The following is a 458963-nucleotide window of genomic DNA, read 5'->3' on the forward strand; positions in this document are numbered from 1 at the left end:
GGCCGTCAACGCGGGGTGGAGCAGCCCGGTAGCTCGTCAGGCTCATAACCTGAAGGTCGCAGGTTCAAATCCTGCCCCCGCAACCAAATCATTCCAAAAGCGCTCAAACGAGCGCTTTTTTTGATTCAAGCTCCTTCCTTACGCGTCCCATGAACCGCAGACGGTCAACCACCGTCTGAAATGCGCCAGCTTCCAACTTCTCGAAAAGCGCATGGTGATCATTGCGCTCATAGAGCGCGCTCGCGTCGCTGGCGTCAAAGTACCGGCCACCAGTGTTTTCGGTAATGCAGCGCGACTCTTTATACGTGAGAAGACTTCAGGCAGTTCACGTGATGCCTCAGAAGACCTGACAAGTCGGTCTCGGGAATAGTCGAGAGCGGCAAGCCTGCCTGCGCGCGGAATGTGGGAACTGCTTCTTTGCTACGGTGGGAAAGGATCGCTCGCCTGGCTCGGTCTCGCATCTGGGTCCGCCTGCTGTTCCTCTCCCATATGAGGGACGGCAGCCGGTTTGCGCCAGTGTAACTCCTGGTCATCGATCGATGACACGGATGGAGAATACGCGACATGATCCGTCGGCTTACTAGCAGGATGAACAGCCTTATTCGCGCGTTGGCGGTGGCTGTGTTGCTCGCCACGGTGTCGGCGGTAGGGGCGGGGGCCCAGAACCAGGTCTCTGACGAAATTGCCGCCAGGAGTGTGATCCTGTCACTCTTCACCATCAGTTCCATGATGGAGCAGCAGGGCGCGGGGCTTAAGGGTGGTGGCCCGGTGATGACGTCCTTTCGCGCCTTTCTCGCGCCAGAGCTCATCGAGGCAATAGCATCCGGCGAAGCCGGCTTTCGTCCGCTTGCCGGCACGCGCGAAGGCTCGGTGGATGACTACGAGCTGCGGAAGGCGGAGAAGCAGTCCGCGGGGGAAATAATCTTCGAGGCTGCCGTGGAATCCCAGGGCAAGGTCCGTCTCATTTCCTTCTCGGTCGTCCAGTCGAAAGGCCGGCCGCTGATCACGCGGATCTGGGGCGATGGCTGGTCTTTCGGCCGGGTAGGCGCCGACGCGGCGCAGGCAGCGCCCGGCGGGACCATGCAAGCTGGTTTGAAGCAACCGCCGGACAAGGAGCAGCAACAGGCTCTTGCGGCGGCTGATGAGGGCGCAACGGCGGCCAGCGCCAGTTTAGCCGGAGCCGCGGGGCTATCCCTGCCGTTTCAGGACGCCTTTGACGGCACGGCGCTGGGGCCGCAATGGACTGTCGTTGGAGAAGCGCCCGACAAATTCGTGGTCGAGGGCGGTGTGATCTACACCATCGCCACGGGCGGCGACGACAGTTTCCGCAAGGAGGGCAGCGAGAACATCTTCCGGCTCGGCGCAGCGCCGGAGGGCGACTTCGACATGACGCTGACGGGGCGGCTTGAAGCGAAGACCGGACGGGAAGGTGTATGGGTCGGCCTCTACGAGGATGCGACCAGTTTCGTTGCCGGAACCTTGCACGTCTACACCAGCGGCTGCGGCCCCTATCTGAGCCTCAGGATCGTCAACCGGCAGCCGGTCACCAATGCAGAGAAATCACTGACCAGCGAGTTCGACGACAACCTGTTCGACAAGGGACCGATCCTCTCCGACTACTGCTCGGGCGGAAACAGGAAAATCGGTGACACAATTCTGAGCGGCATTAACCAGAGGGGCTTCTCCGTGACCCTGTCGCGCCGGGGCTTCCGCTATTTCGCGACGGCAGAACTCGATCTTCCGGAGTTCGGAGATTATCCGGGCGGAAAATTCACCGCCACGACCCGCAACGTTGCCCGCACTACCGCCGCCGGTGCTCCCGCATTCATGCTGGGACAACTGCAAAAGGCGGGCGAGGGCGAATCGGTTGCGCAATTCGACGGTTTTTCGATTTCGGCACCGCCGCGCTGACAGCGGCCACCATAACGTTGGGAATTCAGGTCATGCTTCGTATGTTAAGGATCGCTTCTTGCAGCTTGTCCATATTGCTGCTGGCGGCAGTCGGCGGAAGCGCTCAGGCGCAGGACATCGGTTCAGCCGTCGCTCTTGTCGAGCAATTCATCGCTGCACACAAGACCGGTCTGGAGACCCGACAAGAAGGGTTGCTCAACAATGCCAAGGCCGCGGCACCCTATGTGATCGACGGGCTGGCAGTCGACGGTTTGCAGGGCAGGCTCGGCTTCGATCCGGTTTATAACGCACAGGACTATGAGGTCTCGAATATCCGCGTCTTCGCGGACGCCGAAGCACCATTCCTGCGCGGGGCGGCGCAGGTCCGCGTCAACCTCGACAATTTCGGCCAGCATCAGAAATTTCTCTACACGCTTGTGCGAGTCCCGCCGGACAATGCCTGGCAGATTTCGGACATCCATTCGCTCACCAGCGACTGGTCGCTTGCCGACATGGCCTACGATCTGGGTCTTGATCTCAGGGGCGCGGGCGGACCCGAAATCACTCTTCGGAATGGCGAGATGCCAATTCCCTGCGCCTTTGCCTGCGGGAATCCCAATGAACCAGGCAACGGGGGGGACTCCGCTCCGATTGTCGTACCGGGTAAGGAAAGCATTGTGGTTCCCGATCCTGTGGTCGTTCCGGGGATGGAAGAAGGGGATCTGCCCGGCGATGGCCTCAATCCTGCGGGCCGCAACCTGCTGATCATTCTCGATGCATCCGGGTCGATGTGGGGGCAGGTCGACGGTGTCGCCAAGATCGCCACTGCGCGGCAGGCCCTGTCGGGCATTGTCGGCGATCTCAACCCGGCCATGAATATCGGATTGATGGCCTATGGACATCGACGGGAGGGGGACTGCACCGATACCGAAATCCTCTACCCCGTAGCCAATTATGAGACGGGGCGGCTGGTGCCGGCCATTCAGGACATCTCACCGCTCGGGAAAACGCCCATCGCCGGTGCATTGGAAAAGGCCGCGGCCGCGATGCCTGCTTCCGGTCAATCCTCAAGCGTTCTGCTGATCTCGGACGGACTGGAAACCTGCGGCGGCGACCCCTGTGCCGCCGCGGCCCGGCTGGCCGCCAGCGGGATTGACACGCGCGTCCACGTCGTCGGCTTCGACCTGAAGGACGAGGAGCACGCGGCGCTGCAATGCATCGCGGAGCAAGGCAATGGCACTTACTATCCGGCCAACGATGCCCTCAGTTTTGCAGCCGCTGTCAATGAGGCGGTGGGGCAGGCGGAAGGCGACGCACCGGCCGCGCCCACAGAAAATCCAGCACCCGCGACGGAAACCGTTTTCGAGGATCGTTTTGACGGTCCGGAACGCGATGCGGCATGGCGCGTCGACGACGCGATTGATGAACTCACGGCGTTCACGCCCGAGGGCACGCTGTTCGTGGCAGCGCTCGGCAAGGAGCCGATCTTCAGCAATCCCAAGGCGACGAACCGCTTCGTACTGGATCGCCCCCTTCCGGAGGGGGATTTCGATCTGGTGCTCGATTTCAAGATGCCTGAGCAGACCCGGCACGAAAGGCTGATGCTCTCGCTTTTCAATGCCGCCGAGGATCAGGTCGGGGCGCAGATATGGCTCGAACCGTTGGGCTGCGGCACGCGGCTGCATCTCGAACTGACCAGGATTTCGGGCGGCGTGGATGCTCCGCAAAAGACCGCCTTCGATACCAATCTGTTCGGCGGCCCCTGGGTCGATGGTGTGTGCGAGGCCGAGGGACGGGCACGGGGCGATGCCATTCTCGAAACGCTGGGCCGTAATGGCGCGCAACTGCGCCTGAAGCGGCGTGGCCGCGAAATCAATGCGAGCCTGGCGATGCGGTTGCCCGGCGATGAAACGCTCTCTTTCGACACCGAGGCGATCACCATGCTCCGTCTGTCTGGCGCGGCCAGCATCCTCGCTGGACACGGCCACAAGGCGCAGCCTGGCGAAAGCCATTTCGAATTCGACCGTTTCGCCATCGAGGTTCCCCGGCAATGACCGCGAGCCGAGCGCTTCTTCCCGTTCTGCTTGCGATGCTCCTTGCCGGAACGATGATCCTCACAGCCGGGGCTCAGAACGACATGAGCTTCACCGCCGAAGAGGTGGAGCGCGGCGAAAGCCTGTTCGACCGGATAGACGCCGCGCAGGAGGACGGCACGGGCGGCGAGGCGGTGGGCTTCGACGAGGGGGCGGTTGCCGAGCACGATGCGCTGGCCTGCGCGGCGGGGCTGGGCTGCGAGGGATTGGCGGTTTCGCAAGACGATGCGCTTGTCCTGACGGGGCACGACAGCACCGAGGCCGCGCGCAAGACCTATCAGAAGCAGTACGGAACACAGGATTCGCAGGCCGAAGAGCAGGTTCAGGGCGAAGATCGCGAAGCCATGTCTTTTTCCGAGGATGAAGTGGTCAAGGAAGGTGAAAGCCTGTTCGACCGGGTGGATGCCATGCAGGAGAACGGCACGGGCGGCGAGGCGGTGGGCTTCGACGAGGGGGCGGTTGCCGAGCACGATGCGCTGGCCTGCGCCGCAGGCCTGGGCTGCGAGGGGCTGGCTGTCTCGCAGGACGAAGCGCTTGTCCTGACGGGACACGACAGCGCCGAAGGCGCGCGCAAGACCTATCTGGAACAATATGGAACCGAGGATTCACAGGCCGAAGATCCGATTCAGGGCGAGGACCTGTCGGTCGATGCGGACGAGGGGGACATGTCCTTCTCCGAAGAGGAAGTGGGCGAGGACCATGACGCCATGTCTTTTTCGGAGGACGAGGTGGCTGACGACGCCAACGGGCAAGCAGAAATGTCCTTTACCGAGGAGGAGGCGCAAGACGGCGATGGGCGCCCGCCCCTCGAGAACAGGTTTTCCGAGGCCGAAATCGCCGCGTTCAGCAAGGAAGAAGACGCGCTTTGGTCATGTGCTGCCGGTTTCGGCTGCAAGGGGGCTGCCGCGGGCCTGACGCCACATCAGGCTGTGCACCGGCTGGGCCTGCCGGAATATTCCTATGAGTGGCCGCTCGCTGCCTGTGCCACCAACACGCCGGGAGCCTGTGCGGAGATCGGAATCAGCCTCATGGATGCGATGCGTATCATGTCGCATCTGGCAAATCCCAACCGTTAACAGCCCGCGGGGGATGCGAGCCTGAAACACTCAGCCCAGCCAGCCGAGCGGACCGGACAGGAGGAGCGAGGTGAGTTCGGACTGGCTGTGGACGTTCATCTTCGAAAACGCCTTCTTGAGATGGCCACGCACCGTGCTGACGAGGATACCCAGAGTTTCCGCGGCCTCTTCGGGGGATTTGCCGCCGGCGATCAGAAGCGCGATCTCTGCTTCCTTGCCGGTCAGCCCGTAGGCGAGTTCCACCAGCGCCACGCGCGCGTCCGCTCCAAGTTCCCGATCCCGGTTGGTGCGCAGCACCAGAACAGAGGCCGGTCCCTTGCGTTGCAAGCTTGCCTGCCTGAGCGCGTCGGGGCGAAAGCGGAATCCGACCGGCATGTCGTCACGGATGACGAGGGTGTCGCGACGGTCCGCATGGCTGGCCGGAGCGGCACGTTCTCCGGTCAAGAGCCTGCGCGTTAGCGCGCCCGCGCTTCCCTCTCCGACGATGGGCAAATCGGTGTCCGGAAACAGCCTGGAAAGCGCTTCGAGATAAATCCGGTTGGAATGAAGCAACGCCCCCTCGCTGTCGAGAATGGCGATACCGATCTGAAGCCTTTCGATCACAGACTGGAGCAGAACGCCCAGGGTGGCGTTCATCATCACCTGCCGGTTGAGGGTGAACGAACGCTCCCAGTGCGGCATCAGCGACAGGATGCGCTTGTGCAGTGCTGCCTCCGCCAGATCGCCTGAGCGTTCAGCCTCGTAGATCATGCGATAGATGATCTCGTTCCATCTGCTTTCGTCGTCGATGGCATTGTAGCACAGTTCGACAAGCTCTCCCGGGCTCATCTCCGCGGATGCGCCCGGGCTGCTGGTTGTCGCCAGCAATTTCGCTGCGAGTTCGGCAACGCCGATCTCGGTGTGTCCTTCCTCTGGATGCCATTCCTCGCCCACCCAGCGGATGATGCGCTCGGCAATGCCAAAACGCTTCTCCTCCAGAAACAGCGCCGAGCGTGCGCCCTCGATGCGGGCCGATGCGATGTCGTCGAAACCAACCCGTTCGAGGAACCGTTCAACGGGTGGCAGAAAACCGCCGTCGCGCAGCATGGCGTCTTCACCGCCGAACAGGATCAGGCACCGCGTGCCGGGCACCACGGAGGCGCCCTTTGGCCACTTCCAGGCTGAAAGCATTCCCGAAAAGATATTGTACCAGTAGGCGGGCGTCGGGGTGGGCCAGCCAAGCGGGTCGGCGATCATGGCGTCGATCAGGGCGCGATCCCTGCTCATGACATCGGCCGGGTGGCGGCGCTCCTTCAGGTGCGAGCCGAGAAATGCGTAGAGGTGATGCAGGGACTGCTCGTCGGGCGCTTCCGGAGAGCCCAGCTTGCAACGGGTCTGCGAAAATGTTTTGCCGAACATGGCGATGGCGCGCTGGTTCGGCGGGGGCGAGATCAACACGATGTGGCGCGCAAGATCCGGCCATGTCTTCAGCACCTCGAGCGTCAGTAGCGCCGTGATGTTGGGGACGACGATCAGCCGGTGTTCCCACGGGATGTCCGCAAAGCTTTTCTCGTAGAACAGCCGCATGTCGGCAACTGCGCGCTGCCAACCGGCCTCGTAGTCGAGATGTCCAAGCGGATTGCTGCTGCCCGTGGATCTGCCGTGGCCGCGTATGTCGCCCGAATAGGCATTCCACCCCAACTGGCGGAAGGCTCCGCCCAGATCGCCAAGCATCCCCGAATGGGTGGGTTGGCTATGGCCGAGAAACACGGCCCTGTGACCGCGTCCTGGTCTGCGGCCCGGGTCGACGGTCCATCTGCGCAGGAGCAGCGGCTGGTTTCCCTCACCCACCAGAAATTCCGCGTCCATATCCCTTCCCCCCCGAGCCGTTCAGCGCACCCCAATTCACCAAGTCCAAGCTTTGTCGTTGTTTAACCTCGCTTGCGTGAACTTGGACTGAATGGCCTAGCCAGCATTCATGCAGCCGCGTGCGACTATAGGAAAGGGCTCGGCTCGAGTGAAGCTTTCGCAGTCATCCCGCACGGAGACGCGGACAAGGTCCGTTCGAAGTGGATCGGCGGATTATTCGACGTAGCGCTTGATGGAAAGCTTGGCGGCTTCGAATTCTTCCAGAATACCCGGCAAGAGGCGGTCGATCCCGCCTTCGGAGGCGTTCTCGCCGACCAGTTTGTCCTGTGCCATGAAGAACAGAACATCGTCGACTACAACGAAGCCGACCGTATGGAAGCGTACCGCAAGATCAAGCAGGGTTGCTTGCGTGGCCGGTGTCAGGATCTGCAGGACCTCTCGTGACACGTCCATTTCGCCGTCCGTGGCCACGGAGCGTCCGGAGACATGAAATTGCTCGTTGAAATGTATCGATTCCGTCTTGATGTCGCGATCGAAGGGCCCCCGGTTGGCAATGTTTTCGGGCCGGATGATCGCGCGGATGCCGGTCTTGCGGCCGATCCGATAGGCCCCGAGCAAGGAAATGAACTGTCCATATCCGCCCCTGCCGCCGCGCGCGTCGCGCCGTCTTTCGCGCGGACCGAGCGCGGCTTCCATCTGCATCGCGCCCAGCGCCACCCATAGGGGCAGACCGTCCTGCACGCTCTCACCCCAGAACTCGCCATCGAGCCGCACACCCATGAAGGAGCCGGCCTGCATCACCGTCAGTTCGGGTATCGCGGTCTCGATCGTCTTCAGGCGCTGCGGCTTCACGCGTTGCGAACGGCGCTCGAAATTTCCGTCGGAATCCCGCGCAGGCTTTCGTTCGATCTGCCATTCCAGGAATTTTCCGGTGTAGGACCAGTTTCTGTCCCGCGCGATGAGGATCCGGCGCCGGGTTCGGTGGCCGTCAGCATTTTCCAGTATTTCCATCAGGAAGATCGTGCCGAAGGCGAAGGTCGTGACGGTGACCGGGACGAACGGAAACCCGCCGCCGCCGAAACCCGCAGCCATCGTCCAGACAAGGCTGAACAGCACCGCGGGGAGGGGGATGCGTTTGAGCCAGAGGGGGAGCGCGATCCCCTTGCGGATGCTGGAAAGCTCGGGCGTTTCGACTTCGATTTCGCCCTCGAACGGATCCCAATGCCGGCGTGCACTCACGAGCGGCTTCCCGGAAGATCGATCCGAGGCATGGTGCGCACCGCTTCGGCTTCCGCTTCGGCCAGCGCGAAGGGTGTCGCGCGGTCGAGCCGCATGGCGCGGGCGACCCAGTTGGAAGGGATGGCGTCTAGCAGTGTGTTGTAGCGTTCGACATTGGAATTGTAGAGCCGCCGCGCCGCGCTGATCTGGTCTTCGGTTTCCTCCAGTTGCTTCTGCAACTCGCGCACATTGCCCGCCGTGCCGATCTCGGGCGTGTCCTCGGAATAGGCGACGAAGGCGCGTAGCAGGACTGAAAGTTCGGCCTCGGCCCGTTGAACGGTCTCGATGTCGTCGTTGCGTGCACTCATGGCAGTCCGACGCGCATCAAGAAGCTGGTCGAAAATCCGGTTCTCCTGCGCCATCGCGCCGCGAACGGAGTCGACCAGCGCGGGAACGAGGTCGTGACGGCGCTTGAGTTGCACGTCGATCCCCGAATAGCCGGTTGCCACTGCATTCCTGGCCGCTGCCAGCCGGTTCTGCAGATAGATGAGAATGAGTATGACGGCGGCGATGGTGAGAATGATCGCGATCATGCCTGGTGTTGGATGCCTCCCGATACGCTTGGTTTACAACGCGGTTAGATGAGGTATCGGGCCGCAGGCACCCGGGCGTCCCCCAAATGAGGGAGCGGCAAGATCCCTCCGGGGGAGCCTGACAAGGCCGGGTTGGCACAAACAATGGCTGGCGATCTGGCTGCTATGGGTGATACGTAATCCACTATGCACTCGCCCGCCGACATTCTCGAACTCGCACCGATCGTGTTCGTCCTTTTCGCGCCGCTTGCCTACGCGCTCGTGCGGGCACGCGATACGACGCGGGCCGACTTCATTTTCAATTCCGGGCGCACGGGAACGCTTGCCACCGTTGCGGGGATCGTTTGCGGGAATATCGGAGCAGGGACATTTGTCGCGCTCCTGCTCTTTTCGGATGCCAGCCCGATCCTCGGGGTTTCGCTGGCGACCGCATATGCTTTGGGTCTGGTTATCTGCGCCGCGATCGCGCCTGCGGTTCACCGTCGGTCAAAGCTGTACGGGGTTCACGGACTGGTCGATCTCATCGTGGCGGCGCATGGTGTGCACCACCCATTGGCGATCTGGGCTCCTACCGCATTCGTCTTCCTGTTGCGCACGGCGGTGCAGCTTCTGGCGCTCGCGGCGATCCTGACGACGATCATGCCCGTTTCGAACCTTGTCGCCTTGATCCTGGCGAGCGGCCTCACGGGGATCTACACTGCCATTGGCGGCTATCGCGTGGCGACGGAGACCGACGTCTTCCAGGCCGCCGTCATCCTTGTCGGCATCGGTGTGCTCACGGTTGCAAATCTGGGCGGCATGCCGCAGGTCGATAACCTGTTTGATCTTGGACCCTACAAGTTTCCGCTGCTGGTCGGCATCTGGTTGTTCATACCGGTCAGTGCGGTGCTTGCCATCGACAACTGGCAGAGGATGGCAACGGCCCGGGAGCCGGCAGTTGCGCGCAGGGCGTTCCTGCTTGCCGCGCCCCTGTGCCTGTTCTGCTATATGGGCATTGTCTGGCTGGGCCTCAAAGGCCATGCCGGCGAAGAGGTCCTCGCCGTGCTGCGCGTGACCATGCCGGCGCACTGGACATGGCTGGCCGATGTGATGCTGATCGCCGTGCTCATGTCGACGATGGACACGTTCGTCATGCCGCTGGTCACCAGTCTGGAGCGCACGCGCTACACGCTGCGCCAACTGCGCCTGACCGTCCTGATGCTGTTTGCCGCGCTGACCGTTGCGGCCTATGCGATGGGGCCGCTGCTCAATTCGATCATCGCCGCCTTCAGCTCGCTGGTGGTTTTCCTGCCTGCCGTCCTTGCCGCTCTGATGTGGCGGCGTCTCAGCGCTGCGGCTGCGATCGCTTCACTCAATCTCGGGGTGGCGGTCAGCCTGATCCTGGTCGGCATCGACCTGAATTTCGCCGCTTTCGCGGGTTTCGCGGCAGCAGTGTTCACCTACGGCGTTGCATGGGCGCTCGCAAGGCGGCGGGAGGCGCGGTCCTGCGGCAGCAGCGAAGTTCTGGAAAGCAGCGGATGAACCTGTCCGGGTCAGCCGCCGCTTTCGGCTTGCGGGAGGGACTGGCTTTGATCCTCGTCCAGCACGATGGCAGCGAACCCGTCGCCTTCCAGATGGATTTTGGGGCATGCCCGTGGCTCGCGGTTTGACGGATCGTACCAGCACTCCTTGATCCTGTAGGCGATCTTCAAACTGGTGCAGGGCGTTTGAGTGTTGATCCCGGTCGTCGTCTGTGATTTCGACATGCCGTTGTCGTCCCAGCCCATAAAGACCCATTGCAGCGGCAGGCGGGTCGATTCATCATTGCGCGTATCAATGTAGCGCGCCTCTCCATACAGCGCGTAGAGACCCTGTTCCTGCTTGTTCACGGAGACAAGGGCTTCGGGCAGGCAGATGCCGTTATCGGTTTCACCGGCTTTGATCACGACGAGCAATTCGCCTGCCGGCACGCTTTTCCCGATGTCCTGCCGATTGAACGCAAAAGCGCCAGCAGCGGCCGCCAGCGCCAGCGCGCCGATGATTGACGAGGCAATGAGATATCTTGAGCTGGGCATCGGTTTCTCCTGGCGTCAGCCCTTCATCGTGAGGAGGTAGAGGCCGGTGCAAGGCGCTTCGCCGCGATCATCCAGGGCTGCAAGAAATAGCCCGCTCCGTTCTCCCATCCGCTGCATTCCCCTGGAGCTCAAGTGCCTGATGGTCGCCTGATGTTCCTTGCCGGGTACGAAACTGTCACCGGGAAAGAAACTGTCTCCGGGGAAGAAACTGTCGCGAGGGAAAAAGCTGTCTCCCGGAAAGAAGCTGTCACCGGGGAAGGCCTGCCTGCCTACGGCGATCTTGAACGGTTCTGACAGGAAAACATCCGTTACCCGGCCCTGCTCCATCCGTCCAACACCCAGTCTGCCGGATATGGAGCCCTGCAGTTCGGACCGGATGACGATATTCCAGATCAGGCCGCGCCGCAGTTCATTCCCGGCCTTTCCGGCCAAGGCTTTCGCCTCGCGCAAGCCAAGGTGCAGTCCGGCCGTGCCGCGCGCCCATACCGGGCTGGTGACCAGTCCGGCCATCCCGGTCAGGGCCAGATGATTGAAGCGCCTGCGGGTCAGCATTTTGAATCTCCTGATCGAATTTGCATCGGAAACATTGCTGCACGAAACAGGCTCCCGGTCCCCTCCCAAATGGGAGAGCAACATGCCATTTGGGAAGTGTTCTGGCTCAAGGCTGCATCGGACTTTTCGGTCTCCGGCAGGCGATTTCGCTACCGGATCCGATTTCGCGCGCCGATGTTGAGGCTGTCGATGATGCCGGTCACCAGCCCCAGTTCGGTCAAGAGGGCGCCGGCACGTTCCCTGCCGTCGCGAACCGGGCGGAAGACGTTGCCGATCTCGAAACGCCGGGCCGCCGAGCCGATGCGGATGCAAATCAGCAACCGATTGTCGATGAAGGCCAGTGATACGCCGCTCCGATTGTTGAGACGTTCGGTGAGTTCGACGATCCGCTCCATGAAGCGCGGGGTGAGCAGGTAGCGAGCCTCGATCTGATCGGAGGCGAAGACTTCAAAACGCTCCTCGAATCGTGGATCCTCCAGCCGGACGCGATCGCCGCTCTGGCGGTATTGTTCCAACGTGTTGCCGATCCAGTCGGTGTCCGCAACAATCGTTGTTATGCCCTTGAATGGCTTGTTGAAGCTGTAGCTCAGCATCAGCGTGCGCCATTTGGAGTCCTTCTTCGAGAACCTGCCCTCGCACAGATCCAACTCCACGCCGTCGACATGCCCTTTGATCCGATCTTCGAGGCTGGCGTTCTTGTGGAAGGGCAGGAGGGGTGCGAAGCTGGACAGCGGAAAATCAAACTCTCTAAGCGTGTAGTCGAAGCCGAGATAGGCGCAGACGCCGCCGTTCAAAACTTGTTTGTAGCGGTTAGTGAGCCCGAGATAGGCTAGGCCCGCACCCAGCAGCGCACCAAATCCGATGGCAAAGGCCGCGAGCGCCGGCAAACCGCGCAGCCCTCCCGTCAGGGCCAGGATCGCGACGGCTGCAAATCCAACCGCGCCGAGCAGCGTGAGAGCGGTCACGAGCCGCATTCGCTTCCTCCTGTGCGCTTCGAGTTCCTCGAGAGCAGGCTCGATTTGGCGCGTGTAGAAGCTATCGAAATCCTGTTGGGATGAGGTCATGGCGTCATCAGGATCAATGCCGCAAACCAGCGATGCGGCACGGCAAAAAAATTGAAATGGATGTCGGCGAACCGGATTGCAGGCACCGCTTGTCCTTCATTTGTTTGAACGTCGTCATGCTGGATCTTCATGCAGACCGATCTGCGCGCGCCTCTCCCAGATTGGAGAGATCTGCGCGTGCTGACATAAGGTAATGTCGCTGCTCGTCGGCGCAGATATGTCGGATGAAGTGGCCGAGGAGGTGGTAGACGCGCGCTTTCGATAAGGTCGGAGACCTGGATGATCTACGTGCCGGTGATGCTGTCGAAAAGTCTTTGAATCACGTTTTTCATATAATGCAGCTGATGGAATTGCCGGATTTGTCCAGCAAAGTTCTCATTAGCTCATTGTCCTCCGGTGCACTTAATGCGCTGGTGGCAAAGAGTACTTGGGACCCTTCGCAACATTGCACCGGAGCCCGCTGACGCTAGTGATCCACGACGATACGAAAGCCGACATGGCTGGTCGAGCTATCTGCACTGGCAGCGGTCCTCGCGGATATGCGATAGCGATGGCAATAGGATCGGTGGCAGAGGAAGGAGCCTCCTTTCATGACCCGCTGGTTTGCTGTTGTGGCTGCGGCATTGCGTCGTTTGGCGCTACTGGTCAGGGAGCGGACGCGGAAGAGGTCCGAGCACCATTCCCAGACATTGCCGGACATGTTGTAGAGGCCATATCCATTCGGTGTGAAACTTCTAACCGGAGCAGTTCCTGCGCGCTTGGTGAGAGAAAAGTCTTGATAGCGCCCGCAGAACCCCGCCGCACTTCCGAATCCGGACGGGTTATCCGGCGAAGGGTTTGGTCAGCCATTGTCTTCCTGTTGGGCCTCGTCCATCTCCCGGAAGACCGCCTGTGCGCTGCGCATTGCATCGAGCGAGGCTGGAACGCCGCAATAGATCGCGCCCTGCAATATCGTCTCGACGATTTCCTCACGCGTGAGCCCATTGTTGAGCGCGCCGCGGACATGAAGCTTGTACTCAGCCGAGCGATTCAAGCCCATCATCATGCCCAGGTTAAGGACGCTGCGCATGCGCCGGTCGAGACCTGGTCTGTTCCAGATTTCGCCCCAGCACCACTCCGTGATCAATTTCTGCAGTGGCGCAGACATATCATCCGCTGCGGCAATCGAGCGGTCGACATATTTGTCACCCAGAACCTCACGGCGAATCTGCAGTCCTTTCTCGAACTGCTCTCCTTCGAATTCCGGTCTTTTGCTGCTCATGTGAAGATTCCTCCGTCCCGGTTTGGAAAAGTTCTGGCAGCCCTGTCATTCAGTCGACCGCGGTCATCGCGCGGGCGAATGTTTCGGCGATCGCCAGGACAGCGGCGTGAATGGGGCCCGCGGTCAGGGTGGGCATGACGGATGCGTCCACCACGTAGAGATTGTCGAGTGAGCGAAGTCGGAGGTTTGGTCCAACTACGGCCATCTCGTCCGTTCCCATTCTGCAGGTGCCGCACGGATGGTGATGCGTGATCGCGGCCTTCGCGATGAATTCATCGATCTCTGTCTTGTTCGCCAAGGTGGCTGGGAGCAGTTCGCGATCCCTCCACTCTGCAAGTTCGTCACTATGGCCGAGCATGCGCGCGGCCTGGAGAGCCTGGCGAAACATGGCCCGGTCATGCTCGGTTTTCAGATATGCCGGGTCGATGACAAGGCGGTCGTCCAATTCCGGCCCGCTTATACGAATGCTGCCGCGACTTGTGGGGTGCGTGACCCCGAATAGAAGCGAATAGGCAGAGCCGGTATCTGGAGCCTGGAAACACTCGGAAACGATTGGCGCGACGCCGCAGCCGACAACGATGTCCGGCATTCCCCCTCCGGCAAAACTGCCGGCGGTCATATAGGCCATGGATTCGGAATGCTGAAGGCGCGAGGGCGGGAGATTTCTGCGTGTGGCGTAGAGGTTCCCGGCTCCCAGCAGATGATCCTGCAGGTTCTGGCCCACCCCTGGCATATCGACATGGCATTCCACGCCTGCTGCAGCCAGAATTTCACGTGGTCCGATGCCGGAGCGCATCAATAGCGCGGGGCTCTCGAGGGAACCCGCACATAGAACAAATCTGTCGGCGGATATGCGAGTCAATCCTTCGCGAGCGACAACTTCGAGATAGTGCGCACGATGGGCACCGATCACCATTCTGCGTGCCCGACCTCCCGTTAGAATTGTCAGATTGGGACGAGCGCGCACATCCGGAGTAAGCCAGGCGTCAGCGACAGTGACACGCCTGCCATTGCGGATGTTCATGGCGTTCGGGGTCACCCCGACCATTTCACCGTCATTGTGACCGTCAATGCGCGGAAGGCCCAAGGCGGCGCCCGCGACGATGAAGGCCTTTGTGAGCGGGCTGATTTCATCATGGGTCGAATGAACCGTCAGTGGCCCTCTTCGCCCACCCCCGCGCTCCTTGTCTTCATTCGCTTCGAATGCTGGCAAAAGCCCGTTCCAGCTCCACCGCGTGTCACCGGTCGCTTCCACCCAAGGGTCGAAATCAGACGGGTGACCCCGCATGTAGCCCATCGCGTGGAGGCAGCTTGAGCCGCCGACGATGCGCCCGCGAGCCCAGTCATGCGTCCTGTTGGCGGTACCAGCCTGCGGGACGGTCCGATAGTTCCAGTCGTAGGCGCGGCCCTGAAGGGCGGGCCAGGCCGCAGGGTTCCAGATATCGGGGTCGTCTGCTTCTTCGCCGGCCTCGATCAGCAAGACCGTGCGGTCGGGATCTTCGCTCAGCCGGGCGGCGACAAGTACGCCGGCCGATCCACCGCCGACGATTGCCACATCCGCGTGCATCTTGTTGCCGAGCGTAATTCCTTTCATCGCCGGGCAACTTTCGTCGTGGGAGGAGAGATGTATGCATGCATGTTGCCATAGGGGGCGGGATGAGCAACTTCGCCCGCTAAACGCTGTGGGAGACGTTCTGGCATTCTGGCTTCCCCGCTACCTGTTTCAAGGACAGACGAGGCGGTCAGTTACCGCTGTCCATCGACTTCTTTGCTGCAGCCATTGCCTTCAGGACGTGCTTGCGTGCGGCCTTCCGGGCCGCTTTTTCATCGCTGGCAGCAATGGCCTCGTAGATCTCTTTCATCTCCGCGAGGCTGCTTTGCGCGCGCCCTTCGAGCGACATCGACCGTGATCGGAAAAGGCTGATCCGGGCCACCAGACCGCGATGGATCTCTTCAAGGATCGGATTTCCGCAATTGGCCAGAATGATCGAGTAGAAATCGGCTGCAGTGGTAATGCGCGCCAGGCTGTCATTGCTGGAGGCCGCGGCCTCGAAGGCAGAAAGTGCCTTTTCGAGCGCCTGCAGCTGCTCTGCCGATATGCGTTGCGAACACCGTCCGACCGCTTCCACCTCCAGTAGCTCACGCGCCTCGTAGATGGAGGTCACTTCCTCCCAGGTAAGCGCGGGGATGGAGGGGCCACGATTGGGCACGATGTCAATGAGCCGTTCAGCCGCAAGACTGCGCAGAGCCTCCCGAAGGGAAGGGCGGCTGATGCCGAGCTGAACGCATAACTGGCTTTCAACCAGCCGGGTACCGGGTTCGAACACGCCTGAAAAGATCGCAAGCCTGAGCTTGTCGACCGTCTCCTGCTGCACCGTGCGGGGCAAAATTCTCAAATTCAGGTCTGACGGCATCGTTTCTGATCTCGTGCATCTCGGGTTGCGCAGCCTATGGCGAACATAGGTCGGCGCAGCTTTCATTGACAGCATGGAAGACATTTCTGTCAAGACGTAAGATTGAAAGAATGTCTGACAATGTGGTTGACGCTGTTCGATTTTGTGTCATGCTTCCTGTCACCAAAGGGCAGCAATGCAGGGGACCCAGGCATGACGGCAGTCGCCTCATACAAGGACATGAAGATGCGCCGGATCGATTGCGGGCGGATAACGCTTAATGTTCGTGAGGCAGGCAGCGGGCCCCTGATGCTTTTCTTCCACGGCATCACAGCGAATTCCGCAACTCTGGTGCCGCTGGCGGCGCGCTTCAGTGAACGCTTCACCACAGTCGTGGTCGATCAGCGCGGCCACGGTCACAGCGACAAGCCGGAAAGCGGATATGAGGCGCAGGACTTTGCCGACGATATCCTGGCACTCGTAAGGACGCTTGATCGCGGGCCGGCCATCCTGGTGGGGCATTCCCTCGGATCGCGCAACTCCGTCACTGCAGCGGTTCGTGATCCCGATCTGGTGCGCTCCGTCGTGGCGATCGATTTCACCCCATATATCGAGACGGAAGTGTTCGATGCGCTGGAAGCGCGTGTGAATGCCGGGGATCAGCTGTTCGGTGATCTTCAAGCAGTGAAGGCCTATCTGGCGGCTCGCTATCCGAGCTTCCCCGCCGAAGCCATCGATATCAGGGCGCAAAGCGGCTACCGCGAAGTAGAAGGTGGGTTGCGCCCGCTGGCATCACCTTCGGCCATGGCGCAGATCGCGACCGGATTGCGTGCCGATCTCACTCAGACCTATCGGGAACTCACGAAGCCTACCCTGCTCGTGCGCGGGGAGGTCAGCAAGCTGGTTTCGGCCGATGCGCTGGCAAAGACAAGCCGATTGCGGCCCGACCTACCCGTCGTCGTTGTTCCCGGCGCCGACCACTATGTCAACGAAGTCTCCCCCGACATCACCTTCAGGGCAATCACCAACTTCATCGACGCCTGACGGCGAGAACGCCAACTCTTTCATACGCAACAGGATTTGGACCATGGCGAATATCAACAAGACATCTGGAAATGCTCTTCGCGCACAGGTCGCCGGTGCGGGTTTCGCCGGACTGACGGCAGCAATCGCGCTGCGTCAAAACGGCTGGGATGTCACCTTGCATGAGAGGGATTCGGAGCTGCGCGCATTCGGAGCGGGCATCTATCTCTGGCACAACGGTCTCAGGGTCCTTGAAGCGGTCGGTGCGCTCGACGATGTGCTTCTGGGCTCCCATACGCCTCCCACCTACGAAACATGGATGCAGAACAAGTCGGTTTCCAAGGAAACATTCAATGGTCTGCCATGGCGCATCATGACGCGTCGCCATCTGCACAATGCGCTGGTCAAGCGCGCCAAGGAAGTCGGCGTTGAAATCCGCGTGAATTCCGAGGCCGTAGCTGCCGATGCCGATGGTCGGCTGACGCTGCAGACGGGCGAGGTTCTGGAGGGCGATCTTATTGTCGGAGCGGACGGTGTCGGCTCCAAGGTGCGGGATTCCCTGGGGTTCGAGCAGGATCGCTGGGTTTCCACCGATGGCATCATTCGCCTCATCGTACCTCGCAAGAAGGAAGAGCTTGGTGATGGTGAATGGGACAACACCATCGACATGTGGAACTTCGAGCCGCGGGTTCAGCGCATTCTCTACTCCCCTTGCAACAAGGACGAGCTTTATCTCGGCCTGATGGCACCGGCAGCCGATCCGCGCGGCTCGCGCGTACCGCTCGATCTGGAAGTCTGGGTCGAGATGTTCCCCTTCCTTGAGCCGTGCCTTTCCGAGGCGGCCAAGCTGGAATCCGCGCGCTACGACAAATATGCGACGACCAAGCTCGACAGCTGGGTGAAGGGCAAGGTGGCACTGGTGGGTGACGCTGCTCACGCGATGTGCCCGGCGCTTGCCCAGGGTGCGGGCTGCGCGATGGTCAATGCCTTCAGCCTTTCGCAGGACCTTGCTGAACAGAACTCGGTCGAGGATGCGCTTTCTTCCTGGGAAAATCGCATCCGCCCGATCACGGATCGTTGCCAGGCGCTGTCAGGCGAATATGCGGCGAACCGCTCGCTATCCAGAGGCAACATGTTCACACCCGCGGCCTTGGAGGCTGCGCGCTACGACCCAATCCGCCGTGTTTACTCATGGCCCCAGTAACGGCCGGGAAGCCAGCCTGAAAATCACTTGCGCGCGCCTTGGCTGCGCGTCCCCAAGGAGAAAGACATGAACCATACGGCTGAAGTAGAAAAGCACTACGAGGTGCGGGGCTGGTATTCATCCGTGCAGGAAATCCGGCATGATGGCGGTGCGCCCGTGGAACCACTCATCAAGGTTGCGGTCGGCGTTATCATCCGCAACCCCTTCGTGGGCGTCCATTCCCCGGACCTGTCAGCCCTGATCAAGCCCAGCGCATCCATTGGCCACGCACTTGGTGCAAGAGCCATGGCGCTGCTTAGTGGGCGTCCGGCAGAAAGCTATGGCAAAGGCGGTATCGCCGGTGTCGGCGGCGAGCAGGAACATGTTGTCGCCTGCATCACGACCGAATTCGGAAATCCGCTGCGCGAGCAGGTGGGTGGTGGAAAAGCCTGGATCTCCTCGGCCAGCAAGGTGGCCTCGGCTGGCACTTCAATAGACATCCCGCTGGCCCACAAGGACGAGCTTTACATTCGCTCCCACTATGATGCGATCACCTTTTCGGTCCCCGACGGGCCGCGGCCGGACGAGATACTCGTTTGCGTTGCTGCGGCGACTGGACCTCGCGTTCATCAGCGCGTGGGTGGAAAGACCGTCGCAGACCTGGCGGCAGCACAATAAGCCGACGACAAATCGAGAGAAGGACACACTCAATGCCCCTGAACATCAAAGACCTGAAGATAACGTCCTCGGATTTCGAGCCGCTTGCGATGATGCGTGACGAGCATGCCGGTGACAAAGGCAATGTGTTGCCCAAGCTGACCGTCAGTGGCGTGCCCGAAGGCACCAAGGAACTTGCTGTAATCTGCCACGATCCGGATGCGCCGCTGCCCCACGGTTTCACGCACTGGACCGTCTACGGCATCGACCCTTCCGCAACCGATCTCTCGGACGCGCAGGAGAAGTACAGGGTCGGGCCCAACGGCGCGGGTGACAAGCAGTATTACGGACCGCAGCCGCCGGCCGGTCACGGCAAGCACCACTACTACTTCTGGGTCTATGCGCTCGACACCACCGTGGAAGGGACGCCTACCCGCGAGGAATTCCTGACCAAATACGCTGACAAAATCATCGAGCAGAACAGGATCGTCGGCCTTTACGAAAACAACTGAAGTGCATGGTCTCGGCGAGACAAAAAAATAAAACGCCGTCGAGACCGCAGCGACTTGGGAGACTTCAGAAATGACAACAACTACATCTGCCCGGAAGACTGTCTTCGAAGAGCTCGTCACGGCGACGAAGATATTGCTGCACGAGGGCATACTCGACACATTTGGCCATATCAGCGCGCGTGACCCTGAAGATCCCAAGAGCTTCTTCCTGGCGCAGAAACTCGCACCGAGCCATATCACGGTCGACGACATGCAGCGTTTCGACCTGGATGGTGAGACCGATGATCCGCGGCCTTCCTATCTCGAACGCTATATCCACAGCGAGATCTACAAGGCCCGCCCCGATGTGAACTGTGTGCTTCACAGTCACTCGCCGGCAGTTCTTCCCTATTGTTTCACCGACCAGCCATTGCGGCCTGTCACCCATATGGGTGCATTTCTCGGCGAGACGGTTCCCGTGTACGAAATCCGCGACAAGCAGGGCGATGCAACCGACCTTTTCGGCGGCAGCCGTGAGGTGTGCGCCGACATCGCGGAAAGTCTTGGAGATCAGGCGGTCGTGCTCATGGCTCGCCACGGCGTGGTCAATGTCGGCGGCTCGGTCAGAGAGGTCGTGTTCCGCGCATTCTACACCGAGCAGAACGCTGCCGCGCAGACGGCCGGCCTGCAGGTGGGCAAGATTGAATATCTCTCGCCTGGAGAGGTCAAGACTGCCGGAAAGCTGGTCGGTGCCCAGATCGATCGCGGTTGGGACCACTGGACGATGAGACTCCGTCAGGCCGGGCTGCTCAACTAGCACGCCGACGACACGCAGAAACCCGGTTGCGACCGGGGATCCGATCTTCCTGTCCCGCATGGTCAGGGGAGATCAGATGAAAGCAGGGAAGTCATGTCGCACGCGGAATATTACGACTACATCATCGTGGGAGCCGGTTCTGCCGGGTGTGTGCTGGCCAATCGGCTGAGCGCGGACCCGTCCTGCTCGGTGCTGCTCCTGGAAGCAGGCGGCTGGGACCGGGACCCGATGATCCACATTCCGTTGGGCTGGGGCAAGATCCTCACCGAGCGGCGGCACGACTGGATGTATTTCTGCGAACCGGAAGAAAATGTCGGGGGACGCAGCGTCGAGTGCGCCCGCGGCAAGGTTATCGGAGGATCGTCTTCGACCAATGCCATGGCTTATGTGCGCGGCAATCGCGGCGACTACGACCGTTGGGCTGCCAACGGTCTTGACGGCTGGTCCTTTGACGAGGTGCTGCCTTACTTCAAGAAGCAGGAAAGCTGGGAGGGCGGTGCGGACGATTATCGAGGCGGTTCCGGCCCGCTCAGCACGCAGCACTGTCGCTACAAGGATCCTCTGATAGATGCATTTGCCGAGGCGAGTGTAGAGGCAGGTTACCCGCAAACCAGTGACTACAACGGGGCCAGTCAGGAAGGCTTCAGCCGCCTGCAGATGACGATTTCGAACGGGCGTCGTTCATCGACATCCTCAGCCTATCTGCGTCCCGTCCTCAAGCGTGCGAACCTGACGGTCCTGACCAACGCGATGGCACTGCGCGTCAACATGCAGGGGAAGCGGGCCAGCGGTATCACCATCAGGCATCATGGCCGAGAGAAGACCTTCAAGGCAGGCCGCGAGGTGCTTTTGTCAGGAGGGGTCATCAACTCACCTCAACTTCTGATGCTGTCCGGCATCGGCGCTCCCGATGAACTCGCCGCGCAGGGAATCGAGACCCGCGTCAGTTTGCCGGCGGTAGGCAAGAACTTGCAGGACCACGTATCGGTCATCCTGATGTACAAGCGGCGAGAACCCGGACCGTTCTTCAAGAACATGCGAGCCGATCGCATCGGGATCGATTTCCTGAAGACCTACCTGACGGGCAAGGGCTTTTCCGCAGACGTCCCGGGCGGTGTCGTCGCATTTCTCAAAAGCGGTGAAGACCGGCCCCTGCCGGACGTGCAACTGCTGTTCACTGCTGCTCCACTTGCTGCATGGCCGTATTTCCAACCCTTCAAGGCACCCTTCCAGGACGGTTTTGCCACCCGCATCGTGGCTACCCAGCCTGAAAGCCGTGGCTCGGTGAAGCTTGCTTCGGCAGATCCGCTCGCAGCACCGCTGATCCACCAGAACTTCCTGGCTTCGCCGCGCGACTGGGCATCGCTTCGTGCCGGTTTCCGGGTGGCGCGCGATCTCGCGTCGCAGCCGGCGATGAAGCCATTCATAGAGGCAGAATTCTTCCCCGGACCTGATTGCCAATCAGACGAGGAGATCGACGAGCATATCCGCAAGACGTGCATAACCGTCCACCATCCGGCCGGCACTTGCCGGGCGGGCACCGATGCGCGCGCGGTAGTTGACCCGCAGCTGCGTGTGCGCGGTGTGGAGGGGCTGCGCGTTGTCGATGCCTCCGTCATGCCGGACCTGGTCTGCGGAAACATCAATGCCGCGGTCATCATGATCGCCGAGAAAGCAGCCGATCTCATCCTCAATTCCCAAGTCAGCGAGGCAGCGGCATGATCAAGCGAACAGCAATTATCGGTCTTGGGACAATGGGGCCCGGCATGGCCGCCCGTCTGGCAAGAGGTGGTGTGGAGGTCGTGGCATACGACATCGCACCGGCAGCAATCGAGCGCGCGCGCGGTATGCTGGGCGCTGCCGAGGGCGTGCTGGACAGCCTGGAGATCGACGGCACGGGGAAGGGCGGTTCGGTTCGGTTGACGGATGTCCTCGAGGAGGCCGTCGCCGGCGCCGATCTGGTAATCGAGAACGTCCCCGAAAAGGAAGAAATCAAGGCTGAGGTCTACCGCTCGATCGAGGGGCTGATCTCAGCCGACACGATCGTCGCATCGGATACGTCGGGCATTCCCATCACCAAGCTGCAGGCGCATATTTCCAATCCCGCGCGCATGGTGGGCATGCACTGGTCAAACCCGCCGCATATCATTCCCATGATCGAGGTGATTGGTGGTGAGGCCACGTCGCCGGAGACGGTTCAGACCATCCGCGACTTTATCCGTTCGCTGGGGCTGCTGCCCGTATTGCTGAAGAAGGACGTCCCCGGCTTCGTGGAGAACCGGGTGCTCTATGCCTTGCTGCGCGAAGTCGTCGATCTGGTAGAGCGCGGTGTGATCGAGCCCGAAGACATTGATACCTGCGTCTCCTGGGGTATCGGATACAAGCTGGCGGTGGTGGGCCCCATGGCGCTCCTCGACATGGCCGGCATGGATATCTACCACTCCGTCTCCTCCTTCCTCAACGAAGACCTGTGCGACCGCAAGGATGTCGCGCCGCTGGTGCAAGAGCAGATCGCCGCCGGGAAGCTGGGCATCAAATCGGGTGCCGGGCTCTATTCCTATACGCCGGAGAGCATAGCCAGGCTGCAGCCGGAACGGGCGCGGAAGCTCGTTGCCATTCGACGGATCCTCGAAGGGAAAGATCAGTGACATGACCATCGGGGCGGACAGAGACCAGCGCATGAACGGCAACGGATTTATCCGCGCCGAGGCAATCGCCGTCCGGTTGGTCGCTGTCCTGCTCGGTCTCTGCCTGATCGCAATGGTTCTGGTCAATGTGGCCAATGCAGTCGGTCGCTACAGCGGCTTGTTTTCGCTTGTTGGTGCCGACGAACTGCTCGTCTACGGCATGATCTGGATCGTCATGCTGGGCGCGATCCTGGCAGCGCGTAGCCGTGATCATCTCTCCGTCAATCTTCTGCCGAGTGCCCTGACGGGCAGGCTGCGCATGGTCCTGCAGATCGTGATCGATATCGCCACGGTCGCCGTTTCCATTTTCATCGCCTGGCATAGCTTCACCTTCATCGATCGCATTGCCAGTCTGAACCAGAAGAGCATGGGGCTTGGCATACCCATGGTCATCCCGCATTCCGCGATCCCCGTGGGGTTCATCGGCATAGCCGCAGTGACGGCATTCCTGGTGATCATCGACATCGCCCGCTTCTCCCTCGCGAAGGGAGCGCGCGCATGACCTGGGTCATAGGCATCAGCGTTGCAGCATTCATCGCGATGGGAGCACCCATCTTCGTCGCCCTGCTTGTTGCCGCTTCGCTGGCGCTGCTTCTTTTTCCCGGTCCTCCGCTTCTTGCCTTGCAGCAGACCATTTTCGGCGGACTGGACGCCTATGCGCTGCTTTCTGTGCCGTTTTTCATTTTTGCTGGTGAACTGATGGCAATCAGCGGGATCGCCGACCGGCTCATCAACCTGGTACGGGCGCTTTTCGGCCGTCTCCCCGGCTCGATCGGTATCGCGGCGCTTGGCGGGTCGACACTGATCGGCACGATCTGCGGTTCCTCAGCCGCCGCTGTCGCAGCGGTCGGGCGCAACATGTATCCGCAGCTCATCGCGGGTGGCTATGGCCAGCGCCGTGCGGCCGGCATCATCACCTCCAGCGGCGCGATCGATATCGTCATTCCGCCTTCGATCGCCATGATCCTCTATGGAGCTTCTGCCGAGCAGTCCATCGCCAAGCTTTTCATAGCCGGTATCATCCCCGGCATCGTGATGGCACTTCTGATGGCAGGCTACATCTCCATCTCGGCCTATATGGCACGCATCCCGCGGGAAGCGAATTTCAGGGCACAGCTGGCCTGGACCGCTTTCAAGCAGGCATCATGGGCGCTCACCATGCCGGCCTTCGTGATGGTGGGCATCTATGCCGGTTTCTTCTCCCCAACCGAGGCCGGTGGTTTCGCCTGCGCCTATGCAGCCTTCCTTGGGTTTGTCGTCTATCGAACCGTCACGTTCCGCGGTCTGCTCGAGGCAGCTGTCAGCTCGGCCATGATGACTGCCCGGATCATGATCGTGGTTGCAGCGGCAGGCGTCATCAGCTGGGTTCTGACCGTGGAAGGCATACCTCAGGCACTGATCGCTGCAACCACCGATGCCGGACTTTCGCCTCTGGGCTTCCTGTTGACGGTAAATCTCCTGCTCCTGGCCATAGGCTGTGTCCTGGATCCCACTTCGGCGATCCTCGTGCTGGCTCCGCTTCTCGTGCCCATCGCGGTCTCGCTGGGGATCGATCCCATCCACTTTGGCGTGGTGATGACCGTCAACCTCGCCATTGGCATGTTCACGCCGCCCTTCGGTTTGAACATATTCGTCGCGCAGTCCGTGCTCGGCGTGCCCACCTCCGTCATTTACCGCGGGGTTCTGCCTTACATGGCGGTCCAGATCTCCGCTCTCGCCCTCATCACCCTGATACCCGCGCTTTCGCTATGGCTGATCAACGGCATGTCGTGAGTGCGGCGAAGCCCATGGAGGATTGAACATGATGTCTATCACGAAACGCTTCAGGAGAACCCGACGTGCCCTGGGCATAGCGCTTGCTGTGATGCTGCCGATGGCCGGAGCCGGGCAGGCGCAGGAAAGCACAATGAAGCTGGCCTCGGCCACAATCAACGACGTGCAACATGAGTGGCAGAAGGAGTTTCAAAAGGAAGTCGAAGCACGCGTCGGCGATGCCTTGAAGGTAGAGATCTACCCGGCGTCACAGCTCGGCGCCATTCCACGGATGTCGGAAGGCGTGCTGCTTGGAACCATTGAAGCCTTCACGACCCCCACGTCATTCGTCACCAATGTCGATCCGCGCTTCCAGGCATTCGATGTGCCTGGGCTCTTCATGGATGCCGATGAAGTCCACGCTGTCATACATGACCAGGAATTCCGCGATTACATCGAGACGCTCTTTCTCGACAAGGGCGTGAGGATCATCGGTGCGATCTTCAATTCGCCCACGCAGATACTGACCCGCGAGCCGATCACCACACTGAACGGCTTCGATGGACTGAAGGTTCGTACCTTCGCATCGCCCCTTCAGATGGAGCCGATGAAAGCCATCGGGGTCAATCCGACGCCGCTCGCCCTGTCGGAAGTCACGCCCCAGCTCCAGGCTGGCGGCATCGACGGCATGCTGGCCGGGATTCCGATCCTCACCGCTTTCAAATTCTACGACACGGCCAAGCACGTCACCAATATCAACATGAACCAGATCGTTTCGGTCACTCTGGTCAACGAAGCCTGGTTCCAGTCGCAGTCGGACGAGGTGAAGGCCGCTATCATCGAGGCAGGTCGCGCGGCGGAAGAGACCGTCTTCCCGTGGGGCGTGGAGAATGTTCAGCGTGCCGAGAAAGCCTGGCTGGAGAATGGCGGCGAAGTCCACATGCTTCCCGACGATCAGCAGGCAGAACTCATGGAGACCTTCGCAACAGTCGCCAATAAGGTGATCGCGGATCAGGCCGATGTGGTCGATGTGCGTGACCGGATCGTCGCGAAGCTCGAGGAGGTCCGCGCGCAATGATCGCGTCAGCCGCCCGTGGCAATGCAGCTCAAACCCGCCTCGGTACCGGTGCGGCAGGAGAAGCGCAGCTTCGCTTCTCTAGCACCGGCGGAGATGGGCAGGTTGAGCCGCGTGCGGGCGGTATTGGTGGAGCACCAAAGCGCTTCGACAGGCATCCGGTCCTCAGTCGCATTCATGAGATTGAGGACGCCTGTTTCCGGGTCATGCCAGAGCGTCACGGTGAGTTCGCCGCTTGGATGGATCCGTCCAAGTTCATCGGAATACCAATGCGCCAGTGCGGCCTGGCAATCGATGGGGCTGTCGGTCTCGTTGAGGATGGAGACCTCGACCGGATCAGCACCTTCCGTCCCGCGAATGATGCCTGAATAGGGCACGTAAGTTCCGCTGTCGGCCAGTGCCGGGAGCGAGAAAAGCCCAGCAGACAGGGCGACCAAAACAACAATTCGTCTGCCGACCGCTTTCGTCTTCCGTTTGGAAACCGACAACCATTGTGGGAACAACATAATGAAAAACCTACTCATGTCTGCCGCGCTTAGCGTGGTCTTAGCAACCCCGGCGGCACTCGCTGCCGATGTTGATACCATAGCCGTCCTGACGCCGGAACAAGGGAGTGACTTCGGCTGGAACCAGCAGGGCGTCGAAGCAGCCAAGGCCGCTGCAGCGGCAACCGGTGTGGAAATCATCGTGGCCGAAGGCCTGGGCTACGGCGATGTTCGTGCCCCCATGCGCGAATTGGCAGCCGATGGCGCTGACCTGATGATCGCCCATGCTAGCGGCTACAATACCGCCGGTCCCGAGATCGCCAAGGAAACCGGGGTTCCGGTCGCCATTGTCGACAGCCCCGACGCGCTGGAGAAGGGTCTTGTGGCCGATTACACGCTCTCTGGCCATGAGGGTGCCTATCTGGCGGGCCGTCTGGCCGCCAAGATGACCTCCACGGGCACTGTCGGCATCGTCGTCTCCGGCGAACCTCCGTCCTGGAACTCGCAGTCCGCCGGTTTCGCCGAGGGTGTTCGTGCCGAGAATCCTGAAGTGAAGATCCTGTATTCGGTGATCGGACCGGCAGCCTATTCGGATGCCGCGGGCGGCAATCGCGTGACGACTTCGGTCATCGCAGCCGGTGCCGACATCATCTTCGGCCAGGGCAATGGCTCAAGTTTCGGCATGATCCAGGCGGTCGAGTCGAACAAGGCGACCGACGGGTCGGATGTGCTCTTCATCGACGTGATCGGCGACAAGTCCGAATTGGACAAGGGGCATCTTCTCGCTTCGGTTCTCTGGGACATGACGCCGGTCTATACCGCCATGATCGAAGATCTGAAGGCTGACAAGTTCGGCACACGCGGATATGCGATCAGCCTCGCCGATGACTCCGTGCGGCTCATCAAGACCCCTCAGGTGGATGAAGCCGCGTGGAACGAGGTGATGAAACTGCGCGAGCAGATCATCTCCGGTGACATCAAGGTGGAGCCGAAATTCGAAGCGGAGGAGGTCCGCGCTCTCGTCACCTTGGCCGAATGAGTGCTTCCGTGGCACATGCAACGGAAACAATGACAGACCTGCCCTCGCAAGAGAGGGCAGGCGTCATCGGCGTCCACGGGGTTACCAAGCGTTTCCCCGGCGTGATTGCCGTCGACAATGTATCTCTCACCTTTCACCGGGGTGAGGTGCATGTCCTTTTGGGCGAGAATGGCGCTGGAAAATCGACGCTTGTCGGCATGCTTTCCGGGCTGCAGGAACCCGATGAAGGCCATCTCACGCTCAACGGACACAAGGCGCGGCTGGCCAGCCCTTCGGCCAGCCTGGAAGCAGGCATAAGCACGGTATTCCAGCACTCCATGCTGGTGCCGACATTGACGGTTCTGGAGAATCTTACGCTGGGTGCGCCCTGGCATGAGCGGCCTCCGCGTGCACGTATCGCGGCTCGTATGGAGGAGTTGAAACGCGAATTCGCGCTCTCCCTGCCACTCGATGCCGTCGTCGGAGAACTTTCCCTCGGTCAGCAGCAGCAGATCGAGATTGCCCGTGCGCTGCTGCGTGACAGCAAGGTGCTCATCCTTGATGAAGCAACCTCCATGCTGACACCACAGGGCGCGCAGGAACTTGGCGAGCGGATGCAGCAGCTCGTCAGGAGCGGTCTTGCAGTCATCTTCATCACCCACAAGCTCGCCGAGGCATATCGCTACGGCAATCGGATTTCCGTTCTCAAGCAGGGCGCGCTCGCCGGCGAAATGGGGCCGGAGGAACTGAAGGCCATGTCCGAGGAGCAGGCAGTGGATGAGATCGTCCGCCTGATGTTCGGTCGTGAGGCAGGTACCGCGTCTGTCGAGAACAGAAAAAGCACGGCGCGTGACAGCATTGTCCTGAAGGTCGAAGGTCTCTCCACACAGGGTGATGCCGATGTCATGGGCGTGAGGGACGTGTCGCTGGCGCTCCGTGCAGGCGAGATTGTCGGTGTCGCCGGCATTGATGGCAATGGCCAGAAACAGCTTGCCGAAGCCATGGCAGGCCAGCGGCCTCTGATCGCCGGCCATGTTGAACTGGAGGGTGAGGACATAACGCGAGCGAGCGTCGCACAACGTCGACGTAAGGGGCTGCGCTACCTCACGGATGACCGTCTTTCGGAAGGCTCGGTTTCGGCATTCCCGATCTCCGAGAACACGGTACTGAAGGATATCGGCCAGCCACCCTTCTGGGTGAGGGGTGTGGAGCGTCCGCAACGCATAGCACAGCATGCCCGCGACCTGATCGCCCGGTTCTCCGTTCGCACACCCAATGAAATGACCCCGATCGGGCGGCTTTCGGGCGGTAACATCCAGAAGGTTCTGCTTGGCCGCGAGCTGTCGGGAGAAGCGCGTGTCGTCGTGTTCAACAAGCCGACCTACGGCCTTGATCTGAAGAATATCGAGACATCGCGCCAGCGTATTTCGGACATCGCCGAGCGGGGGCTCGGGGTGCTTCTCATCTCCACCGATCTCGACGAGCTGATGGCGCTTTCGGACCGCATCGCGGTGATGGAAGGAGGGCGCATTCGCGGGATAGTCGAGAATGATGGCAGCGGTGAAGCCCTGCGCCTTCGCATCGGTCGAATGATGGCTGGCGAGGAAGACCACAAACAGGCGACGCCATGACGATACAAGACAACATGAAGCCGGAAACGTTGGAGCCGGAGCTCAACGAAGCCGAAAATGTGCGGCCGGCATCCGAGCGCAGCGCGTTGGAACGCATACTCACCCTCACCATTGGCCCGATCATCGCCGCGTTCCTGCTGTCGGCAATCATATTGATGCTGGTCGGCGTCAATCCGCTGACCTATTACGGATATATCCTGGAGCGGTCGCTTTTCTCGGGGCTGGGCCTGCAGCAGACAGCCACCCGCATGGCACCGCTCCTTTTCCTCTGCGCCAGCCTGATCGTTGCATTCCGAGCCGGGCTCTGGAATCTGGGAACAGACGGACAGTTTCTTCTTGGCGCGGTCATTTCCGCGGCGACAGCACCACTGCTTGTTGGCGTTCTTCCCGGCTGGGCGGTGCTTCTTGTCGGCTTTGTTCTTGCTGCCCTGGTTGGCGCAATCTGGTCGGTCATTCCCGCACTTCTGAAAGCCTATCAGGGAGTGAACGAGATCATCACGACCTTGATGATGTCCTTTCTCGGCGTCCTGCTGGCCTCGACGCTGGTGAAGCTTCTGTTCCGTGATCCAGCGACGACCGTGCCGCAAACGCGGACACTGCCGGTGGAAGACCGGCTTCCCCGACTGTTCGACACCTCCATTTCCAGCGGACTTATATGGGGGCTGATCGCCGTTCTTGCGGTCCACATTATGATGACACGAACCGCTTTCGGATTGCGTTTGCGGATGGTGGGCGCGAACCCTGCTGCGGCCACGCATGCGGGACTTTCCGTGCCGCTCCTGACCATGGCGACCTTCGGAATTTCGGCGGGCTTCGCGGGACTGTCGGGTGCGACCGAAATCCTCGGGGTTGCCGGCAATATCCGCGCCAACTGGGACCCAGCCTACGGGCTCATGGTCATTCCGCTCGTCTTCCTCGCCAGGTTCCACGGCGTGGGATCCATAGTTCTCGTGTTCTTCTACTCGGCCCTGATGATTGGCAGCGAAAGTGCCGCGCGACGTCTTGGTGTGCCGCAGGATTTCACACTGGTGCTGGTTGCCAGCCTGCTGATCTGCCTCGGACTGGGTGAGTATATCGATCAGCACAAGCGCAAAAAGGAGCGCTGAGATGAGCTCGCTGCTAACGGAAGCGTTCCTGTCATCCCTGTTCACAGGCGCAATTGTCGCTGCCATTCCGATGCTCCTGGCAGGCCTTGGCGAGCAGATGTCGGAGAAGGCAGGCGTGCTGAATATCGGCATCGAGGGCATGATGCTGATGGGCGCCTATATGGGCTTTCTCGTCGCATTCAGCACGGATTCCCTCTGGTTGGGTTTCCTGGGGGGTATATTCGGCGGTGTGCTGACGGCCGTCGTCATGGCGGTGCTGTGTGTAAGGCTGGGACTGAACCAGATCGTGATCGGCATCGGCCTGACACTCGGGGTAGAGGGGCTGACCGCACTGCTCCACCATTTCCAGTTCTCCCGAACCTATCCGCGCCTGCCGGCACCGGTACGGCTGGACATTCCGGGACTGACCGATCTGCCGGTGATAGGGCCATCGCTCTTCGGGCGGCACCCGATTGTCTATCTGGCGCTGCTGGCGGTCCTGGTGCTGGCACTCCTCTACCGACGCACCAATCTCGGCATGACCCTTCGTGCTGCCGGTGAGCGGCCTGCCGCCCTTGATGTGGCGGGGGGCAATGTGCTGGGCATTCGAGTTGTAGCAGTGCTTTTCACCGGCGCCATGGCGGGTCTCGGCGGGGCCTATCTAGCAAATATCGGAGCAGGATTGTTCATCCCGTTCATGACCGGCGGTGCTGGCTTCATCGGCATCGTACTCGCCATGCTGGCAAGAGGCAGACCGCTCTGGGTGCTGATCGGCTCTCTCATTTTCGGAGCAGCCCTCTCCCTGACCACTGCGCTGCAGGTCGCCGGTTCCAACATTCCAACCGATGTCATCCAGATGCTGCCATTCGCAGCGGTGATGCTGGTTCTCGTCATCTTCGGGCGCAGGGCCAAACTGCCGGCGGCATTGGGTGCCGCCTATGAGCGCGGCGCCCGTTAGAGCGCGCCGGCACCAACCATCCGCACCTGGAGACGGGGCCGGACAACACGAAGGAGAAGTGACGTGGCTGATACAAAAGTCTTTCTGCTCGACGGAGGCTCGCTCGTCCTGGACGGCTTCCATATCTGGTGGAACAAGGGCCCGGGCGGCGAGGTGCGCTTTCCCGTCTATTCCGTGCTTGTGGACCACCCGAAGGGGAAATTCCTCATCGATACGGGCTATGATTTCGATCATGTGCAGAAGGTGCTGCCGTTTGAAAAGCCGCAACAGACCGAACAGCAGACAATACCGGGCGCCCTGAAGCTGCTGGGGCTTGAGCCGAAGGATATCGACGTCCTTTTCAACTCCCACTTTCATTTCGACCACGTGGGAGGCAACAAGTTCTTCCCCGACACGAAGAAGATCTGTCACAAGGACGAGCTCCCACAGGCAGCCAAGTGTCAGCCTTTCGAAGTCCTGGGCTATTCCGATCTTGCCTTCTCATCCGAGGTGGCCGAGGCGCGCGGGATGAGTGATCAACTCACTGCGGGACAGACCCACGACAATACCAAGTTTGAACTGATCGAAGGTGACGTGGAACTCGCGCCTGGCGTGACGCTGATCTACACGCCCGGCCACACGGTTGGCCATTATTCGCTGCTGGTGGAGTTCGACACTCGCCGTCCGCTGCTTCTGACCCTTGATGCAGCCTATACCCGCAAAAACTACGAAAACGATATCAATGCGGGCTTTCACATCGACCCTGTTGCCGGCGTGAATTCGATGCGCCGCTTGAAGGAGATCGAGAAGAGCAAAGACGCGGAAGTCCTGTTCAGCCACGATCCCAAGAGCTTCAAGGATTACAGGACCGGCGTGAATTTCTACGGCTGAGGAGAGCCCCATGCGTTATCTTGAAACGAAGCCGCCGGTCTTCACACTGACTGCCGGCCCCGTGGACGCATATCCGGAAGTGCTGCGCGCGCTCGGCACGACCGTGCTCTACGATTACGATCCCGCGTTCCAGGCCCTGTTCGAGACCGTCACGCTCAAAGCCCAAAAGGCGCTGGGATGCGACCTGCCTCCGCTCATACTACAGGGTGAACCGGTTCTGGCGCTGGAAGGTGCGGCGGCTTCACTGATCGCAAGGGATGATGTTGTCCTCAATCTCGCTTCCGGTGTCTATGGCAAGGGGTTCGGTTATTGGGCCGCGCGCTATGCGAGGAAGGTCGAGGAAATCGAAGTTCCGTATGACACCGCGATTGACCCTGACCAGGTACGCGCGTTTCTGAAGGAAAATCCCGAGGTCAGGGTCGTGTGCGTCTGCAACCACGATACCCCTTCGGGAACGCTCAATGACATCGATGCGATCGGTGCCGTGACGGCCGAGGCCGGAGCGCTTCTCATTGTCGATGCGGTTTCTTCATGGGCCGGCATGCGGACAGGGCCGACCGAAAGCAGGGCGGCAGTCTATGTAACGGGGCCGAACAAGTGCCTTGGCTGCCCGCCTGCGCTCTCGCTGGTGGCGGTTTCACAAGCCGGGTGGGAGAAGATCGAGGCCAATCCGGATGCGCCTTTTGCTTCCATGCTGAGTTTAACCGACTGGAAGAACGCCTGGAAGAAGACGGAAGCGTTTCCGTTCACGCCATCGGTTGCCGAGATCAACGGGCTTGACGCCGCGCTCGACCGCTATCTCGCCGAGGGACCCGAAGCTGTATGGGCGCGCCACGCGCTGACGGCCCGGGTTTGCCGCGAGGGGATCAAGGGCATGGGCATAGAGCTTTGGCCGGTCACGGAAGACATTGCTTCTCCTACCGCGACCGCGGTGAGGATGCCGGAAGGTATCGACGCGGGGCCGGTGCTCGCCGAAGCGCGGGCACGCTATGGCGTTTCAATGTCGGCAGGGCGTGCGGAAACGCTCGGCAAGCTTATCCGCATTGGACATATGGGTCCCACCGCGCAGCCGGCATATGCACTTCTGGCGGTGTCGGCTCTGGGCGGGGCGCTCAAGGCGTTGGGGGCAAAGGTGGATGTGGCAGCCGGGCTAGCTGCTGCCCAAGCCGCCTGGGATGCAGCGATCGATCAATAAGCCGCTTGCGGCAAAAACAAAAGGAAGAGGGAATGAGCACAAGTCTTGAAGGCCGCAAGGCCGTCGTTACGGGAGGTGCGCAGGGCATCGGCAAGGCCATCGCGAAGGCGCTGGCGGATGCAGGCGCAAAGGTCGTGATCTCCGACATCAACGGAGAGGGTGCCAAGGCAGCGGCTGCCGAAATCGGGAATTCCGCCACGGGCGTCTCCTGTGACGCCACGAATGTCGCGCAAGTGGACCGAATGCTCGAGGACGCGGCAGAAAATGGCGCCATCGACATACTCGTCAACAACGCCTCCATCGTTCCCTATATAGCGTGGGACGATGTCGATCTGGCGCACTGGCAGAAAATCATCGACACCAATCTGACGAGCGTCTTCATCGCCAGCCGCAAGGCGACTGACATGATGCGCTCTGCAGGACGCAAGGGAACGGTCCTGAACATCGCGTCGAACGCGTTCTATGCCGGGACGCCGAACATGGCTGCCTATGTGGCAGCGAAGGGCGGGGTGATCGGTTTCACACGTGCTCTTGCAACGGAAGTGGGCAAATACGGCATTCGCGTCAATGCTGTCACTCCGGGGCTGACGGAATCCGACGGCGTCAAGGTTAGCCCGCATGCCGAAAGCTTCGGTTTCGTTGAAATGCTTCAGGCGATGCCGGGGAAGGGGCAGCCTTCCGACATTGCGAAAGTGGTGGCTTTTCTTGTTTCCGATGATGCGGGCTGGATGACCGGCCAGTGCGTCAATGTGGATGCAGGAATGATACGCCTTTAAAAGGGTATCTGAACGAAGGTGGCGGTGCCGGTCAGTCCTTGCCGCTGCGTGCCTGGCCCCCAGGCACCGGCATCGCCGTCGAGCCCATGGACGAGCGCCTTCTCTCAAAGCTGCAAGATTGCCGATAGCCTCCTCTGCTTCCGTTCGACCCCGGTGCAGACAGGCGCGCAACCAAGCATCTGAAAGCGCTCAACCGAGCGCTTTTCCTGATTCAAGGATGGTGAGACCGTTTCTTGTGTAGGCTCTCGACCTCACCCGGACAGGCAATAAGGTCTCCCCACAGGCGGGCATTACCATTGCGATGGACGACACGACACAACGTTTTCGCGGTGTCAGGGGAAGATGCGCCTCGACTTCTCCGGCAAGCTGCGCAGGGTGGCGGATCAAACGCTTCAAGGCAGTTTGGTTCTGCCCGGCGACGCATTCAACGTATCGCCTCGGCCTCGAGTAGAGCGCGGATCAACTCTGCCTGCCGCGTTACGCCGACTTTCTCGAAAATGCTCGTCAGTTGTGTGCGTGCCGTATTGATCGACACACCGCAACGACTTGCTGCTGCGGCGCGTCCATCTCCCGCAAGCATCTCCAGGGCAAGCCTTGCCTCGGCAGGCGTAAAGCCGAAGCGATCTTGCAGCAGAGCGATGCGTTGTTTTCGGCGCCGTTCAGGATCGCTCACCAACAGCATTGCAGCCGGACGCGGCATCCCCGGCACCGCACCGGCAATGCGGAAGGGGCGAACCTCAACGCTCAACGACGAGTATTCACCTGACCTGACCTTTATTTTGCGGCTGGCCGGGGCAGTGAATCTGGCTGCGGAGCAGGCGACAATGGCGGCATTCAGCTCGCCATTAGAAATTTCGCTGTGGCAGTGCAGACGGCCCTTTGAAACGGTAATGCCGGATGGTCCTGAAAACAGATCTTCGGCGGCATCGTCGGCGAAAATCACGCGCCCTTCAGGGTCAACAATGACTGTACCCGTCTCATGGCTGCCGTAGCCACTTTCCAGCAGGAACTTTTCGAATGTCATCCGCTGCATATTGCGGGCGATACCTATGCTGCGGACAAAGTGGGGAATGAAGTAGCGAAAGCGTTCCTGTGTCTCGGGATCGATTTCATCCCGGCGTTCAGACGCCTGCAGGATGATGCTTGCGAAGCCACCATTGTCGGTGAACAAATTCGTGGCAAGACGTTCGGCACCCAAGCCGGAACGCCGCCAATAGTCGTTGTAGAATGGACTGGAGAAGAAACGCTCCCGACCGGTGAAATCAAGATCGGTAACTTGTCCGACTGGCGAAGAGGCCGTGGCCTCGGCAGTTGGATCATGCGCCCACCAGTGATCTGCATAATCCGATATGAGCCTCGGGTCCGCCCGTGGCGCCATCACAGACGCGAAACCGATACGTGGGTCGGTGGCTACCAATGCAGCATTTTCCACACGGCAGTAGTCGGCAATGGTGCAAAGCAGATCAGGCCAGATCTGCGCCTCGAAGGCTGCATCATATATTTCTCCCACAATTCTCGAAACAATGTCCATGCCGATCCCCCGACCAGGCCAAGGATGCAGAAAGTACTCTTGTGATCACCATCACTAACAAGGCACGATTAATCTGCAAAATCGTTCGATCTGATAGATCCTATCGCCAAATCGAATTTATGGACGCGGATCGTCTGGCTTCTGACCTCACAAATACCGGCGACAAATCTTGCCGACTTCGCTTTGAGTAACAGTCGAGCGGATCACCAGAAGAATATTCCCACCAGCGCCTTGTGGGGTTGCCTTGTTGGTCTTGTCCGGCAAGGCCAGATTGTCTCCACGACTGGAAGAGATCACCTTATTCGATGGGAAAGCTGCACCTCCGTGCTCCATTGCCGCTTCCGCATTCGATCTCGCCCGTATCGCACAAACGTCGCATGACCCACTTCTGGGGGGTGGATAAGTTCCACGCCTGAAGTGCGGGAAACAGCTGCCGCGCACCATTTAGGGAGCAATGGTCATGGATGTCGCCACGAGTGAGAAGCCAACCGGCGTAGTCTGGATGGGGACGCGGTATGAGATCCTTCTCCGCGCTGCGACGACGAACGGGGCAATGGGGATGTTCCAGTCGGAAGATCAGCCCGGTTTCGGTCCTCCCATGCATGTTCACCATGACGCCGAAGAAACCTTCTACATCCTGAGTGGTGCTGTCGATTTCGCTCGGGGTGATGAACGGCTCACCGTAAGGGCAGGTGGTGCCGTGCACATTCCACGCGGAACACCTCATACCTTCCGGGTGCGTGATGAGGGTTCAGCGAGAATGCTCACCATTCTTACACCCGGCGGCTTCGAAGGTTTCTTTGCAGAAGTTGCGGCAGCCGGGTTTGAAATGCCTCGCGACCTCGCAGCCATGCAGCCGATTTCGGAAAAGTACCGCCTCGAGATCGTCGGACCACCGCTAAGCGCCACCTGAAATCCCTGCAGAACGGAATTTCATCTTCGCTATGGAAAGCGGGAAGTCGAAAATGAGACGAAGAAACATCCTGCACATGGCCGCCATCGCAGTCGGTCTGGCATTGCCGCTGTCTGCACAGGCGCAGAATTTGGGGCTCACCCTCGACCAGTACATCGCGGGATTCGAAGCGGCGTCGAAGGCTGCCGGTGATCCATTGAGTGCTCAGCAACTGTCCTGCATGGAAAACGCCAAACCGGGCGATGGGGCGCAAAAGATCGTAAGTTGCACCTTCACACTTGGGGGTGGGCGCTTGCTCATCACGAATGCCGATCCCGATGGACCTCTCCTCGATATTGCGACCCAACCCTGGCCGGGTGAAACGGGCGCACAGATTATCTCGTGGATAGCAGGTGCGATCAACGAGGCGGATCCGTCAACATTCAGCGCAGCAGCCGAAGATCTCGCCGAGGCGGTCGCAGCCAAAGGCGAAGGCACGGCCACATTGGGCCGGAGCAATTTCTACGTGCTCGACCTGGGTGGAAACATGACGATCACCGCACAGCCTTGAGCTTTGGGATCGCCTTGTCACATAGGAGGGAAACAATGGACCTGTTCACATCATTCGAAGGCCGCATATCGCGCAAGGGTTTCTGGCTTGGTTTCGTGGGGATGGCCGCAATATCCCTGATCCTCGGAGCAGGTGTGCTGTCCCTTCTGCCGGGCGGGCCCCTGCAGATCCTGTTCCAGATCATACTGTCGGCCGGCGTGGTCTATATCTGGTCAGCGGTTGTGGTGAAGCGGCTGCATGATCGTGGAAAGCCAGCTCTGCCCTGGGCCGTGATTTTCATCGCCCCGGGTGTCCTCATGCAGGTGATGAGCATCTTCAGGATCGGCTATTCGCCAGTTGAGCTGGCTGGGAGCCAGATCATGGTTCCGGGTGTCGGAGCCACGGTTGCGATGTGGGCGGCAACCGCCGTGGCTTTGTGGATGGTGGTGGAACTCGGCTTCCTGAAAGGGGTTCCGGGGGCGAATGCCTATGGTCCCGATCCGCGCGGTGCCCTTGCAGGTGCAACTGCAGCATAAGGAACAGCGCGCGCGTATGCCGCCAAGTAGGGAATCGGCAAAATGCTGCACACCGCCCTGATCCGCCTCAACATGACGCAGCTCTATCTGCTCCGCACTGGTTCCGGCGGCAAGCGGCAGGCGTCCTGGCGGGTATGGGTGCTGATTTTCCTGCTTCCCGTACTCTTCTTGGGAACTGCCGCGGCATTGGCATGGGAGAGCTACGCTTTCATCTCCAGCGCGACCCGAACGACGGGTGAAGTCGTGCGCGTCTATGCGTGGGAGGGTTGGAACCCTTGGGATGGCAAGACTACCGACTACAGCCCGGTCTTCCGTTACCGCTTCTCCGATACTGAGATGACAGAAGCCAGCACCGGTCAATCCTCGCCCAACTGGAATTTCGCCATCGGGTCTCAGCATGAGATTTTTTTCACGCCCGACGAGAAGCGGGATGTGCGGCAAAAAAATTTCGAACAGCTCTGGGCATTGCCCGCCGCCATCGGCGGGATCGGGATGGTCCTGCTCATTCCATCTGCAATTGTGGCCTGGTTTGTCTTGCGGTGGTTGAGGGGCGGTGAAGCGAAAGCCGGATCCTATGACTGATACCACCGATCATGGAGGCGGATCGCTGCTGCGAAACAGCCATTTGCAGGCTCTGCTACGCACTCTGGTGCTCGCGCTGCCCTTTGCAGCTGCCTTTCTGTACGGGCTCTGGACCTATCATGGCAGCGACAAGATCTACCGCGGCCTTGAGGCTCACGGCGTCGAAACCCAAGCTACCATCATATCGAAACGTATCATCCGCAGTGGCACCGATCGTCCACGCTACGCCTATGAGATGACCGTCAGCTTTACGGTTGGTGATAAAATGCGGCGTGGAAATGTGAGCGTTACCAGCGGATTCTACGACCGACACAACCCGCCCGACCGCGTCACTATTCGCTATATGCCCCACGATCCGCAAACCCGGCAAATCGACCCTGCAATGCGCGGGAATGCGATGCGGGAGGCGCTTACTGTCATCGCTATCCTCTTGTTCATCGGCGTCGTCAATATCGGCATGGCTCGTGGCGCAAGGCGGACCGATGGCGCAAGGGGGAGGAGTAATACCAGTGACGATTTTTGACGTGCCCGTAGCCGACATCGAATGGACCACCTGGTGGTTGCTGGGATCCGCCGCAACGATCCTCATCGGCTTTGCCGGGTGGCAGATCAGCCAGTTTTTTATCGGTGCCAAGATCATTGCGCAGCGCGACGAGAAAGGTCCCAGGTTCAACTGGGTACGCGAGAAGATGCTGCCGGGATATCTTGCAAACCGGTCGTTCAAACGAGAAGTGTCCGGTCGGCTGCATCGAGGCGGCATCGGCAGACTTTGCTTCAATCTCATGCTCTTGGGATCAGGGGCGCATGTCGCTTTCTGGGTCTACGCCGTCAACTTCATGGACAAGTAGCGCGGCAGACCGAAAGAAACTGCGGCCGCATCACACAAATGTCGCATGTCGCGCGAAGCCTGCCTTCGTAGAAGCCTCTGATACCGGCCGTTCGTTCGCGAACGAACGCTGACAGGGTGATGGGGGGATTCCACGTGCACATCGAAAACGATAAAGCCGAAGCGTATCAGGCAGGGAAGGTCCGCTCAGTCCGTCGAGCCAGTGCCGCTCGTTTCCGGTTTTCCGCTCTGATGGCCACAACTGCCTTTGTCGGTATCCTACCGGCAAGTGCTTATGCGCAGGAGGTCATAGACGGGGGCGCAACCGAGACCGTGATCGGCGGCGGTGGCGGCACGCAGGCCAGTCCCTGGAACATATCCGGTGAGCTTCATGTGGGTGATGTCAGCACCGGCACGCTCGAAATCTCAAATGGCGGGAGCGGCGGCAGCGTTTCCAGTGATGCCGGCTATATTGGCCGCAGTTCGACCGGCCAAGGTGACGTATCCGTGGATGGTACAGATTCGAACTGGACATCGAGTGGCCAGATCTGGGTCGGTTATGACGGTGTCGGCGAACTCAACATATCGGGCGGCGCCCGCGTTTCGGATACCACCGGAAACATAGCGTTCGACCCCGCTTCCATTGGCGTTGTTACTGTTACCGGCGCGGACTCATCCTGGGAGAACGTCAACACCATCTATGTTGCAGAAGGCGGAACCGGCTATCTGACCGTCTCCGATAGCGGCTCCGTCAGTGTTGGTCCATTAGGCGGTGCCATCCGTATTGCAAATGACGCAGGCGCCTATGGTGAGGTCACTGTCACTGGCGCAGGATCAAAACTGGAGGTCCCTGATGGTGATCTGACCGTTGGCTATGGCGGCACCGGGCTTTTGAACATTCAGGACTTGGCAACGGTCACGGCGGACGACGTCACCATCGGACGGACGAGTACGGCTGTCGGCACGGTCAATGTCGAATCCGGCGGTGTACTCGATGTCTCCGCCTCGGGAAGCACTCTCACGATCGGGTACTCAAGCGGTAGCGAGGGCACACTCACTGTCTCGGATGGACTTGTCGACGTCGGCAGAACAACGACGCTCGGTGATCACAGCGGCTCCAGTGGCGTTCTCGAAATCAGTTCTGCAAGCGGACAATTGCAAACCCGGAACCTCTTCGTTGGCGAAGGGGGAACCGGCACGCTCAATGTCGTCGACGGTACGGTAACAGTTGATGTCGACATGACCGTCGGCGCACAGGCGGGAAGCAGTGGCGAGGTCGTCAATGACGGAGGCGTGATCGATGTCGGGTTCGATCTGTCCGTCGGTGATTTCGGCACGGGAACGATGGTCATCGAAAACGGAGGCACGTTGTCGACGGGTGGTTTCACCAATATTGGCGAAATCACCGGCATGGGAGCACTCACCGTTACGGGCACCGGCACCACCTGGAACATCGGCAACCTGACCTATGTCGGCACCGGCGGGACGGGCAACATCGTGATTTCAGACGATGCCCAGGTGAATGACAGCGGCTTTGCCCTTTATCTGGGTTCACACGACAGCGCCGGGCTCGGCACCTTGCAGATCAACAATGCCGACTGGAGCAATGTCGGCCAGGTCTTGCTTGGCGGTGATCCGGGCGCGCAAGGGGCGTTGACGATCGAGGCGGGCGGTACGCTTTCCTCCGACGATCATGTTTTCATCGGTGATCTGGGCGATGGCATTGCCCTAGTTGCCGGGTCCGGTTCAAGTCTTTCAGCATCCGGAGGTCTCTATCTCGGCAACTCGGTTGGCGGTACGGGCACATTGAGCATAGAGGATGGTGGCGAGGTCGTTATTGGCGACAATATCACCATCGCGGCTGACGACAGCACCGTTGGCACTCTGGATATCACTGGACAAACGTCACGCCTTGAAACCGGCAATGAGTTGCTGGTTGGCGATCGCGGCACGGGCACGCTCAACATCATCGATGGGAGCGTATATGCCGATTCCACGGTAAGTCTTGGATATGCGCCTGATGGTGAGGGAACGGTACTTGTGGACGGCGCCACGGCCAGCCTCAGCAGCAATTCCGCGCTTTTCATTGCCGAAGAAGGCACCGGCAGCCTGACCATCGCGAATGGCGGGACTGTCAGCGTATCGGGTAGGACCTATCTGGGTTACAACGCAGCTTCTGACGGCGTGCTGAACATTGGTGCTGCGGCCGGCGAGTCCGCAGAGGGTTCGGGTACGCTTGATACGGCAGAGCTTTGGTTTGGCGATCACGAAGATGCCAGACTGGTCTTCAACCACACGGACACTGACTATGCTTTTGAAGCCGACATGATCGGCGAAGGCCGCATATACCATGTCGCTGGAGAGACACGTCTTGCGGGCGATTCCTCAGGTTTCTCCGGGGTCACCTCGATCTCCGGCGGTGCCTTGCTCGTCAATGGCAGTCTCGGAGGAAACATTGTTGCAATGAGTGGCGGCGTCCTGGGCGGGTCAGGTACCTTCTCGGGTCTCGTCTCGATGGAATCGGGTGGCATATTGGCGCCGGGCAACTCCATCGGCACGGCTCATATTGGCAACATGATCTTCAATTCCGGCTCGATCTATGAAGTCGAGATCAGAGGCGGCGGCAATACCGCCGGAGTGCACAACGACCTTCTGGAGGCGAGCGGCTCGGTTACGATCAATGGCGGTACGGTGCGTGTGACGCCGGAAAACGGAGCGGACGACGGTTCTGCTTATGACGCTCCGGAAACCTACACGATCCTTACCGCGGGCAGCATCACGGGCAGGTTCGGCGATGTGACGGACGATTATGTCTTCCTGGACTTTACCGACAGCTATGATGCCGAGAATGTTTATCTGACGTCGGAGCAGGTCGCAGATGTCTCGGACATAGCTGACACGCCCAATCAGGAAGCCGGTGCGCCGGCACTGGAAGACCCCGAGAGCGACAACCCGATACATGAAAAGCTGATCGCGCTTACCGGGAACGAAGAGGATGCCCGCGCCGTCCTGGACGATCTCACCGGCGAGATCCATTCCAGCGCAAAAACCGCAATATTGGAAGACAGCAGATTTCTGCGCGAGGCGGCGATGGATCGGCTGCGCTTCACGCTGGGCGGTGTGGCGACCCGAAGAAGCGGTCAAGCCGATGGGCAGCTTCCTGCAGGATCGGGTATCTGGGGACGAGGCTTCGGCTCCTGGAGCCAGTGGGCCAGCGACGGCAATGCCGCAGCCATGGACCGGAGCATTGGCGGGTTCCTGATGGGCGGCGATGCGCCAGTGTGGGACAGTGCACGACTTGGCGTGTTGGGCGGCTATTCCCGCTCAAGCTTCAACGTTTCCGACCGCAACTCCACTGCTACGGCAGACACCTATACTCTTGGCGTCTATGGCGGTGGCAACTGGGAGACTCTCACGCTGACGGGAGGATTAGCCCATAGCTGGCACAGCCTCGCCACTTCACGATCGGTGTCCTTTGGCGACTTTTCGGACAGCCTTGCCGCAGACTACAGCGCTCGGACCCTGCAAGCCTGGGGCGAGGCAGCCTACAGCTTCAAGACCGATGCCGTCGAAATCGAGCCATTCGTCAATCTCGCCCATGTGCATCTAACGAACGAAGCCTTCACCGAACGCGGCGGCGCAGCGGCGCTGAATATAGGTTCAACCGCGGTGGACGCTACCTTCATGACGCTTGGTCTGCGTGGACAAACCGAGGTCGCGCTTGGCAACGCATATGGCACATTGCGCGGCATGGTGGGTTGGCGGCACGCTTTCGGCGACGCACCTACATCCCGTATGGCCTTTGCGTCCGGTGGTGGATCCTTTTCGATCGCAGGCGTTTCGCCCGCGCGGGACAGTCTGGTCGTCGATATTGGATGGGACGTAAATCTGGCAGACGACGCGACTTTGGGTTTTGCCTATGGCGGCCAGTTCGGCTCGTCGGTTCAGGAGCATTCGGCAAATCTCAATCTGAACCTGCAGTTCTGAGAGCCGCTGTCGCAAGGCAATCCCGGCGGTTTCGATTGGCGATGTTTGCCGGTCAGGGCGCGGCGATTATCTCCGCAAAATGGCGCCCGGCAAGATTGACGGAGAGGCTATCGAGCCTCTTCCCCGCCGGGGGCTCTCCTGCACGCCGTTGTGACCTTCGTACCGTGCCGATACGGCTTCTCATCTTGTATAACCAACAAATACGACAGAGCTGATCCCTTCAGGCGGTTCCTGCGCTTGACGAAGTTGTGCATGCTGGCCAAATCAACGCAGGGCAAGTAGGGAGAATCTGGTTGTGTCGGAAGGTGCATCTTCACCTGTAAAGGGTGAGCGCAAGCGCGGATCGGGCGTGCAATATGTCTATGATGTCCTGCGCGACGAGATACTCGATCTGGCCCTGGCGCCCGGCTCGCCGATTGACGAGATCCAGCTTTCCAAGCGGCTTTCCATGTCGCGGACCCCGATCCGTGAGGCGCTTGTGCGTCTGGCAGGCGAGGGGCTTGTCACCACGCTGCCAAACCGCTCGACCGTTGTTTCGAATATCGATTTCCTCAATCTTCACGCGTTTTTCGATGCGATCACCTTGATGTATCGCGTAACCACGCGATTGGCTGCCCAGCACCATATGCCGGGTGACCTGGATGTGATCCGGGAGCGCCAGGCGGAATTTGCCAATGCCGTCGAGGCTCAGGATGCGCTCTCCATGATCGCTACGAACCGGGAATTCCACGCCGCAATCGCCGCGGCAGGACGCAATCCATATTATGAGGGCCTGTTTCAAAGGCTTCTGGACGAGGGGCGCCGGCTGCTTCGGCTCTACTACTCATCCTATAATGATCGACTGCCTCACCGTTACGTCGTTGAGCATGAAGACATCATCGCTGCGATCGAGGCTCGGGATATCGAGCGGGCGGATCGTCTGGGAAGAGAACATGCAGACCAGATCGTCGCCCAGATCCGTAGCCTCATTGCGCGCGACGATCGTCAGACCATAGACCTGTAGCCTTCTGCCGGAAGATACGATCGCCGCGCTTTTGCGGGTCTGAAATTGTTGTCGACAAATAAAATACAAGTGGTATTTTGTTGGCGGATCATACTGCTGGAACCGGCACGCCGCGTGCCGGGAACATGCGTCAGGCAATGAAGGAGACCCGCATGACCGACCACATCTTTTCAGGCTGTATTCCGGCCTTGATGACACCCTGCACCGAAGACCGGCAGCCGGATTTCGGTGCCCTGGTTCGCAAGGGCAAGGCTCTTGTCGAGGCGGGAATGCGCGGTGTGGTCTATTGCGGTTCCATGGGTGACTGGCCGCTGCTCACCGATGAGCAGCGCATGGAAGGCGTGAAGCGCCTCGTCGAGGCCGGCGTGCCGGTGATTGTCGGCACTGGTGCCGTCAATACGAAAAGCGCTGTCGCCCATGCGGCACATGCGGCGGAAGTTGGTGCGCAGGGACTGATGGTCATTCCACGCGTCCTGTCGCGCGGCTCCTCTTCGACCGCCCAGAAGAACCACTTCAAGGCGATTCTTGCAGCTGCACCGGATCTGCCTGCAGTTATCTACAACAGCCCCTATTATGGCTTCGCCACGCGCGCGGATCTCTTTTTCGCTCTGCGCGCGGAACATCCGAACCTCGTCGGCTTCAAGGAGTTCGGCGGGGCGAAGGACCTGACCTATGCAGCCGAGAACATCACCAGCGGTGATCCGGAGATCAAGCTGATGATCGGTGTCGATACGACCGTCTTCCACGGATACGTGAATTGCGGCGCATCGGGTGCGATCACCGGCATCGGGAACGTGTTCCCTAAGGAAGTTCTGCATCTTGTTGCATTGTCGGAGGCAGCTGCTGCGGGTGATGCGGATGCACGTATACGTGCGCAGGAGCTTGACGCAGCGCTCCATGTCCTCTCGACCTTCGACGAGGGCCCGGATCTCGTGCTCTATTTCAAGTATCTCCTGGTGCTGAATGGCGAGGAAGAATACGCACTGCACTTCAATGAAGATGATGCTCTGACAGACAGCCAGCGTGGCTACGCCGAGCGTCAGTACAAGCTTTTCCGCAACTGGTATGCGGAATGGAGCAAGCAGCCGGGTGCGGTGACCAAATACGCGGCTTGAACCCGTCAGCCCAAGGATAAAGGCCCTCCATCGTGAGGGCCTTTTTTGTGTCAGACGGCCGCAAGGCCCTTTTCTTTCAGACGCTCAAGCATCGACCACTCTTCGGCACTCAGCTCGATACCCTCAGTAAGTGATTTCTTGCGTGCAGCAAATCGGCGCTGGGATGGCAGGCGTGCGCCTTGGCCGGCGATGGCTTCGAACAGCGTTTCTGCACGCTCGAATGGATCGCCCGGGCGCCCATTGGCGAAGCGGGTCGGGTCGAATGCCAGGATCAGTTCGCCATGCGCAGGGGCGAGCGTGGTCGTTCCGAGCGCCTCCAATGCCTCGGGACTCGTGAGATCGCCGATCATCACGCCGGCCAGAAGCTCGATCATCGTCGATATGGCCGAGCCTTTGTGACTGCCGAATGGAAGCATGGCGCCTTCCAGCGCAGCGGCCGGATCCGTGGTCGGGTTGCCCTCCCTGTCGATGGCCCAGCCCTCGGGCAAAGGTTTGCCGGCCTGACGGTGCAGTTCGATTTCACCACGTGCTGCGACACTGGTTGCAAAATCGAAGACATATGGTGGCTGGTCCTTGCGCGGCCATCCAAAGGCAAAGGGATTCGTGCCGAGAAGGGGGGCTGTGCCGCCGGAAGGCGCAACGCTGGCATAGCTGGGACACATGGCCATGGCTGCGACGCCCTTGTCCGTGAGCGCCTCGATCTCGGGCCAAAGGGCTGAAAAATGGGTGCAGTCATTGATGACAAGCGCGGCCATTCCAAGTTCATGCGCGCGCTCCACCAGGCGTGGTGCGCCAAGCTCGAATGCCGCATTGGCGAAGCCGCCATCGGCGTCAATGCGCAAAATTGCACCTTCATCGGCAGAAAATACAGGATTGGCATGGGTTTCGACCTTGCCAGCCTTTATGGTACGCAGGCATCCTTCCAGACGATAAACACCATGGGACTTACAAGCGTCGCGCTCACCGGCCACGATGACCCGCATGAGCGCTCCTGCATGAAGTGCCGACAGACCCGCCTTTTGGAGGATTTCGTCAACCAGTTCTGCGAGCGCGTCCACTGAAACAGCTTGCCGATGCACCAATCATCCTTTCCGCCCGCGAGGGCTATCTAGTCTTGCATACTTTTTGTATACGCGAAGCGGAGGCTGCTGACCACCTGGCACAGCAGTGAAACATTTGAGCCTGTCACAGGCGAATGATCTCGAGAATGGAGTAAATCATGTCTTTCACACCTCACGGAAAACACCTCATCGCCGGCGAATGGGTTGCTGGAGATGATACGTTCGACTCCTCGCCAGCACATGGTCCAGCACATGCCTATTCTGTCGGCACGGTGGCTCTTGTCGATCAGGCTGTCAAAGCGGCTGAAGAGGCATTCGACACCTATTCGCGCAAATCCCGCGAGGAGCGTGCGGCATTTCTCGATGCGATTGCCGAAGAGATGGAAAAGCGTGGCGATGCCATCACCGAGATCGGCACCCAGGAGACGGGCCTCCCCAATGGGCGTCTTGAAGGTGAGCGCGGCCGCACGGTCGGCCAGCTTCGTCTCTTTGCCGAGCATATCCGCAAGGGCGAATATCTCGATCGCCGCAAGGATGCGGCATTGCCCGATCGCAAGCCCGCACCACGTCCCGAGCTGGTCATGGTACAGCGCCCCATCGGTCCGGTTGCCGTGTTCGGTGCCTCCAATTTCCCGCTCGCATTCTCCACTGCCGGCGGAGACACGGCATCGGCCCTTGCTGCCGGTTGCCCGGTTGTGGTCAAGGGCCATTCGGCTCATCCCGGCACTGGCGAGATCGTCGCCGAAGCCGTGAAGGCTGCGCAGGAGCGCTGCGGCATGCCGGCAGGTGTCTTCTCCCTCATCCAGGGTGGCAATCGCCAGGTCGGCCAGGCGCTGGTGCAGCATCCGCTCATAAAGGCGGTCGGCTTTACCGGCAGCCTTGCTGGTGGTCGTGCACTATTCGATCTTTGCGCTGCACGTCCCGAACCAATCCCGTTCTTTGGTGAACTCGGTTCCGTCAATCCGATGTTCCTGCTGCAGAATGCCCTTGAGGAGCGCGGCGAAGAGATCGGCAAGGGTTGGGCAGGATCGCTCACCATGGGTGCTGGCCAGTTCTGCACCAATCCGGGCATCGCGATCTTGCGCGAAGGTGAGGCCGCGGACCGTTTTGTTTCTGCTGCTGCCGAAGCTCTCGGTGCTGTCGAGGCTCAGGTCATGCTGACGGACGGCATCGCACAGGCATTCTGCTCGGGCCGCGATCAGATCGCGCAGAGCAATGCGGCTCGGCCCGTATTCTCGAGCGAATCGGAAGGCCGCAATGCTTCACCGGTTCTGTTCGAGACCACAGCCGCGGAATTCTCCGAGAATGAACTGCTGCACCACGAGGTTTTCGGACCGCTCGGGCTCGTTGTTCGTGCGAAGACTTCGGATGAGATCGAGAGCATCGCCCGAAACCTCGAAGGCCAGCTGACGATTACCCTCCACATGGATGACGCGGATCTGGACGAGGCGGTAGCGCTGCGTCCGATCCTGGAGCGCAAGGCGGGCCGTCTGCTGGTCAACGGTTTCCCGACCGGCGTCGAGGTCGTCGATTCCATGGTTCATGGGGGGCCGTACCCGGCCAGCACCAATTTCGGCGCGACCAGCGTCGGCACTCTTGCCATCCGGCGTTTCCTGCGTCCGGTCTGCTACCAGAACATGCCGGAAGCGCTTCTTCCTGAGGATGCGCGGGCATAAGGCGCTTCTACCATCGGTTGGACGGGAGAGCGGGGGCCGGTCGGCTCCCGCTTTTTCTGCACCTAATCGAGGAAAATTTTTTCCGTCGACCTTTAGTATACAAATTGTATTTTAATGATGGATGTGCTTCTGTGACGCGCGCTCTGCGAAAGCGGCTGTGCCGGAACAACAGAAAAATGGGAGACCTCCATCCATGAATTCCAAGATCATCGCCAGTGGCCTAATCGCCGCAGCCGTACTTGTCGGTCCTGCCACGGCAGACAAGCTTGATGACATCATCGCTTCGGGCACCCTGCGCTGCGCCGTCGTGCTCGACTTCCCTCCGATGGGTTCGCGCGACGAGAACAACGAGCCGATCGGCTTCGACGTCGACTACTGCAACGACCTGGCCAAGGCGCTTGGTGTAGAGGCCGAGATTGTCGAGACGCCATTCCCGGATCGTATTCCCGCGCTTGTTTCGGGTCGTGCGGATGTCGGCGTCGCCTCCACCTCCGACACGCTTGAGCGTGCAAAGACCGTGGGCTTCACCATTCCCTACTTCGCCTTCACCAATGTGGTGCTGACCAGGGACGGTACCGAAATCGACAGCTACGAGTCCCTCAAGGGCAAGACGGTCGGTTCGGTTGCCGGTACCTATGAGGCAATCGCTCTGGAAGAAGACATCAATAAATGGGGCGAGGGCGGCAGCTTCCGTCCGTACCAGTCGCAGGCCGATGTCTTCCTGGCACTTTCGCAGGGGCAGATCGAGGCGACCGTCGTTACCTCCACCGTTGCATCCTCCATCGTCGAGAGCGGCAAGTATGAGGGCCTGACCATCGGTGGCGATGCGCCTTACATCCCCGATTACGTATCGCTCATCACGCTGCGCAACGAATACGGCCTTCTCAACTATCTCGATCTCTTCGTGAACCAGCAGGTTCGCAGCGGTCGCTACCAGGAGCTTTACGAGAAGTGGGTTGGTGGCGAAGCACCAGACCTGACCATTAACAAAGTCTACCGCTGATCCCGATGAGGGGGCGCTTTCCGCGCTCCCTCTTCCATTCTGGGTAGAACGCGGAGCGCAGTATGTTTGACTACACGTTTCAATGGCGGCAGGCCTATCGCGCCTTACCGCAGATGCTGGACGGCGCGCTTGTAACCTTGCAGATCGCCGTCCTGTCGATGGTCATCGGCGTGACCATTGCCGTTATCCTGGCCGTTGCCCGCAATTCGCATTCGCGCTGGCTCTACTGGCCCGCCACCGCCTGGGTCGAAGTCGCACGCAACACGCCGGCCCTGTTCCAGATTTATATGGCGCATTTCGGTCTGGGGTCCTTCGGGATCTATCTCAGCCCCTATGTGGCGCTTCTCGCAGGCATCACCTTCAACAATGCCGGTTATCTGTGCGAGACGTTCCGCGGCGCACTTAGAGCAATTCCCGATACGCAGGTGCGTGCAGGGCGTTCGCTGGGCATGGGGCAGGCCAAGGCTTTCCGCCTGATCGTGCTGCCGCAAATGCTGCGCATCGCGTTTTTGCCCACCACGAACCAGATGGTCTGGGCCATTCTCATGACGTCACTGGGCGTGACGGTCGGCATGAGCACAGATCTGACCGGCGTGACGCAGGATCTCAATTCGCGGACCTTCCGCACGTTCGAGCTCTTCGCGCTTGCTGCGGTTCTTTATTATGCCATCGCGAAAGCGGTGATGCTTGGCGCGCGTCTCCTCGCCTGGCGCCTGTTCAGGTACTGAGGAGGAGCAAACCATGTTTGAAACCGCATTGACCCTCAACGATCTGGTCTTCCTTGCAAAAGGGGCGGGCGTAACGCTGGCGATCACTTTTTTCGCCGTGATCGGCGGAACGGTCCTCGGACTGACCTTCGGCGTTGTCCGCAGCCACATCAGCCCGTGGATGGCACTGCCGCTGACCTTCGTCCTGGACATCTTCCGTTCGGTCCCGCTGCTCATCCAGCTCATCCTGGCGAATGCCTTCCAGGCGATTGCCGGTCTCCAGCTTTCGCCATTCGTCACCTCATGCGTGGTGCTGGCGCTCTACACCTCGGCCTACTGCACCGAGATCGTGCGTGGCGCGATCGATGCCGTGCCGACGGTCACACGCCGTGCAGCGCGTTCGCTGGGGCTGACCTGGGGGCAGGACATGACGCAGGTCGTGTTCCCCATGGCCCTGCGCGTGGCACTGCCAAGCTGGATCGGTCTGACCTTGAGTGTTCTGAAAGACAGCGCGCTGGTGCTGTGGCTCGGCATCATCGAGCTGCTGCGCTCAAGCCAGATCCTCGTAACGCGACTGCAGGAACCGATGACCATCCTGCTCATCACCGGCGCGATCTATTTCGCGCTCAGCTTCCCGATTGCCCGACTTGGCGGTCGCCTGGAGAAAAGGTGGCAAGAGAATGATTGAGATTGAAAATGTTCACAAATCCTTCGGCTCGCTGAAGGTCCTCAAAGGCATCAACCTGACCGTCGACAAGGGTGAGGTGGTGTCGGTGATCGGTGGTTCGGGCTCCGGCAAGTCGACGCTTCTGACCTGCATCAACGGGCTTGAGAAGATCGACAGCGGCCGCATTCTCGTGGACGGTACCGAGGTTCACGCCAAGTCGACGGACCTCAACCGTTTGCGCCGCAAGATCGGCATCGTCTTCCAGCAGTTCAATGCCTTTCCGCATCTGACCGTCATGGAGAATGTCACGCTTGCACCACGCAAGGTGAAGGGGCTCGGCAAGGCCGAAGCCGAAGAGATTGCGGTGAAGCAACTGGAGCATGTGGGTCTTGGTGACAAGTTGAAGGTCTATCCGGGCCGTCTGTCCGGTGGTCAGCAGCAGCGCATGGCGATTGCCCGCGCGCTTGCCATGTCTCCCGACTACATGCTCTTCGACGAGGTGACATCCGCGCTTGATCCGCAGCTTGTCGGTGAAGTTCTCGACACGCTGAAAATGCTTGCCGAAGACGGCATGACCATGATCTGCGTGACCCATGAGATGAGCTTCGCCCGTGATGTCTCCAACCGTGTCGCTTTCTTCCACAAGGGTGTGATGGAAGAGATCGGACCGCCGGAGCAGATATTCGGCGAGGCCAAAAGTGAAGAGACACGCAAGTTCCTGTCGAGTGTGCGATAGATGAGCAGTGACGAGGTGGTGGTCGTCGGGGCAGGGGTGATCGGGCTTTCCATCGCTCTTGCCGCGCAGGCCCGGGGCATGAAGGTTCGTGTCATCGAGCGTGAGGCGCCGGCAGCCGGTGCCTCTGCCGGCAATGCCGGTGCGTTCGCCTTTCCCGACATTCTGCCGCTTGCCTCGCCGCGCATCATCCGTCAGGCGCCGAAATGGCTGCTTGATCCGCTGGGACCCCTCAGCGTACCGCCGCGCTACGCTCACCGCATCGCGCCGTGGATGCTGCGGTTCTGGCGGGCAAGCTGGCCGGATCGCCTGCGTGCGTCCACTGTGGCGCAGGCCGCCATGATGCAGCATGCGCAGGAAACGCTCGAACCCTTCCTTAAGCGCAATAGCCTCATCGACATGCTCCGTCGTGAAGGTCAGCTTCAGGTCTATGAGGGCGAACGGGAATTCAAAGCCTCGCTTGAAGGCTGGAAGGCGCGGGAGGAAGCGGGCATCCCCTTCAAGCATCTGAAGGGCGATGAAATCGCGGAATATCAGCCGGGTCTCGCACCGCGCTTCACCCATGCCACCTTCACACCAGGCTGGGCGACGATCGACGATCCGAAGGACTATGTCCTGGCACTGGCCGAACGCTTCAGGGCGGATGGCGGCGAGATCGAGATCGCAACGGCAGAAGCACTGGTTCCCGGAGGGGTGAAGACCTCTGCGGGGCTCCGCAAGGGGCGGGTGGTGCTCGCGGCAGGCGCGTTTTCCCATCACCTTGCCCGTACGGCGGGCGCGAAAATCCCGCTGGAGACGGAGCGCGGCTACAATACCACGCTGCCGGACGACGCGTTCGATCTGCGCATGCACATTACATTTGGCGGCCATGGCTTTGTCATATCGCGCCTGCGCTCCGGCCTTCGTGTCGGAGGTGCCGTGGAACTGGGCGGGCTGGATCTGCCGCCGAACTATGCCCGGGCAGACGCAATGCTGAACAAGGCCAAGGCCTTCCTGCCGGGGCTGAAAACGACCGGTGGCAAGCAATGGATGGGCTTCCGCCCGTCACTGCCTGACAGTCTGCCGGCCATTGGTCCCCTGCCGGGCCATCCCGAAATCCTATGCGCCTTTGGACATGGTCATCTGGGCCTGACACAATCGACCGCAACGGCTGAGATCGTCGCTGACCTTCTGGATGGGGGGAAGCCGAAGATCGATTTGCAAGCCTTTTCGCCCGCTCGTTTTTCGAGGTTTTGAATGAGCACCTACACATTCCCCTGCATTGATGGTCACACCTGCGGCAATCCGGTGCGTCTGGTCACCGGCGGAGCGCCGCTGCTCAAAGGCGCGAACATGCTGGAAAAGCGCGCGCATTTCCTGGCCGATTATGACTGGATCCGCACCGGCCTGATGTTCGAGCCGCGCGGGCACGACCAGATGTCAGGCGCCATTCTCTATCCGCCGACGCGGGAGGATTGCGATATCGCGGTGCTGTTCATCGAGACTTCCGGCTGCCTGCCCATGTGCGGGCATGGCACGATTGGCACGGTGACAATCGCGCTTGAAAAGGGCCTCGTGCGTCCGCAGGTGCCAGGCCAGTTGCGGCTTGAAACGCCTGCAGGCCGCGTCGATGTCAGCTACCGCCAGGAAGGCCGGTTCGTCGAAGAGGTTCGGCTGACCAATGTGCCGGGCTTCCTGCATTCGGAAGGCCTGACGGCTGAGTTGGAAGGTGTTGGCGAGATCGTGGTCGACGTCGCCTATGGTGGCAATTTCTATGCCATCGTCGAGCCGCAGAAGAACTTCCGTGACATGGAAGACTTCACCGCGTCGGAACTGATCGGTCTCAGCCCGAAACTGCGCCGCGCGCTCAACGAGAAATATGAGTTCGTTCATCCCGAACATCCCGCTATCAATGGCTTGAGCCACATCCTCTGGACGGGCAAACCACGCGATCCTGAAGCTCATGCACGCAATGCTGTGTTCTATGGCGACAAGGCGATTGACCGGTCGCCCTGTGGCACCGGCACCTCCGCGCGCATGGCGCAGCTTGCGGCCAAGGGCAAGCTGAAGGAAGGCGATGATTTCGTGCATGAGAGCATCATCGGGTCCCTCTTCAAGGGACGCGTTGAGAAGATGACGGAAGTGGCCGGCAGGTCTGCGATCATCCCGTCAATTGCCGGTTGGGCGCGGGTGACGGGCATCAACACGATCTTCATCGATGAGCGTGATCCTTTCGCACACGGCTTTGTCGTCACATGACCGAGTATGAAGGCGGCAAGCTTATTGCTCCTGCCGAAGTGCAGGCCGCGATTCTCGCCCTCTCTGAGGGCCTGAGCTTCTGGGGTGGGGTTGATCCTAACAGCGGACATATACGCGACGCCTATCACCCCGCATGCGGCGAGAGCCTGGCGGGGCGGATCGTGATGATGCCGACCAGTCGCGGCTCATGCACCGGCAGCGGCGTACTTCTGGAACTTGCGCTCAACGGCCATGCGCCTGCCGCTCTCGTCTTCCGCGAGAGTGAGGATATCCTGACCTTGGGCGCGCTGATTGCAGGACGCATGTTCGACCGGCATCTCGCGGTGCTGCGCCTGCCTGCCGAAAGCTATGACGCGCTGGCCGCCTGTAGCGAGGCTGCGATCCATGAAGATCGCGTCGAGGCAGAGGGTCTGAGCATTCCGCTGGAGCGTGTCGATGCCTCCGCGCTCGAACTCACCGCGGCAGATCGTGCCATGCTGGACGGGCAGGAGGGCGAGGCCGTCCAGCTTGCCATGGAGATGATCTGCACGATGGCCGCTTCACAGGGCGCGAAAGCGCTGGTGGATGTGACGCGCGGTCATATCGACGGCTGCATCTATGCCAGCCACGCCAATCTGCGCTTTGCCGAAGCCATGCTGGACCTGGGTGCAGGTGTGCGCATCCCGACCACGATGAACGCGATCTCCGTCGATTTCGGCAACTGGCAGGCGCAGGGTGTCGATCCCGAATTCGGCCAGCCCGCATCGCGCCTGGCTCAGGCCTATGTCGATATGGGCGCACGCGCCAGCTTCACCTGTGCACCCTATCTTCTGGACGATGCGCCAACCATGGGCGAGGCCATTGCCTGGGCTGAATCCAATGCGGTTATCTATGCCAACAGCGTGCTTGGCGCGCGCACGGTCAAGCATCCCGATTTTATGGATCTATTCATCGCCATGACAGGCCGGGCGCCCATGTCTGGCGTCTATGCCGATGACGCAAGGCGGGCCAGACTGATCATCAATGTCGAGCTGCCCTCGAGGCATGACGATGCCTTCTGGCCGATGATGGGCTGGGTGGCTGGACGTCTTGCGCCCGACTGCATCCCGCTCATCCGTGGTCTTGAGGCGGCAGCACCCGATGAAGACGACCTGAAGGCGCTCTGCGCGGCCTTCGGCACGACATCGGCCGGGCCCATGCTTCATGTAGCGGGCGTGACCCCGGAAGCCGACAATGCAGCACTGCCAGATGCCCGGGAAGTCTCCGTTGGACCGGCGGACTTGCTGGAAGCCTGGACCGCCTTCAATCAGGGCGGCGAACAGGTGGAGCTTGTCGCCTTCGGCAGTCCTCACTTCTCAATCGCGGAATGCGGCAAGCTGGCGGAGCTTCTTGAGGGCCGCCAGTGCAAGACCGGTACGACTGCCATTGTGACACTTGGCCGTGATGCGCTTGCCACCGTGCAAGCCGACGGGACGCTCGCGCGCCTGAGACAGGCGGGCGTCAAGGTGGTGGCCGATATCTGCTGGTGCTCGATATCCGAGCCGGTCTTCCCGCCCGAGGCGCGCAATCTCATGACCAATTCGGGCAAATACGCCCATTACGCGCCGGGCCTTTCGGGCCGAACCGTGCGTTTCGGCAGCCTTGCGGAATGTGCCGAGGCGGCGGTCACCGGTTCTGCGCCCAAGGCCCCCCCAGTCTGGCTCGCCTGACTTCCCATTTCCTTCAGGAGAAAGCGCAATGCGCAGTTCGAAGACGGTTCACGTTATATCCGCTCATGCCGAGGGCGAAGTCGGTGATGTAATTGTCGGCGGCGTAACCCCACCGCCCGGCGAAACCCTCTGGGAACAAAGCCGCTTCATTGCCCGCGACGAAACCTTGCGCAATTTCGTGTTGAACGAGCCGCGTGGCGGTGTCTTTCGCCACGTGAACCTGCTGGTGCCGCCAAAGGACCCACGCGCGGATGCGGCCTTCATCATCATGGAGCCGGAAGACACTCCGCCCATGTCCGGCTCGAACTCTATCTGCGTTTCCACCGTGCTTCTGGATGGCGGTATCCTGCCAATGAGCGAGCCGGTGACGGAGCTGACACTGGAGGCACCGGGCGGGCTGGTGAAGGTGCGCGCGGAGTGCCGCAACGGCAAGGCGGAACGCATATTTGTGCAGAACCTGCCGAGTTTTGCAGCGCGTCTCGACGCCGATCTCGAGGTGGAGGGCATCGGCACGCTGAAGGTCGACACAGCCTATGGCGGTGACAGCTTCGTGTTCGTCGATGCTCAAGCGCTGGGCTTTACCCATTCGCCCGACGAAGCGCATGACATGGCAAGGCTTGGCGTGAAGATTACCGCCGCTGCCAATGAGGCGCTGGGCTTCGATCATCCGGACAATCCGGACTGGAAACATATCTCTTTCTGCCTCTTTGCCGGGCCGGTCATGCGCGAGGGCAATGAACTGCGCGCCAATGCAGCTGTCGCGATCCGACCGGGCAAGATCGATCGCTCGCCGACCGGCACCGCACTCAGCGCCCGCATGGCCGTGCTGCATGCGCGGGGGCAGATGACGAAGGATGATCGGCTGACCGCCGTCTCCCTGATCGGTTCAACATTCACGGGTCGGATCGTGAGCGAGACGGAAGTGGGCGGGAAGCTGGCCATCGTTCCCGAGCTTTCGGGACGCGGCTGGATCACCGGCATTCACCAGCACATGCTGGACCCGGACGATCCGTGGCCGGAAGGCTACCGGCTAAGCGACACCTGGGGTGCGCGCTGAGGGTCGTGCGCGCTGGCACATCTCTTTCTGTCATCTTCGTGTTTCTCAGGCCCACCGGTGAAGCTAGGCTCTGTACGTGGGGTCGAATCCGTTCCAGCTTTGAGGTGATGTCATGGGTGTGAATGCACAAGCACGCGTTGATCTTGATAGGTTCTGGGACACGATCCAGACCTCTGCCCGGATCGGCGTGGGGCGGCCGGGTGGTCTGGCACGGCTCACGCTGACGGACGAGGATCGCCAGATGCGCGATCAGTTTGTGAACTGGTGCAAGCAGGCGAAGCTGGAAGTGGAAGTTGACGAGCTTGGCTCGATATTCGCCTGCCGGCCGGGCCGTGAGCCGGATCTGCCGCCTGTCCTTGTCGGCAGTCATCTCGACACGCAGATCAATGGCGGGCGCTATGACGGCATTGCCGGTGTTCTGGCTGGTCTGGAACTCTGCCGCACCCTTGATGAGCTTGACCAACAGACAAAGCGTTCAATTGTCGTCGTGAACTGGACGAACGAGGAAGGTGCGCGTTTCTCCCCACCCATGGCGGCCTCGGGCGGCTTTGTCGGTCGCTATGAGCGCGACTGGATCTACGGACTTGCAGATGACGAGGGCAAGACCTTCGGCGATGAGCTGGAGCGGATCGGCTATCGCGGAACACGCAAGGCGACCGGCCACGCGGTGGACGCCTATTTCGAGCTCCACATCGAGCAGGGGCCGCTCCTGCATGCCGAGAACAAGCAGGTCGGCATCGTGTGTGGCGGTTACCCCAGCCACGGCATGCGGGTTGGCTTTGCCGGCCAAACCGCACATACGGGACCAACCCCGATGGATCTGCGGCACAATGCACTGGTGGCGGCGGCGCGCTGGGCAACGGCGGTTGACGACATTGGCTGGGACTTCGCCGTCCATGACGGCAAGGCCACTGCCGCGCGTCTAGTGGCTTGGCCCAACAAGGCCGGTATCCTCTCGGAAACCTCAGAGGCCGTTTGCGATGTTCGCCATCCCGACGCGATCACCGCTCGGGTAATGGCGGAGAAGATGCGCCGTGCGGCCTTCGAGGCGGGTGCGCGTGCCGGTTGCGAGGTGACCATTCACGATGAATGGCAGTGGGGCGGCGATATCTTCGACGACACACTGGTCGACAGCCTGCGAAAGCAGGCGCAACGCCTTGACTATGACTGGCGGGACATCCAGTCGCAGGCGGGCCACGATGCCTACTTCTTGGCGATGAAATATCCGACCGCCATGGTCTTCACTCCCTGCAAGAACGGCATCACGCACAACAATCACGAGCATTGCGAGCCGCACGATTTCGAACCCGGCCTGAACATACTGCTTCATGCCGTCGTCGAACGCGCGGATCGCTAGGCGGCGACGCTCGCTATCGGCGGTCTTTTCCCGTGGAAAGCTGGCTCCAGAAGTCATAGGCCACGAGCAGGAGCACGAAGCCGACGACCACGAAAAGCGCGGGGCGCGGGACCGAGAAGACGAATATCCCTAGATAACCCGCCAGTGCCGCAAAGGCGATGAGGGCGGTGATGCGGTCAAGCAGCATGGATGTTCTCCTCCCTCATCGTCCGTAAACGAGCTGCGGCAGATAGTAGATGATCGCCGGCACGTTGTAGAGGATGATCATCGCAAGGAAGACCATGCCGACATATGGCAGCGAGCCTGCGAAGATCTGCGTCAGGCGCACATGAGGCGGTGCGATGCCCTTCAGGTAGTAGGCTGACATGGCCATGGGCGGCGTCAGGAACGAGGTCTGCAGGTTGAGCGCGATCAGGATGCCGAAAAACAGCGGGTCGATGTCGAACATCGGCAGAAGCGGCAGGAAGATCGGCACGAAGATGATGATGATCTCCGACCATTCCAGCGGCCAGCCAAGCAGGAAGATGATGAGCTGGGCGAGCAGCAGGAACTGCAGCGGTGTCAGGTCGAGCCCCTGCACGAATTCGCTGACCAGATGCTCGCCGCCGAGATAGGAAAACACCGAAGCGAATACCCAGGAGCCGACAAAGAGCCAGCAGACCATCGCGGTCGTCTTCACCGTCAGATAGACGGATTCCTGCAGGCGCTTCCATGTCAGCGCACGATAGGCCATAGCGAGCAGCAGGCCGCCCAGCGCGCCGATTGCAGCGGCTTCCGACGGGGTGGCGAAGCCGAACAGGATTGCACCTAACACCGCGACGATCAGGAATGCGAGCGGGAAGAAGGATGTCAGGAGCATCCAGACGACCTGGAAGGCCGTCACGTCGTCTCCAAGCTTTTCCGGCTTTGGCGCGAGTTGCGGCTGCAGCATGGCGCGTACGACGACATAGACTAGGTACATGCCTGCCAACAGAAAGCCCGGCAGCAATGCACCTGCATAAAGGCGCACGATGGAAACGCCGGAGGTCGCGGCATAGACGATCAGCATGATCGAGGGCGGAATGAGAATGCCGAGCGTGCCGCCGGCGCATATGACGCCCGCTGCAAGCGAGGTGTCGTAACGCGCTTTCAGCATTGCAGGGAAGGCGAGCAGCCCCATGAGCGTGACGACCGCGCCCACGATACCCGTCGCCGTCGCAAAGAGCGCGCAGGTGATAAGCGCCGCCACGGCCATGGAGCCTGGCAATCTGCGGGTGGTGACACTCAGTGTCTGGAACAGGCGGTCGACGATATTCGCCCGCTCCACCACATAGCCCATGAACAGGAACAGCGGCACGGCGGTCAGGACATCGTTGGCCATGACCGAATAGGTCTGGTTGACGAAAAGATCGAAGACCCGGTTGTTGAAGAAGCCGCCGATATAGTTCTGGATCAGCGTAAAAGTGTCGGCGTCCTGCTGGAGCGCACGCGTGTAGGGCATCCACATGCGGTCGGCATCGAAATAGGCGTAGTAGCCGAAGATGATCCCCATCGCCATCAGAGTAAAGGCAATCGGGAAACCGAGAAGAATGATAAAGATGAAGATGCCGAGCATCGCCACGGCGACTTGGGGATCAGTCATCGACGCGGCTCCTTGGGCTCAACAATGTCGACAGCTTCGCTACCGTGTCGCAGCGCTTCCGCACCTTCCTTCTGAAGGATTTCCTCAAGCTCCTGCACGTCCTGTGCATGAGGCGGCCATTCGCCAGTGCGGATGGTGATGATGCAGCGGAAGACCTGCGCGATGCCCTGTATGACGAGCAGGATACCGGCCGCGATGATGATCGTCTTGAACTGGTAGATCGGCACATTGGCCGGGCTCATATTCGAGACTTCCAGATAGCGCCATGAGCGGCTGGCATATTTCCAGCCTGCGAATATCAACGCCAGGACACCGGGAAAGAAGAACAGGAAGTAGAGTACCAGCTCCACCTTGGCCTGCGTGCGTTCCGACCAGAGCCGGTAGAGAAAGTCACCGCGCACATGTCCGTCACGCGACAATGTATAGGCGCCGGCCATCATGAACAGCGTTCCATACAGGATGTAGGTGAGATCAAAGGCCCAGACCGTTGGCGCGCGGAACGCGTAGCGGACAACGACCTCGTAGCTGACGGCCAGTGTCATCAGGACCACGCACCAGGCAAAGGCCTTGCCGAACCATGCGGAGACGGTGTCGGCGAAATGAATATAGCGCTGCATCGTGAAAATCTGCTCCCGATCGGCTGTGTTCCCAATCAGCCGCTTGTGGCAAGCGGGCCGTCAGCCTTTCTGGTGACGGCCCGTTCCCGCTGGCGCTGCAGCCCCCCACTGCAGCGCTGCCCTCCCGTGTTCTAGAAGTCGATCTTGCCCGGGAAGTAGTGGTTGTAAGCCAGCTTGTAGTCCGGCGCATTCATGAGCGTGTAGTAGACCACGCGCTCGCACCAAGCCTTCTGGCTGTCCACGACCTTGGCGAAGAATTCATCCTGCATGAGGTCGGGCAGGATCTTGTCCCAGGCATCAAGCTGAACCTTGAGCACATCCTCCGGCGTGCGCTGGACATTGACACCCGACTCTTCCTGCAGCGTCTTCAGATCGGCGGAATACTGGTCCATCGCGAGTGCGGTATTGGCCAGATGCGTGGCTTCAACGGCATATTTGAGGATGGCCTGGAGGTCGGGTTCAAGGCTCTCATAACGGTCGCGGTTGAAGATGAACTCGAAGCTCTCGCTCGCCTGGTGGTAGGAGGACAACATGTAGTTCTTCGCCACATCCTGTGCGCCGAAGCGTTTGTCCGAGGTCGGGTTGTTGAACTCGAAGGCATCGATGACGCCGCGCTCCATCGCGGGCACGATCTCGCCGCCGGGAAGCTGGGCGACACTTGCGCCCATGGACTGGAAAAGATCGGCCGCCAGACCAACCGTGCGGTATTTCAGGCCCTGAAGCTGATCGGCACTTTCAATCGGTTCCTTGAACCAGCCAAAGGGCTGGGCCGGCATGCCGAAGGCGAAGAAGCCGACAACGTTGAGACCCAGAATGTCCTGGGTAAGTTCGCGATAAAGGTCATAGCCGCCGCCATGATACATCCAGGCAATCATCTGCGTAGCGTCAGCACCGAAGACAGGGCCGGTGCCGAACAGCGATGCGGCCTTGTGCTTGCCGTACCAATAGACCGGAACATCATGAGCGGCATCGAGAATGCCGTCATGGCAGGCATCCTGCACCTGGAAGGCACCCACGACCGCGCCTGCAGGCAGAAGATCGATCTTCAGGCGTCCGCCGGACATGGCGTCAACGCGTTCGACATATTGCTTGGCCATGTCCTGGAAGACATCGGACGCCGGCCAAGCCGACTGCATCTTCAAGGTGATGGGGGCCTGAGCCAATACGGCGGGTGCCGCCAATGATCCAGCTGCCGCTGCACCAGCCGCCGTGGTGGCCGTGCCGAGGAACTTACGGCGTGAATAGGATTTCTCTGTCATGCACTTCTCCTCCCGTTGCCGCTCGTCATTCTTGTTGCTTTTCGAGCATGCGGACATTTTCCGCTGAAACAATCATGCAAGAAAAGATTGCAGGAGAGGAAGTGGAAGAGTGTTTTCTAATACTAAAGTATTAGGGATAGGCGCTTTTCGGGTGGTATTCCCGCGGCTGAGATGATGCGTTACAAGCTTGGCATCAACACCCGTGGGACAAACTCCATGAACTTTATTCCCGATAGCGCGACCATCATCCAGTTCGCCATCGCCACCTTCATCTTGTCGATTACGCCAGGACCCGACATGACGCTGTTTGTCGGGCGTGCGCTTTCGCAGGGACGCGCTGCCGGATTTGCCTGCATGTTTGGCGCAATGTCCGGGATTGTCATCCACACGGCACTGGTGGCGCTGGGGCTTTCCGCCCTGATTGTCGCGTCGCCAGAGGCATTCTTCGCGCTGAAGATCTTTGGTGCGGGTTATCTGCTTTGGCTGGCCTTTCAGGCCATCCGCCACGGCTCCGCCTTCAAGCCCGAAGCCGAAGGGAAAGCGGAACGCTCACTCTTCAAGAACTGGGCGACTGGGCTTGGCATCAACCTGCTCAACCCGAAGATCATCCTGTTTTTCATGACCTTCCTGCCGCAGTTCGTCTCGGCCAGTGATCCGCATGCTCCGGGCAAGCTCTTCTTCCTTGGCCTGATGTTCATACCGCTGGCGCTGCCGGTGACAGCACCCATGGTGCTGGCAGCCGATGGCTTTTCCAGGCTGTTACGCAAAAGCCCGCGGATCGCGCGCATCATCGACTGGCTGTTCGCCGGTGTCTTCTCGGCTTTTGCGCTGAAGATACTGACCGCACAGGCGCGATAAGGATCGGGCAAAGCGGCGGACAAGCCGCCCCGGCATTATCCTTCGCCGGCGACGGCCGCTTCTTCCAGCTTCATGCGCTCGGCCTTCTTCATCCGCTCCGAGGCGGATTTAAGCTGGCCGCAGGCGGCGAGAATATCGCGGCCGCGCGGGGTGCGGATCGGGGAGGCGTAGCCGGCGCGGTTCACATAGTCCGCGAATTTCTCGATCTGCTCCCAGTCCGAGCACTCATAATCCGTGCCGGGCCACGGGTTGAAGGGGATCAGGTTAATCTTCGCCGGAATGCCCTTGAGCATCCGCACAAGAGCGCGCGCATCTTCCATGCTGTCATTGACGCCCTTGAGCATCACATATTCGAAGGTGATGCGGCGGGCATTGGAGAGGCCGGGATAGTCGCGGCAGGCCTGCATCAGCTTTTCCAGCGGATACTTCTTGTTGATCGGCACCAGCAGATTGCGCAGATCATCGCGCACGGCATGCAGGGAGATCGCCAGCATGACGCCGATTTCTTCGCCGGTGCGATAGATTTCCGGCACCACGCCGGAGGTGGAAAGCGTGATGCGGCGCTTGGAGAGTGACAGGCCTTCACCATCGGAAGCGATCAGCAGCGCCTGCTTCACGTTCTCGAAATTGTAGAGCGGTTCGCCCATGCCCATCATGACGATATTCGTCACCTTGCGGCCTTCGGCGGGCACGATTGCGCCATCGGGCGTATCGGCGTCGGGGAAGTCGCCCAGCCGGTCGCGCGCGATCAGGAGCTGGTCGAGGATTTCGCCAGGCGTGAGATTGCGCACCAGCTTCTGGGTGCCGGTGTGGCAGAAGGTGCAGGTGAGCGTGCAGCCGACCTGCGAGGAGATGCAAAGCGTGCCGCGCCCTTCTTCGGGGATGTAGACCGTTTCGACATCCACCGGACGCCCCGCGCCCCGGGCGGGAAAACGCAAAAGCCACTTGCGGGTGCCATCCTGCGAAATCTGCTCTTCCACGATCTCCGGGCGTGCGACCGTAAAGTGCTCGTCGAGCTTCGTGCGCAGTTCCTTGGAGATGTTGAACATCTGCGAGAAATCGGAGACACCGCGCACATAAAGCCAGTGCCAAAGCTGGCGCACGCGCATGCGCGTCTGGCGCTCGGGCACACCGATTTCGGCCAGCGCCTCGGCCATTTCCTCGCGGGAAAGACCGATCAGCGATTTCTTCTCAGGGGCTGCAGTCGGGCGCAGCCGGTCACGCGCTTGAGGCGTGGTGATGTCGAGTGTCAGGGCCATGTGTCACGCTATGGGTCAGCGGGTGGCGGAACAGGTCTTCGCCACCGGTTATAAAACGGTTGGGCGGCACATAGCACGACTTGGCCAGCGCGTCACCTCATGGCAGCCATGTAGTAACGCGCAGGCGCAATGCCTAGAGATAAAGCAGCGACCGGCCCTTTTCGTTGAAGAGATGCATCTTTGCAGGATCGGCGGTCACGGTGATCGGTGCATGGCGGTCGATCTTCTGCACGCCCTGCAGCTTCAGGACCATCGGCTCCTCGCTGCCTTCGACATCGATATAGACATTGGTCACCTCACCGAGCGACTCCACGATATTCACTTCGCCATCAATTAGGCCGTTGTCACCGCTGGCAATGCTTAGATCTTCAGGGCGGATGCCAAAGCTGACGGGGGCGCCTTCCATGTCAGGTTTGGAGGGGATCGGGACGCTGACCGTCCGGTTTCCGATGCGCACGAGCGTTACCGGTCCAGACTTCTCAATTTTTGCCGGCAGGATGTTCATGGCTGGAGAACCGATGAACTGGGCCACGAACAGGTTCGCCGGTCGCTCGTAAAGCTCGATCGGCGCGCCGACCTGCTCGATATATCCAGCGGAGAGAACCACTATGCGATCCGCCAGCGTCATGGCTTCGACCTGATCGTGGGTGACATAGATCATGGTCGAGTCCGGCAGCGATTCCTTGAGCTTGGCGATCTCGATGCGGGTGGCAACGCGCAGCGCAGCATCGAGATTGGAAAGCGGTTCGTCAAACAGGAACACCTTCGGATCGCGGCAGATGGCACGGCCGATGGCGACACGCTGGCGCTGGCCGCCTGAAAGCGCCTTTGGCAGACGTCCCAGATAGGGCGTGAGCTGCAGGATCTCGGCAGCTGCCGTCACGCGCTTTTCGATCTCTGCCTTGGGCGCCTTGGCAATCTTCATGCCAAAGGCCATGTTGTCGTAGACGGTCATGTGCGGGTAGAGCGCATAGGACTGGAAGACCATGGCGATGCCGCGCTGGGAGGGCGGGATATCGTTGACGCGCTGGTCGTCGATATACATGTCGCCGGACGAGATTGCCTCAAGGCCCGCAATCATGCGCAGAAGCGTGGATTTCCCGCAGCCCGAGGGACCGACAAAGACCACGAATTCGCCCGGCGTGATCTCGAGATCGATGCCGTGGATGACTTCGGTCGAACCGTAGCTCTTTTTTATGTCTTTCAGAACGACGCCCGTCATTTAAGCTCCCCCATCCTGTGAAACCGCGATCCAGTAGCCATAGGGCTCAAGTTTCAGCCGTCCATCTTCTTCCGTGGTGCCAACCGAGAAGCCCGGCACTGGCGAGAAGTTGCCTTGTGGGCGATCATGGATGGCGGTTTCATCCTTCATGTTTATGACAACAGTCATGGTGCTGTCGTTGAATCTGCGCTCAAAGGCAAGAATGGCGTCATCCTCTCCCGTGAAGCGAAGATTGCCCTTGCGCAGCACCGCGTGTTCGCGGCGCAGTTCGATCAGTTTGCGATAGTGATCGAGCAATGTGCCTTCGCGGTCGAGTTCCGACACGGCTAGACGCAGATGTTCTGCTGGAACCGGCAGCCACGGCTTGCCGGTGCTGAACCCCGCATTCTTCTCACCTGCCTCCCAGACCATGGGCGTGCGGCAGCCGTCACGACCCTTGAACTCCGGCCAGAAGGTGATGCCGTAGGGGTCCTGCAGGTCTTCGAAGGAGAGCACGGCTTCGGTCAGGCCTAGCTCCTCGCCCTGATAGATACAGGCCGATCCGCGAATGGTCATCAAGACGGTAGCGACCATGCGCAGATAGGCGTCGCGGTCCTCAACCTTGTCTGCCCAGCGCGTCGCATGACGTTCAACATCGTGGTTCGAGAAGCTCCAGCACGACCAGCCGTCCGCAGCACAGCCGTCGAAATGGGTGAGCGTGTGGCGGATACTTCCAGGCGTCAGCGGTTCGGGTGCGAGGAAGTCGAACGAGTAGCACATATGCACCTTGTCGCCGCCGCTCGTATATTCGCCGATCAGCTCCATTCCGCGATGGCTCTCGCCCACTTCGCCGACGGCCATTGCGCCCGGATATCCGTTCAGAAGCTTGCGGAAGCGGCGCAGGAATTCGACATTCTCGGGACGGTTCTTGTCATAGACATGCCGCTGATAGCTGTAGGGATTGACCGTCGGCGCGCTGACCGCGTTGCGCTCATGAGGCGCAAGTGCCGGGTTATCCTCAAGCCCCTGGCTGTGGAAGAAGAAGTTGAGCGTGTCGAGACGGAAGCCGTCCACGCCGCGGTCCAGCCAGAAGCGGGCCGTGTCCAGAACCGCTTGTTGCACCTCCTCGTTATGGAAGTTCAGGTCTGGCTGGCTGGTGAGGAAGTTGTGCAGGTAATATTGCTGGCGCGTCGTGTCCCACGCCCATGAAGAGCCGCCGAAGACGGAGAGCCAGTTGTTGGGCGGCGTGCCATCGGGCTTCGGGTCGGCCCAGACATACCAGTCGGCCCTGGCATTGTCGCGGCTGGAGCGGCTTTCGGCAAACCAGGGGTGCTGGTCGGATGTGTGGGAATAGACCTGATCGATGATGATCTTCAGGCCAAGCCGATGGGCCTCCGCGATCATCGAATCGAACTCGGCCAGTGTTCCGAACATCGGGTCGATGTTGCGATAGTCGGAAATGTCGTAGCCGAAATCCTTTTGCGGCGACTTGAAGAAGGGTGAGATCCAGACCGCATCCACGCCCAGCGAGGCGATATAGGGCAGGCGGCGCGTGATTCCTGGCAGATCGCCAATGCCGTCGCCGTTGGAATCCTGGAAGGAGCGCGGATAGATCTGATAGATGACGGCACCGCGCCACCAGTCATGGTCAGGGTCAAGCTGATGAGCCTTGGCGCTGTCGGGAATTTTCTGGATCATGTTCATGTAGTGTCAGCCGCCTTTGACGGAGCCGGCGAGAAGGCCGCGCACCAGATAGCGTTGGAGTGCGAAGAAGACGATGATCGGCACCACGATGGCCACGAAGGCCGATGCCGTGAGGATTTCCCAGTTTCCGCCCCGAGAACCCAGAAGTTCGCGCAGGCGCCCGGTCAGCACGAGCTGTTCCTCGTTATTGCCGAGAAAAACCGTGGCCACGAGAAGGTCGTTCCAGACCCACAGGAACTGGAAGATCGCGAAGGAGGCGAGAGCCGGGAAGGAGAGCGGCAGGATGATCTTGCCGAAGATTTCGAAATCGGAAGCGCCGTCGACCCGGGCGCTTTCGATAATCTCGCGGGGCAGTCCGGAGATGTAATTGCGGAGCAGATAAACGGCCAGAGGCAGGCCGAAGGCGGTATGGGCAAGCCAAATGCCGATGAAGGATTTGCCGACGCCGATTTCGTTGTAAAGCCGCAAGAGCGGTATGAGCGAAACCTGCAGGGGCACAACCAGCAGGCCGACAACCGTCGCCAGCAGCAGAGCCCGTCCGGGGAACTGCATCCAAGACAGGGCATAAGCTGCATAGGCTGCGATCAGAATCGGAATGACGGTCGCGGGTATTGTCACCGTCATCGTGTTCAGGAAGCTCTTGCCGATACCTTCGGAGAAGAGAACGCGTTCGTAGTTCTCAAGCGTGAACTTCGGTGGCTCTACACTGGCGACGAATATGCGCTGGCCCCGACGACCTTCCGGCTGCTCGTAGTAGACAAGGCGGTAGTCGCCATTTTCCTGCACGCTCAACACACCGCCATCGCGAAGCTCAGCTTGCGCGCCGGCCTCGAATGCGTTCGGCTCGCGCGAGGAGAAGCCGAATGCAGCAGCCGTTCCGCTGCCGCTTTCAAAGACATTGCCGGAAAGGACCCATTGGCCGTTTTCCTCGACAGCATCTTCAGGCGCGTCGGTGCGCGCGACGATGTTGCGTTCAGAACCGGTAAGCGAGGTCCACCAGCCGCTGACGGCAAGCTGGTCCTTGTCGCGGAAGGAGGAGACGAGAATGCCGAAGGTCGGCAGGGTCCAGAGCGCCACGAGGAAAAGGACGCTGAGATTGACAGCCCAGCTCAGCGCCGGGCGTTTTCCGACCACGCCGCTCATCGCATGTCCTTCCGTGCTTCGCGAATGTTCCAGATCATGATGGGTATGACCATCGCCATGATGACCAGCGCGATGACCGAGGCGCGGCCGAAGTCTAGCCCGCGGAACATCCAGTCAAACATGTAGTTGGCAAGCACCTGCGTGCCCCATTGGCCGTTGGTCATGGCAAGCACGATGTCGAAGACCTTCAGAACGAGGATCGTGATCGTGGTCCAGACCACGGCGATGGTGCCCCAGATTTGCGGGACCTTGATCTTGTAGAAGATCTGGAACGGCGAAGCCCCGTCGATGATCGCAGCTTCGATTGTCTCTTCGGGTATGCCGCGCAGTGCGGCAGACAGGATGACCATGGCAAAGCCGGTCTGGATCCAGATCAGCACGATCATCAGGAAGAAGTTGTTCCAGAAAGGCACCGTTATCCAGGCCTGTGGCTCGAAGCCGAGGCCGGTGACGATGGCGTTCAGGAGCCCGATCTGCTCCGAGCCTTCTGCCCGGTAGTCATAGATGAATTTCCAGATGACGCTGGCGCCGATGAACGAGATCGCCATGGGCATGAATATCAGGCTCTTGGCCACATTGCCCCAGGAGATGCGGTCGGTCAGCGTTGCCGCGATCAGCCCGAAGAAGGTCGAGGCCGCTGGCACGACGAGCAACCACAGGAAGTTGTTGCGCACGCTCTCGCGGAAAGCCTGATCCCCCATCAGCCAGCTGTAATTCGCGGTGCCTACCCAGTTCTCGCCGCGCGGTCCGTGAAAGCTGAGGATCAGAGAGTTGATCACCGGGTAGACGAGATAGATACCAAGGATGACCACCGCTGGCCCGAGGAAGAGCCATGGGCGGATGGCATTGGCGCGTGTCAGATTGGTGGCGATATTCTGGCCGCGTGCGGGATAGATCATGTCGAGGATCGCATTAGATCCCCAGAAATAGCCGAAACAGGCTGCCACACCGAGCACCATCACGAGAACGGCGTTCAGGAGGTTGGAGTCAGGCAGGATTGCGCTGATGGCGAAAAATGCGCCTGCGGCCACGGCCGCGCTGGTGATGATGCCTGCCAGCATGATCACGACTGCAAGAAGGCCGGTTTTCAGGAACGCGCCAATCTGAGCCGCGTTTCCCGCCGGCGCCGAGCTCGCATCGGTGGATACCACGATACTCCCTCCGTCCTTACATGCTCATTTCATGAGCAAGAGACAGTGTGCCATTTTCAGTGACTGGGAAAAGAAAAATCTTCAGCGCAAAAGGCAGGGGCGATTATGCGCCCCTGCCTTGCGGGGAGGACTTTACTTGATGGAGTCCCATTCCTTCTGGATGTCAGAGGCGACATCTTCGGCAGACTTGCCGCCGACATAGTCGATCATGCCGGTCCAGAAGGCGCCGGCGCCGATCTTGCCGGGCATCAGGTCGGAGGCGTCGAAGCGGAAGGTGGTCGCTTCGAGCAGAATCTCGCCCTGCTTCTTCATGGCGTCATTGGCATAGGCATCGGTGTTCACGCCGGTGTGGGCGGTGAGGAAGCTCGACTGCGCCATCCAGAGTTCATGCGCGATCGGGGTCTTCAGGAACTCGATGAAGGCGCGAGCGGCTTCAGATTCCTCGGTAATGGCGAATACGGTGCCTGCACCCAGAACCGGCTTGCCGAGATCCTTCTCGGAGGATTCGGGCATGTAGAAGAAGTCGGCATCCACGCCCAGTTCCGTCCCTTCGGGGAAGAAGCCCGGGATGAAGCTTGCCTGATGGTGCAGGTAGCACTTCGGCGGAGCGGCGAAGAGGCCCTTCGGGCTGTCGCGGAAGTCGGTCGAGACCACGCCCTCGGTGCCGCCATCGGCATAGTCGTCATTCTTGGCGAACCAGCCGAACTCGTCGATCACCTTGACGATCCGTTCGTCGTTGAACGGAATCTCGTTCGAAACCCACTGATCGTAAACTTCGGGCGATTCCATGCGCAGCATCAGGTCTTCGACCCAGTCGGTGGCGGGCCAGCCGGTCGCACCGCCCGAGCCGAGGCCGATGCACCAGGGCGTCTCGCCATCTTCGGCGATCTGCTGGGTCAGTTCCTTCAACTCTTCAAGCGTGGTGGGAACCTCGTAGCCTGCATCTTCGAAGTTCTCCGGCACATACCAGACGAGGGACTTCACGTCCGCCTTGAAGGGGAATGCGTAGAAGGCTTCGTTGCCGTCTTCACCGGCATAGGTGCCGAGCTTTACCCAGGATTCGCCCGCGGCATAGTTCTCCGCAAGCCAGCTTGCGGTTTCCTCGCCAAGCGGAACGAGGTGACCCTGTTCGGCAAGGTTGGCTGCAAGACCGGGCTGAGGGAATACCGCGATATTCGGTGCGCTGCCGGCCTGCGTGTCAATCACGATCTGCTGCTCGAAGGAGTCGGAGCCGGTGTAATCGACATCGACACCAGTTGCTTCCTCGAAATAGGCGACGACGGATTCGAACAGTTCCTCGTCGGCGGACAGCCATGGGCCGAAAATGCTCAATTTCTGACCGGAGAGGTCGTGTGCCGACTTGAATTCCTCAAAGCTTTCCCAATTGAACTGCTCTCCCTCTCCAACCGGGAATTTCAGTTCCTGGGCGTAAGCTGCACTGCTGAAAAGCGCCAGTGCCAGCGCGGTTGCCAGTGATCCTCGAACTTTCGACATGCTCATGGGTCTCCTCCGCGAGCGGCCGCTTCTGCAGCCAGACGAAACTTGTAGCCACCGACAAACGCGGCGGCCAGGTTACACCAAAACTTCAAAGCGCTTTGGAAAACCGAGCATGGTTTCTCTTTGGCCGAGAGTCAAGTCGCCATCGCATCTGCAGGCTGCAATCGCCTGTATGCAATGATAATGCAGACATGGCAGTGAGAAATGGTCTTTCTGCTCCGGGCTTGATTTGCGCGCGCGCTTCGTGAATAGTTTTCAAAGCGCTTTGAGGGAGCCGAGAATTGAGCAGGGAAACCGTTAATCTGAAGCAGCTGGCTGCAGCCCTTGGTCTGTCGCAGACCACGGTGTCGCGTGCACTGAACGGTTTCCCCGAGGTCAGCGAGCGCACGCGTGAACGCGTCGTTGCTGCCGCCGACAAGCTCAATTATCGACCGAGCGCGAGTGCGGCCAGTCTTGCGACTGGCAAGGCGCGCACTATCGGCCATGTGGTGCCCCTGGCAGAGCACATGATGATCAACCCGCATTTCTCCGACTTTCTGGCGGGTGCAGGCGAAGTCTATGCACGCTCCGGATATGAGATGTTGATCCGGGTCGTATCGGCAGAAGACGAACTGGGGGTCTATCGGGATCTGGCACGGACCGGTCGGGTCGACGGCTTCGTGGTTCATGGCCCCTTGTCCGATGATCCGCGCATTCCGCTTTTGTCGTCCCTCAATGTGCCATTCGTGGTGCATGGACGCTGCAGTCATGCCGACAGCAATTTCTCCTTCATGGATGTGAACAACAAGGAAGCTTTCAGGCGCGCGACAGATTTTCTTCTTGATCTTGGTCATCGCCGCATGGCGCTCATCAACGGTCTTGAGACCATGAACTTCGCAAGCCGACGCAGACAGGGTTTCGAGGAGGCCTTCGAGTCACGCGGCCTTGAGGCGGATGCCGAACTCATATTCGGCAGGGATATGGTTGAGCCCTACGGCTACGAAGTCGGGCGAACTGTCCTTGGCGCGCCCAATCGACCCACGGCAATCCTGCTCTCCAGCATGCTTCCCGCGATCGGACTTGTCAGGGCCATGGGGGAGCTTGGTCTGAAGGCGGGCGAAGATGTCTCGATCATCGTCTTTGACGATCAGCTCTCATTCCTGCAGTCAAGCGACACGATGCGCGGCGTGCCCTTCTTCACCGTCATGCGTTCCTCGATCCGCGCTGCGGGACAACGTGTGGCGGAGATGTTGATGGAGCAGATCAACACTCCTGATGCCGAGCCAATCCATGAGCTCTGGGAGGCCGAGTTCGTGCTTGGCCGTTCCACCGGTCCGGTTCCACCTAGAACGCATTGAACTCCAGACATTTTCATCCGGGATTAGCGACATGACCAGCACATTCAGCAGGGACAGGCTCGACTTCACACGCGCCAACATGCCTGAGGATTTCCAGTTCGGCGTGGCGGCGTCGAGCTATCAGATAGAGGGATCTAAATTCGGCGGCTGCGGTCGCTCGCATTGGGACGATTTTGCCGCCACGCCGGGAAATACGGCCCGTGGCGAGGACGGGTCGCTTGCCTGCGATCACTATCATCGCTGGGCAGAGGATCTCGATCTGGTGCGTGATGCGGGCCTTGACTGCTACCGCTTCTCGATCTCCTGGGCGCGGGTGCTGCCGGAAGGGCGCGGGCAGGCCAATCAGGAGGGTATCGACTTCTATGAGCGGCTGGTAGACGGGATGCTGGAGCGCGGCATCAAGCCGTTTGCCACACTCTACCACTGGGATCTTCCATCTCCGCTGGCGGATCTTGGCGGATGGCGCAATCGCGACATTGCCTCCTGGTTTGCCGATTACACCGACGTGATCATGCGGCGCATCGGTGACCGTGTGCACGCCACTGCGCCGATAAATGAGCCGTGGTGTGTTGCCTGGCTCAGCCACTTCATGGGCCACCACGCACCGGGCCTGCGAGATATCCGCGCCACCGCACGGGCCATGCATCACGTGCTCCTGGCGCATGGGCGGGCGACGCAGGCGATGCGGGCACTGGGTATGAAGAATCTCGGTCTCGTGACCAATTTCGAATATGCCGAGCCTGCCGACGAAAGCGCCGAAGCGAAGGCTGCAGCTCATCTCTATGATGGCATCTATAACCGTTGGTTCCTCGATGGCGTCTTCAAGAAGTCCTATCCGCAGGAGGTTCTGGCCGGGCTCGGTCCGAATATGCCGGAAAACTACGAGCAGGATTTCGACATCATCGCCGAACCGGTCGACTGGGTGGGAATCAACTACTATACGCGCAAGCTGATCGCGCCCGACGGCACGAACCAGTTCCCCGCCCTAAAGGAAGTGGAAGGCCCGCTGCCCAAGACGCTGATGGACTGGGAAATCTATCCCGAAGGCCTCGACTTCTTCATGCGCCGCGTACACGAGGACTACGCGCAGGGTCTGCCAATCTACATAACCGAAAACGGCATGGCTTCGCCCGATATGGCAAAGGACGGTGCCGTGCACGATCCGGACCGGATCCAGTTCCTGAATGCCCATCTGGCGAAGGTGCACAAAGCTGTTGAAGATGGGCTGCCGATCAAGGGCTACTTCATCTGGTCGCTGCTCGACAATTACGAATGGGCTCTGGGTTACGAGAAGCGCTTCGGACTTGTTCATGTCGATTTCGACACATTGTCGCGCACGCCAAAAGCCTCCTGGCACGCGTTGAAAGAAGCGCTGAAGGCAGAGTAGAAGAAGAAAACCGCCAAAAGCAGGGGAAGCCTCGATCATGGTTCTGTTCGCATCCGTCTTTCCCCTTTTGTGCTGGCTTCTTTACGTCATGCTTGCCAGCCTTCTGGAGACGGTGCGGCCTTCGCTGTCCATGATCATGAGCCGCCACCGGCGGCGGTGGGTGGAGAATGCGATCCATCGCGAGACTCCGCTGGACGCGATCCTGTCGGGCAATCTGATGAGTTCGGTGTCCTTCTTCGCTTCCACCACGGTACTCATCATTCTGGCGCTGTTTGCGGTGCTCGGGCAGGTTTCCTCGGTTGTGGAGGCGGTCAACATCATCCAGCCGGAAAGCGGGATAGGGAAGGCGGATGTCGAGAGGCACCTGATCCTTGTTCTGATCATGTTCGTTCTGGCCTTTCTGGCCTTCACGCTCTCGCTGCGCCAGTTCAACCATTTCTGCATCATGCTTGGGGCCGCCGATCACTCGCAGGCGAGCGATCCGGAAGAGATTTTTGTCATTACCGCGCTCAACACGCTGGGCGCACGCAATTTCAACCAAGGCATCCGCGCCTACTATTTCGCCCTTGGCATGGTTGCATGGTTCATTTCGCCGCTTGCAGCCATTGCCACCACGGCGCTCATTTTCGGCTCGATTCTTTATCGCGAATTCTTCTCCTCAGCCCGCACTTTGGTGCAGAACCTGAAAATCAGGAAACTCGATCAGAAGAGTTGAGACGCGCGCGTTAATTCTATCGCAAACCGGATGGTGTAGTTCCGGTTGCAGAAGGTCGCGCGCTTTGGGCGGGGCAGCACCAACAGGCAGAGACAATGACGAATTTCGTACCGGTGATCATTTGTGGTGGCGCAGGCTCCAGGCTGTGGCCGCTTTCGCGGGAAAACCATCCCAAGCCGCTCATCAAGCTGGGTGACGGGCTCTCGCTGGTCCAGCACGCGCTGAAGCGCGCTATGGGGCTGCCGGGCGCGCAGGATCTGATCACGGTGACCAACCGCGATCTCTTCTTCGCGATGGAAGACGAGTACCGGCAGATGGACTGCCAGCCGCGCCAGGCGCGCTATCTTCTGGAATCGGAAGGGCGCAACACCGCTGCGGCGATCGCGCTTGCCAGTCTGGATGCGGTGCAGGCATTTGGCGATGACGTCATTCTCTGCGTTCTGCCGGCAGACCACGTGGTGGCTGACACTGCCGCCTTCGGCAAGGCCGTCGAACGGGCGCAGCAGCTTGCCTCTGAGGGCAGGCTCGTCACATTCGGCATCCGTCCCGACCGCGCCGAGACGGGTTACGGCTATATAGAAGCCGATGGCGAGGATGTTAGACAATTCGTCGAAAAGCCGGATGCCGAAACGGCTGAAAGCTACCTCAAGTCCGGTCGCTTCCTCTGGAACGCCGGCATGTTCTGCTTCAAGGCGAGTGTGATGATCTCGCTCATGGAGCAGTTCTGCCCCGATATTCTCGACGGAACGCGTGGGGCTTTGACTGCTGGTCGCACGACCAGTGGTGATGGTCTTGCGCAGGTAACGGTCGATCCGGAAAAGTTTGCGGAGATACGCTCGGATTCCATCGACTATGCGGTGCTTGAGAAGGCACCCAATGTTGCCGTTGTGGCCTGCGACATCGGCTGGAACGATATCGGTTCCTGGTCGGCGCTTGGCGAGCAGTTCGATCGCGACGAGAGCGGCAATCTGATCGACGGCAATGTGAGTGCTGTAAATTCGAGCAACAATGTCGTCAGCGGCAGTGGTCGCCTGGTCGGTCTTGTTGGTGTGGAAGATCTCATCATCGCCGACACGCCGGATGCGCTTCTGGTTGCCAGCCGCGAGAGTGCGCAAGATGTGAAGCTGCTTTACAACCGGCTCAAGGAAGCGGGTGATGAAACACACCGCATCCACAGCACCGCGCATCGCCCCTGGGGCTCCTATACGGTTCTGGAGGAAGGGCCGCGTTTCAAGATCAAGCGCATCGAGGTGAAGCCGGGCGCCAGCCTGTCGCTCCAGATGCATCACCACCGGGCCGAGCATTGGGTCGTGGTGTCCGGCACGGCAAAGGTCGTGAATGGCGAACGTGAATTGATGCTGACGACCGACCAATCCACCTACATACCCTGCGGTGCCAAGCACCGGTTGGAAAATCCGGGCGTGTTGAAGCTGGTTCTGATCGAGGTCCAGACCGGTGACTATCTGGGTGAGGATGACATCGTCCGCTTTGACGATGTCTATGGCCGAGGCTGAAGCCGACTGCTTCCCGAAAACCAACGGGGGCCGCGACAGCCTTGGCTGACCGCGACCCCCGCCTGGGAGGAAGTATGTTCTGGTACTGAAACAGTGTCCCAGATGACTATGTTGCACATCGGTACGCTTGGGGGCGTGTATCGAGTACGATCGGTATGAATGCGGAGCTGTCGGGTTTGCCTTCCTTCCGTGTCGCATGGGCGTCACGGTGAGCTTCGTCATTGAAATGTAATTCGTAATAATAATTCGATAAAATTTTTATACTTAAAAATACATGCGATCCCTCATGATTTCGTCGGCAGGATCGCGTTTAGAAAAGGTGTCATCTTGACGTATACAAGTATAGTGTAAACATTGTCGCACCCGAGGGGCTGTGACAATGCGTTGCCGGATGGATGTTGGCAGTGTGGGAGCTGGCGGGGGTCGGCTCGGGCGGTAGATTGTGCCTGCTGCAAGACCTGCCTTGTCTCGGTGAAGGGGGAAGGGGCATCCGTGTTGGTTGCTAAGCCAGGGACGCGATCCCTGCATATGCAGCCGAATCACTTGGTGCGCCCAAGCATTTAAATCATGGGTTGTATTCGCCTCTTTACACCGATTGGTTGCAATTCTTTGTTAATTGGCATCCAGATGGTGTCGCACGCCCTTCTAAATTCGGCTTTCAATGATTATAAGTTCTTGGATAATATATAGTTATTGAGATTATCAACAGATGCTATCTGCTCCATAACGATCCAGTTTTCTATTTCAGGTTGTGTAAAAACAACCTTTGCGTTATCTATCCTTCCGTCGGTAACGGAAAGGCGAAAGGCAAAGGGGGCGGAAGTGACTGCAATCACTGGTAGGTCTTAACGCCGCGGGTCGCGTTTTCAGATTTTTACAGGGCATTCCGGCTTCATCGCATGGTGAGGCGCAGGGAAAGCTTTGCCTGAACGCACGGCTCGTTCCATGCCGGGGTCAGTAGCGTCCCGTCCCTGTTTCTGGGGATCAGCAACCCAATTTTCACAGAAGGCAATCGCTTTCACAATACTCGGGAAGAGGTGCGAAACATGTCCACGCAAAGACAAGAAGGTCTGTCGTTTGCGACATTGAGAGCCGCGGAAGCGGTTGTTGAAACCAAGAGCCTGACCGGGGCAGCGCTGAAGCTGGGCATCAGCCAGCCCGCAATCAGCATGCATCTCGGCCGACTGGAGCGTGCCATCGGTACGTCTCTCATAAAGAAGGTCGGCAACAAGATCATTGTCAAAGAAGAGATATCCAAACTCATCCGGCAGATGCTCGACCTGGAGCGCCGGCTGAAGACGGTTGGCTATGAAAAGAACCTGTCCAAGCTCAAGGTCGGTGTGTGCACATACTGCGCGCCGCTGCTGCTTGAGCGGACCAAGGCCATGGGCAAGATGAAGGACAATCTTACCTGGCGCATCGCGGATTCACGGCGTCTGGAAGAGATGTATGAGCAGGGCGAACTGGATGCGCTTTTCCGGGCGCTCTATCCCTCGGAGATCGCTCCTGACCTGTCGACCGAATTTACCATGCGCTGGGTCGGCGACAAGCAGTTGCTCGACTTCATGAAGACGGACGGGCACGGCATCCCGGTGGTGCTTCCATCTCGCACTTCCCCGTTGGGTGCGGTGGCGCGGGAATGGCTGCGCCAGCACGAAGTGCGCTATGACGTTGTCAGCGTGGTGGACGATATCATGACCGCGCTTCGTCTGGTATCCAGCAGTGTGGCGCTGTCACCGATCCCGTCCTATGTGCTCGACAATCCAACCCACAATCTGAATGGTTGCCGTCAGATTTTGCCGGGGCAGTTGGAGACGCGCTACGGCATGTTCTTTGACGAACGCCGCTTCCATCTGCGTGCAGCCATGGACATCTTCGAGGTCCTTAAGGATGAGCTCGAAGCTATGCCGGTCGGCATGAACATGTCGCCGGCAAATCTGGCGCACCAATAAGACGACAGCTGTTTTTGAACGAAGCCGGTGGGGCTAGCGCTCCACCGGCTTTGACGTGGATTGCCGCACATGCAGCTCCGGCTTGATGAGCTCCTGTGCGGGATCGACTTCTGCCCCGTTCAGGCGGTCAAGAAGAACGCGCGCCGCACGGCGGCCCACTTCACGCTGGCCGTTCCATACGGTGGTCAGGGCAGGTGTGGCGATAGCCGCTTCTTCGAGATCGTCATAACCTGTGACGGAAATATCGACACCCGGCTGCAGGCCCGCACGGGCGATGCCGTTCATCAGGCCGATGGCAACCAGGTCGTTCCAGCAGACGGCGGCGGTCGGGCGGTCCTTCAGCGAAAGGAATGCGCCGGTCATCTCGAAGCCGCCCTGTTTCGTGCGCGGGCCGGGAAAACGCCATTCAGGCTTTACCTCAAGACCCGCCTTTTCCATGGCGGCAACATAACCATGATAGCGGTCGCGGCCGGTGGATGTCTGGTCTGTTCCACCGATCATGGCGATGCGGGTGTGACCGAGGCCGATCAGATGGTTGGTCGCAAGGCCTATGCCGTAGGAATCGTGGCCGCGGAAAACAGGTACCTCGGCACCTTCGACATCACGCGCGATCAGGACGGTCGGCAGGCCGTTGTCTTCCGCCATGCGGATGTCTTCGGCGGGCGTGCCGATGGCCGGCGACATGATGACGCCGTCGGCACCCAGCTGAAGAAGCGTGTCGATGAAGGTGCGCTGCTTTTCCAGCTGGTCATAATGGTTCGAAAGCAGGAAGGTCTGGCGCGACCGGTCGAGCTCGGTTTCGATGGAGCGCAGGATTTCGGCGAAGAACGGGTTCATGATGTCGTGGACGACGACCCCGACAATGCCCGATCGTGAGGTGCGCAAGCTGGCGGCGCGGCGATTGTAGATATAGCCGATGGCGCGCGCATGTTCCTTGATGCGGGTGCGGGTCGCGTCGGCCACCAGCGGGCTGTCGCGCAATGCAAGCGAAACCGTTGCAGTCGACACGCCCAATGCGTCGGCGATCGTCGACAGTTTGATCTTCTGCGCCAGCGGCCCCTCCCATCCATTCCGGGCGACTGCCCGAACCGTTCAGCGGCGGTTATCCCACTGAAGTCTAGAAGATCAAAGTTTTTTTCCAAGTGCGGCGGATTCCGCATGTGGAATGGACCGGCTAGCCAGCCGCAGCCGGTGTTCGCGGTGCACGATATAGAGGCCGCTTGAGACGATGATGGCTGCGCCCACAAGCGTCCAGACATCGGGAAGATCGTCGAAGAGGAAATAGCCGAAGCCGATCATCCAGACCATCTGGAGATAGGGATAGGGCGCCAGCGCATAGGTGGTCGCCTTCTTGTAGGCGAGAATCAGCATGTAGTGGCCGAATGCGCCGTAGAAGCCCATGGACAGGAGAATGAGCCACTGGAACGGGTCCGCCGGTATCGAGCCGTAAAGCGGTACGGCGGGTAACATCAGGATCACCGGCGTGAGTGCCGAATAGAAGATCAGGCTTTCAGGCGATTCCGTTGCATTGAGCTTGCGGGTCAGGATCACGTAGCAGGAATAGCAGGTAGTGGCGCAGAGCGCGAAGAGGTGGCCCGTGGAGAATGTGCCAAGACCCGGTCGCGTGATGACCAGAACGCCGAGAAAGCCCACGCATACGGCGGCCCAGCGCCGCCACCCGGCCCATTCCCCGAGAAATGGACCTGCGAGTGCGGTGATCAGCATGGGAGCAAAGAAGAAGATCGACACGCTTTCGGCAAGCTGAAGCGTGCGCAGTGCGAAGAAATTGAACAGTGTCGAGCCGAACAGGAACAGGCCGCGGATCATCTGCCAGGGCAGATTGTCCACCTTGAACATGCTGCGATTGCGCCAGGAGCGGAACAGGATAAGCACCAGGACGAGGTGCACGGCAAAGCGCATCCATGCAACGAACGGGGCGGCCAGCCCATGTGTGACGAGATACTTGCCGCTCGAATCGAGACAGGAAAAGATAAAGCCGCAGGCGAAAATCAGCCCGATGGATGAGAGCGGCGTCGCCGTGTCAACAGCGGTGGAAGCTTTCGCACGGGCGTCGGTCGTCTCTGTCATGATCGGGTTCAAGCCTTGTATGAACCGGGAATGGCTGCTCCGGTGTCAAAGATGCTTCATCCCTGTTAGGCCCCTTTCCCATGGTCTTGCAAGGCCATGGACATGCTTTTGCGTTCGCTTTCGGTGACGCAACCAGAAGGCGTTGTTGGGCCAGAATTATCAGGCCTCTTCTTCCATGTCCTCTTCCACGGTGATTTCGCGGTCCGAGAGGTTCGCCTCGATGCGCGCGAGCATTTTCACCAGTTGCTTCTGCTCTTTCTTGTCGAGGCTTTTGAGCGCCTGCTTCTCCGTCTTGCGCACCGACTTCTCGATGGCTCGAATTGCCTGTTCGCCATTCTCTGTCAGGAAAACATGGGCGCGTCGTGCATCTTCCTGCGAGGCACGCTTTTCGAGGAAGCCTTGTGCGGCGAGCCTGTTGATCGTCTTGGTGATCGTCGGCGGGCGCACGCCCAGCCTTTCGGCCAGTTGACTGGGTGTCTGCCCATTCTCCTGGTAGAGCGCGAGCATGATCTTGTCCTGGCCTGCATAGAGCCCCTGATCGAGAAGCTTCTGCGCCAGTGAAGTGCGCGAGAGCCGTGCTGCAGCCTGCAAACGCCCGATTACCAATCCCTTGGAAGATTTTGCCATAGCCATTTCCCTTCTGCTTCGGCATGAGCCGAATGCACGCCCCAATGGAAAGAATAGCCGCGTTACGACTATTGGCAAACGGCGCCAGCTTGCAGCACTGAAAAGGCGCGGTTAGCATGGTGACAGGCCGAATGCTTTCCAGGCTAATGCCAAACCGGCGTATCATTCATATGACAATGAGGAATTTCCATGCCGCAGGCCTTGCAAATTGCTGTCCTGCCATTGGGCGCGACAGAGCAGCATGGGCCTCATCTGCCGCCGGAGACGGACTGGATCATCGCGGAGGCCATGGTCGAACGGCTGCGGACCAGGGTATCGCAGAGTGTCGATCTTCAGCTGCTTCCGGTTGAGAAGGTCGGCTACTCCATAGAACATGGCGCTGTGGGTGGCACGAAATCGCTGGGCTATCACGACGCTATCGAGCGATGGATCGGCATCGGCAAGGAGCTTTGCGACAAAGGCGTCCGGCGCCTTGTGCTGCTAAACGCCCATGGGGGCAACTCCCCACTCATGACCGTGGTGACAACCGAATTGCGCGCGCGCCACAAGATGCTCGCTGTCGCGACCAGCTGGACACGTTTCGGATATCCGGACGCGTATGTGAGCGCGCAGGAAAAGGCCATCGGCATCCATGGCGGCTTCATCGAAACATCCGTCATGCTCGCTCTTCGCCCGGATCTCGTGCGAATGGAAGCCGCAGAAGATTTTCCATCGCGCCAGACGGAATTCGTTGAAAACTTCCAGCATCTGCGGGCTTACGGGCCCCATGCATTCGGCTGGATGATGCGCGACCTTTCCAAAGCAGGTGTGACCGGAAACGCAGCGGCCGCGACGCCCGAAGCAGGTAAGGCGATCATTGAGCACTCGCTCAATGGCCTTGCAGAACTTGTTGAGGATGTCGCGCGCTTCGATCTCTCCATCTTTGACGTGTAGGCCCCCGTGCATTACGCCAGATGCGCACCTATATGCGGCGCGAAACCTTCCAGCGACAGGCGAGCTGATCCATGTCCGAGACCACCAAAGCCCAGATTCCCGTCACCGTGCTCACCGGCTATCTCGGTTCGGGCAAGACCACATTGCTCAACCGCATTCTGACCGAGGATCACGGCAAGCGCTACGCGGTGATCGTCAACGAATTCGGCGAAATCGGCATCGACAATGATTTGATCGTGGAATCCGACGAGGAGATCTACGAGATGAACAATGGCTGCGTATGCTGCACAGTGCGCGGCGATCTGGTGCGCGTGGTCGAGGGGCTGACCCGCCGTCCCGGCCGCTTCGATGCCATCATCGTCGAGACCACGGGGCTTGCCGATCCGGCTCCCGTCGCGCAGACCTTCTTCATGGACGACGATGTGCGGTCGAAGACCAAGCTTGACGCCGTCGTCGCCCTTGTGGATGCCAAGCATCTGCCGCTTCGCCTGAAGGACTCCAATGAAGCGGAAGACCAGATAGCCTTCGCCGATGTGGTCATTCTCAACAAGACCGACCTCGTGGATGATGCCGATCTGGCAGCGCTCGAAGCGACAATCCGCGTCATCAACCCTTCCGCGCGCATACACCGTGCAGAGCGTGCCGGCGTGGCATTGAATGAGGTGCTGGACCGGGGCGCATTCGATCTGAAGCGCGCGCTCGACAATGATCCGCATTTTCTGGAGCACGGGCATGAGGATCATGTCTGCGGGCCGGATTGCGATCATGACCATGATCACGAGCATCACGACCATCACCATCATCACCACCATCACGGCGAGGTCTCACCCATCCATGATGCGGGCGTAAAGTCCTTCTCGTTTCGTGCGGGCGAGATGGACCCGAAGAAGTTCTTCCCCTGGATGGAGCGGAGCACGCAGCAGGACGGGCCGAACATTCTGCGCATGAAAGGCATCATCGCCTTTGCCGATGATCCGGAACGTTACGTTCTGCAGGGCGTGCACATGATCGTCGAAGGCGATCATCAACGCGCCTGGAAAGACGGCGAAAAGCGGGAGAGCCGTCTGGTCTTCATCGGGCGGGAGCTTGACGGCGAGCGTCTGAAGCGTGAATTCGAAGCCTGCCAGGCCTGACTGTCGAAGTCGGGCCTTCATCTGCCCCCAACCAGGAATTTCCGCTTCATGCCAACTGTTGCTCCGCTTGATCTTGATGCGCATTGCATCGCCGTTGCGTGGCTCGACGACGTGCCGCATTTCGCGCTCGCCGATGGCATGGTTCACCGGCTGGAGAACGGTCATGAAGAGGCGGAGGCCCATGACGGGCTCCTGTCGGCTGCCTATGACGCGGAAAACCAGCGTCTGATCACGGGCGGCGAAGACGGCCGCGTTGTCGCGGTGCGTTCGGGCGGGCGCGTGGAAGAACTTGCCAGCATGGAGCGCAAATGGATCTCCGTTGTGGCGGCCGGTCCGCAAAAGGCGGTCGCGTTCGCGGCCGGTCGCGTGGCAGAGGTCGTCTTTGCCGATGGCAAGCGCCGCAGCCTGGAGCATCCGCGCACGGTGGAGGGACTTTCCTTCGCGCCGAAAGGCATGCGCATCGGTGTGGCGCGCTACAACGGTGCGACGCTGCATTTCCCCGCGACCGAGGGTAAGCCGACCGAACTGGAATGGGCAGGTGCGCATACGGGCATCAGCTTTTCGCCCGATGGCAAGTTTCTCGTCACGACCATGCAGGAGAACGCGCTTCATGGGTGGAAGCTTGCCGATGGCAAGCATATGCGCATGGCCGGTTATCCCGCCAAGGTGAAAAGCTGGTCGTGGAGCGCGCGCGGGCGCTGGCTTGCGACGTCAGGGGCGCCTGCCGCAGTGGTCTGGCCGTTCCAGGCAAAGGACGGTCCGATGGGCAAGGCACCGCTGGAGCTTGGAACGCGCGGTGACGCGATGGTAACCCAGGTCGCCTGCCATCCGGCAGAGGACGTGGTGGCGATTGGCTATACTGATGGCATGGTGCTGGCAGCCCGGTTCGCCGATGCGAAGGAAGTCCTGCTGCGCCGGCCTGGCGACAGCGCAATCTCGGCACTTGCCTGGGACAAGGCCGGGCGCAGGCTCGCCTTTGGCAGTGAAAGTGGCCAGTGCGGCGTGGTGGACATTTCCGGCTGAACGATCCCGATCAGGTGATCAGGATCGCGCGCAAATCGTTCACATTGGTGCCGGTGGGGCCGGGGGCATAAATGTCGCCGACGGCGTCGAACGCGCCCCAGGAATCGTGGCGGGCCAGAAGCACCTTCGGGTCGTGGCTTGCCGCACGCAGACGCGAGACGGTGGAGCCGTCAGCGAATGCACCGGCATTATCCTCTGAACCATCAATGCCGTCCGTATCGGCGGCGAAGGCGTGGATGCCGTCCTGCCCCTCAATCTCCAGTGCAAGCCCGAGCAGAAACTCGCTGTTGCGCCCGCCGCGCCCGCCCTTGCCCGTGATCGTGACGGTGGTTTCACCGCCTGAAAGAATGAGGGCAGGCCGCTGGAACGGGCGGTCATTCACGGCCACTTCGCGGGCAATGGCGCCGTGAACGCGCGCGACCTCGCGGGCCTCTCCCTCGATGGAATCCGAAAGAATATGCGCCTTCAGCCCCTGCTCGGCGGCGAGCTTTGCAGCAGCTTCCAGCGAGCGGGCGGCAGAGGCGATGACGTGCACTTCGTTGCGCGAGAAACAGCTGTCATCGGGCAGGGGGGCATTGGCCGCATCGCTTTGCAGATGCTGCATCACGCGCTCGGGAAGCTTCATGCCATAGGCTTCGATGATTGCCAGCGCGTCCTCACGCGTCGCATTGTTGGGGACGGTCGGTCCTGACGACACGAGTGCGGGATCGTCACCGGGAATGTCGGAGACAACCAGAGAAACCACGCGTGCGGGATGGGCTGCAGCGGCCAGACGGCCACCCTTGATGCGCGAGATGTGCTTGCGGACCGTGTTCATCGCGGAAATCGGCGCGCCGGAAGCCAACAGGGCTTCGTTGACCGCGATCTCGTCTTCAAGCGTCAGATCACCGGCAGGCGCCGGGAGCAGGGCAGAGCCACCCCCGCAGACAAGGGCGACGACGAGGTCATCTTCGCTCAAATTCTCCACAAGGCTCATCATGCGGGCGCTTGCTTCGAGGCCCGGCTGGTCGGGTACCGGGTGGGAGGCTTCCAGAACCTCGATCCGCTCGGTCGGTGCGGCATAGCCGTAGCGGGTCACCACTGCGCCTTCGAGCGGGCCATCCCATGCCTTTTCGAAAGCTGCTGCCATCTGCGCGGCACCCTTGCCCGCTCCGATGACAATGGTGCGGCCCTTCGGCTTTTGGGGAAGGAAAGCGCGGATGGTCCGTTCAGGATCGGCGGCAGCTACGGCAGCTTCAAACAGTGACTTGAAAAACTGTTTCGGATCACGCGCCCATACCTGATTGTCCATTCAACTCCCCCTTGGCCGGTTTGCCCGCGACATAGGTTTCCACCACTGCGCGGTCGTCACCGAGGGTTTGCAGCACAAATAACTCTTCTGCAAGTGTTGAAACCCGCTCCATCCGTACGCTCATGGCCGGAACTGCCGAGGAATCAAGCACGACTAGGTCGGCTGTTGTTCCTTCTTCCAATGTGCCGATCTCGTCGGCAAGCGAGAGTGCCTCCGCATTCCCGCGGGTCAGTTGCCAGAAGGAGCCGAGCGGATCGAGCTTCTCGCCATTGAGCGCGATAACCTTGTAGGCTTCGTCCATTGTCCGCAGCATGGAATAGTTGGTGCCACCGCCCACATCGGTGGCGGTCGCCATGCGCAGTGGCTTTTCGCGACGACGATAGCGCTGATAGTCGAAGAGACCGGAACCCAGAAACAGGTTGGATGTGGGACAGAAGACGGCGACAGATCCGCTTTCGGAAATGATGTCCGCCTCGCGCTCGGACAGATGGATGCAGTGGCCAAGCAGCGTCCTGGGCGTCAGGAGTCCATGGTCTTCATAGATGCCGGTATAGTCTTTCGCCTGCGGATAGAGCGACATTGTGAAGTCGATTTCCGCATGGTTTTCGCTCAGATGCGTCTGCACATGCAGGTCCGGGTGCTCGCGTAGCAGCGCGCCTGCCGCTTCAAGCTGTTCAGGCGTGGAGGTGATCGCAAAACGGGGGGTGATGGCATACTGGCAGCGGCTTTGGCCATGCCAGCGGCGGATAAGTTCCTTCGTGTCGTCATAGGATGTTTGCGCCGTGTCGGTCAGCGCTTCTGGTGCATTGCGGTCCATCATCACCTTGCCGGCGATGATGCACATGTCGCGCTCGCAGGCCGCGGCGAACAGTGCGTCGGCACTCTCGGGATGCACGGAGCAATAGGCGGCCACGGTGGTGGTGCCCTGGCGCAAAAGTTCGTCCAGGAAGAAGCTTGCGATGCGCGCCGCATGGTCGGAATCGGCAAAGCGCATCTCTTCGGGGAAGGTGTAATTGTTCAGCCAGTCGAGCAGCTCGGCGCCGTAGCTTGCGATCACCTGCATCTGCGGGAAATGCGCATGCGTGTCGATGAAGCCCGGAAGGATCAGGTGCGGGCGGTGATCCACGATCTCGCAGTCGGCTGCGGCGTCCTTCAGATCGTCGAAGCTCCCCGCACGCAGAATGCGGCCCTCCTCGATGAGCAGGGCGCCATCTTCCTCATAGCGGAAGGAAGCATTGTCATCGATGCCGTGCGGGCGGGCGAGGAATGTCAGCGTCCTGCCGCGGATCAGTTTCTTGGTCATGCGCCCTGTCTATCCCGATAATGTCGACCGCTCCATGCGAATGGTCGGTAAGCCAGGCGACTCTAAAGATCAATTCACAGCGGGAAACGATTCCGCCTCCGGATAACTTTCAAGATTTTCTTGAAAATAGGACGTGATCATCGTTCTATCCCAGAATGGCTTATCTGGATAATATCTCAGTATTCGTTCGTGTCGTGGAACTCGGTGGCCTTTCGGCCGCGGGTCGGGACATGAGGCTGTCTCCCGCTGTTGCGTCCAACCGTATAAAGGAACTCGAAAAGCATCTCGGCGTGCGGCTTTTCAACCGCACCACGCGCCAGCTTGTGCCCACCGAGCAGGGCACGGTGTTCTATGAGGGCGCGAAGAAGATCCTTGCTGCGGTGGATGAGGCAGAGGCCGCCATTGCCGCATTGTCCGGTCAGCCGCGCGGCGTGATCCGCGTCATGGCTCCTCTGGGGTTGGGACGCCGAATGATTGCCAGCGGCATTCCCTCCTTTCACGACCAGTACCCTGAAATCGAGGTGAGGCTTCGCCTCTCCGACCGTGAAGTGGACATGATGAAGGAAGGCATCGACGTTGCGTTCCGGCTTGGCGTTCTGGAAGATTCCAGTCTGCGCATGCGCGGTATCGCCGATTGCGAACGTGTTCTTGCAGCCTCGCCCGGCTATATCGAGCGCCGCGGCATGCCGGAAAAGCCGGAAGACCTCGTGGAAGCCTCGCATGATTGCCTGCTCTTGAGATTTCCAGGCGCACGGGAATATTTCTGGACACTGCAGACGCCGGAAGGCCCTCAGAAATATCAGGTCGCCGGACCCTTCGACACCGATGACGGTGATGTGCTGACCTCCTGGGCGATCGAAGGCCGCGGGATCATCAACAAGCCGCGCTTCGAGATCGAAGGCTTCTTGCGCGATGGCAGGCTAAAGGTCGTGCTGCCGGAAAATCCGCCAGTCCCGGTCAAGCTCGCAGCTCTCTATCCGCACAAAAAATACCAGGACCCCAAGCTGCGCCTGCTCGTCGACTTCATGGCCGAACGCTGCCAGCGCATGATCGGAGAAGCGTTGGCGGGGCGTTAGGGTTTCAGCGTTTCCAACCCTCTGGTGACCAGTTCACGCATGAAGCGTTGATAAGGTAGGCCGCGTTTCGCTGCCTCCCGCTTGATCAGGTCAAGCTGATCTTTAGGCATGCGCATGTTTACACGCTCGGACTTGTGGGCAATCTCGAAGCGCATCGGCCTGAACTGTGAGAAATCAAGGTCAGAAAGATCTTGCTCGAGGAATGCTTCGGCTTCTTCGTCGGTTTTAAGTTCGGGAACTGTACGGGGCATAGCGTTTCAACTCCTTTGCATGCATGTAGCGGGCGGAGATCGGCCGGATCACTTCCACATTACCTTTGCGGCGATAGGTGATAGCTACGAACATCGCTCGACCTTCTGCATTATGGCCGATTGCGATGAGACGCTCCTCATCGGCGGAATGCCGCTGGTCGGGTGCTATTAGAGGCTCATTTACCAGGGCGTATTCGATTTCTTCGGGGGAAACGCCATGTTTTCCGCATTTCGGCCAATTTCCGTCATCCCAGTCGAAATGCGTCCGGACCATGCGCTATCTTATCAATTGTGTGTACAATTGACAACACACTTACATCAATGCCCGCATTACCTCTGCGGCTGCGAGCGCGGCGATGACGGCAGGGCGTTTGTCGCTGGTGGTGCCTCCTATGGGGCAGGTGAGGCGGGCGAGGTCACTCTGCTTGCCGCCGTTCTTGCCGTACCAGCTCTTGAAGGTGGCGCGTTTGGTTTTTGATCCGATCATGCCGACATAGAGCGCGTCCTTGCGGGCGAGCGCTTCCGAAACGATCAGGAAATCGAGCGCGTGGTCGTGCGTCAGGATCACGAAGGCGGAGCCTTCCGGTGCTGAGCGAACCGCGTCTTCGGGAACCGGGGTCAGGCGCTTTTCGACATCAGCGGTGATCTCTTCCAAAGCCTCGGGCCGCGTTTCGACGAGGACCGTGTGGAGGGGCAGGAGGCTCAGGGCCTCACTCAAGGCCTGGCCGACATGGCCACCGCCGAAAAGATAGACATGGGGTCGGGAGCGATCTCGAATGGCCGCATCTTCAAGAAGTCGGTTTCGGATGGAGGGTGCGGCTAGTTCGATCTCCAGACCGACGCGACCGCCGCAGCACTGGCCGATTTCCGGGCCGAGCGGTATGTCCATCGTGCCATTGGCAAGGTTCTGCTCGATCAGTTCGCGCGCCTTTGCGATAGCCAGAAACTCCAGCTGCCCGCCGCCGATAGTATTGAAGATCGCGGCCGGCGAAACCAGCATCCATGCGCCTTCCTCGCGCGGCGTGGAGCCTTTCGCGCTTGTGACGCGGATGACTGCCGCGCGCGGATTGGCGTCCAGCCAAGTGCGAAGTCTGGCGGTGAGCTTGGTCATGGCTTGAGACTAGCCGGAGCGTGAACCACGATCTAGCCGGCAGCCTCTGCGCGCAGGCGTTCCACCGCCATCAGCACGCGCTCAGGCGTGGCCGGAGCATCAAGCCTTGGGCAGATGCGGTGGTCGGCGACACTGGCCACAGCGCCCGACAGGGCGTGCAGAACCGAGATGGCAAGCATGAATGGCGGTTCCCCGACAGCCTTGGAGCGATGCACGGTCGCCTCGCGGTTCTCAGCCCAGTCCGCGAGCGCCACGTTGAAGATTTTCGGGCGGTCGGAGGCAAGCGGGATCTTGTAGGTGGAGGGCGCGTGGGTGCGAAGCCGCCCCTTCTCGTCCCAGACAAGCTCTTCCGTAGTCAGCCAACCCATGCCTTGCACGAAGCCGCCTTCGATTTGACCGATATCGATGGCGCGGTTGAGCGAGCGGCCCGTCTCGTGAAGGATGTCCGTACGCTCGATCACATATTCGCCGGTGAGGGTGTCGATTGAGACCTCCGTGCAGGCCGCACCATAGGCGAAATAGTAGAAAGGTCGGCCCTGGCCTTTGTCGCGGTCCCAATGGATCTTCGGCGTCTTGTAGAAACCAGCGGCCGAGAGCTGCACACGTGCCATATAGGCCTGGCGCACGAGGTCGGCGAAGGGGATCTCCTGATTGCCCACGCGCACGCGGCCGGGCAGGAACTCGACCTGCGATTCCGGTACCTCGTAGTTGTCGATGGCGAAATCGATCAGCCGCTGCTTGATCTGCCGCGCGGCATTTTGTGCGGCCATGCCGTTGAGGTCGGTGCCGGATGATGCCGCGGTGGCGGAAGTGTTGGGCACCTTGCCGGTGGTGGTTGCCGTGATCTTTACCTGGTCGATGTCGATCTGGAATTCTTCCGCGACGATCTGCGCGACCTTCACGTAGAGACCCTGGCCCATCTCGGTGCCACCATGGTTCAGGTGAACCGAACCATCCGTATAGACATGCACCAAGGCGCCGGCCTGGTTGAAATGGGTGGCGGTGAAGGAGATGCCAAACTTCACAGGCGTCAGCGCGATGCCGCGCTTGATGATCGGGCTCTTTTGGTTGAAGGCAGCAATCTCGTCCCGTCTGCCGGCATAGTCGCAGGCTTCTTCCAGATCCGCGATCACGCGGTGAGCGAGATTGTCCTCCACCTTCTGATGATAGGGGGTGAGGTTGCGGTCAATATCGCCATAGAGATTGATCTTCCGGATATCCAGCGGATCCTTGCCAAGGGCGAAGGCAATCTCGTCCATGATGCGTTCGGCACCAACCATGCCCTGTGGGCCGCCAAACCCACGGAAAGCGGTGTTGGAAACGGTGTTGGTGTAAAGTGGGCGCGAGACGGCATGCACCGCCGGATAGAAATAGGCGTTGTCGCAGTGGAACAGCGCGCGATCGGTCACGGGGCCCGACAGGTCTGCCGAGAAGCCGCAGCGCGCGGCATAGGTGAAGGCGACGCCCAGGATCCGGCCTTCATCGTCAAAGCCTACCTCGTAGTCGATCAGGAAATCGTGGCGCTTGCCGGTGGCGATCATGTCGTCGTCGCGGTCGGGCCTGATCTTGACCGGGCGGCGGGTTTTCTTCGCTGCGATGGCGGCTACGGCCGCAAATATGTTCGCCTGGGTTTCCTTGCCGCCAAAGCCGCCGCCCATACGCCGGATTTCGACCGTTACAGCATGGGAGGGAACGCCTAGCGCATGCGCCACCATATGCTGCACTTCGCTTGGGTGCTGGGTGGAGGAGAACACGGTCACATCATGATCTTCACCGGGAAGGGCGAAAGCGATCTGGCCTTCCAGATAGAAATGATCCTGTCCACCCACGCGCATCTGCCCCTTCACCTGGCGTGGTGCGGCAGCAATGGCGGCAGCGGCATCCTCGCGTTGCAGGGTCAGGGGTTTGGCAACGAGTTTCGCATCCGGTGCCGCATCAGCGACGTCGATCAGGGCCGGCTTTCCATCGTAGGTGATTTCAGCCTTCAGGCAGGCCTTGCGCGCGGCTTCCCGGGTCTCGGCAACGACGGCGAAGACCGGTTGCCCCAGGAAATGCACCATTCCATCGGCAAAGATCGGTTCGTCATGCAGTCCGGACGGGCTGATGTCGTTGACGCCCGGCACGTCCTCGGCTGTGAGAACCGCCACGACGCCGGGTGCGGCACGTACCGCATCAAGGTTCATCTGCTTGATGGTGCCGTGCGCGACGGTGGAGAGGCCGAGATAGGCATGCAGCGTGCCTGCCGGTTCGGCCATGTCGTCGATATAAACCGCTTCGCCGGTAACGTGCTTGTGCGCGGAATCATGTGGCTGGTTGGTCGCCACGCCGCCCTTGATGGCGCTTGCGAAACTCTGTTCATTGTCAATCTTGTTCATCTTCAGGCCGCCTGATGTCTGCGGGTAATGACCGGCTGGTCTGAGGTTGTGACCGCGAGCTGGAAGCGCTTCATGAGGTTTCGGGCGACCATCATCCGGTAATCAGCACTCGCACGCATGTCGCTGATCGGCGTGAAGTCGCTCACGCAGGCTTCAATGGCCTGTTCAACCGTTTCGTCGTCGAGCTTGCGCCCGATCAGCACTTCTTCCATGGCGCGCGCACGCTTAGGCGTGGCTGCCATGCCGCCATAGGCGATGCGCGCTTGGGTCACGACATTCTCATCATCGAGCGTGACAGCGAAGGCGCCGAGTACGGCGGTAATGTCCTCCTCGCGGCGCTTGGAGATCTTCCAGGCATGAAAGCGTGTCTCTGCCGCAGGCAGTGGAATATCGACCCGCTCGACGAACTCGCCGGGTCTGCGATCCTGCTTGCCGTAATCGATGAAGTAATCTTCCAGCGGTATCTCGCGTCGTTCGGTGCCCTTGCGAAGGACGAGTGTTGCGCCCAGCGCGATCAGCGAGGGCGGCATGTCACCGATGGGCGAGCCGTTTGCAATATTGCCGCCGATCGTACCCATATTGCGCACCTGGTCGCCGCCGATACGGTCCAGAAGTTCCGCGAGCTCGTGGATGTGTTCCGCGAATATGTCGCGGGCATCGGTATAGCTGACACCAGCACCGATCTTCAGGACCTGACCGCCCAGCGAGGCGTCGCGAAGTTCATCAAGGCGGTTAAGGAATATGGCCGGGTGTATTGCGCGGAACTGCTTTGTCACCCAAAGCCCCACATCGGTGGATCCGGCTACGATGGTTGCATCGGGATTTGCTTCGAGTGCGCTGGCAAAATCATCCACATTCGCGGGCACGATGATGCGGTTTTCGCCTTCGCCCATGTCAACGGTCTGACCGTCGTGGATCGCCTGGAGTTGAGCAATGACCTTTGAGCGTTCACTCAAGAGCGGATCGCCATTGCGATCGGACCGCGAGGCCGCAAGGGCTGCGCGGATAATCGGTGCATAGCCGGTGCAGCGGCAGAGATTGCCCTGCAGCGCCTTCTCGATGTCGGCTTCGGACGGAGAAGAGTTGGCCATCCACAGCGCATAGAGGGACATGACAATGCCCGGCGTGCAGAAGCCGCATTGCGAGCCGTGGTGATCCACCAGCGCCTGCTGCACCGGGTGCAGGTTTCCTTCGCTGCCGCGAACATGCTCCACCGTGACGACATGGCAGCCATCGAGCGATGCCATGAAACGTATGCAGGCATTGACGCCTTCATAGACGAGGCCGTCGGCGGTCAAACGCCCCACCAGAACGGTGCAAGCACCGCAATCGCCTTCCGCGCAGCCTTCCTTGGTGCCGGTGAGACGGCGGTTGAGGCGCAGGAAGTCGAGCAGGGTTTCGTCGGGACGCAGGCGGTCCAGCCGGATTTCCTGTTCATTCAGCAGAAAGCGTATTTCGCGGCGCAAGGTCATTCAGCTGCCCCTGTAGGTGGAATAGCCATAAGGCGAGATGAGGAGCGGCACGTGATAATGGCGTTCTTCGGACATGCCGAAGCGAATGGGGATCGTGTCGAGGAAAGCCGGTTCGGGCAATGTCTGCCCCTGCGCGCGTAGATAGGCACCAGCCTCGAATACCAGCTCATAGGTGCCTGTGCGAAAATCATCGCCTTCCAGCACCGGCGCGTCACAGCGGCCATCGTCATTGGTGCGCACGGTCTTGACGAGCGTTCGCTCAAGCGCGCCTTCAAGCCGGTACAGCGAGATCGTCATTCCCGAGGCGGGTTTGCCCGTTGCCGTGTCCAGCACATGGGTGGTCAGCTTTCCGCCTGCATTGCTGCTCATGCAGCCTTCTCCCCAGAATCGTCTTTCATGTTATCTGGCCTGATTGTGCGGCAAATGATGTGGCAGCATAAGGGGGGTGGTCACAAGCAGCGCCAAAAACTCTTTCAAATTTTTCGGTGAGACGCATGAATATCAGCTCGCCTATGCTGCAGCCGTCCGGAAAACGAGGGATTACGTGAACCGATACGCCAGAAACATGCGCGGCTATGGACCCAATCCACCATATGCCAATTGGCCGGGTGATGCGGCAATAGCAGTCCAGTTCGTCGTCAATTATGAAGAGGGCGGCGAAAACTGCGTGCTGCACGGGGATGCAGCTTCCGAGGCTTTTTTATCCGAGATCGTTGGTGCGGCACCCTGGGCGGGCAAGCGCCACTGGAACATGGAATCCATCTACGAATATGGTGCACGGGCCGGTTTCTGGCGGCTTCATCGCATGCTTACCGAGGCGAATGTTCCCGCCACGGTTTTCGGCGTCGCGAGCGCGCTGGCGCGCGGTCCCGAACAGGTCGCCGCCATGAAGGAGGCCGGTTGGGAAATTGCCACTCACGGCCTGCGCTGGATCGACTATCGCGATCATTCGGAAGCGGATGAGCGGCGCGAACTTGAGACGGCCATCGCGCTTCACGAAGAAGTCGTGGGCGAGAAACCTTCAGGCCTCTATCTTGGCCGCACATCGGAAAATTCAGTCAAGCTGGCGCTGGAAGCGGGCTGCTTCGACTGGATTTCGGATACCTATGATGACGATCTACCCTATTGGATCGACCATGACGGGCAAGGCAATCCAGCCGATCCGCAACTCGTCATTCCCTATACGCTCGACGTGAACGACATGCGTTTTGCGACGCCGCAAGGTTTCAATTCCGGCGATCAGTTCTTCGCCTATCTGCGCGATACGTTCGACACGCTCCATGCCGAGGGGGTTGCCGGGCGTCCGGCCATGATGAGCATTGGCCTCCATTGCCGCCTTGTGGGCAGGCCGGGACGGGCTGCAGCCTTGCAGCGTTTCATCGACTATGTGCAGTCCCATGACCGGGTATGGATTGCCACGCGCGGCGAGATCGCGCGTCACTGGAAAGATCATCACCCCTATGTCGCGCCAAAATTGCGCCCAAGCCGGATGAAGCTTGGCGAATTCGTCGAGACATTCGGCGGTATCTTCGAGCATTCACCATGGATCGCCGAACGCGCGCACGGACTGGAACTGGGGCCGGCACATGATAGCGCGGTGGGACTGCACAATGCCTTGTGCCGCAGTTTCCGGACCGCAAGCGAGGAGGAGCGGCTTGGTGTGCTGACCGCGCATCCGGATCTTGCGGGAAAACTGGCTGCAGCAAAACGTCTGACCGAGCATTCAACGCAGGAACAGGCATCGGCAGGCCTTGATGCGCTGACCGATGAAGAGCGTTCGCGCTTCACCGAGCTCAATCAGGCCTATGTGGAGCGGTTCGGTTTTCCCTTCATCATTGCCGTGCGCGATCATGACAAGGCCTCCATTCTGGACGCATTCGTGAAGCGGCTGACGAATTCCCGTGAGGAAGAGTTTGCGACCGCCTGCCGCCAGGTGGAGCGCATCGCTTATCATCGCCTTAAAGACCTGCTGCCGTGACGGGGCCACATATGAAGAACCCAAACTACTTCGCGCCCGTAGGCGGTCTCCCGGACCAGAACCAGCTTCTGACCGGCAGGGCTGTCTTCACCGAGGCCTATGCGGTGATTCCCAAGGGCGTGATGACGGATATCGTCACGAGCAAATTGCCTTTCTGGGAGCAGACACGCGCTTGGATCATCGCGCGCCCCCTTTCCGGATTTGCCGAGACCTTCTCGCAATACATCATGGAAGTGGAACCGGGCGGCGGGAGCGAGCGGCCGGAACTAGAAGCGGAAGCCGAGGGTGTGCTCTTTGTAGTTGAAGGGCAGATTGAGGTGACGGTTGGCGGAGAGGTCCGTCAGATGGGCGAGGGCGGCTATGCCTATCTTCCGCCCTCGAGCGGTTGGACGCTCCGAAACGCGAGCCAGAAAAAAGCCGTCTTCCACTGGATCCGCAAGGCCTATGAGGCGGTAGATGGACTGGACGCGCCGGAGCCGCTTTTCCTGAATGAGCGCGAAATCGAGCCGACACCGATGGCGCATACGGATGGCAAATGGGCCACCACGCGCTTCGTCGATCCTGATGACCTGCGCCATGACATGCATGTCACCATCGTCACCTTCGAGCCGGGGGCGATCATTCCCTTTGCCGAGACCCATGTCATGGAGCATGGGCTTTATGTTCTGGAGGGCAAGGCGGTCTACCGGCTGAACCAGGACTGGGTGGAGGTGGAAGCGGGCGACTTCATGTGGCTGCGCGCCTTTTGCCCGCAGGCCTGTTATGCGGGCGGGCCGGGCAAGTTTCGCTATCTGCTCTACAAGGATGTGAACCGCCATCCCAAGCTGAAGGGGCCGTTCCGGTGAGCGCGCGCCTCATAAAGGCGCAGCCGCTGACAAGGGAAGCCTTTGCGCCTTTCGGCGATGTCATCCAGACTGAAGGGGCGGAAAACTTCCTCATCAACGCGGGGAAGACACGGCGCTTTCACGATCTGGCGAAGGTGGAAACGTGCGGGGAGAATGCGCGCGTGCTCATCAACATCTTCCGAGGGGAAGCCCATGAGCTGCCGCTTCCGCTGAAGCTGGTGGAGCGCCACCCGCTTGGCAGCCAGGCCTTCTTCCCGCTCGCAGGTCGCCGCTTTATCGTCATTGTCTGCCCGGATGAAGGGGGCAAACCCGGCATGCCCCATGCGTTTCTCGCATCGGGAAAACAGGGTGTGAACTATCACGTGGGCACCTGGCACGGGGTTCTGACCGCAATCGATCAGGACCAGGACTTTCTCGTCGTTGATCGTGGCGGGGACGGAAACAATCTCGAAGAGTATCGCTTCGGGGATGAGTGCTCGATCACTCTTTAGCCCCTTCACCTCCCTTACCGCCGACCGATGTCTCAGACCCGGAAATCAAAGCTGGGCATTGCGTATACATTCAGCTTGTGCATTATTTGTTTCGAGACTCGAAAAAAATATTCGGGTCTGATCTCGCATGGGTCGCGAGCTCTGGGAGGAACATTATGTATATCGGGCTGGACCTCGGCACTTCGGGTGTCAAGGCGCTGCTTGTCGATGGCGCGCAGCGCATAATCGGTTCCGCGAATGCATCGCTGGAGGTTTCACGGCCGCATGCGGGCTGGTCGGAACAGAACCCGCAGCATTGGCTGGATGCGACGGCAAATGTGCTGGAACAGCTGCGCCGGTCCTATCTGGTCGAAACCGCAAAGGTTGCCGGCATCGGCCTGTCCGGGCAAATGCATGGGGCCACCTTGCTCGATGCTGCAGATCAGCCCCTGCGCCCGTGCATCTTGTGGAACGACACGCGTTCCCACGAAGAGGCGGCGGCGCTGGATGCCGATCCCAAATTCCGCAAACTCACCGGAAACATCGTGTTTCCCGGCTTCACAGCCCCCAAGCTTGCCTGGGTAAAAGCCCATGAGCCTGATATATTCGCGGCCACGCGGAAGGTGCTTTTACCGAAGGATTTCCTGCGGCTGTGGCTCACCGGCGAACACGTATCCGAAATGTCCGATGCTGCGGGAACGGCCTGGCTGGATGTGGAGAAGCGCTGCTGGGACGCCTCGCTGCTTGACGCAACCTCTCTGGACCTAAGTCACATGCCGCGCCTCGTCGAAGGCACGGAGGTATCGGGCAAGCTGCGGCCTGAGTTATGTGCCCGCTTCGGTTTCGAGAATGCACCAGTCGTGGCAGGCGGTGCTGGCGACAATGCTGCGTCAGCTTGCGGGGCGGGCACGGTAGCGCCGGGTACTTCCTTTATTTCCCTTGGCACATCCGGCGTACTCTTTGCGGCGAATGAATCCTATCTGCCCAATCCGGAAAGTGCAGTGCATACATTCTGCCATGCCCTTCCCGGAACCTGGCACCAGATGGGCGTGATCCTGTCGGCCACGGATTCGCTCAACTGGCTCTCCGGCGTCACAGGCAGCGCGCCCGGAGACCTGACCGCGGCACTTGGGGCTGAACTGAAGACGCCGGGCAGTGCAACATTCGTGCCCTATCTTTCCGGTGAACGAACACCCCACAACGATGCCGCCATCCGCGGTGGCTTCTGTGGTCTTTCCCATCAGGATGACGCGTCTGCTCTGACGCAGGCGGTTCTCGAGGGTGTCGCTTTCGCGTTTCGCGACAATCTCGAGGCGCTCAAAGCGGCGGGCACGACGCTCACCCGCGCAACGGCCATCGGTGGCGGCTCCCGATCACGCTACTGGTTGAAGGCGATAGCCACCGCCCTGCAGATCAGGCTCGATATTCCAGCCGAAGGGGACTTCGGCGCGGCATTTGGCGCGGCGCGGCTGGGCCTGATCGCGGCAACAGGTGCAGACCCCGTGGCAGTGTGCCAACCGCCGGAAATCAATGAAACCATCGAGCCGGACGCGGCTCTCACCGACGCATTCGACACTGCCTATCAGCGCTATCGTGCGCTCTATCCAGCCCTTCGAGGAGTATCACAATGAGCACCGGATTTTTCGGCAATATTGGTCCCGTCAAATATGAGGGCCCGGACAGCGACAACGAACTGGCTTTCCGCCACTACAATCCCGACGAGATCGTCCTGGGCAAGCGCATGGAAGACCATCTGCGCTTTGCGGTTTGCTACTGGCACAATTTCGTCTGGCCGGGCAACGACCCCTTTGGCGGCCAGACCTTCGAGCGCCCGTGGTTCGGCGAGACCATGGATCTTGCCCGTTTGAAAGCTGATGTCGCCTTCGAGATGTTCGATATTCTGGGCGCGCCCTTCTACACCTTCCACGATCACGACGTGCGCCCGGAAGGAGAGACCTATTCGGAAAGCGTGAAGCGCCTCAACGAGATCGCGGACCATTTCCAGGGCAAGATGGAGGCCGGCGGGCCCAAGCTTCTCTGGGGCACGGCGAACCTTTTCTCCAACCGCCGCTACATGGCCGGTGCAGCCACCAATCCCGACCCGGATGTCTTTGCCTATGCAGCGGCCACCGTGAAGGCCTGCATGGATGTCACCCAGCGTCTGGGCGGCCAGAACTATGTGTTGTGGGGTGGTCGCGAAGGCTATGAGACGCTGCTCAACACCGATATGGGCCGAGAGCTGGACCAGCTTGGTCGCTTCCTCTCCATGGTCGTCGACTACAAGCACAAGATCGGCTTTGAAGGCGCGATCCTCGTGGAACCGAAGCCCCAGGAGCCAACCAAGCACCAGTATGATTTCGACGTCGCTACCGTCTATGGCTTCCTCAAGCGCTACGGTCTGGAAAACGAGGTGAAGGTGAATATCGAGCAGGGGCATGCCATTCTGGCTGGCCACTCCTTCGAGCATGAGCTTGCCCTTGCCGGCGCGCTTGGAATTCTCGGTTCCATTGATGTCAATCGCAACGACTACCAGTCCGGCTGGGATACCGACCAGTTCCCCAACAATGTGCCGGAGGTGGCTCTCGCCTACTACCAGATTCTTGCCCATGGCGGCTTCACCACGGGCGGCACGAATTTCGATGCCAAGCTGCGCCGCCAGTCGCTCGACCCGGTCGATCTCATCGCGGCCCATATTGGCGGCATGGACGTCTGCGCGCGCGGCTTGAAGGCGGCAGCGAAGATGATCGAGGACGGCGCACTCTCCAACCCGCTGGACGAGCGTTATGCTGGCTGGAACCAGCCGGAGAACAAGGCGATGCTGAAAGGTGAACGCAGCCTTGAAGACATCGCTGCCCGCGTGGAGCGCGAAAACCTTGACCCCGAGCCACGCTCCGGCCGACAGGAGCGCCTCGAGAACATCGTCAATCGCTACGTGTAACTGCGATTCGTTCGCAAAAACATCAATTTAATCAGGAACTTTAATGGCCGGGCCGCGTTCGCAGCCCGGTCTTATTTTTTCATAAGACCGTCGCCAAATATTCATCCAACCGCCTTCATCCAGTCAGGATTGGTGGCCAATTATCCGCGCAGTGAATCGAACGAGGCGTACCATGTCTGTTCACAGAACCGTAGAAGCTCAGATCGATGCCCTGCTCACCAAGGATGATTCATCATCCATAATCGAAACCCTCTACTCGCTCGGTCAGGCTGCAGGTGATGCGGCATCCATAGGTGACGGGTGGGATCGTGCCGTTCAGGCGCGGTTACAGGCGAGGTTGGCTCGCAAGATGCGCGAGGCGATCGAACCCGCCGGCCTTACGAAGTCCTCCTCAACGGCGGCTTGAAGTACAAGCGCATTTTTTCCGACAGATATTTTCATGGATGGATTTGGCGATGACTTTCGGCAACATACCGAAAAGGCGCAGCTATTTCGCGCTGATACCGACTAGTTCCAAAAGAGGAGCCGGCCCGTTCAACCGCCAGCGCATGGTGGGGCAGCGCATGGCGGACTTCCTCTGCGACGATGGCATGATCTCACCGCCGGGATGTGATCTCGGTCGGGGCCAACGCAGCGCCTTCCGACAGAAAACGGGAGCAGAAAACGGGCGCCTTTACCGGCGCACGGGGGAACTGGGGTCGGTTCAAAGCTGATGCTTTGTGCCTGAACAGGGATACAGGCCTCCCAGCCGCGCGACCTTCTGTCAGCCCATCGGCCGATCAGCGGGTGCAAAGCGGCAGGCGGATTTTCGTACCCCGAGCCTGTTGCGCGAAGCCTTCGCATCCTGCACAGGCAAGGCAGCCCTTTATGCCTGCGCACTGGAACCGGAAAGCGCGAAAGCGACCTTTCCATTCTCTTCACAGATGCCTATCGTCCGGCATCATTCGACATTTCCAATGTTCAGGGAGGGGCAGATGGCCGAGTTGCAGGATGTATGCGTGCTGGTGGTAGGCAAGCTCCACGAGCATGCCGTTGAACGGCTGAAGGAACGGTTCAAGGTCATTTCGCTCCCAAAGGCCGATGCTTCCGCGCTCTCGCATGAAGATGCGCAGTCGGTTCGCGCTATCGCGGCTTCGGGTGCTGTCGATGCGCCCTTCATCGATGCCTTGCCGAACCTGGAGATCATCGCGAATTTCGGCGTTGGTTATGATGCCGTTGATGCCAGCCATGCAGGGACTAAGGGCGTGATGGTCACCAACACGCCGGATGTCCTGACCGAAGAGGTCGCGGATACGGCGATCGGTCTGCTGATCAATGCCGCGCGCGAACTGCCGAAGGCTGAGAACTATCTTCGCGCGGGCAAGTGGAAAAGCGAGGGCGCCTATCCTCTGACGCGCGGCAGCTTGCGCGGGCGAAAGGTCGGCATCTTCGGCATGGGGCGCATCGGGCTTGCCATTGCGCGGCGGGTGGAAGCGTTCGGGTTGCCGATAAGCTATTACAACCGCAGCCGGGTAGAGGGCGTAAACTACGCCTATCATGGTTCGCTGGTCGAACTTGCCGGTGCTGTCGACACGCTTATCTCGGTTGCGCCGGGGACACCGCAAACGGCGAAGGCCGTGAATGCCGAAGTGCTGCAAGCTCTGGGAAGTGAGGGGATCTTCGTGAATATCGGTCGCGGCAGCACGGTCGATGAAGAAGCACTGGCGCAGGCCCTGAAGAGCGGGACCATCATGGCTGCGGGCCTGGATGTTTTCGCCCACGAGCCCGATGTTCCCGAGGCTTTGCTTGCTTGTGAGAACGCTTGCTTGCTCCCGCATGTAGGGTCTGCCTCACAGCATACCCGCAAGGCGATGGCCGATCTGGTGGCCCAGAATGTCATCAGCTGGTTCGACAAGGGTGAGGCGGTCACGCCGGTGTCCGAGACACGGCATGTGACATCAGGCGGCTGAAGCTTGATTAAGAATTGGTTGCTGCTGCCAAGATTTCGTTAACTTTTCCTGCACCATAGTTGGGACTGATTTGAAGCGAGGCCCAACTATGAAGCTACTGGTTACCGGACTCCTGCTTGCCGGACTCGTTGGTGCGGCTCCGCTCGTCCTCTCGGCGGCCGAAGATGATGGCGCTGCTGCCATCGTGGCCGCCAAGAGCGAGGTGGCACAGTTTCGGCTGAGCGTGGCGGGTCATGACGAAACCTGCACCATCTCCTCCGGTAAGCCCACGGATGTCGACAATGCCGTGCTTGTGAACGGGGACTGTTCGTCTGCGGTTCCAGCGCTCAGGAAAGTGCGTTACTGGCGCAAGGACGGAACAGGCGATCTGGTGCTCGCCGCCGACAGCGGCGAAGTGGTCGCAAAGTTTTTCGCTGCCGATGGCGTGGCCTATGAGTCCTTGAAGCCTGTGTCGCCGATGATGGTGCTCACCGCCGAAAACTGAAATCAGGCTGCATCGCTGCGCGCGTGGCGCGCGGCATGATGCGCGCGAACAGCTTCGCCGAAGCTTGCAAAAATCTGTCGTGAGGGGGCGTCGCTCTCCGCCCAGTATTCGGGATGCCATTGAACACCGACGGCAAAAGCCTTGGTGCCGCGGACCGAGACCGCCTCGACAGTTCCGTCAGGAGCCACGGCTTCGACATCAAGACCTTCGCCCAGTCTGTCGATCCCTTGGCGGTGGATCGTGTTCACACGCACAGCCTCGCTATTGAAGATATCTGCGAGGCAGGATCCTGCCTTGATCTTGATATCCTGCCGTATCGCGAACCGCTCGTCCTGGGTGGCATTTTCCGGAGCCCTATGATCCATCCGCCCGGGCAGCTCCTGGAGCTCCGTCGCCAGACTGCCACCCATTGCCACGTTCAGTTCCTGAATGCCGCGGCAGATGGCCAGAAGCGGAATACCTCTCTTGATGGCCGCACGGATGAGCGGGATCGTTGTGCCATCACGGCGCCGGTCATATGGCCCGTTGCCCTCCGTGGCTTCTTCGCCATAGAGCTCCGGCCAGACATTGGATTTCGAGCCCGTGAGCATCACACCATCCACGCCATCCAATATGACATCCAGATCGAGCTCACCCTCGAATGACGGCACGAGCAGCGGCGTGACGCCGGCGGCCCGAATGGCTGCGCGCAGATACTGTTCGGGGGCTGCATGCCACTCGTAGTTCTCGAAGGATTTCACATCGGTGGAAACAGCGATCAGAGGCTTGGACATGCGTGAGTTCCAGGGGTTTCGATACGTATAGCCAATCTAGCTGAACATATGTCGGCCACAAGGGGAGGCGCATATTGCGTCACCCGTTAACCGTTGAAAAACAGATTGTTTCCGCGCCGTTGCGTTTCGCGCAACAAAACTGGACTTGGCAGGCGTCGCATGTATTTATACGCGCCGATATCGGCATGGGCGTTCCCGCCCATCTGTTCCCGATCTCGTTCTTTCGATCCGCATATTTGGGGAGGTAATCCATGGATCGCCGTTCATTCATCAAGAAAGCCGGTCTTGCAGGTGCTGCAGGTGTTGGCGCTGCCACGCTCGCCGCTCCGGCCATCGCGCAGGGCAACCAGACCTGGCGGATGGTCACCACCTGGCCGAAGAATTTTCCGGGTCTTGGTGTAGGCGCGCAGCGTCTTGCCGACCGCATCACTGCCGCTTCCGGTGGCCGCCTGACCATTCAGGTCTATTCCGCAGGCGAACTTGTGCCGCCGCTGCAGTCGCTGGACGCAGTCATCGACGGTTCGGCCGAGATGAGCCACGGTGCAGCCTATTACTGGCAGAACAAGAGCCCGGCGCTCGCCTTCTTCACCGGCGTTCCCTATGGCATGACCTCGCGCGAGCTGACCGCCTGGGTGCGTTATATGGGCGGCCAGGAACTTTGGGACGAGATCTACGACCAGTTCGGCCTTCAGGGGTTCCTGTCGGGCGATACGGGCACGCAGGCCGGTGGCTGGTTCCGCGAGGAGCTGACGGGCGTTGATTCCGTCAAGGGCCTTCGTTTCCGCACGCCGGGCCTTGGTGGCCGCGTCTGGGAGAAGCTTGGCGCGACCGTGACCAACATGGCTGCCGGCGAAATCTTCCAGGCCCTGCAGTCGGGCACGCTCGATGCTGCAGAATTCGTGGGTCCGTACAACGATCTGGCACTCGGCTTCTATCAGGTTGCCAAGAATTATTACTTCCCAAGCTTCGTCGAGCCGGGCCTGGCGACCGAGCTCGTTGTCGACAAGGCGAAGTATCAGGAACTGCCGGAAGATCTGCAGGCAATCATCCGCGATGTTTCGCAGGCAGAATATGACCAGGTTGCGTCCGACTTCTACGCGAATGATCCTCGTGCGCTTCAGACGCTCATCAACGATCATGGCGTGACGGTCCGCCAGTTCCCCGACGAGATCATGGAAGCCGGCGGCAAGGCTGCAGCGGAAATCCTCGGCGAGCTGCGCGATTCCGACGACGCGCTGGTCAAGAAGACGACCGAGAGTTTCATCGAAGCCCTCAACGTGCTGCGCACCCGCTCCGAAGGCACCGACGGCGCCTTCATTCAGGCACGCGAGAAGTTCTTCAAGATCTGATTGCTACTGAAAGAGTAGGAAAAAAGCCCGGGATGGTTCGGCCATCCCGGGCTTTTTCTTGTTCGTCAGGCGGTTTGCCTAGTTGTAGATCGCCCGCGGCAGCCAGGTGGCGATTTCCGGGAAGGCGAACATGATCGCGATGGCTGCCAGTTGCAGGAACACGAAGGGTATGACGCCCTTGTAGATCATCGCGGTCGAGACGGCGTTCGGGGCCACACCACGCAGATAGAACAGTGCGAAACCGAAGGGCGGGGTGAGGAAGCTGGTCTGCAGGTTCACACCCACCAGAACACCGAGCCATACCGGATCCACATCGAGTGCCAGAAGAATTGGCGCGGTGATCGGGATCACGATGAAGATGATCTCGAAGGTGTCGAGGATGAAGCCGAGCAGGAACATGATGGCCATCACCACGGCTACCGCCATCAGGGTTCCACCCGGCAGATTCGACAGGAACTCGTGAACGAGATTGTCACCACCCATCAGGCGGAAGACGATCGAGAAGACCGAAGCGCCGAACAGGATGATGAAGACCATGCAGGTGATGGTGGCGGTCGATACCACCGCCTCGCGCAGCATGTTGAAGGAGAGGCGCCAGCGGAACGCCGCCAATACCATCGCGCCCACCGCACCTACCGATGCAGCTTCCGTCGGAGTAGCAATGCCTCCGAGGATTGATCCGAGCACCGCCATGATGAGGAGCAGTGGCGGCAGGAGTGCTGTGAAGACCTCGCCGATCAGCTGCTTCTTCTCATCCGCCGGAACCGGCGTCGCAGGACAGGATTCCGGGTCGGTGAAGGCCTTGAAGATGGTCCAAGCGAGATAAAGGCCGACCAGAAGAATGCCCGGCAGCAGCGCACCTGCGAAAAGATCGCCCACAGAAACGGGGACCGGTGCGAAATTGCCCTTCGCCATCTGCACCTGCGAATTGATGCCCGACAGCATGTCACCCATGAAGATCAGCACCGTGGATGGCGGGATGATCTGGCCGAGCGTACCGGATGCGCAGATGACGCCGGATGCCAGCCGCGGATCATAATTGGCGCGCAGCATTGCGGGCAGCGAGATGAGGCCCATCGTGACCACGGTTGCGCCGACAACACCGGTGGAGGCGGCAAGAAGCGCGCCCACGATGATGACGGACATGCCAAGGCCGCCGCGCAGATTGCCGAAAAGCTTGCCCATTGTCAGGAGAAGCTGCTCGGCGATCTTGGAACGCTCCAGCACCACGCCCATGAAGATGAAGAGCGGTACGGCAACCAGGACCTCATTGGTCATGAAGCCGATATAGCGGTTGGCAAGGCTGCCGAAATTTGATGGGTCAAAGACACCGAACCACATGCCGACCGCGCCGAACATCAGCGAGACACCGGCAAGCGTGAAGGCAACCGGAAAGCCCAGAAGCAGCATGCCGATAATGCCGAAGAACATGATCCCCGACAGGAATTCACCCAGAATGATCGGATCCATCACGTACCTGCCGTATGTTCTTCGAAACTTTCCTGACGCTCGTAGCGCAGCTTCTCAGGCAACAGTTCTTCCTGCCCGGCAAGCACCAGGATGGAGCGCAGCGCCATGGCGATGCCCTGCAGCGCGATCAGCACCGCAAAGGCGATGATAAAGCTCTTCAGGATGAACAGACCCGGCATGCCGCCGACATTCGCCGACGCCTCACCCAGTCGCCAGGAACGGGACACGAAGGACCAGCCGTAATATGCGACGATCCAGCAGAAGGGCAGGAGAAACAGGACGACACCGATCATATCTACGATCGCCTTGTTGCGGGTGCTGGCCGGCCTGTAGAAAATGTCGACGCGCACATGGTCGTTTCGCAGCAGGGCAAAGCCCGCTACCGCCGTGAACATGGCGCCATTCAACCAGATATAGAGATCCTGCATCCACACAAAGCTTGTGGAGAAGACATAGCGCTGCACCACGACGGTGAAGCAGACAAGCACGATCGCCAGTGCCAGCCATGAGAAAATATTGCCTATCAAGGCATTCAGTCCGCTAATCATGCGGACGAGCAATGCGAGCATTCGCATTTCAAATCCCCCCGTCGCAAAGCCGTCTTCTATGCGGCATGTCCGCGATCATCATCATTCTCCCCGATCCCCGGAAAGTGGGTGGTTCTGCCCGTTTCCATGTCCGATATCGCATCAATGGCGGGCGGGCGTACTTACCAGCTTTGTCGGACGGGCAAAAGTTGCCTGAAACACAAAAATAGGCGGCATTGGCGCTGTTTCTGTGCATGGAAGAGCAGGCGAGGGGCAGGTACGCCAAATTCCCCAAGGAACCAAGCTGTTATATTCGTTCCGCAAGTCTGGTTCAAAGCTAATATAATTTCGGTAAGGTAGCCTCTCCGCGGCATGCTCTTGCTGTTTTTTCAAACTGTTCGAAAAGGTTTGACCTGCAACGAATGCAGGAGAAAACTTTACCCTGCAGCCTTCTTTGGAGGAACTTGGAAGGCTGCAGAGGAGGATGGAATTCATGACGCTGCATGACGTGTCGCTTGATGACAAATACGATCTTACCAAGGAACGCATCTACGTTTCAGGGTCGCAGGCGGTCATCCGAATGCTTCTCATGCAGCGCGAGCGGGATCGCCAGGCCGGGTTGAATACGGCGGGCTTTGTTTCCGGCTATCGCGGGTCTCCGCTCGGCGGATTTGATCAGCAGCTGTGGAAGGCACGCAAGGAGCTTGGCGAACGTGATGTTGTCTTCCAGCCGGGTCTGAACGAGGAACTAGCAGCCACCGCGTGCTGGGGTTCCCAGCAGTCGGAGCTTCTTGGCGAGGGCAAATATGACGGCGTGTTTGCGCTGTGGTACGGCAAGGGGCCGGGTGTTGATCGGACCGGCGACGTCTTCCGCCATGCCAATGCTTCAGGTTCGTCCAGGCACGGTGGCGTTCTCGCTCTGATGGGCGACGACCACACGGCCGAATCCTCCACCGTCGCCAATTCCAGCGAATTTGCGTTCGTCGATGCCATGGTGCCGATCCTCAATCCTGCCGGCGTGCAGGAACTGATCGATTACGGTCTCTACGGCTACGCTCTGTCGCGTTTCGCGGGCACCTGGACGGCGATCAAATGCGTGAAGGACAATATCGAGTCCACAGCTTCCGTTGATGTCGCCATGGAGCGGCTGAACATCGTTCTTCCCGAGATCGATATGCCAGAGGGCGGACTGAATATCCGCCACGAAGTCAACATGCTTGGCCAGGAGCAGCGGCTCCATGACTTCAAGCGCGAAGCGGCAGCGGCCTTCATCACTGCCAACGGCCTTAACCGCATGGTCTATACCGGCGGTCGCAACCCGAAGATCGGCATCATCACGCTTGGCACCAGTTTCCTCGATGTGCGTCAGGCACTCGACGAGCTTGGAATCGACGAAGAACGCGCGAACACGATCGGCCTGCGCCTGTTCAAGGTCGCGGCCCCGTGGCCCTTCGACTACCAGCACATGGCGCAGTTCATCCAGGGCCTCGACATGGTCATCGTGGTGGAGGAGAAGCGGTCGCTGGTTGAGGTCCAGCTCCGCGAAAACCTCTACGGCACTGCCACCCAGCCCATCATCATCGGCAAGAAGGACGATCGCGACGAGCGGCTTTTCTCGCCCATGGGTTCGCTCGACATCAACCACATCGCCATTACCATCGGCGAGCGCATCCTCAAGCATATCGGCCATTCCGAAGAGATCGCCGCACGTGTCTCGAAGCTGCGCCAGTTCCAGGCGATGTTGGCCGACACGCAGGACGTGGCGCTGAGGCGGCCCCATTTCTGCTCCGGTTGCCCGCACAATACCTCAACCAATCTGCCGGAAGGCTCCATCGCCGGTGGCGGTATCGGCTGCCATTTCATGGCGCTGTGGATGGAACGCGGCACCGTCGGTTTTACCGCAATGGGTGGCGAGGGCGCACAGTTCATCGGACAGGCACCCTTCACCAAGCGGGAGCACTTCTTCCAGAATCTGGGTGACGGCACCTACAACCATTCCGGTTCGCTTGCGCTGCGTGCTGCGGTCGCGGCGGGGCTGAACGTCACCTACAAGATCCTCTACAATGATGCGGTCGCCATGACCGGAGGCCAGCCCCATGAAGGCGGGCTGACGGTTGACATGATCGCCGCCCAGGTGCGCGCGGAAGGCGTCAAGCGTATCGCCGTCGTTTCCGATGAACCGGAAAAGTATGAAGGCAAGATCAGTTTCCCTGCCGGTTCCACCATCCATCACCGCGATGACCTGGACCAGGTGCAGCGCGAGTTGCGCGAGGAAAAGGGCGTCACGGTCCTGCTCTATGATCAGACCTGTGCTGCCGAGAAGCGCCGCCGCCGCAAACGCGGCACGTTTCCCGATCCGGACAAGCGCGTCATCATCAACGAGCTCGTCTGCGAAGGCTGCGGCGATTGCGGCGTCAAATCCAACTGTGTCTCGGTGCAGCCGGTGGAAACCGAGTTCGGCCGCAAGCGCATGATCGATCAATCGAGCTGCAACAAGGACTTCTCCTGCGTCAACGGCTTCTGCCCTTCCTTCGTAACCGTTCATGGCGGCAAGCTGAAGAAGGTGAAGGGTGACACCAATGGCAGCGATCCGCTTGACGGTGTGCCGCCCGCGAAAATCATGCCGCTGGGCGTGGGCGGTTGGGCCGGTGTCGTCGACGGCATCGGCGGTACCGGTGTGGTGACCATCGGGGCAATCCTTGGCATGGCCGCTCACATGGAAGGCAAGGGGGCAGGCATCATCGACATGGCCGGTCTTGCCCAGAAGGGTGGTGCGGTCTTTTCGCATCTGAAGATTGCCGAAACGCCTGCCGACGTCCATTCCATCCGCGTTCCAGCAGGCAAGGCTGATCTGGTGCTGGGCTGTGACCTCGTTGTTTCAGGCGCGCGCAAGGTCTTGGCTGCCGTGCGGCACGATCACACGCTGTTCGTGGCCAATACCGCGGAGGTCATGCCGGGAGACTTTGCCCGATCCGCCGATTTCTCACTGCCCGTCGAGCGGCTGAAGAAGGCTGTTCGCGAGGCGGCTGGCGAGGGGCACGCGCATTTCTTTGATGCAACGCGTACGGCCACCGTTCTGCTTGGCAATTCCATTGGCGCAAACATGTTCATGCTCGGCATGGCATATCAGCTCGGCGGCATTCCGGTTTCCGACGAAGCCATCGAAAAGGCCATACACCTGAACGGGCAGGCCGTATCGATGAATATCGCTGCTTTCCGCTGGGGACGCCGCGCAGCGCATGATCCGGAACATGTGCGCAAGCTGGTGGCCGATGCCGCACCGGCTGCCGGTCGCGAGATTGCCACGAGCCTCGAGGACATCATTGCGCGTCGCGTTAACTTCCTGACGGATTATCAGGACGCTGCCTATGCAGAGCGGTATCGTCAGCGCATCGAGCAGTTGCGGCAGGCGGAGGATCGCGCTGTTCCCGGCTCCACGCGCGTCACCGAGCACGCTGCGCGCAATCTCTTCAAGCTTATGGCCATCAAGGACGAATATGAGGTCGCGCGCCTCTACACCGACGGCAGCTTCAGGAAGCAGCTCGAGGGTGCATTCGAGAGCTATGAGAGCCTGGAGTTCCATCTCGCGCCGCCGCTACTGGCGAAGCGTGATGAGAACGGGCATCTGAAAAAGGCGCGCTATGGTCAATGGATGATGAAGGCATTTGGCCTTCTGGCCCGCTTCCGCAAACTGCGTGGAACTGCGCTAGACCCGTTCGGCCACACCGATGAACGCAAGATGGAGCGGCGGCTGCTGGCGGAATATGAAGCCGATCTCGACCTCATCGAGCGTGAGATTTCCGCTTCGCGTCTCGATGCGGCGGCCGCTCTTGCGGCGGTTCCCGAGCTTGTTCGTGGTTATGGCCACGTGAAGGAGGCGCATGTGGAGCGGGCGCAGGCGGAGCGCACTCGTCTTCTTGAAAGACTGAAGCAGAACGATCCGGATCCGGTCCTCCACGCAGCCGAATAAGACTGTTAGAAAGGTTTTGTCGGCGATTCGGGCACTAAACCTTTCTTAATCGGGTTGTGTAATGCTCCGCTCGTCAATGGGGACGGGCAGTGAAGAAGCAGAAAAGCTATATACCTGAAGACGTCTATGTCGGTTATATCCGCTCGCTGTTTCAGGATGTCGGCGTGCTGCCGCTCGGCGCGGCCTGTTTTGCTGCCATTGCCGTCCTTCTCTATGTAAAAACCGGCATGACCGCGCATCTTGTGATGGGCGCTCTCATGCTTTTTGCCGGTTTCGCGCGCTATTTTCTGATCACACGCGTCGACCACGCACTCATCTCGGATTATCCATCGGCGCTGCACTGGGAGCAGCGCTACATTATCTGGGGTTCTGTCCACGGCCTGGTGGTTGGCAGCTTCGGTTTTTTCGCCGTCTACTGGAGTCAGGATCCGTTTTCCGAGCTTGCGGCCGTCTCGGCTGTGCTCTGCGGCACGATAACCATCGCCGGACGCAATTACGGCTCTCCCCGAATGGTTTCGATCCTGACGCTGACCGTCGTTGCTCCGATCTCTATCGCGCTCGTCCTCAAGGGTGACATCTATCATTTCATCCTGGGCATGTTCATCGCGCCCTTCATGATGGTGGTGATGAAGATGGCGCGGCTGGTACGAGAAGTCCTGTTCACCGCGATCAGCGAACAGGTTCGCTCTTCAAGGCTGGCGCATAGGTTCAACCGTGCGCTCAACACGATGTCGCATGGCCTCATCATGTTCGATGCGGCCGGTCGTGTGGTGGTGGCCAATGCCCAGGCTACGGAAACGCTGGGCTTCAGGTCCGTCGAGCAGGCGGTGGGACGCAGTATCCAGGCACTTCTGGCGCGCGGCGTGGCTGCCGGTCTTCTGGATCGCAAGGAATGCCGCAACGCACAGGTGCAACTGACCTCCGCCTTGCGGGAAGGGCGCAACCGAAAGGTTCTGCTGCGTTTGCTCGATGGGCGTCATCTCGAGTTCTCTGCCCGGGAAGGGCGGGACGAGCTTGGTGTCATAACCTTCGAGGAAGTCACCGGCCGCATCCAGGCGGAAGAGAAGATCCGTTTCATGGCGCGCTACGACAACCTGACCGGGCTACCCAATCGAGGCTATTTCCACGAACTCGTCAGTGACCTGATGCAGTCGGGCGACCCGAAACGCTATTGCGCGCTTGCGGTTTTCGACCTGGATGACTTCAAGTCCATCAATGACACGCTAGGTCATCCTGTCGGTGACGGCCTGATCTATGCCGTAGGCGAGCGACTTTCCGAGATTGCCGGTGAAGATGTCCGGGTCAGCCGCTTCGGCGGCGACGAGTTCATGATCTATTTCGATCGTCTCGACAGTCGTGACGACCTGTCATTGCGCATGGAGGCCATTCTCGAACATCTCAATGGCGAGGTTGATGTCACCGGCCATTTGCTTCGCGTGCAGGCAAGCTGCGGCGCGGCCATTTCGCGGGCCAGTGACGCGACTGTAGATGAGCTGACCGTGAAGGCCGATCTCGCCCTCTATCAGGCGAAGGATCTTGGCAAGAACGGCTGGCGCCTGTTCGAGCAGGAAATGGATGCCGCATTCCGCAACCGCCAGACACTCAAGGCCGATCTGCGCAATGCAATCGAGACACGGGCTTTGCGGGTGGTTTTCCAGCCCATCGTCGACATGCGCAACATGCAGATTGCCGGCAGCGAAGCGCTCTGCCGTTGGCACCATGCGGAACTCGGTCCGATCTCGCCTGCAATCTTCATTCCCTTGGCGGAGGAAATGGGGATCGTGTCGGAGATCACCGCAATGGTGCTGGAAGTGTCCTGCCGCGAATGCGCGACATGGCCCGAGCATCTGCGGGTCTCGGTCAATCTTTCCGCCAAGGACTTCCACGATCCCAGCATCGTCGACAAGGTTCGGCATGTGCTGGAGGATACGGGGCTCGACCCGGCACGCCTCGAGATCGAGGTCACCGAAACAGCGCTGCTCGACGATCAGCAGGCCACGCGTGAATATCTTCAGGCGCTGAAGGGGCTCGGCGTGAGCATCGCGCTCGACGATTTCGGCACTGGCTATTCAAGCCTGAGCTATCTGCACACGCTTCCGCTCGACAAGGTCAAGATCGATGGCAGCTTCGTTGCCGACATTACCAGCGACGAGCGCTCACTCAAGCTGATCACCGGTGTGGTGGAACTTTCGCGCAATCTTGGTCTGGCCATCACAGTGGAAGGCGTGGAGACCTTCGGTCAGCTCAAAACGCTCTCGATTGCGGTGCAGCCCGACCTCGTGCAGGGGTTCCTGTTCGGTTCAGCACTTAGCGCATCGGGTATCAAGACCATGTCCCAATCGAGCTGGTCGTTCGGCAGCGAGTTGCAGCAGGCACTATTGCCGGCACGCGCCTGACGGCCTGTTTTCTCCTGAAACAATAGATTCATTGACCGTCTCCGGCGCGATCTCTATCCCACCACGCGTGACGAATATTAACCTTAACGCAAGGTAAACTCGTTTAACGCGAAAATCGCTTGCCTCTTTCGCTCTTTGGCATAGGATTCAGTTAGCGACGGGGGTCGGGTATGGGAATTCACATTTCCACGGCAAGAGATGCAGGTGGCAATAGCGGCGGTCGCCACAGTCTGGGCAACTCGGCGCTTGTTGGCAATGTGCTCAAGCTTCTTGAGCGCACCGAGTACAGACGCTGCGAGACGGGCGAAGATCTCGAGGCGATCTATCGCCTGCGCTACAAGGCGTATCGTCCGCACGGTTTTGTCACCGACTCCAATGCACGCATGGTGAAGGACAGCCTCGACGAACTGCCCAACAGTCACTGCTTCGGCATCTTCATCGACAACCGCCTCGTGGCAACCGTGCGTTTGCATCAGATTGATCGCGAAAATCCGCATGGGCCGGTCACCAAGGGGTTTGGTGACGTGATGATGCCGATGATCGAGCAGGGGGCGAGCTGCATCAATCCGTCCATGTTCGCGGCCGATCCCGAGTTGAACAAGGATTACCGCGTGCTGCCCTATGTGGCACTGCGTCTGGTAATCGTCGGTTATTCCTGGTTCCGCTCCACCTATTGCGCCTGTCTCATCCGTCAGGAACATACTGCGTTCTATCGTCGGATTTTCGGCGCGCGGGAGATGGCACCGCCGCGCAGCTATCCGCCGATCAGCATTCCCTTGATGCTCTATGGAGGGGTATGCGCGAAGGAATTCGGGCCGATCGTGACGCGCTTCCCGTTCTTCCTTTCCACACGGGCGGAGCAGAAGATGCTGTTCGCACCACGCGAACCTGGCGCAACTACACCTCTTACAGTTCTCCCCACCGCGAAGTATCAGCTCAACGCTGCCTGATCCGGGTTTGGCCTACAGAAGGCTTGCAATTGCGCACAGGGGTTGTGCGGGATGCGCCCTGACGGCAAAATCAACTGCTGGGAAAGATGCCTGAGGGAGGTTGCAACGCGACTTTTTGTGGCTGCTGCAATGGGTTTGGCTATCCCGGGCCGGTCTCGGCCCAGTCCTTCAGCTGTTCGGCGCGGTAGTCGCCAACCGAGGGGACAATTTGCAACAATCCAGGCCTTCGGCTCGATGAACAGGTCTCGACCATGTATTCCGCACCCGATCCCTGACCGATGGCGTGGGTCGGGCCAGTCTCAGGCGTATGCAGCGGGAGTTCTTGTCGAGGCGGGACCGCTGTGGCAGCAATGTCGAGTGCATCATAAACGCCTAGGATTTTCAGCGCATGCGCCTGAACACGTTTCAGCGCGCGAGTTAGCGGTTTCACCCGATTGGGGTGAAACTGCTTCACCCTCCCTTAGATGATCAGAATCGCCTAAGCTGATCCTGGCCTGCAATGGGCAGGAACGGGAGAGGCATGAGCATTTCGGTAGACACGGCGAGATCGACTATCTGGGCTGGTGAACTGACAGCTGAAGAGCTGGAGCGTGCCGCCCGGGGAATGGTAGAGCGTGTCTATCAGAAGGGCGTCTATATCTGCCACCGCGATGACAAGCTGGACTATTGGACGGGTGTTGCCGACGGCCTCATCAAGATCAGCGCGATATCCGCTCAGGGAAAGGCAATGACCTTTGCGGGTGCAGCAACAGGCAGCTGGTTCGGCGAAGGATCGGTGCTGAAGGACGAGCCGCGCAAATACGATCTGGTCGCCATCCGCGACACACGCATGTGGATGATGCAGCGGGCCACATTCATGTGGCTTTACGAGAATTCCAAGGGCTTCAACCGCTTCCTGGTGCGCCAGCTCAATGAGCGCATGGGGCAGTTCATTGCGACCATCGAATATGACCGTATCCTGCACCCCAAGGCGCGAGTCGCACGGAACCTGTCCTGGTTCTTCAACCCGGTGCTGTATCCCGCGACACGCCGGGAGATCGAGATAAGCCAGGAAGAGCTCGGCCTTCTGGCTGGTGTCTCACGTCAGGTGGTGAACAAGGCACTCAAGGAACTGGAAGAGGAAGGCCTGCTTACTGCTGCTCATGGCAAGATCACGGTCCATGAACCTGAGGTTCTTGCCTGTTATGATGTCTGAGGGAGAGCTTCAGGGGCGTCCAGTCTCGCAAAGCTGTTCGTGAATTTTCGCACACACTCACAGGTCCCCCTATAATAACTGCACATCCGCTGTTTGTCTGTCAAGCGCCGTGTTGCCACCTTCTGCAAATCGTGAAAACCTCCATGAAACATCAGGCTTCGGGTGGAGGACCCGGTGCCTGCGCCGATGCAGGATGCGGGAGACATTCGCGCCGGTGGGAGCAAGGGAGAAGCAGCGCGTTCGCGCGTTGCACGGCGGTTCGCCGCCCTAATGGGAGGATACGGCTTGGCGCAGAAACCCGCGTCACCCGACACGCTTGCGAAGTATCTGCTGTTGAATGCCGAGCGCTTCAAAGGCAGGCCTTCGATGCGGCACAAGGATTACGGCATCTGGCAGAGCTGGACCTGGGATCAGCAGTGCGAGGAGGTTCGCGCTTTCTCACTGGGTCTGCAGGCGATCGGCTTCAAGCGCGGTGATCGGATTGCCGTCATCGGCACCAACCGTCCACGGCTCTACTGGACCTTCATCGCCGCTCAGGCGCTAGGAGGCGTACCGGTCCCAGTCTATGCGGATTCCGTCGCCGAAGAGATGGCCTATGTGCTTGATCATGCCGAGGTCAAATATGCCGTCGTCGAGGATCAGGAGCAGGTGGACAAGCTTCTGTCGGTTGCAGGCGATGTGCCGCGTCTGACCGAGATCATCTATGACGAGCCGCGCGGTCTGAGGGACTATGACCATACCCATCTCCATGACTATGCAGAGGTCCGTGCCAAGGGCCTGGAGATCATGGAACGCGAGCCCAACTCTGCCGCGCGCTTTGAGGCGGAAGTCGAGCAGGGATCGGGAGCGGATCTGGGCGTCATGCTCTACACCTCGGGCACGACGGGTCGCCCCAAGGGCGTCATGCTTTCAAACGAAAGCCTGGTGCGCTCGGCGCTGAATGGCAATCGCTTCGACAATCTGGACGAGAATGAAAGTGTCATCGCTTATCTGCCGTTGGCTTGGGTCGGCGACCACGTCTTCTCGGTGGCGCAGGCGCATACGGCCGGTTTCTGCGTAAGCTGCCCGGAAAGCCAGGAGACGGTGAACGAGGACCGCCGCGAAATCGCGCCGACCTATTTCTTCGCACCACCGCGCGTTTTCGAAACGCTTCTCACCCAGATCATGGTGCGCATGGAAGATGCTGGCCGTATCAAGAAGAAGATGTTCGACTATTTCCTTGCCCATGCACGCAAGGTTGGCGAGCCCATTCTTGATGGCAAGACGGTCGGGCTGAAGGACAGGGTGCTCTATTCGCTCGGCGAGTTCTTCGTCTACGGTCCGCTGAAAAACCGCCTCGGCTTCTCCCGCCTGCGCGTTGGTTACACGGCAGGTGAGGCGATCGGGCCGGAGCTTTTCCGCTTCTATCGGTCCATCGGCCTCAATCTCAAGCAGCTCTATGGACAGACCGAGGCCTGCGTCTACATCACCGCGCAGCCCGATGGCGGCATCAAGCCTGAGACGGTCGGGCTGCCATCGCCCGAAGTGGAGATCCGCATCGCGGAGAATGGCGAGGTCATGTATCGCTCGCCGGGCGTCTTCATGGGCTACTACAAGAATGACGAGGCCACGCGTGAGACCAAGACGCCGGATGGCTGGGTGCATACCGGCGATGCGGGTTTCCTCGACAGCGATGGCCAGCTTCGCATCATCGACCGTGCCAAGGATGTCGGCAAACTCGCGGACGGCTCGCTCTTTGCGCCAAAATATATCGAGAATGCGCTGAAGTTCTTCCCCGAGATCAAGGAAGTGGTGGCGTTCGGGCATGAGCGGGAATTTTGCGCCGCCTTCATCAATATCGATCTGACCGCTGTCGGCAACTGGGCGGAACGCAACAATATCGCCTATGCCTCCTACCAGGAACTTGCAGGTCATCCGCGGGTCTACGAGACCATTGCGCAGCATGTGGCCGAGGCCAATCGAAAGCTTGCTGCCGAGCCCTTGATGGCCGGTTCACAGGTGCGTCGCTTCCTTGTGCTGCACAAGGAGCTGGACGCTGATGACGGCGAGTTGACCCGTACGCAGAAGGTGCGCCGTTCCTTCATCGCGGACCGCTACGGCGAACTGATCGAGGCGCTCTATGACGGTTCCAGCGAAAAATATGTCGAGACGCAGGTCACCTATGAGGACGGCCGCAAGGGCATCATCCGCGCGACCGTGCGCATCGAGGATGCGGAAGTCTTCCCCTTTGACAGTCCGGTGATGGAGGCGGCGGAATGAATATGAGAGCCGATCCCGAAGCCATGAAGACGCGCGAAGAGGAAGACATTCTTCTGGATGTGCGCAATGTGTCGCTCGCCTTCGGCGGCGTGAAGGCCATCACCGACATTTCGCTCAATGTGAAGCAGGGTGAAATCCGCGCGATCATCGGTCCCAACGGTGCCGGCAAGACCTCGATGCTCAATGTCATCAACGGCTTCTATACCCCGCAGGAAGGCACGATCATCTTCCGCGGCAAGGAGCGCCGCTCCATGAAACCGCATGAGGCGGTGGGGCAGGGGATTGCCCGCACCTTCCAGAATGTGGCGCTGTTCAAGGGCATGTCGACGCTCGACAACATCATGGCGGGGCGTTCGGTCATGATGAAGCGCAACCTGCTCTGGCAGATGCTGTGGCGCGGGCCGGCCTTGCAGGAGGAGATCGAACATCGCGAAAAGGTCGAGGAGATCATCGACTTTCTCGAGATCCAGCATATCCGCCGCACCCCCGTCGGCAAGCTGCCCTACGGCCTGCAGAAGCGCGTCGAGCTGGGTCGCGCATTGGCGATGGAACCCAGCCTTCTTCTCCTCGATGAGCCCATGGCGGGCATGAATCTCGAGGAAAAGGAAGACATGAGCCGCTTCATTATCGACGTCAATCAGCAGCGCGGCACCACCATCGCCCTGATCGAGCACGATATGGGCGTGGTGATGGATCTTTCCGACCGCGTGGTGGTGCTGGATTACGGCAAGAAGATCGCCGACGGCACGCCCGACGAAGTCAAGAACAACCAGGATGTGATCGACGCCTATCTGGGCGTTCCGCACTGAAGGAGGCGGCGATGGATTTCACACTTACTCCGCTCGTCTCGCTCATCGCGGGCGTGCTCATCCTCATCTTCCCGAGGCTGCTCAACTACATCGTGGCCTTCTATCTCATCATTGTCGGCCTTCTCGGCCTCTTTCCGGGTCTGGCTGGCTAAGGAGCGATCATGGACACTCTCAAAGGCATTTTCGTCGATCCCTTCGCGGACATGATCGCTGCACCCGACTTTCTCCTTCAGGTGCTATGGGAAGGTCTGGTGGGCGGCGTTCTCTATGCGCTCATCGCGTTGGGCTTTGTTCTGATCTTCAAATCCTCGCGCATCTTCAACTTCGCGCAGGGCATCATGGTGGTATTCGCGGCCCTCACGCTTGTTGGCCTGCATGAGAAAGGTGTGCCCGCGCTTCTGGCACTGCCTCTGACGCTCGGCGTCATGTTCATGCTGGCAGTCGCCATCGAGCGCGCGGTGCTGCGGCCTCTGGTCAACCAGCCAGACATCATCCTGTTCATGGCAACCATCGGCATCACGCTGTTCCTGATCGGGCTTGGCGAGATAATCTTTGGCGGCGAAAACAAGGTGATGATCACCGAGCAGCTGGGTATCCCCACCGGCAGCTTCACGCTGGAACCCTTCGGCGGTTTCGTCTCCATCGAGCAGAAGGACCTGACCGCGGTTATCGGCGCGATCCTGCTGGTTGGCGTGCTGCTTCTTTTCCTGAACAAGTCCAAGATCGGCCGCGCCATTCGCGCGCTGGGTGACGATCACCAGGCGGCACTTTCGGTGGGCATTTCACTTTCCACGATCTGGGTGATCGTCTGGTTCATCGCCGGCGTCATCGCGCTGGCCACGGGCATTGTCTGGGGCGCGCGCGCCGGTGTGTCCTTCGCGCTGGAGGTCATTGCCTACAAGGCTTTGCCTGTTCTCATGCTGGGCGGGCTGGAAAGTGTCATGGGAGCCATCATTGGCGGGCTTGCCATCGGCATTCTGGAAAAGCTCTTCGAGATCTATTGGGGCCAGCCGCTGCTGGGCGGCAACACGGAGATGTGGTTCGCCTATGTTCTGGCGCTGATCGTGCTCCTGTTCCGTCCGCAAGGCCTCTTTGGCGAACGCATCATCGAGCGGGTGTAAGACATGTTCTATCGTACAGCCGGCCAGTTCAAGACCAGCTATGAGGCCGATCACGCGCTCTTTCCGGTGCGCCAGGATGCCTATCTGCTGGGTTTCATCCTGCTGCTCGCCTTTGTCGTGTTTCCGCTGACTGCAAGCGAGTTCGCCTTTCGGGCCCTGCTGATACCGGTGCTGATCTATTCTTTGGCAGCATTGGGTCTCAACATCCTTACGGGTTACGCCGGGCAGCTTTCGCTGGGTACTGGTGCCTTCATGGGGGTAGGCGCTTATGCCTGCTACAAGCTGCTCACCATCTTCCCGGAGATGAACATCGTTATCGCCATCGCGATGTCCGGTTTCTTCTCGGCAGCGGTTGGTGTGCTCTTCGGCCTGCCATCGCTCAGGATCAAGGGCTTCTATCTGGCGATCGCCACGCTGGCTGCGCAGTTCTTCCTCGTGTGGCTGTTCCAGAAATGGGCGTGGCTTTACAACTACAATGCTTCGGGCGCTATCCAGGTGCCGAATATCGAGATGTTCGGCATAACCGTCGCGGGCCCTCGTGCCGAAGCAATCACGCAGTATTATTTCGTGCTCTGCTTTGTCTGCGCGATGACCTTCTTTGCCATCAACATCACGCGCGGTCGCATCGGGCGCATGTGGAAGGCGGTGCGTGACATGGACATCGCTGCCGAACTCGTCGGCATCAATCTGATGCGCGCGAAGCTGACCGCCTTCTTCGTGTCGTCCTACATTGTCGGCGTGTCGGGTGCGCTGTTCGTGTTCCTGTGGCGCGGTGCGGCAGAGGCGAACCTGTTTGATATCCCGCTGTCGTTCCGCGTGCTGTTCATTGCCATCATTGGAGGGCTCGGCTCGATCCTTGGCAACTATCTCGGCGCGATCCTCATCGTTGCCCTGCCGGTGATCATCGGCAGCGTCCCGGAGGCCTTCGGCATTCCGATCGGCTCGGCCACTGTCGAACATCTGAACGTCATGCTCGTGGGTGCGCTCATCATCACGTTCCTGATCGTGGAGCCACACGGGCTGGCCCGCTTCTGGGCCATGATCCGCGAGAAACTGATATTGTGGCCATTCCCGCACTGACGGACTGGCTGCCAACCGGGTGGCCTGCCCCTTCCAGAACGGAAAATGCAGGCAAGTGGAGGAGATGAGAATGAAACACTGGATCAGAAAAGCTGCCGTTTCGACGGCACTGGTTGCGACGGTGATGCTCACCGGTCCGGCCAGCGCGCAGGGTGACGGCATCTATGTGCCGAACCTTTCCTACCGCACGGGCCCCTTTGCCTCGACCGGCACGCCCTTGATGAACGGCCAGCGTGACTACATCACCATGCTCAACGAGCGTGATGGCGGCCTCAACGGCACCAAGCTTGTCTATGACGAGTGCGAGACCGGCTACAACACCGAGAAGGGTGTCGAGTGCTACGAGAAGACCAAGGCCAATGCGGTTGTCACGCAGCCCTGGTCGACGGGCATCACGCTGCAGGTTCTGCCCAAGTCCAATGTCGACAACATTCCGATCCTGGCTCCCGGCTACGGCTTCTCGGCCATGGCGGACGGGAAGGTCTTTCAGTGGGCCTACAACCCGCCATCCTCCTATTGGGATGGTGCCTACATGATCCTGCAGGACATTTCCGGGGGTGACCTGACGACCCTCAACGGCAAGAAGATCGCCTTCCTGCATCTCGATCACCCTTTCGGCAAGGAGCCCCTGCCGCTTCTTGAGAAGCTTTCGGCCGAGCACGGCTTTGAGCTGGTGCCGATCCCGGTGGGCCTGACCGAGATGCAGAACCAGTCCGCGCAGTGGCTTCAGATCCGCCGCGAGCGCCCCGACAATGTCATCATGTGGGGTTGGGGCGCCATGAATGCCGGCGCCATGACGGAAGCCGCCAAGACCAAATATCCCATGGATCAGTTCTACGGCGTGTGGTGGTCCGGCCATGATGGCGACCTGAAGCTGATCGGCGAACAGGGTAAGGGCTATCGCTCCATCTCCTGGAGCGTTCCGAACTCCGAATCGTCACTGATGCAGGACATCAAGAAGCACGTGATTGATGCCGGCAAGTCCCAGATCAATCAGGGTGAGGGCGAGTTCGACAGCGTCTTCTACCAGCGTGGGGTCATGATCTCCCTGATGCTTGTCGAAGGCATTCGCGCAGCACAGGAGGAGTTCGACACGCAGAACCCGGATGCCGAGCAGGTTCGCTGGGGGCTTGAGAACATCACGCTCGACGAGGCGCGTCTTGCAGAGCTTGGTGCCGAAGGCATGCTGGTGCCGTTCTCCACCTCCTGTGCGGACCATACCGGCCACGGCGGTGGCTGGATCCTCGAATGGGATGGCTCGAAATTCGTGAAGGCGTCGGATCTTCTGAAGGCCGACCGCGATGTCATTCGCCCGCTCGAAGAAGAAAAGGCGAAGGAATATGCCGAGGCGAACGCGCCTTGGCCCGTCAACGAAGAGTGCAGCATGTAAGGCGCAAGCCTGAAACCTGATGCATCCAGATCCTCCCCGCCTGCGCCGGTTGGCCGGCGGGGAGGAGCGAACCAGAAGAAGCGCATGCCAAGCGCGAAGTCGAAGGCTCAAGGCTTAATCCAATGTCCAATCCGTCACCTGCCGCACAGCCAGCTGAACCGATCCTCGAGGTCAACAATATCGAGGTCATCTACGATCACGTGATCCTCGTGCTCAAGGGTGTCTCGCTGACCGTGCCTCGCGGCGGCATCACCGCACTGCTTGGGGCCAACGGTGCTGGCAAGACAACGACATTGAAGGCCATCTCGAACCTGCTGCATGCCGAGCGTGGTGAGGTGACGAAGGGCAATATCGTCTTTGACGGCGATCAGGTGCAGAACCAGTCACCCAATGATCTGGTGCGGTCCGGCTGCATCCAGGTGATGGAGGGACGCCACTGCTTCGGGCATTTGTCGGTGGAGGACAATCTGCTGACCGGCGCGTTCACTCGACGAGACGGACAATCGGCTATCAGGCAGGACCTGGAAATGGTCTATGAATATTTCCCGCGCCTGAAGGTGCGACGCAACAGCCAGGCGGGTTATACTTCCGGTGGCGAACAGCAGATGACGGCGATCGGGCGCGCCTTGATGTCGCGGCCCAAGATGATCCTGCTGGATGAGCCGTCCATGGGTCTTGCCCCGCAGCTCGTGGAAGAAATCTTCGAGATCGTGCGCAAGCTGAACGAGGAGCAGGGAGTTTCCTTCCTTCTTGCCGAGCAGAACACAAATGTTGCTCTGCGCTACGCCAAATATGGCTATATCCTTGAATCGGGACGCATCGTTCTGGATGGCGAGGCGAGCGCCCTGCGCGAGAACGAGGACGTCAAGGAGTTCTATCTGGGCGTAGGCGGCGAGGGGCGGCGCTCCTTCCGCAATGTGAAACACTACAAACGTCGAAAGCGGTGGCTTTCGTAACCAAATGGTTATTTATCCCGATTTAAGTTTTTAAACAGCCGCTTGAGGCTGTTCAAACGTACCATTTGGTACGAGCGCGGCATTGCTCTTCGCCAAATCTTTCGCTATGCCCCTTTCCAATTCTATTCCCAAGGGGTTGAAGCGATGGCTGAACATATGCCTACCGGACCGGCCGAAACTGGCGCCGAAATGGACTACGCCGAGCACGAGCGTACCTACAACCTGTTCCTGACCATCACGAAATATTCGAGCCTGGTCGTGATCGCGCTTCTCATCGCGATGGCCTTTGGCTTCTTCACATCTGCAGGCTTTTTCTCCAGCACCATTCTCTTTGTTCTCATCTGCGCCCTTGGGGGGTGGCTGATGCGCTAAGTGCGCACATGGCCCGGTACCTGACGGGCCAGAAAATTGAGGCGGGGGATGGTCCAACCGAAAGGAACTGACGGTGGGACAGAGACTATTCGTGCCCAAAGAGCTCGATGCCAGCGAGCCTCGGGTTGCCGCGTCACCTGATACGGTGAAGCGACTCTCGAGTCTTGGCTTCGAAGTTTACATTGAAAAGGGTGCCGGCACGCTGTCGCGTATTCTCGACAGCGATTTCGAGAAGGCCGGTGCGACCATTGCAAGCGCAAGGGAAGCGGCGAAAGCCGATATTGTTCTCAAGCTGCGACGCCCGACTTCTTCTGAACTTTCCACCTATAAGAAGGGTGCGGTGGTCATTGCCACCATGGACCCTTACGGCAATGAAGCCGAAGTGGCTGCCATGGCCAAGGCCGGCGTTACCGGTTTTGCGATGGAGTTCATGCCGCGCATCACACGCGCACAGAGCATGGACGTCCTGTCTTCGCAGGCCAACCTCGCGGGCTACCGCGCGGTGATCGATGCTGCTGCCGAGTATGATCGCGCGCTGCCGATGATGATGACGGCTGCAGGCACGGTTCCCGCTGCCAAGGTCTTCGTCATGGGTGCCGGTGTTGCCGGTCTGCAGGCAATCGCTACGGCACGCCGCCTTGGCGCGGTCGTGACTGCGACCGATGTGCGCGCTGCTGCCGGTGAGCAGGTCCAGTCGCTCGGTGCGAAATTCATCATGACGGAAGCGCTCAAGGATGCTTCCGGTGAGGGCGGTTATGCTCGCGAGCTGACCGATGACGAGAAGAAGGCACAGGCCGAGCTGGTTGCGGATCATATCGCCAAGCAGGACATCGTCATTACCACCGCATTGATCCCTGGTCGTCCGGCACCGCGTCTCGTGACCAAGGAGATGGTTGCGTCGATGAAAGCCGGATCGGTCATTGTCGATCTTGCGGTCGAGCGTGGCGGCAATGTCGAGGGTGCTGTTGCCGGCCAGGTGGTCACGACCGCGAATGACGTGAAGATCATCGGTCACGTCAATGTGCCCGGTCGCGTCGCCGCCTCCGCATCGCTGCTTTATGCCAAGAACCTCTTCGCATTTCTCGAGACAATGGTCGACAAGGAGAAGAAGGAGCTGGCCATCGACATGGAAGACGAGCTCGTCAAGGCGACGATGCTGACCCATGACGGTTCGGTCGTGCATCCGAATTTCAAGGACGCAGCCACGGCTGCAAGTGCAACGCCTGCCAAGGCCGATCCGCAGGTCGCAAAGGCAGCCGGGGGCACGGAACCTGGCCTGGAAGTTGCTCCGAAAAAGGCACCGGCCCGCAAGTCTGCGGCCAAGGGAACGGGCACAGCCAAGACCACGCGCCGGAAGGCTGCGCCAAAGGCTGATGCACCCAAGAGCGGGGGAGATACCTGATGGAAGGTAACGCATTGGAACAGGCGCTCGATCAGCTCGAGCGCGCCGCCGCCAGCGTACGCGCTGCGGTGGAAGGCATGGAGGCCTCTGAGGTCGCCGATGCCGTGGGCGCTGCAGCACACGGCGCTTCGGGTGGCGCGATCGACCCGTTCGTCTTTCGCCTCGCCATCTTCGTGTTGGCGATCTTCGTTGGCTACTACGTGGTCTGGTCGGTGACGCCGGCGCTTCACACGCCGCTGATGTCGGTCACCAACGCGATTTCCTCGGTGATCGTGGTCGGTGCGCTTCTGGCGGTTGGCATTTCGGCTTCGGGTCTCGCGACGGGCTTCGGCTTCGTGGCGCTGATCCTGGCCTCGGTGAACATCTTCGGTGGCTTCCTCGTCACCAGCCGCATGCTTGCAATGTACAAGAAGAAGGACAAGTGACGTGAACGCCAATCTTGCATCCTTCCTCTATCTCGTCTCCGGCGTGCTGTTTATCCTGGCACTGCGCGGACTGTCTCATCCCACCACCAGCCGCCAGGGCAATGTCTATGGCATGATCGGCATGGGCATCGCCATCGGCACGACGCTGCTCTTCGCAACGCCGTCCTTTGGTGGCTTTGCGCTGATCGTACTTGGCCTGGCAATCGGTGGTGCCGTCGGTGCGGTGATTGCAAAACGCATCGCTATGACAGCAATGCCGCAGCTTGTTGCGGCGTTCCACTCGCTGGTTGGTCTTGCAGCCGTAATGGTCGCAGCCGCAGCGCTCTATTCACCGGAAAGCTTCGGCATCGGCACGCTGGGTGAAATTCATGCCCAGGCGCTGGTCGAGATGTCACTTGGTGTGGCAATCGGTGCCATCACCTTTACCGGCTCCATCATCGCCTTCCTGAAGCTTGACGGACGCATGTCCGGCAAGCCGATCATGCTGCCGATGCGCCACGTGGTGAATGCGGGACTGGCAATCGCGCTGGTCGTTCTGATCGCCATGCTGGTGACGACACAGTCCACCACGATCTTCTGGCTGATCGTCGTGCTTTCGCTGGTGCTGGGTGTGCTCATCATCATCCCGATCGGCGGCGCGGACATGCCGGTGGTCGTCTCCATGCTCAACTCCTATTCGGGTTGGGCGGCAGCAGGTATCGGCTTCACGCTCGGCAATCTGGCGCTGATCATCACCGGCGCGCTGGTTGGCTCGTCGGGTGCGATCCTGTCCTACATCATGTGCAAGGGCATGAACCGCTCCTTCATCTCGGTGATCCTTGGCGGCTTTGGCGGCGAGACCGCGGCTGCTGCGGATGAGGGCATCGAGCGCACGGTCAAGCAGGGCTCTGCCGACGATGCGGCCTACCTGATGGCGAACGCGCAGAAGGTCATCATCGTGCCGGGTTACGGCATGGCGGTTGCACAGGCGCAGCATGCGCTGCGTGAACTGGCCGACACGCTGAAGGCGAATGGCGTTGAAGTGAAATATGCCATCCACCCGGTCGCGGGCCGTATGCCTGGCCACATGAACGTGCTTCTGGCCGAAGCGCAGGTTCCTTATGACGAGGTCTTCGAGCTTGAAGACATCAACTCGGAATTTGCGCAGGCCGACGTTGCCTATGTGATCGGTGCCAATGACGTGACCAATCCGTCGGCGCGTGATGACAAGTCCTCACCGATCTACGGCATGCCGATCCTTGATGTGGACAAGGCCCGCACCTGCCTCTTCGTGAAGCGCTCGCTTGGCTCCGGCTATGCAGGCATCGACAACACGCTGTTCTACAAGGACGGCACGATGATGCTGCTCGGTGACGCCAAGAAGATGACCGAAGAAATCGTCAAGGCAATGGATCACTAAGATCCAGTACAGCAAACGTGAAAAAGCCCGGTGCAGCAATGCATCGGGCTTTTTCGTACGGGGCAGGGAACGCCTCGTTGGAGCTTCTTACTGCGCGGTCGAGCGAAGCTGGAATTCGCTGACGCCGACCGCGAGGTTCAGACCCGTCTGCGCCTGAACGGAAAGCGGCTGCAGGACGAGGTTCTTGTTGCTTTCGGAAACGAGCAGATTTGCGCCGCCGCCAATACCGGCAGTCACTTCCGCACTTGCACCGACATAGTCATCAGCAAGCGCTCCGGGCGTATAGGCATCAGCGGTGGGGGCCAGCACTGCCCAGCGCATCACCTTCTCGCTGGTCGCGCCAATCTCGAGGCCGATCTTGTTGACCACGCCGAAATAGGCTTCCGGTGGACGGTCGTCACCGGCCGGATCGAAAGTGCAGGAAAGATCCTTGGAGGTTACGATGGCGATATCGGCGCCGCCCTCGATGATGCAATCGAGGATACCGATTTCCGTGCGGTCCTGGCTGAAAGCGGGTGTTGCCGCACCGAGCGTGCTTGCTGCAAGTGCTGCTGCCAGGATTGCGTGCTTCTTCATTCGTCCGTCTCCTGTGATCTGGAGAGGGATGAACTGCGCGGGCGCAATCTGGTTCCCGAATTTTTGGCCAGGCGTCAGGCCTTGGTGCGGGCAAGTCCCTCACGGGCGGGCTCATAATTGGCGTCAAGCTGGAGCGCGCGGCTGTAGGACCGTGCAGCCTTGGCCTTGTCGCCCTGTTGCTCATAGACGAGCGCCTGGTTGGCCCAGCTCTCGGCCAGATTCTCGTCCAGTCGAATGGCCGTATTGAAGTCGGTGAAGGCGTTTTCGGTGTCGCCCAGCGCCAGATACGAAACGCCGCGGCCATTATAGCCGTAAGGCTGGTCGGGGGAGAGGGAGATCGCGGTCGCAAAATCCTCGATGGCGTATTGATGCTGATTGCTGGCCTGATAGAGCAGCCCCCGACGCAGATAGGCGCGCGGATCGGTAGTGTCGAGCTGGATGGCCCGTTCGAAGTCCTGGAAGGCTTCCTGGGTGCGGCCGTTCAGCCGGTAGATCTCGCCGCGTCCGATATAGGCGGTGTCGTAATTGGGGTTGATGCTGATCGCCTGGGTGTAATCGTTCACCGCATTGGCATTGTCACCCATACGGCGATAGATGAGCGCCCGGTTGGCATAGGCGCGGGCGGAGCGCGGGTCGAGCTGAATGGCCTTGTTGAAGTCTTCCAGCGCTTCGCGATAACGGCCCGCACGACCCAAGGCGGCGCCACGGATGTTATAGGCCTCCGGATCATTGGGAGTGCGTTGGATGACGGCAGTCAGCGATCCAATGTTTTCCTGGGACCCTTGCGCGGTATCGATGCGCGCCAGATCATCAACCGTGTCGGCGGGGCTGCAGGCTGCGAGTGGGACGATCAGGAATGCTGCCATCCCCATCTTGCGGAGTACGGTCCCACCAAATCTTGTCCCAAGCTCTGCCATCGGTTTCAAACCCACCCATTCCTCGAATTAAAGCTGTTGCGCATCCTGCGCTGCCAGTTCCGTTGTCGCAAACGAAAAAGGTGGCGCTGATCTCGCGATCACGCCACCCATGCCGTAAGGCAGGAAATCGTCAAGAAAACGGCAATCAGCGAGCTGCCGGCCGTCCCAGAACGCCTTCACGCTGCGCGCGCTTGCGAGCCAGCTTGCGCGCACGGCGCACGGCTTCGGCCTTTTCACGGGCGCGCTTTTCAGAAGGCTTTTCGTAATGCCCGCGCATCTTCATCTCGCGGAAAATGCCTTCGCGCTGCATCTTTTTCTTAAGCGCGCGAAGCGCCTGATCAACATTGTTGTCGCGGACGAGTACCTGCACCGGGGTTTCCTGTCATAGCGTTGATGGTTTACCTGCATTCACGCAGGCAGTGCCCGCAGCGGAAATTTCCACCGCGAAATGGGGCGGCTCATAGCAGATGCTCATGAAGCTGTCGAGCTTTTTTCGTCTGATGTGCTTCTTTACCTTCCTCAAACCTCTCTCCGATAGAAATCCGTGATGTTGTGTCGGCTAAGGGGGCGGGGATGAGCGAACTGGCAGGCCGTGAGGTTCGATTTCGCAATACGGACATTGCGTTGATGCTAGTAGCTGTTCTTCCTGCTCTTGGCGTGGGAGGTTACGGGCACCTGATGCTGGGCATCGAAATCCTCGACAAGGGCGAGCCCGATTTCTCACTCTTCGGTGTTGCGAAAACGCTGTCGGCCATCGTGGCGGCCTTGGGAATAGTGCTTGTTGGCGCGCAGCTGAGAGGACGTAACGCGACAAGCATTCCGCCTCTGGTTCTGCGTTCGCTATCCGGCAGCATGCTATTTCTTCTCGCCACGGCGCTGGCAGTGATCCTGGTTCCGCGCAGCCTCAACCATTTCGTGCGCGAATTGCAGCCGCTGAGCGTTCTCACCGAGGTGGTGCTTGTGGGGGCGCTTGTCTTTCTGGTGCTGAGCGTGTCCTCCGCCTGGCGCACCGGGCTTGGAACGCTTATGGGAATCAATGGAAGCGTAATCCACGCGCTTCTGTCAGGTGCCGTGTTCCTGATCCTGATGGAAGAGACTTCATGGGGACAGCACTGGATCGGCTTCGGGACGCCGGAGGCGTTCAAGGGCAATCTCCAGAACGAGACCAATCTCCATAATTTCTATACCTACAGGTTTGAGCTGGTCTATTACAGCACCGCCGTTCTGGCTTTCGTCTTGCTGCCGGCTTTCTGGCCCAAGCGATTGCCGCAGATGCTGTCGCAGCTTGGCTATTATGTTCCTCCGACATGGTTCGCCTTGTTCGCCCTGCCGGTCTGCGGGCTGATGTATGAATCGTGGAACATCATTCCCTACCAGATCTGGTTCTTTTGCGGCCTTCTGACAGCTGTCGTGATCGGGAGGAACGATACCAAGCTGCGCATGGCCGCATTGATCCAGGCCGCGCTTCTCATGCTTTCGCAACTGGTCTTCCTGACACTCGGTCACAATATGGAAGATGGCTATGAGCTTTCAGAAGTCCGCGAGTTTTTCATCAGCGTGCTTATTGCGGGCTATGCGTTGATTACGTGGCGTCGCGCAACGGGCGAGGGGGCTTCAGCTTCGTCAACATAATCATCGTCGCCAAGGAACCGCCTGCCATCACCTTGCGTTGAGGGGTAAAACAGGATGGTTCTTATGCACGCTGATCCAAACAATCCGAAATCCGAGACCGATCATGATGATCGCGTTTCGGACAAGCACAAGCGCGAAGAGCTTGATGACGAACTGGAAGAAGGGCTGGAAGAAACATTCCCCGCCAGCGATCCTGTCTCCGTCACTCGCTCTACGCGCACCGGTGCGCCCGGTGAGGCGGTCGACAGGATCGAGAAACTCGAACGCGCAGATGAGGAAGAACTGGAAGAAGGACTGGAAGAGACGTTTCCTGCCTCTGATCCTCCTGCCGTCACATCCATAACACGCACCGGTGACCCGGCTCGTGATCGCTCAGAACGCAAGAAATGATGTCGCGTGCAGGCGGAACTCATTGAGAGTTTCGCCTGCACCGAGCGTTAAGAAAACTTTCCTGGCTCTTGCAGGTAGAAGCGGGTGTGGGCAAAAACATTTGTTCCAGCCATCACTTTACGATTATGATTTTCCCGACCGGGGTTTGCACGCCGGTTGCGAGGGGTGACTTCTATGTATGCGGTGGCGCCTGAACCCTACGAACACCTGGAATCTGCAAAGCACCTGCTCGACGGCCTGCGTCTGGCGGGGGTTGGCGTATGGCGTTGGAAGGTCGACAGCGATTTTCTGCTCTGGACCGACAATCTGACCGAGGTTCATGGCGCGCCGGCCAGTCGTTACGATGCGACACTCGACAGCTTCAAGCGCGATGTCCATCCCGATGATCTTGACGATGTCTGGCGCGCGATCAGCATCTCCGTTCAGACCGGCGAGCCATACAGCTTCATTTACCGCACCAATCCCAAGGTGACCGACCAGGTCCGCTGGATCGAAACCAGAGGCGGTCTGGTGCTCGATGAGAACGGTGAGAAATGGCTCACCGGCGCCTGCATGGATGTCACCACGCGGGTACGTGCCGAAATGCAGTTGACGCGGCGATTGCGGCAGCAGAGGGCCCTGGAGGAACTGGGAAGCTTCGCACTCGGCGAGGAGTCGCTGCAGGCTGTCGCCGATCGCGCGGTGCGCGTTGCAGCCGATGTGCTGGAAGTGCCGCTGGCAAAGATCCTGCAGCTGACGAACAGTGGCGAAGAACTGGTACTTCTGTCAGGGATCGGTTGGCGGCGGGGCAGCGAAGGCCATGAGCATGTCAGCAACAACGCTTCCACCATGGCCGGTTTTACCCTTCAGGAGGGGCGCCCCGTAATTGTCAGCAATCTGGCACTCGAGACGCGCTTCAGCGGGCCGCAGCTCCTGCATGATCACTGCGTTATCAGTGGGATGAGCACGGTGATCGCCGGCTCTGACGAGCGGCCATTCGGTGTTTTCAGCGTTTACGCAACGACGGCACGAGCATTCGATCCGGCGGATGCGGAATTTCTGAACGCGTTGGCGCATATTGTTGCGAACAGCGCCCGCCAGATCGCTGCCACCGAACACCGCATGTTGTTGGTGCGCGAGATGGCGCATCGGGCGGGAAACATGCTGCAATTGGTGAACACGCTTGCGCATCGGACCTTCACGCCCAATCACGATCTGGCGAAGGCGCATCGCATATTTGCAGAGCGCTTGGGTTCGTTATCGCGCTCCAACTTCCTGATCGCCAAGGGCGGCTGGACCATGACGCAGTTTGCCAGCCTGGCCCGCGAAGTTCTGGAGCCGTTCAGGGACAGGGTGGACATGCGTGGCCGCGACGTGCTCCTGCCACCTGAACTCTGCTTCGATCTCGGGCTCATTCTCCATGAGCTTTCGACCAACGCAGTGAAATACGGCACGCTGAAAAATGTGGAAGGGGCAGTGGAGTTATCCTGGCGCATCGAAAGGGACGCGGAAGCCAAGGAATATTTCCTGATGGAGTGGTCGGACGCGCTGTCCAAAGGGATGGAGCCTTGCACCCAAACGCGTGGGACAGGCTTCGGTTCGAAGCTCATCAGCCTGCTGGTAGAGCAGAAATGGGGCGGCATGACGTGTACTGATTCTGAAAACGGCTACCGCTTCAGCTGTCGCGTGCCGTTGAACAACACCGAGCCTGCAAGAAACAGCCTGGGCGGCCAGGCTGCCTGATCACAGCGCGGAGATGCCGCCGTCAATGCCGATGGCCTGGCCCGTCATGAAGCTGTTCGCCGGGTCTGCTGCGAACAGAACGGCTGTCACCACCTCGTCGACTTCGGCCAGCCGCTTCATGGGCACGCCGCGTGTCAGTTCTGCCTCTGCCTTTTCCTGATCTGCCGGAGACATGGAAAGCATCTCGGTCACCATGTCAGTGCGCGCGAAGGAGGGGCATACGGCGTTTACCCTGATACCCTTGGCGGCATATTCAGCGGCGGCCGTGCGGGTCAGGCCCACCACCCCGTGCTTTGCTGCAGAGTAAACAGCCAGTCGTGGTGCGCCACCCAGGCCCGCGACCGATGAAATATTGACGATGGCACCCTTGCGTTTCCCCTTTCGATGCTGCCGCTCCATGACGGGAAGCTGGTGCTTCATGGCGAAGAACACGCCCAAAAGGTCCACTTCCAGCACCCGACGGGCTTCCTCCGAGGGGATGAGGTGAAAGCGCACAAAAGACTGCGCTATACCGGCATTGTTGATCGCTATGTCGAGCGTGGAAAAATGCTCCACCGCAAGATCAACGAGTGTCTCGGAGGTGTTTTCGTCGGCGATGTCGCCTGCATGTGCCACCACCGCGCAATCATGACGCTCCTGCAGCTCCGCAACCAATGTCATGAGCGGTTCGGGCTCGTAGTCGGACAGGACCAGATTCGCCCCTTCGGCAGCCAGGGCGTGAGCGATCGACCGGCCAAATCCACCGCATGCGCCTGTCAGCAGCACGGTGCGTCCGTCAAAGCGCTTCATCTGCCCCATGTCCCTGTTCTTCTGCCCCGCGCTTCAAGCGCCTTCAACCAAATCCATTGCCAGATCGGCCATGGTTTCAACCTGCTGACCGTAAGCCTCGGCCTTTTGCGGGTTGGAGGCGTTGCCGTCAAGCGCACGCTTGTAGACACCCTGGCAGATGGCGGCGAGCCTGAAGAAGGCGAATGCCAGGTAAAAATTCCAATGCGGGATGTCCGACAGGCCGCGGCGCTGGGCATAGCGCGACACATAGGCCTCTTCCGTGGGCAGACCAAGCTTGTTGCGCTCGATGCCGCCAAGGCCCTTGAACGCCGAGGCGTGGGGCAGGCGCCACTGCATGCACTGATAGGACAGGTCGGCCAGCGGATGGCCAAGCGTGGAGAGCTCCCAATCAATCAGGGCGAGGATGTCCGGTCGGTCGGTAGCGAAGATCATGTTGTCGTGGCGGAAGTCGCCATGCACGAGGCAGCTTTGGCCGTCATCCGGTGGCATGTTTTCGCCAAGCCAGGCGATCAGCCGGTCCATGTTCGCGATCTCACGGGTTTCGGTTGTGCGGTACTGTTCGGACCAGCGCGCATATTGGCGGGCGAAATAGTCGCCGGGCTTGCCGTAGTCTTCCAGCCCTGCCGCCTTCACATCCACATTGTGCAAAGCGGCGAGCGTCGCATTCATGGCATCGAAGATGGCGGCACGCTCTTCATTGTGGCGGGCTTCAGGCAGCGCCGGGTCCCAGAAGATACGACCCTCCACATGGCCCATGAGATAGAACATGCGCCCGAGCGGGTTGTCTTCGTCAGCGAGAAAGAGGACCGGTGGGACAGGTACCTCCGTTTCGGCAAGAGCCCGCATGACGCGGAACTCGCGATCAACGCGATGGGCGGACTTCAGAAGCTTTCCGGGCGGCTGGGTGCGCAGCACGAATTTGCCCGTGCTCGTCTCCAGCATATAGGTCGGGTTCGACTGTCCCGATCCGAACTTTTCGATATGCGCGATGCTTCCAAGCTGCGCGACGCGATCCTCCAGAAAGGGCCGAAGCGCTTCGATCTCGGATGCGTTGGCTGCGTTCATGCGTCCTCCCCCGTCCGGTCGGGCATTGCCAGTGTCAGCCAGCGTGCGGTGATGGCCGGCTTAACGGAGTTCTCGATCTCCATGGCGAGATCATAGTGGATCTCGACAATGCCCGAAGGGCGCACCCGCAGTTCGGCAAGATGAAAGCGCGTGCGGATGCGCGCGCCGCATTTGACCGGATTGAGGAAGCGGATCTTGTCGAAGCCGAAATTGACGCCCATGCTGGTGCCCTCAAGCCGTGGCACGGCCTCGAAAACCATCGTGGACAGAAGAGAGAGTGTGAGGAAGCCATGCGCAATGGTGCCGCCATAGGGCGTTTCCTTCGCAGCGCGTTCCGGGTCGGTGTGGATGAACTGGTGATCGTCCGTCGCGTCGGCGAACTTGTCGATCATGTCTTGTGTGACCATGCGCCACTCGGACACGCCCACTTCCTGGCCTACAAGTTCGCGGGCCGCATCGATTGAGATCATCATCATGAAGGCGCATCAAGCTCCGTTGGTCATCTTGTTCTTCTAGTCGCGGAACAGCCTGATGCCGTGCTGCACGGATTGGCCCCCGTCAATCGGCAGGATTGCTCCGGTCACGTAAGCGCCTGCGCGCGAGCACAGATACAGGGTGGCACCTGCGATGTCATCCGGCTGGCCGATGCGACCCAGCGGCACGCGTGCGCCGACCTTGGCAGCTTTCTCATCGGAGCCGGTCGCAAAGGCGGTCATACGGCTTTGGAAGGGGCCGGGAGCGAAGGCGTTCACCGTAATGCGCTTCTCGGTAAATTCGTCTGCAAGCGTGCGGGTCAGGTGATGCACGGCAGCCTTTGAGGCGGTGTAGGAATAGGCGCCTTCCGCGACGGGTTGGCTACCCATGACCGAACCGAGATTGATGATCCGCGCGGGATCGGCATCGGTGGCTGCCGCCTGAAGCTGGGGCAGAAGCTGGCGGGTCAGGTGGAAGAGCCCCGTCACATTGACACTCATCACCCGCGCCCAGGCGCTGTAGGGGAAGCTTTCCAGACGCTCGCCCCAGCTGACACCTGCATTGTTGAACAGGATGTGGAGCTTGTCGCCACGCTCGCCGACTGCCTTTGCCAGTGCGTTGACGCCTTCTTCCGTTCCTACATCGCCGGCAAAGCCTTCAGCCGAACCTGCCGCATCAAGGGCGTTCAGCTCTTCTGCCGTTGCCTCGCATTCCTCCCCCCGGCGCGAAGCAATCATGACATGTGCGCCGGCATGAACAAGTGCCGTGGCAGCCATATGGCCGATGCCCGAAGCACCGCCGGTCACCAGCGCGCGCTTTCCCTTCAACGAAAAGAGTTCCTCCACGTAGCTCATCAAGTCTCCTCATCCTTGAGCCGCCCGCCACTTTCGAGTGATTGACAGGCGGGGGCAGTCTGTTCACCTTTCACGCTTTCGTAAAGGGCGGGTTTTCGCCGGCACGTCCAGCAGGCCAGATGGCGGGAGGAGATGCGGATGGACGAGATGAATCTCGGCATGAGCGAGCGGCTGAAGCCGATCCATGAAAAGGTCGCGGCCATGGTGCGCGACGAGATCATGCCGCTTGACGAGGAATTTCTTGCCGAGGTCGGACACGAGGGCAATCGCTGGACCTATACCAAACGTCAGACTGAGATACTGGAAGGACTGAAGGCCAAGGCAAAGGAGCGCGGCCTGTGGAATTTCTGGCTGACGGATTCCGAGCGCGGCTACGGGCTCAATACGGTTGAATATGCCTATCTGGCAGAGGAGATGGGCAAGGCGCATCTGGGGGCGGAAGTCTTCAACTGTTCGGCACCGGACACAGGAAACATGGAGGTTCTGGAGCGTTTCGGGCGGCCTGAGCACAAGGAGCGCTGGCTGAAGCCGTTGCTGCAAGGAGAGATCAGGTCGGCCTATCTGATGACCGAGCCGGATGTCGCATCATCGGATGCCACGAACATTTCCATGCGCTGCGAGCGCGATGGCGACGAATATGTGCTCAATGGCGAAAAGTGGTGGTCATCAGGTGCGGGTGATCCGCGCTGCTCGATCTATATCGTGATGGTGCATACGCCCGATCCCGACCGATCACGCCATGAGCAGCATTCGATGATCCTTGTGCCGGCAGACACGCCCGGCGTGACCGTTCTGCGTCCGATGCTCGTTTACGGCGAGGATGACGCACCGCACGGGCATATGCACATCCGCTTTGAGAATGTGCGCGTGCCGGCAGACCATCTGCTGGTGGGCGAGGGGAAGGGTTTTGCCATTGCACAGGGGCGGCTTGGGCCGGGGCGTATCCATCACTGCATGCGGGCCATCGGACAGGCGGAGCGCGCGCTGGAGCTGATGTGCAAACGCGCGTTGGAGCGTAAGGCATTCGGCAAGCGCCTGGCGGAACTGGGTGCCAATTTCGACATCATCGCGGATTGCCGCATGGAGATCGAGATGGCGCGGCTTTTGTGCCTCAAGGCGGCATGGATGATGGATCAGGGCGATCCCAAGGCGGCGGCACCCTGGATCAGCCAGATCAAGGTTGCCGCACCGCGCATGGCGCTTAAAGTGGCGGATGAGGCGGTGCAGCTGTTCGGAGCGCAGGGGATCAGTCAGGACACGCCGCTGGCACGCGCATGGACGCATCTTCGCACGCTTCGCATCGTCGATGGTCCGGATGCGGTGCATCGCCGCCAGATCGCGCGCACGGAGCTGAAGAAGTACACTCAGGAAAAGATCTGAGTTCGATTGTCAGGCGGTTCTCAAGGAGCCGCCTGACATGTCCATTCCAGCCTAGTTCGATAGGGATGTTGCCTGATCGAGTTCGCGATTGAGGCGTGCTTCCTCTTCGACCTTCGGCGTGATGAAGCGGCCGAGCAGAAGATAGGCTACCGGTGTCAGATAAAGGGTGGAGACCGCGGAGAGCCCGAGGCCACCCACAATTACCCAGCCCAGCGCAACACGTGCTTCCGCACCGGCTCCCGTTGCAAGGATCAGCGGGATGCCGCCAACCACGGTACAGATCATGGTCATGGCGACCGGACGCAGGCGGATGATGGATGCGCGTTCCACCGCTTCACGCACACTCAGCCCCTGATCGCGCAGCTGATTGGCGAATTCCACGATCAGGATGCCGTTCTTGGCCATGATGCCCACCAGCAGGACGAGCCCGATCTGGCTGTAGACATTGAGGCTCTGGCCGGTCAGCAGAAGCGCGAAGATGGCGCAGGCAAGGCCGAGCGGCACGGTTGCCATGATGATCAGCGCGCTGACGAAGCTTTCGAACTGGGCCGCGAGGACCAAAAGGATGATCACGATGGCAAAGCCGAAGATCGTGAACATGCTGTTGGTGGTTTCGCCAAGGGAGGCAGCTTCTGCCAGGGGCACGATGCGCGCGCCCGGGGGCAGATGATCCTCTGCGATCTGCTGCACTTCCGCGAGTGCGTCGCCCAGGGCAAAACCGTCAGCCAGGCCGGACGTGATGTTGATGACGCGCAACTGGTTTTCGCGACCAAGGGAGGGCGGCACGGCCTGTTCGGTAAGCGTCGTGATGGTCGAGAGCGGCACGAAGCGGCCGTCGCCCGTCTTGATGAAGATGTTTTCCAGATCCGTCGGATCGTTGATTGGGTTCAGCGTCGAAAGCATCTTCACGTCGATGCTCTTGTCGTCGAGGAACACCGAGCCGACCGAGCGGCCATCCAGAAGGGCTTGGATCGCCTGGCTCATGCCCGAATAGTCGATACCGAGGTCGGCGGCGCGTTCGCGGTCGATCACCACTTTCAACTGCGGCTGGGTGGCATCACGGGAGAGGCGGGGGCGGTCGAAGCGGTCATCCTGCTCCATCTCGGCGAGGATCGCATTTGCTGCCGTTGACAGCCGATCATAGCTGCTGCCGGCAACCGCGAATTGCAGACCACTGCCTGACCCGCGAATGCCGAGGCTGTTTGGCTGGAAGGCGAATGCGCGCACGCCTGGGACTTGCGCTGCCAGGGCGTTGATCTCGTCGAGGATCTCCTGCTGGCTGCGTTCACGCTCGTCCCATGGTGCAAGACCGAGGATGAGGAAGCCGCTATTGGAGCCGCCGCGACCCGAAACGGAGAACGTGCTGCGTACATCGCCGCTTTCAATCAGAGGTGCGACGAGTGCTTCGATACGGCGAAGCTGCCCCGCCAGATAATCCGCGCTCACGCCCTGTGGGGCGGAGACCCGCATGAAGGCCATCGCGCGGTCTTCGTTGGGGGTCAGTTCGCTCTTGATGGAGCCGTAGAGGCTGAACGCGGCTGCTGCGAACAGCACCGAAGCGATGATGATGACCGAGGGGGCGTTCAAACAGAAGCGCAGGGTTGCGGCATAGAGGCTCGAGAACAGAGCGCCTATGCGATCGCCGAGGCCGTTCTTCCGCTTCGTGCTCTCATCCTGCCGTACACCTGCAGCAAGCAATCGTGAAGCCAGCATCGGGCACAGGGACAGTGCGACGATGGAAGACAGGAAAACCGAGATTGCGAGCACGAAGCCGAATTCGCGGAACAGGCCGCCAGCCTGGCCTGGCAGGAATGAGAGCGGAACGAAAACCGCCACCAGTGTTGCCGTCGTCGCAATGACAGCGAAGAAGACTTCCTGCGTGCCAAGGACGGCTGCAGCGCGCGGACCCATGCCTTCATTGCGGCGGCGCACGATGTTCTCCAGCACCACGATCGCGTCGTCCACGACGAGACCTGTCGCCAGGACGAGGGCCAGCAGCGTCAGGATATTGATGGAAAAGCCGGCGAGATAGATCGCCGCCACCGTGCCGATCAGTGCCACGGGGATGGCGACGCCGGGAATGATGGTGGCGCGGATGTCGCGCAGGAACATGAAGATCACGAGAAGCACGACCGTCACGGAGATGCCGAGTGCGATCTGAACCTCGTGAATTGCGCCTTCGATGAAGGTCGCATCGTCACTGGTGATTTCCAGCGTCGTGCCTTCCGGCAGGTTCGGACGGATCGCCTCAACCGCTTCACGCACACCGTTGGAGATTTCCAGCGTGTTCGATTGAGCCTGGCGAACAATGCCAAGGCCGATGCCGCTCTTGCCATTCGCGCGCAGGATGGTGCCGCCGTCGTCGGGGCCGAGCGTCACGGTTGCGACATCGCCGAGGCGCACATTGCGTGACAGTTCGACTGCTTCGAAATCTTCAGCGGTCTCAATGGACGAGGTTGCGCGGACGATCAGGTCCTGGGTGCTGTTGGTGATCGAGCCCGCTGGCGCGTCAAAGGCAATTGTGTTGAGAGCGCTTGAGACATCAGCAACCGAGAGGCCGAGGCTGGCGAGACGTGTCTGATCAATGTCGATGCGGAAGATCTTGTCGCGGTCGCCAAAGACCTGCACGTCAGCCACCCCTGGGACAGCGGCAAGCCGGTCGGCGACTTCCTCTTCCACCAGCACCGTCATGTCTTCCACCGACATGGTCTCCGATGTGAGAGCAAGGCGCAGCACTGCCTCGGCGTCGTCATCCGCCTTCACTACCGTCGGGGAATCCGCTTCATCCGGAAGCTGGTTCTCGATGCGGCCTACCGCATCGCGCGCATCGGAGGCGGCAGTGTCGAGATTTACCTCTTCCGAGAACTCGACCGTAACGCGGCTGCGGCCGAAAGAAGACTGGGAAGAAATCGCCGTCACGCCGGAAATGCGCGCAACGGCGCCTTCAACGAAATCGGTGATTTCGCGGTCGATCGTTTCTGCGGCTGCACCGTCAAAGGTGGTCGTTATCGAGATGACGGGTCTGTCGACATCGGGAAGCTCGCGCACTTCCACGCCGTAAAGGGCTGCAAGGCCGGCAACAGCGATCAACGTGTTCACGACAAATGCAAAGACCGGACGACGGACGAAGAGTGCGGTCAGTCCGACGGTGCCGCTGGAGTTGTTTTCGGTGCTCATGACAGCGCTTCCTCTCACGAACCGCGTTGGTCGCGTGCAGGTGCATCGCCGGCAATCCGCGGCTCTGAGCCCTCACGCACGGCATGGACGCCTTCGGTCACAACCCGGGTGCCCTCAACGAAATCCGCGTCGACCAAAACGCTGTCGGTGTTGCGCTGGACGATCTTCACTGGCTTCTGGTTGGCCACACCATCCACGACCGCCCAGACATATGCGCCATCATTGCCCCATTGGATGGCGAGCGGCGGCACGGCAGCGTAGAGATCGCCGTCGAAGCGAAGAGTGACCTTGAACGCCATGCCTGAGCGGAGGCGGTCCTGCGCATTTGCGATCTTGCCCTGTACACGCAGGGTGCGGCTTTCGCTGTCGATCTGGTTGTCGATGGCGGAGATTTCGCCTTCATAAGCTTCAGCTGGGCGGGCAACCGACTGCGCAGTCAGTGCCATGCCTGTCGCAACCTGCTGTGCGTAGCGTTCCGGAATCCAGAAATCGACCAGAATGCTGGAGCGGTCCTCGATCTGGGCGACCGTGTCGGATGTCGTGACATAAGCGCCCTGGCTAACAGGCAAGATGCCCACGACACCCGCAATCGGCGCGGCGATGATGCGGCGTGAGAGGTTCAGTTCCGCATCGCGCAATGCAAGCTCCGCATTGCGCACGGCAAGCTCGGCTTCGGTCTGCTGGACGGCGGTAACGGTATTGGAAGAGCGCAGGGCCGAGATGCGTTTCAGTGTGGCCTGAGCGTCTTCCAGCGCAATCTTCGCGCGGTCCAGAGCGATCGTTTCAGCGTCACTGTCGAGGCGCGCGATCACATCTCCCGCGTCCACGCGCGCTCCGGCTTCGATCGTCATTTCGGTAATGCGGCCGGATGCGAAGGGGCGCACTTCCACGGAACTCTGCGCGCGACCCGTGCCAATGGCCGACAGCCTGTCATTTATGGTCGCGGTGGTGACCGGTTCAGCTACCACGGCCGTGTCCATGCCAGGCCTGCCGCGCCCGCCGGGACGTCCACCCGGGCGGCCCGGCTGTTCGCCGCCGGAGGCCTGCCCGCGGCCGGAAGTCTGCTGATCGGGAGAGGTTGCTGCCGCAGCCGGCCCGCCTTCCAGGCCCCAACGCGCAGCAATATCCTTTGCGCCGGGGAAAAAGAGATACCAGCCGGCGCCAGCGACGATCAGGAGCATGAGGCTCAAAAAAGCCTGCTTCCACCACTTCATCTGAAATTCTCCCAAGGGGAATCAATAATACAATTCGCGCTGCATCCGCAGAAATGGCGGTGGCAGGGTGCGTATTCTTCATACGCCACACGCGGTGCGCGTTTCACGCGTTAAATTATTAAATTGTTGTAAGGCTTAGCATCTGCCTGTGCCGCGAATGTGGCGCTTCAGGAAAGAATGCAGGTGCGCATCGGCGGGGTGCAGCCATGCTGCAACCGAAGATGTCGTTCAAATTTCTGGGAAGGATGGTGGGCGTGACTGGGATTGAACCAGTGACCCCTTCGATGTCAACGAAGTGCTCTCCCGCTGAGCTACACGCCCATCCGACGCGGCGCATAGACCACAAGTTCCAAGCGCCCGTCAATAGCCTCTCGAACAAAAATCAAACTTTGCCGTCGAGGTTTATCGGCAAGCCCCTTCAGGCTGCCTGAAGCAGCTTTTCCACCTCGTTGACGAGATCGCGCAGATGGAAGGGTTTGGACAGGACCTTCGCGTCACGCGGCGCCTCGGAATCGGGGTTCAGCGCGACCGCTGCGAATCCGGTGATGAACATGACTTTCAGGTCAGGATCGATCTCGGTTGCACGGCGGGCAAGCTCAATTCCGTCCATTTCGGGCATGACGATGTCGGTGAGCAGCAGCGAGAACGGCTCCTCACGCAGGCGGGAATAAGCGCCAGCGCCATTGTCAAAATCCACCACATCATGGCCAGCGCGTTCCAGCGCCTTGACCAGGAAGCGGCGCATGTCTTCATCATCTTCCGCAAGCAGAATTCGTGCCATATCAACTTCCGCGTCTCAACGGGCAGCCGGAACCCGGCGCCTTCAACCTCATTGCTATATGATTCGGGCACGGTAAATATCAAGTGAATGTTGGCCGTGTCGCCATGGACAGAACACCGTGATGGTGGCACGCTTTCCAGGATGGGGCGCGTGACGTGTCTATTGGCGATGTCGCGGCGAACGGGAATATGTGAATGGGCGCAGTAGAAGATTTCGGCAATGTTCCGGCCTTCAAGGTCGTGGAACCTGCACAAAAAGCGCCTTTCGTCTTCAATTCACCCCATAGCGGCTGCCACTATCCGGAACGGTTTCTTTCCATGAGCCGGCTGGATGCTATCGCGATCAGGCGCTCCGAAGATTGTTATGTGGACGAGTTGTTTGCGCCGGCGCCTTCGCTCGGTGCGCCTCTGCTCAGTGCGAATTTTCCCCGTGCTTATCTGGACGTGAATCGGGAGCCGTGGGAACTGGATCCGCGCATGTTTCGGGAACCGCTTCCACCATACGCCAATATTCGTTCACCGCGGGTAGCAGGCGGTCTTGGTACAATTCCACGCCTGGTTGGCGAGGGGATGGAGATCTACAAGACCCGCATCGGGCTCGATGAAGCCCTGTCGCGTATCGATGGCATCTATCGGCCTTACCATGCGTGTCTGGCAGATATTCTTGCGCGAACTCGGGCGCAGTTCGGCTATGCGATCCTGGTCGATTGTCACTCGATGCCGGCCAATATTCGCACCGGTGAACTGGGGCTGCGGCCTGATTTCATCATAGGTGATCGCTTCGGGGCTTCTGCCAGTCCGGCATTGGTCGAGCGCGCGATCCGGATTCTTGCCTCCAAGGGCTATACGGTCGCGCATAACAAGCCATATGCAGGCGGCTTCATCACCGAGCACTATGGCAGGCCGGTCGAACAGCTTCACGCAATGCAGATCGAGATCAACCGTGGCCTCTACATGAATGAGAAGGATCTGACCCGCACGGACGGCTTCGACCGTCTGGCCGAAGACCTGCGATCCTTCATGGTGGAGCTGATGGATATTCCCGTACAGCACTTCGTGGTGCCTCCGCTGGCTGCGGAGTAGCAGTTTCCGATACCGTCCAAAAAAGACCGCATCGCCTTGGCGACACGGCCACTAGTCCAGGGAGGAAACGCCCTTGCTGTAGGGCAGGGCAGCATGTCATCTACCCTGAGAATCACTTTATGTGGTGCAGTGCAGGTGTCAATTTGAAGCGCGTGCTGCGGGTTCATCTTGCACAATTTATTGGCCGGCAGAGGCTTTGTCCGGGTCCAGGAGAGCGGAATTTGATCGTCGAACGGGAATTCTTGCGCCGAATCGCGAAGGCTGCAGCAGCCGAGACGCTGCCGCGCTTCCGTGCTCATGGTGATGTGTCGAACAAGCTTTCGGGCGGGTTTGACCCCGTGACGGAGGCCGACCGGATGGCGGAGCGCGCGATCCGCGCATTGATCGAGGAGCAGTTTCCCGATGACGCCATTCTTGGCGAGGAGTTCGGCATCAAGGAGGGCACGAGCGGGCGTGAATGGGTGATCGACCCGATTGATGGCACGCGCGCTTTCATTTCGGGCATTCCGCTTTGGGGCACGCTTGTGGGGCTGAAGGTCGATGGCCGGGCAGTTGCCGGGATGATGGCGCAGCCATTTACCGGCGAGCTTTATGTTTCAGACGGCAGCGCCGGCTTCTACGAGGGACCGGGCGGAGAGCGCAGGCTTGCAACGCGCAAGACCAGCGCGCTTGCGCAGGCGACGGTCTGCACCACGACGCCCAGTCTTTTCCTGGACGGCAAGCGGGCATTGTATGACGCGGTGGAAGCCGCATCGCAGCTCGCACGTTACGGAACCGATTGCTATGCCTATGCCATGCTGGCGAGCGGCAATGTCGATCTGGTGATCGAGTCCGGTTTGCAAGCCTATGACATCGTCGCGCTGATCCCGGTGGTCGAGGCGGCGGGAGGCGTCATCACGGATTGGCAGGGTGGGCGTGCCGAGCAAGGAGGCGACGTGATCGCTGCCGCCACACCGGAGCTTCATGCAGAGGCGCTGGCGCTGCTGCGCAGCTGAGCGCGTCAGGCGATTTCACCCGTTTTCGAGAAAGCCGAGAATGCCGCTAGCACCTGCTCGCGGTAAAGGTCCTTCTCCTGCAGCATTTCATGGCGCGCGCCATCAACGGTCAGCGAAGACCCGGAACGCAAATGCCTGGCATAGCGCTCGATGGCTGGTGTGGAGACCACCTGATCTGCACCCGCGGCAATGAAAAGCGTGGGTATGCGGACCGTGGCCATGAAGTCGGGCTCACGCACCTGTTCGGACGCAAGGCATGCGGCATAGATCCAGGAGGCAGTCGGCCCGCCGAGGCCGAGCTCGGGGTGCGCGCGCACGATGTTCTGGTTGCGGGTGAAGCGCTCCAGATCGGTGGTCAGCCGGTTGCCCTTGAATGGCGGCAGCACGCCACGGCGTTTCGTGCCCGGAAGATAGCGACTGCCAAGCCCGAGCGCGAAGTAGAAGCCGGCCAGCCTTTTCAGCCACTTCATAGGCAGCGGTGCGGAGAATGTCAGCGGCGGGGCAAGCAGCACCATGCGTCGAACGCGGTTCACCAGCTTGTCTGCCGCGCTCAGTGCGATCAATGCACCCATGGAATGTGCAAGCAAGTTATAGGGGGGACGGCAGTCGGGGAGCACGACCTCCTCGAAGAATTGGTCGAGGTCCTGCGCATAGGCCGTGAACCGCTCAACATGTCCGCGTCGCGGGTCTCGGAGCAGTCGTTCCGATCCGCCCTGTCCGCGCCAGTCGAAAATGGCGACGGTAAAACCGCGCGCGGCGAGGTCACGCATGGTCTCGAAATATTTCTCGATGCTTTCGTTGCGACCCGTCAGGAGAACGGTCGTGCCCCGGGAGCCGGGCGCCGTCAGGACGGCATAGCGCAGGCGTGTTCCGTCTCGCGCGGTCATATGGGAAGCCGTTATGCCGTCGGGCAGCGGGTTGTCCGGCGTTTCGTGGAGGATATCAGCCATTGGTTCCGCCGCTTCGGGTGATGGGCTCATCTGTCTGCGTGATAGCCGGATGGACGGCAAATGCAAAGGGCAGAGGCGGGGAAGATGGGAAGAATGCCGAGGGCAGACTGTCTGCCCCCGGCATCGCCACAGACTGTCGAAGGGACATAAGACAGCCTGCGAACTCGGAGTATGGACACAGTCTAGTCGAAGGCAGATGAATGCAGGCGGAAGGCGTTGTTCAGCCTGCATTCATCGCTGGCAGCGGGGATATGGCGGCCCATGCTTGAGTGGTTGAAGAAGAGCCTCTTGAACCGGCAAAAATGCATCCCCAAATAACTTTTGCGGTCGCCAATACGGGGCCGCTGGCCAACACCGGAATGCCCGAAGCGGGTTCCCTTGAAAGGCCATACGCAAACTTGTTGCTCAACAGGAGGACAGACCATGCGTCATGTCGATTTTTCGCCCCTCTACCGTTCAACCGTCGGCTTTGACCGGCTCTTCACCATGCTTGATTCCATCGGTCAGCCCGATACGCCGAGCTATCCGCCCTACAATATCGAGCGCACTGGTGAAGACGCCTATCGCATCTCGATGGCCGTCGCCGGTTTCTCCGAGGACGACATCTCGCTCGAAGCACATCGCAACGTGCTGACCATCAAGGGCGAGAAGCAGGAGGAAGACCGCGAAGAGAATGTCGAGCTGCTTTACCGTGGCATCGCCTCGCGCAGCTTCGAGCGCCGCTTCCAGCTTGCAGACTTCGTCGAGGTAGCCGGGGCCACCTTGAAGGACGGCCTGCTTCACATCGAGCTCAAGCGCAATATTCCCGATGAGATGAAGCCGCGCCGCATTCCGATCGCGCGTGCCAACGGGAATGCCAACAAGCAGATCGAAGCCAAGACCGCTGCCTGATCAGGCGCACCAGATCTCGATAAGATGAAAATGGCGGTGCCGCTCGGCACCGCCATTTTCGTTCAGGTCACTGTTGCCGCGTGGGGAGGCGTTTCAGGCGATGAGTGCCACCAACGCCAAAGCGCCCAGTCCATCGACACGGCTCCTGCGCCCTTGAGTACAAGATAGCCAAGGAGGAAGGCCCATAGCGTGCGCTGATCCCAGATCAAACCATCGGAGAAGCGGTCGAACCATGCACCGGCTGTTTCAGCGCCCACCTGGTGTACGGTGATGTCCACGATCGACTGAACGATGATGAAGCCGATCATGCCGAGTGCGGCCAGCCGTGTGAACAGCCCGATCACGATCAGGAGCGGCAGGAGGAATTCCGCATAGGTTCCCGCCCAGACAATGGGTGTCCAAGGGAAGAAAGATACCTGGGAGACATCGAAACCAGCGGCCTCCACCGCAGGAAGCGCGATCTGGAAATAGGCGGCATCCGACACGTTGAAGAAACCCAAAAAGCCTTCTTCGACCTTGGTGCGGGCAGAGTTCAGGAAATAGAGATAGAGGACGGCAAGAAAGGCGAAGCGGGCGGCGAGGCCTGGAAGCCAATTGTCCGCGAAGTTCTCTACCGCGTTGAAAATCCGGCGGTGGAGGGACACGGCACCTTCAAAGAGGCTGTGCATGATGCTTCTCCTTTCACTGCGCTGGCGACAGCATGGCGCCACGCTCGATCATGAGCGCGATGGCTGACGCCAGATCGAAACCAGGTTCGGATGCCTGTGCTGACTGAATTGCCTCGGCAAAGTTCTTGCCTGCGCTCAGGCTCTCGAGGAAGACGGCCTGGCCGGAAGAGATCGCTGCCAGTTCTACCGTGAGCTGCGGACGCGTTACGAGCACGGTCTGCGCATTGGCTGCATTGATGCGGCGACGCGTCATGTCCGACCCGCGATTGGCGTTGAAGATGTCGAGGATGGCATAGGGCGAAGCGACGATGCGCATGGCGGGGTGGGGGGTGAGCCTGAGGCCTGGCAGATCTTCCGGCTTGCACGACGCAAGCGTTTCACCATCAAGCGGAGCGGCGTCGGCTGCGTGATAGGCATCGAGCCATGCCCGTTCGAGCCGTGCGAGATCGGCCAGATAGGGCAGGTGGGACAGCGGCTCGAAGCCTTCAAGGAAAGTGCTCATCTCGCGGCCATATTCGAAAAGCAGGGGTGAACGCGGCGGATGGCGCTCCACATACATGGCGGCGAGACGACGAAAATTGTCTTCGGCGATCACGCGTGCGGTTGCTGGATAAATTTCGAGCAGAGCCGACGCGATGCTGTAGGAGACGTTGTTGCGATAAACGTCGAAGCGTTTTTCTGCCGCCTTGCCGCGTGGTCCGACGATCCGCTCGGGCTTCGATGCGCCGCGCGTGCTCAGAGCCTTCGCCAGGTCCCGGTCATAGCTTTGTGTTTCAGACGAGGTGACCATTGGCTTCTTTCGCGCCCTTGCGTGAGCGGGCTATTCTGCGCTCCGCGTTCGCCAGAATTTCACCGGCTGCCATGGCTTCGGCCTTGAGAACAGGCCAGTCAGGTATCTCCGCATCCCACTCGACCAATGTCGGCACCGGACCGCGTTTGCCGATGACATGGCCGTAGAGCGTCCAGACCGGATCGGCCACGGGGCGATCGTGGCTGTCGATCAGAAGCGGTGCGCCTTCATCATCGGACTGCTCGTCATGGCCTGCGAGATGGATCTCGCCGACATGGTTCAACGGGAAGGCCTCGAGATACTCCGTGGCGCTGTAGCCGTGATTGGTGGCCGAGACGAAGACATTGTTGATGTCGAGCAGAAGGCCGCATCCGGTGCGATGCACCACTTCCTTCAGGAAATCCGTCTCCGACCAACTGGATTCGGCAAAGAGAACATAGGTGGACGGATTTTCCAGCAGGATAGGCCGGCCGATCGCGTTCTGGACCTCGTCGATGTGGTCGCAGACCCGATCCAGCGTTTCATCCGTGTAGGGCAGGGGCAGGAGGTCATTGAAGAAGATGTCATCATGGGTCGACCATGCCAGATGTTCGGAGACGAGTGCTGGCTCATAGCGGTCCACAAGGGCGGCGAAACGCTGTAGATGCTCACGATCAAGCGGCTGCAGGCCGCCAATCGACATGCACACACCATGCAGCGAGACAGGGATGATCTCGCGCAGGCGCGTCAGCAGGGCGTGGGGCGGGCCGCCCGCGCCCATGTAGTTTTCGGCATGGACCTCGAGAAAACCGACAGGCTCATGATCGGCGATAATGGCTTCGAAATGCTGAGGTTTGAAACTCGCGCCCGCATCGGCCTTGAGGGGGAAAGCCGGGAAGCGGCCGTTCCTGGTTGCCCTGGTGGGATAGGTTCCGGTCATGATCGCGCTCCCCGGTTGTGAGATCAGGATGGGATGTCGCGATCAAGAGGCTCAAGCGAGCCCATGCGGCCACCGGGCAATTCTATGTCGGCGCATGTGCCTGCATCCACCATTTTCCAGGCATTGCCTTGGTAATCGACCTTCGAGGTGCCTGCACATGTGGTGCCGGGACCTGCTGCGCAGTCATTCTGGCCAGCCATGGATACGCCGTAACACTTTTCCTTGGATTGAGCCTGTGCCGTGGTCGCCGTGGCGAGCGTCGCGGCAGAAAGTGCTGCAGCAACGGAGCCCGCAATATAGGCGGCGCTGAGAGCGGTTTTTCCAGACATTGATATTCCTCCGTGAAAATCAGCCGGACCATTCCGGCCACCCGAAGACTGGCAGTCTGCGGCTTCACGGGGAAATCAATCGCATGCGAGTGTTGGTTCACCATCGCGTGATGATGAATCCGTCGGCGTCTATGCGAGGAGGTTCACCACCGCGTCCACATCTTCCTTGCTGGTCGCAAAGGAAGTCACGAAGCGGTAAAGACCCTCATCTTCGCCGCAGGAAACACCGCGAGGCACAGGCCAGGGATAGAAGCGTGCCCCTGCCTGCAGGGCGGTTTCGGCCTTCTGCTTAGCGATGATCAGGAAAATTTCGTTGGCCTGCGGTGTCCAGGCAAGGCGTGCAGTACCTGCGGATGCAAGACTGTCGGCGAGGCGTTTGCCCATTGCGTTGGCGTGCCTGGCCGTCTTCAGCCAGAGATCGTCGTTGAAATGGCCTGCGAACTGAGCCGCCACGAAACGGCTCTTGGAGAAGAGTTGGGCCGAGCGCTTGCGAATGAACGGCATTTCGCGCGCTTTGTCCGGATCCATCACGACGATGGCTTCCGCGCACCAGCAGCCATTCTTGGTGCCGCCGAAGGAAAGTATGTCGACGCCGCGTTTCCAGGTCATCTCGGCAGGGGTGGTGTCGAGCGATACCAGCGCATTGGCGAAGCGTGCGCCATCCATATGGAGCGGCAGACCGTGCTTCTTCGCGATCCCTCCGATCATCTCGATCTGTTCGAGATCATAGACGGTGCCAATCTCGCTGGCCTGGGTGATGGAGACGGAAGCCGGCTGACCTGCATGGATGAATTGTGCAGGATAGTCACCAATAGCGGCTTCGAGCGCTGCAGGATCCATGCGGCCCAATCCACCTGCTACGCCGCGCAACCGACCGCCGCCTGATAGATATTCCGGGGCGCCGCCTTCATCGGCGATCATATGTGCCGCCTCATGGGCGAAGCACACGCCACCCGGCTTCATGGTCAACGCCATGGAAAGCGCGTTGGCTGCCGTTCCGGTGGAGACGAAGAAGACAGCGACCTCGCGCTCGAAAAGTTCGCTGAATTTCTGTTCGACCTGGCGATCCAGTTCGCTGGTTCCATAGGCGCTGGCATGTCCGGTGGAATGTTGCGCAAGCGCTTCGCTGATAGCCGGATGGGCACCAGCCCAATTGTCGGATGCGAAATTCATGAATCAGGTCCTCGATGATGTGGCGCGAGACTGCTTGGAGGGAGGCGGGTAGACAAGCCCGTGGAGGGGAGGGTTGTGGAAATTTGCGCTCAAAAGCCAAAACTTGCGGGATTAGGTCTGTTTGAGAAATTTTGTTTCAGGGAAGGCGCTGATTTTTTGCTGTTTCGTCTTGTGCGGCTCCCGCTTTTCTGGCAATTGAATAAATAGGACAGCACTCCTGTCTTATTTAGTCGCGTCAACGTCGATAAATCTACGCTATAATTCGAGCGTGCTGACGACGGAGAAGCGGCGAAGCGGAACGCCCCGATGCGGTTAGCGTGACGCCACTAGAAGAAGCGGATCCCTGGGAGAGGGAGAACGCTCTTCCGGCTTTTCGAAAGATATGCCGAACCTTCATAACGGGACGCGCCGCTTCGACGAGTGCCCCGCCTGTAACTGACCGGCACCTTCGCCTCTCCCCAGGGTGCATATTGGAGGATGTATCGATGACGCAACTGACGCCATCTGCGACGAGCGGACACCTGTCTGACGTGCAGGCCAGGACGCGCGCCGAAAAACGTGCCTCCACCATTCTTTCAGGCCTGCCTGCCCGACAGGGTCTCTATGATCCGCGCAACGAGCATGACGCCTGCGGTGTCGGCTTTGTCGCGCATATGAAGGGGCGGAAGTCCCATTCCATCATCAGCGATGGTCTGGCCATGCTCGAGAACCTTACCCATCGCGGTGCGGTTGGCGCCGACCCGCTGGTGGGCGACGGCGCGGGCATGCTCGTGCAGATCCCCGATCGTCTCTTCCGCGAGGAGATGTCGGCCAAGGGTGTGGAACTGCCGGAAGCCGGCCAGTATGGCGTTGGCTATCTCTTCATGCCGCAGGATGAAGAGCTGCAGAAGCACATCGAGAATGTCATCGCGGAGGTGGTGCGTTCCGAGGGGCAGGAGCTGCTCGGCTTCCGTGATGTGCCGGTGGACAATTCCGGTCTTTCGAAGGCTCCCGATATCGTGGCTTCCGAGCCGGTACACCGTCAGGTCTTTATCGGCCGTGGCACGAGTGTGGGCGATGACGAGGAGTTCGAGCGTCGTCTCTACATCGTGCGCAAGGCCATTTCGGGCCGCATTCACGAGGAGACCGGTGGTCGCGACAACGGCTTCTATATCGTCTCGATGTCCGCGCGCACCATCGTCTACAAGGGCATGTTCCTGGCCTATCAGCTGGGTGCCTACTATGCCGATCTCAAGGATGAGCGTTTCGAATCCGCGCTGGCACTCGTGCATCAGCGCTTCTCCACCAACACCTTCCCCTCCTGGAAGCTGTCGCATCCCTATCGCATGGTTGCCCATAACGGCGAGATCAACACGGTGCGCGGCAACGTCAACTGGATGGCCGCGCGCCAGGCGTCGGTAGATTCCGAGCTCTTCGGCAACGACATCTCCAAGCTGTGGCCGATCTCCTATGAAGGGCAGTCCGACACGGCCTGCTTCGACAATGCGCTCGAATTCCTCTTCCAGGGCGGCTATTCCATGGTTCACTCCATGATGATGCTGATCCCGGAAGCATGGGCCGGCAACAAGCTGATGAGCGAAGAGCGCAAGGCGTTCTACGAATATCATGCAGCCCTCATGGAACCGTGGGACGGTCCGGCTGCGGTCGCATTCACCGACGGTCGCCAGATCGGTGCGACGCTCGACCGTAACGGTCTTCGTCCTGCCCGCTACCTCGTCACCGACGATGATCGCGTCATCATGGCTTCAGAGGCCGGCGCGCTTGTCGTGCCGGAGGAGAAGGTCGTCCAGAAGTGGCGCCTGCAGCCCGGCCGCATGCTGCTCATCGATCTCGAAGAAGGCCGCATCATCCCCGATGACGAGGTGAAGGCGCAGATTGCGTCGAAGCACCCGTTCAAGGAATGGCTGAAGAATGCTCAGCTCATTCTGGAGGAGCTGAAGCCTGTCGAGCCGCGTGCGCTGCGCAAGGATGTGTCGATGCTCGACCGTCAGCAGGCCTTCGGCTACAGCCAGGAAGACACGCGCATGCTCATGCCGCCCATGGCCACGACCGGCCAGGAAGGCATCGGCTCCATGGGTACCGACACACCGATCTCGGCCATGTCGGACAAGCCCAAGCTGCTCTACACCTATTTCAAGCAGAACTTTGCGCAGGTCACCAATCCGCCGATCGATCCGATCCGCGAGGAACTGGTGATGAGCCTCGTCTCCTTCATCGGCCCGCGTCCGAATATCTTTGATCTGGTGGGCAATTCGCGTCGCAAGCGGCTTGAAGTTCGCCAGCCGATCCTGACCAATGGCGATCTGGAGAAGATCCGCTCCATCGGCCACACCGAAGACCGCTTCGACACCAAGACGCTCGACGTAACCTATTCCGCGCTTGAAGGTGCGGAAGGCATGAAGGGTGCGCTTGATCGTCTGTGCGACCGTGCGGAAGCTGCGGTTGCCGGCGGCTACAACATCATCATCCTGTCGGACCGTCAGCTTGGTGCGGACCGCATCGCCATCCCGATGCTGCTTGCCACCGCTGCCGTGCATCATCACCTGATCCGCAAGGGGCTGCGCACGGCGGTCGGTCTGGTCGTCGAATCCGGCGAGCCGCGCGAAGTGCATCACTTCGCCTGCCTTGCTGGCTACGGCGCCGAGGCAATCAACCCTTATCTTGCCTTTGACACGCTGCTTGATCTGCATGCCAAGGGCGAGTTCCCGCCCGAGGTCGATGCCAACGAAGTTGTGCACCGCTACATCAAGTCCATCGGCAAGGGCATCCTGAAGGTCATGTCCAAGATGGGCATCTCGACCTACCAGTCCTATTGCGGCGCACAGATCTTTGACGCCGTCGGTCTGAAGACAGATTTCGTGGCGCAGTACTTCACCGGTACCGCAACCACCATCGAAGGCATTGGCCTTGAGGAAGTTGCGCGTGAGACGGTGGAGCGCCATCGCCGTGCATTCAGCAGCGATCCGGTCCTGCGCAATGCGCTCGAGGTCGGCGGTGAGTATGCCTACCGCATCCGCGGTGAGGAGCACGCCTGGTCGCCGGATGCGGTTGCCACGCTCCAGCATGCGGTGCGCAAGAAGTCCTGGACGAACTACCAGGAATTTGCTGACCTGATCAACGGTGAGAGCGCGCGCGCGCAGACCATCCGTGGCCTGTTCGGCATCAAGAAGGCGGAGGAAGCCGGTCGCGAGCCGGTTCCGCTGGAAGAGGTCGAGCCAGCAGAGGAACTGGTCAAGCGCTTCTCGACGGGTGCCATGTCCTTCGGTTCGATCAGCCGCGAGGCGCACACCACGCTCGCGCGTGCCATGAACCAGATCGGCGGCAAGTCCAATACGGGCGAGGGTGGCGAGGAGCCAGACCGCTTCTACCCGCTGCCTGACGGTTCGATGAACCCGGAGCGCTCGGCGATCAAGCAGGTCGCCTCGGGCCGCTTCGGCGTGACGACCGAGTATCTTGTCAATTCCGACATGATGCAGATCAAGGTCGCGCAGGGCGCAAAGCCCGGTGAGGGCGGCCAGCTCCCCGGCCACAAGGTGGATGCGACCATCGCGAAGGTCCGTCACTCCACGCCGGGCGTTGGCCTCATTTCACCGCCGCCGCACCACGACATTTATTCGATCGAGGATCTGGCGCAGCTGATCTACGATCTGAAGAACGTTAATCCGGCCGCCGATGTATCGGTCAAGCTCGTTTCCGAGGTTGGTGTCGGCACGGTTGCGGCAGGTGTCGCGAAGGCGCGCGCCGACCACATCACCATCGCCGGCTATGATGGTGGTACAGGTGCTTCGCCGCTCACCTCCATCAAGCATGCAGGCAGCCCGTGGGAAATGGGTCTGGCAGAAACGCATCAGACGCTGGTTCTCAACGGCCTGCGCTCGCGTGTGGCGCTGCAGGTGGACGGCGGTCTGAAAACCGGCCGAGATGTCATTGTCGGTGCGCTTCTTGGTGCCGACGAGTTCGGCTTCTCGACCGCTCCGCTGATTGCTGCAGGCTGCATCATGATGCGCAAGTGTCACCTGAACACCTGCCCCGTGGGCATCGCCACGCAGGACCCTGTGCTGCGCAAGCGCTTCAAGGGTACGCCCGAGCATGTGATCAACTACTTCTTCTACGTTGCCGAAGAGGTGCGTCAGATCATGGCCGAGATGGGTGTGCGCAAGCTCGATGAGCTCATCGGCCAGTCGCAGCTTCTCGAAAAGCGCGCGGTGGTGGATCACTGGAAGGCCAAGGGCCTCGACTTCTCGCGCGTCTTCTTCAAGCCTGAAGCGGCAGAAGACGAGATCCGTTGGACGCAGCGCCAGAAGCACCCGATTGACGATGTGCTTGACCGCAAGCTGATCGCGGCTGCCATGCCTGCTCTTGAAAACAAGGAGCCGGTGCAGCTCGACTTCCCGATCTGCAATATCGACCGTTCCGCCGGTGCGATGCTGTCGGGTGAAGTCGCCAAGCGTTTCGGCCACAAGGGCCTGAAGGAAGACACGATCAGTGTCCGCCTGACGGGTACGGCTGGCCAGTCGTTCGGTGCCTTCCTGGCCCGTGGCGTTTCCTTCGAGCTGATCGGCGACGGCAACGATTATGTCGGCAAGGGTCTGTCCGGCGGCCGCATCGTCATCCGTCCGGATGAACGTGCCAAGATCGTGCCCGAGAACTCGATCATCGTCGGCAATACCGTGCTCTACGGTGCCGTTGAGGGCGAGTGCTACTTCCGCGGTGTGGCGGGTGAGCGTTTCGCGGTTCGAAATTCCGGTGCCGTCGCGGTTGTTGAAGGCGTCGGCGATCATGGCTGCGAATACATGACCGGCGGTGTAGTGGTCGTTCTCGGTCAGACGGGCCGCAACTTCGCAGCCGGCATGTCCGGTGGCGTGGCCTATGTTCTCGACGAGGAAGGTGACTTCTCCGAACGCTGCAACATGGCCATGGTCGAGCTGGAACCGGTTCCGGAAGAGGATGACATCCTCGAGAAGCTGCATCATCACGGTGGCGACATCGCACATAAGGGCCGCGTCGACGTTTCCGGTGACATGACCCGCCACGATGAAGAGCGTCTCGCCAAGCTGATCGCAAACCATCTCCACTATACCGGCTCCACGCGCGCCAAGCAGATCCTTGACAACTGGGCTGACTACCGCCCGAAATTCCGCAAGGTGATGCCGGTCGAATACCGCCGCGCGCTGGAAGAAATGGAACGCATGCGCATGGGTCTGGCAGCCGAATAGCTGCCAGATCACTTCAACCACGCAAGGGCCGGCGCGAGATGACGCGACGCCCTCTCAAGGAGCGCAAGCTCCCGGCAGAAGGACAGACTGATGGGTAAGGTTACAGGTTTCCTCGAGATCGACCGGCAGGTGCACAAGTATCAGCCTGCCTCCGACCGCATCCGGCATTTCAAGGAGTTCACGCTCCCGATGTCGGACAAGGAGGTCGAGAAGCAGGCCGCGCGCTGCATGGATTGCGGCATTCCCTACTGTCACGGACCGACGGGCTGCCCGGTGCACAACCAGATCCCGGACTGGAACGATCTGGTCTATCAGGGGGACTGGGAAACGGCGATCCGCAACCTGCACTCGACTAACAACTTTCCCGAATGGACGGGGCGCGTATGCCCGGCACCCTGCGAGGAAGCATGCACGCTCAATCTCGAGGACGTACCGGTTTCCATCAAGACCATCGAGCAGGCCATCGCCGACAAGGCCTATGAGCTTGGCTTCATCCGGCCTCAGCCGGCAGAGCAGAAGACCGGCAAGAAGGTCGCGATTATCGGCTCCGGCCCATCGGGCATGGCTGCCGCACAGCAGCTTGGACGCGCTGGTCATGACGTTCATGTCTATGAGCGCGAGAGCAAGCCGGGCGGCCTGATGCGCTATGGCATTCCCGACTTCAAGATGGAGAAGCACTTCATCGACCGGCGCGTGGAGCAGATGCAGGGCGAAGGCGTTACCTTCCATTGCGGCGTCAATGTCGGTGTCGACAAGAAGGTGGACGAGCTTCTGGCAGAATATGATGCCGTGCTCTACTGCGGTGGTTCGGAAAAGCCGCGGCCCGCGGGCATTCCAGGCGTCGAACTTCACGGCGTGCATGATGCCATGCCCTATCTTGTTCAGCAGAATAAGCGGGTAGGTGGTGAGGACATCCAGTCCGTGGCCTGGGCCGAGGAGCCGATCCTGGCCGGCGGAAAGCATGTCGTGGTTGTCGGCGGCGGCGATACCGCATCCGACTGTGTGGGTACCGCCTTCCGCCAGGGCGCGGTTCGCGTTACCCAGCTCGATATCCGTCCGAAGCCACCGGAAAAGGAAGACAAGCTGACGGTATGGCCCTATTGGGCGACCAAGATGCGCACTTCTTCCAGCCAGGCGGAAGGTGCCGATCGTGCGTTCCAGGTGGCAACGCTTGAATTTGTCGGTGACGAGGACGGCAATCTGACCGGCGTGAAGTGCTGTGAGGTTGACGAGAAGCGCAAGCCCATCGCGGGAACCGAGTTTATCATCAAGGCGGATCTTGCCTTTATCGCCATCGGCTTTGCCGGCCCCCGCGAAGACAGCGTTCTGAAAGACATGGGCGAGCGGCTCGAGACGACAACCGACCGCCGCAACTCGACCAATGTCGTCGCTAATGACCGCGATTACCGTTCCAATGTCGACAAGCTCTATGTGGCCGGAGATGTGCGCCGCGGCCAGTCGCTGGTGGTCTGGGCCATTCGCGAAGGCCGGCAGGCCGCACGCGCCATTGACGAGGCGCTGATGGGCGAGACGGTGCTGCCTCGCTGATCACGTCAAGGCATGGATGAAGGCGGCCGGGGCGGTGTCATTCACCGCTGCCGGCCGTTGTGCTTCCACGGGTCTGCCACGCTTCGCTTTGCACCTGACTGGCGCTGTCGCTCTGCTGCTGCTCTTGCTCAGTGGAACGAGACACAGGCGGGCGCGCGAGATACTGATCAGCACGCCCGGAAATCGCGGGTGCGTCGAGTTCCGGTCGGGGCGACTCTTCTTCTGCTTTCAGCTTCCGTTCTGCTTCGAGCATCATCGGGCTGTAGCTTATCGCTGTCTCTTGGGAGCCGCTGATGCGATCCGTTGCACCATACAACTCCGGCGAGGCTAGGCTCATGGGGGCCGTACGGTTCTTCTTTTCCGGTTCAGCTTCCGGCGCACTCAAAGCGGCAGTGGCTGGCAGATCAACAATGTCTTCCGCCTCGATGTCCGGCTGGATCGCGTTGCCCAGAACCTTGTTGAGCGGTTTCTCGACATAGAAGGCCACCTTGCGCCTTCCTGCACGCGTAAGGTTGATCCCGTCGCTTCCGCGCAAACGCACGGGCTGACCATTCATGTCCGGCCCGGTGAAGATGAAAGCGCCGTTCTCGTCGACGAAGCCTTCCCATATGTCCACAAATGCACCGCCCACGCTTTCGACAGCCTCTTTCTGGATGTCGTTGAATGCGAGCATGTCAGACGACATCGATGAGGACTTGTAGGGTGGGAGACCCGTCCAGATCAGCGGGATGTTTTCCTCGGCGATGGTGCTTGCGAATTTTTTGACGCGTTGTCGATATTCCTCGAGCCAGGGATCGCTGCGCGGGGCTGCCGACCGTCCATCAATGGTCAGATCCTGGCGATCATTCGAACCGATCATGACCACCACGACTGCGGGATCCACCTCTTCGAGGATCGCGGCTATCTCGCCGTTCCAGTCGTAATAGTCGTCACGCACGAAACCCGAAGAGCCATTCGTGCGGTCGATCACGCGTACGCCCGGGGCCTCTGCATAGGCTGTCTCCAAACCGTCCGCGAGGCCTCCGGCCATGAAGTCACCCACGACGAGAACACTGCGCGCGTTTTCCAGTTTTTCGGATTGGCTCGCCGTAGCGGCCGGTGCGGTGCGGGGTGCAGCTTGCTGGCTGGAGCGTTTCTGGCGTCTTGGCTGCTGGCGCGTGCTGCGGGGAGCGGCACGCTGTCTTTGCGGCTTGCTGCGCCTGATCGTGCGTTTTGGCGGAGCGGCCTCCCGGGGCTTGGGTCCGCCGAAAAGCCGGTCAAACAGGTTCTGCCGCCTGATCAGCTCTTGCGCTTGTGCGGCCTCGACGCTGATGCCGAGGCCGGTGATTACCAAAGCGAGGCAGAGCGCCACGGCAGTCAGGCTTTGGAGAAGTCGGTATGACCAGTTTCTCTTGACCAAGCGGCGCTCCTATTGATCATCGGCCTCGCAGCCGCTGGAGCACTTCCTTGCTGGGGTGCCCGTCCTGCGTCAAGCCCATGCGGGCCTGGAACTGCCGGATGGCTTCACGCGAGCCACCGCCGATCTTACCATCGATCTCACCTTCGTAATAACCTAATGCACCCAGACGCTGTTGCAATTCCTGCGTCTCGGAGAAGGAAAGGCGCTGGAAAGGGCGGTTCCAGTCATTCACCAGACCCCCGACGCCCTGAATCGCATCGGCAAGGAGACCGACGGCGAGAGCATATTTGTCGGAGTTGTTGTAGCGCTTGATGACAAAGAAGTTCTTGGTCATCAGGAAGGACGGACCTTCCCGGCCGTCCGGAACCTTCAGCTCTGCGTTGCGCGAAGAATCCGGATAGGCCTTGCCATTGGCACGCACCACACCGATTTCACCCCAGCGCTTGAGCGACATGGAGCCGGCGGGGAACTTGCGGCCACGTGGCAGAAGCACCTCATAGCCCCAGGTTTCTCCTGAGCGCCAGCCGTTCTTGCGCAGGAGATTGGCAGCGGTTGCCAATGCATCCGGCTCCGAGTTCCAGATATCACGACGGCCGTCGCCATCCATGTCAACACCGTAAGCCTGGTAGCTTGTCGGGATGAACTGGGTATGGCCCATTGCACCAGCCCATGAACTTGTAAGCTGGTCGGGGCGCACATCGCCGTTCTGAAGGATTTTCAACGCAGCGATGAGCTGCGTGCGGGCGAATTTCGACCGACGCTTGTCGGCATAGGCCAAGGTCGCCAGCGCCTGAGGCAGGCTTTTCATCACGTTGTCGCGCTTGAGCGCTGCACCGTAGTTGGATTCGATCGACCAGATGGCGAGCAGGATATACCGGCTGACGCCGAACTGACGCTCAATGCGGTCAAGCCAGGGTTTCAGCTCACGGGCCTTCTGCCGGCCTTCGGCAATGGCAGCTTCCTGGACGCGATTGTCGAAATATTCCCATGCCTCAGCGCGAAACTCGGGCTGATAGCGTGCTTTTTCCAGAACGGAAGGATCTGGTTCGGTGATACCCCGGAACGCCTGATCATAAACGGCACCGGAAATACCCTGAGATGTGGCGACGGACCGGAAATCACGGATCCACCGCTGAAAGCCGGCATCGGCATGGGCCGGCATTGAGAAAATCGTCGCTAAAATAAATACTAAAAACAGCTTCGCAGCGACAAAGCCACGGGCGGCTCTGCTAGCAGTCATTGGAACCTCCATCGGAAACCTCGTTCCAGTATGGCCGATTGCGGTTAGTAAAGAGTTTACCCTATGATTAAGGCGAAACGTATATCGTGCATCATCTTCTACTTCTGATTAGGGAACCCCTGTAGAAGATGCGCGTTTTCGGGCTTTGCCCGCCCATTTCTCGTTAGAGGGACTTCCTATGAAGAAAATCCGTACCGCCGTATTTCCCGTTGCTGGTCTAGGCACGCGTTTCCTCCCCGCAACCAAGGCCTTGCCGAAAGAAATGCTGACGGTCGTGGATCGCCCCGTCATCCAGTATGTTGTCGACGAAGCCCGTGAAGCCGGTATCGAGCATTTCATTTTCGTTACGGGCCGCAACAAGTCGGCGATCGAAGATCACTTCGATCACCAGTTCGAGCTATACGAGACCTTGGAGCGTCGCGGCAAAAAGGAAATCCTGGACAAGCTGAAGGCGATGCAGCCTGAGCCGGGCCAGGTCAGCTACACCCGTCAGCAGGTTCCGATGGGGCTCGGCCATGCCGTGTGGTGCGCGCGCGAACTCGTTGGCAATGAGCCATTTGCGCTCCTACTGCCCGACATGATCATGCAGTCGGAGAAGGGTTGCCTGAAGCAGATGGTCGAACTCTACGAGAAGACCGGCGGCAATGTGCTAGCCGTGGAGGAATGCGACCCATCCGAGACGCATAAATACGGTATCGTCGGACGGGGTGACGAGGCCCATACCGGCTTCGAGATCACTTCCATGGTAGAGAAGCCGAAGCCCGAGGACGCGCCATCGCCGTTCTACATAACCGGTCGATACATTCTGCAGCCGGAAATCTTCCACTTCCTTGAAAATCAGGAGACCGGTGCGGGCGGTGAGATCCAGATCACGGACGCCATGCGCGCGCTTCTCAAGCAGCAGCGTTTCCATGGGCATATCTACGAAGGGCGCACATTCGATTGCGGCCAGCCGGAAGGTTTCGTGGAAGCCAATCTTGCATTCGCCCTGCAGCGCGAGGATCTGGCACCCTATGTTGCCGAATTCGCCCGCAACATCATTCGCGAAGAGGCGGTCGATTCCGCAAAGGTTGCCTGATCAGGGATTAACGCTGCGGCGCTGGCTTCAGCGCTGCAGCTTCAGGCCCATGAAGATGCTGCTTGCATCATATTCGCGTGTCTCGTCCGAACTGGTGCGTTTCTCGTGCCGCAGACGGCCGGTAAGGCCTGCATAGCGGTTCAACCACCAGGTGGTTGCTGCCTGCGCGCTCAGTGTGAGGTCGTGGGCGCCATTGGAGTAATCTTCGTAGGCTGCACCGAAAGCGAGCTCGCCGGAGAGGTTCGCGCGCAGTTCGCGCGACAACCGCAGTGTTCCATCATAAAGCAGCGAACCACTGTCGCCTGCCGTACCTGCACTGTTGACGGTCGTGTTCGCGTCAAGACCAACGACGGTCCCCCGCATGGGTGACCATTCCAGCGACGAGGCGAGGGTGAAGCCCGAAACATCTTCGAGCCGCTCATCGTCCAGTCGCTCGGTCAACCAACCGGCCGAAACCTCGCCTTGCAGTTTTTCAGCTATGTCGACGGAAAGTCCCGCTCGTACGCCATAGCGGTCGGTGGAGCGTGCATAACCTTCCTGATCGATCTTGTTGTCGAAGACGCGGCGCCCCGCCTCCAGCTCAACAAATGGCTGGAGAGCAGGTGAGAGATGATAGCCGGTGCGAAGGCGCATAAGGGCCAGGGTAGAATTGCGATCTTCCTGCGAGAGGTTGGAACCGTCCGACAGGGTCGCGTCGGAGTATTGCTCGCGAACCAGTTCGCCTGTGGCGCTCAGCGAGACGCGCCCAAGGTCCCTGGTAACGCCGAGTGATGCGTTTATCTGATGGCGAAGCGGATCGTCGGCACTTGCGGTTTCAGGTACGTATTCGGCGGTGTCTTCCTCTACCTGGTAGCCCAGCGCTGCGCGTGCCTGCCATAGATCGGACAGGTCGAGTTGCAGTGCCGCGTCACCGCCACCTCGAATTTCCCTTATCTCCGCGCCAGACAAAGCGCGCCGTATCGTGCCGTAGCCGGACAAGCTTGCCTCATGGCGGCTCCAGTCCGAAACGGCATTCAGCCGAAGCGTTGTCTCCGAGAGGAGCGCTTCTTCGGCGTCTGCACTGTTGTCTGCATTGGTGGTGTAGGTCAGACCCTGTTCGAGGGTTGGAATCGCATTGAACGTGCCGAGGCGCAGGCCAATGGGAGCATATGGATTCGTCTCATCACGGGGTACGGGCACTTGCGTTGGCGGTACCGGCCGCGCGGCAAGAGAGCGGGTCTGACCTGTCTCCAGATCCTCAGTGGTACCAGTCAGCGTGCCGTCCGTCGGTGCATCGGCTTCCAGGCCTTCGGCAAGGGCCGTATTAGCCGCATCGGCATCGTCAGCCCGCGACGCTCGCGGTTCGGGCAGATCGCGGGCGGTAATCCGCGAAAATGGCGCTTGGTCGATTGTGTAGCCGGGTTCGGCGGTGTCGGGAGACTGTGTGAATGGCTCATAGGTGTTCGAGGGAATGCCGTTGGTTGTCTCGCCGGTGAACAATTGGCGGTTGACCTGCTCTTCGCTCACGCCACCACGCAACTCGTTTTCCTGTGCGAATGCGTGCGGAAGCATTGCCATGGCCGTGCCTGATGAAAGCACCAGCCATACACATGCAATCCTGCCCTTGAACGCCTTGCGCGACATCTGCCCCCGGAAACCCTGTGATTGTTGCGCATGGTGCGCCTGGTAACCAAAGCGTAAAGCGGGGTGGTTAACACATGGTTGAAAATGCCGGGCGATACGCACCATATGCTGCTTCTGACATCATTGAATGGACATGGCAGCGCGAAAGCGCTAATCGGCAATCCCATGTTGAACAGACAGTCCAAACAGGGTGCGGATGCGGCCGAGGCACTCAACTCGGCGCGTCGCACGATTGAGACGGAGCAGCAGGGGCTGGCCGCCCTCCATGCTGCGCTGGACAATGGTCTCGCCGAGCCGTTTGCGCGTGCTGTCGAGATCATTTCGGGCATTGAAGGTCGCGTGATCGTCACTGGAGTGGGCAAGAGCGGGCATATCGCTTCCAAGATCGCAGCCACTTTGGCATCGACGGGTACGCCGGCCTATTTCGTGCATCCTGTCGAAGCGACCCATGGCGATCTCGGCATGATTACGCGCCATGACGCAATCGTTGCCTTGTCCTGGTCCGGTGAAACGGCAGAGCTCAAAGGCATCGTCGCTTATGCCAAACGCTTTGCAATCCCACTCATCGCACTGACGTCTGGTGCAAGGTCGGCCCTGGGGCGGGAGGCGGATGTGCTTGTCTGCCTGCCAAAGGTCACCGAAGCCTGCCCGCATGGGCTGGCTCCGACAACCTCCACTTTGCTGCAGCTTGCCCTGGGCGATGCGCTTGCGGTGGCTCTACTGGAGGCGCGGGGCTTTACTGCCGATCACTTCCGCACTTTTCATCCAGGCGGCCAACTTGGCGCAAGCCTTACCCATGTCGGTGACGTCATGCATCGCGATGAGCGCATCCCGCTCGTGAAGACCGGCACCAGCATGCGTGAAGCGATCCTCGAAATATCGCGCAAGGGCTTTGGGTGCGTCGGTATCATTGACGCGGAAGGATGCCTTTCCGGCATCGTGACCGATGGCGACCTGCGGCGGCATATGGACAATGACATTCTGGGCATGAGCGTTGATGACGTGATGACCAGGAACCCCAAGACGATTACCGGAGAAACGCTGGTGGCCACGGCGTTGCAGATGGTCAATTCGTCAGCGATCACGACGCTTATGGTGGTCGAAGACCGCAAGCCCGTCGGCATAGTCCATCTGCACGACCTTCTGAGGATCGGCGCTGCCTGAGCAGCGCCCATAGCTCACTTCGTGTCGGCCTCGACCAGGAGCTGGGCATCGCGCGTTCCAGTCACGCGCACGCGGCTGCCTGCGGGAAGGTCCGGGCCTTCCACGCGCCATGTCGTGTCCCCGAGACGGACGCGGCCAAAACCGTTGGCGATCGGTTCCTCAAGAATGGCCGTGCGTCCGACAAGTTGTTCAGCGCGACGGTTCAGAAGCGGCTGGTCGGTCTCTTCATCTGCAGTCCTGTCCATCAGGCGTTTGCCGATGAGAACAGCGGCGAGCGAGAGCAGCAGGAACACGAGCACCTGCAACTGCCAGCTCCAGATTTCGACCGACCAGAGCTGAAGCGAAAGCGCGCCCGTGAGGAGCGCGGCAATGCCGATCCACAACAGGAAGACGCCAGGCACGACTATTTCGGCTGCCAGCAGGACGAAACCCAGAACCATCCAGTTCCACGGGCCCAGTTCGGATAGGATGCTCGCGATCATGAACAAAGGCCTATCAGTCCTGGCTTGGTGTGCGGGTTGAGGGCGGGCGGGCGCTGGAGGCGCGACGCATGGGCTTGGCGTCATCGCCGAAAACGTCCTTGGCGATCGAGCCAATGCCGCCGAGGGTGCCGATCAGCGATGAGGCCTCGAAGGGCATGAGCACGATCTTGTTGTTGGAGGACGAGCCGATGGTGGAAAGTGCTTCGGTGTATTTCTGTGCGACGAAGTAGTTCACTGCCTGGACGTCGCCCATGGCGATGGCCTCCGAGACAACCTTGGTTGCTTTTGCTTCAGCCTCTGCGGCACGCTCGCGCGCTTCAGCATCGCGGAACGCTGCTTCCTTGCGGCCTTCTGCCTCCAGAATTTCTGCCTGTTTCAGACCTTCGGCCTCAAGGATCTGTGCACGCTTGTTGCGCTCGGCCATCATCTGGCGGGCCATGGATTCCACGAGATTGGCCGGTGGATTGATGTCCTTGATCTCGACGCGGGTTATCTTGATGCCCCAGGGATTGGCAGCCTCGTCGACGATGCGCAGGAGACGCTCATTGATCGCATCGCGATTGGAGAGGAGCTCATCCAGATCCATCGAGCCCATGACCGAGCGGATATTCGTCATGGTGAGGTTGAGTATCGCGTTTTCAAGGCCGGACACCTGATAGGCAGCCTGCGGGGCGTTGAGAACCTGATAGAAGGCGACACCGTCGACAGCAACGGTGGCATTGTCGCGGGTGATGATGTCCTGGGTCGGAATGTCGAGTACCTGCTCCATCATGTTCATCTTCGAGCCGACCTGGTCGATGAAGGGAACGATGATGTTCAAGCCCGGCGAGAGCGTGCGCGTATAGCGGCCGAACCGCTCGACCGTGTAGTTGAACCCCTGCGGCACCGTCTTGATGCCGGAGAAGATGAGAAGCAGTACGAGAACAGCAAGAACGAGTAGGACAATATCAAAGCCGGAAAACATGCTTTCCTCCGCGAGGCTCGTGGGAAATCAATGCGTGAACCTTATGATGCGGATTATGGCAGGAGCATTGCGTGCTTGTCACCTGAGCGGCGATCAACAGAAAGTTGAGAGAGACGATTAGTCACAACAAAATGCGCCCGCCGCTTCCGGCAGGCGCGTCCAGGTGTTGCGGATGTCAGCCTGAGCAGGTCAAACCCAGCCGGCGAGCTCGCGGCGAACCACGCCCTCTATGACCGCCATTCCGAGATCGCTGTCGTTGAGACACGGGATATGGGTGAAGTTCTCGCCGCCATTCTCGTGGAATATCTCGCCCGCTTCGCCTGCAATCTCCTCCAGGGTCTCAAGGCAGTCGGAGACAAAGCCGGGATTGAAGACGGCGATGTTTTTCACGCCGTCCTTCGCCAGCTTTTCAACCGTTTTGTCGGTATAGGGCTGCAGCCACTCTTCCGGCCCGAAACGGGACTGGAAAGTGGTGATGAGCTTGTCCTTCTCCCAACCCAATCGCTCGCGCAGGAGGCGCGTCGTCTTTTGGCAATGGCAGTGATAGGGGTCGCCACGCCTGAAATAGCTCTGCGGGATGCCGTGATAGGAGGCGAGCACCACCTCGGGCTCGAAGTCGAGCGTCGCGAAATGCCGCTCGATGGATTGAGCGAGTGCCTCGATATAGACCGGCTCGTCCTGATAGGAGGGGACCGTGCGAATTGCCGGCTGGAAGCGCATCTTCTGCAGCGCCTCGAAGAACTTGTCGTTCACCGTCGCCGTGGTCGTTGCCGAATATTGCGGGTAGAGCGGGAACATGACAATGCGGTCGCAGCCGCGCTTGATCATGCTCTGCGTCACATCTTCGATGGATGGGTTGCCGTAGCGCATCGCCCAATCCACCAAAACATTCGGGTGATCGTTCAGCCCATCCTGAAGCTTTTCGGCCTGGGCGCGGGTGAATGTGCGCAGAGGCGACTCGTTGCGCTCGTAGTTCCAGATCTCCGCATAGGCCGCACCGGATTTCTGCGGGCGTTTGCTCAAGACGATACCGTGCAGGATCGGATACCAGATCGCCCGTGGCCACTCGATGACGCGGCGATCGGAGAGAAATTCGCGCAGATAACGGCGCATCGGCCAGTAGTCGGTGCCATCCGGTGTGCCCAGATTGACGAGAAGTACGCCTACCTTGCCGATCTTGACCGGTGGGTGGGTCTCGGGAAGAGGGCCGACGCTACGCGCCCTGGCCCTGTCGATGTCTGTGGAGATGTTCATGTTTTGCCCTTTGTCCGCGTCTGAAAGCTAGCGGAGTTGCAAGGGAAAACAATGGTACTTGTGGCCGCAGGTCGGTGAAAGCTGTGTTCACCGACCTGCGGCAGGTCCTTGCTACTCGCCGGCCGGAATGACCAGTTCCTGACCAATGGTCAGGGTGGAGCGGCTGTCGAGGTCATTGGCTTCGGCAATCGTTTCCCACTTCTCGCCGGTGCCGTAATATTCCTTGGAGATCTTCCAAAGGGAATCGCCACGCTTGACCATGTGCTTGCGCTCACCCGTCGCTGCTTCCGCCATGGCGTCTGCTTCACCGGATGCTGCAGGTTCGGCTTCTTCGGTTGCCATCTCAGGCGCGGTCGCTTCTTTCAGCTCTTCGCCGACCGCTTCCATGACGTTGTCGGCAGCCTCATTTGCATCCTGAGCAAGCTCGGTTGCAGTCTCGGTAGCGCTTTCTGCTGCATCACCGACAGCTTCGGCAGTGTCGGAGGCTGCATCTTCTGCCGCCGCTCCGGCCTCCGAAGCCTCTTTTTCTGCACCGGCCATTCCATCCTCTGCCGCCTCGTTGGCATCCTTGGCCATTTCGGTCATCGTGGATGTTGCATCAGAGGCAGCTTCACCAGCGGCATCTGCCGCATTGTCGGCCATGGCTTCTGCTTCGCCTGCAGCCTCTGAAGCCGTCGCTTCGGCACCTTCGCTGGCCTCTGCTGCTTCCTCATTGGCGTCCTTTGCCATCTCGGTCATGGCCGCGGTGGCGTCCTTGGCGGCTTCGGCGGCGATATCCGCGGCGTCTTCGGCTACGGCTTCGGCTTCATCGGTCACGGCACCTGCAGCATTGGCTGCATCATCAAGGGCTTCTTCCGCAGCTTCTTCAGAGCCGGTCAGCGCCTTCATGGTCTGGGATGCGGCACCGGTCATGGACTCAACCACGCCCTTGGCAGTTTCGCCTGCCTTTTCAGCGAGGGTCTGCGTTTTCTCACCGGCCTCTTCCATGGCGTCCTCTGCGGAAGCCTCTTCATCCGTGCTTTCGGCGAGATTGGTGATGCGACCGTCGGTCTTGGGCTGGTAGGGGCTGTTTTCCGCGAGATAATCCGCCAGAACCTGCTCCAGACCCGGACCATAGTCATAGGCGTCCTGGGCATTTTCCGAGAACAGCGAATATCCGTCGCCACCACCGCGCATGAAGTTGTTGGAGGCGACCATATAGGTTTCATCCGGCTTGATCGGCTCGAAACCGCTGTTCGTCTCGACCTGCACGTCGCTGATGCGCTCGCCTGCGGGTTTGGAAGGATCGAAGCTGTATTTCAGGCCGGAGACCTGCGGGAAGCGACCGGCGCCGTCCTCGATCTGGCTGACACCGCTTTCAAGCGATTCAACGACGTCGCTGCCCTTAAGGCGGAAGGTCGCGAGCGTGTTCTGGAAGGGCAGAACCTCCAGAACCTCGCCCATGGTTACTTCGCCTTCGTCGATGGAAGCACGCAAGCCGCCGCCGTTGGTGATCGCGAACTGTACGCCCTGATCCTTCGTGCGGTCGAGCATGGCGTCGGTGACAAGGTTACCCATCTCGCATTCGCCGGCACGGCAGTTTTCGCGGCTGCCGTCGATGGGCGCGCTTGTTTCGGCAACCACCTTGCCTTTCAGCTCTTCAATGGGACCGGCCAGTTCCTTGACGCGCTCGGCTACCTGCTCGTCGGGGGTGACGCCGGCATCGATCAGCTTCACATCGCCTTCAGCGGCGACGACGATACCTTCATCATCAAAGGTGACTTCCAGTGCGCCGAGATATTTGGAATAGGAAGCCGCCTGAACCACAGGCACCTGATAGCCCTCGGGATTGTCGACCATTGTCGGGTAGGGGCCTTCGGCACCTTCCTGTGTGTTCGAAAGCAACGTGTTGGAATGGCCGCCCACGACCACGTCGACGCCAGGGATCTTGGCAATGGCTTCAAGATCACGCGGATAGCCGACATGGGTCAGCGCAATCACCTTGGTGACGCCTTCAGCCTGCACTTTTTCCACCGCTGCAGTTATGCCGTCGACATCCTCGATGATGTGAACATGCTCGCCGGGGGAAGAAAGCTCGGCCGTGTCATTGGCAACAGCGCCAACAATGGCGATCTTCTCGCCGCCCTGCTCAAGGATGACATATTCCTTGACCTGGTCCCCGAGCGCGGAAGCCTCCTGCGCCTTTATGTTTGAACCCAGAACGGGGAACTCTACCTCACCGAGAAAGGTCGCCAGACCATCTTCGCCATCATCGAATTCATGGTTTCCCACGACCATGGCGTCGGTGCCCATCAGGTTGAGGAATTCGGCCTCAACCGCGCCCTTGTAGGTCGTGTAGAAGAGTGACCCCTGGAAGTTGTCGCCGGCATTCAGGAAGAGGACGTTCTGGCCCTCGAGTTCCTCACGCGTTTCGCGTACTGCCGTCACGAGCCGCGCCGCACCGCCGAAGCAATTGCCCTCGGTCTCGTCTTCGCCCGAGCAGGTAGAGTCGTATTTGTTGATGGACTCAATCCGGCTGTGCCAGTCGTTGATGTGGAGGATATTCAGCGTGTAGTCGGCGAAAGACGAAGTGGCTGAAAGAGCCAGCACGGAACTCGTCGCGGCGAAGAGGGCCAGTTTCTTCATATAAGTTCTCCCTTGGGCAGATCTGTTTTCGACAGGTGGACGGGAAGAGTTTTGGCAGTCCCCACTGCCATGTTCTTGAACGTCCTGCCGGCGCATCCTGGCGTCTTTTAGTGGGGCACCATGTCAGTTCAGTTACAGATTTGAATCATGTTCACACCGCGGGACTGGCGATGCAAGAAAAACCTCGCATCCGCTCAAGATGCGAGGCAAAACGTCTTTATCGGCAAAGGGTTGCGAATTTCAGCCGGCGTAGTTTCGCTCGTCCGCGATGACCTTTCCGTCATTGGGGATACCGTCCGGACCCGCCTGTTCCACCCGTGCGCTGAGGCCGGTAATGTCCTTCATGCTGGCCGCGATCGCGTGGATGTCGGGCGCGCTGTTTCCGCGAGCCTCCACGAGAAGTGACAGCGCGTCGCTTTCGTTCTCGCGCGTCACGACCAGCCGCGCGCGCGAGACTTCGTCATGTCGGCGTAGAAGTTCGGCCACCTGCCTTGGATCCACGAACATGCCCTTGACCTTGGTGCGTTGGTCGGCGCGACCCATCCATCCGCGGATGCGCCGGTTGGTTCGCCCACAGGGGCTTGGCTCTTCCATGAATGCGGAAAGGTCACCCGTTCCCAGGCGGATCATGGGATAGAGCGGGTTGAAGGTGGTTACCACCACTTCGCCAACTTCCCCATCGGGCACCGGCTCGTCGGTTCCGGGGCGCACGATCTCGACGATGATGTCTTCATTCACCAGCATCCCGGGCAGCGGGTTCCCGTTAGCATCAGCGCTTTCATAGGCAATGACGCCGCATTCAGCGCTGGCATAGCACTGCATCACCTTGACGCCGCGCGAGGCATATTCTTCGCGGAGGGAGGGGAAAAGTGCGCCGCCTGATACAAGGCCGTGCTTGAAGCTCGTCAGATCGTGGCCGGTCTCTGCCGCCTTGTCGAGCATGATCTTGAGGAAGTCCGGCGTGCCGCAATAGACGCTGGGCTTCAGGCTCGCGGCAGCCTCGACCTGCATCTGCGTGTTGCCTATGCCGGCCGGCAAGACGGTACAGCCAAAAGCGCGTGCGCCTTCATCGAGGATGAAGCCGCCGGGTGTCATGTGGTAGGCGAAGGCATTGTGAACCAAATCGCCAGGGCGGATGCCGGCCGCGAAGAAGGCACGGGCCGCATTGTAGGGGTCGCTTCCAGGAGGCTGAATTTCGAAGATGGGGCCCGGGGACATGAAAACGCGGCCGCCGGTCTTTGGCCGAGCTGCCGCGAAGCCACCGAAGGGCGGATTGTTCTTCTGATGCTCCAGAAGCTCTGATTTGCGAAGAACCGGAATGCGGGCAAGGTCGGCGCGGTCGCGCAGTGCCTCGACGTCAACGCCACCGAGACGGTCTGCCCAGGCTGTAGAAGAGGCCGCCGCAGTCTTCAGGAAGGCTCTCAGCCTGTCGAGAAGCGCGGCTTCGCGTGCGGCTGGTTCCTGCGTTTCGGTCTGATCGAAAAAAGCTGCCATTCGGTTCTCCCCTCCCTGAGGCGGGAGGGAGTATCGCAGCGGTTCGAGCGCCTGCGCAAGATGAATGATGCGCAGACCGGTTCTGCAAGGTGGTGCGGTAAAGCTCGCGCCGCAGAAGTTCAGCCGCGGCGTGTCAGAACGAAGTTCTGGCCGTTGGCATTGGTGCAATTGAGCTGCTGGTTGGAAACCATGGAGCAATTGACCGAAGTCTGCGTCTGGCGGATCAGGGATGTCATGTTGATCGAAACATCACTCGAGCCACGCATCTGGTAAGTGCCTTCAGACAGCTTGGCGCCCGTATCGGTGGCTACCGAAGTGAAGCGCCCATTGGAGAAGGTGGAGATGGCCACGCCCTGCTGATCCATCCACTGGCCGTCGATCGCCGGTCCGGAGCGTACCGCGATCTCGCGCGGGGCTGGAGCGACACAGGCAGAAAGTGCGGCAATGAGCGGAACAACTGCTGCAATCGAGGCAGTCTTGCGAATATTGACCATGCTGGCCTCCTCACTGAACAGATATTTTGGATTGCCCCATTTCGGCACAAAAGCAAGCAAAACTTGTCGGTTATCCGACTATCGCACCAGGATGTTGCGGAATTGCCATGGGTCATTCTCATCCAGATCTTCGGCAAAAAGTCCCGGTCGCCCCTCGAGCGGTGTCCAGTCGGTGTAGTAGCCATTGACCGGACCGAGATAGGGCATTTGAACCTCGAGGCAACGTTCGAAGTCCATCTCATCCGCTTCGACTATACCCTTGTCGGGATTCTCCAGCGCCCAGACCATTCCGGCCAGGACGGCAGATGAGACCTGCAGGCCCGTCGCATTCTGGTAGGGCGCGAGTTCGCGCGCCTCTTCCAGTGTCAGCTGCGAGCCATACCAGTAGGCATTGCGGTCATGGCCATAAAGAAGAACACCGAGTTCGTCTGCGCCATCCACCAGCTCGTCTTCATCCAGAACATGCTGTTCAGGCTGTGCCTTGCCTCCTGCGCCGAACATTTCATGTAGCGAAAGCACCGCATCATTGCAGGGGTGATAGGCGTAGTGGCAGGTCGGACGGTAGACGGGTTTGCCGTCCTTGCCATGGACGGTGAAGTAGTCGGATATGGAGATCGCCTCGTTGTGGGTGACGAGGTAGCCATATTGAGGCCCGGGTGTCGGGCACCAGCTGCGCACGCGGGTGTTGGCTCCCGGTTGCTCAAGGAAGATTCCCGCCTTCGACCCTTCCTCGTGCGAACGTGCATTATCGGGCATCCAGTTTTCGTGGGTGCCCCAGCCCAGTTCTGCCGGTTGCAGACCTTCGGCAACAAATCCTTCCACCGACCATGTGTTCCAGAACACGTCCATGGGCTTTGGTTTCTTGGCCCGCTGGGTGTCGCGTTCCGCGATGTGTATGCCCTTGACGCCGAGGTTGCGCATGAATTGCGCCCAGGCCTCGCGATCATCTGCAGCCGGCGTTTCGACGTCGAGCTTCATGTCGGCTGCAAGATTGATCAGCGCCTGTTTGACGAACCATGAAACCATCCCCGGATTGGCGCCGCATGTAGAAACTGCGGTGGTGCCGCCCGGCGCGTTGCGCTTCTCGCGCAACAACGTTTCGCGCAGCGCATAGTTCGTGCGCGATGCGTTGTCAGCGGAAGGGTCGAAATAGAAGCCCGCCCAGGGTTCGATCACCGTGTCGATGTAAAGGACACCCAGCCTGCGGCAGAGTTTCATCAGTTCGACCGAGGACGTATCCACGGAAAGGTTCACGCAAAAACCCTGACCTTCACCTTCACTCAGAAGCGGCGTCAGCAGTTCCTCGTGATTGTCTTGGGTCACTGCAGCTTTCAGAAAACGGATCCCGCATTCATCGGCAAATTTCCGGTTCGTTTCGGCAGGGTCGACAATTACCATCCGCGAGCGGTCGAAACGGAAATGGCGCTCAAGCAGCGGCAGGGTCCCACGGCCGATGGAACCGAATCCGATCATGACGATCGGCCCTGTGATCTCGCCGTATACCGGCCACTCCTGCTTTGCCATGTAACGTGCTCCTTCAGCCTAGCCGGTCAACCGCATCACGCCATACACGGTTCCTTCAGACATTAAAGCGGAATCCGTTTGATCAGCAGAACGGGTCAGGCAATGTGCCGGGGCATCATCCGGTGCACCGAGATCAAGATGTTGGTGGCTGAGGTGCCGGAATGGTTCACTCAACCAGAGATTCCAGCCCTTCAGCGGCGCGGGTGGGGGTGAATTCCGTCACTTCATATTTCGCCACACCATAGGCGGAGAAGGGGTCTTCGGCGATGCAGGCTTCGATCGAGGCTCGATCGCCCCGCGCAAGGATGACGCCACCGGTGCGGGGAACCTTGCGACCGGACGCGATGAAGACGCCCTTGTCATAGTAGCGGTTCACCCACTCCATATGCGCCTGCATGTGTGGTTCCACTTCCTCCAGTGGAACTTCATAGGTAAGTGAAATGATGAACATGCATACCCCTTCCGTGAAAGCGTGTGGTCAGCCCAGTGATGCGAAGCGGGCCTTCAGCAGTGCTTCTTCATATTCGCTTTCGGCTACTGAATCGAAGACGATTCCACCGCCTGCGTTCAACGCCGCTTCCCCTTGGTCGAAGAGCGTCAATGTGCGGATGGCCACGTTGAATTGTGAAGAGCCATCCGGTGCGGCCCAGCCGATGGCGCCGCAGTAGGCGCCGCGAGGGCCGCTTTCCAGCTTGCGCAGGATTTTCATCGCGCTGATCTTTGGCGCTCCGGTGACCGAGCCACATGGGAAAAGTGCCTGCATGATATGCATCAGGCCGATGCCGGGCATAAGCCTGGCGCGTACCGTGCTGACCATCTGATGCACGGTCGGATAGGATTCAATGCGGAAAATGTCGGGAACGTCGAGCGTTTCAGGCAGCGTGACCCGCGAGATGTCGTTGCGCAGAAGGTCTACGATCATGCGGTTTTCGGCCTGACTTTTCACGTCGTTGCGCAGAAACTCGGCATTGGCCTCGTCCTCCGCTTCCGTTTGACCGCGTGGCATCGTGCCCTTCATGGGATGGGTCTCGATCCAACCTTCGGTATCGGTCCGGAAGAAAAGTTCCGGCGAGCGGGAGAGGAGGGTGGGCCCGCCCAGATTGACCAACGCGGCGTAGCGCACTGGCTGGCGGGCGCGCATGCTGGCGAAGAGCGAAAGGGCCGTGCCAGACCACGATAGCTCGAACGGGAAGGTCAGGTTTGCCTGGTAGCAATCGCCGCGCGCGATGTGGTTGTGCAGGATGTCGAAGCACGCTCGGTATTGTTCCATCTGCCAGAGCGGTACGGGCTGGCTCAGTTCAGCCTGTCCTGTCAGTGCAGGCGGTGGCGATGTTGGCTCGCCAAAGGCTGCCAGATGCAGGAGGGGAAGGCGGCGGTCGGTCGGCATGGATGCCTGAAGCGCTGGGTCCAGCGCATAGCCTGCCTCATAGGAGAGATAGCCGGCGATCCAGTATCCCCGCTCACGCAAGGTTTGCGCATGTTGAAGCATGGGCAGGACATCGTCCGCCTCATGCGCGATGAGATGCTCACGTGGGTCGGTGAAGGCGAGAACCTCGCCCTCAAGATCGTTTTCGAACAGGATGAAGGCCTGTCCGTCTAGCGAATGCGGGCTTTCGGGCCGCGCTGCCTCAGGCATCGCGGTCCAGCGCTTCAAGCTCGTCGATCAGGCCTTCGATCACCGAGAGACCTTTCGACCAAAAGGCGGGATCGGTGGCATCAAGCCCGAAGGGTGCCAGCAATTCGCTGTGGTGCTTGGTGCCGCCAGCCTTCAGCATCTCGAAATATTTCTGCTGGAAGCCGCTTTCAGCCTGCTGATAGACCGCGAACAGCGAGTTTACGAGGCAGTCGCCAAACGCATAGGCATAGACATAGAAGGGCGAGTGGATGAAGTGCGGGATGTAGGCCCAGAAAGTCTCATAGCCCTCACGCAGCTTCACGGACGGCCCGAGGCTTTCCTTCTGGATCCCGACCCAAATTTCGCCAAGGCGTTCGGCCGTGATCTCACCTTCACGGCGTTCCACATGCACCTTGCGCTCGAATTCGTAGAAGGCGATCTGGCGCACGACCGTGTTGATCATGTCCTCGACCTTCTGGGCAAGCATCGCCTTGCGTTCGCGCTTGTCCCGGGTGCGGTCGAGCAGCGAGCGGAAGGTGAGCATTTCGCCGAAGACAGAGGCGGTCTCGGCCAGCGTGAGCGGCGTTGAAGCCATCAGCGCACCCTGTTCGGCGGCCAGAACCTGGTGCACGCCGTGGCCCAGTTCGTGGGCCAGGGTCATGACGTCGCGCGGTTTGCCGAGATAGTTCAGCATCACGTATGGATGTGCCGAAGGCACGGTCGGATGCGCAAAAGCGCCGGGTGACTTGCCCGGACGAACAGGCGCGTCAATCCAGTTCTTCTCGAAGAAGCGGCCGGCGATTTCAGCCATTTCCGGGGCAAAGGAACTGTAGGCGGAAAGAACGGTTTCGCGTGCATCTTCCCAACCGATCACCGCCTGCGGCGTCTCGGGAAGTGGTGCGTTTCGGTCCCAGTGATCAAGCGCATCCATGCCAAGCCACTTCGCCTTCATGGCGTAATAGCGATGGGAGATGCGCGGATAGGCGTCACGCACGGAAGAAGCCAGCGCATCAACGACTTCACGCTCGACCCTGTTGGCGAGGTGGCGGGAGTCGGCGACATCCTCGAATTTGCGCCAGCGGTCGCTGATCTCCTTGTCCTTGGCCAATGTGTTCGTGACCAGGGTGAAGATGCGCATATTCCCTTTCAGGGTTGCGGAAAGTGCCTCTGCGGCGGCCTTGCGCCTTGCGCCGTCCGCGTGCTGCAAAAGGTTCAGCGTCGGCTCAAGCGTAAGCTCCTCGCCATCGACCTCGAAGCGCAGGCTGGTCATCGTCTCGTCGAACAGGCGGTTCCATGCGGACCGTCCGGTGACATGGCTTTCGTGCAGAAGCTGCTCCAGCTTGTCGTCGAGCTGGTGCGGGCGCTCCTTGCGCAGGTCCATCACCCAGGGGCGGTAATGGCCGAAAGAGGGATCTGCTTCCAGGGCCTCTTCCAGAAGCGCATCCTCGATCTTGTTCATTTCCAGCGGCAGGAAAAGCAGGTGGGTGCTGGCGTCGGTCAGCTTCTGCTGCACATCACCATAGAATTTCGCGCGTGCGGGGTTCGAGGTGTCGTCGGCATAAAGCAGCCCGGCATAGGAACCGATACGGCCATAGATCTCGTCCAGCGCCTCATATTCCCGAAGTGCCTGTCCCAACTTGCCGTCGGCACCCTTGGCGGCTTCTTCGGCGAGACGGCCTTTCCAGCGTTTTTCGAAGGCCCTGGAATCGGAAGCGGCCTTTTCCAGGTCGTGCTTCAGTTCGGCGCTGTCCATGCCCGGGTAGAGATCGTTCAGGTTCCACAGCGGCAAATCGCCTAGCGCTTCTGCGCCCTTGGGGCCCTGTGAACCGGCATCGACGGCGTTTGCCGCTGGATAGGCGGAGATTCGTGCCATAGATAGCTCCCTGAAGCTCATAGCCGGCTGGATAAGGTTTCATTCACCGGGTTTGTTGAAAGCCTGTTTAGAGGGCTGTGGCATAGACTTCCACCCTGCGTTTGAATTCACGCACGATTTCGGGGAGGGCTGTTGCTTTAATGTCGGACCGAGTGCTGATAGTCGATGACGATCCTGCACAGCGTCGCCTGCTTGAGGCGGCCGTGCAGCGCATGGGCTTTTCGGCACTTGCCGCGGCAGGTGGCAAACAGGCGCTCGCCATCGCATCACAAGTCCATCCAGGAAAGCTGAAGGCCGTCATTCTCGACCTCATGATGCCCGGAATGGATGGGCTTGAGGTCATGGGGAAGCTCAGGGCGAGCGGCGTATATGCGCCCGTCATCGTGCAGACGGCAAAGGGCGGGATCGAGACGGTGGTCTCTGCCATGCGCGCCGGTGCATTCGATTTCGTGGTCAAGCCTGTATCGCCAGAACGTCTGGCGCGCGCATTGGGCAATGCACTCAAGGTCGAGAAGCTGGAGGCGTCCAAAAAGGACGTGCAGCCGAAAGGCGCTGCCGGTTTCACGGTGAAGGATATCATCACCGAAAGCCCTGCAATGGAGCGGGTTCTGCGGCTCTGCCGCAAGGCCGCAACATCGAATATCCCCGTGCTGATCGAAGGCGAGTCTGGTGTCGGCAAGGAACTGATTGCGCGTGCGATCAGAGGTGAAAGTAACCGACGGTCAAAACCCTTCGTAACAGTCAATTGCGGCGCCATTCCCCATAATCTGGTCGAGAGCATCCTGTTTGGTCACGAGAAGGGCGCCTTCACCGGGGCGAGCGACAAGCACCGCGGCAAGTTTCTGGAAGCTCATGAAGGCACGCTTTTTCTCGACGAGATCGGCGAGCTTCCGCCAGAAGTGCAGGTCAAGCTCCTGCGCGCGGTGCAGGAGGGCGAAGTCGACCCCGTCGGCGCCAACAGTCCGCAGCGGGTGGACATACGTCTGATCTCCGCCACCAACCGCGACCTGCTCGCCCAGGTTCGCGACGGGCAGTTTCGTGAAGACCTGTATTATCGGCTGAATGTTTTTCCCATCATGGTGCCGCCACTGCGTGAGCGGAAGGAGGACATCTCCGTTCTGGTCCAGCACTTCATTTCACGTTTCAGCGATGCGGTGACGGGGCCAGGCGTCAAGGGCATTTCCCAGCGTGCACTTTCCGTGCTTGCCGCCTATGACTGGCCGGGCAATATCCGCCAACTCGAAAACGCGGTCTTCCGCGCAATGGTGTTGTGCGAAGGACATGTGCTGACGGCAGAGGACTTTCCTCAGATCCTGGCGCAGGTGGAAGGGATCGAGGAACTTGTCGCCGATGAGGAGGTGCAGCGAACCAACCGTGCGCTGCAAACCGGCACGAGCAGCGTGGTTCCCATCGATGGAGATGAACCCGCCGCGGCCACGCAGCCGCTTCATCCAGGCTTGATCCGTGCCATCGGCAATGACGGGAATGTCCGGCCGCTGGAAGAGGTGGAGGCGGAAATGATCCGCTTTGCCATTGCCCATTACGGGGGGCAGATGAGTGAAGTTGCCCGCCGACTGGGTATTGGCCGCTCGACATTGTACCGCAAGCTCAAGGAACTGGGCATCGATGGTGGGCGGGGCTGACTGCCAATCGTTCCAACTGCAGGATGTCCGTGCCGCATTTCGCCACAACTTTGGCGTATTTAGCATTCATTTACCCTGACATTAGCACCTGCTGTGCCTGCCTAGTTGTTGCCATCGTCATATTGCATTTGTTACCCAATAAGGGTCGATTAACCATTATCGTCGAGACTTTGGTGGACCAGGGACACCAGTGTCTTCCAGGGGACAACTCAAGCCGACAGGCCATGTCTTGATTAGCATCGACGTACGACATCGTGAGGGGCGCGTTCAGGCATCCCGTTTCACCCGGTTCCTCGCTGGCTTCATGCTGGCGCTGGCTTCGGTGGTCGCTTTCGCCCCCGCGGTGCAAGCAGAAACGCGGACGCTGAAGCTCTATTTCATCCATACCAAGGAACGCGCGGAGATCACCTACAAGCGCAACGGTCGCTACCTTTCCAGCGGCCTGAAGGAGATCAACCGCTTCCTGCGCGACTGGCGGCAGAACGAGCCGACCAATATGGACCCCCAGCTTCTCGACCTTGTCTGGGAAGTCTACCGTGCTTCCGGTGCCCGCGACTACATCCATGTCGTCTCGGCCTATCGCTCCCCCAAGACCAATGCGATGCTGCGCAAACGCTCTTCCGGCGTTGCCAAGAAGAGCCAGCACATGCTCGGCAAGGCGATGGATTTCTACATTCCCGGCGTGAAGCTTTCCACGCTGCGCAATCTTGGCCTGAAATACTCTGTTGGTGGCGTCGGCTACTATCCGCGCTCGGGCTCGCCATTCGTGCATCTTGATGTCGGCAGCGTTCGTCACTGGCCGCGCATGAGCCGCAAGGAACTCGCTTCCGTCTTCCCCGACGGCAAGACCGTGCACGTGCCCAGCGACGGCAAGCCCCTGCCCGGATACAAGCAGGCTCTCGCGGATGTCGAGCGCCGCAAGCGCTCCGGTGGCTCCATCCAGATCGCCAAGGACGACGGACGGCGCGGAAAAGGGCTTCTCGCAGCCCTGTTCGGCGGTGGTGCGGATGAGGAAGAGGACAATGCGGAAACCAGTGCGCCTACGGCTGTAGCGCGTGCCACGCCGCAGCGTGCGGTGCCGCAACAGGCTGCACCCAAGCCCGATCCGACACCTGCGACCATCCTGGCTGCCTTGCCGGCGCGTTCGCTTCCCGTTCCGCAGGCTGCCCCGCGTGCGAATATTTCCGCGGGTACCCAGCTTGCGCTCGAGCAGGCTGTACCGGCTGCGCCCGAGGCTGCACCCGTTGCGGAAACTCAGGTTGCTGCCGCACAGCCTGACGTTCCCGACAATATTCCGTTCCAGACCAAGCCGGTCGAGGAAGGACCGTCTGTCGACGCCGAGACCATCCTGACTGCTGCCAATATCCCGGTCCCGACGCGTCGCCCGGACTACCAGGCGGCAGAGAGCGCGATCCAGCTTGCCTCCGCGGAAGAGCAGGAGGGTGCCCTCCCGGCCACGGCTTTTGCCACCCCCACCCGTCGCCCGGCCGCGCCTGAGGCAATCAATGAACTGCTGGCCCAGACGCCGAAGCAGGATGCACAGCTTGTTGCTGCGGCTGCGCCCCAGCCTGCGCCTGCACCCGCCGATATCGATGCGGCTCCGCAGTTGGCGGCGCAGAAGGCTCAGGAGAAGGCAGAGGCAACTCTTGTCGCAGCAAGCAATGCCGGTGTGGATGATGAGGTCAAGCCTGCTGCGCTGGCCGCCGTTGAAGCGGATGGTGCTGCCAAGGCTTCCGGCAATGTCGTCGCGTCTCCGCGTCTTGCCATGCTCAACAGCGGTGGCAGCACTGCAGCGCAGCGCGCGCTGGCTTCCAGCGCACGCACGACAGCCAAGTCCGCCAAGCCACGTCCAAGCGACGTTCGCCCGCAGCCAAAGGCTATTCCGAAACCTGTTCAGGTGGTCAGTGCGCGCCACGTTCTGAGCCGGGAATCGGTCGCGCGCAAGGTTGAACCAACGCAGGTGCCAGCCTTCAATCCGCAGATCGCGAAAGCGCCGAGCGCCGTCTACACGACAGGCTTCCAGAAGGCGCTGGACAGCGAGAATCCCAACCGCCTGACCGGCAAGGCGATCACCTTCCTGTCAGTGGCGAAGTTCGCCACGAACTGAACCACCTCCAGGAGGCACAAACAAAAAAACGCCCGGTCAATGACCGGGCGTTTGTTTTTGCTGACTTGCGGTTCGTTCAGGCGCCGGCGCCAAGCCTGGCAGCTTCTGCTGCCAATGCCTCGATGGCGTTCCAGTCGCCAGCAGCAATGAGATCATCGGGAGCAACCCAGCTGCCGCCGATGCACACCACATTGGGAAGCGACAGATAGTCGTTCGCATTCTTCGGGGAGATGCCACCCGTGGGGCAGAAACGCATGTCCGCGATGGGGGATGAGAGCGACTTCAGGTAGCTTGCACCGCCAGCCTGTTCTGCGGGGAAGAATTTCAGCACACGATAGCCTTCATCGCGCATGGCCATGACCTCGCTGGCCGTCACCGCGCCGGGAAGCAGGGGAATGCTTGACTGGCTTGCCGCATCCAGAAGTTCCTGAGTGGTGCCAGGCGAAACGATAAATTTGGATCCGGCGGATACCGCACGGTTGAAATCCTTGCCGTTGAGGATCGTACCCGCGCCGACAATGGCTTCCGGAACTTCGTCGGCAACAAGGCGGATTGCGTCGAGTGCATCGGCGGTGCGCAGCGTAATCTCGATTGCAGGCAGGCCACCCTTTGCAAGTGCGCGTGCCAGAGGCACGGCATCGGCCAGACGCTCGACCTTGAGAACAGGGATTACCGGCTGACCCGTCAGGATCTCCAGCAGAGTTTCGGTTTTCTTGTTCAATACCGCCTCCTGCGCGCAGAATTCGTGAAAGGCTATAAGCTGAAACCCCGCCTCATTACAATTGCCGGTGGACTATTGTGCACGCAAAGCATGCCTGTGCCGCGTCACCCGCTGAAAAAGCCGTCGTGTGTTTCGTAGAAACGCGCCGAGCGGATGAAGCGTTTTCGACGGTGTCTCCTGCCGAGGAGAGAGCGCATCGCGAGTGGCGCTGTCGAATCGGCCACTCATCGGCAATCCCGTTGCTCTCTGAAAGGATAGCACCGCGTGGCGCGTGGCCGGTCCGAAAATTCCATCGAGCCGGAGCTTGGCGCCGTTTTGGTTCAGCGCATTCTGGAAATTCAGGATTTCCTTCACGGACAGGCCCTCCCGATCATCTGGCTCATTCTGAACCCTGCGATTGCGGCGATAGGCGAACGCCAGTTTCAGGTGGTAGCCGTTGCGTGCAAAGGATCTTCCGTTGTAGCCACGCGCGAAGCGCTGCCAGTCGCGGGCCATGAGAGGCTGAAGCAGGCGGTTCTTTTCCAGGAAGAGCAGCATCAGACGCAACTGGCCGGCAAGGCCGCTGCGCGCCTCTTCGACAAAGGCGTCCACGCTGGAAAACCCGAGCAGCTTCCAATGCGCACCCATGATTTGCCCCACGCCCCAGGAGGTAGACTCACAGGCCGCTGCGGCGTCGATCTCACATGCCCGTTTCAAAAGCCGCCAACGAGCCTTCTGGGACGGCGGGTTGCGTACTCCACCAGCTTTCGGACTTGCCAAGCCCGCTGCCACGGCCCGTGCCCGATTGCCCGGGGACAGCCGCCGGTGGAAGTAGTGTCCCTCAAAGCGGATCATCGGCTCGTTTCGACCATCGATCCGCGCTTGCACGCGTCCTCCGCTTTCCACCTCGATCAATGCCAGCAACAGGGCGGGTTCGATGCCATATTCGTCTGCGGCTGCCGTGATTGTGTGCCGGGTATCGTGTTCGAACATTGTTTTGCTCCCGTTTGCGATGCGCATATTCTTGCTGAAACAGCGAGAGCGGGGATAAAACGCATTTCACGAGGAGGCGGTTTGTTTCCGCCAACCCTTGTCTTTGCCACGATTGCTGCCTACGAGCCTTGCCATGACTGCTGCATCATCATCCCCACGCTATACGGTTCTGGCGCTGTATCGTTTCGCGCATCTCGAAAACCACGAGGCGCTGCGCGAGCCGCTGCTGGCGCTTTGCCAGCGCGAAGGCATCCGGGGCACCCTGCTTCTTGCTCGTGAAGGCATCAACGGTACGGTGGCAGGAAGCGCCGAAGCGATCGAGGCGCTTGTTGCTCATCTGGCAGCGATCCCGGGACTGGGGCAGCCGGATTACAAATACAGCCATGCGAGCGAAATGCCTTTCCGCCGCATGAAGGTGCGGTTGAAGAAAGAGATCGTAACCATGGGGGTCGAAGGTATCGACCCGCGCGTCCATGCCGGAACCTATGTGGAGCCGAAAGACTGGAACGCGCTTATTTCCGATCCGGATACGGTCATCATCGACACACGCAATCGCTACGAGACTGCCATCGGCACCTTCAAGGATGCGATTGATCCGAAGACGGAGACTTTCCGGTCCTTCCCCGAATGGACGCAGGAGCGGCTGGACGAATTGCGCGGACGCAAGGTGGCGATGTTCTGCACCGGTGGCATCCGCTGCGAGAAGGCGACCGCCTATCTGCGGCAGCAAGGCGTTGAGGACGTCTTCCATCTGAAGGGTGGCATCCTGAAATATCTGGAAGAGGTTCCTCGTGAGGAAAGCCGTTTTGAAGGCGAGTGCTTCGTTTTTGACGAGCGCGTCTCGGTGGGGCATGGTCTTGAGGAAGGGGAGGCCGAACTTTGCCGCGCCTGCCGTCACCCGCTTCTTGCCGAAGACCGCATCTCGGATCTGTTCGAGGAGGGCGTGTCCTGTCCGCACTGCTATCATGACCGCACGGACGCGGACCGGGAGCGTTATCGCCAGCGTCAGCGGCAGATCGAACAGGCGTTGAAAGAGGGCAAGCCGATACCCATTGGTGATCCTCTGGATGTATAGGTGCATGCCTATTGCAATTTATCGTTGTGTCGCTTACCCATCCCCGCGGCACGAAATGCGCGGTGCAACAACGAGGAGAACACGATGATCGATCCCAAGAAGCTTCTGGACGGTCTGTTGGGTACGCAGATGCCGGGCGGCGAGGGTACTGTCGGTGACAAGGCCGGTCGGCTTTCCCAGCTTGCCAAGGACAATCCAATAGCTACGGGCGCGATCGCTGCAGTCCTTCTTGGAACCGGTGCTGGTCGCAAGTTGACCGGCAATGCAATCAAGCTCGGTGGACTGGCCGCTGTTGCTGGCTTGGCGTACAAGGCTTACCAGAATTACCAGAGCGGCAAGGCACCAGACGCCGCCCGTGAGGATGGAGACCTCCTCCCGCCGCCATCCGATACCACCTTTCACCCTGCACAGGCACCGCAGGGCGAGGACGAATTTGCGCTCGATCTGGTGCGTGCCATGATCGCTGCCGCACGTGCCGATGGTCATATCGATGCGGCCGAGCGCGAGCGCATTTCCGGCCGCCTCAAACAGTCCGGGATGGATGCGGAGGCCGAAGCTTGGCTCGTCGAGGAACTGGAGAAGCCGGTCGATCTCGATGCGATTATCGATTCCGCGAAGACAGACGCCCAGAAGATCGAGCTCTACACCGCTTCGCGCCTGGCAATCGAGCCCAACAGCCGGGCTGAGCGCGGTTATCTGGACATGCTTGCCGGTCGCCTTCGCCTTCCCGATCCGCTTGTCGATCACATCGAGGCAACGGTCGCCGAGGCTTCTGCCTGAGGGCGAAACCGCCCGCGGTGGAGAAATGCATCTTGCGCGGGCGGTTCGACGGTCTACTCTGCAATCAGACCTTGATGCGACGTCTAATACTTTGGTCTTACTTGTGACCGGATGAAGCGCGCCGCTACAGAGGTTGGACTGGCGCAGCCTCTTGTGTCTGCGTTCCCGTGCATCTGCGCGGCAAAAACAAATGTGGAGGAGCTCATCATGAAATATCTTATCGGTTCGGTGTCCGCCCTGGCGCTCAGCCTTCTCGCATCGAGCGCATATGCTCAGTGCGATGATGGCGAGATGGTCATCAAGTTCTCACACGTCGTGGCAGCCAGCGGTCATCCTAAAGGTGATGCGGCAACGATGCTTGCAGACCGCATCAACGATGAGATGAACGGTACCGCCTGCATGGAGGTCTATCCGAACTCCACGCTTTATGACGACGACAAGGTGATGGAAGCGCTGCTGCTCGGTGACGTGCAGCTTGCAGCACCTTCGCTGTCGAAGTTCGAGGCCTACACGAAGAAGTACCGCCTTTTCGATCTTCCGTTCCTGTTCTCAAGCCTGGATGCGGTCAACAGCTTCATCAATTCAGAAGATGGCAAGGGCATGCTCACCATCATGGAAGATGAGGGCTATACCGGTATGGGCTACTGGATGTCCGGCCTGAAGCAGTTCTCAGCCAACAAGCCGCTTGAGGTGCCTTCGGATGCGTCGGGTCTAAAGTTCCGCGTGCAGACGTCCGATGTGGCCGTAGCCATGATCGAGGCGATGGACGCTTCCGCGCAGAAGCTCGCCTTCTCGGAAGTCTACAGCGCTCTTCAGACGGGTGTCGTGGATGGCCAGGAGAACTCCTGGTGCAATATCTACACGCAGAAGTTCTTCGAGGTGCAGGACGGTATCACCAACACCAACCACCAGCTTCTGTCCTATCTTCTTGTGACTTCGACCGAATGGCTGGAAGGCCTTGATGAAGAGGTTCGCAATCAGTTCGTTTCCATCGTCGAGGACGTGACGAAGCAGGCCAATGACGATGTTGCGCAGAAGGAAGAAACCTGCCGCCAGAACATCGTTGATGCCAATGGCGAAATCCGTGAGCTTACCGAAGAGCAGCGCTCGCAGTGGCTTGAGACCATGAAGCCAGTCTGGGAGCAGTTCGAGGACGACATTGGCGCAGACCTGATCAAGGCTGCCGAAGGCAGCAACTCCTGATCGTGAGCTGACAGCACTGGCGCATCCCGCTTGCGGGTGCGCCAGTATCTTCCGCGCCGAACAAAAACATGTATATCCGGCGCGGAAAACTGACCCATCGGGGAGGGGTTTATGGCCTTGCTCTGGCCTTCACTGGCATTGATCGTGCTGGTCGCGCTGCTGTTCTTCGCAGAACGACGTTTTCCTGTCGCAGTCTCGCGCATGGAAGAGAATTTCATCGCAAGTCTGCTTGCCATCATCACGCTTGTCTCCTTCGTGCAGGTGATTGCGCGCTATGGCTTCAACAGCGGTTGGGGCGGGGCGCTAGAGTTCACGCGCATTGTCTTTGCCTGGATGATCCTGTTTGGCATGAGCTATGGCGTGAAGAACGGCGTTCATCTGGGTGTGGACGCCTTCGTGAAGCTGCTGCCGAGCCGACTGTTTCGCATTGCGGCCCTCTTCGGAGCCTTCGCAACCTTCGCCTATGCCTTCCTGCTCCTCTATGCGGGTTGGCTTGCATGGGTGGGTGTGGACATCTCCTCCAACTGGCGTCAATCCGGTGCGATTGGCTACTGGACCTTCATGTTCGACCGGGGGACCGGTCTGGACGATCTGCGCTATCCCGTCTGGATGCAGGACACGTTCGGTCTTCAGGAGCGCGTGCAGCGCTGGGTGGCCTATCTCATGCTGCCCATTGGTCTGGCACTTCTGGCTTTCCGCTCGGCCCAGGGCTTCATGCAGATATGGCGCGGAGAGCGCGAGCTTCTGATCGCCGGTCACGAGGCGGAAGATCTCGTAGCTGAAAACCGCGATGCGCTGAAGGAATAGACCATGATCTCGGCCATTCTCTTCCTTCTCGTCCTGACCTTCCTCTTTCTCGGCGTGCCGGTCGCGGTGTCTCTCGGCCTTTCCTCGCTGATCATCATCATCTTTTTCTCCAGCGACTCGGTCTCGTCCGTGGCGCTGCAACTCTTCAAGGCGTCGCAGAACTACACGCTGCTGGCGATCCCGTTCTTCGTGCTGGCTTCGGCCTTCATGTCGACAGGCGGCGTGGCGCGGCGCATCATTCGCTTTGCGATTGCCTCGGTCGGCCACTTCAAGGGCGGGCTGGCCATGGCTTCCGTGCTTGCCTGCATGATGTTCGCCGCACTTTCGGGTTCATCGCCTGCAACGGTCGTTGCCATCGGCACCATCGCCATCGCGGGCATGCGGCAGGTGGGTTATACACGCGACTTCTCCGCAGGCATCATCGCCAATGCGGGAACGCTCGGCATTCTCATCCCGCCATCCATCGTCATGGTTGTCTATGCGGCTGCGACGGACGTTTCCGTTGGCCGCATGTTCCTGGCAGGTGTCGTGCCGGGCATCGTCGCCGGTCTTATGCTCATGATCGCCATTTATGTGATGGCCCGGGTGAAGAACCTGCCTGCGGAAGAGTGGAAAGGCTTCGGCGAGATCGTGGCTGGCGGCAAGGAAGCCGGGTGGGGCCTGTTCCTCATCATCATCATTCTGGGTGGCATCTATGGCGGCGTCTTCACGCCGACCGAAGCCGCAGCCGTGGCGGCAGTCTATGCTTTCGCGGTCGCCCTTTTCGTCTATCGCGACATGGGACCGATGAAAGGGCAGCCCTGGATTGCCGAAGATGCAAGTCCCAGCGCGCGCATCGGCTTTTCGGGCACGGTCTACGCCGTCGCCTTCTTCTTCGTCTTCATGATCCTGTCCTTTTTCGCCACAGCGGATATGGACGGCGTGACGCTGCAGGGGCGCACGGTGTTGGGGCTCGTGCTCTCGCTTGGCGTGATGTTCGCCTACATCATCTGGCGCGGGCGTCCGCATGGAGACGTGTCGATCCTGGGCGCGCTGCGCGACAGCCTGCCCGTTTGGGGCCGCAATCTAGGCCTTACCGCGCGAAACTTCTTCCCTGCATTCTTTGCGGAAGACACGCGCAAGGTGATGGTGGAAGCGTCGCGCACGACGATCATGCTGATGTTCATCATCGTCAATGCACTGCTTTTCGCCCATGTGCTGACCTCGGAGCGCATTCCGCAAACGATCACGGATGCGATGATCGGTGCCGGCTTTACCTGGTTCACCTTCCTTATCGCAGTCAATCTTCTGCTGCTTCTGGGTGGGCAGTTCATGGAGCCGTCTGGCCTGCTGCTGATCGTTGCGCCTGTCGTCTTCCCCATCGCGATGGAGCTTGGCGTCGACCCGGTTCATCTGGGCATCATCATGGTGGTGAACATGGAGATCGGCATGATCACGCCGCCGATAGGACTCAACCTGTTCGTCACATCCGGCATCACGGGCATGAGCCTGTTGCAGGTGGTGAAGGCGGCGCTTCCCTTTGTGGCCGTGCTCTTCGCCTTCCTGATCCTGGTCACCTATGTGCCGATGCTCTCGACATGGTTGCCATACAGCCTGATGGGGCCGGAAATCGTGACACGATAAGAATTTTCGGGGAGATTTTAATGGTTCGCTAACTTGTTCTTAACGATTGCGAATCATAATCGGGGAACAGTCGGATCGGCTTTCCTCCTCCCAAGCACGGTTCGAATGGGCGGCCGCTTTCTTAAAGCGCCGCCCTTTTTTCGAGACCCTCATTTCCCGCCCGAATTTCGCCCAGATCTCAGTGGAGCGATCGCGACGAGAGTGGCGGAACCTTCTTCTTGAAAAGTGGTTTCACCGCCTCCGGGCGATCGCCCGGCACTTCAGGATCGCGGGTCCCATGCTGGAAATATTGTCGGGTTACGAAGCCTATGTCGCGCTGGCGCTGCTGGGGCTGATCTTTGCGTTCTTCATCTCGGAACTCTATCCGCCGGAAGTCACTGCAGCGGGCGGTGCGGCGGGCTTCGTTCTTCTGGGTTTTGTCCAGCCCGGCGAGGCGATGGGTGTCTTTTCCAATCCCGCACCGCTGACCATTGCAGCAATGTTCATCCTTTCCGGCGCCCTTATCCGTACGGGCGTGCTGGAGGCTTTGGCCGATGCGGTGATCAGCCGGGCCGAAAGCCGGCCTGCAATGGCCGTAATCGTGTTTGTGGTGGTGACGGTGCTTGCCTCCGCCTTCATGAACAACACGCCGGTCGTGCTCATTCTCATTCCCATCGTCATCAAGCTGGCAGCAGCGCTCGAGATCGCGCCAACGCGCTTTCTGATCCCGCTCTCCTACGCGTCGATACTGGGCGGCACCTGCACCCTGGTCGGTACCTCGACCAATCTCTTGGTGGATGGTGTTGCGCGGGAAGCCGGGCTCGAAGCCTTTTCCGTGTTCGAGATCACCCCGGTGGGCATCGTGGTTGCGGTGGTGGGCCTCGGGATGCTGGCGCTACTTGGGCGGCCACTCCTGCCCGATCGCGGTGTGGCCGGTCGTGGCACAGGCGAAGAAGAGATCCAGTTCCTCTCGGAAGTAACCGTCCGCAACGAAGGCGACTTCACCAGTGCCCCAATCGGGGAGATCGCCGAGTTGAAACGGCCCGGTCTGCGCCTCATTGGACTGCGCAGCGGGGGTACCACCCATCGCGGCGAACTCACCGAGCGCACGCTCAAGAAGGGCGATACGCTTATCGTGATGGCCACCACTTCCGAGCTACTTACCCTCAACGATGAAGCGGATCTGCGGGTCGGTCTGCGGCGCGGTGCCGATCAGGGGGCGGATTCGGTCGTGGTCGAGGCCATCGTCGCGCCGCGCAAGGCCAGCAGCGGGCAGCGGATCGCCGATCTCATTCTCGGCCGCCGCTTCGGTGTACGCGTTCTCGGCGCGCACCGCCACAGGCACATTCCAGGCCCCGATCTTGAAAATGTACGTCTTCGTCCTGCCGACAAGCTTCTCCTCGAGGGGCCTCCGAGCGGATTTGATGCGTTGGCAGAAGAAGCCGATCTCGTTTCGGTCTCGCGTCCGGCAGGCCGGGCATTTCGGCGACGCAAGGCACCGATTGCCATACTGGGCCTTGCCGGTGTGGTCATACTTGCGGCCTGGGGACTGGCCGATATCGGCATACTCGCCATGATCGCTGTGGCAGCAATTCTGCTTCTGCGCTGCATTGATGCGGATGAGGCGTGGGATTCGATCGAAGGATCGATCCTCGTCCTGATCTTTGCGATGCTGATCGTCGGCAAGGGGCTGGAAAATGCCGGGAGCGTCAAACTGATCGTTGGCGCGGTTGCACCGGTTCTGGAAACAATGTCGCCAATGGTGGCGCTTGTGGCAGTCTACTTCCTTGCCTCGTTCCTGACCGAGCTTGTCACCAACAATGCCATTGCAGTTCTGCTGACACCCATCGTCATTGGCCTTGCGCAACAGATGGGACTGGATCCGCGCGCTTTTGTCGTGGCCGTGATGTTCGGTGCCAGCGCCAGCTTTGCCACCCCCATAGGTTACCAGACCAACACTCTGGTCTATGGCGCGGGCGACTATCGCTTCACCGACTTCCTGAAAATCGGAATCCCGATGAACGTGTTCGTTGGCATCGCCAGCGTGTTGGCCATTGCCTGGTTCTTTCCGATGGATTGAGGTCAGCTAGGCTTTGGCGGCCTTTAGCCGCGTGTTGAAGTCAGCTGCGTCTGCGATCAGTTTCCGGAATGCCTCCGGATCCACCGCCGCACCTTCCTTCAGGTCGATTGCGCGGCGGGTGCCTGCGGTCAGGCTTGCATTGAACAGCCCCTGCGGATCGGGCAGGGACGCTCCGTAGGCGAAGGTGAGCTTGACCTTGTCCTTGTAGCTCTCGCCCGTGCAGATGATGCCTTCATGCTCCCACACTGCCACGCCTGACGGGTTGGATGGTTTGCGCCACTTGATCGCTTCGGTGATGCGCGGGTCGGTGAGGATCAGCTGGCGCACATGCGCCAGCATTGCTCCGCGCCAGCCGCCGAGTGCCTCGAATTTGCGCGTGATCTCCGCTTCCACTTCGCTCGCGCTCATTTTGCCCTCCCATGGGGTGCTGGCGACCGGTGCGAAGGGAATCACAGGCGGTTGTGGCATTCAAGATGCTCAACCTTTTGCGAGAAACTCTCCCATGCGCTCGATGGCGCGGCGGATATTCTCTTCGGAATTGGCGTAGGAGAGGCGGATATAGCCCTCCCCGCACACGCCGAAATCCGGGCCGCCGATCAGGGCAACGCCAGCCTCTTCCAGAAGCGCTGATGCCAGCTTCTTGGCCTTCCAGCCGGTCTGGCTGATATTGGGGAAGGCATAGAAGGCTCCCTTGGGGGTGCGGCAGGTGATGTTGGGCAGGCTGTTCAGCCCTTCAACCACGACCTTGCGACGCCTGTCGAAGGCCTGCATCATTTTCTCCACATCGTCCTGCGGCCCGTCGATTGCGGCAATGCCTGCATATTGGGCAGGTGCGTTGACGCAGGACCAGCAATTGACTGCAAGCTTCCGCACATTCTCATAGAGGCGGTCAGGCCAGATCGACCACCCCAGACGCCAGCCTGTCATGGCCCAGGTCTTGGACCAGCCATTGAGTACGATCAGGCGGTCGCGGATTTCGGGGAAGGTCAGGAGCGAGGTGGATTCCTCGCCATCATAGGTCATCACGTCATAGATCTCGTCCGACATGATCGCGACCTGGGGATGCGCCTCAAGCCCCTTCACCAGCTTTTCGATCTCTTCGCGCGGCGTCACACCACCGGTCGGGTTGGCCGGCGAGTTCAGGATGAGCAGGCGTGTACTGGGCGTGATGAGCGACAATGTTTCGTCCGCCGAGAAGGCAAAACCGTTTTCTTCGCGGATCGGTACCGGTACGGGTTTTGCGCCGGTAAACTCGATCATGGACCGGTAGATGGGGAAACCGGGATCAGGGTAGAGAATTTCTGCACCTGGTTCGCCGAACATGGTGATTGCGGCGAACATTGTCGGCTTGCCGCCGGGCAGGATCATGACGTTGTCAGGCGAGACCTCCACACCGGTAGTCGCAAGCGTACGCCGCACGACGGCCTCACGGGCTGGCAGGATACCGGTGGCCGGCGTGTAGCCGTGGTGGCCGTCGCGCAAAGCCTTGATGGCAGCTTCCACGATATGTTCAGGGGTCTGAAAGTCTGGCTGACCGATGCCAAGATTGATGATGTCGCGGCCCTGCTGCGCCAGTTCCGTCGCCCGTGCCAGAACCGCAAATGCGTTTTCCTCGCCGATACGGTTAAAGGCTTCTACGGTCTGGAGCATGTCGAAAGTCCCCCTGGTGCTGTTGTCCTCGCGGCGCTTTTGTGATCGTTGCGAATGCTTTCGTCAATCGCGGGACCTTGTGATGAGTGACCTGGATCAATGGAAAACGCGACCGCTTCCACAGCGCAATGCTCTTGCAGGCCGCCTTGTCACCTTGGAACCGCTTGATCCCGCTCGACATGGAGACGATCTCTTCGAGGCTGCCAATGTGGCGGATGCCGAAGAGCGATTCCGATGGCTTTTCGAACATCCACCTGCCAACAGAGATGATTTCCAGCGCTGGCTCGAGAAAGCATCCACCACGAGTGACCCGCTCTTCTTCGCTGTTTGCGAGAAGGGCACCGGGCGAGCGCTTGGCCGCCAGGCATTGATGCGCATAGATGCGGCCAATGGCGTGGCCGAGATCGGCAGCATCTATTGGGGGCCGGAACTTGCGCGTACGGCAGGAGCCACCGAGGCGGTCTATCTGTTTGCGCGCCACGTCTTCGATGATCTCGGCTATCGCCGCTTTGAGTGGAAATGCAACAGCCACAACGAGCCGTCACGATTGGCTGCTAAGCGGTTTGGCTTCACATTCGAAGGTGTATTTCGCCAGCACATGGTCGCAAAAGGAGCCAATCGCGATACGGCGTGGTTCTCGATCATCGACAGTGAGTGGCCTCGATTGCGGGCTTCCTTCGAAGCATGGCTTTCGCCTGATAACTTCGACGAGCGGGGTCGGCAGTTGAAAAGGCTGGTGAAAATGCGCGAAGGTCACTCCAGTTGATTCTCTAGATGCAGCCGCAGGCCGCGTCTTCCTGGAGGGCGGAGAAGGCCATGAAGGACAATCGCGACGCCATCATCGCCGCCGCTTTCATCATTATCGGTTTCGGCGTGATCGGCTATTTCATGCCGCGTCTGGTTTTGGCCGTAGGCGAATTCTCGACGCTTGCTGCCGGTGCAATCGCCCTGCTTTTCGTCCTGGGCTTCTTTCTCATATTCTGGCTGCGGGGCATCTATCAGCGACGCAAGAACCGCTGATGATCCTCAGGCGGCCAGCGAGGCCGCCAGAAGAACGAGACCCAATACAAGAACCAGAAATGCCCCGCCTATCTCGATGGCGTGGTGGATGTAGCCGCCGGTGCGGCCATCTCCTGCGATACGCAAGGCAACGTTCTTCGCAGTCACCGCGAGTGTCGCGAGCACGGAGACGGTAATCGCCGTGCCGATCGCCATGGCAAAGACCGAGACAATTCCCCCAAGCCACAGGGCATTCAGGAACGAAAACGTCAGGACGATGAGGGCGCCGGAACAAGGTCGCATACCGACCGCGGCTATGGCGGACCCCGCTGTTCTCCAATCCAGCTTTTCGCCGGTCAGCACATCGGGCGAAGGCGCATGCGAGTGTCCGCATGAGGGACAGGCAAGTTCTTCATCTGCGTGGCGGTGCTCGTGGGGGTGGTGATGTGCATGGCTGCAGGTTTTACCATGATGGTGGTGATGTGTCTCGGCCGCGGAGAGAGAATGCATCCGGGGCTTTGGCAAAAGCGCTGAAAGCTTTCGATAGAGAAGCCAAGCGCCGAAAGCGGCGATAAGAGCGAAACTGGCGGTTTCCAGCCAGCGCGTGGCATCGGTCATCGAGACGGTGGTGCCGCGCAGCACAAGGAAGACGAGGCCCATGACAGCGATCGCCACAACGGCTTGCAACATGGCGGAGGCAAACGAGAGCATGACACCGCGGCGCAGTGCGACCTCATTGGCCAGCATATAAGACGATATGACCGCCTTGCCGTGGCCAGGGCCGGCAGCATGGAAAACACCATAGGCGAAGGAAAGACCTATGAGGAACCAGAGCTTCGAGCCGTCCTCACGCATTTCCTTCAACGCACCCGTCAGGGCACGGTAGAATTCCTGCTGCTGTGTGTTCACCCACTGCAACAGCCCTGCAAACGGGCCTGTGGGGCTGATGGACGGCTCTGCTGCGCCAATGCCCAGCGAGCTTTGTGCGAAAGCTGGGTCCACAAGAAGCAGCGCACCTACAGTGCCCAGGCCCAGCGCAACCCATGTCAGCTGTTTCATTTCAGCCATTCGCCTTGCAGTCGATCTCAAGTTTGGTGGCAAAGATCTTGCTCAGGTCGTTACCGCCGGGATCATCGAAGAAAGCATCGGTCAGGGATTGCTGGTTCTGCGCAATCGCCTCGTCCGCGTCAGGACGAATGACCTGCTTGGTGCAGCTTTCGGGCAGGTTCTCGACGGAAAGATATTCGTCTTCTGTGAAGTCTATGGCGGTGTAGAAGGTGGGGTCGTAGACGCCAAATGTCACCTTCTCATCCAGAGGGATCGCAGACGCGGGATGCGACTCGAACATGATGATGAGCTGGTTGTCGGTGAAATCCGCGATCATCGTATCCGGTTTCACCATGTCGACATCCTTGCCGCCCGCCGTAACGATCTGGAAGTGATTGAACTCCGCGATGGATGCATTCACCACCTTGGCGACTTCCTCAAGCTCCTCGCTATCCAAGGTGAGATCCTTGTTGGAGTCGAATTCGACCAGCACGGTGGAGGAAAAAAGATCGTCGAAGCGCCAGAGATGGCGAAGTCCCTGCACCTGACCGTTTTCCACCACGACATCAAGGCGCGCTTCAGCGAATACATGGGGGTGGGCAATGGAAGTTGAGGAGCCACCAAGGGCAAAGATCGCGGCAGCGGCAATCGTCTTGGGGCGGTTCAAGGCGTGCATGCGCATCGTTCCGATCTTGAGGGGTTTTCAGTGGTTGTTACAGGATAACATGATCTCGGCGAAAATTGGACTTCAACCATCGCCGGAATGGTTGTCCTTCAACCAGTGGGCAAGATAGTCGACCAGCGTGCGAACCTTCGCCGGCAGATAGCGCCGGTGGGGATAGACGGCATAGATGCCCGCGCCGTCCGGCATCCGGTCATCGAACAGGCGGACCAGGCGTCCGGCCTCTACTTCGGATGCTGCGACGAATTCCGGCAGCAAGGCGAATCCAAGTCCGGCCTTGGCTGCGGCGCATACCGCAAGCGGGCTGTTGACTTCCAGCCGACCGCTGACTGCAACGCTCATGGTTCCGCCTTCACCATCCAGAAACCGCCAATTGTTGCGATAGCGGCTGTTGGTATCGATGATGCAGGGCAGGTTCTGCAGATCTTCCGGTTTTTCAGGACGTCCCACCCGCTCGATCAGTTCCGGTGCGGCGACCAAGGGGACCGAAAAGGGAGCCAGCTTGCGGGCAATGAGCGAGGAGTCGTCGAGACGGGTAATGCGGATGGCCAGATCGTATCCATCTTCCACCATGTCGACGAATCGGTCATCGAGATGAATGTCGAGCTCGATTTCGGGATGCGCGATCGCGAAGTCGATCAGGGACTGTCCGGGTGCGGCATCGGCAAATGAGCGCGGGGCGGAAAGCTTGATGCGCCCGCGAATGTCGCCTGTGGCGTCGCGGATGCTCTCGGACAGACTGTCGATATCGCGGAGTATCTCAACGACCTTCCGATAGTAGTCATGGCCGGTCTGGGTGAGGGAGAACTGCCGTGTCGTGCGGTTCAGAAGCAGTACGCCCAACTCGTCTTCGAGTTCGCGCACATATTTGGACAAGAGGGCCTTCGAGCGGCCGATCTTGCGGGCGGCTGCCGAATAGCCTTCCGCCTCCACCACATCAACGAATGCGCGCATGCGCGTCAGTGTGTCCACGTGCCGACCTTTCTTCCGTGAAGAATGTCCCTTGCCATTGAAACGAGCTGACGGTCCGAACCTTTCGGGCCAAGCAGCGATATTCCGAAGGGCGCGCCATGCACTTGGCCCAGCGGGATCGAAATCTGGGGCCATCCAAGCAGTGCCGCAATGGATGTCAGTGTCAGTGCCTTGACGCGGTAGCGCTCCAGTTCCTCCTGGGTCGAGTCCTTCAACGGCGCAGCCGAAGGCTGTGACGGCATGATGACAACCATGTCGCTGTTCATCAAGGCTTCGAAATCGCCCCTGAAGGCGGCCATGCGTTGGCGGGCACGGGCATCCTGTTCCTGCGTGATGGCGCTTGCATAGTCGAACCTTTCCTTCACGCCTGGTCCGAGATTGCGGTCCTTTGCCATAAGAAAGGGACCGTGCACCTGCCAGGCTTCATAGGCCTGCATCTCCTTGAAACGCTCGAAAAGCTCCTCCGCCTCACCTGGCAGAGCCAGAAAGCCGGCGGTTTTGTGAAAGCTGTCATTCACCTGGGCGAGCATCCGCGCATATTCGGCGCGCTCAGCTTCGCCAAAAAGGAGTGTTTCGAGCTCGGCAACCCGCATCGGGCGCAGCAGCTGTTCTTGATGCGTATCCGTTCCCAGAAGCACTGCGGCCACGCGCTCATAGATGTCCGCGTTCCTGGCGAACCAGCCGAATGTATCGAAGCTTGGGGCCAGCGCCATCGTGTGATCCAGCGGGATGCGTCCATGGGTGGTGCGCAAGCCGAGCAATCCGCAGAAGCTTGCAGGCGCGCGGATCGAACCATTGGTGTCCGAACCGGCTGCTATGTCGCAAAGTCCACCGGCAACCGCTGCTGCCGAGCCGGACGAGGAGCCGCCGGTAACGCGTTCGGGCGCTTCCGGATTGACGGGGGAAGGGAAATGGGCGTTCAGCCCGATCATGGAATAGGTCAGTTCCTCGGTCTGCGTTTTGCCGAGAAATTGCGCGCCGGCATCAAGGAGTCTGGCAATCGGGCTCGCGGTGGCTTCGGCACAAGGAAAAGCCTTCTCGCGTTGCGGATTGCCACCGCCGGTAGGCAAACCCCTCACGTCGAAAATGTCTTTCACACCGAGCGTCAGACCCGCAAGCGGCCCGATGTCACTGCTTGGGACCTCTATTTCGCTTGGATAGTCTAGGAACGCGTTCAGCGCGTCGCGCGTGCCTGTCATGCTTTCTCCATTGTGCAGAACCGCCACTCGGATGCGGGTAGGTGGACGGATCAAATCCGACTCTTTCTACTTGAAAAGGTTCAGATATTCATACCCGGCAATGTGACGATAATGGCACCGCTGTCGGTGGCGATCACCGTATGCTCATATTGCACGGTCGGAGCCGGGGGCATGCCGTAGAGCGTCCATCCGTCGTCGCCATCAGCGGCATATTCAGCGCCGCGCGAAAGGAAAGGCTCGACGGTCAGCACCAGCCCTTTATTGATGCGCCGCCGGTCCCCGCTGCCGGACCATGTGGCAATCTCCGTCGGATATTCATGAAGCGATCGGCCAACACCGTGGCTGGCAAGATTTTGCACCAGTGTGTAGCCGTTCTTGCTGGCAAATCTGCCAATGGCATCACCGATGCCATAGAGGGGTTTGCCTGTGGCTACCTGCGATATGCCTATCCGCATCGCCTTCTTGCCGTCACGGCACAGGCGCGCGCATTTCGCATCAACCGGGGGCACCGTGAAAGAGGCGCCGGTATCGGCGAAATATCCATCCTTGGAAGCCGACACGTCGATATTCACAAGATCGCCTGCAAGGATCACCCGATCTGACGGAATGCCGTGGGCGATCTCTTCATTAACGCTGATGCAGGTTGCACCGGGAAAATCGTAGCTGGACTCAGGAGCCGGTATCGCCCCTTCGCGCGTCAGGTAGCGCCGGCCGACATCATCCAGTTCGCGGGTGGTGATGCCTGGCTCCAACGTATTCGCCATCATCTGCAGCGTATCGGCAACAATCCGCCCAATCTGCTTAATCCCGGCAAGTTCATCTTCATTGGTAATGGTCATGGTGACTGCCTTGTCCGGTAGGGTTGGCGGAGACCTTAGCGCCTTATGCCGCAAATGTCGTCATCGGGAAGCGGAACGGCTCGTTTCCAAATTATATTTCGTCGGACCGATTTTTTGATTGATTGTGACAGGTGACGCGCCTATATGCGCGCTTGCCCAAAGTCGCACGTGCCTGTGGGTGTCCGCCGAACCTCGGAATGGCGAGGAAATCGGTACGGTACCTGGACCTAACCGCTCCAGTCGATTCTACGGCCACCCGCTGAATCGAGGACATCTTGAAGCAACGACGGTGCGGGCCTTTCTGGTGTCTGCCGGTTGTCCATAAACCGGGGTTACTGAAGAGGCACACCTTCATTGCCGGCAGTGCGGAGGGTTTTCCCATCCAAAGCTGAGGCAGACAGAGCGGATTTTCGCTTCTCGCAAGCGGTGATCCAACGCGGTGCGTCATGGCACCATGGCCGGTGCATTCCACCCTCCGGCTCGTGGAGTTCATGCGTGTTGCGCCTTTGTCCATCGCATGGCGGGCGGCATGCCCCTCATGCACGATTGAGAGCTTCAGTTCGGCTGCCCGTTGCGCGGAGAATCCGCCCGGGTGCCAAAGGGGAAAACATATGGCAACGCAGCGCATCCTCGACTTCCTCGCCACCCGACGTCCCGAAGGTCCCTGCCTCGTGGTCGATCTCGACGTTGTTCGCGAAAACTATCAGGCCTTTGAAAAGGCGCTGCCCGACAGCAGCATCTACTATGCCGTAAAGGCCAATCCGGCGCCGGAAATCCTCAAGCTGCTGGCCACACTTGGTTCAAGCTTCGACACCGCTTCCGTTGCCGAAATTGAGATGGCGCTGAATGCCGGTGCCACGCCTGACCGCATCTCCTATGGCAACACCATCAAGAAGGAGCGCGACATTGCGCGTGCCTTCGAACTCGGCATTCGGCTCTTCGCCGTCGATTGCGTGGAAGAGGTGGAGAAGGTTGCACGTGTTGCACCCGGCAGCCGCGTATTCTGCCGTGTGCTCACCGATGGTGCGGGTGCCGAATGGCCGCTGTCGCGCAAGTTCGGCTGCGTGCCGGCCATGGCGGTTGATGTGCTGCGCCACGCAAAGACGCTCGGCCTCGACCCCTACGGTGTCTCCTTCCATGTCGGTTCGCAGCAGACGGATCTCGATGCATGGGATCGCGCGCTCGCCGATGCGCAGGCCGTGTTCGCGCGTCTTGCCGAAGAAGGCATTGTCCTGAAGATGGTCAATATGGGCGGTGGCTTCCCGACCCGTTATCTGCGTGACGTGCCTGCTGCACAGGCCTATGGCCAGGCGATCTTCTCCGCGCTGCGCAAGCACTTCGGCAACCGTATTCCAGAGACCATCATCGAGCCGGGCCGCGGCATGGTGGGCAATGCTGGCGTCATCAAGTCGGAAGTTGTCCTGATCTCCAAGAAGGCCGACAACGACAATGTGCGCTGGGTCTATCTCGATATTGGCAAGTTCGGCGGACTGGCCGAGACGATGGATGAGGCGATCCGCTACCCCATCTCCACCCCACGCGACGGTGCGGAGACCGAACCTTGCGTTCTGGCCGGGCCGACCTGCGATTCCGCTGATGTGCTCTACGAGAAGACGCCTTATCCGCTGCCGGTCTCGCTGACCATCGGAGACGAGGTTCTGATCGAGGGCACGGGTGCCTATACGACGACTTATGCGTCCGTGGCATTCAACGGCTTCGAACCGTTGCGCGCCTACGTCATCTGACGCGAGACAAAAAGAAGGCCGGGTGACGAACCCGGCCACCTCTCCATCATCTGTTGTTTGAGGATTGGGCCATGGTCCACTCTGCTCTCCTGTCCGTCGTGGCGGGCGCCGTCTCCATTCATGCCGAAATGCCTGCAGATGTTCCTGCACGCGAAGCGTTGCTTAACCGCGTGATGGGGCCCAACCGTCGTCGCAAATCTTCCGAGAAGCTGCGTCGCGGCCGCATGCCTGCTGAAGGCCTGGCGCTTGTCGCGCGCAGCGAGAGTGGTGCGCTTGTGGGCACCGTGCGTCTTTGGAACGTGACGACCGGTGACGGGCGTCCCGCATTGCTTTTGGGGCCGCTGGCCGTCGACCTCGCCTGCAAGAGCGGCGGCATCGGTTCGGCTCTCATGCGCCACGCCATCGCCGAAGCTGTCCGCCTTGGCCATAGCGCGATCCTTCTGGTTGGCGATGCCGCCTATTATCAGCGTTTCGGCTTTGATGCGGCGAAGACCTCGGCGCTTTCCATGCCAGGTCCTTACGAGCGCGAACGCTTTCTCGCGCTGGAACTCGTGCCGCACGCGCTTGAAGGCGCACACGGCACGCTCAAACCCTCGGGGCGCAGATCAAACAAGACGCGGGGGCGCGTCGATCTGCTGAAGGTGGGGTGAGGCACGGCCCGGAGCGGCGACGCTTCGGGCCGTATCGTTTCAGGCAGCAACCGCGGCCACGTTGGCGGCCAGTTTCATAGCCAGTGCGCGTGCATTCTGATGTGCGTCATCGATGGAGCGGCGGTGGCGGTCATCCTTGAATTCCTGATACTCGATGGCGATGGTGTGAATGGCCTCTTGAGCCACGCCCCAATAATGGGCGCAGGCTCCAATGGCCGGGTCGAGCGCGTTGAGGTGAGCGCGTATTCCGCCGGGTGCGAACCCGAACTCGCCGCGGGCGGACAGCACGACGAGTGTCTTCCCGCTCAGGACTGGTTCAATCGGAAAATCGCCTCGTGAAAGGTCGAATGAGAAGGTGCGGCCGATACGGGCCACATGATCCACCCAGGCCTTGAGTGCTGCCGGCATGCCGTAATTGTACATCGGCGCACCAAGCACGATGATGTCCGAAGCCACGACTTCATCGACCAGTTCATCCGACAGCGCCAGTCGCTCTCGCATCCAGTTCTCGCGCTGATCTGCTGGGGTGAAGGCAGCGTGAATGAAATCACTGGTGATGGCGGGCGGTGGTGTCTGGCCGACATCACGACGGATGACGCGGGCGCTTGCATGGGTGCCGAGATAGGCATCCATGAAGGTCTTGGTCAGTTGGCGGGTGAGGGATCTCTCTTCAAGCTGTGCGCTTGAATCGATGTGCAGCAAAGTCGTCATGCGCAGGTCCTTTCGCGGCTTTGAGGGTCTGGGCTTGTGCTACGCATCGGCAGGACACTTGGCCAAAGCGAATATCTCAGCCATAAGATGAATGAGATTCATCATGAGATCAGAACCATGCGTCGATTGCCGCCCTTGCATGCACTGCGCGCGTTCGAAGCTGCAGCGCGTCACTTGCATTTCTCCAAGGCTGCCGAGGAATTGGCTCTTACACCTACCGCTATCAGCCATCAGGTCAGGCAATTGGAGGCGCTGCTGGGTGTTCAGCTCTTTCACCGTTATCCGCGGCCGGTCCGGCTCACTGCTGATGGTGCAGCACTCTATCCGGTGCTGCGTGATGCGCTCGACGAGATCGCGGCCAAGATCGCCGAGCTGTCGAATAGTGGTGGTGCAGAGCCGCTGGCGGTTTCCGTCACACTGGCATTTGCCAGTCGCTGGTTGATGCCCCGCCTGCAGCGGCTACAGAATGAGACGGGGCTTCGTATAACCGTTGAAGCTGATGATCGCATTGCCAATCTTCATGGCGATACGGTTGATCTGGCGATCCGCTATTGCGCCAGTCCATCAAGCGGAGGGCGCTGGCAGAGGCTGTTTCAAGATCACTTCATCCCGGTTGCCGCACCAACGCTGTGTCCCGCCGGTGTAGAAGAGCTGGCTGTGCATGACATCGCGAAACTGCCCCTGATCCACTACAGGTGGAAGAACCAGACGCTGGACGCACCCGACTGGCAGAAATGGTTCTCCTTCGCGATCAAGGCACGCACCCAGATTGCGGTGGCGCAGGAGTTTTCGGAAGAGGTGTTGGCAATCGATGCTGCCGTTGCGGGGCAGGGGGTCGTGCTTGCTTCCCAAGTGCTGGTGAGCGACCTTCTTGCAAGCGGTCAGCTGGTGCAGCTTTCCCCAATGGACTTGCCCGGTCCCTCTTGTTGGGCGGTGCATCTTTCCAGCCATCCACGCCAGGCCGAGATCAACCGGCTTATCGAGTGGATGCGGCAGTCGCATATCGGTGATTAACGGAAAAAGCCCCCGCATCGGGTGATGCGAGGGCTTCCTGAACTTGTGGTCAGTCTTGTGGCCTAGAGCACCTGGCTCAGCTGCATCGCCACGCTCATGTCGCCATCGACCTTTAGCTTGCCCTGCATGAAAGCAGCGGTCGGGTCGAGGTCGCCGGAGACGAGGCTTTCAAGATCATCCTTGGCAAGGCTGATCGTGCAGTCGGCCGGCTGGTCGTCCTGGCTGACCTTGCTGCCGTCGATCACGATTACGCCTTCGCTGCCACAGTCGAACTTGACCGACTTGTCGAAGCTCGAGCCTTCCACGCGCTGACCGATTTTGCCGGCGATTTCATCCATTCCCATCGGGCCACTCCCAAATCCGAATTGCGTTCCTGACGGGCGGGCTCGCCCGTGCCCCAGCAGCCGGCCTAGACCAGCATCGAGCGTTCCGGAACTAACAGGACTTTTACGTGCACGTCAATGGGAATTGCGAATGAGACCAGAGGCTTCAGCGGTAGACCGGTCAGCGCCGCTGCCGACAAGCAGGCGGTCGAGCAGCATGACGAGCTGGTCGCGGTTTTCTTCGCCGCCAAGTCGTTCGAGCATGCGTTCCTCGTGCTCGTTCCACAGCTTGCACATGTGAGACACGAATTCCTCACCGGCTTCCGTCAGATAGAGCGAATGCGAACGACGATCGTTCTCGCCCTTGCGCCTCTCAGCAAAACCGCGCGCCTCCAGGCTGTCCATCAGCGCGACGAAATTCGCACGCTTGATACCGAGTTCCTCGGCGATTGTCGTCTGCTTCTGACCCGGATGATTGGCAATCATTGCGAGTACGGAGAACTCTGCCGGCCGCAAGCGGCTGGTGGAGAAGGTCTCGATGAAGTCCTGAAAAACGAGAAGCTGTGCCCGGCGCAGCTTGTGATCAAGGATCGAGGTCATGCAGGGCAGACCCGACTGTCCGGTCTGGTCCCGGTTGGCGATGGTGTTCGTGCCCGTATTGCAGCAGGCACTCTTTTCCCGTGCGGAAGGTTCAATCATGGAAACTCCAAAAGTCATGCGTCATAAAAAATCCACCGGAACACCCGGTGCTGGGCAAAATTCGGCGGCGTGCCACCTGGCTCGTTAGCGCTCAAAACAATCCGCTGACCGAGTCATAATCATTATGTGCGAATATGCGCTGGCCGCAACAATCGGCTGCGCGACATATGGTCCTTGGCAATGATGCTGCGTTGACGGAGGCAGGAACGTAAGGGCCCGGCAGGCGCCGGGCCGAAACCGCTACTCGTCGGGGCCGATACGCCGGCGCATGGCATTGTCACGTATCTCGTCCTTGCCGAGATAGTCGATCTGCTCCACGAGCACGTCATGCACCAGCTTGTCGCCGACGCGCTCGTTGATGCTGTCGCGAATGCCATCGCGCATCGCGTCGAGATCAAGCTCCTTGTGCCGGGAATAGTCGATCTGCGGGTTTGAATAGAGATGCGCGTGGAGCTGGTCGACGAAAAGCACCTCCGGCGGCACCGAAAGCTTTTTCAGCTTTTCCGGCTCGACCGTGTAGACGAGGCGGGCGAGGAAATAGCCCGAAACCTGGCCGTCGCTGACAACCGGTACAGAGATCACGCCCGTATTCACGTAATCCAGCCCGCCGAAAAAGGCCGGCGGTGGCTCTGCCACCTTCTCCGCCTGTGCCGTCTTGAACCCGTAGAAGACGGCTCCCAGCGAAGCTGCACAGATCCACAGTGCGGCGAAGATGAACTTGATCATGCGCCTGCCGGTGCCGCGCTGGCAAATTCACGGGCGGAGTATGTGCCATCTGCCTGCGCCCGTTCGATGGCGTCCTGCACCAACTCGGCGATCTCACCAACTGCGCCCAGATGCATCTCGATGGCGCGGGCGTTGATCGACAGGCGCTCGCGCATGTTTCTCACTGCATCCACGACCGCCTGTGACGGTTCGCTGTTGCCGAGTGCGCGAAAGGCCTTGCCGAGTTCATAGAGATAGCGGCTCTTGCGGGTGTTCGAAGCCTTCAGGTCATAGTTCGGGTTACCCTTGATGGCTGCGGTTTCCTCGTCGATGAAGCTCTCGATACGAGCGACTAGATTGAGCAGACCGGCTTCTGGCCCTGAGGTCTCCTCGGTCGGCGCAGATGCATTGGCAGCGTTCATTGGAAATCTGTCCTGGTTCATTGCGGGTTCCAATTCTCAAAGTCTCAGGGCTTGGCGCTGTTGGCCTTCGCCGCCATGTCCATATCCAGCGCTTTGGCAGCCTGGCGTTCGATCTCTTCAACCAGCGCCTCGGAAAGGTCTTCCTGCAGGCGGGCTTCTTCCGGCTTGCCGGAGATGCCGGCAATGGCCACTTTCTTCTCTCCGTCCAAATAGTGGTCGGAGAGGACACGCTCGGCAATGCCGATACCGCCCCTGGTGGCAATGGATTCAGCCACCTGCTGCGCGAGCAGTCCCTGCCACATCTCGCCTGCAAGGCCTTCGCCGTAAACACTCTGCGTGTCTTCCGGCATCATGGTTTTCAGGAAGTTCTGCAGGACCATCGCCTCGAACTTCACGAAATGCTCCGGTGGCCGCGCTGCAACCTTGTCCGTTGAAGTGTCGGGCTTGGCGGTCATCGACTTGGCGCGGAAATCTGCAGCAAAGCTCATGGCGGACGCACTTGCCTGGCTGCTGCGCGCCGTGCGCTGCGACGACTGCGCCTGCAGTTTCTCACGCGCGGCTGCAAGCCTTGCCGGATCGGCAGCCTTTGCCACGTCCATCAGAATGTCGCCGGGTGGTTTGATGGCCACGGGTATTCAATCCTGTTGTTGCTGGTAAACACTATGGCAGGGAAAGCTTGTGGCAGGCTTGCGAGACATCTCTAGTCGGCTTTTGACGTATCGATTATCTGCAGAAGTTCCAGCAGTGCCTTTTCTTCGTGATCTCGATCCAGCTTGGATGCGAGAACGCGACGGTTATTCTCCGCGGTACGGGCGCGCGTTCTAGCCGTGGCGACATGCTCGGCTTCGACCTGCGATGCCATTTTGGCCTTCTCGGCCCTGTCGAGCGCTGCACCGATGCGGCGGTGATAGAGTTCGGGAAAAAGTTCAGCCAGGCCATCATCGTCTTCGAAATGTCGTGCGATTTCCGCAGCCTCGGTGGAGGCCGCCTCGGCTTGACGTAGATGCGCGGCCTGCCGCGTTTCGTGGAGGCGCTTCAACTTGCCTTGAAGGTCGACCAGGCGGGCCAGGCGCCTTTCGCGTCGCTTGTCCATCAGCGCCCCAATGTCGTCGGCAGGAAGCCGTCAGCCATGAGCGAAAGGAAGGTCGAAATCCCGAAATAGGTGAGGACCAATCCGCCGGCGATCACGAAGGGGAGGGAGATGAAATAGATCGGAATCTGCGGCGTCAGCTTGTTCAAAAGACCGATGGCGAGATTCACCAGGATCGCATAGGCGAGATACGGGCTGCCAAGCCGCAGCATGATGAAAAAGGATTCAGCCAGCGTGTCAGTCAGGTCGATCAGCGCCGTCTGGGCGTTGAAGAGCGCATCCACTGGCGCGACGCGGTAAGAGGCGGCAAGCGCCTGCACCACCGCATGGTGAAAGTCCAAGACGAAAAGCAGAAGCAGCGCGGAGAACGAAATGATGGCCGCAATGGCCGGCTGAGGTTCGTTCTCTTCAATCGCGATGCCGCCTGCCGCCATGCCAAAGCCGGACATCATGGCAATCGCAGCCGCGATGAACTGAACCGACAAGAGGTAGAAGCGTGCGACCAGCCCGATCAGTGCGCCGATCAGCAGTTCCGACCCGATGAGGAAGAGAAGCCGGGTAGGGCTCGTTCCCACATGGGGCGCGATCGCGTCCCATAGCGGCAGAGTGAGTGCCAGGCTTGCGCCGACCGCAACGAACAATCGCACCTGCATCGGCACACGCGCGGAGCCGAGGCCGGGAAGGAACAGGAAGCACGCCCCGATGCGACAGAATGCGAGGAACGCTGTCAGGATCGCGGTGTTGAGGACGACAGCGCTCAGCATGGGATGATTGCGGTGGGCCACTGCATGCGCGTGCCTACCCCCCTCTGTCCTGCCGGACATCTCCCCCACAAGGAGGCAGATTGGCCCTCATAGATGCTTCCGCTTGCCCTGGACATCTGCGCACCGCAATTGTCGCGCGTGATCTCCCCCCTTGTGAGGGAGATGCCCGGAAGGGCAGAGGGGGGCGCGAAGGAACGCTTCCATCTGCGATGACGCTGGGTGGCAGGAACACTCACCCCATCACTCTCAAGAGATCGCGCCAAGGACACGCAGCTCCACACCCTTGGCGATCTCCACATGGGAGAGCACGGGCAGGGTCGGATACAGCCGCTCGACGATCATGCGAACATAGGGGCGGGCTTCGGGGGCGGTGACGAGGACGAAGCGCTCGCCCGCATCGAGCTGAGCCTGAATGGCCTTGCCTGCCTCCTTGCCGAATTCCTCCAGCTGGCGCGGATCGATGTCGAATTCGCGCACTTCGCCCTTGGCATCGCGCTTGAGACTCTGGTGGAAGGCGAGGTCCCAGCGGTTGCCGAGACGCAGCACCTTCAGGACACCGCCTTCGCTCAGGTCGCCGCAGATCTGCTGCGCCATGCGGATGCGCACATGTTCGACGATCTGCTCGGTGCGACGGATATGCGGTGCAATTTCGGCAATCGCCTCGATGATCAGATGAAGATTGCGGATCGAGATGCGCTCGGCCAGAAGCAGCTTCAACACCGCCTGCAGGCCCGGATAGGTAATGTGCGAGGTGCAGATCTCTTCCGTCAGCTTTCGGTATTCGGGATCAAGCCGCTCGATCAGCGCCTTCATGTCCTTGTAGGAGAGAAGCTGCGGCAGGTTGTTGCGGATCACTTCGGAAAGATGCGTCAGCAGCACGGACATGTTGTCGGCATGGGGCAGCTGCAGCCGCTTCAGGTCTTCGGCAAACATCTCCGGCACGGAGAAGGCGCGCATTCCGAAGGCGGGTTCCTTCACCTCGTCGCCCGGCAGGTCGGGTTTCGGCTTGGAACCGAGCAGGACCATGAGCTCGCCCACGCGCAACTGGTGCTCCGAAACCACCGTGCCGTGGATCTTGATCTGGTAGTTCTTCGGCTGGATGGAGAAGTCGTCGGCAAGCCGCACTTCAGGAACGACGAAACCATATTGAGATGCGAATTTCTTGCGCATCTTGTTCATTCGGAACGCCAGTTCCTGATGCGAGGACAATAGGCGCGTCGAAAGCTGTTTGCCGATCAGAAGTTCGATCTCGGCGGTTCGCAGCGAGGCTTTCACCGAGTCCTGTTCTTCTTCCACCTTGGACTGCTGCTTGACCTTTTCCTGCGCCTCAAATTCGGCCTTCTCGCGGGCCGCGCGGCGCGGAAGGGCATAGCCAAGGCTGGCCATGACGATGGCCAGCGCCATGAAGGGGAGGACGGGCAGGCCGGGCGTCAATGCCAGTACCGTCAGGAGCATGGCTGCAACGAAAAGGGCGCGCGGATAAGCGCCCAGCTGTCCAAACACGGCCTGATCAGCCGAGCCGCGTGTGCCCCCTTTCGAGACCAGGAGGCCCGCTGCCAGCGAGACGATCAGCGCGGGGATCTGTGAAACAAGCCCGTCACCCACGGACAGCTTGGTGAAGATGTCGGCGGCTTCGCCAATGCTCATGTCATGGCGCGACGCGCCGATGGCAATACCACCGACAATGTTGATCGCCGTGATGATGAGGCCAGCAATGGCGTCGCCACGAACGAATTTGGAGGCACCGTCCATGGAGCCGAAGAAGGAACTTTCCTCCTCAAGTTCGCGGCGGCGGCGCTGCGCTTCCTTGTCATCGATGGTGCCGGCAGAAAGATCGGCATCGATCGACATCTGCTTGCCGGGAATGGCATCAAGAGTGAAGCGCGCGCCGACTTCCGCGATACGGGTCGAGCCCTTGGTGATGACGACGAAATTCACGACAACGAGAATGAGGAAGACGATGAGGCCGATCACGAAATCGCCGCCCATCACCATTTTCGAGAAACCGCCGATCACGTATCCGGCAGCATTCGTGCCCTCGTGTCCTTCGGAGAGAATGACGCGGGTCGTGGCGATGTTCAGGGACAGCCGCATCATTGTCGCAACCAGCAGAATGGTCGGGAACGACGAGAAATCGAGCGGCCGCTGGATCCACAGCGCCACCATCAGGATCAGCACCGAAAAGGCGATCGAGAAGGCCAGGCCGATATCGATCAGGAATGCCGGGATCGGCAGAAACAGGATCGCGAGAATCGCCACAATGCCCAGCGCAAAGCCGATATCGCGGCTATGCTTGCGCGGGACCAATCCAACCGGTGTCGTTTCACTCAGCGCCATTCATGCCTCCGTAACGGGCCGGAGCATAGGAGGCGAAGCTTGTGCGAAGGTGGGGAGGGGGAGAGGATTGGCGCGCGGCACACCCCTCTGCCTTGCCAGGCAACTCCCCACAAGGGTGAGATTGGCTGTCGTAATCGCAGTACCAACCTGCAAAATATAGGCGCCAGGTTTTCACGATGTATCTCCCCCTCGTTGGGAGACGTCCGACAGGATTGAGGGCGCGCGGAGAGGGCTGGGTCAAATAACTGGCGAAGGCGCCCTAGAACCCGTCCTGAACGCGCTGAAAGATAACGGTCGTGAAGGAAGAAATCTGCGAGCCGACGAAGGGGCCGGAAAGAGCAACCGTCAGCAGGATGGCCACGATCTTTGGCACGAAGGTAAGCGTTATTTCCTGCACCTGCGTCAGGGCCTGTACCAATGCGATACCCACGCCCACGACCATCGCCACGACCACGGCAGGGCCCGAGGCGATGAGGACGGTCCAGATTGCGAATTGGACCAGATCAAGGGCGTCGGCTTCGTTCACGTGGGAACTCTAGCGTACCGACACGCCCGGGCCGACAAGGATTTCCTTGCCGGAGCCCAGAACTGCAATGATACCGTCGGAGAAGAGCTTCACTTCCTTGACGGTGCCGGTGACAGTCCCGTCTGCGGAGGTCAGCTCGCGTCCGACCAGCGAACCGGCCTGGGCCAGAGAGGATGCTGCCAGAAGCTGGTCGAGCTTCGAGTTCATCTGGACCGACTGCTCAACCTGCGAGAATGTCGCGAGCTGTGCGACATAATCCGTCGATTCCATCGGGCTCGTCGGATCCTGGTTCTTCATTTCCGCGACCAGCAGCTTCAGGAACGACTGATAGTCGACAGCCGTCCCAGAGGAAGCTGCACTCGGATTGGTCGATGCGGCGGTGGCACTGTTCACGATCATTGCATCAGGCTCCCACTGCCTTCTTGAATTCGGTCACGGGTGAGGAGGCGGGCTTGCCCACGATCTCCTCTTCCAGAGGATAGAGCTGGCGGATGGCCTTCAGCGCATCGTAGACCTGCGCCTCGACAACCATTTCATCCACATGCTTCAGGCCGGCAAGGATCTGCTCGTTGCGGAAGGCGCTGAGCAGGTTGTTCATCGTGGTGCGGTAAAGTCCCATGGTCTGCTCCCGGGATTCCGGGTTCATCAGCATGACCTGCACCACGAAGTAAAGCTGGCGCAGCGGGGTGACCGCCTCTTCGGGCTGCAGTACATGGTTCTGCAGCAGGAACTGAACGTCGTTCAGGAATTCCAGCTGACACTTGCGATCCACCTTGATGACCGCGCCGTTGACATAGATCTTCTCGCCGGCCTTGAGTGAAATCTTCAGCGTGTTCTTCATCTCAAGCCGTCCCTGATGATCTGCGACACCTCAATGAGGCCGTCGAAATTACTGGAGCGACCCTGGCGGATCTCTTCCGCTTCGCGCAGCAGCCACAATCCGATGGAAATGAGATTGGCCCGCAGTTCCTGGGATAGCTCGTTTTCCGGGTCGCCGAGATCTTCGATCAACGCGGTCCAGACGCGGTTCATGAACAGAACCGCTTCGATGGCCTGTCGCGACTGCGGACCGGCATCGCGCGCCTCGATCAGAAGATCGATGGATCGGGAAAGAAGCTGCTGCTCACGATCCTTGGCGTCGGCGATGGAGTCCGTTTGAACCTCGCTATAGGAAAACTGATACATGGGCCGGCTGTCTTCTCGTGTTATCAGAGGTGGCGAAGCAGGCTGAGCTGCTGGATACGGGCGGTGAGGGCGTAGGAGGTTTCGATCTGCGTCAGAAGCTCGTTGAGCTTGGTTGAAGCTTCGTAAGGGTCGACGCCCTCCATCTCATTGACAAAGAGTTTGGACAGGTCGATCTGGGCTTCCACGCGATCGGTGGCGTCCTTAACGCGAATTTCGGCTACACCTACTTCGGACTGGACGCGGGCGACGTCGGCGACGGCTTCACCCACCAGGGCGGTCGCCTTCGTGTAAAGCGCCTTCTGCGTTTCCTCCGAGAGCGGTATTTTCAGCAGATCGGACGTCATTGCGGTGGCAAGAGCCACCTTGCGCATGCCGATGCTGTTGGCGGTCGTCGATGTCTGCGCCGTTTCATTCAATGTGATGCGGCTGGTGATCGTCTCGTTGGATGCGTTGGACCATGCCGCCTGCCAGTCGGTGCCCAAGAAGCCGGGGAGCAGCGTGTTGTCGATGAAGTCGTTCATCTGGGCGGCGGTGATGCTTGCTGCCGCCGGATCCGACTGCGGGAAGCCGAAATGGGTCTGGAAATAGGTGTCGAACTGCGCCTGGTTGGGCGAACCCGGTGCGGTGAATTCGTTGACGGGTTTCACATCGGTGTTGATGCCCGCGAAGAGGTATTCACCGTTCATGTTGGTGTTGAGGATGCTTGTCACCGACTCCAGCGAGCGTGTTGCGGCAGCGCGCACGATGCTGGTGTCACTGACGCCTGAAACAGCCGCGGTCAGTGTGGAAAGCAGGTCCTGCGAAACGTTGGAGAATTGCTCCAGTGCATTCTGCGTGGCGCTAAGGCGGTTGGCTGCAAGTCCATTGGAATCCAGCAGGTTTTCCAGTCGCTGGATGTCGCGTGTCATCGAGAAGGAGAAGCCTGCGCGTGCGCCCAGTGTGGCGCCTGGATCGGCCAGGCGCTGCGTTGTCACTTCCTGCTGGCGCTGCACCAGCTCCACCTGCATGCGCATCATGTGGTTGCGCATGGTCTGGGATATGGCGCTGGAGGAAACGAAGGAGGTCTTCATCTTTATCTCGCAATCGACATCAGGGTGGCCAGCATCTCGTCAACGACGCTCATCAGACGCGCGGATGCCTCGTAGGAATGCTCAAGCTCGAGAAGCAGCGCCATTTCCTCGTCCATGTTGACGCCGATTTCGTTGGACAGCGCGGTTGCCGTGCGAACGGACAAGGCTTCCTTGGATTCTGCTCCGCGTGCCGCATCCTGGCGCAAGGCTTCAAGCCAGCCTATGGAATCGGCGGTGTAGCCCGTCAGGCTGCGCGGTGAGGCGATGCCAGCCGCAGGATCGAAGGCGATTGGTTCATCGAGCTTCTGGGTATAGGCAATCAGCGTATCCGAGTATGAAGCGGCGCCCGAGGTGTTTTTCACATAGGCAGCACCATTCATGCCACCATCGCGCAGAAGCTGAACATTGCCGCCTTGTTCGGAATCAACGGCGGCGTTGACGGTAATCCGGCCGGCAAGTCCCTCGACGAGTGTTCCCGAAGCGGGAAGGGCAGGGCCGCCCGGCCAGGTAAAGAGTCCTGCCAGCGGATTCGTACCGGAGGCGTCGGTCTCGGCGAAGGCCTCGATCAGGCCGCGGGCCGTCTCGTCGAGCTGGCGCTGCATCTGGGGGGCGACCGTGTCGCGCATCTGCAGTTTGGCGGCCAAGGTGCCTTGAGAAGTCGTATTGCCTGCGGTGCCCGCGGACAATGGCACGCCGTCCACATAGATGGCATTGCCGGTCATGGCGGCGGTATAGGTTGTGTTCGGCGTGAAGGTCACCGGTCGCGCGACGGTTTCGAACAATGTGGCGCCGTCGGCAGTCAGCACCATCATGTCGTTCTCCTGTCTGCTCACGGTGGAGACAGGAACATATTCGGAGATCTTCTTGAGGAGATTGTCGCGTGCATCCAGCGCGTCTGCGGCATCGCTGCCAGCGCGGGTTGCTTTCACCACTTCCTTGTTCACCGTCTCGAATTCGGCAAGAAGCCGGTTCAGATCATCAACCGAGGTTTTTATTTCAGCGTCGATTTCCGCGCGATAGCTCTGGATCGCCTGGGTGCCGTTGTTGAGTGTCCGGACAAGGCCGCGCGCAGCCTCGACTGCGTTCTCTGCCAGCGTGGCGTTGGATGGAGTGGCCGCATAGGTTTGCAGCGCCTCCTGCAGCACACCCAATTTCTGGGCCGGAGACGTGGAGTTGTCCGGTCCATTGACGCGAAGCTGCAGCGTGTTGAGCCCGCTCGACAGAGAGGCCTGAGCCTGCCAGCCCGAAAGGGCCGACAGGTTTTGACGGAAAAGCGCCTCATTGGTGGCACGCCTGATCTCGCTGATGCGCGCGCCACCATTGGTGCTTGAATAGATCGACGTACGGCGTGCGTAATCGGGGTTGGAGGCTTCGGAGATGTTGCGCGAAACTACGCTTGTCTGGCGCGACGTGTTGAACAGCGCCGACTGAGCGATACTGAGTGCAGATGTAAGCGACATTACTCCTCTTTCCGGCCCCCCACGAGCCGATCAATGAACGGTCACTATCTCTTCAGATTGACCAGCAGCTCCATGAGATCGGAACCGGTCTGGAACACTTTCGAATTTGCCGTGTAGCTGCGCTGGGACTCGATCATCTCGGTCAGTTCCTGCGCGATATCCACATTGGAATTCTCGACCGCGCCGGAGACGATATCGCCCATGCCGCCATTGCCCGCGAAGCCGATGCGAACGGCACCTGAATTCGGGCTTTCGGTAAAGACATTGCCCGCCAGAACCTGAAGCTGGTCCGGGCTTGTCACGCTTGCTACCGGAATGCGGTAAAGCGGCTTGAACGAGCCGTCGGCATACTGGGCGTAGATCACGCCGTCCGTGCCGATCTCGACGCTTTCGATCGTGCTCGGCGGTGCGCCATCCATGGCGGCATCCGAAATGTCGAACGGGGCGCCGAGCTGCGTCATGTTGCTCAGATCGAGTTCGATCGCCTGGCCGGAGGCAAGAGCGAGACTGGCGTTTGCCGGAGCTGTGAGCGCACCAGTATTGTCGAAGGTCATGGTCGCGGTGCCGCCAGGCACGAGGCTGCCGGTAGCTCGGTCGTAGACCTCTACCTGCCACTCATCCACGCCAGTGCCGGTAGATGCGTCATATTCGCTGGTCTTCGACATGTAGACATCGAAGAGCATCTCTTCGCCCATTGTCCCATAGGCAACGAGGGAGGTTTTCTTGGTGTAGTTGGTCGTGCTGGGTGCACCGGTCAGGACTTCAGCATCCGCGGGAAGATTACCCTTGAGGAAGCCGTTTTCCGTCGGCGTCGCGACGAGTTCACTCTGGGTGATCGTGACAGGCTCCAGGCCGGCATAGCCGTTGGCGGTCGCAGCGGGTTCGCCGTTTGCGTAGCTGTAGCCCATGAGCTGGAAGCCGCCGGCATTGACCATCTGGCCTTCGGAATTGAGAACGAAGGAGCCGGCACGCGTGAGAAGCGGTTGGCCGGACGGGTTCTGCACCACAAAGAAGCCTTCGCCCTTGATGGCGAGATCCGTCACCGAAGTCGTGTATTGCAGCACGCCCTGCGTCGAGATCGCATTGCGGACTGTCGTGGTCACACCGCCGGAATTATAGGACCCCTGCGTGCTGGGAATGACCAGCGTGGAGAATTCCGTCTTGGCGCGCTTGTATCCGTTGGTGCTGGAATTGGCGATATTGTCGGCGACGGTGGAGAGCCGGTTTGCCTGGGCATTCATGCCCGACACGCCGGTTCTCATCATTCCATAAAGGCTCATGCGGATTTCTCCTCGTTACGCTTATTGGAGGATAACCGTCGTGACTTGCGCGAAGCTGGCCACGAGCCTGTCGCCTTCCTTCTCGTGCTATTCCACCAGCCGGTAGCCGAGGTAGCGTTTTGAATCGATTGGATCGAATCCCAGCCGGGCGCGCAGCTTCTTGCGAAGCTTGGAAATGTGGCTTTCAACCACGTTCTCTTCGACTTCCTCGTCGAAAATGCCGTAGATCGCATTGAAGATCTGCGACTTGGTCACGCGACGCGAGGCGTTGCTCGCCAGATATTCCAGGATGCGGCGTTCCCTGCGCGGTAGCGGCAGCGGCTCGCCATCGATCTCGGGGTCGCGGCCATCGGCAAAGATGCGCATCGGTCCGATCTGGGTGAAGCTTGGCTGCTGCTGGGCGACGCGGCGACTGATGGCGGTGATGCGTGCGAGGATCTCGCGAACATGCACCGGCTTGCGAACCACATCGTCAACACCTGCTTCAAACAGGCGCAGCGTATCTTCCAGCGACTGCTGTTCGGCCAGTGCTATGACGGGAGCGTTCGAACGCTCGCGGATGCGTTTGGCGGGCATGTCGACTTCGCTGCATTGTCCAAGCAGGAACGCGCTGACGGCCTTCAGGTCGTCATCTGCCGCACTGTCTACCCATTCACCAAACTCGCCCGGACCAAATCCCGCCGTAGCCACACCTTCGCGGCCAAAAAGAGAATTATACCCCTGGGTTACAAGTTCACGCTCGTCCACCACAACGATCATGAAGAGCCCCCTTCCGAATCACTTGTTAACCAAGAAGTAACCGGTGGGCGGAATCGCTGACAACATATATTTTCAATTATAAATATTTCAGGAGCAGCTGTGACTCATCTGCACAGTTGTCCTGACTGACAACACTCACTGGTTGCAGAAGGTCCGCGCGCCTGGTGTCCATTCACCGAAGCCCGTTGCAACCATATTGGCGATCACCCGGCACAGATATCGCTTCTGGGCGGGGTCGTTGTTCGGGCCGGCGTGATACCGCGCGACTGCCATGGACCAGCTTTCATGACGCGCCTTCAATTGTTTCAGGAATCGGGCGGCATATTCCACATTCGTGTGTGGATCCAGCATGGCTGCCACATCGTCGAATCTGGACGCGTGATAGTGATGATTGATTTGCATGCAGCCGAGATCGATAAGTTTGCGTCCTTCGGCACGGGCACGCTTGAAAGCCTGCAGTGCTTCTTCCTTCGATGATCCGTAGAAGGTCTGACCCTCGATATTGAGGGCATAGGGCTGAAGGCTGCCTTTCACGCCTGTTTCCGTCAGGCCTACAGCATAGAGAATTCCTGGCGGAATCGCATATTTCTCAGCAGCGGCAAGTATTTCTGCTTCGCATGGATTTGAAGCGGACAACGCTGCTGAAGCGTGGATGCTAAATATACAGGCTGTCAGTATCCGCAGCATTGTTCTGTTGGTTTTGCGCGCTGGCCCCGCCACGGCCTGAACCGCCTGGATCATTGCTCGACCCGCCCTTGTTTTGCGAGCCTGAACGGCCATCTGATGCGGCCTGTTCGAAGCCGTTTTCGCGTCCATGCGATCCGTAGTTCTGGGAGGTGGCGGAGTGGCTGTTGGCGTTTTGCTGAATGGTTATGCGGTCTATGTCATAGCCGAGCGATCGCAGGGCTTTTGCTATCGTGTCTCCGTCCACGGAAAGCTTGTTTCGAGCAGCCTCGGTTTCAACCTGAATTTCAACGGTAAGTTGATCTCCGCTTCCTTTCAGGATTGCGGTGACATTGCCAAGCTCGGCCGGACGCAGCTGGATCTTAATTGTGTGCAAGATGTCAGGGGTACTTGAATTCGCCCTAAAAATTTCTCTAGGGGCTGACGAAGCAGCAGCCTGGAATGCCTTGTCGCCGGAAAGTGCCGATGTCACCTGGTCGGCGATTGGTGAGGGAGCATGGGATGTGCCCGCGATAGGTTGCGGGGAAGACGTCACGCTTACGGTCTTGAAGACGTTTTGAGCATGCTCGTCACGCCGACCGCCGCGCCCCATCTCGCTGCCCTGATCCTGCGAATTCGCATCGGCAGCCTTCATCAAGACGGAACGGTCCGTCGCCGGTGTTGCCGGCCTGGCAGTCTCCGTCTCGCTTTTTAGTGACTGCGCCGGAATGGCGGACTGCTTTTCAGCAGTGCCTACGGTCTCCGATCTGCCTGGTTCGGTCCCGGCGGAATTCACCGTCTGGGACGAGAAAGGTGCAGTCGTTACGACGGGTTCGTCAGTGACATCTTCCGGTGTCTCCTGATCAACAGATAGAGCCTTGGCAGCATCTGTCCCAGGATTGGCATTCTGAACAGGTTTGGCAACCGGGAGCTCGGATAGTTCCGATCCAGCTTCACCTTCATCTTCGGCAAGAGCGTCCGGATCGCTCGTTGCAGCAGGACTGGCGGACAAAGTGATCCTGGCTAAAGGCTCCGGCGCGGAGACACCCTCCAATCCGGTTGAGAGCCTGCCCAGAATATCGTTGAGCTTCGTCGGACCTGCAACTTTCTCACCGGTTTCACCGGCGGGAAACTTGAGTGCGGTATCCTGATCCTGCTTCGCACCGAATTGCAGCGCGTTTTGGAACAGCTCCTTGGCACCGTCGCCATCGATGTTTTTTGCAAGGCTTGTCTTGTCGCCTTTCGCGGGCAGACCGCCAAGGAGCGTGGACATGAGCGCGTTCATCGTTTTTCCTCCAGAAGCCGGTCAATGGCTTCGAGCTTTTTACGAGCATCCTGCAGATATGTGCCTTCGGCATCGGGTGCGGTTGGCGCAGTGGCAGAGGCGGGCACAAGGCTTGCCTCGTCATTCTCGTCCATCTGCGCCGGCTGCGGCGCCATGCTTGCTTCGACAGTGATGACCGGAGGTTCGATAACGCTGCGTGCGATTGCCTTGGCAGCCCGAAGCAGTTCCTTGTCACTTGCAGACAGGCGCTTCTCGTCAATCGACTGCAGCGTCGCAAGAACCTCGTTCACGTTTTCCTTGGTAACCGAGGCTGCGCTTTCATAGAGGATCGCGCGCGGGTCCTGCGGTTGAGGCTTGCCGGGATCACTCGGCTTCTTTTCCGCCTGTTCGGATGCGAATGCGAGCAGACCTTCATGACCGTCGATGGCTGCCTGACGGGCAATGCGCAAATAAATCACGCGGGCTTGCTCATTGCTCATTCGGTCGGCGATCTGGGCAACTTCCTCCAGATCGATGCGGTCGCGCATGGCCACGATACCGGCCACCAGGCTTTCGGCGAACTGACTTGCATAGGGCGAATGGATGAAGCGGCTGACATATTGTCGTGCGGCGCGCGCAAAACGCTCCGCGTCGCCGAGAATGGCGGTAGCATCCAGCGTGCGGCGAAGTGCGGCTTCCTCGAGAAGCGTGCCCGGTGCCATGAGACGCGTCTGATCGAACAGTTCCAGCGCGCGTTGGGGCGTGTCGCGCATCAGAAGGGACCCGGCGACAAGGCCCAGTGGCGCGCCAACCGCATTGGGAAGATCCAGCGGATTGACGCCGCCAAGCGCAGCGCGGGCGCGGTTAGGATCTCCAAGCGCATAGCTCAGGAGCCCGTCGCCGATAGTGCGCAAGTCGCCTTCGAGGCTGAGCGTGGCAAAAACCTCGCGGATTGTTGCCGGATTGCCGCCACTCGAGGCATAGGCCAGCAAGGCGTTCAGATTGCGCGCATCGTCATAGGCTTCGCGCGGTGCATCGCGCAGCCGTGCATCGATGATGTTCAGTAGCTTGGTCTGCATGGGAAGTGCTGCATGATCGCCGTCGGCGATCCTGTCCTGCACGACCTGCAGCGAGCGCATCATCTGGTATGGCTCAAGCCCAGCGGCTTTGACAGGCAGGCTGGCTGCGAGCGCTGCCAAGCCCACAGTGCCAATTATCGCTGCAATGCGCCCGGCACGCTGCGGCATCAATCAACCTCCAGGAAGATGTCGATGCGTCGGTTGGCGTCCGCATAAGGATCATCAGGCAGCTTCAACTTGCGATCGGCAAAACCCGCGACTTCGGCTATGCGGTCTTCGGGCACACCGCCGCGTATAAGCATATATTGGGCCGCATGGGCGCGTGCGGTTGAAAGCCGCCAGTTGTCATAGTCGCCTCCCTCGAAGGGGCGGGCGTCGGTGTGGCCATGGACACGGATCGAACCGCCCTGTGCGGCCAGCGTGCGGCCAATCTTTTCCATCGCCGTGACGAGACTGCGCTGCGGCACTGCCGAGCCGATATCGAACATGGCTTCGCGCAGGTCATCGGTTACGGAAATCTGTACGCCCTGCTGGCCAGCGGTCACCGAGACGGAGGCGGCCAGGCCTTCGCCCTGCAGGGCCTGCGCGATCTGCTCACGCATACGTGCTGCCGCTTCCTGCACTTCCGCGTCAGGGGAAGGTTCCGGCTGCACCGGTTCTGCAGCTTCAGGAGCCGGTTGGGGATCAGGCTGGGCAACGGGCTCCAGCGGCTGCAGTTCCGCCACTTCACGGCGAACAGGTGCGGGCGCGGGTTCATCAGGCATGCTGCTGTCCGCGCCTTCGGTGCGTTCGACCTGTCCATCTTCGGCAAGCTCGAATTGACCCGTCTCGATCGCGCGCTGGTCTGCACCTGATGGCTGTTGGCGTGCATTGTCCGGGTCGCCCTCAACGCCGATCTTCGGCTCGGCAACCTGCTGCGACCAGAAATCGGGTGCAAAGGGATCGCGATAGGCCTCGCCGCCGGAGGCGCCGGATGAGGGGCCGGAAGTCTGTGCGCCGCCTTCACCCTTGGCCGAGATGTTCTGCTCGCGGCCAACATCCGCTGCGATTTCCGCCAGAACGGCATAGGGATTGGCGAAGAAATTCTCGTCTGAAAATTTCTGGACCTCGGACATTTCGGTCGCGTTCTTGAAATCCGCGGGGCCGGATGTCTTCTCATTCCGGCCAGCAGGTGCCGCGCTGCCGTCTTCCACCTCTTCATTGGTAGAGGTCGATTGCGGCCCCTGACCGATTTCCTCAAGACCCTTGCGATTGGTGTTGCGGTCGATCAGTTTGACGGGATTGAAATAGCTGGCGAGTGCCGCACGCGTTTCCTCATTGGAGGCATTGATCAGCCACATGACGAGAAAGAAGCACATCATCGCGGTCATGAAGTCGGCGAATGCGATCTTCCATGCGCCGCCGTGATGACCGTCGTCCTCGTCATCGCCCCCGCGCCGGACGATGATGATTTCCTGCGGGCGTTCGGTGTCTTCTGCGCTCATGCCAAAAGCTCCGAAAGCTGGCGCGACCATTCATATAGCCGGGTTTCGAGAAGGCTTTCGTTGATCTCAGCGGAAAGCTCAGGATTTGTGGTTTCGATCAGTTCGAACTGATGCGCACGATCTCCCAGACGCCCGCGCAAAGCTTCGAGCATCACCGCGTTGCCTTCGATGCGTATGCGCAGCGTTTCCTCGTCCTTCAGCGCGTCTTGCAGCCGGGCAGTGAATTCTTCCAGTGCCTTTTGCTGCAGTTTTTCCGTCAGCGCCAATCCGAGAACGCGCGCGGTCATCTCGCCTGCGGCATCCATGACGCGCTGCTCGGATGTCTGCAGGCTGTTGATCAGCGCAATGGCCATTTTCGCGCCAAGCTGCTGCTGGAGAGACAGGATCTCTTCTTCGTGATGCGCGCGTATGGCAGCCAGTTCTGCCTGATGCCTGTCGGTCAGTTCCGCGATTGCTTCTTCACGCGCCTTGGCCGTGGCTTCTTCGATCCGCCGTTCCGCGACTGCTGCATCATTGCGCTGAGGTTGTTGAGCTCTGGGTGCAGGCGCGCGCGGGGTGACCGGTATCGCATGCGCAAAGTCAGGCAGCGCATCTGCCAGGGTTGGAAAAGCCATCAGCCAAGCGCCTCGCTCTCAGCACGTGACCATTTGCGCAGGATCTCTGCGGTTCGCTCTTCGGAGAGATCGACCATGCGCGCCAGGCGGTCCTGCGGGGCGGGACGCAACTTCAATGGCTCGCTACCGTCCTCGTCTTCCTCATGCTCGGAATAGGCCTGCTCGATTCCTGCTCCACCAGCAGCAGGAATCTGCGGTGCCCCGGACTGTCCCGGCAAGGCCGCCTGCATCTGGGAAGCTTCCTGGTTGGCGGTTGCAGTTCCAAGCAGCGCCTGGCTCATGGGCTTCAGGCCGAACCATGTCACGAGGAAAGCAACCAGCACGAAGGCTGCGGCATTGATGACCGTGCCGACATGGGTGGAGAGCTTGTCCATGATGCCGGGCTCGGCAATCTCCACACCGTCAAGGCCGTCTATGAACTCGACTGCAGCCACCTTGATGACGTCGCCGCGCGTTTCGTCATATCCCGTGGCCGATGCCACGACTGACTGGATTTCGGCGATGCGCTCATTCACCTGATCGGTGGTCGCGTTTTCGCCGAGAAGGCTCTTGATGCGTGCCTCATTCACGACAACGGCGATGGAAAGCTTGGTTACCTCGTAGCCATTGCTGGTGGTTGCGACACGCTTGGTGTTGAGTTCGTAATTCGTCGTTTCCTCACGACGCTCGCTTTCTTCGGACGAACGCGGGCGATCCGGTGCGGCGGGTTCCTCCTGGGGCAGATTCTGCAGAACCGTTGTCGGGCTGGTTGCCGTCTCCTGCGATGCATTCTCACTGGAGCGCACGACCTGCACCGAGCGCTCGACGCGCGAATCCGGATCGAAGATGACTTCTTCCACCTGGCGGGCGTCGGTGTTCACATTGGCCTTGACGCTCGCGCGGAAATTGTCGGGCCCGAGATAGGGCGCAAGGGCGCGGCGGATGTTTTCTTCAACCTGTCCTTCAACCGTACGCTCAATGCCGATGGAGCGTTGGGCGGAGTTGTTGGCCGGGTCATCGCCCGCAGCGAGCAGCGTGCCGGAAGAATCCAGAACGGTGACTTTTTCAGCATTAAGGCCCGGGACGGCAGCAGAAACCAGATAGCGGATCGAAGCGGCCTTCTCCGTGCCGTCGACGCCTTGCGCACGAATGACGACGGAGGCGGAAGGCTCCTGCTCCTCACGGCGGAAATTTCCGCGGTCGGGCATGACGATGTGAACGCGTGCGGCCTTGATGCCGGCAATGGACTGGATCGTTCGGGCGATTTCGCCTTCAAGGGCGCGAACGCGGGTCACTTCCTGCATGAATGTGGTCAGACCCAGCGAGCCGACATTGTCGAAGAGCTCGTAGCCTGCATTCGTGGAGCTTGGCAGACCCTTCTCGGCGAGCAGCATGCGTGCGCGGGCAGTGGTGCCGGCTGGTACCAGCACGGATGTGCCATTGGAATCCACGTCGAAGGAAATTCCGGACTCGTTCAGGACAAGGCCGATCTGGTTCACGTCGGAACGTTCCAGCCCGACATAGAGCGTCTCATAGGCTGGCTTGTTGAGATAGATGGCTCCGGTGACGATCAGGCCCATGACAAGCGCGAACATGCCGCCCATCATCATCAGGCGGCGCGGTCCCAGAGTTTTCAGGTTCTCGACTACGGTCTGCAGTTGCTCAGGCAAAAGTCTACAAGCTCCCCGGCAGGTTACGGATGGACCATAGGTGCTGAAGCTTGTGCGAAAATGTAATGGGCCGCCCGGTATGGGGCGGCCCATTCAGAAAACTGGAAGGTGGGGGAGGGCCTAGCCCTGGAACAGCGACAGGATGCTCTGTGCGTTCTGGTTCGCGATGGAAAGCGCCTGAATGCCAAGCTGCTGCTGCACCTGAAGCGCCTGAAGACGAGTGGATTCCTCGTTCATGTCCGCATCTACAAGCTGACCGACACCGCGTTCGATCGAGTCCATCAGGTTCGAGATGAAATCCGTCTGGAGATCGAGGCGGGTCTTTGCTGCACCCAGCTCTGCTGCAGCATTGGCCATTGCGCTCATGGCAGCTTCGACATCGGTCAGGAAGCCGTCGATGGTGGCATCGGTGGCGCCATCGACGTCGATGGCCATGATATCAGTGGTGATTGTGGTGCCAGTGGCGCCATCGGCACTGAAAAGTCGAATATTGGTATTGGCGATGGTGATCGAGCTGACGGATACCGTACCGTCGGATGCGCGATTGTAGCCCGCGACAATTTCAAGATCAGCCGTGGAATCGGTCGCCAGGATATTGGTTCCCGCATAGCTGGCGCCAATCGCCGCGCTGCGGATATGCTCCTGAAGGACAGCGATCTCGGACTGGATCTTCTTCTGGTTCTCGCCGCTTGCACCGCGCGCGCTCAGAACCTTCGACTTGATCTCGTCGACCTGGTCGATGATGTTGCTCATCGCGGTATAGGCCGTGTCGATCTTGCCCGCACCCAGACCAAGCGAATCCTGGACGGCGGAGAGTGCCTTGTTGTCGGAGCGCATGGTTGTCGCGATCGACCAGTAGGCGGCATTGTCGCTGGCCTCGGCGACGCGGTAGCCGGTCGAGATACGACCCTGCGTGACATCCAGCGCCTTGTTGGTCATCTTCAGGCTTTGAAGCGCAACCATTGCGGATGCGTTTGTCATGATGCTCGACACGTGTCTGCCCCTTTAACCCCGGTTCCGTTTCAAAGGCAGCGTTAGAATCAAAGCAACCTTTGGTTAAGCTTAGTTAAGAAACCTATGGTTAACGAGGGGTTAACGAGCATTAACGAAAAATGCCGCCCGGTTACCCGGACGGCCTCTTTCAATCATGTTGCCAGTTGCCCGGCTCAACTCATTAGCGGAACAGCGAAAGGATGTTCTGCGAGTTGGAATTGGCGATGGAGAGCGCCTGCGTGCCAAGCTGCTGCTGAACCTGCAGAGCGGAAAGGCGAGCGGACTCTTCATTCATATCTGCGTCAACAAGCGTGCCAACGCCGCGGTCGATCGCATCGGACAGCTTGGAGACGAACTCCTTCTGCAGGTCGATACGCGACTTTGCGGCACCGAGCGAAGCAGCGCCGGTGGCCATGTCGCCGAGCGCGGTTTCGATGTCGGTCAGCAGGTTGTTGAACTGGGCATCTTCCGTAGCACCCGTCACGCCTGCCAGTGTGGAGACGTTGAGCGTGAGAACGGAAACGGCAGAGGCAGTACCTGCACCGTCCAGAATGCCAGCGTCTGCAGCATTCGTGTCGATCAGGCGCACGTCGTCATAGGCGACGTCGATGGTGCCGGTGGTCACGGCGCCGGTCGAGTCACGATTGTAGGACGAAATGACGCTGAGGTCGGTCGCGGCCGCGGTGGAATCCGTCTGCAGCAGGTTCTGGCCGGCATAGGAAGCGCTTGCAACGCTGTCGGTCAGGTGCGACTGAAGAGCTGAAATTTCCGACTGGATCTTGGCGCGGTCCTCCGTGCTTGCGGATTTTGCAAGCAGAACCTTTTCCTTGATCTGGTCAACAACGCCGATGGCGTCGTTCATGGCGGTGTAGGCGGTGTCGATCTTGCCCGCACCCAGGCCCATTGCGTCCTGAACGACCGAGTTGGCCTTGTTGTCCGACTTCATGGTCGTGGCAATCGACCAGTAGGCGGCATTGTCAGAGGCCTCTGCGACGCGCAGACCGGTCGAAATGCGCGACTGGGTCGTCGCCATGTTCTTGGAGATGGTGTTGAGGGTCTGCAGCGCGGTCATCGCCGACGCATTGGTGTTGATGCTAGCCATTTTGGCATACGTCCTTTTACTGAAACAAACAGGACATACCGGGCCGTCCGGTTTGACGAAGAAGGCATCATGCCTATGACAGCTGGGTCACCTCGTCATGCAGGAGCACTTTGCGGGCAAGTTCCTATCAAAGTGCTAACATACGAAAACTATTAGATTTTTCCCGTTATAGGCGAGTTGAATGCAACCGTGTGATAAGGTTGGAGAACGAAAAAAGGGCCGCTGATGCGGCCCTTTTGAACATGTTGTGGCTGCTCCGATCAACGGAAGAGCGACAGGACGTTCTGCGCGTTCGAATTGGCGATGGAAAGCGCCTGAACACCAAGCTGCTGCTGAACCTGCAGAGCGGAAAGGCGAGCGGACTCTTCATTCATGTCTGCGTCAACCAGCGTGCCGACACCGCGGTCGATCGCATCGGAGAGCTTCGAGACGAACTCCTTCTGCAGGTCGATACGGGACTTTGCAGCGCCCAGCGAGGCTGCGCCGGTTGCCATGTCGCTGAGTGCGGATTCAACGCCCGTCAGCATCTCGTCAAAATCGGTGCTGTCGAGATTTGCCGCCGTTACGTCGAGCGTCAGGACCGACTGCGTGACTGCGCCGGTACCGGTGGTGGTGAAGGTCGTGTCCAGAATGCCGGTGTTACCAGCCGAATCGATCAGGCGGACATCGGAGAGCGTCACATCGATCGTGCCGGTGGTCACGGCACCGGAGGAGTCGCGATTGTATGACGAGATGACGGACATGCTCGTGCCGGCTGCAGGATCCGTGTTGAGAATGTTCTCGCCGGCGTAGGATGCGCTGCCGATGGAGTCGGTCAGGTGTGACTGAAGCGCGGAAATTTCCGTCTGGATCTTGGCGCGGTCCTCGGTGCTTGCGGATTTTGCAAGCAGAACCTTTTCCTTGATCTGGTCAACAACGCCGATGGCATCGTTCATGGCGGTGTAGGCAGTGTCAATCTTGCCCGCACCCAGGCCCATTGCGTCCTGAACGACCGAGTTCGCCTTGTTGTCCGATCTCATGGTCGTGGCAATCGACCAGTAGGCGGCATTGTCAGAAGCGTCCGCAACGCGCAGGCCCGTCGAAATGCGCGACTGGGTGGTCGCCATGTTCTTGGAGATGGTGTTGAGGGTCTGCAGCGCGGTCATCGCCGACGCATTGGTGTTGATGCTAGCCATTTTGGCATACGTCCTTTTACTGAAACAAACAGGACATACCGGGCTGTCCGGTTTGACAGGGAAGGCATCATGCCCTGACCGTTCATGGGGTCACCTGCCATGCGGGACTCAACGTGATGGTCTATTCCTACCAAAACCTGAATCGCTGTGCAGTCGGCACCGGTCAGGCCGCCTCGCGCGTCAGAAGCTGCCTTCTTGATTAACAGATTGCTAAAAAAGGAAGGGGCCGCCAGACGGCAGCCCCCTCGAATGTTCCAGCTGTGGCTGTTCCGATTAACGGAAGAGCGAGAGGATATTCTGCGAGTTGGAGTTTGCGATGGAGAGCGCCTGAACGCCGAGCTGCTGCTGAACCTGCAGAGCGGAAAGGCGTGCGGACTCTTCATTCATGTCGGCGTCGACGAGCTGGCCTACACCACGGTCGATGGCGTCGGAGAGCTTTGACACGAACTCTTTCTGCAGATCGATGCGCGACTTGGCTGCACCGAGCTCGGCAGCACCGGTTGCCATGTCGCTGAGTGCAGCTTCGACGATGGTGAGCATATCGTCGAAGTCGGCGGACTGGTGGGTTGCCGTGGTGACATCAAGCGTCAGTACGGAGACGTTGCCAGAGTTGGTGGTTGCGGTCTCAAGGTCCAGGATGCCGGTGTTGCCAGTGGTATCGATGAGGCGGACATTGGCCAGTGCAACGTCGATGGTGCCGGTGGTCACGGCGCCGGCGGCAGATCGATTATAGGAAGAGATCACGCTCAGGTTGCCGGCGCCACCTGGATCCGTCTGCAGCAGGTTGGAGCCAGCGTAGGATGCGCTGCCGATGGAGTCGGTCAGGTGCGACTGAAGGGCGTCAATTTCGGACTGGATCTTGGCGCGGTCTTCCGTGCTTGCGGATTTCGCAAGCAGAACCTTTTCCTTGATCTGGTCAACAACGCCGATGGCGTCGTTCATGGCGGTGTAAGCGGTGTCCACCTTGCCTGCGCCGAGGCCCATTGCGTCCTGAACGACGGAATTGGCCTTGTTGTCTGACCTCATGGTCGTTGCGATCGACCAGTAGGCGGCATTGTCGGAGGCTTCCGCAACGCGCAGACCCGTCGAAATGCGCGACTGGGTTGTCGCCATGTTCTTGGAGATGGTGTTGAGGGTCTGCAGCGCGGTCATCGCCGATGCATTGGTGTTGATGCTAGCCATTTGGCATGTGTCCTTGAAACAAAAAACAAACAGGACATACCGGGCCGTCCGGTTCGGCGGAGAGGCATCATGCCGTGAACAGCTGGTTGTGTTCACCCCGCCGAGCTGGACTTATGGTTAAGCTCGAATTACTACCAAATGGCTAACTTTAGGTTGTTTTGTGCAACCTCACGCGAAGGAGCGCACCAAGCTTCCGACAAGCAGGTTCCAGCCGTCGATCAGCACGAAGAACAGAAGCTTGAAGGGCAGCGACACCACGGTCGGCGGCAGCATCATCATGCCCATGGACATGGTGATGGTCGCCACGATCAGGTCGATCACGAGAAATGGCAGGACGATCAGAAAGCCTATCTCGAATCCGCGCCTGATTTCGGAGATCATGAAGGCGGGAATGAGCACGCGCAGATCCGCGTTCTCGGCCGTCACATCAACCTCGCCGCGCTCGAGAGCGAGGTCGGCGAAAAGGGCGAAGTCCTTTTCACGCACATTGTTGACCATGAAGGCGCGGAACGGGTCGGAGATGCGCTCCAGCGCGACTTCCTCGGTGATCTCATTGTTCATCAGCGGCTGCAAACCTTCATTCCATGCACGGTCGAAGGTCGGCGCCATGACGTAGAAGGTCATGAACAGCGCAAGGCTGATAAGGATGAGATTGGCCGGAGTGGTGGGCAGTCCCATGCCGGTGCGCAGGATGGAGAAGGCAATGACGAAGCGTGTGAAGCTCGTCACCATGATCAGGATGCCGGGTGCGATGGATAGCACGGTAAGCAGGCCGAACATCTGGATGATGTAGCCGACGGTCGTGCCGTCCGCGTCACCCGCCAAAGCGCCGAAGTCGAGCGCCTGCGCAAAGGCAGTATCAGCTGCCACCAGCAGCGGCAGCGTCACAAGGAATACGCGCGTCATTCGAAGAGGAATGTGCTTACCAGCACATCCTTCACCTTACCGTTCGCGCGGATATTGGCGCGCTCGAGGAGATCAGCCTTTACATGCTGGAACCCGCTTGGACTTTCGATCTGACGAAGCTTCAGGGTGCGCAGATAGGCCACAAGGTCCTGATGAATGACCAGCGGCATGACCGGATCGGTGGCGTCTGCCATCAGGAGCTGAAGCTCGGTGCGCAGCCAGACCTCGCTTGGTTCTGCCAGATTGATCGTGATGGGATCGATTGGGACGAGGACAGGTGCCATGGCCTCTTCGGGGGCTGCGCCATCCTCGGCTTCAGCTTTCTCCTGGGGCTTCACACCGGCGGGTGTGTCGTCCTTGATCACCGGCTGAAGATCTTGCAGATACCCGCCTGCAAACCACCCGCTGCCGGCAGCAGCTGCGGTAAGCACAGCAAGCAGGCCAAGCTGCACGACCATTGACGGTCCGGATTTCTTTTCAGTCGTTTCAGCCACGAGTGCCATTATCCATCATCGTCATCAGAAGGGCAGGACGCGGTCCAGGAATTGCTGCCCATAGGGTGGCTCCTGAACCTCTGAAATGCGTCCGCGCCCACCATAGGAAATGCGCGCTTCGGCAATGCGGTCGTAGGAGATCGTGTTGTTCGGTCCGATATCCATGGGGCGCGCAATGCCGGCTATGGTGAGAACGCGAAGCTCGGAATTCACGCGGACTTCCTGCGTGCCGGAAATGCGCATATTGCCATTCGGCAGGCGCTCGGTGACGACTGCTGCCACGGTCAGGTTGATCGCTTCGGACCGCTCGGTCGCGCCTGCACCTGTGGTCGAGGTGCCCGATCCGATCTCACCTTCGGCAGAACCGGAGGAGCCAGCGCCGCCAACCGCGAATGATCCTGCCAGACCGAGGTTGCGGCTGGCATTGCGTGAACGTTCGGATTCGTTCTTGAAGCGCGCGCGGTCATTGATGGAGATCTGCACCGTGAGGATATCGCCCACCTCAAGCGCGCGCGGGTCCGTGAAGAGGCGGCTTTGGCGGTCAGTCCAAAGCGAATAGCGGCTGACCGGCGCAGCAGGCTCTTGCGGGTAATGATATGCCGGCAGGCTGGTTGGCTCCGCACCCGCACCAACGGGCGAGAGTGCGGGCGGCTGACCGAGCTCATGGGTAACCTGCGAACAGGCGGAGAGCGCGATGGTCGCGAGGACTGCCAGATTGCGCGGCTTGAACATCATGAGGGGTCTTTCGGGCGGGCTGCACTTGCGATGATCGTGGTGAGCGTCGCGGCAGCCTTGCTGTTCATTTCGTTGAGGATAACGCCGGCAATCCGCGGCTCGAGCTTCATGAGAATGGCGGCGGCCAGATCGGAGCTGACTTCAGACAGGCGTTCGGCGGCCGCGTCGGGACGCATGCTGGCATAGATTGCAACGAGACCTTCCTCGGCCTTGGCGAGAAAGACCTCGCGACGTGTAAGCCATTCCTCATATTCCGCGCGCTTGTCTTCGAGAGCGACGATGCGCTCATCCACATCGCTGCGCAGCTTGTTCAACTCCATCGTCTGCAGCGCGTAGCGGCGGTCGCGGGCAGCGTCCGCTATGTTGGAGCAGAAGCGCGCAATCTCGTCCTGATTGGCTTCCGAAAGGTTGGGCTGGGCAAAGGCCGCTGGCACGCTGAGCGCCGAAAGGCCGGTGGCGAGGGCGAGGAATGCGGCTGCGAGGCGGTTCATCTTCATTGGCCTTTTTCCTACTGGAGCACCAGTTCGGCCTGCAGGGCGCCTGCGGACTTGATGCCCTGGAGGATTGCGATGATGCCGTCAGGCTTCACGCCCAGGCGGTTCAAGCCCTGAACAAGGGTCTGAAGGTCCGGCCCATCCAGCACGGCCACGCGCGCGTCGGGTTGATCGGCCTGGATCGCGGTGAAGGGCTCGACGGCAGTCTCGCCGTCGGAGAAGGGCAGCGGCTGCACGACCTGCGGCATTTCGGTGATGCGCACGGTCAGCGCGCCGTGGCTGATCGCGACACGGGAGATACGGACATCCTGACCGATGACGACGGTGCCTGTGCGTTCGTCCACGACAACACGGGCAGGCGCATCAGATTCGACAATCAGGTTCTCGATCTCGGCATAAAAGCGTGCTGCCGATATTCCTGAAGGACGGTGGATCACCACGGTGCGGGCGTCCTTCTCGTTCGCCAGACGCTTGCCGAAATGCTGCGCGGTGTAGGCGTTGATGGCATCGGCAATGCGCACGGCGGTTGAGAAGTCCGGATTGCGAAGCTGCAGTGTGAGGCTTGCGATATCGGAAAGCTGCGCATCGACACTGCGCTCGATGATCGCACCATTGGGCACGCGGCCAGCGGTCGGTACACCCTGGGTGAGTGTTTCTGCCTGACCTTCAGCCGAGAAGCCGGAGACGATGACCGGTCCCTGGGATACGGCGTATATCTCGCCATCGGCAGCGCGCAGCGGCGTCATGACCAGCGTGCCGCCGGCAAGCGAGGTGGCATCGCCAAGCGAGGAAACCGTCACGTCGATGCGCGCACCCGATTGAACGAAGGGCGGCAGGTTTGCGGTGACGATGACTGCGGCAACATTCTTCGCGCGGGCCGTTCCACCTTCCGAGGCGATGCCGAGATTTTCCAGCATGGCGCGGATCGACTGCTCGGTAAAAGGCGAATTGCGCAGGCTGTCGCCCGTGCCTTTCAGGCCGATCACGAGGCCGTAACCGACAAGCTGGTTATCGCGGGAGGCCTGAAGCTGGGCAATGTCCTTGATGCGCGACATGGCACCGATGCCCCGGCCAGCCATCATGTAGCGGTCCGAACCTTCGCCGCCGCCATAGGTGACATGGGATGCGGAGCCCGGCTGGCCGTCATAGCCGACTACCGTTGGCTCGAGATCGGCAGCGTTCACGCCTGCGCCAAACAGCGTTGCGGCAAGGAGGAGGGCGAGGCGGCGCATCATGATGCCAGCACCCGGACTGAGCCATCCTGCATCACGATTCCTGAAAAGACCGCGCCGGAATCCACGTTGCGCAGCTTGATCACGTCACCAGCAGCGCCTGGCTGCAGCGGTACGGCCATCAGCGAAATCTGCAATGCGCCTTGTGCGAAGAGCACCGTTACCGCCGAGCCTGTCTCGACCAGATGCGGCTTGCGCACCGCAGAGGTCATGATCATGCGGCCGGGAAGAAGCGTGCGCTTGGCAACCAGCCCCTCGATCTCATCGGGAGAGCGGACGACTGATGTGCCGCCGCGCAACTGGCGACGAAGCTCGACCTCGTCAAGTGCGTCTGCGGTCACCGTCTGACCGGGATAGATGACACGATTGGGCACCACGACCATTTCCTGCGCATTGGCAGGCACGGCACCTGCAAGTGCAGCAAAAAGGGGCAGGGCTGCTGCCAGCCCTGCCAGTACGGTCCGCCGCTTGAAAAAGGTGCCCATGATGCTCACCGCAGTGTTACCTCAAGGATTGGGTGACGGTGGTGGCCATTTCGTCGGCCGCCTTGATGACTTTCGAATTCATCTCATAGGCGCGCTGCGCCGAGATCAGCTCGGTGATTTCCTTCACCGGATCAACGTTGGAATCTTCCAGGTAACCTTGTTCCACTGTCGCGAAACCGGGGTCACCAGGCACACCGAAATTGGCCGCGCCTGAGGCCGTCGTCTCGCGGAAGAGGTTGTCGCCCATGGGCGCGAGGCCCGCTTCGTTGGCGAAGGTTGCAAGTGTCAGCTGCCCGAGATCCTGCAGGTTCGCCTGTCCTTCCATCCGCGCGAAGATCTGGCCGGACTTGTTGACGATGACCTCGATCGCATCTTCGGGGATGACGATGGCCGGTGTGACGGGGAAGCCGTCTACGGTTACCAACTGGCCTTCGGCATTGGTATTGAAAGCGCCTGCGCGAGAGTAGAGCTGCTCGCCGTCAGCGCCTTCGATGGCGAACCAGCCCTTGCCGACAAGCGCGAGGTCCAGCTTGTTGCCCGTATTGGTGAGCGAACCCTGGATGTGAACATTGCGCACGGCCGAGGTTTTCACGCCAAGTCCGACCTGCGCACCTTCGGGAACGATATTTGCGTTTGCCTGGTTGGGAACGCCCTGCAGACGCTCGGCCTGATAGAGAAGATCGGAGAATTCGGCACGTGCACGCTTGAAGCCGGTCGTGTTGATGTTCGCGATGTTGTTCGCAATAACTTCAAGGTTAAGCTGCTGTGCACTCATGCCGGTTGCGGCGATGGAGAGGGCCTTCATCGGATTGTCCTTCTTCAGATCGCCATGCGGCTGACTTCGAGATATGCGGTGACGATCTTGTCGCGTATGGCGATAGCTGCCTGAAGCGATTGCTCGGCGCTCATGACCGCGTCGACGACTTCACGTGTATCGGCCTCGCCCTGGATGGCTTTGACCGACATCAGTTCGGCGCCTTCGAGCTTGGAGACCGTGCTGGTGGCGAAATTCGAAAGCATGGTCGAGAAAGCTTCTCCTGCAGGAGCAGTGGCCTGGCTTGGCTGGCTGTCATCCAGGCTGTTCTGTCCAAGGCTTGTGAGGCGGCCGAGTTCGCCGATACCGGAAATCATCACGTGCTCCGCAGAAGATCGATGGTCATGGAAATGAGTTCGCGCGCCTGCTTCATCACCTGCAGGTTGGCTTCGTAGCCGCGATTGGCCTCGCGCATGTCGGCCATCTCAACGAGCATGTTGACGTTCGGCATCTTCACATAGCCGTTCTCGTCAGCCGCTTCGTGGCCGGGCTGGTATTCCAGCGGAAACGCGGTGCTGTCGCGCGCGATGGCCGAGATGTTGACCATGCTGCCGCCGGACTCGCGGTCGAGTTCAGCTGCGAAGCTGATCGTCTTGCGCTGGTAGGGGTCGCCGCCGGGAATGTCGCTGGTCGATTGCGCATTTGCGAGGTTCTCCGACACAACGCGCATGCGTTCGGATTGTGCGCCAAGACCGGTGCCGGCCACCTTTACTGCTGTTGTCAGTGCGTCCATGGCGTCAATCAGCTCCGGGTCGTCATCATCATCATGCGGTGAAAGGCCTTCACGATGGCCGTGTTGAGCTCGAAGGTCCGCTTGATCTCGCCCGACTTCACCAGCTCCTCTTCAAGCACCACGCTGTTCTCGGACGGCAAGAGCTTCGGATCGTCCGCTTCGTTCATGTCGAAGGACGCTGGCGTAGTGCCGTAAGCCTGGTGGGATGCATTGGTGGACTGCAGGGCGACACGGGTGTTGTTGAGCACGTTCTCGAACGGCTCGACGTCCATGGCCTTGTATTCCGGTGTGTGGATATTGGCGATATTGCCTGCAACGGCCGCCTGTCTGGCCGAAAGCCACTTGGCTTGGCGTGTAGCCAGATCAAACAGATTTACGGGTTCCATCACGACTCTCACATTGGGTTCGTGAGGAACCTACAACCCCGAACTTGCGTCAGCCTTGCGGCGCGCAAGTTTTGATTAACCATTCAGGGTGTGAGCGGGATTTCCTTGTTTGACGAGGTGACCAAAACCCATTCATCCCCGCGTCTTTCGATGGATGAGACTTTGGAGCCGTCCGGCAATTTCGAGCCGCGCTGTACAATCCAGAAGCCAGCGTCATCCTCGATCATTGCCCGGCCGTGGGCCGCGTGAACGAGGCGGAAGGTGATGGCGTCACCTGGAAAGGGCTGGCGTGAGAGCTTGGCCGGGACTACCGGCTCGTCAGGGACATTGCCGGTTGCAAGAAAATCGAGACCCGGCGCGTCCATCGAGAGCGGCAGGCGCATACCGGTGAGATCAGGTGCCTCGCCCTTGATTGCAGTGAGATCGTTCCTGCCTTCGAATTGTAATGGCCTGATGCCGAACTTTTCCTGGTTGAAGAAAATGTACCAGGGAAACAACGCGCAGGTGAGTGCGAGGCCAAGACCTCCGAAGGCGAATGCAAGATCGCTTGTGCCCTTGCGTGCAATCCGGTCGCGCAGCCAGCTTCTGGCAACTGGCGCAGCTTCCGTTGCCTGCGGAGCAGGATCGTCCTCGACCGGAGTTTCGTCGGGCAGCACAAGACCTGCAAGCTTCTGGTTCATTGCTGGTTCTCCCGTGCCTTGAGCATGTTGGCGAGTTCGCCGAAGGGATCTGAGGAGGGGCGGTCTGCAGGCGATTGCCTGAGCACGTCATAGATCGCGGGTACCTGGCGCACGGCCAGTTCCAGTCCCGGGTCCGCGCCTGCCTGAAAACCGCCGAGGAGGCGGATGTCGCGGGTTTCCTCAAAGCGGGCGATCATGGCCTTGAGCTTCTGGATGAGCTTGCGCTTGTCGTCGCTCCAGGCGCGATCTGCCAGGCGTGAGATGGATGCGAGCGGGTCGACGGGCGGATAGCGCCCCTGTTCCGCGATGGCGCGATCAAGAACGATGTGGCCGTCCAGAATGCCGCGCACGCAGTCAGCCACCGGATCGTTGTGGTCATCACCATCGACCAGAACGGAAAGTATGGCGGTTATCGCGCCACTGCCTGCTTCGCCCGGTCCCGCGCGTTCCAGAAGCTTCGGCATATCGGTGAAGACGGAGGAGGGATAGCCGCGGGCCACGGGAGCTTCGCCCGCACCCGTGGCGACCTCGCGGCTGGCATGGGCGAAACGGGTGATTGAATCGAGAACGAGCAGAACCTGCTCGCCGCGGTCGCGGAAACATTCGGCAACCCGCATGGCCGTATCCGCCGCACGCCTTCGCATCATGGCGCTTTCGTCGCTGGTGGCGACGACCGCGATTGTTTTCTTCATACCTTCAGGACCGATCGTGTCCTCAAGGAATTCGCGCACCTCGCGACCGCGCTCGCCGATCATCGCCACGACAACCGTATCGAAGGCTTCGGCGCGTGCGAGCATGGCGAGCAGCGTTGACTTGCCCACACCTGAGCCGGCGAAGATGCCAAGACGCTGGCCGTGGCAGAGTGGCGTGAACATGTCGATGACACGCACGCCCGTCAGAAAGGGGCTCGCCACACGCTGGCGCGATAGAGGAGCCGGCGCTCCGCCTTTTGCACGCAGATGTGCGGGGCGGATCAGCGGCGGGCCGCTGTCGATGGGTTCAGCCAGCGCGTTCACCACCCGCCCGCGCCAGCTTTCATGTGCGGTGACGTGGAACGGGCCTTCGTTGAAGACCTTCTGGCCAAGGCTTGCCTGCATATCCTGTTCGAACGGGGAAACGAGAACGTCCTGCGCGCCTATGCGAATGATTTCGCCGCGGTGCCGGCGGCCACCATGCTCGAATGCAACAATGTCACCCAGCTTCGCCGCACCCGACATGCCGCGCACGCGAAACTGCGTTGGCATGACTTCGCTGATGCGCCCGCCGGTTCGCACAAGCCTTTCGGGCTGCTGGAAACGCTCGAAGAGATGTTCAAGCGCTGCCAGCTTGTGAGAGCGAAGCGGTGCGGGGCCAGCAACGGGTGCTTCAGGCGGTGCAGCCGGAACGTCTTGCATCAGGAGCCCATGGCCTTGATGGCGTCTTTGAGCGATGTGTCGCTGTCACGCATCAGTGTCGAGACCTGGTCGAAAGCGCGCTGAACCTGGATCAGGCGCATCATCTCGTGCATCGGGTCGACATTCGAGTTCTCGACAAAGCCCTGCTTCACGCCAACCTCCGGCTGATCAACTACAGGCTGGGGTTGGTTGTCGGGAATGAAGCCGGAATTGCCAAAGCGCGTGGCAGTGGGGCCGGGCGCATAGGCATAGAGGCCGATGGCGCCCACCAGATTGCCGTTCTGGCGCAATGTACCGTCACCACCTGCTTCAGGAGGCCCGGCATTGGGATCAAGCACGAGCGGTGCGCCACCTGCATCCAGAACCGGATAGCCCTGCAAGGTGACCAGTTCACCCGTGTCAAGCAGCGTGAAGCGCCCGTCGCGGGTCATCACCACGCCGGACGGGGTGTCGATCCCGAACCAGGCGTCACCACGCACCGCGAAGTCGAACGGATTGCCCGTTTCCTCAAATGCACCCGAACGTGTGTCATAGCTCGTCTCGCCCGATGAGACGAAGCTGACGGCCTCGTTGGTCAGGCCGGTCATCACGTCGTCAAAGGTGATGCCGCCTGCACGAAAGCCGACGGTACCGGCATTGGCAACATTGTCTGCAAGGGTGGTGAGACGGCGCTCCAGCGCCATCTGTGCGGAAAGGGATACGTAAAGACCTGTCTGCATGAACTCGCTCTATTTGCGCATCTGCGCGATGGTCAGAAGCATGTCTGTGGAGATGCCGAACTCGGCAGGCTGGCTGAACAGCGCGGCGATGGAGGTGTTCTGCGTGTAGCTGGGATTGTTGATCTCCCAGAGCGTGGCAAAACGCTGGAGGAACTCGTCGACCTTTTCGGGATCCTGAAAATCCTCGATATCGATGCGGTCCTTGAACATCTCGACCTGCTTGTCGATATCGGCCTGTGCCAGGGACTCGGGAAAACCCAAGGCAGTGCGCACCACCTTGCCAAGGGCAGGGTCTGCGAGAACTTCATAGAAATTCTTTATGCCTGAGGCCTTGCGTTCGAAATATAGCGCCAACCGCACACCTTCATTGTTCTCGCCTGCGTCCTCTTCGAGCGTCTGGCGGAGATATTTGTCGATGGTGCCCGTGGTGGGGCTGTAGAAGCTGGTTGTTGCCTCGCCGTCTCGGGCGAAATTGAAGGTCTTCACAAATTCCTTGTACCGCTTGTCGGTCAGGCTGTTCGCAAAGCTGTCGGGATCGTCGATCCCGCCTTCCAGTGCCTTGACCATGAAGGCCTTGGCGTAGGCCATGTCCGACAGGCCATGCGCCTTCATGGCGTAATTGAAGAGCCGCGTGTCCTCGACGAACTCCTCGATGCTTTTGATGTTGCCGATATTTTCGCGGTAATATTCGGTCTCGCGACTGACCAGTGGCTGGGCCTCAACCCGCTTGATGGAAGTCGCGATGTCGCGCGATATCAGTTGGTAGCTCAAAAGAGTGTTCATGGTCTGCCGCTCCCGCTTGGGTGAGCGCGACATTAGGATTCATGCCTTGCGCGAGGCTTTCGCCGCGCAATCGGGCAAATCGTCCATCTAACAAGCCTCACGCAAGCCACGCGCGCTACTCAGGTCTGCAACAAAACGAAAGTGCAGGTGCGTCGTGAGCATTCTCATCGGACTGGTAGTAACACTTGGTTGCGTCCTTGGCGGCTTCATGGCCATGGGCGGCAAGGTGTCCGTTCTGGCCCAGCCGTGGGAATTCGTGATCATCTGCGGCGCAGCGCTTGGCACTTTCCTTGTCGCCAATCCGATGGCAACGGTGAAGGATACCGGCAAGGCCTGCATGGAAGCGCTGAAGCAGAAGGTGCCCAAGCAGACGGAGTATCTGGAAACGCTCGGCGTTCTGCACAGCCTGATGCGCGAGCTGCGCTCCAAGTCGCGGGCCGAGGTGGAAGCTCATATCGACAACCCGGAAGAGTCTGCCATCTTCCAGGCCTTTCCGACGGTGATGGCCAACAAGGATCTGACCAACTTCATCTGTGACTATTGCCGCATCATCATCATTGGCAATGCGCGTCCCTTCGAAATCGAGGCGCTGATGGATGAGGAAATCCAGACCATCCGCCGCGACAAGCTGAAGCCTTATCAGGCCCTGCAGGGTGTGGCCGACGGACTGCCGGCGCTTGGCATCGTTGCCGCCGTGCTTGGCGTCATCAAGGCCATGGGCGCGCTGGACCAGTCGCCGGAAATCCTGGGCGCGCTGGTTGGTGCGGCGCTCGTGGGCACCTTTGTCGGCATCTTCATGTCCTATGCCGTGGTCGGGCCGATCGCCACGAAGATCAAGATCGTGCGCGAGAAGAACAATCGCATGTATGTCATCGTGAAGCAGACGCTGCTGGCCTATATGAACGGCTCGCTTCCGCAGGTGGCGCTGGAATTCGGGCGCAAGACCATCTCGGCCTATGACCGTCCGTCCATTGATGCGGTGGAAGAGAACACGATGAATACCGGCGGTGCCGCCGGTGCCGAAAAGCAGGCGGCTTGAGCGTGGTCATGAGCGAAGCGGCGGAAAATCCCGAGCTGATGCGCAAGCTGATCGTGGAGCGCCTGGTAGGGGCGACCGGCGATCCGCGCAAGGTCTGTGATGCGGCACGGGCGGTGGCCATGCGCGCCCTGCCCAATCTCATCGACGTTTTCCGCGACAAGCTCTCGATGCCCATGGCGATCGACGTCGCCAGCGTGGATATCGTGCGGCTGGCGGAAGTGAAACCGGAACGGGACAGCTTCGACGTGCTGGTGGTCGTTCCCGCCTATACATCCCGGGATGCTCTCACCATGCGGCTTGATCCGCAGGCGCTGTCTCTTCTTGTTTCAAGCTTTTTCGGTGGCGACCCCGACATTCCGCCCCCTCCGATCAAGCGTGCCCCGTCGAAGATCGAACGGGATGTCGCCTCCATGGTGTTCGAAGCCTTCGCCCATGCGATGAATGGTGAAGGCGTGCGCGCCTTGGGCCTGAAATATTCGGCCGCGACCGTGCTTTCCGGCGAAACCGATTTCAAGCGTTTCGTGGTGCGCGATGGCCCGGGTGTGAAGATCACCTTCACGCTGGGCGCGGGCGAAACTACGGGCGAACTGACCGCGTTCTTTCCCCAGCGCGTGCTCATGGAGACGCGGGTGCAGGCGCAGCCGGGTGCCGGCAGCGCAGAAGCAAAAGCCTGGCGCAGCCGCTTCAATGAAGAGGTGATGCGTTCCAAGGTCGAGTTGAAGGCCACCGTTCCGCTGATGAAGGTGCCGCTTGGCGAACTTGCACAGCTACAGGTCGGCCAGGTGCTGGAACTTGACGAGAATGCTCGTTCGGAGACGCGGCTTTCGGCGCGCGACCGGACGGTCTTCCTGTGCGAGTTCGGAAAACTCGGACAACATTACACGGTGCGTGTGCGCCGGCCATTCGACGCGCGCCAGGAGGTCATTGATGGCCTTCTTGCGGGATGAATGGCGGAACAGAAGGAAGTGACAACATGAGCGAACCCCAGGCAGCAGAGACCGCCGGCGGCGAAGAGCATCTCGACCGGGCCATAGAGGAACTGCGGGACGTCCTGCATGACGAAAGCGGGCACGGCGGTAGCGCATCCCTGGGCAAGGGCAATCCCGATCTTGTCATGGGAATTCCGGTGGAGGTCCAGATCGTGCTGGGCTCGGCGGAGATGCCCGTTTCGGATCTGATGGCGCTTCAGAAAGGCTCCACCGTTTCGCTTGACCGACGCATTGGCGAACCGGTCGATATCGTCGTCAATGGACGGCGTATCGCCCGCGGCGAGATCACGCTCCTGGAGAGTGATCCCAGCCGTTTCGGCGTGAAGCTTACCGAAATCGCCGGCCAGACGGCCAAGAGCTGACTTCTCTACAAACCTGCGCGAGGCATCTGACCATGGGCGTTCCAATGAAGCTCACCCAGCCGCAAAAAGCGGCAGCGATACTGGTGGCGATGGGCAAACCGTCGGCGGGCAGGCTATTGAAGTTCTTCAAGCAGGAAGAGCTGAAATCCCTTATCGAAGCAGCTCGCATGCTGCGCACGATACCCCAGGCGGATCTCGAGCAGGTGGTTGCCGAGTTCGAAAAGGAATTCACCGTCGGCGCGGGTCTGCTCGATTCCGCTGACAGCATGGACACCATTCTGACCGAGTCGCTTTCGCCGGAAGAGGTCAATGTACTGTTGGGCCGCTCCGAGCCGGCACCCGTCTCCCAGGACGAGGTCTGGGAAGAGCTTGGGCGGCTTGACCCGACGCGCCTGGGGCAGATCCTGTCAGGAGAGCACACGCAAACGGTGGCGGTCGTTCTGGCCAACATTCCGCCGCAGGCCGCCTCACAGGTCATTCTGCTTCTGGACAAATCCATGCGTGGCGACGTGGTCCGTCGCATGGCGACCATGGGGCAGGTGCCTTCCAGTGCACGTGCCGTCATCGAGCGCCGGGTTTCTGAAATCCTGCAGGCTGAAGCCAATGGCAAGGATGCGTCCGCAGGCCATGCACGCGTTGCGAATGTTCTCAACGAGATGGAAAAGGAACAGGTGGACGAGGTCATGGCCGATCTTGAGGCCGCCGGTGCTTCCGATGTCGACGCCATTCGCGCACGTCTGTTCACCTTCGAGGAGATTGTCGTGCTGTCGCAGCGTTCACGCGTAGCGCTCTTCGACGGTCTGCCGACGGATCTCGTTACCATGGCGCTGCGCAAGGCACCTGCCGATCTCAAGGAAGCGGTTCTTTCCGCACTTGGCGCCCGCTCGCGCCGCATGATCGAGGCGGAGCTTGGTGCCGGTGACGATGCCGCACCCGATGACGAGATTTCGCGTGCACGCCGCCGTATCGCTTCCACTGCCGTGCAGCTTGCGCAGCAGGGCACGGTGGAGCTTCCCTCCACCCAGTCGCAAGCTGCCTGACGCTGCAGGCGCTTGAATGGCGGACGCACCCGACAAGGAAAGCAAAACAGAAGAAGCCACGGAGAAGAAAATCCGTGACTCCGTCGAGAAGGGACAGCTTCCCTTTTCGAAGGAAGCGCCGATTCTTGCCTCCTTCCTCGCCATTCTGACCTTTGCGATCTTCTTCGCCAACGACACGGCGATGCGGCTGGCCGGCTTCCTGTCCATTTTCCTCGAGCGCGCAGACGACTGGTCGCTGGAGACACAGACGGATGCCATCGCGCTCTACCGGATCGTGTTCTGGGAGATCGCCAGGGCGGTGGCACTCTTGATGCTGATGATGGTTGCCGCAGGCGTGGCCGCATCGGTCTTGCAGAACATGCCGCGTTTCGTGCTTGACCGTATCAAGCCGAAAGCCGAGCGGATTTCGCTGGTCAAGGGCTGGAGCCGCTTGTTCGGCCTGAAAGGCTGGGTCGAATTCGCGAAATCCCTCGGCAAGGTGCTGGTCGCGGGCGGCTTCGTGATCTTCACGCTGCGTCAGGCCGACAGCCAGCTTCTGTCGGGCATGGTCACGCATCCGGTCGCATTTTCGGACACGATCCGCGAGATAGCGGTCGAGATCCTGTTGGCGATCGTTCTGGTGATGGTGGTGATTGCAGGCGCCGACCTTGTCTGGTCCCGCTTCAACTGGCGCCAGGACCTGCGCATGACGAAGCAGGAAGTGAAGGACGAGCACAAGCAGGCCGAGGGCGATCCAATCGTCAAGGCGCGCCAGCGTTCGCTGCAAAGGGATCGGGCGCGCCAGCGCATGATGTCGTCAGTGCCGCAGGCAACGCTCGTCATCGCCAATCCGACCCACTTCGCCATCGCAATGCGCTATCAGCGCGACAAGGATGCAGCACCCGTGGTCGTCGCCAAGGGGCAGGACCTCGTCGCACTCAAGATTCGCGAGATTGCGGAAGCCAACAATATCCCGGTTTTCGAGGAGCCTGTCCTTGCCCGTTCCATGTACAAACAAGTTTCGGTGGATAGCATGATCCCAGCACAGTTCTACAAGGCGGTCGCCGAGCTTGTTCGGCGGGTTTATCAGGTGGGCAATCGCCCAGGTATGGCCGGAGCATAAAGATGAATCCTCAGATCCATTCAAAGGCGCGCGAAAAGATCGTTGCCGGGGCCATGCAGGAAGTGGCGAACGAGCTGCGTCTCATCGAGCTTGCCGATTTCGTGGCCTTCATCAGGCTCGACAGCCTTGCAAGCATCTCCGACATCGTCGAATCGGCTGCAGAGCTTTACTTCATGCCGGGCACATTGCGTCTAGGACATGGCTGTGAAGCCTATGTGACATGGACGGACAATCCGCGCATCGTGCTAGATCTGGAACTGCGACCACGCGGTGCGACGGTCTATTTCAGCCTGTCGCTCAGCGCGCATGATGCAGGAGTCGAAGTCGGCTATGTCTCTTTCGATCAGCCGTCGGATTGTCCTGAAGCGAATACGCGTTTTCTGGCCGAGACGCTCGAGCATTCGCGCATCCGCAAGTCACGCAGTGCGGCCTGACCGGACTGCGCGCCGCGAAGCTGCTTATTGGACAAGTGACGTGCGATGAGGCATGAGCGCGGCATGACTGCAGACGACACGATAGGAACTGGCGACCTGGTGGTTGCCGTAGATGGCGGCGGGACCGGCTGTCGCGTGGCGATTGCCGAGCGCTCCGGCCGCATCCTCTCCACGGCCAATGGCGGCCCTGCGAATGTGTTCAGCGGTTTCGATGCTGCTGTTACGAATATCGTCGAGACAGTGAACGCTGCCTGTGTTGCCGGCGGCATATCGGTGGAGCAGCTTCGGCAAGCCGATGCGGTTCTCGGCCTGGCGGGCGCCAATGTCGGCGATGCGGCGCTGCGTCTTCCCAAGAGGTTGCCCTTTCGCGAAAGCCTGGTCTTGTGGGATGCAGAGACTGCCATCCGCGGTGGTCTGGGCGGCGAGGATGGTGCTGCGGCCATTCTTGGCACAGGATCGGTCTTTGGTGCGGTTCATGGCGGCACGGCGCGGCTGATGGGCGGCTGGGGATTCGTGCTTGGCGATCAGGCGAGCGGTGCATGGCTCGGGCGCCGGCTACTGGAACGCGTACTTCTTGCCCATGACGGACTATTGGAGGCGTCACCCTTGTGCGACGTCATTCTTTCCCGCTTCGGCAACGCTCCCGAGGAAGTCGTGCAATTTGCCACGTCAGCTGGCCCACAGGCTTTTGCCGGCTTTGCACCGCAGGTGCTCGAACATGCCGCGCAGGATGATGCGATAGCGCTTGATCTTGTGCGCGGCGGCGCGCGCTTCGTGACGGCGTCGCTGAAGAAGCTCCTGCCCGAAGGAGCTTCCCGCATCTGTCTCATCGGTGGCCTCGGCGCACAATATGCGCCTTATCTTCCCAATGAAATCACTGTCATGCTGGCCGCGCCGAAAGGCAATGCGCTTGATGGCGCTCTGGCTATTGCGCTGGAGCGATACGGCGCGGCCTAGATGAAGCTGCGCAGCAGATGCAGGGCACTTGCGCCGTGGCGGATACCCGCTTCCTGGATGCCGCGTATTTTCCGAGGCCGTGGCTGTGTGACGGGGAGGGGAAGCCCGGCTGCAGATATGCGATCCGTAGCGAAATCGGCAAGCACCCGTCCGAACACGGTCCCCGGTGCGATGCCGCGGCCATTATAGCCGGAAAAGCCGAAAATGTTCTCGTCAAGCTTGTGGAAGCGCGGCAGGTGGTCGTCGGTCATGCCGATCATGCCATACCAGCTCTTCTGAAAGGCTATGCCCTTCAGTTGCGGAAACAGCTTCTCCATCCGGCGTCGTGCCCATAGCGCGTGCACGCGCGCATCCATGCCCTCCAGCATTCCCACACTGCCGAAGATGAAGCGGCCGGTTTGGTCCTTACGGAAGGAGGTGAGCACCTTTTTCGTATCCCATGCGCCGTGTCCTTCGGGCAGGATCGTGTGGCCAAGTGAAGCGGGCAGGGGCTCGGTGGCGAAGTTGAAATAGGGCAGGAAGACAAGCTCGGAACGCAGCTGCGGCCACAGATTTACCGTATAGGCATTGGTCGCGACGATGATCCTGGAAGCCGTGACGTGACCCTTGGGCGTTTCCACGCACCAGTCCGAACCTGCGCGCACCACCTTTACCGCCGGCGATTGCGTGTGGATCGTCGCGCCGGCTTGAATTGCTGCGCGTGCGAGTTCGCGAGCATAGGCAAGCGGCTGGATCGTGCCAGCGCGCCGGTCGAGCAACGCGCCGTGATAGGAGCCGGTTCCGGTAAGACGCGCGGTCTCGCCAGCGTCCAGCAGTTCGACCGGCGCATTGCGCGCCTGCCACTGGGCAGCACGTGTCTGCAATTGCTTCAGACCTGTTGCGTCGGCTGCCAGGTGGAGCGTTCCCTTTCGCACGGCCTCGCAATTCATGCCGTGGCGGTCGACCAGTTCGTAGACGAGCGACGGTGCGTCAGCGAGCAGGTTCAACAGGCGTTCGCCATGAGGCGCGCCAAGCGTTGCGGGAAGATCGTCGGGCAGAACCCACATGCCCGCATTGACCAGTCCCTTGTTGCGGCCTGAACCGCCATGACCGATCTCCATGGCCTCAAGCACGACCACCGAAACGCCTTGTTGTGCCAGATGAAGTGCTGCCGAAAGACCGGTATACCCGGCCCCGACAATGGCGATATCGGCTGTGCCGGCGCCTTCCAGGGGTAGGGCCTTCGGCGGCTGTGGTGCGGTTGCGGCCCAAAGGCTGTCGGCAGGTAGAAAGGTGGTCATGAAAGCTCCCGATATCGCGCCGAGGAGAGCCGGATTTGACCTGCGCCGTCAAGCGTGGGGATTGTGCCGCGGATGCTCCTTGCATGGAGCCAGCGGGCCATGCTGCATAGCGGGCACAGTCAAGTAGCAAGGCAGTCACTTTTGCGATTGCCTGTGCGTATCAGGGATAAGTTCAACTATCCGTTGACAGGCGATGCTCCCGCGATACTAGATATAGTCATCACGGTGCCTTCGAGTCGCAAATGCGGCTTGCGGGCTAAGAGGGAAGCCGGTGCGCGAGATGTCTCGCAAGACCGGCGCTGCCCCCGCAACTGTAAGCAGTGAGTTCGTGCCGAACATGTCACTGGCGCTTGGCCGCCGGGAAGACAGGCAGGAGCGTTTGAGCTGCAAGCCAGGAAACCTGCCGTGATGAAGATGAAACGTCCACGGGCGGGGTGTCCCGGAGGTGCGCTTGAGCTGCTGCGCCAGTGCGCGTGTGCAGTTCGGCATGCTTCTTTTCCCCGTCTTCGCTCTCACGGGGGAAATGAACCGAAATGCCCAGTGCTGCCGCCACCCAGACCTCGCCGCAAAATGGCGTTCACCACGAGCCGGAATTCAAGTTCGAGCAGGAAGCGGCTCGGAGTGAGCCGGGTTTCCGCGTCATTCGCCGCAATGGCGGTGTAACGCCCTTCGACCCTTCCAAGATCACGGTTGCGCTGACCAAGGCCTTTCTTGCGGTGGAAGGCTCCACGGCTGCCGGATCGCGCCGCGTGCATGACGTGGTGGAAGAGCTGACCGAGCAGGTCGTGGGCGCACTCACGCGTCGCGGCGAAACGGGGCGTCTCTTCCATATCGAGGAAATCCAGGATCAGGTCGAACTGGCACTGATGCGCAGCGAGCACCACAAGGTGGCGCGCGCTTATGTGCTTTACCGCGAGGAGCGTGCACGCGAGCGGCATGCGGATGAAGCCGTGACAGTCGAAGCTGCAGCTCCTGCTGGCCTGACCATGACGCTTTCAGATGGAAGCACGGTGCCGCTTGACGAAAAGCGGCTGGCCGTTGTCATCGAAGAGGCCTGCGCTGGGCTTGCGGATGTTTCGGCAGAGACGATCCTGAAAGAGACGCGGCGCAATCTTTATGACGGCATCCGCCAGGACGAGCTGGCATTGGCACCCATTCTCGCCGCGCGCACGCTTGTCGAACAGGAGCCGAACTATTCGCAGGTCTCTGCGCGCCTGCTTCTCGACAAGCTGCGCCGCGAAGTGCTGAGTTTCATCGAAAAGCGCCCGACCGAGGCCACGCAGGCCGAGATGTTCGAGCGCTACCCAGCCTATTTCAAGGGCTTCATCGAGGCAGGCATCGAGGCGGAGATGCTGGACCCGGAGCTTGCACGCTTCGATCTCGACCGCATCGCAGCTGCACTGAAGCCAGAGCGTGACCTGCAATTCCAGTATCTGGGGCTGCAGACGCTTTATGATCGCTACTTCCTGCACAAGGACGGTGCGCGCTATGAGCTGCCGCAGGCCTTCTTCATGCGTGTCGCGATGGGGCTGGCCATTCGCGAGATCGATCGCGAGGCGCGGGCCATCGAGTTCTACAATCTGATCTCGTCCTTCGACTTCATGTGCTCGACCCCAACGCTCTTCAATTCCGGCACGCGGCGTCCGCAGCTTTCCTCCTGCTTCCTGACGACGGTTGCCGATGATCTCGACGGCATCTTCAAGGCGGTGAAGGACAATGCGCTTCTGGCGAAATATTCGGGCGGGCTTGGCAATGACTGGACGCCGGTGCGCGGGCTTGGTGCACATATCAAGGGCACGAATGGCGAAAGCCAGGGCGTTGTGCCGTTCCTGAAAGTTGCCAATGACACGGCGATTGCGGTCAATCAGGGCGGCAAGCGCAAGGGTGCGGTCTGCGCCTATCTGGAAACCTGGCATATCGACATCGAGGAGTTTCTCGATCTGCGCAAGAACACCGGCGATGACCGGCGGCGCACCCATGACATGAACACGGCCAACTGGGTGCCGGACCTGTTCATGGAGCGGGTGGAAGCCGATGGCGAATGGACGTTGTTCTCGCCCGATGAGACGCCTGATCTGCACGACCTGTACGGCGTGGATTTCGCCAAGGCTTATGCGGCTTACGAGGAGAAAGCGAAGCGCGGGGAACTGCGTGTCTACAAGACGCTGCGCGCGGTCGATCTGTGGCGGCGGATGCTGACCATGCTCTTCGAGACAGGCCATCCGTGGATCACGTTCAAGGACCCGTGCAATCTGCGCTCGCCGCAGGGCCATGTCGGCGTGGTTCACTCGTCCAATCTGTGCACGGAAATCACGCTCAACACGTCCAGGGATGAAGTGGCTGTCTGCAATCTGGGCTCGGTCAATCTTGCCGCCCATATCGGTGAGAAGGGGCTCGATTTCGAGAAGCTCGAACGCACCGTGAAGACGGCGATGCGGATGCTCGACAATGTGGTCGACATCAATTTCTATACCATTCCCGAAGCGCGGGCTTCCAATCTGCGTCACCGTCCGGTCGGTCTTGGCCTGATGGGCTTTCAGGATGCCTTGCAGAAGCTGCGCATTGCCTATTCGTCCGATGAGGCGGTGGAATTCGCCGACCGCTCCATGGAAGCGATCTCCTATCATGCGATTTCGGCTTCAACCGATCTTGCTGAAGAGCGCGGCGCCTATGCCAGCTTCAATGGTTCCCTCTGGTCGAAGGGTGTGCTGCCCATCGACAGCATCAACCGCGTCAGCCATGCCCGTGGCTTTAACGAGATGGACGAGACGATCACGCTCGACTGGGAGACATTGCGCAAGCGGGTGAAGAAGGCCGGCATGCGCAACTCCAACTGCATGGCCATCGCGCCGACAGCGACGATCTCCAATATTTGCGGCGTCAGCCAGTCGATCGAGCCCGCCTATCAGAACCTCTTCGTCAAATCGAACATGTCGGGCGACTTCACCGTCGTGAATGCAGCACTCGTGCGTGACCTGAAGGCGCGCGGGCTGTGGGACGAGGTGATGGTGTCGGACCTGAAATATTATGACGGTTCTGTCGGCCAAATCGACCGCATACCCGACGATCTCAAGGCCCTTTACGCGACCGCCTTCGAGATGGATGCAAGCTGGCTGATCGAAGCGGCCTCGCGACGTCAGAAATGGCTCGATCAGGCACAGTCGCTCAATCTCTACCTCGCCAATCCGTCCGGCAAGAAGCTCGATGCGCTGTACCGGCTGGCATGGCGCAAGGGCTTGAAGACCACCTACTATCTGCGCGCCAGTGCCGCGACTTCCGTGGAGAAGTCGACGCTCAAAGGTACGGACGGGAAGCTGAATGCCGTGTCGGTGGAACCGACGGTCTACGCCTCTGCGCCGAAGGCCTGTGCGATTGATGATCCTGAATGTGAGGCTTGTCAGTAAGTAGAAGTTGAGGTCTGCGCCTGGCGCACCCCCATCTGGCTTGCCAGCCATCTCCCCCTCAAGGGGGGAGATCAGTCGTGGCAATCGCAGCACCTGATCGTTGGCGATCTAATGCGTGATGGCCAATCTCCCCCCTTGAGGGGGAGATGCCCGGCAGGGCAGAGGGGGGTGGGGCGCGCCCGCTTTCAATAAGAATATCTCGACCCCGGAGAACCCGAATGCTGAACTGGAACGAAGAAACACCCACATCCGCATCCCAAACAGCCGAGGCCGATGCCACCGGTCTTGGCGCGATCGAACGTGGTGGCGCACGCGTTTCTGTTGATGACAAGCGCATGATCAATGCGCGTGCGGATGTGAACCAGCTTTTGCCACTGAAATACAAATGGGCGTGGGAGAAATATCTCTCCGGCTGCAACAATCACTGGATGCCGACGGAAGTGTCGATGCAGGCCGATATCGCGCTTTGGAAGTCACGCGAAGGGCTGACCGAGGACGAGCGGCGCATGCTCAAGCGCAATCTGGGCTTCTTTGCGGCTTCGGAGTCGCTGGTGGCCAACAATATCGTGCTTGCCATCTACCGGCACCTGACGAACCCCGAATGCCGGCAATATCTGCTGCGCCAGGCCTTCGAGGAGGCGGTCCACACGCATACCTTCCAGTATATCGTGGAAAGCCTCGGCCTGGATGAGGGCGAGCTCTTCAACATGTATCGTGAAGTGCCGTCCATCACTGACAAGGCGGCCTGGGCGCTGGAATATACCAAGCATCTGGACGATCCGGATTTCCAGACCGGCACGCGGGAAGCCGATCAGGCTTTCCTGCGCGATCTGGTCGCCTTCTATGTGATCTTCGAGGGCATGTGGTTCTATACCGGCTTCGCGCAGATCCTCTCTCTTGGGCGGCGCAACAAGATGGTGGGGATTGCCGAGCAGTATCAGTACATCCTCCGCGATGAGAGCATTCATCTGAATTTCGGCATCGACGTCATCAACCAGATCAAGCACGAAAACCCGCATCTGTGGACCGATGTCTTCAAGAACGAAGTGCGCAGCATGATCCGCGAGGCGGCGGAGCTGGAAGCGGCATACGGCCGCGATACGATGCCGCGCGGCTTCCTTGGGCTCAATGCCGAGCTTTGCGAGCAATATATGCACTTCATCGCCAATCGCCGCTGCGCGCAGTTGGGGCTTGAGGCGGTTTTCGAGGCCACCGAAAACCCGTTCCCGTGGATGTCGGAAGCGATGGATCTGAAGAAGGAGAAGAACTTCTTCGAAACCCGCGTGATCGAATACCAGAATGGTGGTGCACTGAGCTGGGATTGAGATGTCGGCCTATCACTTAAAGATATAAACATTTCCTTATATCCCATTGACACTGGCGCGGCTTCGGGCGAAGCTGCGCCTGTCGTGGTTCCGGCGCATGGATGGTCCATGTTTCGGCCAAGAGGGAATGCGGTGCGCCGGTGACGGCTAATCCGCGGCTGCCCCCGCAACTGTAGGCGGAGAGCGCCTGTCCATCATGCCACTGCGCGAAAGCGCGGGAAGGCGGGCAGGGGCGATGACCCGCAAGCCAGGAGACCTGCCACGGCGCATCACAACCACGGGCGGGGTGTCCCGGTGAGGGTTTGCGTTGCGGCCATCCGTTGCCGTGCGCTTTTGCCTTTCCGCCATAACCCCGTCCTGACAGACCGGGGTTTGAAATGTCTGGAAATATCAAGATTGCAGCACTCGGCCTGCCGCGTATCGGCGCCAGGCGGGAACTGAAATTCGCGCTGGAGGGCTTCTGGTCGGGAAAACTGACCGAGGCCGAACTTCTCGCAAAGGCGGCAGAATTGCGCGCAGAAAACTGGAGGCGCCTGCAGAGACTAGGTGTGGATGTCATCCCGTCCAATGATTTTTCGCTCTATGACCACGTGCTGGACATGGCGGTGACCGTGGGCGCGGTGCCTGAGCGCTTCGAGCAAGTGAAGGCGGGCGGTGTACTGGCGACTTATTTCGCCATGGCGCGTGGCAGTACGGGCACTGAGCGTGACGCCTGCGAACATTCTCACGGTGACGGCGTCGCAGCGCTTGAGATGACCAAATGGTTCGACACGAATTACCACTACATGGTGCCGGAACTGCACGCCGGACAGGCGTTTGCTCTGGCTGGGGAAAAGCCGGTTGCCGAATATCTGGAAGCCAGGGCGTTGGGCATCGAAACGCGGCCCGTACTGCTTGGACCGGTATCCTTCCTGAAGCTCAGCAAATGTGTTGACGGGAGCGATCCACTGGCGCTGTTGCCGCGATTGTTGCCTCTCTATGTCGAACTTCTCGCGCGTTTGCGTGAGGCGGGAGCCGAATGGGTGCAGATCGACGAGCCTTGCCTGGTACTCGACCTTCAGGAACGTGAGCGCGAGGCCTACGCGTTTGCATTCGGTGCGCTGGCCACGAAAGATGCGCCGAAGATCATGCTTGCCACCTATTTCGGTGGGCTTGGAGAAAATCTCGCCGTCGTTTCCACCCTTCCGGTACACGGCCTGCATGTTGACCTCGTGCGTGCTCCCGACCAGCTTGATGCAGTTCTGGATGCGATACGTCCGGAGAGCGTGCTTTCCCTTGGCGTGATTGACGGGCGCAATGTGTGGCGGGCGGATCTTGCGCGCCTTATCGAGCGGCTGGAGCCGGTGGTAAGAGGGCGTCAGGGTGTAGTGCAGATCGCACCTTCCTGCTCGCTTATTCATGTGCCGATTGATCTGGAGCTTGAGACCGAGCTCGATGTGGATTTGAAGACCTGGCTGGCTTTTGCTCTACAGAAGATCGAGGAGCTAGGCGTTCTGAAGGCAGCCCTTTCTGGCGAGGCGGCGCGTGTAGGCGAACGGATTGAGGCGGCCACCCACGCGCTTGAGGCGCGACGCAGATCGGCGAAAGTGCATAGTCAGGCCGTTGCGGCTCGTCTTGCGCAGGTCAGGGCGGGATTGACCAGGCGCAGCCTTGATTTCCAGTCGCGTCGAAAGTTGCAGAATGCGGCGCTTGGCCTGCCATCGTTCCCCACAACCACCATCGGCTCCTTCCCGCAGACGCCAGAGGTGAGGAAAGCGCGGGCCGCGCATCGTCGGGGCGAGATTCAGACCGCGGATTATCTCAGCTATCTGCGTCGGGAAACCGAAGCGGCCATTCGCTGGCAGGAAGAGGTGGGGCTGGATGTGCTCGTGCATGGCGAGTTCGAGCGCAACGACATGGTGCAGTATTTCGGAGAGCAGCTGTCGGGCTATGCCTTCACAAGCCATGGTTGGGTGCAAAGCTACGGGTCACGCTATGTGCGTCCGCCAGTGATCTTCGGCGACGTCTCGCGACCGGAGCCCATGACCGTGGACTGGGCGAAATTTGCACAATCGCTGACGGACAAACCGGTGAAGGGCATGCTGACTGGGCCGGTCACCATGCTGCAATGGTCGTTCCCACGCGATGACGTGCCACGGGAGACGACCTGCCGACAGATCGCGCTGGCGCTGCGGGACGAGGTGCAGGACCTGGAAGCCGCCGGGATCAGCATCATCCAGGTGGATGAGCCGGCGCTGCGCGAGGGGCTGCCCTTGAAGCAGGGAGAATGGCACGACTATCTCGAATGGGCAGTCGACTGCTTCCGTCTCGCGACCTGCGGCGTGGCCGCTGAAACGCAGATCCACACCCATATGTGCTATGCCGAGTTCAACGATATCATCGAAGCCATCGAGGCGCTGGATGCGGATGTGATTTCGATCGAGACCTCCCGCTCACGCATGGAGCTTCTGGATGCCTTCTCCAGCCATGCCTATGGGAAGGATATCGGGCCGGGCGTCTTCGACATTCATTCCCCGCGCGTTCCGCCGGCAGAGGAGATGTCGGAACTTTTGCAGAAGGCCAAAGATGGTCTGAAACCCTGGCAGATCTGGGTCAATCCCGATTGTGGCCTGAAGACGCGGGCCTGGGAGGAAGTCAGGCCCGCACTTGCCAATATGGTAGAGGCGGCGCGTCGGTTGCGCTCCAGCGTTTGATCCGGTGGGCGGGTGCATAACGCACCCGCTCGTCAATGCCGTGGTGGCATTGTCGGGTCGTCCTGGTAGACACGCTCGGTGCCTTCGTGCTGGCGAATTTTCTCGCTGGCTTTCAGCCTGCGGCGGCGCATTACCGCGTAGATCACCGCGATGCCAAGAATGATCGGACCGCCTGCTACCGTCAGCAGCCACAGGAAATTGCTCGAATGTATCACGCCTTGCTCCTGTCGTGATTGATGCGGTGTAGGACCGCCTTGCTTGAGGGAACAATGCGAGCGTAGTCGCGTGGTTCCCTCTGGAACCCAAAGCGCGTGGGTGTCGTTCTTCTGGCAAGTGACAGCGAGGAATGACGATGAGCGCTACATCCGAACGCATTTCCATCCGCCCCTATGACGGCACGGTCAATATCTTCTTTTCCGATGCGGTGGTCGCATCGACGGAGAAGGCACTGGTTTTGGAGGAGCAGGGGCACAAGCCCGTCTACTATGTGCCGTTCGAGCACATCTATTTCGATTTTTTCCGCAAGAGCCCGACCACCACAACCTGCCCGTTCAAGGGTCAGGCCTCATACTGGAGCGTGGAGGCTGTCGGCGAAGCTGCCGACGATGTGCTGTGGTCCTATGAGACTCCGCATGAGGATGTGAGGCAGATTGCAGGCTATGGTGCGTTCGATCCAAACAAGGTCGACATCGAAGCCGCCCCCAAGGACAGCCCGCGGCACGTGCCTGAAGGGGACTGACTGCAAGAGACCACTGATCAGGCCGGATCGAGCCGTCGAGCGCAAGTTCGGCGGCTTTTCTTTTACTTGCGCATCGCTGTATGAGCTTCTTGGACAAAGCAGGTCATCGCGAATAGGCTGGTGATCCTGCAAGAAGACAGTCGACAAACCTAAAGCGGGTGGGCGGGTACGGTGAACAAGGATGAGCGGTCCTTTCTGATCAACATGCTGGAGCGGCATGACAACCTGAGTGACGAGGAGCGGCAAGCCATTATCGCATTGCCGGCCCGCATGCGCAGCTTCGCTTCCGGCGAAGAGCTTGTCGCCGAGGATTCGCGTCCTGAGGAGGCCTGTCTTATCGTTGAAGGTTTCGCCGCCCGCGCGCAATATCTGGCCAATGGCAAGCGCCAGATTTCGGCGGTGCATATCCCCGGAGATTTCGTCGATCTGCACAGCATGTTGCTGAAGACCATGGACCACGCGGTGATTGCCGTCGGGCCCTGCCGCGCGGCATTCGTGCCGCATGGCAATCTTCGTCGCCTGACGGAAACGCACCCGCATCTGACCCGTCTTCTGTGGCACACGACACTGGTGGATGCAGCTATTCAACGGGCCTGGATCGTCTCACTTGGGCGTATGAGTGCCGAGCAGCAAATGGGTCATCTGCTCTGCGAGCTTTACACGCGGTTACGGGCAGTGGGGGTCATCGAGGGCGACAGTTTCGACTTCCCACCGACGCAAGCCATGATCGGTGACATGCTGGGCATGTCGACCGTCTATGTGAACAAGACACTCGCGAATTTGCGCTCCACCGGATATGTCGAATGGCAGGACCGGCGTGTCCGTATCGTCGATTACGAGCGGTTGGCGGAGATGGCAGAGTTCGACCCGCGTTATCTCAATCTGTGGCGCGAGCCCCGATAGCTCGAACTCTGCCTGTCTGTTGCCTATCTACCGGATTATAGTGGTGCCAGCACGGAACAATGCTCGCGCCGGACAAGGCTGTGCGGCCCGTATATTGACATAAAGATGTCTTTATGTGATTGCTCCGGCGAAATCCATGAGAGGAAATTGCGTGTCTGAGAATCCGTCCGCCCTTGATGAACTGTTTGGCCCTGTTGGCGCGAAATCCGACGGGTCGGATGTGTTCGCCGCGCTGGAAAAGGCCGCGCGCGAGCGCATTCTCGTCATGGATGGCGCGATGGGTACGCAGATCCAGAGCCTCAAGCTGGACGAGGAACAGTTCCGCGGCGAGCGTTTCCTGGGCTGCGAGTGCCACCAGAAGGGCAATAACGACATTCTCATCCTCACGCAGCCCAAGGCGATCGAGGATATCCATTACGACTATGCGATTGCCGGCGCGGATATTCTGGAGACGAACACTTTCTCCTCCACCTCTATTGCCCAGGCCGATTATGGCATGGAGGAGGTGGTCTATGACCTGAACCGTGATGGCGCGCGGCTTGCCAAGCGCGCGGCACGCCGGGCGGAACAGAAGGATGGCAGACGGCGCTTTGTTGCCGGTGCGCTGGGGCCGACAAACCGTACCGCCTCCATTTCACCAGACGTCAACAATCCTGGCTTTCGCGCTGTCACCTTCGACGAGCTGCGTATTGCCTATGGCGAGCAGTTGCGCGGGCTGATTGATGGCGGCTCCGACATCATCCTGATCGAGACGATCTTTGACACGCTGAATGCCAAGGCAGCCATCTTCGCCTGCGAGGAGATCTTTGCGGAGAAGGGCGTGCGGCTGCCGATCATGATTTCCGGCACCATTACCGATCTTTCCGGCCGCATGCTTTCCGGCCAGACGCCAACGGCGTTCTGGCATTCGATCCGTCACGCGAAGCCTTTTACGGTCGGCTTGAACTGTGCGCTGGGTGCGGAAGCGATGCGTCCGCACATGGCGGAGCTTTCAGGTGCTGCCGATACCTTCACCTGCGCCTATCCCAATGCGGGTCTGCCCAACGCTTTTGGCGAATATGACGAGAGCCCGGAATTCATGGCCGCGCAGGTGGCGGGCTTTGCCGATGAAGGACTGGTCAATGTGGTGGGCGGCTGCTGTGGCTCAACGCCGGAACATATCCGCGCGATCGCAGAGGCCGTTGCTGGCAAGAAGCCGCGCCAGGTGCCGAAGAAGAAGCCGCAATTGCGCCTTTCAGGTCTCGAGCCCTTCACGCTTACCGACGACATTCCGTTTGTGAATGTGGGCGAGCGGACGAATGTCACGGGCTCGGCCAAATTCCGCAAGCTGATCACCAATGGCGACTATGCGACAGCACTTGAGGTCGCGCTGAGCCAGGTGGAAAACGGCGCCCAGATCATCGACATCAACATGGATGAGGGTCTCATCGACTCGAAGAAGGCGATGGTGGAATTTCTCAACCTCATTGCCGCCGAGCCGGATATTGCTCGCGTGCCGATCATGGTCGACTCCTCCAAATGGGAGGTGATCGAAGCCGGCCTGAAATGCATTCAGGGCAAGGCGATCGTAAATTCGATCTCGCTCAAGGAAGGCGAAGAGCAGTTTCTGGAGCATGCTCGGCTTTGCCGTGCCTATGGCGCTGCCGTTGTCGTCATGGCCTTCGACGAGGAAGGGCAGGCCGATACGAAGGCGCGCAAGCTCGAGATCTGTACCCGCGCCTACAAGATCCTCACTGAAAAGGCCGGGCTTCTGCCCGAAGACATCATTTTCGACCCGAACATCTTCGCCGTGGCAACGGGCATCGAGGAGCACGACAATTACGGGGTCGACTTCATCGAGGCGACGCGCGAGATCACCGAGACGCTGCCGCATGTGCATGTGTCGGGCGGTGTGTCGAATCTTTCGTTCTCCTTCCGCGGCAACGAGCCGGTGCGCGAGGCGATGCATGCCGTATTCCTCTACCATGCCATCAAGGCGGGCATGGATATGGGCATCGTCAATGCCGGGCAGCTTGCGGTCTATGACCAGATCGATCCGGAATTGCGCGAGGCCTGCGAGGATGTCGTTCTCAATCGCCAGCCCAAGGATGGCGGCACTGCAACCGAGCGCATGCTGGAGATTGCCGAGCGCTATCGCGGTTCCGGTGGTTCCAAGGGGCGCGAGAAGGACCTCACCTGGCGCGAATGGCCGGTTGAGAAACGCCTTGAACATGCGCTGGTGAACGGCATCACCGAATATATCGACGAGGATACGGAAGAAGCACGGCTACAGGCCGAGCGTCCGCTGCATGTGATCGAAGGTCCGCTCATGGCGGGCATGAATGTAGTTGGTGATCTGTTCGGCGCGGGCAAGATGTTCCTGCCGCAGGTGGTGAAATCCGCCCGCGTGATGAAGCAGGCAGTCGCGATCCTTCTGCCTTACATGGAAGAGGAAAAGCTGGCCAATGGCGGCGGCGAACGCGAGGCGGCCGGCAAGGTGCTGATGGCGACGGTAAAGGGCGATGTTCACGACATCGGCAAGAACATCGTCGGCGTCGTGCTGGCCTGCAACAATTACGAGATCATCGACCTTGGCGTCATGGTTCCTGCGGAGAAGATCCTGCAGACGGCAAAGGACGAGAAGGTCGATGTAATCGGTCTCTCGGGTCTCATCACGCCTTCCCTCGACGAGATGGTGCATGTCGCGGCGGAGATGGAGCGTCAGGGCTTCGACATTCCGCTTCTGATTGGCGGTGCGACCACCAGCCGTGTGCATACGGCGGTGAAGATACACCCGCAATATGAGCGCGGGCAGGTGGTGCATGTGAATGATGCCAGCCGTGCTGTCGGTGTGGTTTCCAATCTGCTGTCTGACGATATTCGCGATGGCTATATCGAGAAGATCCGGGCCGAATATGCCAAGGTCGCAGATGCGCATTATCGCTCTGAGGCCGACAAGCAGCGTCTGCCGCTCGCAAAAGCGCGAGCCAATGCCCTGAAGCTTGATTGGTCGGCCTATCAGCCCAAGCGCCCGAGCTTTGTCGGCACCAGGACCTTCGAGGACTGGGACCTTGAGGAACTCGCGCGCTATATCGACTGGACGCCTTTCTTCCAGACCTGGGAGATGAAGGGGCGTTATCCGAAGATACTGGAAGACGAGAAGCAGGGCGAGGCCGCACGTCAGCTCTTTGCCGATGCGCAGGCCATGCTCAAGCAGATCATTGAGGAAAAGTGGTTCCGTCCGCGCGCGGTGATCGGGTTCTGGCCAGCCAATGCGGTCGGTGACGATATTCGCCTCTTTGCCGATGACAACCGTACCGAGGAGCTTGCGACATTTTACACGCTTCGCCAGCAGCTCAGCCGCCGCGACGGCAGGCCGAACTTGGCCATGTCGGATTTCGTGGCCCCGCAGGACAGCGGGCGCGAGGACTATGTCGGCGGCTTTGTCGTGACGGCGGGCATCGAGGAAGTGGCGATCGCCGAGCGTTTCGAGCGTGCGAATGACGACTACAATTCCATTCTCGTGAAGGCGCTTGCGGATCGTTTCGCCGAGGCCTTCGCCGAGCGCATGCATGAAATGGTGCGACGCGAATTCTGGGGCTATGCAAGCGATGAGGCACTCTCCAATGACGACCTGATCGCGGAGAAATATGCTGGCATCCGTCCCGCGCCCGGCTATCCGGCGCAGCCCGATCATACTGAAAAGGAAACGCTTTTCCGTCTGCTCGACGCGGAAAACCAAGCCGGCGTGAAGCTGACGGAAAGCTATGCCATGTGGCCCGGCTCCTCCGTTTCCGGCCTCTATATTGGCCATCCTGAAAGCTACTATTTCGGTGTCGCCAAGGTCGAGCGCGACCAGGTGGAAGACTATGCCCGGCGCAAGAACATGCCGCTTGAGGAGGTCGAGCGCTGGCTGGCGCCGATCCTCAATTACATACCGGCCAAGCTTGCAGCGGCTGCCGAATAGGGGCTATTGAGCCAGGCTTGAAAGGTGCGGGTCTCGCATCCAGTCGAGCCCCGCGCCTTTTTCATGCGCGAAAACGAGGGGGAAAGTCATGCTCTACGATCACCGCACTTATGTTTGCCGTCCGGGCACGATCAAGAAACATCTGGCGCTTTATGAGCAGCATGGCTGGCCGGTGCAGCGCAAGCATCTGGGTGAGCCGCTTCTTTATGCTGCGACCGAGACCGGTGACGTGAACTCCTATGTCCATATCTGGGTCTACGAGAGTGCAGGTGACCGCGAATCCAAGCGCGCGAAATTGCAGGCTGATCCGGCATGGCAGAACTATCTGAAGCTTTCTGCCGAGGCCGGCTACCTCATAAGCCAGAACAACAAGCTTCTGAAGCCGACGCCTTTCTTCGGCTGAGTGTCATCTGAACTCATCATATTTCTTTTCGCTTCTTCTTGCTCTAGTGTGCTGACGCGATGCTTCGCGATCAGACGTTGCATGGCCGGGCGCAGCTGTGCACTGGCTGCAATTTGGTGGATGAGGCGGAATATGAATGGCTGTTGGTAGCGGAGCCAAGATGAAAGTCAGTCTGTCGGCAAAAGTTGCTGCTGCTCTGCGTGACGAGATCGAGCAGGGCGTCTTTCCCGTGGGGGCGAAATTGCCCACGGAGCCATCCCTGATCGAGCGCTTTGCGGTGAGTCGCACGGTCGTGCGCGAAGCAATTGCCGCTCTTCGTGCGGATGGTCTGGTCGAATCGCGTCACGGCTCCGGTGTCTTTGTCCTGCAACCCCCGGCGCCTGTCGGGGGATTGCACCTTTTCGACGAGATGCATCGCAAGATTTCCGATATTATTGAAGAGCTTGAGTTGCGCGCGTCCGTCGAGATCGAGGCTGCGGGTCTGGCCGCGGAACGCTGTTCGCCAGCGCAGGAAGCCGACATCCAGGCCCAACTCGATGCTTTCCAGGCGGCATTGGAGCAAGGTAGGTCGACGGCTCAGCATGACTTCGAGTTTCATATGGCTGTAGCCCGTGCGACCAACAATTCCCGCTTTGAGGCTTTCCTCTCTCACCTGGGGAAGCGAACCATTCCCCGAAGCAAGCTCGCGGACGAGCAGGCTATGCGGGCGCTGCGCGAGAACCGAGATGTCCAGCTTCACCAGGAGCATGTTGCGGTTGCGGACGCGATCTATGCGCGCGATCCGCTCCGGGCGCGCGAAGCGATGCGGGTGCATCTTGGTGGTTCGCTCAAGCGTTATCGGGTGCTCGGTCGGTCGGCATCTGAAAAATAGTATGACGCAGCTTGACGAGTGGTCATAAGTCATCATATGACTTTGCCCAACAAGAAGGGCAGCATTGATGACACCTGAAAACATCCAATCACGCATTGCCAGCGGGCTACTTTCGTTTCCGGTCACGCATTTCAATGCGGACAACACGCTCAATCTCGACAGCTATTCCAGGCATATCGATTGGCTGTGCAAGCACGATGCCGCCGCACTTTTTGCCGCTGGTGGCACGGGCGAGTTTTTCTCCATGACGCCCGCCGAGGTGGTCGAGACAGTACGGGCGGCGAAATCCGCGGCCAGCGACATGCCGATCATTTCGGGTTGCGGCTATGGTACCGAAACGGCGAAGGAGATTGCACGCGGCGCGGAGCAGGCGGGTGCGGACGGGCTGCTGCTGCTTCCACATTATCTGATCCACGCGCCGCAAGAGGGGCTGTATCAGCACATCAAGGCAGTGTGTGATGTCACCGGTCTTGGTGTCATCGTCTACAACCGCGACAACTCGGTCGTCTCAGCCGAGACGCTGGAGCGTCTGGCAGAAGCCTGCCCGAACCTCATCGGCTTCAAGGATGGCACGGGCCGCATCGATCTCGTGCGGGAGATCACGGCACGCCTTGGCGACAGGCTCTGCTACGTCGGCGGAATGCCAACACATGAGCTCTTCGCCGAGCCCTATTACGGCGCAGGAGTCACCACCTATTCCTCGGCAGTGTTCAACTTCATTCCCGAGACAGCGCTCGCATTCTATTCGGCCCTTCAGGCGGGCGACAAGGCCACGGTCCAGCGCATTCTGGAAGACTTCTTCTTCCCCTTTGCGCGTCTTCGTGATCGCCAGCCGGGCTACGCGGTTTCCGCGATCAAGGCCGGCGTCGAACTAGCCGGTTTCCAGCCCGGACATGTGCGCGCGCCACTTACTGATCTGACGAATGAGGAGCGCGGCATCCTGCAGGCGCTGGTTCAGAAGGTTGAGAAAGGTCGCAGGGCTTCTGCTGCCTAAGGAAAATTTGCCGGTCCGCGCATGGCTGGTGGGAGGAGCGGTTTCGACCGCAGGAATGGCCGCACGGGCCTTGGAAAAATGCGCTCAAGGGAGGACTAGATGATCAAGACAATCAAATTGCTCGCCACGGTGGCTGTTGCCGCACTCGTTTCAGCACCGGCCATGGCCGATTATCCGGAAAAGGATATTCGCGTGGTCGTGCCCTGGGGTGCAGGTGGCGGCACGGACGGCATCGTTCGCAAGCTGACCACCATTGCCGAGAAGAATATCGGCGCCTCCATGTATGTGGAGAACATTGAAGGCGGCATCAGCGCCACAGGCGTTTCGCAGGTGATGAAGGCGCGGCCTGACGGTTACACGATCGGTGCGCTGACCTATGACAGCGTCGTCACCGTGCCGTGGCAGGGCCTTCTGCCGACCTACAAGATGGACAAGCTGAAGCTGATCGGCCGCGTGACCAGCGAGCCGGATGCGATCATCGTCGCGTCAGACACGCCGTACCAGTCGATTGACGAGCTTGTTGCGGCCGCCAAGGAAAAGCCGGGCGAGATCAAGATCGGCATCCAGAATATCGGCTCGCGTCTGCATCTGGCGGTCCTGCAGCTGCAGGAAGAAACCGGCACCGAGTTCAAGATCATCGCCTATCCGGGCGGTGCTGCTCCGCAGAAAGAGGCGATCCTTTCCGACGAGGTGGATGTGGTTGCCACGAGCCTCGGTGACTTCGCCTCGCTGATCGAGAATGGCGATGTGCGCGGCCTGGTCGAGTTCTCCGACACGCCCAATCCGACCTTTTCGGACGTGCAGACGGCGAAAGATGCCGGTCTCGATCTTCGCATGGGAAGCTTCATCGTCTTTGCAGCACCTGCAGACACCCCGGATGAGACCATCACCAAGCTCGAAGCCGCCTACAAGCAGGCGCTTGAAAGCGACGAGTTCCAGGAATGGGTGGCCAATGTGGGTGTGACGCCGAACTGGCTCGGCACCAGCGAAGTCACTGGCTGGGCTGACGAAACCAGCGCCAAGCTGTTTGAACAGATGGATGCTCTGGTGGAACAGGGCGTCATCTCGAAATAGAACTGCACTATGGGCGCCGCTGGCTTGGCCAACGGCGCCCGGATTCCATTCAGCGGGAGGACGCGGTGATGGCCGAGAATAATTCAACTGTGGCAGGCAGGCTGGGGGTGCCAATCTTCCTCCTGGTCCTCACCACGGTCTATGTCGCAGCCACGTTCCAGATCCGTCCGCAATTCAGTGAAGGTCTCGTGGGACCGCGCTTCCTGCCGTTTCTTGCTGCTACTCTCATGTATGGCGCCCTGTTCACCATCATCTGGAAGGAACGCCGCGAGAGCGCAGAAGGCAACGGGAGCCTGATGCAGCCCGCAGCCATTGTCGTTGCAACGGCTGCCTATATCGGCGTCTTCAAATGGCTGGGCTACAGCCTGTCCACCTTCCTCTTCGTTTTCGCGCTTTTCATGCTCTTTTCCTATCAGGCCGGCCGTCCCGTGCGGCGCGTCATTGACGCGCTTGCCGTCACGGCTGTCTTCTACGGCCTGTTCGCCTTCGTCTTTGGCATCAGATTGCCAGTCTTTCCGGGGCTGCCGCTATGAATTTCTTTCTTGAGGTGCTGCAGGGTTTCGGTGCACTGGCGCAGCCGGAAGTGCTGGGCTTCATGGTGCTGGGCTTCATCATCGGCACGTTTTTCGGTGCAGTGCCGGGGCTGACTTCGGTGCTTGCCATCGCGCTTCTTCTGCCGATCACCTACAGCATGGATGTCGTGCCGGCGCTGGTCATGTGTGCCTCCATCTTCATGTCGGGCATGTATGCCGGCAGCATAACGGCAACCACCATCAACATTCCCGGCGCACCGTCCTCCATGATGACGGCTATCGAGGGCTATGCCTTGATGAAGAAGGGGCAGGGCGCCAATGCGCTCGGTCATGCCGCACTTGGCTCCATGATCGGTGGCTGTGTCGGTGCGCTGCTGCTCATGGGGCTGATGCCGGTGGCTGCCAAGCTGTCGCTTCTCATACAGACGCCCGGCAAATTCGCGCTGGTGCTCTTTGCGCTTGTCGTCATCATCATCGTTCAGCGCGGCGAGATCGCCAAGGGCGTTGTTGCCACCATGCTGGGCGTGATGATCGCGACCATTGGCATCGATGTCATGCAGCCGATCCCGCGCTTCAATTTCGGCACGGAAGTGCTGGTGGAAGGCATCGACATGATGCCCATCATCATCGGCACCTTCGCGATTTCCGAAGTGCTCTATCAGGCACAGGCGCATTCCTCCTCGCTCAAGCTGCAGGTGAACGAGGCTGCCGCCAAGATCCGCCGCCGCGACTTCCTGCCCGCATGGAGCGAGATCCGCGAGATCGGCCTCTTCACCTATCTAAAAAGCTCGGTCATGGGTTATGGCATCGGCATATTGCCAGGCGTTGGCGGTTCCATGGCTGCCTTCGTTTCCTATGCGGAAGCCAAGCGTCGCTCGCGCAAGCCCGAGCAATATGGCAATGGCAGCCGGGAGGGTATCGCCGCAGCGGAATCGGCCAACAATTCCATGTGCGGCGGCGCGTTCGTTCCGATGCTGATGTTCGGCATTCCCGGCGATCCGACCACGGCCATCGTGCTCGGCGTTCTCGTGATCAATGGCTTGCAGCCGGGCCCGCGGCTTCTCGAAAGCCAGACGGACCTGATCGCGCCGATGTTCGCCTCACTTTTCGTAAGTGCGCTGATCCTCATTCCGCTGACGCTGTTCATCTTCGGGCCGTGGTTCGTGCGTATCGTCTCCATCCCGCGCGGGCTGCTTTATGCTTGCATCGCGGTTGTGGCGCTGGTGGGTAGCTATGTGGCGACCTTCTCGGTCTTCCAGATGGGGCTGGCACTTGTGTTCGGCATACTTGCCTTCTTCCTGCGCAAACAGAATTATCCGACGGTCTCCCTGCTACTCGGCTTCATCCTCGGGCCAGATCTCGAACAGTATCTTCGCCGTTCGCTTTCGCTCAGCGACGGCAATCCGTTGGTGTTTCTGACAAGCCCGGACAGCCTCTTTTTCCTCGTGCTCACCGGCCTGTTTTTCTACTTCATGGCCGTGCGCAAACCGAAGGAGGCGGTGGCAGCCTGATCATCAGGCCTTGTCCCATGGAATGCCGCTCCTAGCTAAGGGCTCCAACCCATGAACCAGCAGGAGTGATTTCATGACGAAGACAATATTCATTACCGGTGCCTCATCTGGCATCGGTGCGGCAACTGCGCGACGTGCTGTTGAAGCGGGCTGGAATGTTGGTCTGATGGCTCGCAGCGAGGACAAGCTGAACAAGCTGGTTGACGAGCTTGGTGACAAGGCGCTGGCGCTGCCGGGTGATGCGACCGACCTGTCCGCGCAGGAAGAGGCCGTGGGCAAGCTGGTAGAACATTTCGGTGGCCTGGATGCAGCCTATGCCAATGCCGGCAAGGGATTAGACAAGCCGGGAACGGAAGCCGGGGATCCCGAGGAATGGCGCAGCATGATCGACGTCAACATCATGGGCCTGCTCTACACCGCACGTGTGGCGCTGCCGCATCTGAAGAAGACCAAGGGGCATCTGGTGCTGACGGGTTCAGCCGCCGGTCGCCGCCACATCAAGGGCTCGATCTATGGCGCGACCAAGTGGTTCGTACACGGCTATGCGGGCAATATGGCCGAAGAAATGCGTGAATGGGGCGGGCGCTGCACCGTTATCGCGCCCGGCATGGTGGACACGGCCTTTTTCAGCGAAGGCAAGCCCGACAAGCTGCAGGCCGAGGATGTGGCCAATGCCGTGGTGTACGCGCTCGAGCAGCCGAGCCGCGCAACGGTAAACGAGGTTTTCATGATGCCGACCAACTGAGCTCCGGCATCAGGCAACGCAAAGCCCGGCTGGACCAGCCGGGCTTTTTTCTGCGCCGAAAGCAATCAACCGACGACGTTGATGGCCTTAACGTTCACGAATTCACGGATGCCAAAGCCGCCATGTTCACGGCCATAGCCGGAATCCTTCACGCCGCCGAAGGGCATGTTCGGCTGGGCGAGGTCAAAGCCGTTGATGAAGACCATGCCCGTGTCAAACTCGTCGCGGGCAATGCGCTTCGCACGCTCCACATCTCCGGTGAAGATGCCGCCGCCGAGACCATAGACGCTGTCATTGGCGGTTCTGATGGCTTCTGCCTCATCCTTCACTCGAATAAGCGAGGCGACCGGCCCGAAGAGCTCCTCGTCATAGGCAGGCTGGCCGGGCTTCACGTCCTCAAGGACGGTTGCCGGGTAGAAGAAGCCGGGACCGTCGGGGATTTCCCCGCCGCATAGAAGCTTTGCCCCATGCTTCAGTGACTGCACAACCTGATCGTGGAGGTCGGCGCGCAGGTTCTCGCGAACCATCGGCCCGAGCTGGGTGTCTTCGGCAAAGGGGTCGCCAAGCTTGACCGCCTTCATCTGTTCCACATAGGCGTCGCGGAACTTCTCGTAGACCGCATCCACGACGATGAAGCGTTTCGCTGCCACGCAGGTCTCGCCATTGTTGTAGATGCGCCCCGCCACGCAATGCTTTACCGCCTTCTCCAGATCGGCATCCTCCAGCACGATATAGGCGTCGTTGGAGCCAAGCTCGAGAACGGATTTCTTCAATGCTTTGGCAGCTTTCGCGCCCACATGGGCACCCGCACGCGGGCTGCCGGTCAATGTTACGCCGCGCACGAGGCGGTTTTCGATCACCGCGTCGGACTGGTCATGATCGATGACGAGCACGGTGAAGACATTGTCGGGGAAGCCGGCCTTCCTCATCATCTCCTCGATCTTCAGCGCCGAACCGGTAACGTCGGCTGCGTGCTTCAGGAGAACGGTGTTACCTGCCGCGATGTTGGCAATGGCATAGCGCACGACCTGGTAGAGCGGAAAATTCCATGGCTGGATGCCATAGATTACACCGATGGGGCTGTAGGTGACGATGCCCCTGTCGCCGGACTGCAACGGACGTTCCTCGTCCTGCAGATAGGTGTTCATCTCTTCAATCGTGTATTCGGCGATGTCCGCGCATGCTTCAATTTCGCCTTTTGATGCGGAGAAAAGCTTGCCCATCTCCGAACTCATCAGGCGCGCCATCTCCTCCTTTTCGTCTCGGAGAATTTCGGCGAAACGGCGCAAATGCTCGCCGCGCTCCGCAAAGCTCGTGCGCCGCCAGCTCTCGAACGCGTTGTGGGTAGCCCGGATCAGGTCTTCAACCTCCTGATCGCTCATCAGAGCATAATTCTTCAGTTTCTCACCGGTTGCGGGATTACGCGTGGTGAGGTGGCGGGTCTGGGCGGTGTCGCGTGCGGCCTCTGGCATCGATTGGTCTCCATCATTGCTGTCGGTTGCCCAACGGAAGAGGGGGAAAGCCGTTCCGCCGGCTTTCCCCCTTTGTCTCATGCTCAAGCGAATGTGAGCGGGTTGATCAATTGTTTTCCGGATCGGTTTCCGCGGCCCAGGAAAGCTGGCAGATCTTGGCGACGGCCCACAGGGTGGGCAGGCCCAGCACAATGGCAAGGATGGTGGAGGCCATCTGGCCCAGATGCATCAGGCCGGAGATCGACCACAAGGCTGCGCCGGCAGCTGCCAATACTTCTACCGACACGAACAGTGCCACGGCAATTGCCCCGGCGATACTGGAAAGGGTTACGACGCGTTTCATCCGAACGCTCCCGATTATGCGCCTGCTACGGCCAATGCCGCTTCGCAGGACGTTTAGTTGCTGATTGATCTTGAGAAGCGGGCGGTCGGGCCCGATCAGCCTGCAACAGGGGGAGCGCGGGGCGCGGGGCGCGTGTGGGCATGTGACGGCGACGCTGACACGGCGGCGCGGGCGGCCGGTTCCGGCAGGACCTGCGGGTTCAACGACAGCGTCGCAAGGGTTGTGATCGCTTCAGGATCAGGAGGTGTCGGGGATTTCGCGCGCGCGGCGGTCTTCACGACCGTCGGACCCTTCTCGCCAAGGGCCGGTGACTGATGCTCGGCTTCCTGAAGAAGCGGTGCGCCCATTGTCGGCCAGCCGCCATTGGGGAGGCTCTGCAGGCCGAAGCTGACGGCGAGCAGGAGGCTGAAAAGCATGAATAGCGGGCGCGGGTTCAAGATCGGGTCCGTGACGGAGTGGCTGCCGCAAATATAATGGGTCGCACACCGTTGCACCAGCAGCAGGAAGAGGGATTTTTCGCGAAATAAAGTTGCTCGCTTCGGGAAGGCTCGCGCGAAGAATTCCTACGCTATCAGGCCAGTGTAATTCGCTTTTGCTTTCTTGCCGCTCCATCCTTCGGGCGGCTGGAATTCTATTGCGCCATACCTATTTTCCGGCCTCCAGATTTCCCGCGCTCCAAGGAGATTTTCTCATGCGCAAGTTCATTCTCGCCGCGGCACTTGCGGCTGCATCCGCCACATCGGCTCTGGCAGACACCGTCACTGTCGGCATGTCCGGTGGCTATTTCCCCTTCACCTTCGTCAAGCAGGACAAGCTGCAGGGCTTCGAAGTCGACTTCATCAATGCCGTGGCTGAAGAAACCGGCGACGAGATCAAGTTCGAGACCATGAGCTTCTCGGGTCTCGTGGGTGCGCTTGAGGCCGGGCGCATCGACACGATCGCAAACCAGATCACCATAACCGAGGAGCGTCAGGCGAAGTTCGCCTTCACGCAGCCTTACGTTATCGACGGCGCACAGGTTGTCGTGAAGAAGGGCAACGAGAGCGAGATCACCGGGCCGGAGGACCTGAAGGGTCGTACGGTTGCCGTCAATCTCGGCTCCAATTTCGAGCAGCTTCTGCGTGAACTGCCCTATGCGGACGAGGTCGATATAAAGACCTATGAAAGCAATCTGGCGCAGGAAACCGCGCTTGGCCGCGTCGATGCCTTCGTCATGGATCGCGTGAGTGCTGCGCAGACGATCAAGGAATCGCCCCTGCCGCTGGCGCTGGCCGGTGAGCGCTTCTCCGAGATCCGCAATGCGCTTCCTTTCCGCGACGACGAAGAAGGCCGTGCATTGCGTGACCGTTTCGACGCCGCGATCACCACGCTGAAGGAGAATGGCAAGCTGGCCGAAATCTCCCAGAAGTGGTTCGGAACCGACATCACCAAGTAAGGCGCATGCCTTGAACTTCGGGCGGCTGCGGGACACGACCTGCAGCCGCCCTATGTGTGCAGAAGCCATGAATATGATCTGATGCACCGGCAGCCGGAAGGCGGAAGCGATGAGAGCTCTTGATTTCGACTACATGTTCGGTCTCGTGCCGATCCTGCTCAGCTATGTGCCGCTGACACTCGGCATGGCTGCCGTCAGCATGGTTATGGCGCTTGTGCTGGCCTCGCTCATGGCAGTTGTGCGTGTGGTCAATGTGCCGGTGCTCGACGGATTCACCCGCTTTTTCATCAGCTTCTTTCGCGGCACGCCGCTCCTGGTGCAGCTCTTCCTGTTCTATTACGGCCTGCCGCAGGTCATGTCCTTCCTGACCGCAATCAACGGCGTGACGGCCGCGATCATGGGGCTGACGCTGCATTTTGCAGCCTATATGGCCGAAAGCATTCGTGCCGCCATTCTTGGCGTGGATCGGTCGCAGTGGGAAGCTTCCATGTCGGTGGGTATGACCACGACGCAGATGATGCGCCGTATCATCCTGCCGCAGGCTGCCCGCGTGGCCGCACCCACGCTGGTCAATTACTTCATCGACATGATCAAGGGCACCTCGCTTGCCTTCACGCTGGGCGTAACGGAACTGATGGGTGCGACGCAGAAGGAGGCTGCCGGCAGCTTCCTCTATTTCGAGGCCTTCATCATCGTTGCTCTCATCTATTGGGCAATTGTCGAGACACTGACGCTGTTTCAGCGTCGTCTCGAAACGCGGCTTGGAAAGGCGCATGCACGATGATCCGGATCAAGGGACTGACCAAGCGTTTCGGCACCAATACGGTGCTCGATAATCTCGACCTTGAGGTGCGCGAGGGGGAGCGCGTCGTCATCATCGGGCCGTCGGGAACCGGCAAGTCGACGCTGTTACGCACGCTCAATTTCCTGGAAAAGCCAGACGAGGGTGTCATCCGCATAGGCGATGTCGAGGTGGATGCCGCCAATGCTTCCAGGAAGGAGCAGCTTGCGCTGCGCCGCCAGACCTCCTTCGTCTTCCAGAACTATGCGCTCTTCGCCAACAAGACGGCCATCGAGAATATCGCGGAAGGTCTGACCACGGTGCGCGGCTGGGACAGGGAGAAAGCGTTCGCCAAAGCCCGTGAAATTCTCGGCACGATCGGACTTGCCGACAAGGAGGCGAGCTACCCGTCGGCTCTTTCGGGCGGGCAGCAGCAGCGTGTGGGCATCGGTCGTGCCATGGCCTCCCAGGCGCCATTGATGCTGATCGACGAACCGACTTCGGCGCTTGATCCTGAATGGATCGACGAAGTGTTGCAGCTTCTGAAGAAGGTGGCGGACGAGCGCCAGACCATGCTGGTCGTCACCCACGAAATGCAGTTCGCCCGCGATATCGCGGACCGCGTGATCTTCATGGATGGCGGCAAATTCGTGGAGCAGGGTCCGCCGGAACAGATATTCACCGACCCGAAGGATCCGCGTATGCGAGCTTTTCTTCGCAAGGTTCTCTAGGACGCGTTTCCATTGAAACATTCGTTTGCCACGGCAGCTGACCTGCCGTGGTCTTTTATTGGTAATACCAATATAGAACGATACGAGGCTGCATTGCTGCAACTTTCGGGGAAAATCAATCTATATTGATGGTCGTTGACTCGTATCGTTCATTGTGGTCTTAAATAGGTAAGACCACTGGAGACCGAAATGAGCGAGACTTCCACGGGCGAGACCGAAGGTAGAAGCGGCACGGAACGCGTCATGGCTTTCTTCCGGGAGAAGATACTCTCCGGGGAAATGGCTTCTGGAGATCGTCTGCCTGCCGAGCGGGAGCTGGCTCAGCACCTCAATGTCGGACGTCCGCTTCTGCGGGAGGCCATGCGCGCGCTTTCGATGCTTGGGCTGGTGGAAATCAGACATGGCAGTGGCGCCTATGTCGGCAAGGCGGACGTCTCGGTCCTGAGCGACTTCTTCACCTTCTCGCTGGCGCAGGAGCAGAATGTCTCCGAAGACATCATGCAAGCGCGCATGGCTATCGAATGCCAGGCGATCAGGCTTGCCTGCGAGCGGGCTACCGAAGCCGATCTCGATCGGATCGGCGGGTGCCTGTCTGCGCTCGTGAAAACGCTAGGCGACCCGGAGAAGGGTGGCGAGGCTGATTATCGCTTCCACGACTCCATTGTGCGTGCCTCTCACAGCCAGGCACTCATCACGCTCTACCGGGCCATCTCCGCGCTTCTCAAGCGCAGCCATGTCGAGCGGCGGCGCACCACCTATACCGCACCTGAAATCGTCAACGACCTCGTGGAATCGCACCGCCGGGTCTTTCTCTCCATCGTCGAGGGGGACGGTGACGCAGCCGATCAGCGGCTGCGCGAGCACTTTGCGATAGGCGACGAGCTTCGTCGCAAGAGCATCATCGCTGCCTATTCCAAGGGTGGCCTTGATCTGTAGTTAGTATCAACGGGAGGAAGTACCATGTTCAAATCACTGGCTGGACGCGCTGCGTCCATGGCGGTCGCTGTTGCCCTGATGTCGGGTGCTGCGGCAGCTGAAGAGCTTCGCTATGCCCATGTGGGTGCCGAAGGCGACATCCAGACGCGTTATGCGTCCGAGGCAGCCGATGCGATCGCTGCGGAAACAGATGGCGAGGTTACGGTACAGGTGTTTCCCGCCAGCCAGCTTGGCGGTGTGGCCGAAATGGTTGATGGCGTGCGGATGGGCTCCATCTCCATGGGGCACCACGATTTTGCGTCTCTGGCCCGCATCGTGCCGGATGTGGCCGTTTTCAACGCGCCCTTCATCTATCGTGATGCAGCGCAGGCGCTTGCCGCGACCGATCCCAACAATTCGCCAGCTCTTCAGGAGATCAATGAAAAGCTGATTTCCGAAGGTGGCGTTCGTATCATCGGCCGCATCTATCGCGGTGCACGTCACATCTCCTCGAATTTCGAGGTGAAGAGCCCTGCGGACCTAGAAGACAAGCCATTCCGTGCCGTACCGCTCGATCTGTGGGTCTCAATGGTAAAAGGCTTTGGAGCAACGCCGACCCCGGTGGAGGTTTCGGAACTGCCGACCGCACTCATGACCGGGCTTGTTGTCGGTCAGGAAAATCCGCTGACCATGATTTCCGCCAACAAGCTCTATGAAGTGCAGTCCCATGTTGCGCTCACCGGTCACATGCACTCGGTCCTGGCGGTGTTCGTCAACGAGAAGGCCTGGCAGGGTCTGAGCGAAGACAACCGTGCTGCAATCACGAAGGTGCTTGAGGAAAAGGCGCAGGCTTCGCTGGAGTGGGCGACCGCTTCGGAAGAAGAGCTGGTGGCCGAGCTCAAGGGTGTGGGCATGACCGTGATCACCGAGGCAGAAGGCCTTGATCTTGAAGCCTTCCGCAAGCCGGTGCTTGAGCAGATCCGCGCCGACTTCCCCAACTTCGCGCCGTATATCGAGCAGATCGCCGAAGTGAAGTAAGGCCGGCAATGGAGGCAGGTCGTGTGCGGCCTGCCTCTGCCATACGGAGCAGTTTCAATGAAGATCGCTAGACGGTTCGTGGAAGCAGTCTGTCTGCTTCTGCTCGGTGCGCTGGTGCTTGTGCCCTTTGCCCAGGTGTTGCTCAGGGATCTGTTCAATGCACCGATCGTGGGAGCAGAGGAGTTTACCCGATTTCTCCTGATCTGTGTCGTATTCGTCAGCTATCCGCTGGTGGTGGCATCGGGTGAGAACATCGTGATGGGGGATATCCGCAATGCGCTGCCTGCTCCCATGCGCCGGATCCTCAACCTCTTCACCTCGGTTGCGGCGGTGGCTGTTTCCGGTCTGATCGCCTACGCGGTTTTCGCGACCATCGGCGACAATCTGAACAATGCGACGCCCACCTTGAAGATACCGTTCTGGCTGTTCCTTGGCGCCACGTTCTTTGGCTTCTTCTTCGCCGCCATCATTCATCTCGTCCATTTGCGCAAGCCGCCGCAGAAGAGCACGAGCGTCAGCCTCTAGGTTTCCCAATGGGCATATTACTCATCATCACGTTTCTGCTCCTGTTCATTGCAGGGGTGCCGGTGGTCTACGCCATCCTGTTGCCTGCGATAGGCTACGTCCTGATCGAGGGCTTTCCCATCGGTCTGCTGGCCCAGCGCGTAACCTATGCGCTTGACAGTTTCCCGCTGGTGGCGGTGCCGATCTTCATATTTGTCGGCAATCTCATGAATCTGGCCGGAGTAACGGACCGCATTTTTCGGTTTGCCGATACATTGGTCGGGCGTGCCCCCGGCGGGTTGGCGCAGGTGAACATCTTCTCCTCGCTCATCTTTTCGGGCATGTCGGGTGCAGCACTTGCCGATGTGGGCGGTCTTGGGAAGATCGAGATCGAGGCCATGCGCAAGCGTGGGTTCGAAGCGCCGTTCTCCGCTGCTGTGACGGCTGCCTCAGCCGTTGTCGGGCCAATTTTCCCGCCGAGCATTCCGCTTATCGTGTACGGGTCGGTGACCAGCGTTTCGATAGTGCAGCTGCTTGTTGCAGGCATTGTACCGGCACTGATCTGTGTCGCGCTGCTCATGGTCACCGCAGCGGTGCTGTCGCTGCGTCACAAGATGCCGCGCGCCTCACGCTGGCCGACGCTCAGGGAGGTCGGAAGTGCACTTGTTCCAGCACTGCCTGCACTTCTTGCGCCGGTTCTGATGATCTCGGGCATGATGCTGGGCCTGTTCACGCCAACAGAAGCTGCCGCGGTTACGGCGTTCTACGTCATCCTGATCAGCTCGCTCGTCTACAGGGAGCTCACATGGGCGCATTTGCGGGATTCGATGCTGGCGACGCTGAAGAGCACCAGCGCGATCCTGATCATCGTTGCGGCGGCCGCATTGTTCGGTTGGATTTTGGCCGTGGAGCAGGTTCCTCAGGATTTCGCGAAGATGATCCTGACACTATCCACGAACCCGATCGTGCTGCTTCTGATCGCCAATCTGATCTTCTTCATCGCCGGCATGTTCCTGGATTCGACGACCGCCACCTTGCTTGTGGTGCCGGTTATCGCACCGCCAATGGTTCTGGCCGGCGTTGATCCCGTGCATCTGGGCATTGTCGCCATCTTCAATCTGATGGTGGGTCTTCTGACACCGCCGATGGGCCTTTCGCTCTTCCTGGTATCGGAGATCGCACAGATATCGCTGCGCCAGCTCCTGAAAGCGCTCGCGCCTTTCTATGTGCCGCTCATCATCACGCTCGGCATCATCACTTTCGCTCCTGATCTTGTTCTCTGGCTGCCCGGTTTCCTGCGCTAGTCATTCATCGAAGGATAATCCCATGAAAATAGTTATCGGCTCCGACCACGCTGGCTTTCCGCTGAAGGCGCATGTCATCGAAACCATCAAGGCGCTTGGCCACGAAGTGCTTGATGTGGGTTCCCACGACGCCGAGCCTGTCGATTTCCCCGACATCGCAAAGCTTGTTACCGGTGCGATCCAGAGCGGCGAGGCGGAGCGCGGCGTGATGGTATGTGGCACCGGTGTCGGTGCATCCATCGCGGCCAACAAGGTGAAGGGCATCCGCGCGGCGGTATGCCATGATGTGCATTCTGCCCACCAGTCGGTGGAGCATGACGACGTGAACATCATGTGCATCGGCGCCCAGATCGTGGGGCCCTGGCTTGCCAGCGATCTCATCAAGGCGTACCTCGAAGCAGAGTTCTCCACGAGCGAAGAGTTTCGCCGCCGCGTGGAGAAGCTTCATGAGATGGACAGGGAACGCCAATAGCCATGAGCCAGCCCGAAATCCTCGTCTTCGGTTCGATCAATGTGGATCTGGTCTGTCGGGTCGGCAGCATTCCGAAGCCGGGGGAGACGGTGCTATCTCCGCGTTATGAGCAGAGCTTTGGCGGCAAGGGTGCGAACCAGGCCGTTGCCGCAGCGCGTGCGCTTGGACAAAGCGGTCGCGTTCGCATGTCGGGGGCTGTTGGCGATGATGCGCTGGGCGGGGCTGTGCGGGACAATCTGGCCAATGAAGGCATAGATGTCACCTCTGTCGTGACGTCCAGCGAGCCCACCGGCTGCGCCTTCATCAATGTGGATGAAGCCGGCGAGAACGCCATCACCGTAGCAAGCGGTGCGAATGCGGCTCTTGAGAGTGCCAGTATCGGTGACGCCAGCCTGGTTGTCATGCAGATGGAAGTGCCGGTAAAGCGCAATCTGGAATGCGTTGCGGCCGCCAAGGCTGCCAATGTACCGGTGATACTGAACTTCGCACCTGCGACCGTTGCCGTATCGGCAGAGGAGATGCGCGGGCTCCTCGATGGCACGCGCTATCTGGTGGTCAATGAGCTTGAGGCCGAAACGGTGGCGGGACTGCTTGGCTGTGGCAAGGCAGGCGCGCCGGTCGAGGGGCTGGCCGAGGCCATTGCCGCGGCTGCAGGCGTTGATGTGATCGCAACACTCGGTGGCAAGGGCGCCATGCTGCTGCGAGCCGGGGAGGGGGCATCCCACAGCGTTGGAGCACCGAAAACCAATGTCGTCGATACGACCGGTGCCGGCGACACGCTCGTAGGTGCCTTCGCGGCCTTTCTCACCATGGGTAAATCACCGGAAGAGGCGCTTCGCCTTGCCGTGACTGCAGCCTCCCTGGCTTGTGAGGGTTACGGTGCGCAGACGGCTATGCCGACGCAGGAAAAGGTGCTTGCAGCGGCGGGCTGAGCTCGCGCTGCAATCAGGCTGGCGCGATGGCTTCGGACGAGAAGAGATAGCCGTCGAAGTCCGGGTCATCAACATCCGATAGTGTCATCAGTGTCAGGCGCACATTTTCCAGATGTTGCCACATGGCCTGGCGTGCGGCCGGGGCGTCCTTCATCTGCAAGGCGTTGAGAATGGCCTGATGGTCTGACAGCCAGTTCGACCGATAGGTCCTGTCGAAGATGCGGTTGTGCAGGCTCGCCCACATGCGGCTTTGCGCGCGCTTGTGCCAAAGCTCCTCGACCATATCCACGAGCACCGCATTCTGTGTGGCCTCGGCAATGAGCCGGTGGAACAATTCGTCGCCGGAGTAGTCGTCATTGCCGGCTTCGATCGCAGCCTTTTCCATGGCGAGCGCTTCGCGCATCTGCATGATGTCGGACTTGGTGACGGTGACCGCCGCAAGTGCCGCGATATTGCTTTCCAGAAGCTGGCGCGCCTGGAGGAGCTCGAAGGGGCCGAAATCAACGGTGGTTTCGCCGGGGCGGGTGTTTGGCAGTCGCGCAAGATAGATGCCGGAGCCCTTGCGGACCTCCACCAGCCCCTCGATCTCCAGCATGATGACGGCTTCGCGAACAATGGAGCGGCTGACGCCCATGTCTTCCGAAATCTGGCGCTCGGTGCGCAGGCGTTCGCCGACCTTGCAGCCGCGCGCAGCGATATCCTGCTTCAGCGCCTCGGCCACATCCTGATAGCGTCGCTTGGCCGTCCCAGCCATGTGTCAGTCCCCCTCGCGTTCCCCGGCAGCCAGTTCGTGATACCAGGACGCCAGAATGGAAAAGGCCTCCTTGCGCGTCTTCTTGTCGGCATGGATCAGGCCTTTCCGGTTGAAACCAGCCTGATAGATGTTTTGCCGGCGTTCAATGCGGAAGTCGTACAATATCCACGGTGATATTCCTTTCACATAGGCAAGGCGGCGCAGCATCGCGATCTGCTCGCGATAGACATCGGCCATGTAGCTTTCGCTGAAGAAGCCTTTCTCCGGCGCGCCATCCCCGATGGCGCCGTCCGCACCGGTTTCGGAAATCACCACCGGACGGTCGGGCGCGGAGTTGCGGCCGATGACTTCAAGGTCCTCGATGTTCTCGTCATACCAGCCATAATATTCGTTGATGCCGATCACATCGATATGGTCGGCAAGCCGGTCCTCGATCTTGCGCTTGGCGTGGTTGATGAGGCAGGCAGCCGAGGTCAGGCGGGTCGGATCGGCTTCCTTGGCGGTCTCCGCAAGGCGGCGCATGAAGGAAAGCCGCGCATCGGTGTCCGGGTTCTCGTTACCGACAGACCATATGATGACGCTGGCGCGATTGCGGTCACGCTTGATGAGTTCGAGCAACTGGTTCTGCGCGTCGCGGAAGGTCGCTTCGTTCTCGAAGTCGATAGCCCAATAGACCGGAATTTCCTCCCACAGCATGAAGCCAAGCTCATCGGCAAGCTGTGCTGCGCGTTCGTGGTGGGGGTAGTGGGCAAGGCGCAGATAGTTGCAGCCAAGTTCGCGCGCATGTTCGAAGCGGCGGCGCAGGTCTTCCTCGCTGGTGACCTTGCCGTTTTCAAGATCGTCCTCGTGGACGGAAATGCCGCGCAGGAAGGTCGGCTTGCCATTGAGGAGGATCTCGGTGCCGCGGCGCTCGATGCGGCGGAAGCCTACGCGGTCGGTCACGGTGTCGCCGCCTGCTTCAAGCTTCACATCGTAGAGGCGTGGAGAGGCGGGGGACCAGAGGTCCGGGCTCGCCTCGATCTGTGCGCTGAATGTGCCGTTTTCGACAGGAATTTCCTGGTCGATGCCAAGATCGGGGATGGTCAGGCGCGCATTGTCTGCAGCGCCATCAACCTCGCCTGACACCGCGATGCGGTCATAGCCTTCGTCACCGGAAAGGCGGATGAAAAGATCGCGGATGACGGTCTTTGGCGTCTCGTAAAGCTCAACCTCGCGATAGATGCCGCCATAGTTGAACCAGTCGGTGTTGCGCATGGGCACGCGGTCGAGCGTGCGGGTGTTGTTCACGCAGAACATCAGCCAGTTGCGCCCCGCCTTCAGATGTTCGGTGAGTTCGAGGAAGAAGGGCGTGGAGCAGCCATAGTGGTTGCCCAGGAATTCGCCGTTCAGGAATATCTTGCAATCATATTGTGCCGCGCCCATGCGCAGGAAGTAGCGGCGCTCGGCGTCCAGCTTTTCCATGTCGAGGGGGCGGGTGTACCAGGCAGAACCTTCGAAGAAATACCATTTCTCCTTCAGCATTGCCCAGTTCGAGGGAACGGGAACCGTCTCGCCCTCATAGGGGTCGTAGTCCCACGGTTCGGTCTTTTCCTCCTGGGGCTGCGGCAGCATGGAGAACCATTTCTGCCGCAGGCCCGTGTCGAGGAGATCGACGCAGAAATTGTACTGCCCGTTGAGCGAGCGCGCCTGCCTGCCACCGGTGAAGATCATGGTGGTGTGGTTCAGGGACTGCGTGTTGAAGGGGACGTCATAGTCCTCGTCATGCAGTGCAGTCAGTGCATTTTCGGCAAGGTGCGAACGCTCGAGCACTTCGGTTTCTCCGTCGTCTATTCAGTAGAGGCTTATTCGCCTGCAGCCTTGATGCGCTTGATCAGGTCGGCGATCTTTTCAGACTTTGCAGCGGTCTCTTCATGCATCGGAGCGACGGCTTCGGCGAATGCGGCCTTGTCGACCTCGTGGATTTCCACGTTCAGCTCGCTCTTGGCCTGTTCGATGGCTGCGTCGCTGGCCTTGTTCCACTCGACGCGATGACGTTCCGCGGACTCGGTTGCAGCCTGCTTCAGAGCCTTCTGCTGCTCTTCCGTCAGCTCGTCCCAGACCTTGGTGGAGATGACAACCACGGACGGGATCATGGTGTGTTCGTCGACCGAGAAATGCTTTGCGACTTCGCCGTGACGTGCGGTGGTCAGAGCCGTCGGGTTGTTCTCGGCACCATCAACGACACCCTGCTGCAGAGCGGAGTAGAGCTCGCCCCAGCTGATCGGGGTCGGGTTGCCGCCCAGAAGTTCAACCATGCGGATGGCGGACGGGCTCGGCTGGACGCGGATCTTCATGCCGTTGAGATCGGCCGGCGTCTTGATCGGCTTGTTGGCGTAGAAGGAGCGAGCGCCTTCGGTGTAGTAGGTGAGGCCGATGAAGCCCTTGTCCTTGGAGGCCATGAGGATCTCATCGCCGATCTCGCCGAGCAGAACGTCGAAGAGATGCTCTTCGCCCTTGAAGATGTAAGGCAGGTTCAGCGCGCTGTATGATTCCTCGAATGCTTCGAGCTCGCTGGCATTGGAGCGGGCCATGTCGAGCTGGCCGTTCTGCACGAGCTCCATCGACTCGCGCTGGGTGCCCAGCTGCGCATTTGCGTAGACACGGATCTTGATCTCGCCATTGGTCAGCTCTTCAACGCGCTCACCCATAAACTCCATGCTCTTGTGGACAGGATGATCTTCTGGGTTGTTGTGGTTGAGCTTCAGTGTCTTCGCATAGGCCGTGCCGGCCATCAGCATGGCTACTGCACCTGCAAGGGCGCCGATCGCGGTCATCTTCTTCATGAGGGCTACCTCCCGGTTGAACGTAAATACCTAAAGGGAGGCGGATGGCGGGCGTGTGGCCTGCCAATATTCCTCCCTTGGTCGAGAACTTTCCAAATTGGGCGACCAAAAGTCAATGGTGAATCGAAAATTGGTTGACCTATTTACTCAAACGTGGATTCCTTGGTGCAGATCGCGCCGTTCTGGGCGCAAAAGGTGTTGGGGAGGACTTCCATGCCGGAAATCGCTGCAAGGCCGGACATTGCGTCCGGGCCGGGGCCAGTTCAGCGCGCCGTTGACGCGGTTCTGCGTGTCATCATCAGTATCATCTTCGCCATTCTCGTCGTCTGCGTGGTCTGGCAGGTGGTCAGCCGCTACGTTTTCGGCACGCCGAGCACCGTGACCGACGAACTGGCGCGCTTCCTCTTCATGTGGTTGGCGCTGATCGGTGCCGCCTACACCTTGGGCCTGAAGCGCCATCTGGCCATCGATCTGCTGCCGCTCAGCCTTGAAGGAAAAGCCGAGCGCAATCTCCGCATGGTGATCGTGGGCATGGTGGCCGCCTTCGCAGGGCTGGTGATGGTCTATGGCGGCGGCAAGCTTCTTATCGGTGTTCTGCAGACCGGTCAGCTCTCGCCGGTCCTGCGCATCCAGATGGGCTATGTCTACGGCGCCATCCCCTTCGCCGGGCTCGTGATGCTGTTCTACTGCGCGCTTTCGGTGCGCGACATTCTTTCGGGCCGCGACGTGGCGCCCGCAATGGGCGACTAGGAGGGTCTGATGGAAGACTATATCAACGCGCTGATTCTGTTCGGCTCCTTCGCATTCTTCATGGTTCTGGGCGTGCCGATCGCGTTCTCGATCGGTCTGGCCTCGGTCGTCACCTTCATGACCTTCATGACGTTCGACCAGTCCGTCTTCATCGTCGCGCAGCAGATCGCGTCGGGTCTCGACAGCTTCACGCTTCTGGCCATTCCCTTCTTCATCCTGGCCGGCCACATCATGAACCGCGGCGGCATCGCCATGCGGCTCATCAATTTCGCGAAGGTGCTGGGCGGGCGACTGCCAGGCGCGCTGGCGCATTGCAACGTGCTTGCAAACATGATGTTCGGCTCGATCTCCGGCTCCGCCGTCGCCTCGGCGGCAGCCGTTGGCGGTGTGATGGCGCCGCTACAGGAAAAGGAGGGCTATGACCGTTCCTTCTCCGCTGCCGTGAATATCGCCTCTTGCCCGACCGGATTGCTGATCCCGCCGAGCGCAACATTCATTGTCTACTCGCTGATTACCGGCGGCACCTCGATTGCAGCTCTTTTCGTTGCCGGCTATGTGCCGGGCATTCTCATGGGCCTGTCGCTCATGCTGGTTGCCGGAATCATCGCCAAGCGTCGCGGCTATCCCGTGGCCGAACGGTCAAGCTGGCGCGAGATCATCGATACCGGCTTGCAGGCACTGCCGCCGCTGGGGCTCATCGTGATCGTGATGGGCGGCATCATCGCGGGCATATTCACCGCTACGGAAGCTTCGGCGATTGCCGTGGTCTACACGCTTTTCCTGGCGCTGGTCTGGTATCGCGAAATCTCGATCCGCGACCTGCCGTCGGTGCTTCTTGAAGCCGCGATCACCACCTCCATCGTGCTTCTGATGATTGGCGCATCCATCGCGATGTCCAAGGCCATGGCCTTTGCCGACATTCCCTACATGATCTCTGATGCGCTGCTGGCGTTGTCTGAGAACCCGATCGTCATCCTGCTCATCATAAATCTGGCGCTGCTGGTCATCGGCACCTTCATGGACATGACGCCCGCGCTCCTGATCTTCACGCCGATCTTCCTGCCGGTGGTGAAGGATCTGGGCATGGATCCGGTGCATTTCGGCGTGATGATGACCCTCAATCTGTGCATCGGCATCTGTACCCCGCCGGTCGGCTCGGCGCTCTTTGTCGGCTGCTCGGTTGGCAAGACGTCCATCGCCTCCGTCCTGAAGCCGCTGCTGCCGTTCTATGCCGTGCTTTTCGCGCTGCTTCTGGCCGTCACATATATCCCCGCCCTCAGCCTGTGGCTGCCGGGTCTGCTCCTGAACTACTGAGCCGCATGACATGAAAACACTGAAGAACTGGTCGCTCTTCGAGCGGAGCAAAACCGGCCTGACGCTGCTGGTCGACGAGCGGCATCATTTCGTGGTCAATGTGCTGGAAGAAGCGCTGTTCAAGGTCTCGCTCAAGCGCAATGGTGCATGGCGGCTCGACCGCACCTGGAGCATCGCACCGGATGGTGATGTGCCGTGGGAAGGGCGCAAGCGCGATGATCTTTCGGGCTTCTCCTGCCCGGACTTCACGCTGGAGGAAGGCGAGGGGCAGCTAGTCCTCTCGACCCAAAGCCTGCGCTTGACCATCCGCAGTCCGCTGGCCCTCGAATGGGAGGCGAGCGACGGCAATGGCGGCTGGAAGGCAATTGCGACCGACCGCAAAACCAGCGCCTATATGGCCGGCGTCCGTGACAACAGGAATGCGCATTTCCTTGATTATCGCCCTGACGATCTTGTCTATGGACTGGGAGAGAAGGCGGGTGATCTGAAGCGCAACGAGCGCCGCTTCGAGATGCGCAATCTTGACGCGATGGGCTATGACGCGTCCGGCACCGATCCGCTCTACAAGGTTCTGCCATTCACCATCACGCGCACGCCGGATGCCGGCTCCTATGGGTTGTTCTATGACAATCTGGCGGGAAGCTGGTTCGATATCGGCAACGAGTATGACAATTATCACGGCCGTTTCCGCTCCTATCGCGCAAGCGACGGCGACCTCGATTTCTATTTCAGCTGGGCACCGACCGTTCTGGAGCTGGTCAAGCTGCAGAACTGGTTGACCGGCGGCACGATCTTCCCGCCGCGCTGGACGCTGGGCTATTCCGGCTCCACCATGCTCTACACCGATGCGGAAAACGCGCAGGAGCAGCTGGAAAGCTTTGTCGATCTGTGTGCGGAGCACCAGATCCCTTGCGACAGCTTCCAGATGTCATCCGGCTACACGGCCATTGGCGACAAGCGCTATGTTTTCAACTGGAACACGGATCGCGTTCCCGACCCCAAGGGGCTGTCGAAGCATTTCCGTGACGCAACGATGCATCTGGCTGCAAACATCAAGCCTTGCCTGCTGCAGGATCACCCGCTCTATGACGAGGTGGCGGAAAAGGGTCTGTTCATCAAGGACAGCGAGAAGGAGGCGCCGGAACGTTCCATCTTCTGGGATGACGAAGGCTCGCATCTCGACTTCACCAATCCTGCCACTGTCGACTGGTGGAAGGAGAATGTCACTTCGAAGCTGCTCGATCTTGGCACCGAATGCACCTGGAACGACAACAACGAATATGAAGTCTGGGACGATGGCGCTCTGTGCCACGGTTTCGGTGAGCCGATCGAGATTGGCCTGATCCGTCCGCTCTTCTCGGTTCTCATGACGCGGGCTTCCTACGAGGCGCAGATCGAGCACAAGCCGACCGAGAGGCCTTATCTGATCTGTCGTGCCGGCGCGCCGGGGCTGCAGCGCTATGCGCAGACCTGGTCGGGTGACAACTACACGTCATGGAAGGCGCTGCGCTACAATATCCCGATGGGGCTCTCCATGAGCCTTGTCGGCTATTACAATGTCGGCCACGATGTGGGCGGCTTTGCTGGTCCGCGGCCCGATCCGGAATTGTTCGTGCGCTGGGTGCAGAACGGCATCTTCCATCCCCGCTTCACGATCCACTCCTGGAACGACGACCGCACGGTCAACGAGCCATGGATGTTCCCGGAAGTCACGCCGCTCATCCGCGATGCGATCCGCTTCCGCTACCGGCTGCTGCCCTATCTCTACACGCTGCTGCATCAGGCCGTTTCGGAGCGCGAGCCGATCATTCGCCCGACATTCCTCGACCACGAGCATGATGCACGCTGCTTCGAAGAGACGGCCGATTTCATGCTGGGCCGCGATCTTCTGGTCGCAAGCGTGGTGGAGCCGGGCGCAAAGGAACGCCGGGTCTGGTTGCCGGACAATGGCAGTGGCTGGTGGAACTTCTGGTCCGGCGAGTATCACGATGGTGGGCAGGAAATCACCGTGCCAGTGACGCTTGAAACCATGCCGCTTTTCGTGCGCGCCGGCAGCGTCATTCCGCTTGGTGTTCCCGTCGACCGTGCCGATGTCGCTCATGACACCGCGCGCACGCTTGCCGTCTTCCCGCACAAGGGGGAAGGCGAGGCGACCAGCGTGGAATATGAGGATGACGGTATCAGCGTGGATGCCCCGAAGAACGATTTCCGCCTGAGCATCTATCGCCTTGCATCCCGTGCCGATGAAGTAAGCCTCGACTGGTCGGCGAAGGGCAGCTTCACACCGCACTACGCCGCGGTAACCTTTGTACTTCCGGAAGGCGAAAAGCGTGCGCTGAAGGTCAATGGCCAGAGCTTGCGCTCTGGCGAGACACTGGGGAGAATCTGATGAGCAACATCATCCAGGAAAGCTGGTCCCACGATCGCTCACACCTGAAACCGCGCGTTCTGCATATCGGCTTCGGTGCCTTCTCGCGCGCGCATACGCTGCGCTATCTGGATGATGCGCTGGACAAGAGCGGCGGTGACTTCGGTGCTGTGGTTGCGCGGTTGAATTCGGGCGCTGACGAATTGTCGGCTCTTGATGCGCAAGACCACGAATATCTCGTGGTTGAGGCCGATGACGACGAAATTCGCGCCCGCCGCATCGGTTGTGTGGTTGGCACCATCAATCCCGGCCGTGACGGTGTGGACGCGCTGCCGGATCTGATCGCTGCGAAGGATCTTTGTCTCGTCACGCTGACCATCACGGAAAAGGGCTATTGCCTGCGTAATGGAAAGCTGGATGCAGAGGCTCCTGCAATCAGCGCCGATCTGAAAAATGCTCAGACGCCGCGTTCGGCCATTGGCGTGCTTGTCGAAGGCCTGCGCCGCCGCCGCGAGGCGGGTGCGGGCGGTATCACGCTCATGGCTTGTGATAATCTGCCGGAGAATGGAACGGCACTGCGCGAAGCCGTGGTGGATTATGCCAGGCTACTGGACAGTGCCTTGGCCGACTGGATCGGTGAGAATGTCGCCTTCCCCTCGACCATGGTGGACCGCATCGTTCCAGCCCTCGATGAAGCGGGCAAGGCACTGATCGCCGAGGCTTCCGGCAGCAGTGCCACGATCGGCATTGTCTGCGAACCGTTCCTCCAATGGGTGATCGAGGACAATTTCGCTGGCGAGCGACCGGACTTTGCTGCCGCCGGTGCCATGCTTGTCGACGATGTGCGCCCTTACGAGGAAATGAAGCTGCGCATGCTCAATGGCAGCCATTCCTTCCTGGCATATCTGGGGGCGCTCGCCGGTCACGAGACGATCTCGGACTGCATGGGTGACGCGGTGTTCCGCAAGGCTGCCCGTACCCTGATGATGCAGGAACAAGCGCCGACGCTTTCGGTGCCGGGTGATGTCGATCTCGACGCCTATGCGGATGCGCTGATTGCGCGTTTCTCCAATTCGCGTCTTGGACACCGCACGCAACAGATCGCGACAGATGGCAGCCAAAAACTGCCGCAGCGCCTGCTTGCGCCGATTGCGAACCATCTGGAACGAGGAGAGCCATGGGCTCTCTCGGCACTGGGTGTCGCCGGATGGATGGCCTATCTCGGGGGCAAGAGCGAGAAGGGTGAAGCGCTGAAGCTTTCGGACCCGTTGGCCGAGCGCCTGGCGGAAATCGCCTCATGCAATGAAGGCGACGATCTTGTCGAAGCGCTCCTGAAACTGGACGCGATCTTCCCGCCGGCGCTTGTCGGCAACGAGGCGTTCGTCGCCGGTATCAATGAGAGCTATCGCGCCATCACCGAGCAGGGCGTTCGAGAAGCGATTGCTCAGGCTTGCGCAAAATACGATACGGAAGAGGGGTAAGCGCTGATGCAGCCGTTTCTCGGACCGGATTTTCTTCTGAACAGCGATGCAGCCCATAAGCTCTATCACGAGCATGCGGCTGATCTGCCAATCGTGGATTATCACAACCATCTGCCACCGCAGGAGATTGCCGAAGACCGTAAATGGGACAATATCGGCGAACTCTGGCTTGGACATGACCACTACAAGTGGCGGCTGATGCGCTGGGCGGGCTTCAGCGAGGACCGGATCACCGGTGAGGCAAGCTGGCGTCAGAAATTCGATGCCTTCGCGCAGACCATGCCGCAATGTGTTGGCAACCCGATGTTTCACTGGTCGCATCTGGAGCTGTGGCGCTATTTCGGCCTGGAGGGCACGGTCTTCTCGCCCGAAACGGCAGATAAATGCTGGGATGCTGCCAACGCACAGCTTGGCCGTCCAGAATTTTCCGCGCGCGGTCTGCTTGAGCGGATGAATGTCGAACTGGTCGGGACCACGGACGACCCGACAGACACGCTCGAACATCATGCGGCGATGCTTGATGCGGATCTGTCTTTCAAGGTCGTGCCCAGCTTTCGGCCCGACAAGGCCATCAAGATCGAGGCCGATGGTTTCACTGCCTATCTTGAGAACCTCTCAGCGGTCAGTGGTGTGAGCATCAACGGTTTCGAGGACCTGGTGGACGCGCTGGTGAAGCGTCTCGACCGCTTTGTCGAGCTTGGCTGCCGGGCAAGCGACCACGGGTTGGACATCCTGCGCGCAGGCAAGGAAACAACCGCATCGCGCCTCGATGCGATCCTCAAGAAGCGTCTTGGCGGCAGTGCGCTTGAGGAAGACGAGATTGCGGATTTCCAGAACGCGATGCTTGTGGAGCTTGGACGCGCCTATGCCTCGCGTGATCTTGTCATGCAGCTTCACATCGGCCCGTTGCGCAATACGCGCACGCGTCTCTTCGATGCGCTTGGGCCGGATACCGGCGGCGACAGCATGAATGATCTGGCCATTGCCGGAGCACTCAATGCGCTGCTCGACCGGCTGGATCGCACCGACGAGCTGCCGCGCACCATTCTCTACTGCCTCGACCCGACCAAGAACGCGATGCTTGCCGCAACTGCCGGCAATTTCCAGGACGGATCTGTGCCCGGCAAGGTGCAGGCGGGTGCTGCATGGTGGTTCAACGATCAGCTTGACGGCATGGAACATCAGCTGACCCAGCTTGCGCAGATGGGTCTGTTGTCGCGTTTCGTCGGCATGCTCACCGACAGCCGCTCCTTCCTCTCCTTCCCGCGCCACGAATACTACCGGCGCCTCGTCTGCCGCATGGTGGGCGGCTGGATGGAAGAGGGTGCGATGCCACCTGACTACGATCTCGCTGGCGGCCTGATCGAGGACATCTGCTACCGCAATGCAAAGCGGTGGTTTCTCTAGAAATATGGTAACGCGCGAACAAACGGCGCCGAGGGGTACGAGGAAATAATGCGACAGACATGGCGGTGGTTCGGGCCAACGGACCAGGTTTCGATTGACGACATGCTGCAGGCCGGTGTGCAGGGCGTTGTGTCTGCGCTGCATCACGTGCCGACGGGAGATGTCTGGACGCCGGAAGAGATTGCCAGGCGCCAGCAGGAGATCGCCACACGCGGCGACGGCTCACCCTCCGGCCTGGCCTGGGACGTGGTGGAAAGCCTGCCCGTTTCCGAAGCGATCAAGAAGCAGAAGGGCGAGTGGCGCCAGCATATCGAGAACTACAAGGTGAGCATGCGCCACCTTGCCGATGCCGGTATCGAGATCATCTGCTACAATTTCATGCCGATCCTCGACTGGACGCGCACCGACCTTGCCTATCGCGTGGCGCATGGCGGCACCTGCATGCGTTTCGATGCGGTGGATTTTGCCGCTTTCGACATTCACATTTTGCAGCGCGACGGCGCGTCTGACGATTTCTTGGACACGATCTGCGCAGAAGCGGACAGGCGTTTCGCGGAGATGACTGACGCGCGCAAGCAGGAGCTGACGCGCAATGTCGCCTTCGGGCTGCCGGGTTCGACCGAGAGCCTGACGCTTGATGATCTCAGGGCGCATCTGGCCGAATATGGCCGCATTCCGCCGGAGCAGCTGCGTGCGAACTTCATCGCCTTTCTTGAAGAGGTCGCGCCTCTTGCAGAGGAACTGGGCCTGCGGCTTTGCTGCCATCCCGATGATCCGCCGTTTTCGCTTCTGGGACTGCCGCGCATCATGTCGACCGAGGCCGACTACAAGGCGATCATGGATGCCGTGGACGTGCCGGCCAATGGCATCACGCTGTGTTCCGGCTCTCTTGGCGCGCGTCCCGACAACGACTTGCCGGGCATGATGCGCCGTCTGGGTGATCGGGTACACTTCCTGCATCTGCGCAACGTGCAACGGGAAAGCGACCAGGTCGTCGGCTCCTTCCACGAGGCCGAGCATCTTGGCGGCGGCACCGATATGGTAGACCTGATCGCTGCCGTTCTGGAAGAGGAAGCCCGCCGTCGCAAGGCAGGGCGCAAGGATGCCTCCATCCCGTTCCGGCCCGATCATGGCCAGGATATTCTCGACGACCTGAAACGCCGAGCGCAGCCGGGTTATCCTGCGATTGGCCGGCTCAAGGGGCTCGCGGAGCTGCGCGGCATTATCACCGCCTTGGAGCATCCGGCGTTCGGTTTGAGCCGCGGGAGTTGAACCCCGCGCTCATCACTTCGCAGCCGTGAATGTCTCTTTGAGAGCCAGACGGTCTGCGATGTTCTGCTCGGCCTCGTGCTGGCTGAGGAAGACTTCGCCGGTCAGGTCTTCGAGCAGGCTGGACCGCTTCAGCCGGTCCATCACCGGACCCTTCACCTCCGAAAGATGCAGGCAGATGCCTGCATCCGAAAGCCTGTGATTGATCTCCTCAAGGCTTTCAAGTGCCGAGGCATCGATCTCGTTCACCGCCGAGCACTGAAGGATCACATGCTTCAGCGCCGGCTTTTCGGCGACGAGCGCTGCGACGCGATCTTCGAGATAGCGGCTGTTGGCGAAGTAGAGGCTTTCATCTACCCGCAGTGACAGGATGTGCGGGAAGATGCGCACGTCATGACGCTCCACATTGCGGAAATGCTCGGTGCCCGGCACCTGACCGACCACGGCCATATGCGGCTTCGAGGTGCGGTAGAGATGCAACAGGATCGACAGGCCCACGCCTAGCATGATGCCGATTTCAACGCCAAGGAAGAGCGTTCCGAGAATGGTCGCGGCCATGGCGATGAAATCCGCCTTGGAGTAGCGCCAGACACGCATTACCGCTCCAAGATCCACCAGTGACAACACCGCAACGATGATGGTTGCCGCCAGCGTGGCGCGCGGGAGAGCGGCGAGCAGTGGCGTGAGAAACATGGTCGCCAGGGCTATGCCGATTGCCGTATAGGCACCTGCTGCCGGCGTTTCAGCACCAGCGTCGAAATTGACGACGGAACGTGCGAAGCCTCCGGTCACCGGATAGCCCGACGAGAGCGATGATGCGATGTTGGACGCGCCAAGGCCGATCAGTTCCTGATCCGGGTCAATGCGCTGGCGCCTGCGGGATGCGAGTGTTTGCGCCACGGAAACCGACTCGACGAAGCCGATGATCGAGATGAGGAAGGCCGGTCCGGCAAGCTGCATCACGAGTTCGATGTCGAAGCTTGGCAGGGCGGGCACGGGAAGACCTGCCGGGATGTCGCCCACCAGCTTCACCCCAGCCTCTCCCAGTTTGAAAATTTCGGTGGCAAGGATGGTGGCAGCAATCGCAAGAACGGGACCCGCTTTGGTGATGATGTCTGCGGGGCGGCTCGACAATCCGAGTCCGAGGAGCAGAGACTTCAGGCGCAGGCGCGTGAAATACAGGAACGCGACAACAGCCACGCCGATGATGAGTGTCGGCATGTTTGTCTGGCCAATATTCTCTGCAATGTCCGACAGGATCTCGGGCAGGGTGTGTCCGTCCGCATCCACGCCAAGAACATGCTTCAACTGGCTGGCTGCAATCAGCAGGCCAGACGCCGTGATGAAGCCAGAGATCACGGGATGGCTCAGGAAATTTGCGATGAAGCCGAGGCGCATGAAGCCCATGGCCAGAAGCATCGCGCCCGAAAGAAAGGCAAGCAGCATGGCCGCCGCCAGATAGTCCGCACTGCCTTCTGCTGCGATATTGCCGACAGCGGTTGCCGTCATCAACGATACGACAGCAACCGGGCCGACCGCCAGCGTGCGGCTGGTGCCGAAGATCGCATAGGCAACCAGCGGCAGGATTGAGGCGTAGAGGCCAACCTCGGGGGGCAGGCCCGCAATCATTGCATAGGCAAGAGATTGCGGAATGAGCATGATTGTAACGATAACTGCCGCGACCATGTCATTGGTCAGCGTGGCGCGACCATAGCTCTGCGCCCAGTCAAGGATCGGCAGATATTGTCCAAGGCGCTGCATATCCTGGACCTCAAGTTTTTCACGTGCTGGTGCGCGCGGCGCGAGATTGACCGATCATCCGGGCGCCCCACATGCCCAAGAGCATCGCAGGTACAAATGCCAGCGTGCCTGTGGCCGCGAGAGGCAGGGCCGTCAGCGCGGGCCCGGGGCAGAAGCCGCCCAGACCCCAGCCAATGCCGAAAATGGCAGGTCCAATGACAAGCGGGCTGTCGATATCGTTGCGGGTCGGAAGCTGGAAGAGATCAGCCGCGATAGGCGCGGGCCTCTTGAGGACCACTTTGAAGCCTATGAAAGCCACGAGAACCGCGCCGCCCATGACGAATGCCAGGGAAGGATCCCAGGTGCCGAACAGGTCGAGGAAGTTCAGAACCTTCGCAGGATTAGACATTCCGGAGATAACGAGGCCAACACCGAAGAGCAGTCCCAGCGCGAGATTGACGAGAAAGGACATGACGCTCACGCTCCGATGATGTGACGGGTGATGAAGACGGTGACGATGGCAGCGGCCATGAAAATGGCGGTTGCCACAAAGGAGCGCTTGGACAGGCGCGACAGGCCACAAACGCCATGTCCGGATGTACAACCATTGCCCCAGACAGAGCCGAAGCCCACCAGGAGACCTGCAGTCACCATGAGGGGCAGGCTGGACGACACCGTCTGTTCAACAGTGTTGCCGGAGAACAGGATATAGGCCAGCGGAGCTGCGATCAGTCCGATCACGAAGCCCAGCCGCGAAGTCGGCATGCCGTCTGGATAAGGAGGCAAAATTCTGGAGGCGATGCCGGAGATGCCCGCTATGCGGCCTTCCCACAACATCAGGAGAACGGCCGACAGGCCGATCATCATGCCGCCGATCGTGGAGGCCAAGGGGGTGAACTCAGTCATTTTCTGCTCTTTCTGCCTTTTTGGGCGTTTCACAGAACATCTTGTGGAGTTGGGTGATGAATTCGGCCACGCGTCCGTCCGCAAGACGGTAGTAGACGTGCTTTGATTCCTTGCGGCCAACTATGAAACCGGCCTCGCGCAGGGAGGCGATCTGTTGCGAGAGCCCGGGCTGGCGGAGGTCGAGCGCGTCTTCCAGATCGCGCACCGACCTTTCGCCCTCCACGAGCGCGCACAGGATCATGAGGCGCGACGGATGGGTGAAGCTCTTGAGGAAGCCTGCTGCAGCTTCCGCATTTTTGAGCATGTCAGTCACTTCCGGCGAAAAATCCTGCGTCATTCAGTTCAATCCCACGCAGCACCCTCGAGCGCGTCGAGGGGGAATTTCAGATACCGCTTGCCGTTTGCCTCGGGCTCGGGCAGGCGTCCACCATTCATGTTCACCTGCAGCGCGTGCAGGATCAGTTTGGGCATGGGCAGCGTCTGATCGCGCTCCTCACGCACCTTGATGAACTCCTCGCGCGTCTTGCACTTGGCCATGTGCTTGTTCTCACGCTTCTGCTCGACCACCGTGGATTCCCACTTCGGTTCGCGACCACCCGGCTGGTAGTCGTGGCCGGTGAAGATGCGGGTCTCGTCGGGCAGGGAGAGGATCTCCTGGATCGAATCCCAAAGGCGTGAGGCGCTGCCGCCGGGAAAATCGGCGCGGGCCGTGCCGGAATCGGGCATGAAGAGCGTGTCATGCACGAAGGCTGCATCGCCAATCACATAGGTGATCGAGGCAAGCGTGTGGCCGGGTGAGAAGAGAACCCTGGCCTCTATATTGCCGACCTTGAACTGCTCGCCTTCAGCGAAAAGTTTGTCCCACTGGGAGCCATCGGCGGGGAAGTCTGGCCAATTATAGATGCCTTTCCAGAGCTTCTGGACCTCGACGACCTTCTCACCGATGGCAGTCGGTGCGCCAGTCTTTTCCTTCAGGTATCGAGCGGAGGAAAAGTGGTCGGCATGGGGGTGCGTGTCGAGAACCCACTCAACTTCGAGCCCCTCTTCCTTGATATAGGCAAGAATGGCATCGGCGTGACGGGTGGCCGTTGCGCCGGACTTCTCGTCGAAGTCGAGAACCGGATCGATGATCGCGCAGCGCTTGGTCTCCGGATCCGAAGCGACATACTGCACCGAGGAGGTACGGTCGTCATAAAACGCCTTGACGATCGGCTTGGCACTCATTTCACTTCTCCAATGCTTAGAAAATTCAGGAATAGCCGTGGCTTTGGAGCCACTTGGTTGCTCCGGTCAGGTCAACACCCAGCCGCTCGCCAAGCTCTTTAACCTCGGTATGCGACATCCTTCCGTCCATCACCTCGCCAATGGCGTAGAGCGTGGCCGAACGGGTGCCGGTCTTGCAGTGGGCGATCACCGGCCCATCGCTGTCATTGAGGGCGTTCTGGAAGTCGCGAACCTGATCCTCGCTGATCTGGCCGGGAACAATCGGAATATGGGTATAGTTGAGACCATGAGCCTCGGCTTCGAGCCGGTTGGTTGCAGCAGCAGGCTGGCGAGGCTCTTCGCCATCGGGTCTGTTGTTGACGATCCCGGCAAAGCCCTTGTCCTTGAGGGCTGCAATGGCACCTGTCTCGATCTGGGGCGAAATCCAGAGGCGGTCACTTATCTGTTTCATCGCTCTCGTCAGCCTTTCGTTTCCATTGTTAGTTAGATATTGATGATATCAATTTTTTGCAAGTGATGTGGCTCCAAATTCTTTGCATTGATTTGCCGCAGCCGGAGCGCCGCTCGGGATGGTAAACACTCGTTAACCTTTGAAGCCGAGAATCCCTGCCTGACCATCATTGGGGGCGGGCCATGCTGTCACGACGGGATTTTCTGGCTGGGGCAACGGCTGCCCTTGGTGCTTCGTTCTCAGCGGGAAATGCCCGCGCAGCCAATGCGGGTTCCGGACTGAATGAGGTTGCCCGCCGCAGCGGCCGCATTTTTGGCGCGTCGGTTCGTATGGACCAGGTGTCGGCGGAGCCGGGACTTGCGAATGCGGTTGCCAGTCAGTGCGGAATGCTCACGCCCGAGATCCATCTGAAGTGGAACTCCATCGAATATCGCAAAGGGCAGGTCTGGTATCAGCCGGTTGATGCGCTGGTGAAGCACGCGCGTCAGAACGGGCAAACGGTCTATGGACATACGCTGATCTGGGAGCAGGGTACGCCAGACTGGGCCCTGCATCACCTTCACCACAAGAAGGACTGGGATTTCGTCGCCGCTCACTTCGAGCGGTTGCTCAAACGCTATCATGCCGATATCCCCGTTTGGGATGTGGTGAACGAGCCCATCGACACACAGAACGGCTCGAAGGGGCTGCGACGCAACACGTTCCAGCGCGTCTTCGGGTCCGGCTATATCGAGCAGGCGCTGCATACGGCGCGTCACTTCGCGCCCGATGCAAAGCTGATGCTCAACGACTACAGCTTCGAATACGACAACCATGTCGAGGCAGACCGACGCGCGACATTTCTGAAGCTTCTGGAGAGGCTTAAAGCCAAAGGTGTTCCACTCGATGGCGTGGGTATCCAGGCGCATCTTGATTTGGGCAAGGGCCCGCTCCGCCATCAGATCATTGGTCCCTTCCTGCAGGCCATCGCGGATATGGGGCTCGAGATCTACATCACCGAGCTTGATGTGAAGGAGCGTGACTATCGCGCGACAGCGGCAATTCGGGATCAGCGCGTGGCCGACGAGGTGGCGCGATATCTCGACATTGCGCTGGATCAGCGCGCGGTGAAGGGTGTGACCACCTGGGGCCTCTCCGACAAGCATTCATGGCTGAAAGTCGAGCGTGGTGATCGCGTCGATCGCCGCCGCTATGGCAACCCCGCACCCAATCGGGGCCTGCCCTATGATGTCAGCATGAAACCGAAGCTGATGTACAAGGCGCTTGAACGCAGCCTTGGCGGCGGCCTCAGCTAGGTTCAAACCACCAGCCGGCTCTTACGCAGCTCGGCCAGACTTTCGGCAGCCCGATCAACTGGTTTGCGAGCTTGCGCGACCCATTCGATCAGCTCGCCCATTCCGGTTTCGAAATCGCGTTTGGGTGCAAAGCCGTAATCGCGCTCTATCCTGGCCACGTCTGCAAAGCAGTGGCGGATATCGCCCACCCGATATTGCTGAAGGATCTCGGGGGCGATGTTCTTGCCCAGCAGCCGTGCTAGCAGACGGGCGATCTCGTTTACCGTTACGGCTTTGCCGCTCCCGACATTATAGGCGCCGGAGCGCGGGTCTTCCGTGTCCAGCACCGTTGCGAAAGCGTCTGCCACGTCATGGACGTGAACGAAATCGCGCCTTTGTTCTCCGTCTTCGAAAACCAGTGGTGGCTGGTCGTTCAACAGACGCGAGATGAAAATGGCCGCAACGCCGGTATAGGGATTGGAAAGAGCCTGTCGCGAGCCGTAGGCGTTGAAGAGCCTGAGCGCGACGACAGGTATGCCGAGTGCTCCACCCACCGCCAGAAACATCTCCTCGTGATCGCGCTTGTTGATCGCGTAGATCGATCCGGGCGCGAGCGGCTTGTCTTCCGCAGTGGGCAAGGGTTCAAGATGCCTGCCACCGGACGACAGTTCCCAATCATGCGCTTCCAATTGCGCGCGCGAGCGCGGCAGCGCCATCACTCGCTCACCCTCCGCGTCGTGATATTCGCCTTCACCATAGATCGACATGGAAGAGGCGACGGCAATGCGGCGGATCTTGTGCCGACTGCGTGACAACACTTCCAGAATGGTGGCAGCGGCAAGCGTGTTGTTGCGTGTGTAGTCCACGATATTCGTCATGGATTGGCCGACACCGACCGACGCAGCCAGATGCGCCAGGTGCGTGATGCCGCTCAAACTCGCCTCGAAGACGCCGTCCTCCAGGATGTTGCCTCTGATGCGCCTTGCTATTGGGTTGAGATAGACCGGCCAGCCCTCCTCATCCATTTCAGCATCGCCATGTACCTGAGGGAGCATGCAGTCGAGAACGCTCACCTCAAATCCGCGATCGATCAGGCGATCAACAAGATGAGAGCCGATGAAGCCGGCACCTCCCGTTACCAGAACATGGCCCTTAGACATTGAGGCTACTCCTTCGAAGAGCATCTGCGGAGGTTGGGGTAGGAGAATGGCCTGGAAGAACGTTCTTCGTGGTACGTCCGGCGCCGGCCCAGTATCGGGCAGTACGAACCAGGCGGCCATTGGAGTCCGTCTTCTCGGTGCGTTCCCATACAAGACCTTCGTCGCGGAGATACATCCGAAGGCCGATGGCGAGGGGGATCAGCCAAAAGACCCACCAGGCGAGAACGAAAACGGGATTGATGCGCAACATGTAGTAGACGCGAGGTCCGGTCTTGTTCAGCACAAGGCCGGTGCGCTGCCATGTGCGAACATAAAGCACTGTCAGCGAGATTATGAAGGCGGAGAGATTGACGGCGATCAAGGGCAGCAAGAATTCCGGAACGACCGGGTTGCCGGCCCACCAGCGCCACAGCGCCCAAATACCGATGGGAAGTCCTATCGCATTCAGCCACAGTGAAAGACAGGGGAAGAAGTTCAGCCATGCCCTGAAGCGGTCCGCCGGCTTCATGCCCATTTCGCGCAAGGGCGTCGTGAGACTTTGAAAGAAGCCCGCCACCCAGCGTTTGCGCTGGGTTATGCCACGCCCGAAGGTGTTGGGCACCTCTTCGATCAGTGAGCCGTTGATAATGCCCAGCCTGCGACCGTTCACCCAGAAGCGCATGCCCACTTCCGGATCCTCGATGGTCAGCCAGGGGTGAAATCCGCCGAGCGCCAGCAGATCCGACGAACGGAAGAAAAGCCCTTTTCCCAGCACCCAGAACGGTTGCTTTCCGTCAGCGGACAGGTGCGGATATTTCAGGCCGTCCCATGCCATGTGATCAAAGGCATGCCAGCTGGCTGAAAGGCTCTCGTTCAGATTGCCCGCCACATTCTGCGCCTGCAGGACGTCATAGTCCTTGATGCCAATCGCGGCTGCAAGAAAATGGTCTCGCGGCGGGCAGCTATCCGCGTCGATGTAATTGACAAGGAAGTCTTCCTCCTGCCCGAACTCCTGCGCAAGATTGTAGAAAGCGTAGATGAGCTGGCGCGTTTTCTTGGGCGGCAGGGCGCGGTTTCCCGCCCGCTTCCCCTTGTGCCACCAATAGGCCTTGGGGTTCTCGTTCCAGGCTTTCCACACGCAGTTCCAGTTGGGGTGCGTGGTGGGCGGCACGGTCATCACCTGTATAAACGGATATTCGCGCTGGAGACGGCGTAATGCATCGATGGTCGGCACGTCGTCGCGATTGGGAATTGCAACGATGCGGAAGCGGGCACGCGGATAATCCAGAAGAGACAAAGAGTGGAATGTGGTCCGCATGGTCTCTTCGGGCTCGCGCAGCACCGGGTAGAACAGGACGATATAGGGGAATTCCGTTAGGGCGTTTTTCGCGTCAATGCTCGTATCGACCCAGTTGACGGGCCTGGAAAAGATATAGGCGTCGACGAGGAAGGTCGCGAAATAGGCCGTCTGGGCGAAAATGAAGATGCTGAGCAGGGTAAAATCAAGCATGGGCATGGCATCACCTATTGCAGCTGGGCAAGTTGGTGACGCTTGCCGTTGTTCAACAGGCTGACCGAGACCAGCGGAATGGGTGTGATGGGGCGGCGCGCCTGCCTGGTGTATACCTTTTTCGGCGCATGTGCCGGGACACCCAGCCCATGGGTTGTGAAGCCGCAGCGCGCGAGTTTCGGGTGATCCAGCGCATTGCGCAGATCGACCATGACCGCGTTGCGCATCCTTCCGGCAAGACGCGCAAAATCGAGATCGAGGAAGCAGTTCCACTCAGTCGCCAACACGACGCAATCCGCATCTTGCGCACAGTCATAGGGATCAGGTTCGAGCGTGATCGCGCTGGCCATGGCCGGCTCGAGTTTTGCTTCCGGATCGCAAGCCGTAACGAATGCTCCGCGTGCAACCAGTGCCGAGATGAGGGCTGTGGCGGGTGAATCGCGCGTGTCGCTTGTCTCGGGTTTGAAAGCGAGGCCAAGCACGGCTATGCGGCGCCCCCGCAAATCTCCGCCCAACACATGCGCGACCTTCGCGGCAACCTGGTTCTTTCGCCGCTCGTTGCCGGCTATGGTTTGTTCGACAAGCGAAAGGTCGACGCCATATGCCCGGGCGGTCGCTGCCAATGCGCGGGTGTCCTTGGGAAAGCAGGACCCGCCATACCCGGGCCCGGTGCGCAGGAAGTCGCCACCAATGCGCTTGTCCTTGCCGATGCCCTGGGCAACCTCGCGCACATCCGCACCCGTCGCTTCGCACAGATTGGCGATCTCGTTGATGAAGGTGATCTTGATGGCGAGGAAGGCGTTCGCCGCATATTTTATGATCTCGGCAGCGATCCGAGAGGTGGAAACCAGAGGAGCGCCTTGATCGGTCAGCGGCTTGTATAGCTTGTGAAGCTTGGCCTTGGCATGAGCGGATTCGGTGCCGATGACGATGCGATCCGGCTGCAGGAAATCAGGGATAGCACTGCCTTCACGCAGGAATTCGGGATTGGAAGCAACATGGAACGACAGATCCGGCCGTTGCCGCTTCATGAGGGCTTCAATCGCATCTCCGGTTCCCGGTGGAACGGTCGACTTTGTCACAATGACGACCGGCCCCCTTGCTTTCTCCGCCACTTCCTGCGCGACGGCGAATACACCTGAAAGGTCTGCCTCCTCCCCGTTGGCCGCTGGTGGCGTGCCCACGGCGATCAATACGAGGTCGATCGCGGAAGTGAGAGCCGGCAACTGGTGGGCAAAGGCCAGTCTCCCGCCGGTCATGCCACTCTCGATCAGTTCCGCCAGACCAGGTTCGTAGATGGGGCAGGCGCCGGTTTGCAGTGTTTCGATGCGCTTTCGGTCCACATCAACGCACAAGACGTGATGGCCGATTTGCGCCAGGCATGCTCCGCTCACGAGGCCGACATATCCACATCCGACAATCACGATATTCATGGGAATCCCCATCCTTTTGTTGTTGTTAGCAGGCGCGTACTTCTCTGGCGGCGGCCGGGGCCGTGCGCAGTGGCAGGGAAAGCTCCAGCCGCTGGCGGAATTCATCGATTGTCTGGAGCAGCCCGGCGGAGAGAGGTGTGGCCGGGGCCCATCCCAGGATCTTCTTCGCACGGGTGATGTCGGGCCTTCGTCTTTTGGGATCGTCCTGAGGAAGGGGACGATGGACGAGAGGGGACAGGGAGCCGGTCGAGGAGAGAACAAGCTCGGCAAGTTCGCCGACGGTAAATTCCTCAGGGTTCCCCAGATTGACCGGATCGGGTCCGGTCGTGCGGCTTGCGGCGAGGCGCAGCAGACCTTCAACAAGGTCGTCGACATAGCAGAAGGAACGTGTTTGCGAACCGTCGCCGTAAATCGTCAGCGGTTGTCCCTTGAGCGCCTGGACGACGAAATTGGAGACCACGCGACCATCGTCGAACTGCATATGCGGGCCATAGGTGTTGAAGATGCGGGCGATACGGATGGGAACGCCATATCTGGTGCCGAAATCGCGTATCAGCGTCTCCGCGAAGCGTTTGCCCTCGTCATAACAGGAGCGGGTGCCGCAACTGTTCACATTCCCCCAATAGCTCTCCGGCTGCGGGTGGATAAGCGGATCGCCGTATATTTCCGACGTGGAAGCCTGCAGGAGAAGCGCGCCGTCGCGGTGTGCCCGTTCCAGAAGATTGAAGACGCCGCGGGAGCAGGTGAGCGCGGTAAATACGGGGTCGCGTTGGTAGTGAACGGGAGAGGCCGGGCAGGCCAGATTGAAGATATAATCGAATTCGGGCAGGCCGGGGGGAAGCGGGTCGTTGATGTCATGCTGGATGAAGCTGAAGCTGGTCCGCGCTTCCAGGGCGGCGATGTTTCCGTGGCGTCCCGTATCAAGATTGTCGAGGCAGGTTACATGAGCACCATCCTTCAACAGTCTTCGGCACATATGCGAGCCGACAAAGCCGGCTCCGCCGGTCACGCAGACCACCTTGTTGTGAAAAGGTGATCTGGCAGCTTTTGAAGGAGTGGGGGTGGGGATGTGCATTGACGGGCTCCATCGCAGGCTGCCAGATCACGGGAGGGCTCAGCCTCCCGCTGCGGGGATATGAGGTTGGACTGTAAGGCGGCTCGTACGGCCGTCAGGGGAAGGCCAACCGCCCGCAGGTGGTTGTGCAACTGCACGCTGGTTCTGGCGGTAGACCGGCAGGAGGCCGGCCTGATAATCCACCTTTTCCGGTTTCGCGTCTGTCTCCAGTTGCAGATTTCGGGAAAAGACCTTCTTGCCGTTCACGGTTATCGAACGGATGAAGATATTGCGGTCACGTCCCCAGGCTTCTTCCTTGAAGCGATCATTCATCAGGTGAACGGTCAGGGCCGCGTTGCGCTGGAAGTCCTTGTCGGAGACCATGAACTCGAAGGTCTCCAGATATTTGTCAGGATCCGGACTGAAGAAGAGACGGCCTTCCGAAACCGTGTCTATGCCAGCGGTCAGTTCGCCACGTCCGATGACCTGTCCACCGAACCTGACTTCGAATTCGGGCTGACCTTCGTAAGCCTCGCCGGCTATTTGAACCGTCACGCGGGTGCCGGCCGTGTCAGCAGTGGCGCCAGACAGTTGTATGGCCGCAAACGCAGCGGTAGCTGCGATGCTCAGAAACGTCTTCATGACCGTACCCTCACTAAAGAAGAACGTGAATTATCCGGTACTTAGGGGAGGGTTGAAAGTATGGAGTTAAGGCTAGACCGGACTAGAAGCGGGCTAGCCCTTCCGGTGTATTTTCTCGTTTCCAGCAAGCCATTATCCTCCGTCCACCAAGATTTTCAGGCACCAGATTATCGGGATGGGACGGTGAAACGACGCCGCTTTTTGCAGGGTATTGCCGCTACCGCCTGCCAGCCATCATTCAGCGCATGCATGCGGTCCTCCCGCGATGAGGAACAGGTGCTGGAGGAGGAACCACAGGGGGTTTCGCTTCAGCTGGCAGCGGGTTCGATCAATCGGATGTATGGCTCAGCCTTCTCCGAGAAAATGCTGAAAACCAGCTCCAAGGCGCGCGCCGTAACGCTGTCGCAATGCGCCTCCATCACGCCTGAGTGGTCGCTCAAATGGGACAATCTGGCGCCAAACCCGGACCGACATGATTTCTCGACAGCAGACGCGGTGGCCAATTTCGCCCGCACGCACGGCAAACGCATGCGTGGTCATACGCTTCTGTGGCACCAGGGCGTGCCGAAATGGGCGAACGCGATGCTGCAAGAGACGCGGGAATGGGACCTGGTGCGGTCATACTTCAATACGGTGATACCGCGCTATGGCGACATCATCGATGAATGGGATGTGATCAACGAGCCGATCGAAATCGGCGATCGCGGTGATGGTTTGCGGCAGAACCAGTTCATGCATGTCTTCGGCCCGGACTACATCGAATGGGCGTTATGGACCGCTCGAGACGCGGCACCGAAGGCCCGCCTTTATATCAATGAGTATGGGCTGGAATACTTCTCACCCGAAGAAGGACAGCGCCGCCTCACCCTGCTGCGTCTTCTGGAGCGGTTGAAGAACCGGGGTGCGCCGATTGACGGTGTGGGGCTGCAGGCACATCTCGACCTGCGCAAGGGCACGATCTATCGGGAAGGTGTCTACGGTCTTATGCGTGACATTTCGGATCTGGGCCTTGGTATCTCCATCACCGAACTGGACGTGCGCGAGAATGAAACCGGCGGGGAAGTAGAGGTGCGGGACCAGAAAGTCGCCGACGAAGTGCGTCGATACATGGACATTGCACTTCAGTTCCCGAATGTCGGTTCGGTCACCACCTGGGGTTTGAGCGACAGGTTTTCCTGGCTTCGCTACAAGGATGGCGGCCGCCGCGATAATAGGGGGCTGCCATATGACGAGGAATGGAGGCGCAAACCCATGCGCACGGCGCTTGAATCGGCATTTCTCGAACGGCAATCTATGACCTGAGAGGCGGGTGCAGGCCCCCATTTGCAAGGCGGGCATAGAGTTGCCGCGTGTCGCTGGAGCTTCGGACGCCGAACTCGTTCATCAACTGGCGCTCACATCGTTCATACAGCTGCTGCAAGCGCATCATGTCGCCATTATGTGCAGCTTCTTCCATCAGAACCTGAAATGCACGCTCATTGCAGGGATCTACCGTCAGCAGCTTTCTTGCGCAGACCGTCCGTGTTTCGGGCGAAATTTCCTCATCGTCGAGCGCGCGGGAAAGTTGAGCCAGCAACTGACCCCTCAGCCGGCTGCGTTGCTCTTGCATCCAATCCTCGAACTCGGTGCTGGAGGCGCCGATATCGGCAAGCAGATCGCCGCCATAGCTTGAGCAAAGGACAAGCAGAGATTGCTCGTCATAGTGGTCGCACGCGTTCAGAAAATCCTCGAGATCCCAGGCGACCGGGCTTGGTGTAAGGTGAACGAGCGAGAAATTCATCTCCATCAGCTTGAAGTGGTGGTCGCCTTGAAGGCGTCTGATGCGCACCAGGCTCTGGCGCAGATTGGCGTTGGCACTTTCGGTCTGGGCTTCGGGCCACAACAGGCTGCTGATCCTTTGCCGTGGGGCGATGTGCGGCTCACCTGCAAGGTATAGATAGGTGGTGATGCGGTAAAAATTCGAGGGGACGTTCGAAACGATGGCATTGCCAGCGCTCAAGCTGCAAAAGCCAAGGGTATTCAGAGCGATTTCTGCACCGGGTGGTGCATTCGGCCTTCCGTTCTCCAATTTGCCCCTCCTCCTCCCGGTCGGTCTGTCACCGGCCCAATGGACATATGGATCACATCGGTATTTTTCGTTCTTCGATGAAATCCAGAATTCCTTTATTGATCTCGACCACCTCCCGCACAGTCGTCTCGATCCGTTTCAGTTCCTCATCGTCGAGCATCTCCATCTTCCCATAGCGAAGCGTATCATTGAAATCAGCGATGCGCATAAGTTGGGTGGCTTCGATCTCCCCGTGTTCGTCGAACGAGTAAATGCAGTGATTGTATTTGTTGCGGACCTTCGCGGCTGCCTTCATCCGGCTCATCAGCGGCACAAGACTGTGCCGGATCTCCGGTTCCGTTCCATCCAGTTTCAACAGGCGTTCGACGAGATCGAAGCGGGCACGCGAGGTGTTCAGCGTGAGGAATGTCACCACGGCGACGTCTTTTCGCCCTCCCATGAAGAAGGAGAGAACATAGATGAGCAGGCTCTCGGTGTTCGTCCAGGCATAGTTCAATCTGCCAATCAGCAGTAATATCTCATCGTTGCGCATGGCATCACCGCGCGTATCGTTCCTCGCTCTCGTCGACATCGCGCAGAGCGGTGTGACGTGGGCGCGGAGCGCTTTGCCGGAACTTTGCAGCCGCCTGCGTGCGATTTGTCACGCGCAACTTTGCGAGCAGATTGTGCACGTGCACCTTCACCGTGTGCTGCGACAGCGCCATGCGGTGCGCGATCAGCTTGTTCTGATAGCCTTGCGACAGCAGTTCGAGCACTTCCTGCTCGCGATGCGTCAGCTTTGCGAGTTCAGGTGCCGGGGCAAGCTCCATGTCCGCGATATCATCGCCATCAGGGCGCGCATCCGTTTCCTGCTCGAATGGTTGCATCGGAGATGTATCGCTCTCTTCGTGCAGTTCTCCATGGCGGATCGGCAAGTACTCACCGCCGTGAAGCAGCAGCATCACGACCGACAGCCAAACCTCAAGATTCAGCGTAAGCGGCAAAATCCCCTGCAGCTGCCCGTCCTGTAGCATCTGCTCCACTTCATCGCATACCGATGCCATGTCATGAACGATTATGGCGATAGGCGTGTCGCCGAGCCTCCGGCGCCAGGCGCTGACCGTGCTGCGGGTATCGCAGTCCCTGCCGATATAAAGAAGTACGAGCTGAAGTGAATCGCTTGGCGATGAAGCGACATCGGTAGCTGCGCCCAAGCTGATGCGACAACCATCAATGTGTTCATCAAGGGCATGCGCCAACCCCTGGAAGAGGGTCGATCGTGGCGCAACAAGCATGATCAGATTTTCGTTGTCTGCGACTAATCCATGCTGCGTATTCGCGGCGTTGCTCTTCCCGTACAGCATGACGTTCTCCTAAACACCCACATACATCGTACTGCAACCAACTCAGTAGTTAACAAGATATTAACAGCACAAGCGTGACTCGCGCGTGATTTTTTTAGGTAAATCTATACGTTGCTTACTAAATCTTTCAGGGAAGAGGTGTAGCCGGGAGAGGGCACATGAGTGGAATAATTGTCCGCCGAAAAGGTTTTTTGTGATACAAAATTGCGACCGAGAACGCTCTCTGTGAATTTTGTTACTCCGCAGGTTGGGCGGCGAGTTAGCCCGATGCGGCTTTCTACCTGAAGTTAATCCTCACTCCATTACGCGAAAAAATATAAGTCACATAGTTTACTTTATTACCCAAGTGTACCGTAAAGTACGGTTTTCATAAGTTATTGAAATATAGATTGAATGTGTCTTCGTGCTTGATCGCTATTATTTGTGCGCCTGGCAGCTCATGACCCTGCGCCCGGTTGTAGGGTCGTTTAAACCGGTTTTCGATCCAACATGTAGGCCGCCGCATAAACGCCTCATGCGCACCACCGCCGGCCAAGCTCATGTGAGCCTGATAAATTCCATAGTCTTGTTGAGTGCGGCATTCCCCGAATATCCGGCATTCGCTAGCACTATCTGACTAGCCTTCATTGCTAACTTTAAGAAGCTTCACGAAGCGGTGATCCTCACTTCCGCAAGCCATGGCCCGGGAGGGGCCGGCTCCAGCCGAGCTGCAGGCACCATGTCTTCTTAACAGATGCGTGAAGGCGCTGCCTGTTCCGCTCACAGCTTCAAGTGAGGAATGGAACGATGGAATTCACCAATTCGGCCGTGAACGGCCCTCAGAACGAAGACTCCCTGAATGACAATTCCAATCAGGGCAACGATCAATCCAACCAAGGTAATGCGACGGATTCGAACAACGATAACTCGACGAACGATTCCAACAACGACAACTCTACTGCCGACTCCAACAACGACAATTCCACCAACGACTCCGGAAACGACAACTCGGACAGTTCGGCGACTGATTCCAATAACGACAACTCTACTGCCGACTCCAACAACGACAACTCCACCAACGATTCCGGAAATGACAACTCGGACAGTTCGGCGACTGATTCTAACAACGACAACTCGACGAACGACTCCGGCAATGACAATTCGACAAACGATTCCGGCAACGACAACTCCGACAATTCGAACCAGGGCAATGCCACTGATTCCAACAACGACAACTCGACGGATGTTGATCTCGATGTCGCCCTCACGGACTCGCTGAATGACAACTCGAACCAGGGCAACAACACAGACTCTGGCAACGACAATTCCACCAGCGATTCGGGAAACGACAATTCGAACCAGGGCAACAATACCGATTCCAACAACGACAATTCGTCAAATGACGACAATTCGACGGATGTTGATCTCGATGTAGCCCTTGCGGACTCGTTCAACGACAATTCCAATCAGGGCAATGCCACGGATTCGGGGAACGACAACTCCGACAACTCGAACCAGGGCAATGCCACGGATTCGAACAACGACAATTCCGACAATTCGAACCAGGGTAACACGACCGACTCAAACAATGACGCGTCGACCAACGACTCTGGGAACGACAACTCGACCAATGACTCGGGGAACGACAATTCTTCCGACGATTCACGCACCTGGCAGAACAACACTGCCTATGCGATGGGCGAGGACATGACGGATTCGTTCAACGACAGCTCGGACAATTCGTCCACCGACTCCGGGAACGACAATTCCGACAATTCGACGAATGACTCCAACAACGACAACTCCACCACGACCGACTCCAACAACGACAATTCGTCTAACGACGACAACTCCACGGATGTCGATCTTGATGTGGCGATTGCGGACTCGTTCAATGACTCGTCCACGAATGACTCGAACAACGATAGTTCGGACAATTCAACGAACGATTCACACAACATGGCGAATTCTCACAACGACAATTCGCAGATGACCGACTCCGGCAACGACAATTCGAACAACTCGACGAACAACTCCAACAACGACGCTTCCACTCACTTGGATCTGGATATCGCCTTGACGGATGCGTTCAACGACAAGTCGGTGTCGGATTCCAACAACGACTCCAGCCAGACATTTGGTGAGATCGATGTGAACTTCGAAAACGTCTTCAATGGCGCTTTCGGTGGCGGCGGCGGCAACGCTGCATTCGCAGTGAGCCAGGTCGCCGATATTGTCGACCACGACAATCTGCAGAACTTCCAGCAGAACAACGGTGGAAGCTTTAATACCCAGGCCTATGCCGACAAGGCTGATGTAGCTGGTAGCTGGGACGGCGTAGGTGGACAGAACTCCACCGGTGGGCACAACGATACCGATATCACGGCTATCGCTGATGCACGGGCAACCTCCAACGGTACGGCCTTCACCATGGAAGTCGTAATGGGTGCAAACCTGCAGCAGAACGCATTCGACGCAACGGTCGTCGGTGGTTCAATGGACGACAATTCCACATCCGGCGACAGCATCTGATCGCCACTGCAAGAAAGGCCCGCGCGAATCCGCGCGGGCCGCATCTTTTTCAGCGTAATCCTCCGGGAGGCCCGCCTTGTTTACTCCTAGTGACCATATCACCGAGGTTGTGGCCCATTTTATCGGCTTGTTTCACGTCGGCGTGGAAGATCTGCGTTTCCGCTCGGATTATCATGATTTCAGACGGAAAGAGGCGGCGCAGAAGGAAGATCCCGCTCCCGAAGCAAGACCGGCACCATTCGCCGAAAAACTGCGGCTTGATCCCTATGGCGAGGAGAACAACTATTCGCCTCCCGATTATAAAACCTATGAAGGCCAAGGCGATCTGAAGATCACGATAGAGCTCGTGAATGTCGATCTTCCGCCTGTGCCAGAAATTTTGCCTCCCCAACCCCATAGCGGTGCATTGCCCGCCTTCGCAGATCCGGAACTCGAGCCGTTCTACGAGCCACCAGGCTCCACGATCATGTTCGTGTCACAGATCCACCGGCTGCATGACGATGATGTGTTGGTGGTTGACGGTGAAACGGAAGGACCGGTCGACAGAACAGCCTCGCATGATGAACTCGAAAGCCTGGTCCTGCAGGCGATTTCCGTCTCCGCACCAATCGCGGACGCAACAAGCCTCCGTCCGGTGGGAGAGGTCGAGGCCATTTTCCGTGAAGTCACCGAAGCTGCACAGTTCTATGAGGAATTTCATTTCGAGCATATGGGGGATGTCCATGTCGCTCATGGCGCCGGTGTCGAGGGGCAGCACATAAACGGCGTGGCAAGTGATGAAGAGCCCGATCTTCTTCTTGAGATCGAAGCGTTGCAGGGCGCGGATGAAGGCGAAGATGATGCGTCTCTCCTTTCCGTCGCTTCCGGCGATGAACTGTCGGCGGGATCCGAGACGCCAGGTGTCACCGTGACCGCTGACGAGGGCTCTGCTTCCATCACCATCGACGCCTCGAAGACTCCGATGAGCATGGATATCTCAAGCGGCGGCAATGTGAGCATCAACGAGGTGACGATCATTAATGCGGGGCTGGCACCCGGCTCGCTGATCGTCTCGGGTGACTACCGCGCCATAGACGCAATTGTTCAGACCAATGTCCTGCGCGACAATGACAGCTTCGGCGGCGAATTGGCTGCCAGTGCTGCGGCTTCCGCCAAGACAGTTCAACCGGGTGGGAATATCGTCAAGAACATCGCGAAGGTCACCAACACCGATTACGAGACCCATACGGGCGCGCTTTTCTATGAAGGTGAGGCGCAGCCAACGTCCTGGAATGTCAGCTATTTCGACGATGACATGTATTTCATGGACTGGATCAGCCAATACTCTTTCACATCGGACCATGACACGCAGGTACTCACTTCCATCGGTACCTGGACAAACTTCTCCACCGGCGCAAACGAAGGTTACAACAGCCTGAGCTTCACGGATATCGGCCGGTTCTATGACCTCGTGGTCGTTGGCGGATCAATCTATGACGGCAATATCATCAACCAGACCAATATCCTGCTCGACAGCGACGTGATTCATGCGGGCGGCACGGGCTCAAATTCCGTGAAGGTCGACAGCGGTCACAATCTGCTTTGGAACGAGGCGTCGATCCTGAATATCGGCGCTGGCAAATGGCAAACCGGCTTGACCGGGCATTACAAGCAGGCTGCGGAACATCTGGCCGGTGGCAACAACAAGATGCCGGATGGATTCAACAGCGATCCTGCCTTCGCAGGAATCGCGGCCATGGATGTTCTCTATATCAGGGGCAACGTGTTCGACCTTAGGGTGATCGAGCAGATCAACATAGTCGGTGACGCGGATCAGCTGGCGATACATCAGACAACGGTCGCAAATATCGAAGGCACCAGCTGGTCCGTATCGACCGGCAGCAATGTGCTCGCCAACAAGGCTGCCATTGTCGACTACGACATGGTCGGTCAGATCGCGCAGGTCGGTGGAAAGATCTATTCCGACGCCGTGCTCGTGCAGGCAGAGCTGGTGGATGTTTCCGTCGACCAGTTCTCCAATCCGGCAACCAAACTCGCAAACGAAGTTGTCGCGTTCCTCGATGTGACGGAGGAGCCGAACGTTGATGTCGAGCTTCCGGCCATCCCGACGGGCATCGACACGATGAGCAACAATGATGTGCTGCAGACCATGTTGGCCTGACGGCGACCAGAGGCTTGAGAATGATGGCCTTCAAAAGATCAGAGATGCCCATGACGTCCGCGGAGGAGCCGCAAGGGCGGGCGCTGGGCGAGGCAGAGGGGGTTGCTGAAAACATGGCCGAGATAGACGCTGCCGTACGCGAGCTCAACGCATTGGCAGGAAAGGAGGGGGGGACGGAGAAAGGTGACAACCATGCTGCGGCTCCCGCTCCAAGATCCGAGACTGCGAAGGTCTATCGCCTGAAGCCGGAGCAACCGGGCGCAGCAAATCCTGCTTCTTCCAATGCAAACGGGCCTTCGGAGGCGCGGGGAAGCGAACCCGTACGAGCGCCGCATGTCGAGCGTTCCGCACCGCCGCACCAGGAAACCGCGCGCGCCGAACCGAAGCCCGACACTGTCTCGAGAGATGACAAGTTCGTTCCTCCCCAGAGGGAAAAACGAACTGGACCGCTTATCGACGGTGACACCGGGCCGCTTTCGCGCGCGCCGAAGCCCGGGCAGGGCAATGGTGGTGGCGGTGGATCCGGGCGTCCCCCCACGGGCGGCGGAGGCAATGGCGGACCGTCGGGCGGTTTTCAAAAGCGCGTCGAGATGCCCGACTTCGCCGTCTCCTACAAGAGCGGCCTCACGGCAGTGCGCAAGAACATCGTCGTGGTGATGCTTTTTACCGTCATGACGAATGTTCTTGTCCTGGCGATCCCGATCTATCTTTTCCAGATTTCCGACCGGGTACTGACCAGTCGTTCTGTCGACACGCTGGTCATGCTGTCAATCGTGGTCGCCGCTGCAGTGGTTCTGCAGATGGTGTTCGATGCCATACGGCGCTTCATCCTCATGCGCACCGCAGTCGAGGTGGGTGCCCAGCTGGGTGCGCCGATCCTTGCTGCAGCGGCGCGCACCTCGTTGAACGGGACTGCGCGGGATTATCAGGTGCTGGGCGATCTGCAGCAGATCCGTAGCTTCATCACGTCGGGAACACTGCTTTCGTTTCTGGACGTGCCGCTGGCGCCTCTGTTCGTTTTGGCCGTGTTCCTCATCCATCCGCATCTGGGAACGATAGTCATTGCTTCGTCGATTCTGTTGATGTGCATCGCAATGGTCAACCAGCGACTGACTGCACAGCATTTCGCAGAGGCCAACGGCTTTCTCAGCCGCGCCACGCTTCACGTCGACTCCATGTCGCGCAATTCCCAGATCATCAATGCGATGGCCATGATCCCGGAGGCAGTCAAAATCTGGGGGCGGGACACGGCATTTTCCCTGAAGTCCCAGGTGAGGGCGCAGGATCGAAACATCGCGCTTGCGAGCATCTCGAAGTCGTTCCGCCTGCTCACACAGGTGAGCATGCTCGGCTGGGGCGCCTATCTGGCCATTGACGGGCAAATGACCGGCGGCATGGTCATTGCGGCATCGATCATTGCAAGCCGGGCCCTGACACCCATCGAGGGCGCGATCGAGGGCTGGAACAGCTTCACGCAATTCCGTGCCTCCTTCCAGCGGGTGCGCGCGCTTCTGCAGTCCTCGCCTTTCAACTTCCAGCGTTTGCTCCTGCCCGCACCGCAGGGTCGGCTTGATGTGGATCGGGTCCTCTATGTTCCCCCGCCGACGAAGAAGGTCATTCTGAACGGCATTTCCTTCACCCTGATGCCCGGTGAGTCACTTGCGGTTATCGGCAATTCGGGTTCGGGGAAGACGACGCTCGGCAAGATGCTGGTCGGGTCGATCCTGCCAACCTCGGGCAATGTGCGACTGGATCTCATGGATCTGCGAAATTGGGACCAGCGGCAGTTCGGCGAAAACATTGGTTACCTGCCGCAGGACGTTCAGCTCTTTCCCGGGACGATCAAGGCGAATATCGCGCGAATGCGCGACGATGCGAGTGACCAGCAGATCTATGAAGCAGCCGCGCTTGCGGATGTACATGAGATGATCGCGTCGTTCCCGCAGGGTTACGAGACTTTCGTCGCCGGTGACGGGTCGCCGCTATCCGGCGGCCAGAAGCAGCGCATTGCCCTTGCGCGGGCCTTTTTCGGTAATCCGCGGCTGGTGGTTCTGGATGAGCCCAATTCGAATCTGGACAGTCCGGGCGAGGTTGCGCTGGCGAAGGCACTTGCTCACGCAAAGAGCCAGAAGATCACCGTGGTGACGATCACGCAGCGCACCTCCCTGCTCAATCACGTGGACAAGATCCTTGTCCTGAATTCGGGAACGGTGGCGATGTTCGGCGAGCGCCAGCAGGTGCTTCAGGTGCTGACTGGAAAAGGACAGGAGCAGGGTCAGGTGCCCGGAGCTCCTCGGGAGGGGAACTGATGGGTGGAAAACAGCTACAGAGAACCGACGTAAATGAATGGTATGCCGAGGTACCGCGCTCGATCCGAAAGCAGACGATTGTCGGACTGGCCTTGATGATGCTTGTGGGCGGCGGGTTTGGCGCATGGGCGGGTTTCGCTCCGCTCGCCTCCGCCATCATCGCGCCGGGAAGCTTCGTTGCCACGGGCAAGAACAAGATCGTCCAGCACCTGGAAGGTGGTGTGATCGAGGAAATTCTGGCGCATGAAGGTGATACCGTGCGCGAAGGGCAGGAGCTGATCCGGCTTGATGAAACCGCCGCTCTGGCCAATGTGCGCCAGCTTGAACTTCGACAGTTGCGGTTGCAGGCAATGCTGGCACGTCTGAAGGCACAGGCGCATGGAGATGAGGTTTATGATCCGCCTGAGGCGATCGTGAAAAATCTGGCCGATGCCGATATTGCCGCAATCCATAACAGCCAGAAAGAGATATTCTCTTCAGCCCTGATCAAGCAGACGAACCAGGTCCGCCTTCTGGAGGAGAACATCCAGGCGCTCACTTTCCAGCTTCAGGGCATTGACGCTCAGGTCGCCTCGATGCGCCGGCAGCAGGAAATCCTGACGGACGAGTTCAATTCAAAGTCGAGCCTGCTCAAGAAGGGCATCGTCACCCGCTCTTCCATCAGGCTTCTGGAGCGCGCCATAGCTGATGCCGATGGCGACATCGTGCAGCTTGAATCCGAAGGACGCATCGCCCAGACACAGATTGCAAAGTACCGGATGGAGATCGCGCAGGTTCGCGATGCGGCGCAGAAAGCAGCCTATGACGAGATCCAGGCCGTCGAGGCAGATCTCGACACGGTGCGAGAGCAGATCCGCAGTGCGCGTGCAGTGTTGGGGCGCACGTCGATACAGGCGCCGGTCACCGGCATCGTCATTCGAAGCTATTACCATACTTCCGGTGGCGTGATTGAAAGCGGCAGGGCGATCATGGAAATATTGCCTTCCGACGAAGCCCTGATCATCGAGGCGCAGGTCCCGCGCATGCAGATCGACGAAGTGCGGGTTGGGCAGGCCGCGTCAATACGGCTCAGCGCTCTCAATCAGAGAACGACACCGGTGCTGGAAGGGGAAGTGATGTATGTTTCTGCCGATGCAGTCACAGCCTCGGCGACTTCGCCCGCAAAAGACATCTATATTGCCCGGGTGGAGATCCCGAACGAGCAATTACAGCGCGTGAAGGGCTTCGCGCCCACGCCCGGCATGCCTGCAGAGATACTCATCCAGACGCACGAGCGCACGTTCTTCGAGTATCTGGCCAAGCCCATAACAGACAGCATGGCACGCGCATTCCGCGAATATTAGTCGGTTTGCCCTGCGCTATGGCTGCAGAATGATGATTTGCCACGAAATTTTCGGGAACGGAAAGCCCTTGCCATCATTTTGCCTCAACAGTGCAAGGAGGGAACCGTGAAGATCTTGATGGCAATTATGGGCGGCTTCATCGCGTCCTCTACGGTCTTCGCCAGCGGCGCTGCACTTGCGATCTACATGCTGGCGACAGAGACCGTCGATCCCACCAAAGATATGGGACCGCAGTCGGGTGTGCCGTGGACGGTAGAGCCGAAGGTGGTGAAGAAGAACAAGAGTGAAGGCGAGCGCGAGGTGGCCTCCGCGGATGAGGATCAGGGTCGCGTTTCTGCAACATTGGTCGCTTCAGCCAGTGCCTCCGAAGGGCCCGAGGACATTGATGCGATGCAGACAGCCTCTGTCTCGCAGGATGCACGGGAAGAACAGACGGGTCCCAATCCTCAGCTGGTTGCAAAACATGTCGCCTGGTGCGACCGCAAATACCGTTCCTATCGTCGCTCCACCAACAGCTACACGCCCTATAGTGGCGGACAACGCGAATGCGTTTCACCATTTACAGACGAGATCAAGGCGCAGAGCCTGAACAACCGGGTGGTGGCTGCAGCAGACACGGGAGCGAATTCGGTCGCCCAGTTGTCGCAGGCCCAACCTGTGCAGCGCAGCCGCAGCCAGGCGGTGGATCACATCAAGTCGTGCTTCGAGCGCTATCGCTCCTACCGTGTCGCTGACAACACGTACCAGCCCTATGGTGGCGGTCCGCGCAGGCAATGCCGCTAGACACGTTTCCCAGCTCCTCCTCCTCCGCCGCACCTTCATGGTGCGGCGTTTTTTTCAGGATCGAACTTCGCGCGAACGCGTTGTGCACCTACCAGATATGAGGAGCAGAAAATGGTCGACAAATCACAGATCAAGGAACACGCGGAAATCATTGGCGCAGATGGTGCGCATGTCGGTACAGTTGATCGCGTGGAAGGCGATCGCATCAAGCTGACCAAGGCTGACAGCGGGGAGGGCTCGCATGAAGGTCATCACCATTTCATCCCGCTCAGCCTGGTTTCCGAAGTTGAAGGTGAAACGGTGCGCCTGTCGGCAAATGCGGATGTCGCGGTCAGTTTCGAAGCTGAATCCGATGGCCGTCCGGCCCACTGAGACGCCTTGATGACGTTCCGAGGGCCCGCTTTTGCGGGTCCTTTTTCATCATCAGGGTCGCAGTCTTGCCCCATTTGTTGCTAGCTTGCATCTGATACTGTTCCTTCAAAGGATCCGGGCTTGCTGCAGCGGCTGATCTTGATCGTCGTTTTCTTATTCGCCGGAACGGTTGCGCCCATGGCTGCAGCCACAGTTGGCGATCCGTACGGTTTGATGGCCGAATGCCCGGCAAGTGCGCATCTTCCCCCGCCTGCAGATTGCCATGTCCAGATTGGTCAGCAGTTCCATGAGCGCGAGGGCCATGATCCCGCCGCGGCCGATAGCTGTTGTGGCGGTGTCATGTGCAGTGCATGGCTTTCATTGCGTGCTCTTGCACCGGATTACCGGCAATCCTCCCATCACGTACCGGACGATCCGGTTTCCTTCGAACTCGAGAAGTTGAGCGCAGATCTGGAGCGCCCACCGCGGTCCTGAGATGCGGAGCCCGCATTTGGTGCGGGATCCTCAACATCAGCACGCTGAAGACTGCACCATCGGCTCCAGCCGAGATACTCTTCAGTTCACACAGCTTATCCATTTCGATTGGAACCACGTCATGAAATTGAAAATGCTCCTTGCAGCTATTGCTGTTGGCGCTGCTGGCCCCGCACTGGCATCCGAAGCGGTGATGACTGTCTTCAAGACGCCGAACTGCGGGTGTTGTGTCGCATGGGTCGAGGCTCTTGAGGAAGCCGGCTACTCCATTGAGGTGCAGGATCTCAACGACCTGTCAGTGATCAAGAAGAATGCCGGCGTCAGCGACGAAATGGCATCGTGCCATACTGCGGTTCTGGAGGAAGATGGACGCAAATATGTCGTTGAAGGCCATGTGCCGCTCGAAGCTCTAGAGAAGCTCCGCCTGGAACGTCCGGAGATCCGTGGCGTTGCCGTGCCTGGCATGCCGATGGGGTCGCTCGGTATGGGTAACGATCCCTCCGCACGATATGATGTGCTGGAACTCTCAACCAAGGCCAACGCGCCCGTTTTCATGAGCATTGGAGACAGATAGCCACAAAGCTGCCTATCGCCATTGCAGAAGTGGCGCCGGGATGTCGGCGCCACTTTCTCTTTACGCTTCAAGCTTCTTCAGTATCGGGCAGTTGGGACGGTGATCGCCCTGACAATTGTCTGCAAGCTCACTGAGCACACCGATCATCTGCTGCAGCTCCTCGATCTTCGTCTGCAATTCCGCGATATGTTCCAGCGCCACCTGTTTCACCTGGGCACTTTCGCGGTTCTTGTCCTGCCAAAGCCCAAGAAGAAGCGCTATCTGCTTCACGGAGAAACCGAGATCGCGTGCGCGGCGGATGAAACGCAGCGTGTGCACGTCCTCGTCGGAATAGACCCGATAGCCTGAGGATGACCGCTCTGCAGCCCGGATGAGGCCTGTCTCTTCATAATAGCGGATCATCTTGGCCGATACGCCCGATGCATCTGCTGCCTGGCCGATATTCATGGGCGTTCTCCTGCCGCGAGCGGTGCCTCGTAGCGTTTCAGCCTGAGGGCGTTGCCCAGAACGAAGACGCTCGAGAGCGCCATCGCGCCAGCAGCCAGCATCGGTGAGAGCAAGGTGCCCGTTACAGGGTAGAGCAGGCCTGCGGCAACCGGGATCAGACTTGCATTGTAGGCGAATGCCCAGAACAGGTTCTGCCGGATATTCTTGATGGTTGCCTGAGAAAGTCCCAGGGCATTGGCGACACCGCGCAGATCACCTGACATGAGGACCACGTCGGCGCTTTCGATTGCGATATCCGTGCCTGTTCCGATTGCAATGCCGATATCGGCTTCCGCGAGAGCTGGCGCATCATTGATGCCGTCGCCGACAAAGGCCAGGACACCATGTTCCTCGCGCAGGCGCTTCACGGCGTCCACCTTGCCGTCAGGAAGTACCTCTGAAAGCACTTCATCAATGCCAAGTCGGCTGGCGATGGCCTTTGCAGTGTGCCGGTTGTCACCGGTTACCATGGCCACCTTCAGACCGAGCTTGTGAAGCGCATCGATTGCGGCCGGACTCGACGGCTTTATCGGATCCGCAACAGCCAGGATCGCAGCGAGTTTGCCGTTGACTGCTGCATAGAGCGGTGTCTTGGCCTCGCCAGCCAGCTTTGCGACGACGTCAGCATATGGGCTGACATCTATGCCAAGCTTCTCCATCAGTCTGTCGGCACCGATATTCACGTTTTGCCCGTCGATCATGGCTTCAATGCCGAAGCCCGCGATTGCGTTGAATGTTTCGGCCTGATTAAGTGGAATGTCCTCCTTGCGCGCAGCCTCCAGGATTGCTTCTGCAACAGGATGCTCGGAACCGGCCTCGGCAGATGCGATAAGCGACAAGAGCCTCGGGCGATCGTGCTCCGCGACAATCTCGAAATCTGTCAGGGCAGGGCGCCCAAGGGTGATCGTGCCCGTCTTGTCCAGCGCGACAATGCCGGTGGAGCGCAGGCTTTGCAGAGCGTCGCCATTGCGGAACAGCACGCCCAGTTCCGCGGCCCGTCCCGTGCCGACCATTATAGAAGTCGGGGTGGCAAGGCCCATTGCGCACGGACAGGCAATGATCAGAACCGCGACCGCGTTCACCACCGCGAATCCCAGCGCAGGTTCAGGACCGAAGATCAGCCATACCAGGAATGTTGCCAATGCCGCAGCCATGACCGCTGGCACGAACCATGCCGTGACCCTGTCGACCATTGCCTGGATGGGCAGTTTCGCGCCCTGCGCCGTCTCGACCATTTTTATGATCTGCGCCAGGACGGTATCGGCACCTATCTTTGTTGCGCGATAGGTGAAGCTTCCTGTCTTGTTGATCGTGCCCCCAATGACCTCGTCACCCTCTCCCTTGGAAACAGGTGCGGCTTCACCGGATATCATTGCCTCGTCCACGAAGGACGAACCGGTAAGGATCTCACCATCTACAGGAATGCTCTCCCCGGGGCGCACACGGATGACGTCACCCACTACAACGGCATCAAGCTCGGTTTCGATGAATTCGCCATCACGCTCCACCCGGGCGGTCTTTGCCTGCAGGTTCATGAGACGCTTGATTGCCTCGCCGGTGCGGCCCTTCGCACGCGCTTCAAGCAGACGACCCATAAGGATCAGCGTGATGATCACGGCGGATGCTTCAAAGTAAATGTTCGCCGTACCCGCAGGAAGCACGCCGGGTGCGAATACCGCCACGGTCGAATATGCCCAGGCTGCAGTCGACCCCAGAACCACAAGGGAGTCCATGTCAGGCGTCAGCCGGATGAGGGAAGGCACGCCTTTCCTGTAGAAACGCAGACCGGGACCGAACTGCACGATGGTCGCAAGTACAAAGTAGAAGATGTAGAGGGCATGCCCGAATGTTCCTCCCAGCCAGCCATGCATGCCGGGTATGAAATGGGAGCCCATTTCAAGCAGGAATAGAGGAAGTGTGAGAACCGCCGCTGTCAGGAAGTCGCGTTTGAGGCGGGAGAATTCGATCTCCTTCTTGCGCGCACCATGCTCTGCAGCGCTGCGGACATTGTCCTTCACGCGTGCATCGTAGCCTATCGAAGCCACCGCATCTTGGAGCGTCTTTGCCGTGACGTTTCGTTCGGTGTGGACGCTGGCGCTTTCTGTCGCGAGATTGACCGAGGCACCAGTCACACCGGGGACTGCAAGAAGAGCCTGCTCGACCCTGCGAACGCAGGATGCGCACGTCATGCCGTCAATCTCCAGGATTACGGAGTCCTGAGGCACCTCGTAGCCTGCGCTCCGGATCGCCGCGATGACGGAAGACCGGTCTCCCGTTGGCGCGATTTCCACTTCTGCGGCTTCGGCCGCCAGGTTGACCGATGCTTTGACGACACCCGGCACGCGGGCGATTGCGGTTTCCACCCTGCGCACGCAGGAAGCGCAGGACATGCCCTCAATCGGAATGTGTAGATGTGCATCTTCGTTTTGTAGTTCTGCACGCATATTCATAGGAACTGCCTTACCGCGATGTTGAACTACACCAACAGGTAAGGCTTCCAATGGTGGTAAGGTCAAGAGGCAGGATGCGGATTTTGCGGCTGTGCGATCCTGGCCGGGTCAGATCGCGCGGAAAAATCAGGAACTACAGGCATAGTAGCCGGTGTAGCCCACCCTCAGCCCCTCACTGAGCTCGAATACAAGTTCTGCTTCCTTGCGCGGGTCGTCATCTTCGTCGAACGGGCCGACCGTGATCGTGATTCCGTCCGATGCGAATTCTTCTGCTGCATCCGCACGGCCTTCATTGCCTTCGAGCGACAGGAGGACGCCGTTCAGTTTAGCCGCCGCGCCGGCACCGTCGCCGGTCGTCCAGAGAATGGGCTCACTCTCCTGGCTGCGACGGAATGTGCAGCGTTCTCCAGCCTGGAGCACCTCGTTGGCTTCATCCTCCGGCATGGGCGCAAGATCGAGTGAGGCTATCTGGACACGGTTCAACGCATCTTCCACCGTGCCTGGCTCCGGTGCCGGGTCCGTGTAGACTTCCCGCACGACATTTCCGTCATCCAGATCTTCGATGAGATAGGCCATTTCCGCGATTTCACGGCGCTGGGCCGCACTGATTTCGTCAGCCAGCTTGCGCACCCGCGCGTCCTCGATCTGCGCTCGCTCCGAGGTCATGATTGCGATGGAGTGGTGCGGGATCATCGCACGCATGTAGCTCTCCCCGCTCACCGTCACCTGGCTGCGTACGAGCCAAAGCGCACCGGCAAAGACCACTGCAGAACCCACAAATATGGCGATGTTCAAGGCCCTGTTCTTGTACATGCCAAGCATGAAGGCCAGCATGATGATGGCCATGGTTGCACCCATGACGATGGCCATATAGGTGCGCGTCTCGCTGAAATACACATGTTCGAAAGCGTAGGTGTTCAGATACATCAGAATGAACATCACCACGGTGGAGGTGAGGATCATCAGTGCAAAACGAACATAGGACATTTGGATGGTCTCCCGGTTCAACCTCATGCGGATGCGGGTGGCGGAAGTTGCTGACGGTGCAAGGCTTTTCACCTGCTGGATGCTCAAGGTGCAACGCGAGGCCCCGACATCGGTTCCTGCAGCACTTTCGCGATTGCGGTTGAGTTCGGTCGGGGAAGGCCGGCCAGAGAACCTTCACGCCGAATCCTGCCCTTGCCGGTGAAGTTCGAGATGTGGCAGTCCTCCTGTCGAATGAGACGGCTGGTATTCCGGCCTGTCAGCGGAGGAGGCTTTCATGCTTGAAAATGACGGTGTTTATCTTGGACGCGTGTGGCGAAGCGATCTCGATGGACCGAGTATAGTGACGCTGCGAGAAGGGCGCTTGGTCGACATCACCAGCCGCGCAGCACCCACCAGTCGCGACATATTCGAGTTGGCGGATCCGGTTGCTCACGTCCGCTCTTGTGAAGGCGAAGACATAGGCGGTCTCGATGAGATTCTCGAGAACAGCCGTGACCGCACGCGCGCAAAGGCGCCCTATCTGCTGGCGCCCATTGATCTTCAGGCGGTGAAGGCATGCGGTGTGACCTTCGCTCGTTCCATGATCGAACGCGTGATCGAGGAACGTGCTGCCGGTGACGCATCGGCAGCGGGTGAGATCCGCAAGATGGTCGGGAACATCATCGGCGACAATCTGCGCGATCTTGTGCCGGGTTCTCCGGAAGCCATGCAGGTGAAGAAGGCTCTCGTGGAAGCGGGGCTGTGGTCGCAATATCTGGAAGTCGGGATCGGCCCCGACGCAGAGGTTTTCACCAAGTCGCAGGCGATGTCTTCTGTCGGGTGGGGCGCGGAAATCGGTATTCATCCCGTCTCGTCCTGGAACAACCCGGAACCGGAAGTGGTATTGGTCGTAGCCAGCGACGGCACGGTGAAGGGAGCGACGCTCGGCAATGACGTCAATCTGCGCGACGTGGAGGGGCGGTCCGCATTGCTGCTCGGCAAGGCGAAGGACAACAATGCGTCTTCGGCCATCGGCCCGTTCATCCGGCTGTTCGACGAAAGCTTTACCATTGACGACGTCAGGGCAGCCGAACTCGACCTTCTTGTCGAGGGCGAGGACGGCTATCGTCTCGAAGGCCGCAGCTCCATGAAGGAGATCAGTCGCGATCCCCTTGATCTCGTGGCGCAGACGGTTGGTCGTCATCACCAGTATCCGGATGGCTTCGTGCTTTATCTCGGAACGCTGTTCGCCCCGATCGAAGATCGTGACACGCCAGGCGGCGGTTTCACGCACAAGGTTGGAGACCGGGTGATCATCTCAAACCCGCAACTGGGCCGGCTGGAAAACACGGTGCGACTTTCGACCGAATGCGCACCGTGGACCTTCGGCACAGCTGATCTGATGCGCAGTCTTGCCCGTCGCGATCTGATCTAGTCGCTATTTGTTGAGCCCAGCTGACACAATCGGCTGGGCCAACCCCTGTGCGACCGCGCCTTCCGGCAATACAACAGCCTCGCAAGCACAATGGGAAACGCAAGGCGATGTCACTGGCTTCTGCAGAAGATGCGGGCACGAAAATACAGGCGATCACAACGATCTGCGTCGGCGTCTTCTTCATGGTGGTGAATGACGCCATGGCAAAGTGGCTGACCGAGGATTACGGCGCGCTGCAAATCTATGCCTGGCGCAGCATGATGGCATTGCCAATCATAGCCACGATGTTATGGGCGACACGTGGCCGTGCAGGGTTCACGACAGCTTCCCTAAGAACTCACGCACTTCGCGGCTTTTTTGCGATAGCCGCAGCTTGGTGCTTCTTCACCAGTCTCAAGCAACTCACTCTTGCCGGCGCCACGTCACTGGTTTTCGCAGCGCCCCTTTTCATCACGGCCTTGTCTGTCGTGCTGCTTGGCGAAAAAGTCGGATGGCGGCGTTGGTCCGCCGTGACCATCGGCTTCTTCGGCGTTCTCGTCATCGTGCGACCGGGCGGAGAGACCTTTCAGACCGCGTCGATCTATGCCGTGGGTGCAGCCTTCTTCTATGCCCTTTTCATGATCAGTGCGCGGTGGATCAAGCGGGAAGAGCCGATGATGACGATGATGTTCTACGTCTCACTGTTCCCGCTGATATACTGCACGCCCGTTCTGGCGCTGGATTGGCAACCCATTGCCTCCGAGCACTTGCTTCTGTTTCTCGGAATGGCGGTATTCGGGACAACCGGAATAACCATGATCGGCCACGCTTTCCGCCTTGCACCAGCGGCGATTGTCGCGCCCTTCGACTATACCGCACTGCTGTGGGCCACCGTGCTCGGCTTCATGTTCTGGGGCGACCTGCCGGATCTGTGGACCTATGTCGGAGCGCTGATCATCATTGCGAGCGGGATCTACATCGTACTGCGCGAGGCGCGGGCAGGGTGATCTCGGGTCGGGCGCGGCAATTCGACAACGCCCGGCTCAAGGTTTCAGTCGACGCCGCTAAATAGGTTGCAGTTTCCTGCGGCTCCAGCACGGTTGCCGCTGGCATCTCATGCAGCGCTTCATGCTCGAATTGCGAACCCTGATCTGGTCGCGATGCTGCAGGCGGCCAAACAGAAGGATGTAGAGGTGAGCCGCGGCCTCAGCCTGCGCTCCGGGAACATGCCGACGGGATGAGCTTCAGCAGCACCTTCCGGGAACCCAAGTCATTATCGGCAGTTGTTCTGCAAGTGAAAGCAGCACCTGTAGATGTCTGGGTACCCGAAGATGGATGTAAGAAACGAGCAGGGTGTTGATCGCGCTACACAGGCTTTTCTTGCCGATGCTGCGCAGAAGGATTTCAGCAAGGCTGTCGACTATTTCCGGCACTCAGGCCTCCTCGTGCTCGACGATTGGAAGGCTTCGGCACATGCGATGCGGCAGGTGGCTGCTGCCAATCTTTCGCTGGCCCGTCTCCTGGAAGGCCACGTCAATGCGCGCCAACTGATCAAAGTCCATGCCGGGACAAGCCTTCGCGAGCGCTGTCTGGCGGAAATGGACGAAGGGCTGCTCTTTGGCGTCTGGGGTGCTGACAGCGACACTCCTGTTTCTGCCTCGGGTGACACGCTTTCAGGCGCAAAGAGATTTGCGTCGGGATTGGGACAGGTTGATCGCGCCATTGTCTCGGCCAAAACCGAGGATGGCCAGCAACTCTATGTAATCGACGCCTCCGATCACCGTCGGCAGGACGGGCGCGCATGGAACATGTCGGGCATGCGGGAAAGCTGCTCGGGCAGTTTCGATTGCGAGGGCCTGCACGGCATTCGGCTTGGCAAACCGGACATCTACTGCGTGGAGCCGCATTTCCTCGGTGGAACATGGCGTATTGCGGCGGTGACATTGGGCGGCGTTGTGGGTCTTCTGGAGCGCGCTTCGGCAGAGTTGCGCAGGCGGAAGCAGGATGAGGCGGAAGCCCATCTGCTGCGGCTGTCACCGATTGCCGGGCAGGCAGTATCTGCGTGGGCTGCCATTCTTCGGGCAGGCGAGGTGGCCACCGGCGATGAAGGTGCTGCACAGCCGGAAGCTGCTGCCGTCCGCTCGCTCGCCGTGCGGCTTCTTTCAGAGGACATCGGTCAGGCGACGATATCAGCTGTCGAGCGCTCCATCGGCCTCTCCATGTTCGATGAAGAGAGCCAGATCGGCTGCATGGCGCGTGATCTGGCCTGCTATATGCGTCAGGCAGCGCGAGATGCGTTCTCCATCAAGGTTGGCCGCGCGCTCCTGATGGGAGAACGTCCGCTGGGAGATTGGCTGAATGGTTGAGCGCATCCGGCAGTCCAGCTTTCAGGATATTTCGGACGGGCAGCCGATTGTCGTGCTGGCTCCGCATCCCGATGATGAGACGCTGGGCTGTGGTGGCTTGCTTCATGCGGCATTCGCCGGGCCGGGGGCCCGCGTCATATGCATGACCGATGGTGGTGCATCACATCCGAATTCGCGCAGATGGGACCGTGAGGCGCGAGCCCTTATGCGCGCCGGCGAACTCGAAGAGGCTATCGTAGCGCTTGGCGGTTCTCCTGAAGCCGTAATTCGGCTGGGCCTCCCGGATGCAGGGATGCTCGAGCTTGAACCGCAATATGAAGAGCTGGCGCAGACGATCACGCAGATTGCCGACCAGGCAGGCGCCCATGTGTTGGTCGCACCGGCACCAACCGATCCGCATTGCGATCATGAGGCGACGGCGCAGATTGCACAGATCGCCGCGCGCGCTGCTGATTTGCGGCTCCTCTACTACCCCATCTGGTCCGAATGGCACGATGTGGACTATCGCCATCGCCTCCCGCACCGCGTTGAGCACAGATTTGACATCTCCCGGGCGCGCGATGCGAAAGCTGCGGCAATCTCTGCCCATCGAAGCCAGCTTGGACAGGTGATCGATGACGATCCGGAAGGCTTCGTCCTGCCTGACGCTTTTCTCGAAAAGTTTCGAAGCGGTGAGGAGATATTCTTCGAGGATGCAACATGGCGGGGGTAGCCGAGCAGAGGCTGCAGCAACTTTATGCTGCAGGTGACGACCCTTGGAATTTTCGCCGCAGCGCTTATGAGCAGGCGAAGTTTCGCGCCACCCGTGCCGCACTTCCTCGCAGCCGCTACCAGTCAGCTCTCGAAGTGGGGTGTGGAAATGGCGAGCTGGCAAGGCATCTGTCGCCCGCCTGCGCTTCCTATACGGGTGTCGATGCAGTCGAGATCGCAGTTGAGGCTGCCAGGCGCACCGTACCGCGGGGCAGGTTCTTGCGTTCCTACCTTCCCGCCGAATTGCCTCATGGCGATTACGACCTGATCGTTCTATCGGAGGTGCTGTACTTCCTGGACGCTGCGGGCATTGCCAGCCTGGCCGCGCAGATCGGGCGCAAATGGCACGCCGCCGACATTGTCTGTGTTACCTGGCTCGGGCCCAGCGGAAACGCGCTGGAAGGGCGCGAAGCGCTTCAGCTGTTCGTTGAAGCGGTGGGCCGTGAGTTCAGCTGCGTGAGTGACGCCGGGCAATACCGCATCGACGTCTCGGAGGGCGGGCGGTGAGAATCCGGGGTGAAATCTTCTTTGCTGAAGCAGTGGCCCAGGCTTCCGCAGTCATAGTCATACCTGCATGCAACGAAGCGGAGCGTATCGGAGATTGTCTCGATGCACTTGCAGCACAAGTTGATGCTGCCGCCACTGCAATTCACGTCTGCGTCAATAATTCGAACGACGACACGGTCGCCATCGTTCGTGACCGTGCTCGTCAGCACAGATTGCCTCTAGCGCTCAGCGAGGCATGCTTTTGCAGCGGTGGGGTCGGGCGGGCCCGGCGCCTCGGTCATCGGCTGGCCCTGCGCCATAGTCCCCGTGCGCAGGCTCTTCTGTCAACTGACGCAGATTGTCAGGCGGAGGCGAACTGGTCGAGGCAGATGCGCGCAGCACTTCAGTCCCACCCCGCCGTGCTGGGGCGGATCGAAGGGCTGAACGATCTTCCGGATGACCTGTTGCACAAGGTCTGGCGCGGCGGTGAACTTGAAGACCGCTATCTTCGCCTGTCCATGGAACTGGCGCAGCTTCTGCACGATGTATCCGACACGTTCGGCCTCAACAATGCCGGAGGTGCGAATCTGGGCATTCGACGTGACGTCTATCTGGGGATCGGAGGCTTCAGGGCTTTCGAGAGCCGCGAGGATCGTGACCTCATCGACCGTGTGATCTCGGCAGGGTATCGCCCGGCACGCGCCGATGAGGCGGTTGTGCGCGCGTCCATGCGTCCGGACGGCAGAGCGCCCGGCGGAATGGCAGACAAGATCGCCGCACGGCTGGCCGGCACGGATTTGGTGCTGGACTCCGCACTGGCGCCGTTGGAGGCAATGCTGAGCAAGTTCGGCCGCGGTAACTGCGTGGCGCCACAGGAACTGACCGCGGAACAGGCCGCAATTGACCTGCCGGTTCTGGCCTCACATGTCGCGCGGCTGAAAGGGATGACAGGCCCCGAGGCAAGAAGACAATATCTCGCTACTGCTAGTGGACGGGTTTCCGAGTGCGTGTGAGTGCCCGGTGCTCGATTGTGTGAGGGTCTATTTGTCGTTGATGAACAGTGCCATTGGGTTGCACATGAATAGCCGTGGCTATAAAATTCACTGCTCATGATAAATGTTTGATCCGGAAGTGGAATCATGGGCGATGAGCAAACCAGCTATTGGCGCCGTATCCCGCGAAGCCGTGCCTGATGCCGACGCTCATGCCGAAGCCTTCCAAAAGACACGCGATGCTCGCCGAACGGAGCTCGTCGAAGACTATGTCGAGCTCATCGCCGACATCATCGAGGCCGAAGGTGAGGCGCGCCAGGTCGAGATAGCCCGCCGCCTTGGTGTTGCCCAGCCGACGGTAGCCAAGATGCTTAAACGACTGGCTGAGGACGGTTTCATCACACAGAAGCCCTATCGCGGTGTTTTTCTCACCGATGCAGGGTGGAAACTCGCGCGTGAATGCCGCGAGCGGCACGATATCGTCGAGGCTTTTCTGCGTGCCCTTGGCGTCAGTGCAGAAACCGCGAGAAATGACGCCGAGGGCATGGAGCACTATGTCAGCGACGAGACGCTGCGCGCATTCGCACGCTTCGTGCGTCAGTAGGCTGCTGCCCTGCCTGTTGGAGAGCACGCCCTAGCGAGGCTCCCGACAATTCGCCCGCGCCAACAATGCCTGGCAAGACCATGAGGACCAGCGCCGTCGTTCTTGCTTGTCACGAGGAACCTTAACCGTTTCCGCGCGTAGCTTGCGGGTGGAACTCGGGTGCTGGCCGCTTCTGCATTCCTGCTCCTGCCAGACTTGATCAAGTGCAATGTCTCTTGACTGCAGTGCCTTTGCTGTCGTTTATAGCACTTGCTAAACTATGTAGTTGATGCATGTTGACATAGGGAAGGTTCAGTTATGAAGCGTTTGCTGACGACGGCCGTTGCATCCGTGGTCGCAGCCTTGTCGCCCATCGCGGCCTACGCGCAACCCAAGCCGGTGAACGTTCTCGTGACGATCGGCATGATCGGTGATGTGGTCGAGAATGTCGGCGGTGACTGCGTTGAAGTCACGGCCATGATGGGACCGGGCGTGGACCCCCATCTGTATGAGCCAAGTTCGCGTGACGTGCGCAGCCTCCGCAGCGCGGATGTCATCTTCTTTTCCGGATATTCGCTCGAAGGTCAGCTCGGGGACGTGCTTGCACGCTTCGGTGAGCAGAAACCCACAATAGCAGTGGCACCATCGTCCATCGATACCGGAGATCTTATCACCGTCCAGGACGTATATGGGATCGATCCACATCTGTGGATGGATGCGAGCCTCTGGTCGCGGATCGCACCAACCATCGCCGGCACGCTGGCGGACGCGCAGCCCGAATGCGCTGACGATTTCAAGACAAACGCGCAAAACTATGTGGAGCAACTGACTGCTCTTCATGATTGGGTGAAGAAAGCCATCGCTTCCATTCCAGAAGGCCAGCGCAGCCTCGTCACGGCACATGATGCCTTCGCCTATTTTGGCCGGGCCTACGGTATCGAGGTCCTGGGCATCCAGGGGATCAGCACGGAGTCCGAAGCGAGCGTCGCAGACATTCGTGCAACCGCCAAACAGGTGGCCGCTAAAGGGGTGCCTGCGATATTCGTCGAGAGCACGATCAATCCGCGCACCATCCAGTCCGTCATCGACGCGGCGCGCGAGCAGGGCCATCAGGTAGAGATCGGCGGCGAGCTGTATTCCGACGCCATGGGCGAGACGGGGACTGCAGGTGGCACCTATATCGGCATGATCTTTGAGAACACCCGCAACATCACCACGGCGTTGGGTGGACAATTGCCGGAAATTCCCGACGTGCTTTCCGGGTGGGCCGAGCAGTGGAACATCGCTGGGACTGGCGAAAACTGATTGGTTGCAGTTCGCAAGCCCGCGGCAAATATGATGATGATGGCGTCAAATGCCCGGGCGGGCGGAGCAGGAATGGTCATTTCCGATGAATGAAAAGCCACATGAGCCGCAACTGGCGCTGCATGTCGAGGACCTGACCGTCAGCTATGACAGCAAGCCGGTCTTGTGGGATATCGATGTCGATATACCTCCTGGCGTCATGGCTGCGATCGTGGGGCCGAATGGAGCCGGCAAGAGCACCTTGATCAAATCGGTGCTGGGGCTTGTATCGCCCACGGCCGGCCATGTGCGGCTGTTTGGCCGGTCCTATGCCTCCCAGCGCCGTCGCGTGGGATATGTCCCGCAGCGGTCCTCGGTAGACTGGGACTTCCCCACCACAGTGCTCGATGTCGTCACCATGGGCCTTTATGGCCAACTCGGTTGGCTGCGCTGGCCAGGACGACGGGAACGCGATGCAGCCATGCATGCCTTGCGGCAGGTGGGAATGCAGGACTTTGCCAACCGCCAGATAAGCCAGTTGTCAGGCGGGCAGCAGCAGAGGGTCTTCCTTGCCCGCGCGCTGGTCCAGCAGGCAGACATCTACTTCCTCGATGAACCCATGGCGGGTGTCGATGCGACGACCGAACGGGCAATCGTCGATATCCTTCGTGAGCTGCGCGCGCAGGGCAAGACACTCATAGTGGTCCACCATGACCTGCAGACGGTGCGCAGCTATTTCGACTGGATGGTCATTCTCAATGTACGTGCCGTTGCCCAAGGCCCGGTCGATGCGGTCTATACGGCCGAGAATTTGCGCAAGGCCTATGGCGGTCAGATCGCCCTCATAGAGAGCGAGACGTTCACTACCGAGCAGGGTCCTGCCGTGGAGCGAAGGGGCTGAGAATGCTGGAGCTGCTCTCAGACTACACGATCCAAACGGTGGCTATGGGGGCTGCCCTCATCGGATTGTCGAGCGGCGTTCTTGGCTGTTTCGCCGTATTGCGAAAGCAAAGCCTTCTTGGCGACACCCTCTCGCATGCCGCATTGCCGGGCGTATGCCTGGCCTTCATTATCGTGGGCAGCCGCGAGATCGGCAGCATCTTGCTGGGTGCTCTCGCCACCGGCGGGCTTGCCGCCTTGTTCATGCTTCTTCTGACCCGGCGCAGCCGCTTGAAGACGGATGCGGGACTGGGCATAGCGCTCAGTGTCAGCTTTGCCATAGGCGTGGTGCTCCTGACCTATATCCAGGGGAGCGGGAACGCATCCCAGGGCGGTCTGGATTCGTTTCTCTTCGGGCAGGCAGCGGCAATTCTCAGGGCCGATCTCTGGGTGATGGGTGGCATCACCCTTGCAGCATTGGTGCTGGTCGGCCTCTTCTGGAAAGAGTTCAAGCTGGTGTCATTCGATCCCGGCTACGCAAGCTCCCTGGGCATGCCGGTCGCAGTTCTTGAAGCCCTCATGACCGTGATGGTGGCGCTCGCGGTTGTCGTTGGCCTGCAGATGGTCGGCGTGGTTCTCATGACCGCGATGATCATCGCGCCTGCGGTTGCTGCCAGGCAATGGACCGGACGGCTCGAAACCATGACCTTGCTGTCGGTCCTCTTCGGCATGACGGCGGGTGTGGTGGGAGCAGTCCTGAGCGCCACAGCGCGAGGCCTCGCAACGGGCCCGCTGATCGTTCTGGCAATTTCCGTCGTGGTCTTCATTTCCCTGCTTCTTGCACCAGAGCGCGGCCTTTTGTGGGAAGGGGTGCGAAGGTGGCGCGAGCGGCGCGCTCTGCGCGGAAGGCAGGTCCTGACAACGCTTTATGCCCTGGCCGAAGAACATCGGGATCCGGCCTATCCCGCGGAACAGGGTATGATCGATGCCTATCACGGCACGACAACCATTCAGGCCATCCGCAAGCTTGAAACGAGGGGGCTGGTCACACCCGTGCTGCATGAGCCGGAAATGACGCCACATTGGAGACTGACGCCCCAAGGCTTCGCTGAAGCAGAGCGCCTGATCACGCAGATGGGCGGAGGCGCGTCTGATGCTTGAACAGTTGCTGGCCAACACGGCTTTCGTAATCATGCTGACCGGAGCGCTCGTCGGCTGCGCTGCCGCACTGGTGGGAACATTTCTCGTCCTGCGCGGCAACAGCATGCTCTCCGATGCTATAAGCCACTCGATCATCTTCGGGATCGTTGTGGTGTGGTTGTTGACGCGCGTGACGAGCGGCCCTGTTCAGCTTGTCGGCGCTGCATTGACCGGCATATTGACGGTCTTCCTGACCGAGCTTCTGGCCGGCACGCGTCGGGTGAAATATGATGCGGCGATCGGCCTCGTCTTTCCGGTTCTCTTTTCCATCGGTGTGCTGCTGCTCAATCTCTATGCGCGCGACGTGCATATCGATCAGCACACCGTGCTTCTGGGGGAAATCGGTTTCGTCTGGCTCGACACGGTTTCGGTTGCCGGCCAAGAGGTTCCGCAGGCGCTTCTGTCCATGGGGGCTATGACGGTCGTGAACCTCCTTTTCGTCGTGCTTCTGTACAAGGAGCTGAAGGTTACGACCTTCGATCCGGGACTTGCGGCAGCACTGGGTTTTGCACCGGCGATCATGTTCTATGCGCTTCTGTTTCTCACCAGCGCCACGGCGGTTGCAGCGTTCGATGCCGTGGGCGCGGTCCTGTTCATCGCATTCGTGATCGTTCCGCCTTCGGCCGCATATCTCCTGACGGATCGCCTATGGCTGATACTCGTGCTAGGCGCAGTCATCGCCATTGCTTCGAGCATCAGCGGCTATCTCATTGCAGTGGCGTGGAATGTCTCCATCGGCGGCATGATGGCAGTGATGACTGGGGTATTTCTTGCCCTCGCATTCCTGTTCGGGCCTCGCTACGGATTGGTGGCGCAGTCCAATCGCAGACGCAGCGAGATGCACGCCAATGAATTGCGCACACTGGCAGTGCATCTCTACAGCCACGAGAATTCATCAGAGCGCGAGGAAGAGAATGTCGCCCGCGCTTTGCAGACACATCTTGGATGGACACAGGAAACATCGAGACGCGTTGTTGCCGAAGGCATCGATCGTGACCTGATCCTGCGTGACGGCGCAATGCTTCTGCTCACGCCCAAAGGTCGCGCGACGGCCCAGTCTATTCTGGAGCCGTGGCGCCAGCAGGCCAGGACGGGTTCCGTCTAGAACCTAGTGCGTCGCCCGCACGACCGAAGCTTCGAGCAGTTCTTCGATTTCACTGCCGCTGAAGCCTGCCTCCGCAAGCACGTCGCGGGTGTCCCCGCCGAGCAGCGGTGCGGGTCGTGCAACCTTGCAGGGGGTGCCGGTCAACTTTACCGGAAAGCCCAGCATGCGGATGGGGCCGTGATGAGGCTGCTCGACCTCGATCACCATTTCCTGTGCCTGGACCTGCGGATCGTTGAAGGCCTCGGCCAGGTTCTGAACCTTTCCGCAGGGGACACCGGCAGCGTTGAGGTGATCTATCCATTCGTCCTGTGTGCCGTTTGACAGCGCCTGATCAATCAGCTGCGAGAGCTCGTCGCGTCGGGCAAAGCGTTTCTCGTTGGTGTCGTAACGTGGATCATCCATCAGATGACCGAGCTGCAGCGCATTGAGGAAGCGCTGCAGGATCACGTCGTTGGAGGGGGCAACAGCGATCTGGCCGTCCCTGGCGGCGAAGAGACCATAGGGTGCGACAAGCGGATGGTCATTGCCGGTGCGCTCGGGCAGTTGCCCTGTGGCAAGATGCTCCGAGGCGAGATAGGCCATCATGCTGATTGCGCCATTCATCATGGCGGTCTCGACATGTTGGCCGACACCGTTCAGGTCGCGGGCCCGCAAGGCGCTGACGATGCCGAAGGCGCAGTAGAGGCCGGCAACAAGATCGGTGATCGGCTGGGCGACGCGCATGGGCGGCGTACCTTCCGCCCCGTTCACGCTCATCAGACCGCTCATGGCCTGGGCGATGAAGTCGAATGCGGGACGGTCGACATAGGGACCTGTGCTGCCATAGCCGTTGATGCTGGCCGTCACGAGCCTTGGATTGATCTTCTTCAGGCGCTCGGCACCGAAGCCCATCGCGGCAAGCACGCCGGGGCGGAAATTGTCTACCAGCACATCGGCTTCCTCGATCAGGCGCTCGAGAACACGTTTCCCTTCCTCGCGATAGAGGTCGAGAACCAGGGACTTCTTGTTGCGATTGAAGCTGGCATAGTACCAGGAAAAACCGTCCTTCAGCGTGCCCTGGGCCCGGGTGGGATCACCTTTTGCAGTCTCGATCTTGATGACTTCGGCACCCATGTCGCCAAGCATCATCGTACAGAACGGACCCGACAGCACGCGTGTGAGATCGATGACGCGGATGCCCTCCAGCGGTGGGTGCATTGCAGCGTTTGTTTCAGCCATTGGCCGTGGCCACCATATCCATCGGATGCGTCTTCAGCCTTGGTCCGGCTTTCATGACCTGGCCGGGCAGGGTGCGGCCGATCAGGCTTTCGGCCTGCTCGGCCGTGGTAACGAGTTTGTCTAGGTCAATGCCTGTCTCCACACCGCATTCATGCAGCATGTAGACGAGATCCTCGGTCGGGATGTTTCCGGTAGCGCGCGGCACGAATGGACAGCCGCCAAGGCCGCCTATGCTGGCTTCGAAGCGCGTAACCCCTTCCATCAGTCCCGTATAGGCGCAGACAAGGCCAACGCCCCGCGTGTTGTGGAAGTGCAGCGTGAGCTCGACTTCCGGTACCGCCTCACGCAAGGCGCGGCAACGTTCCTGCACCAGTGGAGGTGTGGCCATCCCTGTCGTGTCGCCGAGAGAGATTATCCGGATGCCCATGTCGCGATAGGCCTTTGCAATTCTGACCACATCTTCGACCGGAACATTGCCTTCGAAGGGGCAGCCGAATGATGTGGCAATCGCACCTTGCACCGGCACCGAGGCGGACTGAGCGAATGCGCAAATCTCGCCAAAACGTTCGAGCGAGGTCTCGCGTGGGCAGTTCACGTTTTTCAGGTTGTGGCTCTGGGAGGCAGACATGAAGAGGACCAGCGCATCGACACCGGCCTCCATTGCGCGCTCGGCACCCTTCATGTTGGGAACCAGAGCAGTGAATTTCGCACCGGTGCTACGGTCAACGCCATCCATGACCTCTCTAGCATCGCGCATTTGAGGAACGGCGCGGGGGGAGACGAAAGAGGTTGCTTCAAAGTGGCGGATGCCAGCTGCGACCAGATTGTTGATGAGCTCGACCTTGCGAGCAGTGGGCACGAAAACAGGCTCGGACTGCAGGCCGTCACGCGGCCCCACCTCCACGATTTCCACATGTTCCGGAAGCGGTGAATCAGCTTTGCCAGCCTGTCGCAATCTTTCTACCTCCCGACTGATTGCCTTGGTCGACCATATTGGTATACCGTTGCCTCTCTTGCGGTCAATGTACGATCTGCTTTTGCCGCAAAGCTGTGTCGGGAGGGTGCCGGGTGGCCGAGAATGAGCCGGGAAATGAACCGCTTGCGATCCGCGCGCTGTCGCGTATGCGCGGTGACATCCTGTCGCTGCAACTGGCCCCGGGCGAAGTGACATCCGAGCGTGCGCTGGAGCAATTATACGGGGTTTCACGTACTCCGATCCGAGAGGCGCTCAAAGCGCTGATCGGCGAAGGCCTCGTTGTTCGTGCCGAGCGTGGCTACGCGATCGCGCCCTTCGATCTCGATCAGCTTGAGGAAATATTCGAGTATCGCGAGGTCGTTGAGGATGCAGCAGTGCGCCTTGCGTGCCAGCGCCGAACGGAAGACGAGCTTGACGCGATCAACGCGACCATCGATCGAGGATTGAGCGAGTTCACGCCTGACAGCTGGTTTGAAGCGGGGCTCGATTTCCATGTTCAGCTAGCCGCCTTGTCCGGAAATCGCTTCCTCAGGGAAGGGGTGCAGGATGCGGTGAACCGCACCATACGTGCACGATGGCTTGTTGCCAGCAGCGAGGCTTCACGCATCGAGGCTCATCGCGAACATAGCGAAATCATTTCATTGGTGCGGGAGCGTCGGGAGGACGATGCTGCCGAAGCCGTGAGGCGGCACGGGCGCGAAGTGCATCGCCAGATCGTCGAGGCACTGGAGGCATCGCGCCGCCTGTTTGGTGCGAGAGGTTTCGCATCCTCGAAAGGGTAATTCTGTTCAACTGCAATGGGAGGAAGATGATGAGTAAATTGTCCCGAATGTTTGGTGCGGCCATCGTGTGGTCATCCCTGTCGGTCGCCGGAGCGGCGGCTGCCGAATGCATTGCGCCGGCTGATCCAGGTGGCGGCTGGGACTTCACCTGCCGCACCATCGGCAAGATGCTCTACGATATGGAGATCGTGCCGGATCCGGTTCAGGTCACGAACATGCCCGGCGGCGTTGGCGCTGTTGCCTACTCGAAAGTGATGTCCGCCCGCCCGGACGATGCGGATCTGCTGGTGGCAACCTCGACGGTTGGTGTCACTCAGATCGCGCAGGGCAAATATCCGGCAGACACATCGGTCATGCGCTGGGTCGCCATGCTGGGTACCGATGTTGGCGTCATTCTCGTGCCGGCGGATTCGGAACTTAAGACCCTGGACGATCTCGTGGCCAAGCTGAAGGAAGATCCATCTTCGATTGCCTCTGCAGGTTCTTCGGGTGCGGGCGGCTGGGATCATATCCGCCTTCTGATGCTGGCCAAGGCTGCGGGCCTTTCCGGTGATGACTACAAGCAGATCCGTTGGGTTCAGTTCGACGGCGGAAGCCCTGCCGTGACGCAGATGCTGGGCGGACAGGTCGACATCGTTTCCACCGATCTGGGCGAGATTGCGGGCTTCGTGGAGTCGGGTGACGTTCGCATCCTTGCAGCCCTTTCGGATGAACGCGTACCTGCATTTCCAGATTCCCCGACCGCTGCGGAGCAGGGGCTGGATGTAACCGGCTATAACTGGCGCGGTTTCTACACCGGTGGTGACGTCTCCGACGAAGCCTATGAGGAATGGGTGAGCCGACTGGAAAAACTCTACCAGACGGATGAGTGGAAAGAGACCGCCAAGAGCAACGGCCTCGTCCCGGTCTGGCGTGGTGGCGCAGAGTTCAACGACTATGTCGCCGAGCAGTCCGAACAGATGCGCCAGATTTCCCAGGAAATTGGAGTCATCAAGTGACAGACCGCATTGTCGGCGCGCTGATACTTGCGCTGTCAATCTGGTACGGCATAACCGCGGGCAGCTACGAGGCGAGCTTCGGCGACCCTCTTGGCCCCGCGGCCTTTCCGATCATGCTGTCCATTCCCGCTGCAGTGTTGAGCCTTGCGCTCATCCTGCGGCCGGATGCGGAGCCCAAATGGCCAAGCGCCTGGCCGATGATGAGGCAAGCCGCCGCGATTGCCATTCTGCTTGGTTATGCCGGTTTTCTCGAAGTCGCAGGCTTTCCGCTCGCGACCTTCCTGGCTGTGGCGCTTATGGGCCGCCTCTTGCAGACGACATGGCCGAAGGCCGTCGCATCGGGCGCGATCATGAGTGCCGTGCTTTTTCTGACCTTTGATTACGTGCTCGACCTGCCGCTTCCGCTTCTTCCAGAATTCATGAGCTGACATATGGGCTTTCTTGATGCGCTCCTGCAGGGATTTGCGGTCGCGCTTACCCCGACAAATCTGATGCTGGCCTTATTCGGCTGCTTTGCCGGAACAATCATCGGTGCGCTCCCGGGGCTGGGTCCGGTCAATGGCGTGGCTATTCTCATCCCATTGGCCTTCTCGCTTGGGCTGGAGCCGACCTCGGCGCTGATCATGCTGTCATGCATCTATTACGGCTGCATGTATGGCGGGCGCATCTCCTCGATCATGCTCAACATTCCTGGCGACGAGCCAGCCATCATGACCACGCTGGATGGTTATCCCATGGCGCAGGCGGGCAAGGCATCGGAAGCCTTGGGAATCTCGGCTGTCGCCTCGTTCGTAGGTGCAACATTCGCCACGCTGGGATTGACGCTTTTTGCGCCCCTCCTGGCTAAGGCTGCCATTCATTTCGGCCCGGCCGACTATTTTGCTCTTTATGTGCTGGCCTTCGCCACGATCGGTGGCATCACCTCGGTCAATCCGTTCAAGACACTGCTGGCTGCCTTTCTGGGGCTCATGGTTGCCAGCGTAGGCCTCGATCCGGCCACTGGAACGCCACGCTACACTTTCGGCTCCTATCACCTCTATGACGGCTTTGACCCGATCGTTGCCATTGTCGGCCTTTTCGCGATCAGCGAGGTGCTGGTCTATCTTGAGAGGCTGAACTTCTCGGAAGCGCGGATGGTGCCTCTGGGCCGGGCACTGCCGCGGATCAAGGACTTGCTATCAGGTGGATGGGCCAATCTGCGCGGGTCGGTGATCGGCTTCGTGTGCGGCATTCTTCCCGGTGCAGGTGCTTCGCTCGGCGCCTTCATGTCCTATATTTTCGAGCAGCGCTGGAGCGCGCGCGACGGCAATTTCGGCAAGGGCGATCCGCGTGGCATTGCCGCGCCGGAGGCTGGCAACAATGCGGCTTCGGGCGGCGCGCTCATCCCCATGCTGACGCTTGGCGTTCCAGGCAGCGGAACGACAGCTGTGATGCTGGCGCTGCTGATCTCGCTCAACATTCAGCCCGGACCGTTGCTGTTCGATCGTCAGCCGGATCTTGTCTGGGGCCTTATCGCGGCACTGTACATCGCCAATATCGTGCTTCTGGTGATGAACATCCCGATGATCGGGCTCTTCACGCGCATGCTGGCGATGCCGCAGTGGATCCTCATGCCTTTCGTGGTGATGGTCAGCTTTCTTGGCGTCTATTCCATCAGCCACTCCACCTTCGACCTTTTCGTCATGGTGGCCTTCGGCGTGATCGGTTACATCCTGCGGCTCATTGGCATTTCGCTGGTGCCGATCATCCTCGGTTTGCTGCTTGGAGCAGACATGGAGAACAATCTGCGGCGGGCGCTCTCCATCTCCAATGGCGATTTCACGTTCCTTTTCCAAAGCCCGATCGCATTGGGCCTCTATGCAGTCACGGGGACCATGCTGACAATCGCCCTGGTGCTTTCGCTGCGCCGCGACAAGGACGTCCAGGCACAGGGTTGACCCGTGGTGACAGGAAAGCGCAGCCGGGGCTGAGAGAACCAGACCCGGCTGCATCACCTTATGCGGCTACTTGAAGCGACCGCTGCGTTCGAGCACTTCTATCTCGTAACCGTCCGGATCCTTCACGAAGAAGAAGCGGGCGATCCGCGTCCCTGCGGGTGCAAAATCGACGATCTTGCGCGGTTCCAGACCTTCTGCGACGAAGCGAGCATGTTCCTCATCGAGATTGTCCACGGATACCGCAAGATGGCCGTAGCCATCGCCGAGATCATACGCTTCGGTACGACCCTTGTTGACCGTGAGTTCCAGCTCGAATCCGCTTTCCGGGTTGCTCAGATAGATCAGCGTGAAGCTTTCGAAATCCAGCCTGTCGGCGACTTCCAGACCGAATGCGGTCCGGTAGAACGCGATCGACCGTTCTTCATCGAGAACACGGATCATGCTGTGAATTGCCTTGGCCATGGATAAATCCCTCAAGCTGAAAATGATGGAGCGATTTAAGCCAAACCGGAGCGGCACGAAACCTTTGCAGCGACCAAAGTGCTACTGAACTTCGCTCGCCGACTTGTCGCTGCATAGGGTGGTCGTGATCATGAAGATGGAGTGAAACCGGCTTCCGTCGCCGGGAGCCGGTTTCGATACCTGGGGTTCGATGTGCCGTTGAGCTTGTCGGCGTCAGGCATGCGCCTCCACGCGCGATTTTGCGCCTGATATCGCAGGCAGGCTTTCGCCGGCGTCGATGCGCTTGAGTAGCTCGATCTCTCTTTGCTGCATCTCGATGGCACGATCAGCCACCGCATCCACATCGTCGGGCGACAGGATCAGAACACCGTTTTCGTCAGCGAGAACGGCATCGCCGGGATGCACGACCACACCGCCCACGCTGACAGGGATGTTCATCTCGCCGGAGATGCCCAGAAGCTTGGTGGTGATGGGCGAGGGCCCACGGCACCACATGGGGAAGCCGTGCCGCTCGAAGTCGGCGACATCGGTCGCCGGCCCGTCCACCACGGCGCCTGCAACCTTGCGTCCTGCCGCAGTGTGCGTGATCACGCCACCCCAGCAGGCATGACGGGTGTCCCCGGCGCGGTCGATGATGACGAAGTCACCTTCGCGCAGGTGATCCATGGCGTAGTGCAGCATGGTGCTGTCCGCATGAGGCAGACGCAGCGTTACTGCGGTGCCTGCGGCCCGAACCTTCGGCAACATGGAGCGCAAGCCACTGTCGAGGAAATTCGCGTGAAGGAAGTGTCCGACCGTTGCGGTCTCCACCTGCATCAACTTGTCGATCCTGGCCTTGTCGAGCTGACGGGGCATCTCGTTGAACTTGTACATCTGAGGTCTCCTCAAGCCACGACGTGATGGTCGGCAACCGGCATTGCCTTGCGGATCTGCTCGGCATAGTCTGGATCGATGGTGGCACTTGCATGGCCGATCCGGTCGGAGCAGTCGGCGATTGTGACCCCCCAGGGGTCGATCACCAGAGAATGGCCGAAGCACAGCTTGCGGCCTTCGTCATGGCCGAAGATCTGCGCGGATGCGGCGACATAGGACTGCGTCTCGATGGCACGGGCGCATAGCAGCTGCTCCCAGTGATCCTTGCCCGTTTGCAGTGTGAACGCGGCAGGCAGCACGATGAGTTGAGCGCCCTTGTCTCGGAGCTTGCGGAAGAGCTCGGGGAAACGCAGATCGTAGCAGATCGCGCAGCCCACCTTCACGCCTTCGAGGTCATAGACCACGACTTCCTCACCACGCTTCATGGTGTCGGATTCCAGATAGCTGTTGCCGCCGGGAACGTTGACGTCAAAGAGGTGGATTTTGCGGTAGCGGGCGATCTCCTTGCCTTCCCGGTTGAAGACAATGGTCGTGTTGTAGCATTTCTCACCGGCAGCTTCGGCCATGGAGCCGGCATGGATATTCACCTTCAGCTCTGCGGCTAGCGCCGACATGGCACGATAGGCTTCGCCATCCGGGAAGGTTTCCGCATGGGCGCGGCGGCTTTCCACAGTGCCGCCCATATAGGTGAAGGTTTCGGGCAGCACCACGAGGTCGGGACTGTCCTGTTCCACCGCGCTGCGGATGAGGCGGGATGCGTCGGCAATATTCTTCGCCTTGTCATCCTGGGAGTTCATCTGAACCACTGAGATTTTCATCGGTAATCCTTGCTTTTGGGTATCGGTTTGCGAACCGGCTTCACGCCGGTCCAAGGATGAGGTTCGGGAGGAAGAGAACGAGCTCCGGCACGAAGGTGATGAGAAGAAGTGCGGCGATGAGCGGCACGAGGAAGGGCAGGATCGCCACGGCCACCTTCTCGAATGGAACCTTGCCCACTTCGGCCACGATATAGAGCGCAATCCCCATTGGCGGTGTCGCGATACCGATCAGCAGGGCCAGCGTGATGATCAGGCCGAAGTGAATGCGGTCGATGCCGAACTGGTCGATGATCGGAAGCAGCATCGGGACCAGGATCAGCTTCGCAGGAACACCTTCCACGAAACAGCCGACCACCAGCAGGAAGGCCAGGAGCAGGAGCAGGAACACTGCGCGCGATTCCGTCACCATGAGGACGTGATCGGCCAGTTGCTGCGGGATCTGCTCGATGGCGAGCAGCCAGCCCATGACGTGGGAAAAGCCGATGATGATCATGATGACGCTGGTGATGGTCATCGTTTCGGTCAGCGCCTTCCACAACATCGCGAAGGAGAAGGTGCGGTAAACAAAACCGAGGGCAATCGTGTAGACGCAGGCGAGCACGCCAGCTTCCGTTGCCGTTGTGAAGCCGGTGAGGATAGCGGTCAGGATGATGCCCGGGGCCACGAGTGCGGCGATGCCGTCGATCGCGGCGCGGCCGATCTGAGGCAGGCTCTTGCGCTCTTCGCGCGGGAATTCACGCTTGAGCGCCACCACATAATTGAAGGCCATCAGGGACAGGCCCACGATGATGCCCGGGATAATGCCGGCCAGAAACAGTCGCGCGACGGATGTGTTGGACAGGAATGCGTAGACGACGAGACTGATGGATGGCGGAATTATGGGCCCGACCACCGCGCTGGCCGCGGTGAGCGCTGCCGCGAATGGCGCAGGATAGCCGCGTTCGCGCATCGCCTTGATCTCGATCGTGCCGAGACCCGCGCAGTCCGCAACGGCAGCTCCGGATACACCTGCAAACAGGAGCGAGGAGACGACGTTCACCTGTGCCAAGCCGGCGCGCATATGCCCCACGAGGGCAGACGCGAAGTTGAAGATGCGGTCGGTCATGCCGACCCCGTTCATCAGGTTGCCGGCCATGATGAAGAAGGGAATGGCAAGCAGGGACGGATTGTCGACGCCGTCCAGCACCTGGAGCGGAATGATGTAGAGCGTGTCGGCAAAGCCCGCATAGACGAGTGCGGAGAGGACAGCGATGCCGATTGCCATTGTGATCGGCACGCGCAGAAGGATGAGGGCGACGAAGCCCGCAAAAAGAAGCATGGTCATGGTTGCAGAGGCCTATATGTCGCCGGCGGGATGATGCGCAGGCGCATCATGTCCCTTCAGGGCGTGGATGAGGTCACTGAAAAACTGCAGCGCGATCAAGGCGCATGAGACGAAGAACGGGATGGACAGCCAATATCGCTGCAGCCCAACCATCTCGATATTTCCCACCTGACGCTGGATAAGTGCAGGCGCTTCTCGAAGGATGATGAGAAGCAGCGCGATAACCGCCAGATCGACCAGGATCCGCCCGATGCGCTGGGCCAAGGCAGGCATGGCCGACAGTAGGAAATCGACGGTTATATCCTTGTTTCGCCGATAGACGACGAAAAAGCCAAGGAAGGTCATCCAGACAAACAGGACGATATTGATGGGGAAGACCCAGACCACGCCCTGGCCCAGAAAGGCTCGGGAGGCGATGTTGAGCGTTGTAGTGATGAGCATCGCCAGCAACGCGGCATTCGCCCCCACAAGAAACAGCCGGTCTATGACGGCCAGTGCGCGGTCTATCAAAGGCATTGAATTCCCCTCGGCTTGATCTCAAAGGATCAGTTCGTCTCACGCGTGGAGCGGACGGCTTCGAGGAAGCCTTCCGGCAGTTCACCGGCTTCTTCCATCTTCTGGTAGAAGCTTTCCATCCGTGCGACGAAGTCGGAGGTGTCGGGCTCGAAATAGCTGACGTTCTTGGCCTTCATCGTCTCAAGGTCCTTCTCGGCAGCTTCCATCATGCGCTTCTCGGATTCGGCTGCCATGTCGGCGAAAGCTTCAAGAACCTGGCTGCGCAGTTCGTCCGACAGGGCGTTCCAGCGCTTGGCATTCGTCATGAAGGCCATGCCCTGCGGATACTCGTCGTGACGGATGACGTGGGGAGCAACCTCATAGAACTTCATCGGCTCGACGAGCGCGATCGGACTGTTCACCGCATCGACGATGCCACGGCTGATGGACTCGTAGACTTCAGTCCAGGCGAGGGTGCGAACCTCCGCCCCAAGATGACGCCATGCTTCTGCGGCGAGCTCATCGGGATGCATGCGCAGGCGCGTGCCCTGCATCTCGTCGAGGGACTCCCATGGCTTGTCTGTTACCATTACGCGGTAGGGGCCGCGCACGAAGGCTGTCGGCGAGCCGATGAGTGCGATGCCTGCTTCTTCCTCGATGGTCTTGAACCAGCCCTTCACGAGATCGGTTTCCATGAACCGAGCCCAATGCTCGCGATCATCGAACAGGAAGGGAGCCGAGGTGAACTTCACGTCCGGCACCCATTTCTGCAGATAGCTGCTGCCTTCGGGATAGACGTTGACGGTTCCGATCTGAAGCTGCTCGAGCACGGTATCGTCGGAGCCGAGCTGCTCGTTCGGGAAGACTTTCACGGTCAGCTCGCCGCCGGTTTTCTCGTCAACCTTGTCGGCAAAATACTGGAAAAGCTGACCCTCGATGCTGTCTGGCGGCATCTTGTGCGCCATGCGCCAGGTTTCCGCCTGAGCGGTGGCCATCAGACCGGTTCCGAGAGCGGATGCCACCAAGGCGGCCATGCAAGTGCGGATTATGCGTTTCATCCTGTTCCCCTTTTTTATGTTTGGTTCAGGGCAGGATTGGTGAGGGGACTAAAAAAGTCCAAATCAAAAAGATGGGGCTCTGTGATAGATTTTTTCAATCAGCAAGGACGAGACCGTCCTCGGGATTGGCTTCCGCCCAGGCGCGGGCCTGCTGCTGCGCCATGCGCGCGAATTCGTTCTTCAGCGCCATGCGAGGAGAAACTTCGGTCACCGCATAAAAGTTGAGCGGAGGAAACGCAACATCGACCTTGATCTCGTGGAGTCTGCCTGAGCCAAGCTCCTCGCGGACCACCGCGCGCGGCATGGGCGCGATACCAAGGCCCTCTCCCGCCATTTTGACGATGGTCGCTATGGAATTCATGGGATGAATATTGGGTCTGATCTTCGAGTGGAGTTTCAGATGCCGCTCCAACTCCCGATAGGGCAGGGAGCTCTGCGGGAATGTGAGGATCGGCATGTCGAGAAGCGTGTTGAGCGTGGCTTTCTCGATTGGGAAGGCAGTCGGACTCGCCACCCAAGCTATCGGAAATGCGCAGAGTGGCTCGAAACGCAGCATCATGTCCGGCTTGTCCTTCATGGCAAGACCGACATCAACACTGTGGTCGCGGACGGCCTGAAGGACGCCTGCGGAGGTGGTCGCCAGAATCTCCAGATTGATGCGCGGATAGGCGGAGCGGAATGCCTCCATGAGGTGGATGAACCAGGAATGGATGATGGTGCCTGCGACACCGATCCGCAGCGACCCCGTCAGTTCCGCATTGGGACCGACGAGCCACTTCATCTCATTGGTGATCTCTATCACGGCTTCGGCATGCGGCAGCAGGAGCCGGCCTTCCCGCGTCAGATGCACGCTGCGCTTGGAGCGTTCGAAAAGGCGGGTGCCAAGTTCCGCCTCAAGCGCGTTGATGCGCGAGGATATGACGGGCTGGGACGTGTGAAGAAGATCCGCCGCCTTGCGGAAATTTCGGACTTTCGCCAGACACACAAAGGTCTCGAAAAATCGCAGCTGCACGGTCTGTCTGCTTCCTCCCCCGGTAGGTGGCCCGGCGCAAAGGCCGGGCCGGTCTCTCGTTACAGCACCTTTTCGAACAGATGGCGCAGGTTCTCGCGGTCGAGCGGGACAGGGTTTCCGCCGCAGGACGGGTCTTCAAGCGCCATTGCAACCAGATCGTCGAGGCGATCCTGCGTCGCGCCCATCTCGCTCAGCTTGCGCGGAATGGCGAAGCTGTCATTGAAGGACTGCACGAATTCGCAGAACCCCGCAAAGCCGCCCGAGATCCCAAGATAACCTGCGGCCCGGTCAAAGCGGTCGCGGATTTCTGGGGCGTTGAACGCCAAGACCGCTGGCATGCAAACGGCATTGGTGGTCCCGTGGTGGGTGTTGAAGAGCGCACCAATCGGATGGCTCATCGCGTGGATGGCACCAAGGCCCTTTTGGAAGGCCGTTGCTCCCATCATGGCAGCCGACATCATCTGGGCGCGCGCTTCGAGATCATTGCCGTCGGCATAGGCGCGCGGCAGATATTCGATCACGAGGCGCATACCCTCCAGCGCTATTCCCTGGCTCATCGGGTGGTAATGCGGGCTGGAATAGGCTTCCACGCAATGAGCGAAGGCATCAAGACCGGTACCGGCCGTGATGAAGGGAGGCATTCCGACAGTCAGTTCGGGGTCACAGATCACGACACTTGGAAGCACCTTCGGATGGAAGATAATTTTCTTCACGTGGGTCTGCGAGTTCGTGATGACGCTTGCACGTCCCACTTCCGAGCCGGTTCCTGCAGTTGTCGGGACGGCGACGATGGGAGCAATGGCATCCGCGTTCGCCCTTGTCCACCAGTCGCCGATATCCTCGAAATCCCAGACTGGCCGCTTCTGACCGGCCATGAATGCGACCATCTTGCCGAGATCCAGCCCGGAGCCGCCGCCAAAAGCGATCACACCGTCGTGGCCGCCGGCCTTGTATACCGCGATCCCTTCCTCGAGATTCTTCTCGTTGGGGTTCGCATCAACCTGGCTGAAGAGCGCGCGGCCCAGTCCCGCCTCTTCCATGATGTCGAGCGCGCGCGCCGTAATGGGCAGGTTGGCCAGCCCCTTGTCGGTGACCAGCAGCGGGCGCTTGATGCCGGCCTGGGCGCAGGCTGCGGGCAGTTCGGCGATGCGTCCCGCACCAAATTTGATGGCTGTCGGGTAGGACCAGTTTCCGGTGAGACTCACGATGTGACCTTCTTCAGATGATAGGATTTCGGCCGGGTCAGGTTGTGGTAGCCAATCACGGAAAGGCCGCCACCGCGCCCGGTATTCTTGCAGCCGGTCCAGCACAGACCCGGATCGAGATAGTCCGCGCGGTTCATGAATACGGTGCCGGTCTGCACCTGGTCGCCGACGCGCGCAGCACGGTCCAGATCACGCGTCCACAGGCTGGCGGTCAGACCATACTCACTGTCATTCATGAGGCGAATGGCTTCCGCGTCATCCTTGACCGGCATTATGCCGACAACAGGCCCGAAGCTCTCGTCGCGCATCACACGCATGTCATGGCTGACATTGGTCAGGATCTGGGGCGTCAGATAGGCACCACCGTCATCTTCTGCGAAGCGCTCGATATGAGCCTTCGCACCGCTTGCGACGGCCTCATCGACCTGCGCGCGCACTTCTGCGGCGAAACGGGGATGAGCCATCGGTCCGAGCGTCGTGTCGGGATCGAGAGGGTTTCCCAGCTTGTAGCCGTTCACGATCTCAACGGCCTTCTCGACAAATGCATCGAAAAGGCTCTCATGCACATAGATGCGTTCGATGCCGCAGCAGCACTGGCCGGTGTTGAACATGGCCGCGTCGACAAGACCTGCGACAGCGGCGTCCAGATCCGCATCCTCCATGACATAGCCGGGGTCCTTGCCGCCCAGCTCGGTGCTCACGCCGGTGAAGGTGCCGGCAGCGGCACGCTCCATGGCAGCACCGCCACCAACAGAACCGGTGAAGTTGATAAAGTCGAACGCCTTTTCGCCGATCAGGCTCGACGTGGTGTCGTGGTCGAGAAAGACATTGGCGAACACATCTTCCGGCACACCGGCCTGATGGAAAGCGCGCGCCATGCGCTCACCGACCAGCAGTGTCTGGGTGGCATGCTTGAGCACCACGGTGTTGCCAGCGATCAGCGCCGGGGCAACGGTATTGATCGCAGTCATGTAGGGGTAGTTCCACGGTGCGACCACGAAGACAACGCCGTGCGGCACGCGGCGAATATAGCGTTTGAACTGCGCGTCTTCGCCAACCTCTATATCTGCAAGCGAATCCGCTGCGATCTGCGCCATGTGGCTCGCACGCTCGTTGAAGCCACCGAACTCCCCGCCATAGCGCACGGGCCGGCCCATCATGCGAGCAAGTTCAGGTACAATCTCGTCATTCTGCGCGCCGATGGCGGCAACGCCCGCCATGACAAGCTCGACCCGTTCGGCCAGCGGCCGAGCGGCCCAGGCAGGCTGTGCGTCGCGAACGCGCCTGATCTCGGCGCGAGCGGCCTCAAGCGAGAGCGCTTCGCGCTCCGCGAAGACCGACCCATCAATGGGTGAAATGCAGCGCAATGTTGTCATGCCCGTTCAAATCCTCTGGCAATTTCCCAATCGGTGACCACCTGGTCGAATGCTTCAATCTCAACTTCGGCCGCGCGGCAATAGTGATCGACGACATCGTCGCCCATGGCGCCGCGCAACATGGCCGAGTCTTTCAGCTTTTCACGTGCCTCCCGCAGATTATGCGGGATGGAAGCGGTGTTGCCGCGATAGACATCGCCGCGCGCTGGCGGCTCCAGCTCCAGACCTTCCTCTATTCCCGCCATGCCCGCGGCAAGCTGGGCGGCGAGTGCGAGATAGGGGTTCAGGTCCGATCCGCCTATACGGCACTCCATGCGCACCCCCTTGGTGCCTGCGCCACAAAGGCGGAAACCCGCGGTGCGGTTGTCGACGGACCAGATGATGCGGGTGGGCGCAAAGGTGCCCTTCATGAAGCGCTTGTAGCTGTTGATATAAGGCGCCAGGAAATAGGTGTAATCGGCGGCATATTTCAGGAGACCCGCCGTATAGCTCTTCATGAGCTTGCTCATGCCGAGTTCGTCAGCTTCATCGAAGAAGGCATTGCGGCCGTCTTTCCAAAGAGACTGATGGACGTGGCTCGACGAGCCCACGCGGTCATGCCGCCACTTCGGCAGGAACGAAGCTGCGTGCCCCTGCGCGTGGGCGATCTCCTTCACCGCGTGCTTGGCGATGGTGTGATGGTCGGCCGTGGCAAGCGCATCGGCATAGCGGATATTGAGCTCTTCCTGTCCCGCTTCCGCCTCGCCCTTTGAATTTTCGATCGGAATGCCCGCGCGCCACAGATGATTGCGGATGGGACGCATGACATGCTCTTCGCGCGTGGTTTGAAGGATGTGGTAATCCTCATTGTAGCCGCTGATGGGCTGGAGATCGCGGAAGCCTGTCTTGCGGATTTCGTCGAAGCTCTTTTCGAAGAGGAAGAACTCCAATTCCGTTGCCATCATCGGGTCGAAGCCCATGGCTGCCAATCTTTCGACCTGCCGCTTCAGAATGGCGCGGGGGGCATGGGTGATGGCTTCATGCCCATGATGATCGAGGATGTCGCACAACACCATCGCCGTGCCTTCGAGCCACGGCACGGGGCGGATCGTGGTCAGGTCCGGCTTCATCATGTAGTCGCCGTAACCGCCTTCCCAGGAGGTGGCGGCATAGCCGTCGGGGGTTGCCATCTCCAGATCGGTCGCCAGGAGATAGTTGCAGCAATGGCTCTCGTCATAGGCACTCTCGACAAAGTGGGCGGCGAGGTATCGCTTGCCCATGAGACGGCCCTGCATGTCTGGGAAGCAGACAAGAACCGTGTCTATGGCTCCACTTTCCACGGCGGATTGTAGTGCCTCGAAAGTCATGACTGGCTTCATGGAAGGTGCCTTCATCAAATATCGGAAAGGATCGCGCCAAGGCTTTCCGCCAGAAGCGCGTGGATATCGGTTCGTTTGTCGGGATCGGTCAGCAAATCGTTACGGACCTCGATCATGACATAGGGGAATGGACCACTTTCGAGCTGGCGTTCGATCGTATGCAGCACACCATCCTTCGGCGCGTAGGGTTCGTTCAGGCGGACATCATAAGCGGAGCGGGCACTGCAGTCTGTCGCGAGCGCTTGGGCCAGAGAAGCATCTTCACCATGGAGGAAGCCGATCTCCACCTCTCTCTTCACGCCATGGAATACGGGTGTGTAGCTGTGGACGGTGACCAGCACCGGTGGCTTTCTGTCGACTTGCCTTTTGGCGATTAGTCTGTGAACCGCCTGCTGGAAAGGTTCATAGAGCGCCGATGCGCGCTCCTGTCTTTCGCGCTGCGTTATCCAGCGATTGCCAGGTATCGGGCAGACTTCCGTCTCGTGAGGCATGGCGGAAACGGCATGCGGAGGACGGTTGCAGTCATAGACGAGGCGGGAGAAACGGGCGGCCACGAGCGGCGCATCGAAAGCGTCCGACAGGCTCACTGCAAGCTCACGAGCGCCGGGATCCCAGGCGACATGGCTTTCCAGTTGCGCGGAGGTCAGACCCAGATCACCGAGTTTTTCGGGCACGCGGTTGGAGGCATGTTCACAGACGAGCACGATCCGGCTCGCTCCATCCGGGTTGATCACCTCGAAGGGCGCACCGTCAGCTTCGCTCAGGAACGGCTTGGTGGCAGGCATCATCACAACAGGAAATGGTGGCCGGGCGAAAAATTCCGCCCGGCCAGAACCATCAGGAGTAACGATAGGGCACGCCGGCCTTTTCCATCACCTGCTGATACTTCTTGAAGATTTCGACGACCTTCGCCGCGCGTTCGTTCTTTGCGGCCAGCTCGTCCCAGAAGGATGCGCTGTCGGCAACCACGCCTTCCCATTCCTCTGCCGGGATGGTCGTGAGTTCGAGCTTGTCGCCATTGACGCGAAGATCGGCCTCGCCACCCCAGTACCAGACCTGGCGGTAGTAGTGCGACTGGTCCATCGTGATCTTGAAGAGCTCCTGCAGATGCGGCGGCACCTTGGCCCAGCTCTCCGAATTGGCGAAATAGCTTCCGCACCAAGCGCCGGTGACGTTGTTGAGGAGCGCATATTTGCAGATGTCGGCCCAGCCCACCTCGTATGCTTCGGTGAAGCCGCACCATGCGACGCCGTCGAGCTCACCGGTCTGCAGCGCGACTTCCACATCTTCCCATGGCACTGTTACGGGGATGAGGCCGTAGCGGGCAAGGAAGCGGCCAGCGGTTGGCACCCCGAAGACGCGCAGGCCGGCCATGTCCTTGACCGAGCGGATCGGGCGATCAACGGTAAAGATGTGCAGCGGGTCCCATGCGCCGGCACCCAGCCACTCGACATTCTCGATCTCGTCATAGGCTTCCTGCCAGATCTGGTTCAGGCCATAGCGCTGAAACAGGACCGGAAGGTCGAGGCTGTAGCGAGTGGAAAAGGGGAAGTAGCCGCCGAAATCGGCAACATCGGCTGGCGAGGCCATGGTCGCATCGTCGGACTGAACCGCGTCGAGCGTGCCATTCTGCAATGCGCGGAAAAGCTCATTGGTGGGCACAAGCTGGTCGGCATAGAACAGCTCGATTTCCATCTCGCCATTGGCCGCCTTGTTGAAGGCCTCGATCTGCGGCTTGATGACATGGGCACCGAGCGGCGGGCCGGAATAGGTCTGCAGCCGCCATTTGATAGGAGCCTGCGAGCGCACGATGCCCGGCGTGGCGAGAGCTGCAGCACCGCCCACGCCCGCCGTTGTCAGAAATTTGCGTCTTGTGGTCATTGTCGTTCTCCTCTGAGGTTTTTTGTTTGGTATTGTTCTTGTTGTTATCGTCCGTAGACGTAGTTCGGCAGCCACATCGCAAGATCCGGGAAGACCATCACCAGCGTGAGCGCCAGCATCATCACCATAACGAACGGGATGATGGAGCTATAGATATCCTTGAGCTTGATCTCAGGCGGTGCCATGGCGCGCATGAGGAAGAGATTGTACCCGAAGGGTGGTGTCATATAGGCGATCTGGGTCGTGATCGTGTAGAGCACGCCATACCAGATGAGGTCGAAACCGAGCGCCTTCACGAGCGGCACATAGAGTGGTGCCACGATGACCAGCATGGCCGTGTCGTCGAGGAACGTTCCCATCAGGATGAAGGACAACTGCATCAGGATCAGGATGACCCACGGGTTGAGGCCAAGCTGCTCGGTGAACAGCCCGTCGATCGCCTTTACCGCGCCAAGCCCATCGAACACGGCTCCAAAGCCGAGAGCCGCCAGCACGATCCAGAGGAACATGCAGGAGACGCCAAGCGTCTGCTTGAGCGAGTTCTCGAATACTTCCCAGGTCATGCGTCGCTTCAGAACGGCAGCGACAAAGGCTGCCATCGCGCCGATGGCCGAACTTTCGACGAGTGAGGTCCAGCCGTTGAGGAAAGGCACCATCATGGAAGCGAAAATGCCGATCGGCAGCAGGCCAGCCAGGAGCAGGCGGTATTTCTCCGCCTTGGAGATGTCCGCGTCAGCGGACTTGATTGCGGGTCCGAGTTCCGGCTGCAGCTTGCAGCGGATATAGATGTAGAGGATGAAAAGCACGGCCATCATGAGGCCCGGAACAACGCCTGCAAGCCAAAGCTGCCCGACCGGCTGGCGCGCGATCATGGCGTAGAGCACAAGCACCACCGAGGGCGGGACAAGGATCCCCAGACTGGACCCCGCCTGGATGACGCCCGTCACCATCCGCTTGTCGTAGTTGCGCTTGAGAAGTTCAGGCAGCGCGATGGTAGCGCCAATGGCCATTCCCGCGACGCTCAGCCCGTTCATGGCCGAGATCAGTACCATCAGGCCGATCGTTCCGATGGCAAGTCCGCCACGAACCGGTCCCATCCAGACATGGAACATGCGGTAGAGATCATCGGCGATCTTGCTCTCGCTCAGCACGAAACCCATGAAAATGAACATGGGGAGGGTGAGCATCGGGTACCATTTCATGAGCTTCATGACGGCCGAAAACGGAAGTTCCGATCCGCCGGGACCCCAGAGCAGGAGCGCTGCAATGGTGGCGATGCCGCCGATGGCGCCGAAGACACGCTGGCCGGTCATCAGCATCAACATCATGGAGGCGAACATCAGGAGTGCGATCAACTCATAGGACATCAGACTTCTTCCCCGCGCAGCTTGGCAATATCCTTGATGAGCTCCGATATCGCCTGCAGGAGCATGAGAAAGATCCCGAAACACATGATGGATTTGATCGGCCACATCAAAGGCCGCCAGAGGCTGGGACTGCGTTCCTGATATTCGACCGCATACATGGTCGAGCTGATGCCGCCATAGAGCAGCACACCGAGATAGAAGATCAGCAGAAGGACGGTGAAGCTGTCGAAGGCGGCTTTCTTCTGCGTACTCCAGTTCGAATAAAACAGATCCATTCGAACATTGGAGCCCATCTGCATCGAGTAGGGGCCACCCACCAGATAGTAGGTCACCAGCGCAAACTGGGCCATTTCCAGTGTCCAGAATGCCGGTACGACAAAGATTGCTTTCGAAATGGTGGACCAGAGCAGCACGGCGACCATGATGAAGAAGCCATACATCATCAAGCGCCCGGCATAGTAGTTGAACCCGTCAACATAGCGGACATAGGCGCGGAAGAATTTTGGCATTGAAGCGAGCTCCGAATTCAATGGACGCTGACCTTCGCCGCCCTCAATGCCGCGAGGAGTTCGGGATCAGGTTCTTGATTAAGGAAAAGATGTCGCACCTGAGTCAAGTCGCACACGCGATAGGCAGCCGTGCGATTTTGCTTGGAGTGATCGAGCACGAGCGAAAGGTTGCCGCCATGTCGAACCATGGCGCGGGCAAGCTGGGCCTCCTCGAAATCAGCGTCATAGGCGCCTGCCGCGTCCAGGGCGCTGACGGTCAGGACAATGTGATCCGGTCGGTATTCGGCGATCTCGGCGCAGGCGCGCGGGCCATAGGTCTGGTCGTTGCCGACACGAAACGTGCCACCTAACAGCACTGCCTGCGACCCGTTTTGCGCATTCGCAATGACATGGGCGATGCGCAGCGAATTGGTGATGACGGTCAGGTCGCGCAATCGCGTGAGTGCCTCGGCGCATAGAAGCGTGGTCGAACCTGTATCGATCATGATCGTCTCGCCGGGCTGGATCATGCGCGCAAGCTTCTCGGCTATTTCACGCTTCGCCTGAGCGTTTTTTGCCAGACGGTCCTCGAAAGCGCCTTCTTCATTGGCCTGGCGCACCGCGCCGCCATGCACCTTGCGGATGCGGCCCTGTTCAGCGAGCAGATTGAGGTCGCGCCGGACCGTTTCGACCGAAGCGCCGAATTTCTCTGCAAGCTCCTCAACTGTCGCACGACCGCGCTTCTCCACGAATTCATGGAGAGCGGCCTGTCGCACGGACGGCCGCATTGTTTTCAGCTTGGGTCGAATCTTGTTGTTGTTCCCCATATGCCAGAGCCTATTCGCATATGCACTGATGTCCAGTCCAATTTCCAGTTTCAGTCACTTTTTTCAAAATGTTCAATTATAACAATGCTATACAATCTCTCATTAATTGACTGATTACTACCGAGCAGTCAAAATCGGCGTCGGGCTGCTTGAAGTCGCGGTCCGCTGCGTTCATATTGGATTTCCTGCCTCTGCATGAGGCGCCTCCAACAGAAGGCTCGGCCAAATGCCTGCCAGTACTGCTCCCCAATCCTCCTATGACGTCGCGATAATCGGCGCGGGGGTGGTTGGCTGTGCAATTGCAAGGCGGCTGACACTTGATGGGGCCAGGGTGGTGGTGCTGGAAAAGGCCCTGGATGTGCTGGACGGCGCTTCGAAGGGCAACTCTGCAATCCTGCACACCGGCTTCGATGCGCCGCCGGGTTCGCTCGAGCAGGCATGTATTGCGGCAGGTTACGGCGAATATCTGCAGATAGCAAAAGCCTTGGGGCTGCCGGTGCTGCGCACGGGCGCGATGGTTCTGGCATGGACACCGGAACAGGAAGAGCAGCTTCCCGCGCTTATCGAAAAGGCGCATCTGAACGGGGTAGAAGATGTTGCGCCACTGACGCGCGCTCAGATCCTGGAGCGTGAACCTCATCTCTCGCCTCAGGTTCGTGCGGGTTTCGAAATACCGGGGGAATATCTCATCGATCCATGGGCGTCCGCCCATGCCTATATCCTGCAGGCGCTTGCCAATGGGGCGGAGCTTTTCAGGGGCACTGAAGTGCTTGCAGGTGTGTATGAAGACGGTTGGCGGCTGAAGACGACCGGCGGTCCGGTGGCAGCGGCTCATGTGGTCAACTGCGCCGGTCTTTACGGGGATCTGGTGGATGATCGGCTTCTGGGCGAGAAGAGTTTCACCATTCGCCCGCGCAAGGGGCAGTTTCTGGTGTTCGACAAGGCGGCGTCCGATCTTGTCTCCACCACAATCCTTCCGGTCCCGACAAAGACCACCAAAGGTGTCGTTGTCTGCAGGACCGTTTTCGGCAATGTGCTGGTTGGCCCCACAGCTGAAGACCAGGAAAGCCGCACGGATGCCTCGACGGACAGGGAGGCGCTTGAACGCCTGCGCCGGAAGGGTATCGAGATGCTGCCCGAGCTTTCGGACTGCGAAGTCACCACGGCTTATGCTGGCTTGCGACCGGCCTGCGAAAAGCAGGATTACCAGATCGCACATCATTCAGCCCGTTCCTATGTCACGGTTGGTGCAATCCGCTCGACCGGGCTCAGCTCCGCGCTCGGGATTGCACGGCATGTGGCAGGATTGCTGCAGCTTTCGCGCGATGCTCTGGCCGATCCGGCGATCCCTCTTGTGGACCGGCTTTCCGATTATCACCCGCGCGACTGGCAGGAGAAGGACAATGGCGGAATTGTCTGCCACTGCGAACTGGTGACCAGGCGCGAAATCGAAAGGGTCCTGTCCGGCCCCATGCCGCCTGCAACCTTGCAGGGGCTGAAACGGCGGACGAGGGCCATGATGGGTCGTTGCCAGGGTTTCTACTGCACTGCCGAGATTGCGGAGATCACAGGGGACAGGCTGCAGGTTCCGATTGGACATGATGATGCGTGAGGCAAGCTGCACGGTAGCGGTGGTGGGTGGCGGCACTGCAGGTCTCGCGCTCGCCCGTGAGCTCAAGCGCCTCGATGCCGGCTCCGTCGTGGTTCTTGAACGTGAAGCCCAGGCCGGAGGCACGCCCCGTCACTGCGGCCATTATCCCTTTGGTATCCTTGAATATAACCGGCTGATGAAGGGGCCGGACTACGCAAGGCGCAATTGGGAGGAGGCGGAAACCGCCGGTGTGGAGATCCGCACGGGAACGAGCGTTACCAAGCTGTTGCCGGGTGGAAGTCTGGAAGTGGTGGACAATGAGGGCGTCTACAGGTTGAACGCCGAGCGGGTGGTGTTGTGCACGGGCGTGCGCGAAAGCAGCCGTCCGCAGCGTTTCGTCGGCGGGGACAGGCCGCTTGGGGTTATCACCACCGGCGCCCTTCAGTCATCGGTGTATCTGAAGGGGATACGACCATTCGAAAGGCCTGTGATCTTCGGCTCCGAACTCGTCTCCTTCTCCTCCCTTCAGACCTGCGCCCATCTCGGCATCAAGCCGGTCGCCATGGTTGAGGAGGAAGAACGCATCCGCGCACGCGGTGTGTTCACGCCCTATCTTTGGCTCAAGCATGTGCCGCTTCATGTCGGCGTTTCCAATCCACGGATTTTGGGGCGTGAGCGGGTGGAAGCCCTGGAATTTACCGATCACAAGGGACGAGCGAGAAGGATCGAAACCGACGGCATCATCATTTCCGGTCGCTTCCGTCCGGAAGCGGCACTGTTGCACCGCAGCCACCTCGAAGTTGACGGAGGGACGGGTGGTCCTGCCGTCGATCAATACGGGCGGTGTTCAGACCCTGCATATTTCTCGGCAGGCAATCTTCTGCGCCCGGCTGAAACATCAAGCTGGTGTCATGCAGAGGCGCGGGAGATCGCCATCGGCATTGCCGCTGATCTGAGGCAACCATCGAAATCCGAGAGCGTAGAGCTTCATATAAAGGACAACAGGATCTCATTCGTCATGCCTCAGTCTCTATGCCTGACGGGGGGCAGGGCCGGCATGAGCAATGTCTATCTTGGTCTGAACATGCCCGTCGATGCCAAGCTCGCAGCCTACAGCTCCGGGCGGCTGTTGTGGTCGCAGCGTTTGCGCAGTCGGCCTGTCAGGCGGATAACGATCCCTGTGGCCAAGCTTCTCGATGCAGGGCCGGATGGTCCGGTGGAACTGACGCTGGAAGACTGACGCAATGAGACTTGCGGGCATAGACCAGGGCACGACGAGTACCCGCGCATTGGCGACAAGAGCGGACGGCTCTATCGAAGTCGTCCATTCGGCGAGCCACAAGCAGTATTACCCCCGCGATGGCTGGGTCGAGCATGATCCCGAAGAGCTGATAGCCAATATCCGGAAATGCGCGGATGCCGTTTCGGATGCGGACGCGCTTGGTATCGACAATCAGGGTGAGAGTTGCATCGCCTGGGATGCGCGCAGCAAGGAGGCGCTCTCCCCGGTCATCGTGTGGCAGGACAGTCGCACGCTTCAGGCCTTGGAAAGGCTCAGGGAAGACGGTTTTGAAGCTGAGACGCTGGAAAGAGCGGGGCTTCCCATGGATCCGTATTTTTCCGCCAGCAAGCTTGGCTGGATTGTCAATAATGTTCCAGCCGCACGCGAGGCGCGGAAGAATGGAACGCTGCGTCTTGGAACAACGGATGCGTTCTTTCTCGACCGCCTGACCGGCACGTTTGCAACTGACGTTTCGACGGCCAGCCGGACCTCACTGATGAATCTTCGCACGCTGGAGTGGGATCCGGTGCTTTGCGACCTTTTCGGCGTGCCCATCGAATGCCTGCCGCCGATCCGCTCGACCACGGGCGATTTCGGCGCGCTTGGCACCGCTGCCGGTCATCTGCCCGTGACGGCCAGCGTGGTTGATCAGCAGGCTGCTCTCTATGGCTTTGGCTGCCGGCAGAAAGGTGATGCCAAGATCACCTTCGGGACGGGCGCATTCGCGCTGATGGTGACTGGCGAGGAGATCATTCGCAGGCCTGATCTGGGCTTGCTCCCGACGGTCGGATGGCAATTGCAGGGGAGTGATGCGGTCTATGCGCTGGACGGTGGCGTCTTTACCGCGAGCGCTGCGGTAAACTGGGCAAAGTCTCTCGGACTGTTCTCCGATTTCGCCAAGATCGATACTTTCGGGAACAACAGCGCTGCCGAGGGTGGTCTCTTCTTTGTTCCAGCTCTGGCGGGGCTGGGCTGTCCCTACTGGCAACCGCGTGCGCGTGGCCTCTGGTCGGGACTGTCACTCGAACATGGTCCCGATGTCATGGTCCAGTCGATACTTGAAGGGGTGGCTCTGCGCTCTTGTCAGGTGATGGAGGCGATGGACCGGTGCGTGCCGCTTGCGCACGGCATATGCATTGACGGCGGAATGAGCCGCAACACCTATTTTACCCAGTTCCTTGCGGATGTTTCGGGACGCACGATATCGCCCGCGATCATGCCTGAAGTCACCGGGCTTGGCACGATCTGTCTTGCTGGCGATGCGCCGGGCATAGCCTATGATGCAGCAGTGCCGTGCGGCAGCATTCAGCCCAAGCGCGATCTTCGGCATCTGCTGCCCCGATTTGCGGATATCGTGTCGCTTTCCCTGAAGGGCAGTCGTGATCTTTCTTCGGGATGAAGTCTGGCTTCCCGGTTGTGCTTGAGCCCGTCTATTGGATATCCAAGCTTGATTTAGAGCCTAGGCGGGAGCAGAAACCGTCTAGTTTCAACAAAATCTTGCGGTCAAGGCTGGTGGAGGCTTGATGATGCAGATGAACATCGCATCTTCGCTCATATCAGGCGCGCAAGGCTGGCTGGCGCGGTAAGGGTTGACCATGGCGACCATCCTCATTCATCCAGACACGCAGTCTGCGATCAGGGCCACGGCAGAACGTCTCCTGCAGGCTGTTCAGGGAGATCACGATGCGGTCCTGGGCCTGGCCACCGGCGGAACGATGGAGCCGGTATATCATCAGCTTGTGCGAAGGGCGGATGAGGCGCGTCTCTCCTTTGCAGGCGTGACCACCTTCAATCTGGACGAATATGTCGGGCTGGCGGCAGACCATCCGCAGTCCTATCGAAGCACGATGAACCGCCTGCTGTTCGATCACGTGGACATTCCGCGCAACCAGACATATCTGCCGCGCGGCGATGCGCAGGACCCATCGGCCGAGGCGATTGCCTATGAGGCGGCGATCGAGGCTGCAGGCGGTATCGATCTTCAGCTTCTGGGCATTGGCCGGAACGGACATCTGGGTTTCAACGAGCCGTCGTCCTCGCTCGCATCCAGAACACGCATCAAGAAGCTGGCCCGCTCCACCCTGGAGGCCAATGCACGGTTCTTCGGTGCTGGCGAGCGAATGCCCACCCATGCGATCACCATGGGCATCGGCACGATCATGAAGGCGCGCAAGTTGCTGATGCTGGCAATGGGTGCCAGCAAGGCGGATGCGGTCGCAGCTGCTCTCGAAGGACCTGTGACGGCTGCCTGCCCTGCCTCCATCCTGCAGTTCCACCCCGATGTGACGGTTGTTCTCGACCAGGAAGCTGCCTCCTGCCTGAAACTGCGCGACTTCTATGAGGATATCCATCCTGGCGGACAGGAGGTCTATTTTGCCGGCAACAGCTGAGTATGTTCTCGAGGCATCCACGATCTATCCGGGAGGGGGGGAGGCTCCACTTTCAAATTGCACGGTGCATGTGCGCGATGGCTTGATTGCTGGTATCGGAGCGTCCGCTGGTTCCCAGAACCTGCCGCGGATCAGGTGTTCCGTCCTTGCCCCCGGCTTCATCGATATCCAGATCAACGGAGCAGGCGATGGCCAGTTCAACGATGCGCCGGATACCGCAACGCTGAAACGCATGGTTCAAGGGGCAGCCAAGGGTGGAACTGCCCATCTGCTCGCGACCTATATCACAGCACCCGGCTTCGGATACCGACAAGCCATGGAAGCGGTGGAGCGCGCGAGGGAGGGGAGGCTGCCCGGACTTCTGGGACTGCATCTGGAAGGTCCTTTCATAAGCCCCAGGCGCCCGGGCATCCACCCTGCCAAGGCCATTCGCCCATTGGGTGATCGAGATTTCGACATACTGCTGGGGTCAGGTGATCATCCGCGGCTCATCACCCTTGCGCCGGAAGAATGCGCGCCGGGTGCCATCGAGCGTCTGGCAAGTGCGGGTTGGCGTGTTTTCCTTGGCCACAGCCTTGCGTCATACGAATTGATCCAATCGCGCATAGCCGAGGGCCTTTCAGGCGCAACGCACCTCTTCAATGCGATGCCCCCTCTAGCCGGACGGGAGCCGGGGCCGGTCGGTGCCGTTCTTGACGGCAGTTTACCGTTTGCGGGGCTGATTGCCGACGGCATCCATGTGCACCCGGCCAATCTTGCACTCGCATATTCCTGCGCGGGACCGGACCGTCTCTGTCTTGTCAGTGATGCCATGCTGACATTGGGCGGAACCGCGACCGAGTTCAGCATTGGCGACAAGCGTGTCCATCTGCGCGATGGCAGGCTCGTGGATGATCAGGGCACGCTCGGCGGAGCGAATCTGGCGATGGATGAGGCGGTGCGCAACATGATCCGGCTGACAAGCGCGCGACCGCAGGATGCGCTGGCCATGGCGTCCACCACTCCTGCAAAAGCATTGGGGCTTGAGAATGAGCTCGGATATATCCGTCCGGGTCATCGGGCCAGTTTCACCATCTGCGATACCGACTTGAAGGCCAGTGCTACCATCAGTGACGGCGTGCTTCTGCACCGGGAATTCGACAGCCGCAGGGATGAGCAGTGGGCAATACTCGACTGAAGAATTTCAGGAAGCGCCAGACGGCCTGCGAAAGCATTTTTGCTTGCAATCGCTTCGGTCCCGGGATGGGTTGATGCACCGATTCGCAATTGCCGAAGAATTTGAATGCGAGGGAGCCAAACCGTGAGTGAGCCGACTGTAACTGAAGCGATCGACAATATTTATGCGTCCCTCCATGCGGACAACGAGGATATCGACGAACATATTGCCGAGCTGAAAGCAGCAATGGCTCGTGAAGGTGTGAAGGAAGCCGTTTTCGATCCGTCCAGACTGGCCCAGAACAACCGCGCTGGACGCAAGACCATGCAGGCCTATTTTCGCCAGCGCGGTGTAAAGGTGAAGTTTTCGGCCGATTAGGACGTCACAAGCGATCTGGATCGAGGATCTCTTGTCGATCTCAGATCCCTGCGTTCCGCGGTCCGTCCGAGTTGCAGCAGCAGGTTTTCGCAATGGTGCGGTCCCATGAACTGTACGCCGAAGGGCAGACCGGATGAATGCACGCCTGCCGGAACGGTCAAGGCAGGCATTCCGGTCAGGTTTGCGACAGCGTTCAGCCGGACATAGGCCTCGACCACAGATTCACTGGTTCCGTCCGGCCAATCAAAAGTCTCCTGGTCTCGCCGAGCGGCAACCTGCGGGACCGTCGGCACGATCAGCGCGTCAACCTGATAGAAGATGTTGGACCATACTGTGCGCAATCTTGCTTGTGCCTGTTTCGCTGCCAGATAATCCTGCGCGGGCAAGAGGCTTCCGGTCTCCAGAAGAACGCGGACGTCATCACCATATAGCCCCGGCATCGAACGTATGTTTTCGCGGTGCACGAATGCAGCTTCCGGCAGCATGACGCCCCATTGAGCCGGCATGATCGTTTCAGTTGCCGGGATGGTGATTTCCACCAGTTCGGCACCGGCATCGGCGAGCGAAGCCTGCAGGTTTTGCATGACGGTTTCGATTTCGGGATCCAGCCGGTCGTAGAAGTAGTTCCCTGGCACGCCGAGTTTCACACCCCTGAGATCATCCTTTTTCACCTGTCTTGCCACTGCCGTATCCGCCTTCCCGGCGGATGCGAGAAGCTGGAACATCAGGTCCGCATCCAAGACTGTCCGTGTGATCGGGCCAACGTGATCGAGCGAAGCTGCCAGGGGATAGATGCCGTCAAGCGAGATGCGGTCCTGCGTGGGTTTCAATCCCACGACACCACACAGTGCTGCGGGCACTCGAATTGAACCTCCCGTGTCCGTCCCGAGAGCGGCAATCGCACCACCATAGGCCACCGCCGCAGCCGAACCTCCACTCGAGCCGCCGGGGGTGTGGTCGGGATTCCACGGATTTGCCGTCTGCGGGGTGGTCAGACCGAACGCGAGTTCATGAGTGTGGGTTTTACCGATGATGATGGCACCGGCCTCGCGCAACCGTGTGGTCACATGCGCATCATGACGGGCAATATGGCCCTCCTGCACGCGTGAGCTTGCACTTGTGGGGTACCCGGCGATGTCGATCAGGTCTTTCAGGGCGACGGGTATACCGTGCAGGGGTGAGATCGGTTTTCCGGTCATCAGTTCCTGCTCGGCACGCATGGCTTCCTTCCGGGCCTCGTCGAACCGAAGCAAGGCAAATGCCCCGACATCATCATCGATTTCGAGGATACGGTCGATGACCCCATTCACAAGTTCGACCGGCGACAGCTCTTTGTGAGCTATCAGCTCTGCGGCTTCGGCTATGGAGAGTTCAAAGGTTTTCATCGCTGGAGCTTTCCGTATGCGAGCTGGTTTTCGATGCGGGGTCCTCAAGCTTCTGTATGAAGTTGCGGATGTGGGTCAGCGTGGCCGCAACCAGTTCCAGTCGATCTTCGGCAAGAGGCAGATGCTGCTGGCGGGCAAGTTCGGCTATTACTTCCGGGCTATAGGGGGGGATCATGCTGATTGCTCCACCGGTACGAACCGGCTCTTGAAGAGGTTGAGGGCGAGGGAAAGGGCGGCAAGTGCGATGATGGCCGCACCGAATATCGTTGCGGTTTCAAACAGTCCTGCGCGCTGCGCCATGAAGCCTGCGATCAGAGCCGGCAAGGCATTGGCGATATAGCTTTCAGTGTAGAACGCCGCGAGCAGGCCTGCGCGTTGTTCGGGGTTGGCGAGGGCCGCAAGGCTTCGCATGGCGCCAAGAAATCCCGCGCCGAAACCGAAGCCGGAGACGACTGTCCCTGTCATCAAGGTCACCATGCTGTCCATGTGAAGGCTCGCCAGTATGATGGCGGGACCAAGGATCATTGCGAGGCTGCCTGCCAGAAGTGCCGTTCTTGCTTCCTGCCCGCGCAGCGCCACAATCGCGAGAGCGCCCGCCAAAGTCAGTCCGGCCACTACAGCACCGCCAAGCGTTTGCACATGGTCATCGGCGATCTCGACGATCAGAGAGGGCATCAGGGACAGGAAGAAGCCGCCCAATGCCCAGACCGCGATATTGATCGGGGACACGATCAGAAATGTGCGCCGAGCGTGCGAAGGGACGTCCATGCGCAGGCGGGGTTTCCAGGGCCCGGCTGAAAGGGAAGGGGAGGTTTCCGTGCTTCGGACAGTACGCAGGGTCTGTACGGTGAAAAGGAGCACCAAAAGCACGAAGCCGAGATGGAGAGGAGCCGGAGCCATCTGCGCGAGCAGGCCGGATCCAAGCGCTCCAACGCCCATCCCGATCATCGGCGCTATGCTGTTGATCGTGGCGCCCTTCTTCTGGTCGAGGTCGAGAAGTGCTGCGGCAAGCGCGGTGGTCGCCAGGCCTGTTGCAAAACCCTGAACGATGCGCGCGACAATCAGCCAGTTGCTGTCGCGCGCCAGCAGGAAAATTCCCATGGCCGAAAGCTGAATGCTCAGTGCCAGCAGGATGACCGCGCGTCGGCCGAAACGGTTCGACATCGTGCCAAAGAACAGAAGGCCGACGAGCAGTGCCAGTGCGTAAACCGCGAACACCAGAGTAATGGTAAAGGCCGAGAAGCCCCATTGCGCCTGATAAAGTGGATACAGCGGAGCTGGCACACTGGAGGCGGCAAGGAAGGCTATCAGGGTCAGCGCGTGTAGGCCCAGTCCCGGTTTCTGCCGGGAATGAGCATGTGTTTGTCCGGTAGTGGAGGTCATTGGAGATTCCCATGTAAAAGCTAATTTTTTGCGTTATAGTGAAGACGAAGACTTAATGCAAATATTTTGCTTTAAGCGAGTCAGGTTTTTTTGACGGGACATGCAAGTGATTGAAAAGACTAAAAATAACGAGGTAGCCGGTAGCGTTGCCGCGCGACCTGGTGGGCGATCGGCCCGCATTCAGGCAGCGATCTTCAAGGCAGTGGAGGAGTTGAGGCAGGCGCCAGACGGTCCTGACATGACGGTGCCTGCTATTGCGGCGCGAGCAGGCGTTACACCTTCCACCATCTATCGACGCTGGGGTTCACTGAACGAGCTTCTGGCGCAGGTCGCAGCCAAGAACCTGCGCCCGGATGCGCCGCCGGAGGCTACCGGTGACTGGCGTAAAGACCTGGAGATCTGGTTGCACCAGTTCGTCGAGGAGATGTCCTCAGAGCCCGGCCGTGCGATGCTGCGCGAAGTTCTCGGTGGTGAGCGCGAGGAGAATGCGGGCCAGTGCTCCGCATATACACGCCAGCAACTCGATGCGATCCTTGATCGTGCAGGTGATGGTTCTCAGGCGCCAACCACGGACAAGCTGCTGGATGGTGTCATCGCACCGGTCATGTATCGCATCCTTTTCACCAGTGCTGCACCCGATCATGACTATGCGTGCGCATTGCTGCAGCGAACACTGGAAGCTTGAGGCAGTTCAGCTTGCGGGACCGAACGTCTCATGATGAACCTGCTCCGTGGAGATGCCGCGCTCTTCCAATCCTTTTGTCAGGGATGAAACAAAGCCGACCGGACCGCAGATCATGAATTGAGCTTCTGGTCCTGCACCCAGGGAGATCAGGTCTTCTGCCGACACGTGCCCTTTTATCGCAGTGGCAGGAAGAGGGAGATCCTGCGGGCGCGGTGCGGAAATGCATGTGCGCAGCGTAAGGTTAGTGGCCCGTGATGCCAGTTCGGCTATCTCGTCGCGGAAGGGATGCAGCGTACCGTCTCGCACGCCTTGTACGAAGAAGATGGGTCGTGAAGTTCCTGTCCGGATCAGATCATGAAGCATTGCCATCATCGGCGTCACGCCAACACCGGCACTGACCAGCACAAGTGGCGTCTCGCCGGGTGGTGCAAGGAAATCACCTGAAGGCGAGCCAGCCTGCACCGTGTCACCGATCGCCAGATGATCGTGCATGTGGACTGATGCAAGTCCCGTCGGCTCGCGTTTGACGCTGATGCGATAATGCCGTTGCGAGGTTGAACCCGACAATGAATAGCTGCGGCGTACAGGTGTCGCATGGCCGGGAATTTCAAGTTCAAGCGGCAAATGCTGGCCGGGCAGGAATGAGGGGAGTGGAGTGTCATCCACGGAGGCCAGATAGAAGGACGTGATTTCGCCGGTCTCGGCGACCTTTGCCTCGATGCGCAACTGGCGCATGTGCGACTTGTTGGCGTGCCAGCGTAGCGAGATGGCGCCCGGCCGCTCGACGACCTGCTCGATCGTGACGACCACTTCGCGACGTGCCTGCGGGTCGCGACTCCCATTTCCATCCCATAGAACTTCCGCGCGTCCCGTCACATGCAATAGTCCGCCGCTCTCGAAGTCGACGAAGAGCATTCCGATGCGTGGATCGCGAAGCAGATTTCCGATCGTATTGAAAAAATTGTTCCCCGCATAATCGGGGAAGCGCAGTTTGCCATCACCAGTGATCTCGACAAAGCCGGGCGCACCTCCTCGGTGCGATGCGTCAAAACCCGACGTGCCCTGGCCATCCGTTCCCACCAGTCCGGAACCGACGAAAAAAGTGTCTGATTTGGAGATCCATTCTTTCTGAGGCGCAGTCAGATGCCTGGACCTCCTGGCGCGAATTGCCGGACCAATGGTGGGTTCCACACGGAACAATTCGCGCTCGCGAATGTATTGCGGGCAGTTGCCGAAGCTTTGCGCCACTTCGAGCATGAAACCACCCCCATCCTGCCGCAATCGACCGTTGACGCGATTGCGCCGGCGGGTTGCCAGTTCTATGCCCAGCACGCCCAGCTCGGCACCCGTGGTGAAGCCCGGTCCGAGGGGATCATCCGGGCCAGGACCTTTCGGCAGGAACAGGCAGCGCGGATCCGCAGAGGCTGCATCTCCCTCTTCCATCTCGATGAGAGAAACCCAGCGGCGACCGGCCTCATCGGCTCCGGCAATGATGAGAAACGGCAAAGCGGCGAAGAACGCGCGATGCTGTTCAGGCATGAAGTCCCGGATGAACCGGCTTGCCTGCGCAGCGTTCTGCGCCACTCCGGCACGCTTTTGTGCCGTGAGTTCGCCGGCATGGAATGGACTGTGCAACTGTAACATTCAGGCACCTCGCCGGCGTCAGGCGAGGGCAGGCGAGCGCGCCATCGCGACAAATCCAGGCAACGCCTCGATATTCTGCAGCCAGGAGCGGATGGAAGGGTAGGGCTCCAGAGAGACACCGCCTTCCGGTGCATGGGCGATATAGCTGTAGGCCGCAATATCCGCCAGCGTGGCCCGTTCCAGTGCAAGCCATTCACGTCCCTCCAGACGCGCTTCCATTACTGCGAACAGCGCATGTGCTTTCTCAACTGCGCCTTGGTGGTCGAGCGGAACGCCGAAAAGCGTGGCCAGGCGAGCCGAGCAGGGGCCTTGAAAGATTTCACCGGCAGCCACAGACAGCCACCGTTGTACTTCCGCGCGTTCCAATGGATCACGTCCGGCCCAGTTGTTCAGATCGCCATAGCGGTCAGCCAGGTAGACAAGGATAGCATTGGAATCGCTGAGCGATATCCCGTTATCCTCGATCGCGGGTACCTGACCGAACGGACTGATCTTCACGTAATCCGGTGCCTTGTGGGCGCCATTTGCCATGTCCAGGTCGACGGTCTGATAGGGGACGTTTAACAGTGCCAGCATCAGCTCCACGCGATGGCAGTGCCCCGATTTCGGGTTCCGATAGAGCTTCACGGCGTCACCATGGTGTGCGTCTCGTCTCGACATGATCCTACCTTTCACATTCTCGAATTCGGCATTTGCCGGATGAATGTGAAAAGTAGTAGCTGCCGATTTTGGAATTAATCCCATATATGTGAACTTCATCATTGCAGAAAATGAAACAATGAGACCCGTATGGATCGGCTGCAGGCACTGAAGGTATTTGTCATGGTGGCGCAGGCGGAGAGTTTCACCGCGGGCGCAAGGACGCTTGGCCTCAGCGGATCTTCCGCCACGCGCGCTATCAATGAACTTGAGGAAAGTCTGAAGGCCCGCCTGTTCACGCGTACGACACGCCGTGTGCGGCTGACGGAGGTTGGCAGAGACTTTCTTGAGGAAGTGCGCGATGTGCTGGCTCAGCTGCAGGCTGCCGAGAGCGCTGTGACGGGTGCTGCGGAAAAGCCGGCGGGGCAGCTTCGTATCACCTGCCCGCAGGAGCTGGGGCGCATCTACATTGCGCCACTCGTTGCCGAGTTTCTCGAAGCCTTCCCGGAGGTCAGCGCCCAGTTGCTGCTGGTGGACCGAAATGTCAATCTGGTCGAGGAAGGATATGATGCAGCGGTGCGGATAGGAGATTTGCCCTCCTCGGGTCTCACGGCGTTGCGTGTCGGGGCTGTGCGCCGCGTTCTGTGCGGCTCACCGGAATATTTTTCGCGCTTTGGACAGCCCCTGCAACCAGCGGACCTCGGCAGGAGCCATCGTCTGATCCTGACAGGCGCCACGCGGCGTGAATGGCGGTTCGGCCATGACCAGCGCATGGTGGTGCGGGTGGAGCCCCGGCTCGTCGTCAACAGCGTGGCCGCTTCCATCGAGATCGCGCGAAAAGGGTGGGGGATTTGCCGCGCATTGTCCTATCAGGTTGCCGATGACGTCGAGGCGGGCCGTCTTGTATTGGCGCTTGAAGACCATGAGCCTTCCCCGGCTCCGGTTCAGATCGTTTATCCGCAAGGTCGCAAAAGTCCGGCGAAGCTGCGCGCCTTTATCGACTTCGCCAGCGAGCGACTGCGCAAGATCCCGGCGTTGAGGCTTGACGGGCGATGATCGAGCGTCGCATGCAGCAGCATTCGAGGCGTAGGCCTTGCTGGTGCGGAGGGTGATATCGGGCGAGTGCACCCCAAAAGCAAGTGCGAAAATGAACTGGTGATTGGCAGTCACTTCTGCCTGTCAACTGGTTATACCACTTGAGAAGTCAACTCCCGACGCGGTACACTGCAAATCATTTACCGCAGGAAAGCTCCGCATCCATGGCTATTCAGGAAGCAACCAACTCTGATCGAATTGTGCGCAGGAAACTGTCAGACGAAGTGTTTGACCGCCTGCGGGCAATGATCCTGACCGGGGAGTTGCGGCCTGGAGATACGGTGCCTTCCGAACGCGATCTGATGGCGCGCTTCGGTGTCGGGCGTCCTGCCGTGCGCGAGGCGCTTCAGACCATGCATATCATGGGGCTGATCACGGTTTCCCATGGTGAGCGCAGCCGGGTGAACGAACTTACGCCAACAATGGCTTTCCAGCAGGTAGACGCCGTCGCGCAACTGCTGCTGACCGCAGAGCCGGAAAACCTCGAACATCTCAAGGAAGCGCGAAAGCTGTTCGAGGTCGGTATCATAAAGGCCGCAGCGGTGAAGCGTACCGAAGCTGACATCGAAGAACTGCGACAGCTCCTGAAAGAGCAGCGAAGCAAGCTCGGGAACGCGCCCGACTTCATCCGCGGCGATATCGCGTTTCACACGAAAATTGCCTCGATCTCGGGTAATCCGATGATTACGGCGGTGGCAAGCGCAATGCTGAAATGGCTTTTCCATTACCACACTTCGCTTCTGCACTGGTCAGGTCGCGAAGATGTGACTTTGGACGAGCACGAGCGGATCATCGACGCATTGGCCAAGGGCGATGCCGATCTCTGCGCCGAGATCATGACGGTGCATCTCGATCGGTCCGATGCCTATTACCGTCATCACCGTCGAGCGTGATCCTCCGGCTGTCGCCTCAAGCGAAGCTTGCTCAACCCGAGAACGGGATCTGTTCAACGGCATAGGGCGCGAGCGTCAGGCTTGTGCCGGATGCCACATCCACCTGCAGGTTCCGCTCCGTGAGATTGGCGATCAACAGCATGTCGCCAACCGCCAGGGACGCTACTTCATCCGCATTGCTGGTATGGACGGTTCTCGCCGGTCGCCCGGCCAACCTCGACAATTGGCAAAGCAGGGACCCTAGGGGCGTTAGGGAGTCCCGCTGGGCAATGCCGCGCAGGCCCGCACCGGCGGACGGGGTCCAGACTTTGATCCCGAAGGGAAGTGTGGCCGCGAGATAGCCCAAGGTATAGGCTGCGGCGAACTGAGCACTATGGCGCGGGTCCTCGTTTGCCATGCAAATGCGTTCACCGCTAGGGTTGTTCATTGTGCGCGAACCATATGGGTTCTGCCGCATCGGAATCGACGACAGGCCAAGCCTGTAGGCCTTTCGGCCGATAATCGCGCGCGTGGAGCGGAATATCCATGGCAGAGCCGACAGGGTTTGCATGACACTCCTGTCGTCGGCTGCGTGCACGATCGGATTCGTCCCATGCGCAACATAATCCAGATGTCGCAGGGGCGGGCGCTTTCGATTGAGCTCGGTGAAGTATGAAAGCATACCTCCGCCCAGGACTATCCCGGGGAATGCGTCGCGCGCTTCCCTGTAGATCTCTTCAAGAGGTGGGCAGTCCGGCCAGGTGCTGCCTGGGGGCGTCGACTGGCGGTCTACCGAGGGGCATACGAACAGAGAGGCAGGGAAAAGCCCCACCCGTTTCACTTCGGCGGCCAAAGCCTGGAACTCGGCGGCGAGTGAGCCTTCGCAAGCTACAGCGTATTCGATATCCACATCCGCATTCAGCAGTTTTGCAAGTTCTGCGAATGGTTGCAGGTTGAGCTCTCCGGCGACCGCATCGATATGTGCTGTCAATCGTTGCGGGCGAACTGCTGAAATGTGCTCGGGCCTGTCCAGCGCCTCGCGCGCTTCATCCGATGTCAGCACCAGGGCCAGTTGCGGTATGCGCCCCTCGGCCTCCTTGGCCACTTTCAGTACGGGCCGCTTTCCCGTCGCTGCGACATTCGAGCGACCGGAGAAGGAAACGGCAATGGATTGGGACAGTGTTTCTTCAGAACGGATCAGGTAAGGCCACGGCAAGGCGAGCGGGCGATTGTAGGTCTTGAAGGATGCGTCCGACCATTGGCGCTGATCCTCCATCTCGAACACGTCGCCTGCCATTTCGCAGCGGGTCTCGACACCTGATTGCCGGTGCGTGATCGCGACGATGTCCATGAAAGGCTGCCACGGCTCGATTTCGTTCGGCAGCGAAGTGTCCTCGCTGCTGCCGTCCGAGTGCTCCACCCGAACTGGACAGCCGGAAGCGGAGACGGGGTGCAGAATGGTGAAACCGGCACGATTGGTTTCAAAGTCTCCCCGTGCCTTCGCTTTCGAGAGAAAGCGCAATCCGCTGTCTGAAGCTTCGATCTTGAGAACGGCATCAAGGTGAGCATCGCCGTTGGTGAAGCGGGCGCTCCAGCTCAGCTCCAGCCGACCATTATCCCTTCGCTCCTCAACCGGCCCCAGAGCGGCCGCGATCGTCCCCCAGTCCCGGTCACGGACAGGGAAGGTGATGCCGCGCACGACCTCGACCCCATCGAATGATATCTGCGAGATGCCACCCTCGACCAGATCGAAGGCTAAACGCCCGATTTCATAGCGCACTGATATCGGACGGGGAGCGGTGGTCCCGAAAAGGCGCGTCAGCTCCGCGTCCGTGAATGAAGGTTCGCTCATGCTGCCGGTCCCGGAGCGTTGCCAGTCTGCGGTTCGAAGATATGCATGCATCTCCTCTGGAAACTCCGTCTCCGCGCCTCAGGTGATACGCTGTATGCTGGCTGCAATCTCCTCGGCCTCAAAGACGCGCTTCCAGTCGTCGCGCATGAGTGCCGGCTTGCCGTACTCGATTGCCTTGTTGCAGGCGTCCGAGAATACGCCGTCGACTTCCTTGAAGATGACCGCACCAAGGATGTTCATGTGACCAAGCAGGAAGTCGCGGGCTGCTTCCGCAGGTACACCCCGTCTGACGACCTCGTCCATGGCCTCGCGCATCACGTCGAGCAGCGAGGCGCAGACGGTTTCCGACAGGCCCGGTTCGAGCATTGCCATCTGTTCGACGGTCACGCGATGCGAGCGGAAGACCGGGGCGTAGATCGCCTTGCCAACCTTTTCGCCCAGCGCATAGTCCTCTTCCGGACCCTGCATGAGCGCGTTGACGATGGCCTGCTTGGCCGCCACACCACCGAAATAATCGTGCCGACCTTCATAGGTCTCCTCATCATTGAAGATGGGAGGATGGCAGGGGTGGGTCACGAAGTAGGTGACGTCCTTGCGATCCGGCAGATGTCCGGCGAAGGGGCCTGCCGCGTCGAGGCAGACGACCATTGCCCCGCTCTCCACGCGGTCGATGATCTGGCTCGATACGGCCCTGATGGCGGTGTCCGGTACAGCAAGGACAATCACCCTTGCATTGGCCAGAGCCTCGTCAGCGCTTACACAATCGACTCCCACAGCGTCCTTCAGACGTGCCTGTCCCGCATCCGATACCTCCACATGGGCCACATCGAAATCGGTATTCACGAGGTTCTTCGAAAGGCGCACGCCCATTTTCCCGCCCGCACCGAACAAAGCCAGTTTCATTGTGAAGAGCCTCCAAAGCTGTCAACATATATACTGGTATGATGAGATACTAATCGCCCGGTGGTGTCAAGGAGAGGGGAGGCTGCGTCACAGCTCATGACATAATGTGCTGGGGGCAGAACATGGCCCTTCATGTGCAGGGAGGGCGATGAACGAGGGCACTTGAATTTCATTGAATCGGGTCTGAACCGCAGAGGCATTCCGAGTGTGAGCGGGCGTAGCGCAAGCGCGTCGAGACATGCATCTTCCGGGACGCGGATGCGCGAACGCCTGGAGCGGACGTCCGGGGCTAGCGGGCGACAGAAGTACCAGCCCCGACGCGGACTGATTGCCACCGTCGGCTACGGCAGATGGCTGTTGCCGGGGGGCTGCGAACTACCGGTGCTGATGATACTTTGCGTCGAGCGCATCAATGGCTTGGACATTGGCCGCGGAGCGTCCCTGTGGATCGAATTCCTGGGCAAGCCAATGATCAGCAATGGACTTGGCGAGCTCCAGCCCCACCACCCGCGAGCCCATGGTGATGATCTGTGCATTGTTCGACAATGCCGCACGTTCTGCCGAATAGGTGTCATGGGTTTGTGCGGCGCGGATGCCTGGAACCTTGTTGGCCGAGAGACAGACACCTATCCCCGTGCCGCAGCAAAGAATGGCGCGGTCGTAGTTTCCCTCCAGAATGCCCTGGCATACCCGGTCGGCAAGCTCGGCATAATATTCGGTGCCGCCACCTGGGGCATCGCTGGCTTCGGTGACTGCCAGTCCGTCCCGGTCCTTCAGGTAGTCGTAAAGGGCACGGGCAAGGGGCGCTCCGGCACTATCTCCTGCGATGATAAGCTTCATGCTGTAGTCTTCCTTTTTTCGGCAATGGCACAACGGGAAAGGATGTCGAGATAGCCCTCCACACTCCAGGCGGCCCGGCCAATGAAGAGGCCATCGACATCCGGACATGTGACAAGTTCGGTGCAATTGGCGGCGTTGACGCTGCCGCCATAAAGGCAGGGAACGGGCTGCCCGCTGAGCTCGACTGCAACCTTTCGGATCCTGGCATGGCGCGCCCGGACGTAATCCGGCGGGGCTGGGGTGCCGCCGTCGCCGATGGCCCATACCGGCTCGTAGGCGAATAGCAGGGGGTTTTTGAAGTCTTCGTCTTCCAGAAATGAGAGTGCGGCTTCTACCTGTGTCTTCAGCACGTGGTCGGCTTCGCCCTGCAGCTTTTGTGCAGCGGTTTCCCCGATGCAGATCAGCGGTATCAGGCCGTGGTCAATCGCGGCCTTGACCTTGCGACCAACGGCATCGTCAGTCTCGTTGAAGTGCGTGCGTCGTTCCGAATGGCCAAGTTCCACAATCCTGGCACCGCAGTCGGCCAGCATGGGCGCGGAGACTTCACCCGTCCAGGCACCGGATGGCTCCCAGTGCATGTTCTGGGCGCCGACGAGAATGTCTGTTCCCTCCAGCAGCTCGGCGACTTCACGGATATAGGGGAAGGGCGGAATGATGAAGCGCTGCACATGCTTTGCGCCCTGTGTGCCGGCCAGTCGTTGCGCGTAGCGGCGCGCTTCCTCGCCGGACTTGTTCATTTTCCAGCTCGTGCCAATCCACAGCTTCTCCGCCATCGCCATCGATCTCTTCGCCATTGCAGTTCGGCCAGCTTGTTGAGGTAGCCATCTCTCGTCAACTGGTATAATGAGATAATCATAATGACAAGGAGATATCATGTCACGAAGTTTTGCGGAGGCTGAATTTTCTCAGGCGCCGTGGATCACTTGGCTGGGAGATGATTTCACCGGTTCGGCCGCGGTAATGGAGGCACTTGCCTTTTCCGGGGTACCAGCGGTTCTGTTCACTCAAATGCCATCCGCGGAATTGCTGGAGCGCTTTTCCCACTGCAGAGGCATCGGTCTTGCCACAACTGCACGCAGCCATACGCCGCAATGGATGGAGGCGGAGCTGCCGGGGCTCTTCGAATTCCTCGACCGTCTCGGCGCGCCGCTCTTGCACTACAAGATCTGTTCGACCTTCGATTCTTCGCCAGCTATCGGCTCGATTGGCAAAGCTGCGGAGATCGCATTGTCCACAATACCGTCACAGGTCGTCCCGATGGTGACAGCTGCGCCGCAAATGCGCCGGTACCAGGCATTTGGCCATCTGTTTGCCAGTACGTATGACGGTGTCTGGCGCATCGACCGGCACCCGGTCATGTCCCGGCATCCGGTCACGCCAATCGCGGATTCGGATCTGCTGCGGCATTTGTCGCTGCAAACAAAACTGCAATCAGGGCTTATCGACCTCGAGGCGCTGGGCGGTGATGCGCAGCAGCGTCTTGAAGAGCTGGTGGACAAGGGCTGCCGCATCGTTTCCATCGACAGCATGGATGCGAAGAGCGAGGAAGCGGCCGGGCGGCTTATCTGGGAAAACCGAGAGCGGGCAGGGCTGGTGTTGGGAAGCCAGGGTGTCGAATACGCGCTGGTACGGCACTGGAAGCGTCTGGGCCTGCTCGACGAAGCACCTGAACCTACCGGCGCTGGCAAGGTCGACCGTGTGGCAGCGGTTTCCGGTTCGGTCTCGCCCATGACTGCAGCGCAATTGGGTCGGGCGGAAAAGGACGGCTTTTATCTGCTTGCCATGGATGCGGGGCGCCTGCTTGGATCGCAGGCGGAACGTGAGGCCGAGGAGCAGCGCCTTGTCAGTGAAGCGGTAAGCGCGGCCGAAGCGGGACAAAGCCCGCTTGTCTATTCGGCGGCCGGCCCGGATGACCCCGCCGTCGAGCGCTTCAGGAATGCCGTCGCAGACAGAGGGTTCGACACAGACGAAGCCAATGAAATTGTGGGTACGAGCCTCGGACGCATTCTGGATGCTATCCTGACCCATACGCGGATACGCCGGGCGATAATCAGTGGCGGAGATACGTCAGGCCATGCATTGAAGGCGCTGAAGCTCGGTGCGCTGGTCGCGCTCGCACCGACGATTCCGGGGGCTGCGTTGAACAAGGCCTACGGTGATGGCGCCCATGACGGCCTGCAAATAGCCTTGAAGGGGGGACAGATGGGCACCGAAGACTTTTTCTCCTGGGTGCGTGATGGCGGCGGGCCACGTTGAAAAACGGCCCAGGCTTTCAGCCTGGACCGTTCCTTCAGATCTCGCTGAGTTCCACGGTGCGGTGCTCTTTGGCGGAGCGATAGGCCGCTTCCACCAGTGCGAGAGTGCGCAAGTTGTCCTGCCCTGAAGTCTCCGGCTCTTCGCCCCGGGTCACGCATTCCAGAAAATGCTTCTGTATGAGAAGCACACTCTCCTGGATGTTGTGCCAAGGCTTTTCGGCCCAAGGCAATAATGGTGGCGAAACGTCTTCCACATGGCTCCCGTCACGCTCGATGGTCATGCTGTAACCCGCGTCGAGACGCAGCGTGCCCTTCTCGCCGTCGATTTCCAGAATGGTTTCGGGAAAGGTCTCGCGGGTGCGGCGGGTGGCATAGGAGCAATCCACGACGCTGGTGACGCCCTGCTCATGCTCCAGCAACATTGTTGCTACATCCTCACCACGGATCGCCTGGTTGATCCGCGTTGTTGTCGCGGTGATGCGTGTGGCGTCGCCGAAAAGGGCCCGCGCGATGTCGAGGATGTGAATGCCGAGATCCTCGATGATGAAGCGCTCACCTTCAGCCAGATAGGGCTGACCCGAATAGACGTCATAGCCGGAGCGGAAGGAAATGCGCCCAAAGAAGGGTGTGCCTATGGCGCCATTGCGTACCGCTTGAATGGCGCTGCGAACCGCTGACTGCCACCGGAAGTTCTCGTGTACCATGAGCACACGTCCTGCGCCGTGGACGGCAGCAACCATTGCACGGGCGTCTTCCATGGTTTCGGCAAACGGCTTCTGGCAGATAACGTGCACGCCAGCCCTGGCGGCTGCTTCGACCAATGGACGGTGGCTCTGGACCGTGGTCGCGATATCGACGAAGTCGAGGTCTTCCGAAGCGAGCATTTCCTCGGCATCGGTATATGTACGCCCCACGCCGAATGCCTCTGCCGTTTCACTCAGGCGTTTCACGTCGCGATCACAAAGGGCCACGATTTCGACGCCCTCCAGGTCCCGCCACGCATGCATCTGGTTCTGGGCAAAGAACCCGCAGCCTATCAATGCCCCCTTCATGCAAAACTCCGTTGCTTGCTTACTTGCTTGCATTTGCCTGCGCGCGCAGCGCCACGGCCGACTGGACGCGCTGTTGCGCCTGGTCGACGACGACTGCCGCAATGATCACGAGGCCCTTGATGACCGTTTGCCAGAAGGCCGAAACACCCATCATGACCAGGCCGTCGGAAAGCACACCGATGACGAATGCGCCAACGATCGTACCGGCGATGCGTCCACGTCCACCCGACATGGATGTTCCACCGAGGACGGCGGCCGCGATGGCGTTCAGCTCGAAAGTCTCGCCGGTCGCGGGATGCGCAGCGACAAGCTGCGATGCGATGATGATGCCGACGAGCGCTGCACACAAGCCGGAGAACATGTAGACGAAGAACTTAACCTTGGTCACGGGCACGCCCGAAAGGCTTGCCGCGCGCTCGTTGCCTCCCACCGCGTAGATATAGCGCCCGAGCGGCGTGCGGGTGGCGATGTAGGCTGCGACGAGGCCCAGCACGATCAGCATCCAGATGGATACGGGAATACCCAGAACATTGCCGGCGCCGATCCACCGGAATGTTTCCGATCCATATTCGGGGTTTCCGTTCAGGTTCGGGAAGGTGCGGCCGTCGGAGGAAAGCATTGCCGCGCCGCGGGCCACGTAAAGCGTTCCCAGCGTGGCTATGAAGGGTGCGACATTAAGCTTTGTGATCAGGAAGCCGTTGATGGCACCGATGAGGATGCCCACGAGAACCACGAGCAGGCAGATTTCCAGCGTGTTGAACTGGATGGACCAGCCCAGCCCGAAATCCACGCCATGCAAGATGAGCCAGCCTGCCACCATGCCGCACAGCCCCACCGTGGAGCCGACCGAGAGGTCAATTCCGCCTGACACGATGACAAAGGTCATGCCGATGGCCAGGAACGCGTTCAGCGCCACATGCTTGGACATAATCACCATATTTGCCGTCGACAAGAAGTTCGGCGCTGCGAAGGCGAAAAACGTAAAGACAAGGATCAGCGCGATGAAGGTACGCGCCTTGAGAAGCAGCAGAAGAAATTCGGTGTTGTCGCGCTCCCGCGGCTGTGCCAGGGTCTGTTCACTCATCACGCATGTTCCTTGAAATGCTCTGCAGGCTCGTGCCCGAGCGACGAAGCCTTCACCAATGCCGTTTCACTTGCGGTCCTGCCGTCGAATTCACCGGTAATCCGCCCGTTCGACATCACGATTATTCGGTCGGACAGGGCCAGGACCTCTTCGAGATCCGAGGTGACGAAAACAATGCCCAGTCCGTCGGCAGCCAGCTTCCGCATCACGCGGAAAACCTCTGCTTTCGCGCCGATGTCGATGCCGCGAGAGGGTTCATCCATCAGCAGCACCTTGGGGCCGGTCATCAACGCCTTGGAGATCACGACCTTCTGCTGATTGCCGCCTGAAAGGGAAGAAACCTCATGATCAACCGAGGCGATCTTCACCGTCATGCGCTTGACATAGTCGGCAACGATCTGTGTCTCCTTTTTCAGCGACATGTGCAGCCCCCGGGTAAATTTTCCCAGGCTCGACAGCGTCATGTTTTCCCGCGTCGACAGGATCTGCACGAGCCCGTCTCGCTTCCGGTCCTCGGGGATCAGGGCAATGCCACGTTTGATGCGCCCGGCGATGCTGGAACCGCTGAGTTCTGTTCCTTCGACGAAGAACCGGCCCTCGCAATGCGGGTGCCGGCCCATGATGCATTCCAGGAGCTCGGTGCGTCCTGCGCCCATGAGCCCGTAGATGCCAAGGATTTCGCCCTGGCGCAGGGAAAAGGATACATCCTCCACAGCCATGCCGCCGCTGGCTCGAGGGAGCGAAACATTTTCGGTGCGCAGCACTTCCTCGCCCAGCGGGTGCTCTTCCGCCTTGGCGAATTCCTTGGAACTGTCACCGATCATGTTGCGCACGATCCAGTCGATATCCACGCCATCCATGGAGCGCGTGCCGGTGATAACGCCGTCCCTGAGGACGGTGATGTAGTCTCCGATCCGGATCAGCTCTTCGAGGCGATGCGAGATATAGACGATGCCGACGCCATTCCTCTTCAGATCGGCGATGACCTTGAACAGGATTTCGACTTCTGCTGCCGACAGGGCGGATGTGGGCTCGTCGAGGATGAGAATGCGTGCATCCTGGGCCAGACTCTTGGCGATCTCGACGATCTGCTGTTGGCCTACCTGAAGGTCACCGACCAGCGTGTCAGGGTCGATATCGTGCTCCAGCCGCTCCATGAGCTTGCGCGCCTCGCGCTTTTGAGCGGAGGCATCGATGTCGATGCCGGCGCGCGTCTTCTCGCGCGCGATGAAAATGTTTTCTGCAACCGTCATGTTCGGGAACAGGTTCAGTTCCTGGAAGACGATGCCAATGCCGTGTCGGGCCGCCTCGTCGGTGGAGTGAAACCGCACTTCCTCTTCACCCATGAAGATGCGCCCGAGGGTGAGTTGCTCTACCCCGGCAATCACCTTCATCATGGTCGACTTGCCGGCACCGTTTTCGCCCACAAGCACGTTTACGGCGCCCATCCGCAGGTCGAAATCAACATATTTGAGCGCGGTCGTGCCGGGATAGACTTTCACGCCTTGCCTGATGGACAGGCCGATTGGATGCTCGGTCATTGCGCGGTTCCGAAACTCAGGGTCGTCGGAACGATCTCGGGACGGTCACTGCCGTTGCGCATGGTGAAGACACCCTCGAAGGACACATCCATCCCGACAAGGTCACTTTCCGGCAAGGAGATGCGCTTGTGCGCAGCAGTGTTCAGCCCGTTTGCAAGCTTCGCGAATTCGATCTGGTCGCGGAAATCAGTGAACACGATGAATGGCATCGCGTCGCGTATTGCGGTGCCCCGGATGACGGGCCCGAGCTGAACGGTAACGTCTGCCTCGCCGTCCTCGTCGGTGTCCAGCTGCATCTTGGCGGCACGGCTTTCCGTATTCGCCTCGACAATTTTTCCGGTGCCACTGACAACGAAATTCCAGGGGTTTGCTTCACCCTCGGGCCGCAGGCCATATTGATCACCCGCAGCGTCAAGACCATTCTCGAGTGCGGCGCGCAGATCCGCCAGCGGCACGCTCTTCTCCTTGATGAGCGGTAGCACTTTCGGCTCCCACATCTCCTCCGCCAGAACTTCCATCCGCTCTGCGTCGGTTTGGGGTGCTTTTGCCGCCTCAGCTGCTTTTTCCTCGTCCTCGAAGACGAGTTCGCAGCCCGGGAGCATCACCACGAGCGCGAGCGCCGCCAGTGTGGAACGGATCGAGATCCTATTCATCACGCGCCTCTGTATTTGGCCCGGCAAATGGCCTGAGGCCATATGCCGGGCAGCAGTCAATCCTGGAAGATATCAGCCTTCGAGCGCGAAGGTTTCCAGCTGTTCCGCATTGTCCGTGTTGATGAGAATGCAGTCCATGAGCTGCTTTTCGGGCTGGCCGGTGGAACCCGTCTTGAGGTACTGGTCCGCCTGTTCCACCGCCAGCTGTGCCTGACGATAGGCCGGCTGAAGGACAGTCGCCTTGATGCCGCCGGCGAGGATAGAGTCACGCACATCGTTGGAGCCGTCGAAGCCGACGACGATCACGTCGGTGCGCCCGGCGGCTTCCAGTGCTGCCCACGCGCCCATAGCCATGGTGTCATTGCCAGAGATGACGCCCTTGATGTCGGGATTGGCCTGGAGGATCGTCTCCATCTTCTCATAGGCCTCGGTCTGGGACCAGTTTGCCGACTGCTGAGCAACCATGTTCATGTCGGGATACTGATCGATGACGTCATGGTAACCGGAAGAACGGATACCTGCATTGGTGTCTGCTTCGCGTCCAAGCAACTCGACATAATTGCCTTCTTCGCCCATGAGCCGGACGAACTCCTCGGCACCAAGCTGGGCGCCCTGGTAGTTGTTCGACACGATCTGGCTGATTGCAATTCCGCTTTCCTTGATCTCGCGATCGATGAGGAAGGAGGGGATGCCGGCTTCCTTCGCGCGCCTTACGGGCGCAACGGTGGCATCTGCACCCGCATTGTCCAAGATGATTGCGGCTGCGCCGCGGGCGATCGCGGTATCGAACATTTCCGACTGCTTGTTCGGATCGTCGTCATGCACGAGTACCAGCGTCTCGTAACCAAGTTCCTTTGCACGCGCTTCCGCGCCTACCGCCTCTGCCTTGAAGAACGGGTTGTCATGGCTTGGCGTGATGATGGCGATCAGCTTTGAATCCTGCGCGAATGCAGGTGCTGCAAAAAGTGTTGCCGCCAGGGCAACCGTCGAAATGAATGTACGGCGAGTTTGTTTCATCGGTTTCCTCCTCCCGATCGGCTCGTGCGCAAACTGCACTTTCACTGGTGCCGATCCTTTTCAAAAGCTGGAGGATTTACGTCACCTTGTCAACAGGTATAATGAGTATCGTAGTCACGGCAGGAAATCCCATGAGAGACGACGAAATCCAAGTCACCTACCGCCTTGAAACTGCAGGCGAGGTGGAGGCGCTGGCCACCAAGATCGCCTCTGACCAGTCAACGGGGACGTTCACCGCGCTGCCCGGTGAAACGGAAGAGGTGCGCGCGAGATGTGCGGCCCGCGTGGTCTCGGTAACGCATCTTGAGCCATTGGCCGTGCCGTCCATCCCGCAACCGGGTGAAGCAGGGCCGTTCAATCGGGCAGATGTCGTGATCAGCTACCCGCTTGAGGCGGTGGGGACCGATTTCGCAGCCCTGCAGACGATCACGATTGGCGGCGTGTTCGCCGTTCGAGGCCTCAGCGGTGTGCGGGTCATGGACATGGCGTTGCCGTCGGCATTCGCGACCCACCCTGGCCCCCAATTCGGTATCGAGGGATCCCGTCGGCTCACCGGGGTGGAGGAGGGGCCCATCATCGCCTCAATCATCAAGCCGTCGCTGGGGCTTCTCCCGGAGGAAACGGCGGCTGCGGTGCGCGTGTTGTGTGATGCGGGCGTCGACTTCATCAAGGATGATGAAAAGCTGATGAGCCCCGGATACTCATCCCTGGACAAACGCATATCCGCCGTCATGCCGGTGATCCTCGATCACGAGCAGCGAACGGGAAAGAAGGTCATGTATGCCTTCGGCATATCGTCTGCCGATCCGGAGCGGCTGATGCGCAATCACGATATGGTGGTCGAAGCCGGGGGCAATGCCGCCGTCATCAACATCAACTCGATCGGCTATGGCGGGATGAGTTTTCTGCGCAAGCGCTCGGCACTGTGCCTTCACGCACACCGCAACGGCTGGGATGCGCTCACCCGGCATCCGGGACTAGGGATGGAATTTCGTCCTTACCAGAAGATCTGGCGCCTGCTCGGCGTGGATCAGTTCCAGATCAACGGAATCCGTGCGAAATACTGGGAGCCTGACGAGAGCTTCGTGCGCTCGTTCCACGACTGCATGACTCCTATCTTCTCAAACGCGGACAGGCCCTTGCCGGTTGTCTGTTCCGGACAATGGGGTGGACAGGCCGTCGATACCTTCGAACGCACCGGTCGGACGCTCGATCTCATGTATCTTGGCGGCGGCGGCATTCACGGCCATCCGATGGGAGCGGCTGCGGGTGTCCGTGCCATGCGACAGGCCTGGGAGGCGGCGAGCCGCGAGCTGTCGCTTCAGGAGATGGCGAAGGACCACCCGGAACTCAAGGCGTCCCTGGAAACCTTCGGCCAGGACTGATAGGGGCGGAGGTGTCAGTCTCCCCTCCACCTGTGGGCTGCCGGGAATTCATCGTTCCGGAATGGGCTGGAACTGTCACTTGAAGACAAGCGTTCAGCATTTGCCTCTCGAGGGCGCTGAAACGGCAGTTTGATGCACGAGCACCGTGCATTGGATTTCCGGCTGCAAGGCAGGATTTCGGGCCTGCCCCATTCGGCAAATCAATGCGTTTGCAAACGGTTCGACTATGGCAGATAGATGGATTCAGGACTGAGCGGTGGTCCTGGTGCCCGGAGACAAATTGATGTCTGAGACATTGTCGATCGACAGTTCTATCGATTTCGCAGCGATCGTAGAACATTGCGAAGATGCGATCATCAGCCTGTCTCTGGATGGTACCATCACGAGTTGGAATCGTGGCGCGACGAAGCTTTTCGGCTACGAAGCGAAGGTGATGGTCGGTACCTCTATCACACGGCTTATCCCCGTCGAGCGACATGCAGAGGAGGACGAAATCCTCTCCCGCATAAGTAAGGGGGAAAACGTATCGCATTTCGAAACGCGCCGCCTCACGAAGGATGGGCGGGAGCTCGATATTTCTCTGACTGTTTCGCCGATCAAGGATCAGAGCGGGAATGTCATCGGGGCTTCGAAGATTGCACGCGACATCACTGCCCGCAAACGCCTGGAGGCCGGGCACCAAAAGCTCATCGATTGCGCGCGGCTGGTCGGGCGCCCCTTCCTTGACGCGGTGGTCGAGGCATTGGCCGAGGCATTGGAAGTGCGCTGGGTTCTTCTGTGTGATCTTCACCCGGAAGAACCAGGCAGGGCACGTGTGCTTGCGGGATGGACCGACGGCCATCCACAGGAATACTACGAGTATGAGCTTCGTGGCACGCCCTGCGCCAATGTGCTGAGAGACGAGGCCTGTTTTTATCCCGCGAATGTCTCGGCCTATTTTCCAGAGGATCCGCTTCTCGGTGAAATGGGGGTCGAGACCTATCTGGGGGTTCCGCTGCGTGGTGCGGAGGGAGAAACCTTCGGCTTGCTTGCAGTCCTCAATGACAAGCCGATCGATCCCGAACTTCAGCCTCGCCACACCCTTGATCTGTTTGCAGGCCGTGTGGCTGCGGAACTGCAACGTATCGCCACCTCCTCGATCAATGAAAGGCTGGGCCGGATCGTGGAGGATGCGGCCAGTGAGACCTATGTTTTCGACGTCGAAACGCTCAAGTTCATTCTCGTCAACAGGGGCGCGCGCGAGAATATCGGCTATTCCATGGAGGAGTTGCGAGAGCTAACCCCGCTGGACATCAAGCCCGCGCTGTCGGCCGACGAATTCGACCAGCTCATCGAGCCGTTGCGCAATCGCTCGATCGAGGTGCAGCAGTTCCAGACGATCCATCGGCGCAAGGATGGCAGCGAGTACAATGTTTCCGTCTCGCTCCAGCTTCTTGAAGATGAGACCCGCCCCGTATTCTTTGCGGCAATCGAGGACACGACCGACAGGGATATTGCTCTATCGGGCTACAAACAGGCCACCCAACGCCTGGACACGATCCTGAACAACACCACCATGGCCGTGTTCCTGATGGATGATCGGCAGGAATGCATCTACATGAATCCTGCAGCCGAGACCTTGACGGGCTACAGCTTCGAAGAGACGCGTGGTCGTCCGCTGCATGATGTGATCCACCACACCTATCCCGATGGACGACCATTTCCGCTTGCGGAATGTGCGATCGATCGTGCTTTCCCCGAAGACAATCAGGTTCAGGGCGAGGAAATGTTCATCCACAAGGACGGAACTTTCTTTCCTGTTGCCTTCACAGCGAGTCCCATCCGCAATGAAGACGGTTTGCCCGTCGGCACCGTCATCGAAGTGCGGGAAATCACGGCTGAATTGCGCGCCCGGGAGGCCATGGCGAGCTTCAATGAAGCACTCAAGAAGCGTGTCGAGGAAGAAGTCGCTGAACGCGCGGTTGTCGAAGAGCAACTTCGACAGGCACAGAAGATGGAAGCGATCGGCCAACTGACCGGTGGCATCGCACACGATTTCAACAACCTGCTGCAGGTGATCGGCGGAAATATTCAGCTGTTGATGCGCGAACTTGCGGGCAATCCCCGCGCCGAGGAGCGTCTCCAGAATGCCCTGGCAGGTGTCAACCGAGGCGGCAAACTGGCTTCGCATCTGCTCGCTTTCGGCCGCCGACAGCCCCTGGCACCCAAAGCGGTCAATCTGGGGCGGTTGCTGCGTGGAATGGACGATCTGCTACGGCGGGCCGTGGGTGAGGGCGTGAAAGTCGCAATTCACGCACCTGAAGGCTTGTGGAATTCATTGATCGACGAGGCACAGGTCGAAAACGCCATCCTCAATCTTGCGATCAATGCCCGCGATGCGATGGATGGACAGGGTTCCCTGTCGATCGAAATCAGCAACACGCAACTGGACGCCCGTTACGCCAGCCGACATCCCGATGTCGAGGCCGGTGAATATGTGCAGCTCAGCATCACCGATACGGGATGCGGTATCCCTTCCGACATTCTCGACCAGGTGTTCGATCCCTTCTTCACCACCAAGCCACCTGGAAAGGGATCCGGTCTCGGGCTGAGCATGGTCTATGGACTGACGAAACAGTCGAACGGGCATATCAGCGTCAGTAGCGAGGTCGGACAGGGTACGACGTTCAAGATCTATTTCCCCCGTACGCATCAGCAGGAGGAAGAAGCCAGCCTTGCTAAGGCTGCAGAGTCGGTGCGTGGCGGAAGCGAGACCATTCTCGTTGTCGAAGACGACGAAGATGTGCGCAAGACCGTGACGGAAATGCTGTGCGAGCTTGGTTACAACGTGCTGGAAGCCGCCGACGCGGATAGAGGTTTGAAGGTTGTCGAAAGCGGAGCCCCGTTGGATCTGCTTTTCACGGATGTCGTGATGCCGGGGACCCTCAGCAGTCGCGACCTGGCGCAGCGTGCAAAGGAACTTGTTCCGGGACTGAAGGTGCTCTTCACCTCTGGCTATGCGGAAGATGGCATCATCCATGGCGGCCGTCTGGATGAGGCGGTGGAACTTCTGAGCAAGCCCTACACCCATGAGGAGCTGGTCCATCGATTGCGCACTCTTCTCGATGCGCCAGGTGGAAGGGAGGAGATGCAGTTTTCGGAAAGCGGGACGGCAGAGGGCAGTGTCCCCCTGAGCGTGCTCCTCGTCGAAGACGAGCCTCTGATCCGGATGACGGGGGTCGAGATGCTTTCGGAAATCGGGCTGACCGTGTTCGAAGCCGAAACGGCAAAGGAAGCACTGCAGGTTCTCGAGAACACGAGGATCGATGTCATGATTACCGATCTCGGTCTTCCGGATGTCTCTGGCGAAACGCTTGTCTCTGAAGTTCAGGAGAAGTGGCCGTCCATCAGGATCATCGTCGCTTCGGGTTTTGCAAGCAATGAGGCTCTGGAAGGCAAGGTTGACGGAGGGGAAATCGGATGGCTGGCGAAACCCTACGGCGTTGATGACGTCAGGCGTGCTCTCTATCCCTGCGACTGATCTCGCGGTTCCGCTCGCCTCTGATCGGCCGCGCTGAGGAGCTTTTGGCTCCATCAAGGCAGGCAATTGCGTCATGGTCGCGTACCCGGTTCCCGGGTGCGGAGATCGACCTGTTGCTGCAGACATCAAGCGCAGTTTCTACACAAAACTCCCGAAGCCGTCGGTAGCGGTCGCACTGCGGCGTTCAATGGCCGATGGCGGGTGGCTGCAAAGCAGAATTGCGGTCGAAACTGCCGCGTGCACGGACGGGGGTATTGCGCCGGCTCAATTCAGCAGCCTTAATGTAAGGCTGAAATGAAATGGGAGGATCAAATGAACCGCAAGACACTCGCCCTGGGCATTGCGTCGACCATGCTGACGCTGAATGTCGCGCAGGCCGCCACCGAGATCGACTTCTGGCATGCCTTCACAGGTCGCCTGGGAGAGCTTCTTAACGAGCAGGTGGAAACCTTCAACTCAAGCCAGGAAGAGTACAAGGTCAATGCCACCCACAAAGGCAACTACTCCGAAACGCTGAACGCGGGCATCGCCGCCTTCCGCGCCGGTGAGCAGCCGCATATCCTGCAGGTGTTCGAGGTTGGCACGGCAACCATGATGGCTGCCGAAGGTGCCATCAAACCGGTCTACGAGGTGATGGAAGAAGCCGGCGGAGATTGGGATCCGGACGGTTATCTTTCTGCCGTGAAGGGCTACTACACCACAACCGACGGCCAGATGCTGTCCTTGCCCTATAATTCATCCACGCCCGTGCTCTATGTGAACCTCGATCTGCTCGAAGAGGCGGGGATAGACCCAGGTGTGGACCTGTCCACCTGGGAGAAGGTGGGCGAAACGCTCGACAAGTTGAAGGAGGCGGGTATCAGCTGCCCCATGACGACCGCCTGGCAAAGCTGGGTGCATCTGGAAAATCTGAGCGCCTATCATGATCAGCCATTTGCCACCAAGGAGAACGGTTTTGCAGGCGTGGATACCGAGCTGAGCTTCAATGGCCCGGTCCAGGTCAAGCATGTCGAGGCGCTTGGAAACTGGGCGCAGGAGGGCAAGTTCATCTATACCGGTCGCCGCAATGAGGGCGGGGCGAATTTCCGCGGTGGCGAATGCGCCCTGTTTACGGAAAGCTCCGCTGGCTATGCCGGGGTCAAGGCCGAGGCTGATTTCGATTTCGAGATTCGGCCCCTGCCCTATTGGAGCGAGGTTGAAGGTGCTCCGCAAAACACCATCATCGGAGGCGCGTCGCTTTGGGTTCTTTCGGGCCATGAATCCGAGGAATACAATGCTGTGGCAGAGTTCCTGAAGTTCCTGTCCTCGTCCGATATCCAGGCCCAGTGGCACCAGAACACGGGCTATCTGCCGATCACGACGGCAGCCGCTGAACAGACGCGTGAAGAAGGGTTCTATGACGAGAATCCCGGCACGGATGTTGCGGGCAAGCAGATGACTGCCAAGGAACCGACACCCAATTCGAAAGGCCTGCGCCTGGGCAGCTTCGACCAGATCCGCGGCATCATCGACGAGGAACTGGAGGCAGTCTGGTCAGGTGACAAATCCGCACAGGCGGCTCTCGATTCCGCCGTTGAGCGTGGAAACCAGCTCCTGCGGCGCTTCGAGCGTGCGAACCAGTAAGACCGGTTCATGAAGTGACGGTGTCCCGGACCTTGTGCCGGGACACCCACAGTCGCGCCAAGCGGGGTCTAAATGGAAAAACGTGTCATCTTCCGCGGGAAAGTGTTGCCTTTGGCGTTGGTCTTTCCGCAGGTTCTCATCACTGCCGTGTTCTTTTTCTGGCCGGCCGGGCAGGCGATCTGGCAATCATTGTTCATCCCCGACCCCTTTGGCTTGAGTTCGCAATTCGTGGGGCTCGACAATTTTCGCTATCTTCTGTCCGATCCCTATTATCGGAACTCATTCCTGACCACGGCGATATTTTCGCTGTCGGTGACGTTTCTTTCGATGGGAATCGCGCTCCTGCTCGCGATCCTCGCCGACCGGCTGATCAAGAGTTCAGGTACATATCGCACCCTCCTGATCTGGCCTTACGCAGTGGCGCCAGCAGTGGCCGGCGTGCTGTGGATGTTCATGTTCAACACCCGCGTGGGTATCGTAAGCTGGTATCTTGGCAAGCTGGGCTATGACTGGAACCACGTGCTCAATGGCGGTGAGGCCATGGGGCTGGTGGTGGTTGCCTCTGCATGGGGGCGCATCAGCTACAACTTCCTCTTTTTCCTCGCAGGGCTGCAGGCAATCCCCAAATCTGTCATCGAAGCAGCTGCTATAGATGGCGCGCATTTCTGGACAAGATTCAGGACGATCGTCTTTCCGCTTCTGTCGCCGATCACCTTCTTCCTGCTGGTCGTCAATGTCATCTATGCCTTCTTCGAGACCTTCGGCGTGATCCATACGATCACGGCAGGCGGGCCTCAGCAGTCCACGACAATCCTGGTCTACAAGGTCTATGCGGATGGATTTGTCGGTCAGGATCTTGGCTCCTCGGCAGCCCAATCCGTCATCCTGCTTGTTCTTGTGGGCCTGCTGACCGTCATCCAGTTCAAGTTCATCGAGCGAAAGGTGCATTACTGATGGCTGGAATGGTCGAAAAACGTGGCAGGTCACTTTGGCTGAGCCATGCCGTTCTGATCCTGGGCGTGGCGATGATCTGCTTCCCGATCTGGCTGGCCTTTGTCGCATCCACCGTGAGCCAGCCTGAAATCGCGCGTCCGCCCATGCCGCTTTGGCCGGGTGATCAGTTCATCGAAAACTATCGAAAGGCGCTGTTCGCCGGCGTGAACGCCCCGGTCTCGATCATGCTTTTGAACTCGCTGGTCATGGCGATCGGCATTTCGGTGGGAAAGATCGTGATCTCGCTCCTGTCGGCCTTTGCCATCGTGTATTTCCGCTTCCCCTTCCGAATGCTCTTCTTCTGGCTGATATTTCTGACGCTGATGCTGCCGGTGGAGGTGCGTATCGTTCCTACCTATGAGGTGGTTGCAGGGCTGGGGCTGCTCAACAGCTATTCGGGCCTGATCTTTCCGCTAATCGCGTCAGCCACGGCGACCTTCCTGTTCCGGCAGTTCTTCCTGACAGTGCCGGACGAGCTTGCTGAGGCTGCGCGTATCGATGGAGCGAGCGCCATGCGCTTCTTCCGCGATATCCTGCTGCCAATGTCGCGAACGAATATCGCGGCCCTATTCGTCATCCTCTTCATCTATGGCTGGAACCAGTATCTCTGGCCCCTCCTGATCACCACCGATCCCAGCATGAACACCGTGGTCATGGGCATCAAACAGATGTTCCCCAGCGGCGACGACATTGCGGATTGGCCCGTGATCATGGCCACGTCAATTCTAGCGATGCTGCCGCCGGTCGCCGTGGTCATTGGAATGCAGAAACTCTTCGTGCGCGGTCTGCTGGAAAGCGAGAAGTAATGGCTACTGTCAAACTCAGCGATGTACGCAAATCATTCGGCAAGAACGAAGTCATCCATGGCATTGATCTCGACATCGCCGATGGCGAATTCATCGTCATTGTCGGGCCTTCGGGGTGCGGAAAGTCGACCCTGTTGCGGATGGTAGCCGGTCTTGAGACCGTCAGCTCCGGCGAAATCCATATCGACGGCCGTCGCGTGAATGATCTTGAGCCCATGGAGCGCGACATTGCCATGGTCTTCCAGAACTATGCGCTCTACCCGCACATGAACGTTTACGACAACATGGCCTACGGCCTGCGTATAACCGGCAAGCCCAAGGAGGAGATCAGGGAGCGGGTGCATCAGGCGGCCGCACTCCTCCAGATCGAGGACTATCTTGAGCGCAAACCACGGGAGCTGTCGGGAGGGCAGCGGCAACGCGTTGCCATGGGGCGTGCAATCGTGCGCAAGCCTGCGGTCTTCCTGTTTGACGAACCACTGTCCAATCTGGATGCGAAGCTGCGCGTCCAGATGCGGCTGGAGATCAAACAGTTGCAGAAGGAACTCGGTGTCACATCGCTCTACGTCACGCATGACCAGGTGGAGGCCATGACGCTGGCCGACCGGGTCATCATCATGAATGAAGGCAGAGCCGAGCAAGTCGGAACACCGCTGGAGCTCTACGCCAATCCGGCGACCCGCTTCGTTGGCGGGTTCATCGGCTCTCCGCCCATGAATTTCATCAAGGTACAGGAACGGCGGCTGGGCGATTATCCGCTCCGGCCAGACGCAGACAGTATCGGGATCAGACCGGAGCATATGCGTTTCGTGAATGACGGCGCCAAAATGCTCGGGGGGAGGGTCAAGTTCCTGGAGGCGCTCGGTGCGGAAACGCTGGTGCATGTGGAACTGGAAAACGGCAATCTCGTCACGGTAAGGCAGCCCGGTTCGGAGCCTGCTCCTGAGGCTGGATCCATGGCGCATCTGGCCTGGAGTGCGGAAGACACCGCCCAGTTCAACAGCGAGGGGCAGAGGGTCGACCGCTAGGGCGAGGCTGTCCGACACGGGGCCGGCCGGAAACCGGCAACTTGCGCCTTCACCAGCTGCAGCCTAAGCTTGCAGTGAAAGAATGAGAACTTCCGCCTATGGCACTGTTTCTCCTGCATCTGGCCGGTGCTGCTGCTTTGCTCCTGTGGTCAGTCCGCCTGATCCGCACCGGCGTGGAACGCGCCTACCTCACGCCGTTGCGGCGCTGGCTGCGCCATAGTGGAAGCAACTCATTCGTGGCAGCAGGGACAGGAAGCCTGGCTGCACTCCTGCTTCAGAGTTCGTCAGCCGTGGCGCTGCTTGTGGCTGGCTTTGTTTCCAGCCGGATGGTCCACTCGGCAACCGCTCTGGCAATCATCCTGGGTGCGGATCTCGGTTCTGCTCTCATGGCACAGCTGCTTATGTTCAGGGTTACATGGCTCTCGCCGCTCCTGATCCTGGCAGGCACGATCTTCTTCATGCGCGCCAAGCGGCAGCGGATGCGCCAGACGGGTCGCATCCTGATCGGCCTGGGACTGGTATTCGTCTCGCTTCATCTCATCCGTGAGGCAACGAGCCCTCTTCAGGACAATCAATTGGTCATTGCCGTTGTCGACTACCTCAAGAGCGACCTGTTATCCGCCTTTCTGATTGGAGCGATTGCTGCCTGGCTCATGCATTCCAGCCTGGCGGCGGTTCTGCTGTTCGCCACCCTTGGCAGTGAAGGGCTTTTGCCTGTTGTGGCAGCTGTTGCCATGGCGTTCGGCGCAAATCTTGGCGGCAGCTTCGTCCCTTGGGTGCTGACGCAAAGCATGTCCGCGGCGGCGCGCCAGCCGGTGATCGCCAATCTGCTGGTGCGAGGTGGTGGCGCATTGGCAGCTCTTGCGGGCCTGATGTTCTTGGCGGCGGCCTATGACGGCGATCTTCTCGAAGATGCGCGCTGGGTGATCGTCCTTCACATCGGGTTCAATTTCGCGGTGCTGCTGTTGGGCCTTGTGTTGCGCCGGCCCCTCCTGAGACTTTCAAAACTGCTCCTGCCGGGCATGGCTGCGGCCACGGTTTCACGGGTGAGTGCCTTGAACAAGGACGCTCTTTCAGAACCGCGTCGCGCGCTCGGCTGTGCAGCTCGCGAGATATTGCAGATGGGCGAGACGATCCAGTCAATGCTGACTTCCGCATTGCAGCTTTACCGTGCGTGGGACGATGACCTCGTGGGCCAGGTGGCGGTGCAGGAAAAAGACGTGGACCGTATGCATTTCGAAACAAAGCTCTATCTCGCGCGCCTGCAAGAGGGAGCGCTGAACGAAGAGAATGCGGGGCGAATGATGGTGCTCGCCAATATCGCGACCAATCTCGAGGCCGCGGGCGATCTCATTTCCAGCGATCTGACCGCGCTCGCGCGGAAGCTTCACACGGCCAATCTCACCTTTTCCGAGCCCGGATGGGCCGATCTTTCCGATTTTCACGACCGGGTTCTGGCCAATATCCAGGTTGCCCTTGATCTCCTGATGACCGGTGATGTCGACGCTGCGCGTCAACTTCTCGAGGAGAAAGATGCCATAAGGCAGCTGGAACAGGCCCTGCAACGGCGCCACCTCGAGCGATTGCGGATGGGCAAGCCGGAAAGCATTGAAACGAGCAACCTCCATCAGGAAACGATCCGGGCGTTGAAACAGATCAATACAGCTTTCACGATGATCGCATATCCGATCGTGGAAGATGCCGGAGATCTCCTGTCGTCACGGCTGGCCCAGCCAAGCCGCAATTGAGGCTGCCAGAGAAGCGATATCCATCATTGGCCAATCCTGCATCTCGCTATTGCCGAATGCTCACCGGATCCTCAGGTGTCACGGGTGGTCGAGGCGTTCAGGATGATGTCGAACAGGCGTCTTGAGGCAGGAGACAGTCCTTCCGGGTCTCGACAGACCAGCGCGAAGGAGCGTCGAAGGCGCTCGCCGGCAACCTTGATCTCCGTGAGGTGCTGCCCCGTGACATCGTCCTTCAGGTTCCTGGTCGAAAGAAGACTCAGCAATTGCGTGCCTCCAATGAGCGACGGCAGATAGAGGATCGAGGTCGCCTTCACCTGTGCCATGGGAGCAGGGCAGCCGTGGCGATGAAACAGGTCTTTCAGCCAGGGCAAGATGGCCGATTCGGTGGGCAATACCCAGTTGTAGGCTGCGAGATCCGCCACCTGTACTTCGCGCGACGCCAGGGGATGGGCCCAGCTCGCAACAATCGCAACCTCGTCCTTGAGTACCGGGCTGACATGGAAACCCTCGATCGGTCCCGAAACATGTGTAAGCACCAGGTCGAGCCGATGTTCGCGCAATGCCTTCAGCAGCGGACCGCTGACATTCGTCTCCAGGTCGATGGTCACGCCCGGACTCTCCAGGAGCAATTGCCGCATGGTTTCGGGCAGGTAGTACTTCGCCAAGGTCGGCGCGCAGCCGAAACGGATGTGGCCGGCTTCTCCGCGGGCATAGCCTCTCGCCTCACGCCGGGTCTCATTCATCATCCTCTCGACCACCTTGCTGCGGTCAAGCAGGACGTGTCCGAGTTCGGTGAGAATTATGCCGCGCCCTTCGCGCATGAACAGCTTTCCGCCGAGCGAATCCTCCAGCCGCTGCATCGCCTTCGACAAGGCCGGCTGGGTGAGAAGCAGCCGTTCGGCAGCCTGCCCCATATGGCCGAGTTCGGCGACGGTGCGGAAATAGACGAGATCCCTGAAATCCATTCATGCCTCCAGGTTATCAATTAATGATTATTTTGAAATTGTAATTATCGGCCAGCTTTTGCAAGTTTTTTTCCGGCATTCAAGCTCGCCCTGCGGGCCGAGCACCCAAGACTGGAGAAGAACAATATGAGCGTCGGCTTCCGCGTATTCAGCAAGCGCAAGCTTCCATCTCCCGAGGTCGTCAGGGCCTTGGGCGAACTGCCCTCGGCGAATGTGGCGGATGTCATGACACGGTTGAACTCGTTGCCGGCCAGCATACGCCTGCAGGGGCCGCGCCTGGCCGCTCCGGTGGCGGGCGTTGCGCTCACTGTCCAGGTGAGCGCAGGTGACAATCTGGTCATCCACAAGGCCCTCAACATGGCGCAGGAGGGCGATGTGATCATCGTCTCCAATGGCGGCGCCCAGACGCAGGCGCTGATGGGCGAGGTCATGTTCAGCTATGCCAAGTTCAAGAAGGTTGCGGCGATCGTCTTTGATGGTCCGATCCGCGACCTCGATTCCCTCGATCATCTTGGGCTGCCTGTTTATGCCACCGGCACCCGTCCCGGCGGGCCGATGAAACAGGGCCCTGGGCAAATCAATGTACCGATCTCGTTCGAAGGCTGTGTTGCTTGCCCGGGTGATGTGGTGCTTGTCGACAATGATGGGGTTGTCGTCGTTCCGCGCGCCGATGCCGAGGTGGTCCTGCGCGCAGCCCGCACGCTGTCTGAAAAGGATCAGGCAAAGGTGGCTGCCGCCAGGGACGGGAGCCTTGACCGGAGCTGGGTCGATGCCGCTCTGGAGAAGGCCGGCTGCGAAATCATCGAGGCGACCTATGAGTGATTTGCGCGGCGCTCCGGGCGAACGCAAAACGATCTTCCTGCGCGCACCCATTCATCACGATGCTGTCGAACTTCTGAAGGCCGATCCGCGTCTCGATGTGGTCACTTGGGACGAAGCGCGGGTGAAGAACTGGCGCGAGGAGGCCGACGCGGTGATCCTGCGGGGGCTCAATCTGACGGGAGAAGAGATCCGGTCGGCCAAGCGCCTCAAGGTAATCGGTCGGCACGGCGCTGGTGTCGATTCCGTCGACGTCCAGGCGGCGCGGGAGCGCGGTATCGTGGTGCTCAACACCCCGTTCGAGAATTCGCAATCGGTGGCCGAGCTGTCCGTCACGCTGATGTTGTCTGCGGCGCGTCGTATCGTTCATGCCGATCATCTGGTTCGAAGCAATGACTGGGACGAGGGGCGCAAGGGCAGGGGATGTCGCGAACTGTACCGCAACCGCGTCGGATTTGTGGGGTTTGGCCGGATTGCACGCATGACGGCGGACATCCTGCGCAAGGCCTTCGAGATGGAGGTCATGGCCTATGATCCCAAGCTTCCGACCGCTTTCTGGCAGGACAGGGATGACGTCAGCCGTGTAGAGAAGCTCGAAGAGCTGTTCGCGAGTTGCGACTTCATCAGCATCAATCTGCCGCGAACGCCGGAGACCATCGGGCTCATATCGAAATCCATTCTGGCCCAGGCGAAGCCCGGTCTGATCCTGGTGAACACGTCCCGTGGCGGGATTGTCGATGAAACGGCGCTGGCATCAGCCCTTGAAAGCGGGCGTCTGGGTGCGGCGGGCATGGATGTCTTCGAGCAGGAGCCGCCATCTCCTGAACATCCGCTTCTGTCCTTGCCGAATTTCATCGCGACACCCCATTACGGCGGTGCGACCCAGGAGAGCCTGCGGCGCGTCGCATGTTCCATCGCACGGGAGACCGCATCAGCGCTGTTCGGAGTGACAACGGAGAGCTACCGGGTTGCTTGAAGGTTTCGGGCTCTTCAGGAGAGAGCGCGCAACTTTCATGAAAGACAAAAATGGCATGGCGCGGCTTTCAAAGGCGAGAAGAGACGCCTGAACAGCGTTGCAGGGAGGAGGCACAATTGTCGAAAAAGATGTCTGACGGGATCAGCGGCGTGGTCATATTGCTGTTTGCGATCCTGATGTATTCGAGCTTGCCCGGACCCGGAGAAACCGTGGTCGCGGGACTCGACATGAGCCTGGCGCCACGGCTGGTGGCCCTGATCCTCGGTGGCCTGAGCCTGATGCTGCTGGCCATGACTTTCCTGCCCTACAAGGGGCTTGGCACCAGCACCGGTGACGACGAGGAAGAAGTTCCGCAGCACCGGTTTGCCTATCCTGGCCGGCTGATTGCTACTGCCGTTCTCATCATTGCCGCGGCAGCACTGTTCGAGTGGCTCGGTTTCGTGCTGACCTCGGTGATCTACATTTTCGCGCAGTGCTACATCCTGACCTACGACCCAGGCACGTTCAGAATCGTGCGTACCGCTGTCATCGCTGTCGCCTTCCCCGTCGCCGTCTATCTGATGTTCTGGCACTGGCTTTCGATGCCGCTGCCCAAGGGCATCCTTTGAGGAGCATATGATGTTTGATGTCTTCCTGCAGGGCGCCGCGGCCGCGCTTGATATCTACTGCGTACTTCTCGTTTTCGGTGGGGTCGCGCTGGGCATCGTCTTCGGCTCCGTCCCGGGGCTAACCGCCTCGATGGGCCTTATCCTCTGCCTGCCGCTGACCTTTACTATGCCCGCGCTGCACGGTCTGTCGCTACTTTGCGGCTTGTTCATCGGTGGCATCTCCGGCGGATTGATCCCGGCGATCCTGATGAACCTTCCAGGCACGCCGGGATCGGTGGCGACACTGTTCGACGGCTATCCCATGGCGATGAAGGGCGAAGCCAAGAAGGCGCTCAGCGCGGCGGTGCTGTTCTCCTTTCTCGGGACCCTGTTCGGCATCATCGTGCTGGCGATCTTTGCACCGATGCTGGCCCGCTTCGCGCTCAGATTCACGCCGTTCGAATATTTTGCCGTTTCGTTCTTCGCACTCTCGCTGATCGCCAGCCTGAGCGCGGGCTCGATGATCAAGGGGTTCATCAGCGGCGTGATCGGTATCGCCTTTGCCATGGTGGGAATGAGCCCTGTCGGCGGTATCGAGCGGATGACCGCTGGTCAGGTGGATCTGCAGAGCGGCTTTGCCATGGTCCCGTTTCTGGTGGGTCTCTTCGCGATTTCCGAACTGCTCCATGACGCGGGCAAAGGCCCGGCCCGGGCCACGATGCACAAGCTGGGAACGACGACCAAGGAGATCGGGCTGAAGCTGGCCGATGTCATGGGCAACATCCGCACCTGGTTCGTCGCATCCACGGTCGGCACAGGTATCGGCATCCTGCCGGGAATTGGCGTCAGCACAGCGGGGCTTACCGGCTATCTGGCAGCCAAGAAGACTTCCCGTCGTGGCGATCAGTACGGAACCGGCATCGTCGATGGGGTTGCGGCGTCGGAAAGCGCGAACAATGCCTGCATCGGCGGTGCGCTGGTGCCCCTGCTGGCCCTGGGCATTCCAGGCGATACCGTTGCCTCGATCCTGCTGGGCGCCTTCATCATGAACAACATCCAGCCCGGTCCGCTGCTCTTCCTCACCCAGGGTGAGCTGGTCTACGGCATCTTTACTTCGCTCGTCATCGCATCGGTTGCCATGGCCGTGTTCATGTTCGCACTGATGCCGGTATTCATCCGCATTGTCCGTACGCCCAAGAACGTGCTGATGCCACTCGTCGTGGTCATGTGCCTGGTCGGTGCCTTCGGTCTCAACAACCGTGCATTCGACGTCTGGTCGATGGTGATGTTCGGTGGGTTGGGCTTCGCGCTGCGAACCTTCGGGTTTCCGCTCCAGCCGGCGGTTCTGGGGTTCATCCTCGGACCGATCGTCGAGACCAACTTCTATCGCGCCCTTACCGCGTCGAAGGGGGACTACAGCGAATTCCTCATACGTCCGATCAGCGGCACATTCCTTGCGCTGTCGCTCATCTTTATCGCGCTTCCCTTGTTCAGCGCGCTCTACACCCGCTTTCGCCCGGTCAACCAAAGCTGACCGATCTGTTTCAAAAGGAGGAGACTGAAATGAAGCTGAAAACACTCAAGACACTTGCCCTGGCGGCCATACCCGCGCTTGGCCTCGCAACCGCCGGACCAGCGGTCGCCCAGGAATATCCTTCCGAGCCGATCCAACTCGTTATCCCATACAATCCGGGCGGCGACACCGATCTGCTCGGCCGGATCTTCGCAACCCAGCTCGAGCGGGTTCTTGGAAGTACCGTTGTTCCCGTCAATGTTGCGGGTGCTTCCGGCAGCATCGCGACCACCAAGGTCTACAAGGCGGAGCCGGACGGCTACACCATGCTGTTCCACCATTCGGGCGTGCTTGGCAGCATGCTCACAAAGGCCATCGACTTCAGCTTCGACGACCTGACCGTCCTTGGCTCCGTCGGCATGTCCGAGGGATCCATCTGGGTGACCTCGGCCAGCTCGCCCTATCAGAACATGGAAGATCTGGTGGAAGCCGCCAAGGCAAATCCGGGCACTGTTAAGAACGGCATCAACTTTGGAAGCCAGACGCATGTCCATGCCGCCGCTTTCGAAGAGGCAGCAGGTGTTGAAATGCACAATGTGGATGTCGGCGGCATCGGTGAAAAGATCGTCAGCATTCTCGGTCAGCATGTCGATGTATCCGAGGTTCAGGTAGGCGCAGTTCAGAGCTATCTGGAAAGTGGCGACATGCGTGCGCTCGGTACCCCTGCCGCGCAGCGCTTCAGCGGCCTGCCGGATGTTGCGACCTTCCAGGAACAGGGGATCGACGTGGCTATGCCCGATCGTCTGTTCTGGGTGGCTCTGCCGCCGAACGCACCTGCCGAGGTGGTTGAAAAGCTGACCGCAGCACTTGCCGAGCTTGGTGAGAGCGAAGAATTGGCAAAGGAATATGCCAAGGTTCAGATGACGCCCCGGTTCATCTCCGCACAGGAGACGGTCGATTACCTGAACAACGAATTCGAGTTCAACTCGAAGTACGAAGATATCTTCCTCTCGAAGAAATAAGCAGATCGCGCTCCGGACATCGCGTCCGGAGCGTTTTTCAATCCTGGGAGGGAAAGATGAATTTCAGCTACATCCACGGCGCCTGTGCCGCGCTGTGTCTTTGCGTCGCGCAATCTGCTGCTTTCGCGCAAGTTGCAGCCACGAATGACAACCCGGTACATGGAGCAATTGACTTCCATGTTCATACGTCACCGGATGTTTCCTCGCGCAACCTGACCGACATCGAACTGGCCAGGATCGCGGCCCGCTACGAAATGGGCGGTCTGGTGCTCAAGAACCATGTCACAATGACCGCAGACCGGGCTGCTCTGGTCAATGCCACGGTGCCTGAAATCGAGGTCTTTGGCGGCATAGTCCTCAACTACGCTGTCGGTGGCCTCAACGCAGCCGCAGTCCAGACCATGGCAAAAATGTCGGGTGGTCGCGGCAAGGTGGTCTGGTTCCCGACCAGTGACTCGGCATTCCACCGCGCAACCAAGACGCAGAAGACCGGGGGGATAACTGTCTTCGAGAATGGTGAACTCTCGCAGGCAACCGAAGAGGTTCTTGCTGCTGTCAAGGAACATGACCTGGTCCTTGAGACCGGCCACCTTTCACCCGAAGAGGTTCTGGCAGTGATCCGCCGGGCCAATGAACTGGGCATCGACAAGATCGTTGTCACGCACGCGATGGCGGAAAATCCGGGCCTCGACATTGCGCAGATGAAGGAGGCCGCAAGCCTCGGTGCGCATCTGGAGCTGATTTACCTGGATCATCTTGGCACCCCCACTGCCCATATGCAGTGGCTTCGCGATCGCCGGCCGAATTCCATCGCCAACATGGCCGCCGCGGTAAAGGAAGTGGGAGCAGAGCACTTCATACTGGCCAGCGATCTGGGACAGACGGGAAATCCCATTCATCCCGATGGGATGGTGGAATTGATCAACGGTCTGATGGCCGAGGGTATTCCGCGGAGCGACATCGATATGATGGTACGGGAAAATCCCGGCAAATTGCTGGGGCTCTGATCCGCCGCCCCGATCTTCATTGAAGTGATCCGCGCGGGCGCCTTTCCTGATCGGCCCGCGCGGATCCTTTCTTTTCCGACATGCAGCAGGACGAACGGCATGACACTGAACAGCTTTGACCTGATCTCCGACATGACGGGCGCACGGTTCATCGATCTGCCGAAGGCTGTGCAGCTTTTCCCGCAGCTGGGGGAGATGCCGCTTAGCATCAGGATCCTGTTTGAAAACCTCGCCCGACATGAAAACGGCGAGTCCATCACCAGTGATCAACTGGAGCGTCTCGCGCGCGGAAAGGCGCGAGGGCTGGAAATCGATTTTCATCCCGCGCGGGTCATCATGCAGGACAGTGCCGGCATGCCCGCACTGATAGACATGGCGATGCTGAGGGAGAAGGCGGGGGAGCAGGGCATTGATCCCGCTGCGCTGAACCCGCAGGTGCCGGCCGACCTGATCATCGACCACTCGATCATGGCTCATCATTCGCGCGGCCAGGATGCAATTTTGCGCAACCAGGCACGGGAGTTTGCCGAGAACCGGGAACGTTTCGCCTTCATGAAATGGGCCCAGAAGAAGATGGACAACCTGACCGTGATCCCGCCAGGGCGCGGGATCATTCACCAGATCAATATCGAATATCTGGCGGACGTCGTGTCAGGCCGCCAGATGCACGGCAAGCGGTGGCTGTTTCCAGACACGGTCATCGGCACCGACAGCCACACGACGATGGTCAATGGTATCGGTGTTCTGGGCTGGGGCGTTGGGGGTATCGAAGCCGAAGCGGTGATGTTGGGAGAAGCCATCTCCATGCTGGTTCCGCCGGTGATCGGCGTGCATCTGAGAGGCGAACTGCCCCCGGGAGTGCTTGCAACCGACCTTGCCCTCACGCTCACCGAGGCGCTACGGAAGTTTGACGTGGTCGGGGCGATCGTCGAGTTTTTTGGGCCCGGTGTTACCTCCCTCTCGGTTGCCGACAGGGCAACCATTGCCAATATGAGCCCGGAATTCGGGTCCACCTCGGCTCTCTTCCCGGTCGATCAGTTGACCATAGAGTATTTGCGCCTCACCGGCCGGTCCGGAGAGAGGGTCGCGGCGGTGGAGGAGTATTGCCGCCGCACCGGCCTGTGGTTCGATGCATCGGCCCGCCCCAGATTCGATGACGTGATGGAGTTCGATCTTTCGAGCGTCCGTCGCACCGTTTCGGGTCCTTCGCGCCCCGAACAGGGCCGCGACATTGGTGCGATTCCTGCCGTCATGGATGAGACTGCAGGGCGGGAGGTCAAGAGCCGCAACGGTGTCAGCGATGGCGACATCGTCATTGCTGCCATAACCTCATGCACGAATACCTCCAATCCGGAAGCGATGATTGCAGCGGGTCTCCTGGCACGCAATGCTAGGCTGCGCGGACTGACGGTGAACCCGCGCATCAAGTGCTCCCTCGCGCCGGGTTCGCGAGCGGTTATGCACTATCTGCGTGCAGCCGGGCTGGACGCAGACCTGTCTGCGCTGGGCTTCAACCTGACAGCCTTTGGCTGCACCACTTGCGTCGGCAATTCGGGCGAAATCGATGCCGAGGTTGCAAGCGCAGTCGCGGAGGGTGACCTCTGCGTCTCGGCAATCCTCTCCGGGAACCGCAATTTCGAAGCGCGGATCCATCCGCTGGTGAAAGCCAACTTCCTCGCTTCGCCGCCTCTCGTTGTGGCCTATGCCCTTTCGGGTACAATGCGAACGGACCTCTCGGTAATCGGCACCGATCCTGAAGGCAAAACTGTCAGTCTGGCTGAACTGTGGCCCAGCGCCGAGGAGGTCGACAGGCTTCTCCGCAAGGTGGTAGTTCGGGACGGCTTCACCTCCTCCTATCGCGATCTCACGCGCGGGGACGAGAACTGGGAAGGCCTGGAGGTCACCGGCGGTGATACATTCGGCTGGCTGAACGACAGCACCTATATCCAGCGCCCGCCGTTCTTCGACCTGCCGGCAAACTTTGCAGGGACTGGCAAGATCCTCGACGCTGCCCGGCCTCTGCTGGTGCTCGGGGATTCCGTGACGACAGACCACATCTCTCCGGTGGGCACCATTGCACGCGACAGCGAAGCGGCCGCCTATCTTCTCGAACGTGGCGTGGAGCAGAAGGAATTCAACAATTACGGCGGACGCCGAGGCAATCACAACATCATGGCGCGGGGCACCTTCGCCAATCTGCGGATCAAGAACGAGATGATCGATGGTGTCGGTCCGCGCACGCTGGTGATGCCGGAGGGGCTTGAGACAACCATCTTCAATGCCGCCGCAAACTATGCCGAACGCGGCGAGCAGATGGTGGTCGTTGCGGGTCGCCGCTACGGAGCAGGCTCGGCCCGGGACTGGGCTGCCAAGGGGACGCGGCTTCTGGGCGTCCGGGTCGTGCTGGCGGAAAGCTTCGAGCGTATCCACCGCTCCAATCTGGTCCGGATGGGGGTTCTGCCGCTGCAGTTCGTTGAGGGAGAGGGCCGCATAGCGCTCGGACTTGCAGCTGAAGACCGGTTCTCGATCGAAGCCGGTTGCGACACTCTGGAACCGGGAGGAAAGGTATCGGTCTCGGTTATCGGGCCCGATAATGTCATGCGACTTCGGTTTTCGGCGATATGTCGGGCGGATACCAGGGAGGAACTTCGCTACCTGCGCGAAGGCGGCATCCTGCCGAGCGTCGCCAAACGGCTATTCATGAATCAGGGTGTGTAGAGCTCAGCGAATGCATTGCGGACATTCTCCGTGATGGATTCCAGCCTGCGCTCGATGTGCTTTGCCATTTCCGCACGCGCGGCATCCGGATCGCGACGCTTTACCGCTTCGAGTATCCGCTTGTGCGGTTCGGTCGTCACCACGTCCGGACCGTTCCGTTCGCAAAGGGTCTTGAGGTCGATCAGGCGAACGAAGTGGATGCGCCCATTCATGTTGCCGAGCATGCGCACCATTTCCGCGTTGCCGGAAAGAGCGGTCAGGCGCGTGTGAAACTCTTCATCCAGTCGGACAAGTTCAACCGGTGAAGTGCCGGGTTTGTAGTCAGGCTTGGAGTTTTCGAGAAATTTTTCCAGCTCGGCGATATCTTCTGCATTCGCACGAATGGCGGCGAGGGCTGCGGCTTCGCACTCAATTGCTGCGCGTGCCTCATAAAGATCCATGATCTCAGCAGGTTTCAGTGAACGGCAGAAGAAGCCCTTGCCGCTCTTGAAGGTGAGAAAGCCTTCCGCGACAAGGCGGTTCAGCGCTTCGCGCAACGGTGTGCGGCTCGTGTCCAGGCGCTTTGAAAGCTCGCTTTCGTTCAGCCGGGAATCGGGCTTGAACTCATAGCTTGCCGCCATCTCCTTCAATCGGCGGTAGGTGCGCTCCACCGTGCCTTCAGTCTCACTCATCTCGCATCTACGCCCTCTGGCCCAACACACGGTCCCTTTAAGCACCCTTGTGCAAAAGAGGCAATTGATATGTGTTCCAGTCTGTGTATGCTTCTGTATACAGAGAAGAATGCAAACCTGTGGCGGAAATCAGCTGATGAAGAAAATGAACGGTGCCGAAGTCATCCTCCGGATGCTGGAGCTTCATGGGGTGGAGCATGTTTTCGGTCTGCCGGGAGAGACAACCATTGGCTGGTACAAGGAATGGCAGAAGTCATCGGACATCAAATTCGTCCTGACCCGTGATGAGCGCACGGCCTCCTATGCCGCCGAAGCCTATGCCAAGATCACGGGCAAGCCCGCTGTCCTTGAGGCGCCCAGCCCTGGTGTCACTCACTGCACGCCCGGCATTACGGAGGCCTATCTTTCCTCGGTGCCGGTCATCTATTTCAGCTCCGACATCCCGATCAACCAGGACAAGAAGCACGGTCTGACGGGTGTTGATCAGACCGCGATGTATGAGAGTATCTGCAAGGAATCCTTCTACCTTACGAATGTGAGCGAAATCCCCTTCCTGATGCGCCGCGCCTTTCGCGTTGCAACATCGGGGCGGCCTGCGCCGGTCCATATCCGCGTTCCCATCAACATCTTCCATGATGAGGCGGAGATAGGCGATCTTTATGCCGATCCCGACTACCGGGAATATCCCGCGCACCGCCCCGTTGCCGATCATGGCAAGATCCGCAAGGCAATCGACCTTCTGCTTGCGGCGAAAAAGCCGGTGATGGTTTGCGGGCAGGGCGCTCTCATCTCCAAGGCTGGCGAAGCCGTTCTGGAGCTTGCCGAGCTATTGCAGATTCCCGTTGGAACGACCACGCCGGGCAAAGGCACAATTCCGGAGACGCATCCTTTGGCGCTGCGCGTCATCGGCGCGCGCGGGGGCATGGAATATTCCAACGCCTATGTTCATGACGCGGATGCCGTCTTTTTCATCGGCTCCAACACCGATTCCAGTTCGACAAATCACTGGAAGCTTTATGGAGATCCGCAGACAAAGGCTTTCATCCACCTTGATATTGCCGAGGCGCATATCGGGAACAATTTCCCGCTCAAGGTGGGTATGGTGGGCGATGCCCGCGCAAGCCTTGAATATATGATCGAACTCATCAGGGCCGAGCATCCCGATATTCAGCGGCCACGCATCGATCTGACCGAGATGAAGCAGACTGCGCTGAACGCGGTCTTCAACTCCAACATACCGATGCCCGAAGGCACCGTTTCTCCCGTGAAGCTGACGCAGGCGCTGGACAAGCTTCTTCCCGCCAATGCCATTGTCACTGCCGAGCCGGGGGTCAGCGCGATATATCCGTCCGCACTTCTATCGGTTCGCGAAGCCGGCCGCCGATACATCACCAATTATTCGATGGGTGCGCTTGGCTATTCCGTCCCTGCCGGCATAGGAGCCGCGTTTGCGTCAGACGGTCCCGTGATCTCCTTCACGGGTGATGGCTCGCTTGCCTTCGTTCTGGGGGATTTTGAGACGATCAAGCGCAGCGGCAAGAATGTCACCGTCATCCTGACACGCAACGACAATTACGGCTGGATCCGCGGCGAGGCGATCCTGCTGGATGACGTTGACGCACCCTGGACCACCGATTTTGGTGCGGTCGATTACGTCAAGGTTGCCGAAGGTTTCGGCTTCGAGACCGCGCGTATCACGTCCGAAGACCAGATCGAGGACATTCTTTCCGCTGCGATCGCCAATCCCGGCGCGAACTTCATCGAGATGATGGTGCCGTCACAGGACAAGATCATTCCCTTCGTGCCGCCCTGGGTGGAGGCCGCGAAGGAAAGGAAGTTGCCATACTTCTACTAGACCAACCGCCCGAAACCCAACGTCCACAATGATAACAGGAGGGGAACGATGAATATCCGCAGACTTACCCGCATGACTGCCGTCGCATTTGCCGTAACGGCTGGCCTTGGCCAACTTGCTTACGCACAGGATTATCCGACCAAGGATATCATGCACATCATGCCGTGGAGTGCAGGTGGCGGTACGGACACCGTCATGCGCACCTTCATGAACTTTGCCGAAGAGCCGCTCGGCGTCGGCATCAACACGCAGAACATCACCGGTGCGCAGAGCGGCGTGGGAACGCTGCGCCTGATGAAGTCGCGACCTGATGGGTACACGATCGGTTCGCTCACCTGGGACAGCGTGATTACCGTTCCCTATTATGAACTGGTGCCGGGCTACGACACCGAACAGCTTGCCTATCTCGGCTCTGTTACCGTTCATCCAACCGCCATCGTCGTGCGCGACGATGCGCCATGGGCCACTCTGGAAGAGTTCGTTGCCGCTGCAAAGGAAGCACCGGGCACGCTCAAGATCTCCAATGTGGGAACCGGCGGTGTGTGGCATCTGCCGGCGCTCGACTTCGCCAAGCAGGCCGAAATCGATGTGCAGCATGTGCCTTATCCGAAGGGATCCGGTCCGCAGCGCGAGGCCCTGCTTTCAGGCGAAACCGATGCCGCTTCCACAAGCATTTCCGCCGCCTATGCTGCAATCGAGGCAGGACAGGCACGTGTGCTGGCCGTCATGGCCGACGAACGCGATCCGCATTTCCCGGATGTTCCGACCTTCAAGGAAGCCGGTTACGACGTGGTCTGGGGTGGTTTCCGCCTGATCGCGACGCAGGCCGATGTGGATGCCGAGCAGAAGGCGACGCTGGAAAAGGCTTTCGCCTCCGTCTTCGAGGACCCCGAATTCCAGGCCAAGGCCGAGGAAACGGGCATGGGCGCTGTCTGGATGGGCAGCGAGCAGGTCGCAAACTTCATCAAGAATTCCCAGGAAAAAGCCTTTGCCCTGATGGATCAGCTTGTTGAAGAAGGCGTGCTCGACAAGAAGTAAGGGTGAAAGGGTCGGAGCCGGCGCAGACCGGCCCGACCTGTTGGCCACCTGCCAGGGAACACTCATGCGATGGAGATTCAGTCAATGATGCGCCTGATACGTGGACAGGTCATCTTCGCGCTTGGTCTTGCAGTGTTGAACACGATCTATGCCAGCCAGCTCGTGCAGATGGATCGACCCTTCGCTACAGGGGAGCCAGGACCGGCATTTCTTCCGGTCATGCTTTGCGGCTTTGTCTATCTGGCCAGCCTTGTCATCGTCATCCGGGAGTTCCGTGCGGCGCCAACGGGCGCGAAAACGGAGCCGCGGTCGGAGGTATTGCCCCGGATATCTCTTCTGGGGCCGGCCATAACGATCGGAGCCACGGCGCTCTTCATCGTCGCCTTCGTCTATCTTGGCTATCTGGTCGCCGCTGCATGCTTCACCTTCATCGTTGCCTGGTTCTTCACCTTCGAGCAGACCGGCAGGCTGGCACGGTCCGTGGCTGTCGCACTCGCGACCTGCGCGGTTGTGACGCTTTTCGGTTGGCTCTTCTTTGTGAAGTTGTTCGGCCTCTATCTTCCGGTCTGGGAGCTTTGACATGATCGCTCAGCTGGCGGACGGCTTCATCGCGCTCGCGCAACCATTGACTTTCCTGCACCTGATAGGCGGTTTTCTGCTCGGGCTCTTTTTCGGTGCGATACCCGGACTGACAGCAACGCTTGCAATCGCGCTTCTGCTGCCGTTCACATTCGGCATGGATGTGGCCGACGCGCTTGTCATGGTAGCCGGCATTTACATGGCGGGCATCTATTCCGGATCGATCACCGGCATAACGCTGAACATTCCCGGAGCACCCTCGGGCGCGATCACGACGCTTGACGGTCATGCTCTCATGAAGAGGGGTGAGGGGACGCAGGCACTTGGCATGAGTGCGCTTGCCTCGGCCATTGGCGGGCTCGTTGGCGTGATCATACTGATCGCACTCGCGCAGCCGGTCAGCGCGCTTGCCCTCCAGTTTCAGACGCCGGACAAGTTCTCGCTCGTCCTGCTTGCAGTCGTCACCGTGACCATTGTCGCCTCGGGTCCTCTGATCAAGGCGATGATGGCCATGGCGCTGGGACTGATGATCTCGACCGTGGGCATAGATCCGATGGTGCCGGTGGGGCGTTTCGACTTCGGCAGCTACCATCTGGTGGAAGGCATCAGCCTGCTACCGGCAGTCATTGGTCTCTTTGCCGTTTGCGAATTGATCGCGCAGTCTTCGATCCCGGCGAATGTAGGGAAGGCTGTTGCCGTTGCCGCCATAGAGCGGCCAAGACGCCGGGATTTTCTACCGAGCCGCGCGAAGATCCGCGAGGTGGGCCTCTTCACCTTTCTGAAGAGCGCGATTATCGGCGTGTTGATCGGCATGTTGCCGGGCGGCGGAGCTTCAATGGCCTCGTTCATCGCCTATGCCGAAGCCAAGCGCGGATCACGCACGCCAGAGGTGTTCGGCGAGGGATCCTATGAGGGGCTGGCCGCATCGGAATCGGCCAACAACGCCATGTGTGGTGGTGCGGTCATTCCGCTTTTGACCATGGGCATTCCGGGCGATGCGGTGACGGCCATCATCTTTGGTGTTCTCCTGATCCATGGCTTGGTGCCGGGCCCGGCTCTGCTGGCAGGTAATTTCCACGTCATCGCGCCGATGTTTGCTGCGCTCTTCGTTGCCTCGATCTTCGTGTTTCTCTCGGTGCTGGCTTTCGGCCCGATCTATCTGCGCCTATCACAGATCAATCGCGGCTTCCTCTACGCCTTCATCGCAATGATCTCGATGGTCGGCGTTTACGCTTCATCATATTCTGTTTTCCAGATGTGGATGGCGCTGGCGATTGGCGTGCTTGCGTTCCTGCTTCGCAGGTTTGGCTATCCCGTCGTCCCGGCCCTGATGGGCATCATACTTGGTCCCTATCTGGAAGAGTTCCTCCGGCGCTCGCTGATCGTTTCCGAAGGCAATCCGACAGTCTTCCTGCGTAGCCCTGCGAGTGTGGTGCTGCTTGTGCTGACAGTGCTGTTTGTGTGGCTGTTGCGCCTGAGGCCGCTCCTGAAGGCAAAGGCGTAATCTTTGTGTAACGGGGTGCAGGGGCCGCGCCGCGGGTGATCTGAGCTGCTGTTCGACCGGGTAGTTCGCACGCCTTGTCGGCAGGTTCGACCCATCAATCATGCGCGCGGCGACCCGGTCCCAGCGATGGCTGGGGCTGTCGTGTCGGTCATGCCGTGGATTTCGCGACTGCACGCTCGCAAGCCTTCCTTCTTCAACGCAACGCGACACGCCGCTCAGCTTCAGCTGAGACGAAAAAAGCACGCGCGGGCTTGACTCCATATAATTAAGGATTAATTGTATGATGAATAAGGGAGGAGCATCGTGCAAATTACAGCCATCCGGGCATTCGTGTGCAATGCCGAGATGAGAAACTGGGTTTTCGTCCGCGTGGACACCGATGTCCCTGGCCTCTTTGGCTGGGGCGAAGCGACACTTGAATGGAAAACCCGAGCTGTCGTTGGTGCGATCGAAGACCTCGAGCCGCTCCTGATCGGACAGGATCCGCGGGACATCGAGCAGTGTTTCCAGATCATGACGCGCCACGGCTTCTGGCGGATGGGTGTCCTTGGAATGTCGGCCATCAGCGGCATAGAAATCGCCCTGTGGGACATTCTCGGCAAGTCGCTCGATACGCCTGTCTGGCGACTGCTCGGGGGGAAAGTCAGAGACCGGCTGCGGACCTATACCCATCTCGGATTGGGCAACATGAATTCGGTCTACGAGACCGAAGGAGTTGATGAATTCGCCGAGAAAGGTGCTGCAGTGGTGGCTGCGGGATACACCGCGGTGAAGGTCGTCTCCATTCCCTATTGCCACTATATCGCTCCAACCCGGCTGATAGATCAGGTGGGTGCCTCTATGGACGCGCTGCGCGCAGCCGTCGGACCGGATATCGACATCATGGTCGACTTCCATGGTCGACCCGCTTCGCTTTCACTGGCGCGCGATTTCCTGAAGGCGCTGGAACCCGGTCGTCCGCTTTTTGCAGAGGAGCCGGTACCCCCGGAGCAGGGGGATAATCTGGCCGAGCTTACACGCACCTCATCCGTGACCATTGCCGCAGGCGAGCGGCTGATCGGGCGCGGCGCATTCGAAGATGCCGTTCGCAAACGCGCCTTCCACATCGCTCAGCCCGACATCTGTCATGTCGGTGGGCTTGGCGAGGCGAAGAAGGTTGCTGCCATCTGCGAGACCGCGGGGATTGGTGTCGCTCCACATAATCCGCTTGGGCCGATCGCGGGTATTGCAGCCCTACATTTCGGCGTATCGACGCCAAACCACATCATCCAGGAAGAAATGGTTGGCGCTGTTCCCTGGTATGATGACGTGGTCACATGGCCGATTGTGCGCAGGGCCGGCTACTGGGACCTGCCCGAGAAGCCGGGTCTCGGCCTGGAAGTGAACGAAGCTGAGCTGGCGCGCCATCCCTTCAAGCAGGAAGTCTTGCATACACGCAATGCCGTCCTTCCTGATGGCACGATCGTGGATTGGTGACATGGCGGGGCGGTTGGAGCAAAAGGTCGCGATCGTCACAGGTGCTGGGCAAGGGATCGGCGCGGCAATCGCGCGGGCCTTCGCGGCAGAAGGCGCGAATGTTGTCGTGGCAGAGCTCAATGCCGTGACGGGCCAGGCTGTTGCCGACGAGATAGGTGGCATCTTCGTCGAAACGGACGTTACGAAGCAGGTCCACGTTGACGCTGTGGTTGCGGCCACGACCGAAGCGTTCGGACGGATCGACATTCTCGTCAACAACGCAGGGGCAAATGTCTTTCACCGGCCCCATGAGATGCCGCGAACGGAATGGGCGCGGTGCATGGCGCTGGATCTCGAAGCCTGTTGGGCCATGAGTGAAGCGGTACTTTCACCCATGCGCAGACAGGGCGGCGGATCCATCATCAACATTGCCAGTACGCATGGCTTCAAGATCATTCCGGCGACATTTCCCTATCCGGTTGCCAAGCACGGCCTCATCGGTCTCACGCGATCCCTGGGCATCGAATATGCAGCAGAGGGGCTGCGGGTGAACGCAATTGCGCCGGGCTATATCGATACCGAGATCGCCCGCGACTACTGGGCGAATTTCGCTGATCCGGGTGCGGAGCGACGTCGGGCGGAGGAACTTCATCCGCCAAGGCGGATCGGCACTCCGGAAGAAGTCGCCATGACAGCAGTGTTTCTGGCCTCGGACGAGGCCCCATTCATCAACGCCGAAACCATCGTCATCGATGGTGGGAGGTCGGCGCTGTACCACGACTGAACTTCGAAAACTTCAGGGAGGAAAACATGAAACTACACCTTATGACCGCTGCCTGCGCAGCGACGATGCTCGCCGTTCCGGCCGCAAATGCCCAGGACGATATCAAGATCGGCTACATCAACAAGATGGGTGATCATCCATGGTTCGTGGCGGAAGTGGCTGGTGCCAAGGAAGCTGCGGAGGCAGGCGGTGCCGCGTTTGTGAGCCAGGATGTGCAGTTCAATGCCGATCTGACGATCACCACGCTCGATACCATGATCGGCGACGGTGTGGATGGTATCGCCATCGTGGTGCCGGACCGCGCCTTGGGCCCGATCGTGGCCGCCAGAGCCGCCGAAGCCGGCGTCCCCATCATCGCCGTCGATGACGACATCGAGGACGAGGCCGGCAATCCGGTGCCCTATGTAGGGCTGAACGCCTTCGCCATCGGCGAGCAGGTGGGCGCGGAGCTTGCAAAGCTGTATCAGGAAAAGGGATGGGAGAAGGGGTCAGTCGGTATCGTTTCGATCGAAGACCGCAAGGCCGACACCTGCATGCAGCGCAACGGTGGTGCGGAGAAAGCGCTGCTCGAAAATTCCGATCTGGGTGAAGATCAGATCATCCGGGCTGCCTATGACAACACGATGGTCAACGCCATCGACGTCATGACGACGACGCTGACCGCCAATCCGCAATATGACCACTGGATCTTCTACGCCTGCAATGATGACGGTGTTCTGGGCGCTGCGCGGGCAATGGAGAATTCCAATTATCCCGCAGAGAACGGCATCGGCATCGGCATTGATGGCAGCCGCGCCTGTGATGCTTTCGGGAATGGTCGGGAGTCTGCGTTCAAGGGAACGATGTGGCTGAACTCCGAAAACCACGGCCGGGATGCGGTCAACCTGCTGCTCAAGAAGATCAAGGACGGCACCGAACTTCCGGAGGCCACATATTCCGATCCGGAATTCGTGACCCTTGAGAATTTCGGCGACTACAAGAGCAAGCTCTGCAGCTCGTAAGCACGTGCCGGATGGCCCTTGTGCCATCCGGCTTTCTCTTCAATATCCGCGGAGGCAGAAATGGGAACCCCGTTCCTCAGGACGGAAGGGCTCACCAAGCATTTCGGGCCAGTGCATGCCCTTTCCGACGTCTCTCTTGATGTCAGGGAAGGCGAAGTGCTGGCGCTGGTTGGTGAAAATGGAGCTGGCAAATCCACGCTGATGCGCCTGCTTGAAGGCGTTCATCCGCCAAGCCGCGGCACTATCCGTATCCGTGGCGAGAGCGTGCAATTCGCGCAGCCGCGTGAGTCACATGCGGCAGGTATCCGTGTCATTCACCAGGAGCCGGAGATCGTTCCCGATCTGACGGTCGCGGAGAACATCTTCGCCGGCGATTTGCCGCGAAGGGGGAAGTATTTCCTCGATTGGACCACGCTGAACGCAAAGACCGTTTCCCTGCTCGAGACGTTCGGCATGACAGGCGAACTGAGGCCGGGTCAGATGTGCAGTGGGCTCGGGCCGGCCCAACGCCAGATGATCGAGATCATGCGCGCGGTGCAGGCTGGCGGCCAGCTTATCGCGTTCGATGAACCGACTTCATCTTTGACTGACGAGGAAGCGCAGCGCCTGTTCACCATCATCGACCGCCTGCGAGGCGAGGGCGTGGCGGTGATCTATATTTCACACCGCCTCGCGGAAATCACGCAGCTGGCCGACAGGGTGGCGGTGCTTCGTGACGGCCAGCTGGTCGATGACCTTCCCGCAGAAGGCATCACCGAAGAGAAGATCACCCGGCTGATGGTCGGGCGACCGCTCTCGGACATGTTTCCCGAGCGCTCACCCAATCAGGGCGATGTTGTTCTGGAGGTTGCCGATCTCTCGACGGATCATGTGAGCGACATTTCCTTCAAGCTGCATCGCGGCGAGGTGCTGGGCATTGGTGGCCTCATCGGGGCGGGGCGCTCCGAGCTGGCGAAAGGCATCTTCGGCTTCCATCGGCGGACCGGGGGCACGGTTCTGCTTGATGGGCACCAGCTTCCCTCTGGTGATACGGCGGCGGCCATCGCGGCGGGCATCGGCTTTGCGCCCGAGGACCGCAAGGATGAAGCCCTGCTCCTGCTTCAGACCATTCTGGAGAATGCGGTTCTCTGTGTGCCGGAGAAGGTTTCCACCAAGGGCTTCTTCGATCGTCGCAAGGCGCTGAACCTGATCGGGAAAATCTCTCGCCAGATGCGGCTGAAGGCATCTTCTCTCGATGCTCCGATCACATCGCTTTCCGGCGGCAATCAGCAGAAGGTTGTCCTGACGCGCTGGCTTGCCTGCGACCTTAAGGTCCTCATCCTAGATGAACCGACGCGTGGCATCGATGTGGGTGCGCGTTCGGAGATCTACGAGCTCATTCGAACACTCACCGATACCCGTGGCCTGGGGGTCATCGTGATTTCGTCGGAGATGCCCGAGCTCATCGGCCTGTCGGACCGCATCCTCGTGATGGCCGACGGTCGCATCAACGCCGAGCTCGATAAGAACGACATCTCGGAAGAACGTATCATGGCAGCGGCTATTCCGCACGGCGCGAGGCAGGCTGCTGCAGGAACGGAAGGATTGGCACGATGAGTGTTGGATCGCTCGAACTAAACAATCGCGGAAATTTCATGCACCGGTTCGTGGAACGGGTCGGCATTCACAATATCAGTCTGTTGGTCGCGCTGATCGGCCTTCTCGTCATATTCGGCGCGCTCAGAGGAGACGTCTTCTTCTCCACGCGGAACCTGCTGAATATCGGCATGGGCGTGGCGATTCTTGGCGTGCTTGCGATTTCCCAGACCGGTGTCATCGTATCCGGCGGTCTCGATATTTCCGTGGGCTCGATCGTCGGGCTGACCACCGTCGCAACCGCAATGGCCATACAATCGACCGAGATGGCGGGGATGGGGCTGTTGGCCGGATTGGTGGTTGGCGGGCTGGCAGGTCTCGTGAACGGTCTGCTGGTCACCTATGGGCGCATCAATGCCGTCATCGTGACGCTCGGGACCATGGCGATCTTTCGTGGCATTGCGTTCATCCTCTCGGATGGTCAATCCATCTCGATCTTCAACGACACGTTCCGCTGGATCGGTACCGGCCGCATGCTTGGCTTGCCTATTCCAATCTGGATCCTGGTGCTTGTCGCCATCGGATTCTATGTCTTCATGCACAAGAGCATCGTGGGGCGGAACTATTATGCGATCGGCGGAAATCCGGTGGTCGCCCGCCTTTCTGGCCTCAGCATCCCGCGCTACCGTGTCGCGATCTATGTACTCTCTGGCGTAATGGCGGGTGTGGGCGGCATCCTCCTTGCTGCACGCACCGGTTCGGGACAGCCAATCTCCGGTTCTGACGGCCTGGAGCTGGAAGCCATCACGGCAGCCTTTCTGGGCGGCTGCGCGATGCAAGGTGGTCGTGGTACCGTGGTCGGGGCGTTGCTTGGCGTTGCAATCATCGGTGTCTTGAACAACGGTATGATTCTTACTGCCGTGCCGACTTTCTACCAGATGCTGGCCAAGGGCACTTTGCTGATACTTGCGGTGTTCCTGGCGGAATACCGTCTGAACCGGAGCTGAAACAGTCGATGAACGTGCACAAGGTAAGCGAAACGCGGGCGGCCACACCCCGTCAAAGGGAGTTGGTCACCTCGACCTTGGCGCGGATGATCCTGTCGGGCGAAGTGCCGCCCGGCAGCAAGTTGCCGACGGAAGCCGAACTCGGAAAATCGATGGATGTCAGCCGGACGGTGCTTCGCGAATCCGTTCGCATGCTGGCGGGCAAGGGCCTGATTGAAAGCCGTCCGCGCATCGGGACCGTGGTTCTGCCTCCCAGCCGCTGGAATCATCTGGATGGAGATCTTCTGGCATGGCGTGAAAGCCTGCCACCGGATCTGAACTTCATCCGCTCCCTGACCGAGGCGAGGCAGGTCATAGAGCCCGCGGCTGCCGCAATGGCGGCAGAGCGTGCCGACGGGACGGATCTCGGCAGGATCCAGCGCGCATTCGATGCAATGCGTGCGGCCGATATCGCGGATATCGATGCCGCCGTGACCGCTGACGAAGATTTCCACCTGGCAATCCTCGCGGCATCAAAGAACGAGATCTTCTCCAATTTCGGCGCAGTCATCGGAATGGCGCTGCGGATGAGCTTCCGGGTCACCACAACAGGTTCGGAAAATTATGCGGCTACTCTTGCCACCCATGGTGACGTGCTTGAAGCCATACGTATGCGTGAAGCAGATACTGCACGCGACCTTATGGTGAAGCTGATCAATGTGGCCGCGTCCGACCTTGCGAGGATTGCAGGACGATACGAAGACCGGTGAGACGATGACCAGGTCCTCCGTCATCACCCTCGAGAATGAAGCTTTGTCCCTGGGGCTAGCAGCAAAGCTGGGCGCCTCGGTCACCAGTCTGGAGTTTCTCGGTCGGGGGGAAAGGCGCCCAGTCCTGCTTGGGGGGGAACGTCCCGATTTGCGTGTCGAGGACAGCGCGTTGTTCCCCATGGCACCATTTGCCAACCGGGCGCGAGACAACGTGATCGGGAGCGGCAATCATCGATACCGCCTGCAGCCCAATACGAGTGATCCTCTGGCGCTCCACGGTGTGGCATGGCAGCTTCCATGGGACATGGTCGAGCTCACGTCCACTTCGTGTCTACTCGAACTGGAGGTGACGGACGAATTTGTCTTCGGCTTCAAACTCGCCTATCGCATTGCGATATCCGGCTCCTCGGTCGAATTCGAGCTGAAACTTGCAAACAGCAACGATCATTCCATCCCGGCGGGGCTCGGTTTACATCCCTATTTTCCCCGGCGCAGCGACACGACAATCCGGTTTCCAGCGCAGACGCTCTGGCCCGAAGGGCCCGGCCACCTTCCAACGGGCAGAATTCCCGTTCCGGCTGAATTCGATTTCTCTTCGCAGCGGCCTCTCCCGAACAGATGGATCAATCATTGTTATTCGGGCTGGCAGGGCCACGCGCAGATAATCCAGCCCAGTCTGGGTTACAGCTTGGAGATGGTGGCGCTGAATGCCCATTGCCTCATGCTTTATTCCGATCCGGAAAAAAACCGGTTCGCCTTGGAGCCACAGAGCCACGCCACCGGGGAAAACGGTCCTGGAGGTTCTGGAATGATGGATCTGCCAGGTGGTGACAGCAGCAGCCTCCACCTCAAGCTGGAATTGAGCGAGCTCTGAAATCTGGCGGCCCGAACGCTCGGCACCAAGCGAGAGCATGTGGCGGGCCGGGAACCTGACACATCGTCCGCCGAAGCCTCCAGAAAACCTTTGGCGCTGTTCAGGTGCAAAGCCCGCAAGAGTTAATGTACAGGTGGCGGCAGCACTTCACTGCTGATAAGGGGGAAGAGGTCAGCACGCATTCGGCACAACTGACAGAACAGGAGATGCTGTTGGTACTACAGCCGCAAACGGAACACGGAAGTGTATTGACAGCATTGCGAGAGGCCACCGCTGAGCAACATCGAAAACTCGAAGAGCGGTTCGATGCAGTCTCTGAACTTGCCGATATGCATCGCAGGCCGCAGGTCATTGCGCGCTACGCTGCATTTTATTCTTCCGCTTTCGCCGCGCTGGGCCCCGAGCTTGAACCGCTGCATGAGCTGCGCTTCAAGCACCGTCGCCAAGCCTGGGAAGCAGTCAACATGCTTCAGGCGTCTGCCGATTGCGCCACTGGGTTTCCAGCCCCTGCCGATCTGCGCGAAGCGCTGGGATCCTTTTATGTCGTGGAAGGTTCGATCCTCGGCGGCCGGTTCATACAGGCGCAACTGAAGAAACAGGATGTGGAAGCCGCGGAACTGGCCTTTCTCAATCCCTATGGAACTGCCGGCGGTTCGATGTGGCGGTCGCTGCTATCTGCCATTGAAGAGCACGGCTCCGGCGACTTAGGAATTGCTGCCATCTGCCGGGGTGCCACAAGAGCATTCGATCATGCCGAGTTCGTTCTGTGCGGAGGCACGAAGTGAATATCAAGCCACCTTTAACCGCGTGCGACAAGGAGCCCATCCACATTCCGGGTGCGATACAGCCGCACGGGGTGCTGCTCGTGGTCGACCAGGCCTCGCAACGGGTCATCCACGGGGCCGGGCCTGTAAAGCGTGTGATTGGCACGGATAATTGGCTGGACGCGCCGCTGAGCGAGCTACTGACCGAAGAGGCAGCCTCAGCGATCCTGCACGGCGAAGCCGCGGTTTTGCGCAATGTCGTGCCTCAACGCGCTCCCGGCCGATACGACATAACCATATCCAGGCTGGAGCAGGAACTGCTGGTCGAACTTGAACCGGCATCCGCGCCGGAGGTTCTGGCTGATCTGATGCTTGAATTCGAAGCAGCAAGACACGCTTTCGATAGCGTGACGGATGTCGAGACCCTCATGCATCGTGCTGCACGGGAGTTCCGCCGTCTGACGCAGTTCGATCGCGTCATGGTGTACAAGTTTCTCGATGACGGCGCCGGCAAGGTTGTTGCCGAAGACGTTGCGCCCGAGCTTGGATCGTTTCTGAACCACCATTTTCCAGCCTCCGATATCCCGGCGCAGGCGCGTGCGCTCTATCTGCGCAACCTGGTGCGCGTCATCCCCGATGTCGGCTATGAACCGGCGCCATTGCGACCGGCGCGTGTTGAGGAAATGCCGCTCGACATGAGCGACTCAAGTCTTCGCAGCGTGTCGCCGGTCCATATCCAGTATCTGAGGAATATGGGAGTTGGCGCCTCGGCTTCATTCTCGCTCGTCAAGGAAGGTGAGCTGTGGGGCCTCATTGCCTGCCACAACATGCGGCCGCGTGGCCTGAACTGGGATCAGCGCACGATTTGCCGCGCACTTTCCAGCACGCTGGCGCGGCAGATCAAGGCCAAGGAAGACGTGAACGCCTATCGTGAGCGTGTTCGCCTGCGCTCCTTCGAAGATCGCATAATCGAGTTGCTCTCGCGGGAAGGTTCGTTAAGCGCGGCGCTGTCCAAGCACCTTCCTGAAGTCAAGCGCATGTTCAATGCCGACGGGGTGGCGGTCGTCCGGGCCGAAGAGTTGGTGAGCACGGGCAAGTGCCCTCCCGAACCTGCGATCCGTGAACTGGCAGCGTGGCTGGGAGAAGCGGGGCCTTCTCCGGTCTTTGCTTCAAGCGAGCTGTCCGCGACAAGTGCTCCGGCTGCGGCGGTCGGCCCGCTTTCGGCTGGGCTGTTGGCGATTACCCTGTCCCCGAGCGAACCCTGGAAAGTTCTTTGGTTCCGTGCGGAAGCAGTTGAAGTTGTCGAATGGGCTGGCAACCCTCACAAGGCTGCGTCGTGGAATGATGACGAGCCACTGACGCCACGATCGAGTTTCTCCGCCTGGAGGGAGATGGTTCGCGGCAAGGCACGACCGTGGAGCGTGCCGGAGATATCGGCTGCCGAGCATCTGACGGTCGCGATCAGGAACGTGTCACAGCATCGGCAGATTTCAGACCTCAACAAGGAGCTCCTAACTCTGGTGAACCAGAAAGAGACGTTGCTGAAGCAGCGCGAGTTTCTCCTTGGCGAGGTGAACCATCGTGTTCAAAACAGCCTCACGCTGGTTTCGACATTCCTCGCAATGCAGGCGCGTGAATCCGCCAATGACGCCGGCCGCCAGTCGATCGAGGAGGCCAGGCGGCGCATAGCGGCGGTTTCGCTCGTTCATCGCCGCCTCTACGGCACGGATCAGCTGCATAGCGTCGACGGGGCACGCTATGTCGAAGAACTGCTGGATGATCTTTTCGCGTCGCTGGGCGAAACGTGGCAGCAACAGCTCAAGCCTGATCTTCACCCGGTGCTTCTGCCCAACGACCGCGCCATCAGCGTGGGCCTCATACTGACCGAGCTTGTCATCAACGCCACGAAATATGCCTATGATGGTGAGGCCGGGCCCGTGACAGTCATTCTCACCGAGCACCAGAACCAGTTCCGGCTCGAGGTCAGCGACAATGGCAGGGGACGCGGGGCGTCCAGTTCCGGTTATGGTACCCGCATGATCGATGCTCTGGTGCAGCAGTTGGGCGGCAATCTGGACTTCGTGAGCAACTCACCCGGCACAAAAGCCGTTCTGACTGCGCCGGTCTCTTCGGCTCACTAGGCTCAGACCCTTGCCGGTGTGTGGAAGGCGCGGGGCCCAGTGAGCGGAGCTTCCACTTGCCCATTATGTCACTGTCGCGATGAACGCCTAAATCTTGAAGCGATTTCGGGGCTGAACGACAGGTTCGGGAATGCCCTGATGCTCCGTTTCGATCTCGATCACGAACCCATCCATATAGGTCGGTGCATCGGGTAGCCTAAGGCTGGTAACATAAAGCGTGCGCAGGTCCGGGCCGCCAAAGCAGGGTTTGCTTGGCCATTTAACGGGGAGCTCAATACGCAGGTCCACCTTGCCGCCAGGCGTGATGCGCAGAATTTCCGAGCCGCCCACACCAGCCATCCAGTAACATCCATCGGTATCGATGCAGGCACCGTCCGGACGCCCTGCGCATTCTTTGGTCGTGAAAAATTCCCTGCGGTTCGTAAAAATCCCTGTGGCGGCATCATGATCGAATGCCCAGATGGTCTGCACCGTTTGGTAGCTATCTGACAAATACGCTGTCCTGTCATCGGGGCTGAATGCCAAGCCGTTGACGATGTGAAATCCCCTCATGCGGCGCTGAACATCCGCGCCTTCTGCCCAGTCATATAGGCAGCCAGAGGGGGCCGAGCGGTCGCCTCTTGCGATTGTACCAAAGACGAAGCGCCCGGACCGGGAAGTCGCGCCATCATTGGCGCGATGCGTTTCGGGATCGGTGCCGGGTGTTGAGGCAAGAAGGCGCATTGCACCATCTGCAGGCTCAAATCCATACAATCCGTCAGGCATGGCGATGATGATTTCGTCCGTGTGGGTGAGCGCAATGCATCCGGGTTGGTCGGGCAGGGGCCAGCGCTGTCCTCTGCCATTTGCCAGATCATGACTGAGAAGCGCGCAACCGGTGATGTCCACCCAGAACAGAAGCTGCCTGTGCGGGCACCACAGAATGCCTTCTCCGACTTGGCATTGCGTATCGGGCAGGGCGCGAATGGCAGGTTGTCTCACCATGTCGTTTCGTTTCAAGCCTTCAGGTGCAGGGAGACAAGCACCACCGCGCTTGAGCCCTGGGCGAAGTCGGCGCTGAGTCGGAGCCAGTTGCCGAAATGACTTAGCTTGACGGCTGCGGTTTCGCCCTCATCGGGCAGCTTGATTGATGTTCCTTCGTCGACCCAATGCATCCCGTCAGCCGAAATCTGGACGCGTCCCACGGGCTGTGGGCCCTGCGGTTTCTTGAGCGCACGCACGAAGATGATCGCTTCCTTTGCCCAGCCGGCTTCGAAGGGTTCGGTGGCGGCCATGCCTTCCCATTTTTCATTGCGGGCAAGAATGGCTGTGATGTTTTCGGGCAGCATCAGAAGTCCCCTGAGATGCAGACGGAATCGATGTAGAGGAAGGCACGTTTGGCGGCGTCGGTCTCAACGAAAAAGGCGAAGTTGAGCATGTTCCAAAGATTGGGCATGGCCGCTATCTCGATGGATTCGAAGCCGGAGACATCCATTTCCCGGTCATTGCAGGCAAAGCGCAGCGGGCGCATCGTCCCAAGGTCGAAATCGAAGCAGATATAGTGCCAGTTCACCTTGGTCGCGATTTCGTTGTAGCAGAACAACTGGTCGCCGCCGGCAAGATCCGCCCAACCTTGCGGAGAAAGGTGATAGTGACTCAGCGTCTTGTTTTCGTTGCCAATCGAGGTGAACTCGGTCTGGCCCGACTTGTATTGCCATTTGCGCAGGGTCTTGCCGTTTTCGGCATTCAGGAAGCGCAGATGCGGCATGACGCGGCGGGCGTCCGCATCGCGATCGCCCCCTTGGAGGTCGAACAGAAATCCCCAGGAGCGAACATCATTGTCGCCGAGACGAAGCTCGGTGGCTTCAGGTTTGAAAGTTACATAGGCCTCGAAGCGGATCGGGCAGCGCTTGCGCATTGTCAGCCGTTTGATCGCCACGTTCTGCGCGCCGGGTTTGGGGCGCGTCGCAATTTTCAGTGCGTAGGAGCTGTCTACGCCGCCATGCGAGCCTGCGTCCCAGTGCGGAAGGGTTGAGAGCATCGCGCTTGTATGTTGCGCATAGCCGGGCAGCATCGTGTCGAGACTGCCCTCGTAGTTGCCCACGAGCTGCGACCAGCCGCAATGACCCCTGGAGAAGTCGTCGTGCGATATGATCCTGCGCAAGGGGTCAAATCGGCTCATTGCCGGGTCTGCCAGGCGCAATTCCTGCCGCAAGGCTTCAATCTCTTGTGTCATCTGGTTTCCTCTAGCTGCATGGTGGCGCCAAGATCATTGGCTGCGTAGATGTTTGACGGCGTCCCAATCGATCTGGAGACCCAGTCCCGGCCCCTCCGGTACTTTGAGACGACCATTTTCCTGGCGCAGACAGCCCGGCCGCAGATCGGCAATCTGGACCTTGAAGGCGCTCTCGTCGCATTCACATTCCATGATCCTGAAATTGGGCATGGCTGCCGAGAGATGAACGCTGGCGGTTTCGCATATGATGCCGGACATGCCGATATGAGGCGCGTAGGCTACGTCATGCGCGTCGGCCAGAAGGGCCATCCGGCGTGTTTCGGTGACCCCGCCTGCGCGTGCCACATCTGGCTGCAATACCGACAAGGTCCGGTTTGCGAGAAGACGACGGGCCTGGTCGACGGAATAGTTGCTCTCGCCTGCGGCCAGGGGCACGTCGCAGCGTTCCCGCAGTCGTTCATAGCCGTATTCATCTTCAGGCTTCAAAGGTTCTTCAAACCAGAAATAGCCGTTGTCCGAGAGGGCGCGACCCACTTCCACCGCTTCATCGAGTGAATAGGCCCAGTTGGCGTCAACGCACAGGCCGATCTTGCTCCCCGCCTTCTCACGCATCCGTTGGATGCGTCTGCAGGCTTCATCCACCGGCCGCGCCATCTTGACCTTGATATTGGTGAAGCCTCTGCCGATCAGTCGAGCAAGTTCAGCGTCTGCCTCATCGTCATCAACCCAGTTGATGGCGGCGCCATAGACATCGATTTCGCTTCGGTTCATGCCGCCAAGAATCCGGGCGAGGGGAAGCCCTGCCAGCTTTCCCATTATGTCCCAGAGCGCGATATCGACCCCTGCGATCGCCTCGATCAGCATCCCGCCGCTGCGACCCGACAGAGACCGACGCATCGTGTGCCAGTGTGCGGCGATGTTGGAGACCGGCTGCCCCACTAGACGCGGCTTCAGCAGGGTTTCGATCAAATCCGCATATGCCTTGGGTGCGAATCTGGCGAGTGTCTCGCCAACGCCGGTCACGCCGGCATCGGTCCGCACCTCCACAAGCACCATGGATACTTCCGTGTAGGTGCCCCATGAGGTGCTGGTTGGCCGCGTCATTGTCTGGGTCAGCGGATGAGCGATCACGTCCGAGATGATTGCGTCACTCATGCCACCATCTCCTTGACGAGATCCCAGTTCATCGTGATACCGAGGCCCGGTCCATCGGGTGCTGCAACGGTCCCGTCCTTGATGCGGCTGTTGGCCGGAGCGATATCGGCGATGCCGTCGCGGAAGCGGTTTGGTGCGAAGGCGCATTCCATGCTGAGCGTGTTCGGCATTGCGGCGGCCAGATGCAGGCTTGCCACTTCACAGATGATGCCTGACATGCCGACATGGGGCGCATAGGAGATGTCGTGCATCGCGGCCAGCTCGGCCATGCGCCTCGTCTCGGTGATCCCGCCGGAGCGCGTCACATTGGGTTGCAGCACTGAAAGGGTCCTGTCACGGATCAGGGGCATGGCCTGGTCCAGGGTGTAGTTGCTTTCGCCGGCTGCAAGCGGCACGGCGCAGCGGCGATGCAGCTGGCGGTAGCCATCTTCGTCTTCCGGGCGGAGAGGTTCTTCAAACCAGTGATAGCCGTTGTCGGTCAGCGCAGCGGCAACCCGCTTGGCTTCATCCAGCGAGTAGGCCCAGTTGGAATCGGCGCTGAGTCGAATATCGTCGCCGGCGCGTTCGCGAAGCCGCGCGATTCTTCGGCATGCTTCATCAACAGGCCGCCCGATCTTGACCTTCATGTCGCTTAGGCCGCGTTCACGCATGAGGTCCAGATCACTGTCGGCCTCGCTGTCGGTGCCCCAGCGGATCGATGCGCCGTATACCGGAACATCGGTTTTGCCAACGCCGCCCAACAGCTTCCAGATGGGCAGATTGGCGGCCTTGCCCAATATGTCCCATAGCGCGATGTCGACCGCAGACATTGCCTCTATAAGGATGCCGCCGGAACGGCCCGACAGGGTGCGTCGCATATCCTTCCAACGCGCGGTAATGGCAGTAGCATCCTGTCCGATCAGGCGCGGCATTGCCGCCTTGATCACCTCGGCATAGCCGGCAGGTGCAAAGCGCGCGAGGCACTCGCCGACACCGCAAATTCCCGAGGCAGTCTCTACCTCCACCAAGAGTATGGATACCGCCTCATAAGTGCCCCATGAGGTTTTTGCAGGCTGCGGCAGGCGCTGAACCAGCGGATAGGTCCGCACATCCACAATCCGGTAGTCACTCTCGCTGGCCATCCCACGCTCCATCCTCAACCTATGCCGCTTGTCGTATTCAATAATGAAGCACATAACAACTAAAAAACATAGTTGCTATGTTGGATATGTTCAGCTACGGTCAGATCGAGAGGTGTGAAATGCCCACTGAAACCGACGACAAGAACCACTCCCTGTTTGATGTTGTGCCGCCTGCAGCGCGGCTGGCAGATACTGTGACCCAATCGATCGCCGATGCTCTTCTTGAGGGGCGTATTGCGCCTGGCGAAGCGCTGCCTTCCGAGGGCGAGATTGCGCGAACATTCGGAGTGTCAAAGCCGATAGCACGCGAAGCGTTGCGGCAATTGGCCGGTGTTGGGCTCATTCACACTCAGCAGGGGAAGGTTGCCCGTGCAAAGGCGCTCAATGGCGAGCCGCTCGAGCGCTTCTACGGTTTCGCCGTGCGTTCCAGTCTCACGCGTTTGCAGGAAGCAAACGAGATGCGCCGGGTCGTGGAGACCGGGATCGCTCAACTGGCCGCCCAGAGACGCAATGATGAAGGCCTGGAGCAAATGCGCGCGGCAACTTCGAAGATGCGTTCGACCATGCTGCATCCGCACCGCTTCACCGAGTGTGACATCGAGTTTCACCTTGGTATGGCCCGCGCAACGGGGAATTCGATGATCGTCGTCCAGATGGAAGGGCTAGGCTCCATCCAGCGTGAGGTGTCCGAACTGTTCACGCGCAGATCAAATCGCTCTGCGGCTGATTGGGAAAAGACGATCGAGCGGCATGAAGCGGTCTTGAAGGCAATTGTGGAAGGTGACGAGGAAGCGGTGGCGGTGGCCATTCGTGACCACTACGCGGCCGCCGATATCGCCTCGCTGGAAGTGGCGGATATTCTTGGCGAGAACAGCCATGGGTGACGGTCGGTTTTCCGGTCGCCGGGCGCTCGTCACCGGTGGGGATACCGGTATCGGACGTTCCATCGCGCTCGGTCTGGCGGCCGAGGGTGCTGATGTCGTCATTCATCATCACGCCAACGAAGAGGGTGCGCAGGCCACCGCAGAAGACATCCGAAGACTTGGCGCAATCGCGCATGTCGTGAGTGCAGACTTCACCCAAAGTGGTGAGATCGGCAGACTCTGGGGCGGTATTGCGGAAAATCACGGCGCAATCGACATTCTCATCGCCAATGCTGCCATCGAGCGACGTGGAGAATGGAGCGAATTATCGGAAGCAGTGATCGCAGATCATGTGCAGGCAAACTTCATATCGCTCATCAAGCTGCTTCAGCATGGCGTGCCCCATATGGTCGAGCAGCACTGGGGCAGGGTGGTCTGTATCGGGAGCATTATGGCTTCCAGGCCCAGATCTGAAACTGTTGCCTATGCGGCACTGAAATCCGCGCAACTTACTGCGGTTCGGGCTATCGCGCGCGATGTTGCGGCTGATGGTGTCACCATCAATGTCGTCTCGCCAGGAGCGATCAGGACAGAGCGCAACGCAGATCGCTATGCCGATCCCGCCTTCGTGAAGGCCGTATCCGCAAGAATACCTGCAGCCAGACCGGGTACGCCCGAAGACGTCGTGGCACCGGTACTCATGCTGTGCTCCGAGGGGGCAAGCTACATCACCGGCACGAACATCATGGTCGATGGCGGTTGGAGCATGGGCGACGCGCCAAGGTGAATTTCACTGCAACCCCGATCGGGGCTTGAGAATAAACGGGAGGAAGAAAAATGAAGACAGTTTTGAGGACTTCAGGGCTCGTAGTGGCCCTGCTGATGAGCTCTTCCGCTATGGCGGAAGACCTTCGTTTTACGGTCTGGACGGGCAACGAAGCGCATCTGTCGATGCTGAACGCGATTGCCGAGGGCTTCAAGGAGACGCATCCCGATGTCACAGTGACATTCGAGACGATCCCTGCCGCCGACTATGTTCAGAAGCTGACGTTCCAGCTTGCCGGCGGAAACGCGCCGGATCTGGGGTGGTTGGGTGAAGAACCCGCGCCTGCCTTCGTAGATGCGGGCATGCTGGAAGATATCGGTACTGCGCTGCGCGCGAAGGATGGATACGACTACGCGGATTTCGCTACCGAAGCTATGGGGCTGTGGGTAAATGGTGACTCTGTCTATGGCATTCCGTTCTCCACCTCGCCATTCATGCTCTATTACAACAAGACGATGTTCGATGCCGCTGGCGCCGAAGACCCCCTGGCTCTTGCTTCGAAAGGCGAATGGACGTGGGAGAAGCTTCGGGAGGTCGCGCAAAAGGTCTCTGCCGCCAATGACAAATGGGGCTTTGAGTTCAAGGATGGCGAGGGCTACGACTCGCGCATCATGCACGCGCTAATGCCGCCGATCCGCGCCTATGGCGGCTTTGCCTGGAAAGACGGCAGGTGTGGTTTCGCTGAGCCGGAAGCGGTCGAGGCAGTAACGCTGCTTCACGAGATGGTCTTTGAGGACAAGACGATCGTTCCTCCGGGCGAGCAGGGCGACTTCTTTGCTGGCGATGCTGCCATGACTATCAACCAGATCTCGCGCGCTTCCAGACTGACGGATGCAGGCTTTGACTGGGGCATCGCTCCGCTTCCCACGGGTCCCGCCGGTGAATCACCCGTCGTGGGTCAGGCAGGAATTGTCGTTTTTGCCAAAGGCGACAAGAAGGAACTGGCGACCGAATTCCTCGCGCATATGACGAACGCGGAAAACGTTGCGACGATGGCGCAGTTCTTCCCTCCGGCACGCAAGTCGATCCTGGATGATGCCGCTTTCACCGACAGCAACCCGAACATTCCCGCCGAGCAAATGGCCAATGTCAAAGCGGCCATCAATGAAGGCACGGTGCTGCCCGCGCATGAGCGCATGCCTCAGATCCTCGCGGCCTTGAAGCCGCGCTCCGATGCTTTGTGGCGTGCGGACGCAGATGTGACCAAGGCGCTGGAAGCCATGTGCTCTGCCATCGAGCCAAATCTCTAAGACAGGGCGATTAAGTGGAACAATCCATTCCATCCACCAAGGCCGGGGCACGCTACAATGGCGTGCCCTTCCTGACACTCAGGCGGCGAGAGGCACTGGTTTCGTGGCTCTTTGTCAGCCCGACCGCGATCGGCTTCCTGATCTTCTTTGTAGGGCCATTGGTGGCGGTCATCTTCTATGCCACGACGGAATGGAACCTGCTCAGCCAGCGCTCCACATTCGTGGGGCTTGAGAATTTCAGGGACGCACTGACCCGCAACGCCGATTTCTGGCATGTCATGCGCAACTCGGCGATCTTCGCCCTCGGTCTCGTGCCGCTGAACATGGCACTTGCGCTGGCACTGGCCGTTGCGCTCAGCAAGCCCCGAAAAGGGGTGATCTTCTTCCGTACCGTGTTCTTCGCGCCGGTCATCACCTCTGCCGTCGCATGGGCTATCGTCTGGAAGTTCCTGCTTCAGGGTGAAGCGGGAGGCGTGAACATGATGCTGGCCAGTTTCGGCATTGATGGACCGAACTGGCTGCGTGAGCCCAACTGGGCGATGGCCTCCGTCATCGTGACCCGGGTCATCAAGATGGTGGGGCTCAACATGATCCTGTATATCGCTGCCTTGCAGGCCATTCCCCGCGACTATGATGCGGCTGCCCGCCTCGAGGGCGCATCGGAATGGCAGATCTTCAAATATGTGACCTGGCCGCTGGTCGCACCGACCACCCTCGTCATCATGATCCTAACCACGATCGGGTCGTTCAAGGTCTTCGACCATATCTATCTCATGACCGGTGGCGGACCTGAAAACGGCACGCTCGTCCTTGCATTCTACATCTACCAGCAGGCCTTCGAATTCTTCGAGATTGGCTATGCGGCTGCACTGGCCATGGTGATGTTCGTGATCGTTCTTGCGCTGACCATCGTCCAGGTGCTCATGCGCGGAAGGGGGGCAGCATGACAGCTCAGCGTCAGCAGACAATCAAGCAGGTGCTATGGGTCATCTCGCTTGCAATCGTGTCCGTGCCTTTCGTGTTTCCCTTCCTATGGATGGTGACGTCAGGTTTCAAATCGGCTTCCGAGATATTCGGTCAACCCAGTCTGGTGCCTGATGTCTGGCACTGGCGGAATTTCGTGGAGGTGTTCGAGTACCAGCCTTTTGCAAGGCAGTACTTCAACTCGCTCTACATTGCGGTGCTGGTGACGGTTCTGACCCTGATCGTCTCGTCCCTAGCGGGATACGCCTTGGCGCGCCTTCGTTTCGCAGGTGCCGGCCTGTTGATGGTGGGGCTCGTCTCGGCGCTGATGGTGCCCGAAGAGGTGACCATCATCCCCAATTTTTTCCTGGTCGGCTGGATGGGGCTCAGCGACACTCATGTGCCTCTAGTACTTCTGCCCGTGTTTGGTCCCCAGGGCGTCGTGGCAACATTCCTGATGCGCCAGTTCTTCCTGGCTCTTCCGAAGGAACTGGAGGAAGCCGGGCGTATGGATGGTCTGACCACGCTTGGTATCTGGTGGAAGATCGCGCTGCCCATGTCGCGGCCGGCACTGGCGGCTGTGGCCATCATCACCTTCCTTCATTCCTGGAACCTGTTTCTTGAGCCGCTCGTCTTCATCAGTTCGCTCGAGATGTTCACGCTTCCACTGGCACTAAGCAACTTCACGGACCCGTACGGCGCCCCGTTGTGGCACCTGCAGTTGGCAGCCACCAGTCTGGCGGTGCTGCCGATCCTCGGCGTCTATCTCATTGCCCAACGCCAGATCGTCGAGAGCTTCGCCATGTCCGGGGTCAAGGGATGATCGTTTTCACCATTTCAATTCAGAGGGTCAATCCATGACCAGTTTATCACTGGAACGCGTCCGGAAGAGTTTCGGAAAGCATGAAGTCATCCGAGACATCGACCTCAGGATCGAAGATGGCGAGTTCATCGTCTTCGTGGGCCCGTCGGGCTGCGGCAAGTCGACCCTGCTGCGAATGATCGCCGGGCTCGAGGACGTCACGGGCGGCGACCTCAACATAGGCGGCAGGCGCATGAATGAAGTGCCGCCGTCCCGCCGTGGTGTGGCGATGGTCTTCCAGTCCTACGCACTCTATCCGCATCTGACGGTGCGGGAAAACATGGGCTTCGGCCTGAAGGTGCGAAAGGTGCCGAAGGCGGAAAGTGCCGCAAAGGTCGCCCAGGCCGCGGAGATATTGAAGCTCGACGCGCTCCTCGACAGATATCCGCGTGAGCTTTCCGGCGGACAGCGCCAGCGTGTCGCCATCGGACGGGCGATCGTGGCGTCTCCCGAAGTGTTCCTGTTCGACGAGCCACTTTCAAATCTCGATGCGGAACTGCGGGTGCATATGCGCGCGGAGATAGCAGGATTGCACCGCCGTCTGGGCAACACGATGATCTATGTCACCCATGATCAGATCGAGGCTATGACGCTGGCGGATCGTATCGTGGTTCTGAGAGATGGGCTCGTGGAGCAGGTGGGTACGCCCAAAGAGCTTTATGAGAACCCCGCCAATACCTTTGTCGCTCAGTTTATCGGAAGCCCGAAGATGAATCTTCTGCCGGCGTCGAGCATTGGCGGCAATCTGCAACTTGCTGGGAAGCGCATTGACGGACAGACAATGTTCGGCATGCGCCCCGAGCACCTCCAACTCTCATCCCAAGCGGATGCTCTCCTGAGTGGCAAGCTCGTCGCGTCGGAATATAGCGGCTCCGAAACCCTGCTGCATGTCGAACTGGAAGATGGCACCATAGTTCTGGTGATCAACCGGGCTCAGCAGGTGCCAGAGATCGGCGCCGCGGTCAATTTGACGATCGAGCCTTCCCTCGTTCATGTGTTCAATGACGGACGCGCGGTGTGACTGCTTCACCTGAGAATTGAAGCCGAATGGGCAGTCTTTGCAGAGTACTGCAGCGACTTGTCTGGCAAGGACAGCCGAACCGGTATGGTGCGATGCGTCCGTTCTGGCGAAATGTAGCAACGGGCCAGAACAGTCTGGTCCCGGGGTGTCCCCGGGGCCTGACCTGAGCGAAAATGTTGGCGAAGGTTTCAGCCCTGATGCGCGCTGGCCAAGGACCTGTGTTCGGCTGCAGTGTCACAGGCAGGGCCAGCTGCGCCACATGACGCATCAGCGCATGGGTGCGGTGGACTGAAAGGTGGCGCCTTGGCTAGACTCGTTTCAGCGCAAAGCAGGACAGAAAATCCACGGCCTTTGAGAGGTCACCCGATACGCTGACCACGCTTCTGTCTACCAGCTGGGAAAGCGGGGTTGATCCATAGACGGCGGCTGCCTGCTGATTACCATTGCCATTCAGCACGAAAGGCGCCTCTGGTTCCGCTACGGCGCTGATATGCAGCTGCCCGGAATGAAGCTGCGCTTCAAACGCTTCGCCGTTGAAGTCGAACCCTGCAAGCGCTTCCTTTCCCTTCGCCATCTCAGGAATGAGGTTGGCGCGCATGGAGATCATCAGTGCTGACGGGCTGATGAAGCGTGACGGATCATGCCCTGGGACCATCAGGGCCCATTGGCATAGCGCCTCCAGAACAGGCAACAGTGCGCGACCTGCTTCGGTCAACGCGTAGATGCCCAACCTCTCATCGTGATGCACCACCTTCGCCTCGGACAGCTGAGCCAGGCGGGAGGTGAGCACGCTGGCGGTGATACCGGGAAGTCCCGTTCGGATCATCTGGAAGCGCTTTGCCGAGAACATCAATTCCCGCACGACAAGCAGAGCCCATCTGTCGCCAATCATGTTCAGCGCGTGGGCAGCGAGGCAGCCTTCATTGTAGCGTACCGGGATCGTCTTTTTGTTCTTGGTCATATTTCCATACTGTCAGTTGCATTTTAATACTAATGCTGCCACGATGAAGCTGCAACAGTGATGTAGCATCACAAACTGAAGAAGGAAGTGAGCGATATGACCTATTACACGGGCGCGGTCGCTGCGGTTCCGAGAGGGAACAAGCGTCTTTATGCTGAACATGTTGCTGCCGCCTGGCACCTGTTCAAATCCTATGGTGCGGTTCGCATGGTCGAGACCTGGGGTGTCGACGTGCCGAAAGGAAAGGTCACGGACTTTCCTCGCGCAGTAGATGCCGGCGAGGAGGAAGCGATCGTGTTTTCGTGGATCGAATGGCCCGACAAGGCCACCGCCGACGCATCCTGGGACAAGATGCAGAGCGATCCCGCGATGAAGCAGATGTCTGAAATGCCCTTCGATGGCAGTCGCATGATCTGGGCCGGTTTCGAACCGCTCTTTGACTCGGAGGTTTCGTCATGACCGTGACGGTTTGCACATATGACTGGCTGCCCGAATTTCCCCGTGGCTTTGTCAGGGACATGCGCGTTCGATGGGTTCTTGAAGAAGTCGGTCGCCCCTACAGGGTCGACACGTTTCCCCTCCATCCCAAGAGCAAGAGACACCGCGAACTGCAGCCCTTTGCACAGGTTCCGGTCATCGAAGATGGTGGAGTAACGCTATTTGAGAGTGGCGCGATCCTGCTGCATCTGGGCGAAGGAACGGCACTTCTTCCCAAGGAGGGAAGGGCGCTGGTGACACAATGGCTGTTCGCCGCGTTGAACACGATCGAAATAGCCGTATCGCACTGGGCCAATATGGTAATGGCCGAACGCGTCCCGGAGTTTTTCGGTCCTGCTCCTGCTGGCGAGGTTGTTGCTCATGCCAGGCGAAACATGGAAAGCAAGCTGGAAGCTCTTCAGGCTGCGATTGCCGACAGGGATTGGCTCGTGGAGGAGTTCAGCATCGCGGATATCGCGATGGTGGAAGTGTTGCGGGTCGTGGCAGCAGAAGACGCGTTGGATGCCTTTCCTGCTCTCCAAGCATATGTTGCCAGGGCCACGTCCCGTCCGGCCTTCAGGAAAGCCCTGGCTGACCACATGGAGCATTGGCAGGCAGCCGATGTCGCGCGCGCGACAGCTTCACCCGCCTGAGCAAACATTTCACGATACAATTGGAGGAGGGACAAATGGCGATTGCGAAGAACACGATATGCCTCTGGTATGAGAAGGATGCAGAGGCCGCCGCTCAATTCTATGCCGACATTTTCCCGGACAGCTCGGTCCGTGCGGTACATCATGCCCCAAGTGACTATCCTTCCGGAAAGGCCGGTGATGTCCTGACGGTGGACTTCACCGTTCTCGGCATTCCGTGTCTCGGGCTCAATGGAGGAGACACGTTCAAGCACAGTGAAGCCTTTTCATTTCAGGTTTCCACGGAGGATCAGGATGAAACCGACCGGTATTGGGATGCCCTTGTCTCGAATGGCGGGGAGGAAAGCGTTTGCGGATGGTGCAAGGACAGATGGGGGATTTCGTGGCAGATCACGCCGCGGATCCTGACGGAGGCAATCGCTGCGGGTGGCGCCGGTGCCAAACGCGCATTCGATGCGATGCTGGAGATGAAGAAGATCGACATCGCAACAATCGAACTGGCCCTGCGTGGCGACCGTTCGAAAGCCGAAACTTAGGCTGAGAGGCAGGAACCCCTTTGCATGGTGGTCCGTTACTGGGGCCAGCAGCAAGGGATTTCGCATGCGTATCTTCGAATGCGGCAAATGCCGCCAGGCCGTCTATTTCGACAGCTCGATCTGTGTCCACTGCGGGTCCCGTCAAGGCTATGACGCGCACGGTTTTCAGATGCGCGTGCTGGGTGTTCAGCATCGGTTGTGTGCGAATGCCCACCACGGTGCTTGCAACTGGCTGGCCGAGGAAGGACAAAACCATTGTCTTGCCTGCCGTCACAATCTCACGATCCCCAATCTGTCCCGGCCGGAAAATCATGACAACTGGGTGCGGATCGAAAATGCCAAGCGGCATCTCTTCTACTCGATCCTGAGCTGGCAGCTCCCTGCGCCCACCAAGGTCGAAGATCCCGGGCGCGGACTGGCCTTCGAGTTCCTGTCGGACATCGAGGATGCAGACGGAAACGTGAAACGCGTCCTGACCGGTCATGACAATGGCCTCATCACAATCAACATTGCGGAAGGTGACGATGTCGAGAGGGAACGACGCCGCACGGCCATGGGAGAACCCTATCGCACGCTTCTCGGCCATTTCCGCCATGAGATCGGTCACTATTACTGGGATCGCCTGGTGCAGGAGGGAAGCAGGCTGGACCAATTCCGTTCGGTCTTTGGCGATGAGCGGGAAGACTACGCGGATGCGCTCAAGCGCCATCACGAACAGGGTCCGCCTGATGATTGGAGCGGGAACTATATCAGCGCCTATGCGACGGCCCATCCCTGGGAAGATTTCGCAGAGACATTCGCGCATTTCGTGCACATGGTGGATACGCTGGAGACTGCAAGGGCCTGGGGCTTGCAGCTTGCATCGAGCGGTTACGTGGCAAGGATCGATTTCGAGCCCTACCGTCTTGGAGACGTGAAGCGAATGCATGCGCACTGGGTGCCGCTCACGCTTGCGATCAACGCCCTCAACCGATCAATGGGACAGCCGGATCTTTATCCGTTCGTCATGCCATCGGCGGTCCTGAAAAAGCTGGGTTTCATCGCCGGTCTGCTGGTCGATCAACGCCCATAAGCGCCGAAGGAGCTTCAGATGAGATGATTGACCCCTTCACGTGCACCCAGATCGAGGGGTGAGCGTCCCGGAGGTCCAAGGCGGCTGCGGACGGCAGTCCTTGGCGGCTCTGAACGTGCGCGAGATCTGGAATCCACCTCGTCCGTCCAGACCCGAAATGCCTTGAGCGTGTGCAGTCCGAAGGTGTGCAGGAGAGGAACATCCATTGCATCACGTCCGCGGGCCACCACGATGCGACCCGTACGCGGATGATTGTGGCGTGCATCGAACGTATACCATCTGCCGCCGAGATAGACCTCGAACCACGCAGAAAAGTCCATGGGCGAGGGATCAGGCTCCACGCCTATATCGCCAAGATAGCCGTTCACATAGCGGGCGGGAATATTCAGGCAGCGGCAGAACGTGATGGCAAGATGTGCAAAGTCGCGACAGACACCAAGCCGTTCCTGATGTGCCTCCAGGGCGGTACGCGTGGACCGCGCATAGCCGTAGGAGAATGTGAGGCGGTCATGGACATAGTCGCACACAGCCTGCACGCGCGCCCAGCCGGGCGTAACGTTGCCGAACAAGCGCCAGGCCAGTTGGCTCAGACGGTCCGTCTCGCAGTACCGGCTGCCTTTCAGATATCGAAGGCATCCGTCCGGCAATTGCTCCGGAGGCCATTCCCTCGCATCCGGCTGAACGAGGTCAGGCTCTCCCGTGTCGCTCACGATAGCGTCCTGGGTGATGGTGAACTCACCGGCAGGTGCAACCATGCGCAGGCAACTGTTTCCGAACTGGTCGATGAATGCGCGTTTGGCCACCGGCGGGACCGTTTCGGTGGGACTCTGCCAATTCACATCCCTGGCGCGTTCCGGGTGGACGCTCATCATGGTGAAGAGATGGGTGGGCTGAGCCACCTCGATCGTCATGCCATATCCAACGCGTATCAACATGACGTCTCTCCCATGAATGTTTGCTCACGGGAGAAACTTCCAAGCAAGGTCAGGTGTTCCCTCGTTTGAAGAAGAAATAGCCCTGATCTTCAAGCTGCATCCAAGTCTGTTCTGCTTGTACCTGCGCGTGGAAAAGACCGTCTCCCGCCGCGCCCGAACGGTTGGCAAAGGCTGCACCTGACGACGTCGGGTCTGAAAACGGTCGAGGCGGATGCAAGCCGGAACTCATGATCATGCAGTTCGAAATACAGGTTTGGCCGGCGGTGCTGCGGCAGCGATCAGTCGAGACGCAGTTCGAGATAGGGAAGTGCGTTTGGCTGAAAGCGGGCTGTGACATCGGCGACGCGCGAAATCGCCCGGTCCAGCGACACCCGCAAATGGTGCTCGAGGGCGGCGGCAGCAGCGTCGAATTCCCTGCGAGCCAGGCATTCCAGGATCGTTTGATGTTCCGGCAGGAATGGCTCGGTGGCAAAAAGACGCGGGGTGAAGCGGTACAAGAAGTTGTGCGCCACCAGCAGGGACTGGTGCATTGTTATCGTCTGGATGAGTGCCTTGTTCGGGCAGTGTCCCAGAAGCTTCACATGCAAGTCCTCTTCCAGCTGATCCAGAATTGTCCCATCTGGTGGCTGAGGTGAATTGATCGCGTCCGCAAGATTTTCCCTTGCCTCAAGAATATCCGCAGCGGGAATGAGGTCCGCAGCTTTCTTCAGTGCAAGCGGTTCCAGCACCCAGCGCAACTCGTAGAGTTCGGCGACATGGTCAGGTGTGAGTGCAGGAGCATACCAACGTGAGCGCTCATCCTTTTGTACAACACCACGCTGCTGCAGACGTCCCAGAACATCGCGCGCGACGGTACGGCTGACCTTGTGGTAGCGCGCAAGCTCCACCTCCTTGATGCGCCAGCTGCCGAAGGCGATGCGAGCGACGATCTCACCCTGGACCTCCTGATAGATCCGTTCCCAGCTGGAACGGGCGGAAAGCTGTATCTGCTTTTCCGCAAGCATGGTTTCGTCGGGCTTGGCCGGTGTCCTGCCAGATTGCCCGCATACTTCGTAACCTCGGCTCTCACGCTTTGTGACAAGGCCGCGTTCTTCCAAAAGGGCGAGCGCCTGGCGTGCGGGCGCACGAGAGATGCCGAAGCGGTTGGCGATCTGCGTTTCCTGAATGCGAGATCCTGCGGCCAGGTCACCGCGCATAATTTGTCGAGACAGAATCTCGAACGCTTTAAGGTAGAGCGGCGCGACACGTCCCGAAACAGCAGGTCCATTCTCTGCCGCCTGTGTGTCAGCGGCAGAAAATATCAAATGCTTCCGAGGCGCGATCTTGCCCAGTTTTCCAACACCCTAGATTCCGGAGGCCAGATAGCCGCCATCCACATTTAGCACAGCGCCTGAAACAAATTCCGAGGCGGGCGAGGCGAGGAAGATAGCGGCACCCACCAGCTCCTGCAATCTGCCCATCCGCTTCATCGATGCGCGCTTCTCCGCTTCCAGTTTACGTTCGGCAGACATCTGATCTCGGTTGAGAGCCGTCAGGAAGAAGCCAGGTGCAATGGCATTCACCCGCACGCCGCTTTCTCCCCACTCGGCTGCGAAGCTCTTCGTAAGCCCCACCACGCCCCATTTGCTCGCGCTGTAGGCTGCGGCTTTCGACCAGCCATTATGCGCCGAGAGTGATGCAATATTGATGATGCTGCCGCTGCCACGCTTCATCATCGCGGGGGCGAAGGCGGTGCAGGCAAAGTAGGTGCTTTTCAGGTTGGTATCGAGGATACGGTCATAATCGTCCGGAGTCAGGTCCAATGCAGGTTTTATGGCTGTCGTCCCCTGGCAGTTGACGAGGATGTCCAGCTTCGTGTGTTCCGCCAGCACCGTTTGCGCCAGAGATAGAAGTTCGTCGGGCTCCGCCGCGTTCACCTGGTAAGCGCTGTTCCGGTCGTCGTCATTAGAGATTTCCTTCGCAACTGATGCCAGTTTTTCGGCGCTGCGTGCGGCGATCAGTGATGTTGCGCCCGCGGCTTTGAAGCCGAGCGCCAGTTCACGGCCGATCCCTCCCGAGCCGCCAATCACAAGCGCTGTCTTGCCTGCCAAACTGAACATCTCCGAGCTCATAACGTCCTCCCGAATTTCGTTGGTGCCACAAAAAGGGACTTTGGGCACTTGCGCATCAATGTGCGATATGACTAATGTACACATAGGACGTTTTAATGGAAGCCAATAGTTTCCGAAATGGGAGGAGGACCCGTGGCAGAACGTTTGTCAGGCAAACGCGCCTTCGTAACCGGGGCGGGTCAGGGGATGGGGCGTGCCATTGCGCTCGCCTTTTCGGCAGAGGGCTGTGAGGTCATCGCTGCCAGTCGCACGCTCGAGAAGATGGAGGACTTGCCGCAGCAATCGGCTCTCATCTCCACGGTCGGCGTGGATGTGACGGATGGAGCTTCGCTCGAAAACACTCTCAAAGAAGCTGGTGCGCTGGACATTCTCGTAAATTGCGCAGGTTGGGTGCATGACGACACACTTCTGAATTGCACGGATGAAGAGTGGCAGCGCAGCCTGGATGTGAACGTCACCTCCGCATTCCGCGCAATCAAGGCTGTCCTGCCGGGAATGATCGAGCGAGGCAGGGGAGCCATCGTCAATGTCGCCTCGGTGGCTTCGAGCATTTCGGGGGTTAACCGCCGCGTCGCTTATGGAGCGAGCAAGGCAGCCCTGATCGGACTGAGCAAAGGCGTGGCTCGCGAAGTTATAACGACCGGTGTCCGTTGCAATGCGCTGTGTCCGGGGACGACCGACTCGCCCTCTCTGGGGGATCGCATGCGCTCCAGCGGCGATGCGGAAGCCGCGCGCAATGCGTTCATCGCCCGCCAGCCGATGGGGCGGCTTGGGACAGTGGAAGAGATGGCTGCAGCAGCCGTCTATCTGGCAAGCGATGAAACCGCATTCATGACCGGACAGACGCTGGTCATCGACGGAGGCCAGACCCTTTGAGTACAATGGGCAAGATAGCCACTGATGACCAGCTTGAACACGCCGGGATCGAGCGGCTTTACGGATTCTGCAAATCCGTTCTGATTTCTGTTGGTGCAGATGAGCCAACGGCTGCGGCTGCAACTGATGCCATGTTGCATGGATCGCGCCTTGGGGTGGACAGTCACGGAGTTCGTCTGCTTCCGCACTACGTTCAAGCGTTCGCTGGAGGCCGATTGAACTGCCGTCCCAAAATGCGTCTGGCGCGGCAGATTGGGGTCGTTGCCAATCTGGATGCCGATCATGCGCATGGTGCCAGAGCTGCATATCATGCGATGGACCATGCGGTGGAAATCGCGCAGAGCCATGGACTGGCCGCCGTTTCGATCCGCAACAGCTCTCATTTCGGCCCGGCTGGTGCCTATGCACTTCATGCTGCCAGGCAAGGTCTGATCGGTCTTGCGTTTTGCAACTCCGACAGTTTCGTGCGATTGCATGACGGGGCGTCCAGGTTCCACGGGACGAACCCGATCGCGATGTGCGTCCCTGCAAAGGGCCAAAAGCCGTGGCTTCTAGACATGGCAACAAGTTCCATCACCTATAACCGTATCCAGCTCCATCGCAGTTTGAACGCGCCGCTGGCCGAGAACGTCGCCTCGACCGAAACGGGCATGGACACCACCGATCCAGATCTGGCCACCATGCTCGCGCCGTTGGGCGGCATTTTCGGTTTCAAGGGTGCAGGCCTCGCCGGCATGGTCGAGATATTCAGCGCGGTTCTCTCAGGCAGCAGGCTCAGCCACGAAATCCTGCCGATGGGAGGGCCTGACTTTTCGACGCCGCGCAATGTCGGTGCTTTTGTCATGGCCATGCGGCCGGATGCGTTTCTCGAACAGGAGGAATTCGACGCAGCGATGCACCGATATATCGAGGGATTGCGGAGTTCACCGGTTCGTGACGGTGCGAAGCTGTTCGCGCCTGGTGATCGTGAATGGGCAGAAGAGGCGTACCGCGAGGAACACGGCGTGCCCATCGATCCAGCCACTGAAAAAGCTTTCCGCCGACTTGCTGCGGAATACGAGCTTCCATTGCCGTTCCAGACAGAGGTGATGGAATAGGGCAACCGTGATGGTTGCTGCAAATGGACGAAGGCCACGGGAGGACGTTCGACTGCATGGTCGACGCAGTGGCTGCCAGAGAGGAGAACGACCATGAAGATGAAGAACTTGATGTTGACCTGCGCAGCGCTCGCCATGGGTGCTGCATCGGCAGGCACAGCTTTGGCGCAGGAAACATTTACGCTCCGCTTCAATCACGTGCTTGGTGCAAGCGAGCCTTTCCATCAGGGTTTTCTTGATTGGGCCAAGCGTGTTGAAGAACGCACTGATGGTGGGCTCAAAATGGAGGTGTTCCACAGTGCGCAGCTCGGTGTTGAAGAAGACATCATCGAGCAGATCCGACAGGGCGCAAATATCGGTCAGAATACCGATGCGGCTCGCTTGGGCAACTATGTGCCGGGCATTGCCATCATCAACGGACCCTATTTCGTGTCCAGCATGGAGGAAGCCTTTGCGCTCGCAGATCTTCCCACTATTCAGAAATGGCAGGATGAGCTTGCAAGCGATCATGGCCTGAAGGTGGTCTGCTTCGACTGGGTGCAGGGTTTCCGCAACTTCTATACCAACAAGCCGATCCGTACGCCCGAAGATCTATCGGGTCAGCGTATCCGCACGCCCCCAGCACCGATTTGGCAGGAGTCGATCCGTGCCCTGGGTGCTGAGCCAGTCGCAATGGCCTTTGGCGATGTCTATCCTGGGCTACAGCAGCGCGCCATTGATGGAGCTGAACTCGTCTATCCCAACATCACCGCGGGCAATCTTCATGAAGTGCTCGACCACGCAAACGAGACGAAACACATTCTGCTGACCAATTTCCAGGTGGTTAGCTCCGACTGGTTCAACAAGCTGCCTGAGGACTATCAGACTGCTCTGGTTGAGGAATGTCGCACTGCAGGTCAGGAAACCTCCCGTGTAATTGCCGAAGCTACGGAGAAGGCGAAGCAGGAAGTCCAGGAAGCAGGAATGCAGATCATCGAAGATGTCGATATGGACGCGTTTCGTGCGGCCGGTGATGCTGCCTACGAGAAGTTGGGTCTGACCGAAGCGGTTCAGCAGGTCCGCTCGGAAATGAAGCAACAGTAAGCAGGGCTTCGGCATGACCAATGCGACAAACCCCGAGGAACGTGCCGCCACCAGGATGTGGGGGCTGGTTACGCGCATCGAGGCAGTTCTTGCTGCCATTTTCCTTTGCGCAATGGTCATCCTGATCTTTACTGGCGGGGTGGCGCGCATGGCGCGCTACCCCTTGAACTGGACCATAGATTTCGCCACCTGCTTCTTCGCCTGGGCAACCTTTCTTGCGGCCGATATTGCCTGGCGCAACAGCGCGTTCATGAGCGTCACCGTACTTACCAGCCGTCTGAAGCCTGATCTGCGGAAGTTTCTGGAGTGGGCGAATTACATCATCATCTCGATCTTTCTTGCCTATCTCATCTATGCGGGAACGAAACTTGCAATTGTCTCGAGCGCTCGCAGTTTTCAAGGCATTCCATGGATCAGCTACTCATGGGTGACGATGAGCCTGCCCGCTGGCGCAGGGCTCTTGATGATCACGACCTTCATCAAGTTTTATCAGTCGATCGCTGGTGATGCGCGTCAGGGCGCGGCCGAAGTCGACGTTTCGCGCGTGGAAGGTTGAAGCGATGATCATCGTTGCGGCAGCTTTCGTCGTGTTCATGCTCATCGGGATGCCGCTGGCCTTCGCGATTGGCATATCAGGGGCGCTCTTCTTTCTGCAGCACCCCGAACTGCCTTTTACAATTCCCGTGCAGGTGACGGTTTCCCAGACCCAGAATTTTGCCCTTCTCGCGATCCCGCTTTTCATTCTGGCGGGAAATCTCATGAACCATGCAGGCGTCTCAGAGAGGCTCCTGAATCTGGCGTCGGTATTGACGGGACGCTTGAGCGGCGGCCTGGCCCAGGTTTCGCTGGCACTCTCGGCGCTAATGGGCGGCGTGTCAGGTTCCGCCATCGCAGACGCTGCCATGCAGGCGCGAATGTTGGGTGATGAGATGTCGCAGCGTGGCCTGCCAAGGCCATTCGCCGCAGCAGTTCTCTCTTTCGGCGCAATTCTTACTCCCATCATTCCGCCGGGGATCGGAATGATCCTTTACGGCACGATCGGCCAGGTCTCGATCGGTCGTCTATTCGCAGCAGGGATCTTGCCGGCGCTGTGTCTGTGGCTCGCACTTTCCGTGGCCGTCTGGCTCGTATCGCGCAGGCACGGATACCCGCCGGAACGCGAGTATCCCCTGTCGTGGAAGGCTAGAGGCGCTGCGTTGCGCAGTGGCATCTGGGCGTTGCTTTTTCCGGTCCTGCTGCTTTTCGGTCTCAGGATGGGGGTGTTCACTCCGTCGGAGATCGGTGCCTTTGCGGTAGTCTACGCCTTGTTCCTAGGGCTTGTGATCTATCGCTGCCTCAGCGTGCAAGGCTTTGGTGACGCATTGAAAGGCAGCCTCATTGATGTCGGCGCCGTCGTGTTTCTGATCGCGCTATCGGCAGTCTTCAGCTATGGCATCGTGTTCGAGCGCGTACCAGAGACCATTGCACAGGCCATTCTCGGTCTGACCGACAATCTGCAGCTTGTGATGATCATGGTAGTAGTTTTGGTCATCGCGGTCGGCTTCTTCATTGACGCAACGGTGCTCATAATCATGCTGACACCGATCTTTCTCCCCCTGATCCGTCAGCTGGACGGCGACCCCGTCCATTTCGGGATGGTCTTCATCATCGCCGCCACGATCGGCAATTTCACCCCGCCTGTAGGCGCTGCCATGTATGCTGTCTGCTCAATCATGAAGGTTTCGGTGGGCGCGTATGCGCGCTCGTCGATACCCTTGCTGACAGCAGTAGCCCTTGCAACACTGCTCCTGATCTTCGTCCCGGAACTGGTTCTGTTCATACCCAATCTTCTGTTCCGTTGAGGGATGTCAGCCTCCTGCCGGCCAGCTGAGCAATAGGAGCCGTTTGAGTTGTGGGGCTCGCTCGAACTTGACGGCCGGCCGGTCAAGTGTCGGCGGCCATATCGCAGATCTGTTTGCGTTGATGCTTCATGAAGTGAACCAGCTATGCAGGCACCGGTATGAACTCCTCCGCATACCTTGGTGCAATGAATTAGGTGGCGGTAGCATCGAAGAAACTTGCCGGGGTGAGCAGAGTGTTAATCTGGGAGATCAGGTATCCCGCTTCTGCACTCATTTTCAGATATTCCTGCCATTCCGGGTCTGCCTGAAGCGCCTTGCGCTTGGCTGCTCTGTCAGCGGCACTCTCATATTTCCAGATATGGATATAGGAATTCACATCGCCCGTCTCGACCCGACCGTAAAATACGGGGTCTCCCAGATGCCTGGACTGAACCGCCCAGCCGTGCGTCTCGTATAGCTTCATATGTGTGGCAATGGTGCCGGGACGACAGGTATAGGTGCGATGGTCAAATATCATTGGAAACTCCAGAGGGTACGAAGCGGAAGCCATTAGCGGCAGCTATGAGATCGCGAACCGAGTAGGCGCACATGATTGCGCCCGAGAAAGGAATCGCGAAGTAGAAGATGCTTGTGGGCAGGTTCAGGAGAGGCGTGACGGCACTGCTGCCTTTTGTCAGCGACCAGCCATATCGCGTCATCACGAGCAGAAATCCGAGCGACAGGAGCGAGACGACGATCTTCAGCACGATTGCCATCGGCGTGTTTGCGAAAAGCTCGTCGAGCCACTCCACGCGGAAATGATCATGCTCACGCCACAAGGCCGCAGCTCCCGTGAATACCATCCACGCGAACAGTCCTTGCGCGATCTCGTCAAACCAGGCGAGGCCTGCAAGCTGAAACGAGCGGGCGATCACGTTGATCAGCAGGAGGGCAAACAGGCCTACCAGACATGAGATAGCGATGGCGCGAAGTGCCAAGCCAATAATTTTGTCGAGTGATTTCATCGCGACATCACCAGGTTGGGGAGCCAGGTCGAGATTTCGGGGATCGCGATCACGGCAATCAGCACGAGGGTCAGGCCAATCAGATAGGGCATGGTCGCCTTGGACAGACGCGCAACGCTGATCTTGGCAATTGACGACACGGCAAACAGGACCATTCCGACGGGCGGGGTGAGGAGACCGACCATGGAGCACATGATCATGATCACCCCGAACTGTACCGGATCGATTCCGATCTCGGTGATGATCGGGAGGAACAGCGGGACGGTGAGAACGATCACCGCGATTCCTTCAAGAAACATGCCGAGCAGCAAGAGGATCAGCACGATGATGGTCAGGATGATCGCGGGATTGTCCGAGAGGGCCAGAAGGCTTCCAACCAGTTGGTTCGGTACGCGTTGGTGGATCAGAAGCCAACCAAAGAAGCCGGCTGCAGCGATCACGAACATGACACGGATCGTGTGCACCAGCGTTTCCCAAAGAACCAGGGGCAAGTCGCGCCATTTCAACTCCCGATAGACCACCATCGAAAGGAAGAGCGCATAGGCGCTGGCCATGACGCCTGCTTCGGTAGGCGTGAAGGCGCCCCCAAAAATACCGGCAATGATGATCGCAGGGGTCATCAATGACAGGAATGCGCCGAGAAAGCTCTTCACGATCTCGATCCAGTCAATTCGGTCGCGTCGCGGCATCTTGTTCACGAGGGCGAAGCAATACACGGCGATCATCAAGGCAACAGCCATCAGAAGCCCGGGCACCACGCCAGCCAGGAAGAGCTGTCCCACCGAGACGCCGGTAATGGAGGAATACAGTACAAAGGGGATCGAAGGCGGGAAGACCGGGCCGATCGTGGATGACGCTGCGGTAATTGCGGCAGAAAAGTCCAGGTCGTAGTCTCTGTCGGCCATCGCTTTCAGTTCGACCTGGCCAAGGCCGGCGGCATCGGCCACCGCTGCTCCAGACATGCCCGAGAAGAACAGTGAGGCCAGCACGTTCACCTGACCCAGTCCGCCTCGGATATGACCGACACAGGCGTCGGCGAACCGGAAGATGCGCCTGGTTATGCCGCCCGTGTTCATGAGATTTCCGGCCAGAATGAAAAAGGGGATGGCCAGCAAGGTGAAGCCGGTGGTGGCCGAGAACATGCGTTGGGGCAACATCGCCAGGATATGGAAATCGCCCAGCAGGATGTAGAAGCCCACCGCGGTAAGCCCCAGGGCAACAGCCACGGGAACGCCGATTATGATAAGTGCGATAAGCACCGCAAGGATGATGAAAGTGGTCATTGCAAGGCCCGCTGGGCGGCAGGGCGCATTGGCCCTGCCGGCGCTACTGAACGCTAGTCGAGGAAACTCAGGAACTTGTCCATGTTCTCCTGGCCCGAATAATCGGCAACGCGTTTGCGTGCAGATTCCATCATGGCCGCGAAGGGTTTCAGATCGGGCTCGGTGATCTTCATCCCACGCTCTTTAAGTGCGGCGATTTCCTCAGCTTCCTGCGCAACAACCGCTTCACGCATGGACTTTGCTGCAGCCTGGCTTTCCTCCCGCAGGATGGTCTGCTGATCCTCGGTAAGCTTGTCCCAGGTGCTCTTGTTGATCACGTGCGTCATGGAATTATAGACGTGACGTGTAAGCGCAAGATGCTCCTGAAATTCGTTCAGGTTGTAGTGGTAGATAACGCCGATCGGGTTTTCCTGACCATCGACAACACCCTGGTTGAGCGCGTTGGGCAACTCGGGAAAGGCAATCTGCGTTGTCGAGGCACCCAGTCCTTCCAATGCGGCAACGATCTGCAATTCCGGCGGGGTGCGAAGCGTCAGGCCCTTCACATCTTCCGGCTTCTCGATGGGATGGACGCTGTTCGTGATGTTCCTGAAGCCGTATTCCCAGGTCGAGAGCAGAACCAGACCCTTCTCTTCGATGCGCGGCGCGACCCATTCCTGGAAGGGGCCGTCCAGGACCTGCCATGCCTCTTCGTAGTTGGCGAAGGCAAATGGCGTCATCACGGTGCCAAAAGCCTTGTCGTATTTGTCCAGACCTCCCTGCGTGGGCAGGTTCATGTCGATCGCGCCCAGAACGGTCTGCTCGAGCTGTTCAGGCGGGGAGCCCAGCTCGTTTGCCGGATAGATCTCGACCTTCACGGCGCCATCCGTGCGTTTCTCGACATTGGCTGCGAATTGTTCGGCAGCCACGTGACCGGGATGTGTGGCCGCTGCAAAATGCGCCAGTCTCAAAGTCACTTCCTGCGCATATGCGCCACCCGTGATCGCCAAACCGGCGACGCCGGCCAATAGTATCCTCATCACCATCTTTTCCTCCTCCAGTGATGTTCAGAAATTCCTCCGCATTCCGCTAGCGCGGCAATTCGGCCTCCACACCCGTAAGCTCCTCATAGGCCTTGATGACCGCCGTACATCCCTCGTCCGCATGACCCATGAGCGACGCCAGCGCATATGTGTTGTGAACGGAACGCGCCATGAAGCCGGGTAGCCCGGCTTTCTCCAGCCATTCGGCGTAGTAGCGGACATCCTTCTGGGCATTTGCGAGGGACATGTGCGGGGTGAAATCACGCCTCAATGTCAGCTCGCCATAAAGGTCCATCATTCCCGACTTGCCGCCGGCAGCCGAAATGATTCCGATCACCTTCGTCATGTCGAGGCCTTCCTTGGCAGCGAGCGCGAAGCCCTCGCACCAGGAGGCGACGTTGGCGAATGCGATGTAGTTGTGGATCAGCTTTAGACGGATGGCATGTCCGGCCGGACCGACATGGAACACGTTTTCCGCATAAGCGGCGAATACGGGCCGCAGGTCTTCCAGCAGCGCTTCTTCGCCACCGAACAGGACATTGACCTCACCACGATCGGCATGCGCCGGCGTGCGGGTCATCGGGGCTTCCGCATAACGGATGCCTGCTTCCTCGCAGGCCTTGCGCATGATGTCGACATGTTCGGCAGAGACAGTTGTGTGATCCAGAAAGATCGCGCCCTTGCGCATGGCCGAGAGTGCGCCGTCTTTGCCCAATGCAAGCGAACGGACCGCTTCTGCAGTGGTCACGCAGACCGCGAAGACATCGCAGTTTGCAGCAATCTTTGATGCCGAGCCGCCATCCGTCGCGCCCAGTTCGACGGCATCAGCGACCCTTGAAGCGTCAAGATCAGTGACAGCGACCGCATAGCCCTTCGCGCACAGGTTCTTAACGAGACCGCGTCCCATCCCGCCGAGGCCAACAAATCCGATCCGCAACACTAGGCTCTCCTCCCTCTGAAAGTCGCCATAGAGTTATCAGTCGTCAGTTGTCTGTCAACTGGTTGCCTGAAAGTTTGTTTTGGGATAGCAAGGCAGACGAGAGTTTCTTAGAAGGTCCGCACAAATGATGATGCGGAGTCGATGATGAGCAAAACGGCACTGTTTGAAACCATAGATCGTCCAAGGCGGCTTCCGGACGAGGTTGCGGCTGCGATCAATGCAGCGATCGAGAGCGGGAAACTGCGTCCGGGAGACCGTCTCCCCACCGAGGCGGCATTGTCGGAAACCTTTGGTGTCGCCCGTACCGTCGTTCGCGAGGCCATTTCGCTTTTGCGTTATGACGGTGTTGTGGACTCACGCCGCGGCGTGGGCGCCTTCATCACCGATACCGGCACCCGTTCGGCATTTCGCATCAGTCCGTCGTGTTTCGAGAAGCGCAAGCAGATTATCCAGCTTCTGCAGCTGCGCACCGGCGTGCAGGCGGGCGCGTCCGCACTGGCGGCCGAAAATCGCAGTGACGCGCAACTTGAGGAAATCACTGCGCAATTCTCGGAAATGGAGCGCACCGATGCGCTCGGGCCCGATAAGGCACTGGAAGCGCGCGTGGATGCAGAGCTTCTGTTCTACCGGAAGATCACGGAGGCATCAGCCAACGAGTATTATGTCGAGGTAACCGGCATGATCGAAAAAAACATCCAGGAAAATCTGCGTTCCGCGTTCCTGAAGAATGCAGCCGCTTCCGAATTCGGTCCCCACATCCTGGATGAACATCGCGCGGTGCTGGAGGCCATAAAGAACGGTGATGCCGAAAAGGCTCGCCAGGCCGCCCGCAGCCGATTTGAGAGGGCCGCCGAGCGTCTCGCCGCCCGCGAAGATTTCGCCTAACATTCGAAAGCTACTTCCATGATCGATTCCATGCCTGGCCATGGTGGCCAAGTCCTCGTGCGCGCACTGCAGGCGCAAGGTGTCGACCGTGTATTCTGCATCCCCGGGGAAAGCTATCTGGCCGCCCTTGACGGGCTGTATGATTCCGGCATCGACACGATAGTCGCCCGCAATGAGGGCGGGGCGGCGATGATGGCCGAGGCGGATGGAAAGGTCACGGGAAAGCCCGGCGTAGCCTTTGTGACCCGTGGTCCGGGCGCAACCAATGCCTCCTGCGGTGTCCATGTGGCTTTCCAGGATTCCACACCCATGATCCTGTTCGTCGGGCAGGTTGCTTCCGATCAGCGCGATCGGGAGGCCTTCCAGGAAGTCGATTACCGGGCCATGTATGCGCCACTTGCAAAGTGGGTTGCCGAAATCGATCGTGTTGATCGCATTCCCGAATATGTGAGCCACGCTTTCCATGTTGCGCAATCGGGGCGCCCCGGTCCGGTGGTGCTTGCGCTTCCGGAAGATGTTCTGTCTGCACCTTGCGAGGCCGCAGTTACCGCCCCGGCAACTCTGCCATCGGGCAAGGCAAGCGAGGCGGATATAGCGGCAATCCGTGCCAGGCTCGCGGAGGCAGAGCGTCCGCTCATCATCGCCGGCGGTGGGGGCTGGTCGCGAGAAGCGGGCGAGGCGCTTGGACGTTTCGCCAAAGCGAACGCCATTCCGGTGGCTGCATCCTTCCGGTGCCAGGACTATCTCGACAACCGGCACCCGAACTATGTCGGTGATGTCGGCATCGGCATCAATCCTGCCTTGGCTGAACGCGTGCGTTCTGCAGACCTGATCGTGGCGCTCGGTGCGCGATTGGGTGAAATGACCACCAGCGGCTACACGCTTCTGACCCCGCCGCAGCCGCAGCAGTCACTGGTGCATGTCCATCCCGATCCATCCGAGCTGGGACGCGTCTACCGACCGGAACTCGCGGTTGCTGCACGAGCGGGTGAGGTAATCTGCCAATTGGCCGAGACAGCCAGCCTGCCACACGCGGGAAAAGAAGCGTGGCTTGAGGAGGCAAGGGCCGATTATGCGAGATGGCAGGAGCTGGTCGATACGCCCGGAGACCTGCGGATGGAGCGTGTCATCGACCATCTCAACCGGGTTTTGCCCGATGATGCAGTGCTGACAAATGGTGCCGGCAATTATTCCGCCTGGCTTCATCGCTACTATAAATATCGCGGCTGGCGCACCCAGCTTGCACCAACCAGCGGCACCATGGGCTATGGTCTTCCAGCTGCAATAGCAGCCAAGCTCAGATCGCCCGAGCGCGATGTGATCTGTCTTGCTGGTGATGGCTGCTTCCAGATGGTCTCGCAGGAGTTTGGCACGGCGTGCCAATATGGCGCGAACATCATCGTTCTGATCTCCAACAATGGCATGTATGGGACGATCCGCATGCACCAGGAGCGCCACTATCCCGGAAGACCTTCGGGCACTGCCATGGTCAATCCGGATTTCGCCATGCTTGCCAAATCCTATGGAGCATTCGGTGCGACCGTGACACGCGACGAAGAGTTCCCCGCAGTTTTTGACGAGGCTCGCGCTTCGGGGAGGCCAGCAATCCTGGATCTTCGGGTATCGCCGGAAGCGCTGTCGCCCAAGCTGAGATTGCAGTTGAAGTAGTGGCTGGCGCAAGTCAGAGGCTGAATCCCGGTACTCAGCCCCAATCTATGTCGATCATGTGCGTCAGAATTGCAGAGTGCGCAGCTTTAGGGGCAGATGTAGTGTCTGATTGATCATCACTGCCTCTGCAACAGGCTGGATTGTTCCCAAGATTTGCGGGCATGCTCCTCACATGGAGGTTTAGATAGGCGAGTACCGGAGATTGCAACGGACTACAATGCTGCCTATTCCGGTGTCTTGGCGGCGCTGATCGATTACGATTTGATGGCCTGAAGCAACCCAGCCATGAAAGTCTGTCCTTGTTGTGAGAAAATCGAATTTTGAAGATATCTTCCGGTCGGACTCGGTGCGAACCTGGGCGCGGGAATCCTCCCAGAGTGAGGCCTCGTCTGTGGGCTGGGGCGTTGTTGGAACCGGAATGATCGCAACGAGACGCGGCTGACCGATGCGCCCTGTCTGAATCTGCTCCCGCGCCAGTTGGAATGCGTCACTGAGCGCATTTGCCGGAGCTCCGCAGATCGTAAGCCCTTTTTCCTCGGCGAGAGAAACCAGCCTCTCGGCCTCCCTGACCGACATAGCCAGCGGCTTCTCGCAATAGACGTGCTTTCCTGCTTCCAGAGCGGCCTGATTGATCAGGAAATGGCTCTGCTTGATGTTACTAGCTTGCTTCTGATGGTAGCGGAGGAGGGATTCTGACCTCCGACCGTGGTTTCAGTCGCTGTTTCAGAGCGAAATCTCGATACCCTCGCGGATGAGACATGTAGGTTTGTACGGCCGTTTCCAGTGTGGATCAAGCCGTGAACGCACCGCCGTAGTTCGTGCCGCTTACCCGGAGGAGGCCTTTCCAACTACCAATGAAGCTGAAGCCAGGCGCTGGTCGCGATCAGGGGGCAGGCCAGATGGAAGCTGGTCTCGACGCAGGCTGCGGCTGAAGAATTCGCGGGGCACCGCTGATACCGCAGCTAAAGATGATCAAACGACCACGACCCCACCGGCATGAAGGCTTCGATCAACGGCTTCAGCCAGTCTGATGCAGCCGATGACCGATCGGCCGCCGGGATAACGCCCTTCAACGTCTTGTCCTGCGCGATGGGCATCGACCACGTCGATGAAATGCCGGATCGCTTCGAAGGTATATCCCTCTGTCACCGGACCGTGCAGCGGGTGGTCATATTCCAGGGTACTGAACGGGTTTGAGACGGCACTTCTGTTCTGGGAGCCGTAAGCGGCGAAGCTCCCTCTATCTTGGCTGTCTATCTCCGCAATCCCTTCGCTGCCGATCATTCTCAATCCCTGGTTCACGATCGAGGGGAAGCAGTCGGGTAGTATCCAGCTGAAGCCATAGGCTGCCGTGAAGCCATTCTCGTAGCGTACATGAGCCTGGATACTGTCCCATATATCCGGCAGCCCTGCCTGATGCAGCACGCCTTTCTGTCCCGTGGCCCAGACCTCGACAGGCTCAAGATCGGTGAGCCATCCGATCAGATCGTAAAAATTGATGCCGAGGAACCAGGAGGGGGAGGATAGCGAAGCCCAGTTTTTCAGCCAGAGTTTCGGCACCTCGATGCGATCTTCCATATGGATCGCTGCGTGATGCAGCCTGCCGAGGTGACCGGAAATGATGTCCTGCCTGAGCCGGATATGGGCCGGATCGAAGCGCTTGTGCATGTCGACGTAGAGTACAAGCCCCGCCTCACGAAATTGCTCCACCAGCTGTTCTGCCCGTTGTGAACGGACATCCAGCGGCTTTTCCGTCATGACGTGAAGCCCATTGGCAAGAGCAGACGTAATCGGCTCATGGTGCAGGTGATCAGGGGTTGCTATGGCGACTGCATCGAGCGAGGTGTTGGCGATCATCGCCTCAGCGCTTTCGAATGCCGCCAACCCAAATCTCTCCGCTGCCCCTGAGCGGGTTTTCTCGTCAGGATCTGCGACCGCTGCAAGAACGATCCTGTCCCTGCGTGCTTCGACTGACAGGCATTTGAGAATATGCGTCCCATATGTGCCGCAGCCGATCACCCCGATACGCAGTTTCTCAGGCATGCCGTCTGCTCAGTTCCGGTTCGCGGATCAGCATTGGCTTGAGGTTCTCGTCCCATTCGATCTCGCCGGGGAATATCTCCACCCCGTAGGCCTTCAACGTATCAGCCAGGACGGACCGAGCGGCTGTGCTTGCCATTGCAACGGCTTCTTCGGGCGAGGCGATCGACCAGGCGACGATGTTGCGAACCCCCTGATCAAGCTGGAGGGCGGAGCCTGCGAGCCCCATGCCGCCGGGCTGTGTTACCCTTCCATCGGTCCCGCGCGCCACCTCCATGCCTCCAAAATTGTAAACGCCGGCGGGCATGGCAGCTGCAAGGACAGCATCCGTCACGAGCACGCAGTTGTTCGAGCCCTTCAGCCGGACAAGCGCACCCATTGCTTCGGGCGGAATATGCAGCCCGTCGGGAATTAGGCATGCTGTCAAACGTGGCTCTGCCAGTTGTGCCAGAAGTGTGTTGTCCAGTTTGGGCAGTGTCTGCGGGAGGCCGTTTCCCAGATGGGTCGAGAGCGTAAGGCCGGCCTCGGCTGCTTCTGCGACGCATTTGAAGTCGGCAGCCGAGTGACTGATGCCGAGTGTTTTGCCTTGTGATTTCCAGTGGCGGATCGCCGCAAAAGCGCCGGCCCGCTCGGGTGCCAGGGTGATCAACATGATTGGCAGGCTTAGCTTGCTCTCGAGCCTGGCAACCAGCTCCACGTCCGGATCACACATGACTTCTGACGGATGACACCCGCAATAGCCGGGAGCATCATTCAGGAAGGGGCCTTCAAGATGATAGCCAGGCACCATCAACAGTCCAAGGCGGCTGCCTCGCACCGCTGCATCCAGGGCAAGAGATCGTTTTTCCAGGTCCTGGGGTGAAGCGGTGATCAAGGTGGGAAGACAGCCTGTCACCCCATCGGCGAGCATGGCTTCCAGCGCGTGATCGAGATCTCTGGCCGTCAGGGTGGAGCTGTTGAAGTCCACCCCGGCATAGCCATTCACCTGCAGATCGAAGAGCCCTTCGCTGCGCATCACTGACCTGCGGGCTTTCTGTCGAGCAGTCCAGCCGCTTCAGGGTCCAGATGTACCGACACGTTTTCATGCGTCTGCAGTATGGAAGCTGGTGCGGTATTGGTAACGGGGCCCTCAAGTGCGGCCTTGACTGCTGCAGCCTTGCGCGTATCGGAGACCGACAGGATGACCTGGCGCGACTTCATGATCTGCCGGATGGACATGGAGATCGCCTGGGCGGGGACTGCCTCAAGAGACGGGAACCACCCTTCGCCATATTGCTGCTGACGACAGGCTGCGTCGAGCTCGACAATGATGAAGGGCACATCCGTTTCGAAATCAGCCGGCGGGTCATTGAAAGCCAGGTGGCAGTTTTCGCCGACACCTGCGAAGCAGACGTCTATATCAAGACCGCTGATGCGTGAATTCAGTCTCTCAAGTTCTTCCTCCAGGTTGGGCGCATCACCGATGACCTCGATGAATTCACCCAGTTTCCCGACCGGCTTTACGAAACGTTCCTGCAGGTAGCCTCTGAAGCTGGCAGGATGGGTCGCGGGAATTCCGACATATTCATCGAGGTGAAATGCAGTCACCTTTGTCCAATCGACATCTTCGCGCACAAGCTGTTCCAGCATTTCCAGCTGGCTTGCTCCGGTGGCTACGATGATGTTCGCATGGTCCTTGCGTGCAATGGCGGCTCGAATTGCCGCCGCCCCTTCGCTGGCTGCGGCAAGCCCGAGTTTCTGCTTGTCGGGGTGGAGGGTGATATCCATGTGGATTTCCTTTTGAACGGATATGTTCGTAATAGAACGACTGTAATTATCAGGGGTTGTCAATCCAAATCATGGACAAAAATTTTTTTTGAACGATATTGTTTAAATATCTTGACGGCCTGTGTGAGACGCGGGATTGTTGCCCCAACAAGAAATGAAAAGGGGAACATGAAGATGAAACTACGTCACGCAATGCTTGGTCTGTTGGCTGGTGCAGCCCTGATGCCGTTCGTTGGGGTTCAGGCCGCAGATGCCCAAATTGTCATGCGCCTGGCCGAAAACCAGCCCGAGACCAATCCTGTCACCGTCGCAATGTACCGCTTTGCTGATCTGGTGAAGGAGTACTCCAACGGCGAGATAGAAGTTCAGGTTTTTCCCGGTGCGCAGTTGGGTCAGGAGCCCGAGACCATTGAGCAGGCACAGGCTGGGATCATTGATTTCACCCGTGTGAATTCCGTCGGACTCGCCAATGTGAGTCCCTCCATGGGCGCATTCACCTTGCCCTATGTCTTCGCCGACTGGGATCACAAGTACCGCGTACTTGACGGCGAGATCGGCACGGAAGTGTTGGCAGACCTCGAAGAGGTCGGTCTGAAGGGCTTTGCGTATATGGATGCCGGCTCCCGGTCATTCTATACGACCGAAGGGAATGCGATCGAGAGCATCGAGGACCTCAAGGGAAAGAAGATTCGCGTACAGCCGGCACCGATTTCGATCCGGATGATGGAGCTGCTCGGCGCAGTCCCGACCCCCATGAACTATGGTGAGGTATATTCCGCGTTGCAGACGGGTGTGATCGATGGCGCGGAGAACGACTTCGTCAGCTATCATACATCCGCGCATTACGAAGTCGCACCCAACTACGTCGTTGACGCGCATCTCAGCCCGCCGGCGCTGCTGCTGATGAACAAGGCGAAGTTCGACAGCCTGTCGCCCGAGCTGCAGGATGCGGTCACCCGTGCAGCCGTGGATGCTTCGATGTATGAGCGCGAGATCATGCGTGAGGCAAATGAAAAGGCGCGTCAGACGGTCATTGATGGCGGGGCGACCGTGACGGAAATCGACAATGCTCCGTTTCAGGCGGCTGTGCAGCCGATCTATGAGGAGTTCCCGGATCTGATGCCGCTTCTGGATCGCATCCAGGCCGCAAAGTAAACACTTGTCCAGGGACGGAACATGGCTTGGCATCGCACGCTGGCAGTTGCGCTGAACCGTATCAATGGCCTGGCTGCGCTTGCCTGCCATGTTCTGTTAATGGTGATCACGGGTATTACCGTTGCGCAGGTTTTCCTGCGCTTCGTGCTGAACAATCCCACGAGTTGGTCCGAAGAGATCGCGCTGCTCTGCCTGATCTGGTTCGGTCTTCTGGCGGTTGCCGTCGGCATCCGACGGCACGAGCACGTGGCCATCACCTTTTTCCGCGACCTGCTTCCAGGGCGGATCGCCTTGGCTCTTGATTACGTCGCACAACTGGCGATGGCCTGCTTCATGTTCACGGTCATGTATTACGGCGCGGATCTGATCGCATTGTCGGGCGTGCAGGTTTTGCCCGCCTCGGGCCTGGCGAAGTCGCTGCTTTACCTGCCAGCTATCGTTGGAGGCGTGTTGGGCATGATCAATGCATTCGGGAACATGGTGCTGCGCGACGTGACATTGGCCGAGCATGCAGTCGAGGTGACGAATGTCGGTTGATTGGATCGGGATCACCCTTTTGCTGGGAGGCTTTCTCGGACTTATGCTCCTGAGGGTGCCGATCGCCTTTGCTCTTGGGCTCGCATCGCTCGCTACTGCACTTCATCTCAACCTGCCGCTGTTACTCGTCGCCCAGCGCATGATCAATGGACTTAATTCCTTTACCTTCCTGGCCGTGCCTTTCTTCATCCTGGTCGGAAACATCATGACCGAGGGGGGCATCTCCGACCGGCTGGTTCGACTGGCTGATGTGCTGGTTGGAAGGCTACGCGGCGGGCTGGCGCATGGCAATGTGGTCGCCAGCACCATGTTTGGCGGTATTTCCGGCTCTTCGGTTGCCGATGTGGCTTCGATCGGATCATTCCTTATTCCCGCAATGCGCAAGGCAGGCTACCCCGCTGGCTACTCCGTTGCCGTGACGGTCACTTCGTCCGTGCAGGGAGTGCTGATCCCGCCGAGCCAGAACATGATCTTCTATGCCCTCGCTGCCGGGGGGCTCCCGATTTCGACCCTGTTTCTTGCCGGCTATATCCCGGGCCTGATGCTTGGCATCGCGTTGATGGTTCTTTGTGCCGTCATGGCCAAGCGCCACAATCACCCGCTTGGCGCGCGCTACACGCTGAATGAGGGTTTGCGGGTGGTCGCCGATGCCGCGATCGGGTTGTTCACGATCGTCATCATCATCGGCGGGATCTTGAGCGGCGTGTTCACGGCAACGGAATCTGCCGCAGTCGCCGTGGTCTATGCGCTGCTCGTGACCGTGTTCTGGTACCGAAGCCTTTCGCGTGCTGCGGTCGCCCGGATTTTTTCAACGACGCTGACCACATTAGCGATGGTTACGGCCATCATCATGACCTCATCGGTCTTCGGTTTCCTGCTGTCCTATCTACGCATACCGGCGCTGCTGGCTGAAGGCATCTTCCTGATTTCCGAAAACAAGATCTTCGTTCTCATGGCGATCAACATTCTCCTGCTGATCCTGGGGATGCTGATGGATATGGGAGTGTTGATCCTTCTGCTCACGCCGATCCTGTTGCCGATTGTTTCGAAGGTCGGTGTGGATCCCATCCATTTTGGCGTGATGATGATCCTGAATCTCGGCATCGGGCTTTGCACGCCGCCCGTTGGCACATCGCTGCTCGTCGGGAGCGGCATCGCCCGGATACGCCTTGGGTCGGCGATAGGCAGCATGTGGGGCTTCTATATTGCCATGATTGTAGTTTTGCTCCTCGTGACGTATTTTCCGGCGCTCACATTGACCCTCCCAGCCATGATGAACTGATAGCGACAGATGGATACAGCCCGAACCCATGATCTTCTGGCGATCGCGGATCTGGTGCGGACTGGACGGGCTACAAGTCGAGGCATGATCGGGCGTGAACTGGGTATCCGGTCCACCACTATATCCGATCTGGTCGGTCAACTGGTCGCGCGCGACCTTGTCCATGAGAATACGCCACGCAGCCGCACAAAGGGGCGGCCAACCTCCATCCTGTCGTTCAATGCGCAGCGCCTTGGCGCGGTGTATGTCACGGTTACCGATCAGTCGCTTGTGGCAAGCGCTGTCGATTTGAACATGCGCACGATCGGGCAGGTAATCGCAAATCCGCCACCTGAAGCCGACAACAACAATCTGGTGCAGAGCCTGCGCCAGCTGATCAAAGATGCTGCGCGGTATTTTCCTCCCGGAATGGAGAATGGCGCGATCGTTTTCTCGCTATCGGGTCTGCTGGATGTTCCAGGCAAGATCTGGTGCGTGTCGTCGCGCTGGCCGCGGATGCGCAATCTCGATCTTGGTCAGGCTTTCGGTGATCTCGGACCCAAGATCTGGCTTATCCGCAATCTTGATGCGGAGTTGACCGGGATAAGCCAGGCAGAGCAGCATGGCGAGGAGGAGACCTCGCTGCTACTGCATTGGGGGCATGGTATCGGTGCTGCTTACGCCGTTGGCCGCGAAGTGGTGAACCGCAATCGTGGCAGGTTTTGTGAAATCGGGCACTGGATGTTGGGCAACGGCCAGAACCGACAGTGCACCTGCGGCAACAAGGATTGCCTGGAAACGGTCGCTGCACTTTGGGCTATCGGGCCTAGGCTGGCCGAGGAATTTCCAGGGCTGCCGCAGAACGAACGTGAGGCCGCGATAACCTTGGCGCGACTCGATCTCCTAGACTCGCCCGTGATCAAATCCGCGCTTTCCGACATGCTCCGCTTGACTGCAAACCTGTGCCGCCTGCTGTTTCCCGATCGGGTTGTTCTCACGGGCCCCTTCGTCCAGAACCCCGACATCTTCCGGAAGTTCGTAGATACGCTGGCGGTCGCGCCCATGTTGCGATCCGTCGACAAGGTACGTGTGTCAACCGGAGACGCACATCAATCAGCAGAGGTTTCGGGAGCCTTGTCTGGACCATTCGAGGAGTGCCTGGCAGCTCTTGTATCACGCGAGGTGTAATCGCGTGTGCCTACGCGACACCAACAGATGATCGCGCTGTGGTTGCCACGAAGGTTGAAGCAGATTCATTCCAGCGATCATCAGATCCTGCGCAAGCAAAACGCGATGTGGCACATTGCGAAGCCTACCGCATCACGGACAGATGTAGCCGCAAATCTCGCTGAGTGTCTGTTCAATGGAAGGTTAGAGCTTCCAGGTGTAATAGAGCCCCTGCGCGATCCCCTCACGCCGACACTGTTCGGCGATCGAATACTCCTCACGCAAGCCCTCCAGCACAATGTGGATCTTCTCCTCGGCCGAGAATCTGCGCCGGGTCTTGCGGCGAATGTCTTTCACATGTTTGTCGGCCGATCCTTCCGGCACGGATTTCTGTCTCATCTTCGCTCCCTTGGCGGGCTACGATGTGAGCAAAATCTGGATTGGGCGCAGGTTAACCGTAGCATTGTAGGTCAACGCGGTCTTGGTGCCTCGAAGCTTGCAGTGCCCGTAAGAGTTCTCCTTCGAGCATCATCGGCCAGTAGGAGAACTGTTTCGACAGCCGAATTCCAATTGTAAGCGCAGATACATTTCGTGAGTGAAAAGCGCCCGCGCAGTTTAAGGAAGCTGCGCAGGCGCGTGCGGGTCTCGTTATGCCTGCACACAGATAGAAGCTGCCGTTAAATAGTCGGCTCCCATCAAAATTGAGATGCCAAGGCTTCGGCTGGAGGGTGAGCGCAAAGACTAGTTGACTAAGTAATGCTGACGAACGGTCGCATCGGATCAGCAACCGATTCTCGCATTAGATGTTCTCGCCGCGTATCGCCTCGCAAACGGCTTCTGTAACTTCTTTCGTGGTTGCTTTGCCTCCGATATCTGGCGTTACAATGCCTTCTTCGGTGACCTTTTCGACAGCACGCATAAGGCGGATTGCGGCCTTGTTTTCCCCCAGATGATCAAGCATTTGCGATGCGGTCCAGAAGGTGGCTACTGGATTGGCAATGCCCTTGCCGGTGATGTCAAAAGCCGAACCGTGGATCGGTTCGAACATGGAGGGGTAACGTCGTTCCGGATCGATGTTACCCGTTGGTGCCACACCCAAACTGCCGGCAAGTGCGCCTGCGAGATCCGACAGGATGTCAGCGTGCAAATTGGTGGCAACGATCGTGTCCAGGCTCTGCGGCTTGAGTGTCATGCGCACGGTCATGGCATCGACAAGCATCTTGTCCCAGGTCACATCAGGGAATTCCTTCGAAACTTCCGCGGCAATTTCATCCCACATGACCATGCCGTGGCGCTGCGCGTTGGACTTCGTCACGACTGTCAGAAGCTTGCGCGGGCGTGACTGCGCGAGCTTGAACGCGTAACGCATGATGCGCGTCACACCCACGCGGGTGAAGATCGCAACCTCGGTGCCAACTTCTTCCGGCAATCCGCGATGCGCACGACCGCCATGACCAGAATATTCACCCTCGGAGTTCTCGCGCACGATGACCCAGTCCAGGTCACCCGGTCCGACCCCGGCCAATGGGGACTGGATCCCGGGAAGGATCTTGGTCGGGCGAACATTGGCATATTGGTCGAAGCCCTGGCAGATTGGCAGTCGCAGCCCCCAAAGGGTGATGTGATCCGGCACGTCCGGCGCGCCCACAGCGCCAAAGAAGATTGCATCGAAGTCCTTCAGCTGGTCCGTGCCGTTCTCCGGCATCATCATGCCGTGCTTCTTGTAGTAGTCCGAACCCCAATCGAAGGATGTGACGTCCACGTTGAACCCGCCATCGCGGCGCGCCACCGCTTCCAGGGCCTGAAGGCCAGCTGCAATGACTTCCGGGCCGATCCCATCAGCCGGTATGGCGGCAATCTTGTAATTCTTCATGGAACAATACTCCCGGTATCCCTGATGCCGGAGAATGCGCGACAGCCGATGCGAGCTGCATAATTGCAGCCGCAGACATGCGAGCTTCCTCCCGTTTTCATCGGCAAGTTAGATCAGCAGCGTGTCCGGGAACAATTAGTTGATGTTTATACAATTAAAAGCAATAATGGGGCATTGATTGGTGGCGGGTGCCGATCTGTAATAACGGGAGAGGCTGGTGGAGCTTGTACAACTCAGATGTTTTCTGGCGGTCGCAGATACGTTGCATTTCGGAAAGGCGGCGCAGCAGCTCGACATTCTTCCCTCGTCGCTCGGACGCCATATCCGCAACCTTGAAGACTCCCTCGGTTCCAGGCTGGTCGCGCGTACCACCCGACATGTGACCTTGACGGAAGCCGGCTCCGAGCTTTTGGACGATGCACGTGAGTTGCTGGAGCGCGCTGAGCAGCTGGAAGAGAAGGCACGCAGCCGCGAGCGGCAGGCGGCGACCTTGCTGCGGGTCGGTGCCATCGACAGCGCTGCCGCAGGGCTGATACCTCAGCTGCTCAACCATTTCCGTGCCGCTCATCCGGAAATCCAGGTCAGCCTGCATGAGCAAAAGACGATCCGTCTGCTGCCGAGACTGCTTTCCGGGCGCATTGACCTGGCCATAGTTCGCCCGCCGGAGGTGAGAAGTCCAAAGCTCGTTTTTCGCAATCTGTTTCATGAGACAGCCGTCGTGGCCATGCCTGAGAGCCACCCTCTGGCTGGTCGCTCGTCCGTCACTGTAGAGGAACTTGCCGATGAGCCTCTGATCGTGCCCGACCGGCGTTCGCGACCGCACAGCCATGATCTGACAATGAACCTTTTCCTTAGCGCCGGGCTAACTGCCCGCGTGGCGCAGATCGCGGAAGAGAAGCAGACGATCATCAACATAGTCGGTGCCGGGCTGGGGCTGGCAATCGTACCGCGCTGGACACAGAATCTTGCTGTGCCAGGGGTGAGTTTCGTTCGCATCGACATGCCCGCGGATCGGATACTCAACAAGTTGTCGTTGGCCGCTGCCTGGGTTCGGGGAACGCGCGATCCGGCTCGCGATGCCCTGATGGAATGTCTCATGAAAAACCTGAAGCAGATATCAGCATCCGCTTAACCGAATTATTCAACAAAGTTATATAATCTTCTGCAGATTGTCGCCTTGCCGCAACCAGCGCTAGCGTCGTGAGAAGTCGGAACAGAACCTCCGGCTTGGTGACAATCATCCTTGGGAGGAGGATCACATGTTTTCTGTAAAGACTCTCATCATGTCTGCAGCGCTCAGCGTTGCCATGGTTGGCGCATCCAGCGCCCAGGACCGCGAAGGCTGGCCCGACAGCATCACCATCGGTACCGGGAGCCAGGGCGGCACCTACTTCGTTTATGGCAGCGGCTTCGCATCCATGATCGGCGAGGAACTTGACGTGAACACCAGCGTCGAGATCACGGGCGGACCAGTCCAGAACGTCACCCTCGTGGAGACGGGTGAACACAATCTTGGGTTCGTGACCCTTGGTCCGGCAGATGAGGCACGCAAGGGCGAGAGCCAGCTCATGCCCGGTGTGAAGCATGAGGCGGTGCGCGCGCTGTTCCCCATGTACCAGACGCCGCTTCAGGCGGCCGTCCTCGCCAGCTCAGACATCCAATCGATCTCTGATCTCGGCGGCAAGCGTGTGGGTGTAGGGCCTGCTGGCGGTACGTCTGCGACCTACTGGCCGCGTTATTTCGAAGCTGCAGAAATGGACGTCACCCTCAGCTATGCTGGCGGGTCTGACACGGCAGGGCAGCTCAAGGATGGTCTCATCGATGCTTTTGTCTATGCCGCGGGCCTTCCAACAGGTGCCTATAGCCAGCTTGCCGTTGAAAACGATGTGCGCTTCCTTTCCATGTCCGAGGAAGAGCTGAAGACGATGACGGAAGCCGTTCCGGCCATGTCTCCCTTCACCATTCCGGCGAACACTTACGAAGACCAGCCGGAAGACGTGCAGACGACTTCGCTTTGGAACTTTGCGATCGTTCACGAAAGCATGCCAGATGAGCTTGCTTACCAGATCACGAAGCTCGCGATGGAAAACCCGGACCGCATGAAGCAGGTCCATGCCGCTGCCAAGGAAACCCTTCCGGAAAATGCAGCGAACAACAAGGTCATTCCGTTCCATCCGGGTGCGGTTCGCTGGTTCAAGGAAAACGGCATCGAAGTGCCCGGTTCTGACGGCTAGGCCCGCAGACAAAATTACCAGTCATCAAGGCGGGCGACTGCATACCAGCGGTCGCCCGAATTGCAGGAGACTCCCGGAGTAGGCGGCTATGGCAAAAGAACACATCCGATCAACACCTGAATCCGCTGTCGCAGCTGGCGCGTCCCTTATCGAGCAGCAGACCGCAAGTGCAAGTGTCGACAGCGAGCCGGCGGCCATCAATGAACGCTCGTTCTTTGGGGGGCGGCATGTGGCGATCGCTGCCATGTGCATCGCTTACACCGTATTCCACCTTTTGGTCATGAACGTCTATCCGCTGGAAACGTGGACCTATCGTCTGGTGCATGTTGGGGGCGGATTGGTTCTGGGCTTCCTGCTTGTCGGTTCCGCCGACGTCTCGCCTGACGGCTCGGCACGCCGCAACCTCGTGGAACGCATCCTCTTCCTGCTAGCTGCAGCGGGTGTTGCCTATGGCGCTTTCGGCGTGGCGACTGTGTGGTTCAATGGATGGTTCGGCAGTTCGCCGATCCCGCCCGCATGGGCCATGAACACGCTCGGCCTGCCGCTTGCTGCAGGTACGGCACTCGCCTGCATCCATGGCTACATGTTTCCCGATACGCGCGCACACCGGTTTGCGCCCGGCGACGTGCTTCTCGCTCTGGCCGCCATTGCGTCTACCTTCTACCTGATCTTTTTCGCGCCGCAGCTCCAGCTTCGTGCAGGCATGCCGATGGCGCTTCCAGCCGATATGTGGGCTGCCATCACGGGCGTTATCCTGATCGTCGAGCTGACCAGGCGTCTAGCGGGTATGGCGCTGGTCATAATCGCCGGCGTCTTCGTTGCCTATGCGTTTCTCGGTCCCTGGCTGCCGGGCATCTTCGCCCATCGCGGTTACGATGCGAAGCGCTTCTTCTCCTACATCTATACGGATAACGGGATACTGGGCGCGCCGATTGCCATCTCGTCCACCTATATCATTCTCTTCGTGGTCTTCGCTGCATTCCTGCAGGCAAGCCGGGTCGGCGAATATTTCGTCAACCTCGCCTTTGCTGCAGCAGGGCATCGGCGTGGCGGACCTGCCAAGGTCGCCATCTTCGCATCCGGCCTCATGGGCATGATCAACGGCACCTCGGCTGGCAACGTGGTTGCGACCGGCAGCCTCACGATCCCGCTGATGAAAAAAGTCGGCTACAAGCCGCAAACCGCGGCAGCCGTCGAGGCGGCTTCCTCCTCGGGCGGCCAGATCATGCCACCAATCATGGGTGCCGGCGCCTTCATCATGGCCGAGATCACCGGCATCCCGTATATGGAGATCGTCTGGGCCGCCGTGATCCCTGCGGTCGTCTACTTCGCCTCGATCTATTTCATGGTCGACCTGGCGGCACAGAAATTCAACATGAAGGGTCTGCCACGCGCAGAGCTTCCAAAGCTCGGCAAGCTGCTGCGTCAGATCTATCTGTTCACCCCGATCATCGTTCTGATCTACTCGCTCTTTTCCGGCTACTCTGTCATTCGCTCGGGTACACTGGCGATGGTGACGGCCATGGTCGTCTCGTGGCTTACGCCGCATCGCATGGGACCGCGCCAGCTTCTGCTTGCGCTCGAGCTTGGCGCGCGCATGGTTCTGCAGCTTGTCGCTGTTTGCGCTACCGCCGGCATCATCGTTGGCGTGATCGCGCTGACTGGCATCGGCTCACGCTTCTCATCGGTGCTGTTGAGCCTTGCCGATCAGAGCCAGTTCCTTGCGCTCTTCTTTGCGATGGTCGTCTCCGTTGTGCTGGGCATGGGAATGCCAACCACTGCAGCCTACGCTGTTGCTGCGAGTGTGATTGCGCCCGGCATTGTTGCGCTCGGTGTTGAGCCTCTCACCGCTCACTTTTTCATCTTCTACTTTGCTGTGATGTCGGCCATCACGCCGCCCGTCGCGCTGGCAGCTTATGCAGGATCCGCGTTATCCGGCTCGGACCCCCTCAAAACGAGCGTCGAAAGCTTTGTCATCGGCCTGGCCGCCTTCGTGGTGCCCTACATGTTCTATCTTTCGGATGCGATGCTGATGAAGGGCAGCATGGCCGAGATCGTACATGTAACTGCTACGGCCATTGTTGGAGTCTATCTTCTTTCGGGTGCAGTGCAGGGCTATTTCTGGGGGCATGCAAACATCCTTCAGCGGCTGGCGCTCCTGATAGCGGGTCTCACGATGATCGAAGGATCGTGGACCACGGATGCTGTCGGGCTTGCAGTGGGGGCGATGGTAATATTTTCCCAGCGCCTGATCCATCGCGGGAAAGCTGCGGAAGGCACGGGGGGCTGACGAGGGAGATCCGCTATCCGAATAAGCTCGTAGACGAAGTCGCTAAAGGCCGACCGATCACGAAGATCCTGCGTTAGCACGTCAGACACGCTTGCGCACCAGTCCGGCCGGATGTCATCCGCATGAGCTTTCTCCCGAAATGCAGTACTTCAGTTATTGCAAATATTTGTATAATCTTCGCAGCGTGGCGCGTTTGTCCTATAAATGGGTAGCCTCTCAGTCAGATAGGAACGGTCAGCGCCTGCTGCAGAGGAGGAACGGTTTAACCGTTTTTGCAGCCGCCGGACCTCACAGATTGGACCTGCGTATCATTAGGGTCCGGGAGGAGGATAGATGCGACATGGTTCGCTCTGCTTGCACGTGCAAGCAGAGCCGCTGCCCGTATTGAAGATGTGCTGATCGCCGTTTTTTGTCGTTTGAATGTGTGGTCGGAAAGCATCCGCCTTCCTGATTGCTTGTGGTGCCGGTTCTTCAGCGATCCGATTTCACGTCGGATGCGAAGCGCGCAGCATTTTCTTTCGCGAAGGCGCTGGCATCGGCTTTCTCATCCCAAAAGTGCGGGTTGGCCTTGGGAATGGTCAGCGCCTTCTGCACGGCAGGGCGGGCGTCGATGCGGTCGAACCAGCCTTTGAGATTATCGAGACCTTCGACCGACACTCGTGCCCAGACATAAGCGCGCGCCCAGGGATAGATCATCATGTCTGCGATCGTGTATTGGCCTGCAGCGATCCATTCGCGACCCTCCAGGTGCGTGTCGAGCACTTCGAGCAAGCGCCTGCTTTCATCGACATAGCGCTTGATCGAGAAGGGTTCTTCGTGCCCGTTGGGCGCGGCAATGTGCTGGAAATACATCGCCTGTCCCATCATCGGGCCAATATGGCCGACCTGGAAAAACAGCCATTGCATGACCTCGGAGCGACCAACCGGATCGGAGGGCAAGAACTGGCCGTATTTTTCTGCCAGATGCCACAGGATCGCGCCGGACTCGAATATCGGTCGGCCTTCGAACCGGTCCACGATGGTCGGGATCTTCCCGTTCGGATTGAGCTTCAGATAGTCAGGCGCTTTTTGCTCCTGATTTGCGAAGTCGACGAAGGTCAGATCGTAAGGAACACCTGCTTCTTCGAGAAAGATGACCGGCTTGTATCCGTTCATCGTAGCGGCGGTATAGAGATGGATGTCAGCCATTGTCTGCTCCTTCAATATCGTTGTCGAGGCGCTCGAAGATGATTGCTTCGATCTCGTTTTCACCGGCATTGGTCACTTGATGAGTCCACGGCCCGTTGTGCATGACCTCGCCATCGGCCACTTCCTTCTCGACCGACGTCCCGTCCTCGAGCCGGATCGAAAGCGTCCCGCCGCGGATGAAGTAAACGATCTCTTCGGGGAGACGGTGGGGTGCGTCGGTAGCGCCTGGCGGCATGACCATGCGCGCCAAGCGCGATACGCCGGTATTGACGAGTTCGGCATACATGTCTGGCGATGCCTGATCTGCCAGCGGCGCGATGGTGTCGGGTTCGGTGAGAGCTTGCTTGGTCATCGTAATACTTCTGTCCCCGCGGTCATGCGGCCTGTGCCGCTGCGAAGGTGTCTTCCAGGTGCGCGTCGAAACGGGCGAAGTCCTTCTCGACTTCCGCATTCTTCATCACGTCGAATGCCCCGAAGGTGGGTAGCGGCTCCATTGCGAAGAACTTGGCATTGAGGTGGACCGGGCGCAGCAGATCATCGAGTGACATGCCTTCGAAAAAGGGCTCACTGGGATCGTCGAGCGATTCTGCCGGCGCGTTGAGCGTGGCCGAGATCATGTACTTGGTGCCGGCGAGCGTGCCCCCCATGCCGTAGTTAGCTTTTGGTGCCTCGGGCGAGCGGCCATCGCCAACGCAAAGGCGGCCATCCATCCCCGCGGTGTAGACTTCGTCCATGTATCTCTTGAACGACCAGGGAACGCCCATCCAGTTTACCGGGAACTGCATGAAGACGAGGTCGGCCCAACGGTGGTTTTCGACTTCCTCATCGACGTCATAGCCATCAGAAACCTTCGTGACGCGCACTTCATCTCCGCGCGCCTCGAAGAAATCGCGAGCCTTGGTGGCAAACGCTGCGTTGAGTTCGCCCTTGGCAAATTCGTAGGGCTGGTGACCGTTGAGGATCAGGACTTTCATGGTTTCGCTCCTTGCTGATTTGTCGCCGACCCTTGACGGATCAGCGTGTGCAGGCGAAATAAGGGAAGTAGGCTACGAATATCAACCAGTTACCTTTTGGTAACCTGCTAGTCAGTCTTTCAAGGAGGCGCCCATGCGCGCGAAAGTCATCGAGAGTGGAAATGGGCGCCGCGTGGCGGTGGAAGCCTGCGTCGAACCGTGTGCGATCGAGCGCGGAATGCGGATCATCGGCGGCAAGTGGACTGGCTCGATCCTTTATCACCTCAAGGATGGCCCCGTGCGCTTCAACGACCTTGCACGCATGGTTGGCGGGGCGAGCAAGAAGATGATCACCGAACGCCTGCGCCATCTCGAAGATCACGGGATGATCAAACGCGAGGTCGTTGCGACATCTCCAGTGTCTGTCGAATACCAAATTACCGACTTCGGAAGCACCGCGATCTGTATTCTCGACGAGCTCCGCCAATGGAGCGAGAACGTCCCATCAGATCTGACTGGCGATGGCAAAGCAGACGGCTAGGCTAACCTCACTTCACTTAAACGACATATCCGCAGATGAACTCCAGCAAGCTTCTCGATTGGGGCCTATGGGCCTGCGTCGCGTATTTCTGCTGCATGGCGGCTGCCCACTTCTTCGGCATCAAAGTGCCTGTGCTGTTCGTCTACTACGACACCCCGTTCTTCGCTTACCAGGACAAGATTATCTCGTTCGCGGTCGTGGCGTATATTGCGCTGTTCTACAGCGCGGCCAGAGTGCGCGAAGTCGTGCCTGCGGCCTTGTTTACGCTGTGGATTACCGCAGCCGGCCTCGCGCACGTAAATCTATCCGACGCGCTCGGTGGCCTTGAAGGCGAAAAATCGATGACTGCCTATTGGGCGCAGACTGCGCTGATTGGCGGGATCGCGATGTGTCTGACGGCTCTCTATCTCAAAGCACACAGAGGCACGTCCGATGTTCCCAAACCTTAGCCCTCGCTACATCGTCTATTTGCCTAGACCCGTCGAATGTTTCGTCCTGCGGCGCTTTTCTGGATCGATTGGCATCTGACTGAACGGCCGCATCCATGCATAGCGTCCAGATACCGGAATGGCGGGAATGGGGGCACTTATTGCAACGACCGCCCAAAAGCTGAGGTAAAGTTTGCCTGTCTATCTGAGAAGCGGATGATCCAGATCACGAGCTGCAACTGTCGCCAATGGCACGGACAACTTGTATCCGCGCGTTTAGGAAAAAGCTTTGGGCTTTCGGAGCAGCGACAGGCATTACACAAAGCAAAAACGTACCAAAGATGCTGTAGTCAACACAGCATCGGGGAGCGAGGTGATGCCAATCCCCGGTTCGCTTCCTATCGCCCAAAATCCGTTATTGATGCGTTCCGGAACCTGGCTGAACCCTGTGCGCAAAATATTCGGATTGAAATCGACCTCCAGCAGTCCCGAGCCGCCGACGGCTGCCAAGAGATGGGCTGATGCGACTAGACCGATGCCCCCACCCAGGAAATGCGGGCAATAGATTCTGCCGGCCTGGACGATGTCCCGGGCTACTTCGTGGCAACCGGTAATACCTCCCCATTTGGCGACGTCCGGCTGCAGAAAGCTATATGAGCCAGAGGCGAGGGCGTTTGCGAATTCGCGCTTCCCAGCCATGTTCTCGCCGCCCGCCAAGGGCACACCAAGGGCTGCAAGCTCTGCCCAGTTTTGTGGCGTATCGTCCACCCTTAAGGGCTCTTCCACCCAGCCGAGCGAAACCGAGTGTGTCGACTGAAGGAATGCTTTGGCTTCCGCGAGTGCCCATGCCTGATTTGCGTCTGCGAAAAGCCGCTCCGTGGCATATATGGTTTTAGATAGTTCCATGAGGCGGTTCGCGTCATCCGTGCCGAAACCGACCTTCACCTTGAAAGCATCGAAACCCGCTTTCCTGGCCTTTTCGATCTCAGCTTGCGCCGTACCGATCTGTATGCCGCTCGCATAGATGGGGACATGCTGGTGCGCATTGGCATTTATGGCCTTGGCAAGTGGAAGCCCTGCGCGTCTTGAGACGAGGTCCCAGGCGGCAATATCAAGCCCGGCAATGGCATGGGCGAAAGGTCCCTGCTCACCACACTGTATTGCGCGCACCTGCGTTTTCGCATCAAGAGACCAGAACATCTCCTCAGGCGCTTGCCATAGCTGGCCGATTGCGAGATCCGCAATGTCATCCATAAGCAGATTGACGCGGTGCTCGGCTCCGGCTGCTGGCCAGTTCGCGAAGATCTCACCCCAGCCAAAACAGCCCTGATCATCTTCTATGCGTACGAACACGGCAGGGCGGTCACGCATGATCCCGAAGGATGTGGTTACCGAGCCGCTTGTTATGGGCGCTCGACATGCCCATGCATCAATGCGCTTGATCGTAAATGCGCTGTCATAGGGGCGTTTGATGATCTGTTTTTCCATCATGTCGAATATTGGTAAGCCCGAACTAGTGTGATGGGCCGGAGGGTGCGGGAAACCCTTCGATCAGGACATTCACGCAAGCCACTTTTCCCGAATTTACGGCGCGTTCCAATGCTCCGTCGAGCTCGGAGAGTTCCCTCACGAATTCGCCATGCCCACCAAGGGCCGTGGCGACAAGGTCGTAGCGCCCATCACTCAGTTCACAGCCGATCAAGCGGTCGGGACCGTAGTCCCGCAACTGGATCTGATGCTCGGCGTTCCAGCGCATGTCATTGCCAATGACGAGAACATAGGGCGCGCCGACACGCGCTGCCGTTTCGAGCTCGCTGAGATGGAAGCCAGCGGTGCCGTCGCCCATCATGGAGAAGATGGTCGACTGGGGAAACAGTTTGGCAGCGGCGAGGCCATAGCAGAGGCCCCCGCCGATCGCGCCCGACACACCATTGACCACACGCCGCTTCGCAGTAATGCTCGCCTGTGCCCATTGGCCAAATTCGCCGCCATCACTGATGAAGATTGCGTCATCGGCGGCATCGATCCTGCGCTGGACAGCCGCACATAGCTGATCCGGCGTGATAGGCCCGCTGGACTTGGGCGGCGCGGCGCGGCGCGAGAGCTTGTGGGCCACATCTCCAAGCCATTGGCCAGGCTGATCGCCACCGGTCGCGAACTGGATGAGCGTTTCTGCAGCGTCCCGCGGGTCAGCATGGAAGTTCATCTTCAACCGCTTGCCGAGATTTAGATGGGCGCGGTCGCGCTCCTTCATGTCCGGTTGGATGCTGATCCAAAGGGTAGAGGGATTGAACGCACCTGCCTTGCCAAAGCCCAGCGTGAAGTCAACGCGCTTGCCGAGCGTCACGACGAGGTCGGCTTCTTGCAGTATTTCTGCCAATGCTCCCAATGACGGATCCTTCAGACCGCGCGGGCTCTCCATGGCGATGACGGGCGCGCAGAGCGCCTTCTGCAATCTTTCCTTGAGGTCGCCGCTGCGCGTGGCATTCATCACCGGCCCGCAGAGGACGACGGGCTTTTGAGCAGCAGCAATTGCCTGGGCGATCAGGCGAGCATCGCCTTCTCGTAGAGCCATCGTATCGCGGGCCAGTTCGTGCACGGTCGGTATGCTTGCCTCACCGGCATCGTCCTCGACGACGTCGAAGGGGAGTGCGATGTGAACTGGCCCCGGACGGCCAGATGTGGCAGTTCTCACGGCCTTCGCAACGGCAGATCCCAACAGGTCAGCAGAACGTGGCCGCAACGAAAGCTTCGTCAACGGCGCTGTCATCGGCACCTGATCCATTTCCTGGAACGCACCACGACCGTCCTGTGAAACCGGGCTGTCGCCCGTGAGAAGGAGTACCGGTGTCTCGGATTCGGAGGCCGTGAAAAGAGGGCCCAAAGCATTCGCAGCCCCGGCACCCGCCGTTACCATCGCGACACCAATGGTGCCTGTCAGCTGGGCATGGGCTTCGGCCATGTAGACGGCAGCGGCCTCGTGCCGCGTGTGCACGATCTCGACACCGGCTTCAAAACAGGCATCGTAAACCGGCATTATCTGGTTACCCGACAGGGAATAGATGCGCGTTACTCCCGCTGCCTTCAGTGCCTCAACAAGCAGATCCGCTCCGCGCATGAATTCCCCTCCGATTGCGTGTCTTTTTTTGCTGCCTGCGTTCAAGGCACCGTGAAAAACGGTGCCGGGATCAGGATCTTGTTTTCGATATTGTCCACGAGAGGACGCATCTGAACCGCGTAGGCCTGCCATTCCGGTGAGGCCTGTAGCGCCTTTCGGCGTTCCCATCGGTCGTCCATGCTGGAGTATCCCCACATATGAACAATCTGGTTCAGCGGGCCGATATCGGTGAAATAGTATCCGACCATCTTGCCCAATATGCGCTTTTGAACTTCCATTCCTTCCTCTTCATAGAGCTTCAGGAATTTCTGCACGTTCCCGTTCTTGAGCGTGTAGGTGCGCTGGTCCACGAATTTCGTCATGAAGTTTTCCACTCGCCCGCTCAAATCAGCTCATCGCTGCGGTCGTCGGTCTCGCCAAAGCGCTTGAGAACAGAAGGTTTCAGCCCCTCGTAGAGACGGCCGATATTTTCCGACGTGCGGGCGTTTTCGCGTTCGAACAGGCAGTGGCCTTCGAGATCGGAGGCGACGATGAAAGGCCCCATGCGATTGCATTTTAGCACCCACATCGCCTGCGCCAGCCCAAGCTCCTCGTGCCAGTGAACGGCTTCCACATTTTCGACCCCACGGCCCAGCAAGGCGCCGGTGCCGTAGCCGACGGTGGTCAGATAGACCGCACCATTGGGCACGAAATATTCCCTGTAGTCGCGCGAGGTCATTCCGCCCTTGCCGATGATCAGCTTGGCGCCTGTCTTGGCCATCCATTCGGGCAGCCATTTCGCAAAGCGAAAGCTCGCCGTGGCGGTCACCGCACCCATATTGTAGGTGCCATCGGAGCGAATGCTGGCGGCGGGCGAGCAATGGAAATTCGCCGCGCTGTGGGCAGGCAGTTCCATCGGAATATTCGCCTTCTGCTCCAGCGCGCGCATATAGACGCCTTCGCGGGCTGTGTACATCAACCCGTCAAGATAAACGACGTCGCCCAGCTTCAATGACGCGATGTCTTCAGCCGAAGGTGTGGTCGAAAGGCGGATTTCGCGCGGTTTCATTCGGCGGCCTCCATCATTGGCTCCCATTCGACCGTCTCGCGCCGCTGGTAGGGTGTGAACCAGTCGGGGTCAGTTCGATATTCAACACGACCATCCGCGTGTATGCGGGCTACCGCGCGCCTGGAGGACAGGCAGAACGCGTGCACACTCATCTGCATGCCGCCGGTGTGGCAGTAGCCGACCTCGATATGCGTATCGATCACCATGTTCTTGCCGACGAATCCCATTGCACCCATGCCGATGGAATTGCCCAGTTCCTTGAACTCCTCCTCAAGGGCGGCGATGCGCGGATCGGAATTGCGGCTTCCGACAACACGCAGACAGGCGGCACGCTTGCCCAGCACCATGCAGGTGTCCTTGCAGCCGCCAAGGCCAATCCCGATGATGGCTGGCTGACAGGCGAGGCCACGTTTGCCGAAGGCGACCAGGCAATCGAGATAGAAGCGCTTGATACCCTCGATTCCGTCCGAGGGGAAAAGCATGCGGTAGTCGGTGCCGAAGAGACCGCCCTTGTGAACGGTGATCAGGTCGATCCATTCCCCACCCGGCTCATAGCCATATTCGATTTCGGGGGCGCCAATTCCCACATTGTTGTTGTGGTCGGTTCGCCATAGCGGGTGAACTCGGTTCGGCCGCAGCGGCACACCATTGGTGCTGTTGGCGGTAGCGCGGCGAAGGGCTGCCTCCAGCGCGACGGGGCCTCCTTCGACCTGGGTCTCGTTTCCCATTTTCACATACCAGCGCGGCGTTCCGGTATCGCCACACATGGCTCTACGGTCCTCCTTCGCCGCTTCGTAGTTCTCCAGCATCGCCTGAAGAACGAAAGCGGACAGGTCGCCATCTTCCGTGCTGGCTGCTCCCTTGAGGCCCTCGAGATAATCTTCGGGGATCTCGATGGCAGCCTTGTCCATTAGGGTTTCAGCCGTGGACTGGATGAGGTCGATCGGTATCATGCTGAGGCCACCAATGTTTCAGGTTCATCTTCGGACAGGACAGTCTGGCCGGGCTTGACGATGGTGAAACGGACTTGCTCGCGCTGCACCTCGACATCTCCGCCTTTCATGGCCGCGACCGTGAAATAGGATTCGTCGAGATTGCCTTCGTCCGGGAAGTCTTCGCGATAATGCGCGCCCCGGGAATTTTCTCGGGACAGTGCCGCCTTGGTGATCACTTCCGATATCTCAGTCAGCGATGCCACGTTCAGCCAGTCGTGCCAGGTGAGATTGAAAGCGAGGTTGGAGGAGTCGACGCCAGTCTCCGCGAGTTCTTCGCGGATTGTTTCCAGTCGACCGAGCCCGCGCTTCATGCCGGTCGCGGTACGAATGACGCCAACATCCTCCCACATCATTTCCTGAAGCTGGTTGCGGATATCCTGAACCTTGCCGGGCTTCTTGGCGAAGGGACGTTGTGCGCGTTCTATCTCGGCGGCCAGTATGTCTTCATCCGGTTCGCGCAAGGCGGCCATGCGACGAATATCGGAACCCATTGTTTCGCCTGCGACACCGCCGAAGACGGTCGAATTGGCAACGCCGTTGCCGCCGAGGCGGTTAGATCCGTGGGCGCCGCCCGCGTCTTCGCCTGCAACATAGAGGCCTTCGATCATGGTCCGCGTATCGGGATCAACGATTACGCCGCCCATGAAATAGTGAGCGGTCGGTACAACCTCGACGAGCCCGCCGGCAAGATCGAAGCCGCAATCAGCGCAGCGCTTGACCATCCCCGAAAACTTCCGGCGCACCAGATCGGGACCCAGATGCTTCATCGAAATATACATGCCCACCTGGGCGGGGTCGTTGTTCTTGCGCATTTCGGCATAGATACCGCGGCTGACAACGTCGCGCGTGGCACGCTCACCGCGCTGGTCATAGTCGAACATGAACCGTTTGCCATGTGCGTTCAGGAGCTGACCGCCTGCTCCGCGCAGGCCTTCTTCCAGAACGGTGCCGGTCATGCGCGTATGTTCACCTGCGAGCAGGCCGGTGGGGTGAAACTGCACCATCTCCATGTCGCGTAGCGGCAGGCCGAGGCGAAGCGCCATGGCCAGACCATCCATGGTCTTGTCGCCAGATGGCGTATGATACTTATACATCGTGGGACCGCCGCCGGTGCCCATCATGACGGTCTTGGCGCGAACGAAGCGGAACGTGCCGGTGCGCATGTCGATGAAGAGAACGCCGGATATTGCACTCCCATCACGGCTTGGAACCAAGCCGATGGCGCGATGTTCCTCCAGCCTTTCGATCGGTCGGGAGAGCACCTGTTCCATGAGCCGGTTGATGATTTCGATGCCGGTCAAATCCCCCTTGTGGACCGTGCGATCCGCGGTCTGACCGGCGAAAGCCTTGTGATGCAGGCTGCCATCGGGCTCGCGGTCGAAGAAGCAACCGATCTCGTTCTCCAGCTCGCGCACGCGCTCGACCGCGAGTTGGCACAGTTTCCAGGCCATGTCCTGATCCGGCAGCCACTTGCCGCCGATGATGGTGTCCATGAAATGGCGCTCGACGCTGTCACCATGGCCGAGAGCGACGTTGTATCCGCCCTGGACCATGCGCGTGCAGCCGCATTTGCCGAGTAGTCCCTTCACTGCGATGGAGATCCTGGTGCCTTCGGGAGCGGACTGTTGGGCGTGTAGTGCGGCGAACAGACCAGCACCGCCCGAGCCCAGGATGAGGATGTCCGTATCGTGTCTTTCGATATCCACTTTCAGGGGCATGGTTACACCGCGTTCAGAAAAAATGCGCCGGAGACGAGGAAGGCACCAGCAATGCTGGCTGCCGCCAATGTCTTGTGGCGGCTTGGCCAGGGGAGGAATTCGAGGGCCAGCAGCCGCAATCCACCGAAGAAGTGCACGGCCAGCAGAAATACCAGCCCGAACTCCGCAAATTTCACCAGCGGATGATCCGTCCATAGGGCAAACTGGTCAAAACTTTCGGGGTTTGTCAGAACGAGGGACAACATCCAGAAATGCACAGGCAGGAAGAATGCCAACCCGATGCCAGAAAGCCGGTGCAACAAGAACGCGAACCAGAGCGGATGATTGCGATATCTGCTCATGGCGCCACCGTGACGGCTATGACCGCGGATGCACCCAGCAGGAGAAACAGGAAGAAGGCGGCTGTACCGACCAGACACAAAGCAAGGCCGCGCAGGCCAGTTATCTCGCTCAGGACAACCCGCACACCGATAGCGGCATGCACTGACACTGCGGCGACAAACATGCCGTAAAACACGAACCAGAACAGCGAACCTTGGGTGCGTCCAAGGATTTCCGCTGCACTCAGGCCACCCTGTATCGCATAGATCATCACCGCGATGTGGGTGATGACGAATGGCACCATGATCATGGCGCTGATGCGCTGCGCTAGATAGAGGCGAAGATCAAGCATCGCGAGCCCTCTTGAACGCATTTCGCGCGGTAAGGCGCTTCAGATTTGCAATCGCGCCCATCGGGTCGAGGCCATTGGGACAGTGGAATGTGCAGCTGCCCATGGAATGACAGTTGTGGCAGCCACCACCTTGGGAGACAGCTTCTAGAACGCCTTCGCGATTGGCGTGCTTTTCATCGTTCACGATCGTCCAGGCGCGCTGCAACGCAGCCGGACCGAGATAGTCGGGATTGGCACTGACCGTGTCACAAGCAGAGTAGCAGACCGAGCAGTTGATGCATTCAATGCCGGCATTTGCGGCGCTGCGCTCTTTGCCATCCGGCTTGACCTGGGCGATAGGCTCGTGCCTTGAGGCGCTGGGCTGATGTCGACCGCCCGCCTTCACCCATTTGTCGAAGAACGGCGCCATGTCGGCAGCAAGGTCCTTGATGACCGGCAGATTGCGCAAAGGTGCGATCGTGACCTTGCGGGTCTTGCCGAGTACCTTCTTGACATGCGTGCGGCAGGTCCAACGCGGAGCACCATTGACCATCATCGCGCAAGACCCGCACATGCCGACGCGGCATGCGAAACGGTAGGTCAGCGTCGGATCGGCATTTTGCTGGATCCAGGACACCACGTCGAGCACCGTCTGGCTTTCATATTGAGGCACCTGGAAGGTCTGGTAATTGCCTCCATCCGCATCGCCCCGCCAGACTGATATCTCGAGATATTCCTGCTTCTCGGACACGAGATCTCCAACCCCTGATCTTTCTCCTGCTCTTGGTATAAATGATAGTTTGCTTTACAAAAAAGCGGATTATTCTAACGGTTTATTGTAGCTAGACTTACATATCCCGAGGGGGATAAATACGAGAAAAAGGCGGCTACGCATTCGTAGCCGCCCTGTCAGTAAACCCTTGTCGCAGCTTTGGTTTTCGCCCCTCAGCTCTCGTTCTGCGTCGCGAGTTCGGGCTGTTTCAACGCCGGTTTTGGCTTGGACATTCCCGTTTTCAGGATCGCAAAGACGGTAATTGCTGTCAGCCCCCAGAAGAACCATGTTATCGGCCCGCGCATGAGGATGGTGGGATTGCCACCCGACATCAGCATCGCCTGCCGGAAATTGTCTTCCAGGAGGGGCCCAAGGATGAAGGCGATGAGGAAGGGTGGGGCTGGCACGTCGAGGCGCATCATCAGATAGCCGACCCAACCCATGACAAGCATGACACCAACATCAAACACATTGTTGTTGACGGCAAAGACACCGTAGATGCTGAGAATGAGCACTGTGGGTATCAGGATGCGGCGTGGAATGTCTGCGACATATTTGAAGCCGCGGATGGCCGCAGAACCGATGAACAGCAAGAGCACGGAACTGACGATCAGACCGATGAAAAGGCCGTAGATCAGGTCGACATTAATGACGAACATCATCGGACCCGGTTGCAGTCCGTGGACCATGAAGGCGCCGATGATGATTGCGGTAATCACGTCGCCGGGCACGCCGAGTGCCAATAGCGGAATCAGGGTCGCGCCTGCCACGCCATTGTTCCCAGCCTCGGCCGCTGCAACGCCTTCGACCTCGCCCTTGCCGAAATTCTCCTTGTTCTTCGACTTGCGGCGCGCCTCCGAGTAGGAAAGGAAGGCGGCCGGGGCAGCGCCGATCCCGGGAATCGACCCCAGAAACACGCCGATGAAACTTCCGCGAATGATCGAGCGGAAAGACTTCTTGTAATCGGCGAAGGTGACCTTGTTCTTGCCCAGGCTGCGGGTCTTGCCTAGATGCCCGGTCGGATGCCAGGCCATGGCCAGCACTTCCGGTATGGCAAACAGACCGATCAGTACCGCAATGAAGTTCAGGCCGCCCATCATGTTGGGATCACCGAAGGTGAAGCGGTTCGTCCCGTAGATCAGATCCAGCCCCACCGTTGCGAAAAGCAGACCGAGCAGAGCGGAAAGCGCACCGCGCAGCAGGCTGTTGCCCGAAACGCCGGCTATGATCGTCAGTGAGAAAAGGATCAGGGTGAAGAATTCCGGCGGACCAAAGTTCAGGGCGAATGAGGCGAGCCAACCTGCAAACAGGATTAGGGAAAGATTGGATACCAGATCGGCCGTACAGGACGCCCACAGCGCCATGCCGAGAGCACGTCCAGCCTCGCCCCGTTCTGCCATGGGATGACCGTCCATGACGGTGGCAGATGAGGCCGGCGTTCCCGGTGTCTTGATCAGGATGGCCGGAATGGAGCCGCCGAAAATCCCGCCCTTATAAACGCCCAGCAGAAGCAAAATGCCGGTCACCGGCTGCAAGGTGAAGGTGAAGGGGAGGGTCAGTGCCACCGCCATCGTGGCCGACATGCCGGGGATGGCCCCGGCTACAACACCAATGGCCACGCCCACTGCGAGCGCAAGGAACACCTCGAAATTGGAAACAAGTGAAAGGCCTGCAAGCAGGCTGTCGACAAAGCTCATGGAAGCCTCACGAAGTCACCTTGCGGGATCGCGACGCCTGCGACATGCGCAAAGAATGCATAGAGAATAAGGGGAATGGTCACGGCGCAGATCAGAGCCGCGACAGGATAGCGTGTCCTCAATATGAAGATCGAGGCGATGAAGATCAGCATGGATGTCCAGACCATCCCCAGTCGCGACATCAGCAACATCGCCGCAATCATCACCACGGCCATTGCGGCAAGCCGCATATAGCCTTTTCTCCTATCAGTGATGGCATCACCGACCACTTCACCGCCAGTACTTTGCGACAGTCCGTTTGCGAAAAGGCCGAGACCGGTGAGGCCCATGAGAGCACTCAGGGTGTATGGCCAGAAAGTGGGAGAAAGAACGAGGTGGGGTACATTGCTGGGCTCGGAGACCCAGTTTGGAATCGCAGCCAAGATCAGAAAGAGGGAGAGTGCCATCGCGCCCAGCCCCAACCTCGTTTGAACCTGTTTATTGTCCATCTCGCTCCTCCCAAAGCGAAGCGCCGGGAGGATTTCCCGGCGCTGTTCTGTAAATCAGCCTTCGACGCGCATGCCCAGCTTGTCGACGAGATTCTTGAAAGTCTCATACTGGCGCTGAATGAACTCGCCAGCTTCCTGCGGAGACATCAGGTCGATGATCGAACCGGCGGATGTCAAAGTCTTGCGGAAGCGTTCGTCTGCAATTGCTGCGTTCATCCATTCTGCCCATTTATCTGCCACGTCATCGGGAAGATCCTTGGGCCCGGCGATGCCGGTCCAGCCGACAAGCTCGTTCAGGCTGGGCTTGCCAAGTTCGGAGGCGGTCGGAGCATCGAAGCCATCCAACCGTTCCTCTGAAGTTACGAGGATTGGCTTTAGCTGCTTGTTGCTGACCAGATTGGACAATGTGGAAGAGTTGGTGCAGATAAACGTCACGGTGCCGTTGAGAACGGCGGTTGCTGCTTCGCCGCCGCCTTTCTGAGGGATGTGGGTCACCGTCTTGTGCGGGTCCTTCACGCCAAACTCATCAAGGACCATCACCGCGGCAAGCTGGAGCATCGAGCCGACGCCCGATGAACTGTAGCTGACATTGCCTTCACCAGCTTTCTTGACCAGATCTTCAACCGAGTTGATGTCTGAATCGGCCTTAACCGCACAGGCCACAGGGTTGATCTCGTAGACCGTCACGAAGCGAAAGTCGTCGAGGGTGTAGGGCAGGGTTGCCTTCATGGCCGGATTTACAGTGTGCGACCCCACACGGGCAAAAAGCATCGTATAGCCGTCGGGTTTAGCATTCTTGACGACCACGCTACCGGTTGCGCCACCGGCGCCAGTCACGTTCGACATGACCAGCGTA

Annotated in this window: 432 protein-coding genes, 2 tRNA genes, 2 pseudogenes and 2 riboswitches (1 of these 438 running past the window's edge); of the genes and pseudogenes, 224 read left to right on the plus strand and 212 right to left on the minus strand. The window is 59.6% G+C overall.

The features are described 5' to 3' along the window. Nucleotides 1–9 precede the first annotated feature (9 nt). From EL18_RS00005 to EL18_RS00020, 4 genes are all read left to right on the plus strand, one after another. Nucleotides 10–86 (plus strand) — tRNA-Met (locus EL18_RS00005). Between the two features lie 502 nt (nucleotides 87–588). Continuing rightward, entirely contained in the window at nucleotides 589–1911 is a 1323-nt protein-coding gene (locus tag EL18_RS00010) for a hypothetical protein (RefSeq protein WP_036478477.1), read from the plus strand. 65 nt (nucleotides 1912–1976) lie between these two features. Further along, nucleotides 1977–3944, plus strand: a complete 1968-nt coding sequence (locus EL18_RS17175) for a vWA domain-containing protein (RefSeq protein ID WP_161781951.1) — start codon at nucleotides 1977–1979, stop codon at nucleotides 3942–3944. Beyond that, nucleotides 3941–5059 carry a hypothetical protein gene (locus EL18_RS00020; protein WP_036478480.1) on the plus strand — a complete coding sequence of 373 codons (1119 nt, stop codon included), beginning with the start codon at nucleotides 3941–3943 and terminating at the stop codon, nucleotides 5057–5059. The genes EL18_RS17175 and EL18_RS00020 overlap by 4 nt, the downstream gene beginning before the upstream one ends. 30 nt (nucleotides 5060–5089) lie before the next feature. Here EL18_RS00020 and EL18_RS00025 read toward each other — a convergent pair whose 3' ends face one another. From EL18_RS00025 to EL18_RS00035, 3 genes are all read right to left on the minus strand, one after another. Next, on the minus strand, nucleotides 5090–6907 hold the full coding sequence (locus EL18_RS00025; protein ID WP_036478483.1) for a serine aminopeptidase domain-containing protein: 1818 nt from the start codon (nucleotides 6905–6907) through the stop codon (nucleotides 5090–5092). Nucleotides 6908–7120: 213 nt separating this feature from the next. Next, on the minus strand, nucleotides 7121–8146 hold the full coding sequence (locus EL18_RS00030; protein ID WP_036478485.1) for a hypothetical protein: 1026 nt from the start codon (nucleotides 8144–8146) through the stop codon (nucleotides 7121–7123). After that, nucleotides 8143–8718, minus strand: a complete 576-nt coding sequence (locus tag EL18_RS00035; protein ID WP_051913614.1) for a LemA family protein — start codon at nucleotides 8716–8718, stop codon at nucleotides 8143–8145. The genes EL18_RS00030 and EL18_RS00035 overlap by 4 nt, the downstream gene beginning before the upstream one ends. A gap of 186 nt (nucleotides 8719–8904) precedes the next feature. On the opposite strand from EL18_RS00035, the gene EL18_RS00040 reads away from it, so the two are divergent. Further along, nucleotides 8905–10239 carry a sodium:solute symporter family transporter gene (locus tag EL18_RS00040; RefSeq protein ID WP_036478487.1) on the plus strand — a complete coding sequence of 445 codons (1335 nt, stop codon included), beginning with the start codon at nucleotides 8905–8907 and terminating at the stop codon, nucleotides 10237–10239. An 11-nt stretch (nucleotides 10240–10250) separates the two neighbouring features. On the opposite strand, the gene EL18_RS00045 is transcribed toward EL18_RS00040, so the two are convergent. The 8 genes from EL18_RS00045 to EL18_RS00070 all read right to left on the minus strand — a co-directional run bounded on the left by EL18_RS00045 (nucleotide 10251) and on the right by EL18_RS00070 (nucleotide 16045). Continuing rightward, nucleotides 10251–10772 (minus strand): hypothetical protein, encoded by a 522-nt coding sequence (locus EL18_RS00045; protein WP_036478489.1) that lies wholly within the window; start codon nucleotides 10770–10772, stop codon nucleotides 10251–10253. Between the two features lie 15 nt (nucleotides 10773–10787). Further along, complete coding sequence (locus EL18_RS00050; RefSeq protein ID WP_036478490.1) at nucleotides 10788–11324, minus strand: hypothetical protein; 537 nt, start codon at nucleotides 11322–11324, stop codon at nucleotides 10788–10790. Nucleotides 11325–11473: 149 nt separating this feature from the next. Then, complete coding sequence (locus tag EL18_RS17180; protein WP_051913615.1) at nucleotides 11474–12298, minus strand: DUF3137 domain-containing protein; 825 nt, start codon at nucleotides 12296–12298, stop codon at nucleotides 11474–11476. A gap of 86 nt (nucleotides 12299–12384) precedes the next feature. Next, complete coding sequence (locus EL18_RS18255; protein ID WP_280113651.1) at nucleotides 12385–12519, minus strand: hypothetical protein; 135 nt, start codon at nucleotides 12517–12519, stop codon at nucleotides 12385–12387. A 335-nt stretch (nucleotides 12520–12854) separates the two neighbouring features. Further along, nucleotides 12855–13088, minus strand: a complete 234-nt coding sequence (locus tag EL18_RS17430; RefSeq protein WP_425277128.1) for a formylglycine-generating enzyme family protein — start codon at nucleotides 13086–13088, stop codon at nucleotides 12855–12857. Between the two features lie 141 nt (nucleotides 13089–13229). Further along, nucleotides 13230–13649: a carboxymuconolactone decarboxylase family protein gene (locus tag EL18_RS00060; protein WP_036478491.1), complete on the minus strand. Its 420-nt coding sequence runs from the start codon at nucleotides 13647–13649 to the stop codon at nucleotides 13230–13232. 49 nt (nucleotides 13650–13698) lie between these two features. After that, entirely contained in the window at nucleotides 13699–15243 is a 1545-nt protein-coding gene (locus EL18_RS00065) for a GMC family oxidoreductase (RefSeq protein ID WP_036478492.1), read from the minus strand. A gap of 148 nt (nucleotides 15244–15391) precedes the next feature. Beyond that, nucleotides 15392–16045: a GntR family transcriptional regulator gene (locus EL18_RS00070; RefSeq protein WP_244444484.1), complete on the minus strand. Its 654-nt coding sequence runs from the start codon at nucleotides 16043–16045 to the stop codon at nucleotides 15392–15394. A 210-nt stretch (nucleotides 16046–16255) separates the two neighbouring features. Between EL18_RS00070 and EL18_RS00075 the strand changes: the two genes are divergently transcribed. From EL18_RS00075 to EL18_RS00120, 10 genes are all read left to right on the plus strand, one after another. After that, nucleotides 16256–17086 (plus strand): alpha/beta fold hydrolase, encoded by an 831-nt coding sequence (locus EL18_RS00075; protein WP_051914119.1) that lies wholly within the window; start codon nucleotides 16256–16258, stop codon nucleotides 17084–17086. Between the two features lie 43 nt (nucleotides 17087–17129). Next, the gene (locus tag EL18_RS00080; protein WP_036478497.1) at nucleotides 17130–18269 is read left to right on the plus strand and encodes an FAD-dependent oxidoreductase; all 1140 of its coding nucleotides are present in this window, start codon (nucleotides 17130–17132) and stop codon (nucleotides 18267–18269) included. Between the two features lie 66 nt (nucleotides 18270–18335). After that, complete coding sequence (locus EL18_RS00085) at nucleotides 18336–18926, plus strand: amino acid synthesis family protein (RefSeq protein ID WP_036483468.1); 591 nt, start codon at nucleotides 18336–18338, stop codon at nucleotides 18924–18926. 32 nt (nucleotides 18927–18958) lie between these two features. Further along, nucleotides 18959–19417, plus strand: a complete 459-nt coding sequence (locus EL18_RS00090; RefSeq protein ID WP_036478499.1) for a YbhB/YbcL family Raf kinase inhibitor-like protein — start codon at nucleotides 18959–18961, stop codon at nucleotides 19415–19417. 70 nt (nucleotides 19418–19487) lie between these two features. After that, on the plus strand, nucleotides 19488–20213 hold the full coding sequence (locus EL18_RS00095) for a class II aldolase/adducin family protein (RefSeq protein ID WP_036478505.1): 726 nt from the start codon (nucleotides 19488–19490) through the stop codon (nucleotides 20211–20213). A 93-nt stretch (nucleotides 20214–20306) separates the two neighbouring features. After that, on the plus strand, nucleotides 20307–21935 hold the full coding sequence (locus EL18_RS00100) for a GMC family oxidoreductase (protein ID WP_036478508.1): 1629 nt from the start codon (nucleotides 20307–20309) through the stop codon (nucleotides 21933–21935). After that, nucleotides 21932–22861: a 5-formyl-3-hydroxy-2-methylpyridine 4-carboxylate 5-dehydrogenase gene (gene fhmpcd1, locus EL18_RS00105; protein WP_036478510.1), complete on the plus strand. Its 930-nt coding sequence runs from the start codon at nucleotides 21932–21934 to the stop codon at nucleotides 22859–22861. The genes EL18_RS00100 and fhmpcd1 overlap by 4 nt, the downstream gene beginning before the upstream one ends. 1 nt (nucleotide 22862) lies before the next feature. Beyond that, nucleotides 22863–23402, plus strand: a complete 540-nt coding sequence (locus tag EL18_RS00110) for a TRAP transporter small permease (RefSeq protein ID WP_051913616.1) — start codon at nucleotides 22863–22865, stop codon at nucleotides 23400–23402. After that, nucleotides 23399–24673, plus strand: a complete 1275-nt coding sequence (locus EL18_RS00115) for a TRAP transporter large permease (RefSeq protein WP_051913617.1) — start codon at nucleotides 23399–23401, stop codon at nucleotides 24671–24673. Before EL18_RS00110 ends, EL18_RS00115 begins: the two co-directional genes overlap by 4 nt. A 28-nt stretch (nucleotides 24674–24701) precedes the next feature. After that, nucleotides 24702–25730 (plus strand): TRAP transporter substrate-binding protein, encoded by a 1029-nt coding sequence (locus EL18_RS00120; protein ID WP_244444485.1) that lies wholly within the window; start codon nucleotides 24702–24704, stop codon nucleotides 25728–25730. A gap of 5 nt (nucleotides 25731–25735) precedes the next feature. Here EL18_RS00120 and EL18_RS17185 read toward each other — a convergent pair whose 3' ends face one another. Then, the gene (locus EL18_RS17185) at nucleotides 25736–26233 is read right to left on the minus strand and encodes a hypothetical protein (RefSeq protein WP_161781952.1); all 498 of its coding nucleotides are present in this window, start codon (nucleotides 26231–26233) and stop codon (nucleotides 25736–25738) included. A 1-nt stretch (nucleotide 26234) separates the two neighbouring features. On the opposite strand from EL18_RS17185, the gene EL18_RS00130 reads away from it, so the two are divergent. The 7 genes from EL18_RS00130 to pldH all read left to right on the plus strand — a co-directional run bounded on the left by EL18_RS00130 (nucleotide 26235) and on the right by pldH (nucleotide 33745). After that, nucleotides 26235–27251, plus strand: coding sequence for a putative B6 ABC transporter substrate-binding protein (locus tag EL18_RS00130; protein WP_036478512.1), 1017 nt, complete (start codon nucleotides 26235–26237; stop codon nucleotides 27249–27251). 29 nt (nucleotides 27252–27280) lie between these two features. After that, nucleotides 27281–28861, plus strand: a complete 1581-nt coding sequence (locus EL18_RS00135) for a putative B6 ABC transporter ATP-binding protein (protein WP_036483483.1) — start codon at nucleotides 27281–27283, stop codon at nucleotides 28859–28861. After that, complete coding sequence (locus tag EL18_RS00140; protein ID WP_244444486.1) at nucleotides 28858–29967, plus strand: putative B6 ABC transporter permease subunit 2; 1110 nt, start codon at nucleotides 28858–28860, stop codon at nucleotides 29965–29967. Before EL18_RS00135 ends, EL18_RS00140 begins: the two co-directional genes overlap by 4 nt. A 1-nt stretch (nucleotide 29968) precedes the next feature. Continuing rightward, nucleotides 29969–30904 carry a putative B6 ABC transporter permease subunit 1 gene (locus EL18_RS00145; protein ID WP_036478513.1) on the plus strand — a complete coding sequence of 312 codons (936 nt, stop codon included), beginning with the start codon at nucleotides 29969–29971 and terminating at the stop codon, nucleotides 30902–30904. A 63-nt stretch (nucleotides 30905–30967) separates the two neighbouring features. Continuing rightward, the gene (gene pldA, locus EL18_RS00150) at nucleotides 30968–31774 is read left to right on the plus strand and encodes a 4-pyridoxolactonase (protein ID WP_036478516.1); all 807 of its coding nucleotides are present in this window, start codon (nucleotides 30968–30970) and stop codon (nucleotides 31772–31774) included. A 10-nt stretch (nucleotides 31775–31784) separates the two neighbouring features. Beyond that, nucleotides 31785–32969: a pyridoxamine--pyruvate transaminase gene (gene ppaT / locus EL18_RS00155; RefSeq protein WP_036478518.1), complete on the plus strand. Its 1185-nt coding sequence runs from the start codon at nucleotides 31785–31787 to the stop codon at nucleotides 32967–32969. 32 nt (nucleotides 32970–33001) lie between these two features. Then, on the plus strand, nucleotides 33002–33745 hold the full coding sequence (gene pldH, locus EL18_RS00160; protein WP_036478524.1) for a pyridoxal 4-dehydrogenase, SDR-type: 744 nt from the start codon (nucleotides 33002–33004) through the stop codon (nucleotides 33743–33745). Between the two features lie 424 nt (nucleotides 33746–34169). Here pldH and EL18_RS00165 read toward each other — a convergent pair whose 3' ends face one another. Together EL18_RS00165 and EL18_RS17890 are read right to left on the minus strand one after the other, a co-directional pair. After that, on the minus strand, nucleotides 34170–35177 hold the full coding sequence (locus EL18_RS00165) for a helix-turn-helix transcriptional regulator (protein WP_152552918.1): 1008 nt from the start codon (nucleotides 35175–35177) through the stop codon (nucleotides 34170–34172). A gap of 246 nt (nucleotides 35178–35423) precedes the next feature. Further along, a complete protein-coding gene (locus EL18_RS17890) occupies nucleotides 35424–35609 on the minus strand; it encodes a hypothetical protein (RefSeq protein ID WP_161781953.1) in 186 nt (61 codons plus the stop codon). A gap of 127 nt (nucleotides 35610–35736) precedes the next feature. Here EL18_RS17890 and EL18_RS00170 point away from each other — a divergent pair, with 127 nt between their 5' ends. From EL18_RS00170 to EL18_RS00210, 9 genes are all read left to right on the plus strand, one after another. Then, nucleotides 35737–36189, plus strand: a complete 453-nt coding sequence (locus tag EL18_RS00170; protein ID WP_036478529.1) for a cupin domain-containing protein — start codon at nucleotides 35737–35739, stop codon at nucleotides 36187–36189. A 52-nt stretch (nucleotides 36190–36241) separates the two neighbouring features. Beyond that, a complete protein-coding gene (locus EL18_RS00175) occupies nucleotides 36242–36739 on the plus strand; it encodes a hypothetical protein (RefSeq protein WP_152552919.1) in 498 nt (165 codons plus the stop codon). Nucleotides 36740–36774: 35 nt separating this feature from the next. Continuing rightward, entirely contained in the window at nucleotides 36775–37254 is a 480-nt protein-coding gene (locus EL18_RS00180) for a DUF805 domain-containing protein (protein ID WP_036478533.1), read from the plus strand. A 42-nt stretch (nucleotides 37255–37296) separates the two neighbouring features. Beyond that, on the plus strand, nucleotides 37297–37836 hold the full coding sequence (locus tag EL18_RS00185) for a DUF3592 domain-containing protein (RefSeq protein ID WP_036478535.1): 540 nt from the start codon (nucleotides 37297–37299) through the stop codon (nucleotides 37834–37836). Then, entirely contained in the window at nucleotides 37829–38359 is a 531-nt protein-coding gene (locus EL18_RS00190; protein WP_036478538.1) for a DUF3592 domain-containing protein, read from the plus strand. Before EL18_RS00185 ends, EL18_RS00190 begins: the two co-directional genes overlap by 8 nt. Beyond that, nucleotides 38346–38684 carry a hypothetical protein gene (locus EL18_RS00195; RefSeq protein WP_036478539.1) on the plus strand — a complete coding sequence of 113 codons (339 nt, stop codon included), beginning with the start codon at nucleotides 38346–38348 and terminating at the stop codon, nucleotides 38682–38684. The genes EL18_RS00190 and EL18_RS00195 overlap by 14 nt, the downstream gene beginning before the upstream one ends. A 230-nt stretch (nucleotides 38685–38914) precedes the next feature. After that, nucleotides 38915–42649: an autotransporter domain-containing protein gene (locus EL18_RS00200; protein WP_051913620.1), complete on the plus strand. Its 3735-nt coding sequence runs from the start codon at nucleotides 38915–38917 to the stop codon at nucleotides 42647–42649. Nucleotides 42650–42944: 295 nt separating this feature from the next. Further along, complete coding sequence (locus EL18_RS00205; protein ID WP_036478541.1) at nucleotides 42945–43652, plus strand: GntR family transcriptional regulator; 708 nt, start codon at nucleotides 42945–42947, stop codon at nucleotides 43650–43652. Nucleotides 43653–43804: 152 nt separating this feature from the next. Then, the gene (locus EL18_RS00210; protein WP_036483495.1) at nucleotides 43805–44767 is read left to right on the plus strand and encodes a dihydrodipicolinate synthase family protein; all 963 of its coding nucleotides are present in this window, start codon (nucleotides 43805–43807) and stop codon (nucleotides 44765–44767) included. A gap of 50 nt (nucleotides 44768–44817) precedes the next feature. On the opposite strand, the gene EL18_RS00215 is transcribed toward EL18_RS00210, so the two are convergent. Next, on the minus strand, nucleotides 44818–45849 hold the full coding sequence (locus EL18_RS00215) for an Ldh family oxidoreductase (protein WP_200875478.1): 1032 nt from the start codon (nucleotides 45847–45849) through the stop codon (nucleotides 44818–44820). A 137-nt stretch (nucleotides 45850–45986) separates the two neighbouring features. On the opposite strand from EL18_RS00215, the gene EL18_RS00220 reads away from it, so the two are divergent. From EL18_RS00220 to EL18_RS00265, 10 genes are all read left to right on the plus strand, one after another. Further along, a complete protein-coding gene (locus tag EL18_RS00220) occupies nucleotides 45987–47504 on the plus strand; it encodes an aldehyde dehydrogenase (NADP(+)) (RefSeq protein WP_036478542.1) in 1518 nt (505 codons plus the stop codon). A gap of 193 nt (nucleotides 47505–47697) precedes the next feature. Next, nucleotides 47698–48507: an ABC transporter substrate-binding protein gene (locus tag EL18_RS00225; RefSeq protein ID WP_036478544.1), complete on the plus strand. Its 810-nt coding sequence runs from the start codon at nucleotides 47698–47700 to the stop codon at nucleotides 48505–48507. Between the two features lie 62 nt (nucleotides 48508–48569). Beyond that, nucleotides 48570–49235, plus strand: a complete 666-nt coding sequence (locus EL18_RS00230; protein ID WP_036478545.1) for an amino acid ABC transporter permease — start codon at nucleotides 48570–48572, stop codon at nucleotides 49233–49235. A gap of 13 nt (nucleotides 49236–49248) precedes the next feature. After that, on the plus strand, nucleotides 49249–49902 hold the full coding sequence (locus EL18_RS00235) for an amino acid ABC transporter permease (protein WP_036478547.1): 654 nt from the start codon (nucleotides 49249–49251) through the stop codon (nucleotides 49900–49902). Further along, entirely contained in the window at nucleotides 49895–50617 is a 723-nt protein-coding gene (locus EL18_RS00240; RefSeq protein WP_036478549.1) for an amino acid ABC transporter ATP-binding protein, read from the plus strand. The genes EL18_RS00235 and EL18_RS00240 overlap by 8 nt, the downstream gene beginning before the upstream one ends. After that, on the plus strand, nucleotides 50618–51850 hold the full coding sequence (locus EL18_RS00245) for an NAD(P)/FAD-dependent oxidoreductase (RefSeq protein ID WP_036478556.1): 1233 nt from the start codon (nucleotides 50618–50620) through the stop codon (nucleotides 51848–51850). It abuts the gene before it with no gap. Continuing rightward, nucleotides 51851–52852, plus strand: coding sequence for a 4-hydroxyproline epimerase (locus tag EL18_RS00250; protein ID WP_036478562.1), 1002 nt, complete (start codon nucleotides 51851–51853; stop codon nucleotides 52850–52852). Then, on the plus strand, nucleotides 52849–54540 hold the full coding sequence (lhpI, locus tag EL18_RS00255) for a cis-3-hydroxy-L-proline dehydratase (protein WP_036478564.1): 1692 nt from the start codon (nucleotides 52849–52851) through the stop codon (nucleotides 54538–54540). The genes EL18_RS00250 and lhpI overlap by 4 nt, the downstream gene beginning before the upstream one ends. Before the next feature lie 28 nt (nucleotides 54541–54568). Next, nucleotides 54569–55597, plus strand: coding sequence for a trans-3-hydroxy-L-proline dehydratase (locus tag EL18_RS00260; RefSeq protein WP_036478565.1), 1029 nt, complete (start codon nucleotides 54569–54571; stop codon nucleotides 55595–55597). Between the two features lie 112 nt (nucleotides 55598–55709). Continuing rightward, nucleotides 55710–56954: a Zn-dependent hydrolase gene (locus EL18_RS00265; RefSeq protein ID WP_036478567.1), complete on the plus strand. Its 1245-nt coding sequence runs from the start codon at nucleotides 55710–55712 to the stop codon at nucleotides 56952–56954. Between the two features lie 13 nt (nucleotides 56955–56967). Here the strand turns inward: EL18_RS00265 and EL18_RS18005 are convergent, their stop codons facing one another. From EL18_RS18005 to EL18_RS00280, 4 genes are all read right to left on the minus strand, one after another. After that, complete coding sequence (locus EL18_RS18005; protein ID WP_200875479.1) at nucleotides 56968–57141, minus strand: hypothetical protein; 174 nt, start codon at nucleotides 57139–57141, stop codon at nucleotides 56968–56970. A gap of 15 nt (nucleotides 57142–57156) precedes the next feature. Beyond that, nucleotides 57157–58575: a TRAP transporter large permease gene (locus EL18_RS00270; RefSeq protein WP_036478572.1), complete on the minus strand. Its 1419-nt coding sequence runs from the start codon at nucleotides 58573–58575 to the stop codon at nucleotides 57157–57159. Then, the gene (locus EL18_RS00275; RefSeq protein ID WP_036478575.1) at nucleotides 58572–59192 is read right to left on the minus strand and encodes a TRAP transporter small permease subunit; all 621 of its coding nucleotides are present in this window, start codon (nucleotides 59190–59192) and stop codon (nucleotides 58572–58574) included. Before EL18_RS00275 ends, EL18_RS00270 begins: the two co-directional genes overlap by 4 nt. A 131-nt stretch (nucleotides 59193–59323) precedes the next feature. Then, nucleotides 59324–60451 (minus strand): TRAP transporter substrate-binding protein, encoded by a 1128-nt coding sequence (locus EL18_RS00280; RefSeq protein WP_036478577.1) that lies wholly within the window; start codon nucleotides 60449–60451, stop codon nucleotides 59324–59326. 216 nt (nucleotides 60452–60667) lie between these two features. Between EL18_RS00280 and EL18_RS00285 the strand changes: the two genes are divergently transcribed. Then, nucleotides 60668–61309 (plus strand): LysE family translocator, encoded by a 642-nt coding sequence (locus tag EL18_RS00285; protein WP_036483501.1) that lies wholly within the window; start codon nucleotides 60668–60670, stop codon nucleotides 61307–61309. Nucleotides 61310–61344: 35 nt separating this feature from the next. On the opposite strand, the gene rlmN is transcribed toward EL18_RS00285, so the two are convergent. The 6 genes from rlmN to EL18_RS00315 form a co-directional block, all read right to left on the minus strand. Then, nucleotides 61345–62568 (minus strand): dual-specificity RNA methyltransferase RlmN, encoded by a 1224-nt coding sequence (gene rlmN / locus EL18_RS00290; RefSeq protein WP_036478579.1) that lies wholly within the window; start codon nucleotides 62566–62568, stop codon nucleotides 61345–61347. 133 nt (nucleotides 62569–62701) lie between these two features. Further along, a complete protein-coding gene (locus EL18_RS00295; protein WP_036478582.1) occupies nucleotides 62702–63790 on the minus strand; it encodes an ABC transporter ATP-binding protein in 1089 nt (362 codons plus the stop codon). After that, entirely contained in the window at nucleotides 63791–65473 is a 1683-nt protein-coding gene (gene bglA / locus EL18_RS00300) for a beta-galactosidase BglA (RefSeq protein WP_036478585.1), read from the minus strand. It lies immediately after the preceding gene. Between the two features lie 6 nt (nucleotides 65474–65479). Beyond that, nucleotides 65480–66616, minus strand: coding sequence for a carbohydrate ABC transporter permease (locus tag EL18_RS00305; RefSeq protein WP_036478587.1), 1137 nt, complete (start codon nucleotides 66614–66616; stop codon nucleotides 65480–65482). Then, the gene (locus EL18_RS00310) at nucleotides 66613–67575 is read right to left on the minus strand and encodes a carbohydrate ABC transporter permease (protein WP_036483503.1); all 963 of its coding nucleotides are present in this window, start codon (nucleotides 67573–67575) and stop codon (nucleotides 66613–66615) included. Before EL18_RS00310 ends, EL18_RS00305 begins: the two co-directional genes overlap by 4 nt. Before the next feature lie 324 nt (nucleotides 67576–67899). Continuing rightward, nucleotides 67900–69261, minus strand: a complete 1362-nt coding sequence (locus tag EL18_RS00315) for an ABC transporter substrate-binding protein (protein WP_036483506.1) — start codon at nucleotides 69259–69261, stop codon at nucleotides 67900–67902. Nucleotides 69262–69545: 284 nt separating this feature from the next. Between EL18_RS00315 and EL18_RS00320 the strand changes: the two genes are divergently transcribed. From EL18_RS00320 to EL18_RS00340, 5 genes are all read left to right on the plus strand, one after another. Beyond that, nucleotides 69546–70601, plus strand: a complete 1056-nt coding sequence (locus EL18_RS00320) for a LacI family DNA-binding transcriptional regulator (protein WP_036478590.1) — start codon at nucleotides 69546–69548, stop codon at nucleotides 70599–70601. 31 nt (nucleotides 70602–70632) lie between these two features. Further along, nucleotides 70633–71988 carry a GH1 family beta-glucosidase gene (locus EL18_RS00325; RefSeq protein ID WP_036478592.1) on the plus strand — a complete coding sequence of 452 codons (1356 nt, stop codon included), beginning with the start codon at nucleotides 70633–70635 and terminating at the stop codon, nucleotides 71986–71988. Between the two features lie 37 nt (nucleotides 71989–72025). Further along, nucleotides 72026–72703: a DUF599 domain-containing protein gene (locus EL18_RS00330; protein WP_036478595.1), complete on the plus strand. Its 678-nt coding sequence runs from the start codon at nucleotides 72026–72028 to the stop codon at nucleotides 72701–72703. Nucleotides 72704–72798: 95 nt separating this feature from the next. Further along, nucleotides 72799–74217, plus strand: a complete 1419-nt coding sequence (locus tag EL18_RS00335) for a mannose-1-phosphate guanylyltransferase/mannose-6-phosphate isomerase (protein WP_036478596.1) — start codon at nucleotides 72799–72801, stop codon at nucleotides 74215–74217. A gap of 1046 nt (nucleotides 74218–75263) precedes the next feature. Continuing rightward, nucleotides 75264–76169, plus strand: a complete 906-nt coding sequence (locus tag EL18_RS00340) for a LysR family transcriptional regulator (RefSeq protein ID WP_051913621.1) — start codon at nucleotides 75264–75266, stop codon at nucleotides 76167–76169. Nucleotides 76170–76202: 33 nt separating this feature from the next. Here EL18_RS00340 and EL18_RS00345 read toward each other — a convergent pair whose 3' ends face one another. From EL18_RS00345 to EL18_RS00355, 3 genes are all read right to left on the minus strand, one after another. Beyond that, on the minus strand, nucleotides 76203–77222 hold the full coding sequence (locus EL18_RS00345; RefSeq protein WP_081871041.1) for a LacI family DNA-binding transcriptional regulator: 1020 nt from the start codon (nucleotides 77220–77222) through the stop codon (nucleotides 76203–76205). Between the two features lie 72 nt (nucleotides 77223–77294). Continuing rightward, nucleotides 77295–78257, minus strand: coding sequence for a DMT family transporter (locus EL18_RS00350; protein WP_081871042.1), 963 nt, complete (start codon nucleotides 78255–78257; stop codon nucleotides 77295–77297). 159 nt (nucleotides 78258–78416) lie between these two features. Further along, the gene (locus EL18_RS00355; protein WP_036478599.1) at nucleotides 78417–78884 is read right to left on the minus strand and encodes a MarR family winged helix-turn-helix transcriptional regulator; all 468 of its coding nucleotides are present in this window, start codon (nucleotides 78882–78884) and stop codon (nucleotides 78417–78419) included. Nucleotides 78885–79073: 189 nt separating this feature from the next. On the opposite strand from EL18_RS00355, the gene EL18_RS00360 reads away from it, so the two are divergent. From EL18_RS00360 to EL18_RS00370, 3 genes are all read left to right on the plus strand, one after another. Further along, nucleotides 79074–79817: a creatininase family protein gene (locus EL18_RS00360; RefSeq protein WP_051913622.1), complete on the plus strand. Its 744-nt coding sequence runs from the start codon at nucleotides 79074–79076 to the stop codon at nucleotides 79815–79817. Nucleotides 79818–79888: 71 nt separating this feature from the next. After that, a complete protein-coding gene (locus EL18_RS00365; protein WP_036478603.1) occupies nucleotides 79889–80950 on the plus strand; it encodes a CobW family GTP-binding protein in 1062 nt (353 codons plus the stop codon). A gap of 48 nt (nucleotides 80951–80998) precedes the next feature. Continuing rightward, entirely contained in the window at nucleotides 80999–81973 is a 975-nt protein-coding gene (locus EL18_RS00370) for a WD40 repeat domain-containing protein (protein WP_036478606.1), read from the plus strand. A 10-nt stretch (nucleotides 81974–81983) separates the two neighbouring features. Here EL18_RS00370 and EL18_RS00375 read toward each other — a convergent pair whose 3' ends face one another. Further along, nucleotides 81984–83264, minus strand: a complete 1281-nt coding sequence (locus EL18_RS00375) for a glycerate kinase type-2 family protein (protein WP_036478608.1) — start codon at nucleotides 83262–83264, stop codon at nucleotides 81984–81986. After that, entirely contained in the window at nucleotides 83239–84567 is a 1329-nt protein-coding gene (guaD, locus tag EL18_RS00380) for a guanine deaminase (RefSeq protein ID WP_036478611.1), read from the minus strand. The genes EL18_RS00375 and guaD overlap by 26 nt, the downstream gene beginning before the upstream one ends. Nucleotides 84568–84722: 155 nt before the next feature. Between guaD and EL18_RS00385 the strand changes: the two genes are divergently transcribed. Further along, nucleotides 84723–85643, plus strand: a complete 921-nt coding sequence (locus tag EL18_RS00385; protein WP_036478614.1) for a LysR family transcriptional regulator — start codon at nucleotides 84723–84725, stop codon at nucleotides 85641–85643. Here the strand turns inward: EL18_RS00385 and EL18_RS00390 are convergent. Genes EL18_RS00390 through uraH form a run of 6 tightly spaced genes read right to left on the minus strand, consistent with a single transcriptional unit; the run spans nucleotide 85640 to nucleotide 91221 of the window. Beyond that, nucleotides 85640–85894, minus strand: coding sequence for a CopG family antitoxin (locus EL18_RS00390; RefSeq protein ID WP_036478616.1), 255 nt, complete (start codon nucleotides 85892–85894; stop codon nucleotides 85640–85642). The genes EL18_RS00385 and EL18_RS00390 overlap by 4 nt on opposite strands. Continuing rightward, entirely contained in the window at nucleotides 85869–86168 is a 300-nt protein-coding gene (locus EL18_RS17435; RefSeq protein WP_081871043.1) for a BrnT family toxin, read from the minus strand. The genes EL18_RS00390 and EL18_RS17435 overlap by 26 nt, the downstream gene beginning before the upstream one ends. A 39-nt stretch (nucleotides 86169–86207) precedes the next feature. Then, nucleotides 86208–87005, minus strand: coding sequence for a xanthine dehydrogenase accessory protein XdhC (gene xdhC, locus EL18_RS00395; RefSeq protein WP_036478619.1), 798 nt, complete (start codon nucleotides 87003–87005; stop codon nucleotides 86208–86210). A 32-nt stretch (nucleotides 87006–87037) separates the two neighbouring features. Next, nucleotides 87038–89380: a xanthine dehydrogenase molybdopterin binding subunit gene (xdhB, locus tag EL18_RS00400; protein WP_036478621.1), complete on the minus strand. Its 2343-nt coding sequence runs from the start codon at nucleotides 89378–89380 to the stop codon at nucleotides 87038–87040. Between the two features lie 2 nt (nucleotides 89381–89382). Next, a complete protein-coding gene (gene xdhA, locus EL18_RS00405; protein ID WP_036478623.1) occupies nucleotides 89383–90852 on the minus strand; it encodes a xanthine dehydrogenase small subunit in 1470 nt (489 codons plus the stop codon). Further along, nucleotides 90853–91221 (minus strand): hydroxyisourate hydrolase, encoded by a 369-nt coding sequence (gene uraH / locus EL18_RS00410; RefSeq protein WP_036478625.1) that lies wholly within the window; start codon nucleotides 91219–91221, stop codon nucleotides 90853–90855. 196 nt (nucleotides 91222–91417) lie between these two features. Between uraH and puuE the strand changes: the two genes are divergently transcribed. The 9 genes from puuE (at nucleotide 91418) to EL18_RS00455 (ending at nucleotide 99516) form a co-directional block, all read left to right on the plus strand. Next, nucleotides 91418–92830, plus strand: a complete 1413-nt coding sequence (puuE, locus tag EL18_RS00415) for an allantoinase PuuE (protein WP_036483517.1) — start codon at nucleotides 91418–91420, stop codon at nucleotides 92828–92830. 11 nt (nucleotides 92831–92841) lie between these two features. Continuing rightward, a complete protein-coding gene (locus EL18_RS00420; RefSeq protein WP_036478627.1) occupies nucleotides 92842–93675 on the plus strand; it encodes a bifunctional allantoicase/(S)-ureidoglycine aminohydrolase in 834 nt (277 codons plus the stop codon). Continuing rightward, nucleotides 93672–94166, plus strand: coding sequence for an ureidoglycolate lyase (locus EL18_RS00425; RefSeq protein WP_036478629.1), 495 nt, complete (start codon nucleotides 93672–93674; stop codon nucleotides 94164–94166). Before EL18_RS00420 ends, EL18_RS00425 begins: the two co-directional genes overlap by 4 nt. Before the next feature lie 155 nt (nucleotides 94167–94321). Further along, nucleotides 94322–95776 carry a xylulokinase gene (gene xylB / locus EL18_RS00430; RefSeq protein WP_036478631.1) on the plus strand — a complete coding sequence of 485 codons (1455 nt, stop codon included), beginning with the start codon at nucleotides 94322–94324 and terminating at the stop codon, nucleotides 95774–95776. Then, nucleotides 95773–97083 carry a xylose isomerase gene (gene xylA, locus EL18_RS00435; RefSeq protein ID WP_036478633.1) on the plus strand — a complete coding sequence of 437 codons (1311 nt, stop codon included), beginning with the start codon at nucleotides 95773–95775 and terminating at the stop codon, nucleotides 97081–97083. The genes xylB and xylA overlap by 4 nt, the downstream gene beginning before the upstream one ends. Before the next feature lie 172 nt (nucleotides 97084–97255). Next, nucleotides 97256–97489: a hypothetical protein gene (locus tag EL18_RS00440; RefSeq protein ID WP_036478636.1), complete on the plus strand. Its 234-nt coding sequence runs from the start codon at nucleotides 97256–97258 to the stop codon at nucleotides 97487–97489. 49 nt (nucleotides 97490–97538) lie between these two features. Next, nucleotides 97539–97796, plus strand: a complete 258-nt coding sequence (locus EL18_RS00445) for a hypothetical protein (RefSeq protein ID WP_152552920.1) — start codon at nucleotides 97539–97541, stop codon at nucleotides 97794–97796. Nucleotides 97797–98057: 261 nt separating this feature from the next. Beyond that, nucleotides 98058–99032, plus strand: coding sequence for a 2-hydroxyacid dehydrogenase (locus EL18_RS00450; RefSeq protein ID WP_036483520.1), 975 nt, complete (start codon nucleotides 98058–98060; stop codon nucleotides 99030–99032). Nucleotides 99033–99120: 88 nt separating this feature from the next. Continuing rightward, complete coding sequence (locus EL18_RS00455; protein WP_036478642.1) at nucleotides 99121–99516, plus strand: hypothetical protein; 396 nt, start codon at nucleotides 99121–99123, stop codon at nucleotides 99514–99516. A 2-nt stretch (nucleotides 99517–99518) separates the two neighbouring features. Here EL18_RS00455 and EL18_RS00460 read toward each other — a convergent pair whose 3' ends face one another. After that, nucleotides 99519–100289, minus strand: a complete 771-nt coding sequence (locus tag EL18_RS00460; protein WP_036478645.1) for a gamma-glutamyl-gamma-aminobutyrate hydrolase family protein — start codon at nucleotides 100287–100289, stop codon at nucleotides 99519–99521. Nucleotides 100290–100540: 251 nt separating this feature from the next. On the opposite strand from EL18_RS00460, the gene EL18_RS00465 reads away from it, so the two are divergent. After that, entirely contained in the window at nucleotides 100541–101638 is a 1098-nt protein-coding gene (locus EL18_RS00465; protein WP_036478647.1) for a TRAP transporter substrate-binding protein, read from the plus strand. 78 nt (nucleotides 101639–101716) lie between these two features. Here EL18_RS00465 and EL18_RS00470 read toward each other — a convergent pair whose 3' ends face one another. Both EL18_RS00470 and EL18_RS00475 read right to left on the minus strand, forming a co-directional pair. Next, nucleotides 101717–103108, minus strand: coding sequence for a TRAP transporter large permease (locus tag EL18_RS00470; RefSeq protein ID WP_036478649.1), 1392 nt, complete (start codon nucleotides 103106–103108; stop codon nucleotides 101717–101719). Continuing rightward, nucleotides 103108–103683: a TRAP transporter small permease subunit gene (locus tag EL18_RS00475; protein WP_036478651.1), complete on the minus strand. Its 576-nt coding sequence runs from the start codon at nucleotides 103681–103683 to the stop codon at nucleotides 103108–103110. The genes EL18_RS00470 and EL18_RS00475 overlap by 1 nt, the downstream gene beginning before the upstream one ends. A 445-nt stretch (nucleotides 103684–104128) precedes the next feature. Here EL18_RS00475 and EL18_RS00480 point away from each other — a divergent pair, with 445 nt between their 5' ends. The 15 genes from EL18_RS00480 to EL18_RS00545 all read left to right on the plus strand — a co-directional run bounded on the left by EL18_RS00480 (nucleotide 104129) and on the right by EL18_RS00545 (nucleotide 123359). Further along, nucleotides 104129–107605 carry an indolepyruvate ferredoxin oxidoreductase family protein gene (locus tag EL18_RS00480; protein WP_036483522.1) on the plus strand — a complete coding sequence of 1159 codons (3477 nt, stop codon included), beginning with the start codon at nucleotides 104129–104131 and terminating at the stop codon, nucleotides 107603–107605. Nucleotides 107606–107694: 89 nt separating this feature from the next. Beyond that, a complete protein-coding gene (locus EL18_RS00485) occupies nucleotides 107695–110001 on the plus strand; it encodes a putative bifunctional diguanylate cyclase/phosphodiesterase (protein ID WP_036478652.1) in 2307 nt (768 codons plus the stop codon). Between the two features lie 170 nt (nucleotides 110002–110171). Beyond that, a complete protein-coding gene (locus EL18_RS00490; RefSeq protein ID WP_036478654.1) occupies nucleotides 110172–110951 on the plus strand; it encodes an N-acyl amino acid synthase FeeM domain-containing protein in 780 nt (259 codons plus the stop codon). Nucleotides 110952–111471: 520 nt separating this feature from the next. After that, the gene (locus EL18_RS00495; protein WP_036478656.1) at nucleotides 111472–112146 is read left to right on the plus strand and encodes a Crp/Fnr family transcriptional regulator; all 675 of its coding nucleotides are present in this window, start codon (nucleotides 111472–111474) and stop codon (nucleotides 112144–112146) included. A 270-nt stretch (nucleotides 112147–112416) separates the two neighbouring features. Beyond that, nucleotides 112417–114405, plus strand: coding sequence for an AMP-binding protein (locus EL18_RS00500; RefSeq protein WP_244444564.1), 1989 nt, complete (start codon nucleotides 112417–112419; stop codon nucleotides 114403–114405). Between the two features lie 2 nt (nucleotides 114406–114407). Further along, nucleotides 114408–115214: an ABC transporter ATP-binding protein gene (locus EL18_RS00505; RefSeq protein WP_425277142.1), complete on the plus strand. Its 807-nt coding sequence runs from the start codon at nucleotides 114408–114410 to the stop codon at nucleotides 115212–115214. An 11-nt stretch (nucleotides 115215–115225) separates the two neighbouring features. Continuing rightward, nucleotides 115226–115366 (plus strand): DUF3096 domain-containing protein, encoded by a 141-nt coding sequence (locus EL18_RS17440; RefSeq protein ID WP_081871044.1) that lies wholly within the window; start codon nucleotides 115226–115228, stop codon nucleotides 115364–115366. Between the two features lie 9 nt (nucleotides 115367–115375). Further along, complete coding sequence (locus tag EL18_RS00510) at nucleotides 115376–116335, plus strand: branched-chain amino acid ABC transporter permease (RefSeq protein WP_036478661.1); 960 nt, start codon at nucleotides 115376–115378, stop codon at nucleotides 116333–116335. Nucleotides 116336–116338: 3 nt separating this feature from the next. After that, nucleotides 116339–117415: a branched-chain amino acid ABC transporter permease gene (locus EL18_RS00515; protein WP_036478663.1), complete on the plus strand. Its 1077-nt coding sequence runs from the start codon at nucleotides 116339–116341 to the stop codon at nucleotides 117413–117415. A 70-nt stretch (nucleotides 117416–117485) separates the two neighbouring features. Then, nucleotides 117486–118805, plus strand: a complete 1320-nt coding sequence (locus tag EL18_RS00520) for an ABC transporter substrate-binding protein (RefSeq protein ID WP_036478666.1) — start codon at nucleotides 117486–117488, stop codon at nucleotides 118803–118805. 122 nt (nucleotides 118806–118927) lie between these two features. Continuing rightward, nucleotides 118928–119761, plus strand: a complete 834-nt coding sequence (locus tag EL18_RS00525) for an ABC transporter ATP-binding protein (protein WP_036478669.1) — start codon at nucleotides 118928–118930, stop codon at nucleotides 119759–119761. Between the two features lie 144 nt (nucleotides 119762–119905). Continuing rightward, nucleotides 119906–120133 (plus strand): aa3-type cytochrome c oxidase subunit IV, encoded by a 228-nt coding sequence (locus EL18_RS00530; RefSeq protein ID WP_036478671.1) that lies wholly within the window; start codon nucleotides 119906–119908, stop codon nucleotides 120131–120133. Nucleotides 120134–120206: 73 nt separating this feature from the next. Next, on the plus strand, nucleotides 120207–121535 hold the full coding sequence (locus tag EL18_RS00535) for a Re/Si-specific NAD(P)(+) transhydrogenase subunit alpha (RefSeq protein WP_036478674.1): 1329 nt from the start codon (nucleotides 120207–120209) through the stop codon (nucleotides 121533–121535). Further along, on the plus strand, nucleotides 121535–121960 hold the full coding sequence (locus EL18_RS00540; protein ID WP_036478677.1) for a proton-translocating transhydrogenase family protein: 426 nt from the start codon (nucleotides 121535–121537) through the stop codon (nucleotides 121958–121960). Before EL18_RS00535 ends, EL18_RS00540 begins: the two co-directional genes overlap by 1 nt. A 1-nt stretch (nucleotide 121961) precedes the next feature. Next, nucleotides 121962–123359, plus strand: coding sequence for an NAD(P)(+) transhydrogenase (Re/Si-specific) subunit beta (locus tag EL18_RS00545; protein WP_036478679.1), 1398 nt, complete (start codon nucleotides 121962–121964; stop codon nucleotides 123357–123359). Between the two features lie 87 nt (nucleotides 123360–123446). Here EL18_RS00545 and EL18_RS00550 read toward each other — a convergent pair whose 3' ends face one another. The 3 genes from EL18_RS00550 to rpsU form a co-directional block, all read right to left on the minus strand. Further along, the gene (locus tag EL18_RS00550; RefSeq protein WP_036478681.1) at nucleotides 123447–123935 is read right to left on the minus strand and encodes a DUF992 domain-containing protein; all 489 of its coding nucleotides are present in this window, start codon (nucleotides 123933–123935) and stop codon (nucleotides 123447–123449) included. Nucleotides 123936–124009: 74 nt separating this feature from the next. After that, on the minus strand, nucleotides 124010–124807 hold the full coding sequence (locus tag EL18_RS00555) for a tetratricopeptide repeat protein (protein WP_425277129.1): 798 nt from the start codon (nucleotides 124805–124807) through the stop codon (nucleotides 124010–124012). 190 nt (nucleotides 124808–124997) lie between these two features. Continuing rightward, entirely contained in the window at nucleotides 124998–125222 is a 225-nt protein-coding gene (rpsU, locus tag EL18_RS00560; RefSeq protein ID WP_036478685.1) for a 30S ribosomal protein S21, read from the minus strand. Between the two features lie 203 nt (nucleotides 125223–125425). Here rpsU and EL18_RS00565 point away from each other — a divergent pair, with 203 nt between their 5' ends. The 3 genes from EL18_RS00565 (at nucleotide 125426) to EL18_RS00575 (ending at nucleotide 128596) form a co-directional block, all read left to right on the plus strand. Next, nucleotides 125426–126484, plus strand: coding sequence for a hypothetical protein (locus EL18_RS00565; protein ID WP_152552922.1), 1059 nt, complete (start codon nucleotides 125426–125428; stop codon nucleotides 126482–126484). A gap of 63 nt (nucleotides 126485–126547) precedes the next feature. Next, the gene (locus tag EL18_RS00570; protein ID WP_036483548.1) at nucleotides 126548–126874 is read left to right on the plus strand and encodes a hypothetical protein; all 327 of its coding nucleotides are present in this window, start codon (nucleotides 126548–126550) and stop codon (nucleotides 126872–126874) included. Nucleotides 126875–127048: 174 nt separating this feature from the next. Further along, nucleotides 127049–128596 (plus strand): sensor histidine kinase, encoded by a 1548-nt coding sequence (locus EL18_RS00575; RefSeq protein ID WP_036478687.1) that lies wholly within the window; start codon nucleotides 127049–127051, stop codon nucleotides 128594–128596. Here EL18_RS00575 and EL18_RS00580 read toward each other — a convergent pair whose 3' ends face one another. From EL18_RS00580 to EL18_RS00595, 4 genes are read right to left on the minus strand one after another with little or no spacing between them, the layout of a single operon-like run. Next, nucleotides 128597–129394, minus strand: a complete 798-nt coding sequence (locus EL18_RS00580) for an SDR family NAD(P)-dependent oxidoreductase (protein WP_036478689.1) — start codon at nucleotides 129392–129394, stop codon at nucleotides 128597–128599. A gap of 24 nt (nucleotides 129395–129418) precedes the next feature. Next, nucleotides 129419–130450 (minus strand): phosphotransferase family protein, encoded by a 1032-nt coding sequence (locus EL18_RS00585; RefSeq protein ID WP_036478691.1) that lies wholly within the window; start codon nucleotides 130448–130450, stop codon nucleotides 129419–129421. Further along, complete coding sequence (locus EL18_RS00590) at nucleotides 130447–130926, minus strand: MaoC family dehydratase (protein ID WP_036478693.1); 480 nt, start codon at nucleotides 130924–130926, stop codon at nucleotides 130447–130449. Before EL18_RS00590 ends, EL18_RS00585 begins: the two co-directional genes overlap by 4 nt. Before the next feature lie 36 nt (nucleotides 130927–130962). After that, the gene (locus EL18_RS00595) at nucleotides 130963–131778 is read right to left on the minus strand and encodes an SDR family oxidoreductase (RefSeq protein WP_036478695.1); all 816 of its coding nucleotides are present in this window, start codon (nucleotides 131776–131778) and stop codon (nucleotides 130963–130965) included. 138 nt (nucleotides 131779–131916) lie between these two features. Between EL18_RS00595 and EL18_RS00600 the strand changes: the two genes are divergently transcribed. Further along, nucleotides 131917–133158: an acyl-CoA dehydrogenase family protein gene (locus EL18_RS00600; RefSeq protein WP_036478696.1), complete on the plus strand. Its 1242-nt coding sequence runs from the start codon at nucleotides 131917–131919 to the stop codon at nucleotides 133156–133158. A gap of 51 nt (nucleotides 133159–133209) precedes the next feature. Here the strand turns inward: EL18_RS00600 and EL18_RS00605 are convergent, their stop codons facing one another. The 4 genes from EL18_RS00605 to cpdR form a co-directional block, all read right to left on the minus strand. Beyond that, a complete protein-coding gene (locus EL18_RS00605) occupies nucleotides 133210–136335 on the minus strand; it encodes an efflux RND transporter permease subunit (protein WP_036478698.1) in 3126 nt (1041 codons plus the stop codon). Between the two features lie 14 nt (nucleotides 136336–136349). Beyond that, a complete protein-coding gene (locus EL18_RS00610; RefSeq protein WP_036478700.1) occupies nucleotides 136350–137549 on the minus strand; it encodes an efflux RND transporter periplasmic adaptor subunit in 1200 nt (399 codons plus the stop codon). A 246-nt stretch (nucleotides 137550–137795) separates the two neighbouring features. After that, a tRNA-Val gene (locus EL18_RS00615) sits at nucleotides 137796–137870 on the minus strand. Nucleotides 137871–137967: 97 nt separating this feature from the next. After that, complete coding sequence (cpdR, locus tag EL18_RS00620) at nucleotides 137968–138330, minus strand: cell cycle two-component system response regulator CpdR (protein WP_036478702.1); 363 nt, start codon at nucleotides 138328–138330, stop codon at nucleotides 137968–137970. Between the two features lie 194 nt (nucleotides 138331–138524). On the opposite strand from cpdR, the gene EL18_RS00625 reads away from it, so the two are divergent. Together EL18_RS00625 and hisN are read left to right on the plus strand one after the other, a co-directional pair. After that, a complete protein-coding gene (locus EL18_RS00625; protein ID WP_036478704.1) occupies nucleotides 138525–139412 on the plus strand; it encodes an N-formylglutamate amidohydrolase in 888 nt (295 codons plus the stop codon). A gap of 221 nt (nucleotides 139413–139633) precedes the next feature. After that, nucleotides 139634–140407 (plus strand): histidinol-phosphatase, encoded by a 774-nt coding sequence (hisN, locus tag EL18_RS00630; RefSeq protein WP_036483551.1) that lies wholly within the window; start codon nucleotides 139634–139636, stop codon nucleotides 140405–140407. A gap of 5 nt (nucleotides 140408–140412) precedes the next feature. Here hisN and EL18_RS00635 read toward each other — a convergent pair whose 3' ends face one another. Continuing rightward, nucleotides 140413–141357 carry an alpha/beta fold hydrolase gene (locus tag EL18_RS00635; protein WP_036478707.1) on the minus strand — a complete coding sequence of 315 codons (945 nt, stop codon included), beginning with the start codon at nucleotides 141355–141357 and terminating at the stop codon, nucleotides 140413–140415. Nucleotides 141358–141780: 423 nt separating this feature from the next. Here EL18_RS00635 and EL18_RS00640 point away from each other — a divergent pair, with 423 nt between their 5' ends. Then, nucleotides 141781–142248, plus strand: a complete 468-nt coding sequence (locus tag EL18_RS00640; RefSeq protein ID WP_036478710.1) for an Hsp20 family protein — start codon at nucleotides 141781–141783, stop codon at nucleotides 142246–142248. A gap of 62 nt (nucleotides 142249–142310) precedes the next feature. On the opposite strand, the gene EL18_RS00645 is transcribed toward EL18_RS00640, so the two are convergent. From EL18_RS00645 to EL18_RS00665, 5 genes are all read right to left on the minus strand, one after another. Beyond that, nucleotides 142311–142916, minus strand: a complete 606-nt coding sequence (locus EL18_RS00645) for a DoxX family protein (protein ID WP_036478712.1) — start codon at nucleotides 142914–142916, stop codon at nucleotides 142311–142313. A gap of 13 nt (nucleotides 142917–142929) precedes the next feature. After that, nucleotides 142930–143706, minus strand: coding sequence for an HvfC/BufC family peptide modification chaperone (locus tag EL18_RS00650; protein WP_036478714.1), 777 nt, complete (start codon nucleotides 143704–143706; stop codon nucleotides 142930–142932). Further along, nucleotides 143690–144625, minus strand: coding sequence for an MNIO family bufferin maturase (bufB, locus tag EL18_RS00655; protein ID WP_036478717.1), 936 nt, complete (start codon nucleotides 144623–144625; stop codon nucleotides 143690–143692). The genes EL18_RS00650 and bufB overlap by 17 nt, the downstream gene beginning before the upstream one ends. 23 nt (nucleotides 144626–144648) lie before the next feature. Continuing rightward, nucleotides 144649–144954, minus strand: a complete 306-nt coding sequence (locus EL18_RS00660) for a BufA1 family periplasmic bufferin-type metallophore (RefSeq protein WP_152552923.1) — start codon at nucleotides 144952–144954, stop codon at nucleotides 144649–144651. A gap of 129 nt (nucleotides 144955–145083) precedes the next feature. Then, entirely contained in the window at nucleotides 145084–146127 is a 1044-nt protein-coding gene (locus tag EL18_RS00665) for a threonine aldolase family protein (protein ID WP_036478720.1), read from the minus strand. Between the two features lie 485 nt (nucleotides 146128–146612). Here EL18_RS00665 and gltB point away from each other — a divergent pair, with 485 nt between their 5' ends. Both gltB and EL18_RS00675 read left to right on the plus strand, forming a co-directional pair. Beyond that, on the plus strand, nucleotides 146613–151343 hold the full coding sequence (gene gltB, locus EL18_RS00670; protein WP_036478723.1) for a glutamate synthase large subunit: 4731 nt from the start codon (nucleotides 146613–146615) through the stop codon (nucleotides 151341–151343). A 90-nt stretch (nucleotides 151344–151433) separates the two neighbouring features. Further along, entirely contained in the window at nucleotides 151434–152891 is a 1458-nt protein-coding gene (locus EL18_RS00675; protein ID WP_036478725.1) for a glutamate synthase subunit beta, read from the plus strand. 37 nt (nucleotides 152892–152928) lie between these two features. Here the strand turns inward: EL18_RS00675 and EL18_RS00680 are convergent, their stop codons facing one another. Continuing rightward, on the minus strand, nucleotides 152929–154290 hold the full coding sequence (locus EL18_RS00680; protein ID WP_152552924.1) for an SGNH/GDSL hydrolase family protein: 1362 nt from the start codon (nucleotides 154288–154290) through the stop codon (nucleotides 152929–152931). A 16-nt stretch (nucleotides 154291–154306) separates the two neighbouring features. Continuing rightward, nucleotides 154307–155542, minus strand: coding sequence for a lytic murein transglycosylase (locus tag EL18_RS00685; protein WP_036478727.1), 1236 nt, complete (start codon nucleotides 155540–155542; stop codon nucleotides 154307–154309). Nucleotides 155543–155708: 166 nt separating this feature from the next. Here EL18_RS00685 and galU point away from each other — a divergent pair, with 166 nt between their 5' ends. Beyond that, nucleotides 155709–156608 (plus strand): UTP--glucose-1-phosphate uridylyltransferase GalU, encoded by a 900-nt coding sequence (gene galU / locus EL18_RS00690; protein WP_036478731.1) that lies wholly within the window; start codon nucleotides 155709–155711, stop codon nucleotides 156606–156608. A gap of 27 nt (nucleotides 156609–156635) precedes the next feature. Here the strand turns inward: galU and EL18_RS00695 are convergent, their stop codons facing one another. Beyond that, entirely contained in the window at nucleotides 156636–158231 is a 1596-nt protein-coding gene (locus EL18_RS00695) for an outer membrane beta-barrel protein (protein ID WP_036478735.1), read from the minus strand. A gap of 165 nt (nucleotides 158232–158396) precedes the next feature. Here EL18_RS00695 and EL18_RS00700 point away from each other — a divergent pair, with 165 nt between their 5' ends. Beyond that, nucleotides 158397–159395 (plus strand): KpsF/GutQ family sugar-phosphate isomerase, encoded by a 999-nt coding sequence (locus EL18_RS00700; protein ID WP_036483559.1) that lies wholly within the window; start codon nucleotides 158397–158399, stop codon nucleotides 159393–159395. Nucleotides 159396–159409: 14 nt separating this feature from the next. Here the strand turns inward: EL18_RS00700 and EL18_RS00705 are convergent, their stop codons facing one another. The 10 genes and pseudogenes from EL18_RS00705 to EL18_RS00755 all read right to left on the minus strand — a co-directional run bounded on the left by EL18_RS00705 (nucleotide 159410) and on the right by EL18_RS00755 (nucleotide 171720). After that, nucleotides 159410–159877, minus strand: a complete 468-nt coding sequence (locus tag EL18_RS00705) for an NfeD family protein (RefSeq protein ID WP_036478738.1) — start codon at nucleotides 159875–159877, stop codon at nucleotides 159410–159412. A gap of 13 nt (nucleotides 159878–159890) precedes the next feature. Further along, nucleotides 159891–160841, minus strand: a complete 951-nt coding sequence (locus EL18_RS00710) for an SPFH domain-containing protein (protein WP_036478741.1) — start codon at nucleotides 160839–160841, stop codon at nucleotides 159891–159893. 189 nt (nucleotides 160842–161030) lie between these two features. Then, complete coding sequence (gene hemH, locus EL18_RS00715) at nucleotides 161031–162095, minus strand: ferrochelatase (protein ID WP_036478742.1); 1065 nt, start codon at nucleotides 162093–162095, stop codon at nucleotides 161031–161033. Nucleotides 162096–162989: 894 nt separating this feature from the next. Continuing rightward, nucleotides 162990–164720 (minus strand): annotated as a pseudogene (locus EL18_RS18140) (bifunctional metallophosphatase/5'-nucleotidase); the annotation flags it as partial. Between the two features lie 240 nt (nucleotides 164721–164960). After that, nucleotides 164961–166214: a phenylacetate--CoA ligase family protein gene (locus tag EL18_RS00730; RefSeq protein ID WP_036478745.1), complete on the minus strand. Its 1254-nt coding sequence runs from the start codon at nucleotides 166212–166214 to the stop codon at nucleotides 164961–164963. Nucleotides 166215–166333: 119 nt separating this feature from the next. After that, nucleotides 166334–166708, minus strand: coding sequence for an outer membrane lipoprotein Omp10 (gene omp10, locus EL18_RS00735; protein ID WP_036483568.1), 375 nt, complete (start codon nucleotides 166706–166708; stop codon nucleotides 166334–166336). A 78-nt stretch (nucleotides 166709–166786) separates the two neighbouring features. Then, nucleotides 166787–168232: a homospermidine synthase gene (locus EL18_RS00740; protein WP_036478747.1), complete on the minus strand. Its 1446-nt coding sequence runs from the start codon at nucleotides 168230–168232 to the stop codon at nucleotides 166787–166789. A gap of 166 nt (nucleotides 168233–168398) precedes the next feature. Next, the gene (locus tag EL18_RS00745; RefSeq protein ID WP_036478749.1) at nucleotides 168399–168683 is read right to left on the minus strand and encodes a YciI family protein; all 285 of its coding nucleotides are present in this window, start codon (nucleotides 168681–168683) and stop codon (nucleotides 168399–168401) included. Between the two features lie 27 nt (nucleotides 168684–168710). After that, complete coding sequence (locus EL18_RS00750) at nucleotides 168711–169868, minus strand: aminodeoxychorismate synthase component I (protein WP_051913625.1); 1158 nt, start codon at nucleotides 169866–169868, stop codon at nucleotides 168711–168713. Next, on the minus strand, nucleotides 169861–171720 hold the full coding sequence (locus tag EL18_RS00755; protein ID WP_036478751.1) for a M3 family oligoendopeptidase: 1860 nt from the start codon (nucleotides 171718–171720) through the stop codon (nucleotides 169861–169863). Before EL18_RS00755 ends, EL18_RS00750 begins: the two co-directional genes overlap by 8 nt. Before the next feature lie 140 nt (nucleotides 171721–171860). Between EL18_RS00755 and EL18_RS00760 the strand changes: the two genes are divergently transcribed. Both EL18_RS00760 and EL18_RS00765 read left to right on the plus strand, forming a co-directional pair. Further along, a complete protein-coding gene (locus EL18_RS00760) occupies nucleotides 171861–173363 on the plus strand; it encodes a sigma-54-dependent transcriptional regulator (protein WP_036478754.1) in 1503 nt (500 codons plus the stop codon). A gap of 229 nt (nucleotides 173364–173592) precedes the next feature. Further along, nucleotides 173593–175470 (plus strand): peptidoglycan L,D-endopeptidase MepK, encoded by a 1878-nt coding sequence (locus EL18_RS00765; RefSeq protein WP_244444488.1) that lies wholly within the window; start codon nucleotides 173593–173595, stop codon nucleotides 175468–175470. 76 nt (nucleotides 175471–175546) lie between these two features. Here the strand turns inward: EL18_RS00765 and EL18_RS00770 are convergent, their stop codons facing one another. Together EL18_RS00770 and EL18_RS00775 are read right to left on the minus strand one after the other, a co-directional pair. Continuing rightward, nucleotides 175547–176191, minus strand: a complete 645-nt coding sequence (locus EL18_RS00770; RefSeq protein WP_036478758.1) for a 2-dehydro-3-deoxy-phosphogluconate aldolase — start codon at nucleotides 176189–176191, stop codon at nucleotides 175547–175549. A gap of 72 nt (nucleotides 176192–176263) precedes the next feature. Beyond that, nucleotides 176264–177094 carry an N-acetylmuramidase domain-containing protein gene (locus EL18_RS00775; RefSeq protein WP_244444489.1) on the minus strand — a complete coding sequence of 277 codons (831 nt, stop codon included), beginning with the start codon at nucleotides 177092–177094 and terminating at the stop codon, nucleotides 176264–176266. A gap of 202 nt (nucleotides 177095–177296) precedes the next feature. On the opposite strand from EL18_RS00775, the gene trhO reads away from it, so the two are divergent. The 6 genes from trhO (at nucleotide 177297) to EL18_RS00805 (ending at nucleotide 184710) form a co-directional block, all read left to right on the plus strand. Next, entirely contained in the window at nucleotides 177297–178238 is a 942-nt protein-coding gene (gene trhO, locus EL18_RS00780) for an oxygen-dependent tRNA uridine(34) hydroxylase TrhO (RefSeq protein ID WP_036483577.1), read from the plus strand. Nucleotides 178239–178322: 84 nt separating this feature from the next. Then, a complete protein-coding gene (locus EL18_RS00785) occupies nucleotides 178323–179018 on the plus strand; it encodes a tellurite resistance TerB family protein (RefSeq protein ID WP_036478760.1) in 696 nt (231 codons plus the stop codon). A 207-nt stretch (nucleotides 179019–179225) separates the two neighbouring features. Next, a complete protein-coding gene (locus EL18_RS00790; protein ID WP_036483584.1) occupies nucleotides 179226–180221 on the plus strand; it encodes a DctP family TRAP transporter solute-binding subunit in 996 nt (331 codons plus the stop codon). A 111-nt stretch (nucleotides 180222–180332) separates the two neighbouring features. Continuing rightward, on the plus strand, nucleotides 180333–181028 hold the full coding sequence (locus EL18_RS00795) for a TRAP transporter small permease (RefSeq protein ID WP_081871048.1): 696 nt from the start codon (nucleotides 180333–180335) through the stop codon (nucleotides 181026–181028). A gap of 3 nt (nucleotides 181029–181031) precedes the next feature. Then, nucleotides 181032–182651 carry a TRAP transporter large permease gene (locus EL18_RS00800; RefSeq protein ID WP_036478763.1) on the plus strand — a complete coding sequence of 540 codons (1620 nt, stop codon included), beginning with the start codon at nucleotides 181032–181034 and terminating at the stop codon, nucleotides 182649–182651. Nucleotides 182652–182928: 277 nt separating this feature from the next. Then, a complete protein-coding gene (locus tag EL18_RS00805; protein ID WP_036478764.1) occupies nucleotides 182929–184710 on the plus strand; it encodes an SLC13 family permease in 1782 nt (593 codons plus the stop codon). Nucleotides 184711–184716: 6 nt separating this feature from the next. Here the strand turns inward: EL18_RS00805 and EL18_RS00810 are convergent, their stop codons facing one another. Next, complete coding sequence (locus EL18_RS00810; protein ID WP_051913626.1) at nucleotides 184717–185118, minus strand: DUF1801 domain-containing protein; 402 nt, start codon at nucleotides 185116–185118, stop codon at nucleotides 184717–184719. 69 nt (nucleotides 185119–185187) lie between these two features. Further along, the gene (locus tag EL18_RS00815; protein ID WP_036478766.1) at nucleotides 185188–186360 is read right to left on the minus strand and encodes a pyridoxal phosphate-dependent aminotransferase; all 1173 of its coding nucleotides are present in this window, start codon (nucleotides 186358–186360) and stop codon (nucleotides 185188–185190) included. 82 nt (nucleotides 186361–186442) lie between these two features. Between EL18_RS00815 and EL18_RS00820 the strand changes: the two genes are divergently transcribed. Together EL18_RS00820 and EL18_RS00825 are read left to right on the plus strand one after the other, a co-directional pair. Continuing rightward, entirely contained in the window at nucleotides 186443–187126 is a 684-nt protein-coding gene (locus EL18_RS00820; RefSeq protein WP_036478768.1) for a GNAT family N-acetyltransferase, read from the plus strand. Nucleotides 187127–187176: 50 nt separating this feature from the next. Then, a complete protein-coding gene (locus EL18_RS00825; RefSeq protein WP_036483592.1) occupies nucleotides 187177–187380 on the plus strand; it encodes a hypothetical protein in 204 nt (67 codons plus the stop codon). A 6-nt stretch (nucleotides 187381–187386) separates the two neighbouring features. On the opposite strand, the gene EL18_RS00830 is transcribed toward EL18_RS00825, so the two are convergent. From EL18_RS00830 to map, 5 genes are all read right to left on the minus strand, one after another. Then, on the minus strand, nucleotides 187387–188418 hold the full coding sequence (locus tag EL18_RS00830; protein WP_036483594.1) for a nickel/cobalt transporter: 1032 nt from the start codon (nucleotides 188416–188418) through the stop codon (nucleotides 187387–187389). A gap of 1 nt (nucleotide 188419) precedes the next feature. Further along, a complete protein-coding gene (locus tag EL18_RS00835) occupies nucleotides 188420–189082 on the minus strand; it encodes a DUF1007 family protein (RefSeq protein WP_051914124.1) in 663 nt (220 codons plus the stop codon). A 72-nt stretch (nucleotides 189083–189154) separates the two neighbouring features. After that, nucleotides 189155–190060 carry a LysR family transcriptional regulator gene (locus EL18_RS00840; RefSeq protein ID WP_036478772.1) on the minus strand — a complete coding sequence of 302 codons (906 nt, stop codon included), beginning with the start codon at nucleotides 190058–190060 and terminating at the stop codon, nucleotides 189155–189157. Beyond that, on the minus strand, nucleotides 190048–191259 hold the full coding sequence (locus EL18_RS00845) for an amidase (protein WP_036478774.1): 1212 nt from the start codon (nucleotides 191257–191259) through the stop codon (nucleotides 190048–190050). Before EL18_RS00845 ends, EL18_RS00840 begins: the two co-directional genes overlap by 13 nt. A gap of 80 nt (nucleotides 191260–191339) precedes the next feature. After that, complete coding sequence (gene map / locus EL18_RS00850) at nucleotides 191340–192098, minus strand: type I methionyl aminopeptidase (RefSeq protein ID WP_036478777.1); 759 nt, start codon at nucleotides 192096–192098, stop codon at nucleotides 191340–191342. A 611-nt stretch (nucleotides 192099–192709) separates the two neighbouring features. On the opposite strand from map, the gene odc2 reads away from it, so the two are divergent. Next, on the plus strand, nucleotides 192710–193843 hold the full coding sequence (odc2, locus tag EL18_RS00855) for an ornithine/lysine decarboxylase (protein ID WP_036478780.1): 1134 nt from the start codon (nucleotides 192710–192712) through the stop codon (nucleotides 193841–193843). A 71-nt stretch (nucleotides 193844–193914) separates the two neighbouring features. Continuing rightward, nucleotides 193915–194493, plus strand: coding sequence for a GNAT family N-acetyltransferase (locus EL18_RS00860; RefSeq protein WP_036478783.1), 579 nt, complete (start codon nucleotides 193915–193917; stop codon nucleotides 194491–194493). 39 nt (nucleotides 194494–194532) lie between these two features. Here the strand turns inward: EL18_RS00860 and EL18_RS00865 are convergent, their stop codons facing one another. Further along, nucleotides 194533–195204: an FMN-dependent NADH-azoreductase gene (locus tag EL18_RS00865; RefSeq protein ID WP_036478787.1), complete on the minus strand. Its 672-nt coding sequence runs from the start codon at nucleotides 195202–195204 to the stop codon at nucleotides 194533–194535. A 117-nt stretch (nucleotides 195205–195321) separates the two neighbouring features. Between EL18_RS00865 and EL18_RS00870 the strand changes: the two genes are divergently transcribed. Continuing rightward, nucleotides 195322–196218, plus strand: coding sequence for a LysR substrate-binding domain-containing protein (locus EL18_RS00870; RefSeq protein ID WP_036483596.1), 897 nt, complete (start codon nucleotides 195322–195324; stop codon nucleotides 196216–196218). Nucleotides 196219–196280: 62 nt separating this feature from the next. Here the strand turns inward: EL18_RS00870 and EL18_RS00875 are convergent, their stop codons facing one another. From EL18_RS00875 to EL18_RS01070, 40 genes are all read right to left on the minus strand, one after another. After that, nucleotides 196281–196562, minus strand: coding sequence for an SCP2 sterol-binding domain-containing protein (locus EL18_RS00875; RefSeq protein ID WP_036478790.1), 282 nt, complete (start codon nucleotides 196560–196562; stop codon nucleotides 196281–196283). Nucleotides 196563–196676: 114 nt separating this feature from the next. After that, entirely contained in the window at nucleotides 196677–197240 is a 564-nt protein-coding gene (locus tag EL18_RS00880) for a MarR family winged helix-turn-helix transcriptional regulator (RefSeq protein ID WP_244444490.1), read from the minus strand. A gap of 240 nt (nucleotides 197241–197480) precedes the next feature. Next, nucleotides 197481–197966 (minus strand): hypothetical protein, encoded by a 486-nt coding sequence (locus EL18_RS00885; protein WP_036478793.1) that lies wholly within the window; start codon nucleotides 197964–197966, stop codon nucleotides 197481–197483. Continuing rightward, on the minus strand, nucleotides 197963–198367 hold the full coding sequence (locus EL18_RS00890; protein WP_244444491.1) for a hypothetical protein: 405 nt from the start codon (nucleotides 198365–198367) through the stop codon (nucleotides 197963–197965). The genes EL18_RS00885 and EL18_RS00890 overlap by 4 nt, the downstream gene beginning before the upstream one ends. A 44-nt stretch (nucleotides 198368–198411) precedes the next feature. Beyond that, complete coding sequence (locus EL18_RS00895; RefSeq protein WP_036478798.1) at nucleotides 198412–198996, minus strand: rod-binding protein; 585 nt, start codon at nucleotides 198994–198996, stop codon at nucleotides 198412–198414. Nucleotides 198997–199067: 71 nt separating this feature from the next. Continuing rightward, nucleotides 199068–199460, minus strand: coding sequence for a hypothetical protein (locus tag EL18_RS00900; RefSeq protein ID WP_036478801.1), 393 nt, complete (start codon nucleotides 199458–199460; stop codon nucleotides 199068–199070). Beyond that, a complete protein-coding gene (gene fliR / locus EL18_RS00905; protein WP_036483603.1) occupies nucleotides 199460–200221 on the minus strand; it encodes a flagellar biosynthetic protein FliR in 762 nt (253 codons plus the stop codon). Before fliR ends, EL18_RS00900 begins: the two co-directional genes overlap by 1 nt. A gap of 246 nt (nucleotides 200222–200467) precedes the next feature. Continuing rightward, a complete protein-coding gene (gene flhA / locus EL18_RS00910) occupies nucleotides 200468–202558 on the minus strand; it encodes a flagellar biosynthesis protein FlhA (RefSeq protein WP_036478804.1) in 2091 nt (696 codons plus the stop codon). Between the two features lie 259 nt (nucleotides 202559–202817). Next, on the minus strand, nucleotides 202818–203084 hold the full coding sequence (gene fliQ / locus EL18_RS00915; RefSeq protein WP_036478807.1) for a flagellar biosynthesis protein FliQ: 267 nt from the start codon (nucleotides 203082–203084) through the stop codon (nucleotides 202818–202820). Nucleotides 203085–203093: 9 nt separating this feature from the next. Continuing rightward, a complete protein-coding gene (gene flgD / locus EL18_RS00920) occupies nucleotides 203094–203483 on the minus strand; it encodes a flagellar hook assembly protein FlgD (protein ID WP_036478817.1) in 390 nt (129 codons plus the stop codon). 4 nt (nucleotides 203484–203487) lie between these two features. Beyond that, nucleotides 203488–203925 (minus strand): flagellar biosynthesis repressor FlbT, encoded by a 438-nt coding sequence (gene flbT / locus EL18_RS00925; protein ID WP_036478819.1) that lies wholly within the window; start codon nucleotides 203923–203925, stop codon nucleotides 203488–203490. Next, nucleotides 203922–204269, minus strand: a complete 348-nt coding sequence (gene flaF, locus EL18_RS00930) for a flagellar biosynthesis regulator FlaF (protein ID WP_036478821.1) — start codon at nucleotides 204267–204269, stop codon at nucleotides 203922–203924. The genes flbT and flaF overlap by 4 nt, the downstream gene beginning before the upstream one ends. Nucleotides 204270–204292: 23 nt before the next feature. Further along, nucleotides 204293–205339 (minus strand): flagellar hook-associated family protein, encoded by a 1047-nt coding sequence (locus EL18_RS00935; protein WP_036478823.1) that lies wholly within the window; start codon nucleotides 205337–205339, stop codon nucleotides 204293–204295. Between the two features lie 2 nt (nucleotides 205340–205341). Then, nucleotides 205342–206799, minus strand: a complete 1458-nt coding sequence (gene flgK, locus EL18_RS00940) for a flagellar hook-associated protein FlgK (protein ID WP_036478826.1) — start codon at nucleotides 206797–206799, stop codon at nucleotides 205342–205344. 44 nt (nucleotides 206800–206843) lie between these two features. Continuing rightward, nucleotides 206844–208079, minus strand: coding sequence for a flagellar hook protein FlgE (locus EL18_RS00945; RefSeq protein WP_036478828.1), 1236 nt, complete (start codon nucleotides 208077–208079; stop codon nucleotides 206844–206846). 87 nt (nucleotides 208080–208166) lie between these two features. Then, nucleotides 208167–208838, minus strand: coding sequence for a response regulator transcription factor (locus EL18_RS00950; RefSeq protein ID WP_036478830.1), 672 nt, complete (start codon nucleotides 208836–208838; stop codon nucleotides 208167–208169). Between the two features lie 135 nt (nucleotides 208839–208973). Continuing rightward, entirely contained in the window at nucleotides 208974–209525 is a 552-nt protein-coding gene (locus EL18_RS00955; protein ID WP_036478832.1) for a transglycosylase SLT domain-containing protein, read from the minus strand. Then, a complete protein-coding gene (gene fliK / locus EL18_RS00960; RefSeq protein WP_036478834.1) occupies nucleotides 209494–210786 on the minus strand; it encodes a flagellar hook-length control protein FliK in 1293 nt (430 codons plus the stop codon). The genes EL18_RS00955 and fliK overlap by 32 nt, the downstream gene beginning before the upstream one ends. Continuing rightward, nucleotides 210783–212012 (minus strand): hypothetical protein, encoded by a 1230-nt coding sequence (locus tag EL18_RS00965; RefSeq protein WP_036478836.1) that lies wholly within the window; start codon nucleotides 212010–212012, stop codon nucleotides 210783–210785. Before EL18_RS00965 ends, fliK begins: the two co-directional genes overlap by 4 nt. Then, nucleotides 212012–213328, minus strand: a complete 1317-nt coding sequence (locus tag EL18_RS00970) for a MotB family protein (RefSeq protein ID WP_036478838.1) — start codon at nucleotides 213326–213328, stop codon at nucleotides 212012–212014. The genes EL18_RS00965 and EL18_RS00970 overlap by 1 nt, the downstream gene beginning before the upstream one ends. Then, nucleotides 213325–213942, minus strand: a complete 618-nt coding sequence (locus EL18_RS00975; RefSeq protein WP_036478840.1) for a hypothetical protein — start codon at nucleotides 213940–213942, stop codon at nucleotides 213325–213327. The genes EL18_RS00970 and EL18_RS00975 overlap by 4 nt, the downstream gene beginning before the upstream one ends. Next, entirely contained in the window at nucleotides 213942–215591 is a 1650-nt protein-coding gene (fliF, locus tag EL18_RS00980; protein ID WP_036478842.1) for a flagellar basal-body MS-ring/collar protein FliF, read from the minus strand. The genes EL18_RS00975 and fliF overlap by 1 nt, the downstream gene beginning before the upstream one ends. Nucleotides 215592–215711: 120 nt before the next feature. Then, on the minus strand, nucleotides 215712–216584 hold the full coding sequence (locus EL18_RS00985; RefSeq protein WP_036478844.1) for a flagellin N-terminal helical domain-containing protein: 873 nt from the start codon (nucleotides 216582–216584) through the stop codon (nucleotides 215712–215714). A gap of 181 nt (nucleotides 216585–216765) precedes the next feature. Further along, nucleotides 216766–217686, minus strand: coding sequence for a flagellin N-terminal helical domain-containing protein (locus EL18_RS00990; protein WP_036478845.1), 921 nt, complete (start codon nucleotides 217684–217686; stop codon nucleotides 216766–216768). 260 nt (nucleotides 217687–217946) lie between these two features. Continuing rightward, entirely contained in the window at nucleotides 217947–218861 is a 915-nt protein-coding gene (locus EL18_RS00995) for a flagellin N-terminal helical domain-containing protein (protein ID WP_036478847.1), read from the minus strand. A gap of 273 nt (nucleotides 218862–219134) precedes the next feature. Further along, nucleotides 219135–220043, minus strand: coding sequence for a flagellin N-terminal helical domain-containing protein (locus EL18_RS01000; protein WP_036478854.1), 909 nt, complete (start codon nucleotides 220041–220043; stop codon nucleotides 219135–219137). 168 nt (nucleotides 220044–220211) lie between these two features. Beyond that, nucleotides 220212–220949 carry a flagellar type III secretion system pore protein FliP gene (gene fliP / locus EL18_RS01005; protein ID WP_036478856.1) on the minus strand — a complete coding sequence of 246 codons (738 nt, stop codon included), beginning with the start codon at nucleotides 220947–220949 and terminating at the stop codon, nucleotides 220212–220214. Continuing rightward, nucleotides 220946–221452, minus strand: a complete 507-nt coding sequence (locus EL18_RS01010) for a flagellar basal body-associated FliL family protein (protein ID WP_036478859.1) — start codon at nucleotides 221450–221452, stop codon at nucleotides 220946–220948. The genes fliP and EL18_RS01010 overlap by 4 nt, the downstream gene beginning before the upstream one ends. Before the next feature lie 15 nt (nucleotides 221453–221467). Continuing rightward, nucleotides 221468–222175 (minus strand): flagellar basal body L-ring protein FlgH, encoded by a 708-nt coding sequence (flgH, locus tag EL18_RS01015; protein WP_200875520.1) that lies wholly within the window; start codon nucleotides 222173–222175, stop codon nucleotides 221468–221470. After that, a complete protein-coding gene (locus EL18_RS01020; protein WP_036478864.1) occupies nucleotides 222175–222675 on the minus strand; it encodes a MotE family protein in 501 nt (166 codons plus the stop codon). Before EL18_RS01020 ends, flgH begins: the two co-directional genes overlap by 1 nt. 11 nt (nucleotides 222676–222686) lie before the next feature. Then, nucleotides 222687–223754 (minus strand): flagellar basal body P-ring protein FlgI, encoded by a 1068-nt coding sequence (locus EL18_RS01025; RefSeq protein WP_051914126.1) that lies wholly within the window; start codon nucleotides 223752–223754, stop codon nucleotides 222687–222689. Between the two features lie 149 nt (nucleotides 223755–223903). After that, a complete protein-coding gene (gene flgA / locus EL18_RS01030; protein WP_036478868.1) occupies nucleotides 223904–224389 on the minus strand; it encodes a flagellar basal body P-ring formation chaperone FlgA in 486 nt (161 codons plus the stop codon). A 16-nt stretch (nucleotides 224390–224405) separates the two neighbouring features. Then, nucleotides 224406–225194, minus strand: a complete 789-nt coding sequence (gene flgG, locus EL18_RS01035) for a flagellar basal-body rod protein FlgG (protein WP_036478870.1) — start codon at nucleotides 225192–225194, stop codon at nucleotides 224406–224408. A gap of 14 nt (nucleotides 225195–225208) precedes the next feature. Then, the gene (fliE, locus tag EL18_RS01040) at nucleotides 225209–225520 is read right to left on the minus strand and encodes a flagellar hook-basal body complex protein FliE (RefSeq protein WP_051913627.1); all 312 of its coding nucleotides are present in this window, start codon (nucleotides 225518–225520) and stop codon (nucleotides 225209–225211) included. Further along, the gene (gene flgC / locus EL18_RS01045) at nucleotides 225520–225936 is read right to left on the minus strand and encodes a flagellar basal body rod protein FlgC (protein WP_036478873.1); all 417 of its coding nucleotides are present in this window, start codon (nucleotides 225934–225936) and stop codon (nucleotides 225520–225522) included. Before flgC ends, fliE begins: the two co-directional genes overlap by 1 nt. A gap of 8 nt (nucleotides 225937–225944) precedes the next feature. Then, nucleotides 225945–226322, minus strand: coding sequence for a flagellar basal body rod protein FlgB (gene flgB / locus EL18_RS01050; RefSeq protein WP_036478882.1), 378 nt, complete (start codon nucleotides 226320–226322; stop codon nucleotides 225945–225947). 83 nt (nucleotides 226323–226405) lie between these two features. Then, a complete protein-coding gene (locus EL18_RS01055; protein ID WP_051913628.1) occupies nucleotides 226406–227002 on the minus strand; it encodes a hypothetical protein in 597 nt (198 codons plus the stop codon). Beyond that, on the minus strand, nucleotides 226999–228396 hold the full coding sequence (gene fliI, locus EL18_RS01060; RefSeq protein WP_036478884.1) for a flagellar protein export ATPase FliI: 1398 nt from the start codon (nucleotides 228394–228396) through the stop codon (nucleotides 226999–227001). Before fliI ends, EL18_RS01055 begins: the two co-directional genes overlap by 4 nt. Then, nucleotides 228396–229115, minus strand: coding sequence for a flagellar basal-body rod protein FlgF (flgF, locus tag EL18_RS01065; protein WP_036478886.1), 720 nt, complete (start codon nucleotides 229113–229115; stop codon nucleotides 228396–228398). Before flgF ends, fliI begins: the two co-directional genes overlap by 1 nt. Nucleotides 229116–229124: 9 nt before the next feature. Continuing rightward, nucleotides 229125–229898 (minus strand): DUF1217 domain-containing protein, encoded by a 774-nt coding sequence (locus EL18_RS01070; protein ID WP_036483608.1) that lies wholly within the window; start codon nucleotides 229896–229898, stop codon nucleotides 229125–229127. 154 nt (nucleotides 229899–230052) lie between these two features. On the opposite strand from EL18_RS01070, the gene motA reads away from it, so the two are divergent. The 7 genes from motA to EL18_RS01105 all read left to right on the plus strand — a co-directional run bounded on the left by motA (nucleotide 230053) and on the right by EL18_RS01105 (nucleotide 235821). Beyond that, nucleotides 230053–230937 (plus strand): flagellar motor stator protein MotA, encoded by an 885-nt coding sequence (motA, locus tag EL18_RS01075; protein ID WP_036478890.1) that lies wholly within the window; start codon nucleotides 230053–230055, stop codon nucleotides 230935–230937. A gap of 8 nt (nucleotides 230938–230945) precedes the next feature. Then, complete coding sequence (locus EL18_RS01080; RefSeq protein ID WP_036478892.1) at nucleotides 230946–231884, plus strand: FliM/FliN family flagellar motor switch protein; 939 nt, start codon at nucleotides 230946–230948, stop codon at nucleotides 231882–231884. Nucleotides 231885–231910: 26 nt separating this feature from the next. Next, the gene (fliN, locus tag EL18_RS01085) at nucleotides 231911–232288 is read left to right on the plus strand and encodes a flagellar motor switch protein FliN (RefSeq protein ID WP_036483610.1); all 378 of its coding nucleotides are present in this window, start codon (nucleotides 231911–231913) and stop codon (nucleotides 232286–232288) included. 32 nt (nucleotides 232289–232320) lie between these two features. Further along, complete coding sequence (locus EL18_RS01090) at nucleotides 232321–233328, plus strand: flagellar motor switch protein FliG (protein ID WP_036478895.1); 1008 nt, start codon at nucleotides 232321–232323, stop codon at nucleotides 233326–233328. Between the two features lie 16 nt (nucleotides 233329–233344). Further along, nucleotides 233345–234430 (plus strand): flagellar biosynthesis protein FlhB, encoded by a 1086-nt coding sequence (flhB, locus tag EL18_RS01095; RefSeq protein ID WP_036478899.1) that lies wholly within the window; start codon nucleotides 233345–233347, stop codon nucleotides 234428–234430. Nucleotides 234431–234432: 2 nt separating this feature from the next. After that, nucleotides 234433–234864: a hypothetical protein gene (locus EL18_RS01100; protein WP_036478902.1), complete on the plus strand. Its 432-nt coding sequence runs from the start codon at nucleotides 234433–234435 to the stop codon at nucleotides 234862–234864. A gap of 63 nt (nucleotides 234865–234927) precedes the next feature. Further along, on the plus strand, nucleotides 234928–235821 hold the full coding sequence (locus EL18_RS01105) for a glucosamine kinase nucleotide-binding domain-containing protein (RefSeq protein ID WP_036478904.1): 894 nt from the start codon (nucleotides 234928–234930) through the stop codon (nucleotides 235819–235821). Here the strand turns inward: EL18_RS01105 and EL18_RS01110 are convergent. Continuing rightward, complete coding sequence (locus EL18_RS01110; RefSeq protein ID WP_036478906.1) at nucleotides 235818–237101, minus strand: NAD(P)/FAD-dependent oxidoreductase; 1284 nt, start codon at nucleotides 237099–237101, stop codon at nucleotides 235818–235820. The genes EL18_RS01105 and EL18_RS01110 overlap by 4 nt on opposite strands. 206 nt (nucleotides 237102–237307) lie before the next feature. Beyond that, a riboswitch (cobalamin riboswitch) is annotated at nucleotides 237308–237523 on the plus strand. 111 nt (nucleotides 237524–237634) lie between these two features. On the opposite strand from EL18_RS01110, the gene EL18_RS01115 reads away from it, so the two are divergent. The 3 genes from EL18_RS01115 to metE all read left to right on the plus strand — a co-directional run bounded on the left by EL18_RS01115 (nucleotide 237635) and on the right by metE (nucleotide 244523). Next, entirely contained in the window at nucleotides 237635–240505 is a 2871-nt protein-coding gene (locus EL18_RS01115; RefSeq protein WP_036478907.1) for a ribonucleoside-diphosphate reductase subunit alpha, read from the plus strand. A gap of 218 nt (nucleotides 240506–240723) precedes the next feature. After that, a complete protein-coding gene (locus tag EL18_RS01120; RefSeq protein ID WP_036478908.1) occupies nucleotides 240724–241830 on the plus strand; it encodes a ribonucleotide-diphosphate reductase subunit beta in 1107 nt (368 codons plus the stop codon). 68 nt (nucleotides 241831–241898) lie between these two features. Beyond that, a riboswitch (cobalamin riboswitch) is annotated at nucleotides 241899–242108 on the plus strand. Between the two features lie 99 nt (nucleotides 242109–242207). Then, a complete protein-coding gene (gene metE, locus EL18_RS01125; RefSeq protein ID WP_036478910.1) occupies nucleotides 242208–244523 on the plus strand; it encodes a 5-methyltetrahydropteroyltriglutamate--homocysteine S-methyltransferase in 2316 nt (771 codons plus the stop codon). A gap of 32 nt (nucleotides 244524–244555) precedes the next feature. Here the strand turns inward: metE and EL18_RS18010 are convergent, their stop codons facing one another. Continuing rightward, the gene (locus tag EL18_RS18010; RefSeq protein ID WP_152552926.1) at nucleotides 244556–244738 is read right to left on the minus strand and encodes a hypothetical protein; all 183 of its coding nucleotides are present in this window, start codon (nucleotides 244736–244738) and stop codon (nucleotides 244556–244558) included. 137 nt (nucleotides 244739–244875) lie between these two features. On the opposite strand from EL18_RS18010, the gene EL18_RS01135 reads away from it, so the two are divergent. The 10 genes from EL18_RS01135 (at nucleotide 244876) to EL18_RS01180 (ending at nucleotide 256242) form a co-directional block, all read left to right on the plus strand. Beyond that, nucleotides 244876–245262, plus strand: coding sequence for a DUF427 domain-containing protein (locus EL18_RS01135; RefSeq protein ID WP_244444492.1), 387 nt, complete (start codon nucleotides 244876–244878; stop codon nucleotides 245260–245262). Nucleotides 245263–245433: 171 nt separating this feature from the next. Continuing rightward, on the plus strand, nucleotides 245434–246165 hold the full coding sequence (locus tag EL18_RS01140; protein WP_341872050.1) for a Crp/Fnr family transcriptional regulator: 732 nt from the start codon (nucleotides 245434–245436) through the stop codon (nucleotides 246163–246165). A 136-nt stretch (nucleotides 246166–246301) separates the two neighbouring features. Continuing rightward, nucleotides 246302–250111: a methionine synthase gene (gene metH, locus EL18_RS01145; RefSeq protein ID WP_200875480.1), complete on the plus strand. Its 3810-nt coding sequence runs from the start codon at nucleotides 246302–246304 to the stop codon at nucleotides 250109–250111. An 88-nt stretch (nucleotides 250112–250199) separates the two neighbouring features. Further along, nucleotides 250200–250514, plus strand: a complete 315-nt coding sequence (locus tag EL18_RS01150; protein WP_036478924.1) for an NIPSNAP family protein — start codon at nucleotides 250200–250202, stop codon at nucleotides 250512–250514. Between the two features lie 136 nt (nucleotides 250515–250650). Beyond that, nucleotides 250651–251385 carry a FadR/GntR family transcriptional regulator gene (locus tag EL18_RS01155; protein WP_036478926.1) on the plus strand — a complete coding sequence of 245 codons (735 nt, stop codon included), beginning with the start codon at nucleotides 250651–250653 and terminating at the stop codon, nucleotides 251383–251385. 67 nt (nucleotides 251386–251452) lie between these two features. Beyond that, the gene (gene kdgD, locus EL18_RS01160) at nucleotides 251453–252379 is read left to right on the plus strand and encodes a 5-dehydro-4-deoxyglucarate dehydratase (RefSeq protein WP_036478927.1); all 927 of its coding nucleotides are present in this window, start codon (nucleotides 251453–251455) and stop codon (nucleotides 252377–252379) included. Between the two features lie 99 nt (nucleotides 252380–252478). After that, nucleotides 252479–253453, plus strand: coding sequence for a Bug family tripartite tricarboxylate transporter substrate binding protein (locus EL18_RS01165; RefSeq protein WP_036478928.1), 975 nt, complete (start codon nucleotides 252479–252481; stop codon nucleotides 253451–253453). Nucleotides 253454–253521: 68 nt separating this feature from the next. Then, nucleotides 253522–253986, plus strand: a complete 465-nt coding sequence (locus EL18_RS17190; RefSeq protein WP_051913629.1) for a tripartite tricarboxylate transporter TctB family protein — start codon at nucleotides 253522–253524, stop codon at nucleotides 253984–253986. Beyond that, complete coding sequence (locus EL18_RS01175) at nucleotides 253983–255497, plus strand: tripartite tricarboxylate transporter permease (protein ID WP_036478930.1); 1515 nt, start codon at nucleotides 253983–253985, stop codon at nucleotides 255495–255497. Before EL18_RS17190 ends, EL18_RS01175 begins: the two co-directional genes overlap by 4 nt. 73 nt (nucleotides 255498–255570) lie before the next feature. Then, complete coding sequence (locus tag EL18_RS01180; protein WP_036478934.1) at nucleotides 255571–256242, plus strand: SDR family oxidoreductase; 672 nt, start codon at nucleotides 255571–255573, stop codon at nucleotides 256240–256242. 65 nt (nucleotides 256243–256307) lie between these two features. On the opposite strand, the gene EL18_RS01185 is transcribed toward EL18_RS01180, so the two are convergent. From EL18_RS01185 to EL18_RS01195, 3 genes are all read right to left on the minus strand, one after another. Beyond that, a complete protein-coding gene (locus EL18_RS01185; protein WP_036478936.1) occupies nucleotides 256308–257714 on the minus strand; it encodes an NAD-dependent succinate-semialdehyde dehydrogenase in 1407 nt (468 codons plus the stop codon). Nucleotides 257715–257820: 106 nt separating this feature from the next. Further along, the gene (locus tag EL18_RS01190) at nucleotides 257821–258057 is read right to left on the minus strand and encodes a hypothetical protein (RefSeq protein ID WP_051913630.1); all 237 of its coding nucleotides are present in this window, start codon (nucleotides 258055–258057) and stop codon (nucleotides 257821–257823) included. 95 nt (nucleotides 258058–258152) lie between these two features. Further along, the gene (locus tag EL18_RS01195; RefSeq protein ID WP_152552927.1) at nucleotides 258153–258494 is read right to left on the minus strand and encodes a hypothetical protein; all 342 of its coding nucleotides are present in this window, start codon (nucleotides 258492–258494) and stop codon (nucleotides 258153–258155) included. A gap of 254 nt (nucleotides 258495–258748) precedes the next feature. On the opposite strand from EL18_RS01195, the gene EL18_RS01200 reads away from it, so the two are divergent. The 9 genes from EL18_RS01200 (at nucleotide 258749) to EL18_RS01240 (ending at nucleotide 266169) form a co-directional block, all read left to right on the plus strand. Then, entirely contained in the window at nucleotides 258749–259492 is a 744-nt protein-coding gene (locus EL18_RS01200) for an amino acid ABC transporter substrate-binding protein (protein WP_051913631.1), read from the plus strand. Nucleotides 259493–259601: 109 nt separating this feature from the next. Next, nucleotides 259602–260276 carry an amino acid ABC transporter permease gene (locus tag EL18_RS01205; RefSeq protein ID WP_036478945.1) on the plus strand — a complete coding sequence of 225 codons (675 nt, stop codon included), beginning with the start codon at nucleotides 259602–259604 and terminating at the stop codon, nucleotides 260274–260276. Beyond that, the gene (locus EL18_RS01210; RefSeq protein ID WP_036478947.1) at nucleotides 260273–261004 is read left to right on the plus strand and encodes an amino acid ABC transporter ATP-binding protein; all 732 of its coding nucleotides are present in this window, start codon (nucleotides 260273–260275) and stop codon (nucleotides 261002–261004) included. The genes EL18_RS01205 and EL18_RS01210 overlap by 4 nt, the downstream gene beginning before the upstream one ends. A gap of 189 nt (nucleotides 261005–261193) precedes the next feature. Continuing rightward, nucleotides 261194–261940, plus strand: a complete 747-nt coding sequence (locus EL18_RS01215; RefSeq protein WP_036478950.1) for a FadR/GntR family transcriptional regulator — start codon at nucleotides 261194–261196, stop codon at nucleotides 261938–261940. A gap of 24 nt (nucleotides 261941–261964) precedes the next feature. Then, nucleotides 261965–262957: a TRAP transporter substrate-binding protein gene (locus EL18_RS01220; protein WP_036478953.1), complete on the plus strand. Its 993-nt coding sequence runs from the start codon at nucleotides 261965–261967 to the stop codon at nucleotides 262955–262957. A gap of 57 nt (nucleotides 262958–263014) precedes the next feature. Continuing rightward, nucleotides 263015–263482: a TRAP transporter small permease gene (locus EL18_RS01225; RefSeq protein ID WP_036478956.1), complete on the plus strand. Its 468-nt coding sequence runs from the start codon at nucleotides 263015–263017 to the stop codon at nucleotides 263480–263482. An 8-nt stretch (nucleotides 263483–263490) separates the two neighbouring features. Then, the gene (locus EL18_RS01230; protein WP_036478958.1) at nucleotides 263491–264765 is read left to right on the plus strand and encodes a TRAP transporter large permease; all 1275 of its coding nucleotides are present in this window, start codon (nucleotides 263491–263493) and stop codon (nucleotides 264763–264765) included. Between the two features lie 22 nt (nucleotides 264766–264787). Beyond that, on the plus strand, nucleotides 264788–265237 hold the full coding sequence (rpiB, locus tag EL18_RS01235) for a ribose 5-phosphate isomerase B (protein ID WP_036478960.1): 450 nt from the start codon (nucleotides 264788–264790) through the stop codon (nucleotides 265235–265237). A gap of 2 nt (nucleotides 265238–265239) precedes the next feature. After that, nucleotides 265240–266169 carry a ribokinase gene (locus EL18_RS01240; RefSeq protein ID WP_036478962.1) on the plus strand — a complete coding sequence of 310 codons (930 nt, stop codon included), beginning with the start codon at nucleotides 265240–265242 and terminating at the stop codon, nucleotides 266167–266169. A 13-nt stretch (nucleotides 266170–266182) separates the two neighbouring features. Here the strand turns inward: EL18_RS01240 and EL18_RS01245 are convergent, their stop codons facing one another. Genes EL18_RS01245 through EL18_RS01255 form a run of 3 tightly spaced genes read right to left on the minus strand, consistent with a single transcriptional unit; the run spans nucleotide 266183 to nucleotide 269745 of the window. After that, nucleotides 266183–266923 (minus strand): FCD domain-containing protein, encoded by a 741-nt coding sequence (locus EL18_RS01245; RefSeq protein WP_036478964.1) that lies wholly within the window; start codon nucleotides 266921–266923, stop codon nucleotides 266183–266185. 3 nt (nucleotides 266924–266926) lie between these two features. Then, a complete protein-coding gene (locus EL18_RS01250) occupies nucleotides 266927–268732 on the minus strand; it encodes a glycoside hydrolase family 2 protein (RefSeq protein WP_036478966.1) in 1806 nt (601 codons plus the stop codon). Nucleotides 268733–268764: 32 nt separating this feature from the next. Further along, on the minus strand, nucleotides 268765–269745 hold the full coding sequence (locus tag EL18_RS01255; protein WP_051913632.1) for a TRAP transporter substrate-binding protein: 981 nt from the start codon (nucleotides 269743–269745) through the stop codon (nucleotides 268765–268767). A gap of 213 nt (nucleotides 269746–269958) precedes the next feature. Between EL18_RS01255 and EL18_RS01260 the strand changes: the two genes are divergently transcribed. Genes EL18_RS01260 through uxuA form a run of 6 tightly spaced genes read left to right on the plus strand, consistent with a single transcriptional unit; the run spans nucleotide 269959 to nucleotide 278337 of the window. Continuing rightward, nucleotides 269959–270495, plus strand: a complete 537-nt coding sequence (locus EL18_RS01260; protein WP_051913633.1) for a TRAP transporter small permease — start codon at nucleotides 269959–269961, stop codon at nucleotides 270493–270495. A gap of 9 nt (nucleotides 270496–270504) precedes the next feature. After that, nucleotides 270505–271809: a TRAP transporter large permease gene (locus EL18_RS01265; protein ID WP_036478968.1), complete on the plus strand. Its 1305-nt coding sequence runs from the start codon at nucleotides 270505–270507 to the stop codon at nucleotides 271807–271809. A 10-nt stretch (nucleotides 271810–271819) separates the two neighbouring features. After that, nucleotides 271820–274198, plus strand: coding sequence for a glycoside hydrolase family 31 protein (locus EL18_RS01270; RefSeq protein ID WP_036478969.1), 2379 nt, complete (start codon nucleotides 271820–271822; stop codon nucleotides 274196–274198). Beyond that, nucleotides 274198–275658, plus strand: coding sequence for a mannitol dehydrogenase family protein (locus EL18_RS01275; protein ID WP_036478972.1), 1461 nt, complete (start codon nucleotides 274198–274200; stop codon nucleotides 275656–275658). The genes EL18_RS01270 and EL18_RS01275 overlap by 1 nt, the downstream gene beginning before the upstream one ends. Nucleotides 275659–275664: 6 nt before the next feature. Beyond that, entirely contained in the window at nucleotides 275665–277065 is a 1401-nt protein-coding gene (uxaC, locus tag EL18_RS01280) for a glucuronate isomerase (protein WP_036478975.1), read from the plus strand. A gap of 48 nt (nucleotides 277066–277113) precedes the next feature. Then, nucleotides 277114–278337 (plus strand): mannonate dehydratase, encoded by a 1224-nt coding sequence (gene uxuA, locus EL18_RS01285; RefSeq protein ID WP_036478977.1) that lies wholly within the window; start codon nucleotides 277114–277116, stop codon nucleotides 278335–278337. A 12-nt stretch (nucleotides 278338–278349) separates the two neighbouring features. Here uxuA and EL18_RS01290 read toward each other — a convergent pair whose 3' ends face one another. From EL18_RS01290 to EL18_RS01315, 6 genes are read right to left on the minus strand one after another with little or no spacing between them, the layout of a single operon-like run. Beyond that, nucleotides 278350–280095 carry a SulP family inorganic anion transporter gene (locus EL18_RS01290; protein WP_036478979.1) on the minus strand — a complete coding sequence of 582 codons (1746 nt, stop codon included), beginning with the start codon at nucleotides 280093–280095 and terminating at the stop codon, nucleotides 278350–278352. Nucleotides 280096–280114: 19 nt separating this feature from the next. Continuing rightward, on the minus strand, nucleotides 280115–280546 hold the full coding sequence (locus tag EL18_RS01295) for a DUF6691 family protein (protein WP_036478981.1): 432 nt from the start codon (nucleotides 280544–280546) through the stop codon (nucleotides 280115–280117). A gap of 5 nt (nucleotides 280547–280551) precedes the next feature. After that, complete coding sequence (locus EL18_RS01300) at nucleotides 280552–280980, minus strand: YeeE/YedE family protein (protein WP_036478983.1); 429 nt, start codon at nucleotides 280978–280980, stop codon at nucleotides 280552–280554. Further along, nucleotides 280973–281317, minus strand: a complete 345-nt coding sequence (locus EL18_RS01305; protein ID WP_036478985.1) for an ArsR/SmtB family transcription factor — start codon at nucleotides 281315–281317, stop codon at nucleotides 280973–280975. The genes EL18_RS01300 and EL18_RS01305 overlap by 8 nt, the downstream gene beginning before the upstream one ends. Nucleotides 281318–281322: 5 nt before the next feature. Beyond that, nucleotides 281323–282204: an MBL fold metallo-hydrolase gene (locus EL18_RS01310; protein WP_036478986.1), complete on the minus strand. Its 882-nt coding sequence runs from the start codon at nucleotides 282202–282204 to the stop codon at nucleotides 281323–281325. A gap of 25 nt (nucleotides 282205–282229) precedes the next feature. Beyond that, nucleotides 282230–282655: a protein tyrosine phosphatase family protein gene (locus tag EL18_RS01315; protein WP_036478988.1), complete on the minus strand. Its 426-nt coding sequence runs from the start codon at nucleotides 282653–282655 to the stop codon at nucleotides 282230–282232. A gap of 182 nt (nucleotides 282656–282837) precedes the next feature. Between EL18_RS01315 and EL18_RS01320 the strand changes: the two genes are divergently transcribed. Continuing rightward, nucleotides 282838–283950 carry an endo-1,4-beta-xylanase gene (locus EL18_RS01320; RefSeq protein WP_036478990.1) on the plus strand — a complete coding sequence of 371 codons (1113 nt, stop codon included), beginning with the start codon at nucleotides 282838–282840 and terminating at the stop codon, nucleotides 283948–283950. A 2-nt stretch (nucleotides 283951–283952) separates the two neighbouring features. On the opposite strand, the gene EL18_RS01325 is transcribed toward EL18_RS01320, so the two are convergent. The 5 genes from EL18_RS01325 to EL18_RS01345 are packed head-to-tail and all read right to left on the minus strand — an operon-like array spanning nucleotide 283953 to nucleotide 289707. After that, on the minus strand, nucleotides 283953–285089 hold the full coding sequence (locus EL18_RS01325) for an NAD-dependent epimerase/dehydratase family protein (protein WP_036478992.1): 1137 nt from the start codon (nucleotides 285087–285089) through the stop codon (nucleotides 283953–283955). Continuing rightward, nucleotides 285082–286584, minus strand: a complete 1503-nt coding sequence (locus tag EL18_RS01330) for a glycosyltransferase family 2 protein (RefSeq protein WP_081871050.1) — start codon at nucleotides 286582–286584, stop codon at nucleotides 285082–285084. The genes EL18_RS01325 and EL18_RS01330 overlap by 8 nt, the downstream gene beginning before the upstream one ends. A gap of 8 nt (nucleotides 286585–286592) precedes the next feature. Next, nucleotides 286593–288011, minus strand: a complete 1419-nt coding sequence (locus EL18_RS01335) for a UDP-glucose dehydrogenase family protein (RefSeq protein ID WP_051913635.1) — start codon at nucleotides 288009–288011, stop codon at nucleotides 286593–286595. Between the two features lie 25 nt (nucleotides 288012–288036). Next, nucleotides 288037–289086, minus strand: a complete 1050-nt coding sequence (locus EL18_RS01340) for a UDP-glucuronic acid decarboxylase family protein (RefSeq protein WP_051913636.1) — start codon at nucleotides 289084–289086, stop codon at nucleotides 288037–288039. Nucleotides 289087–289125: 39 nt separating this feature from the next. Next, a complete protein-coding gene (locus EL18_RS01345; RefSeq protein ID WP_036478997.1) occupies nucleotides 289126–289707 on the minus strand; it encodes a carbohydrate-binding domain-containing protein in 582 nt (193 codons plus the stop codon). A gap of 249 nt (nucleotides 289708–289956) precedes the next feature. Here EL18_RS01345 and EL18_RS01350 point away from each other — a divergent pair, with 249 nt between their 5' ends. Continuing rightward, entirely contained in the window at nucleotides 289957–291009 is a 1053-nt protein-coding gene (locus EL18_RS01350; RefSeq protein WP_051913638.1) for an endo-1,4-beta-xylanase, read from the plus strand. Here EL18_RS01350 and EL18_RS01355 read toward each other — a convergent pair. From EL18_RS01355 to EL18_RS17195, 3 genes are read right to left on the minus strand one after another with little or no spacing between them, the layout of a single operon-like run. Further along, the gene (locus EL18_RS01355) at nucleotides 290999–291775 is read right to left on the minus strand and encodes an AfsR/SARP family transcriptional regulator (protein WP_036478999.1); all 777 of its coding nucleotides are present in this window, start codon (nucleotides 291773–291775) and stop codon (nucleotides 290999–291001) included. The genes EL18_RS01350 and EL18_RS01355 overlap by 11 nt on opposite strands. Before the next feature lie 52 nt (nucleotides 291776–291827). Further along, nucleotides 291828–292307, minus strand: a complete 480-nt coding sequence (locus EL18_RS01360; RefSeq protein ID WP_036479002.1) for a hypothetical protein — start codon at nucleotides 292305–292307, stop codon at nucleotides 291828–291830. A gap of 4 nt (nucleotides 292308–292311) precedes the next feature. After that, entirely contained in the window at nucleotides 292312–293118 is an 807-nt protein-coding gene (locus EL18_RS17195; RefSeq protein WP_051913640.1) for a response regulator transcription factor, read from the minus strand. A 786-nt stretch (nucleotides 293119–293904) separates the two neighbouring features. On the opposite strand from EL18_RS17195, the gene EL18_RS01370 reads away from it, so the two are divergent. From EL18_RS01370 to EL18_RS01405, 8 genes are all read left to right on the plus strand, one after another. Then, nucleotides 293905–295629: a hypothetical protein gene (locus EL18_RS01370; RefSeq protein WP_036479005.1), complete on the plus strand. Its 1725-nt coding sequence runs from the start codon at nucleotides 293905–293907 to the stop codon at nucleotides 295627–295629. 76 nt (nucleotides 295630–295705) lie between these two features. Then, on the plus strand, nucleotides 295706–297790 hold the full coding sequence (locus EL18_RS01375; RefSeq protein ID WP_036479008.1) for a hypothetical protein: 2085 nt from the start codon (nucleotides 295706–295708) through the stop codon (nucleotides 297788–297790). Between the two features lie 113 nt (nucleotides 297791–297903). Then, on the plus strand, nucleotides 297904–300099 hold the full coding sequence (locus tag EL18_RS01380) for a type I secretion system permease/ATPase (RefSeq protein ID WP_244444566.1): 2196 nt from the start codon (nucleotides 297904–297906) through the stop codon (nucleotides 300097–300099). Beyond that, nucleotides 300099–301442 carry an HlyD family type I secretion periplasmic adaptor subunit gene (locus EL18_RS01385; RefSeq protein WP_036479011.1) on the plus strand — a complete coding sequence of 448 codons (1344 nt, stop codon included), beginning with the start codon at nucleotides 300099–300101 and terminating at the stop codon, nucleotides 301440–301442. The genes EL18_RS01380 and EL18_RS01385 overlap by 1 nt, the downstream gene beginning before the upstream one ends. A 105-nt stretch (nucleotides 301443–301547) precedes the next feature. Further along, complete coding sequence (locus EL18_RS01390) at nucleotides 301548–302225, plus strand: BA14K family protein (protein WP_152552929.1); 678 nt, start codon at nucleotides 301548–301550, stop codon at nucleotides 302223–302225. A 111-nt stretch (nucleotides 302226–302336) separates the two neighbouring features. Further along, nucleotides 302337–302597, plus strand: a complete 261-nt coding sequence (locus tag EL18_RS01395) for a DUF2171 domain-containing protein (RefSeq protein WP_036479014.1) — start codon at nucleotides 302337–302339, stop codon at nucleotides 302595–302597. Nucleotides 302598–302774: 177 nt separating this feature from the next. Beyond that, nucleotides 302775–303071: a hypothetical protein gene (locus EL18_RS01400; RefSeq protein ID WP_152552930.1), complete on the plus strand. Its 297-nt coding sequence runs from the start codon at nucleotides 302775–302777 to the stop codon at nucleotides 303069–303071. Nucleotides 303072–303192: 121 nt separating this feature from the next. Continuing rightward, complete coding sequence (locus tag EL18_RS01405; RefSeq protein WP_036479021.1) at nucleotides 303193–303645, plus strand: DUF411 domain-containing protein; 453 nt, start codon at nucleotides 303193–303195, stop codon at nucleotides 303643–303645. 60 nt (nucleotides 303646–303705) lie between these two features. On the opposite strand, the gene cueR is transcribed toward EL18_RS01405, so the two are convergent. The 3 genes from cueR to EL18_RS01420 all read right to left on the minus strand — a co-directional run bounded on the left by cueR (nucleotide 303706) and on the right by EL18_RS01420 (nucleotide 307568). Further along, nucleotides 303706–304092 (minus strand): Cu(I)-responsive transcriptional regulator, encoded by a 387-nt coding sequence (gene cueR, locus EL18_RS01410; protein WP_036479024.1) that lies wholly within the window; start codon nucleotides 304090–304092, stop codon nucleotides 303706–303708. Next, a complete protein-coding gene (locus EL18_RS01415; protein WP_036483642.1) occupies nucleotides 304089–306575 on the minus strand; it encodes a heavy metal translocating P-type ATPase in 2487 nt (828 codons plus the stop codon). The genes cueR and EL18_RS01415 overlap by 4 nt, the downstream gene beginning before the upstream one ends. 132 nt (nucleotides 306576–306707) lie before the next feature. Further along, the gene (locus EL18_RS01420; protein ID WP_036479035.1) at nucleotides 306708–307568 is read right to left on the minus strand and encodes a DUF305 domain-containing protein; all 861 of its coding nucleotides are present in this window, start codon (nucleotides 307566–307568) and stop codon (nucleotides 306708–306710) included. A gap of 274 nt (nucleotides 307569–307842) precedes the next feature. Here EL18_RS01420 and EL18_RS01425 point away from each other — a divergent pair, with 274 nt between their 5' ends. From EL18_RS01425 to EL18_RS01475, 11 genes are all read left to right on the plus strand, one after another. Next, nucleotides 307843–308982 (plus strand): fumarylacetoacetate hydrolase family protein, encoded by a 1140-nt coding sequence (locus EL18_RS01425; RefSeq protein WP_152552931.1) that lies wholly within the window; start codon nucleotides 307843–307845, stop codon nucleotides 308980–308982. A gap of 107 nt (nucleotides 308983–309089) precedes the next feature. Next, a complete protein-coding gene (locus EL18_RS01430) occupies nucleotides 309090–309968 on the plus strand; it encodes a DMT family transporter (protein WP_036479039.1) in 879 nt (292 codons plus the stop codon). Between the two features lie 324 nt (nucleotides 309969–310292). Continuing rightward, entirely contained in the window at nucleotides 310293–311327 is a 1035-nt protein-coding gene (locus EL18_RS01435) for an acyl-CoA/acyl-ACP dehydrogenase (protein WP_200875481.1), read from the plus strand. Further along, a complete protein-coding gene (locus EL18_RS01440) occupies nucleotides 311320–312039 on the plus strand; it encodes a PIG-L deacetylase family protein (RefSeq protein WP_036479041.1) in 720 nt (239 codons plus the stop codon). Before EL18_RS01435 ends, EL18_RS01440 begins: the two co-directional genes overlap by 8 nt. Then, nucleotides 312027–312584, plus strand: coding sequence for a class I SAM-dependent methyltransferase (locus tag EL18_RS01445; protein WP_036479043.1), 558 nt, complete (start codon nucleotides 312027–312029; stop codon nucleotides 312582–312584). Before EL18_RS01440 ends, EL18_RS01445 begins: the two co-directional genes overlap by 13 nt. Before the next feature lie 32 nt (nucleotides 312585–312616). Further along, entirely contained in the window at nucleotides 312617–313576 is a 960-nt protein-coding gene (locus EL18_RS17445) for a glycosyltransferase family 2 protein (RefSeq protein ID WP_244444567.1), read from the plus strand. A gap of 133 nt (nucleotides 313577–313709) precedes the next feature. Continuing rightward, nucleotides 313710–314159, plus strand: coding sequence for a manganese-binding transcriptional regulator MntR (gene mntR, locus EL18_RS01455; RefSeq protein WP_036483648.1), 450 nt, complete (start codon nucleotides 313710–313712; stop codon nucleotides 314157–314159). Between the two features lie 297 nt (nucleotides 314160–314456). Then, nucleotides 314457–315443, plus strand: a complete 987-nt coding sequence (locus EL18_RS01460) for a metal ABC transporter solute-binding protein, Zn/Mn family (RefSeq protein ID WP_036479045.1) — start codon at nucleotides 314457–314459, stop codon at nucleotides 315441–315443. An 85-nt stretch (nucleotides 315444–315528) separates the two neighbouring features. Next, complete coding sequence (locus tag EL18_RS01465; RefSeq protein ID WP_036479047.1) at nucleotides 315529–316323, plus strand: metal ABC transporter ATP-binding protein; 795 nt, start codon at nucleotides 315529–315531, stop codon at nucleotides 316321–316323. 2 nt (nucleotides 316324–316325) lie between these two features. After that, entirely contained in the window at nucleotides 316326–317462 is a 1137-nt protein-coding gene (locus tag EL18_RS01470; protein ID WP_036479051.1) for a metal ABC transporter permease, read from the plus strand. Next, the gene (locus tag EL18_RS01475) at nucleotides 317455–318606 is read left to right on the plus strand and encodes a metal ABC transporter permease (protein ID WP_036479053.1); all 1152 of its coding nucleotides are present in this window, start codon (nucleotides 317455–317457) and stop codon (nucleotides 318604–318606) included. Before EL18_RS01470 ends, EL18_RS01475 begins: the two co-directional genes overlap by 8 nt. Nucleotides 318607–318609: 3 nt before the next feature. Here the strand turns inward: EL18_RS01475 and EL18_RS01480 are convergent, their stop codons facing one another. Both EL18_RS01480 and EL18_RS01485 read right to left on the minus strand, forming a co-directional pair. Continuing rightward, a complete protein-coding gene (locus tag EL18_RS01480; protein ID WP_051913648.1) occupies nucleotides 318610–319824 on the minus strand; it encodes a CaiB/BaiF CoA transferase family protein in 1215 nt (404 codons plus the stop codon). Next, complete coding sequence (locus EL18_RS01485) at nucleotides 319817–320779, minus strand: hydroxymethylglutaryl-CoA lyase (RefSeq protein WP_036479055.1); 963 nt, start codon at nucleotides 320777–320779, stop codon at nucleotides 319817–319819. Before EL18_RS01485 ends, EL18_RS01480 begins: the two co-directional genes overlap by 8 nt. 113 nt (nucleotides 320780–320892) lie before the next feature. Between EL18_RS01485 and EL18_RS01490 the strand changes: the two genes are divergently transcribed. From EL18_RS01490 to EL18_RS01505, 4 genes are read left to right on the plus strand one after another with little or no spacing between them, the layout of a single operon-like run. Further along, complete coding sequence (locus tag EL18_RS01490; RefSeq protein WP_036479058.1) at nucleotides 320893–321582, plus strand: GntR family transcriptional regulator; 690 nt, start codon at nucleotides 320893–320895, stop codon at nucleotides 321580–321582. A gap of 29 nt (nucleotides 321583–321611) precedes the next feature. Further along, the gene (locus EL18_RS01495) at nucleotides 321612–322580 is read left to right on the plus strand and encodes a Bug family tripartite tricarboxylate transporter substrate binding protein (RefSeq protein WP_036479060.1); all 969 of its coding nucleotides are present in this window, start codon (nucleotides 321612–321614) and stop codon (nucleotides 322578–322580) included. Continuing rightward, nucleotides 322577–323008, plus strand: coding sequence for a tripartite tricarboxylate transporter TctB family protein (locus EL18_RS01500; RefSeq protein ID WP_036479062.1), 432 nt, complete (start codon nucleotides 322577–322579; stop codon nucleotides 323006–323008). The genes EL18_RS01495 and EL18_RS01500 overlap by 4 nt, the downstream gene beginning before the upstream one ends. Nucleotides 323009–323011: 3 nt before the next feature. Further along, the gene (locus tag EL18_RS01505) at nucleotides 323012–324517 is read left to right on the plus strand and encodes a tripartite tricarboxylate transporter permease (RefSeq protein WP_036479064.1); all 1506 of its coding nucleotides are present in this window, start codon (nucleotides 323012–323014) and stop codon (nucleotides 324515–324517) included. A 66-nt stretch (nucleotides 324518–324583) separates the two neighbouring features. Here the strand turns inward: EL18_RS01505 and EL18_RS01510 are convergent, their stop codons facing one another. The 15 genes from EL18_RS01510 to EL18_RS01580 all read right to left on the minus strand — a co-directional run bounded on the left by EL18_RS01510 (nucleotide 324584) and on the right by EL18_RS01580 (nucleotide 339022). Further along, on the minus strand, nucleotides 324584–324979 hold the full coding sequence (locus EL18_RS01510) for a VOC family protein (protein ID WP_036479066.1): 396 nt from the start codon (nucleotides 324977–324979) through the stop codon (nucleotides 324584–324586). A gap of 213 nt (nucleotides 324980–325192) precedes the next feature. Beyond that, on the minus strand, nucleotides 325193–325852 hold the full coding sequence (locus tag EL18_RS01515) for an RraA family protein (protein ID WP_036479068.1): 660 nt from the start codon (nucleotides 325850–325852) through the stop codon (nucleotides 325193–325195). 11 nt (nucleotides 325853–325863) lie between these two features. Then, the gene (locus EL18_RS01520) at nucleotides 325864–326670 is read right to left on the minus strand and encodes a carbon-nitrogen hydrolase family protein (RefSeq protein ID WP_081871055.1); all 807 of its coding nucleotides are present in this window, start codon (nucleotides 326668–326670) and stop codon (nucleotides 325864–325866) included. A 40-nt stretch (nucleotides 326671–326710) separates the two neighbouring features. After that, nucleotides 326711–327994: a TRAP transporter large permease gene (locus EL18_RS01525; RefSeq protein WP_036479072.1), complete on the minus strand. Its 1284-nt coding sequence runs from the start codon at nucleotides 327992–327994 to the stop codon at nucleotides 326711–326713. A 12-nt stretch (nucleotides 327995–328006) separates the two neighbouring features. Then, nucleotides 328007–328510: a TRAP transporter small permease gene (locus EL18_RS01530; protein WP_051913650.1), complete on the minus strand. Its 504-nt coding sequence runs from the start codon at nucleotides 328508–328510 to the stop codon at nucleotides 328007–328009. A gap of 29 nt (nucleotides 328511–328539) precedes the next feature. After that, nucleotides 328540–329547, minus strand: coding sequence for a TRAP transporter substrate-binding protein (locus EL18_RS01535; RefSeq protein ID WP_036479074.1), 1008 nt, complete (start codon nucleotides 329545–329547; stop codon nucleotides 328540–328542). 94 nt (nucleotides 329548–329641) lie between these two features. Continuing rightward, on the minus strand, nucleotides 329642–330559 hold the full coding sequence (locus tag EL18_RS01540) for a LysR family transcriptional regulator (RefSeq protein WP_036479076.1): 918 nt from the start codon (nucleotides 330557–330559) through the stop codon (nucleotides 329642–329644). 59 nt (nucleotides 330560–330618) lie between these two features. Then, the gene (locus tag EL18_RS01545) at nucleotides 330619–331764 is read right to left on the minus strand and encodes an iron-containing alcohol dehydrogenase (protein WP_036479078.1); all 1146 of its coding nucleotides are present in this window, start codon (nucleotides 331762–331764) and stop codon (nucleotides 330619–330621) included. Next, complete coding sequence (locus tag EL18_RS01550; RefSeq protein WP_036479080.1) at nucleotides 331761–333140, minus strand: aldehyde dehydrogenase family protein; 1380 nt, start codon at nucleotides 333138–333140, stop codon at nucleotides 331761–331763. The genes EL18_RS01545 and EL18_RS01550 overlap by 4 nt, the downstream gene beginning before the upstream one ends. Then, a complete protein-coding gene (locus tag EL18_RS01555) occupies nucleotides 333137–334498 on the minus strand; it encodes a glutamine synthetase family protein (RefSeq protein WP_036483654.1) in 1362 nt (453 codons plus the stop codon). Before EL18_RS01555 ends, EL18_RS01550 begins: the two co-directional genes overlap by 4 nt. Nucleotides 334499–334512: 14 nt before the next feature. Next, complete coding sequence (locus tag EL18_RS01560) at nucleotides 334513–335286, minus strand: N-formylglutamate amidohydrolase (RefSeq protein ID WP_244444493.1); 774 nt, start codon at nucleotides 335284–335286, stop codon at nucleotides 334513–334515. A 49-nt stretch (nucleotides 335287–335335) separates the two neighbouring features. Further along, the gene (locus EL18_RS01565; protein WP_036479083.1) at nucleotides 335336–336379 is read right to left on the minus strand and encodes a twin-arginine translocation signal domain-containing protein; all 1044 of its coding nucleotides are present in this window, start codon (nucleotides 336377–336379) and stop codon (nucleotides 335336–335338) included. A 44-nt stretch (nucleotides 336380–336423) separates the two neighbouring features. Next, complete coding sequence (locus EL18_RS01570) at nucleotides 336424–337746, minus strand: TRAP transporter large permease (protein ID WP_036479086.1); 1323 nt, start codon at nucleotides 337744–337746, stop codon at nucleotides 336424–336426. Next, entirely contained in the window at nucleotides 337746–338255 is a 510-nt protein-coding gene (locus EL18_RS01575; RefSeq protein ID WP_036483659.1) for a TRAP transporter small permease subunit, read from the minus strand. The genes EL18_RS01570 and EL18_RS01575 overlap by 1 nt, the downstream gene beginning before the upstream one ends. 17 nt (nucleotides 338256–338272) lie before the next feature. Further along, nucleotides 338273–339022, minus strand: coding sequence for a DeoR/GlpR family DNA-binding transcription regulator (locus tag EL18_RS01580; RefSeq protein ID WP_036483662.1), 750 nt, complete (start codon nucleotides 339020–339022; stop codon nucleotides 338273–338275). A 265-nt stretch (nucleotides 339023–339287) separates the two neighbouring features. On the opposite strand from EL18_RS01580, the gene EL18_RS01585 reads away from it, so the two are divergent. The 6 genes from EL18_RS01585 (at nucleotide 339288) to EL18_RS01610 (ending at nucleotide 345858) form a co-directional block, all read left to right on the plus strand. Next, the gene (locus EL18_RS01585) at nucleotides 339288–340673 is read left to right on the plus strand and encodes an NAD(P)/FAD-dependent oxidoreductase (RefSeq protein ID WP_036479088.1); all 1386 of its coding nucleotides are present in this window, start codon (nucleotides 339288–339290) and stop codon (nucleotides 340671–340673) included. Next, the gene (locus EL18_RS01590) at nucleotides 340660–341892 is read left to right on the plus strand and encodes an NAD(P)/FAD-dependent oxidoreductase (RefSeq protein WP_152553007.1); all 1233 of its coding nucleotides are present in this window, start codon (nucleotides 340660–340662) and stop codon (nucleotides 341890–341892) included. The genes EL18_RS01585 and EL18_RS01590 overlap by 14 nt, the downstream gene beginning before the upstream one ends. A gap of 4 nt (nucleotides 341893–341896) precedes the next feature. Further along, complete coding sequence (locus tag EL18_RS01595; protein ID WP_036479090.1) at nucleotides 341897–343333, plus strand: FGGY family carbohydrate kinase; 1437 nt, start codon at nucleotides 341897–341899, stop codon at nucleotides 343331–343333. Between the two features lie 196 nt (nucleotides 343334–343529). Next, entirely contained in the window at nucleotides 343530–344324 is a 795-nt protein-coding gene (gene nagB / locus EL18_RS01600) for a glucosamine-6-phosphate deaminase (protein ID WP_036479093.1), read from the plus strand. Further along, nucleotides 344308–345501 (plus strand): N-acetylglucosamine-6-phosphate deacetylase, encoded by a 1194-nt coding sequence (nagA, locus tag EL18_RS01605; RefSeq protein ID WP_051913652.1) that lies wholly within the window; start codon nucleotides 344308–344310, stop codon nucleotides 345499–345501. Before nagB ends, nagA begins: the two co-directional genes overlap by 17 nt. A gap of 123 nt (nucleotides 345502–345624) precedes the next feature. Further along, nucleotides 345625–345858 (plus strand): hypothetical protein, encoded by a 234-nt coding sequence (locus EL18_RS01610; protein WP_244444494.1) that lies wholly within the window; start codon nucleotides 345625–345627, stop codon nucleotides 345856–345858. Here EL18_RS01610 and EL18_RS01615 read toward each other — a convergent pair. Genes EL18_RS01615 through EL18_RS01625 form a run of 3 tightly spaced genes read right to left on the minus strand, consistent with a single transcriptional unit; the run spans nucleotide 345855 to nucleotide 348626 of the window. Further along, complete coding sequence (locus EL18_RS01615) at nucleotides 345855–347243, minus strand: amidase (RefSeq protein ID WP_036479098.1); 1389 nt, start codon at nucleotides 347241–347243, stop codon at nucleotides 345855–345857. The two genes, EL18_RS01610 and EL18_RS01615, sit on opposite strands and share 4 nt — an antisense overlap. After that, entirely contained in the window at nucleotides 347230–347418 is a 189-nt protein-coding gene (locus EL18_RS01620; protein WP_036479101.1) for a hypothetical protein, read from the minus strand. The genes EL18_RS01615 and EL18_RS01620 overlap by 14 nt, the downstream gene beginning before the upstream one ends. Further along, entirely contained in the window at nucleotides 347415–348626 is a 1212-nt protein-coding gene (locus EL18_RS01625) for an MFS transporter (protein WP_036479104.1), read from the minus strand. The genes EL18_RS01620 and EL18_RS01625 overlap by 4 nt, the downstream gene beginning before the upstream one ends. Before the next feature lie 106 nt (nucleotides 348627–348732). On the opposite strand from EL18_RS01625, the gene EL18_RS01630 reads away from it, so the two are divergent. After that, the gene (locus tag EL18_RS01630; protein ID WP_244444495.1) at nucleotides 348733–349311 is read left to right on the plus strand and encodes a TetR/AcrR family transcriptional regulator; all 579 of its coding nucleotides are present in this window, start codon (nucleotides 348733–348735) and stop codon (nucleotides 349309–349311) included. Nucleotides 349312–349317: 6 nt separating this feature from the next. On the opposite strand, the gene EL18_RS01635 is transcribed toward EL18_RS01630, so the two are convergent. Then, on the minus strand, nucleotides 349318–350955 hold the full coding sequence (locus tag EL18_RS01635) for an FAD-binding oxidoreductase (protein WP_036479106.1): 1638 nt from the start codon (nucleotides 350953–350955) through the stop codon (nucleotides 349318–349320). An 18-nt stretch (nucleotides 350956–350973) separates the two neighbouring features. Beyond that, nucleotides 350974–351615, minus strand: coding sequence for a glutathione S-transferase family protein (locus EL18_RS01640; protein WP_036479108.1), 642 nt, complete (start codon nucleotides 351613–351615; stop codon nucleotides 350974–350976). A 129-nt stretch (nucleotides 351616–351744) separates the two neighbouring features. Between EL18_RS01640 and EL18_RS01645 the strand changes: the two genes are divergently transcribed. Beyond that, nucleotides 351745–352650: a LysR substrate-binding domain-containing protein gene (locus tag EL18_RS01645; protein WP_036479110.1), complete on the plus strand. Its 906-nt coding sequence runs from the start codon at nucleotides 351745–351747 to the stop codon at nucleotides 352648–352650. 203 nt (nucleotides 352651–352853) lie between these two features. Beyond that, nucleotides 352854–353582 carry a transcriptional regulator NanR gene (nanR, locus tag EL18_RS01650; protein WP_036479112.1) on the plus strand — a complete coding sequence of 243 codons (729 nt, stop codon included), beginning with the start codon at nucleotides 352854–352856 and terminating at the stop codon, nucleotides 353580–353582. Nucleotides 353583–353613: 31 nt separating this feature from the next. On the opposite strand, the gene EL18_RS01655 is transcribed toward nanR, so the two are convergent. From EL18_RS01655 to EL18_RS01670, 4 genes are all read right to left on the minus strand, one after another. Then, on the minus strand, nucleotides 353614–355413 hold the full coding sequence (locus EL18_RS01655; RefSeq protein ID WP_036483676.1) for a D-apionate lactonase family protein: 1800 nt from the start codon (nucleotides 355411–355413) through the stop codon (nucleotides 353614–353616). 78 nt (nucleotides 355414–355491) lie between these two features. After that, complete coding sequence (locus tag EL18_RS01660; RefSeq protein WP_036479114.1) at nucleotides 355492–356316, minus strand: phosphogluconate dehydrogenase C-terminal domain-containing protein; 825 nt, start codon at nucleotides 356314–356316, stop codon at nucleotides 355492–355494. Between the two features lie 375 nt (nucleotides 356317–356691). Further along, nucleotides 356692–357156, minus strand: coding sequence for a D-erythrulose-4-phosphate isomerase (derI, locus tag EL18_RS01665; RefSeq protein ID WP_036479117.1), 465 nt, complete (start codon nucleotides 357154–357156; stop codon nucleotides 356692–356694). Further along, a complete protein-coding gene (locus EL18_RS01670; protein ID WP_244444496.1) occupies nucleotides 357153–357950 on the minus strand; it encodes a triose-phosphate isomerase in 798 nt (265 codons plus the stop codon). Before EL18_RS01670 ends, derI begins: the two co-directional genes overlap by 4 nt. 79 nt (nucleotides 357951–358029) lie before the next feature. On the opposite strand from EL18_RS01670, the gene EL18_RS01675 reads away from it, so the two are divergent. After that, entirely contained in the window at nucleotides 358030–359412 is a 1383-nt protein-coding gene (locus EL18_RS01675; protein ID WP_051913657.1) for a four-carbon acid sugar kinase family protein, read from the plus strand. A 34-nt stretch (nucleotides 359413–359446) separates the two neighbouring features. Here the strand turns inward: EL18_RS01675 and EL18_RS01680 are convergent, their stop codons facing one another. The 5 genes from EL18_RS01680 to EL18_RS01700 form a co-directional block, all read right to left on the minus strand. Continuing rightward, complete coding sequence (locus EL18_RS01680; protein WP_036479121.1) at nucleotides 359447–360463, minus strand: Gfo/Idh/MocA family protein; 1017 nt, start codon at nucleotides 360461–360463, stop codon at nucleotides 359447–359449. 19 nt (nucleotides 360464–360482) lie between these two features. Then, nucleotides 360483–361547: an ABC transporter permease gene (locus EL18_RS01685; RefSeq protein WP_036479123.1), complete on the minus strand. Its 1065-nt coding sequence runs from the start codon at nucleotides 361545–361547 to the stop codon at nucleotides 360483–360485. Then, a complete protein-coding gene (locus EL18_RS01690) occupies nucleotides 361547–363088 on the minus strand; it encodes a sugar ABC transporter ATP-binding protein (RefSeq protein WP_036479125.1) in 1542 nt (513 codons plus the stop codon). The genes EL18_RS01685 and EL18_RS01690 overlap by 1 nt, the downstream gene beginning before the upstream one ends. Next, entirely contained in the window at nucleotides 363085–363741 is a 657-nt protein-coding gene (locus tag EL18_RS01695; RefSeq protein ID WP_200875482.1) for a DUF2291 family protein, read from the minus strand. Before EL18_RS01695 ends, EL18_RS01690 begins: the two co-directional genes overlap by 4 nt. 72 nt (nucleotides 363742–363813) lie before the next feature. Beyond that, the gene (locus EL18_RS01700; protein WP_036479127.1) at nucleotides 363814–364758 is read right to left on the minus strand and encodes a D-ribose ABC transporter substrate-binding protein; all 945 of its coding nucleotides are present in this window, start codon (nucleotides 364756–364758) and stop codon (nucleotides 363814–363816) included. A gap of 131 nt (nucleotides 364759–364889) precedes the next feature. Here EL18_RS01700 and oiaX point away from each other — a divergent pair, with 131 nt between their 5' ends. The 7 genes from oiaX (at nucleotide 364890) to EL18_RS01735 (ending at nucleotide 375861) form a co-directional block, all read left to right on the plus strand. After that, nucleotides 364890–366143, plus strand: a complete 1254-nt coding sequence (gene oiaX / locus EL18_RS01705; protein ID WP_036479128.1) for a 3-oxo-isoapionate-4-phosphate decarboxylase OiaX — start codon at nucleotides 364890–364892, stop codon at nucleotides 366141–366143. 283 nt (nucleotides 366144–366426) lie between these two features. Beyond that, entirely contained in the window at nucleotides 366427–369663 is a 3237-nt protein-coding gene (locus EL18_RS01710) for a PAS domain S-box protein (protein WP_081871057.1), read from the plus strand. Nucleotides 369664–369975: 312 nt separating this feature from the next. Next, on the plus strand, nucleotides 369976–371286 hold the full coding sequence (ugpB, locus tag EL18_RS01715) for a sn-glycerol-3-phosphate ABC transporter substrate-binding protein UgpB (RefSeq protein ID WP_036479130.1): 1311 nt from the start codon (nucleotides 369976–369978) through the stop codon (nucleotides 371284–371286). Between the two features lie 72 nt (nucleotides 371287–371358). After that, a complete protein-coding gene (gene ugpA, locus EL18_RS01720; protein ID WP_036479134.1) occupies nucleotides 371359–372240 on the plus strand; it encodes a sn-glycerol-3-phosphate ABC transporter permease UgpA in 882 nt (293 codons plus the stop codon). 8 nt (nucleotides 372241–372248) lie between these two features. Next, nucleotides 372249–373085: a sn-glycerol-3-phosphate ABC transporter permease UgpE gene (gene ugpE, locus EL18_RS01725; RefSeq protein ID WP_036483692.1), complete on the plus strand. Its 837-nt coding sequence runs from the start codon at nucleotides 372249–372251 to the stop codon at nucleotides 373083–373085. Continuing rightward, on the plus strand, nucleotides 373085–374113 hold the full coding sequence (locus tag EL18_RS01730; RefSeq protein ID WP_036479135.1) for an ABC transporter ATP-binding protein: 1029 nt from the start codon (nucleotides 373085–373087) through the stop codon (nucleotides 374111–374113). The genes ugpE and EL18_RS01730 overlap by 1 nt, the downstream gene beginning before the upstream one ends. A gap of 98 nt (nucleotides 374114–374211) precedes the next feature. Beyond that, complete coding sequence (locus EL18_RS01735; RefSeq protein ID WP_036479141.1) at nucleotides 374212–375861, plus strand: Na/Pi cotransporter family protein; 1650 nt, start codon at nucleotides 374212–374214, stop codon at nucleotides 375859–375861. A gap of 71 nt (nucleotides 375862–375932) precedes the next feature. On the opposite strand, the gene EL18_RS01740 is transcribed toward EL18_RS01735, so the two are convergent. After that, nucleotides 375933–376826 (minus strand): LysR family transcriptional regulator, encoded by an 894-nt coding sequence (locus EL18_RS01740; RefSeq protein WP_036479144.1) that lies wholly within the window; start codon nucleotides 376824–376826, stop codon nucleotides 375933–375935. Between the two features lie 126 nt (nucleotides 376827–376952). Between EL18_RS01740 and EL18_RS01745 the strand changes: the two genes are divergently transcribed. From EL18_RS01745 to acnA, 7 genes are all read left to right on the plus strand, one after another. Further along, entirely contained in the window at nucleotides 376953–377648 is a 696-nt protein-coding gene (locus EL18_RS01745; RefSeq protein ID WP_036479146.1) for an RraA family protein, read from the plus strand. Continuing rightward, complete coding sequence (locus tag EL18_RS01750) at nucleotides 377641–378621, plus strand: hydroxyacid dehydrogenase (RefSeq protein ID WP_051913659.1); 981 nt, start codon at nucleotides 377641–377643, stop codon at nucleotides 378619–378621. Before EL18_RS01745 ends, EL18_RS01750 begins: the two co-directional genes overlap by 8 nt. A gap of 116 nt (nucleotides 378622–378737) precedes the next feature. Further along, the gene (locus EL18_RS01755; protein WP_161781957.1) at nucleotides 378738–379229 is read left to right on the plus strand and encodes a tripartite tricarboxylate transporter TctB family protein; all 492 of its coding nucleotides are present in this window, start codon (nucleotides 378738–378740) and stop codon (nucleotides 379227–379229) included. Nucleotides 379230–379236: 7 nt separating this feature from the next. Continuing rightward, nucleotides 379237–380742 (plus strand): tripartite tricarboxylate transporter permease, encoded by a 1506-nt coding sequence (locus EL18_RS01760; RefSeq protein WP_200875483.1) that lies wholly within the window; start codon nucleotides 379237–379239, stop codon nucleotides 380740–380742. A 29-nt stretch (nucleotides 380743–380771) separates the two neighbouring features. Then, complete coding sequence (locus tag EL18_RS01765) at nucleotides 380772–381743, plus strand: Bug family tripartite tricarboxylate transporter substrate binding protein (RefSeq protein ID WP_051913661.1); 972 nt, start codon at nucleotides 380772–380774, stop codon at nucleotides 381741–381743. Between the two features lie 56 nt (nucleotides 381744–381799). Continuing rightward, a complete protein-coding gene (locus tag EL18_RS01770; RefSeq protein WP_051913663.1) occupies nucleotides 381800–382750 on the plus strand; it encodes a DUF6282 family protein in 951 nt (316 codons plus the stop codon). 99 nt (nucleotides 382751–382849) lie between these two features. Then, nucleotides 382850–385468 carry an aconitate hydratase AcnA gene (acnA, locus tag EL18_RS01775; RefSeq protein WP_036479151.1) on the plus strand — a complete coding sequence of 873 codons (2619 nt, stop codon included), beginning with the start codon at nucleotides 382850–382852 and terminating at the stop codon, nucleotides 385466–385468. Here acnA and EL18_RS01780 read toward each other — a convergent pair. Beyond that, a complete protein-coding gene (locus tag EL18_RS01780; protein WP_036479154.1) occupies nucleotides 385456–386139 on the minus strand; it encodes a GntR family transcriptional regulator in 684 nt (227 codons plus the stop codon). The genes acnA and EL18_RS01780 overlap by 13 nt on opposite strands. A gap of 136 nt (nucleotides 386140–386275) precedes the next feature. On the opposite strand from EL18_RS01780, the gene EL18_RS01785 reads away from it, so the two are divergent. The 13 genes from EL18_RS01785 to EL18_RS01845 all read left to right on the plus strand — a co-directional run bounded on the left by EL18_RS01785 (nucleotide 386276) and on the right by EL18_RS01845 (nucleotide 401465). Next, on the plus strand, nucleotides 386276–387994 hold the full coding sequence (locus EL18_RS01785) for a thiamine pyrophosphate-binding protein (RefSeq protein ID WP_051913664.1): 1719 nt from the start codon (nucleotides 386276–386278) through the stop codon (nucleotides 387992–387994). 48 nt (nucleotides 387995–388042) lie between these two features. Continuing rightward, entirely contained in the window at nucleotides 388043–389032 is a 990-nt protein-coding gene (locus EL18_RS01790) for a Bug family tripartite tricarboxylate transporter substrate binding protein (RefSeq protein ID WP_036479156.1), read from the plus strand. Between the two features lie 84 nt (nucleotides 389033–389116). Beyond that, nucleotides 389117–389611, plus strand: coding sequence for a tripartite tricarboxylate transporter TctB family protein (locus EL18_RS01795; protein WP_161781958.1), 495 nt, complete (start codon nucleotides 389117–389119; stop codon nucleotides 389609–389611). 1 nt (nucleotide 389612) lies between these two features. Then, a complete protein-coding gene (locus EL18_RS01800; protein ID WP_036479160.1) occupies nucleotides 389613–391115 on the plus strand; it encodes a tripartite tricarboxylate transporter permease in 1503 nt (500 codons plus the stop codon). A 303-nt stretch (nucleotides 391116–391418) separates the two neighbouring features. Beyond that, the gene (gene dgoD / locus EL18_RS01805; RefSeq protein ID WP_036479162.1) at nucleotides 391419–392591 is read left to right on the plus strand and encodes a galactonate dehydratase; all 1173 of its coding nucleotides are present in this window, start codon (nucleotides 391419–391421) and stop codon (nucleotides 392589–392591) included. A gap of 1 nt (nucleotide 392592) precedes the next feature. After that, nucleotides 392593–393354, plus strand: a complete 762-nt coding sequence (locus EL18_RS01810; RefSeq protein WP_036479164.1) for an SDR family oxidoreductase — start codon at nucleotides 392593–392595, stop codon at nucleotides 393352–393354. A gap of 26 nt (nucleotides 393355–393380) precedes the next feature. After that, nucleotides 393381–394355 carry a substrate-binding domain-containing protein gene (locus tag EL18_RS01815; RefSeq protein WP_036479166.1) on the plus strand — a complete coding sequence of 325 codons (975 nt, stop codon included), beginning with the start codon at nucleotides 393381–393383 and terminating at the stop codon, nucleotides 394353–394355. Between the two features lie 60 nt (nucleotides 394356–394415). After that, nucleotides 394416–395951 carry a sugar ABC transporter ATP-binding protein gene (locus EL18_RS01820; protein ID WP_051913665.1) on the plus strand — a complete coding sequence of 512 codons (1536 nt, stop codon included), beginning with the start codon at nucleotides 394416–394418 and terminating at the stop codon, nucleotides 395949–395951. Next, nucleotides 395948–396937 (plus strand): ABC transporter permease, encoded by a 990-nt coding sequence (locus EL18_RS01825; RefSeq protein WP_036479169.1) that lies wholly within the window; start codon nucleotides 395948–395950, stop codon nucleotides 396935–396937. The genes EL18_RS01820 and EL18_RS01825 overlap by 4 nt, the downstream gene beginning before the upstream one ends. 8 nt (nucleotides 396938–396945) lie before the next feature. Then, the gene (locus tag EL18_RS01830; protein WP_036479172.1) at nucleotides 396946–397686 is read left to right on the plus strand and encodes a FadR/GntR family transcriptional regulator; all 741 of its coding nucleotides are present in this window, start codon (nucleotides 396946–396948) and stop codon (nucleotides 397684–397686) included. A 4-nt stretch (nucleotides 397687–397690) separates the two neighbouring features. After that, nucleotides 397691–398560 carry an aldose 1-epimerase gene (locus EL18_RS01835; protein ID WP_161781959.1) on the plus strand — a complete coding sequence of 290 codons (870 nt, stop codon included), beginning with the start codon at nucleotides 397691–397693 and terminating at the stop codon, nucleotides 398558–398560. Between the two features lie 104 nt (nucleotides 398561–398664). Beyond that, nucleotides 398665–399345, plus strand: a complete 681-nt coding sequence (locus tag EL18_RS17205; RefSeq protein WP_152552934.1) for a biliverdin-producing heme oxygenase — start codon at nucleotides 398665–398667, stop codon at nucleotides 399343–399345. Further along, complete coding sequence (locus EL18_RS01845) at nucleotides 399342–401465, plus strand: histidine kinase dimerization/phosphoacceptor domain -containing protein (RefSeq protein ID WP_244444497.1); 2124 nt, start codon at nucleotides 399342–399344, stop codon at nucleotides 401463–401465. Before EL18_RS17205 ends, EL18_RS01845 begins: the two co-directional genes overlap by 4 nt. 87 nt (nucleotides 401466–401552) lie before the next feature. Here EL18_RS01845 and EL18_RS01850 read toward each other — a convergent pair whose 3' ends face one another. Genes EL18_RS01850 through EL18_RS01870 form a run of 5 tightly spaced genes read right to left on the minus strand, consistent with a single transcriptional unit; the run spans nucleotide 401553 to nucleotide 405956 of the window. After that, on the minus strand, nucleotides 401553–402449 hold the full coding sequence (locus EL18_RS01850; protein WP_036479186.1) for an SMP-30/gluconolactonase/LRE family protein: 897 nt from the start codon (nucleotides 402447–402449) through the stop codon (nucleotides 401553–401555). 11 nt (nucleotides 402450–402460) lie between these two features. Further along, nucleotides 402461–402793 carry a hypothetical protein gene (locus tag EL18_RS01855; RefSeq protein ID WP_036479188.1) on the minus strand — a complete coding sequence of 111 codons (333 nt, stop codon included), beginning with the start codon at nucleotides 402791–402793 and terminating at the stop codon, nucleotides 402461–402463. Next, entirely contained in the window at nucleotides 402793–403680 is an 888-nt protein-coding gene (locus EL18_RS01860; RefSeq protein WP_152552935.1) for a DUF6772 family protein, read from the minus strand. The genes EL18_RS01855 and EL18_RS01860 overlap by 1 nt, the downstream gene beginning before the upstream one ends. 33 nt (nucleotides 403681–403713) lie before the next feature. Then, a complete protein-coding gene (locus tag EL18_RS01865) occupies nucleotides 403714–404835 on the minus strand; it encodes a mandelate racemase/muconate lactonizing enzyme family protein (RefSeq protein WP_036479190.1) in 1122 nt (373 codons plus the stop codon). Continuing rightward, entirely contained in the window at nucleotides 404832–405956 is a 1125-nt protein-coding gene (locus EL18_RS01870; RefSeq protein WP_244444498.1) for a mandelate racemase/muconate lactonizing enzyme family protein, read from the minus strand. The genes EL18_RS01865 and EL18_RS01870 overlap by 4 nt, the downstream gene beginning before the upstream one ends. Nucleotides 405957–406075: 119 nt before the next feature. Here EL18_RS01870 and EL18_RS01875 point away from each other — a divergent pair, with 119 nt between their 5' ends. The 6 genes from EL18_RS01875 to EL18_RS01900 are packed head-to-tail and all read left to right on the plus strand — an operon-like array spanning nucleotide 406076 to nucleotide 411741. Next, complete coding sequence (locus EL18_RS01875) at nucleotides 406076–406840, plus strand: FadR/GntR family transcriptional regulator (RefSeq protein ID WP_036483729.1); 765 nt, start codon at nucleotides 406076–406078, stop codon at nucleotides 406838–406840. Then, nucleotides 406833–407606 carry an SDR family NAD(P)-dependent oxidoreductase gene (locus EL18_RS01880; protein WP_036479196.1) on the plus strand — a complete coding sequence of 258 codons (774 nt, stop codon included), beginning with the start codon at nucleotides 406833–406835 and terminating at the stop codon, nucleotides 407604–407606. Before EL18_RS01875 ends, EL18_RS01880 begins: the two co-directional genes overlap by 8 nt. A gap of 50 nt (nucleotides 407607–407656) precedes the next feature. Continuing rightward, the gene (locus EL18_RS01885; RefSeq protein WP_036479199.1) at nucleotides 407657–408895 is read left to right on the plus strand and encodes an ABC transporter substrate-binding protein; all 1239 of its coding nucleotides are present in this window, start codon (nucleotides 407657–407659) and stop codon (nucleotides 408893–408895) included. Nucleotides 408896–408909: 14 nt separating this feature from the next. Further along, entirely contained in the window at nucleotides 408910–409842 is a 933-nt protein-coding gene (locus EL18_RS01890) for a carbohydrate ABC transporter permease (RefSeq protein WP_244444499.1), read from the plus strand. After that, complete coding sequence (locus EL18_RS01895) at nucleotides 409839–410681, plus strand: carbohydrate ABC transporter permease (protein WP_036479203.1); 843 nt, start codon at nucleotides 409839–409841, stop codon at nucleotides 410679–410681. Before EL18_RS01890 ends, EL18_RS01895 begins: the two co-directional genes overlap by 4 nt. 34 nt (nucleotides 410682–410715) lie before the next feature. After that, entirely contained in the window at nucleotides 410716–411741 is a 1026-nt protein-coding gene (locus EL18_RS01900) for an ABC transporter ATP-binding protein (protein WP_036479205.1), read from the plus strand. A 307-nt stretch (nucleotides 411742–412048) separates the two neighbouring features. Here the strand turns inward: EL18_RS01900 and EL18_RS01905 are convergent, their stop codons facing one another. After that, on the minus strand, nucleotides 412049–412702 hold the full coding sequence (locus tag EL18_RS01905) for a winged helix-turn-helix transcriptional regulator (protein WP_036479207.1): 654 nt from the start codon (nucleotides 412700–412702) through the stop codon (nucleotides 412049–412051). 96 nt (nucleotides 412703–412798) lie between these two features. Here EL18_RS01905 and EL18_RS01910 point away from each other — a divergent pair, with 96 nt between their 5' ends. The 4 genes from EL18_RS01910 (at nucleotide 412799) to EL18_RS01925 (ending at nucleotide 415440) form a co-directional block, all read left to right on the plus strand. Continuing rightward, on the plus strand, nucleotides 412799–413161 hold the full coding sequence (locus EL18_RS01910; protein WP_036479209.1) for a DUF1428 domain-containing protein: 363 nt from the start codon (nucleotides 412799–412801) through the stop codon (nucleotides 413159–413161). Continuing rightward, nucleotides 413158–413832, plus strand: a complete 675-nt coding sequence (locus EL18_RS01915) for a glutathione S-transferase family protein (protein ID WP_036479211.1) — start codon at nucleotides 413158–413160, stop codon at nucleotides 413830–413832. The genes EL18_RS01910 and EL18_RS01915 overlap by 4 nt, the downstream gene beginning before the upstream one ends. Nucleotides 413833–413873: 41 nt before the next feature. Continuing rightward, complete coding sequence (locus EL18_RS01920) at nucleotides 413874–414368, plus strand: VOC family protein (protein WP_152553008.1); 495 nt, start codon at nucleotides 413874–413876, stop codon at nucleotides 414366–414368. Between the two features lie 64 nt (nucleotides 414369–414432). Beyond that, a complete protein-coding gene (locus tag EL18_RS01925; protein WP_036479216.1) occupies nucleotides 414433–415440 on the plus strand; it encodes a zinc-binding metallopeptidase family protein in 1008 nt (335 codons plus the stop codon). A 14-nt stretch (nucleotides 415441–415454) separates the two neighbouring features. Here EL18_RS01925 and EL18_RS01930 read toward each other — a convergent pair whose 3' ends face one another. The 3 genes from EL18_RS01930 to EL18_RS01940 all read right to left on the minus strand — a co-directional run bounded on the left by EL18_RS01930 (nucleotide 415455) and on the right by EL18_RS01940 (nucleotide 418486). Beyond that, nucleotides 415455–416375: a transglutaminase-like domain-containing protein gene (locus EL18_RS01930; protein ID WP_081871062.1), complete on the minus strand. Its 921-nt coding sequence runs from the start codon at nucleotides 416373–416375 to the stop codon at nucleotides 415455–415457. A 278-nt stretch (nucleotides 416376–416653) separates the two neighbouring features. Beyond that, complete coding sequence (locus EL18_RS01935; RefSeq protein ID WP_280113653.1) at nucleotides 416654–417679, minus strand: GntR family transcriptional regulator; 1026 nt, start codon at nucleotides 417677–417679, stop codon at nucleotides 416654–416656. A 39-nt stretch (nucleotides 417680–417718) separates the two neighbouring features. Beyond that, nucleotides 417719–418486: an SDR family NAD(P)-dependent oxidoreductase gene (locus tag EL18_RS01940; RefSeq protein WP_036479218.1), complete on the minus strand. Its 768-nt coding sequence runs from the start codon at nucleotides 418484–418486 to the stop codon at nucleotides 417719–417721. Between the two features lie 132 nt (nucleotides 418487–418618). On the opposite strand from EL18_RS01940, the gene EL18_RS01945 reads away from it, so the two are divergent. The 5 genes from EL18_RS01945 to EL18_RS01965 all read left to right on the plus strand — a co-directional run bounded on the left by EL18_RS01945 (nucleotide 418619) and on the right by EL18_RS01965 (nucleotide 423383). Next, nucleotides 418619–419362 (plus strand): SDR family oxidoreductase, encoded by a 744-nt coding sequence (locus EL18_RS01945; RefSeq protein ID WP_152552936.1) that lies wholly within the window; start codon nucleotides 418619–418621, stop codon nucleotides 419360–419362. 5 nt (nucleotides 419363–419367) lie between these two features. Next, complete coding sequence (locus EL18_RS01950; protein WP_051913673.1) at nucleotides 419368–420459, plus strand: Ldh family oxidoreductase; 1092 nt, start codon at nucleotides 419368–419370, stop codon at nucleotides 420457–420459. A 93-nt stretch (nucleotides 420460–420552) separates the two neighbouring features. Beyond that, on the plus strand, nucleotides 420553–421542 hold the full coding sequence (locus tag EL18_RS01955; RefSeq protein WP_200875484.1) for a C4-dicarboxylate TRAP transporter substrate-binding protein: 990 nt from the start codon (nucleotides 420553–420555) through the stop codon (nucleotides 421540–421542). A gap of 13 nt (nucleotides 421543–421555) precedes the next feature. Then, a complete protein-coding gene (locus tag EL18_RS01960; protein ID WP_244444500.1) occupies nucleotides 421556–422098 on the plus strand; it encodes a TRAP transporter small permease in 543 nt (180 codons plus the stop codon). Between the two features lie 4 nt (nucleotides 422099–422102). Continuing rightward, nucleotides 422103–423383, plus strand: a complete 1281-nt coding sequence (locus EL18_RS01965; protein ID WP_036479226.1) for a TRAP transporter large permease — start codon at nucleotides 422103–422105, stop codon at nucleotides 423381–423383. Nucleotides 423384–423573: 190 nt separating this feature from the next. Here the strand turns inward: EL18_RS01965 and EL18_RS01970 are convergent, their stop codons facing one another. Genes EL18_RS01970 through EL18_RS01990 form a run of 5 tightly spaced genes read right to left on the minus strand, consistent with a single transcriptional unit; the run spans nucleotide 423574 to nucleotide 427629 of the window. Continuing rightward, on the minus strand, nucleotides 423574–423900 hold the full coding sequence (locus EL18_RS01970; protein WP_036479229.1) for an NIPSNAP family protein: 327 nt from the start codon (nucleotides 423898–423900) through the stop codon (nucleotides 423574–423576). After that, nucleotides 423890–424387, minus strand: coding sequence for a TRAP transporter small permease (locus EL18_RS01975; protein WP_036479234.1), 498 nt, complete (start codon nucleotides 424385–424387; stop codon nucleotides 423890–423892). The genes EL18_RS01970 and EL18_RS01975 overlap by 11 nt, the downstream gene beginning before the upstream one ends. Then, nucleotides 424384–425670 carry a TRAP transporter large permease gene (locus tag EL18_RS01980; RefSeq protein WP_036479237.1) on the minus strand — a complete coding sequence of 429 codons (1287 nt, stop codon included), beginning with the start codon at nucleotides 425668–425670 and terminating at the stop codon, nucleotides 424384–424386. The genes EL18_RS01975 and EL18_RS01980 overlap by 4 nt, the downstream gene beginning before the upstream one ends. Nucleotides 425671–425723: 53 nt before the next feature. Next, nucleotides 425724–426689: a TRAP transporter substrate-binding protein gene (locus EL18_RS01985; RefSeq protein ID WP_036483748.1), complete on the minus strand. Its 966-nt coding sequence runs from the start codon at nucleotides 426687–426689 to the stop codon at nucleotides 425724–425726. A gap of 49 nt (nucleotides 426690–426738) precedes the next feature. Further along, nucleotides 426739–427629: an NAD(P)-dependent oxidoreductase gene (locus tag EL18_RS01990; RefSeq protein WP_152552937.1), complete on the minus strand. Its 891-nt coding sequence runs from the start codon at nucleotides 427627–427629 to the stop codon at nucleotides 426739–426741. Nucleotides 427630–427776: 147 nt separating this feature from the next. Between EL18_RS01990 and EL18_RS01995 the strand changes: the two genes are divergently transcribed. Then, complete coding sequence (locus EL18_RS01995; protein ID WP_161781960.1) at nucleotides 427777–428517, plus strand: FadR/GntR family transcriptional regulator; 741 nt, start codon at nucleotides 427777–427779, stop codon at nucleotides 428515–428517. 18 nt (nucleotides 428518–428535) lie between these two features. Further along, nucleotides 428536–430185, plus strand: coding sequence for a thiamine pyrophosphate-binding protein (locus EL18_RS02000; protein WP_152552938.1), 1650 nt, complete (start codon nucleotides 428536–428538; stop codon nucleotides 430183–430185). Between the two features lie 180 nt (nucleotides 430186–430365). Here EL18_RS02000 and EL18_RS02005 read toward each other — a convergent pair whose 3' ends face one another. The 4 genes from EL18_RS02005 to EL18_RS02020 form a co-directional block, all read right to left on the minus strand. Beyond that, nucleotides 430366–430839 carry a Gfo/Idh/MocA family oxidoreductase gene (locus EL18_RS02005; protein ID WP_081871064.1) on the minus strand — a complete coding sequence of 158 codons (474 nt, stop codon included), beginning with the start codon at nucleotides 430837–430839 and terminating at the stop codon, nucleotides 430366–430368. A 318-nt stretch (nucleotides 430840–431157) separates the two neighbouring features. After that, on the minus strand, nucleotides 431158–432228 hold the full coding sequence (locus EL18_RS02010; protein WP_036479244.1) for a Gfo/Idh/MocA family protein: 1071 nt from the start codon (nucleotides 432226–432228) through the stop codon (nucleotides 431158–431160). Then, a complete protein-coding gene (locus EL18_RS02015) occupies nucleotides 432221–433240 on the minus strand; it encodes an N-acetylglucosamine-6-phosphate deacetylase (protein ID WP_051913679.1) in 1020 nt (339 codons plus the stop codon). Before EL18_RS02015 ends, EL18_RS02010 begins: the two co-directional genes overlap by 8 nt. Beyond that, complete coding sequence (locus tag EL18_RS02020) at nucleotides 433240–433992, minus strand: glucosamine-6-phosphate deaminase (RefSeq protein WP_036479246.1); 753 nt, start codon at nucleotides 433990–433992, stop codon at nucleotides 433240–433242. The genes EL18_RS02015 and EL18_RS02020 overlap by 1 nt, the downstream gene beginning before the upstream one ends. A 174-nt stretch (nucleotides 433993–434166) precedes the next feature. On the opposite strand from EL18_RS02020, the gene EL18_RS02025 reads away from it, so the two are divergent. The 4 genes from EL18_RS02025 to EL18_RS02040 are packed head-to-tail and all read left to right on the plus strand — an operon-like array spanning nucleotide 434167 to nucleotide 438133. Then, nucleotides 434167–435147 carry a TRAP transporter substrate-binding protein gene (locus EL18_RS02025; RefSeq protein WP_051914138.1) on the plus strand — a complete coding sequence of 327 codons (981 nt, stop codon included), beginning with the start codon at nucleotides 434167–434169 and terminating at the stop codon, nucleotides 435145–435147. Between the two features lie 21 nt (nucleotides 435148–435168). Continuing rightward, complete coding sequence (locus EL18_RS17210) at nucleotides 435169–435684, plus strand: TRAP transporter small permease (protein ID WP_051913680.1); 516 nt, start codon at nucleotides 435169–435171, stop codon at nucleotides 435682–435684. Continuing rightward, complete coding sequence (locus tag EL18_RS02035; RefSeq protein WP_200875485.1) at nucleotides 435674–436966, plus strand: TRAP transporter large permease; 1293 nt, start codon at nucleotides 435674–435676, stop codon at nucleotides 436964–436966. The genes EL18_RS17210 and EL18_RS02035 overlap by 11 nt, the downstream gene beginning before the upstream one ends. A gap of 9 nt (nucleotides 436967–436975) precedes the next feature. Further along, nucleotides 436976–438133: an ROK family protein gene (locus EL18_RS02040; protein ID WP_081871065.1), complete on the plus strand. Its 1158-nt coding sequence runs from the start codon at nucleotides 436976–436978 to the stop codon at nucleotides 438131–438133. Between the two features lie 192 nt (nucleotides 438134–438325). Here the strand turns inward: EL18_RS02040 and EL18_RS02045 are convergent. Further along, a pseudogene (locus EL18_RS02045) lies at nucleotides 438326–438511 on the minus strand (transposase); the annotation flags it as partial. 400 nt (nucleotides 438512–438911) lie between these two features. Further along, nucleotides 438912–439985, minus strand: a complete 1074-nt coding sequence (locus tag EL18_RS02050) for a tartrate dehydrogenase (protein WP_036479251.1) — start codon at nucleotides 439983–439985, stop codon at nucleotides 438912–438914. A 217-nt stretch (nucleotides 439986–440202) separates the two neighbouring features. On the opposite strand from EL18_RS02050, the gene EL18_RS02055 reads away from it, so the two are divergent. The 4 genes from EL18_RS02055 (at nucleotide 440203) to EL18_RS18345 (ending at nucleotide 444586) form a co-directional block, all read left to right on the plus strand. Further along, a complete protein-coding gene (locus EL18_RS02055) occupies nucleotides 440203–441117 on the plus strand; it encodes a LysR family transcriptional regulator (RefSeq protein WP_036479253.1) in 915 nt (304 codons plus the stop codon). Nucleotides 441118–441244: 127 nt separating this feature from the next. Further along, entirely contained in the window at nucleotides 441245–442219 is a 975-nt protein-coding gene (locus tag EL18_RS02060; RefSeq protein WP_036479257.1) for a TAXI family TRAP transporter solute-binding subunit, read from the plus strand. A gap of 88 nt (nucleotides 442220–442307) precedes the next feature. Further along, nucleotides 442308–444509, plus strand: coding sequence for a TRAP transporter permease (locus EL18_RS02065; protein ID WP_036479260.1), 2202 nt, complete (start codon nucleotides 442308–442310; stop codon nucleotides 444507–444509). An 8-nt stretch (nucleotides 444510–444517) separates the two neighbouring features. Then, nucleotides 444518–444586, plus strand: a complete 69-nt coding sequence (locus EL18_RS18345; RefSeq protein WP_425277143.1) for a DUF2200 family protein — start codon at nucleotides 444518–444520, stop codon at nucleotides 444584–444586. A 394-nt stretch (nucleotides 444587–444980) separates the two neighbouring features. On the opposite strand, the gene EL18_RS02070 is transcribed toward EL18_RS18345, so the two are convergent. From EL18_RS02070 to EL18_RS02080, 3 genes are read right to left on the minus strand one after another with little or no spacing between them, the layout of a single operon-like run. Further along, complete coding sequence (locus tag EL18_RS02070; RefSeq protein ID WP_036479263.1) at nucleotides 444981–445697, minus strand: glutathione S-transferase family protein; 717 nt, start codon at nucleotides 445695–445697, stop codon at nucleotides 444981–444983. Then, nucleotides 445690–446049 (minus strand): cupin domain-containing protein, encoded by a 360-nt coding sequence (locus EL18_RS02075; RefSeq protein ID WP_051913684.1) that lies wholly within the window; start codon nucleotides 446047–446049, stop codon nucleotides 445690–445692. Before EL18_RS02075 ends, EL18_RS02070 begins: the two co-directional genes overlap by 8 nt. 22 nt (nucleotides 446050–446071) lie before the next feature. Next, a complete protein-coding gene (locus EL18_RS02080) occupies nucleotides 446072–446671 on the minus strand; it encodes an NAD(P)H-dependent oxidoreductase (RefSeq protein WP_036479265.1) in 600 nt (199 codons plus the stop codon). 133 nt (nucleotides 446672–446804) lie between these two features. On the opposite strand from EL18_RS02080, the gene EL18_RS02085 reads away from it, so the two are divergent. Then, complete coding sequence (locus EL18_RS02085; protein WP_036479267.1) at nucleotides 446805–447191, plus strand: winged helix-turn-helix transcriptional regulator; 387 nt, start codon at nucleotides 446805–446807, stop codon at nucleotides 447189–447191. Nucleotides 447192–447226: 35 nt separating this feature from the next. After that, entirely contained in the window at nucleotides 447227–447640 is a 414-nt protein-coding gene (locus tag EL18_RS02090) for a hypothetical protein (RefSeq protein WP_036479270.1), read from the plus strand. A gap of 294 nt (nucleotides 447641–447934) precedes the next feature. Here EL18_RS02090 and EL18_RS02095 read toward each other — a convergent pair whose 3' ends face one another. From EL18_RS02095 to EL18_RS02150, 12 genes are all read right to left on the minus strand, one after another. Further along, nucleotides 447935–449110 carry a mandelate racemase/muconate lactonizing enzyme family protein gene (locus EL18_RS02095; RefSeq protein ID WP_200875486.1) on the minus strand — a complete coding sequence of 392 codons (1176 nt, stop codon included), beginning with the start codon at nucleotides 449108–449110 and terminating at the stop codon, nucleotides 447935–447937. 22 nt (nucleotides 449111–449132) lie between these two features. Beyond that, nucleotides 449133–450737 carry a thiamine pyrophosphate-binding protein gene (locus EL18_RS02100; protein WP_036479272.1) on the minus strand — a complete coding sequence of 535 codons (1605 nt, stop codon included), beginning with the start codon at nucleotides 450735–450737 and terminating at the stop codon, nucleotides 449133–449135. A 41-nt stretch (nucleotides 450738–450778) separates the two neighbouring features. Next, nucleotides 450779–451099: an NIPSNAP family protein gene (locus EL18_RS02105; protein ID WP_036479275.1), complete on the minus strand. Its 321-nt coding sequence runs from the start codon at nucleotides 451097–451099 to the stop codon at nucleotides 450779–450781. 20 nt (nucleotides 451100–451119) lie between these two features. Then, nucleotides 451120–451785, minus strand: coding sequence for a fumarate hydratase C-terminal domain-containing protein (locus tag EL18_RS02110; RefSeq protein ID WP_036479277.1), 666 nt, complete (start codon nucleotides 451783–451785; stop codon nucleotides 451120–451122). Then, the gene (locus tag EL18_RS02115) at nucleotides 451782–452738 is read right to left on the minus strand and encodes a fumarate hydratase (RefSeq protein WP_036479280.1); all 957 of its coding nucleotides are present in this window, start codon (nucleotides 452736–452738) and stop codon (nucleotides 451782–451784) included. Before EL18_RS02115 ends, EL18_RS02110 begins: the two co-directional genes overlap by 4 nt. Continuing rightward, complete coding sequence (locus EL18_RS02120) at nucleotides 452735–454498, minus strand: L-aspartate oxidase (RefSeq protein ID WP_036479284.1); 1764 nt, start codon at nucleotides 454496–454498, stop codon at nucleotides 452735–452737. The genes EL18_RS02115 and EL18_RS02120 overlap by 4 nt, the downstream gene beginning before the upstream one ends. Before the next feature lie 2 nt (nucleotides 454499–454500). Beyond that, nucleotides 454501–454839, minus strand: a complete 339-nt coding sequence (gene sdhC, locus EL18_RS02125) for a succinate dehydrogenase, cytochrome b556 subunit (RefSeq protein WP_036479287.1) — start codon at nucleotides 454837–454839, stop codon at nucleotides 454501–454503. After that, on the minus strand, nucleotides 454836–455171 hold the full coding sequence (locus EL18_RS02130; RefSeq protein ID WP_036479289.1) for a succinate dehydrogenase: 336 nt from the start codon (nucleotides 455169–455171) through the stop codon (nucleotides 454836–454838). The genes sdhC and EL18_RS02130 overlap by 4 nt, the downstream gene beginning before the upstream one ends. Continuing rightward, nucleotides 455164–455901, minus strand: a complete 738-nt coding sequence (locus tag EL18_RS02135) for a succinate dehydrogenase/fumarate reductase iron-sulfur subunit (protein WP_036479293.1) — start codon at nucleotides 455899–455901, stop codon at nucleotides 455164–455166. The genes EL18_RS02130 and EL18_RS02135 overlap by 8 nt, the downstream gene beginning before the upstream one ends. 194 nt (nucleotides 455902–456095) lie before the next feature. Next, nucleotides 456096–457619 (minus strand): tripartite tricarboxylate transporter permease, encoded by a 1524-nt coding sequence (locus EL18_RS02140; RefSeq protein ID WP_036479296.1) that lies wholly within the window; start codon nucleotides 457617–457619, stop codon nucleotides 456096–456098. Next, the gene (locus EL18_RS02145; protein WP_036479299.1) at nucleotides 457616–458107 is read right to left on the minus strand and encodes a tripartite tricarboxylate transporter TctB family protein; all 492 of its coding nucleotides are present in this window, start codon (nucleotides 458105–458107) and stop codon (nucleotides 457616–457618) included. Before EL18_RS02145 ends, EL18_RS02140 begins: the two co-directional genes overlap by 4 nt. A 54-nt stretch (nucleotides 458108–458161) precedes the next feature. Continuing rightward, on the minus strand, nucleotides 458162–458963 hold the 3' portion of the coding sequence (locus EL18_RS02150) for a Bug family tripartite tricarboxylate transporter substrate binding protein (protein ID WP_036479302.1). 176 nt of this gene lie beyond the right edge of the window; only the last 802 of its 978 coding nucleotides appear in the window; its start codon lies off the right edge, out of view; the stop codon is at nucleotides 458162–458164.

This window comes from Nitratireductor basaltis (assembly GCF_000733725.1).
Lineage (GTDB): Bacteria > Pseudomonadota > Alphaproteobacteria > Rhizobiales > Rhizobiaceae > Chelativorans > Chelativorans basaltis.

Coding starts and splice junctions, on each gene's coding strand:
- EL18_RS00450 (WP_036483520.1), top strand. CDS start 98,058: ATGGCCGAGTTGCAGGATGTATGCGTGCTGGTGGTAGGCAAGCTCCAC.
- EL18_RS00510 (WP_036478661.1), top strand. CDS start 115,376: ATGGACACTCTCAAAGGCATTTTCGTCGATCCCTTCGCGGACATGATC.
- EL18_RS00505 (WP_425277142.1), top strand. CDS start 114,408: ATGAGAGCCGATCCCGAAGCCATGAAGACGCGCGAAGAGGAAGACATT.
- flhA (WP_036478804.1), bottom strand. CDS start 202,558: ATGGCGCTGAGTGAAACGACACCGGTTGGATTGGTCCCGCGCAAGCAT.
- EL18_RS02070 (WP_036479263.1), bottom strand. CDS start 445,697: ATGGCTGACATCCATCTCTATACCGCCGCTACGATGAACGGATACAAG.
- EL18_RS01220 (WP_036478953.1), top strand. CDS start 261,965: ATGTTCAAATCACTGGCTGGACGCGCTGCGTCCATGGCGGTCGCTGTT.
- EL18_RS02085 (WP_036479267.1), top strand. CDS start 446,805: ATGCGCGCGAAAGTCATCGAGAGTGGAAATGGGCGCCGCGTGGCGGTG.
- EL18_RS00240 (WP_036478549.1), top strand. CDS start 49,895: ATGATTGAGATTGAAAATGTTCACAAATCCTTCGGCTCGCTGAAGGTC.
- EL18_RS01090 (WP_036478895.1), top strand. CDS start 232,321: ATGGGCGTTCCAATGAAGCTCACCCAGCCGCAAAAAGCGGCAGCGATA.
- EL18_RS00810 (WP_051913626.1), bottom strand. CDS start 185,118: ATGAGCGCGAGCGAAGTGGAAGCGGAGATCACGCGCAAATTCGAGGCA.
- EL18_RS00025 (WP_036478483.1), bottom strand. CDS start 6,907: ATGGACGCGGAATTTCTGGTGGGTGAGGGAAACCAGCCGCTGCTCCTG.
- EL18_RS00360 (WP_051913622.1), top strand. CDS start 79,074: ATGCCGCAGGCCTTGCAAATTGCTGTCCTGCCATTGGGCGCGACAGAG.
- EL18_RS00245 (WP_036478556.1), top strand. CDS start 50,618: ATGAGCAGTGACGAGGTGGTGGTCGTCGGGGCAGGGGTGATCGGGCTT.
- EL18_RS00995 (WP_036478847.1), bottom strand. CDS start 218,861: ATGGCTAGCATCAACACCAATGCGTCGGCGATGACCGCGCTGCAGACC.
- galU (WP_036478731.1), top strand. CDS start 155,709: ATGAAGAAAATCCGTACCGCCGTATTTCCCGTTGCTGGTCTAGGCACG.
- EL18_RS01470 (WP_036479051.1), top strand. CDS start 316,326: ATGCTGGAGCTGCTCTCAGACTACACGATCCAAACGGTGGCTATGGGG.
- EL18_RS01445 (WP_036479043.1), top strand. CDS start 312,027: ATGGCGGGGGTAGCCGAGCAGAGGCTGCAGCAACTTTATGCTGCAGGT.
- EL18_RS00375 (WP_036478608.1), bottom strand. CDS start 83,264: ATGGACAATCAGGTATGGGCGCGTGATCCGAAACAGTTTTTCAAGTCA.
- EL18_RS01560 (WP_244444493.1), bottom strand. CDS start 335,286: ATGATGCCTGCCACCAAGCCGTTCCTGAGCGAAGCTGACGGTGCGCCC.
- EL18_RS00525 (WP_036478669.1), top strand. CDS start 118,928: ATGTCCAATCCGTCACCTGCCGCACAGCCAGCTGAACCGATCCTCGAG.
- EL18_RS00595 (WP_036478695.1), bottom strand. CDS start 131,778: ATGAGCTACGTGGAGGAACTCTTTTCGTTGAAGGGAAAGCGCGCGCTG.
- EL18_RS00340 (WP_051913621.1), top strand. CDS start 75,264: ATGTCCACGCAAAGACAAGAAGGTCTGTCGTTTGCGACATTGAGAGCC.
- EL18_RS01565 (WP_036479083.1), bottom strand. CDS start 336,379: ATGACCACAAGACGCAAATTTCTGACAACGGCGGGCGTGGGCGGTGCT.
- ugpB (WP_036479130.1), top strand. CDS start 369,976: ATGAACCGCAAGACACTCGCCCTGGGCATTGCGTCGACCATGCTGACG.
- EL18_RS00235 (WP_036478547.1), top strand. CDS start 49,249: ATGTTTGAAACCGCATTGACCCTCAACGATCTGGTCTTCCTTGCAAAA.
- EL18_RS00265 (WP_036478567.1), top strand. CDS start 55,710: ATGGGTGTGAATGCACAAGCACGCGTTGATCTTGATAGGTTCTGGGAC.
- EL18_RS01825 (WP_036479169.1), top strand. CDS start 395,948: ATGAGTGTTGGATCGCTCGAACTAAACAATCGCGGAAATTTCATGCAC.
- EL18_RS00275 (WP_036478575.1), bottom strand. CDS start 59,192: ATGCAGCGCTATATTCATTTCGCCGACACCGTCTCCGCATGGTTCGGC.
- EL18_RS02035 (WP_200875485.1), top strand. CDS start 435,674: ATGTCGGTTGATTGGATCGGGATCACCCTTTTGCTGGGAGGCTTTCTC.
- EL18_RS00820 (WP_036478768.1), top strand. CDS start 186,443: ATGAGTGACCTGGATCAATGGAAAACGCGACCGCTTCCACAGCGCAAT.
- EL18_RS01900 (WP_036479205.1), top strand. CDS start 410,716: ATGACCAGTTTATCACTGGAACGCGTCCGGAAGAGTTTCGGAAAGCAT.
- EL18_RS18005 (WP_200875479.1), bottom strand. CDS start 57,141: ATGCTGCTTGACCGCATCACCGCCCTCATCGCCTTTGCGGCACTGGCG.
- flgF (WP_036478886.1), bottom strand. CDS start 229,115: ATGCAGACAGGTCTTTACGTATCCCTTTCCGCACAGATGGCGCTGGAG.
- guaD (WP_036478611.1), bottom strand. CDS start 84,567: ATGACCAAGAAACTGATCCGCGGCAGGACGCTGACATTCCTCGCCCGC.
- EL18_RS01865 (WP_036479190.1), bottom strand. CDS start 404,835: ATGAGTGACGCAATCATCTCGGACGTGATCGCTCATCCGCTGACCCAG.
- EL18_RS01785 (WP_051913664.1), top strand. CDS start 386,276: ATGAAGAAAATGAACGGTGCCGAAGTCATCCTCCGGATGCTGGAGCTT.
- EL18_RS01880 (WP_036479196.1), top strand. CDS start 406,833: ATGGGTGACGGTCGGTTTTCCGGTCGCCGGGCGCTCGTCACCGGTGGG.
- EL18_RS01790 (WP_036479156.1), top strand. CDS start 388,043: ATGAATATCCGCAGACTTACCCGCATGACTGCCGTCGCATTTGCCGTA.
- EL18_RS00750 (WP_051913625.1), bottom strand. CDS start 169,868: ATGCCTGAGGCAGCGCGGCCCGAAAGCCCGCATTCGCTAGACGGACAG.
- EL18_RS00990 (WP_036478845.1), bottom strand. CDS start 217,686: ATGGCTAGCATCAACACCAATGCGTCGGCGATGACCGCGCTGCAGACC.
- kdgD (WP_036478927.1), top strand. CDS start 251,453: ATGACACCTGAAAACATCCAATCACGCATTGCCAGCGGGCTACTTTCG.
- EL18_RS01860 (WP_152552935.1), bottom strand. CDS start 403,680: ATGACACAAGAGATTGAAGCCTTGCGGCAGGAATTGCGCCTGGCAGAC.
- EL18_RS00970 (WP_036478838.1), bottom strand. CDS start 213,328: ATGAGCGCAGAAGACACCGAACGCCCGCAGGAAATCATCATCGTCCGG.
- EL18_RS01735 (WP_036479141.1), top strand. CDS start 374,212: ATGGCACTGTTTCTCCTGCATCTGGCCGGTGCTGCTGCTTTGCTCCTG.
- EL18_RS01385 (WP_036479011.1), top strand. CDS start 300,099: ATGGGTGGAAAACAGCTACAGAGAACCGACGTAAATGAATGGTATGCC.
- EL18_RS01915 (WP_036479211.1), top strand. CDS start 413,158: ATGACCGTGACGGTTTGCACATATGACTGGCTGCCCGAATTTCCCCGT.
- fhmpcd1 (WP_036478510.1), top strand. CDS start 21,932: ATGATCAAGCGAACAGCAATTATCGGTCTTGGGACAATGGGGCCCGGC.
- EL18_RS01575 (WP_036483659.1), bottom strand. CDS start 338,255: ATGCCAAAATTCTTCCGCGCCTATGTCCGCTATGTTGACGGGTTCAAC.
- EL18_RS02090 (WP_036479270.1), top strand. CDS start 447,227: ATGAACTCCAGCAAGCTTCTCGATTGGGGCCTATGGGCCTGCGTCGCG.
- EL18_RS00605 (WP_036478698.1), bottom strand. CDS start 136,335: ATGAGCACCGAAAACAACTCCAGCGGCACCGTCGGACTGACCGCACTC.
- EL18_RS01820 (WP_051913665.1), top strand. CDS start 394,416: ATGGGAACCCCGTTCCTCAGGACGGAAGGGCTCACCAAGCATTTCGGG.
- EL18_RS02075 (WP_051913684.1), bottom strand. CDS start 446,049: ATGACCAAGCAAGCTCTCACCGAACCCGACACCATCGCGCCGCTGGCA.
- EL18_RS00575 (WP_036478687.1), top strand. CDS start 127,049: ATGTATGCGGTGGCGCCTGAACCCTACGAACACCTGGAATCTGCAAAG.
- EL18_RS02120 (WP_036479284.1), bottom strand. CDS start 454,498: ATGCCCCTGAAAGTGGATATCGAAAGACACGATACGGACATCCTCATC.
- fliN (WP_036483610.1), top strand. CDS start 231,911: ATGAGCGAACCCCAGGCAGCAGAGACCGCCGGCGGCGAAGAGCATCTC.
- EL18_RS00050 (WP_036478490.1), bottom strand. CDS start 11,324: ATGCTGACCCGCAGGCGCTTCAATCATCTGGCCCTGACCGGGATGGCC.
- xdhA (WP_036478623.1), bottom strand. CDS start 90,852: ATGACCTTGCGCCGCGAAATACGCTTTCTGCTGAATGAACAGGAAATC.
- map (WP_036478777.1), bottom strand. CDS start 192,098: ATGACCATTACCAATGAAGATGAACTTGCCGGGATTAAGCAGATTGGG.
- EL18_RS01550 (WP_036479080.1), bottom strand. CDS start 333,140: ATGACAACATTGCGCTGCATTTCACCCATTGATGGGTCGGTCTTCGCG.
- EL18_RS00755 (WP_036478751.1), bottom strand. CDS start 171,720: ATGGCACGAATCTCCGCCTATCCAGCGGCAAACGCCGTCGATGCCGGT.
- ppaT (WP_036478518.1), top strand. CDS start 31,785: ATGCGTTATCTTGAAACGAAGCCGCCGGTCTTCACACTGACTGCCGGC.
- EL18_RS01505 (WP_036479064.1), top strand. CDS start 323,012: ATGGGCTTTCTTGATGCGCTCCTGCAGGGATTTGCGGTCGCGCTTACC.
- derI (WP_036479117.1), bottom strand. CDS start 357,156: ATGAAGCTTATCATCGCAGGAGATAGTGCCGGAGCGCCCCTTGCCCGT.
- EL18_RS01440 (WP_036479041.1), top strand. CDS start 311,320: ATGGTTGAGCGCATCCGGCAGTCCAGCTTTCAGGATATTTCGGACGGG.
- EL18_RS01515 (WP_036479068.1), bottom strand. CDS start 325,852: ATGTACAAGTTCAACGAGATGCCCCGTCAGCTCGACAAGGCCAGGATC.
- EL18_RS00740 (WP_036478747.1), bottom strand. CDS start 168,232: ATGGCAAAGCAGGAGTGGCCGGTATACGGCGAGATCACAGGGCCGATC.
- flgA (WP_036478868.1), bottom strand. CDS start 224,389: ATGGGCACCTTTTTCAAGCGGCGGACCGTACTGGCAGGGCTGGCAGCA.
- EL18_RS01925 (WP_036479216.1), top strand. CDS start 414,433: ATGCGTATCTTCGAATGCGGCAAATGCCGCCAGGCCGTCTATTTCGAC.
- EL18_RS00060 (WP_036478491.1), bottom strand. CDS start 13,649: ATGAGCAGCAAAAGACCGGAATTCGAAGGAGAGCAGTTCGAGAAAGGA.
- EL18_RS01780 (WP_036479154.1), bottom strand. CDS start 386,139: ATGAGTGAGACTGAAGGCACGGTGGAGCGCACCTACCGCCGATTGAAG.
- EL18_RS01340 (WP_051913636.1), bottom strand. CDS start 289,086: ATGCACATCCCCACCCCCACTCCTTCAAAAGCTGCCAGATCACCTTTT.
- EL18_RS02025 (WP_051914138.1), top strand. CDS start 434,167: ATGAAACTACGTCACGCAATGCTTGGTCTGTTGGCTGGTGCAGCCCTG.
- EL18_RS01115 (WP_036478907.1), top strand. CDS start 237,635: ATGCCCAGTGCTGCCGCCACCCAGACCTCGCCGCAAAATGGCGTTCAC.
- EL18_RS01985 (WP_036483748.1), bottom strand. CDS start 426,689: ATGAGGATACTATTGGCCGGCGTCGCCGGTTTGGCGATCACGGGTGGC.
- EL18_RS01970 (WP_036479229.1), bottom strand. CDS start 423,900: ATGATATTTGACCATCGCACCTATACCTGTCGTCCCGGCACCATTGCC.
- flgG (WP_036478870.1), bottom strand. CDS start 225,194: ATGAAGGCCCTCTCCATCGCCGCAACCGGCATGAGTGCACAGCAGCTT.
- oiaX (WP_036479128.1), top strand. CDS start 364,890: ATGAGAGACGACGAAATCCAAGTCACCTACCGCCTTGAAACTGCAGGC.
- EL18_RS00370 (WP_036478606.1), top strand. CDS start 80,999: ATGCCAACTGTTGCTCCGCTTGATCTTGATGCGCATTGCATCGCCGTT.
- EL18_RS01120 (WP_036478908.1), top strand. CDS start 240,724: ATGCTGAACTGGAACGAAGAAACACCCACATCCGCATCCCAAACAGCC.
- EL18_RS00585 (WP_036478691.1), bottom strand. CDS start 130,450: ATGAACGCAGCCAACGCATCCGAGATCGAAGCGCTTCGGCCCTTTCTG.
- nagB (WP_036479093.1), top strand. CDS start 343,530: ATGGCGACCATCCTCATTCATCCAGACACGCAGTCTGCGATCAGGGCC.
- EL18_RS02110 (WP_036479277.1), bottom strand. CDS start 451,785: ATGAAACCGCGCGAAATCCGCCTTTCGACCACACCTTCGGCTGAAGAC.
- sdhC (WP_036479287.1), bottom strand. CDS start 454,839: ATGAGCAGATATCGCAATCATCCGCTCTGGTTCGCGTTCTTGTTGCAC.
- EL18_RS00825 (WP_036483592.1), top strand. CDS start 187,177: ATGAAGGACAATCGCGACGCCATCATCGCCGCCGCTTTCATCATTATC.
- EL18_RS01855 (WP_036479188.1), bottom strand. CDS start 402,793: ATGCTGCCCGAAAACATCACAGCCATTCTTGCCCGCAATGAAAAATGG.
- EL18_RS00495 (WP_036478656.1), top strand. CDS start 111,472: ATGAGCATTTCGGTAGACACGGCGAGATCGACTATCTGGGCTGGTGAA.
- uxaC (WP_036478975.1), top strand. CDS start 275,665: ATGCAGCCGTTTCTCGGACCGGATTTTCTTCTGAACAGCGATGCAGCC.
- EL18_RS02040 (WP_081871065.1), top strand. CDS start 436,976: ATGGATACAGCCCGAACCCATGATCTTCTGGCGATCGCGGATCTGGTG.
- EL18_RS01430 (WP_036479039.1), top strand. CDS start 309,090: ATGTCACTGGCTTCTGCAGAAGATGCGGGCACGAAAATACAGGCGATC.
- EL18_RS00085 (WP_036483468.1), top strand. CDS start 18,336: ATGAACCATACGGCTGAAGTAGAAAAGCACTACGAGGTGCGGGGCTGG.
- EL18_RS00170 (WP_036478529.1), top strand. CDS start 35,737: ATGGATGTCGCCACGAGTGAGAAGCCAACCGGCGTAGTCTGGATGGGG.
- EL18_RS02115 (WP_036479280.1), bottom strand. CDS start 452,738: ATGATACCGATCGACCTCATCCAGTCCACGGCTGAAACCCTAATGGAC.
- EL18_RS00885 (WP_036478793.1), bottom strand. CDS start 197,966: ATGATCAAGTTCATCTTCGCCGCACTGTGGATCTGTGCAGCTTCGCTG.
- EL18_RS01685 (WP_036479123.1), bottom strand. CDS start 361,547: ATGAGTGAACAGACCCTGGCACAGCCGCGGGAGCGCGACAACACCGAA.
- EL18_RS01295 (WP_036478981.1), bottom strand. CDS start 280,546: ATGTCCTTTCTCGTCAATCTCGCGCTGGGACTGCTCTTCGGTGTTGGC.
- EL18_RS00515 (WP_036478663.1), top strand. CDS start 116,339: ATGTTCTATCGTACAGCCGGCCAGTTCAAGACCAGCTATGAGGCCGAT.
- EL18_RS17430 (WP_425277128.1), bottom strand. CDS start 13,088: ATGTCCGGCAATGTCTGGGAATGGTGCTCGGACCTCTTCCGCGTCCGC.
- EL18_RS01200 (WP_051913631.1), top strand. CDS start 258,749: ATGCGCAAGTTCATTCTCGCCGCGGCACTTGCGGCTGCATCCGCCACA.
- EL18_RS01350 (WP_051913638.1), top strand. CDS start 289,957: ATGCGGTCCTCCCGCGATGAGGAACAGGTGCTGGAGGAGGAACCACAG.
- EL18_RS00700 (WP_036483559.1), top strand. CDS start 158,397: ATGTTGAACAGACAGTCCAAACAGGGTGCGGATGCGGCCGAGGCACTC.
- EL18_RS00175 (WP_152552919.1), top strand. CDS start 36,242: ATGAGACGAAGAAACATCCTGCACATGGCCGCCATCGCAGTCGGTCTG.
- EL18_RS01270 (WP_036478969.1), top strand. CDS start 271,820: ATGAAAACACTGAAGAACTGGTCGCTCTTCGAGCGGAGCAAAACCGGC.
- EL18_RS01255 (WP_051913632.1), bottom strand. CDS start 269,745: ATGAAGAAGATGACCGCGATCGGCGCCCTTGCAGGTGCAGTAGCCATG.
- EL18_RS01995 (WP_161781960.1), top strand. CDS start 427,777: ATGAGCAAAACGGCACTGTTTGAAACCATAGATCGTCCAAGGCGGCTT.
- EL18_RS02105 (WP_036479275.1), bottom strand. CDS start 451,099: ATGACGAAATTCGTGGACCAGCGCACCTACACGCTCAAGAACGGGAAC.
- EL18_RS00270 (WP_036478572.1), bottom strand. CDS start 58,575: ATGACTGATCCCCAAGTCGCCGTGGCGATGCTCGGCATCTTCATCTTT.
- EL18_RS01700 (WP_036479127.1), bottom strand. CDS start 364,758: ATGAAACAAACTCGCCGTACATTCATTTCGACGGTTGCCCTGGCGGCA.
- EL18_RS01155 (WP_036478926.1), top strand. CDS start 250,651: ATGGCTGTTGGTAGCGGAGCCAAGATGAAAGTCAGTCTGTCGGCAAAA.
- EL18_RS01180 (WP_036478934.1), top strand. CDS start 255,571: ATGACGAAGACAATATTCATTACCGGTGCCTCATCTGGCATCGGTGCG.
- rlmN (WP_036478579.1), bottom strand. CDS start 62,568: ATGGCCCTGACACTCGACATCACCACGCCTCAAGCGCGTGACCGGCTG.
- EL18_RS00710 (WP_036478741.1), bottom strand. CDS start 160,841: ATGTTTTCCGGCTTTGATATTGTCCTACTCGTTCTTGCTGTTCTCGTA.
- EL18_RS00600 (WP_036478696.1), top strand. CDS start 131,917: ATGGACGAGATGAATCTCGGCATGAGCGAGCGGCTGAAGCCGATCCAT.
- EL18_RS00805 (WP_036478764.1), top strand. CDS start 182,929: ATGCTGGAAATATTGTCGGGTTACGAAGCCTATGTCGCGCTGGCGCTG.
- ugpA (WP_036479134.1), top strand. CDS start 371,359: ATGGAAAAACGTGTCATCTTCCGCGGGAAAGTGTTGCCTTTGGCGTTG.
- EL18_RS00520 (WP_036478666.1), top strand. CDS start 117,486: ATGAAACACTGGATCAGAAAAGCTGCCGTTTCGACGGCACTGGTTGCG.
- EL18_RS01190 (WP_051913630.1), bottom strand. CDS start 258,057: ATGAAACGCGTCGTAACCCTTTCCAGTATCGCCGGGGCAATTGCCGTG.
- EL18_RS00845 (WP_036478774.1), bottom strand. CDS start 191,259: ATGACAGGCACGCGCGACGCGCTGAACGCGTTCCTAGACTATCCAAGC.
- EL18_RS01800 (WP_036479160.1), top strand. CDS start 389,613: ATGATCGCTCAGCTGGCGGACGGCTTCATCGCGCTCGCGCAACCATTG.
- EL18_RS01910 (WP_036479209.1), top strand. CDS start 412,799: ATGACCTATTACACGGGCGCGGTCGCTGCGGTTCCGAGAGGGAACAAG.
- EL18_RS17890 (WP_161781953.1), bottom strand. CDS start 35,609: ATGGAGCACGGAGGTGCAGCTTTCCCATCGAATAAGGTGATCTCTTCC.
- EL18_RS00650 (WP_036478714.1), bottom strand. CDS start 143,706: ATGGTCACCTCGTCTGAAACACAAAGCTATGACCGGGACCTGGCGAAG.
- EL18_RS00935 (WP_036478823.1), bottom strand. CDS start 205,339: ATGAAGACCTCCTTCGTTTCCTCCAGCGCCATATCCCAGACCATGCGC.
- uraH (WP_036478625.1), bottom strand. CDS start 91,221: ATGAGCAGCAATGCAGGCGGAAAGCTGACCACCCATGTGCTGGACACG.
- EL18_RS00445 (WP_152552920.1), top strand. CDS start 97,539: ATGACTTTCGGCAACATACCGAAAAGGCGCAGCTATTTCGCGCTGATA.
- acnA (WP_036479151.1), top strand. CDS start 382,850: ATGACACTGAACAGCTTTGACCTGATCTCCGACATGACGGGCGCACGG.
- EL18_RS00280 (WP_036478577.1), bottom strand. CDS start 60,451: ATGACAGAGAAATCCTATTCACGCCGTAAGTTCCTCGGCACGGCCACC.
- EL18_RS18255 (WP_280113651.1), bottom strand. CDS start 12,519: ATGAAGATCCAGCATGACGACGTTCAAACAAATGAAGGACAAGCGGTG.
- EL18_RS00950 (WP_036478830.1), bottom strand. CDS start 208,838: ATGATCGTTGTGGTGGACGAGCGTGAACTTGTAACCCAGGGGTATAAT.
- EL18_RS02140 (WP_036479296.1), bottom strand. CDS start 457,619: ATGAGCTTTGTCGACAGCCTGCTTGCAGGCCTTTCACTTGTTTCCAAT.
- puuE (WP_036483517.1), top strand. CDS start 91,418: ATGCGCGGCTATGGACCCAATCCACCATATGCCAATTGGCCGGGTGAT.
- bglA (WP_036478585.1), bottom strand. CDS start 65,473: ATGAACATGATCCAGAAAATTCCCGACAGCGCCAAGGCTCATCAGCTT.
- EL18_RS17195 (WP_051913640.1), bottom strand. CDS start 293,118: ATGCTGTACGGGAAGAGCAACGCCGCGAATACGCAGCATGGATTAGTC.
- EL18_RS01320 (WP_036478990.1), top strand. CDS start 282,838: ATGCTGTCACGACGGGATTTTCTGGCTGGGGCAACGGCTGCCCTTGGT.
- EL18_RS17190 (WP_051913629.1), top strand. CDS start 253,522: ATGGCCGAGAATAATTCAACTGTGGCAGGCAGGCTGGGGGTGCCAATC.
- EL18_RS01070 (WP_036483608.1), bottom strand. CDS start 229,898: ATGAACACTCTTTTGAGCTACCAACTGATATCGCGCGACATCGCGACT.
- EL18_RS00095 (WP_036478505.1), top strand. CDS start 19,488: ATGACAACAACTACATCTGCCCGGAAGACTGTCTTCGAAGAGCTCGTC.
- EL18_RS01465 (WP_036479047.1), top strand. CDS start 315,529: ATGAATGAAAAGCCACATGAGCCGCAACTGGCGCTGCATGTCGAGGAC.
- EL18_RS00875 (WP_036478790.1), bottom strand. CDS start 196,562: ATGGGAATGGATGAAATCGCCGGCAAAATCGGTCAGCGCGTGGAAGGC.
- EL18_RS00130 (WP_036478512.1), top strand. CDS start 26,235: ATGAAAAACCTACTCATGTCTGCCGCGCTTAGCGTGGTCTTAGCAACC.
- EL18_RS01405 (WP_036479021.1), top strand. CDS start 303,193: ATGAAATTGAAAATGCTCCTTGCAGCTATTGCTGTTGGCGCTGCTGGC.
- EL18_RS01655 (WP_036483676.1), bottom strand. CDS start 355,413: ATGAGCGAACCTTCATTCACGGACGCGGAGCTGACGCGCCTTTTCGGG.
- EL18_RS01495 (WP_036479060.1), top strand. CDS start 321,612: ATGAGTAAATTGTCCCGAATGTTTGGTGCGGCCATCGTGTGGTCATCC.
- EL18_RS00625 (WP_036478704.1), top strand. CDS start 138,525: ATGGGCGCAGTAGAAGATTTCGGCAATGTTCCGGCCTTCAAGGTCGTG.
- EL18_RS00135 (WP_036483483.1), top strand. CDS start 27,281: ATGACAGACCTGCCCTCGCAAGAGAGGGCAGGCGTCATCGGCGTCCAC.
- EL18_RS00665 (WP_036478720.1), bottom strand. CDS start 146,127: ATGAATTTCGCATCCGACAATTGGGCTGGTGCCCATCCGGCTATCAGC.
- EL18_RS01660 (WP_036479114.1), bottom strand. CDS start 356,316: ATGAAACTGGCTTTGTTCGGTGCGGGCGGGAAAATGGGCGTGCGCCTT.
- EL18_RS00550 (WP_036478681.1), bottom strand. CDS start 123,935: ATGAAGAAGCACGCAATCCTGGCAGCAGCACTTGCAGCAAGCACGCTC.
- EL18_RS00020 (WP_036478480.1), top strand. CDS start 3,941: ATGACCGCGAGCCGAGCGCTTCTTCCCGTTCTGCTTGCGATGCTCCTT.
- EL18_RS00065 (WP_036478492.1), bottom strand. CDS start 15,243: ATGAAAGGAATTACGCTCGGCAACAAGATGCACGCGGATGTGGCAATC.
- EL18_RS02020 (WP_036479246.1), bottom strand. CDS start 433,992: ATGGATATCACCCTCCACCCCGACAAGCAGAAACTCGGGCTTGCCGCA.
- EL18_RS00045 (WP_036478489.1), bottom strand. CDS start 10,772: ATGCCCAGCTCAAGATATCTCATTGCCTCGTCAATCATCGGCGCGCTG.
- EL18_RS01415 (WP_036483642.1), bottom strand. CDS start 306,575: ATGCGTGCAGAACTACAAAACGAAGATGCACATCTACACATTCCGATT.
- EL18_RS01290 (WP_036478979.1), bottom strand. CDS start 280,095: ATGCAGCGCCTTGGACAATATCTGCCGATCCTTGACTGGGCGCAGAGC.
- EL18_RS01205 (WP_036478945.1), top strand. CDS start 259,602: ATGAGAGCTCTTGATTTCGACTACATGTTCGGTCTCGTGCCGATCCTG.
- EL18_RS00305 (WP_036478587.1), bottom strand. CDS start 66,616: ATGAGCGGCGTGGTCGGAAAACGCCCGGCGCTGAGCTGGGCTGTCAAT.
- EL18_RS01025 (WP_051914126.1), bottom strand. CDS start 223,754: ATGATGGCTGGCCGGGGCATCGGTGCCATGTCGCGCATCAAGGACATT.
- EL18_RS00365 (WP_036478603.1), top strand. CDS start 79,889: ATGTCCGAGACCACCAAAGCCCAGATTCCCGTCACCGTGCTCACCGGC.
- EL18_RS17440 (WP_081871044.1), top strand. CDS start 115,226: ATGGATTTCACACTTACTCCGCTCGTCTCGCTCATCGCGGGCGTGCTC.
- EL18_RS00555 (WP_425277129.1), bottom strand. CDS start 124,807: ATGGGGATGGCAGCATTCCTGATCGTCCCACTCGCAGCCTGCAGCCCC.
- EL18_RS01360 (WP_036479002.1), bottom strand. CDS start 292,307: ATGCGCAACGATGAGATATTACTGCTGATTGGCAGATTGAACTATGCC.
- EL18_RS01830 (WP_036479172.1), top strand. CDS start 396,946: ATGAACGTGCACAAGGTAAGCGAAACGCGGGCGGCCACACCCCGTCAA.
- flgK (WP_036478826.1), bottom strand. CDS start 206,799: ATGTCGCTTACATCTGCACTCAGTATCGCTCAGTCGGCGCTGTTCAAC.
- ugpE (WP_036483692.1), top strand. CDS start 372,249: ATGGTCGAAAAACGTGGCAGGTCACTTTGGCTGAGCCATGCCGTTCTG.
- EL18_RS01020 (WP_036478864.1), bottom strand. CDS start 222,675: ATGAAGATGAACCGCCTCGCAGCCGCATTCCTCGCCCTCGCCACCGGC.
- EL18_RS01815 (WP_036479166.1), top strand. CDS start 393,381: ATGAAACTACACCTTATGACCGCTGCCTGCGCAGCGACGATGCTCGCC.
- EL18_RS00100 (WP_036478508.1), top strand. CDS start 20,307: ATGTCGCACGCGGAATATTACGACTACATCATCGTGGGAGCCGGTTCT.
- EL18_RS00955 (WP_036478832.1), bottom strand. CDS start 209,525: ATGCTGCGGATACTGACAGCCTGTATATTTAGCATCCACGCTTCAGCA.
- EL18_RS01585 (WP_036479088.1), top strand. CDS start 339,288: ATGCCTGCCAGTACTGCTCCCCAATCCTCCTATGACGTCGCGATAATC.
- EL18_RS00480 (WP_036483522.1), top strand. CDS start 104,129: ATGACGCTGCATGACGTGTCGCTTGATGACAAATACGATCTTACCAAG.
- EL18_RS00250 (WP_036478562.1), top strand. CDS start 51,851: ATGAGCACCTACACATTCCCCTGCATTGATGGTCACACCTGCGGCAAT.
- EL18_RS01625 (WP_036479104.1), bottom strand. CDS start 348,626: ATGACCTCCACTACCGGACAAACACATGCTCATTCCCGGCAGAAACCG.
- EL18_RS01240 (WP_036478962.1), top strand. CDS start 265,240: ATGAGCCAGCCCGAAATCCTCGTCTTCGGTTCGATCAATGTGGATCTG.
- EL18_RS00500 (WP_244444564.1), top strand. CDS start 112,417: ATGGGAGGATACGGCTTGGCGCAGAAACCCGCGTCACCCGACACGCTT.
- EL18_RS01215 (WP_036478950.1), top strand. CDS start 261,194: ATGAGCGAGACTTCCACGGGCGAGACCGAAGGTAGAAGCGGCACGGAA.
- EL18_RS00010 (WP_036478477.1), top strand. CDS start 589: ATGAACAGCCTTATTCGCGCGTTGGCGGTGGCTGTGTTGCTCGCCACG.
- flaF (WP_036478821.1), bottom strand. CDS start 204,269: ATGTATCAGTTTTCCTATAGCGAGGTTCAAACGGACTCCATCGCCGAC.
- EL18_RS01615 (WP_036479098.1), bottom strand. CDS start 347,243: ATGAAAACCTTTGAACTCTCCATAGCCGAAGCCGCAGAGCTGATAGCT.
- EL18_RS00975 (WP_036478840.1), bottom strand. CDS start 213,942: ATGGCTTTTCCAACCCTGGCAGATGCGCTGCCTGACTTTGCGCATGCG.
- metE (WP_036478910.1), top strand. CDS start 242,208: ATGTCTGGAAATATCAAGATTGCAGCACTCGGCCTGCCGCGTATCGGC.
- EL18_RS00385 (WP_036478614.1), top strand. CDS start 84,723: ATGGCTTATCTGGATAATATCTCAGTATTCGTTCGTGTCGTGGAACTC.
- EL18_RS00335 (WP_036478596.1), top strand. CDS start 72,799: ATGACGAATTTCGTACCGGTGATCATTTGTGGTGGCGCAGGCTCCAGG.
- EL18_RS00580 (WP_036478689.1), bottom strand. CDS start 129,394: ATGGGGCAGATGAAGCGCTTTGACGGACGCACCGTGCTGCTGACAGGC.
- EL18_RS01310 (WP_036478986.1), bottom strand. CDS start 282,204: ATGAGTGCCAAGCCGATCGTCAAGGCGTTTTATGACGACCGTACCTCC.
- EL18_RS00310 (WP_036483503.1), bottom strand. CDS start 67,575: ATGGTGCTCGGTGTGGCAGCCTGTTTCGGCTATTTCTGGGGATCTAAT.
- EL18_RS01770 (WP_051913663.1), top strand. CDS start 381,800: ATGAATTTCAGCTACATCCACGGCGCCTGTGCCGCGCTGTGTCTTTGC.
- gltB (WP_036478723.1), top strand. CDS start 146,613: ATGACGCAACTGACGCCATCTGCGACGAGCGGACACCTGTCTGACGTG.
- EL18_RS01975 (WP_036479234.1), bottom strand. CDS start 424,387: ATGAAATCACTCGACAAAATTATTGGCTTGGCACTTCGCGCCATCGCT.
- EL18_RS01055 (WP_051913628.1), bottom strand. CDS start 227,002: ATGAACCAGAAGCTTGCAGGTCTTGTGCTGCCCGACGAAACTCCGGTC.
- xylB (WP_036478631.1), top strand. CDS start 94,322: ATGTATATCGGGCTGGACCTCGGCACTTCGGGTGTCAAGGCGCTGCTT.
- EL18_RS01745 (WP_036479146.1), top strand. CDS start 376,953: ATGAGCGTCGGCTTCCGCGTATTCAGCAAGCGCAAGCTTCCATCTCCC.
- EL18_RS00230 (WP_036478545.1), top strand. CDS start 48,570: ATGTTTGACTACACGTTTCAATGGCGGCAGGCCTATCGCGCCTTACCG.
- EL18_RS00140 (WP_244444486.1), top strand. CDS start 28,858: ATGACGATACAAGACAACATGAAGCCGGAAACGTTGGAGCCGGAGCTC.
- EL18_RS00350 (WP_081871042.1), bottom strand. CDS start 78,257: ATGACAGAGACGACCGACGCCCGTGCGAAAGCTTCCACCGCTGTTGAC.
- EL18_RS01395 (WP_036479014.1), top strand. CDS start 302,337: ATGGTCGACAAATCACAGATCAAGGAACACGCGGAAATCATTGGCGCA.
- cueR (WP_036479024.1), bottom strand. CDS start 304,092: ATGAATATCGGCCAGGCAGCAGATGCATCGGGCGTATCGGCCAAGATG.
- EL18_RS01535 (WP_036479074.1), bottom strand. CDS start 329,547: ATGAAACGCATAATCCGCACTTGCATGGCCGCCTTGGTGGCATCCGCT.
- EL18_RS01345 (WP_036478997.1), bottom strand. CDS start 289,707: ATGAAGACGTTTCTGAGCATCGCAGCTACCGCTGCGTTTGCGGCCATA.
- EL18_RS00465 (WP_036478647.1), top strand. CDS start 100,541: ATGGATCGCCGTTCATTCATCAAGAAAGCCGGTCTTGCAGGTGCTGCA.
- EL18_RS00730 (WP_036478745.1), bottom strand. CDS start 166,214: ATGGCAGCTTTTTTCGATCAGACCGAAACGCAGGAACCAGCCGCACGC.
- EL18_RS01695 (WP_200875482.1), bottom strand. CDS start 363,741: ATGAATAGGATCTCGATCCGTTCCACACTGGCGGCGCTCGCGCTCGTG.
- EL18_RS01460 (WP_036479045.1), top strand. CDS start 314,457: ATGAAGCGTTTGCTGACGACGGCCGTTGCATCCGTGGTCGCAGCCTTG.
- EL18_RS00190 (WP_036478538.1), top strand. CDS start 37,829: ATGACTGATACCACCGATCATGGAGGCGGATCGCTGCTGCGAAACAGC.
- EL18_RS01265 (WP_036478968.1), top strand. CDS start 270,505: ATGGAAGACTATATCAACGCGCTGATTCTGTTCGGCTCCTTCGCATTC.
- EL18_RS17180 (WP_051913615.1), bottom strand. CDS start 12,298: ATGCGGCTCGTGACCGCTCTCACGCTGCTCGGCGCGGTTGGATTTGCA.
- EL18_RS00660 (WP_152552923.1), bottom strand. CDS start 144,954: ATGTCTGGAAAAACCGCTCTCAGCGCCGCCTATATTGCGGGCTCCGTT.
- omp10 (WP_036483568.1), bottom strand. CDS start 166,708: ATGGTCAATATTCGCAAGACTGCCTCGATTGCAGCAGTTGTTCCGCTC.
- EL18_RS01105 (WP_036478904.1), top strand. CDS start 234,928: ATGACTGCAGACGACACGATAGGAACTGGCGACCTGGTGGTTGCCGTA.
- EL18_RS01275 (WP_036478972.1), top strand. CDS start 274,198: ATGAGCAACATCATCCAGGAAAGCTGGTCCCACGATCGCTCACACCTG.
- EL18_RS01520 (WP_081871055.1), bottom strand. CDS start 326,670: ATGAAAATCTCAGTGGTTCAGATGAACTCCCAGGATGACAAGGCGAAG.
- EL18_RS00530 (WP_036478671.1), top strand. CDS start 119,906: ATGGCTGAACATATGCCTACCGGACCGGCCGAAACTGGCGCCGAAATG.
- EL18_RS02080 (WP_036479265.1), bottom strand. CDS start 446,671: ATGAAAGTCCTGATCCTCAACGGTCACCAGCCCTACGAATTTGCCAAG.
- EL18_RS01590 (WP_152553007.1), top strand. CDS start 340,660: ATGATGATGCGTGAGGCAAGCTGCACGGTAGCGGTGGTGGGTGGCGGC.
- EL18_RS01510 (WP_036479066.1), bottom strand. CDS start 324,979: ATGGCCAAGGCAATTCACAGCATGATCCGTGTTCTCGATGAAGAACGG.
- EL18_RS00685 (WP_036478727.1), bottom strand. CDS start 155,542: ATGGAGGTTCCAATGACTGCTAGCAGAGCCGCCCGTGGCTTTGTCGCT.
- EL18_RS01245 (WP_036478964.1), bottom strand. CDS start 266,923: ATGGCTGGGACGGCCAAGCGACGCTATCAGGATGTGGCCGAGGCGCTG.
- EL18_RS01810 (WP_036479164.1), top strand. CDS start 392,593: ATGGCGGGGCGGTTGGAGCAAAAGGTCGCGATCGTCACAGGTGCTGGG.
- fliR (WP_036483603.1), bottom strand. CDS start 200,221: ATGCTGAGCGCTGTCGTCCTCAACACCGCGATCCTGACAGCGTTCCTC.
- EL18_RS01420 (WP_036479035.1), bottom strand. CDS start 307,568: ATGTCCTATGTTCGTTTTGCACTGATGATCCTCACCTCCACCGTGGTG.
- EL18_RS00455 (WP_036478642.1), top strand. CDS start 99,121: ATGAAGCTACTGGTTACCGGACTCCTGCTTGCCGGACTCGTTGGTGCG.
- EL18_RS01380 (WP_244444566.1), top strand. CDS start 297,904: ATGGCCGAGATAGACGCTGCCGTACGCGAGCTCAACGCATTGGCAGGA.
- EL18_RS00965 (WP_036478836.1), bottom strand. CDS start 212,012: ATGCCGCAGCGTGCCGGGCGCATTGCAGCGATAATTGGCACTGTGGGC.
- EL18_RS02145 (WP_036479299.1), bottom strand. CDS start 458,107: ATGGACAATAAACAGGTTCAAACGAGGTTGGGGCTGGGCGCGATGGCA.
- EL18_RS02065 (WP_036479260.1), top strand. CDS start 442,308: ATGGCAAAAGAACACATCCGATCAACACCTGAATCCGCTGTCGCAGCT.
- EL18_RS00390 (WP_036478616.1), bottom strand. CDS start 85,894: ATGCCCCGTACAGTTCCCGAACTTAAAACCGACGAAGAAGCCGAAGCA.
- EL18_RS01110 (WP_036478906.1), bottom strand. CDS start 237,101: ATGACCACCTTTCTACCTGCCGACAGCCTTTGGGCCGCAACCGCACCA.
- EL18_RS01750 (WP_051913659.1), top strand. CDS start 377,641: ATGAGTGATTTGCGCGGCGCTCCGGGCGAACGCAAAACGATCTTCCTG.
- flgB (WP_036478882.1), bottom strand. CDS start 226,322: ATGGAACCCGTAAATCTGTTTGATCTGGCTACACGCCAAGCCAAGTGG.
- EL18_RS00945 (WP_036478828.1), bottom strand. CDS start 208,079: ATGAGCCTTTATGGAATGATGAGAACCGGCGTGTCGGGCATGAATGCC.
- EL18_RS01100 (WP_036478902.1), top strand. CDS start 234,433: ATGAATCCTCAGATCCATTCAAAGGCGCGCGAAAAGATCGTTGCCGGG.
- fliK (WP_036478834.1), bottom strand. CDS start 210,786: ATGAACGCGCTCATGTCCACGCTCCTTGGCGGTCTGCCCGCGAAAGGC.
- EL18_RS01480 (WP_051913648.1), bottom strand. CDS start 319,824: ATGGCTGAAACAAACGCTGCAATGCACCCACCGCTGGAGGGCATCCGC.
- EL18_RS00795 (WP_081871048.1), top strand. CDS start 180,333: ATGGCCTTGCTCTGGCCTTCACTGGCATTGATCGTGCTGGTCGCGCTG.
- EL18_RS01315 (WP_036478988.1), bottom strand. CDS start 282,655: ATGAAACAGATAAGTGACCGCCTCTGGATTTCGCCCCAGATCGAGACA.
- odc2 (WP_036478780.1), top strand. CDS start 192,710: ATGGCAACGCAGCGCATCCTCGACTTCCTCGCCACCCGACGTCCCGAA.
- EL18_RS00315 (WP_036483506.1), bottom strand. CDS start 69,261: ATGTCGAAAGTTCGAGGATCACTGGCAACCGCGCTGGCACTGGCGCTT.
- EL18_RS00865 (WP_036478787.1), bottom strand. CDS start 195,204: ATGACGACTTTGCTGCACATCGATTCAAGCGCACAGCTTGAAGAGAGA.
- EL18_RS01000 (WP_036478854.1), bottom strand. CDS start 220,043: ATGGCTAGCATCAACACCAATGCATCGGCGATGACCGCGCTGCAGACC.
- EL18_RS01525 (WP_036479072.1), bottom strand. CDS start 327,994: ATGACCATGCTTCTTTTTGCGGGCTTCGTCGCCCTCATCCTTCTGCGC.
- EL18_RS01905 (WP_036479207.1), bottom strand. CDS start 412,702: ATGACCAAGAACAAAAAGACGATCCCGGTACGCTACAATGAAGGCTGC.
- EL18_RS01730 (WP_036479135.1), top strand. CDS start 373,085: ATGGCTACTGTCAAACTCAGCGATGTACGCAAATCATTCGGCAAGAAC.
- EL18_RS00295 (WP_036478582.1), bottom strand. CDS start 63,790: ATGACGGGCGTCGTTCTGAAAGACATAAAAAAGAGCTACGGTTCGACC.
- EL18_RS00565 (WP_152552922.1), top strand. CDS start 125,426: ATGAGCGAACTGGCAGGCCGTGAGGTTCGATTTCGCAATACGGACATT.
- EL18_RS00120 (WP_244444485.1), top strand. CDS start 24,702: ATGATGTCTATCACGAAACGCTTCAGGAGAACCCGACGTGCCCTGGGC.
- EL18_RS01230 (WP_036478958.1), top strand. CDS start 263,491: ATGGGCATATTACTCATCATCACGTTTCTGCTCCTGTTCATTGCAGGG.
- EL18_RS01680 (WP_036479121.1), bottom strand. CDS start 360,463: ATGAAGGGGGCATTGATAGGCTGCGGGTTCTTTGCCCAGAACCAGATG.
- EL18_RS00860 (WP_036478783.1), top strand. CDS start 193,915: ATGGTCCACTCTGCTCTCCTGTCCGTCGTGGCGGGCGCCGTCTCCATT.
- EL18_RS00640 (WP_036478710.1), top strand. CDS start 141,781: ATGCGTCATGTCGATTTTTCGCCCCTCTACCGTTCAACCGTCGGCTTT.
- EL18_RS01690 (WP_036479125.1), bottom strand. CDS start 363,088: ATGACCGAGCATCCAATCGGCCTGTCCATCAGGCAAGGCGTGAAAGTC.
- EL18_RS01885 (WP_036479199.1), top strand. CDS start 407,657: ATGAAGACAGTTTTGAGGACTTCAGGGCTCGTAGTGGCCCTGCTGATG.
- EL18_RS01635 (WP_036479106.1), bottom strand. CDS start 350,955: ATGTTACAGTTGCACAGTCCATTCCATGCCGGCGAACTCACGGCACAA.
- mntR (WP_036483648.1), top strand. CDS start 313,710: ATGAGCAAACCAGCTATTGGCGCCGTATCCCGCGAAGCCGTGCCTGAT.
- EL18_RS02000 (WP_152552938.1), top strand. CDS start 428,536: ATGATCGATTCCATGCCTGGCCATGGTGGCCAAGTCCTCGTGCGCGCA.
- EL18_RS00075 (WP_051914119.1), top strand. CDS start 16,256: ATGACGGCAGTCGCCTCATACAAGGACATGAAGATGCGCCGGATCGAT.
- EL18_RS01225 (WP_036478956.1), top strand. CDS start 263,015: ATGAAGATCGCTAGACGGTTCGTGGAAGCAGTCTGTCTGCTTCTGCTC.
- hemH (WP_036478742.1), bottom strand. CDS start 162,095: ATGAACATCTCCACAGACATCGACAGGGCCAGGGCGCGTAGCGTCGGC.
- EL18_RS01300 (WP_036478983.1), bottom strand. CDS start 280,980: ATGACTGAGTTCACCCCCTTGGCCTCCACGATCGGCGGCATGATGATC.
- EL18_RS01595 (WP_036479090.1), top strand. CDS start 341,897: ATGAGACTTGCGGGCATAGACCAGGGCACGACGAGTACCCGCGCATTG.
- EL18_RS00035 (WP_051913614.1), bottom strand. CDS start 8,718: ATGATCGCGATCATTCTCACCATCGCCGCCGTCATACTCATTCTCATC.
- EL18_RS00145 (WP_036478513.1), top strand. CDS start 29,969: ATGAGCTCGCTGCTAACGGAAGCGTTCCTGTCATCCCTGTTCACAGGC.
- EL18_RS00815 (WP_036478766.1), bottom strand. CDS start 186,360: ATGCTCCAGACCGTAGAAGCCTTTAACCGTATCGGCGAGGAAAACGCA.
- EL18_RS01930 (WP_081871062.1), bottom strand. CDS start 416,375: ATGTTGATACGCGTTGGATATGGCATGACGATCGAGGTGGCTCAGCCC.
- fliI (WP_036478884.1), bottom strand. CDS start 228,396: ATGCAAGACGTTCCGGCTGCACCGCCTGAAGCACCCGTTGCTGGCCCC.
- EL18_RS00040 (WP_036478487.1), top strand. CDS start 8,905: ATGCACTCGCCCGCCGACATTCTCGAACTCGCACCGATCGTGTTCGTC.
- nanR (WP_036479112.1), top strand. CDS start 352,854: ATGGCTATTCAGGAAGCAACCAACTCTGATCGAATTGTGCGCAGGAAA.
- EL18_RS01325 (WP_036478992.1), bottom strand. CDS start 285,089: ATGTCTAAGGGCCATGTTCTGGTAACGGGAGGTGCCGGCTTCATCGGC.
- EL18_RS00800 (WP_036478763.1), top strand. CDS start 181,032: ATGATCTCGGCCATTCTCTTCCTTCTCGTCCTGACCTTCCTCTTTCTC.
- EL18_RS01185 (WP_036478936.1), bottom strand. CDS start 257,714: ATGCCAGAGGCCGCACGCGACACCGCCCAGACCCGCCACCTCACCACG.
- EL18_RS00830 (WP_036483594.1), bottom strand. CDS start 188,418: ATGAAACAGCTGACATGGGTTGCGCTGGGCCTGGGCACTGTAGGTGCG.
- EL18_RS01740 (WP_036479144.1), bottom strand. CDS start 376,826: ATGGATTTCAGGGATCTCGTCTATTTCCGCACCGTCGCCGAACTCGGC.
- EL18_RS00355 (WP_036478599.1), bottom strand. CDS start 78,884: ATGGCAAAATCTTCCAAGGGATTGGTAATCGGGCGTTTGCAGGCTGCA.
- EL18_RS00675 (WP_036478725.1), top strand. CDS start 151,434: ATGGGTAAGGTTACAGGTTTCCTCGAGATCGACCGGCAGGTGCACAAG.
- flhB (WP_036478899.1), top strand. CDS start 233,345: ATGGCGGACGCACCCGACAAGGAAAGCAAAACAGAAGAAGCCACGGAG.
- EL18_RS01305 (WP_036478985.1), bottom strand. CDS start 281,317: ATGACGCAGGATTTTTCGCCGGAAGTGACTGACATGCTCAAAAATGCG.
- EL18_RS01640 (WP_036479108.1), bottom strand. CDS start 351,615: ATGTCGAGACGAGACGCACACCATGGTGACGCCGTGAAGCTCTATCGG.
- xdhC (WP_036478619.1), bottom strand. CDS start 87,005: ATGACCAAGCTCACCGCCAGACTTCGCACTTGGCTGGACGCCAATCCG.
- EL18_RS01570 (WP_036479086.1), bottom strand. CDS start 337,746: ATGTCCTATGAGTTGATCGCACTCCTGATGTTCGCCTCCATGATGTTG.
- EL18_RS01150 (WP_036478924.1), top strand. CDS start 250,200: ATGCTCTACGATCACCGCACTTATGTTTGCCGTCCGGGCACGATCAAG.
- EL18_RS00330 (WP_036478595.1), top strand. CDS start 72,026: ATGGTTCTGTTCGCATCCGTCTTTCCCCTTTTGTGCTGGCTTCTTTAC.
- bufB (WP_036478717.1), bottom strand. CDS start 144,625: ATGACCGGAACCTATCCCACCAGGGCAACCAGGAACGGCCGCTTCCCG.
- EL18_RS01080 (WP_036478892.1), top strand. CDS start 230,946: ATGAGCGAAGCGGCGGAAAATCCCGAGCTGATGCGCAAGCTGATCGTG.
- EL18_RS00260 (WP_036478565.1), top strand. CDS start 54,569: ATGCGCAGTTCGAAGACGGTTCACGTTATATCCGCTCATGCCGAGGGC.
- EL18_RS00900 (WP_036478801.1), bottom strand. CDS start 199,460: ATGGACAAGCGACGCGAAAGGCGCCTGGCCCGCCTGGTCGACCTTCAA.
- EL18_RS02010 (WP_036479244.1), bottom strand. CDS start 432,228: ATGCCTGAGAAACTGCGTATCGGGGTGATCGGCTGCGGCACATATGGG.
- EL18_RS01980 (WP_036479237.1), bottom strand. CDS start 425,670: ATGACCACTTTCATCATCCTTGCGGTGCTTATCGCACTTATCATAATC.
- EL18_RS01760 (WP_200875483.1), top strand. CDS start 379,237: ATGATGTTTGATGTCTTCCTGCAGGGCGCCGCGGCCGCGCTTGATATC.
- EL18_RS01795 (WP_161781958.1), top strand. CDS start 389,117: ATGATGCGCCTGATACGTGGACAGGTCATCTTCGCGCTTGGTCTTGCA.
- EL18_RS00080 (WP_036478497.1), top strand. CDS start 17,130: ATGGCGAATATCAACAAGACATCTGGAAATGCTCTTCGCGCACAGGTC.
- EL18_RS17185 (WP_161781952.1), bottom strand. CDS start 26,233: ATGTTGTTCCCACAATGGTTGTCGGTTTCCAAACGGAAGACGAAAGCG.
- flbT (WP_036478819.1), bottom strand. CDS start 203,925: ATGAAGAACACGCTGAAGATTTCACTCAAGGCCGGCGAGAAGATCTAT.
- EL18_RS01875 (WP_036483729.1), top strand. CDS start 406,076: ATGCCCACTGAAACCGACGACAAGAACCACTCCCTGTTTGATGTTGTG.
- EL18_RS00210 (WP_036483495.1), top strand. CDS start 43,805: ATGACCGACCACATCTTTTCAGGCTGTATTCCGGCCTTGATGACACCC.
- EL18_RS00540 (WP_036478677.1), top strand. CDS start 121,535: ATGGAAGGTAACGCATTGGAACAGGCGCTCGATCAGCTCGAGCGCGCC.
- flgD (WP_036478817.1), bottom strand. CDS start 203,483: ATGATCGTGAACAGTGCCACCGCCGCATCGACCAATCCGAGTGCAGCT.
- EL18_RS01475 (WP_036479053.1), top strand. CDS start 317,455: ATGCTTGAACAGTTGCTGGCCAACACGGCTTTCGTAATCATGCTGACC.
- EL18_RS01645 (WP_036479110.1), top strand. CDS start 351,745: ATGGATCGGCTGCAGGCACTGAAGGTATTTGTCATGGTGGCGCAGGCG.
- EL18_RS01895 (WP_036479203.1), top strand. CDS start 409,839: ATGACAGCTCAGCGTCAGCAGACAATCAAGCAGGTGCTATGGGTCATC.
- flgC (WP_036478873.1), bottom strand. CDS start 225,936: ATGGACGCACTGACAACAGCAGTAAAGGTGGCCGGCACCGGTCTTGGC.
- EL18_RS02130 (WP_036479289.1), bottom strand. CDS start 455,171: ATGCTTGATCTTCGCCTCTATCTAGCGCAGCGCATCAGCGCCATGATC.
- EL18_RS00420 (WP_036478627.1), top strand. CDS start 92,842: ATGAAGAACCCAAACTACTTCGCGCCCGTAGGCGGTCTCCCGGACCAG.
- EL18_RS01580 (WP_036483662.1), bottom strand. CDS start 339,022: ATGCGGCCGTCCGTGCGACAGGCCGCTCTCCATGAATTCGTGGAGAAG.
- EL18_RS00890 (WP_244444491.1), bottom strand. CDS start 198,367: ATGAACGCTGCCAATGCATCTGCGCCGACCGAGGAGACCTCAGGGCCA.
- EL18_RS00325 (WP_036478592.1), top strand. CDS start 70,633: ATGACCAGCACATTCAGCAGGGACAGGCTCGACTTCACACGCGCCAAC.
- fliE (WP_051913627.1), bottom strand. CDS start 225,520: ATGATTTCCGGTATCGGCGAACTCGGCCGCCTCACAAGCCTTGGACAG.
- EL18_RS00285 (WP_036483501.1), top strand. CDS start 60,668: ATGAACTTTATTCCCGATAGCGCGACCATCATCCAGTTCGCCATCGCC.
- trhO (WP_036483577.1), top strand. CDS start 177,297: ATGACTGCTGCATCATCATCCCCACGCTATACGGTTCTGGCGCTGTAT.
- xdhB (WP_036478621.1), bottom strand. CDS start 89,380: ATGAACAAGATTGACAATGAACAGAGTTTCGCAAGCGCCATCAAGGGC.
- EL18_RS01260 (WP_051913633.1), top strand. CDS start 269,959: ATGCCGGAAATCGCTGCAAGGCCGGACATTGCGTCCGGGCCGGGGCCA.
- fliP (WP_036478856.1), bottom strand. CDS start 220,949: ATGACGCGCGTATTCCTTGTGACGCTGCCGCTGCTGGTGGCAGCTGAT.
- EL18_RS01165 (WP_036478928.1), top strand. CDS start 252,479: ATGATCAAGACAATCAAATTGCTCGCCACGGTGGCTGTTGCCGCACTC.
- EL18_RS01210 (WP_036478947.1), top strand. CDS start 260,273: ATGATCCGGATCAAGGGACTGACCAAGCGTTTCGGCACCAATACGGTG.
- EL18_RS00870 (WP_036483596.1), top strand. CDS start 195,322: ATGCGTCGATTGCCGCCCTTGCATGCACTGCGCGCGTTCGAAGCTGCA.
- EL18_RS00090 (WP_036478499.1), top strand. CDS start 18,959: ATGCCCCTGAACATCAAAGACCTGAAGATAACGTCCTCGGATTTCGAG.
- EL18_RS00880 (WP_244444490.1), bottom strand. CDS start 197,240: ATGATTGAACCTTCCGCACGGGAAAAGAGTGCCTGCTGCAATACGGGC.
- EL18_RS00180 (WP_036478533.1), top strand. CDS start 36,775: ATGGACCTGTTCACATCATTCGAAGGCCGCATATCGCGCAAGGGTTTC.
- EL18_RS00490 (WP_036478654.1), top strand. CDS start 110,172: ATGGGAATTCACATTTCCACGGCAAGAGATGCAGGTGGCAATAGCGGC.
- EL18_RS00610 (WP_036478700.1), bottom strand. CDS start 137,549: ATGAAGTGGTGGAAGCAGGCTTTTTTGAGCCTCATGCTCCTGATCGTC.
- EL18_RS00440 (WP_036478636.1), top strand. CDS start 97,256: ATGTCTGTTCACAGAACCGTAGAAGCTCAGATCGATGCCCTGCTCACC.
- EL18_RS00590 (WP_036478693.1), bottom strand. CDS start 130,926: ATGATGATGATCTCAATCGATGCGGCCCGCGAACTTGTAGGCCAGGAA.
- EL18_RS00200 (WP_051913620.1), top strand. CDS start 38,915: ATGGCCACAACTGCCTTTGTCGGTATCCTACCGGCAAGTGCTTATGCG.
- metH (WP_200875480.1), top strand. CDS start 246,302: ATGAGAGGAAATTGCGTGTCTGAGAATCCGTCCGCCCTTGATGAACTG.
- EL18_RS00835 (WP_051914124.1), bottom strand. CDS start 189,082: ATGCACGCCTTGAACCGCCCCAAGACGATTGCCGCTGCCGCGATCTTT.
- EL18_RS01710 (WP_081871057.1), top strand. CDS start 366,427: ATGTCTGAGACATTGTCGATCGACAGTTCTATCGATTTCGCAGCGATC.
- EL18_RS01835 (WP_161781959.1), top strand. CDS start 397,691: ATGACCAGGTCCTCCGTCATCACCCTCGAGAATGAAGCTTTGTCCCTG.
- EL18_RS01400 (WP_152552930.1), top strand. CDS start 302,775: ATGGCTGCAGCCACAGTTGGCGATCCGTACGGTTTGATGGCCGAATGC.
- cpdR (WP_036478702.1), bottom strand. CDS start 138,330: ATGGCACGAATTCTGCTTGCGGAAGATGATGAAGACATGCGCCGCTTC.
- EL18_RS01335 (WP_051913635.1), bottom strand. CDS start 288,011: ATGAATATCGTGATTGTCGGATGTGGATATGTCGGCCTCGTGAGCGGA.
- EL18_RS01425 (WP_152552931.1), top strand. CDS start 307,843: ATGCTTGAAAATGACGGTGTTTATCTTGGACGCGTGTGGCGAAGCGAT.
- EL18_RS00695 (WP_036478735.1), bottom strand. CDS start 158,231: ATGTCGCGCAAGGCGTTCAAGGGCAGGATTGCATGTGTATGGCTGGTG.
- EL18_RS00635 (WP_036478707.1), bottom strand. CDS start 141,357: ATGGCTGATATCCTCCACGAAACGCCGGACAACCCGCTGCCCGACGGC.
- EL18_RS00475 (WP_036478651.1), bottom strand. CDS start 103,683: ATGCGAATGCTCGCATTGCTCGTCCGCATGATTAGCGGACTGAATGCC.
- EL18_RS17435 (WP_081871043.1), bottom strand. CDS start 86,168: ATGGTCCGGACGCATTTCGACTGGGATGACGGAAATTGGCCGAAATGC.
- xylA (WP_036478633.1), top strand. CDS start 95,773: ATGAGCACCGGATTTTTCGGCAATATTGGTCCCGTCAAATATGAGGGC.
- EL18_RS01940 (WP_036479218.1), bottom strand. CDS start 418,486: ATGAGCTCGGAGATGTTCAGTTTGGCAGGCAAGACAGCGCTTGTGATT.
- EL18_RS01330 (WP_081871050.1), bottom strand. CDS start 286,584: ATGCCCATGCTTGATTTTACCCTGCTCAGCATCTTCATTTTCGCCCAG.
- EL18_RS00785 (WP_036478760.1), top strand. CDS start 178,323: ATGATCGATCCCAAGAAGCTTCTGGACGGTCTGTTGGGTACGCAGATG.
- EL18_RS01965 (WP_036479226.1), top strand. CDS start 422,103: ATGATCATCGTTGCGGCAGCTTTCGTCGTGTTCATGCTCATCGGGATG.
- EL18_RS00790 (WP_036483584.1), top strand. CDS start 179,226: ATGAAATATCTTATCGGTTCGGTGTCCGCCCTGGCGCTCAGCCTTCTC.
- EL18_RS02060 (WP_036479257.1), top strand. CDS start 441,245: ATGTTTTCTGTAAAGACTCTCATCATGTCTGCAGCGCTCAGCGTTGCC.
- EL18_RS01175 (WP_036478930.1), top strand. CDS start 253,983: ATGAATTTCTTTCTTGAGGTGCTGCAGGGTTTCGGTGCACTGGCGCAG.
- flgH (WP_200875520.1), bottom strand. CDS start 222,175: ATGTTCAAGCCGCGCAATCTGGCAGTCCTCGCGACCATCGCGCTCTCC.
- lhpI (WP_036478564.1), top strand. CDS start 52,849: ATGACCGAGTATGAAGGCGGCAAGCTTATTGCTCCTGCCGAAGTGCAG.
- EL18_RS00470 (WP_036478649.1), bottom strand. CDS start 103,108: ATGGATCCGATCATTCTGGGTGAATTCCTGTCGGGGATCATGTTCTTC.
- EL18_RS01675 (WP_051913657.1), top strand. CDS start 358,030: ATGTCACGAAGTTTTGCGGAGGCTGAATTTTCTCAGGCGCCGTGGATC.
- EL18_RS01010 (WP_036478859.1), bottom strand. CDS start 221,452: ATGGCACTCGTGGCTGAAACGACTGAAAAGAAATCCGGACCGTCAATG.
- EL18_RS00745 (WP_036478749.1), bottom strand. CDS start 168,683: ATGTTCATCATTTCACTTACCTATGAAGTTCCACTGGAGGAAGTGGAA.
- EL18_RS02050 (WP_036479251.1), bottom strand. CDS start 439,985: ATGAAGAATTACAAGATTGCCGCCATACCGGCTGATGGGATCGGCCCG.
- EL18_RS00220 (WP_036478542.1), top strand. CDS start 45,987: ATGTCTTTCACACCTCACGGAAAACACCTCATCGCCGGCGAATGGGTT.
- pldH (WP_036478524.1), top strand. CDS start 33,002: ATGAGCACAAGTCTTGAAGGCCGCAAGGCCGTCGTTACGGGAGGTGCG.
- EL18_RS02100 (WP_036479272.1), bottom strand. CDS start 450,737: ATGCGCGGAGCGGATCTGCTTGTTGAGGCACTGAAGGCAGCGGGAGTA.
- EL18_RS02015 (WP_051913679.1), bottom strand. CDS start 433,240: ATGCGCAGCGAAGGGCTCTTCGATCTGCAGGTGAATGGCTATGCCGGG.
- EL18_RS00705 (WP_036478738.1), bottom strand. CDS start 159,877: ATGATCGCGAGCATCCTATCCGAACTGGGCCCGTGGAACTGGATGGTT.
- EL18_RS00760 (WP_036478754.1), top strand. CDS start 171,861: ATGTCGGACCGAGTGCTGATAGTCGATGACGATCCTGCACAGCGTCGC.
- EL18_RS00570 (WP_036483548.1), top strand. CDS start 126,548: ATGCACGCTGATCCAAACAATCCGAAATCCGAGACCGATCATGATGAT.
- EL18_RS17210 (WP_051913680.1), top strand. CDS start 435,169: ATGGCTTGGCATCGCACGCTGGCAGTTGCGCTGAACCGTATCAATGGC.
- EL18_RS01870 (WP_244444498.1), bottom strand. CDS start 405,956: ATGGCCAGCGAGAGTGACTACCGGATTGTGGATGTGCGGACCTATCCG.
- EL18_RS00645 (WP_036478712.1), bottom strand. CDS start 142,916: ATGCACAGCCTCTTTGAAGGTGCCGTGTCCCTCCACCGCCGGATTTTC.
- EL18_RS01435 (WP_200875481.1), top strand. CDS start 310,293: ATGGATGTAAGAAACGAGCAGGGTGTTGATCGCGCTACACAGGCTTTT.
- EL18_RS00110 (WP_051913616.1), top strand. CDS start 22,863: ATGACCATCGGGGCGGACAGAGACCAGCGCATGAACGGCAACGGATTT.
- EL18_RS00115 (WP_051913617.1), top strand. CDS start 23,399: ATGACCTGGGTCATAGGCATCAGCGTTGCAGCATTCATCGCGATGGGA.
- EL18_RS01765 (WP_051913661.1), top strand. CDS start 380,772: ATGAAGCTGAAAACACTCAAGACACTTGCCCTGGCGGCCATACCCGCG.
- EL18_RS01555 (WP_036483654.1), bottom strand. CDS start 334,498: ATGAAGCCAGTCATGACTTTCGAGGCACTACAATCCGCCGTGGAAAGT.
- EL18_RS01370 (WP_036479005.1), top strand. CDS start 293,905: ATGGAATTCACCAATTCGGCCGTGAACGGCCCTCAGAACGAAGACTCC.
- EL18_RS01530 (WP_051913650.1), bottom strand. CDS start 328,510: ATGCCTTTGATAGACCGCGCACTGGCCGTCATAGACCGGCTGTTTCTT.
- EL18_RS00225 (WP_036478544.1), top strand. CDS start 47,698: ATGAATTCCAAGATCATCGCCAGTGGCCTAATCGCCGCAGCCGTACTT.
- EL18_RS02095 (WP_200875486.1), bottom strand. CDS start 449,110: ATGATGGAAAAACAGATCATCAAACGCCCCTATGACAGCGCATTTACG.
- EL18_RS01135 (WP_244444492.1), top strand. CDS start 244,876: ATGAGCGCTACATCCGAACGCATTTCCATCCGCCCCTATGACGGCACG.
- EL18_RS01955 (WP_200875484.1), top strand. CDS start 420,553: ATGAAGATGAAGAACTTGATGTTGACCTGCGCAGCGCTCGCCATGGGT.
- uxuA (WP_036478977.1), top strand. CDS start 277,114: ATGCGACAGACATGGCGGTGGTTCGGGCCAACGGACCAGGTTTCGATT.
- rpiB (WP_036478960.1), top strand. CDS start 264,788: ATGAAAATAGTTATCGGCTCCGACCACGCTGGCTTTCCGCTGAAGGCG.
- EL18_RS00185 (WP_036478535.1), top strand. CDS start 37,297: ATGCTGCACACCGCCCTGATCCGCCTCAACATGACGCAGCTCTATCTG.
- EL18_RS01670 (WP_244444496.1), bottom strand. CDS start 357,950: ATGGCGAAGAGATCGATGGCGATGGCGGAGAAGCTGTGGATTGGCACG.
- EL18_RS00460 (WP_036478645.1), bottom strand. CDS start 100,289: ATGTCCAAGCCTCTGATCGCTGTTTCCACCGATGTGAAATCCTTCGAG.
- EL18_RS01620 (WP_036479101.1), bottom strand. CDS start 347,418: ATGATCCCCCCCTATAGCCCGGAAGTAATAGCCGAACTTGCCCGCCAG.
- EL18_RS01960 (WP_244444500.1), top strand. CDS start 421,556: ATGACCAATGCGACAAACCCCGAGGAACGTGCCGCCACCAGGATGTGG.
- EL18_RS01950 (WP_051913673.1), top strand. CDS start 419,368: ATGGGCAAGATAGCCACTGATGACCAGCTTGAACACGCCGGGATCGAG.
- EL18_RS01850 (WP_036479186.1), bottom strand. CDS start 402,449: ATGGTGAGACAACCTGCCATTCGCGCCCTGCCCGATACGCAATGCCAA.